The 458,546-nt window shown below is 61.2% G+C and carries 402 protein-coding genes, 15 tRNA genes, 1 other RNA gene and 12 pseudogenes (2 of these 430 cut by a window edge); 234 read left to right on the top strand and 196 right to left on the bottom strand.

From position 1 onward, the window contains the following. On the bottom strand, window positions 1–840 hold the 5' portion of the coding sequence (locus BUS06_RS06685; protein WP_074263567.1) for a CDP-6-deoxy-delta-3,4-glucoseen reductase. Its footprint begins 192 nt before the window's first position; the window shows 840 of its 1,032 coding nt (coding positions 1–840); the start codon lies at window positions 838–840; its stop codon lies beyond the left edge, outside the window. A gap of 67 nt (window positions 841–907) precedes the next feature. Between BUS06_RS06685 and BUS06_RS06690 the strand changes: the two genes are divergently transcribed. Then, on the top strand, window positions 908–1,915 hold the full coding sequence (locus tag BUS06_RS06690; RefSeq protein ID WP_074263568.1) for an NAD-binding protein: 1,008 nt from the start codon (window positions 908–910) through the stop codon (window positions 1,913–1,915). Here the strand turns inward: BUS06_RS06690 and BUS06_RS06695 are convergent. The 6 genes from BUS06_RS06695 to BUS06_RS06720 all read right to left on the bottom strand — a co-directional run bounded on the left by BUS06_RS06695 (window position 1,908) and on the right by BUS06_RS06720 (window position 7,315). Then, window positions 1,908–2,096: a hypothetical protein gene (locus BUS06_RS06695; protein ID WP_074263569.1), complete on the bottom strand. Its 189-nt coding sequence runs from the start codon at window positions 2,094–2,096 to the stop codon at window positions 1,908–1,910. The two genes, BUS06_RS06690 and BUS06_RS06695, sit on opposite strands and share 8 nt — an antisense overlap. Window positions 2,097–2,285: 189 nt before the next feature. After that, window positions 2,286–2,990 carry a pseudouridine synthase gene (locus tag BUS06_RS06700; RefSeq protein ID WP_074265944.1) on the bottom strand — a complete coding sequence of 235 codons (705 nt, stop codon included), beginning with the start codon at window positions 2,988–2,990 and terminating at the stop codon, window positions 2,286–2,288. Window positions 2,991–3,108: 118 nt separating this feature from the next. Next, window positions 3,109–3,930, bottom strand: a complete 822-nt coding sequence (locus tag BUS06_RS06705) for a quaternary amine ABC transporter ATP-binding protein (RefSeq protein WP_074263570.1) — start codon at window positions 3,928–3,930, stop codon at window positions 3,109–3,111. 36 nt (window positions 3,931–3,966) lie between these two features. Further along, entirely contained in the window at window positions 3,967–4,953 is a 987-nt protein-coding gene (locus BUS06_RS06710; RefSeq protein WP_074263571.1) for an ABC transporter permease, read from the bottom strand. A gap of 80 nt (window positions 4,954–5,033) precedes the next feature. Then, window positions 5,034–6,074, bottom strand: a complete 1,041-nt coding sequence (locus BUS06_RS06715; protein ID WP_074263572.1) for an ABC transporter substrate-binding protein — start codon at window positions 6,072–6,074, stop codon at window positions 5,034–5,036. A gap of 101 nt (window positions 6,075–6,175) precedes the next feature. Continuing rightward, window positions 6,176–7,315, bottom strand: a complete 1,140-nt coding sequence (locus tag BUS06_RS06720; RefSeq protein WP_074263573.1) for a mandelate racemase/muconate lactonizing enzyme family protein — start codon at window positions 7,313–7,315, stop codon at window positions 6,176–6,178. Window positions 7,316–7,525: 210 nt separating this feature from the next. On the opposite strand from BUS06_RS06720, the gene BUS06_RS06725 reads away from it, so the two are divergent. The 6 genes from BUS06_RS06725 to BUS06_RS06750 all read left to right on the top strand — a co-directional run bounded on the left by BUS06_RS06725 (window position 7,526) and on the right by BUS06_RS06750 (window position 16,239). Then, window positions 7,526–8,956: an aminotransferase-like domain-containing protein gene (locus BUS06_RS06725; protein WP_074263574.1), complete on the top strand. Its 1,431-nt coding sequence runs from the start codon at window positions 7,526–7,528 to the stop codon at window positions 8,954–8,956. Between the two features lie 118 nt (window positions 8,957–9,074). Further along, window positions 9,075–10,319 (top strand): MFS transporter, encoded by a 1,245-nt coding sequence (locus BUS06_RS06730; RefSeq protein WP_074263575.1) that lies wholly within the window; start codon window positions 9,075–9,077, stop codon window positions 10,317–10,319. 143 nt (window positions 10,320–10,462) lie between these two features. Continuing rightward, entirely contained in the window at window positions 10,463–12,187 is a 1,725-nt protein-coding gene (gene poxB / locus BUS06_RS06735; RefSeq protein WP_074263576.1) for a ubiquinone-dependent pyruvate dehydrogenase, read from the top strand. 177 nt (window positions 12,188–12,364) lie between these two features. Beyond that, complete coding sequence (locus tag BUS06_RS06740) at window positions 12,365–13,738, top strand: amino acid permease (RefSeq protein WP_074263577.1); 1,374 nt, start codon at window positions 12,365–12,367, stop codon at window positions 13,736–13,738. A gap of 124 nt (window positions 13,739–13,862) precedes the next feature. Further along, entirely contained in the window at window positions 13,863–14,498 is a 636-nt protein-coding gene (locus tag BUS06_RS06745) for a biliverdin-producing heme oxygenase (protein WP_254368773.1), read from the top strand. Window positions 14,499–14,604: 106 nt separating this feature from the next. Further along, entirely contained in the window at window positions 14,605–16,239 is a 1,635-nt protein-coding gene (locus BUS06_RS06750; protein ID WP_074263579.1) for a sensor histidine kinase, read from the top strand. Window positions 16,240–16,318: 79 nt separating this feature from the next. On the opposite strand, the gene BUS06_RS06755 is transcribed toward BUS06_RS06750, so the two are convergent. The 4 genes from BUS06_RS06755 to hemN all read right to left on the bottom strand — a co-directional run bounded on the left by BUS06_RS06755 (window position 16,319) and on the right by hemN (window position 20,884). After that, entirely contained in the window at window positions 16,319–16,756 is a 438-nt protein-coding gene (locus tag BUS06_RS06755; RefSeq protein WP_074263580.1) for a response regulator, read from the bottom strand. Window positions 16,757–16,767: 11 nt separating this feature from the next. Then, complete coding sequence (locus BUS06_RS06760) at window positions 16,768–19,158, bottom strand: ATP-binding protein (RefSeq protein WP_074263581.1); 2,391 nt, start codon at window positions 19,156–19,158, stop codon at window positions 16,768–16,770. A 162-nt stretch (window positions 19,159–19,320) separates the two neighbouring features. Next, window positions 19,321–19,405, bottom strand: a tRNA-Leu gene (locus BUS06_RS06765). Window positions 19,406–19,498: 93 nt separating this feature from the next. Next, complete coding sequence (gene hemN / locus BUS06_RS06770) at window positions 19,499–20,884, bottom strand: oxygen-independent coproporphyrinogen III oxidase (protein WP_074263582.1); 1,386 nt, start codon at window positions 20,882–20,884, stop codon at window positions 19,499–19,501. Window positions 20,885–21,117: 233 nt separating this feature from the next. On the opposite strand from hemN, the gene BUS06_RS06775 reads away from it, so the two are divergent. The 3 genes from BUS06_RS06775 to BUS06_RS06785 all read left to right on the top strand — a co-directional run bounded on the left by BUS06_RS06775 (window position 21,118) and on the right by BUS06_RS06785 (window position 23,013). Further along, complete coding sequence (locus BUS06_RS06775) at window positions 21,118–21,471, top strand: YkgJ family cysteine cluster protein (protein ID WP_074263583.1); 354 nt, start codon at window positions 21,118–21,120, stop codon at window positions 21,469–21,471. A 28-nt stretch (window positions 21,472–21,499) separates the two neighbouring features. Continuing rightward, window positions 21,500–22,084 (top strand): DUF1439 domain-containing protein, encoded by a 585-nt coding sequence (locus BUS06_RS06780; RefSeq protein ID WP_074263584.1) that lies wholly within the window; start codon window positions 21,500–21,502, stop codon window positions 22,082–22,084. A 92-nt stretch (window positions 22,085–22,176) separates the two neighbouring features. Continuing rightward, window positions 22,177–23,013, top strand: coding sequence for an undecaprenyl-diphosphate phosphatase (locus BUS06_RS06785; RefSeq protein ID WP_074263585.1), 837 nt, complete (start codon window positions 22,177–22,179; stop codon window positions 23,011–23,013). Between the two features lie 28 nt (window positions 23,014–23,041). Here the strand turns inward: BUS06_RS06785 and trmB are convergent, their stop codons facing one another. Beyond that, window positions 23,042–23,827: a tRNA (guanosine(46)-N7)-methyltransferase TrmB gene (gene trmB / locus BUS06_RS06790; RefSeq protein ID WP_074263586.1), complete on the bottom strand. Its 786-nt coding sequence runs from the start codon at window positions 23,825–23,827 to the stop codon at window positions 23,042–23,044. A gap of 182 nt (window positions 23,828–24,009) precedes the next feature. Further along, window positions 24,010–24,083 (bottom strand) — tRNA-Gly (locus BUS06_RS06795). Window positions 24,084–24,769: 686 nt separating this feature from the next. Here BUS06_RS06795 and BUS06_RS06800 point away from each other — a divergent pair. Beyond that, on the top strand, window positions 24,770–25,651 hold the full coding sequence (locus BUS06_RS06800) for a hypothetical protein (protein WP_074263587.1): 882 nt from the start codon (window positions 24,770–24,772) through the stop codon (window positions 25,649–25,651). A gap of 140 nt (window positions 25,652–25,791) precedes the next feature. On the opposite strand, the gene BUS06_RS06805 is transcribed toward BUS06_RS06800, so the two are convergent. The 3 genes from BUS06_RS06805 to BUS06_RS06815 form a co-directional block, all read right to left on the bottom strand. Further along, window positions 25,792–26,355: a YggT family protein gene (locus tag BUS06_RS06805; protein ID WP_074263588.1), complete on the bottom strand. Its 564-nt coding sequence runs from the start codon at window positions 26,353–26,355 to the stop codon at window positions 25,792–25,794. Between the two features lie 139 nt (window positions 26,356–26,494). Further along, window positions 26,495–26,815 (bottom strand): EthD family reductase, encoded by a 321-nt coding sequence (locus BUS06_RS06810; protein ID WP_074263589.1) that lies wholly within the window; start codon window positions 26,813–26,815, stop codon window positions 26,495–26,497. 77 nt (window positions 26,816–26,892) lie between these two features. Beyond that, window positions 26,893–27,831 carry a Rossmann-like and DUF2520 domain-containing protein gene (locus BUS06_RS06815; RefSeq protein ID WP_074263590.1) on the bottom strand — a complete coding sequence of 313 codons (939 nt, stop codon included), beginning with the start codon at window positions 27,829–27,831 and terminating at the stop codon, window positions 26,893–26,895. Between the two features lie 251 nt (window positions 27,832–28,082). On the opposite strand from BUS06_RS06815, the gene BUS06_RS37770 reads away from it, so the two are divergent. From BUS06_RS37770 to BUS06_RS06825, 3 genes are all read left to right on the top strand, one after another. Further along, on the top strand, window positions 28,083–28,244 hold the full coding sequence (locus BUS06_RS37770) for a hypothetical protein (protein WP_167379372.1): 162 nt from the start codon (window positions 28,083–28,085) through the stop codon (window positions 28,242–28,244). Window positions 28,245–28,659: 415 nt separating this feature from the next. After that, the gene (locus BUS06_RS06820) at window positions 28,660–28,959 is read left to right on the top strand and encodes a hypothetical protein (protein ID WP_074263591.1); all 300 of its coding nucleotides are present in this window, start codon (window positions 28,660–28,662) and stop codon (window positions 28,957–28,959) included. A 263-nt stretch (window positions 28,960–29,222) separates the two neighbouring features. Beyond that, window positions 29,223–30,188, top strand: coding sequence for a threo-3-hydroxy-L-aspartate ammonia-lyase (locus BUS06_RS06825; protein ID WP_074263592.1), 966 nt, complete (start codon window positions 29,223–29,225; stop codon window positions 30,186–30,188). A gap of 50 nt (window positions 30,189–30,238) precedes the next feature. Here the strand turns inward: BUS06_RS06825 and BUS06_RS06830 are convergent, their stop codons facing one another. Beyond that, window positions 30,239–31,807 carry a UbiD family decarboxylase gene (locus tag BUS06_RS06830; RefSeq protein WP_074265945.1) on the bottom strand — a complete coding sequence of 523 codons (1,569 nt, stop codon included), beginning with the start codon at window positions 31,805–31,807 and terminating at the stop codon, window positions 30,239–30,241. Window positions 31,808–32,391: 584 nt separating this feature from the next. On the opposite strand from BUS06_RS06830, the gene BUS06_RS06835 reads away from it, so the two are divergent. Next, a complete protein-coding gene (locus BUS06_RS06835; RefSeq protein ID WP_074263593.1) occupies window positions 32,392–33,546 on the top strand; it encodes a transglycosylase SLT domain-containing protein in 1,155 nt (384 codons plus the stop codon). Window positions 33,547–33,628: 82 nt separating this feature from the next. Here BUS06_RS06835 and BUS06_RS06840 read toward each other — a convergent pair whose 3' ends face one another. The 4 genes from BUS06_RS06840 to ribBA all read right to left on the bottom strand — a co-directional run bounded on the left by BUS06_RS06840 (window position 33,629) and on the right by ribBA (window position 36,987). Then, complete coding sequence (locus BUS06_RS06840) at window positions 33,629–34,816, bottom strand: pyridoxal phosphate-dependent aminotransferase (RefSeq protein WP_074263594.1); 1,188 nt, start codon at window positions 34,814–34,816, stop codon at window positions 33,629–33,631. Between the two features lie 9 nt (window positions 34,817–34,825). Beyond that, window positions 34,826–35,260 (bottom strand): transcription antitermination factor NusB, encoded by a 435-nt coding sequence (gene nusB / locus BUS06_RS06845; protein WP_074263595.1) that lies wholly within the window; start codon window positions 35,258–35,260, stop codon window positions 34,826–34,828. Further along, window positions 35,257–35,775 (bottom strand): 6,7-dimethyl-8-ribityllumazine synthase, encoded by a 519-nt coding sequence (gene ribH / locus BUS06_RS06850; RefSeq protein WP_074263596.1) that lies wholly within the window; start codon window positions 35,773–35,775, stop codon window positions 35,257–35,259. The genes nusB and ribH overlap by 4 nt, the downstream gene beginning before the upstream one ends. A 75-nt stretch (window positions 35,776–35,850) precedes the next feature. Continuing rightward, entirely contained in the window at window positions 35,851–36,987 is a 1,137-nt protein-coding gene (gene ribBA, locus BUS06_RS06855) for a bifunctional 3,4-dihydroxy-2-butanone-4-phosphate synthase/GTP cyclohydrolase II (RefSeq protein ID WP_074263597.1), read from the bottom strand. Window positions 36,988–37,179: 192 nt separating this feature from the next. Between ribBA and BUS06_RS06860 the strand changes: the two genes are divergently transcribed. After that, entirely contained in the window at window positions 37,180–37,944 is a 765-nt protein-coding gene (locus BUS06_RS06860) for a tetratricopeptide repeat protein (protein ID WP_074263598.1), read from the top strand. Between the two features lie 164 nt (window positions 37,945–38,108). Here the strand turns inward: BUS06_RS06860 and BUS06_RS06865 are convergent, their stop codons facing one another. Then, window positions 38,109–39,308 carry a porin gene (locus BUS06_RS06865; RefSeq protein WP_074265946.1) on the bottom strand — a complete coding sequence of 400 codons (1,200 nt, stop codon included), beginning with the start codon at window positions 39,306–39,308 and terminating at the stop codon, window positions 38,109–38,111. 450 nt (window positions 39,309–39,758) lie between these two features. Then, entirely contained in the window at window positions 39,759–40,271 is a 513-nt protein-coding gene (locus BUS06_RS06870; RefSeq protein WP_074263599.1) for a cupin domain-containing protein, read from the bottom strand. Between the two features lie 668 nt (window positions 40,272–40,939). Here BUS06_RS06870 and BUS06_RS06875 point away from each other — a divergent pair. Further along, window positions 40,940–42,118 (top strand): porin, encoded by a 1,179-nt coding sequence (locus BUS06_RS06875; protein ID WP_074263600.1) that lies wholly within the window; start codon window positions 40,940–40,942, stop codon window positions 42,116–42,118. A gap of 58 nt (window positions 42,119–42,176) precedes the next feature. Here BUS06_RS06875 and BUS06_RS06880 read toward each other — a convergent pair whose 3' ends face one another. The 4 genes from BUS06_RS06880 to BUS06_RS06895 all read right to left on the bottom strand — a co-directional run bounded on the left by BUS06_RS06880 (window position 42,177) and on the right by BUS06_RS06895 (window position 45,617). Continuing rightward, window positions 42,177–42,938, bottom strand: coding sequence for an ATP-binding cassette domain-containing protein (locus BUS06_RS06880; protein WP_074263601.1), 762 nt, complete (start codon window positions 42,936–42,938; stop codon window positions 42,177–42,179). Further along, complete coding sequence (locus BUS06_RS06885) at window positions 42,935–43,909, bottom strand: ABC transporter permease subunit (protein WP_083611355.1); 975 nt, start codon at window positions 43,907–43,909, stop codon at window positions 42,935–42,937. Before BUS06_RS06885 ends, BUS06_RS06880 begins: the two co-directional genes overlap by 4 nt. 98 nt (window positions 43,910–44,007) lie before the next feature. Further along, on the bottom strand, window positions 44,008–45,237 hold the full coding sequence (locus tag BUS06_RS06890) for an ABC transporter substrate-binding protein (RefSeq protein WP_217272798.1): 1,230 nt from the start codon (window positions 45,235–45,237) through the stop codon (window positions 44,008–44,010). Window positions 45,238–45,323: 86 nt separating this feature from the next. Further along, entirely contained in the window at window positions 45,324–45,617 is a 294-nt protein-coding gene (locus tag BUS06_RS06895; protein WP_074263604.1) for a hypothetical protein, read from the bottom strand. Between the two features lie 238 nt (window positions 45,618–45,855). On the opposite strand from BUS06_RS06895, the gene BUS06_RS06900 reads away from it, so the two are divergent. From BUS06_RS06900 to argG, 3 genes are all read left to right on the top strand, one after another. Continuing rightward, entirely contained in the window at window positions 45,856–46,929 is a 1,074-nt protein-coding gene (locus BUS06_RS06900) for an alpha/beta hydrolase family protein (RefSeq protein WP_074263605.1), read from the top strand. A gap of 83 nt (window positions 46,930–47,012) precedes the next feature. Next, the gene (gene cynS / locus BUS06_RS06905) at window positions 47,013–47,483 is read left to right on the top strand and encodes a cyanase (RefSeq protein WP_074263606.1); all 471 of its coding nucleotides are present in this window, start codon (window positions 47,013–47,015) and stop codon (window positions 47,481–47,483) included. A gap of 200 nt (window positions 47,484–47,683) precedes the next feature. After that, window positions 47,684–49,018, top strand: coding sequence for an argininosuccinate synthase (argG, locus tag BUS06_RS06910; protein WP_074263607.1), 1,335 nt, complete (start codon window positions 47,684–47,686; stop codon window positions 49,016–49,018). Between the two features lie 103 nt (window positions 49,019–49,121). Here argG and BUS06_RS06915 read toward each other — a convergent pair whose 3' ends face one another. Next, complete coding sequence (locus tag BUS06_RS06915; RefSeq protein WP_083611356.1) at window positions 49,122–50,801, bottom strand: sulfotransferase family protein; 1,680 nt, start codon at window positions 50,799–50,801, stop codon at window positions 49,122–49,124. A 170-nt stretch (window positions 50,802–50,971) separates the two neighbouring features. On the opposite strand from BUS06_RS06915, the gene BUS06_RS06925 reads away from it, so the two are divergent. Beyond that, on the top strand, window positions 50,972–52,132 hold the full coding sequence (locus BUS06_RS06925; protein ID WP_083611357.1) for a serine hydrolase domain-containing protein: 1,161 nt from the start codon (window positions 50,972–50,974) through the stop codon (window positions 52,130–52,132). A 175-nt stretch (window positions 52,133–52,307) separates the two neighbouring features. On the opposite strand, the gene BUS06_RS06930 is transcribed toward BUS06_RS06925, so the two are convergent. The 3 genes from BUS06_RS06930 to hemL all read right to left on the bottom strand — a co-directional run bounded on the left by BUS06_RS06930 (window position 52,308) and on the right by hemL (window position 55,455). Further along, window positions 52,308–52,943 carry a riboflavin synthase gene (locus BUS06_RS06930; protein ID WP_074263609.1) on the bottom strand — a complete coding sequence of 212 codons (636 nt, stop codon included), beginning with the start codon at window positions 52,941–52,943 and terminating at the stop codon, window positions 52,308–52,310. Between the two features lie 16 nt (window positions 52,944–52,959). After that, a complete protein-coding gene (gene ribD, locus BUS06_RS06935; protein ID WP_074263610.1) occupies window positions 52,960–54,093 on the bottom strand; it encodes a bifunctional diaminohydroxyphosphoribosylaminopyrimidine deaminase/5-amino-6-(5-phosphoribosylamino)uracil reductase RibD in 1,134 nt (377 codons plus the stop codon). 69 nt (window positions 54,094–54,162) lie between these two features. Continuing rightward, window positions 54,163–55,455 carry a glutamate-1-semialdehyde 2,1-aminomutase gene (hemL, locus tag BUS06_RS06940; protein WP_074263611.1) on the bottom strand — a complete coding sequence of 431 codons (1,293 nt, stop codon included), beginning with the start codon at window positions 55,453–55,455 and terminating at the stop codon, window positions 54,163–54,165. Between the two features lie 250 nt (window positions 55,456–55,705). On the opposite strand from hemL, the gene BUS06_RS06945 reads away from it, so the two are divergent. Both BUS06_RS06945 and oxlT read left to right on the top strand, forming a co-directional pair. Further along, window positions 55,706–56,521: a GntR family transcriptional regulator gene (locus tag BUS06_RS06945; RefSeq protein ID WP_074263612.1), complete on the top strand. Its 816-nt coding sequence runs from the start codon at window positions 55,706–55,708 to the stop codon at window positions 56,519–56,521. A 229-nt stretch (window positions 56,522–56,750) separates the two neighbouring features. Further along, window positions 56,751–58,037 carry an oxalate/formate MFS antiporter gene (gene oxlT, locus BUS06_RS06950; protein WP_074263613.1) on the top strand — a complete coding sequence of 429 codons (1,287 nt, stop codon included), beginning with the start codon at window positions 56,751–56,753 and terminating at the stop codon, window positions 58,035–58,037. A gap of 75 nt (window positions 58,038–58,112) precedes the next feature. Here the strand turns inward: oxlT and BUS06_RS06955 are convergent, their stop codons facing one another. Next, the gene (locus tag BUS06_RS06955; protein ID WP_074263614.1) at window positions 58,113–58,697 is read right to left on the bottom strand and encodes a hypothetical protein; all 585 of its coding nucleotides are present in this window, start codon (window positions 58,695–58,697) and stop codon (window positions 58,113–58,115) included. Window positions 58,698–58,931: 234 nt separating this feature from the next. Here BUS06_RS06955 and BUS06_RS06960 point away from each other — a divergent pair, with 234 nt between their 5' ends. Further along, window positions 58,932–60,137 (top strand): Bcr/CflA family multidrug efflux MFS transporter, encoded by a 1,206-nt coding sequence (locus BUS06_RS06960; RefSeq protein WP_074263615.1) that lies wholly within the window; start codon window positions 58,932–58,934, stop codon window positions 60,135–60,137. 727 nt (window positions 60,138–60,864) lie between these two features. Here the strand turns inward: BUS06_RS06960 and BUS06_RS06965 are convergent. From BUS06_RS06965 to zwf (BUS06_RS06975), 3 genes are all read right to left on the bottom strand, one after another. Next, window positions 60,865–62,781, bottom strand: a complete 1,917-nt coding sequence (locus BUS06_RS06965) for a bifunctional transcriptional regulator/glucokinase (protein ID WP_074263616.1) — start codon at window positions 62,779–62,781, stop codon at window positions 60,865–60,867. Then, window positions 62,759–63,463, bottom strand: a complete 705-nt coding sequence (gene pgl / locus BUS06_RS06970) for a 6-phosphogluconolactonase (RefSeq protein ID WP_074263617.1) — start codon at window positions 63,461–63,463, stop codon at window positions 62,759–62,761. Before pgl ends, BUS06_RS06965 begins: the two co-directional genes overlap by 23 nt. Before the next feature lie 185 nt (window positions 63,464–63,648). Then, window positions 63,649–65,109, bottom strand: coding sequence for a glucose-6-phosphate dehydrogenase (gene zwf / locus BUS06_RS06975; RefSeq protein WP_074263618.1), 1,461 nt, complete (start codon window positions 65,107–65,109; stop codon window positions 63,649–63,651). A 507-nt stretch (window positions 65,110–65,616) separates the two neighbouring features. Between zwf (BUS06_RS06975) and BUS06_RS06980 the strand changes: the two genes are divergently transcribed. The 4 genes from BUS06_RS06980 (at window position 65,617) to BUS06_RS06995 (ending at window position 70,047) form a co-directional block, all read left to right on the top strand. Then, complete coding sequence (locus tag BUS06_RS06980) at window positions 65,617–66,864, top strand: ABC transporter substrate-binding protein (protein ID WP_074263619.1); 1,248 nt, start codon at window positions 65,617–65,619, stop codon at window positions 66,862–66,864. Between the two features lie 159 nt (window positions 66,865–67,023). Continuing rightward, entirely contained in the window at window positions 67,024–67,965 is a 942-nt protein-coding gene (locus BUS06_RS06985) for a carbohydrate ABC transporter permease (protein WP_074263620.1), read from the top strand. Then, entirely contained in the window at window positions 67,955–68,812 is an 858-nt protein-coding gene (locus BUS06_RS06990; RefSeq protein WP_143787468.1) for a carbohydrate ABC transporter permease, read from the top strand. Before BUS06_RS06985 ends, BUS06_RS06990 begins: the two co-directional genes overlap by 11 nt. 116 nt (window positions 68,813–68,928) lie before the next feature. Further along, window positions 68,929–70,047: an ABC transporter ATP-binding protein gene (locus BUS06_RS06995; protein WP_074263622.1), complete on the top strand. Its 1,119-nt coding sequence runs from the start codon at window positions 68,929–68,931 to the stop codon at window positions 70,045–70,047. A gap of 209 nt (window positions 70,048–70,256) precedes the next feature. On the opposite strand, the gene BUS06_RS07000 is transcribed toward BUS06_RS06995, so the two are convergent. From BUS06_RS07000 to BUS06_RS38140, 3 genes and pseudogenes are all read right to left on the bottom strand, one after another. Further along, window positions 70,257–70,517 (bottom strand): hypothetical protein, encoded by a 261-nt coding sequence (locus BUS06_RS07000; protein ID WP_074263623.1) that lies wholly within the window; start codon window positions 70,515–70,517, stop codon window positions 70,257–70,259. A 341-nt stretch (window positions 70,518–70,858) separates the two neighbouring features. After that, window positions 70,859–72,772: pseudogene (locus tag BUS06_RS07005) on the bottom strand (bifunctional transcriptional regulator/glucokinase); the annotation flags it as partial. Then, a pseudogene (locus BUS06_RS38140) lies at window positions 72,750–72,989 on the bottom strand (6-phosphogluconolactonase); the annotation flags it as partial. The pseudogenes BUS06_RS38140 and BUS06_RS07005, both read right to left, overlap by 23 nt. 44 nt (window positions 72,990–73,033) lie before the next feature. Here BUS06_RS38140 and BUS06_RS38145 point away from each other — a divergent pair. The 3 genes and pseudogenes from BUS06_RS38145 to BUS06_RS07020 all read left to right on the top strand — a co-directional run. After that, window positions 73,034–73,429 (top strand): annotated as a pseudogene (locus BUS06_RS38145) (IS3 family transposase); the annotation flags it as partial. Between the two features lie 1,035 nt (window positions 73,430–74,464). Then, a complete protein-coding gene (locus tag BUS06_RS07015; RefSeq protein ID WP_074263626.1) occupies window positions 74,465–75,580 on the top strand; it encodes a porin in 1,116 nt (371 codons plus the stop codon). 65 nt (window positions 75,581–75,645) lie between these two features. Then, complete coding sequence (locus tag BUS06_RS07020) at window positions 75,646–75,996, top strand: BON domain-containing protein (protein WP_074263627.1); 351 nt, start codon at window positions 75,646–75,648, stop codon at window positions 75,994–75,996. Window positions 75,997–76,079: 83 nt separating this feature from the next. Here the strand turns inward: BUS06_RS07020 and zwf (BUS06_RS07025) are convergent, their stop codons facing one another. Further along, entirely contained in the window at window positions 76,080–77,543 is a 1,464-nt protein-coding gene (zwf, locus tag BUS06_RS07025) for a glucose-6-phosphate dehydrogenase (protein ID WP_217272799.1), read from the bottom strand. A 399-nt stretch (window positions 77,544–77,942) separates the two neighbouring features. Between zwf (BUS06_RS07025) and BUS06_RS07030 the strand changes: the two genes are divergently transcribed. From BUS06_RS07030 to BUS06_RS07050, 5 genes and pseudogenes are all read left to right on the top strand, one after another. Further along, window positions 77,943–78,776, top strand: coding sequence for an ABC transporter substrate-binding protein (locus BUS06_RS07030; protein WP_074263629.1), 834 nt, complete (start codon window positions 77,943–77,945; stop codon window positions 78,774–78,776). A gap of 51 nt (window positions 78,777–78,827) precedes the next feature. After that, the gene (locus BUS06_RS07035) at window positions 78,828–79,544 is read left to right on the top strand and encodes an amino acid ABC transporter permease (protein WP_074263630.1); all 717 of its coding nucleotides are present in this window, start codon (window positions 78,828–78,830) and stop codon (window positions 79,542–79,544) included. A gap of 22 nt (window positions 79,545–79,566) precedes the next feature. Next, complete coding sequence (locus BUS06_RS07040) at window positions 79,567–80,217, top strand: amino acid ABC transporter permease (RefSeq protein ID WP_074263631.1); 651 nt, start codon at window positions 79,567–79,569, stop codon at window positions 80,215–80,217. Next, window positions 80,214–80,984, top strand: coding sequence for an amino acid ABC transporter ATP-binding protein (locus BUS06_RS07045; RefSeq protein ID WP_074263632.1), 771 nt, complete (start codon window positions 80,214–80,216; stop codon window positions 80,982–80,984). Before BUS06_RS07040 ends, BUS06_RS07045 begins: the two co-directional genes overlap by 4 nt. Window positions 80,985–81,035: 51 nt before the next feature. Beyond that, a pseudogene (locus BUS06_RS07050) lies at window positions 81,036–81,798 on the top strand (IclR family transcriptional regulator). 32 nt (window positions 81,799–81,830) lie between these two features. On the opposite strand, the gene BUS06_RS07055 reads toward BUS06_RS07050, so the two are convergent. From BUS06_RS07055 to trxB, 3 genes are all read right to left on the bottom strand, one after another. Further along, window positions 81,831–82,451, bottom strand: coding sequence for a trimeric intracellular cation channel family protein (locus BUS06_RS07055; protein ID WP_074263633.1), 621 nt, complete (start codon window positions 82,449–82,451; stop codon window positions 81,831–81,833). A 13-nt stretch (window positions 82,452–82,464) separates the two neighbouring features. Next, window positions 82,465–83,223 (bottom strand): Smr/MutS family protein, encoded by a 759-nt coding sequence (locus tag BUS06_RS07060; protein ID WP_074265948.1) that lies wholly within the window; start codon window positions 83,221–83,223, stop codon window positions 82,465–82,467. 254 nt (window positions 83,224–83,477) lie between these two features. Further along, window positions 83,478–84,479 (bottom strand): thioredoxin-disulfide reductase, encoded by a 1,002-nt coding sequence (gene trxB, locus BUS06_RS07065; protein ID WP_074263634.1) that lies wholly within the window; start codon window positions 84,477–84,479, stop codon window positions 83,478–83,480. 327 nt (window positions 84,480–84,806) lie between these two features. Here trxB and BUS06_RS07070 point away from each other — a divergent pair, with 327 nt between their 5' ends. Together BUS06_RS07070 and lolA are read left to right on the top strand one after the other, a co-directional pair. Then, the gene (locus tag BUS06_RS07070) at window positions 84,807–87,122 is read left to right on the top strand and encodes a DNA translocase FtsK (RefSeq protein WP_074263635.1); all 2,316 of its coding nucleotides are present in this window, start codon (window positions 84,807–84,809) and stop codon (window positions 87,120–87,122) included. Between the two features lie 141 nt (window positions 87,123–87,263). Next, complete coding sequence (gene lolA / locus BUS06_RS07075; RefSeq protein ID WP_074263636.1) at window positions 87,264–87,980, top strand: outer membrane lipoprotein chaperone LolA; 717 nt, start codon at window positions 87,264–87,266, stop codon at window positions 87,978–87,980. Window positions 87,981–88,104: 124 nt separating this feature from the next. Here the strand turns inward: lolA and BUS06_RS07080 are convergent, their stop codons facing one another. The 3 genes from BUS06_RS07080 to cytX form a co-directional block, all read right to left on the bottom strand. Continuing rightward, window positions 88,105–88,629 (bottom strand): helix-turn-helix transcriptional regulator, encoded by a 525-nt coding sequence (locus BUS06_RS07080; RefSeq protein ID WP_074263637.1) that lies wholly within the window; start codon window positions 88,627–88,629, stop codon window positions 88,105–88,107. Window positions 88,630–88,632: 3 nt separating this feature from the next. Continuing rightward, window positions 88,633–88,926 (bottom strand): hypothetical protein, encoded by a 294-nt coding sequence (locus BUS06_RS38150; protein WP_074265949.1) that lies wholly within the window; start codon window positions 88,924–88,926, stop codon window positions 88,633–88,635. Window positions 88,927–89,242: 316 nt separating this feature from the next. Next, the gene (gene cytX / locus BUS06_RS07090) at window positions 89,243–90,559 is read right to left on the bottom strand and encodes a putative hydroxymethylpyrimidine transporter CytX (protein WP_074263638.1); all 1,317 of its coding nucleotides are present in this window, start codon (window positions 90,557–90,559) and stop codon (window positions 89,243–89,245) included. A gap of 208 nt (window positions 90,560–90,767) precedes the next feature. On the opposite strand from cytX, the gene BUS06_RS07095 reads away from it, so the two are divergent. From BUS06_RS07095 to BUS06_RS07110, 4 genes are all read left to right on the top strand, one after another. Continuing rightward, window positions 90,768–92,081, top strand: a complete 1,314-nt coding sequence (locus tag BUS06_RS07095; RefSeq protein ID WP_074263639.1) for a replication-associated recombination protein A — start codon at window positions 90,768–90,770, stop codon at window positions 92,079–92,081. 75 nt (window positions 92,082–92,156) lie between these two features. After that, complete coding sequence (serS, locus tag BUS06_RS07100) at window positions 92,157–93,452, top strand: serine--tRNA ligase (RefSeq protein WP_074263640.1); 1,296 nt, start codon at window positions 92,157–92,159, stop codon at window positions 93,450–93,452. A 155-nt stretch (window positions 93,453–93,607) separates the two neighbouring features. Further along, window positions 93,608–93,697: transfer RNA gene (locus BUS06_RS07105), tRNA-Ser, on the top strand. A gap of 180 nt (window positions 93,698–93,877) precedes the next feature. After that, window positions 93,878–94,096, top strand: coding sequence for a hypothetical protein (locus tag BUS06_RS07110; RefSeq protein ID WP_074263641.1), 219 nt, complete (start codon window positions 93,878–93,880; stop codon window positions 94,094–94,096). A 9-nt stretch (window positions 94,097–94,105) separates the two neighbouring features. Here the strand turns inward: BUS06_RS07110 and BUS06_RS07115 are convergent, their stop codons facing one another. Next, window positions 94,106–94,990, bottom strand: coding sequence for an alpha/beta fold hydrolase (locus tag BUS06_RS07115; RefSeq protein ID WP_143787469.1), 885 nt, complete (start codon window positions 94,988–94,990; stop codon window positions 94,106–94,108). A 293-nt stretch (window positions 94,991–95,283) separates the two neighbouring features. On the opposite strand from BUS06_RS07115, the gene BUS06_RS07120 reads away from it, so the two are divergent. Genes BUS06_RS07120 through BUS06_RS07135 form a run of 4 tightly spaced genes read left to right on the top strand, consistent with a single transcriptional unit; the run spans window position 95,284 to window position 99,164 of the window. Then, window positions 95,284–96,582 carry an NAD(P)/FAD-dependent oxidoreductase gene (locus tag BUS06_RS07120; protein WP_074263642.1) on the top strand — a complete coding sequence of 433 codons (1,299 nt, stop codon included), beginning with the start codon at window positions 95,284–95,286 and terminating at the stop codon, window positions 96,580–96,582. Next, complete coding sequence (locus BUS06_RS07125; protein ID WP_074263643.1) at window positions 96,579–97,442, top strand: DUF1365 domain-containing protein; 864 nt, start codon at window positions 96,579–96,581, stop codon at window positions 97,440–97,442. Before BUS06_RS07120 ends, BUS06_RS07125 begins: the two co-directional genes overlap by 4 nt. Next, a complete protein-coding gene (locus BUS06_RS07130; protein WP_074263644.1) occupies window positions 97,439–98,650 on the top strand; it encodes an SAM-dependent methyltransferase in 1,212 nt (403 codons plus the stop codon). Before BUS06_RS07125 ends, BUS06_RS07130 begins: the two co-directional genes overlap by 4 nt. Window position 98,651: 1 nt before the next feature. Continuing rightward, window positions 98,652–99,164: a chalcone isomerase family protein gene (locus BUS06_RS07135; protein WP_074263645.1), complete on the top strand. Its 513-nt coding sequence runs from the start codon at window positions 98,652–98,654 to the stop codon at window positions 99,162–99,164. Window positions 99,165–99,197: 33 nt separating this feature from the next. On the opposite strand, the gene BUS06_RS07140 is transcribed toward BUS06_RS07135, so the two are convergent. From BUS06_RS07140 to BUS06_RS07150, 3 genes are all read right to left on the bottom strand, one after another. Beyond that, complete coding sequence (locus BUS06_RS07140) at window positions 99,198–100,232, bottom strand: alpha/beta hydrolase (protein WP_083611359.1); 1,035 nt, start codon at window positions 100,230–100,232, stop codon at window positions 99,198–99,200. 118 nt (window positions 100,233–100,350) lie between these two features. Then, entirely contained in the window at window positions 100,351–101,655 is a 1,305-nt protein-coding gene (locus BUS06_RS07145; protein ID WP_074263646.1) for an Nramp family divalent metal transporter, read from the bottom strand. A 137-nt stretch (window positions 101,656–101,792) separates the two neighbouring features. Next, window positions 101,793–102,785 (bottom strand): ferritin-like domain-containing protein, encoded by a 993-nt coding sequence (locus tag BUS06_RS07150; protein ID WP_074263647.1) that lies wholly within the window; start codon window positions 102,783–102,785, stop codon window positions 101,793–101,795. Between the two features lie 428 nt (window positions 102,786–103,213). Here BUS06_RS07150 and map point away from each other — a divergent pair, with 428 nt between their 5' ends. The 6 genes from map (at window position 103,214) to BUS06_RS07180 (ending at window position 107,595) form a co-directional block, all read left to right on the top strand. Beyond that, window positions 103,214–103,999, top strand: coding sequence for a type I methionyl aminopeptidase (gene map / locus BUS06_RS07155; protein WP_074263648.1), 786 nt, complete (start codon window positions 103,214–103,216; stop codon window positions 103,997–103,999). A gap of 133 nt (window positions 104,000–104,132) precedes the next feature. Beyond that, window positions 104,133–104,666, top strand: a complete 534-nt coding sequence (locus BUS06_RS07160) for a GNAT family N-acetyltransferase (protein WP_074263649.1) — start codon at window positions 104,133–104,135, stop codon at window positions 104,664–104,666. A 157-nt stretch (window positions 104,667–104,823) separates the two neighbouring features. Next, window positions 104,824–105,711 (top strand): septum site-determining protein MinC, encoded by an 888-nt coding sequence (gene minC, locus BUS06_RS07165; RefSeq protein WP_074263650.1) that lies wholly within the window; start codon window positions 104,824–104,826, stop codon window positions 105,709–105,711. A gap of 93 nt (window positions 105,712–105,804) precedes the next feature. Beyond that, window positions 105,805–106,620 carry a septum site-determining protein MinD gene (gene minD, locus BUS06_RS07170; protein ID WP_074263651.1) on the top strand — a complete coding sequence of 272 codons (816 nt, stop codon included), beginning with the start codon at window positions 105,805–105,807 and terminating at the stop codon, window positions 106,618–106,620. 14 nt (window positions 106,621–106,634) lie between these two features. Beyond that, entirely contained in the window at window positions 106,635–106,889 is a 255-nt protein-coding gene (gene minE / locus BUS06_RS07175) for a cell division topological specificity factor MinE (RefSeq protein ID WP_074263652.1), read from the top strand. Window positions 106,890–107,286: 397 nt separating this feature from the next. Beyond that, entirely contained in the window at window positions 107,287–107,595 is a 309-nt protein-coding gene (locus BUS06_RS07180; RefSeq protein ID WP_074263653.1) for a YXWGXW repeat-containing protein, read from the top strand. Window positions 107,596–107,676: 81 nt separating this feature from the next. Here the strand turns inward: BUS06_RS07180 and BUS06_RS07185 are convergent, their stop codons facing one another. Further along, window positions 107,677–109,074 carry a chloride channel protein gene (locus BUS06_RS07185; protein WP_074263654.1) on the bottom strand — a complete coding sequence of 466 codons (1,398 nt, stop codon included), beginning with the start codon at window positions 109,072–109,074 and terminating at the stop codon, window positions 107,677–107,679. 227 nt (window positions 109,075–109,301) lie between these two features. Here BUS06_RS07185 and waaC point away from each other — a divergent pair, with 227 nt between their 5' ends. Beyond that, the gene (gene waaC / locus BUS06_RS07190; RefSeq protein WP_074263655.1) at window positions 109,302–110,309 is read left to right on the top strand and encodes a lipopolysaccharide heptosyltransferase I; all 1,008 of its coding nucleotides are present in this window, start codon (window positions 109,302–109,304) and stop codon (window positions 110,307–110,309) included. Window positions 110,310–110,888: 579 nt separating this feature from the next. Continuing rightward, window positions 110,889–111,020: a hypothetical protein gene (locus tag BUS06_RS38525; RefSeq protein WP_302050849.1), complete on the top strand. Its 132-nt coding sequence runs from the start codon at window positions 110,889–110,891 to the stop codon at window positions 111,018–111,020. 148 nt (window positions 111,021–111,168) lie between these two features. On the opposite strand, the gene BUS06_RS07195 is transcribed toward BUS06_RS38525, so the two are convergent. From BUS06_RS07195 to BUS06_RS07205, 3 genes are all read right to left on the bottom strand, one after another. Beyond that, on the bottom strand, window positions 111,169–111,348 hold the full coding sequence (locus BUS06_RS07195; RefSeq protein WP_074263656.1) for a hypothetical protein: 180 nt from the start codon (window positions 111,346–111,348) through the stop codon (window positions 111,169–111,171). A 118-nt stretch (window positions 111,349–111,466) separates the two neighbouring features. Further along, a complete protein-coding gene (locus tag BUS06_RS07200; protein ID WP_074263657.1) occupies window positions 111,467–112,774 on the bottom strand; it encodes an MFS transporter in 1,308 nt (435 codons plus the stop codon). Window positions 112,775–113,039: 265 nt separating this feature from the next. Beyond that, complete coding sequence (locus BUS06_RS07205; RefSeq protein ID WP_074263658.1) at window positions 113,040–113,564, bottom strand: energy transducer TonB family protein; 525 nt, start codon at window positions 113,562–113,564, stop codon at window positions 113,040–113,042. A gap of 227 nt (window positions 113,565–113,791) precedes the next feature. On the opposite strand from BUS06_RS07205, the gene BUS06_RS07210 reads away from it, so the two are divergent. The 3 genes from BUS06_RS07210 to BUS06_RS07220 all read left to right on the top strand — a co-directional run bounded on the left by BUS06_RS07210 (window position 113,792) and on the right by BUS06_RS07220 (window position 115,102). Continuing rightward, window positions 113,792–114,001 carry a hypothetical protein gene (locus tag BUS06_RS07210; RefSeq protein WP_074263659.1) on the top strand — a complete coding sequence of 70 codons (210 nt, stop codon included), beginning with the start codon at window positions 113,792–113,794 and terminating at the stop codon, window positions 113,999–114,001. Window positions 114,002–114,191: 190 nt separating this feature from the next. Next, the gene (locus BUS06_RS07215; protein ID WP_143787470.1) at window positions 114,192–114,536 is read left to right on the top strand and encodes a hypothetical protein; all 345 of its coding nucleotides are present in this window, start codon (window positions 114,192–114,194) and stop codon (window positions 114,534–114,536) included. Between the two features lie 38 nt (window positions 114,537–114,574). Continuing rightward, window positions 114,575–115,102, top strand: coding sequence for a YMGG-like glycine zipper-containing protein (locus BUS06_RS07220; protein ID WP_074263660.1), 528 nt, complete (start codon window positions 114,575–114,577; stop codon window positions 115,100–115,102). A 98-nt stretch (window positions 115,103–115,200) separates the two neighbouring features. On the opposite strand, the pseudogene BUS06_RS38760 reads toward BUS06_RS07220, so the two are convergent. The 3 genes and pseudogenes from BUS06_RS38760 to BUS06_RS07230 all read right to left on the bottom strand — a co-directional run. Beyond that, a pseudogene (locus tag BUS06_RS38760) lies at window positions 115,201–116,085 on the bottom strand (efflux RND transporter permease subunit); the annotation flags it as partial. 327 nt (window positions 116,086–116,412) lie between these two features. Then, window positions 116,413–118,782, bottom strand: a pseudogene (locus BUS06_RS07225) (efflux RND transporter permease subunit); the annotation flags it as partial. 326 nt (window positions 118,783–119,108) lie between these two features. After that, entirely contained in the window at window positions 119,109–119,309 is a 201-nt protein-coding gene (locus BUS06_RS07230; protein WP_074263662.1) for a hypothetical protein, read from the bottom strand. Window positions 119,310–119,628: 319 nt separating this feature from the next. On the opposite strand from BUS06_RS07230, the gene BUS06_RS07235 reads away from it, so the two are divergent. After that, the gene (locus BUS06_RS07235) at window positions 119,629–119,859 is read left to right on the top strand and encodes a hypothetical protein (protein WP_074265952.1); all 231 of its coding nucleotides are present in this window, start codon (window positions 119,629–119,631) and stop codon (window positions 119,857–119,859) included. 308 nt (window positions 119,860–120,167) lie between these two features. Then, on the top strand, window positions 120,168–120,572 hold the full coding sequence (locus BUS06_RS07240; protein WP_074263663.1) for a RidA family protein: 405 nt from the start codon (window positions 120,168–120,170) through the stop codon (window positions 120,570–120,572). Window positions 120,573–120,620: 48 nt separating this feature from the next. Here BUS06_RS07240 and BUS06_RS07245 read toward each other — a convergent pair whose 3' ends face one another. Then, a complete protein-coding gene (locus BUS06_RS07245) occupies window positions 120,621–121,055 on the bottom strand; it encodes a nuclear transport factor 2 family protein (RefSeq protein ID WP_074263664.1) in 435 nt (144 codons plus the stop codon). Window positions 121,056–121,236: 181 nt separating this feature from the next. Further along, entirely contained in the window at window positions 121,237–121,686 is a 450-nt protein-coding gene (locus BUS06_RS07250) for a hypothetical protein (RefSeq protein WP_074263665.1), read from the bottom strand. A gap of 243 nt (window positions 121,687–121,929) precedes the next feature. Here BUS06_RS07250 and BUS06_RS07255 point away from each other — a divergent pair, with 243 nt between their 5' ends. Then, window positions 121,930–122,250, top strand: a complete 321-nt coding sequence (locus BUS06_RS07255; RefSeq protein ID WP_074263666.1) for a DUF4148 domain-containing protein — start codon at window positions 121,930–121,932, stop codon at window positions 122,248–122,250. Window positions 122,251–122,455: 205 nt separating this feature from the next. On the opposite strand, the gene BUS06_RS07260 is transcribed toward BUS06_RS07255, so the two are convergent. The 4 genes from BUS06_RS07260 to rph all read right to left on the bottom strand — a co-directional run bounded on the left by BUS06_RS07260 (window position 122,456) and on the right by rph (window position 125,251). Next, window positions 122,456–122,545: transfer RNA gene (locus BUS06_RS07260), tRNA-Ser, on the bottom strand. A gap of 66 nt (window positions 122,546–122,611) precedes the next feature. After that, complete coding sequence (gene hemW, locus BUS06_RS07265) at window positions 122,612–123,829, bottom strand: radical SAM family heme chaperone HemW (protein WP_143787578.1); 1,218 nt, start codon at window positions 123,827–123,829, stop codon at window positions 122,612–122,614. 5 nt (window positions 123,830–123,834) lie between these two features. Continuing rightward, a complete protein-coding gene (gene rdgB, locus BUS06_RS07270; protein ID WP_074263668.1) occupies window positions 123,835–124,446 on the bottom strand; it encodes an RdgB/HAM1 family non-canonical purine NTP pyrophosphatase in 612 nt (203 codons plus the stop codon). Between the two features lie 52 nt (window positions 124,447–124,498). After that, on the bottom strand, window positions 124,499–125,251 hold the full coding sequence (gene rph / locus BUS06_RS07275; RefSeq protein WP_074263669.1) for a ribonuclease PH: 753 nt from the start codon (window positions 125,249–125,251) through the stop codon (window positions 124,499–124,501). A gap of 235 nt (window positions 125,252–125,486) precedes the next feature. Here rph and BUS06_RS07280 point away from each other — a divergent pair, with 235 nt between their 5' ends. The 5 genes from BUS06_RS07280 (at window position 125,487) to BUS06_RS07300 (ending at window position 130,418) form a co-directional block, all read left to right on the top strand. Next, entirely contained in the window at window positions 125,487–126,410 is a 924-nt protein-coding gene (locus BUS06_RS07280; protein ID WP_074265953.1) for a YicC/YloC family endoribonuclease, read from the top strand. Between the two features lie 30 nt (window positions 126,411–126,440). Next, window positions 126,441–127,121 carry a guanylate kinase gene (gmk, locus tag BUS06_RS07285; RefSeq protein WP_074263670.1) on the top strand — a complete coding sequence of 227 codons (681 nt, stop codon included), beginning with the start codon at window positions 126,441–126,443 and terminating at the stop codon, window positions 127,119–127,121. A gap of 60 nt (window positions 127,122–127,181) precedes the next feature. Further along, complete coding sequence (gene rpoZ, locus BUS06_RS07290) at window positions 127,182–127,385, top strand: DNA-directed RNA polymerase subunit omega (RefSeq protein ID WP_031359151.1); 204 nt, start codon at window positions 127,182–127,184, stop codon at window positions 127,383–127,385. Between the two features lie 86 nt (window positions 127,386–127,471). Further along, window positions 127,472–129,844: a RelA/SpoT family protein gene (locus tag BUS06_RS07295; protein ID WP_074263671.1), complete on the top strand. Its 2,373-nt coding sequence runs from the start codon at window positions 127,472–127,474 to the stop codon at window positions 129,842–129,844. An 85-nt stretch (window positions 129,845–129,929) separates the two neighbouring features. After that, window positions 129,930–130,418: a phage protein NinX family protein gene (locus tag BUS06_RS07300; protein WP_074263672.1), complete on the top strand. Its 489-nt coding sequence runs from the start codon at window positions 129,930–129,932 to the stop codon at window positions 130,416–130,418. Window positions 130,419–130,604: 186 nt separating this feature from the next. On the opposite strand, the gene BUS06_RS07305 is transcribed toward BUS06_RS07300, so the two are convergent. Next, window positions 130,605–130,681, bottom strand: a tRNA-Arg gene (locus BUS06_RS07305). A 72-nt stretch (window positions 130,682–130,753) separates the two neighbouring features. Beyond that, window positions 130,754–130,830: transfer RNA gene (locus BUS06_RS07310), tRNA-Arg, on the bottom strand. A 119-nt stretch (window positions 130,831–130,949) separates the two neighbouring features. Between BUS06_RS07310 and greB the strand changes: the two genes are divergently transcribed. Next, window positions 130,950–131,519 carry a transcription elongation factor GreB gene (gene greB / locus BUS06_RS07315; protein ID WP_074263673.1) on the top strand — a complete coding sequence of 190 codons (570 nt, stop codon included), beginning with the start codon at window positions 130,950–130,952 and terminating at the stop codon, window positions 131,517–131,519. A 102-nt stretch (window positions 131,520–131,621) separates the two neighbouring features. Here greB and BUS06_RS07320 read toward each other — a convergent pair whose 3' ends face one another. Further along, entirely contained in the window at window positions 131,622–132,767 is a 1,146-nt protein-coding gene (locus tag BUS06_RS07320; RefSeq protein WP_074263674.1) for a porin, read from the bottom strand. Between the two features lie 528 nt (window positions 132,768–133,295). Continuing rightward, a complete protein-coding gene (locus tag BUS06_RS07325) occupies window positions 133,296–133,538 on the bottom strand; it encodes a hypothetical protein (protein ID WP_074263675.1) in 243 nt (80 codons plus the stop codon). Window positions 133,539–133,948: 410 nt separating this feature from the next. Here BUS06_RS07325 and BUS06_RS07330 point away from each other — a divergent pair, with 410 nt between their 5' ends. Continuing rightward, window positions 133,949–134,152 carry a cold-shock protein gene (locus BUS06_RS07330; RefSeq protein WP_074263676.1) on the top strand — a complete coding sequence of 68 codons (204 nt, stop codon included), beginning with the start codon at window positions 133,949–133,951 and terminating at the stop codon, window positions 134,150–134,152. 433 nt (window positions 134,153–134,585) lie between these two features. Beyond that, window positions 134,586–135,737 carry an exonuclease domain-containing protein gene (locus BUS06_RS07335; RefSeq protein ID WP_074263677.1) on the top strand — a complete coding sequence of 384 codons (1,152 nt, stop codon included), beginning with the start codon at window positions 134,586–134,588 and terminating at the stop codon, window positions 135,735–135,737. On the opposite strand, the gene BUS06_RS07340 is transcribed toward BUS06_RS07335, so the two are convergent. Next, window positions 135,734–136,330 (bottom strand): chorismate mutase, encoded by a 597-nt coding sequence (locus BUS06_RS07340; protein WP_074263678.1) that lies wholly within the window; start codon window positions 136,328–136,330, stop codon window positions 135,734–135,736. The genes BUS06_RS07335 and BUS06_RS07340 overlap by 4 nt on opposite strands. 230 nt (window positions 136,331–136,560) lie before the next feature. Further along, on the bottom strand, window positions 136,561–136,710 hold the full coding sequence (locus tag BUS06_RS37775; protein WP_166660758.1) for a hypothetical protein: 150 nt from the start codon (window positions 136,708–136,710) through the stop codon (window positions 136,561–136,563). Window positions 136,711–137,850: 1,140 nt separating this feature from the next. Between BUS06_RS37775 and BUS06_RS07345 the strand changes: the two genes are divergently transcribed. Beyond that, entirely contained in the window at window positions 137,851–138,165 is a 315-nt protein-coding gene (locus BUS06_RS07345; RefSeq protein ID WP_074263679.1) for a DUF4148 domain-containing protein, read from the top strand. Between the two features lie 266 nt (window positions 138,166–138,431). Here the strand turns inward: BUS06_RS07345 and BUS06_RS07350 are convergent, their stop codons facing one another. After that, window positions 138,432–139,388 carry a hypothetical protein gene (locus tag BUS06_RS07350; protein ID WP_143787471.1) on the bottom strand — a complete coding sequence of 319 codons (957 nt, stop codon included), beginning with the start codon at window positions 139,386–139,388 and terminating at the stop codon, window positions 138,432–138,434. A gap of 210 nt (window positions 139,389–139,598) precedes the next feature. Here BUS06_RS07350 and BUS06_RS07355 point away from each other — a divergent pair, with 210 nt between their 5' ends. After that, the gene (locus BUS06_RS07355; protein WP_167379373.1) at window positions 139,599–140,753 is read left to right on the top strand and encodes an acyltransferase family protein; all 1,155 of its coding nucleotides are present in this window, start codon (window positions 139,599–139,601) and stop codon (window positions 140,751–140,753) included. A 186-nt stretch (window positions 140,754–140,939) separates the two neighbouring features. On the opposite strand, the gene BUS06_RS07360 is transcribed toward BUS06_RS07355, so the two are convergent. The 5 genes from BUS06_RS07360 to pepN form a co-directional block, all read right to left on the bottom strand. Beyond that, window positions 140,940–141,015: transfer RNA gene (locus BUS06_RS07360), tRNA-Thr, on the bottom strand. Between the two features lie 55 nt (window positions 141,016–141,070). Continuing rightward, window positions 141,071–142,087 (bottom strand): class 1 fructose-bisphosphatase, encoded by a 1,017-nt coding sequence (locus tag BUS06_RS07365; RefSeq protein ID WP_074263682.1) that lies wholly within the window; start codon window positions 142,085–142,087, stop codon window positions 141,071–141,073. A 175-nt stretch (window positions 142,088–142,262) separates the two neighbouring features. Continuing rightward, window positions 142,263–142,718 carry a HigA family addiction module antitoxin gene (locus tag BUS06_RS07370; RefSeq protein WP_074263683.1) on the bottom strand — a complete coding sequence of 152 codons (456 nt, stop codon included), beginning with the start codon at window positions 142,716–142,718 and terminating at the stop codon, window positions 142,263–142,265. A gap of 17 nt (window positions 142,719–142,735) precedes the next feature. Continuing rightward, window positions 142,736–143,017, bottom strand: coding sequence for a type II toxin-antitoxin system RelE/ParE family toxin (locus tag BUS06_RS07375; protein WP_074263684.1), 282 nt, complete (start codon window positions 143,015–143,017; stop codon window positions 142,736–142,738). A gap of 192 nt (window positions 143,018–143,209) precedes the next feature. Next, complete coding sequence (pepN, locus tag BUS06_RS07380) at window positions 143,210–145,909, bottom strand: aminopeptidase N (RefSeq protein ID WP_074263685.1); 2,700 nt, start codon at window positions 145,907–145,909, stop codon at window positions 143,210–143,212. 183 nt (window positions 145,910–146,092) lie between these two features. Between pepN and BUS06_RS07385 the strand changes: the two genes are divergently transcribed. Beyond that, window positions 146,093–146,782 (top strand): DUF4136 domain-containing protein, encoded by a 690-nt coding sequence (locus tag BUS06_RS07385; protein ID WP_074265954.1) that lies wholly within the window; start codon window positions 146,093–146,095, stop codon window positions 146,780–146,782. Between the two features lie 242 nt (window positions 146,783–147,024). Here the strand turns inward: BUS06_RS07385 and guaD are convergent, their stop codons facing one another. The 10 genes from guaD to BUS06_RS07435 all read right to left on the bottom strand — a co-directional run bounded on the left by guaD (window position 147,025) and on the right by BUS06_RS07435 (window position 160,015). Next, a complete protein-coding gene (gene guaD / locus BUS06_RS07390; protein ID WP_074263686.1) occupies window positions 147,025–148,380 on the bottom strand; it encodes a guanine deaminase in 1,356 nt (451 codons plus the stop codon). A gap of 141 nt (window positions 148,381–148,521) precedes the next feature. Then, window positions 148,522–149,568 (bottom strand): adenosine deaminase, encoded by a 1,047-nt coding sequence (locus BUS06_RS07395; RefSeq protein WP_074263687.1) that lies wholly within the window; start codon window positions 149,566–149,568, stop codon window positions 148,522–148,524. Window positions 149,569–149,653: 85 nt separating this feature from the next. Then, complete coding sequence (gene xdhC / locus BUS06_RS07400) at window positions 149,654–150,661, bottom strand: xanthine dehydrogenase accessory protein XdhC (protein ID WP_074263688.1); 1,008 nt, start codon at window positions 150,659–150,661, stop codon at window positions 149,654–149,656. Window positions 150,662–150,751: 90 nt separating this feature from the next. Next, on the bottom strand, window positions 150,752–153,238 hold the full coding sequence (gene xdhB / locus BUS06_RS07405; RefSeq protein ID WP_074263689.1) for a xanthine dehydrogenase molybdopterin binding subunit: 2,487 nt from the start codon (window positions 153,236–153,238) through the stop codon (window positions 150,752–150,754). Continuing rightward, a complete protein-coding gene (gene xdhA / locus BUS06_RS07410) occupies window positions 153,238–154,773 on the bottom strand; it encodes a xanthine dehydrogenase small subunit (protein ID WP_074265955.1) in 1,536 nt (511 codons plus the stop codon). Before xdhA ends, xdhB begins: the two co-directional genes overlap by 1 nt. Window positions 154,774–155,189: 416 nt before the next feature. Next, complete coding sequence (locus BUS06_RS07415) at window positions 155,190–155,699, bottom strand: disulfide bond formation protein B (protein WP_074263690.1); 510 nt, start codon at window positions 155,697–155,699, stop codon at window positions 155,190–155,192. A gap of 83 nt (window positions 155,700–155,782) precedes the next feature. Continuing rightward, on the bottom strand, window positions 155,783–157,162 hold the full coding sequence (locus tag BUS06_RS07420) for an amidase (RefSeq protein ID WP_074263691.1): 1,380 nt from the start codon (window positions 157,160–157,162) through the stop codon (window positions 155,783–155,785). A 43-nt stretch (window positions 157,163–157,205) separates the two neighbouring features. Next, a complete protein-coding gene (locus BUS06_RS07425; RefSeq protein ID WP_074263692.1) occupies window positions 157,206–157,883 on the bottom strand; it encodes a GntR family transcriptional regulator in 678 nt (225 codons plus the stop codon). A gap of 67 nt (window positions 157,884–157,950) precedes the next feature. After that, window positions 157,951–159,312, bottom strand: coding sequence for an MFS transporter (locus BUS06_RS07430; protein WP_074263693.1), 1,362 nt, complete (start codon window positions 159,310–159,312; stop codon window positions 157,951–157,953). 7 nt (window positions 159,313–159,319) lie between these two features. After that, window positions 159,320–160,015: a DUF2848 domain-containing protein gene (locus BUS06_RS07435; protein WP_074263694.1), complete on the bottom strand. Its 696-nt coding sequence runs from the start codon at window positions 160,013–160,015 to the stop codon at window positions 159,320–159,322. Between the two features lie 170 nt (window positions 160,016–160,185). On the opposite strand from BUS06_RS07435, the gene BUS06_RS07440 reads away from it, so the two are divergent. The 3 genes from BUS06_RS07440 (at window position 160,186) to BUS06_RS07450 (ending at window position 164,621) form a co-directional block, all read left to right on the top strand. Beyond that, the gene (locus BUS06_RS07440; RefSeq protein WP_074263695.1) at window positions 160,186–161,943 is read left to right on the top strand and encodes a cation:proton antiporter; all 1,758 of its coding nucleotides are present in this window, start codon (window positions 160,186–160,188) and stop codon (window positions 161,941–161,943) included. Window positions 161,944–162,082: 139 nt separating this feature from the next. Continuing rightward, window positions 162,083–163,621 (top strand): gamma-glutamyl-gamma-aminobutyrate hydrolase family protein, encoded by a 1,539-nt coding sequence (locus BUS06_RS07445; protein ID WP_074263696.1) that lies wholly within the window; start codon window positions 162,083–162,085, stop codon window positions 163,619–163,621. A gap of 262 nt (window positions 163,622–163,883) precedes the next feature. After that, window positions 163,884–164,621, top strand: a complete 738-nt coding sequence (locus tag BUS06_RS07450; protein WP_074263697.1) for a DUF2968 domain-containing protein — start codon at window positions 163,884–163,886, stop codon at window positions 164,619–164,621. A 20-nt stretch (window positions 164,622–164,641) separates the two neighbouring features. Here BUS06_RS07450 and BUS06_RS07455 read toward each other — a convergent pair whose 3' ends face one another. After that, the gene (locus BUS06_RS07455; RefSeq protein ID WP_074263698.1) at window positions 164,642–165,163 is read right to left on the bottom strand and encodes a GNAT family N-acetyltransferase; all 522 of its coding nucleotides are present in this window, start codon (window positions 165,161–165,163) and stop codon (window positions 164,642–164,644) included. Window positions 165,164–165,482: 319 nt separating this feature from the next. On the opposite strand from BUS06_RS07455, the gene BUS06_RS07460 reads away from it, so the two are divergent. Next, window positions 165,483–166,778: an MFS transporter gene (locus tag BUS06_RS07460; protein WP_074265956.1), complete on the top strand. Its 1,296-nt coding sequence runs from the start codon at window positions 165,483–165,485 to the stop codon at window positions 166,776–166,778. An 87-nt stretch (window positions 166,779–166,865) separates the two neighbouring features. On the opposite strand, the gene BUS06_RS07465 is transcribed toward BUS06_RS07460, so the two are convergent. After that, window positions 166,866–168,713: a tetratricopeptide repeat protein gene (locus tag BUS06_RS07465; RefSeq protein ID WP_074263699.1), complete on the bottom strand. Its 1,848-nt coding sequence runs from the start codon at window positions 168,711–168,713 to the stop codon at window positions 166,866–166,868. A 127-nt stretch (window positions 168,714–168,840) separates the two neighbouring features. Here BUS06_RS07465 and BUS06_RS07470 point away from each other — a divergent pair, with 127 nt between their 5' ends. From BUS06_RS07470 to BUS06_RS07480, 3 genes are all read left to right on the top strand, one after another. Then, window positions 168,841–169,173: an ArsR/SmtB family transcription factor gene (locus BUS06_RS07470; RefSeq protein ID WP_438803529.1), complete on the top strand. Its 333-nt coding sequence runs from the start codon at window positions 168,841–168,843 to the stop codon at window positions 169,171–169,173. Further along, complete coding sequence (locus BUS06_RS07475) at window positions 169,170–170,327, top strand: cation diffusion facilitator family transporter (RefSeq protein ID WP_074263701.1); 1,158 nt, start codon at window positions 169,170–169,172, stop codon at window positions 170,325–170,327. Before BUS06_RS07470 ends, BUS06_RS07475 begins: the two co-directional genes overlap by 4 nt. A gap of 78 nt (window positions 170,328–170,405) precedes the next feature. Further along, the gene (locus BUS06_RS07480; protein ID WP_074263702.1) at window positions 170,406–172,241 is read left to right on the top strand and encodes an FAD-dependent monooxygenase; all 1,836 of its coding nucleotides are present in this window, start codon (window positions 170,406–170,408) and stop codon (window positions 172,239–172,241) included. A gap of 60 nt (window positions 172,242–172,301) precedes the next feature. Here BUS06_RS07480 and BUS06_RS07485 read toward each other — a convergent pair whose 3' ends face one another. The 4 genes from BUS06_RS07485 to BUS06_RS07500 are packed head-to-tail and all read right to left on the bottom strand — an operon-like array spanning window position 172,302 to window position 177,591. After that, the gene (locus BUS06_RS07485) at window positions 172,302–172,553 is read right to left on the bottom strand and encodes a formate dehydrogenase subunit delta (protein WP_074263703.1); all 252 of its coding nucleotides are present in this window, start codon (window positions 172,551–172,553) and stop codon (window positions 172,302–172,304) included. 9 nt (window positions 172,554–172,562) lie between these two features. Continuing rightward, a complete protein-coding gene (gene fdhF / locus BUS06_RS07490) occupies window positions 172,563–175,517 on the bottom strand; it encodes a formate dehydrogenase subunit alpha (RefSeq protein ID WP_074263704.1) in 2,955 nt (984 codons plus the stop codon). A gap of 14 nt (window positions 175,518–175,531) precedes the next feature. Beyond that, entirely contained in the window at window positions 175,532–177,103 is a 1,572-nt protein-coding gene (locus BUS06_RS07495; RefSeq protein WP_074263705.1) for a formate dehydrogenase beta subunit, read from the bottom strand. Next, window positions 177,100–177,591: an NAD(P)H-dependent oxidoreductase subunit E gene (locus BUS06_RS07500; RefSeq protein WP_074263706.1), complete on the bottom strand. Its 492-nt coding sequence runs from the start codon at window positions 177,589–177,591 to the stop codon at window positions 177,100–177,102. The genes BUS06_RS07495 and BUS06_RS07500 overlap by 4 nt, the downstream gene beginning before the upstream one ends. A 136-nt stretch (window positions 177,592–177,727) precedes the next feature. Between BUS06_RS07500 and BUS06_RS07505 the strand changes: the two genes are divergently transcribed. Together BUS06_RS07505 and BUS06_RS07510 are read left to right on the top strand one after the other, a co-directional pair. Beyond that, entirely contained in the window at window positions 177,728–178,807 is a 1,080-nt protein-coding gene (locus tag BUS06_RS07505) for a substrate-binding domain-containing protein (protein ID WP_074263707.1), read from the top strand. Between the two features lie 110 nt (window positions 178,808–178,917). Next, the gene (locus tag BUS06_RS07510) at window positions 178,918–179,181 is read left to right on the top strand and encodes a hypothetical protein (RefSeq protein WP_074263708.1); all 264 of its coding nucleotides are present in this window, start codon (window positions 178,918–178,920) and stop codon (window positions 179,179–179,181) included. 28 nt (window positions 179,182–179,209) lie between these two features. Here the strand turns inward: BUS06_RS07510 and BUS06_RS07515 are convergent. Together BUS06_RS07515 and BUS06_RS37355 are read right to left on the bottom strand one after the other, a co-directional pair. Beyond that, a pseudogene (locus tag BUS06_RS07515) lies at window positions 179,210–179,824 on the bottom strand (substrate-binding domain-containing protein); the annotation flags it as partial. Window positions 179,825–179,885: 61 nt separating this feature from the next. After that, window positions 179,886–180,092, bottom strand: coding sequence for a hypothetical protein (locus BUS06_RS37355; RefSeq protein WP_143787473.1), 207 nt, complete (start codon window positions 180,090–180,092; stop codon window positions 179,886–179,888). Window positions 180,093–180,437: 345 nt separating this feature from the next. Between BUS06_RS37355 and BUS06_RS07525 the strand changes: the two genes are divergently transcribed. The 4 genes from BUS06_RS07525 (at window position 180,438) to BUS06_RS07540 (ending at window position 186,154) form a co-directional block, all read left to right on the top strand. Beyond that, on the top strand, window positions 180,438–181,394 hold the full coding sequence (locus BUS06_RS07525) for a lysophospholipid acyltransferase family protein (RefSeq protein ID WP_074263710.1): 957 nt from the start codon (window positions 180,438–180,440) through the stop codon (window positions 181,392–181,394). A gap of 93 nt (window positions 181,395–181,487) precedes the next feature. Then, window positions 181,488–182,681: an HlyD family secretion protein gene (locus tag BUS06_RS07530; protein WP_074263711.1), complete on the top strand. Its 1,194-nt coding sequence runs from the start codon at window positions 181,488–181,490 to the stop codon at window positions 182,679–182,681. 1 nt (window position 182,682) lies between these two features. Continuing rightward, entirely contained in the window at window positions 182,683–184,815 is a 2,133-nt protein-coding gene (locus tag BUS06_RS07535; RefSeq protein WP_074263712.1) for a peptidase domain-containing ABC transporter, read from the top strand. After that, a complete protein-coding gene (locus tag BUS06_RS07540; RefSeq protein WP_074263713.1) occupies window positions 184,808–186,154 on the top strand; it encodes a TolC family outer membrane protein in 1,347 nt (448 codons plus the stop codon). Before BUS06_RS07535 ends, BUS06_RS07540 begins: the two co-directional genes overlap by 8 nt. An 82-nt stretch (window positions 186,155–186,236) precedes the next feature. Here BUS06_RS07540 and ssrA read toward each other — a convergent pair. The 4 genes from ssrA to ompA form a co-directional block, all read right to left on the bottom strand. Next, window positions 186,237–186,606: a transfer-messenger RNA gene (gene ssrA, locus BUS06_RS07545) on the bottom strand. 102 nt (window positions 186,607–186,708) lie between these two features. Continuing rightward, window positions 186,709–187,422 (bottom strand): HAD family hydrolase, encoded by a 714-nt coding sequence (locus tag BUS06_RS07550; protein WP_074263714.1) that lies wholly within the window; start codon window positions 187,420–187,422, stop codon window positions 186,709–186,711. 27 nt (window positions 187,423–187,449) lie between these two features. Further along, window positions 187,450–188,148 (bottom strand): bifunctional 2-polyprenyl-6-hydroxyphenol methylase/3-demethylubiquinol 3-O-methyltransferase UbiG, encoded by a 699-nt coding sequence (gene ubiG, locus BUS06_RS07555; protein ID WP_074263715.1) that lies wholly within the window; start codon window positions 188,146–188,148, stop codon window positions 187,450–187,452. A 223-nt stretch (window positions 188,149–188,371) separates the two neighbouring features. After that, a complete protein-coding gene (gene ompA / locus BUS06_RS07560) occupies window positions 188,372–189,019 on the bottom strand; it encodes an outer membrane protein OmpA (RefSeq protein WP_074263716.1) in 648 nt (215 codons plus the stop codon). A 552-nt stretch (window positions 189,020–189,571) separates the two neighbouring features. Between ompA and gyrA the strand changes: the two genes are divergently transcribed. The 17 genes from gyrA to cysM all read left to right on the top strand — a co-directional run bounded on the left by gyrA (window position 189,572) and on the right by cysM (window position 208,960). Next, complete coding sequence (gene gyrA, locus BUS06_RS07565; protein WP_074263717.1) at window positions 189,572–192,202, top strand: DNA gyrase subunit A; 2,631 nt, start codon at window positions 189,572–189,574, stop codon at window positions 192,200–192,202. Window positions 192,203–192,316: 114 nt separating this feature from the next. Further along, entirely contained in the window at window positions 192,317–192,934 is a 618-nt protein-coding gene (locus BUS06_RS07570; protein ID WP_074263718.1) for a DUF2059 domain-containing protein, read from the top strand. Window positions 192,935–193,170: 236 nt separating this feature from the next. Continuing rightward, the gene (gene serC / locus BUS06_RS07575) at window positions 193,171–194,253 is read left to right on the top strand and encodes a 3-phosphoserine/phosphohydroxythreonine transaminase (protein WP_074263719.1); all 1,083 of its coding nucleotides are present in this window, start codon (window positions 193,171–193,173) and stop codon (window positions 194,251–194,253) included. Window positions 194,254–194,311: 58 nt separating this feature from the next. Then, window positions 194,312–195,394, top strand: coding sequence for a prephenate dehydratase (gene pheA, locus BUS06_RS07580; RefSeq protein ID WP_074263720.1), 1,083 nt, complete (start codon window positions 194,312–194,314; stop codon window positions 195,392–195,394). 64 nt (window positions 195,395–195,458) lie between these two features. Further along, window positions 195,459–196,571 (top strand): histidinol-phosphate transaminase, encoded by a 1,113-nt coding sequence (gene hisC, locus BUS06_RS07585; RefSeq protein ID WP_074263721.1) that lies wholly within the window; start codon window positions 195,459–195,461, stop codon window positions 196,569–196,571. 80 nt (window positions 196,572–196,651) lie between these two features. Beyond that, window positions 196,652–197,593: a prephenate dehydrogenase gene (locus BUS06_RS07590; RefSeq protein WP_074263722.1), complete on the top strand. Its 942-nt coding sequence runs from the start codon at window positions 196,652–196,654 to the stop codon at window positions 197,591–197,593. 18 nt (window positions 197,594–197,611) lie between these two features. After that, entirely contained in the window at window positions 197,612–198,916 is a 1,305-nt protein-coding gene (gene aroA / locus BUS06_RS07595; protein ID WP_074263723.1) for a 3-phosphoshikimate 1-carboxyvinyltransferase, read from the top strand. A gap of 34 nt (window positions 198,917–198,950) precedes the next feature. Further along, window positions 198,951–199,637, top strand: a complete 687-nt coding sequence (gene cmk, locus BUS06_RS07600; RefSeq protein WP_074263724.1) for a (d)CMP kinase — start codon at window positions 198,951–198,953, stop codon at window positions 199,635–199,637. A 171-nt stretch (window positions 199,638–199,808) separates the two neighbouring features. Further along, complete coding sequence (gene rpsA / locus BUS06_RS07605; protein ID WP_020068971.1) at window positions 199,809–201,542, top strand: 30S ribosomal protein S1; 1,734 nt, start codon at window positions 199,809–199,811, stop codon at window positions 201,540–201,542. 32 nt (window positions 201,543–201,574) lie between these two features. Next, window positions 201,575–201,898, top strand: coding sequence for an integration host factor subunit beta (locus BUS06_RS07610; RefSeq protein WP_074263725.1), 324 nt, complete (start codon window positions 201,575–201,577; stop codon window positions 201,896–201,898). 333 nt (window positions 201,899–202,231) lie between these two features. Further along, a complete protein-coding gene (locus BUS06_RS07615) occupies window positions 202,232–202,525 on the top strand; it encodes a lipopolysaccharide assembly protein LapA domain-containing protein (RefSeq protein WP_074263726.1) in 294 nt (97 codons plus the stop codon). A 61-nt stretch (window positions 202,526–202,586) separates the two neighbouring features. Further along, window positions 202,587–203,762 carry a lipopolysaccharide assembly protein LapB gene (gene lapB / locus BUS06_RS07620; protein WP_074263727.1) on the top strand — a complete coding sequence of 392 codons (1,176 nt, stop codon included), beginning with the start codon at window positions 202,587–202,589 and terminating at the stop codon, window positions 203,760–203,762. Window positions 203,763–203,812: 50 nt separating this feature from the next. Then, window positions 203,813–205,216, top strand: coding sequence for a UDP-glucose dehydrogenase family protein (locus tag BUS06_RS07625; protein WP_074263728.1), 1,404 nt, complete (start codon window positions 203,813–203,815; stop codon window positions 205,214–205,216). Then, entirely contained in the window at window positions 205,182–206,183 is a 1,002-nt protein-coding gene (rfaE1, locus tag BUS06_RS07630) for a D-glycero-beta-D-manno-heptose-7-phosphate kinase (protein ID WP_074263729.1), read from the top strand. The genes BUS06_RS07625 and rfaE1 overlap by 35 nt, the downstream gene beginning before the upstream one ends. Window positions 206,184–206,306: 123 nt before the next feature. After that, window positions 206,307–207,299, top strand: a complete 993-nt coding sequence (gene rfaD / locus BUS06_RS07635; RefSeq protein WP_074263730.1) for an ADP-glyceromanno-heptose 6-epimerase — start codon at window positions 206,307–206,309, stop codon at window positions 207,297–207,299. 79 nt (window positions 207,300–207,378) lie between these two features. Then, window positions 207,379–207,771, top strand: a complete 393-nt coding sequence (locus BUS06_RS07640) for a ComEA family DNA-binding protein (protein ID WP_074263731.1) — start codon at window positions 207,379–207,381, stop codon at window positions 207,769–207,771. A gap of 286 nt (window positions 207,772–208,057) precedes the next feature. Beyond that, a complete protein-coding gene (cysM, locus tag BUS06_RS07645; protein ID WP_074263732.1) occupies window positions 208,058–208,960 on the top strand; it encodes a cysteine synthase CysM in 903 nt (300 codons plus the stop codon). Between the two features lie 361 nt (window positions 208,961–209,321). Here the strand turns inward: cysM and mltB are convergent. Next, window positions 209,322–210,545, bottom strand: a pseudogene (gene mltB, locus BUS06_RS07650) (lytic murein transglycosylase B); the annotation flags it as partial. Between the two features lie 215 nt (window positions 210,546–210,760). On the opposite strand from mltB, the gene BUS06_RS07655 reads away from it, so the two are divergent. Then, the gene (locus BUS06_RS07655; RefSeq protein ID WP_074263733.1) at window positions 210,761–211,684 is read left to right on the top strand and encodes a histone deacetylase family protein; all 924 of its coding nucleotides are present in this window, start codon (window positions 210,761–210,763) and stop codon (window positions 211,682–211,684) included. An 88-nt stretch (window positions 211,685–211,772) separates the two neighbouring features. Further along, window positions 211,773–212,672: an enoyl-CoA hydratase gene (locus BUS06_RS07660; RefSeq protein ID WP_254368776.1), complete on the top strand. Its 900-nt coding sequence runs from the start codon at window positions 211,773–211,775 to the stop codon at window positions 212,670–212,672. A gap of 68 nt (window positions 212,673–212,740) precedes the next feature. Here BUS06_RS07660 and BUS06_RS07665 read toward each other — a convergent pair whose 3' ends face one another. Further along, on the bottom strand, window positions 212,741–213,688 hold the full coding sequence (locus BUS06_RS07665) for an alpha/beta hydrolase (protein WP_074263734.1): 948 nt from the start codon (window positions 213,686–213,688) through the stop codon (window positions 212,741–212,743). A 246-nt stretch (window positions 213,689–213,934) separates the two neighbouring features. Here BUS06_RS07665 and BUS06_RS07670 point away from each other — a divergent pair, with 246 nt between their 5' ends. The 6 genes from BUS06_RS07670 to BUS06_RS07695 all read left to right on the top strand — a co-directional run bounded on the left by BUS06_RS07670 (window position 213,935) and on the right by BUS06_RS07695 (window position 220,297). Next, window positions 213,935–214,969, top strand: coding sequence for a methionine ABC transporter ATP-binding protein (locus BUS06_RS07670; RefSeq protein WP_074265957.1), 1,035 nt, complete (start codon window positions 213,935–213,937; stop codon window positions 214,967–214,969). Then, window positions 214,959–215,612, top strand: a complete 654-nt coding sequence (locus BUS06_RS07675; protein ID WP_074263735.1) for a methionine ABC transporter permease — start codon at window positions 214,959–214,961, stop codon at window positions 215,610–215,612. The genes BUS06_RS07670 and BUS06_RS07675 overlap by 11 nt, the downstream gene beginning before the upstream one ends. A 47-nt stretch (window positions 215,613–215,659) precedes the next feature. Further along, entirely contained in the window at window positions 215,660–216,460 is an 801-nt protein-coding gene (locus BUS06_RS07680) for a MetQ/NlpA family ABC transporter substrate-binding protein (protein ID WP_074263736.1), read from the top strand. Between the two features lie 244 nt (window positions 216,461–216,704). Further along, entirely contained in the window at window positions 216,705–217,454 is a 750-nt protein-coding gene (locus BUS06_RS07685) for an electron transfer flavoprotein subunit beta/FixA family protein (RefSeq protein ID WP_074263737.1), read from the top strand. Window positions 217,455–217,467: 13 nt separating this feature from the next. Then, window positions 217,468–218,403 carry an electron transfer flavoprotein subunit alpha/FixB family protein gene (locus BUS06_RS07690; protein WP_074263738.1) on the top strand — a complete coding sequence of 312 codons (936 nt, stop codon included), beginning with the start codon at window positions 217,468–217,470 and terminating at the stop codon, window positions 218,401–218,403. Between the two features lie 103 nt (window positions 218,404–218,506). Continuing rightward, complete coding sequence (locus tag BUS06_RS07695; RefSeq protein ID WP_074263739.1) at window positions 218,507–220,297, top strand: acyl-CoA dehydrogenase; 1,791 nt, start codon at window positions 218,507–218,509, stop codon at window positions 220,295–220,297. A gap of 144 nt (window positions 220,298–220,441) precedes the next feature. On the opposite strand, the gene BUS06_RS07700 is transcribed toward BUS06_RS07695, so the two are convergent. Further along, entirely contained in the window at window positions 220,442–221,728 is a 1,287-nt protein-coding gene (locus tag BUS06_RS07700; protein WP_074263740.1) for a D-amino acid dehydrogenase, read from the bottom strand. 169 nt (window positions 221,729–221,897) lie between these two features. Here BUS06_RS07700 and BUS06_RS07705 point away from each other — a divergent pair, with 169 nt between their 5' ends. From BUS06_RS07705 to BUS06_RS07725, 5 genes and pseudogenes are all read left to right on the top strand, one after another. Continuing rightward, window positions 221,898–222,386, top strand: a complete 489-nt coding sequence (locus BUS06_RS07705; RefSeq protein WP_074263741.1) for an Lrp/AsnC ligand binding domain-containing protein — start codon at window positions 221,898–221,900, stop codon at window positions 222,384–222,386. 112 nt (window positions 222,387–222,498) lie between these two features. Next, window positions 222,499–222,780: pseudogene (locus BUS06_RS07710) on the top strand (PA0069 family radical SAM protein); the annotation flags it as partial. A gap of 170 nt (window positions 222,781–222,950) precedes the next feature. Beyond that, window positions 222,951–224,264 carry a tyrosine-type recombinase/integrase gene (locus BUS06_RS07715; RefSeq protein ID WP_074263742.1) on the top strand — a complete coding sequence of 438 codons (1,314 nt, stop codon included), beginning with the start codon at window positions 222,951–222,953 and terminating at the stop codon, window positions 224,262–224,264. Then, window positions 224,254–226,083, top strand: coding sequence for a phage integrase SAM-like domain-containing protein (locus BUS06_RS07720; RefSeq protein WP_074263743.1), 1,830 nt, complete (start codon window positions 224,254–224,256; stop codon window positions 226,081–226,083). The genes BUS06_RS07715 and BUS06_RS07720 overlap by 11 nt, the downstream gene beginning before the upstream one ends. Continuing rightward, the gene (locus BUS06_RS07725) at window positions 226,083–228,296 is read left to right on the top strand and encodes a hypothetical protein (protein WP_074263744.1); all 2,214 of its coding nucleotides are present in this window, start codon (window positions 226,083–226,085) and stop codon (window positions 228,294–228,296) included. Before BUS06_RS07720 ends, BUS06_RS07725 begins: the two co-directional genes overlap by 1 nt. 487 nt (window positions 228,297–228,783) lie before the next feature. Here the strand turns inward: BUS06_RS07725 and BUS06_RS07735 are convergent, their stop codons facing one another. From BUS06_RS07735 to BUS06_RS07745, 3 genes are all read right to left on the bottom strand, one after another. Further along, complete coding sequence (locus BUS06_RS07735) at window positions 228,784–229,353, bottom strand: hypothetical protein (protein ID WP_143787475.1); 570 nt, start codon at window positions 229,351–229,353, stop codon at window positions 228,784–228,786. Between the two features lie 62 nt (window positions 229,354–229,415). Beyond that, window positions 229,416–229,907, bottom strand: coding sequence for a hypothetical protein (locus BUS06_RS07740; RefSeq protein ID WP_074263747.1), 492 nt, complete (start codon window positions 229,905–229,907; stop codon window positions 229,416–229,418). Between the two features lie 111 nt (window positions 229,908–230,018). Beyond that, complete coding sequence (locus BUS06_RS07745; protein ID WP_074263748.1) at window positions 230,019–231,959, bottom strand: DUF262 domain-containing protein; 1,941 nt, start codon at window positions 231,957–231,959, stop codon at window positions 230,019–230,021. Window positions 231,960–233,214: 1,255 nt separating this feature from the next. Here BUS06_RS07745 and BUS06_RS07750 point away from each other — a divergent pair. The 11 genes from BUS06_RS07750 to BUS06_RS07800 all read left to right on the top strand — a co-directional run bounded on the left by BUS06_RS07750 (window position 233,215) and on the right by BUS06_RS07800 (window position 247,594). Then, complete coding sequence (locus BUS06_RS07750; protein WP_254368780.1) at window positions 233,215–235,653, top strand: tellurite resistance TerB family protein; 2,439 nt, start codon at window positions 233,215–233,217, stop codon at window positions 235,651–235,653. Then, window positions 235,650–236,948, top strand: coding sequence for an ATP-binding protein (locus BUS06_RS07755; RefSeq protein WP_074263749.1), 1,299 nt, complete (start codon window positions 235,650–235,652; stop codon window positions 236,946–236,948). The genes BUS06_RS07750 and BUS06_RS07755 overlap by 4 nt, the downstream gene beginning before the upstream one ends. Next, window positions 236,920–239,142: a DEAD/DEAH box helicase gene (locus tag BUS06_RS07760; protein WP_074263750.1), complete on the top strand. Its 2,223-nt coding sequence runs from the start codon at window positions 236,920–236,922 to the stop codon at window positions 239,140–239,142. Before BUS06_RS07755 ends, BUS06_RS07760 begins: the two co-directional genes overlap by 29 nt. 29 nt (window positions 239,143–239,171) lie before the next feature. Continuing rightward, window positions 239,172–242,270 carry a DEAD/DEAH box helicase gene (locus BUS06_RS07765; RefSeq protein ID WP_074263751.1) on the top strand — a complete coding sequence of 1,033 codons (3,099 nt, stop codon included), beginning with the start codon at window positions 239,172–239,174 and terminating at the stop codon, window positions 242,268–242,270. Window positions 242,271–242,351: 81 nt separating this feature from the next. Beyond that, window positions 242,352–243,191, top strand: coding sequence for an MFS transporter (locus tag BUS06_RS07770; protein WP_074263752.1), 840 nt, complete (start codon window positions 242,352–242,354; stop codon window positions 243,189–243,191). 75 nt (window positions 243,192–243,266) lie between these two features. Continuing rightward, window positions 243,267–243,884, top strand: a complete 618-nt coding sequence (locus tag BUS06_RS07775) for a hypothetical protein (protein ID WP_074263753.1) — start codon at window positions 243,267–243,269, stop codon at window positions 243,882–243,884. A 205-nt stretch (window positions 243,885–244,089) separates the two neighbouring features. Further along, window positions 244,090–244,476 carry a hypothetical protein gene (locus BUS06_RS07780; protein ID WP_254368781.1) on the top strand — a complete coding sequence of 129 codons (387 nt, stop codon included), beginning with the start codon at window positions 244,090–244,092 and terminating at the stop codon, window positions 244,474–244,476. A gap of 2 nt (window positions 244,477–244,478) precedes the next feature. Next, the gene (locus BUS06_RS07785; protein WP_074263755.1) at window positions 244,479–245,810 is read left to right on the top strand and encodes a nucleoside 2-deoxyribosyltransferase; all 1,332 of its coding nucleotides are present in this window, start codon (window positions 244,479–244,481) and stop codon (window positions 245,808–245,810) included. Beyond that, entirely contained in the window at window positions 245,807–246,427 is a 621-nt protein-coding gene (locus tag BUS06_RS07790) for a 7-cyano-7-deazaguanine synthase (RefSeq protein ID WP_074263756.1), read from the top strand. Before BUS06_RS07785 ends, BUS06_RS07790 begins: the two co-directional genes overlap by 4 nt. Next, on the top strand, window positions 246,424–247,089 hold the full coding sequence (locus BUS06_RS07795; protein WP_074263757.1) for an HhH-GDP family DNA glycosylase: 666 nt from the start codon (window positions 246,424–246,426) through the stop codon (window positions 247,087–247,089). The genes BUS06_RS07790 and BUS06_RS07795 overlap by 4 nt, the downstream gene beginning before the upstream one ends. Before the next feature lie 286 nt (window positions 247,090–247,375). After that, window positions 247,376–247,594, top strand: coding sequence for a hypothetical protein (locus BUS06_RS07800; RefSeq protein ID WP_074263758.1), 219 nt, complete (start codon window positions 247,376–247,378; stop codon window positions 247,592–247,594). A 206-nt stretch (window positions 247,595–247,800) separates the two neighbouring features. Here the strand turns inward: BUS06_RS07800 and BUS06_RS07805 are convergent, their stop codons facing one another. Then, a complete protein-coding gene (locus tag BUS06_RS07805; protein ID WP_254368782.1) occupies window positions 247,801–248,421 on the bottom strand; it encodes a hypothetical protein in 621 nt (206 codons plus the stop codon). A 408-nt stretch (window positions 248,422–248,829) separates the two neighbouring features. Between BUS06_RS07805 and BUS06_RS07810 the strand changes: the two genes are divergently transcribed. The 5 genes and pseudogenes from BUS06_RS07810 to BUS06_RS07830 all read left to right on the top strand — a co-directional run bounded on the left by BUS06_RS07810 (window position 248,830) and on the right by BUS06_RS07830 (window position 255,374). Continuing rightward, complete coding sequence (locus BUS06_RS07810) at window positions 248,830–252,153, top strand: hypothetical protein (protein ID WP_143787476.1); 3,324 nt, start codon at window positions 248,830–248,832, stop codon at window positions 252,151–252,153. Beyond that, on the top strand, window positions 252,143–252,592 hold the full coding sequence (locus tag BUS06_RS07815; RefSeq protein WP_074263761.1) for a response regulator: 450 nt from the start codon (window positions 252,143–252,145) through the stop codon (window positions 252,590–252,592). The genes BUS06_RS07810 and BUS06_RS07815 overlap by 11 nt, the downstream gene beginning before the upstream one ends. After that, on the top strand, window positions 252,589–253,797 hold the full coding sequence (locus tag BUS06_RS07820; RefSeq protein WP_074263762.1) for a phosphorylase family protein: 1,209 nt from the start codon (window positions 252,589–252,591) through the stop codon (window positions 253,795–253,797). Before BUS06_RS07815 ends, BUS06_RS07820 begins: the two co-directional genes overlap by 4 nt. A gap of 625 nt (window positions 253,798–254,422) precedes the next feature. Next, a pseudogene (locus tag BUS06_RS38765) lies at window positions 254,423–254,653 on the top strand (hypothetical protein); the annotation flags it as partial. Window positions 254,654–254,957: 304 nt separating this feature from the next. Continuing rightward, window positions 254,958–255,374, top strand: coding sequence for an HU family DNA-binding protein (locus tag BUS06_RS07830; RefSeq protein ID WP_074263763.1), 417 nt, complete (start codon window positions 254,958–254,960; stop codon window positions 255,372–255,374). A gap of 683 nt (window positions 255,375–256,057) precedes the next feature. Here BUS06_RS07830 and BUS06_RS07840 read toward each other — a convergent pair. The 5 genes from BUS06_RS07840 to imuA form a co-directional block, all read right to left on the bottom strand. Then, window positions 256,058–256,327: a hypothetical protein gene (locus tag BUS06_RS07840; protein ID WP_074263765.1), complete on the bottom strand. Its 270-nt coding sequence runs from the start codon at window positions 256,325–256,327 to the stop codon at window positions 256,058–256,060. A 178-nt stretch (window positions 256,328–256,505) separates the two neighbouring features. After that, window positions 256,506–256,694, bottom strand: coding sequence for a hypothetical protein (locus BUS06_RS07845; RefSeq protein ID WP_074263766.1), 189 nt, complete (start codon window positions 256,692–256,694; stop codon window positions 256,506–256,508). A 33-nt stretch (window positions 256,695–256,727) separates the two neighbouring features. Continuing rightward, a complete protein-coding gene (locus BUS06_RS07850) occupies window positions 256,728–257,993 on the bottom strand; it encodes a hypothetical protein (RefSeq protein ID WP_143787477.1) in 1,266 nt (421 codons plus the stop codon). Between the two features lie 707 nt (window positions 257,994–258,700). After that, window positions 258,701–261,850: an error-prone DNA polymerase gene (locus BUS06_RS07855; protein ID WP_074263768.1), complete on the bottom strand. Its 3,150-nt coding sequence runs from the start codon at window positions 261,848–261,850 to the stop codon at window positions 258,701–258,703. A gap of 76 nt (window positions 261,851–261,926) precedes the next feature. Then, window positions 261,927–262,634: a translesion DNA synthesis-associated protein ImuA gene (gene imuA / locus BUS06_RS07860; RefSeq protein ID WP_074263769.1), complete on the bottom strand. Its 708-nt coding sequence runs from the start codon at window positions 262,632–262,634 to the stop codon at window positions 261,927–261,929. 88 nt (window positions 262,635–262,722) lie between these two features. Here imuA and BUS06_RS07865 point away from each other — a divergent pair, with 88 nt between their 5' ends. From BUS06_RS07865 to BUS06_RS07885, 4 genes are all read left to right on the top strand, one after another. Then, window positions 262,723–263,037 carry a hypothetical protein gene (locus BUS06_RS07865; RefSeq protein ID WP_074263770.1) on the top strand — a complete coding sequence of 105 codons (315 nt, stop codon included), beginning with the start codon at window positions 262,723–262,725 and terminating at the stop codon, window positions 263,035–263,037. Between the two features lie 316 nt (window positions 263,038–263,353). After that, window positions 263,354–263,572, top strand: coding sequence for a hypothetical protein (locus BUS06_RS07875; RefSeq protein ID WP_074263772.1), 219 nt, complete (start codon window positions 263,354–263,356; stop codon window positions 263,570–263,572). A 45-nt stretch (window positions 263,573–263,617) separates the two neighbouring features. Continuing rightward, window positions 263,618–265,801 carry a KAP family P-loop NTPase fold protein gene (locus tag BUS06_RS07880; protein WP_074263773.1) on the top strand — a complete coding sequence of 728 codons (2,184 nt, stop codon included), beginning with the start codon at window positions 263,618–263,620 and terminating at the stop codon, window positions 265,799–265,801. A gap of 571 nt (window positions 265,802–266,372) precedes the next feature. Then, on the top strand, window positions 266,373–267,005 hold the full coding sequence (locus BUS06_RS07885; protein WP_074263774.1) for an SEL1-like repeat protein: 633 nt from the start codon (window positions 266,373–266,375) through the stop codon (window positions 267,003–267,005). 1,132 nt (window positions 267,006–268,137) lie between these two features. Here the strand turns inward: BUS06_RS07885 and BUS06_RS37095 are convergent. From BUS06_RS37095 to BUS06_RS07930, 6 genes are all read right to left on the bottom strand, one after another. Then, window positions 268,138–268,701 (bottom strand): GFA family protein, encoded by a 564-nt coding sequence (locus BUS06_RS37095; protein WP_143787478.1) that lies wholly within the window; start codon window positions 268,699–268,701, stop codon window positions 268,138–268,140. Between the two features lie 801 nt (window positions 268,702–269,502). Further along, window positions 269,503–270,288, bottom strand: coding sequence for a DUF29 domain-containing protein (locus tag BUS06_RS07905; protein ID WP_074263777.1), 786 nt, complete (start codon window positions 270,286–270,288; stop codon window positions 269,503–269,505). Between the two features lie 60 nt (window positions 270,289–270,348). Next, window positions 270,349–270,801 (bottom strand): DUF29 domain-containing protein, encoded by a 453-nt coding sequence (locus BUS06_RS07910; RefSeq protein ID WP_074263778.1) that lies wholly within the window; start codon window positions 270,799–270,801, stop codon window positions 270,349–270,351. A gap of 227 nt (window positions 270,802–271,028) precedes the next feature. Further along, window positions 271,029–271,241, bottom strand: coding sequence for a MerR family transcriptional regulator (locus BUS06_RS07915; protein WP_074263779.1), 213 nt, complete (start codon window positions 271,239–271,241; stop codon window positions 271,029–271,031). A 997-nt stretch (window positions 271,242–272,238) separates the two neighbouring features. Continuing rightward, window positions 272,239–272,520, bottom strand: a complete 282-nt coding sequence (locus BUS06_RS07925; RefSeq protein WP_074263781.1) for a hypothetical protein — start codon at window positions 272,518–272,520, stop codon at window positions 272,239–272,241. Then, window positions 272,517–273,074 (bottom strand): hypothetical protein, encoded by a 558-nt coding sequence (locus BUS06_RS07930; protein WP_074263782.1) that lies wholly within the window; start codon window positions 273,072–273,074, stop codon window positions 272,517–272,519. The genes BUS06_RS07925 and BUS06_RS07930 overlap by 4 nt, the downstream gene beginning before the upstream one ends. Before the next feature lie 398 nt (window positions 273,075–273,472). Here BUS06_RS07930 and BUS06_RS07935 point away from each other — a divergent pair, with 398 nt between their 5' ends. Next, complete coding sequence (locus BUS06_RS07935; protein WP_074263783.1) at window positions 273,473–273,718, top strand: helix-turn-helix domain-containing protein; 246 nt, start codon at window positions 273,473–273,475, stop codon at window positions 273,716–273,718. A gap of 220 nt (window positions 273,719–273,938) precedes the next feature. Here the strand turns inward: BUS06_RS07935 and BUS06_RS07940 are convergent. Together BUS06_RS07940 and BUS06_RS07945 are read right to left on the bottom strand one after the other, a co-directional pair. Then, window positions 273,939–274,818 (bottom strand): annotated as a pseudogene (locus BUS06_RS07940) (error-prone DNA polymerase); the annotation flags it as partial. A 343-nt stretch (window positions 274,819–275,161) separates the two neighbouring features. Next, window positions 275,162–276,226 carry a PA0069 family radical SAM protein gene (locus BUS06_RS07945; protein WP_074263784.1) on the bottom strand — a complete coding sequence of 355 codons (1,065 nt, stop codon included), beginning with the start codon at window positions 276,224–276,226 and terminating at the stop codon, window positions 275,162–275,164. Between the two features lie 100 nt (window positions 276,227–276,326). Here BUS06_RS07945 and BUS06_RS07950 point away from each other — a divergent pair. After that, window positions 276,327–277,190: pseudogene (locus tag BUS06_RS07950) on the top strand (PA0069 family radical SAM protein); the annotation flags it as partial. A 70-nt stretch (window positions 277,191–277,260) separates the two neighbouring features. Here BUS06_RS07950 and BUS06_RS07955 read toward each other — a convergent pair. Continuing rightward, window positions 277,261–277,704 carry a TM2 domain-containing protein gene (locus BUS06_RS07955; RefSeq protein ID WP_074263785.1) on the bottom strand — a complete coding sequence of 148 codons (444 nt, stop codon included), beginning with the start codon at window positions 277,702–277,704 and terminating at the stop codon, window positions 277,261–277,263. Window positions 277,705–278,103: 399 nt separating this feature from the next. Here BUS06_RS07955 and rpsP point away from each other — a divergent pair, with 399 nt between their 5' ends. From rpsP to BUS06_RS07985, 6 genes are all read left to right on the top strand, one after another. Further along, entirely contained in the window at window positions 278,104–278,358 is a 255-nt protein-coding gene (rpsP, locus tag BUS06_RS07960) for a 30S ribosomal protein S16 (RefSeq protein WP_074263786.1), read from the top strand. Window positions 278,359–278,499: 141 nt separating this feature from the next. Further along, complete coding sequence (gene rimM / locus BUS06_RS07965) at window positions 278,500–279,222, top strand: ribosome maturation factor RimM (RefSeq protein WP_074263787.1); 723 nt, start codon at window positions 278,500–278,502, stop codon at window positions 279,220–279,222. Window positions 279,223–279,247: 25 nt separating this feature from the next. Continuing rightward, window positions 279,248–280,015: a tRNA (guanosine(37)-N1)-methyltransferase TrmD gene (trmD, locus tag BUS06_RS07970; protein WP_074263788.1), complete on the top strand. Its 768-nt coding sequence runs from the start codon at window positions 279,248–279,250 to the stop codon at window positions 280,013–280,015. A gap of 143 nt (window positions 280,016–280,158) precedes the next feature. After that, entirely contained in the window at window positions 280,159–280,539 is a 381-nt protein-coding gene (rplS, locus tag BUS06_RS07975) for a 50S ribosomal protein L19 (protein WP_074263789.1), read from the top strand. A gap of 99 nt (window positions 280,540–280,638) precedes the next feature. After that, complete coding sequence (locus BUS06_RS07980; protein WP_074263790.1) at window positions 280,639–281,319, top strand: CoA pyrophosphatase; 681 nt, start codon at window positions 280,639–280,641, stop codon at window positions 281,317–281,319. A gap of 127 nt (window positions 281,320–281,446) precedes the next feature. Continuing rightward, window positions 281,447–282,385: a CobD/CbiB family protein gene (locus tag BUS06_RS07985; protein ID WP_074263791.1), complete on the top strand. Its 939-nt coding sequence runs from the start codon at window positions 281,447–281,449 to the stop codon at window positions 282,383–282,385. 126 nt (window positions 282,386–282,511) lie between these two features. On the opposite strand, the gene BUS06_RS07990 is transcribed toward BUS06_RS07985, so the two are convergent. The 3 genes from BUS06_RS07990 to BUS06_RS08000 all read right to left on the bottom strand — a co-directional run bounded on the left by BUS06_RS07990 (window position 282,512) and on the right by BUS06_RS08000 (window position 285,157). Beyond that, entirely contained in the window at window positions 282,512–282,832 is a 321-nt protein-coding gene (locus BUS06_RS07990; RefSeq protein ID WP_074263792.1) for a putative signal transducing protein, read from the bottom strand. 133 nt (window positions 282,833–282,965) lie between these two features. Then, a complete protein-coding gene (gene rsgA / locus BUS06_RS07995; protein ID WP_074263793.1) occupies window positions 282,966–283,901 on the bottom strand; it encodes a ribosome small subunit-dependent GTPase A in 936 nt (311 codons plus the stop codon). Beyond that, window positions 283,898–285,157 carry a M48 family metallopeptidase gene (locus BUS06_RS08000; RefSeq protein WP_074263794.1) on the bottom strand — a complete coding sequence of 420 codons (1,260 nt, stop codon included), beginning with the start codon at window positions 285,155–285,157 and terminating at the stop codon, window positions 283,898–283,900. Before BUS06_RS08000 ends, rsgA begins: the two co-directional genes overlap by 4 nt. A gap of 139 nt (window positions 285,158–285,296) precedes the next feature. Here BUS06_RS08000 and orn point away from each other — a divergent pair, with 139 nt between their 5' ends. After that, the gene (orn, locus tag BUS06_RS08005; protein ID WP_074263795.1) at window positions 285,297–285,905 is read left to right on the top strand and encodes an oligoribonuclease; all 609 of its coding nucleotides are present in this window, start codon (window positions 285,297–285,299) and stop codon (window positions 285,903–285,905) included. Window positions 285,906–285,930: 25 nt separating this feature from the next. Here orn and mog read toward each other — a convergent pair whose 3' ends face one another. Together mog and yjgA are read right to left on the bottom strand one after the other, a co-directional pair. Next, on the bottom strand, window positions 285,931–286,557 hold the full coding sequence (mog, locus tag BUS06_RS08010) for a molybdopterin adenylyltransferase (protein ID WP_074263796.1): 627 nt from the start codon (window positions 286,555–286,557) through the stop codon (window positions 285,931–285,933). Then, the gene (yjgA, locus tag BUS06_RS08015) at window positions 286,538–287,158 is read right to left on the bottom strand and encodes a ribosome biogenesis factor YjgA (RefSeq protein ID WP_074265960.1); all 621 of its coding nucleotides are present in this window, start codon (window positions 287,156–287,158) and stop codon (window positions 286,538–286,540) included. Before yjgA ends, mog begins: the two co-directional genes overlap by 20 nt. Before the next feature lie 215 nt (window positions 287,159–287,373). Between yjgA and pmbA the strand changes: the two genes are divergently transcribed. Further along, window positions 287,374–288,744: a metalloprotease PmbA gene (pmbA, locus tag BUS06_RS08020; RefSeq protein ID WP_074263797.1), complete on the top strand. Its 1,371-nt coding sequence runs from the start codon at window positions 287,374–287,376 to the stop codon at window positions 288,742–288,744. A gap of 90 nt (window positions 288,745–288,834) precedes the next feature. On the opposite strand, the gene BUS06_RS08025 is transcribed toward pmbA, so the two are convergent. From BUS06_RS08025 to BUS06_RS08065, 9 genes are all read right to left on the bottom strand, one after another. Next, window positions 288,835–289,362, bottom strand: a complete 528-nt coding sequence (locus BUS06_RS08025) for a dihydrofolate reductase (RefSeq protein ID WP_074263798.1) — start codon at window positions 289,360–289,362, stop codon at window positions 288,835–288,837. Window positions 289,363–289,464: 102 nt separating this feature from the next. Next, on the bottom strand, window positions 289,465–291,060 hold the full coding sequence (locus tag BUS06_RS08030; protein ID WP_074265961.1) for a sigma-54 dependent transcriptional regulator: 1,596 nt from the start codon (window positions 291,058–291,060) through the stop codon (window positions 289,465–289,467). 24 nt (window positions 291,061–291,084) lie between these two features. Beyond that, a complete protein-coding gene (locus BUS06_RS08035) occupies window positions 291,085–292,533 on the bottom strand; it encodes a hypothetical protein (RefSeq protein WP_074263799.1) in 1,449 nt (482 codons plus the stop codon). A 107-nt stretch (window positions 292,534–292,640) separates the two neighbouring features. Further along, window positions 292,641–293,444, bottom strand: coding sequence for a peptidase C39 (locus BUS06_RS08040; protein WP_074263800.1), 804 nt, complete (start codon window positions 293,442–293,444; stop codon window positions 292,641–292,643). A gap of 6 nt (window positions 293,445–293,450) precedes the next feature. Continuing rightward, complete coding sequence (locus BUS06_RS08045) at window positions 293,451–294,065, bottom strand: C39 family peptidase (protein ID WP_254368888.1); 615 nt, start codon at window positions 294,063–294,065, stop codon at window positions 293,451–293,453. Window positions 294,066–294,235: 170 nt separating this feature from the next. Continuing rightward, entirely contained in the window at window positions 294,236–295,609 is a 1,374-nt protein-coding gene (locus BUS06_RS08050; protein WP_074263801.1) for a hypothetical protein, read from the bottom strand. Window positions 295,610–295,638: 29 nt separating this feature from the next. Next, window positions 295,639–296,292 (bottom strand): hypothetical protein, encoded by a 654-nt coding sequence (locus tag BUS06_RS08055; RefSeq protein WP_254368784.1) that lies wholly within the window; start codon window positions 296,290–296,292, stop codon window positions 295,639–295,641. Beyond that, window positions 296,289–296,801 (bottom strand): hypothetical protein, encoded by a 513-nt coding sequence (locus tag BUS06_RS08060; RefSeq protein ID WP_083611365.1) that lies wholly within the window; start codon window positions 296,799–296,801, stop codon window positions 296,289–296,291. Before BUS06_RS08060 ends, BUS06_RS08055 begins: the two co-directional genes overlap by 4 nt. 41 nt (window positions 296,802–296,842) lie before the next feature. Next, the gene (locus BUS06_RS08065; protein WP_074263802.1) at window positions 296,843–297,424 is read right to left on the bottom strand and encodes a hypothetical protein; all 582 of its coding nucleotides are present in this window, start codon (window positions 297,422–297,424) and stop codon (window positions 296,843–296,845) included. Between the two features lie 536 nt (window positions 297,425–297,960). On the opposite strand from BUS06_RS08065, the gene BUS06_RS08070 reads away from it, so the two are divergent. Both BUS06_RS08070 and BUS06_RS08075 read left to right on the top strand, forming a co-directional pair. Continuing rightward, entirely contained in the window at window positions 297,961–299,352 is a 1,392-nt protein-coding gene (locus tag BUS06_RS08070) for a sigma-54 dependent transcriptional regulator (protein ID WP_074263803.1), read from the top strand. A 122-nt stretch (window positions 299,353–299,474) separates the two neighbouring features. Next, window positions 299,475–300,446, top strand: a complete 972-nt coding sequence (locus BUS06_RS08075; RefSeq protein ID WP_074263804.1) for a thymidylate synthase — start codon at window positions 299,475–299,477, stop codon at window positions 300,444–300,446. A gap of 189 nt (window positions 300,447–300,635) precedes the next feature. Here BUS06_RS08075 and BUS06_RS08080 read toward each other — a convergent pair whose 3' ends face one another. Beyond that, window positions 300,636–303,344 (bottom strand): DUF6600 domain-containing protein, encoded by a 2,709-nt coding sequence (locus BUS06_RS08080; protein WP_074263805.1) that lies wholly within the window; start codon window positions 303,342–303,344, stop codon window positions 300,636–300,638. Between the two features lie 177 nt (window positions 303,345–303,521). Next, entirely contained in the window at window positions 303,522–304,235 is a 714-nt protein-coding gene (locus BUS06_RS08085) for an ArsR/SmtB family transcription factor (protein ID WP_074265965.1), read from the bottom strand. A 189-nt stretch (window positions 304,236–304,424) separates the two neighbouring features. Between BUS06_RS08085 and BUS06_RS37780 the strand changes: the two genes are divergently transcribed. Both BUS06_RS37780 and BUS06_RS08090 read left to right on the top strand, forming a co-directional pair. Then, window positions 304,425–304,565 (top strand): hypothetical protein, encoded by a 141-nt coding sequence (locus BUS06_RS37780; RefSeq protein WP_167379375.1) that lies wholly within the window; start codon window positions 304,425–304,427, stop codon window positions 304,563–304,565. A 229-nt stretch (window positions 304,566–304,794) separates the two neighbouring features. Next, window positions 304,795–305,301 carry an acyl-CoA thioesterase gene (locus BUS06_RS08090; protein WP_074263806.1) on the top strand — a complete coding sequence of 169 codons (507 nt, stop codon included), beginning with the start codon at window positions 304,795–304,797 and terminating at the stop codon, window positions 305,299–305,301. A 142-nt stretch (window positions 305,302–305,443) separates the two neighbouring features. On the opposite strand, the gene fumC is transcribed toward BUS06_RS08090, so the two are convergent. The 5 genes from fumC to BUS06_RS08115 form a co-directional block, all read right to left on the bottom strand. Continuing rightward, on the bottom strand, window positions 305,444–306,844 hold the full coding sequence (gene fumC, locus BUS06_RS08095; protein WP_074263807.1) for a class II fumarate hydratase: 1,401 nt from the start codon (window positions 306,842–306,844) through the stop codon (window positions 305,444–305,446). Window positions 306,845–306,932: 88 nt separating this feature from the next. After that, complete coding sequence (locus tag BUS06_RS08100; protein ID WP_083611366.1) at window positions 306,933–308,537, bottom strand: phospholipase D family protein; 1,605 nt, start codon at window positions 308,535–308,537, stop codon at window positions 306,933–306,935. A gap of 410 nt (window positions 308,538–308,947) precedes the next feature. Beyond that, window positions 308,948–309,907, bottom strand: coding sequence for a ketopantoate/pantoate/pantothenate transporter PanS (gene panS / locus BUS06_RS08105; RefSeq protein WP_074263808.1), 960 nt, complete (start codon window positions 309,905–309,907; stop codon window positions 308,948–308,950). Between the two features lie 177 nt (window positions 309,908–310,084). Next, complete coding sequence (locus tag BUS06_RS08110; protein WP_074263809.1) at window positions 310,085–311,482, bottom strand: MATE family efflux transporter; 1,398 nt, start codon at window positions 311,480–311,482, stop codon at window positions 310,085–310,087. Between the two features lie 150 nt (window positions 311,483–311,632). After that, window positions 311,633–311,851 carry an RNA-binding S4 domain-containing protein gene (locus BUS06_RS08115; RefSeq protein WP_074265967.1) on the bottom strand — a complete coding sequence of 73 codons (219 nt, stop codon included), beginning with the start codon at window positions 311,849–311,851 and terminating at the stop codon, window positions 311,633–311,635. Window positions 311,852–312,159: 308 nt separating this feature from the next. On the opposite strand from BUS06_RS08115, the gene BUS06_RS08120 reads away from it, so the two are divergent. From BUS06_RS08120 to BUS06_RS08130, 3 genes are all read left to right on the top strand, one after another. Next, window positions 312,160–312,609 carry a hypothetical protein gene (locus tag BUS06_RS08120; RefSeq protein WP_074263810.1) on the top strand — a complete coding sequence of 150 codons (450 nt, stop codon included), beginning with the start codon at window positions 312,160–312,162 and terminating at the stop codon, window positions 312,607–312,609. A 120-nt stretch (window positions 312,610–312,729) separates the two neighbouring features. After that, the gene (locus BUS06_RS08125) at window positions 312,730–312,981 is read left to right on the top strand and encodes a hypothetical protein (RefSeq protein ID WP_074263811.1); all 252 of its coding nucleotides are present in this window, start codon (window positions 312,730–312,732) and stop codon (window positions 312,979–312,981) included. A 135-nt stretch (window positions 312,982–313,116) separates the two neighbouring features. Beyond that, window positions 313,117–315,228, top strand: a complete 2,112-nt coding sequence (locus tag BUS06_RS08130) for an ATP-dependent helicase (RefSeq protein WP_074263812.1) — start codon at window positions 313,117–313,119, stop codon at window positions 315,226–315,228. Window positions 315,229–315,260: 32 nt separating this feature from the next. Here BUS06_RS08130 and BUS06_RS08135 read toward each other — a convergent pair whose 3' ends face one another. From BUS06_RS08135 to fdxA, 8 genes are all read right to left on the bottom strand, one after another. Beyond that, on the bottom strand, window positions 315,261–316,037 hold the full coding sequence (locus BUS06_RS08135) for a DUF4088 family protein (protein WP_074263813.1): 777 nt from the start codon (window positions 316,035–316,037) through the stop codon (window positions 315,261–315,263). 276 nt (window positions 316,038–316,313) lie between these two features. After that, window positions 316,314–316,637 (bottom strand): AzlD domain-containing protein, encoded by a 324-nt coding sequence (locus BUS06_RS08140; RefSeq protein ID WP_074263814.1) that lies wholly within the window; start codon window positions 316,635–316,637, stop codon window positions 316,314–316,316. Then, a complete protein-coding gene (locus tag BUS06_RS08145) occupies window positions 316,634–317,314 on the bottom strand; it encodes an AzlC family ABC transporter permease (protein WP_083611500.1) in 681 nt (226 codons plus the stop codon). The genes BUS06_RS08140 and BUS06_RS08145 overlap by 4 nt, the downstream gene beginning before the upstream one ends. A 167-nt stretch (window positions 317,315–317,481) precedes the next feature. Next, window positions 317,482–318,309, bottom strand: a complete 828-nt coding sequence (locus BUS06_RS08150; RefSeq protein ID WP_074263816.1) for a helix-turn-helix transcriptional regulator — start codon at window positions 318,307–318,309, stop codon at window positions 317,482–317,484. 62 nt (window positions 318,310–318,371) lie between these two features. Then, on the bottom strand, window positions 318,372–318,851 hold the full coding sequence (locus BUS06_RS08155; RefSeq protein WP_074263817.1) for a CreA family protein: 480 nt from the start codon (window positions 318,849–318,851) through the stop codon (window positions 318,372–318,374). Between the two features lie 209 nt (window positions 318,852–319,060). After that, window positions 319,061–319,136 (bottom strand) — tRNA-Asn (locus BUS06_RS08160). Window positions 319,137–319,195: 59 nt separating this feature from the next. Then, window positions 319,196–319,271, bottom strand: a tRNA-Asn gene (locus BUS06_RS08165). Between the two features lie 169 nt (window positions 319,272–319,440). Continuing rightward, window positions 319,441–319,764: a ferredoxin FdxA gene (fdxA, locus tag BUS06_RS08170; protein WP_074263818.1), complete on the bottom strand. Its 324-nt coding sequence runs from the start codon at window positions 319,762–319,764 to the stop codon at window positions 319,441–319,443. A gap of 260 nt (window positions 319,765–320,024) precedes the next feature. On the opposite strand from fdxA, the gene pncB reads away from it, so the two are divergent. The 5 genes from pncB to BUS06_RS08200 all read left to right on the top strand — a co-directional run bounded on the left by pncB (window position 320,025) and on the right by BUS06_RS08200 (window position 325,996). Next, window positions 320,025–321,221 carry a nicotinate phosphoribosyltransferase gene (pncB, locus tag BUS06_RS08180; RefSeq protein ID WP_074263819.1) on the top strand — a complete coding sequence of 399 codons (1,197 nt, stop codon included), beginning with the start codon at window positions 320,025–320,027 and terminating at the stop codon, window positions 321,219–321,221. 152 nt (window positions 321,222–321,373) lie between these two features. Next, window positions 321,374–322,033: a LutC/YkgG family protein gene (locus BUS06_RS08185; RefSeq protein WP_074263820.1), complete on the top strand. Its 660-nt coding sequence runs from the start codon at window positions 321,374–321,376 to the stop codon at window positions 322,031–322,033. Then, window positions 322,030–323,454 carry a sodium:proton antiporter gene (locus BUS06_RS08190; RefSeq protein WP_074263821.1) on the top strand — a complete coding sequence of 475 codons (1,425 nt, stop codon included), beginning with the start codon at window positions 322,030–322,032 and terminating at the stop codon, window positions 323,452–323,454. Before BUS06_RS08185 ends, BUS06_RS08190 begins: the two co-directional genes overlap by 4 nt. A gap of 74 nt (window positions 323,455–323,528) precedes the next feature. After that, window positions 323,529–324,518 carry a 2-hydroxyacid dehydrogenase gene (locus BUS06_RS08195; protein WP_074263822.1) on the top strand — a complete coding sequence of 330 codons (990 nt, stop codon included), beginning with the start codon at window positions 323,529–323,531 and terminating at the stop codon, window positions 324,516–324,518. Further along, a complete protein-coding gene (locus tag BUS06_RS08200; protein WP_074265968.1) occupies window positions 324,518–325,996 on the top strand; it encodes a DNA recombination protein RmuC in 1,479 nt (492 codons plus the stop codon). The genes BUS06_RS08195 and BUS06_RS08200 overlap by 1 nt, the downstream gene beginning before the upstream one ends. Window positions 325,997–326,009: 13 nt before the next feature. Here BUS06_RS08200 and BUS06_RS08205 read toward each other — a convergent pair whose 3' ends face one another. The 6 genes from BUS06_RS08205 to BUS06_RS08230 all read right to left on the bottom strand — a co-directional run bounded on the left by BUS06_RS08205 (window position 326,010) and on the right by BUS06_RS08230 (window position 333,559). Continuing rightward, a complete protein-coding gene (locus BUS06_RS08205) occupies window positions 326,010–326,510 on the bottom strand; it encodes a GNAT family N-acetyltransferase (RefSeq protein WP_074263823.1) in 501 nt (166 codons plus the stop codon). After that, window positions 326,510–326,785, bottom strand: coding sequence for a hypothetical protein (locus BUS06_RS08210; RefSeq protein WP_074263824.1), 276 nt, complete (start codon window positions 326,783–326,785; stop codon window positions 326,510–326,512). Before BUS06_RS08210 ends, BUS06_RS08205 begins: the two co-directional genes overlap by 1 nt. A 62-nt stretch (window positions 326,786–326,847) precedes the next feature. Next, window positions 326,848–328,155: a molybdopterin molybdotransferase MoeA gene (gene moeA / locus BUS06_RS08215; protein ID WP_074263825.1), complete on the bottom strand. Its 1,308-nt coding sequence runs from the start codon at window positions 328,153–328,155 to the stop codon at window positions 326,848–326,850. 104 nt (window positions 328,156–328,259) lie between these two features. Further along, on the bottom strand, window positions 328,260–328,814 hold the full coding sequence (gene mobA, locus BUS06_RS08220; protein ID WP_254368889.1) for a molybdenum cofactor guanylyltransferase MobA: 555 nt from the start codon (window positions 328,812–328,814) through the stop codon (window positions 328,260–328,262). Between the two features lie 79 nt (window positions 328,815–328,893). After that, complete coding sequence (gene moaA / locus BUS06_RS08225; RefSeq protein WP_074263827.1) at window positions 328,894–330,003, bottom strand: GTP 3',8-cyclase MoaA; 1,110 nt, start codon at window positions 330,001–330,003, stop codon at window positions 328,894–328,896. A 151-nt stretch (window positions 330,004–330,154) separates the two neighbouring features. Then, a complete protein-coding gene (locus tag BUS06_RS08230) occupies window positions 330,155–333,559 on the bottom strand; it encodes an Rne/Rng family ribonuclease (protein ID WP_074263828.1) in 3,405 nt (1,134 codons plus the stop codon). 731 nt (window positions 333,560–334,290) lie between these two features. Here BUS06_RS08230 and BUS06_RS08235 point away from each other — a divergent pair. Genes BUS06_RS08235 through BUS06_RS08250 form a run of 4 tightly spaced genes read left to right on the top strand, consistent with a single transcriptional unit; the run spans window position 334,291 to window position 337,380 of the window. After that, entirely contained in the window at window positions 334,291–335,316 is a 1,026-nt protein-coding gene (locus BUS06_RS08235; RefSeq protein ID WP_074265969.1) for an RluA family pseudouridine synthase, read from the top strand. Then, window positions 335,309–335,968: an HAD-IIIA family hydrolase gene (locus BUS06_RS08240; RefSeq protein WP_074263829.1), complete on the top strand. Its 660-nt coding sequence runs from the start codon at window positions 335,309–335,311 to the stop codon at window positions 335,966–335,968. Before BUS06_RS08235 ends, BUS06_RS08240 begins: the two co-directional genes overlap by 8 nt. Further along, the gene (locus tag BUS06_RS08245; RefSeq protein WP_074263830.1) at window positions 335,965–336,357 is read left to right on the top strand and encodes a Rieske (2Fe-2S) protein; all 393 of its coding nucleotides are present in this window, start codon (window positions 335,965–335,967) and stop codon (window positions 336,355–336,357) included. The genes BUS06_RS08240 and BUS06_RS08245 overlap by 4 nt, the downstream gene beginning before the upstream one ends. Window positions 336,358–336,375: 18 nt before the next feature. After that, window positions 336,376–337,380 (top strand): S49 family peptidase, encoded by a 1,005-nt coding sequence (locus tag BUS06_RS08250; RefSeq protein WP_074263831.1) that lies wholly within the window; start codon window positions 336,376–336,378, stop codon window positions 337,378–337,380. A 136-nt stretch (window positions 337,381–337,516) separates the two neighbouring features. Here the strand turns inward: BUS06_RS08250 and BUS06_RS08255 are convergent, their stop codons facing one another. Both BUS06_RS08255 and BUS06_RS08260 read right to left on the bottom strand, forming a co-directional pair. Next, window positions 337,517–338,236 (bottom strand): SAM-dependent methyltransferase, encoded by a 720-nt coding sequence (locus BUS06_RS08255; RefSeq protein WP_074263832.1) that lies wholly within the window; start codon window positions 338,234–338,236, stop codon window positions 337,517–337,519. After that, window positions 338,233–338,850, bottom strand: coding sequence for a Maf-like protein (locus tag BUS06_RS08260; RefSeq protein ID WP_074263833.1), 618 nt, complete (start codon window positions 338,848–338,850; stop codon window positions 338,233–338,235). The genes BUS06_RS08255 and BUS06_RS08260 overlap by 4 nt, the downstream gene beginning before the upstream one ends. 279 nt (window positions 338,851–339,129) lie before the next feature. Between BUS06_RS08260 and BUS06_RS08265 the strand changes: the two genes are divergently transcribed. The 22 genes from BUS06_RS08265 to nagZ all read left to right on the top strand — a co-directional run bounded on the left by BUS06_RS08265 (window position 339,130) and on the right by nagZ (window position 359,399). Continuing rightward, a complete protein-coding gene (locus BUS06_RS08265) occupies window positions 339,130–339,768 on the top strand; it encodes a DUF177 domain-containing protein (protein ID WP_074263834.1) in 639 nt (212 codons plus the stop codon). Between the two features lie 99 nt (window positions 339,769–339,867). After that, on the top strand, window positions 339,868–340,047 hold the full coding sequence (gene rpmF, locus BUS06_RS08270; RefSeq protein ID WP_074263835.1) for a 50S ribosomal protein L32: 180 nt from the start codon (window positions 339,868–339,870) through the stop codon (window positions 340,045–340,047). A gap of 171 nt (window positions 340,048–340,218) precedes the next feature. Beyond that, window positions 340,219–341,325, top strand: a complete 1,107-nt coding sequence (gene plsX, locus BUS06_RS08275) for a phosphate acyltransferase PlsX (protein ID WP_074263836.1) — start codon at window positions 340,219–340,221, stop codon at window positions 341,323–341,325. Then, entirely contained in the window at window positions 341,325–342,314 is a 990-nt protein-coding gene (locus tag BUS06_RS08280) for a beta-ketoacyl-ACP synthase III (RefSeq protein WP_074263837.1), read from the top strand. The genes plsX and BUS06_RS08280 overlap by 1 nt, the downstream gene beginning before the upstream one ends. A 104-nt stretch (window positions 342,315–342,418) precedes the next feature. Then, window positions 342,419–343,351 carry an ACP S-malonyltransferase gene (gene fabD, locus BUS06_RS08285; protein WP_074263838.1) on the top strand — a complete coding sequence of 311 codons (933 nt, stop codon included), beginning with the start codon at window positions 342,419–342,421 and terminating at the stop codon, window positions 343,349–343,351. Between the two features lie 88 nt (window positions 343,352–343,439). Further along, window positions 343,440–344,189, top strand: coding sequence for a 3-oxoacyl-ACP reductase FabG (fabG, locus tag BUS06_RS08290; protein WP_074263839.1), 750 nt, complete (start codon window positions 343,440–343,442; stop codon window positions 344,187–344,189). Between the two features lie 153 nt (window positions 344,190–344,342). Next, a complete protein-coding gene (acpP, locus tag BUS06_RS08295; protein WP_004197638.1) occupies window positions 344,343–344,582 on the top strand; it encodes an acyl carrier protein in 240 nt (79 codons plus the stop codon). A 270-nt stretch (window positions 344,583–344,852) separates the two neighbouring features. After that, complete coding sequence (fabF, locus tag BUS06_RS08300; protein ID WP_074265970.1) at window positions 344,853–346,091, top strand: beta-ketoacyl-ACP synthase II; 1,239 nt, start codon at window positions 344,853–344,855, stop codon at window positions 346,089–346,091. A 125-nt stretch (window positions 346,092–346,216) separates the two neighbouring features. After that, window positions 346,217–346,585 (top strand): protein YgfX, encoded by a 369-nt coding sequence (locus tag BUS06_RS08305; protein ID WP_254368785.1) that lies wholly within the window; start codon window positions 346,217–346,219, stop codon window positions 346,583–346,585. Window positions 346,586–346,686: 101 nt separating this feature from the next. Next, window positions 346,687–347,286, top strand: coding sequence for an RNA polymerase sigma factor RpoE (rpoE, locus tag BUS06_RS08310; RefSeq protein ID WP_006051939.1), 600 nt, complete (start codon window positions 346,687–346,689; stop codon window positions 347,284–347,286). An 81-nt stretch (window positions 347,287–347,367) separates the two neighbouring features. Then, a complete protein-coding gene (locus BUS06_RS08315; RefSeq protein WP_074263840.1) occupies window positions 347,368–347,994 on the top strand; it encodes a sigma-E factor negative regulatory protein in 627 nt (208 codons plus the stop codon). A gap of 4 nt (window positions 347,995–347,998) precedes the next feature. Next, entirely contained in the window at window positions 347,999–349,042 is a 1,044-nt protein-coding gene (locus BUS06_RS08320) for a MucB/RseB C-terminal domain-containing protein (protein WP_074263841.1), read from the top strand. A gap of 28 nt (window positions 349,043–349,070) precedes the next feature. Further along, on the top strand, window positions 349,071–350,624 hold the full coding sequence (locus BUS06_RS08325; protein ID WP_074263842.1) for a DegQ family serine endoprotease: 1,554 nt from the start codon (window positions 349,071–349,073) through the stop codon (window positions 350,622–350,624). Continuing rightward, entirely contained in the window at window positions 350,621–350,887 is a 267-nt protein-coding gene (locus BUS06_RS08330) for a glutaredoxin family protein (protein ID WP_074263843.1), read from the top strand. The genes BUS06_RS08325 and BUS06_RS08330 overlap by 4 nt, the downstream gene beginning before the upstream one ends. Window positions 350,888–351,057: 170 nt before the next feature. Then, window positions 351,058–352,851 carry a translation elongation factor 4 gene (gene lepA / locus BUS06_RS08335; protein WP_074263844.1) on the top strand — a complete coding sequence of 598 codons (1,794 nt, stop codon included), beginning with the start codon at window positions 351,058–351,060 and terminating at the stop codon, window positions 352,849–352,851. An 18-nt stretch (window positions 352,852–352,869) separates the two neighbouring features. Continuing rightward, window positions 352,870–353,763 carry a signal peptidase I gene (lepB, locus tag BUS06_RS08340; protein WP_074263845.1) on the top strand — a complete coding sequence of 298 codons (894 nt, stop codon included), beginning with the start codon at window positions 352,870–352,872 and terminating at the stop codon, window positions 353,761–353,763. A 175-nt stretch (window positions 353,764–353,938) separates the two neighbouring features. Continuing rightward, window positions 353,939–355,117, top strand: coding sequence for a ribonuclease III (gene rnc / locus BUS06_RS08345; protein ID WP_074263846.1), 1,179 nt, complete (start codon window positions 353,939–353,941; stop codon window positions 355,115–355,117). A 54-nt stretch (window positions 355,118–355,171) separates the two neighbouring features. Further along, on the top strand, window positions 355,172–356,071 hold the full coding sequence (gene era / locus BUS06_RS08350) for a GTPase Era (protein ID WP_074263847.1): 900 nt from the start codon (window positions 355,172–355,174) through the stop codon (window positions 356,069–356,071). Next, window positions 356,058–357,029 carry a DNA repair protein RecO gene (gene recO, locus BUS06_RS08355; protein WP_074263848.1) on the top strand — a complete coding sequence of 324 codons (972 nt, stop codon included), beginning with the start codon at window positions 356,058–356,060 and terminating at the stop codon, window positions 357,027–357,029. Before era ends, recO begins: the two co-directional genes overlap by 14 nt. Then, entirely contained in the window at window positions 357,026–357,790 is a 765-nt protein-coding gene (gene pdxJ, locus BUS06_RS08360; protein ID WP_074263849.1) for a pyridoxine 5'-phosphate synthase, read from the top strand. The genes recO and pdxJ overlap by 4 nt, the downstream gene beginning before the upstream one ends. Before the next feature lie 61 nt (window positions 357,791–357,851). Further along, window positions 357,852–358,298, top strand: a complete 447-nt coding sequence (gene acpS / locus BUS06_RS08365; RefSeq protein ID WP_074263850.1) for a holo-ACP synthase — start codon at window positions 357,852–357,854, stop codon at window positions 358,296–358,298. A gap of 72 nt (window positions 358,299–358,370) precedes the next feature. Continuing rightward, the gene (nagZ, locus tag BUS06_RS08370) at window positions 358,371–359,399 is read left to right on the top strand and encodes a beta-N-acetylhexosaminidase (protein ID WP_074263851.1); all 1,029 of its coding nucleotides are present in this window, start codon (window positions 358,371–358,373) and stop codon (window positions 359,397–359,399) included. A 137-nt stretch (window positions 359,400–359,536) separates the two neighbouring features. Here the strand turns inward: nagZ and BUS06_RS08375 are convergent, their stop codons facing one another. The 4 genes from BUS06_RS08375 to earP form a co-directional block, all read right to left on the bottom strand. Further along, window positions 359,537–360,919 (bottom strand): sigma-54-dependent transcriptional regulator, encoded by a 1,383-nt coding sequence (locus BUS06_RS08375; RefSeq protein WP_074263852.1) that lies wholly within the window; start codon window positions 360,917–360,919, stop codon window positions 359,537–359,539. A gap of 118 nt (window positions 360,920–361,037) precedes the next feature. Then, a complete protein-coding gene (locus BUS06_RS08380) occupies window positions 361,038–361,241 on the bottom strand; it encodes a CsbD family protein (RefSeq protein WP_074263853.1) in 204 nt (67 codons plus the stop codon). Window positions 361,242–361,529: 288 nt separating this feature from the next. After that, window positions 361,530–362,087: an elongation factor P gene (efp, locus tag BUS06_RS08385; RefSeq protein ID WP_074263854.1), complete on the bottom strand. Its 558-nt coding sequence runs from the start codon at window positions 362,085–362,087 to the stop codon at window positions 361,530–361,532. A 141-nt stretch (window positions 362,088–362,228) separates the two neighbouring features. Continuing rightward, window positions 362,229–363,395, bottom strand: a complete 1,167-nt coding sequence (gene earP / locus BUS06_RS08390) for an elongation factor P maturation arginine rhamnosyltransferase EarP (protein WP_074263855.1) — start codon at window positions 363,393–363,395, stop codon at window positions 362,229–362,231. Between the two features lie 1,190 nt (window positions 363,396–364,585). Between earP and ltrA the strand changes: the two genes are divergently transcribed. From ltrA to BUS06_RS08430, 8 genes are all read left to right on the top strand, one after another. After that, window positions 364,586–366,286: a group II intron reverse transcriptase/maturase gene (gene ltrA / locus BUS06_RS08395; protein ID WP_074263856.1), complete on the top strand. Its 1,701-nt coding sequence runs from the start codon at window positions 364,586–364,588 to the stop codon at window positions 366,284–366,286. Between the two features lie 172 nt (window positions 366,287–366,458). Continuing rightward, window positions 366,459–368,765, top strand: a complete 2,307-nt coding sequence (gene uvrC / locus BUS06_RS08400; protein WP_074263857.1) for an excinuclease ABC subunit UvrC — start codon at window positions 366,459–366,461, stop codon at window positions 368,763–368,765. Window positions 368,766–368,953: 188 nt separating this feature from the next. Then, window positions 368,954–369,547 (top strand): CDP-diacylglycerol--glycerol-3-phosphate 3-phosphatidyltransferase, encoded by a 594-nt coding sequence (gene pgsA, locus BUS06_RS08405; RefSeq protein WP_074263858.1) that lies wholly within the window; start codon window positions 368,954–368,956, stop codon window positions 369,545–369,547. A gap of 162 nt (window positions 369,548–369,709) precedes the next feature. Next, window positions 369,710–369,785, top strand: a tRNA-Gly gene (locus tag BUS06_RS08410). A gap of 85 nt (window positions 369,786–369,870) precedes the next feature. Further along, window positions 369,871–369,946, top strand: a tRNA-Gly gene (locus BUS06_RS08415). A gap of 114 nt (window positions 369,947–370,060) precedes the next feature. Then, window positions 370,061–370,134: transfer RNA gene (locus tag BUS06_RS08420), tRNA-Cys, on the top strand. A gap of 302 nt (window positions 370,135–370,436) precedes the next feature. Then, a complete protein-coding gene (locus BUS06_RS08425) occupies window positions 370,437–371,186 on the top strand; it encodes a TraB/GumN family protein (RefSeq protein WP_074263859.1) in 750 nt (249 codons plus the stop codon). Between the two features lie 200 nt (window positions 371,187–371,386). Beyond that, on the top strand, window positions 371,387–371,881 hold the full coding sequence (locus BUS06_RS08430) for a GNAT family N-acetyltransferase (protein WP_074263860.1): 495 nt from the start codon (window positions 371,387–371,389) through the stop codon (window positions 371,879–371,881). A gap of 59 nt (window positions 371,882–371,940) precedes the next feature. On the opposite strand, the gene BUS06_RS08435 is transcribed toward BUS06_RS08430, so the two are convergent. Both BUS06_RS08435 and BUS06_RS08440 read right to left on the bottom strand, forming a co-directional pair. After that, on the bottom strand, window positions 371,941–372,402 hold the full coding sequence (locus tag BUS06_RS08435; RefSeq protein ID WP_074263861.1) for a copper chaperone PCu(A)C: 462 nt from the start codon (window positions 372,400–372,402) through the stop codon (window positions 371,941–371,943). Window positions 372,403–372,441: 39 nt separating this feature from the next. Then, window positions 372,442–373,086: an SCO family protein gene (locus BUS06_RS08440; RefSeq protein WP_083611503.1), complete on the bottom strand. Its 645-nt coding sequence runs from the start codon at window positions 373,084–373,086 to the stop codon at window positions 372,442–372,444. A 417-nt stretch (window positions 373,087–373,503) separates the two neighbouring features. Between BUS06_RS08440 and otsB the strand changes: the two genes are divergently transcribed. Both otsB and otsA read left to right on the top strand, forming a co-directional pair. Then, window positions 373,504–374,253, top strand: coding sequence for a trehalose-phosphatase (gene otsB, locus BUS06_RS08445; RefSeq protein ID WP_074265973.1), 750 nt, complete (start codon window positions 373,504–373,506; stop codon window positions 374,251–374,253). A gap of 55 nt (window positions 374,254–374,308) precedes the next feature. Continuing rightward, window positions 374,309–375,751 carry an alpha,alpha-trehalose-phosphate synthase (UDP-forming) gene (otsA, locus tag BUS06_RS08450; RefSeq protein WP_074263862.1) on the top strand — a complete coding sequence of 481 codons (1,443 nt, stop codon included), beginning with the start codon at window positions 374,309–374,311 and terminating at the stop codon, window positions 375,749–375,751. A 152-nt stretch (window positions 375,752–375,903) separates the two neighbouring features. On the opposite strand, the gene BUS06_RS08455 is transcribed toward otsA, so the two are convergent. Further along, window positions 375,904–377,739 carry an ABC transporter ATP-binding protein gene (locus BUS06_RS08455; protein ID WP_074263863.1) on the bottom strand — a complete coding sequence of 612 codons (1,836 nt, stop codon included), beginning with the start codon at window positions 377,737–377,739 and terminating at the stop codon, window positions 375,904–375,906. A gap of 715 nt (window positions 377,740–378,454) precedes the next feature. On the opposite strand from BUS06_RS08455, the gene BUS06_RS08460 reads away from it, so the two are divergent. Together BUS06_RS08460 and BUS06_RS08465 are read left to right on the top strand one after the other, a co-directional pair. Continuing rightward, the gene (locus BUS06_RS08460) at window positions 378,455–379,519 is read left to right on the top strand and encodes a glycosyltransferase family 4 protein (protein ID WP_074263864.1); all 1,065 of its coding nucleotides are present in this window, start codon (window positions 378,455–378,457) and stop codon (window positions 379,517–379,519) included. 235 nt (window positions 379,520–379,754) lie between these two features. Next, window positions 379,755–380,654 carry a hypothetical protein gene (locus BUS06_RS08465; protein ID WP_074263865.1) on the top strand — a complete coding sequence of 300 codons (900 nt, stop codon included), beginning with the start codon at window positions 379,755–379,757 and terminating at the stop codon, window positions 380,652–380,654. A gap of 61 nt (window positions 380,655–380,715) precedes the next feature. Here the strand turns inward: BUS06_RS08465 and BUS06_RS08470 are convergent, their stop codons facing one another. From BUS06_RS08470 to BUS06_RS08510, 9 genes are all read right to left on the bottom strand, one after another. After that, on the bottom strand, window positions 380,716–381,744 hold the full coding sequence (locus BUS06_RS08470) for an alpha/beta hydrolase (RefSeq protein WP_074263866.1): 1,029 nt from the start codon (window positions 381,742–381,744) through the stop codon (window positions 380,716–380,718). Window positions 381,745–381,777: 33 nt separating this feature from the next. Beyond that, window positions 381,778–382,203, bottom strand: coding sequence for an organic hydroperoxide resistance protein (locus BUS06_RS08475; protein WP_074263867.1), 426 nt, complete (start codon window positions 382,201–382,203; stop codon window positions 381,778–381,780). 174 nt (window positions 382,204–382,377) lie between these two features. Beyond that, complete coding sequence (locus tag BUS06_RS08480) at window positions 382,378–382,944, bottom strand: TetR/AcrR family transcriptional regulator (protein WP_074263868.1); 567 nt, start codon at window positions 382,942–382,944, stop codon at window positions 382,378–382,380. 105 nt (window positions 382,945–383,049) lie between these two features. Beyond that, window positions 383,050–384,951, bottom strand: a complete 1,902-nt coding sequence (locus BUS06_RS08485; RefSeq protein WP_074263869.1) for an ABC transporter ATP-binding protein — start codon at window positions 384,949–384,951, stop codon at window positions 383,050–383,052. A gap of 353 nt (window positions 384,952–385,304) precedes the next feature. After that, window positions 385,305–386,039, bottom strand: a complete 735-nt coding sequence (locus BUS06_RS08490) for a hypothetical protein (protein ID WP_143787480.1) — start codon at window positions 386,037–386,039, stop codon at window positions 385,305–385,307. Between the two features lie 581 nt (window positions 386,040–386,620). Continuing rightward, window positions 386,621–386,695 (bottom strand) — tRNA-Val (locus tag BUS06_RS08495). A 48-nt stretch (window positions 386,696–386,743) separates the two neighbouring features. Then, the gene (gene dnaQ / locus BUS06_RS08500; protein ID WP_074263871.1) at window positions 386,744–387,478 is read right to left on the bottom strand and encodes a DNA polymerase III subunit epsilon; all 735 of its coding nucleotides are present in this window, start codon (window positions 387,476–387,478) and stop codon (window positions 386,744–386,746) included. Between the two features lie 134 nt (window positions 387,479–387,612). Continuing rightward, complete coding sequence (gene rnhA / locus BUS06_RS08505) at window positions 387,613–388,059, bottom strand: ribonuclease HI (protein ID WP_074263872.1); 447 nt, start codon at window positions 388,057–388,059, stop codon at window positions 387,613–387,615. Continuing rightward, window positions 388,056–388,871: a class I SAM-dependent methyltransferase gene (locus BUS06_RS08510; RefSeq protein WP_074263873.1), complete on the bottom strand. Its 816-nt coding sequence runs from the start codon at window positions 388,869–388,871 to the stop codon at window positions 388,056–388,058. The genes rnhA and BUS06_RS08510 overlap by 4 nt, the downstream gene beginning before the upstream one ends. Window positions 388,872–388,890: 19 nt before the next feature. Here BUS06_RS08510 and gloB point away from each other — a divergent pair, with 19 nt between their 5' ends. From gloB to BUS06_RS08545, 7 genes are all read left to right on the top strand, one after another. Further along, window positions 388,891–389,682: a hydroxyacylglutathione hydrolase gene (gloB, locus tag BUS06_RS08515; RefSeq protein WP_074263874.1), complete on the top strand. Its 792-nt coding sequence runs from the start codon at window positions 388,891–388,893 to the stop codon at window positions 389,680–389,682. A gap of 155 nt (window positions 389,683–389,837) precedes the next feature. Continuing rightward, a complete protein-coding gene (locus BUS06_RS08520; protein WP_074265974.1) occupies window positions 389,838–391,541 on the top strand; it encodes a transglycosylase SLT domain-containing protein in 1,704 nt (567 codons plus the stop codon). Window positions 391,542–391,744: 203 nt separating this feature from the next. Beyond that, complete coding sequence (locus tag BUS06_RS08525; RefSeq protein ID WP_074263875.1) at window positions 391,745–392,986, top strand: MFS transporter; 1,242 nt, start codon at window positions 391,745–391,747, stop codon at window positions 392,984–392,986. Window positions 392,987–393,335: 349 nt separating this feature from the next. Further along, entirely contained in the window at window positions 393,336–394,499 is a 1,164-nt protein-coding gene (carA, locus tag BUS06_RS08530; protein ID WP_074263876.1) for a glutamine-hydrolyzing carbamoyl-phosphate synthase small subunit, read from the top strand. A 216-nt stretch (window positions 394,500–394,715) separates the two neighbouring features. Continuing rightward, a complete protein-coding gene (gene carB / locus BUS06_RS08535) occupies window positions 394,716–397,970 on the top strand; it encodes a carbamoyl-phosphate synthase large subunit (protein WP_074263877.1) in 3,255 nt (1,084 codons plus the stop codon). A gap of 153 nt (window positions 397,971–398,123) precedes the next feature. Next, window positions 398,124–398,600 carry a transcription elongation factor GreA gene (gene greA / locus BUS06_RS08540; RefSeq protein WP_074263878.1) on the top strand — a complete coding sequence of 159 codons (477 nt, stop codon included), beginning with the start codon at window positions 398,124–398,126 and terminating at the stop codon, window positions 398,598–398,600. Window positions 398,601–398,632: 32 nt separating this feature from the next. After that, window positions 398,633–399,148 carry a DUF4149 domain-containing protein gene (locus BUS06_RS08545; protein ID WP_074263879.1) on the top strand — a complete coding sequence of 172 codons (516 nt, stop codon included), beginning with the start codon at window positions 398,633–398,635 and terminating at the stop codon, window positions 399,146–399,148. A 97-nt stretch (window positions 399,149–399,245) separates the two neighbouring features. On the opposite strand, the gene BUS06_RS08550 is transcribed toward BUS06_RS08545, so the two are convergent. Then, on the bottom strand, window positions 399,246–399,806 hold the full coding sequence (locus BUS06_RS08550) for a YhbY family RNA-binding protein (RefSeq protein ID WP_074263880.1): 561 nt from the start codon (window positions 399,804–399,806) through the stop codon (window positions 399,246–399,248). Between the two features lie 198 nt (window positions 399,807–400,004). Between BUS06_RS08550 and BUS06_RS08555 the strand changes: the two genes are divergently transcribed. From BUS06_RS08555 to phoR, 11 genes are all read left to right on the top strand, one after another. Beyond that, on the top strand, window positions 400,005–400,667 hold the full coding sequence (locus BUS06_RS08555) for an RlmE family RNA methyltransferase (protein ID WP_074263881.1): 663 nt from the start codon (window positions 400,005–400,007) through the stop codon (window positions 400,665–400,667). A 192-nt stretch (window positions 400,668–400,859) separates the two neighbouring features. Next, window positions 400,860–402,749, top strand: a complete 1,890-nt coding sequence (ftsH, locus tag BUS06_RS08560) for an ATP-dependent zinc metalloprotease FtsH (RefSeq protein ID WP_074263882.1) — start codon at window positions 400,860–400,862, stop codon at window positions 402,747–402,749. Between the two features lie 197 nt (window positions 402,750–402,946). Next, a complete protein-coding gene (folP, locus tag BUS06_RS08565; RefSeq protein ID WP_438803536.1) occupies window positions 402,947–403,759 on the top strand; it encodes a dihydropteroate synthase in 813 nt (270 codons plus the stop codon). A 28-nt stretch (window positions 403,760–403,787) separates the two neighbouring features. Beyond that, window positions 403,788–405,146 (top strand): phosphoglucosamine mutase, encoded by a 1,359-nt coding sequence (gene glmM / locus BUS06_RS08570; protein ID WP_074263884.1) that lies wholly within the window; start codon window positions 403,788–403,790, stop codon window positions 405,144–405,146. A 309-nt stretch (window positions 405,147–405,455) separates the two neighbouring features. Continuing rightward, window positions 405,456–406,487, top strand: coding sequence for a phosphate ABC transporter substrate-binding protein PstS (gene pstS, locus BUS06_RS08575; protein ID WP_074263885.1), 1,032 nt, complete (start codon window positions 405,456–405,458; stop codon window positions 406,485–406,487). 112 nt (window positions 406,488–406,599) lie between these two features. Beyond that, window positions 406,600–407,586: a phosphate ABC transporter permease PstC gene (pstC, locus tag BUS06_RS08580; RefSeq protein WP_074263886.1), complete on the top strand. Its 987-nt coding sequence runs from the start codon at window positions 406,600–406,602 to the stop codon at window positions 407,584–407,586. Then, on the top strand, window positions 407,583–408,479 hold the full coding sequence (gene pstA, locus BUS06_RS08585; protein WP_074263887.1) for a phosphate ABC transporter permease PstA: 897 nt from the start codon (window positions 407,583–407,585) through the stop codon (window positions 408,477–408,479). Before pstC ends, pstA begins: the two co-directional genes overlap by 4 nt. Window positions 408,480–408,494: 15 nt before the next feature. Then, entirely contained in the window at window positions 408,495–409,343 is an 849-nt protein-coding gene (gene pstB, locus BUS06_RS08590; protein ID WP_074263888.1) for a phosphate ABC transporter ATP-binding protein PstB, read from the top strand. Between the two features lie 29 nt (window positions 409,344–409,372). Beyond that, window positions 409,373–410,077 (top strand): phosphate signaling complex protein PhoU, encoded by a 705-nt coding sequence (phoU, locus tag BUS06_RS08595; protein WP_074263889.1) that lies wholly within the window; start codon window positions 409,373–409,375, stop codon window positions 410,075–410,077. 27 nt (window positions 410,078–410,104) lie between these two features. After that, window positions 410,105–410,806, top strand: coding sequence for a phosphate regulon transcriptional regulator PhoB (gene phoB, locus BUS06_RS08600; protein ID WP_006051991.1), 702 nt, complete (start codon window positions 410,105–410,107; stop codon window positions 410,804–410,806). Window positions 410,807–410,904: 98 nt separating this feature from the next. Next, on the top strand, window positions 410,905–412,218 hold the full coding sequence (phoR, locus tag BUS06_RS08605) for a phosphate regulon sensor histidine kinase PhoR (protein ID WP_074263890.1): 1,314 nt from the start codon (window positions 410,905–410,907) through the stop codon (window positions 412,216–412,218). Window positions 412,219–412,225: 7 nt separating this feature from the next. Here phoR and ppk1 read toward each other — a convergent pair whose 3' ends face one another. Beyond that, the gene (gene ppk1 / locus BUS06_RS08610) at window positions 412,226–414,289 is read right to left on the bottom strand and encodes a polyphosphate kinase 1 (protein WP_074263891.1); all 2,064 of its coding nucleotides are present in this window, start codon (window positions 414,287–414,289) and stop codon (window positions 412,226–412,228) included. Window positions 414,290–414,492: 203 nt separating this feature from the next. Here ppk1 and ppx point away from each other — a divergent pair, with 203 nt between their 5' ends. After that, the gene (gene ppx, locus BUS06_RS08615) at window positions 414,493–416,073 is read left to right on the top strand and encodes an exopolyphosphatase (RefSeq protein WP_254368786.1); all 1,581 of its coding nucleotides are present in this window, start codon (window positions 414,493–414,495) and stop codon (window positions 416,071–416,073) included. Between the two features lie 131 nt (window positions 416,074–416,204). Here ppx and BUS06_RS08620 read toward each other — a convergent pair whose 3' ends face one another. From BUS06_RS08620 to BUS06_RS08630, 3 genes are all read right to left on the bottom strand, one after another. Next, window positions 416,205–417,020, bottom strand: a complete 816-nt coding sequence (locus tag BUS06_RS08620; RefSeq protein ID WP_074263893.1) for a GNAT family N-acetyltransferase — start codon at window positions 417,018–417,020, stop codon at window positions 416,205–416,207. Window positions 417,021–417,164: 144 nt separating this feature from the next. Next, window positions 417,165–417,626 carry a phosphohistidine phosphatase SixA gene (gene sixA, locus BUS06_RS08625; RefSeq protein ID WP_074263894.1) on the bottom strand — a complete coding sequence of 154 codons (462 nt, stop codon included), beginning with the start codon at window positions 417,624–417,626 and terminating at the stop codon, window positions 417,165–417,167. Between the two features lie 605 nt (window positions 417,627–418,231). After that, window positions 418,232–418,567 carry a hypothetical protein gene (locus tag BUS06_RS08630; RefSeq protein WP_074263895.1) on the bottom strand — a complete coding sequence of 112 codons (336 nt, stop codon included), beginning with the start codon at window positions 418,565–418,567 and terminating at the stop codon, window positions 418,232–418,234. A 265-nt stretch (window positions 418,568–418,832) separates the two neighbouring features. Here BUS06_RS08630 and BUS06_RS08635 point away from each other — a divergent pair, with 265 nt between their 5' ends. Further along, window positions 418,833–419,093, top strand: coding sequence for a DUF4148 domain-containing protein (locus tag BUS06_RS08635; RefSeq protein WP_074263896.1), 261 nt, complete (start codon window positions 418,833–418,835; stop codon window positions 419,091–419,093). Between the two features lie 193 nt (window positions 419,094–419,286). After that, window positions 419,287–419,445, top strand: coding sequence for a hypothetical protein (locus tag BUS06_RS37785; RefSeq protein WP_167379376.1), 159 nt, complete (start codon window positions 419,287–419,289; stop codon window positions 419,443–419,445). A gap of 189 nt (window positions 419,446–419,634) precedes the next feature. On the opposite strand, the gene BUS06_RS37360 is transcribed toward BUS06_RS37785, so the two are convergent. From BUS06_RS37360 to BUS06_RS08660, 5 genes are all read right to left on the bottom strand, one after another. After that, complete coding sequence (locus BUS06_RS37360) at window positions 419,635–419,832, bottom strand: hypothetical protein (protein ID WP_143787481.1); 198 nt, start codon at window positions 419,830–419,832, stop codon at window positions 419,635–419,637. Between the two features lie 148 nt (window positions 419,833–419,980). Next, a tRNA-Pro gene (locus tag BUS06_RS08645) sits at window positions 419,981–420,057 on the bottom strand. A 105-nt stretch (window positions 420,058–420,162) separates the two neighbouring features. Continuing rightward, on the bottom strand, window positions 420,163–420,321 hold the full coding sequence (locus tag BUS06_RS08650) for a DUF3309 family protein (RefSeq protein WP_074263898.1): 159 nt from the start codon (window positions 420,319–420,321) through the stop codon (window positions 420,163–420,165). Further along, window positions 420,248–421,582 carry an S-adenosylmethionine:tRNA ribosyltransferase-isomerase gene (locus BUS06_RS08655; protein ID WP_074263899.1) on the bottom strand — a complete coding sequence of 445 codons (1,335 nt, stop codon included), beginning with the start codon at window positions 421,580–421,582 and terminating at the stop codon, window positions 420,248–420,250. Before BUS06_RS08655 ends, BUS06_RS08650 begins: the two co-directional genes overlap by 74 nt. Continuing rightward, window positions 421,579–422,313, bottom strand: coding sequence for an SDR family oxidoreductase (locus BUS06_RS08660; RefSeq protein WP_074263900.1), 735 nt, complete (start codon window positions 422,311–422,313; stop codon window positions 421,579–421,581). Before BUS06_RS08660 ends, BUS06_RS08655 begins: the two co-directional genes overlap by 4 nt. Before the next feature lie 123 nt (window positions 422,314–422,436). Between BUS06_RS08660 and BUS06_RS08665 the strand changes: the two genes are divergently transcribed. After that, window positions 422,437–423,042 (top strand): helix-turn-helix domain-containing protein, encoded by a 606-nt coding sequence (locus BUS06_RS08665; RefSeq protein ID WP_074263901.1) that lies wholly within the window; start codon window positions 422,437–422,439, stop codon window positions 423,040–423,042. Window positions 423,043–423,199: 157 nt separating this feature from the next. Here BUS06_RS08665 and BUS06_RS37790 read toward each other — a convergent pair whose 3' ends face one another. Then, complete coding sequence (locus tag BUS06_RS37790) at window positions 423,200–423,373, bottom strand: hypothetical protein (protein ID WP_167379377.1); 174 nt, start codon at window positions 423,371–423,373, stop codon at window positions 423,200–423,202. 179 nt (window positions 423,374–423,552) lie between these two features. Between BUS06_RS37790 and BUS06_RS08670 the strand changes: the two genes are divergently transcribed. Then, entirely contained in the window at window positions 423,553–423,741 is a 189-nt protein-coding gene (locus BUS06_RS08670) for a hypothetical protein (protein WP_074263902.1), read from the top strand. 193 nt (window positions 423,742–423,934) lie between these two features. On the opposite strand, the gene BUS06_RS08675 is transcribed toward BUS06_RS08670, so the two are convergent. Then, window positions 423,935–424,243, bottom strand: coding sequence for a DUF2288 domain-containing protein (locus BUS06_RS08675; RefSeq protein ID WP_074263903.1), 309 nt, complete (start codon window positions 424,241–424,243; stop codon window positions 423,935–423,937). A 198-nt stretch (window positions 424,244–424,441) separates the two neighbouring features. On the opposite strand from BUS06_RS08675, the gene BUS06_RS08680 reads away from it, so the two are divergent. Then, window positions 424,442–425,152 (top strand): pentapeptide repeat-containing protein, encoded by a 711-nt coding sequence (locus BUS06_RS08680; protein WP_074263904.1) that lies wholly within the window; start codon window positions 424,442–424,444, stop codon window positions 425,150–425,152. A gap of 768 nt (window positions 425,153–425,920) precedes the next feature. Here the strand turns inward: BUS06_RS08680 and BUS06_RS08685 are convergent. From BUS06_RS08685 to BUS06_RS08695, 3 genes are all read right to left on the bottom strand, one after another. Further along, window positions 425,921–426,256 (bottom strand): hypothetical protein, encoded by a 336-nt coding sequence (locus BUS06_RS08685; RefSeq protein WP_074263905.1) that lies wholly within the window; start codon window positions 426,254–426,256, stop codon window positions 425,921–425,923. A gap of 115 nt (window positions 426,257–426,371) precedes the next feature. Further along, window positions 426,372–427,097 carry a peptidoglycan DD-metalloendopeptidase family protein gene (locus BUS06_RS08690; RefSeq protein ID WP_074263906.1) on the bottom strand — a complete coding sequence of 242 codons (726 nt, stop codon included), beginning with the start codon at window positions 427,095–427,097 and terminating at the stop codon, window positions 426,372–426,374. 195 nt (window positions 427,098–427,292) lie between these two features. Further along, a complete protein-coding gene (locus BUS06_RS08695; protein ID WP_074263907.1) occupies window positions 427,293–428,213 on the bottom strand; it encodes an aldose epimerase family protein in 921 nt (306 codons plus the stop codon). Window positions 428,214–428,390: 177 nt separating this feature from the next. Here BUS06_RS08695 and BUS06_RS37795 point away from each other — a divergent pair, with 177 nt between their 5' ends. From BUS06_RS37795 to BUS06_RS08715, 5 genes are all read left to right on the top strand, one after another. Next, a complete protein-coding gene (locus BUS06_RS37795) occupies window positions 428,391–428,543 on the top strand; it encodes a hypothetical protein (RefSeq protein WP_167379357.1) in 153 nt (50 codons plus the stop codon). Window positions 428,544–428,819: 276 nt separating this feature from the next. Then, on the top strand, window positions 428,820–429,650 hold the full coding sequence (locus BUS06_RS08700) for an undecaprenyl-diphosphate phosphatase (protein ID WP_074263908.1): 831 nt from the start codon (window positions 428,820–428,822) through the stop codon (window positions 429,648–429,650). 142 nt (window positions 429,651–429,792) lie between these two features. Continuing rightward, window positions 429,793–429,867: transfer RNA gene (locus BUS06_RS08705), tRNA-Arg, on the top strand. Between the two features lie 137 nt (window positions 429,868–430,004). Further along, the gene (locus tag BUS06_RS08710; RefSeq protein WP_074263909.1) at window positions 430,005–430,244 is read left to right on the top strand and encodes a hypothetical protein; all 240 of its coding nucleotides are present in this window, start codon (window positions 430,005–430,007) and stop codon (window positions 430,242–430,244) included. A 181-nt stretch (window positions 430,245–430,425) separates the two neighbouring features. After that, window positions 430,426–431,277 carry a helix-turn-helix domain-containing protein gene (locus tag BUS06_RS08715; RefSeq protein WP_074263910.1) on the top strand — a complete coding sequence of 284 codons (852 nt, stop codon included), beginning with the start codon at window positions 430,426–430,428 and terminating at the stop codon, window positions 431,275–431,277. Between the two features lie 67 nt (window positions 431,278–431,344). Here BUS06_RS08715 and BUS06_RS08720 read toward each other — a convergent pair whose 3' ends face one another. After that, complete coding sequence (locus tag BUS06_RS08720; protein WP_074263911.1) at window positions 431,345–431,851, bottom strand: YgjP-like metallopeptidase domain-containing protein; 507 nt, start codon at window positions 431,849–431,851, stop codon at window positions 431,345–431,347. A gap of 124 nt (window positions 431,852–431,975) precedes the next feature. Beyond that, window positions 431,976–433,916, bottom strand: coding sequence for an AI-2E family transporter (locus BUS06_RS08725; protein WP_074263912.1), 1,941 nt, complete (start codon window positions 433,914–433,916; stop codon window positions 431,976–431,978). Between the two features lie 206 nt (window positions 433,917–434,122). On the opposite strand from BUS06_RS08725, the gene BUS06_RS08730 reads away from it, so the two are divergent. Together BUS06_RS08730 and BUS06_RS08735 are read left to right on the top strand one after the other, a co-directional pair. Further along, the gene (locus BUS06_RS08730; protein WP_217272800.1) at window positions 434,123–434,614 is read left to right on the top strand and encodes a MarR family winged helix-turn-helix transcriptional regulator; all 492 of its coding nucleotides are present in this window, start codon (window positions 434,123–434,125) and stop codon (window positions 434,612–434,614) included. Between the two features lie 79 nt (window positions 434,615–434,693). Further along, window positions 434,694–436,229: an MFS transporter gene (locus BUS06_RS08735; protein WP_074265976.1), complete on the top strand. Its 1,536-nt coding sequence runs from the start codon at window positions 434,694–434,696 to the stop codon at window positions 436,227–436,229. 31 nt (window positions 436,230–436,260) lie between these two features. On the opposite strand, the gene BUS06_RS08740 is transcribed toward BUS06_RS08735, so the two are convergent. Beyond that, window positions 436,261–436,884 carry a glutathione S-transferase family protein gene (locus tag BUS06_RS08740; RefSeq protein WP_074263913.1) on the bottom strand — a complete coding sequence of 208 codons (624 nt, stop codon included), beginning with the start codon at window positions 436,882–436,884 and terminating at the stop codon, window positions 436,261–436,263. 146 nt (window positions 436,885–437,030) lie between these two features. Next, entirely contained in the window at window positions 437,031–437,261 is a 231-nt protein-coding gene (locus BUS06_RS08745) for a hypothetical protein (protein ID WP_074263914.1), read from the bottom strand. A 197-nt stretch (window positions 437,262–437,458) separates the two neighbouring features. On the opposite strand from BUS06_RS08745, the gene BUS06_RS08750 reads away from it, so the two are divergent. Both BUS06_RS08750 and BUS06_RS08755 read left to right on the top strand, forming a co-directional pair. After that, window positions 437,459–437,848 (top strand): RT0821/Lpp0805 family surface protein, encoded by a 390-nt coding sequence (locus tag BUS06_RS08750; protein WP_074263915.1) that lies wholly within the window; start codon window positions 437,459–437,461, stop codon window positions 437,846–437,848. An 82-nt stretch (window positions 437,849–437,930) separates the two neighbouring features. Then, window positions 437,931–438,380 carry an NUDIX hydrolase gene (locus BUS06_RS08755; RefSeq protein WP_074263916.1) on the top strand — a complete coding sequence of 150 codons (450 nt, stop codon included), beginning with the start codon at window positions 437,931–437,933 and terminating at the stop codon, window positions 438,378–438,380. Between the two features lie 12 nt (window positions 438,381–438,392). Here the strand turns inward: BUS06_RS08755 and BUS06_RS08760 are convergent, their stop codons facing one another. Beyond that, the gene (locus BUS06_RS08760; protein ID WP_074265977.1) at window positions 438,393–439,277 is read right to left on the bottom strand and encodes a transporter substrate-binding domain-containing protein; all 885 of its coding nucleotides are present in this window, start codon (window positions 439,275–439,277) and stop codon (window positions 438,393–438,395) included. Window positions 439,278–439,368: 91 nt separating this feature from the next. Continuing rightward, the gene (locus BUS06_RS08765; protein ID WP_074263917.1) at window positions 439,369–441,078 is read right to left on the bottom strand and encodes a glutamine--tRNA ligase/YqeY domain fusion protein; all 1,710 of its coding nucleotides are present in this window, start codon (window positions 441,076–441,078) and stop codon (window positions 439,369–439,371) included. 258 nt (window positions 441,079–441,336) lie between these two features. Between BUS06_RS08765 and ggt the strand changes: the two genes are divergently transcribed. Beyond that, on the top strand, window positions 441,337–443,181 hold the full coding sequence (gene ggt / locus BUS06_RS08770; protein ID WP_083611368.1) for a gamma-glutamyltransferase: 1,845 nt from the start codon (window positions 441,337–441,339) through the stop codon (window positions 443,179–443,181). A 47-nt stretch (window positions 443,182–443,228) separates the two neighbouring features. Here the strand turns inward: ggt and BUS06_RS08775 are convergent, their stop codons facing one another. Next, window positions 443,229–444,449, bottom strand: a complete 1,221-nt coding sequence (locus BUS06_RS08775; protein WP_074263918.1) for a CaiB/BaiF CoA transferase family protein — start codon at window positions 444,447–444,449, stop codon at window positions 443,229–443,231. Window positions 444,450–444,852: 403 nt separating this feature from the next. Between BUS06_RS08775 and alaS the strand changes: the two genes are divergently transcribed. Continuing rightward, window positions 444,853–447,477 (top strand): alanine--tRNA ligase, encoded by a 2,625-nt coding sequence (gene alaS / locus BUS06_RS08780; RefSeq protein ID WP_074263919.1) that lies wholly within the window; start codon window positions 444,853–444,855, stop codon window positions 447,475–447,477. A gap of 194 nt (window positions 447,478–447,671) precedes the next feature. Here the strand turns inward: alaS and BUS06_RS08785 are convergent, their stop codons facing one another. Then, window positions 447,672–448,595: a LysR family transcriptional regulator gene (locus BUS06_RS08785; RefSeq protein ID WP_074263920.1), complete on the bottom strand. Its 924-nt coding sequence runs from the start codon at window positions 448,593–448,595 to the stop codon at window positions 447,672–447,674. Between the two features lie 150 nt (window positions 448,596–448,745). Here BUS06_RS08785 and BUS06_RS08790 point away from each other — a divergent pair, with 150 nt between their 5' ends. The 5 genes from BUS06_RS08790 (at window position 448,746) to BUS06_RS08810 (ending at window position 455,148) form a co-directional block, all read left to right on the top strand. After that, window positions 448,746–450,044, top strand: a complete 1,299-nt coding sequence (locus tag BUS06_RS08790; protein WP_074265979.1) for a YbfB/YjiJ family MFS transporter — start codon at window positions 448,746–448,748, stop codon at window positions 450,042–450,044. 157 nt (window positions 450,045–450,201) lie between these two features. Beyond that, window positions 450,202–451,233 carry a threonine aldolase family protein gene (locus tag BUS06_RS08795; RefSeq protein ID WP_074265980.1) on the top strand — a complete coding sequence of 344 codons (1,032 nt, stop codon included), beginning with the start codon at window positions 450,202–450,204 and terminating at the stop codon, window positions 451,231–451,233. A gap of 141 nt (window positions 451,234–451,374) precedes the next feature. Next, on the top strand, window positions 451,375–451,905 hold the full coding sequence (locus tag BUS06_RS08800; protein ID WP_074263921.1) for an NUDIX domain-containing protein: 531 nt from the start codon (window positions 451,375–451,377) through the stop codon (window positions 451,903–451,905). Window positions 451,906–451,969: 64 nt separating this feature from the next. Beyond that, the gene (locus tag BUS06_RS08805; RefSeq protein WP_074263922.1) at window positions 451,970–452,413 is read left to right on the top strand and encodes an acyl-CoA thioesterase; all 444 of its coding nucleotides are present in this window, start codon (window positions 451,970–451,972) and stop codon (window positions 452,411–452,413) included. A 578-nt stretch (window positions 452,414–452,991) separates the two neighbouring features. Beyond that, entirely contained in the window at window positions 452,992–455,148 is a 2,157-nt protein-coding gene (locus BUS06_RS08810; protein WP_143787583.1) for a hypothetical protein, read from the top strand. Between the two features lie 108 nt (window positions 455,149–455,256). Here BUS06_RS08810 and iolB read toward each other — a convergent pair whose 3' ends face one another. The 3 genes in view from iolB to iolD are tightly spaced (at most 10 nt apart) and all read right to left on the bottom strand, a layout consistent with a single transcriptional unit that may run on beyond the window. Beyond that, window positions 455,257–456,054 carry a 5-deoxy-glucuronate isomerase gene (gene iolB, locus BUS06_RS08815; protein WP_074263923.1) on the bottom strand — a complete coding sequence of 266 codons (798 nt, stop codon included), beginning with the start codon at window positions 456,052–456,054 and terminating at the stop codon, window positions 455,257–455,259. Then, window positions 456,051–456,977: a myo-inosose-2 dehydratase gene (gene iolE / locus BUS06_RS08820; RefSeq protein ID WP_074263924.1), complete on the bottom strand. Its 927-nt coding sequence runs from the start codon at window positions 456,975–456,977 to the stop codon at window positions 456,051–456,053. The genes iolB and iolE overlap by 4 nt, the downstream gene beginning before the upstream one ends. Window positions 456,978–456,987: 10 nt before the next feature. After that, window positions 456,988–458,546: the 3' portion of a 3D-(3,5/4)-trihydroxycyclohexane-1,2-dione acylhydrolase (decyclizing) gene (gene iolD / locus BUS06_RS08825; protein WP_074263925.1), read on the bottom strand. Its footprint extends 391 nt past the window's final position; only the last 1,559 of its 1,950 coding nucleotides appear in the window; its start codon lies off the right edge, out of view; the stop codon is at window positions 456,988–456,990.

The raw sequence follows: 458,546 nt of genomic DNA on the forward strand, positions 1-458,546 counted from the left end.
GCCCGTCCACGCGTCGCTCGGGTCCGGCTCGGAGAGGACGGGCACGAACTTGAAGTTCGGGATCTCACGCGCCCATTGCTCGGCCAGCTCCAGCAGGTACAGGTCTTTCTTGCGGCGCGCGCCCCAGTACAGCGTCATGGGCCGGTCGAGGTTCTTGAAGACCGCGTGTTCGACGATCGCCTTCAGCGGTGCAAAGCCGGTGCCGGAGGCGAGCAGCACGATCGGCTTGGCCGAATCTTCACGCAGGAAGAAGGTGCCGAGCGGCGCCTCGAAGCGCAGGATGTCGCGCTCTTTCATGGCGGTAAAGACGTGATCGGTGAACGCGCCGCCGGGCATATGGCGGATATGCAGTTCGATCGGGCCTTCCACGTGCGGCGCATTCGCCATCGAGTAGCTGCGGCGCTTGCCGTCCTTCAGGATGAATTCGAGGTACTGGCCGGCGAGGTATTGCAGACGCTCGTTGGCCGGCAGCTGCAGCTTCAGCACGACGACGTCGTCGGCCTTGCGCTCGATGGCGTTCACGCGGCACGGCAGCTTCTTGACCTGCACGTCGCCGACACCGGCGACTTCGCGGATGTCGATCTCGAGATCGGTGCACGGTGTGGCGCAGCAGAAGAGCGCCATGCCGCGGGTCTTTTCGTCGTTCGAGAGCGCCGACGAAGAATGCTGGCGCTGTTCGACTTCGCCGCTGACCACGGTGCCTTTGCAGGAGCCGCAGGCGCCGTTCTTGCAGCCGTACGGCAGGCCGATGCCCTGGCGCAGAGCCGCGATCAGCACGGGTTCATCGGGTTCTACCTGAAACTGCCGGCCGCTTTGCCGGAGCGTTACATTAAATGCCATAGCGTGTTCGAGTTCTGAGAGTCGGTAATCGGTGCGAGCCGCCCTTGACGGCTACAATGCGTCCACCATGAAAGCCACACGAAACTTGCGCCGCCCGCGCGTGCTCATTGTGGGCTGCGGCGATGTCGGCATGCGTTGCGTCGCGCTCTTGCAGCCACGCGCGCATGTGTTTGCGCTGACCACCCAGCCGGCCCGTGGCGCCGAATTGCGCGCAGCGGGCGTGACGCCAATCATCGGCGATCTCGACAGCCGCCGCAGTCTGAAGCGGCTCGCGGGCCTCGCGCCGACCGTGCTGCATCTGGCCCCGCCGCAAAAAACCGGCGACGACGACCGCCGCACGCGCGCATTGCTTGGCGCCCTGAGCGCGCGCCGCATCCGGCCCGCACGGAGTGCCGTGGCGCCGGTAGCGCGTCTGCGCCATCTTCGCGGTGCATGGATGGAGCGGGAAGCAGCCGATATTGTACCCGACGGGGTAGGGCGCTCCGCCGCTGCGCGGCCACCCGTGCGTATCGTTTACGCCAGCACGACCGGGGTGTACGGCGATTGTGGCGGCGCGCTGATCGACGAAACGCGCACGGTGCGACCGGCCAACGCGCGTGCGAAACGGCGTGTCTCCGCTGAGTGGCAATTGCGGCGAGCCACTGCCCGCGGCACGTTCGCCGCGAGCATCGCGCGCATTCCCGGGATCTATGCGGGCGATCGACTGCCGCTGGTGCGGCTCGAAAAGCGCACGCCCGCGCTGGTGGATGCCGATGACGTCTACACCAACCATATCCACGCCGACGATCTCGCCGCGATTCTGGTGCGCATGACGAGACTCGGGCGGCGCGGACGGGTGATCCACGCGTCGGACGATACGACCTTGAAAATGGGCGAGTATTTCGATCTGGTGGCCGACGCATACGGATTCGAGCGCGCACCGCGCATTACACGTGCGCAGGCCGAAAGCCAGATCGAGCCGATGCTGCTGTCGTTCATGCGTGAATCGCGGCGTCTTGTGAACGAGCGGATGAAGCGCGAGTTGCGCGTGCAACTGCGCTATCCGACGGTCGCGGATTTTCTGCGGCTCAGGTGAGAGCCGGTAGTGCTTCGAGCAGCAGGAAGCACAATACCGCGCCGATCAAAGCGCCGATGAGGCTTGGATGATACTTGTGCCGCAGGCGTATCACGACCAGCACAGCGGCGACCAGGACCGCCGCGATACAAATCAAACCAAACAGCGCGGCCGGCATCTCGAATGAAGAGTTGATGACCATGGCACACCTCCCTGAAACCTTTGTAGTCGTTGTTTAATCGAGTATAGAGCGACTTTTTCAGAAGGGCATGCTGCGACGCAGCGCAAAAGGGGCGGCATCGATGGCCGTGTGTGCGCCAGCACGCGCAGGGTGCCCGATGCCACGGGGCTTTGCGGCCCAGGACCGTGCGATTGGCTCGCGATTACCTGTTTACCCGCTCCGTAAAGATCCGAGGTCGGCGTCGTCGAGCCATTGCCATGCGCCGGCTGCCAGCGTCGCGGGCAAGCCGAGGCCGCCAATCCGTTCGCGATGCAACGCCTCGACGCGATTGCCGGCCGCGGCGACCATGCGCTTGACCTGGTGGTACTTGCCTTCGAGCACGGTCAGTTCGAGTGCGTGCTCGCTGCGCGCGTTCGCGGCGACGGCGGCAATCGGTTTAGGCTCTCCATGCAGCAGCACACCCTCGCGCAGCGCGCTGAGTTGCGCCTCGTCGAGCGGATGGCGCGTGGTCGCAAGGTAGACCTTGGGCACCTTGCGTTTGGGCGAGGTGAAGGCATGCACGAACTTGCCGTCGTCGGAGAGGAGCAGCAGGCCGGTCGTGTCCTGATCGAGCCGGCCGACGCATTGCACGCCGCGCTCGGCGAATTGCGGCGGCAGCAGGTTGAACACGCTCAGATGATGCTGCGGCTCGCGCGAGCATTCGTAGCCGGCGGGTTTGTTGAGCAGCAGGTAAGCATGCTCGCGATACGGCCAGGCGACGCCGTCGACGCTGAAGGTGAGCGCTTCGGTTGAGACATCGGCATCGGGATCGGCTTGTACAGCACCGTCGATCGTCACGCGGCCGTCGGCGATCAGCGTGCGGCATTGACGTCGTGAACCGAAACCCTGGGTGAAGAGAACGCTTTCGAGATTCATGAGGACGAGAGAACGGCAGGGCGACATGCTGGCGGCAGACCGTGTGGTCCGCCGCCTCGCGTATATTCGCGTGCATTCTACCCGTCGCCCGTCGCTACCCTGAGCGACAGCTTTACCTTTACTGCACGCCTGCGCGCCGCTCCACGAAACGCCGCACATAATCGTCGGCCGGGCGCGTGAGGATCTCGTCGGGCGTGCCTTCCTGCACCAGCGTGCCGTCACGCAGGATCGCGATGCGGTTCCCGATGCGCAGCGCCTCGTCTAGATCGTGTGTGATGAACACGATGGTCTTGTTCAGCGTCGCCTGCAACTGCAGCAACTGGTCCTGCATTTCGGTGCGGATCAGCGGATCGAGCGCGGAGAACGCTTCGTCCATCAGCAGCACGTCGGTGTCGGCGGCAAGCGCCCGGGCGAGGCCCACGCGCTGACGCATGCCGCCCGAGAGTTCGTCGGGATAGTGCTCGCCGTAGCCGTCGAGGCCCACCTTGCCGAGCCACGTGCGCGCCTTCTCGTTGGCGTGGGCTTTGCCCTCGCCACGTGTGCGCAGCGCGTAGGCGGTGTTGTCGAGCACGGTCTGGTGCGGCAGCAGGCCGAAGTTCTGGAACACCATGCTGACCTTGTAACGGCGCAACTCGCGCAAGCCCTGCGGGTTGAGCTTGATGACGTCCGAGCCGTCGATCACGATCTCGCCCGCGGTCGGTTCGATCAGCCGGTTGAAGTGACGCACGAGCGTCGACTTGCCGGAGCCCGAGAGGCCCATGATCACGTAGATCTCGCCCGAGCCGATGTTCAGGCTCACATCGTTCAGGCCGACGTTGCACCCAGTCTGCGCGAGCACGTCGGCCTTGCCCTTGCCGCTCCTGAGCAGGTCGAGCACGCGCGCGTGGCTGGTATCGGGGCCGAACAGCTTGTACACGTGCTTTACTTCTATCGCTGCCATGTCTGTCTCCTTCGTACCGTCGTGCTGTCCTGACGACTACTTCGCCGTACGGGTTTCGAGCCCGCTCTGAGCCGCTTCGCCGTGGTCATCTGCGCTGTCCGTACCGGCTTCGGTTGCCGCGGCCTTGTACGGCACCCGCGACACCGCCCTCGCCCTGCGGCGCAGCGCCAGCAGTCGCCGCGTGCGGCGGTCCTGTCCATAACCCTGGCTGATACGGTCGATCACGATCGCCAGAATCACGATTGCAATACCCGCCTGCGTGCCCTTGCCGACATCGAGCGTCTGGATGCCCGCCAGCACGTCCTCGCCGAGTCCGCGTGCGCCGATCATCGAGGCGATCACCACCATCGACAGCGCCATCATCGTCGTCTGGTTGATGCCGGCCATGATGCTCGGCCGCGCGAGCGGCAACTGCACATTGACCAGCAATTGCCAGCGCGTGGTGCCAAAGGCGCGGGCGGCCTCGACCACATCGGAATCCACGTGACGGATGCCGAGATCGGTCAGACGGATCAGCGGCGGCAGCGCGTAAATGATGGTGGCGAGAATCGCCGGCACCTTGCCAAGGCCGAACAGCATCAGCACGGGGATCAGGTACACGAAGCTCGGCAGCGTCTGCATGATGTCGAGCACGGGCAGCAGAACCCGCCTTAGCAGCGCACTGCGCGACGTGAAGATGCCAAGCGGCACACCGAGCACCACCGACAGCACGGTCGCCACCAGCATCAGCGCGAGCGTCTCCATCAGCTTGTCCCACAGCCCGAAGCAGCCGATTGCATAAAGCAGTAGTACGAAGAACGCAGCAATCGGCAGACGCCGCGTCGCATTCCACGTGATCGCGCCGACCGCGAGCAGGATCAGCCACGCCGGCGTAGCCCTCAGCGCGCCTTCGAGCGGCACCAGCAGATAGCGCAGCAGTGCGATGCTGAAGTTGTGGAAGCTGTCACCGTGCGCGGTGACGAACGCCTGAACGACATCGTTCACCCAGTCGGCGATCGACAGATGCAGAAAAAACGAATGCATGATCAAACCTCCGATGCGCGTGAACGGGTGGCGCAGTGCGTCAGCCGTTCAGCGCAAAGCGTCGTGACTTCGTCGGAGAATCAGGCGCCTGTGAGCGAGGCCTGGACTTTCTGGGCCACGTCGTTCGGGACCCACGGTTTCCACATCTCCGGATGGTCGTGGAGGAACTGCCTGGCCATCGTCGGACCGTCGATCTTCTTGCTGGTCATCTCGAGGATGGTCTGGTTCAGGAAGTCCATCGAGAAGCTGACCTTGCCAAAGGCCGCCATCATTTCAGGCTCGGCTTGATAGAACGGCGTCGACACACCGACCTTCAGATGCGACACCAGATACGACGACGCGCACTGCGAGGTGCTGGTATCGGCACGCAGCGTCTTCCAGCAATCGGCGTTGAACGGCGGCATCTTCAGTTGCACGAACTTATATTTGGCCATCAGCGCTGCCGGTTCCCAGTAGTAGAACAGGATCGGCTTGCCACGCTGATACGCGGACGAGATGGCCGCGTCGAGCGCCGCACCGGTGCCTGGGCGGAAGTTCGTGTAGCTGTCGTCGAGCTTGAGCACTTTCAGCAGACGCGTGTTCACGCGTTCGCAGTCCCAGCCGGCCGGACAATTCAGGAAGCGGCCCTTGCCCGGTTCTTCGTCGTCCTCGAAGAGATCCTTGTATTTCGGCAGATCGGCGACCGAGGTCAGGTTCGGTGCGACCGGTTTGATGCCGCGTGCCGGGTCGCCCTTGACGACGTATTCCGGCACGTACCAGCCTTCGTTGGTGCCGCCCGGCAGCGTGTCGCCGATCAGCTTGACCTGACCGTCCGCGACGCCCTTGGCGATGATCTCCGAGCGGCCCGTCCACTGTTCGCCCCAGACCTGCAGATCATTACGCGCGAGGGCCGTTTCGGTCGCGGCGGTGCTGCCCGGTACGGTATCCGTCTTGCAGCCGTAGCCTTTCTCGGCGATATAGCGCAGCACTTCCGAGGTGAACGAACCGCTTTCCCAGGTGACGCCCGCAAAGCGTACGGTCTTGCCACTCGAGCACCAGGTGCCCGCGTGCGCGGCGGCCGGGAAGAGGGCGCCTGCGGCGAGTGCCACGCAGGCTGTGCGTATCCAGGTTTTCATCAGCATTGTTTTGTCTCCAATGTCGACCGGAGTTGGCGCTTCAGCGCTTACTCCGGTCCCATGCAACGTAGTTGCGTCGGTTTTTAGTTTGTGCCTCGGCAGAGGCGTCAGGCGTAGGTACTTCGAGAGCTTTGCGTTGCGGCGAGCACGGCCTCGTCGAGCGTGAGACCGAGACCCGGTTCGTCGGAGAGCGTGAGCCAGCCTTCGCTGTCGACGTCGATAGGTTGCGTCAGCATGAAATCGCGACGCTCGATCGACCATTCCGGCGGGTCGTAGGGAAACTCGATGAAAGGCGCCGACGCAGCGCCCGCCGTCAGATGAAGATTGGCAGCGAGTCCGATACCGTTGCCCCATGTGTGCGGCGTGAACACCTTGCCGCGCGCTTCGACGGCTTGCGCGAGCTTGCGCAGGCCTTCCATGCCGAGTGAACAAGCGACGTCGGGTTGAAACACGTCGAGGCAATCGCGTGCGAGCAGTTGATCGAACTCGTAGCGCTCGCGGGTCATCTCGCCACCGGCGATGCGGATGCCGGTGCTGCGGCGCAGTTCGACATGGCCGTCGTAGTCGCCGCGATGCAGCGGCTCTTCCATCCAGTAGACGCCGTGTTTTTCGAGCTCGCGGGCGACTTCGAGCGCTTCGTTCACCGTCCAGGGTGCCGCTGTGTCCCACGGCATGCGCCAGCCCTGGTTGCAGTCCACCATCAGTTCAAGACGGTCGCCTACCGCATCGCGTACTGCAGCGAGCGCTTCGAAATCGTCGGCGAGGCTTGGACGGCCGAAGCGGATTTTCAGCGCCGGGAAACCGCGTTCGGCGACCTGCAGCGCCATCTTCGCCATGTCGTCCGGATGCCGGTGCACGCCGCCCGAAGCGTAGGCGCGGATCCGGTTGCTGCGGCCGCCCATCATCTTCCAGCAGGGTTCGCCGCGAATCTTGCCGGCCAGATCCCATAGCGCGATATCGAGCGGCCACGGGCGTCCCGCATGAAAGCCGATGTTGTCCAGCACGGCGCTATGACGCCCGAGGGCGAGCGGATCGGTGCCGACGAACAGGTGCTGGTAGTCCGCGAAGCCGTACATCGCATCGCCGGAGCCGATGCCCACGTGACCCGCGTCGTCATGGACACGCACGATGGTCGCGGGAAATTTGCGCCGCGGCTGGCTATCCCAGGAAGCGGGGAACGGCGGATCGAGCTCCAGCTGGTGGTGCGTGATCTCAATCCGGCTAATGCGAGGTGTCTCAAAACTCATGGGCGTTCCTGGGACGAATGCCGCAATGCCGCATGAGGCGGCACGATTGGATTAGGAATGACGTCATGCTATGGAGGTGGCACGAGCAACTCAATCGCTTCAATTAAAGTAAATGACTGCATGCAATGCCGTGCGATTGAATGCGTATGATGCGAATGACACCCATGGCCTTGATGCCGGTGGGAAGGGAACAGGAAGGAGACCGTCGCTATGGCGATGAACGCGTGGCTGCCCAGGATCGAAGCGGGTAGCGATCCAAAATATCAGGTCATTGCGCGAGCTTTCGCGCAGGCCATCCTCAACGGCCAGCTACCAGCGGGCGAAAAGCTGCCGCCGCACCGCTCGCTCGCCAGCGAATTGCACGTCACCACCGGCACGATCAGCCGCGCCTATGCCGAGCTGGAGCGGCAGGGGCTGGCGAATGCGCGCGTCGGTGATGGCACATATGTGGCGCAGGCGCGAGCTCGTGAGATGTCGTCGGGCACGACACCGCGCGGCGCGCTGCGTCCTGGGATGCCACCCGCGCCGGCCTTGATCGATCTCGGGCAGAACGTGCCGCAATCGACGGGCGAAGCAACAGCGCTATGCGTGACGCTGCGCGAAATTGCCAACGACGAACGCCTTGCCGCCGAGCTGCTGCAATACGCGCCCGAAGCAGGCTCGATGCGGCATCGGCTGGCGGGTGCGGCATGCCTGGGGCGCGCCGGCAGTCCGGCGAGCGCGTCGCGCGTGCTGGTCACGCAAGGCGCACAGCATGCACTTGCGTCGGTGTTGCGCGCGGTCGCCCGGCCGGGCGATACCGTGCTGGCCGAAGTGGTCAGCTATCCTGGGATCATTGCGTTGGCGCGGCAACTGCGGCTGCACCTCGTCGGCGTCGAAATCGACTCCGAGGGTCTTGTGCCCGCCGCCCTCGAACTGGCGTGCAAGTCGCTGCACCCGCGCGCGATTTTTTGCGTACCCACCATCCACAATCCGACCACTGCGACGATGTCGAGCGAGCGGCGCGATGCCGTCGCCGATATCTTGCAGCGGCACGGCGTGCTGCTGATCGAAGACCTGGTGCCGGCGATGTTGCTCGAGGCGCCGCCTGAACCACTTTCGACGCGTCTGCCAGATCAATCGTTTTTGATCGCGGGCCTGTCGAAGTCAGTGGCGCCCGGGTTGCGGGTGGGCTATCTGCAAGCGCCGCCTGCGTGGTGTTCGAAGATCGCGGCGGTGATTCGCAGCGACTGCTGGATGACCGCGCCGTTGATGGCCGAAGTGGTGTCGCGCTGGATTGAAAACGGCGAGATGGAGCGGTTGAATGGCTTGCAGCGCGCGCATATCGAAACGCAGCACGAGGTGGCGAACGAAGTGCTCGAGGGGGTCGCCTACCGGCATGCGGCGACGAGTTCGCATCTGTGGCTGCCGTTGCCCGAACCGTGGCGTGCCGCGGAGTTTGCGGCGGCGTTGCGGCACGAGGGCGTGCTGGTTAAGACTGCCGACAGTTTTGTGATTGGGCGTAACGCGGCGCCGCATGCGATTCGGGTTTGCATGACAGGCGCTACTTCGCGCGACGCGCTGCTGCGCGGGTTGTCGATTATTCGCACTACGCTCGATCACGGGCTTGAGAGTGGGATGGCGTCCTCGTATGCGCCGTGAGGGCCTGGCGGTAGCGAAGTAGGTTGCACCCGCTGTTACATGAATAACAGCGCAAGAAGCGGAGCGTACCTTCAGGCACAAACCGCGACGATGACCTCATTGAAACTGGAGGTTATCGATGCGTGTCCCGTTCTCCCAACCCGCCATCAGACTACCGGCCGCATTCCAGCGGCTTGCGTGGTCGAATCTCGTTGCGCAGTCAGCCGAGCAGATCAGCCTCGCTGCCGCGCCGCTCGTTGCCGTGTTCGCGCTTGGCGCGAGCGCGCGTGAAACAGGTTTGCTGCAGACCGCCCAGACCTTGCCTTTCCTGTTGCTGTCGATTCCGCTCGGCGTGTGGGCCGATCGTCGCTCGCGCCGGACCCTGATGGCCCTCGCCGAAGGCATGCGCGTGATCGCCATGCTGAGCGTGCTGTTACTGGTGATCTCGCATGAATTGACGTTGCCTTGGCTAGCTGCGCTCGGGTGTCTCGGCGCGACCGGCACGGTGGCGTACAACGTGGCGGCACCATCGTTAGTGCCGTCGCTGGTGTCGCGCGAGTCGTTCGCAGCCGCGAATGGACGGCTCGAACTGGCACGCAGCGTTGCGTATTCCGCAGGACCTGCGCTCGGCGGCATGCTGGTGGGCTGGATCGGCGCGGGCTGGGCGTACGGCTGCGCGGCCGGCCTCTCGGCGTTGGCGGTCGCATTGCTAGCGGGGTTGCGTGAACCGCCGCGCACACTGACCGGGCAGCGCCACTTCCTGCGTGAACTGCGCGACGGTACCCGCTTCGTGCTGCGTGACGCCTTGCTGCGTCCGATGATCGCCACGGCTGTGTTTTTCAATCTCGGCTTCTTCATGTTGCAGGCGGTGTATGTGCCGTACGCGGTGCACCGGCTTGGGCTGACGGCGTCGGCTGTGGGCGTAACGCTCGGCGCGTATGGCGTCGGCATGGTGTGTGGGGCACTGGCAGCGCCGTCGATCGCGCAGCGGCTCAGATTCGGGCGCGTGCTGACGATTGGTCCTTTTTGCGGACTGCTCGCTTCTCTGGTGATGGTGGCAACGCTGGCCGTACCATCGTTCTGGTTGGCAATGCTAAGCTTCTTTCTGCTCGGTGTGGGGCCGATTCTCTGGGTGGTCGGCTCGACGACCTTGCGCCAGGCCATCACGCCTGATGGAATGATGGGACGTGTCTCGGCGATCAACAGCACGGCGACCTATGGCGCGCGACCGCTCGGCGCATTGCTGGGTGCCGCGGTCAGCGGGCATTGGGGTATGGAGGCGTGTCTGGTGATGGCAGCCGCTGCGTTTCTGGCGCAGGCGCTGATCATCGTGGGGTCGCCAGCGGCGCGGCTAGAAGCGGTTCCCGACGGGGCAGCGGCGTGACTGTCGGTTGGGCGATTGGCTGCACGATCCGCCTACGGCAGCTATTCTGTCAGTTGCGTCACCCAGCCCATGCGATGTCACGGAGCGGCAACGTCAATTCGTGATATCCGCGTGCACTTCTCTCTTCTTTGGCGGAGCAGAGCATGAGCAAACAGACTATTGCAGACTTCCTGGCAAAAACGCTTCACGCGGCTGGAGTCGAACGTATCTGGGGCGTGACCGGCGACAGCCTGAATGGCCTGTCCGACAGCCTCTACCGCCTAGGTTCGATCCGCTGGATGCACACCCGCCACGAAGAAGTCGCCGCCTTCGCTGCAGGTGCCGATGCCGCCGCCACCGGCAAGCTCGCGGTCTGCGCCGGCAGTTGCGGTCCCGGCAATCTGCATCTGATCAACGGCCTGTACGACTGCCATCGCAACCATCAACCTGTGCTCGCCATCGCGGCGCATATTCCGTCATCGGAAATTGGCCTCGGTTACTTTCAGGAGACTCATCCGCAGGAGCTCTTCAAGGAGTGCAGTCACTACGTCGAACTCGTGACGAACCCGTCGCAGTTCCCAGGCGTTCTGGCCACCGCGATGCACACGGCGATCGAACAGCAGGGCGTGGCCGTGATCGTTTTGCCCGGCGATGTGGCGCTCGGCGAAGCACCCGACGAAATGCCGGCATGGGCGGGCACGTTGGAGCCTGCCACGCTGTTGCCTGCCGCTGCGGATATAGACAGACTCGCCGAGCTGCTGAACCAGGCCGAAGGCGTCACGCTGTTGTGCGGCAGCGGTTGCGCAGGGGCGCACGACGAAGTGGTCGCACTGGCCGACGCGCTCGGCGCGCCGACCGTCCATGCGTTGCGCGGCAAACAGTACGTCGAATGGGATAATCCGTACGATGTCGGTATGACGGGCCTGATCGGTTTCAGCTCGGGCTACTATGCCATGATGTCGTCCGATACGCTTGTCATGCTCGGCACGGATTTTCCGTATCGCAACTTTTATCCGTCGCATGGCAATGTGGTGCAGATCGATCGCCGGGGTAGCGCGCTTGGCAAACGTACGCCATTGAAGATGGGTTTAGTCGGCGACATCAAGCCTACCCTGCAAGCGCTGTTGCCGAAGCTCACCCGCAAGACCGACCGCGACTTTATCGAGCGGGCCCGCACCCATTACTTCGCGGCGCGGCTCACCCTCGACGATCTCGCGAGGCCATCCGATCCCGGCAAGCCCATTCATCCGCAATATCTGACGAGCATCGTCGATGAGATCGCCGACGAGGATGCGGTGTTCACCGTCGACGTCGGCACGCCGACCCTGTGGGCCGCCCGCTATCTGACGATGAATGGCAAGCGCACTTTGCACGGCTCGTTCAATCACGGCTCGATGGCGAACGCCATGCCGCAGGCGCTCGGCGCCAAAGCCGCGCAGCCGGATCGGCAGGTGATCTCGCTATCGGGCGACGGCGGCCTCTCGATGCTGCTCGGCGATCTGCTGACGGCACGACAACTCGATCTGCCGATCAAGGTGGTCGTGTACAACAACAGTTCGCTGGGCTTCGTGGCCATGGAGATGAAGGCTGGCGGTTACCTCGATAGCGGCACGGACCTCAGTGCCACCGATTTCGCCGCTATTGCGAAAGGTGCTGGCATCTATAGCATACGTGTGGAGGATTCCGAAGCAATTGGCGACGCCTTGCGTGACGCGTTCGCGCATCCCGGCCCGGCGGTGATCGACGTCGTCACGGCAAAGCACGAACTCGCGATGCCGCCGAAGATCCAGTGGGCGCAGGCTAAGGGCTTCAGTCTGTATATGTTGCGTGCGGTGCTCAACGGCCGCGGCGATGAAGTGGTGGAGCTGGCGAATACGAATCTGCGCTAACAGTATTGGCAACGGTCTGCTGCTTCTGCGTTGCGCGTCGCGGGTTCGTCCCATGTCGCGGGTTGGTCCAGTGCCCGGTCACATCGGACAGGCTAAAATCTTTGGCTTTTCCAGGCGAGGCCATGAATCTGGCCTGGTGACCGATATCCACACACAGAGACACACTGAGGCGCAATTTTGAATAGTCCACAGCAGCAAGAGGGCCTGAAGCGCGGGCTGAAAAATCGTCACATCCAGCTCATTGCGCTGGGCGGGGCGATCGGCACCGGCTTGTTCCTCGGTTCAGCTAGCGTGTTGCAGGCGGCCGGGCCGTCCATGATTCTCGGCTACGCAATCGGCGGCATCATCGCATTCATGATCATGCGGCAGCTCGGCGAGATGGTCGCGCAAGAACCGGTGGCGGGTTCGTTTAGCCATTTTGCCTACAAGTACTGGGGCGATTTCCCAGGCTTTCTGTCGGGCTGGAATTATTGGGTCCTCTACGTGCTGGTCAGCATGGCCGAGTTGACGGCTGTGGGAACGTACGTGCATTTCTGGTGGCCTGGTGTGCCGGCCTGGGTATCGGCGCTGGTGTGCTTCGCCGGCATCAACGCGATCAATCTGGCGAATGTGAAGGCCTACGGCGAGACCGAGTTCTGGTTCGCGATCATCAAGGTGGTAGCGGTGATCGGCATGATCCTGTTCGGCGGCTATCTGCTGATTAGCGGCAACGGCGGTCCGCAAGCATCGATCAGCAACCTCTGGGCCGACGGCGGTTTCTTTCCGCACGGGTTTCATGGCCTCTTCATGATGCTGGCTGTGATCATGTTTTCGTTCGGCGGTCTGGAGCTGATCGGCATCACGGCGGCCGAGGCGGATGAGCCGCGCAAGAGCATTCCTAAGGCGGTGAATCAGGTGATCTACCGGATTCTGATTTTTTACATCCTCTCGCTGGTGGTGCTGCTGTCGCTGTATCCGTGGAATCAGGTGGCGGCCGGCGGCAGCCCGTTCGTGATGATCTTCTCGCAGATCGGCTCCACGCTTACGGCGAATATTCTCAACATCGTGGTGTTGACGGCCGCGCTGTCTGTCTACAACAGCGGTGTGTATGCGAATAGCCGCATGCTCTATGGCCTCGCGGAGCAGGGAAACGCGCCGCGCGCGCTGATGAAGGTGGATCGTCGTGGCGTGCCGTATCTGGCGATTGGCTTGTCCGCGCTGGCGACATTCGCCTGCGTGATCATCAACTACCTGATTCCTTCGGAAGCGCTCGGTGTGCTGATGGCGCTGGTGGTGGCCGCGCTGGTGCTGAACTGGTCGTTGATCAGCCTCACGCATCTGAAGTCTCGCAAGGCGATGGTGGCGGCAGGGCAGACGCTGGTGTTCAGGTCGTTCTGGTTTCCGGTCAGCAACTGGATCTGCCTGGCGTTCATGGCAATGATTCTGGTGATTCTCGCGATGACGCCGGGATTATCGGTTTCGGTGTGGCTGGTGCCGGTGTGGTTGCTGGTGATGTGGGTGGGTTATGTGGTGAAGCAGCGGCGGGCGGGCGCTGTTCACGCTACGCCTTGAGCCTGGCGCCCGGAGCCTCGTTCAGGAGGCCCTCCGTCGTGCCGTACCTTCATGACCGGCCGAAATTCGGCCGCGCGCCGCGACAGATAGAATGCATGGATCGTTATCCGCTTTGGAACACTTCGTGGCCGTATCTTCACCGCATTCCCCGGACGTCCTTGCCGCGCTGCGCGCGGCCACCGCGCAACGACATGCCACACTCGACTCCTCGATGCCGCTGGCGAAACCGCATCCGTCCATTGCCGATTATCGCGATCATCTGTTGCTGCTAAAGGCGTGGCTGGGTCCAATCGAAAGCTGGCTCGCGGGTTTCGCGGATGGTCCGCAGGATCCACGGACGCTGACACCGTTGCGGCGTCTGCCGTTAATCGAAAGCGATCTGGCGCACGACGCGATTGCCGGGTTGAGTGAGCGGACGAATGACGCGAGGCCCCGAGCGTTGCCGCGCGCTCACGGCGACAATCCCGCCTACCGTTGGGGCGTGTGCTACGTCGTGGAAGGATCGCAACTGGGCGGCGCGGTGCTTTATAAAAGGTTGCACGCACAACTGGCGCCGCACCCGTTGCGCTATCTGGCTGGCAATGGCGAACCGGTCGGGCCGCGCTGGCACCGGTTCGTCCAGGGTTTACAGCAGGACGTAATGGAAGACGCTGCGGTGCTGAGCGCCTGCGAGGGCGTAAGACACGCATTCGATAGCTTGCTTGAACTTTTACCGCATTCGAGCAGGGATGCCGGGGGAGTTTTTACCGACCACGCCTGATGGTTCGTGCTTCACGGTGCCTGGCGGCTTCGTGCCGAAGATATGCCGGGAATGCTGGCCCAAACCCTGCGGTCAAGCTTTCTGGTTTCGGGTAAAGTTTCGGACTATGGATAGACCTTCCCGAGAGCAGACAGCAGCGTCCTCCATCGACCCGGCGTCGGTGTTCGATTTGCTGCCCGATGCTTACCTCATCCTTGACGAACAGCGGGTCGTGGTTCTGGCCAACGCGCGTTATCTGAGCGTGCTCGGCGTAACGCTGGCCGAAATACAGGGGCGCTCGGTCTACGACATCAACCAGTTCGGTTCCGAGCAGCAACGCAACGAACGCCGTGCCTGGCTTGGAGACGCGCTGGACAATCTGGTGCCCGGAGAAATGCGTCTGTCACCGCTGCTGCGCTACGACATGGCAGCGGGGGGCCTCGAAGCGAGCCGTCCCGATGTGCGTTATTGGCAAATCAAGGCCAGCATGATGCCCGGGGGGGCGGCGCAAGGGCGACTGATAGCGCTATGCGTGCTCGATGTCACCGCAAGCATCGCGGCCAACGAGCGCAACCAGCGCGAGCGCGCCAAGTTGCGCTCACAGGCGCGCCTGCGCCAGGTACTGGTGGAAGAGGCGACCGCGCAGCTGCGCGACCATCAGGAGCAATTCCAGCAGGCGTTGGCGTTTGCGCATGTGGGCGCCTGGGAACTCGATCCGTCGACTGGCGCCATCGATTGCACGGCCCAGTGCAAGGCCAACCTGGGGCTGCCTTCCGACGTGGCGCTCGATGAGCACCGCTTCTTTACCGAACTCGTGTATCCCGACGATCGCGCGCGCGTACGCGAGACCATGCTGCATGCGATCGAGAACCGCGAGCCGTTCGAAGTCGAATACCGGGTGGTCTGGCCAGCGCAATCCGTGCATTGGATTCTGGTGCGCGCCGCGGGACGTTATCTCGGGGACGGCACGCTTAAATCAATGCTCGGTTTCACCCTCGATATCACCCGGCGCAAAGAGGCCGAGCTCGAGCAGCAGGCCATCGCGCAAGCGGAGAAACGTGCTCGCGAAGAAAGCGATCGCGCCGCTCGCGCCATGGATCATTTTGTCACGGCGGTCAGTCATGAGCTGCGTTCGCCGCTCGGTGCGATTCTCTCGTGGACGGCGCTGTTACAGCGTGCAGGCGACGCTTCACATGTTGTGCGCGTAACCGATGTGATCGAACGTAACGCCCGGCAGTTGTCGCATATGGTCGACGATCTGCTCGATAGCGGCGCGATCGCCACCGGCAAACTATCGGTCAACCGGCAGCCCGTAGATCTCGGTGCGCTAGCCGGCAATGTGGCAGAAGACATTCGCATGAAGGCCGAGGCGAAGGGACTGCGTCTGAAAGCGGATGACATACGCTCCTGCCTGGTGATGGCAGACGAAAGCCGTATGAAACAGGTGGTGTGGAATCTGTTGTCGAACGCCGTCAAATTCTCTGCGAGCGGTACCGTCGAACTGGTTGTCGGCGTGAACGGCGACAAGGCGGAACTGAGCGTGCGCGATAGCGGCTCGGGGATCGAGGCTGAGGCGTTAGGCCGGATCTTCGAACGGTTCGAACAGATCGGTGCAGAGGGCGCGGGGCGTGTGGGCGGTCTAGGGCTGGGCTTGTGGCTGGTCAAGCATCTGGTCGATCTGCACGACGGCAGTGTGTTTGCCGAAAGCGCCGGGCGTGGGCAGGGCGCCACGTTTCACGTCCTGTTGCCACTTTATCAATGATGGCGCCGATTTGGCATCTTCGAAGTGCATTCAGTCGAACGCCGGACGACCGGCGCACCTGCCGAACCTTCGGTCCCGCTCAGTCGGTATAAGGCGGCGGTTCGTTAAGGACTGCCCAGAACATACCGAGATCGCTGATCGCGGCCATGAAGTCGTCGAACTCTACCGGCTTCACGACGTAGGCATTCACGCCGAGATCGTAGCTGCGCAGTAAATCTTTCTCTTCACGCGAGGACGTCAGCATCACGACCGGAATTCTTTTCAGGCGGTCGTCGGCGCGCACGCTTTTCAACACCTCATGACCGTCGATCTTCGGCAATTTCTTGTCCAGTAAAATGACCGCGGGATTCTCGTCCGTGCGTGTGCTCCATTGTCCTTCGCGCCGCAGATAATCGAGCGCCTCCGCGCCGTCGCGTACGGATACCACCGGATTCGCAAGGCGCGATTTCTCGAGCGCAATCAGTGTCAGCTCGATGTCGTTAGGATTGTCTTCCACTAAGAGGATGGGTCTTAACACGCTGCGTTCCTTTACGTTGACGCTGCTGAATCCGTCGATGCGTCGTTGGTTGGCTCTTTGGGAACGGGTCTGAACGGACGGCCGGGAGAAAATGCCGTGAGACGCGCGACAGCCGCGGCCGTTTCATCGTAGTCAGCTGCCTCGGCGGCGAAGACCTTTGGCAAGGAAAAATAGACCGTTGCGCCCTTGTCGATTTCGCCGACTGCCCACGTTTTGCCGCCGTGCCGCTCGATAATCCGTTTGACGCTGGCAAGGCCAATGCCCGTGCCTTCGAATTCTTCGAAGCGATGCAGCCGCTGAAACACACCGAACAGTTTGTCGACGTAGCGCATGTCGAAGCCGACGCCGTTGTCGCGCACATAAAACACGTGCTGATCGGCCAACTCCCGTTCGCCTTCCTCGCTGCCAATTTCAATGATCGGATGTTCATCCGGCCCGCGACGATGCTGGCTGAATTTTACCGCGTTCTCGAGCAGATTTCGCAGTACGACATGAATGAGTACCGCGTCAGCCGTAACGCTACTCAGTGGACCGACGCGCCATTCGATCTGCGTGTCGCCGGATTGTTTTCGCTCGTCTGCAATCAGGCCGTCCACCAAAGAGCGCAAATCGACGTTTTGCGGCCGCAGTGCGGCGCGGCCCATCTGCGAGAATGCGAGCAGATCGTCGACCAGCTCGCCACCGAAGCGCGCCGACGCGACGATGCGCTCGACAAAGTGCTTGCCTCGTTCAGACAGGCGCGACGACTCCATCTCGCGGAGCAGATCGGCGAAGCCGACGATATGCCGTAGCGGTGCGCGCAAATCGTGCGACACCGTATAGGAAAAGCCTTCGAGTTCCTGGTTGGCGCGGCCCACTTCCATAGCGAGTTGCGCGAGTTCTTCAGCGCGGCGCAGAACGACGCCGAGCATCGCCGTGCGAAATTCCGCCGCAATTTCCAGCTCCGCGGGACGCCACGGCTGCGAGCGGCCGCGAACGGTTTCGGTCCACGCATCGAAGCTTTCGCGCGGCGAGAGCGATGCGGAGAGCGACGCAAGTTTGTTGCGCGGATCGCCGGCCCACTTCACCGTGCGTATCACCTCGGCGCGAAACCAGATGATGTAATTCCGGAACAGCTTCGAAATCGATACGGAGAGAATGCCCGCGCAATCCGGCTCGATGGGCGTGTTGCGTACGGCGGCCAGCGCGTCGGTCGAGTAGATGTCGTCGGGACGGGTGTCCATCCACGCGACCAGTTTATCGACCTCGGCTGCCACAGGTGTCGCGCCAACCAGTACGATGCGCCCATCGAACACGATAGCCGCGCCGGTCGCGTCGGTCAGCCCTAGCAGTTCCTTCGGATCCTCGGCGAGCGTGTCGACAAAGTTTTCGGTATTGGCCATTGCGGCAAGCAGGCGCGATTGCCGGCGCCGCAGTTCGATCCGGTACTCCGCCTCTTCACGCTCTTCCTTGGCTTCGACCTGCAGCGAGAGGACCTGCGCGATATGTTCGCAGGCGGTGCGCACCTCGAATGGCGGAACGCGCGCCGTTGCGTGATGGCAGGAGATCAACCCCCATAGCTTGCCGCGCACTACGATCGACATCGACATGGAGGACCACGTCCCCATGTTCTTCATGTATTGGACGTGCACCGGCGAAACGCTGCGCAGTGACGAGTACGTGAGATCGGTCGGCCGGCCCGTGGTCGGGTGCAGGGCCGGAACGAGCGGCGCGGGTAGGTAGTCGGCGTCGGCGATCAGGCGAATGCGATTGCGCACATAGAGCGCGCGCGCCTGGGCGGGAATATCGGAGGCGGGGAAATGCTGGTCGAGATACGACGGATAGCCTGGTTCGATCGCTTCGGCAAGGACATGTCCATGACCATCGTGGTCGAAGCTGTAGACAAGCGTGCGGCCGAAGCCGGCAATGCGGTGCACCTCTTGCGCGGCTAGCGCCGCGAGCCCGTCGACACTCTGAACCTCTTGCAGGCGGTTGATAAACGTGCGGACAAGTGGATAGATCGACGAGAACACGTCGGCCGTGCCCCGGGCCGGTTCGAGTTCAACAATGCCGACGCCGTCGAGGCGATGGACTACGACAGCCAGCGGCGAAACGCGCTCGCTGCCAACGTTGCGCGGATCGTTTATCGAGCCTGCGTAGAGAGGGACGCCATCGGCTTCGAGCGTGCGTAATGCATCGAGCGCGAGCGCCGCGGCCGCGCCGAGGACGCGTTCGAGAGGTTGTCCAAGAAGCTGCTCTACAGGGGTGGCCGTGAGGGCTGAGATGTTTTCGCTGGCTTGCAGCACGGTGCCGTCGTCGGCCGTGCTGATGAGGAATCCATGTGGCTGGATGCCCCCAGGAATATGGATGGGTTCGCTAGCACAGTCGGATGTCGCGACCCGGCCGTTTGTCATGTCTGTCATGCTCGCTCCGTGCGGACTCGCTGACATTCTCGCATAGACGCGCGGGTTTGCAGGGTTGCGGGAGCGTGTGCGATTCCGTGTGCAGAATGCGCGCGCAGTCTGGATTGGGATGCAATTTTTTTGGGGGGGTAGTGCGGGAGGACGTACTGCGGGAGAAAGTACTGGTGCCCAGGGCCGGACTCGAACCGGCACGCCTTGCGGCGGGGGATTTTGAGTCCCCTGCGTCTACCTGTTTCACCACCTGGGCTTGTCTTGCGACACGTGCGCAAAGGATGCGCGCGGCGGGAAACGCAGATTATGGCCGAAATTGGCGTTCCGGGCAAGTTGCGCGCCGACCGCCTCAAACCGTCCGCGAAAACCGCTCCAAGGTCTGTTGACCGAGATACCGGTCGAACACCATCGCTATGTTGCGCACGAGCATCCGCCCGGCCGTCAGCACTTCGAGCTTGTCACCGCTCAATAACACCAGGCCGTCCTCCGCGAACCCGCGCAGACGTTCCAACTGCGGCGCGAACGTCTCGGCGAAGCGGATGCCATACGCAGCCTCGAAGTCATCGAAACGCAGCTCGAGATTACACATCAGTTGCGTGATGATGTCGCGGCGCAGGCGGTCGTCGGCGGTCAGGCGCACCCCGCGCGTGAGCGCGAGGCGTCCGGCGTCGATCGCGGCGTCGTACTCTGCCAGGTCTTTGGCGTTCTGCGCGTAGACATCCCCCACCTTGCCGATGGACGACGCCCCGAAGCCGATCAGATCGCATTCCGCACGCGTGCTATAGCCCTGGAAATTGCGATGCAAGCTGCGCTGGGCTTGTGCGATAGCCAACTCGTCAGTAGGCAACGCAAAGTGGTCCATGCCGATGTATACATATCCCGCACCCGTCAAACGCTCGACAACCAGCTTGAGAATCGCGAGCCGCACTGCCGGCGAGGGCAGCGCCGCAGCGTCCATCTGGCGCTGCATCTTGAAGATCTGCGGCATGTGTGCATAGCCGAACACCGACAGCCGATCTGGCGTGAGAGCAAGCATGGTATCGAGCGTGCGGCTGAAACTGTCGACTGTCTGATGCGGCAAGCCGTAGATCAGATCGACGCCGATCGAATGAAAACCGACGGCGCGGGCGGCTTGCATCACCGAGGCGGTCATCTCGAGCGGCTGGATACGATTGATAGCCTGCTGGACCACCGGATCGAAATCCTGCACACCGAGACTTAGCCGGTTAAAGCCGAGTTTGCGCAGATGGGCGATGGTTTCGGCGGAGGCTTCGCGCGGATCGACTTCGATCGAAAACTCGCCCTGCGAGTCTGGGGTCAACGAGAAATGCCGGCGGGTGGCCGCCATCAGCTCGCTCATCTCGTCGTGCGACAAAAACGTTGGCGTGCCACCGCCCCAATGCAGTTGTGAAACCGGCCGTGCGGTATCGAAGCAGGCCGCCTGCAAGGCGAGCTCACGCTTGAGCCGCTCGAGGTAAGGACGGGCACGCGCACGGTTCTTCGTCGCGATCTTGTTGCAGCCGCAATAGAAGCACACGGTGTCGCAGAACGGGATGTGGAAGTACAACGAGAGATCCGTCGCCGACGCGCCCGGATCAGCCGCGGCACGCAGATAGTCGGCGTGATCGAAATCGTCGCGGAACTGAAGTGCGGTTGGATAGGACGTATACCGTGGGCCGTTTGCGCTGTATCTGGCGAGCAGATCGGGACGGAAGAGGGTGTCGGCGGTGGTCATGGGCGGCTCGGTGGACGCCACGCCGGGAAGTACGGAGACACCTGTGTGCCGGCAAGACCGGTGGAACGGGACAGGCGCCTCTTGAGCGTGGCCTTGTGTAGCGGTCCAGTTTACGGGAGCACTTCAGCTAGGCCTTGTGTAATAAGGTCGCACGCCGCTCAATGGCACAATGCAGGGTTGGCGTGCCGCAAGCGCGCGTTCAGTAGGTTGTTGGGCGTTTCAGGAAGAGTCTGGTGACTGTCGTCGAATCTCCGTTCAATGTAGCCGGTCATGCGTGCCGCCCAGATTGCGGGGCGTGCTGTATTGCGCCGTCGATCTCGAGCCCGATCCCGGGCATGCCGCACGGCAAGCCGGCGGGCGTGCGTTGCATCCAGCTCGGCGACGATCTGCGTTGTGCGATCTTCGGCGAGCCTGAACGGCCAGCGTGCTGCTCCGGTCTGCAACCGCAGGGCGAGATGTGCGGCACGACGCGTACCGAAGCGCTTGCCTGGCTCACCCAGCTCGAAACGCTGACGCAACCCGCCCTGCCATCCGATCCCCGCAACGGGGCTGTTTCAACCGCAACCCGTTGCATGGGAATGGCGTAAGAGCTTTGCATTGGACCGGAGAACCTGCATGACCCAACCCGTTGCGCCGACCCGGCGCGGATTTCTGCTCATGGCCGCTGCGGCGGTGGGCATCACTGTGTCGCTGGCGGCTTGTGCGGCCTCGACCTTTCCGTTCATCCCGTCGCACTACACGTTCTCGCAGCAGCAGGTGCAAGAGGCCGTGCAGCGCAAATTTCCTTACCAGCGCACCATTTCGCAGGTGTTCCAGGTTCAGCTGGCCAATCCGGTGGTCGGCTTCCTGCCGGATGCCAACCGCGTCTCGATCCGGCTCGATGCGCACCTCGCCAGCCCGTTCCTGCAGGAACCGGTGGATGGCGTCTTCACGTTGTCTAGCGAACTGGCCTATGACGAAGCCAGCAAGTCCGTGGTGCTGAAATCGCCGAATGTGGATAGCGTGAACGTCAGCGGTGGGGCGCAGGCCTACACGCAGCAGATCAATGCCGCCGCCGCGCTGCTAGCGACGCAGTTGCTGAACAACTATCCCATCTACACCTTCAAGCCGGACCAGTTGCAATTTGCCGGCGTGAACTACGAACCCGGTACAATCACCATCCTTACAAACGGCATACGCGTGCAGATCGTCGAGAAATGACGCGCCGCGGCCGCCAGGGCCGCCGTGCGCCGCTTGTGTTCCGTGCGCCTGGCAAGCCCTGATTCGACAACTGTTGGCGATGAGGGGGATAGATGGACTGGTTACTCGCTTGCAAGGCTTTGATACTCGGCATCGTCGAAGGCCTGACCGAGTTTTTGCCGGTATCGAGCACCGGCCATCTGATCGTCGTGGGCAGCCTGCTCGATTTCACGGGCGTGCATGCCAAAACCTTCGATGTCGTGATCCAGCTCGGAGCGATTCTGGCGGTGTGCTGGGAGTATCGGCGGCGGATCGGCGATGTTCTGACGGGTTTGCCGGCGCGTCCCGACGCGCGCCGCTTCGTGCTCAACGTGATTATCGCGACCATTCCTGCGGTCTTACTCGGCTTGCTGTTCGAAAAGGCAATCAAGGATGCGCTGTTTTCACCTGTGCCGGTCGCGTTCGCGCTGGTGGTGGGCGGCGTGATTATCCTGTGGGCCGAAGGGCGGCAGCGCACACGCGATGCCGTGCCACCGCGCGTGCAGTCGGTCGACGCGCTGACCTCTCTCGATGCCCTCAAAGTAGGCCTTGCTCAGTGCTTCGCGCTCATACCGGGGATGTCGCGCTCGGGCTCGACCATTATCGGCGGCATGCTGTTCGGTCTCGAACGGCGGGTGGCGACCGAGTTCTCTTTTTTCCTTGCGATGCCGATTATTTTCGGCGCGACGGCGTATGAACTGGTCAAGAGCTGGCATCTGCTGTCGGCAAATGCGTTGGGGATGTTCACGCTTGGTTTTGTCGCCGCGTTTGTGAGCGCCTTCATATGCGTGCGTTGGTTGCTGCGCTACATCGCGGCCCATGATTTCACGGTGTTCGCGTGGTATCGGATCGCGTTCGGTTTGCTGATCCTGGTCGCAGGATACAGCGACCAGCTGGACTGGGCTGAGTGACGGCTGTTCGCTGGCTGTAGCCCGCGTTTCAGCTGCCCCTGCGCCGCTTGAACACCAGATCCCAGACACCGTGACCAAGCCGCAGGCCGCGGCGCTCGAATTTCGTCACCGGACGATAGTCGGGGCGCGGCGCGTAGCCGTCGGCGGTGTTTTCGAGCGCAGGTTCTGCGCCGAGCACTTCGAGCATCTGCTCGGCGTAGTTTTGCCAGTCAGTGGCGCAGTGCAGATACGCGCCTGGCTTCAGACGCGAGACGAGCAGCGCGACGAACTTCGGTTGAATCAGCCTGCGCTTGTGATGACGCGCCTTGTGCCATGGATCGGGGAAAAAGATGTGCACGCCGTCGAGACTTTCCGGCGCGATCATCTGTTCGAGCACTTCAACCGCATCGTGCTGGATGATGCGGATATTCGACAGTTGCTGCTCGCCCATCAGCTTGAGCAAGGCGCCGACACCAGGTTCGTGGACCTCGACGCCGAGGAAATCGTCGTCTGGGCGATGCGCAGCGATTTCGGCCGTGGTCGCGCCCATGCCGAAACCGATTTCCAGCACGCGTGCGGCTTCGCGCCCGAACACCGCGTTCCAGTCGGGCTGCTGCGGTGCGTACGGAATCACAAAGCGCGGACCGAATTCGTCCATTGCACGACGCTGACCGGTCGAGACGCGCCCCGCGCGGGTGACGAAGCTGCGGATGCGGCGCAAACGCAGCGCTTCGTTCGAGTCGGTCGCGTCGCCCGCCGTGCCTTCAGCCGATGTTGCGGAGGGTTCGTGGTTCGCTTCGCCGGGCAGGTCGGCTTGGTTCGGATCGTGGGTCATCTTCGATGGCTACAACGGTAGCGGCAAGGTCAAGGCGGTATGGGCGGCGTTGCGTGCACCGGAAGGCGCGACTGCATCGATAGCCGGCAGTGACCGCCGTCCCGTCAGTACGGCCAGTACAAAAAAGCCGCCTTCGTGGAGGCGGCTCTCGTGCTGGAATTCCGCTGAGGGTCAGCTGAATGTGGAGCGGGCGATGGGAATCGAACCCACGGCTCTAGCTTGGGAAGCTAGGGTATTACCATTATACGACGCCCGCAGAGCGCGCCATTTTACGCGGGTTTGGGGTGTTTAGGCAAATGCGGGGCGGTAGGGTGACGGGCGCGTGGATCCCATCCGAGCCTGGTGGCCGCAGGAATTGGCCGGAAATTCAAAGTCTTAACGCGGTACTTCGAGAATTATCCGAATGAGATCTATCACCGCTCCCGAATCCGTATCAATTCGTTTTGCTAAATGAATATCCCGCTAGCGCAAGCACTATTATGCCAAATGATTAATCTTGAAGCTAACGAGTTAATTTATCTGAGGCACTAACTGATTGCCGTCTTTCAGTCAAGCATGACAGGCGCACAACATCCGAAAAGTCAAATATCTACCTAAAGCGCATAGATATATCGCCGATGAACAAGCAAGCCTTCGAGCGCCGCAGATCAACGCGCTAGCCCCTATCCACAAGCGCTCACCATTCCGCGTCACCCCAATCCACGTTCACCCAGATTCGCAGAAAAATACTCGCATCGTAACTAAAGATCGCGAAAGCCGTGCCGTATACATCTTCAGCACCCTTTCAAAAAATTACACGGATCCGTTTGAAGAAACCTGTCAAGCAGATCGAGAAGTAATTCCGGGAGCACGTGCTAGCAGGAAAAATCGAGGTCAAATCTAACTAATGGCGTGAGATTGCGGACGTGAGAGCCCGTGCTCGCCTGGATAAAACAAACAGATATGAAAAACAAACCACTATTGGCGTTGTCTCTTGTTGCATCGCTTGTTCTGACCGCTTGCGGGGGCGGTGGGGGTTCCGGTTCGTCGACGACGCCTGCCGCGACCAGTGCTTCATCACCTTCGGCGGCCAGCGCGCCGGTCGCCAGCGCTCCGGTGGCGGCATCGACGCCCACCGTCAACGGCGAAACGCTGCCAAGTCTGACGAGCCCGCAAGCCGGCTCGACCGCGGCAACCGGCAACGGTCTGCAGGGGATCTGGACGGCGAACGCGAGCGGCGACAAGACCACCGCCTTCATCGATGCGCAAAACAACATTTCGTATCTGAGCACGGTTCTCACGCTCCCCGTGTCGCAGTTCTTCGGCGTCATCTCGCCGACCAGCACGACGTGGACGTTGACCTCGGGCGTCCAGTTTCTGCAACCCTTCTTCTACGCGACCACCTCGGGCTCGGGGACGTTCACGGCCAATCAGGCATTCAGTGGCAGCTTTGTCGCTAACAGCAGCACGGTCAATCTGTCGTGGACCTACGATCCCGCGAACGCTCTCGCTGTGACGCAGGCGTCGGTAGTGGGGACGTGGGCGGAGACCAACTCCTCGATCACGGTCGATAGCAGCGGCGCCGTCACCGGCACGTTGAGCAGCTGCCCGGTCACCGGCACGCTGCTGCTGACGAGTGCAGGCTCGAGTCAGAATCTCTACTCGTTGAGCCTCACGACCGGCACGGCCGCAGCGTGCGCAACTCCGGGCAAGACGCTCTCGGGCAACGCGGCAATTGTGTTTCTGCCGATCTCGGGCAGCACGTTGTACGCGCGCTCGATCCTCTACGTGATCCACTCGTCGGACAACTCGGCCGTCGCTTATGGCCAGGTGTCGCCGCAATAAAAGCAGCATGAAATAACGCCGCCGCCGTCGCGTCAGACAGGCGGCGGCGCTCGCCTTATCGGGACCGCTCGCGGCTACCGGTTCTGAGGTCTACACATGCAGAGGCGGACGCGGCCAGCAACCGCGCCCGCACTCGCCGCTCAGATCACGAAATACGTCAGTTGCACAGCGGCTCGCGTCACGACCATCAACAGCACCTGCACGATCACGAACAACAGGATCGGCGACAGGTCGATGCCGCCCAGGTTCGGCACCACGCGGCGCAACGGATTCAGAAATGGCGCGGTGAGCTGAAACAGAATCGGCATTGCCGGCGAGCGCGGGTTGAGCCACGACAGCAGCGCCATCAGGATCGTCAGCCAGATGATCAGGTTGAGCCCCCACTTGATCACCGTCAGCAGTGCGACGATCAGCAGCGTGGGCCACAGCGCGAGCGGATCGACGCCGGTCACGGCCACCATCAGCATCACATACACGACCGCTGCGATCAGCGCGGCGAGAATGCTCGCCCAATCGATGCGGCGGGTACTGGGCACGATCCGGCGCAGCGGCAGCACGATCCAGTTGGTGGCATGCATGACGGCGTTCGAGACCGGGTTGTACGGCGGCAGACGGACGACCTGCAGCCATGCGCGCAACAGCAATGCCGCGCCGAACAACGTGAAAACGGTATTGAGCAGAAAACGGGCGATATCGCCGAACATCTCGTGTCCTTTCCTTCAGGGTAGCGGCCGGTGCGAACCGGCCGCCGGGCGTCGGCACGCCGCTATGGGCGCGCCGACGTGTTTATCAGTTTGCATACTGCGAGCTGGCGCGGCCGAGACCGGGCCACACCGCGATGAGTTACACCGTTACCTTGATTTCGCTGATCAGGATCGAGCCGTTGCCGCCGTCGGTGTAGTTCGGAATGTCGGCGAGCAGTGTTTCGGACGCTGGCTTGAATACCGTGTAGAACGCCTCGAGCGTATCGAACAGAAAATGCCCAGCCGCGACGAAAGGTGGCGGCGTGCCCGGCGGCCCGGCGTTGATGCCGGCGTCGACGGACCAGCCTTTGAGTGCCGCCCCGAACAGCTTCGCGGCCAGCGGCATGTGCGTGCCGCAGTAGTAGTCCATGTCGAAGCGGCCGTTTTCTCGATACGGATAGAGGATGCTGACCTTGATCATTATGTGTTCTCGTCGGTTGGTCCCGGTGCGAGGCGCTGGCGGATTGCGCGCTGCGCCGGACGTCACATTATCACGGCTTAGTTGACGCTAGTACCAGCCGGCGCCTGATTCAGCGACCGTCCGAGCGATTCTTCAACGGCGTCGGCGATTGCGTCGATGGCGGCCGGCGGCGTAGCCCGGCGCCGCGCGAGTGCAATCGCGCGCCGGCTCATCAGGCCGTACAGCGCCGCATGGTCGCCGCCGAGCGTTTCGAACAGTTCGAGCTGCTTGCGCACGACGCCCGCATCGCCGCGTGACACGGGGCCGGCGAGGGCGCCTGGCAAGCCCTTTTCACGGGCCGTTTGGATCGTGCCGGCCAGCATCGGCAGGAGCGCGCGCAGCGCGTCGTCTTCCGCGAAGCCGAGGGTGCGCCATAGGGCGACGCATTCTGCGAGGCCGCACAAGGCGAAGCTGGCAGCGTAGTGGGCGGCGCCGTGGTAAAGCATGCGCGTGCCCGGTGGAATCGACAGTGGGTGGCAGCGCAACGCCAGCGCGAGCGCAGTCAGCGCGTCTTTCAGTGCGCCGTCGGCCTCGATGGTCACCGAGCAGCCAGCGATGCGCTCGATATCTGCGAGATCGCCGCTAAACAGGTAGAGTGGGTGAAAACCACCTATCGACGCACCCTGCGCCCCGGCTGCCGCGAGCAGATCCACCGGCGAGGCGCCACTGCAATGCACCAGCGCGCGCACGCGCCCAGCGGCTTGCGGCGCGCAATCAAAGCGCAAAGTGTTCGCCGTCGAACCGATGCTGTCGTCGGGAACGGTTAAAAAGACGATATCGGCGGCGTCGACAACCTCTTGGGGGGTGTCGTACGCCGCGCACTGGTCGATCTGGGCGGCGAGCTGGCGTGCCGATTGAGGCGTGCGGCTGGCCACCGCGGTGACCGCATAGCCGGCGCGGGCGAAGCCGAGCGCAAGGCAGCGCGCAAGGCGCCCTGCGCCGATGAAGCCGAGACGCGGCATGGACGGCTGGGACATGGTTACTGCTCCGGACGGCACGATGAACGGAAAGCTGGAGTATCGCGCATTCAATTGTCGCTCGCGAGACGGCGGGGTGGCGGTGCACTGCGCGAAACCTTTCCTCAGATTAAATTTCGTGCCATATGGTTTGGCCGGCGGCACATTTGCCCGCGCGACCCCTGCAGGCCCGGAAACTGCTCACAATGAATTTGGTCGATGAAGTGAGGGGTTGGAGTTTTCTGTCTCGCAGTCTGATTCGGGAGGTCACCATGAGCATCTTTTCTTACCGAAAGCACTTGCGGTTCTTGACTCATTCGCAGCGGCGCCGCTGGTGGGATCAAAAAAAGCGCCTGACGCCACGTGTCAAAATCAGCGGTGCCTATGTGCCGCCGAATGTCATACGCGAATTTACCTACGTCAAGGTGGGTTAAAAGATTTGCCCCTATGGGTAAAAAATGCCCGGCCATGAGCCGGGCATTTTCGTTTTGTGAGCGGCGATGCGCTTTGAGCGTTATGTGTTTGTTTCGGTCAGCCTTCAACCTGGACGTGATTGAAGTGAATTTGTAATTAAAGATTACCGCTGCTGGGGATTTCCCAGACTGCTGGCCAGTAAAAGTGGCGTTTGCCGATGGGTGATCCGGCGCAAACCCTTGGTTTCCGAGATGTTGCGGGTAGGGTGTGCAAGAGAGCTCTCGCGTTTACCCGTTGCGGCGAATTACGGCTCGTCTACACCGATTGCAATTTGCAACAAATGCGAACAGCTATGCGGGTCCTTTTTCGATACATTCAATTCCATAGCATGCATGTCATGCGACACGGTCATCCGGCCGCGCTTGGAGAAGAAAAGTGAAAAAGATCATTCCGCTTGTTGTTGCCGCTGCGCTTGGTGTTGGCTTTGCCTCTGCTGCCGAGGCGCATGTGTCCGTTGGTATCGGGATTGGCATTCCGGTGGCTCCGGCCTATCCGGTTTATGCCGCGCCGCCGCCGGTGTACTACGCACCGCCGCCCGTCTATGCTCCGCCGCCGGTCGTTGTGGTGGGTGGCGGCTACGGCTACTACGGTCACCCGTACTACCATCGTGGATACTACGGGCGTGGTTATTATGGTCACGGCGGCTATGGCCACGGTGGCTATCACCACTATTGATAAACGCGCTCCCGGGATGCGTCGCAGTTTGACTTCGACGTAGCTCGTGGCTCGAATATTTATCGAAGGTTGGTGAAACAGCTAAACGGCGTGATGCGGGCTCGGTTGCCTGCATCACGCCGTTTTCATTTGCGCGGCGCTACGCCTCTTTTGCGAATTCGTTGGATATCCGGCGAGGTGCTGACGTCGCCGTCCTGCATTCCATAGTGCGGCTGAAGCTGGGAGAATGCCTGCTTATTTCACCGCTCTGGAGTGTCCCGCCAATGCAAGTGCTTCCCGCTCCCACATATGTCGATGTCGTCGATGCCGCTGCGCGGCTCGAGGGCGTCGCGCATCGCACGCCGGTTCTGACGTCCACCACGGCCAACGAACGGACCGGTGCGTCGATTTTCTTCAAATGCGAAAATTTTCAGCGCATGGGTGCGTTCAAGTTTCGCGGTGCCTATAACGCGATCTCGCACTTCGACTACGTGCAGCGGGACGCCGGCGTCGTGACGTTTTCGTCGGGCAATCACGCTCAGGCGATTGCACTGTCGGCACGTCTCGCGGGAATCCACGCAACGATTCTCATGCCGCACGACGCGCCTGCGGCGAAGGTCGCCGCCACCCAGGGCTACGGCGGTGAAGTGATCATTTACGACCGCTATAAAGAGAACCGCGAAGAGATCGGCCGGCGCCTCGCGAAAGAGCGCGGCATGACGCTGATCCCGCCGTACGATCATCCGCATGTCATCGCAGGGCAGGGCACGGCGGCGAAAGAACTGTTCGAGGAAACCGGTCCGCTCGATCTGCTGTTTGTGTGTCTCGGCGGCGGCGGATTGCTTTCCGGCAGCGCGCTCGCGGCAGCCGAGTTGAGTCCGCAATGCAAGGTGATCGGCGTCGAGCCGGAGGCCGGCAACGATGGCCAGCAATCGTTGGCGCGCGGCGAGATCGTGCACATCGACGTGCCGCAAACCATCGCCGATGGCGCCGCGACTCCACACCTGGGCGCTTACACGTTCCCGATCATCCAGCGTCTGGCGGAGCAGATTGTGACGGTGACGGATGCGCAACTGGTCGAGACGATGCGCTTTTTCGCGCAGCGCATGAAGATCGTTACCGAGCCGACGGGTTGCCTCGCCGCGGCCGCCGTGATGAACGGCATTGTCCCGGTGAAGGGCAAGCGGGTTGGCGTGCTGATCAGCGGCGGCAATGTGGATCTGGCGCGCCTTGCGCAGTTTCTTGCGTGACTAAAGGGCTAAGCCACGCGCCTAATTCACGGTCCGACGAGCGCACCTAACTACAGACCCAGTTCGCCCCACAACGTGTCGATACGCTGCTTCACCGCAGCGTCCATCTCGATGGGGCGGCCCCACTCGCGATCAGTTTCGCCCGGCCATTTGTTGGTGGCGTCGAGACCCATCTTCGAACCGAGTCCCGCTACCGGCGAGGCGAAATCCAGATAGTCAATCGGTGTGCGATCCACCAGCACCGTATCGCGCACCGGATCGATACGCGTCGTGATGGCCCAGATCACCTCTTTCCAGTCGCGGATATTCACGTCCTCGTCGACCACGACGATGAACTTCGTGTACATGAATTGTCGCAAGAAACTCCACACGCCGAACATCACTCGTTTGGCATGGCCGGGGTAACTTTTCTTCATCTGCACGATGGCCATCCGGTAGCTGCAGCCTTCGGGCGGGAGATAGAAGTCGGTGATTTCGGCAAACTGCTTCTGCAGCAACGGCACGAACACTTCATTGAGTGCGACGCCGAGCACGGCCGGTTCATCGGGCGGTTTGCCGGTGTAAGTGGAGTGGTAGATTGCGTCGCGTCGCATCGTGATGCGCTCGACGGTGAACACCGGGAACCACTCCTGTTCGTTGTAGTAGCCAGTGTGATCGCCGTAGGGACCTTCGAGCGCGTGTTCATAGGTAGCGCTCGCACCTTTCGAGGGCCGCGGCGGCGCACCTGCGGGAGCCGGCGCAGGCGCGCCTTCCTGCGGATAGATAAACCCTTCCAGAACGATCTCCGCGCGCGCCGGCACTTGCAGCGTGTCGACGCCGGGCGTGATGCACTTCGCGAGCTCGGTGCGGCCGCCACGCAGCAGGCCGGCGAACTGGTATTCCGAGAGCGTATCGGGCACCGGCGTGACCGCGCCGAGGATGGTGGCCGGATCGGCGCCGAGCACGACAGCGACCGGATACGGTTTGCCGGGATTCTGCAGCGCGAACTCGCGGAAATCGAGCGCGCCGCCGCGATGCGCAAGCCAGCGCATGATGAGTTTGTTACGCCCGATCAGCTGCTGGCGATAAATGCCTAGATTTTGGCGGCTCTTGTTTGGGCCGCGCGTAACGGTCAGTCCCCAGGTGATCAGCGGGCCGGCGTCGCCCGGCCAGCAGGTCTGGATCGGCAGCTTTGCGAGATCCACATCGGTGCCTTCCCAGACGATTTCCTGGCAAGGCGGGCTGCTTACAGTCTTCGGCGCCATGTCCCAAACTGCCTTGGCGAGCGAGAACAGTTTGCCGGCGTCCCTGAGGCCCTTGGGCGGCTCCGGCTCCTTGAGGGCGGAGAGCAGACGCCCGACGTCGCGCAGCGACTCCAGTGCCGCGCTATCGCCGTCCTGTTCGCCTGAGTTGATGCCCATGCCAAGCGCAACCCGCCGCGGCGTGCCGAACAGGTTGCCGAGCACCGGGAACGCGTGGCTTTGCCGGCTCTCAAACAACAACGCCGGGCCGCCGGCGCGCAGCACGCGGTCGCACAGTTCGGTCATTTCCAGGATGGGCGAAACGTTTTGCGGGATACGGCGCAGCTCGCCTAGCGTTTCGAGACGGCCGACGAAGTCGCGCAGGTCTTTGTATTTCATCTGGTCGGGATTGGGGCCGCGCAGCGCGGCGGGAAAGTGGGGCGCGACAGGCAATCGCCGCGCAGGATCGATTGTCGATTTTACCTGCGTTGGTTACCGTACGTTGCGGACCGAAAACTGTAACTGACCCAAGAGGCGCGCAGCGCGCGGCTTTCCACACGCTGAACACTGTTCGTTATTACAATTAGTTATACATTTGCCCGTCTATAGTGTTGACGATCTATTAAACCCTGCTAGAATCCGGTCACATTGGTTGCAGGGCGTGAACCTTTTTACCTCCGCCCCCGGTCCTTACGACGCAACGCGTCACCGCTTACCGACCCCCCTGCACGGTATTTGACGGTCTTTTTTGCAGTCCTCGCCAGCGCAATCTGACGCTGGTTTTTCGCGTGGGAGCCTCTGCGTGCGTGTTTTTTAAGCACGGCGCCGAGCAGTTTCGAGATGGCTCCCCACCGACGGTTTATGCCGTATTCCCGACGCCGCAGCTGCCCTAACCAGAGCACGCGACGTCTTGACTCTGCGAACGTGATTTGATGCCGGCTCGACCGGTGGGGTTCGCAGAGCATGCAAGATGGGAGATCTGAATGAACGCCTGGTTATCGTGGCGTCCCGACGAACGACTTGCGCAAGGCTTACGCGCAGTCTTACGTCGCGGTACGCGTATGAGTCATCATCTGTTCAGCATTGTTGGCGGTTCCGCCATCCTGCTGGCAGTCGCGCTGTGGCTGATGCCGACCTGGCGCGGCACCCTGGCCGCAAAGTTGATGCCGGTCATTTCCGCTGCTGTGCAGGCCGGCCCCGCCCGTCTGTTGCAGGGCAATCCGCTACCGTCGTTCGCGCCCTCCGGGGTGTCGTCGTCCGACGATTCGCTGTCCGCCAATTCCGTTGGCGGCGACGTCAGCAACGGCGCTACCAGCAGCAACACAAGCTATGACGGAGCCTTTGACGGCAGTGGCACCAGCGGCCTCAGCGTCGCAGCTGTCAACACGCTAGACCCGCATTCCGTGCAAAGCATCAGCGCGCTGGCGCACCTGATTCCTTCGCAACGCGTTGCCGCTGACGCACGTGACGACCGCGTGCTGGTCTCGACGCGCGAGCAGGATCTGGTGGCGAACTACCTGGCGCGGCGCTATCACGTCGCTCAGGAACCGGTCAGCGAACTCGTGAAGGCTGCGTTCGATACCGGCCGTGAAGTCGGCCTCGACCCGCTGCTGCTGCTCTCCGTGATGGCGATCGAATCGGGTTTCAACCCGTATGCCGAAAGCGGTGTAGGCGCGCAGGGTCTGATGCAGGTGATGTCGAAGGTACATTCGGACAAATTCCAGTATTTCGGCGGCCAGAGTGCCGCACTCGATCCGTTCGCCAACATCAAGGTTGGGGCGCTCGTGCTCAAGGATTGCATCGCACGCGGCGGCTCGCTGCCGGGCGGACTGCGTCTCTACGTGGGTTCCAGCACCCAGGACGACGGCGGCTACGGCGCTAAGGTGGTGGCTGAGCGCGGTCGTCTGCGTGACGTGGCGCGCGGCCGCAAGGTGCCGATCAACGCACCGCAAGCGCCGGTTACGACAACCGCGTCAGTGACGCCGGCGCCGGCTGCGGGAGCAGCTCCGGCCAAGCGTGTTCAGGTGACGCTCGATGCAGCGCATCCGTTGACTGCCACGACGCCGGTGAAGGCCCCCGAGCAGGATGACGCCGAGACTGCGACTAAGCATGCAGCGTCGCCGGAGCTGGGCGCCTGAAGTCGTAAAAGCAAAGCAGGACCAAAAGGAAAGGCACCCGAGGGTGCCTTTTTTTATGGTCTGACGCTGACGCTGGGCAGAATCAAAAGAATCCGCGCAGGCGCTCGACCGCCTCTTCGAGCTTCGAATACGCCGTGGCGTAAGACAGGCGGATATACGAGCGCGGCGCGTGATTGCCGAAATCCATCCCCGGCACCAGCACGACGCCTGCGTCGTGCAGCATGGCTTTGGTGAGTGCCGCGCTGTCGCCAGCTGCAGCGTGGGTCACATGAGTGCAATCCGCGTAGACGTAGAACGCGCCGTCCGGCATCACCGGCACTGAGAAGCCGAGCGTTTCGAGCGCCGGGACGATGAAGTCGCGCCTGCGCTTAAACTCCAGGCGGCGTGCTTCGTAGATTGCCAGGGTGTCCGGTTCGAAGCAGGCGAGTGCCGCGTGCTGGGCCAGCGCCGACGCACAGATAAACAGGTTTTGCGCGAGCTTCTCGAACGCGCCCACCAGCGACGGCGGCACAACGAGCCAGCCGAGACGCCAGCCGGTCATGTTGAAGTACTTCGAGAAACTGTTGACGGTGATCACATCGTCGCCGTACGACAAAGCCGAAACCGGCGGCGCGCCGTAGCTCAGGCCTTGATAGATCTCGTCGACAATCGTGAAGCCGCCGCGCGCACGAACTGCCTCGACGATGCGCTTCAATTCCGCGGTCTCGATAGACGTGCCGGTGGGGTTGGACGGCGACGCCAGCAGCACACCGCGCGTCCGTTCGTTCCATAGGCTTTCGACGTCAGCTGCGGTCAACTGGAAGCGCTCCGCAGGACCGCTCGGCACCAACACGGGTTTGCCTTCCATGGCGGCAACAAAGTGCCGGTTGCACGGATAGCACGGATCGGGCATCAGCACTTCATCGTCGCGGTCGACCAGCGCCGCGCACGCCAGCAGCAATGCAGCCGAAGCGCCCGCGGTGACCACGACGCGCGCCGGATCGACGCTGATGCCATAGGCCTGCGCATAATGCCCGGCGATCGCCTCGCGCAGCGAGTGCAGGCCAAGCGCGCTGGTGTATTGCGTGACGCCACGGCGCATCGCGTTCGCGGCCGCTTCGATGACCGGCTCGGGCGCAGTGAAATCGGGCTCGCCGATTCCCATATGGATGATGTTGCGTCCTTCGCGCTCCAGCAGGGCGGCTTCTTTCGCCAGCTCCATCACATAGAAAGGCTGGATGGCGTCGACGCGTGCAGCAAGCCGCACCAGTGGTTCGGTCACGGAGTTCATACAGGCATCTTATTGCTTGCGGTTGGCCTGGGTTTCGGCAACGCGCAACTGCGCCGACAGCTTGTCCAGCACGCCGTTGACGTACTTGTAGCCGTCCGCGCCACCAAACGTCTTGGCGAGTTCGACGGCCTCGTTGATCACAACCCGGTACGGAATATCGACGTGATTCTTCAGCTCATACGCTGCGACGAGCAGCACCGCACGCTCGACCGGCGAGAGCTGGTCGATGGGGCGGTCGAGGCACGGCGTGAGGTCGGCCGACAGTGCTTCCGAGTCGCGGATCACGCCGTGCAGCAGCGCGTTCAGATGCTCGAGATCGGCCTTGTCGAATCCTTGCGCGCCGCGCAGCTGCGCGTCGATCTCGCCGCCGGGCGCGCCCGACAGCAGCCACTGATACAGCCCCTGCGTGGCCAGTTCGCGGGAACGTCGGCGAGCGCTCTTCATGCCTGTGCCTCTTCGTCGTCCTCGTCTTCTTCCTCGTCGTCATCGTCGCCGCCGAGCTGCTCGAGCGCGACCGCGAGGTTCGCCATTTCGACGGCCACGCGTGCAGCGTCGCGACCCTTTTCGGTCATGCGTGCGACAGCCTGCTCGTCGGTTTCGGTCGTCAGCACGGCGTTCGCCACCGGAATGCCGAAGTCGAGGCCGACGCGCGTGATGCCGGCGCCGCTTTCGTTCGACACCAGTTCGAAGTGGTATGTCTCGCCGCGAATCACCGCGCCGAGCGCGATCAGTGCGTCGAATTGCGCGCTTTCAGCGAGCTTTTGCAGCGCCAGCGGGATTTCCAGTGCGCCGGGCACCGTGACGAGCAGTACGTCTTCGCCGGTAACGCCAAGGCGTTCGAGTTCTTCGATGCATGCATCCGCGAGGCCATTGCAGACGGGCTCGTTAAAGCGCGCCTGGACGATGCCGATACGCAGTCCGTCGCCGTCGAGGTTCGGTTGGTATTGTCCGATTTCCATAGTGAGTCCGTAGTGTGTTTGAGTGAGCGCCAGGGCGCGTGAATGGTCGGATCAGGCTTGCGTTGCGAGTGCCGGTCAGGGCGTCTGCGGCGCCTGGGAAGGGCAGCCCGGCATCGGCACGAAGCCTGTGACTTCGAGACCGTAGCCCGACATGCTGCCCAGCTTGCGCGGGTTCGACAGCACCTGCATCTTGCCGACACCGAGTTCGCGCAAAATCTGCGCGCCGATGCCGTAGGTTTTGAAGTCGACCGGACGGCGCTTCAGCGCATCGGCCTTGTCCTTCGAATCGAACGCCTTGAAGACGTCGATCAGATGATCTTTTGAGTCGCCGCAGTTCAGCAGCACGACCACGCCGAGATCACGTTGGGCGATTTCTTTCATCGCGGCGTCGAGCGTCCACGAATGGGTCGACGCGCCGACTTCGAGCAGATCTAGCACCGATAGCGGCTCGTGCACCCGCACCGGCGTTTCCTGGTCCGGCGTGGGCTTGCCGCGCACCAGTGCGATATGCGGCTGGCCACTCGGCTGGTCGAGGTACATCACCGCGCGGAACGGGCCGTGCGCGGTCTGCATGGTGCGCTCGCAGATGCGCTCGACGATCGATTCCGTGCGGCTGCGGTAATGGATCAGATCGGCGATCGTGCCGATTTTCAGCTTGTGTTCCTCGGCGAACGCGATCAGGTCCGGCAGGCGCGCCATCGTGCCGTCGTCCTTGATGATCTCGCAGATCACCGCGGCGGGCGTCAGCCCCGCGAGCGCCGTGAAATCGCAGCCGGCCTCGGTATGGCCGGCGCGCACCAGCACGCCGCCGGGCTGGGCCATGATCGGAAATACGTGACCAGGCTGAACGATATGCTCGGGCCGTGCGTCGTGCGCGACGGCGGCGAGGATCGTGCGGGCCCGGTCGGCCGCCGAAATGCCCGTGGTGACGCCTTCAGCTGCTTCGATGCTGACCGTGAAGGCCGTGCCGTACTGGGTGCCGTTGCGGTATGTCATCAGCGGCAGGTTCAGCTGCTTGCAGCGCTCCTGCGTCAGCGTCAGGCAGACGAGGCCGCGGCCGTAGCGGGCCATGAAGTTGATCGCTTCCGGCGTGACGAATTCGGCCGCAATCACGAGGTCGCCCTCGTTTTCGCGGTCTTCTTCGTCGACGAGTATCACCATCCGGCCGGCTTTCAGTTCGGCGATGATCTCAAGGGTGGAGGCGAGCGTCATGGTGGCGAGAATTTCGGGAAAGCGCGTATTTTACGCCACGCGCGGGTCCGCGTCGTTGCGGCGAATGGGATAGTCCGTTTGGCGGGTGGCGGCACGGGCTGAAAGGTGCTGTAAAGCGGCGAGCCTGGTCGGGACATTGCCCGCGCCGTCTTAGGTAGACTGTGGTCTTACCTGGTCACAAGTCGAATCAACATGTCATTTTTCGGAATTGGTATTCACGTCATCATTGCGCTGTTTTTTGCTGTGCATGTGGTGCGCACTAACCAGAATATGTACTGGCTGTTGCTGCTGTTCGCCTTCCCGCTGCTCGGCAGCCTGGTGTATCTCTTTGCAATCTATCTGCCGAGCCTGCGCCAGTCGCGCAGCGGCCGGGCCGCTACGCGCGCCATTTCGCAACTGGTGGATCCCAATCGCGCGGTGCGCGAGGCGCGCGATAACTTCGATCGTGCGCCTACCGTCGAGCATCGGATGCGGCTTGGTGCGGCGTTGCTGGAGGCCGGGCAGCCTGGCGAAGCACTGCAGCACTATCAGGCTGCGGCGAGCGGTCCGTTTGCCACGGATCCCGCGCTGTTATTGGGCATGGCAAAAGCGCAATTCTCAGTTGGCCAGCATGCGGCGGCGGACGCCAGCCTCGCGCGGCTGTTCGAAGCCAATCCGCAGGCGCGTCAGCAGCCCGAGCCGGCCTTGCTCTATGCGCGGACCCTCGCTGCGCTCGATGCACCCGGCACGCGCGCCGCGTTCGAGCAATCGCTGGCCTGTGCAAGCGATGCGGCGCCGCGATGTCTGTTTGCCGACTGGCTGGTAAAGCAAGGCGATCAGGCGGATCGTCAACGGGCCATGAGCCTGTACGCAGATATTGCGCAGGACGCAAGGCACTGGCCGAGACATGCGAAGGAGCACAACCGCGAATGGTTGCAGCGCGCCCAGGCCGCGTTGGCTGCGGCGCCCTCACGGTGATAACGAGAGGGCGCCGGCTAGCAGGATCAGCCGGGGACCAAAAATAAATGGACACCGTCGTGGCAAGGTCGCCAAGGGTGTCCATGTCCAGGTACTGACAAAGCCAGGCCTGGTATCAGCTTGTTCAGACTGACCGGCCGCCAGAGAGCGGCCGGTTCACCCGCTTAGAACTTGTGGGTGATGCCGAAGATACCGGCGAGCTGGTGCTTGTCAGCCGAGAAGGCGCTGCCGTTCAGGTCGGCAACGGCTGCCTTGCCTGTCGAGTCGATACCCGAAGCCGTTTCGTAGAAGCCGATCGCATACAGCGACGTGCGCTTCGACAGCGAGTAGATTGCGCCCAGGTTGAACTGGTTGTACTTCGCGCTGCCCACGTTGTCCGCGCCGCCATTGTGCGTGTAGATATACGCGCCTGCCAGCAGCAGAGCCGGGTTCACCTGGTACTTCAGGTTGATTTCACCCGAGTTGAACGTTGCCGTACCGCCCTCGTACTTCGGAGCGGCGATCGCACCGACGGCCGTGACCGAACCCAGGTTCTGGAATTGCGTGTTCGAGTACAGCAGGCCGATAGTTGCCGGTCCGAGTGCGTACGAACCGCCCGCCACGATGATCTGCTGCGAACCCGCCGAAGCGTAGCCGCCGAAGATCTTGTTGTTCATGTTGTCGTTTGCGCTCGACGAAACCGCGGTCGACGGTGTCGACGAATTGCCCTGGTTGCCGAAGAACGAGTAGTACGGATCCTTCACGAACGTATAGCCTGCGCCGAGGCTGATCGGGCCATTCGAGTAAGCGATTGACGCGTCCCAGATTGAGTTCTGCGAGAAGTTGCCTGCCACACCGCCCAGGCTGTACAGCAAGCCCACTTGCAGACCGTTGTAGTTCGGGCTTTCGTACTTGAGCGAGTTCTGGATACGGTTCGACGTATCGACGTTATCGACGTCGCTTGCGCGCGTGCCGTAGCCGAGGCCCGAAGCGGCCCAGTCGGCGCCCGACGCGAAGTTGGCGGTGTAGTCATTGCTGACCGAGTACTGACGGCCGGCCGTCAACGTACCGAACTGCTTGCTGCTCAAACCGACGAATGCTTTACGGCCGAATTCCAGGCCACCTTGGGACAGTGCGCCCGTGCCCGTGGTGTAGCCGTTTTCCAGGTCGAAGATCGCCGACAGACCGCCACCCAGGTCTTCTGTGCCTTTCAGGCCCCAGCGCGACGAGGTTGCTTGCGAGAGTGCGTACTCGTGCAAGCCTTTGACGTTGTTGTTGATGAGGATACCTGTGTCGACGATGCCGTACAGGGTCACGCTGCTTTGTGCGTGTGCAGCGCCGGCAAATGCGCCGAGCGCCAGAAGAGCCACCGAGGTCTTTTTCATTTTCATCTGTCTTTCACGTGTTGTTAGAGGATGGATCTATCGCTCGCATAACGAACGTGATCCATTCGTGTCGGTCACCCGATGCGCGTATCACAAGTCATACGCTGTGAGATTCGCACTCCGATCAACCTGTCGAGAGCAAGAACGAACCTTGTAGAGCGGTTCTCGCCGGTCCCGCCGGGCTCGCGGGACACGCATGCTTTCAGGCCCGAGTGATGCTGACGTCGCCAGATTAAAGTTCGGTGAAAGCAGTTCAAACCCGATTGTTTCGCGTTGTAAAACCAATGCGATGTCTCATTCTTGCAACGCTTGCAACAAAATCGGCGTCGTGTCGCGGCGTGGTAAGCGCGATGAAAGGCGTAGGGCCGCATGCAGCGACCCGCGGCATGAGCGCCTGGATGAGGGCTGATTCGTAGTCGTTGCGAACGCAACGAAATCAGAAGCGCTAGGTTATACGGCCCGCGCGAGAGGCTTATCCGGTTCCGCCAGGCGGATGTCCACCGGACCGATGCCGCAGATGGCGATGGTCGCCGGCCCTGCTTCGCCGCGTGGGACACCGTCGTAATGCCAGGTGCGAGCAATGCGCCGCACGAAGGTGCCGGCTGGCACCGGGACTGTATGTGCGGGATCGAAGTCCGCACCGCTGTTGATCCACCAGGTGCCGGACAACACCACGCAGAGACGATCCGAGGCGTAGCTGTGCGGCGCGCTCATGTAGCCAGGGTGCCAGCGTAACAGTGCGTAATAGATGCCTTGCTTCGACGGATTGCTGTAGAGGAACGCGCTTTCGACGCTCTGCGGTGGGGCGCCGTCCTGCGGGGTGAATTTGATATCGCCGGGCAGTGTGTACAGGGTCTGATTGGTATCGATCGGACTGGCTTCGGCTCCTCCGGTCAATAGCAACGGGGCGATCCCTCCCAGCATTGCTAATAGTTCGCGTCGGCTCATGTTGTTTCCCGCCATCGAGACTCTCCTTGTTGTTCAGGGGTGCCCGTCGTGCCACGTCGCGCGTTGAATCACGGCAGGGCGAAGAACACTATAGGACAGGCTGAAAAGGACAAGAGAGTGGCTTGGCCTGATTCCATTGCCGCCATGCCAACTATAGTTATACGACGACATACAACAAAAATGAGATTGGCCTGAGTTCTTTGTTTGCCAGGGAATTGCCTACATAGAGATAAGCATATCCCTAGAACAGCTGTGTGACGTCCCTAGCAGAAAATTCCAGCAAGCTGAAACGTGGGTAAACACCGACTATCCACGCTTTACTTCGAGCTAAACGGTGAGATACGATGACCGACAATTTCAGGTGGTTGGTTGACGTATTGATGGTCTGAGCGCGAGTAACGGCCCGGAAGCCCGGTTGCGCATGCCAACACGCGTGACGCAGCTGTACTAGTACGTGGTCGGCGCGTTCCAGATTGGCCACACGATCATGCAACCGGTTTGCGGCCTGGTGATCGTGTCGGCGGTTTTGCGCACCAGATGATTTCGGCTCTCGTCAGCACACTGAGTCCATACGAGCACTGATCGGAAACAGACTCGCATTGGCGTTGATTTTTCGATCTTGCAGAAAAGAAAAAATAATCAGGTTAACGAAATAGTAGTGGCATTCAACCGGAGATCTTGAGATGAGTATCAAACGAGCAGTGCTTTACAGAGGTGTGGTGACAGGACTTTGTGCGGCAGTCTCGTCGGGTGTTCCGATGGTCGCGCAGGCCCAGAGCAGCGTGACGTTGTATGGCGCTATCGATAATGCGATTGCCTACAGCAGCAACCAGAAGGGCAACCACAACATCTACCTGACCCAGGGCGCCCTGAACGCGAGTAAATTCGGCTTCCTCGGTTCGGAAGATCTGGGTGGCGGCCTGTCGACGATCTTCCGGCTCGAAGCCGGCTATAACTCGTTGACGGGTGCCTCCGGCTCGTCAGGCTACATATTCAACCGCCAGGCCTACGTGGGTTTTAACGATCAGCAGTACGGCACGCTGACGGTAGGTCGCCAGTACACTCCGTACTTCAACTTCGTGGGCGCGCTAGGTCCGACGGGTTATCTGACGGGGGCGACCGGCGCACATCCGGGCGACCTCGACGCACTCGACACCACCTTGCGCTTCAACAATTCCCTGACCTACACGTCGCCGCTGATCAGCGGTCTGCAAGGCAGTGTGCAGTACGGTCTGGGCGGTGTGGCGGGCGATTTCACGGAAGGCAATACGCTGAGCGCGGCGCTCAAATACGAGATGGGCGGTTTCAGGGCCGCGGTGGGCTACATCCGGCTGAACGATCTCTCCACCAGCACGGCGCTGGGTACCGTCGCCGACAACTCGCCTGTCAACGTTGCGTACGCAAGCGCCGAAAGCAACCAGATGCTAGCCGCGGCGGCCACGTACAAGTTCGGTGGTGCGATGGTCGGGTTGAACTACTCGAACGTGGTGTATCGCCCGGGTACCGTGTCGGCTTTCAAGCAGACGGCCGTGTTCAACACCTACGGCGCGATCGCAACCTACCAGCTGACGCCAGCAATCGCCCTGGCAGGCGGGTACAGCTACACGCGGGCCAGCGAATCGAACGGCATCTCGGATTCGGCGCGCTATAACCAGGTCTCGTTCGAACAGACCTATTCGTTCTCGAAGCGGACCTGCATCTACTTCCTCGAGGCTTATCAGCACGCAAGCGGGGACGCGCTGGCGTCGAACGGCACTTCGATTGTCAGCGCGGTGGCAGTGGTCGGCGATTCGCAAAACACCACGCCTTCGTCGGGACCCACGCAGTTTGTCGGGACTATCGGCCTGCGTCATTTCTTCTGATTGGAATTTGAGGAAGTGCGCATGAAGTGACCGGATCGGCGCCATCTGTCTGTGCTCCCTATCCGGGACTCACGTAGGTATCGCCGACCATCAGGTGCACGATCTCATCGCCATTGGTCTGCCCGACCTGACGCTCGCCGGCCACTTCGCCACGCCGCAGCACGACGATGCGATCCGCGATTGCAAAGATATCGTGCAGATTGTGCGAGATCAGGATCACGGACACGCCTTGCGTCTTCAGCGTCGCAATCAGTTCCATGACCTTGCGCTGCTCGGGCACGCCGAGCGCGGCGGTGGGCTCATCCATGATAAGCACGCGGGCGTTCCAGTAAATGGCCCGGCCTATTGCAATGGCCTGGCGCTGGCCGCCTGAGAGCATCTTCACAGGACCGCCGAGCTTGCGTTCGGGAATCACGATGTCGAGGCGCTCCAGCACCTCGCGCGCGACCTGCGCCATGCGAGGGCGGTCGATCACGTGGAAGCCGAGTTGCCTGCGTGTCGGTTCGCGTCCAAGGAAGATATTGCTGCCCACGTCGAGGTTGTCCGCGAGCGCGAGATCCTGATAGATCGTCTCGATCCCTTGAGCGCGCGCGTCTTGCGGATCACGCAATTGCAACGGCGCGCCGTCGAACAGCAGCTCGCCCTGATCGGCCCGGTACACGCCCGAGATGATCTTGATCAAAGTCGACTTGCCCGCGCCGTTATCGCCGGCAAGCGCCAGTACTTCGCCCGGCATCAGCTGCAGCGACACGTTCCTGAGCGCCTCGACACCGCCAAAGCGGATCGAGATGTCGCGTACCTCAAGGATGGGCGTGCTCATTGCGCACCTCCGAGACGGTCCTTGTACTGATCGATCAGCACCGACAGGATGATGACGATGCCCACCACGATGAATTGCCAGAACGCGTTGACGTCGATAAACACCAGGCCGAACTGGATCACCGCGATGATCAGCGCACCGATCAGCGTCCCGACAACATTGCCCGTCCCACCGAACAGGCTCGCGCCACCGATCACCACTGCAGCGATCGAATCGAGCAACATCGGCTCGCCGGCGTTGGCTGCGCCTGCAGCAAAACGCGCCGTATAGATGATCCCACCGACCGCGGCGAACGCTGCGGCGATCACATACACCACGAGCAGATGACGTTTGACATTGATCCCCGCCCGCACCGCGGACTGCGGATTGCCACCGATCGCGTACGTATACTGACCGAAGCGCGTTTTCGAGAGCAGCAGATGCATGATGACCAGCAACACGGCAGTGAGCAACACCGGCGTCCAGCCGGCGCCGAGCCAGACGAGGCCGGGGTTGTCCACTGAGACCGTCATGCCGCTGCCGGCAGCGAGAAAGCCTGCACCGCGCGCCACGCCGTACATGCCGAGCGTGCCGATAAAAGCCGGCACGCGCAGCCACGCAATCAGCACACCGTTGACGAGACCTGGAATCAGGCAGACCACAACGGTGAGCGGGATAGACAGGAGCAGGATCCATGGCGAGCCGTTGCCGAACAATGTGAACTGCGCGACGCAGACGGCCGCGAGTCCCATCACGAAGCCCGCGGACAGATCGATGCCGGCCGTGATGATCACGAAGGTCTGGCCAATGGCCAGAAGCAGCGGGGCAGCGGCGGCGAGACCGATCGATTGCAGGTTGTAGGCGTTCAACACAAACGACCGATGTGCCGACACCTGCGCATACACCTCGAAAAAGACCAGCAAGGCGGCGAGGAACAGCCACGGCCATAGCTTGGTGATCAGCGCGATCCGGTCGAGACGCGAGTTATCCATGAAGTGATCCGCTTTATCAGGAGCAATGCCAGGAGCAAAAACCCGCATGCGCTGCAGCGCACGCGGGACGATCTACGACTCCAGCCGGCCTGCTTTGGCTAGTTCGAATAGATGTATTGCTGCATGTCGGGCTGGTCGATATTGTTCTTGTCGAGAACTTCGAAACCCGTGCTCTTGAGGGTGGGGATTTTCTTGCCGTGAATCACGTCGGCGGCGAACTTGACGCCGTAATAGCCGATCTCGTCCGGGCGCTGGGCAATCGCGATGTCGACGAGTCCGCTCTTGATCTGCTTGTCGATGCCCGGAACCGCGTCGAATACGACGACTTTCACCACGCCTTGCTTGCCGGCTGCCTTAACGCCTTGGGCCGCACCGCTGCCCGAGAAGGTGTTGGCGCCGAACACGCCGGCCAGACCCGGATTGCGCGCCAGAACCGCGGCGACGTGAGCAGCAGCCTGGTTCGCGTCGTCTTCGTTATAGAGGGTTTGCAGCACGGTGATATTCGGGTGCTTCTTCATCTCGTCCGCGAAACCTTCAGCACGCGCGTCGGTGCTTGAAATACCCGGCTTGTTGTTTTCGCAATAGACCGTGCCCTTGTCGCCGATTGCTTTGGCAAGTGCGCGCGCAGCCACGCGGCCGCCTTCCAGATTGTCCGAAGCGATATAGGACAGCGGGAAATCCGCATCGCCCTTGCCGGTCTGGTAATGGCCATCGCCGATATAGGTGTCGACGGTAATCACCTTGATGCCGGCGTCGGCGGCCTCTTTGAGCGGTCCGATCAGCTGTTGCTTGTCGACTGGGGAAATCAGCAGGACATCAGGATGCTTGGCGATAAATGCCTTGAGAATCGGCACCTGCTCACTGGTGTTCCATTCTTTGGGAACCTGAAACAGCAATTCGACGTTCTCTTCCTTGGCGGCCCGCTCGGCGCCGCGATGCATTGTGAAGTAGAACGGATCAACCACGCCGGGCAGGAGCGCCACCACTGGATGGGCAGCATCGGCGTGCGCCAGTCCCGACAGCGAACAAACGATGATCGTTGAGACGGCAACCATACAGCGGGAAACGAATCGCTTCATTTTGTCTTCCTCCAGTTTTTTTGAGTCCGACTTGCGACGCCCGAGTTCTTTTGACGCTCCATGGCGACGTTGATCGGCTGTTCGGCAGTATAGGCCCGGGGGATGCCGGTGGCCATGCGAATGACAATGTTGTTCGCGCGGAATCGGCATTGCAGGGCATGGGTCCGACGGGCACCCGGCGTCCGGCAGATGAGCCACGCAGCGCTCGCGGGCAAGGGGGGCTGCCCCAGCGTCGGCGGCTTCGAGCAAGGAAGTGAAGAGGTTCTAACCGTTGATCGGTGGTTGCCTGCGCGTAGTCATTGTGTTGACTTCGCGCGGGCAAGCGCACCTTCCGCCTACGACTTCGAGTTTTCGTAAAGCGTGTCGCGCGGGAAGAACATGCGCGGTTCGAAAGCAGGCATGATCACCGTCGCGCCTCGTGCGGTGACGTTGACATTGCAGGTCTGGTCAATCTGCTTGCCGCGCCGGTAAATGAACGCGCCCGGGCCGCCATCGCATTCGCTGGTGTGCTCCAGCAGGCGCAGTTCGCGTCCGTTCGAAATGGATCTCGTGATGACGAACCCGTCGGCATACGCTGCGGTTACACCGACCAGGGCGGCTATTCCGATTACGACTTTCGCAATCTTCATGATGGGATCTCCGGATTCGGCTGCGTGGCGCCGATGCCAATTTAACTATTTTAGACCGTCCCGCTTTCAAAATCCCACCTTCGATCCACGGCCGGGAGCCTTCAACGTCAGCGGCTGACGGACGTCCCGCAAGCGCTCGTTGTACGATATCGACCCAGAATCATGGGCAACGTCAGAGCGCTTTGCGCATGACGGCCCTGATCGCCAAGGCACCCACCGCTAACGAGGAGACAGTCGCATGATACGTACGAGAAAGCGCACAGCAGGTCTGATTGGCACAATCCTCGTTGCGGCCGCATGCGCCGTAGGACTGGTTGCCTGCGCATCGTCTCCGGTCAATCGCGCCGCGGTGCTGTCCGGCCCGATGTCGATTGCGAAACAGGGCAGCTTTTTCATAGGCGGACGTGACGTGCATTCGGACACGCTTTCGACGCTGCCGAACTACGTGGCCTCGGGCACCGTCACCGTCGACCAGATGTATGTTCATTACCAGGTTCCCACGAGCGCCAAGCCGGTGTCGCTGACGCTAATACATGGTTGCTGCCTGACGGGCATGACATGGGAGACGACGCCGGACGGGCGGATGGGGTGGGAGGAGTATTTCGTCCGGAACGGCTATCCGACGTATGTGATCGATCAGTCCGACCGCGGACGTTCGGCGACTGACATCAGCGCGATCAATGCCGCGCGCAGCGGCAAGGCGCCGGCTTCCCAGCTGCCGAACGTGTTCGCAGCGTCGCACGAATCGGCGTGGGCCATCTTCCGTTTCGGACCGAAATATCCGGAGACCTTCCCCGGCGAGCAGTTTCCCGTCGATGCGCAAGCGGCCCTTTGGCAGCAGATGGTGCCTGACTGGAGCCCGTCGGTCGGCGTGCCCAATCCGACCGTTCCGGCGCTTTCGCAACTTGCGATCCAACTCCGTCATACGGTGCTGATCAGTCACTCGCAGGCTGGCATTTACCCGTTCCAGACGGCGGCTATCAGTACGCAGGGTATTGCTGGCATCGTGTCCATCGAACCCGGCGAATGCCCGTCTGCGACCGGCGATCTCGCGCCGTACACCCGGCTGCCCATCCTCGTGCTGTTTGGTGACTATGTCGACCTGTCTCCTCGCTGGGCTCCGCGGCTCAAAAGCTGCCAGGTTTTCGTCGACGCGGTGGACCGTGCCGGCGGCCGCGCGCAGCTCGTGCTGTTGCCGAACGAAGGCATTCACGGCAATACGCACATGATGATGCAGGACCGGAACAACCTCGACGTCGCGGACTGGATCCTCAAGTGGATCGATACGCATGTGAGTGCGGCGGGGGCGTAAGGGGACGGGGACCGGGTCTTCGACGCTATTTTTTTAGGCGGCATATGCTGCGTCAATCGACTTCCACCTCAAGGAGTATCGCGATGACGCAATCCCTACACAGCCCGGCATCCCGTGAAGCGTTGACCGACACGATCATGGACGCGAAGCTGCGCAAAAACCTGACGTTCGAGCAGATCAACGAAGGCACCGGCCTCAGCCTCGCATTCGTTACCGCGGCGCTGCTCGGCCAGCATCCGCTGCCGGCCGATGCGGCCAAGGTGGTGGTCGACAAGCTCGAACTCGGCGAGGACGCGCTGCGTCTGCTGCAGGCCATTCCCGTGCGCGGCAGCATTCCGGGCGGCGTGCCGACCGATCCGACCATCTACCGCTTCTACGAGATCGTGCAGGTATATGGTTCGACGTTAAAGGCGCTGGTCCATGAAAAACTCGGCGACGGGATCATTAGCGCGATTAACTTCAAGCTGGACTTTCAGGTAATCGACGATCCTGAAGGCGGCAAGCGTGCCGTCATCACGCTGGACGGTAAATATCTGCCGACCAAGCCGTTCTGAGGGCCGCCCTAGCCGTCTTTGGCCAGACGGCTTTCCTCGTATTTATCGGGAGTGCGCGTTGCACCGCAATGCCACGTACTCCCCGGAATTCAGCCGTTTCGACCGAGTATGATACAAATGAGGGTTACGGGCGGTCAGGCACCGCTGATCCTTTCACGTCGCCCAGCATTCTCTCTAACTCGATTTAACGGTTTTTCCACATGAGCACAATCCTTGAAAGTCTTCCGACCGGCCAGAAAGTTGGCATCGCGTTCTCCGGCGGACTCGACACGAGTGCCGCGTTGCACTGGATGCGGATCAAAGGCGCCGTCCCATACGCGTACACGGCTAACCTCGGCCAGCCCGACGAAGACGACTACGATTCGATCCCGCGTCGCGCGATCCAGTACGGCGCAGAAGGGGCGCGGCTCATAGACTGCCGGGCTCAACTGGTCGCGGAAGGAATCGCCGCGCTGCAAGCCGGCGCGTTCCATATCTCGACCGCCGGCGTGACCTACTTCAACACGACGCCGATTGGCCGGGCTGTAACCGGCACGATGCTGGTCGCCGCAATGAAGGAAGACGGCGTCAACATCTGGGGCGACGGCAGCACCTATAAGGGTAACGACATCGAGCGGTTCTACCGCTACGGCCTGCTCGTCAATCCGGACCTGAAGATCTACAAGCCGTGGCTCGACCAGGCGTTCATCGACGAACTCGGCGGCCGCGCGGAAATGTCCGAGTTCATGCGCCAGTCGGGCTTCGAATACAAGATGTCGGCGGAAAAGGCGTATTCCACCGACTCGAACCTGCTCGGTGCGACGCACGAAGCGAAAGATCTCGAAAGCCTCGAAAGCGGCATCAAGATTGTCAATCCGATCATGGGCGTTGCATTCTGGCGCGATGACGTGCAGATCGCGAAAGAAGAAATCACGATCCGCTTCGAAGAAGGACGTCCAGTCGCGCTTAACGGCGTTCAGTACACGGATGCAGTCGAATTGCTGCTGGAGGCGAATCGCATTGGCGGCCGTCACGGTCTCGGCATGAGCGACCAGATCGAGAACCGGATCATCGAGGCGAAGAGCCGCGGCATCTACGAAGCACCGGGCCTCGCGCTGCTGTATATCGCGTACGAGCGTCTCGTTACGGGCATCCACAACGAAGATACCATCGAACAGTACCGCGAGAACGGCCGGCGTCTCGGGCGCCTGCTGTATCAGGGCCGCTGGTTCGACCCGCAGGCGATCATGTTGCGCGAAACGGCGCAGCGCTGGGTGGCACGCGCGATCACCGGCGAAGTCACGATCGAACTGCGCCGTGGTAACGACTACTCGATCCTGAGCACGAAGTCGCCGAACCTGACGTACCAGCCGGAGCGGCTTTCGATGGAGAAGGTTGAATCGACCTTCTCGCCGCGCGACCGGATCGGTCAACTGACGATGCGCAATCTCGACATCACGGATACGCGTGCGAAGCTGCTTATCTATTCGGACGTGGGGCTGCTTACGCCGGGTGAGGCGTTGGCGCTTCCGCAACTGAAGGACGATAAAGAGTAAGGCGGTATTGATCGCGGTCGGCCGGATGAGGATCCTCCTTCGTTCAGCCGTCTTTTGTGATTGGCAGGGCGCGACGAGTTACGCGTCGCGCCTAGCGAGGCCTTCAGGCTTGCAAGCCATCCAGAAGAGGTTGCAACAACACCTCAGCCGGGCGCCAACGCTGCAATGACGATCTGAAAAGCGGTTCGCGAACCTGCCGCGCACTCATGGTCAGGACCTGACGCCTCGTTTGATGAAACGCCATGCAGCGTTCATCCCATTCGAGCCCGCAATGGGCAAGCATCCGCCGCACGTTGCGCTCGAAATCATTGACCAGGTCCTCGTACTCCACTTCGAGCATGACGCCTTCGGGCAAGATGCTTCGCCAGTGCGCCATCAGTTCCTCATAAGCGCGGTAATAGCGGCCAAGTTCACCCAGGTCGTAGGCAAACGGAATACCGCCGAATAGCTTCGAATAGATCGATAGACAGTTTTCCACCGGGTCTCTGTGGATATGGATAAATCTGGCGTTCGGCAACGCGAGATGAATCACCCCCAGATAGATGAAGTTAAACAGGTATTTGTCGGTGATCCGCTGATAGTCTTGAGGATTACTGATAACTGCCTGAATACGGCGCAGGTAGTCGTGGCCAATTGAAGTCAATGGTGTGGCTGCGATTGTGCGCAGGGCGTCGATGTCTATCTTGCTGCCAGGGTGAATCCGTGTCTTCAATGCTTTTTCGAAGTCGGGACGTTCGCCGACTCCGAACACCTGCGGATGGCTGGCCAGGATCTGTTCGATCAGCGTTGAACCCGAGCGTGGCATGCCTACGATAAAGACCGGGGAGCGGGAGAGGGCGCCTGTGCCGCGATTGGCTTCCAGTAGCTCGGACGTTATCAGGCTCGGGATGCGTCTGAGCAGGTCGAGCGCGCCTTGTTCATCGTAGTCGATGCTGGCGCGATATAGGGCATTGGCGCGCCGGAAGTGTTCGAACGATTCCTCATGGTTGCCGTTGTCGTCCAGCGCCTGTGCGAGTGCGAAGTGCAGGTGCATCTGGTTAGTTGGCGATAGCGGGTCAACGCTTTTTACCCGAGCGGCCATGGAGACAACGCATGGATCGGTGACAGACAGACGCTTGCTCTGAGTCAGAAGCCGGTAATAGGAAAAATTCTCAGGGTCTATCGCGATGGCGCGCCGGAAATGCAGTTCCGCTCCGTCCATATCGCCCAACGACATGAGCGTTTTGCCTAGGTTGTTGTGTACCGCCGGAACGTCTGGCGCGAGTTCAAGTGCTTCGCGGACATGCTGCAGAGCCGCCTCCGGATCCCCCAGGTCATTCAGGACAGTCCCAAGATTGTTATGCGCCTCGGAATTGCCCGGATCAAGCTCAATTGCGTTGCGATAGTGGAGGGCAGCGTCCGATAGATTCCCGTCGAACTGAAGGGCCAGTGCCAGATGGTAATGCAGCATGGCGAAATCCGGCTGCCGCGCCAGTCCTTCGCGCGCGGTTTGAGCCGCGGCTGTGAACGCCTTCATCGTCAACTGGACGATGCACAGGCTGTTGTAGAACGCCGGATTGGGGAAGACGTTGATTGCGTGCGAAACCCATGCTTCGGCAGAAGCCTGCTCGTTCGCGTTGAAGGCGGCCAGGCCGCGTAGATGCAACGCGTCGGCATGTGAGGGATTGACGGCGATCAGACGCTCAAGCAACTGCGCTGCGGTGTTCAGGTCGCCGGACTGGTACGCCCGTTGACCTTCCTTGAACCAGACTTCGCAATATTGCTGTATCGAAACGGAATCCATGTCGAAGGCGTCGTCATCGTTTCGGTGGTTGAGGGGAAACGGACGGCACGATGGGGATCGTGGCCGCGATTGGTACGTGTTGGGAGTATATGAGATTGCTCACGCCGGGGTGATATAAAGCACCTGTCCGAGCGGCGTGATGGCAGCCAGAAACCAGTACAGGAAACAGGATGACTACCTCTATCAAACCTGCAGGTTGTATCGCCAGTAGTGTCTTGCTCGCATCGTTACTGAGCGCGTGTGCTACGGACCAGCCGCCAGTCTCTGTGCCCGGCCAGTACAGTGCGCAATCGCCGTTTCCCGGTGCTGAATGGACCCGTGTCGATCCTGCGACAGCAGGCTTCTCACAGGAAGGAATCGACCAGGCCGTCGCCTATGCAAAGCGGGAAGGATCGACCTCCGGCATGATTGTCCAGCACGGCCTTGTCGTCGCCCAATGGGGCGACGTTTCAAGGAAGTCGAATCTTCATTCAGCGCGCAAGAGTTTCGCGAGCGCCCTGATTGGCATTGCAGTCGCACGGGGCCAGATAAATCTTGACGAGACGTTGGCACAACTCGGTGTCGACGACAGCGAGCCATCCCTGACGCCAACCGAGAAGCAGGCAACCGTGCGTATGCTGCTCGAAGCGCGCTCGGGCGTTTATCACCCGACGGTGTATGAAACCGCTGGTATGGAGGCGTCCAAGCCACCGCGCTATAGCCATGCGCCGGGCACGTTCTGGTACTACAACAACTGGGATTTCAACACGGTTGGCGCGATCTACGAAAAGGCCACCGGACAGCGCATCTTCGACGCCCTGAAGACTGAGATCGCAAATCCGATCGGCATGCAGGATTATCGTCCTTCGGATGGGCACTACGTATCGGGCGGCCTTGCCACCCGGTATCCGGCTTATCCCTTCAACATGAGCGCTCGCGATCTGGCGCGCTTCGCCCTGCTGTATCTGCATGACGGCCGCTGGCGCGACCAGCAGATTGTTCCGGCAGCGTGGGTTGCCGAATCGACAGCCTCGTACTCCAACACCCCGACCGGCGGCTACGGATACATGTGGTGGACAAGTACGCCCGCAAGCGGCCCGCGTGGTCCGAAGGTGGCGCTGCTCAGGCCAACCTACTGGGCCGATGGTAGCCACGGCCAATATGCCGTCGTGGTGCCCTCGCTCGACCTGGTTGTCGTCAATCTGGTCGACGACCGGCTGACTTCAAAGAGCATGCACCAGCACAATATGGAGGAACTGGTGTGGCTTGCCGAATCCGCAGGCGGCGCGACGGACATTGGGCCGGAGCCGAGGGACGGCAAGCGCGACCTTGGAGCAGGAAGTGGAGCCTAAGGCGCAGGCTCGCTTTGTTCCGCGTGTCCCTCGGGCGCCGCGGCAGCCGGTGCTCAAGCACGACTGGAAAGCGCAAAGCCGCTGGGATGGAATCGCGGCGGCCATCGCCAGGATGGCGCCGTACCTGTCTCAGCCTGTCCGCCATTCTGGTCAGAGCGGCGGGTTGGTCAGGTGGTTATTTCAACGGCTTATAGCCGTCCTGAGACGCACTAAGCATCCGCTCCACGTACCGTGCGATCAGATCAATCTCCAGATTAACCTTCGCCCCCTCACGCAGATTCTTAAGCGCAGTCACCTCAACCGTGTGCGGAATCAGGTTAATGGAAAACTCACAACCATCATCGCGATCCTTCACCGCGTTGACCGTCAGGCTCACGCCATTCACAGTAATCGAGCCCTTGTACGCGAGATAACGCCCAATCTCCCGCGGCGCCAGCACACGCAATTCGTGCGACTCGCCAACCGGCGCGAAATGCGTCACCGTCCCAAGTCCATCCACATGACCCGACACGATATGCCCACCAAGCCGGTCATGCGCGCGTAGCGCTTTCTCGAGATTGACCTCACCCGGCTCGCCAAGCCCGGCCGTGCAGTTAAGGCTCTCGCGCGACACATCCACTTCGAACGAATCCGCCGTCTTGGCCACCACGGTCATGCAGGCGCCTTGAATCGTGATGCTGTCGCCAAGCTGGACGTCCTCGAGATCGAGGCCACCTGCGTTGACATTCAGGCGGACGCCTGCGTCCCCGTCACTGCCGAGGGGCTTGACTGATTCGATGCGGCCGACCGCCGCGACGATTCCGGTAAACATCGTGCTGGTTCCTTGTTTAATTCCCAGTAGGGCGGGGCGCGGATGGCGGCGCGAAGCGCGCCAGAATCCGCAGGTCGTCGCCAATCCGGTCGACGGCGTGAAAGTTCAGACGTACACGGTCTTCGAGCGCGAGCGGTGCGATCAGGCTGAACATGCCCATCGAGTCGGTGCCGAGCAGACTCGGCGCCAGATAGACCAGCAACTCGTCGACACAGCCTTCGCGCAACAGCGAGCCGTTCAATTTATAGCCAGCCTCGACGTGCAACTCATTAACCTGGCGTTCGCCGAGCACCTTCAGCATGGCAGGCAGATCCACCTTGCCGGTGGCGTTCGCCATTTGAATGATTTCCGCGCCACGATCGCGCAATACGCTAGCGCGCTCGGTGTGACGCTCATCCAGGTTGCCGCAGAAAATCAGCGTCGGTGCGCCGGCCAGAATTTGCGCCGTAGGCGGCACATCGAGCTGGCTGTCGATCAACACACGTTGCGGCTGGCGCGGTGTATCCACGGCTCGCACCGTCATGCGCGGATCGTCTTCCCTCACAGTACCAATGCCCGTGAGGATCGCCGATGCGCGGGCGCGCCACGCATGGCCATCGGCGCGTGCGGCTTCTCCCGTGATCCATTGGCTTTCACCGGATGGCAGTCCGGTGCGGCCGTCGAGCGAGGCGGCCACTTTCAATCGCACCCATGGCCTGCCGCGCGTCATGCGCGACACAAAGCCGATGTTCAGTTCAGCGGCTTCATTGGCGAGCAGGCCGCAGCGCACTTCGATGCCCGCATCGCGCAGCATCTTGAGACCGCGCCCCGACACCTGGGGATTCGGATCTTCCATGGCCGCGACCACGCGTTCCACTTGCGCCTCGATCAGCGCGTTGGCGCACGGTGGCGTGCGGCCGAAGTGGCTGCATGGTTCGAGCGTTACGTAGGCCGTAGCGCCGCGCAGATCGTGGCCGCGCGAACGCGCATCCTTCAGCGCCCGCACTTCGGCATGGTCCTGTCCTGCCGGCTGCGTGAAGCCCTCGCCAATCACCTCGCCGTTCTTGACCAGCACGCAGCCGACGCGCGGGTTCGGATCGGTCGTGTACATGCCGCGCTTCGCGAGAGCCAGCGCGCGTTCCATATGAACGAAATCGGTTTGCGAGAACATCGGCGTCCGTTAAGTGCTGTGGCGTGTTCTGTCGTGAGTAGTGGTGACCTGAAGCATGCTTCTGGCGCCTCAGACGGTCAGCGCGGCGAAGGCGCGGCGTGCCGCATCGATCGTGGCGTCGAGGATCGCATCGTCGTGAGCAATCGATACGAAGCCTGCCTCATAAGCCGACGGCGCGAAGTACACGCCCGCGTCGAGCATCTTGTGAAAGAACGCGTTGAAGCGCGGTACGTCGCTCTTCGTGACTTCGGCAAAGCTCGCCGGAATCTTGTCCGCGAAGTAGAGGCCGAACATGCCGCCGAGCGAATCCGCCGCGAACGGCACTTTTGCTTCGCGCGCTGCGTTGCTTAGCCCCTGCACGAGACGCGTGGTACATGCGCTGAGCGTCTCGTAGAAGCCCGGTGCCTGGATCAGTTGCAACGTCTTCAGACCAGCCGCCACGGCGATCGGGTTGCCCGACAGCGTGCCCGCCTGGTAGACGCCGCCGAGCGGCGCGAGGTGGGCCATGATGTCGCGGCGACCGCCGAATGCCGCCGCCGGCATCCCGCCCCCGATTACTTTGCCGAGGCACGTGAGGTCCGGCGTAATGCCGTAGATCTGCTGGGCGCCGCCGAGGGCGACGCGGAAGCCGCACATCACTTCGTCGAAGATCAGCACGGAGCCGTAATCGGTGCACAGCCGCCGCAGGGTGTTCAGGAACTCGGGCGTGGCGCGCACGAGGTTCATGTTGCCCGCCACCGGCTCGACGATCACCGAAGCGATCTCGTCGCCGAACGCCTTGAACGCTTCTTCGAGCGCGGCGACGTTGTTGTATTCGAGGACGGTGGTGTGCTTGGCGATATCTACCGGTACGCCTGCCGAAGTCGGGTTCCCGAACGTCAGCAGGCCCGAGCCGGCTTTGACGAGCAGGCTGTCCGCGTGTCCGTGATAGCAGCCTTCGAACTTGACGATACGGCTGCGGTTCGTGAAGCCGCGGGCGAGACGCAGCGCGCTCATGGTGGCTTCCGTGCCGCTCGACACCATGCGCACCTGTTCGATCGACGGCACCAGCTTGCAGATTTCCTCGGCAATCTCGACTTCGGATTCGGTTGGCGCGCCGAACGAAAAACCGTTGACCAGTACCTTCTGCACGGCTTCGAGCACTTCGGGATGGACGTGGCCGAGGATCATCGGGCCCCACGAGCCGATGTAGTCGATATACCGCTGACCGTCCGCATCCCAGAAGTAGGCGCCTTGCGCACGCTCGATGAAGCGCGGCGTGCCGCCGACCGAACGGAAAGCGCGCACGGGCGAGTTGACGCCACCCGGGATGGTGAGCTGGGCGCGCTCGAAAAGCGCTTCGTTCCGGGAATTGCTGGACATGGACGTTGGACCTGTCAGAAAGGGATGCACAGGGGCGAGCAGGGTCGACCGGCAGCCGGAGGAGACTCCGGCCCGCATGCTCGTTTCCCTGTTTCGCGGCGGCTGAATGGTTATCTGAAATTGTACCGGAGTCGCGCACAGTCGGCGGGCGGCGGGGCGCAGCGGGGGTTGGGGAGATTGGCCGGGCGTGCGGTGCGGCGAGGCAATGCCGCTTTTGAAGCGCCGATATTTATTGGTATCCTCGTCCATCATGCGCGACACCCTTATTTCCGCAGCGGCCGCGACCGCCGAACCCGAGACCCCAGCCGCTCCTGCATCGGCAACCACGCCGCCGGGTGCGGGCGCGTCGCGCGCGAACTACGTTTATGCACAACTGCGCGACGACATCTTCGAATTGCGGCTGCTGCCCGGGGACCGTCTGACCGAAGGCGGCATCGCGGAGCGTTTCAACGTCTCGCGTACACCTGCGCGCGAAGCCTTGCAGCGGCTGCAGGGCGACGGTCTGATGCAAGGTTACGTGCGCGGCGGCTGGGAAGTCGTGCCGATCGACTTCAAGCGCTTCGACGATCTGTACGAGATGCGCGAGCTGATCGAAACCTTCGCGATTCGACGCCTTTGTCAGCGCGATGGGCCGCTTTCCGCCGCGTTGAGCGGTCTCCTCGATCAACTTGATGTGATCTGGCAGGCGCCAGCGGGCGAACGTCTCACTGACGGCCGCGAAGTGGCGGCGCTCGACGAAGCGTTTCATCTGGCGCTGGTGTCGGCAACCGACAACGACGAACTGGCAGCCGCCCTGCAGCGCGTCACGGACCGTATTCGCGTCGTGCGACGGCTCGATCTCGTGTACGGCAATTGCATCGACGAAACCTACGAGGAGCACGCCGCCATCCTCGCGGCGATCCGTGCGGGCGATACCAACGCGGCGGTCGACTGCATCGCCCGGCACATTCACGGCAGTCAGGCCGAAGTCCGCAAGCTGACCGTGCACCGGCTCCATAGCGTGCGCACCAAGGCGGATCGCGCCGCAGTGACGGGCGCACCGCCGAAGGGCCGCGGCACCATCTAGATTCACCTGGGACTCACCCGGCGGCAACGCGATGCCCGCGGCCGGCTTTGTTCCTCCGGCTGGAAACCCCCGTCCCCTAAGGATCTTCTCTCGATCGGACCGGCTCGGGCATTCAATCGGCATGTTTCTCGCTAATGTCGACGAGCTTGTATACATAGGGCGCCGGCTGTAGTCCAAGCGAATCCGGGGTGATTCGAGCGGCTCGCGCCATTCGAACCGGAGAGCACCAATGAATAGCCGCACGCATGCGTTGGACGGCACGGCCACGCCAATCGCGCCGTCAATCGCACGCACCCGCTGGTTTCAGCTTGCCCTCGGGCTCGTCTGCATGATGACGATCTCGAGCCCGCAGTATGTCTGGACCCTGATGACCAAACCGCTTGCCGCCAAGCTCGGCATCGCGTTGCCGGAGTTGCAGGTCACCTTCTCGATTCTTGTGTTGTTGCAGGCGTTCTTTTCGCCGTTTCAGGGCGCGCTCATCGATCGCTTCGGCCCGCGCCTGCTGATCTCGATCGGCACGCTGCTGGCGGGCGTGAGCTGGGTGCTGGCTTCCTACGCGCACAGCACGCCGATGCTGTATCTCACCTATGGCGGCGTCGGCGGTCTCGGTACCGGCATCGTCTATGTCGGCGTGGTGGGACTGATGGTCCGCTGGTTTCCCGACCGACGCGGTTTCGCGGCCGGCGCGGTGGCGGCCGGCTACGGCATGGGCGCGATTGTGACGACCTTTCCGATCGCGGCATCGCTGGCTTCGCGCGGCGTAGAGTCGACGCTGTGGCTGTTCGGGATCGTCTTTGCCGCGGTCGGGTTCATCGCTTCACAGGGGCTGCGCGTGCCGCCGGCGGATCTGGGCGCGAGCGTGCCGAGTGCGCTCACGGGGGTCGCTCCGCGCGACTTTCGACCGTCTGAGATGCTCAAGCAGCCGCTCTTCTGGTTGATGTTCCTGATGATGACGATGATGGCGACCTCCGGCCTGATGGTCACATCGCAGATGGCGACTTTCGCCGCCGACTTCGGCGTGAGCAAAGTCATGGTGTTCGGGCTGGCGGCGTTGCCTCTGGCGTTGACCATCGACCGCTTCACGAACGGTCTGACGCGGCCGTTGTTCGGATGGGTCTCGGATCGGCTGGGCCGTGAAAACACAATGGGATTCGCCTTCGCGCTGGAGGGCGTGGCCATGACGCTCTGGCTGCTGACGCGCGATAACGCGGTGCTGTTCGTGCTACTTTCGGGCCTCGTGTTCTTTGGCTGGGGAGAAATCTTCTCGCTGTTCCCGTCGACCTTGACCGATACATTCGGTACCCGTTACGCAACCGCGAACTACGGTTGGCTCTATATTTCGTTCGGCGTGGGCTCGATTTTCGGCGGTCCGCTGGCCGCACTGCTGCATCAGCATACGGGTAGCTGGATCCCGGTGTTTGGCTGCGCGATTGCGCTCGACCTCGGCACGGCCGCGCTGGCGATGCTGGTGTTGAAACCGGCACGTGGACGCTTCCTGAAGGCGTTGGCACGTTAAGCGTTTTGGAGTTGCTAGTGGTGGGGCGCTCGCGAGGCCCCGCAACGCGCCTCGTGAACGCAGCAGGCAAACCCGTCAGGCTGCAGGTTTGCTTCGACGCGGGCTTTTACGCGTCACGCTGGCGGACTTCAGCTTCGCTTCTGCGGCTTGTTTCGCCGCCGCATGAGCCGAGACCTTGCTGGAGTGGGTCGGACCCGCCGGCGCATCGAGCTTCGGCGGTTTGCGCTTGCCTGTCAGCTCGGCCCAGCGTTTCTCTAGCGCGCCTTCGGCGACCGGCTTGATCGAGGTTCCCGATGCCTGCGCATCCCACGTCTGCACGGAGAACGGGTGTACGCGCAAAGCCTCGCGCGTGACGACGACTTCCTGATTCGCGTCGACGAGCCAGTCGTAGACGAAATCAATGCAAAGACGATAGCCACGTTTCGAATGGACATCGGGCACCTCGTACGGAGCGCGCGTGACGTAGCCGGAGCCGAATACCCCGCGCGGTTCCTGACTGACGCGATGAACGAACACGCGATCGCCCGGCAGGATGCTGCGCGCGACGCCACAGCCCCAGACATCAGTTACCGCTTCGCCGGCGGCGACACGTTTGGCGATATCGGGCAGTTCTGGCCAAGGCCATTTCTTGGGGCTCCAGATCAACAGGAAGGCGGTCATAACGGGCTAGAAGCGGGTGCGTTGGAATGGCCGTGACGGGCTCAGGCGGGAGCTTAACCGATTGACGGCATAGCTGCGTTCGTCGTCCGCTGCGCGTGCCGAAGGTCTACTGCACCCAGGCGAGAGGGCGACGCCCCGTTAACCGTCGCGTACAATTACATCTGTAATACCGCAATCTTTGCTGTTTCCCTGCAGTCCGACGCGTGGTTGGCGGGCTGCCTCTTCTGGATTCCCATGTCTCACGTCACCCGACGCCGGCCCGATGGCCGGCTGATCCTGTTGCTCGGCGCGCTCGCCGCGTGCGGGCCGATTTCGATCGACATGTACCTGCCGAGCCTGCCATCAATTGCGCAGGCGTTTCTGGTCAGCACGAGTGCCGCACAGACGACGCTCACGAGTTTCATGCTTGGCTTTTCGGTCGGGATGTTGCTGTACGGACCGCTCTCCGACTCCTACGGACGACGGCCGGTGTTGCTGGGCGGCATCATCATGTATGCGCTTGCGAGCATCGCATGCGGGTTTTCGTTTTCGATTGGATCGCTGGTGACGTTCCGTTTTGTGCAGGCACTTGGCGCGGGTGCGGCATCCGTGCTCTCACGTGCGATTGCGCGCGACGCACACGAACCGGCCGATGCGGCGCGGGTGTTGTCGATGCTATCGATCGTGACTTCTATTGGACCGTTGTTGGCGCCGCTGATTGGCGGGCAGTTGCTGTTGCTGGGTGGATGGCGCGTGGTGTTCGTTGCGTTGACTTTGTTTGGCACGGTGTGCGCGGTGACGGCTTATCTGAAGGTTCCGGAGACATGGCCGCCTGAGAAGCGCAAGCACTCGGCGGTGCTGCAATCGTTTGGGGTGTACGGGAAGTTGCTGAGGGATCCGGTGGCATGGGGGCTGATGTTATGCGGCGGGATGGCATTTGCATCGATGTTCGCGTACATCACCGCGACGCCATTTGTGTATATCGAGTATTTCCACGTTTCTGCGCAGCATTATGGGTTTTTGTTTGGGCTCAATATTGTTGGGATCATGTTTGGCAATTTTCTCAACACACGGTTGATTGGGCGGTTGGGGTCGTTGCCGATCATTTCCTTTTCGGCGATCGTCAGTTGTGTGGCTTCGTTGTTTGTTTGTCTGGTTTGCCTGACGGGGTGGGGTGGGTTGTGGTCGATCGTTGCCGGGTTGTTTTTTGTGGTCGGGGTGGTGGGGTTGTTGTCGGCCAATTGCACGACGGATTTGATGCATCGGTATCCTCATAATGCGGGGGCGGCTGCGGCGGTTTTTGGGGCAGTGCAGTTGGCGCTTGGCGCGGCTTCTAGTCTTGCTGTGGGGCTTTGGCAAGGGGTTTCGCCTACCGGTATGGGGGTTACTGTTGGGGTTGCTGGGGTGCTTTGTTTTTGTGGAAGGGGGTTGGTTTTGCGGTGGCATAGGAGTGGGGTTTAGGGGTTTTTTTGCCTGCGCGGCGCTTGTCGGTGTTCTTGCTGCTTTGGCCTTTCCTTGCTTTGTTAGTGGTCTATTAGCGTTGCCCCTGTGCGGGGCGGCACCTACTTTTCTTTGCCGCCGCAAAGAAAAGTAGGCAAAAGAAAGCGGGCTTCCAACCGCTAGCCTGTAGGTGTCCACCACTGGCATGAAGCCGGAGAGGTCCGCGCACGGGACCGTCCCTCGCACCACTCCCCTCAGTGACAAAGCGCTCATCCACCCCACTCCGCACTACGTGCGTCGCGGATGGGTCTGCAAGGGAAAGCGGGGTTGTGGGAATGCTTAGAGCGCCGCGCTTTACGGCGTCCCGGAAGCGAGATGAAGAAACGGCTCAAGCTGCCGAACAAAGGCTGCCTAATATAGTTAGCGTTCCTACAGAGTTTCCTGGGGCGTTGTGCCCGACGGCGGGGTGCGCAGCGCGACGCTGGAACGGATGACTGCCTTGTCACTAACGGACGCAGCGCGAGGGCGGAACGCGTGCGCGGACCACTCTGGTTTCATGCCAGTGGTGGACACCTACTGGCTAGCGGTTGGAAGCCCGCTTTCTTTTGCCTACTTTTCTTTGCGGCGGCAAAGAAAAGTAGGTGCCGCCCCGCACAGGGGCAACGCTAATAGACCACTAACAAAGCAAGGAAAGGCCAAAGCAGCAAGAACACCGACAAGCGGCCGCGCAGGCAAAAAACCACCCACCTTAGTCCGGCGCCGAAGAAGCCGCCCCATGACTAAGCCAGTCGAGCACAGCAGTCGCATCATCATCAGCCCCGCTACGAGCCTTAGCGACAGCCTCCGCCACATCCTCTCTAGGCATGGCACGCCGAATGGCGACACCAACAGCAAGAATATCAATCATCACAAGATGCAAAATCCGCGAAATCATCGACAACTGTGACTCGCGAATCTCGATGTGATCAGTCTCAAGCGCCACCGTCGCACGCTTAGCCAGCGGCGTGTTACTAGACGTAATAGCAATCACCTGCGCCCCAGCCTGCATCGCCACATCCAGCACGCGCAGCAACTCCGGTGCACGCCCCGACTTCGACACGGCAACAATCACATCCCCCTTGCCAAGCAGCGCCGCCGACGCTGCCTGCATGTACAGATCGCCATAAGCAATCGTTGGGATGCCAAAGCGGAAGAACTTGTAGTGCGCATCTTGCGCGACAATATTCGAATTGCCGAGCCCATAAAACTCAATGCGTCGCGCGCCGTTCAACAGGTCGATCGCCCGCTCGACATGCTCGAAGTTCAAATGCTCGCGCAACTGCAAAATCGCAGAGATCGTGTTGTCCAGTACCTTCGCGCCAAAGTCCGTCGCGGTGTCACCCAGGTGCACCTGGCTATGACTCACCGGAATCGTTCCGGTCAACCCCGTCGCCAGCTTCAGCTTGAAATCGGATAAGCCCTGGCAGCCCAACGAGCGGCAAAAACGGATCACCGTCGGCTGACTCACGTCGGCCTTGCGCGCAATGTCCACGATCGGGTCGTTGATGATCGAACGCGGATGATTCAGCGCCAGATCGGCCACGCGGCGCTCTGCCGGTGTCAACGCGTCGCGCATCTGGCGGATGCGCTCGAATACTGCGGATGAGCTGCCGCCCGCGCGGTTCGACAACTGTTCCGCCAGAATCGCCGAGACGCCCAGGAACGCCGGGTACTCCGCTGTGATCACGTAAGTCGGTACGCTCTGCAGATACGCCTCGAAGCGGCCCTTCGCCTCAAAGCGCTCGCGGAACGACGAACGCTCGAAGAATTCGCCCAGCCGCGGCACCACGCCGCCGCCGATGTAGATGCCGCCCAGCGCACCCAGCGTCACCGCGATGTTGCCGGCGAACGTGCCCAGGATGCCGCAGAACACATCCACCGATTCCGCCGCCAGCGGCTCGCCCTCGAGCGCGCGTTTGACCACCTCGGAGGTGTCGAAGCTGGCAGGCACGCGTTTCTTGTCGCGCGCCGCCAGCGCCCGGTAGATCACCTCGATGCCCGGACCCGCCGACACGCGTTCGAACGATACATGTGACCACTTTTTGCGTGCGTACTGTAGCACCAGGTCTTCGCGTTCGTCAGCCGGTGCGAAGGTGGCATGGCCGCCTTCGCTGCCCAGCGCAATCCAGCGGTCGTCTGCCGGAATCAGACCGGAGACGCCCAGACCCGTGCCCGCACCCAGCAGTCCGATCACGCTGTTCGGGCGGCGTGCGCCGCCGCCCACCTGCACGCGTTGCGTGTCGGTCAGGCCCGGCAATGCCATCGCCAGCGCCGTGAAATCGTTGACGACCAGCAGTGTGTCGAAGCCCAGCGCGCGGCGCGTGGCTTCGATCGAAAAGGTCCAGTCGTGGTTGGTCATGCTGACCTGGTCGCCGTCGACCGGGTTCGCAATCGCAATCGCCGCGTGGTTCACGCGACCAATCTTCGTATCTTTCAGGTACTTCTTGATGACGTCAGCGACGCCCGGGTAGTCGGCGCAGGGATACACCTGCACCTGGCCAATTTCGCCCGGCCCCGTCTCCAGTGCAAAACGCGCATTGGTGCCGCCGATGTCGGCCAGCAGGCGCGGTCCGTCGGCGTGCTGGCCCGCGCCCGGGACAGCGTTACTTTTCACACCAGTAGACATCGAGTCTCACTCCCTTGTCGTTTGCCAACTGTGAGATGGCATTTTTTTGTGGCGCAGCGGCGGCAGCGTTGAGCACGTCCAGCTTGCGCGGTCCTGCAATCAACAGAAATAGCCGGCCCATCTGCTTTAACGCGGACATGGACCAGCTCACGCGTGCATGCGGCGCAGCGCCCGGATGCACGGCAACAAAATGTTCCTGCGTCGTGATGGCGAAGTCCCACTCGGGCGCATCCGCAAAGATCGACGCTGTGTGACCGTCCTCGCCCATGCCGAGCACGGCGACATCCGGCAGCGTGCGACGCGCGTCGGCGTTCAACGCCGCAACGTGCGCCTCGAGCGATTGACTGGTGTCCACCAGCGGCCAGAATGCGGCAGCTTTCGCGGCGTTCTGCAACAACGTCTCGTGCGCAAAACGCGAATTGCTGTCATTGTCCGTTTCGGGAAGCCAGCGGTCGTCGACCAGCGTCACAGCAATGCGCGCCCAGTCGAACGGTTGTGTGGACAGCGTTTGCAGGAACGGACGCGGACTGCTGCCGCCCGACACTGCGAGCGTGACGTGGTTCGGCCCATTACCGGCCGAGGCCGCGCGAGCGGTCAGGGACGCCTGTAACGCGTCGCCCACCGCTTTCGCCAGCGCGTCCGATTGGGCGCGCTGGTCGTCGAAAGTGTGAAGCTCGATCATTTCTCCTCCGTACTGCTTTTTTGTCGGGTCTGCGGAATATGCCGTCACGCTGGACAACTGCTGCCTAAGGGACCGGTTCCTTACGCTGCCGTTGCCGCTGTTACGGCGCCACCCCGTTCAGTCGATCGGTATATCGCATACGGTGCACGCGGCGCGGCTTTTCAGATGCGCTGCGTCACCGCAGATCAGTTTTCTTCTTCGAGCCAGCAGGTGCCGTGCTGCGCCAGCATCGCGCTCGAGGCCGCCGGCCCCCACGTGCCTGCTGCATAGGGCTTGGGCGGCTTGTTAGCGGCTGCCCATTCGTTCAGGATCGGTTCGACCCAGCGCCACGCGGCTTCCTGTTCGTCGCGCCGGACAAACAGCGCGAGCCGGCCGTTGATCACGTCGAGCAACAGACGCTGATAAGCCTCCATCTGTCCTTCGCGGAAGAACTGGTCGAACGCGAGGTCGAGGTGAACGCTAGCGAGGTTCATGCCCTCGCCAGGCTGCTTGGCGAGGCAATACAGACGGATCGTTTCGTTCGGTTGCAGGCGGATCACCAGCCGGTTCGCGCCCGGACGCAGGGCTGTCGGTCCGAGCGCCGAATGCGGCACTGCACGGAAGTTCACCACGATCTCGGCGACGCGATCCGCCAAACGCTTGCCGGTGCGCAGGAAGAAGGGCACGCCGGCCCAGCGCCAGTTTTCGATTTCCACCTTCAGCGCGACGAAGGTCTCGGTGTTGGTGTTCGCCTTGACGCCCGGTTCCGTGGCATACGCCGGCACCGAGGTGCCGCGGATGCCGCCCGCATGATACTGGCCGCGCACTGCGATCTTGCTGATGTCGCGCTGATCGATGGGCTTCAAGGCCCGCAGCACGCGCAGCTTTTCGTCGCGCACCGAGTCCGAATCCATCGAGTGGGGCGGCTCCATGGCCACAATCGAGAGCAACTGCAGCAAATGGTTCTGCACCATGTCGCGCAGTGCGCCGGTATTGTCGTAGAAGTCGCCGCGCGCTTCCACGCCCAGTTCTTCCGCGATTGTGATCTGGATGCTCTCGACCCACTCGCGGCGCCACAGCGGTTCGAAGAGCGCATTGCCGAAGCGCAGCGCGAGCAGGTTCTGCACCGGCTCCTTGCCGAGATAGTGGTCGATGCGGTAGATCTGTTCTTCGGCGAAGATTTCGCCCACTGCGTCGTTGATCGCGTTGGACGACTTCAGGTCGTAACCGAGCGGCTTTTCCAGCACGATGCGCGAATTCGTATTGAGGCCCACCGCGGCGAGCGCACGGCAGATAGGCACGAACAGCGACGGTCCGGTGGCGAGATAGAACACACGGATACCGGGCAACTCGCTCACTGCATCGCGCAGCAGCGCGAAGTCTTCGGCTTTGCCCAGGTCGAGCTTCACATACTGGATGCGTTCGAGGAAGCCAGCCCACGCCGCTTCATCGAGACCGTTCTGCGAGACGTACGGCTTGACGTGTTCGTTGACCCACTCGATATACCCTGCGCGATCTTCGACATGACGCGTCACCCCAACGATCTTGCCGCTTTCCGCCAGCATTCCCGCACGGTGTGCTTCATACAGTGCAGGAAGGATCTTGCGCATCGACAGATCGCCGGTTCCGCCGAAGAGCACGAAGGTGAAACTTGAATCGGTAAACATGAGTCTCCGTCGATGTCCTGAAGGCCGCCCGCAGCGACCGTAGTCCGATAAAATTTTTTTTGACACTGAATTGTAGTTTAACTACAATCCAAATCAAGAGGTAGCGCTAAATCGATGAAAAAAGCGGGCATGGTCAGACGAGATGCGCGTTTCCCGAGTCGGCTGGCGTCCCCTGCATGTTAACGGACATTGCCTTTTCGCATGTGTTGGCTGCCGCGGGGCGGCAAACAGCCATGCGGGTGTCAGGGTTAACGTGTGAGGTGCCTCGAGTCTGCCGCGCGCGACGCGGGCAGGCAAAAATCAAAAGAGGAGACAGTCAGTTGCATCCCGAACCACTCATCTTCTGAGCTTCCAGCGGCCGAACGTCGGCTTGCCGGCACATGCATGCGCATGCGTCTGCCCGAGGCTCGATCGCCGCCCAGTGTTTTGCCTGTTTGAACCAACCACAGCGCCCTGGAGAGTCAGGGGCCATTCGTTTTTTGTTCAGGTGTCTGGAGGAGATAAGCAATGAAATTTCGCGCGATCATGGGCGCTTTGTGCGCCGCAGGTCTGATGTGTGGTGTATCCGCAGCGCAAGCTGCCGAGTCGATCGAAGTGCTGCACTGGTGGACGTCAGGCGGCGAATCGAAAGCCGTCGGCGTGCTGAAAGACGACATGCAGAAGCAGGGCTACACCTGGAAGGACTTCGCGGTTGCGGGCGGCGCAGGTGCGGCGGCCATGACGGCACTGAAGACGCAGGTGATCTCGGGCAACGCGCCGAGCGCTGCGCAGATCAAGGGTCCGCTGATCCAGGAATGGGCGGAGCAGGGCGTGCTGGTGCCGATCGACTCGGTCGCGGGTGACTGGAAGAAGAACCTGCCGCCGCAGATCGACAAGATCATGCACGCAGACGGTCACTACGTGGCAGCGCCGTTCTCGGTGCACCGCGTGAACTGGATCTGGATCAACAAGGCAGCACTCGACAAGGTCGGCGCCAAGCCGCCTACCACGTGGCCGGAATTCTTCGCCCTCGCTGACAAGCTGAAGGCCGCCGGCATCCAGCCGGTTGCTGCCGGCGGTCAACCGTGGCAAGACCTGACGCTGTGGGAAGACGTCGTGCTGTCGCAAGGCGCTGACTTCTACAAGAAGGCGATTGTCGACCTCGACCAGAAGACCCTGACGTCGCAGCAGATGGTCGGCGTGTTCGACACGGTCCGCAAGATCGAGTCGTACATGGACACGGGCCGCACGGGCCGTGACTGGAACCTCGCAACGGCCATGGTCATCAACGGCAAGGCCGGCATGCAGTTCATGGGCGACTGGGCGAAGGGCGAGTTCGCGAACGCGAACAAGCAGCCGGGTACGGACTATATCTGCGCACCGGTGCCGGGCACGTCGAAGGGCTACACGTTTAACGTCGACTCGTTCGTGTTCTTCGCACAGAAGGGCGCGAAGGATGCAACCGCTGGTCAGCTGGCACTCGCCAAGACGATCATGAGCCCGGAATTCCAGGAGCAGTTCAGCCTGTACAAGGGTTCGATTCCGGTCCGTCTGGGCGTGAACATGGACAAGTTCGACGCTTGCGGCAAGCAGTCGTACGCGGATGAACAAACGGCGATCAAGGCCGGCGGTTATGTTCCGTCGCTCGCGCACGGTATGGCTCAGCCGGATGCAACGGCTGGCGCGATCACCGACGTCGTGACGAAGTTCATGAACTCGGACCAGGATTCGAAGAGCGCAGTTGAAGCGCTCGCGAAGGCTGCGAAGACGAAGTAAGCAACGTAGCAGGGCGCCCGGTTGCGACTCCACGCGCAACCGGGCGTTCGCTTCAGGCATCACCGGGCATGAAGATGTACCCAGAGTCACAGCCTATGCCAGCCCAGTGTCGCGCGCTCGCCGCGCTGCTCCCGGCGGCACAGTTTCAGGAGTCGAGTAGTGACTGCTTCTCTTAGCGGAAACGGAAAGGCCACGGCCACCGCGACCCGCCGCACGTCGCCAATGGCGGCGCTCGCCGACCGCTGGATTCCGAAGCTGGTGCTTTCTCCCAGCATCGTGATCAGTCTGGTCTTCGTTTACGGCTTCATTTTTATTACCGGCTATCTGTCGCTGTCGAATTCGCGATTGATGCCGCGCTACGAATTCGTCGGCCTCGACCGTTATCGCGAGCTGTTCGATAACGACGTCTGGTGGACTTCGGCCGCTAACCTCGGCTGGTTCGGCATTCCGTTCATTGCGATCTGCGTTGCGCTCGGGCTGTTCCTTGCGATCCTGCTGGATCAGCGCATCCGTAACGAAGGTGCATTGCGCGCCGTGTTCCTGTATCCAATGGCGCTGTCGTTCATCGTGACCGGCACGGCATGGCAATGGATTCTCAACCCCAATCTTGGCATGCAAAAGGTGCTTCACGACTGGGGTTGGACGAGCTTCCAGTTCGACTGGCTCGACAATCCGGACCGCGCGATTTTCTGTATCGTGATCGCGGCCGTCTGGCAGTCCACTGGCTTCGTGATGGCGCTGTTCCTCGCCGGCCTGCGCGGCGTGGATGCGGAAATTTTCAAGGCGGCACAGGTGGATGGCGCGACGCTGCCCACCATCTACCGCAAGATCGTGATTCCGAGCATGCGCCCGGTGTTTTTCTCGGTGCTGCTGATTCTCTGCCACATCACGATCAAGACCTTCGACCTCGTCGTCGCGTTGACGGCGGGTGGCCCGGGTACCTCGTCGTCGCTGCCGGCGATGTTCATGTACACGTTTTCGTTTAACCGCGGGCAACTGGGCGTCGGCGCTGCATCGTCGATGATGATGCTCGCGACCGTCGTGGCCGTGCTCGTGCCGCTGATGTATATGGAATCGAGGAGCACGCGTAATGCAGCCTAAGATGACGATCAGCCGTGCCGTCATTTATGCGGCGCTGATTCTGTTTGCGTTGTACTTCCTGTTTCCGCTTTACGTGATGCTGTCCACGTCGTTCAAGGACATCGATCAGCTGCGCACCGGCAACCTGCTGACGCCGCCGTCGCATCCGACTTTCGCGCCGTGGATCAAGGCGTGGAGCCAGGCATGTACCGGCGTGCGTTGCGACGGTATGGAACCGTTCTTCATGAACTCGGTGCGCATGGTGATTCCGGCCGTGCTGATTTCGTCGATCATCGGCGCCTTCAACGGTTACGTGCTGACGCACTGGCGCTTCCGTGGCGCGGACATCCTGTTCACGATGTTGCTGGTGGGCTGCTTCATTCCGTTCCAGGCCATCCTGTTGCCGATGGCGCGTTTCGAAGGCTTCATGGGCCTGTCGAACACGGTGGGCGGACTGGTGCTGGTGCACGTGGTGTACGGGATTGCGTTCACGACGATGTTCTTCCGCAACTTCTACGTCAGCATTCCGGCGGAACTCGTGAAAGCGGCGCGTATCGACGGGGCAGGCTTCTTCCTGATCTTCTCGAAGATTCTGCTGCCGGTTTCGTTGCCGATTTTCATGGTCTGCCTGATCTGGCAATTCACGCAGATCTGGAATGACTTCCTGTTCGGTATCGTGTTCTCGGGTGTCGATTCGATGCCGATCACGGTGGCGCTGAACAATCTCGTCAATACGTCGACCGGTGTGAAGGAATACAACGTCGACATGGCAGGCGCCATTATTGCCGCACTGCCTACGTTGCTCGTCTACATCATCGCCGGCCGATACTTCGTGCGTGGCCTGACGGCAGGCGCAGTGAAGGGCTAACCCAAAACGATTGCCGCAGCGCGCTACCTGGCGGCTGCGGTGCGAACCGGCATCCGGCCTGCGCCGCCTGAGTGTGACGCAGCTGAAGCTGTACCAGAGACAAGAGGATTCACAGCATGGCAAGTCTTTCCATCCGTGACGTGTACAAGACCTACCCGAATGGGGTGCCGGTCCTGAAGGGTGTCAACATCGACATCGAAGATGGCCAGTTCCTGATCCTGGTGGGCGGCTCGGGCTGCGGTAAGTCGACGCTGCTCAACATGATCGCCGGTCTCGAGACCGTGACGAAGGGCGATATTCAGATCGACGGCAAGACGGTGAACAACCTGTCGCCGAAGGATCGCGACATCGCGATGGTGTTTCAGTCGTATGCACTGTATCCGTCGATGACGGTGCGTGAAAATATTTCGTTCGGCCTGGGTATCCGCAAGGTGCCCAAGACGGAGCAGGCGCAGATTGTCGATCGGGTTTCCAGCATGCTGCAGATTCAGCATTTGCTGGACCGGAAGCCGGGGCAACTCTCCGGTGGTCAGCGGCAGCGTGTGGCGATGGGACGTGCGCTGGCGCGCGACCCGGTGATGTTCCTGTTCGATGAGCCGCTGTCTAATCTGGATGCCAAGCTGCGGATTGAGATGCGCTCGGAAATCAAGCTGCTGCATCAGCGTCTTGGGACGACCATCGTTTATGTGACGCACGATCAGATCGAAGCTATGACGCTGGGCGATCGGATCGCGGTCATGAAAGATGGGGTGGTGCAGCAGTTTGGCGCGCCGCAGGACATCTACGATTCGCCTTCCAACCTCTTCGTAGCCGGGTTTATTGGCGCGCCGCCGATGAACTTCATCCAGGGCAAGCTGGTTGAGCAAGGATCGGGTGTGGGCGTTGAGATCGATACCGGCATCAAGCGTAGCGTGCTGAATCTGCCGTTTACGTCGGCCAAGGTTAAGGCGCAGGTCGGCAAGGAAGTTATCCTGGGTCTGCGGCCTGAGCGGATTACGGATGCTCGCAGTGCGCATAATGTCGAAGATGCGCAGTTGCAGCCGATCGAGGTCAAGGTCGATGTGATCGAGCCTACCGGGCCCGACACTTTGGTGTTTGCTCAGGTCAACGGTAAGCGCGTGGTGAGCCGCGTGCATCCGGCTTCGAATCCGCAACCGCTTAGCAACATGACGCTGCTGTTTGATGTTTCCAAGGCAGTGCTGTTTGATCCGGCTAATGAAGAGCGGATTGCTTAAGGGTTTTTCGCGGTAGGTTTAGCGAAGAAAAGAAAGGCCCCATGCGTCGGAAGACGTATGGGGCCTTTTTGCGACTGCTGCGAGTGTCCGCTTTCGAAAGATGCGATCGACGCTAGTCCACTCACATGAGGCGGTCGGGATTCTCCACAGCAATCACACGCCGCGACCGGATTTGGCCAACAGGTGCGAGGCAGGGACTCCGCTTGCGATCAGTGAGCTTCGCCAGCGGACGACGGTGCGCCCGATTGCGATCCCGTGCTGTCGCTGCCACCGTAAGCCGCGTTCGCATTGCGTTGGGCGGCTTGACGTTCAGCCCGTTGAGCCCAGGCTTTTTGTACCTGCTGACCTTGCGGCGTAGCGCCCCAGTCGTAACCAACCGGGCCGGCAGGGCCGGTGCCACCCGCGAAAGCAGGTGCGGCGATGGCGGTCGAAGCCGCGATCAGGACAGCGGCGATAAGTTTGGTGTTCATGAGATACCTCCAATAGATTTTCGGCGTTCGGAAGAGGCTGCGGAAGGAACCAGAACTTCGCGTCGCAGCACAGTCGAACGGAGTGTATACCCGTACTATTGGAATTTTATGTTGATAACCCGAATTTACTATTCTTCGAGGGACAACAATCTTGGGAGCGTTCGCGGACGGGCGTTTCAATGGGGCGCAATCGGCCCTTCGCAGACCGCACCAGTGTATGCCGTAAAGTGAAAGAGTCTTGATCAGTTCTTCATGGGGTTCGCCCAGCGCTCCCTGATTCACGCCCGTTCCAGCCGCACGTCTGGCTTCACGCCATTCTGCAGGACCGACTTCATGCGGGAATCCTTGGCGCAGACAGCCGCTCCATGACTGAGCCAATCGAGCGCTGCAATGGCATCATCATCCGCGCTACCGCGCACCTTGGAGAACGTCTCGGCCACATCCTCGCCAGGTACAGCGCGCCGGATAGCCACCCCAACCGCAAGAATATCAATCATCACGAGATGCAAGATTCGCGAAACCATGGAGAGCTGCGACTCACGAACCTCAATATGATCCTTCTCCAGCGCCACGGTAGCGCGCCTGGCCAACGGCGTATTGCTAGACGTAATGGCAATCACCTGCGCTCCGGCCTGCATCGCGGCCTCCAGCACTCGTAGCAACTCCGGCTCACGCCCTGACTTCGACACGGCAACAATCACGTCGTCCTTCCCAAGCAGCGCCGCGGACGCCGCCTGCATGTACGGATCGCCATAAGCAATCGTAGGAATGCCAAACCGGAAGAACTTGTAGTGAGCATCCTGCGCGATGATGTTCGAGTTGCCGAGCCCGTAGAACTCGATCCGGCGCGCACCGCTCAACAGTTCGATTGCCCGCTCGACATGCTCGAAGTTCAAATGCTCACGCAACTGCAGAATCGACGAGATCGTGTTGTCCAATACCTTCGCGCCAAAGTCCGTCACGGTGTCGCCCAGATGCACCTGGCTGTGACTCACAGGAATCGTTGCGGTCACTCCGGCCGCCAGCTTCAGCTTGAAATCGGACAATCTCGGCCAGCCCAGCGAGCGGCAGAAACGGATTACCGTCGACGGGCCCACGTCGGCCTTGCGTGCGATGTCGACGATCGGGTCGTTGATGATCGAACGCGGATGATTCAACGCCAGATCCGCCACGCGCCGCTCTGCGGACGTCAACGCGTCCCGCATCTGGCGGATGCGTTCGAACACCGCCGTCGAATTTCCGCCCGGGCGATTCGACAACTGTTCCGCCAGAATCGCCGAGACTCCGAGGAACGCCGAATACTCAGCGGTGATCACGTAAGTCGGCACGTCCTGCAGATACGCCTCGAAGCGGCCCTTCGCCTCGAAGCGCTCACGGAACGACGAACGCGCAAAGAATTTGCCCAGCCGCGGCACCACGCCGCCGCCAATGTAGATGCCGCCCAGCGCGCCCAGCGTCACCGCCATGTTGCCGGCGAACGTACCGAGGATGCCGCAGAACACATCAACCGATTCCGCCGCCAGCGGTTCGCCCTCGAGCGCAAGTTTGACCACGTTGGCGGTGTCGAAGTTGGCAGGCACGCCTTTCTGGTCGCGTGCTGCCAGCGCTCTGTAAATGACCTCGATGCCGGGCCCCGCCGACACGCGCTCAAACGACACATGTGACCACTGCATGCGCGCATATTGCAGCACCAGATCTTCGCGCTCATCAACCGGTGCGAAGGTGGTGTGGCCGCCTTCACTGCCGAGTGCAATCCAGCGGTCGGCAGTGGGAATCAGGCCACAGACACCGAGATCCGTGCCGGGGGTCAGCAGTCCGATCACGCTGTTCGGGCGGCGTGCGCCGCTGCCCACCTGCACGCGTTGCGTATCGGTCAGGCCTGGCAATGCCATCGCCAGCGCCGCGAAGTCGTTGACCACCAGCATGGTGTCGAAGCCCAACTCGCGCCGTGTCGCTTCAATCGAAAAGGTCCACTCGTGATTGGTCATGCTGACATGGTCGCCGTCGACGGGATTCGCAATCGCGATCGCCGCGTGGCTTACGCGGCCAATCCTCAAGTCTTTGAGGTATTTCCTGATGACTTCGGCGACGCCCGGAGAGTCGGCACAGGGGTAGATCCGCACCTGACAAATCTCTCCCGGCCCTGTCTCCAGCGCAAAGCGCGCGTTGGTGCCGCCGATGTCGGCTAGCAGCCTCGGTCCGTCAGCGTGCTGGCCCGCACCCGGGGCAGCATTACTTCTCACACCAGTAGACATCGAGTCTCACTCCGTTGTCGTTTGCCAGCATTGAGATGGCATTTTTTTATAGCGCAGCGGCGGCGGTTTTCAGCACGCCGAGCTTGCGCGGTCCCGCAATCAACAGAAATAGACGACCCATTTGCCTCAGCGCGGACATCGACTGCCTTACACGCGCATGCGGCATTGACCCGGGACGCGCAACTACGAAACTGAACCGCTCGAGTTTGGTGGAGGCTTGGACTCCTCAGCAAATGGGGCAATGAACAAGTCGAACAAATCGTTCTGGATGCACCTGAACCGGCGCGGCACGCTCGCCGGGCGGGCAATGATGGAGCGCTGATCTATCGCTCCGACAGCGGTTCCTGGTACATCGACATTAGCTACAGCGAACGGCCGGCCCACGCAGGCATCGAGCTGTCGATCGACAGCCGGGAAGGCGGCGACGACAACACGCTGACTGAAACGATCAACGGCCTGTAGAAGGCGGAACTGATTCATCGTCGTGCGCCGTGAAAAACACGTGAGTCTGTTGGACTGGCGATGCCGGGATAGTTGGCCTTGCTCGACCACCCTCGGCTGATGGAGCCGCTCGGCTATATCTCGTCTGCAGAAGCTGAAGCAAACACTACTGACCTGCAACTCGGCAATCTTTCCGCTGGACCGATATCGACTTAAACCTATCAGCCTCCACCATTACCGGGCGTGTTTAAACTGAAATTCTGTATTTCAATTTGCGCATGTGGGTGTTGCTTTTGCCCTGTTCATCAACGAACGGCACACAAAGATGAGGTGTGATTTGAGGTTCGTATAACGCGCATCAATGGGCATGCTACAGCAAATTGATCGCTGCTTATATTGCCGGTCTGTTGCATGGTTTTACTTGTTCGCCCGTGACCGCTCATCGCCATGTGAATTTTTGCAGAAAATGGTCAATATCATGATATTGAGCAAAAGACTTTTATCTATAATGATAACAATCGGCAGCGTCGTGTTTTGCGAACTACATCTGCCTTTCTTCGAAAAATCTCAACTCCTTTATGCATAAGGCCTCCAGCCCGATTGAGGTCCTGCGGGACTCGCCGAGTCGTATTAAATGGCGACCCGAAAGGTGTTTCGCGGCCTAGCGAAGCCCTGATATGAGGATTGGTGGGGTGGAGCATTACTCATATTACCTGTTTGTTACGTTATTTTACTGAGCTGTGCATTATTGCCATTGTCTGAATAAATTTCCCATCGAAATTTCATTATCTGCATTAATCTCTTGCTGAGTGAGCGATACTCTCATCGATTTTGAGTGTCAATAGTGACAATCCTTGTCGTTAGCCCCTGAGAACTTTAATTCCCTTGTTATATGAGGTTCTGGCACTTTTCGACGATCCGCTTACACGGATCAATATGGCAATTTCGCCACACCAGTCTGGCCGACATCGATTTTTTTATCCGAGTCTCAGGTATTCTTGACAAATCAGTAGGCAAAGTACGAAAAGAAAGTAATTTGAAAGTAGTTTGACTACGCCGCGCAGGGGGAGAGACCGGTCGACGCAAGATCCACGTGACGCAAAGATGGCCCCCAAGGCTATGGTCAGGACAACACACCAGGATCGGTCTGACTGTCTCCCTCGTATGAGATGTCTGTTCGGCGCCTCCGGTGCCCGAGCACCATTAGTAGTACTTCCTGTTTTTTCTTTTTGATAAGGTATGGAGGAGACGATGAAAAAAGCTTTACTCGCCGCTGCGTTGATGTCGGCTGGCGTCATTGCCCACGCTCAAAGCAGCGTGACGCTGTTCGGCCGCCTGGATGCGGGCGTTGAATACATGAGCGGCATACCTAGTGCGACTGGCACGGGTTCCACGTCTCGCGTCAAACTGGAAAGCGGTGACTGGGGTACCAGCCTCTGGGGTATGAAGGGCGTGGAAGACCTGGGTGGCGGCCTGTCGGCGGTGTTCCACCTGGAAGGTTCTTTCAGCACAGCGACGGGCGCCCTCGGCGGCCCTAACAACCTCTTCAATCGTTATGCATTGGTTGGGATCCAGGACAACCAGGTCGGTACCCTGACTTTGGGTCGCGAGCTGACACTCGATGGCGAGGACCTGTGGGCATATGACCCGTTCGCCCAGTCGTCGTGGTCGTCGGCATCGCTTGTACGTGGCCGCAACTGGCAGGCTTCGAGCAACAACATCAATTTTGACTCGCAAACCTTCGGCGGCTTCGCTGCGCGCGTCCAGTACTCACTGGGTAACACAACGAACTTTAACGATGGCGCTACGGGCAACGGCGGTCAACTGAACAATGAAGGCCGTTCAGATGCTGTGGAGCTCAAGTACAACAACAGTCTTCTCCAGCTTCGCGCTGTGTATGACGAAGTTCGCAATGTGAACGGCGGCCTTGGTGACACAACCAACGGCGTGTGGGGCTCTTCGCGCGAATATATGGCTGGCGGCAACGTGATCCTGGGACCATTCACGCTGAACGCGATGTATGACGGCCTGCGTAGCTCGGGGGTGAGCGGTGCCCCGACTGGCATTCCGACGACAGCAAACCAGGAATACGGCGGTGTGACATGGCATGCTACGCCGGCCGCACAGCTGATTGCAGCCGTGTACCACGTCAATGCGAACAACGGCGCGGGCAATGCCACGATGTACACCATTGGCGGTTCGTACAACCTCTCGAAGCGCACTTTGCTTGACGTCCAGGTGGCTACCGTGCGTAACAGCAACAATGCTGACTTCAGCCTTGAAGCCAACCTCCCGGGCAATTCGGATAACCCGCTCCCAGGTCACAGCCAGAGCGGCGTGTACGCCGGTATTGAACACTCATTCTGATCGACCCGTGTCAATATAAGACCCGAGAGGAATCACGACGAATCATGATAAAAGGAGATAGCTAAATGAAAGCATTCCAGGTGATCAAGGCCATCAGCGGCGCGCTCATCGTAATGGCCTCGCTCAACGCCTATGCGCAAAGCAGCGATGCGACGGCGGCGCCCGCCATGTCAGCTGCCCCGAGCGCCAAGGCGACCAGGGCTTCCAACCGGGCTCTGCAACGCAAGGTGCTTAAGGCACTGGCCAAGGCGAAGGGCTTGACCGCTGAAAACATCACGGTCCGTGCACGCGGCGGTGTCGTGACGTTAGAAGGTCGGGTGTCCGATCAAGGGCAAAGCGACATTGCTACGCAAACCGCTCAAGGCGTAGCGGGCGTGACGTCGGTGACCAACGCACTGCAGGTCCGCGAACAGTAAGCCTGCCTGAAACCGGGCACAACCCTGCATGCCAGAGGGTTGTGCCCGCTTCGATTCGGACGTGTGCAAAGACTGCGTTCGCTTCAACTCCCCAACTTGTTCGGATCCCGCCAGGCCCGTTCGAACGGTAGCCGCCACGCCCGCGGCGCGACGAGCTGATGAATAGCGTTCGGCCCCCACGACCCCGGTGAATAGAACCGGACAGGCGGAGGAGATTCCAGCAACGCGGTCGACACTTGCCACAAGCGCTCGATGCCCTCAGCGGTTGTGAACAGCGTACGGTCGCCTCGCATGGCATCAAGAATCAGCCGCTCGTACGCCTCAAGCACGTCGCCAATCATCCCCGTGTCACGCATGGCAAACTGCAGGCTCAGCTTGTCCAGCCGCATCCCGGGACCCGGCCGCTTGCCATAGAACGACAGCGACATCTTCGACGCATCCGCCAGGTCGAACGTCAAATGATCCGGTCCCTGGGAACCGACACCGGACCCAGCGGGAAACATGCTCTTGGGCGGTTCGCGAAATGCGATGGAAATGATTCGTTGTCCTTCAGCAAGCCGCTTCCCGGTACGGAGATAGAACGGCACACCGGCCCAACGCCAATTGTCGATAGAGCACTTCAACGCAATGAATGTCTCCGTCTCCGACTCAGGACTAACACCTTCCTCGGCCCGATAACCGGTGTATTGCCCTCGCACGACATCGGAGGGTTGAATCGGCAACATACTGCGAAACACCTTGTTCTTTTCCTCGCTGATCGGCGCTGGTTCGAGCGAGGTCGGAGGCTCCATCGCCATGAACGCGAGAATCTGGAACAGATGCGTGACCACCATGTCGCGAAACGCTCCGGTCTGCTCATAGAACCCTGCGCGCTTGCCGAGCCCGAGCGTCTCGGGCACGTCGATCTGCACGTGGTCGATAAAGTTGCGATTCCAGATAGGTTCGAATAGCCCATTCGCAAAGCGGAACGCGAGAATGTTTTGCGCCGGCTCTTTCCCCAGGAAGTGGTCGATGCGGAAGATCTGCTCTTCTTCGAACACTTCGTGCAGCCTGGCATTCAACGACACCGAGCTTGCCAGATCGGTCCCAAACGGCTTTTCCATAATGATCCGGGAACGCTCGACCAGTCCCGCGTCCTTGAGCATCCCCACTGCGGACAAGGCCGCGTTTGGCGGCACGCTCAGATAGTGCAGCCGCTGGCATTGAGCTTCGAGGCTTTGTTCGGCGCGTTCAACCGCGACCTTGAGCGCCTCGGCACCTGCGGCCAGCGACAGATAGTCGAGATGCGCGGAAAAGGTCTCCCATTCCGCCTCGACGATCGGGCGACTGGAAAACTCTTCGAGCGCTTCCCGCGCAATACGGCGAAAGTCATCCAGCGTGATGTCATCGAGCGCGACCGCAATCACCCGGCAGCCGGGAATAAAGCCCGCACTCGCCAGATGGAACAAACCGGGCAAGAGCTTGCGTCGCGCCAGATCGCCGGTGGCGCCGAAGAGGACGACTACTTGGGGAAACCGCGGACCCACTCCTGGGGAGATCTTCGCCATCGTGCTGATCCTTGTTGGTTAGCGACGTCAAACGAAAGGGCGATACGCCAGGGCGAAGCCCCGCTGGATTTCAGCAAGCAATTCTACGCGGCGAAAAGTTAAAAGAGCCGCCCGAGCACGGGGCGGATTCGCCAAAAACGCGCGAGGCTTTCGCGCTTCGAGCATTCCGGAGCCGCGAGGCACAGTGAAGTCAGGCTGGCGTATACCCCATTGCAACGATTTTTTTCCCGTGAAACACTCTGTCCATCTGCTGTGTCGGACTGTTATCCGATATACCAGACAAATGAATTCTGGCGTGCGATTGCCTTTGAGCTCCTCGATTGGAGCGCGCCGCGAAGGCTAGGCTGATCGCCGTTTCCGTCCATGCGTGGACTTCTCACTTCAGATCGGGATTGAAAAATGAGAATCGTCAGGGAAAGCGCAAGAGTCGCGTGTTTGCTCGCAGTGGCCGGTCTGATGGTATTCGCCGGCTGCACGAAAATCGCCCAGTCAGATCAGGGCGGCGCGGCTGATTCGGCGCTCAAGCAGGTTCTGCAGCGCGGCACCTTGCGCGTAGGCGACTGTTTGACCTTTGCACCATTCGGCTTCTACAACAAGGATGGCCAGCCCGACGGTTACGACGTTGACCTCGCGAAAGAACTGGCCAAGCAGATGGGCGTCAAGCTCGAAGTCGTGAATACGACGAGTGCCAATCGCATTCCGAATCTGCAAACGAGCAAGGTCGACGTGGTGTTCTGCAACTTCACCCGCAACCTCGAGCGTGCCAAGGAAATCTCCTTTACGAATCCGTACGTGGTGGCGAGCGAAGCGCTGCTGGTGAAGAAAAGCAGCGGCATCAAGTCCATTGCCGATATGTCGAATCGCACGATTGCCACCGTCAAAGGCTCGACGAACGGTGATGAAGTGCGCTCGTTGAACATGCAGGTCAAGATTCAGGAGTTCGACAGCTCGGAGGCCGCGATCCTGGCGGTCAAGCAAGGCCAGGCCGACGCCATGATCGAGGACAACAACTTCCTCGCGTATCAGGCAACGCTCGATCCGGATCTGACCGTGACCAACGAAGCATTGGTGCCGCTCGAATACAACGCGTTCGGCGTCAAGCAGGGAGATCAGGTCTGGCTCGATTATCTGAACCTGTTCCTGTTCAACACCAACGCCTCCAAGCTGAACGCGCAGCTTTACAAGAAGTGGTTCGGCACAGATCCGCGCTTCCCGCTGAATCCGCAGTATTGAATCCGCGCGTGCTCCACGTCGGCTCAACGTCGTCTCAAGGACGGAGGAACCATGAGCTATGAATGGCTGACCCTTGCGGGTTACTGGAACGATTTTGTTCGAGCAGCGTGGCTGACGCTTCAGATCACGCTGCTGGCCTTCATCCTCGCGATGCTGCTCGGCTTGCTGACCGCGCTGGCGAGCGCGTCGCGTGTCGGACTGTTGCGCGCCATCGCAAGTGTCTATATCGAAGCGATCCGCAATACGCCAGTACTGCTACAGATATTCATCGTGTTCTTTGGGTTGCCATCGCTCGGGGTTACGCTGAATGCCTATACGGCGGGCGTTATTGCGTTGGGCGTGAACGTCGGCGCATACCTCGCCGAGGTGTTTCGTGCGGGCATTCAGTCGGTGCCGCGCGGTCAACTGGAAGCTGCGTCGATTCTCGGCTTGGGGCGCTCGCAGATCTTTGTAGAAGTGATTTTGCCGCAGGCCGCGCGTGCCGTTTTTCCGGCGATCGTCAATAACCTGATTCAACTGCTGCTCGGCACGTCGCTTCTGTCGGCGATTGCGTTGCCGGAGTTGAGCGGGACGGCGACGGTGATCAACGCACGCACGCTGCTCTATCTCCAGACCTTCACGATCACGTTGATCGCCTATCTGGTGTTGAGCGGCGTGCTGTCGTGGATCGCAGGCCAGATCGGTACGCGTGTTTTCCATCCTCCGCTGGTCATGACGAAACGCTCGCGTCGCCCATTCTTTATGGCGCGACAAAGCGATCGCACGTGAGCGCGCAACCAGGAGACCGGACATGTCAAGCGAATTGCTAACCACGAGCCTCGCGATCCTGATTCAGGGGCTGGTGGCAACACTGCTGCTATCTGTGGCGTCGATTATTGGCGGAACGCTGATTGGACTGCTCGCAGCCGTACTGCGGTCATTCGGACCGTGGGGGACGCCGCGCATTGCCAGGCTCTATACCGAACTGTTTCGCGGTACACCTGTGCTGATCACGCTGATGTTTATCTATTTCGGCGTGTCGTATTTCGGCTATGCGATCGATGTCTTTGCAGCAGGCGTGGTGGGCCTGAGCGTCTATCAAGGTGCCTACATTGCCGAGATATTCCGCTCCGGCATCGAGGCCGTGCCCAAAGGACAGTGGGAAGTCTCGCAGATCCTCGGGCTCAGCAAGACGCAAGCGTTCTTTTCGGTGGTTCTGCCGCAGACCGGAAAGATCGTGATGCCGCCGCTCATTGGTCAGTATCTATCGCTTATCAAGGACACGTCGATCGTCAGCATGATCGGCATGTCGGAATTGATGCATGCGGGTCAGGCTATTGTCGATCGGGTAGGCAAACCGGTTGAAATCTATGGACTCGTTGCCGTGCTTTATTTCGTTGTGTGCTTCCCACTGTCGCAGTGGGTGCGCCACCATGATCGAAGAAGGAGCCTGTTGTCATGACCGCTACTACCTCTACCACCGCTTCTGCTGCGTCCAGGCCGATCATCAATCTGACTGGCGTCAGCAAGTCCTTTGGTGCCACGCAGGTGCTCAAGGAGATCAACCTGGATGTGCGGCCGGGTGAGGTGCTCGTGCTGATCGGCGCATCAGGGTCCGGAAAGAGCACGGTGCTGCGCATCATGAGTGGTCTGGAAACGGCCGACGCCGGCGAAGTCTGGGTCAACGAAGTGCCGCTGCACGACGCCCGTCGCGCCAAGGAAATCCGCGGGCACGTGGGTATGGTGTTTCAGCAATTCAACCTGTTTCCCCACAAGACTGCGCTCGGCAACGTTACGCTTGCGCTGATCAAGGCGCGCAAGATGAGCCAGAGGGATGCGCGCAAACGCGCGATCGATGCCCTCGATCGTGTGGGCCTCGCCGATCGCGCCGATCACTATCCGAGCCAGCTCTCCGGCGGCCAGCAGCAGCGGGTGGCGATTGCCCGGGCGCTGGCGGTCGAGCCGGGCATCATGTTCTTCGACGAAGCCACTTCCGCACTCGACCCGGAACTGGTCGGCGAGGTGACGGAGGTCATGCGCGGCTTGGCGCGCGACGGTATGACGATGGTCGTCGTCACGCACGAGATGGGCTTTGCGCGCAAAACCGCCGACCGCGTCGTGTTCATGGACAAAGGCGTGATAGCGGAGCAGGGCGCGCCTGAGGATATCTTCGTGAACCCGCAGAATGATCGCACCCGGCAGTTCCTGCATCGCGTGCTCGACCATTGACCATTCACCGTGCGCTAAACTGCGAACCCTATCGCCGACGGAGTTGAAGGAATGTCAGCACCAGAGTCATCGAGAGCGCGAGGCGTTGACCGCGTCGTCGGTATTCTCAAGCAATTGCATATCGCGCGCCGTCCGATGACGATGCGCGAACTGATCGAGGCGACTGGCGCGCCGCGCTCGAGCATTTACGAGCTGGTCACGATTCTGACGGAAGCGGGGTGGCTCGAGATAGCGGCCGACGGTAGCGTATTTTTCGGTCGCGAGATGCATTACTACGGCGCCGACTACGCGGTGCATAACGATCTGATCAGCCGTGCTCATCAGACGATCCTCGCGCTCGTCAGGAACCACGACGAGACCGCGCAGTTGTGCATGCTCGAGGGCAACAAGTACACCGTGGTGCTGTCGGAGAATAGCTCGCGGCCGTTCAACATCAGCTCGGACATCGGCGTGAAAGTGCCGATTCCGTGGACCGCGACGGGCCGGCTGCTGCTCGGACATCTGCGTCCGGACGAGATTCGCGCGCTGATTCCGGACGAGGACTTTGTCCTCGACAACGGCAGCCGGGTTGAATTCGGGGATTTCCTGCGGGACGTCGAAAAGGCCGCCGAACAGGGCTACTGTTGTACCGAAGGACTGTCGCACACCTTTCGATACTGCATGGCGGCGCCGATACGCGACCGGACCGGTCTGCCGGTCGCTGCGCTTTGCTTCATGACGAGCCGCGATACGGCGCCGGAAAAAACGCACCACGATGCTGGAAGATCTGATCCGATCGTCGAAAGCGCTTTCGCAGCCTTATGTTCGTATGTAGACGCGAGTGAAGTTACTCTCGCATGACCTGGCTCAGTGCGGCAACCGTACGTTGAACTTAAACGTGGCGAGTCTCGTGAGCAGGATGAACGCGGTGGCGATCAGTACGCTGTAGACCGTATCGAAGTTGAAGTAATCGAGCAGTAGATACAGCCAGCATCCAAGAAACGCGCAGGTCGCGTAGGGTCTTGAATCGCGCAGAATCAGCGGCACTTCGTTGCAGACCACGTCGCGGATCACGCCGCCGAACACGCCCGTCAGGACACCCAGCATCACCGATGTGAACCAGGGCATCTGCGCATCGAGCGCCAACGATGTGCCGGAGATGCTAAAAAGGCCAAGCCCGATTGCATCCGCCACCAGTAGTACGCGCTCGGACAGCAGCTTCGACGTCATCTTCAACAACGTCGGCGCGAACAGCGACATCACGAAGATCGCTATCACGTACGGCTGATGCTCGACCCAGTAGAACGGCCTGCGCTCCAGCAGCACATCGCGTACGGTCCCACCGCCAAATGCCGTTGCCATCGCCACGAGAAATGTTCCGACGGCATCGAGCCGTCGCGTACGTGCCTCAATAAAACCGGAGATGGCATAGGCGAAAATCGCCAGCGCCTCCATGATGCCAAGCGCGAGGGTCAGCCTCGGATGCATTGATGAAGCCCTGTCACGGTTTGGAGTGAGCGGCCTGCGCGCCCGGTTGCAGCAGCACGAGCACCGCGCCAGCGCCGCCGTCATGCGCCCTTGCCTGGCAGAACGCGATGACTTCTTCCTTTTGCACCAGCCACGCCCGCACTTTGCCCTTCAACACCGGTTCCTTGCCGATAGATCCAAGCCCCTTGCCATGAATCACGCGCAGGCAACGCAGTCCGCGTTTGACCGACTCACGAATAAACTCAGCCAGCGCCTCACGTGCCTCGTCGCGCCGCATTCCATGCAGATCCAGTTGGGCTTGCACGATCCACGCCCCGCGCCTCAGTTTGCGTACGACCTCCTGACTCACTCCAGGTCGGCAATAGGAAAGCGTCTCATCGGTCTCGAGCAAGACCTCAGGATCGAACTCATCCGAAATCGCTTCGTGCAGCACGGCCTCTTCATCCAGCTTTGTCTGCACCGGCATAGGCGATGGAGGCGTGCGTGTCGGTGGCACCCTTGCCGGCACCACCAAGGGTGCCACGGCGCCCACTTCCCGCCGGAACAGATCGGCATCCGCCGACGCCTCCCGCTGAGCTTGCGCCGCCGCCGCGCGCTCGCGTTCACGCCGCTCGGCATCGCCTTTCAGCGCGGCACGCAAGGCACCCAAACCGGCAAGCCCAGCCGCCGGCTCGATCACCGGTTTGGGCGGCGCAACTGGCGCGGGCGTCGGCTCAACAGCGGCCGCGCGTGGGCGTTTAGGTTCGCTAGGGTGGGGCAGATTCTTTGCCATAACGGTGATACGGTGGAAAGTCGATCGTCGCGTGAGGCCATCGCGCGTCTCGCAGTGCATCTGATGCTCGAAACAACCGGCCGCACGGTCGCGACACGGCGCAAAAGCAAAAGGGCCGCCAGCTTGCCAGCCGCGGCCCTTCGTATGCTGCCAGCGGTATCCGGTAAGCGTTCAGGCCTGAGGTCTGCCGCCATTTTACCTTTGCCGCTTCATCAAGCCGGCGTGCTTGCCCGGCTTGATCGCCATCGCACCGCTTAACGCTCTGCTTCGGCGCTCATTGCGTGCTCGCCGGCCATTTCATCAATGGTCTCGAGGTAACGCTGGGCGTCCAGTGCAGCCATACAACCCGTACCGGCGCTGGTAATCGCCTGGCGGTACACGTGATCCTGCACGTCGCCGGCGGCAAACACGCCCGGCACGCTGGTGCCCGTCGCATTCCCCGAGAGCCCGCCATTGGTGATGATGTAGCCGTTCTTCATCTCCAGTTGACCTTCGAAGATATCGGTATTCGGCTTGTGACCGATGGCCACAAACAGGCCTTGCAGCGCGAGATCCGTCGCTTCACCGGTCTTAGTGTCCTTGATGCGTAGACCGGTCACGCCCGACTGATCGCCAGTCACTTCGTCCAGCACATGGTTCCACTTGATGTCGACGAGGCCTTCCTTCTGCTTGGCCAGCAGACGGTCGATCAGGATCGGCTCGGCGCGAAACTTGTCGCGGCGATGGATCACCGTCACCTTTTTAGCGATGCCGGAGAGGTAGAGGGCTTCCTCGACCGCGGTATTGCCGCCGCCGATCACCGCCACATGCTGCTGCTTGTAGAAGAAGCCGTCGCAGGTCGCGCAGGCCGACACGCCCTTGCCCATGAACGCCTCTTCCGACGGCAGGCCAAGGTACTGCGCCGACGCGCCGGTCGCGATGATCAGCGAGTCACAGGTGTATTCAGCCGAGTCGCCAATCAGGCGGATCGGCTTCTCGTCGAGCTTCGCCGTGTGGATGTGGTCGAAGATGATCTCGGTGTTGAAGCGCTCGGCGTGCTCCAGGAAACGCGTCATCAGTTCCGGGCCCTGCACGCCGTTTGCGTCCGCGGGCCAGTTTTCGACGTCCGTCGTGGTCATCAGTTGGCCGCCTTGGGCCAGACCCGTGACGAGGACCGGATTCAGGTTTGCGCGCGCCGCATAGACGGCGGCCGTGTAGCCTGCGGGGCCGGAACCGAGAATCAGGACTTTGGCGTGTTTCGTGGTGGATGCGGGCATGATCAGAATCCGTTAAAAGCGCCCGGCTCGCCCATGCGAGGCCGCGCGACTACAGCTGAACGTGAGCTGAAACTGTAGATGGGTATCAGACCAGCATTATAAAGGGCGGGCCGCAGGGCTGCTTCATGAAGCTTCCTGATCGTTCCGATAGCCTGTTGCGGCAGTTTTGGCCCGAAAACCACGCTGCCCGGCAGCAGTTACCGTCATTTACAGCCTTGTGCGCGACACTACGTTTACAATAGCCCGGATCGAACGACCCGGCGGCCACGACCGGGCGCCCAGCACCGCCTGGGGGCGCGCATTTGGGCCGCACCCGCAACAGGATCAATGGCAAAAGCTCCTTATTCCGCGAGCGCGCAGGCATTGCCCCACCGCATGTCGCGCCTCTTCACCGAAATCCGCTGGATCCTGCAGGTCGCGCTTGGCGTTTTCCTGCTGATGGCGCTCGTCAGCTACAGCCGGCACGACCCGAGCTGGACGCATGCTGCCCAGGTCGACCGTATAGCCAACTGGGCCGGCCGGGTCGGCGCCTGGACCTCCGATATTCTTCTCCTGCTGTTCGGCCTGTCCGCCTACTGGTGGGTGGTGCTGCTCGGCCGCAGCATCTCGGCCAACTACCGGCGCATCACCCGTCACGAAGAACTCAACGAGGACAAGCCACGTGATGCGAGCTGGCTCGCCGAGGTATTCGCTTTCGTTCTGGTCCTGCTCGCTAGCGACGGCATCGAAGCGCTGCGCATGTGGTCCCTCAAGGTGCAGTTGCCGCGCGCGCCGGGCGGCGTGATCGGTGAGGCGGTGGCTCGGGGCGTTTCGCACGCGCTCGGCTTCACGGGCGGCACGCTGGCGCTGATCGTGGCGCTGGCCATCGGTTTATCGCTGTACTTTCGTTTTTCGTGGCTTTCCGTGGCTGAACGGGTCGGCGAATCGATCATCTCTGCCGTCACGTTTGCCCGTCTGCGCCGCGAGGCTGGCCGCGACCGCAAGCTGGGCGAGGCCGCCGCCGTGAAGCGTGAGGGCAAGGTGGAGCAGGGTCGCGTGCGCATCGAAGAGCACGAGCCGGTCATGATCGTGCCGCCGGTGGTCACGCCGGCCAAGTCCGAGCGCGTCGAGAAAGAACGTCAGGTGCCGCTGTTTACCGATCTGCCAGGCGACTCGACACTGCCGCCCATCTCGCTGCTCGACCCCGCGCCGGCCGCACAGGAAACCATTTCGCCCGACACGCTCGAGTTCACCTCCCGTCTGATCGAGAAGAAGCTGAAGGATTTCGGCGTCGAAGTGAGTGTGGTGGCGGCTTATCCAGGCCCGGTTGTTACGCGCTACGAAATCGAGCCGGCCACTGGTGTGAAGGGCAGCCAGATCGTTAATCTGGCGAAGGACCTGGCGCGGTCGCTGTCGCTGGTGTCGATCCGTGTGGTCGAAACGATTCCCGGCAAGAATTTCATGGCGCTGGAGTTGCCGAACCAGCGCCGTCAGACTGTGAGCCTCTCCGAGATTCTCGGCTCGGCTGTGTACGCAGACGCTGCTTCGCCGCTCACCATGGGCCTCGGCAAGGACATCGGCGGCAAGCCGGTGTGCGCCGACCTTGCCAAGATGCCGCACTTGCTGGTGGCCGGCACAACCGGTTCGGGCAAGTCCGTGGGGATCAACGCGATGATCCTCTCGCTGCTCTACAAGGCGAGCGCCGAGCAGGTCCGGATGATCCTGATCGACCCGAAGATGCTGGAAATGAGCGTCTACGAAGGCATACCGCATCTGCTGTGTCCGGTGGTTACGGACATGCGTCAGGCCGGTCATGCGCTGAACTGGGCCGTTGCGGAAATGGAGCGCCGCTACAAGCTGATGAGCAAGCTTGGCGTGCGTAATCTCGCCGGCTACAACAACAAGATCGACGAAGCGGCCAAGCGCGAAGAAAAACTGCCGAATCCGTTCAGTCTGACGCCGGACGAACCCGAACCGCTCACGCGCTTGCCGAATATCGTGGTCGTAATCGACGAACTGGCTGACCTGATGATGGTGGTCGGCAAGAAGGTCGAGGAACTGATCGCGCGGATCGCGCAGAAGGCGCGGGCGGCCGGCATCCACCTGATTCTGGCGACGCAGCGGCCTTCGGTCGACGTCATCACCGGCCTGATCAAGGCCAACGTGCCGACGCGGATGGCCTTCCAGGTGTCGTCGAAGATCGACTCCCGGACGATTCTCGATCAGCAGGGCGCCGAATCGCTGCTCGGCATGGGCGACATGCTCTACCTGCCGCCTGGCAGCGGCCTGCCGGTGCGCGTGCATGGCGCGTTTGTGTCCGATGAGGAAGTGCACCGCGTCGTCGAGAAACTCCGGGAACAGGGCGAGCCGAACTATATCGAGGGCATTCTCGAAGGTGGAGTGACCAGCGACGGCGACGAAGGATCTGCAGGCGCCGAGGGAACTGGCGCGGGCGGCGGCGAGTCGGACCCTCTGTACGATCAGGCGGTGGAAGTCGTTATCAAGAATCGCCGTGCGTCGATTTCGCTGGTGCAGCGGCATTTGCGTATCGGCTACAACCGCGCAGCGCGCCTGCTCGAGCAGATGGAGCAATCCGGGCTCGTGTCCGCGATGTCGTCGAACGGCAATCGCGAGATTCTCACCCCGGCGCGCGAAGCCGAGTAGGCGGCCTCACCCGCGTGGTCCGCTTAGGGAACATCTTAGATGAACATTCAAGTGGCCCACGCCCCAACATAGACGGCCGGCGACGCTGACCTTGCGCGTCGCCACCCCGTCGCCGGTCCGATTCAATTCACGGAGAATGATATGCAGCAATACGCTGGGCACCGCGCCCACCCTGACCGTCTCGGACATCTGGTTCGAACGCTCGTGCGCGGGATTGGCCGCGTCGCGATCGGTGCGTCGCTGCTGGTCGCGCAACACGCATTCGCGAGCGGAACCGAGCAGTTGAAGGCGTTTGTTTCACAGGTGCATTCGGCGCGCGGCGATTTCGTGCAGCAGGAAGTGCGCGCGCCGAGCAAGGCACAAAGCGCGAGCGACGCTGTGCAGGTCATGCCGAAAAACAGTACGTCCAGCGGCACGTTTGTGTTCGCGCGACCAGGCAAGTTCATCTGGTCGTACGAGAAACCCTATCAACAGATTCTGCAGGCAGACGGCGACAAGCTCTACGTATACGACAAGGATCTGAATCAGGTTACGGTGCGCCCGCTTGGGGGTGCCTTGGGCGCTAGCCCTGCCGCGATCCTGTTCGGCAGCAACGACCTGGACAAGAATTTCACGCTGCGCGACGCGGGTGTGAAGGCTGGGATCGATTGGCTCGAGCTGATTCCGAAGGCCAAAGACACGCAGTTTCAAAGCGTGGGTATCGGTTTTCGCGACGGCAATCTGCAAGCCATGGAGTTACACGACGTGTTCGGCAACGTAACCTTGCTGACCTTCTCGAACATCCAGAAAAATCCGCCGCTGCCCGCGGATGCGTTCAAGTTCACCGTGCCGAAGGGCGCGGATGTGATCAACGGCTAAGCGCGCATCGCAGCTGTTGGTCGGGTATTGCCCGGGGCCGCGCAGGTTTGCGCGGCCTTTTTATTGGGTATCTGCCATTTGGCGCGGAATATCGGCCTGTCAAACACTTAGGATGGCCCAGGCCTTACGCAACCAGGTTCTCGAGCTGTCGATTGACCAGAGGCTCGAGTTCTCGCGCTTCTTTCGCGAGGTTGACCTGCTTGGCTGACTTCGCCACTTCGAGCACGTCCGGCTTGATGTCATAACCTCCTCGCGTGTTCAACCACGCGAGAACGTCCCACAAATGCCAGACCGATGGATTGCCCTCGTGGACCGGGATGGGGAAATCGGCGGTATGGCTCAGCATGAGTTTGCGCATGTTCTGGCGCGAGACACCCGCTACGTCGGCCACGTCCGTCAGGCCGACGAAGTCCGGCGCGGCTTCGACAAGGCGGGCCGACGGCACGGCGCGCTTCACGTCCGCGAGCGCGCTCATCAGCGCGCCAAGCGCACTGGTACCCTCGCGAGCGAAGACAAGGGCGATGCGCCCCGGCTGCCCGATACCGATCGTTGCATCATCGCATCCTGCTTCCGCCAGACGTTCCACGATCTCGTCGTGGTCACTGTCGGCTGCTGTGAGCTGGTATTTCAAGGTGAAGTCGTATTCCATCTGTTACTCCTGCTTTTCGGCGTTCTTGTTCGTGCTTTGAGGCACGCGCTTTTGCCGGTGTGTCGTGCAATTGTCGACTACCCTTTTGAGAAGTCGAGCGTGATTCCCTGGATTCTTAGGCGTACTCCAGACACTGGTGATGCAGAACTCTCCGCACCGGCATTCCGAGTCGTTGTACGGACAGTACATTTTTCCCCAGGCGTGCCCTTTGCCACCGCTGCTGATGCGCCAGCCGGATGCTTCGGCATAGGCCAGTGCGTCTTCAACTTCCTTCTTTGCGTGTGTCCCTCGAATCATCAATAGCCTCATCATAAGTTCGTTGAATCTGGTTGTCAAGTGACAACCAAATGGATGTAGGCATGCTCGAGATATGTCGGCGATTCGTTTTCGGAAGTGTTAAGTGGTGAGGAAATCTATCTCGAAAATATGCATGCCAGATAGTAACTACATCATTCAGGCGTGGATTTCGCAATAGAAATGCCCCTCCGCCGGAAGCCATAGGACGAACGTAAAAGTCGAGGGAGAGGTTGCGAGTGGAGGCACAGACGGAGGGCGGGAAGACGCGAAAACGGCCCGCCTTGCACGGGCCGTCGAATCGTCGAATGGCTTCTGCTTACGCGTATTCCGTTTTACGTGTCGACACCATGACGAAATAGCAGAGGGCGCCGATTGCCAATGCAGGCAAGGTCGCGCCGAGATTTGGCAGCCATTGATTGATGGCCTGATACGCGGCGATCCCGATTGCCCACGAGATGAAGGCGCTCAGATGCCAGCCACCCGAGAAACCGTAACGTCCCTGCAGATCGGCGAGCGCGGCGGCCTCGATTCGGCGTTTGCGCACGATGAAGTGGTCCACCAGCACCACGCCGAACAGCGGTGCAAACACCGAGCCGATCAGCAGCAGGAAGTTTTGATACTTCGCCATCGGCACGAGCAGTGCGATCGCCGTGCAGAGCGCACCGAACGCCGCGGACAGCAGCGGCACCGTTGCGCGCGTCCAGAACGTGCCGGTCGAGACGGCGGCCGAGTGGATATCGGCGAAGGCGTTGTCGACTTCATCGATCAGGATCAGCAGCAACGCGAAGCCGCCGCCCGCTTGCGCGAGCGCACCGGTCAGCAGCGCGTCGCCGCCGCCCGCGGCGAGCCCATAGATTGCCCCGAGCGCATAGAACCAGATGTTGGCGATGCCGTAGCCGAGCAGCGTGCCGCGGAACGACTCGCCGGCGCGGCGGCCAAAGCGCGTGTAATCGGCGATCAGCGGCAGCCACGACAGCGGCATCGCGACGACCAGATCGATCGCGCCGCCGAACGACATATCGCCGGTGCCCGGACGGCGCATCAGCGCGGCCAGATCGTGCCTGGCAAGCAGATTCCACGAGAGCCAAACGGCGCCTGCCAGCAGCAGCCAGATTCCCCAGGTCCGCAAAAAGCGCCGTACGAACGACAGCGGGCCGCTAATCGCGAGCATTGTCGCAAGCAGGCCGAAGACGATCGTCCAGATGAGCGGTATCGAGAGACCGAACGCCTGCTTGGCGAGGGCGTCGGCGGAATCGCGCATCACGATCACTTCGAATGAGCCCCAGCCGACCAGTTGCACGGCATTGAGCACCGCGGGCACGGAGGCGCCGCGTACGCCGAGCGTCGGCCGCAGCGAGGACATGGCCGCGAGGCCCGTATCCGTGCCGATCACGCCGGCGAGCGCCAGCAGCACGACACCGATCACGCTGCCGATGCCGATGGCCGCCAGCGCACACGGTAGCGACAGCCCCGGCACCAGCAGCGCGCCCGCCTGCGCGACCAGCAGGCCGATGCCGAGCGAGAACCACAACGCGAACGCATCGCCGGTGCGGAACGCGCGACGCGCGTCGGGCACCGGCGTGAGCGGTGCGTAGGTGGAACCGGCGTCGCCGGCGAGTGGATCTTGTGCCATCAGGTGATATCCCTGTCGTTGTCTATGTTTGGTCGTGAATTTTGTGCTTGCACACGCTTCAGGCTCGTCGCGGCGCACTGACTGTCATAATGCAGGACCGTGCCGCAGATCGCGCGCCGGCTGTTTCGCTGGCCGGGCGCGCGTCGTGCTGGGTTTGCGTCATATTGCCGAACCAAGCCCGGAAAGCCGAGATTATCCACAAAACGCCATGTTTGAAGAAACCCGTGCCAACGTCCCGCTCGCTGAGCGTCTGCGCCCCCGCAATATCGATGAGGTGATCGGCCAGAAACATCTGCTCGGTCCGAACAAGCCGTTGCGGGTCGCTTTCGAATCGGGCGAGGCCCATTCGATGATCCTCTGGGGGCCGCCCGGCGTCGGCAAGACCACGCTCGCGCGCCTGATGGCCGATGCTTTCCACGCTGAATTCATCGCGTTATCGGCCGTGCTCTCGGGCGTCAAGGATATCCGCGAAGCTGTCGAGACCGCGCAAGTGCATCGTGCACATGGACATCAGACGCTGGTGTTCGTCGACGAAGTGCATCGCTTCAACAAGAGCCAGCAGGATGCGTTCCTTCCGCACGTCGAGTCGGGGCTGTTCGTATTCGTGGGGGCGACCACCGAGAATCCGTCATTCGAGGTGAACAGCGCGTTGCTGTCGCGGGCGGCGGTCTATGTGTTGAAGAGTCTCGATGACGACGAGCAGCGTGAGCTGCTCGATCGTGCGCAGAAAGAACTCGGCGGGCTAACGTTCACGGACGAGGCCCGCGATGCGCTGGTCGGCTCGGCCGACGGCGATGGCCGCAAGCTGCTCAACAACCTCGAAATCGTCGCGCGGGCCGCGGCGCAGCAGAAGACCACGGAGATCGACGGTGCGTTGCTCGGCAGCGCGCTCGCTGAGAACCTGCGCCGCTTCGACAAGGGCGGCGACGCCTTCTACGATCAGATCAGCGCGCTGCATAAGTCAGTGCGCGGCAGCAATCCTGACGGTGCGCTGTACTGGTTCTGCCGGATGCTCGATGGTGGCGCCGACGCACGCTACCTCGCGCGGCGTATCGTGCGCATGGCGTGGGAAGACATCGGCCTCGCCGATCCGCGCGCCGCCCGTATCGCGCTCGACGCCGCCGAAACCTATGAACGCCTAGGCACACCCGAAGGCGAACTCGCGCTGGCCCAGGCGCTCATCTATCTGGCGGTGGCGCCCAAATCGAACGCCGGTTACATGGCATATAACGAGGCACGGCGTTTTGTCAGCAAGGACCAGTCGCGCGGCGTGCCGGTGCATCTGCGCAACGCCCCGACCAAGTTGATGAAGGAACTCGGCTACGGCCACGAATACCGTTACGCTCACGACGAACCCGACGCATACGCGGCCGGAGAGACCTATCTGCCCGACGGCATGCGTGAGCCGCATTGGTACGAACCGACGCCGCGCGGTCTTGAAGGCAAGATCGGTGAGAAGCTGGCGCGTCTGTCCGAACTCGATGCGCAATGGCGCAGCGAGAACAAGCCGAAAAAGAACTGAACCGCCGATCAGTCGGCAGCCCGCGCCGGTGCGCTAAAATCCCAGACTCATACAACGAACTTCCGCTCCCACCCCATGCTTGACATCCAGTTGCTGCGCAAAGACCTCGACGGCGTGGCGAAACGCCTCGCCGACCGCGGCTATACCCTCGACGTGGCGGCTTTCACCGCACTCGAAGCGGAACGCCGCGCCGTGCAAACCCGTACCGAAGAGCTGCAGGCTCGCCGCAACAGCCTGTCAAAGCAGATTGGCGGGATGAAAGGGCGGGGCGAGGACACCTCGGCGGTGATGGCGGAAGTGGGCGGCATTGGCGACGAAATGAAGGCATCGGCGCTGCAACTCGAAGACATCCAGAAACGCGTGTCCGACCTGATGCTCGGCATGCCGAACCTGGCGCACGAAAGCGTGCCGGTGGGCAAGGACGAGGCCGGCAACGTCGAAGTGCGCCGCTGGGGCGCGCCGCGTCAGTTCGACTTCGAGGTGAAGGACCACGTGGATGTCGGCACGCCGCTCGGTCTCGATGCCGAGACGGGTGCGAAGCTCTCCGGCGCGCGCTTTACGATGCTGCGCGGACAGATTGCGCGTCTGCATCGCGGACTCGCGCAGTTCATGATCGACACGCATACGCTGCACCACGGCTATACCGAAATCTATACGCCGTACATCGTTAATCCAGAGATTCTGTACGGCACGAGCCAGTTGCCGAAATTCGCCGACGACATGTTCCGCGTCGAGAAGGGCGGTGCCGAAAATACGGTGACGCAATATCTGATTTCGACTTCGGAAATTTCGCTGACCAACACGGTGCGCGAGAGCATTGTCGAAGCGGACGCGCTGCCGATCAAACTGACGGCGCATTCACCATGCTTCCGCTCGGAAGCGGGTTCGTACGGCCGCGATACGCGCGGAATGATTCGCCAGCATCAGTTCGACAAGGTTGAGATGGTGCAGATCGTCGCGCCGGAAACGTCGTATGACGCGCTCGAGCAAATGGTCGGCCATGCAGAGACGATTCTGCAGAAGCTTGAGTTGCCGTATCGCGTGATTACGCTGTGCACCGGCGACATGGGTTTTTCTGCAACGAAGACCTATGACCTCGAAGTCTGGTTGCCGGCGCAGAACACGTATCGCGAAATCTCGAGCTGCTCGAATACCGAGACGTTCCAGGCGCGCCGCATGCAGGCGCGTTATCGCAACGCGCAGGGCAAGCCTGAACTGGTGCATACGCTGAACGGTTCGGGGCTCGCCGTGGGCCGGACGTTGGTCGCCGTGCTGGAGAACTTCCAGAACGCCGATGGTTCGGTAACGGTGCCGACGGCGCTGCGTCCGTACGTCGGCGGCATGGAGCGGCTGGAAGTTTCGGCTGCCTGAAACTGGGCCGAAGGTTTTCCAGGCCATAGCTTCACAGATTCTGTGAAAAGGGGCTTGGAAACCTGTTTCAAGTGTTCTATAATCTTCGCTTCGCCAAGCAACGACCCGCTTGGTTTAGGTGGTGGAGCGTAGTTTAGCAAGCCGTCGCCGATGCCGGAGAGGTGGCAGAGTGGTCGAATGTACCTGACTCGAAATCAGGCGTACGGTTTCCCGTACCGTGGGTTCGAATCCCACCCTCTCCGCCAAAATTCAAAAGAGCCCTGCAGAAGAAATTCCGCAGGGCTTTTTGTTTGTGCGGCTGATTTGCGATTCGTTTGCAACGGTTTGCAAGCCGATCCGTGGCGCGCCCACGACCTGCTCATCGTCTGCCCACCGGAGTAAAATTGGAGCGTGATTGACCCGCAACAAAACCCTCTGGTCCTGCGATGAAAACACCCCCCACCGATCAGCGTTCGCGTAAACGTCCGTCAAACCGGACGCTGACTATCCTGACCTGGCTGGTCGCCATCGCAACGCTGGGCGCAGGGGTCGGCTGGCTCGTCTACAGCTATTTCGTCGATATGGAAGTGCCTTACTTCGCCATTCCGCTCGTGCTGTGCGTACCGGTAATCGTGGCTGTCGCATTCCGGAATATCTGGGACTAGCTAGCACGCCTAGCCGCCACCATCCAAACCCAGCGCCTCTACCGCTTGCGGCGACCCGAACATGGCCGCCGCGTCGTGCCCAACCCCAGGCACTTCGATCAGCCTCCATCCGAACGCCCAGCCATTGCGTCTGGCGACTTCCTCTGCAGCGTGAAACGCATGTGTCCCACGGTCGTAGCGGTTGTCCCCTTGAGCTCTCGCGTGCTTGCCTTGTGCGAGCCAGCGTTGATGGACGTCGTCTTGCCCGAGCAATACGGTCAGCGGCTCAGCCAGATATGCGCGTAGAGCTTTCTCTTCCACTTCATCCGTGCCGAGTCCGTCAAAGCCAAACGGTATTGCAGTTTTCGTATCGGGCAGCACCCAGGTAGACGGGTTGGCAACGACCACACGCGCTGCCGGCACGGGCGCGTAGGCGGCGACCCGGTCCACGAACTGCGCGCCAGCGGAATGCCCAAGCAGGATATAAGGCAATTCAGTTTGTCCCGCTGCGTCCCGTGCCCAGCGCACAAGTCCCGGTATCAGGTCGACGGTGCGACGCCCGGCTGCGGACGTAGCCGAAGCACCAGAAGCAATAGACGCGGACGTCATCCCACCATACTGATACTCGTCACGTGGAAACCGCTTCCGATCGAACTGCGGCGCCACCACGATCGCACAGACGCGGTCCGCGAGTGGCCGGGCGTGATCGCGGTACGGACCGCCGTCGCGTCCGACGCCATGAAACACCAGCAGCAAAAACCGCGGCTGGCAGCCGCTTGGCCGGTAAGTAAATACCGGCAAATCGACGCCGTCTACCAAAGCAATCTGTTGCGCATTGCCTGGCCCAATTGGTTCGGCAAGCACCTGTGCCGCGCCAGCGGAAAACACAAGCGCGCCGAGTAACGGCAGCGCCATCCGCCAACCGTTTACGCGTCCCGATTGACCGCTTTCATTTCCACGTCTGCGCACGTTTTCCGCCCACGCCGGTTTACCTGTCAGCGGCCAATTATGCCGGTCCGCGTCTAACTCACGCAGCTTCCCAGCTTTTCCCCACGTCTAGCCCAGGCGCGACGCTCCCCGAACCCCACCCCCATTTTCACGACGCCTCTGCATCCGATTCCACACCTGCTGCGTATTTCGATCATGGGTGCGCAAATCCAACCAAATCCCACTTTTACGGGCGCCCTTTCCAAGCTGGAGACCTGCTAATGAGTCACCCCGTTTCGAACCCACAGCCACACGGTCAACGGATCGCGGTCGTCGGCGCCGGCATTTCGGGCTTGGCGAGCGCCTACCTGCTGTCGAAGCACAATCAGGTGACGCTCTTCGAAGCCGGTTCGTACCCCGGCGGCCACACGAACACGGTGGACGTGAAGCTCGAAGGCCATGTCCATCCCGTCGACACCGGCTTTCTGGTCTTCAACGATCGCACTTACCCGAATCTGATTGCGCTGTTCGCCGAACTGGGCGTGCAAGCGCATCCGAGCGAGATGACGTTCTCGGTCTCGCTCGATGAAGGCCGTCTCGAGTGGGCGGGCACGAATCTCAACACTGTGTTTGCGCAGCGCCGCAACATGTTCTCGCCGACCTTCATCGGCATGCTGCGCGACATCATGCGCTTTAACGGCAGCGCTGAGCGCAATCTCGATGTCGCGGCGCAGACCGGCGCCTCGATGGGCGATCTCCTCGCGGCCGGCGGCTACGGCGGCGCGTTTCAGCAGCACTACCTGTTGCCGATGGCCGCCGCAATCTGGTCGAGCGCTACCGCGGACGTGCTGAGCTTTCCCGCCACCACGTTCCTGCGCTTTTGCCTGAATCACGCGCTGCTGCAGGTCAATCGCCGTCCGCAATGGAAGACGGTGATGGGCGGTGGCCGCGAATACGTGCGGCGGATCGTCGGCAAACTCGACGACGTGCGTATCGGCACCCCCGTGCGTGGCGTGCGACGCGATGCTCAAGGGGTCGACGTGTTGACCGATACCGGTCCGCAACGCTTCGACGCAGTGGTGCTGGCCACGCATGCACCCGACACGCTCCGCATGCTCGACGACGCCGACGAAGCCGAACGCAGCGTACTGCGCGCCGTGCGCTATCAACCGAACATCGCCGTGCTGCATACCGACACGAACCTGTTGCCGCGCTGCCGCCGCGTCTGGTCGGCGTGGAACTATCTGGGCGGCCGGCATCTGGACGGTTCACGCCCGGTCTGCGTCAGCTATCTGGTGAACCAGCTGCAGCCGCTGCCGTTCGACACACCGCTAGTCGTCACGTTGAATCCGGTGGTCGAACCGGCGCCGGGCACCGAGTTGCGCCGCTTCGTCTACGACCATCCGCTATTCGATCTGGCCGCGATCGACGCGCAGCATCGCTTGCCGTCGCTGCAAGGTCGTCGTCGCACCTGGTTCGCGGGTGCATGGACCGGTTACGGCTTCCACGAGGACGGCCTGAAATCCGCACTGCGCGTCGCGGCCGATTTCGGCGCTTCGCCGGCTTGGGCCAAGCTATGAACAGCAGCGCGCCATACGAGCATCGCGAAAGCGCCGCTCGGCTTCTGGTCGGCCGCGTGATGCACGAGCGGTTGCGACCGCGTCATCATCGTTTCACGTACCCGGTGTTCTACGTGCGCTGCAATCTCGCGCGCCTCGCCACGCTCGATAGCTGGTGGTTCGGCATCAACCGCTGGGGTCCGCTCAGCCTGTTCGCGCGCGACCACGGTCCTTGCGACGGCACTGATCTCGACACATGGATGCGCGCGCAACTAGCCGAGGCCGGTGTGCCGGCCGACGGCGAGATCTGGCTGCAGGCTTTTCCGCGCGTGTTCGGCTATGCGTTCAATCCGGTCAGTTTCTGGTTTTGCCACGACTGTGACGGGGCACTGCGCGCGCTGCTCGCAGAAGTGCGCAACACGTTCGGTGCGCGCCACAGCTATCTGCTGACTGCGGACGGCGGTGGCCCGATCGATGCATCCACTAAGCTGACTTGCTGCAAAGTGCTGCACGTCTCGCCGTTTTGCCGGGTCGAGGGCAGCTATCGCTTCCAGGTCCGCGAGTCGCATCACGCGTCATCCGTGGTCATTGATTATCACGATGCCGACGGCCTGCTGATCCGTACTTTGCTCGCCGGCCGTTTGCAGCCGTTGACGCGCAGCGCAGCGCTGCGCGCGCTCGCGCACCAGCCGTTACTCACGCTCGGCGTGGTCGCGCGCATTCACTGGCAGGCGCTGCGGCTCTTACTCAAGAAGGTGCCGTTTTACGGCAAACATCCTGCGCCGGGCCGCACCGCCAGCGTTGCCACTCACGTTCTTGCAGCCGGTCTCGAAACCGGAGCCCCACACCATTCTTCGTCGATTGAGGAGACTCAGCCATGACGCTTTCAAGGACCCTGAGCGGAAGCGAATCCGCCCCTGCGTCGGGCCGGTTGTTTTTGTCGTTGCTCGAGCGGATTCGTGTCGGGCACCTGGTACTCATCACGCCCGATGGTCAACCGCGTGTGTTCGGCGATCCGCATGCGTCGCCCGGTGCGCGGCTCGAACTGCGCGACTGGCGGGCGTGCGGTGCGATCCTGCGCAAAGGCGACATCGGTTTTGCCGATGCATGGCGCGCATTCTGGGTCGATACACCGGATTTGTCCGCACTCCTGCGCCTCGCGATCCGCAATGAACGCGCCTTGCAGCGCACCGTCTATGGCGGCTGGCTCGCGCAGGTCTGGTACGGTCTGCGGCATCGCCTGCGCCGCAATACGCGCTCAGGCAGCCGTCGTAACATCCACGCACACTACGACATTGGCAACGCCTTCTACGAGCGCTGGCTGGATCCGAGTTTCACGTACTCGAGCGCCGTATTCGACGGACGCTTCGACACGTCGCTCGAAGATGCGCAGCACGCCAAATATCAACGCATCATCGATACGCTTGGCTTGCGGGCCGGCATGCGCATCCTCGAAATCGGCTGCGGCTGGGGCGGCTTTGCGATGCATGCGGCGCGTCAGGGTATTCATGTGCATGGCGTGACGATCTCCGAGGCGCAACTCGCATTCGCCGAACAGCGCGTGCAAGAAGAGGGTCTGAGCGATCATGTCACTCTGGAGTTACGCGACTATCGCATGCTGACCGCCCAGTACGACGGCATCGTCTCGATCGAGATGTTCGAAGCAGTAGGCGAGCGCTTCTGGCCGACGTACTTCCGCATCCTGCGCGAACGCCTTCTGCCCGGCGCGCGAGCGTTGGTGCAGACCATCACAATCGACGATTCGCACTTCGCCGCGTATCGTGCCACCAGCGACTTCATCCGCGAATACATTTTCCCGGGTGGCATGCTGCCGAGTCCGGAGCGTTTTATCGCGGTAGCGAAGCACTCGGGGCTCGCGGCTAATGTGTCGTTGGCTTTCGGCCGCGACTATGCCGAGACGTTGCGGCGCTGGCGCAGTGCCTTCGAGTATCAGCTCGAGGCGATCCGCGCGCAGGGCTTCGACGAGACCTTCGTGCGGACATGGCGTCTATATCTCGCGTATTGCGAGGCAGGCTTCGATGAAGGCCGTACGGACGTGATGCAGTTCGTGGTTGCGTCGGATCGTTGACATGCGCTCGCTCGTCGCGTTAGTGCTGCTGTTGTGGGCCGCTTCGGCGAGCGCCGACTGGCGCAGCGACGTGCAGTCTGCGCGGCTTGTCGGCGAGGGCGATTTCCGCGTATTTGGCTTCAGTCTGTATCGCGCGCAATTGTGGAGCGAACGCGTGCCGGTGGACTATGACGAGCGCTTTGCGCTGCATATCGTCTATACGCGCAGTATCAAGGGCAAGCGGCTTGCCGACACGGGTATCGACGAAATCAAACGTCAGGCGGAGGCGCCGATTGCACCGGAGACGCTCGATCGATGGCGCGAAGATATGCTGCGCGCGTTCGTTGACGTGGAGCCTGGCGATGAGCTGAGCGCAGTGTTTCTGCCGGGCAAGGGCGTGCGTTTCTATGCAGGGGAGCGCGAGACCGGCGAGTTCGATGATCCCGCGTTTGCGCGCGCGTTCTTTGGCATCTGGCTCGATCCGTCCACACGTGCGCCTTCGCTGCGCAAGCATTTGCTTGGCGACTTGCAATAACGCGCCGGCATCTACGCAGAAGCGCGTCGGGCTTTACTCCGCATGACCCGACGACGAACTGCCCGAGGCCACCGCTGGCGCACGCGCAGAGGAAGCGGCTCGCACGGTGTCCGCATGAACAGGATGCAGTGAATTCAGTGGATACACATTGCCTCCATATACCGTGGCTTGCGTCGAATCGTTGCCGCGTTGCGCCGCCTGCCCGCTTTCGGCATCGATGAACCGGCTGGAATCGGCCAGCACAGGCGCGAAAAACCGCAACGGCGCGGCAAGCGCAGCAACCAGCAGCGCGTGTCCAACTACAGGGTAGTGCTTCACCTCGACGGTATCGCCGGCCGCTCGTAACTTCGCAGCAAGACGGTCTGTGTTGCCGGGGTCGACGGTGGTGTCGCGCTTGCCGGCGGCGAGGAACATCGGCGGCTCGTCGCCGCTCGCGAAGTTGATGGGTTGGCTGGCGGCCCGCAGCGGTGCCGGAAAGACGTTCTTCAGTACCGGATCGGTGAGCGGCAAGAAATCATAGGGTCCCGCGAGGCCGATTACACCGCTCAGGTCGCGCTTGCTCATCTGCTGCGCGGCCAGATAGTGGCCGTCCGTTGCCAACAGTACGGCAATGTGCGCTCCCGCGGAGTGTCCCATCAGGAAGATGCGCGACGGATCGCCGCCGAACTCAGCGGCGTGGTCGCGCGCCCAGCGTACTGCCGCGGCTGCGTCCTCTACAAAACCTGGGAACCGGACCTCCGGCCAGGTTCGATAGTCAGGCAGGACGGCGACGAAGCCGCGCGAAGCGAGCGCCTCGCCGACGAACAGATAGTCGCCGCGCTTGCCGTTCTGCCAGCTGCCGCCATAGAAGAACACCACCACAGGCCGGCCGTGCGGGGACGCCGCCGCTGTCGCTTCGAACGGTTCGTAGACATCGAGTTTCTGGCGCGCGTCGCTGCCGTACGGGATGGCCGTGCTGGCGCGGAACGTCTGGCGGGGTACTGCGGCATTGAGCATGGCGGTTCCGCTGCAGCCGCCGAGCACGGTGAACGCGAGCGCGGCGGTCAAGGTAAGCAGGCGTCGAGGCATAGGAGGGGGTCATAGTCCGAAGGGTGGGTTTCGTACTATCTACGCACGGCAGCCGTCGGCGGATGCAAGCAGGCTCGCGCACGGCGTTTTCCTTTGCACGGGGCGTGGGCGATATGGGCTAGAGCGAAATTCCCGCTGCCTGAGCCAGTAGCACACCGTTCAAAGCCAGCACGGCAACCGTACCGACCACGGCGGCAACATTCGTCAGCCGGCTGTTCCTGTAGACGCCCATCAGATCGCGACGCGAAGTGAACCACAGCAGTGCGATCATCGGCACCGGCAGCGCAACGCTCAACACCACCTGGCTCAACACCAGCGCCCTGGTCGCGTCGACACCCCAGGCCACCACCGCAAAGGCCGGCACCATGGTGACGAGTCGACGCACGCCAACCCGAATACGAAAGCCGACGAACCCCTGCATGATCATCTGGCCGGCCATCGTGCCGACTACCGAGCTCGAAATTCCGGAGGCGATCAAAGCAGCAAGGAAAAGGGCCGCCGCCGCTCCACCTAGCAGGGGCGTCAGTGTATGCCACGCTGTCTCGATGCTGGCGATGTCCGAGTGACCCTGATGAAACGCACTTGACGCCATAATGACCATCGCCATGTTGATCAGACCCGCAACGCCGAGAGCAAGTACGACCTCGATATGCGAAAACTTCAGCAGCCTGGAGCGTTCGAGCTCGTTGCGCGGCGTCACACGATTCTGCGTGAGGCCCGAGTGCAAAAACAGAACGTGCGGCATCACGGTCGCGCCGATAATGCCGACTGAAATGGTCAGCGCGTTGCTATCGGGGATGCTCGGCTTGAAGGTATGCAGGAATACTGACGGCCAGTGCACCGGTGCGATCAGCAATTCGGCCAGATATGACAGGCCGATGACGCCGACCAGTGCGGCGATGACCAGTTCAAGCGGGCGAAAGCCCTTGCGTTCGAACTGCAGCAGCCCAAAGGTGACGGCGCCGGTGACCAGCATGCTGGCCATCATCGGCAGATGCAGCAGCAGTGAAACCCCGATAGCGCCGCCGACGAATTCCGCAAGATCGGTCGCCATCGCGGCGATCTCGCTCAAACCCCACATACCGTACACATAACGGCGCGGCAGCGACTCGCGGCACAACTCGGCGAGATTGCGACCGGTGACGAGGCCAAGTTTGGCGGACATCGCCTGGAACAGCATGGCGACGATATTCGCCACGGCCACCACCCAAAGCAGCGAATAACCGTAGCCCGCGCCTGCCTGAATGTTGGTCGCGAAGTTGCCCGGGTCCATATAGGCAATGGATGCAACCACGGCCGGCCCGACAAACGACAACATCACACGCGGGCCGCGGCGGCGTCCGGCGAGTGCTTCGCTAATGCGGAAACAAGTCTGCTCGGTCAGCGTCTGCGGCACGACCGCTGGACTCATGGCTTCGTTCATGACATCTCCTGTGTGTCGTCAACCCGGGTCAAGCGGTTATGGATGGAACTCCGGCCAACGGGGATCACGAACGCCGTCGAGGCGGCCCGTTGCCGGTATCTCGGGTGATGTGAGCAGCAGCTTTTCAGCCGCCGATGTCAGCCGCTCATGTTGAGCGAGCCATTCACGCCGTTCGGGAAGAATCCGCCTTTCACTGCCGCCGTACTGGTCAGGTACACGATGTTAAGCACATCTGAATAGGTGCGTCCGAACGCGAGGCCATTGCTGTCGAGCGGAACGATGTTGGATGTACCTGCGGTAGCGCCGGTGATGCCTTGGTCATCGTTGCCCACCTGATCGAGACTATCGCGCGCTGCGGAGATGGCATTGGCTGCGGTGATCAGGCTCGCCGTATCGAGCCCTTTCGCGTACAGCGTCGTGCGCACGAGGCCCGCGTGATAAGCCTCCGCTGCGAGGATGCCGGCCGCGGCGCTCAGGAAGGTCTTGCTCGCGAGCAAAGGTGCCGCGCCTTTATAGGCCGTCACGCCGACGTCCTCGAAGATGAACGCGCCGAGCAGAAAGTTGTTGTCGCTCGCATAGGGGTCGAACGCGACGCCCGCCGCGACGAGACCTGCCGCGCGCGCTGCTACCGAGAACGCACCGTTAGGGTTGGTGCCGCTCACGTCGATGGACGGCATGGCCACCGCCGACGAACCCAGCGCGGTGCGCAGGAACGCCACGTGTTCGCGTTCGTCGTTGGCGATCTCGTTTGCGTAGGCCTGCACGACAGGATCCTGGAACGGCACTTGCGCACCCGCGATGACGGTGCCTTGCGTGCCGACGCCGCTGAGCATGCTGGCCGGAAGTCCGCTACCCGTTGTCGCATAGGTATAGAACTGTGCTTCGAGGTACTCGAGATTGAGCGCGAAGTTGAGAATCTCTTCGTCGGTCGGCGCGGTGGACTGAGCCATCGACGAGACGCCGGAGCCACCGCCGCAAGCGCTGATCAGCGTGCCGCCAACGAGACCGAGACTCAGGCCGCCTGCATTGCGGAAAAATTGTCTGCGTTGTGTGCGTCGCTGCACCCGGCGCTCGAATGTATCGATTAGTTGTGCTGAATTACTCTGGCTGCTTTCTGACTTTTCGGACATGACCGTGCTCCTCAGATAGACCTCAGGAAAGCCACGCCATTTGCGACGCAAACGCGTACACAACAGGACAACTGACGCGATGCACATGCGCAAATCGCGGACATGAAGACACATCGCTGCTCTCGGACGAAGCTTTAGCGACGACTGAGAAAAGGCGAGTCCTCAACGAACTTTACGAGTCGAGTCCGTCCATGGATGCAGCGCGCACAAAAGATATTTGCGTGCGTTCGCAGCATTCCTTGCGAAAGCGCGGGGGCGGCTTCCGCTAGCTCCTGCCGCCATCCTCTGTACAATTCCCCTGATCGATGACCGGATCGGGTTGCCCGCGCGAGTGCTACACGCCGCCGCGTACCCAGCCGGTTTGCCTTCTTCACACGAACGCGGGCAACTGCTTTGCCGTCGCGCGTTCACGAACCTGCCCCGACTTCATGGCCATTACCTACAAGACTCCTGAGGACATCGCCGCGCTGCGAATCGCGGGACGCCTCGCGGCCGACGTCCTCGCGATGATCGGCGAACACGTGCAGGCCGGTATCTCGACGGACGAACTTGACGCGCTGTGTAACGACTACATCGTCAATACCCAGAAAGCGGTTCCGGCGAATGTCGGCTACCTGGGATTTCCAAAGACGGTCTGCACCTCCGTGAACCAGGTGGTTTGCCACGGCATCCCTAACCGGACCGAAGTCCTCAAGGACGGCGATATCATCAATATCGACGTGGCCGTGATCAAGGACGGCTACTTCGGCGACACCAGCCGCATGTATTGCGTCGGCAAGCCGAGCACGGTGGCGCGGCAACTGATCGACACCACCTATGAGGCGATGGTCGCCGGCATGCGTCAGGTAAAGCCGGGCGCGACGCTCGGCGATGTGGGCCATGCGATCCAGAAGACCGCACAGCGCGACGGTTTTTCGATCGTGCGCGACTACTGCGGGCATGGCATCGGCAAGGTGTATCACGAAGATCCACAGGTGCTGCACTACGGCCAGCCGGGGCAGGGCATCCGTCTGAGGCCGGGCATGGTGTTCACGATCGAGCCGATGATCAACGCGGGACGCGCCGGCACCACGGTCCTGCGCGACGGCTGGACAGTGGTTACCAAAGACCGTTCGTTGTCTGCGCAATGGGAGCACATGGTCGCCGTCACGGAAGACGGTTTCGAGCTGTTGACGCCCTGGCCGGACGGCACGGGCAGCTATCAGGCGCCGTGAAGATCCCCCGAGAGAAAAGAGATAAGCGGGTGTCGTCAAGGGCGCTCGCCCACAGATCCGGAAAATAAGGATTTGACTCCCGCGCCGGTTCGGTTAAAGCTACGCCTTAGTGTTTCAAGGGGTTTTCGTCTGCATGAGTCCGTCATTGACCGTTCGCCGCATCGCCGCTGAGCAGGGCGCAGTATTCCGCGAACTCCGTACTGCGTCGCTGCGGGAGGCGCCCTATGCCTTCGGCGAGACGCTCGAGGATGCCCTGTCGGTCGACGCCGCAAGCTTCGATGCTACCGCTGCCAGCCACGCGGTCTCGACGGTGGCTACGTCGTTCATTCTCTATACCGAGGGCCATCCCGCCGGGCTGATCGAAGCGCATTTCGAAGACAGCGCCGCGCGCCGTGCCTTTGTAGGCGAGCTGTGGGTGGCGCCTGCGGTGCGTCATCTGCGCGGCGGCGAGCTGCTCGTCAATACCGCCAGCGAGTGGCTGGCCGCTGAAGGCGCCGAGGAAATCTACGCATGGGTGGCCGACGCCAATCGCACGGCGATGCGCTTTTACGAGCGCCTCGGCTTCGGCCCGACCGGCGAGCATGCCCGCACGGCACGCTGGCCCGACCAGTCGGAAAGCCTGCTGGTGCGCCACGTACAGCGCGCCTCGCAAGCCTCCTCCCAGTGATCCGCCGAGCGGTCCCGCCGGGCGCCGCTCCCTTCCTGCCTACGCTGCTGTTGCGTCCGCCGTCGCCGGTTGGGCAGCGGCATTTATCCCTCTCGCCGAAAATACTGGCTCCACGCGTGGACGCCTGTAAAATACGCAAAATTTTTTGTCGAACGCTATGTCGCCCAAGAAATCGCCATTTTTCGAACTCCGCAGTGGCACTGTCGACACGCTCCTGTTCGTGGTCAAGACGACCGACCTCGACGCCATGCGTGCCGAACTGACCCGGCGCTTCGAAGCGACCCCCGAATTCTTCGCTAACGACGTCGTCGCGATCGACGTGCGCCGCCTTGCCGACGACGAGCGCGTGCCGCTCGCCGAGATCTCGCAACTGCTCGACAGCGTGCGGATGCGCCCGGTGGGCGTGGTAGCGAATCCGCAGCAGGGCTGGGCTGCCGAGTCCGCGTTGCCGCTGCTCGAAGCGCGCGACCGGCGCGGAGCAGCGGGCGCCAGGCCGGGAGCCGAAGAGGGCGCGCAGGGTGCTGAGAGCGGCGCAGCGCCGGAGGGTGGCGAGCGCGGCAACAGTGGCAACAGTGGCGAGAGCACCGCTCCGGTGCAGGGGGAATTGCCGATCGACGCGCCGGCAGCCTCCGTCGAAGTTGTGGCGGCCGGCCGTGCCGCGGGCACCCAGGCGACAGCGCCAGCCGACCCCGCGAAGCTGGTCACCTCGTCGACAACCACGGTGGTCGACAAGCCGCTGCGCTCCGGCCAGCGCATCTACGCGAAGGGCGATCTGGTGGTGCTGGGCCTCGTGAGCTACGGGGCGGAAGTGATCGCCGAAGGCAATATCCATATTTACGCGCCGTTGCGCGGCCGGGCCTTGGCCGGCGTGCAGGGCAACCACGACGCGCGCATTTTCTGTACGTGTCTGGAGCCGGAACTGATCTCGATCGCCGGTATCTACCGTACGACCGAGAACCCGCTGCCGGCCGATGTGCTCGGCAAGCCGGTGCAGATCTGGCTCGATGAAGAAAAGCTGATGATTGAACCGCTGCGTCTCACCTGATCACCGGTTGCGCGCGCCGTGCCCGGCGCGTGCCTGGGATCTGGCTGCCGCCGGACTTATTTGAACGAAATTGACGAACTCAGGGTAAGGGTAATGGCAAAAATCATTGTGGTGACATCGGGCAAGGGTGGCGTGGGCAAGACGACCACGAGCGCGAGTTTTGCATCGGCCCTGGCGTTACGGGGCCACAAAACCGCCGTGATCGACTTCGACGTCGGCCTGCGTAACCTCGACCTCATCATGGGCTGCGAACGTCGTGTGGTGTATGACCTGATCAACGTGATCCAGGGCGAAGCCAACCTGAATCAGGCGCTCATCAAGGACAAGAAGTGCGAGAACCTGTTCATCCTGCCGGCCTCGCAGACGCGTGACAAAGACGCGCTGACCATGGAAGGCGTCGAAAAGGTCATCAACGACCTGATCGCGATGGACTTCGAATATATCGTCTGCGATTCGCCGGCCGGTATCGAATCGGGCGCTCTGCTGGCAATGCACTTCGCCGACGAAGCGCTGATCGTGACGAACCCGGAAGTTTCCTCCGTGCGCGACTCGGACCGGATTCTCGGTATCCTGTCGTCGAAGACCAAGCGCGCGATCGAAAGCAAGGAGCCGATCAAGGAACATCTGCTGATCACGCGCTACAACCCGAAGCGTGTGAGCGAAGGCGAAATGCTCTCGCTCACCGATATTCAGGAGATCTTGCGCATCGATCTGATCGGCGTGATTCCGGAATCGGAAGCGGTGCTGCATGCGTCGAACCAGGGGCTGCCGGCCGTGCACCTCGACGGCACCGATGTCGCTGAAGCCTACAAGGATGTTGTGTCGCGTTTCCTCGGCGAGCAGAAATCGCTTCGCTTTACCGATTACCAGAAGCCAGGCCTCCTGCAGCGCCTCTTCGGCACCAAGTAAGGGGAGCGCACGTAATGTCGATTCTTTCGTTTTTGCTGGGCGAGAAGAAGAAGTCCGCGTCAATAGCGAAGGAACGCCTGCAGTTGATCATCGCGCATGAGCGCGCCGGCGGCCATGCGCCTGCCGATTATCTGCCAGCGTTGCAACGCGAACTCGTCGCCGTGATTTCCAAGTACGTGAAGATTTCCGATGAGGATATTCGCGTCAGCCTCGAGCGCCAGGACGACCTCGAAGTACTCGAGGTCAAGATCGAAATTCCGCAGGCCTGATTGCCGCAAGGGCGGTCTGTATGATGTTTTATGCGCTCCCTGTCCGGCATCGTGACGGGCAGGGGGTGTAACGCGGGTCTTGCCACCGTGTTGCGTGATGTCGTACGCTTTCGTGCAGCGGTTCCGCTGCCGGTTTTCGTGTCTCCGTGTGCTCCCCTCGAATGCTCAATGCCGCCCGCTGCGATTCTGTTGCCGCGAGGCGTCGCTACGCGTCCGCACTGGTAGTGCTGGGTGTCTCTTGACACGGCCCTGTCGCGGTTCTTTATCACACTGGCGCCGCCGGAAATATTCGGTTGCACTTGAGGGACAGGCGTTACGTCCGGCATGTCAGCCAAAACGCGGTCTCGCGCATTAAACGGACACCACCACCACCGGTGCTTTTAAGAAAGAGGGGAATATGAACAGGAATCTTCGTTTGCTGGTCGCTCAGATTGTGCTCGTTGCCGCGGGCGCAGCGGCTGTCGGTTCGGCATCCGCACAGGTCGTTGTGGTGGCGCCGTCGGCTCCGCCGCCCGTGCGTTATGAAGCCGTGCCTGCGCCGCGCCATGGCTTCGTATGGGATCAGGGTCACTGGCGTTGGGACCACGGCCGCTACGTGTGGGTGCCGGGCCACTGGCAGCCCGAGCGCGTCGGCTATCACTGGGTGCCTGGCCACTGGGTCGCCCATGGTCCGAACTACCGCTGGGTTGAAGGCCACTGGGGCTAAGCTTTTGGCAGCGGCGCGTTGCGGTTGCGACGCGCCGGCGCTTTCCGGCACAGCGTGAGCGCCGCCTGAGCCAGGCTCGACCTAGCGCGGCGGCGCGTCGGCCTCATCAGCCGTGTTTGCCTCGGGCTCCTCGTCGATGAGCGCCTCGGGCACTTCCGGTACCGGCACAGGCGCGGGTTGCGGCAAAGGCGCCATATAGCGCTGCGATAACGCTTCATACAGGGGCGGCGCAAAGAGACGCGATACGCGACTCGCGATCAGCGCCGTCGCCATCAGCGAGATCACGAGGGCGTGGCCGTTGATCATTTCCATCACGATCACGAACGACGTAATCGGCGCCTGGGTGACGGCGGCCAGGTAGCCCACCATGGCGAGCGCGATCAGCATCTGCAGTTGCATGCTGCCGAACACCATATGCAGCAGATTGCCGAAGCCTGCACCGATCGACAGCGACGGCGCGAAGATGCCGCCTGGAATACCCGGCAGATACGAGCCGACCATCGAGATGAGCTTCAGAAACGGATAGAACACCGACAGATGCTCGCTGCCGTCGAGCAGACCACGCGCCTCCGCGTAGCCGCTGCCGAAGGTCAAGCCGCCCGAGATCAAACCGACAACAGCGATCACCAGCCCACACAGCGCGGCGAAGAGAACCGGCCGCTCGCTATGGAGCTTGCGCAGCGGCGCGGGAATCCAGCGCGCCGTGTTGAGCAGCAGCCAGCAGAAGAAGCCGCCGGCGATACCGGTGACGACAGCCGTAAGCACCACAGCCACGGCGAGCAGATCCGGGAAATGCGTACCAATCTGGATCGTGCCGAAATAGGTGTAGTTGCCGTTCAGCCCAAGCGCGATCACACCGGCGATGATGATGGCCGTAATCAGCACACCGCTTGCGCGCGCCTCGAAGCTGCGGGTGAGTTCCTCGATGGCGAACACGATCCCTGCCAGCGGCGTGTTAAATGCTGCGGACAAGCCCGCCGCTGCGCCGGCCAGCACGAGCTGCCGCTCGATCAGCGCGTTCGAGCGCGGGTAGAAGCGGCGCAGGTTGAACATCAGCGCGGCGCCCACCTGGACCGTCGGTCCTTCGCGACCAATCGTAAAGCCACCGAGGATAGCGAGGAACGACACGGCGATCTTGCCGAACAGGATCCGGAACGACAGCAGCCGCGAGCCATATTCAGAGGGTTTGGCGTGCAGTGTGGCAATGACTTGCGGAATGCCGCTGCCCTCCGCGCCGCGAAAGAATGTGCGCGTGAGCCATACGCACAAGGCTGAAATCGCGGGAGTCACAATCAGCGGCAGCCACACATGCCGGTGTTGCATGGCGCTGAACTGGTCGAAGCCGAAGTTGATGAGGCGGGCGTAGAACACCGCGATCAGACCGACGGCGATGGCGCCGAGCCAGAACACACCGTATTGGCGCCACAGGCGGCGCGTGCGCCGGATGACGTTGGAGGGAAGAGGTGGGAATGCCCGCATTAGATGAGCGCTCAGGCAAAGCGTGAATTATACCGATCGATCACCTCGCGCGACCGTGAAAGGATATTGAAATAATTGCGACGGATAGTGCCCGAGAGCGCTGCTGCGTGCCATTTCGAGATGTACCTTTGGCTGGCCGCGCTCCGCACAGCGCGCCGCCTCGCGTATGTGACGAAAACGCGGTCGGCTATAATAAGCGCCGCGATCGATACTGTGACGGGCTACTAATGAAGCGAATTCTTATCGTCAAGGTGACTTCCCTGGGCGATATTGTCGAAGCCCTTCCGGTTATTGCCGACATCAAGCGAGCATTTCCGGGGGTGCAGGTGGACTGGGCGGCGGACGAAGCGTTTGCCGAAGTGGTCCACTGGAGCCAGCGTGTGGACCGCGTCCTGTGCGCACCGCTGCGCCGCTTCAAGAAGGCGCGCCGCTGGTCGGACCTCAAGGCTATCGGCGCCTCCATCGGCGAGCTTCGCGCTTACCGCTACGATTGCATCATCGATATCCAGGGCGTCTACAAGACCGCCATCATCGCCTTTCTCGCGCGTTCGTCGCGCCGTGTCGGCTACCGCAACAAGGACCTCGGCGAGGTGGGCGCATCGTTCGCCTATACGGCACGGTTCGGCCCTCGTCCGCCCGTCAGCGCCTGGGAAGGCATGCGTATCAGCGCGGGTGAGGCCCTCGGCTACCAGCCCGAAGGCGAGCCTGTCTTCGATCTGAAATTACCCGAAACCGGTACCACACCGTTCGAGGCAGGTGACGCACCTGTCGCGGCGCTGTTCCATGCCACCTCCAAAGACGACAAGAAATGGCCGGTCGAGCATTGGGGCGAGGTAGGACGCGAACTGACGCGGCGCGGGTTTCGCATCGTGCTGCCGTGGGGTTCGCCGCGCGAGCGTGAGGAAGCCGAAGCAATCGCCGAAGAAGTGCCGGGCGCGACCGTGTTGCCGCAGATGAGCGTCACCGAGATCGCCCGGATGATCGACGCGTGTTCTCTTGTGGTCGGTACGGATACCGGCTTTGTCCACGTCGCTCACGCGCTGCAAAAGCGCACGGTGATGATCTTTGTCGCGACCTCGCGCGACCATTTCGGTATCGAAGCGCCGTATCGCTCGATCTCGATCGGCGATGGCCTGTCGGTGCCGCCCGTCAGCGAAGCGATCCAGGCGATCGACTACGTGCATGGCGAACCGCGTCCCACTGGCGCGCAAGCGCATTCCGCCACCGCTGTCTGATCGTCCGCAGGCAGCCGCCCCGCTGCCGCTCCAATGCGCGTGCCATAGCAGGCACTCTTTCCTCGCCCAAGAAAAAAGGCGTGACGCACAGTCCGCCCAATCGAATGGACGCTGCCGCGGCACGCCTCTAAAAGCGCCCGCGTCGGGGAACGACGGGCGGAGAGGATCCTACATGAACACAACAGGACTGCACCCTTAAAGACTACGCCCGGTGCGTCGAGTTCAATCACCTTTGCGCGATGTGGCTGCGCGTTGCAGACGCAAGCCGATGCAACTGCCACTCGGCTGGCACCCATTTCCCGCATTACACGGCTGTTAAAAGTGTCGCATTTGGTAGTTCGCCGACGCGCAGCTTACGCGTTCCATGCATCCACCGAGTTCACACAGAGTGCCTGAATGCAGGCCACACCTCAATGGGTCCTGCTCCGCGCCCTGTATTGAAGCCGCCGCGGGTCGCGAAACCTGTAACGCAACCCTCATCATCGCTTACAAAATGCAACGCCCGCGCACCTGCGCTTCGTGTCCAATCAATCTCATTCGAGGCGAACTCGAATACCACCGAAACGAAGGGAGAACGACGTGAAACGCTTGACGCTGACTTTGATTGCCGGTGCGCTGCTGGCAGCTGCACTGGGAGGCTGTGTGATCGCACCGGCGCCGGGTTATTACGGCGGCGGCTACTACCACCACGACCACGGGTACTACAACTGATAAGCAGGGAAGTCGCGCATACGTTGTGTGCCGCGACATGGGAGGCGAGGGCTGTAAAGCCGGCAGCGGGCAGAACCGTCGCATGGCCGGAACGCACCGGGCATGCGACGGTCGCCTGCATGGCGTTTAGCCAGATCCTCCCAGAGGATCAGCTAAGCATCATCTCGAACGCGACCACCGCGACGATGGCCGCCGCATTGGCAGCGAGCGCTTCTAGCACAATGGCTTTCCAGCTCGAAGGGCGGAAGCGAATGGCCAGCAGCAGCGAGCACAGCAGTGCCAGCGCGATGATCATCACGACGTCTGAGTTCTGGAGATACAGCCTCATGGTTGCCTCCTGGCTCACTGGGGATCTGGCTCGAGTATAAGCACGTCAAAAAGACGTGCAAGAGGGAAACCCACCAGGTGAGACCAGGGGCTGAAGCGGCGCGACGTTAAGAGCGCGCTTACATCAGTTGGGCATCGCGTGTTTCGCGCATACACAGCACACCGAACAGACTGACCGCGGCGGCAATCGATACGTAAGCGCCGACCCACGTCAGACCGCCATGCGCCGCGAGCACCTGAGCGATGTACGGCGCCACCGATGCGCCGAGAATCCCGCCCAGGTTATACGACACGCCTGCACCGGTATAGCGCACGTTGGTTGGAAACAGTTCCGGCAGCAGCGCGCCCATCGGGGCGAAAGTCACGCCCATCAGGAACAGCTCGATCACGAGGAACAGCAGCACGAGCGGCATCGAGCCGCTACCGAGCAGCGGCGCCATCGTGAAGCCGGAGAGGATGGCTGCGATGATGCCAACGATCAGCACCGGTTTGCGCCCGTAGCGATCGCTGGCCCATGCGGACAGCGGCGTGGCGAGCGCCATGAACAGCACGGCGACGCACAGCAGGCCGAGGAAGCTCTGACGCGGAATATGCAGTACAGATACACCGTACGACAGCGAAAACGTCGTCGCGTTGTAGAACAGCGTATAGCAGACCACCATCGCCAGAGCGCCGAGCAGCGTTGGCCGCCAGTAGCTCGAGCACAGTGTTGCGATTGGCACGCGCACGCGTTCCTGACGCTCGATGGCGGCGCGAAACGCCGGCGTCTCGGTAATCTTCAGGCGTACGTACAGGCCGAGCGCAACCAGCACGGCGCTGACGATGAACGGCACGCGCCAGCCCCAGCTACGGAACTGCTCGTCCGAGAGCGATAGCGCGAGGCCGAAGAACAGGCCATTGGATGCCAGAAAACCGATCGACGGTCCGAGCTGCGGAAACATGCCGAACCAGCCACGCTTGCCGGCGGGGGCGTTTTCGGTGGCAAGCAGCGCTGCGCCGCCCCATTCGCCACCCAGGCCGATCCCCTGGCCGAAGCGCAGGACGCACAGAAGGATCGGCGCGAGGCTGCCGATCGAGTCGTAGCCGGGTACGAAACCGATCAGCGTGGTCGAGAGGCCCATCACCAGCAACGAAGCGACGAGGGTCGATTTGCGGCCGATGCGGTCGCCAAAGTGACCAAACAGAAACGAGCCGATCGGCCGCGCGACGAACGCGATGCCGAACGTAACGAACGCCGACAGCGCCTGCGCAGTCGCTGAGCCATGCGGGAAGAACACTGGGCCGATGACAAGCGCGGCGGCTGTCGCGTAGACGTAGAAGTCGTAGAACTCGATCGCTGTGCCGATGAAGCTGGCGAAGATGATCCGCGAACTGCTGGTTTGACCGGCGTCGTCGGGGTTGGCCGCTGAAATCGGCGAAGTGGACATTCCAAGGTTCTCCTGTGTCGTGACGCAGCGTGGCGCGCCTCGCGGGCGGCGCGCATACGGCGTCTTTTGTTTGGATTAGTATGCTCCGCGGCCAGACGGCCTGCACCGGCGTAGGCAGCCGGCTGGAGCAATGCAAGGCGCGCGGGTGGCGCGGCAACGCGAGGGGCGGGACGGCTGGTGCCGGCGGGTGAGCGGGCAGCATCGACGATCACGCCCGTGCCGGAAGGCTCCGGCGAGGGATCGCGAAATTATAGCGTGCGGCCCGTCAGTCGATGGTCTGCGCTTGTGGCGAGGCGAACTCGCGGAGCTGGAACTTGCCGTTGTCGTTGAATAGCCAGTCTTCGAACAGCTCGACCTGGCCGCGTGTATTGAGCAGTCTGGCAGGCGGCTGCGGCAACGGCGCAGCACGGCGCAGTGTCGCGAGTGCGGTGCTTTCCGCTTCGTCGTCGCCGTTGGTGCGATAGACGGCTGACTGGATCACCTGACCGTCGCGGTCGACGGTGAACGAGACTACCACCAGCGAGCGCAGCATCGGCTGCAACGTACCTTGCAACACGTAAGACGGATTGCGATCGAGGATGCGCCGAGCGACCGCGACGCGGTATTGATCGAGCGTTGCGCTGTTTACGGCAGCGGGCGGAGTAATGAGCAGCGGCCGGTCAGACGGCGTGAAAGTGCAGCCGGCCGCCATGAGGGCCATGACGAGTGCGAAACCTGCGCCGCGTGCGAGCGGGGACCACGAACGGCGATGCGAAGCCGGGCAACGAAGGTGGCGTGTGCGGGTGAGCATCCAGGCTCCGTTCGATGTCAGGACGTAGTTTCATCCTAGTCAAATCCCGCCAGGTTTCAATTCGAGTTGGCCCTGATTTGGCATGGAAAGAATGGCCATTCATGCGGCACGTTCATTCCCAGGCAGATGTAACTGCGTAACCTCTCGAAACAAGGCCGTAGCCAAACTGTTGGCGTAGCTCACTAGGATGTCGACATCGCCCATGCGTTTTACGAAGGAGAGGTCCGATGTTGAGCCATCACGAACTTGCGACGCTCATGTTGTTCCGGGATACCGGGCGGCATCTGGAAGAGTTTGATCCGGACGTTCTTGCGCTGCGTCGCTATGAGCTGGTCGAAGTGCGCTCGCACGACCGCCATGGCTCGACGCTGCAATTGACCCGGCGTGGTCGCGAATTGTTGCAGCGTCTGCATCTGGACGGCGGCCGGCTGCAATAAAGCGTTGAAAACGCCCTGCAGCCGGATCGCCCCGTCCGTCCCTGCTAAAATTCATGACAGCAACATTGCAGTGTAACGAGCGGAAAAAATTCTTTGCTCTGAAGTAATTGTATTGCGGGTTAGAGTGGAATAGCGTTCAGTAGTACTGTGAGACACCATATCGGTGCCGGTTTACGTCGTGGAGATTGTTGTGAAAAGCTTGAAAATTTTGCTCGGCTTGTCCGCTGCTGCAATGGTTTGTGCGAGCGGCGTAGCCCATGCAGCACACGTAGGGGTGTTCATTGGGGGCGGCGGCTACTACTACCCGTGGGGCGTGCCGTATTACTATCCGTATCCGCCGGCGGTTGCCGTGCCGGTGCCGGTACCCGTGCAGCCGCAGGAGTATGTGGAGCAGGGCCAGACTTCTGCAGCCCCGGCGGCGTCCGGGCAACCGGGTGGCACCTGGTACTACTGTGACGACACGAGGAGCTATTACCCGTATGTGAAGTCATGCTCATCGGGTTGGCGCCCCGTGCCGGCGCAGCAGTCGCAGTAGCCTGCAAACCAAAAACGCATTACCGCAAAGAGAAGGAAATGAAATATTCAAGGCTTGCTCTTATCGCTTCACTGAGCTTTCTAGGCGCGTGTTCGGTCATGCCTGCTGGTCCTAGCGTCATGGCGCTGCCGGGCACCGGTAAAACTTTCGACCAGTTCCGCGTTGACGACAACTCGTGCCGTCAGTTTGCTTTCCAGCAGGTGGGCGGGGTTTCGACCAACCAGGCTGCGACCAACAGCGCGGTGGGTAGCGCGGTGGTCGGCACGGCGCTCGGCGCCGCCGCCGGTGCAGCTTTCAACGGTGGCAGCGGCGCAGCAGTCGGCGCAGGTGCCGGTCTGCTGGCAGGCTCGCTGTTCGGTGCCGGCGCGTCTCAGAATTCGGCTTACGATGTCCAGCGCCGCTACGACTACGCGTATCTGCAATGCATGTATGCGAACGGCAACCGGATTCCGGTGCAGGGCCGCATGCGCACCATGGAGTCGAACGGAGGCGGTGGTGGGTATGTGACCACCACCCCGCCGCCGCCGCCGGGTTCGCCGCCTCCGCCGCCGCCTGGCGCGTATTGAGCGGAACGATTGGCTTCACCTGAACATGGCTGCCGTTTTTAACGGCAGCCATGTTGTTTTTGGGTCGGCGGTTTTCACGCACAGGTCAGGCGGCCAACTCAGACGGCCGCGCGGCGCTGGCCGCGTGTGCGCATCCACGACTGCAGGCGGTCGATGTAGAGATACACGACCGGCGTCGTATAGAGCGTCAGCATCTGGCTGACGATCAGGCCGCCCACAATCGAAATGCCCAGCGGCCGGCGCAGATCGGCGCCCTCTCCGTGGCCGAAAGCTAGCGGCAAGGCGCCGAGCAGCGCTGCGAAGGTGGTCATCATGATCGGGCGGAAGCGCATCAGACTGGCGTGATAGATCGCGTCGCGCGACGACATGCCCTCGCGTGTGGCATCGATCGCGAAATCCACCATCATGATCGCGTTTTTCTTGACGATGCCGATCAGCAGGATCACGCCGATCAGCGACATCACCGTGAACTCGATATGGAATGCCATCAGCGCGAGCAGCGCACCGACGCCCGCCGACGGCAGCGTCGAGAGAATCGTCAGCGGATGGGCATAGCTCTCGTAGAGGATGCCGAGCACGATATACACGGCCGCGAGCGCCGCCAGAATCAGCAGCGGCTCGTCCGAGAGCGATTGCTGGAAGGTGCGCGCCGTGCCCTGAAAGCCGCCGTGAATTGTGCCCGGCATGCGAATCTCCGCCATGGTCCGGTCGATCGCGGCGACCGCTGTAGAGAGCGGTTCGCCGGGCGGCAGGTTGAACGAGATCGTGGTGGCGACAAAGTCACCCTGGTGATTGACGCCGAGCGGCGTGTGACCCGGATCCCATCGCGCAAACGTGCTGAACGGAATCATGGTCTCCTGCGCGGTGCTGACCGAGGTGCCTGCGGATGCGCTCGAGTGTCCGCTTGCCGCCAGCGAGTTGATGGCGAGGTTGCGTGCCGAGTCGGCCGCGATGGCAGCCGCGCTGGTCGCGCTGCTCGAGGTACTGCTGGAGCTGCCTGAACTGGCCGAGCCGCCGCCGGACGATGCACCTCCACCCCCTGACCCGGCGCCGGCCAAAGCGAAGGGCGTGGCCGCGGGTGTCGAAGGCGAGCCGCTGATCGTGGCCGACGTGCCGGCGCTACTGGCAGCCGAAGCCAACGCCTCTGCCGCAGTGGACTGGATACCGACCGCCGGCGTGCTGGACGGCGGAGGCGGTTGGGTCGGCGTGGCGGTGCCGCCGGCTGTTGCCGTCGGGCCGGTGCCGGTGACAGTCATCGCCGGATTCGACGAGCCTCCCGAACCGGAACCTGACGAGCTCGCTGCCGTCGTTACCGTGCCTGCCACCGCATTGGTCGACTGTGTGCCGCTCGGCGTGCCTGCTGAGGTACTTACGTACAGTTCATCGAGCGTTTCCGGGTATTGCCAGTAACGCGGCGCCACTTCCATGACGACGTAGTACTGGTTCAGCGGGTTATAGATGGTGGACACGAGCCGTTGACCGTATGCGTCGTAGAGCGTGTTGTCGATCTGCGCGGGGGTGATGCCGAGGCGCGCGGCCGTGCCGCGATCGATATCGACGTTCGCTTCGAGGCCGCCTTGCTGCTGGTCCGAATTGACGTCCTCCAGCTCGGGCACGTTTTGCAGCGCCTGCGTGAGGCGCGGCGCCCATTGATAGAGTTCGGTAGTCGAATCGCCGAGCAGCGTGAACTGATACTGCGCGTTGCTCTGCCGTCCGCCGACGCGGATATCCTGCACCGCTTGCAGATAGAGTCTGCCGCCGGGCACGGCATTGAGTTTCGGCCGCAGCCGCGCGATGACCTCGTCGGCCGTTTCGGCGCGTTGCGACAGCGGCTTCAATGCGACGTAGACGGAACCGGTGTTGGTCTGCCGGCCGCCTGTAAAGCCGACGACGCTATCCACCGCGGGGTCGTCGCCGATAATCTTCATGAGTTGCCTGAGCTTCGGGCCCATGGCCTGGAACGAAGTGTCCTGATCAGCCTGAATGCCGCCGATCAGACGCCCCGTGTCCTCCTGCGGAAAGAAGCCCTTGGGAATCACCGTGTAGAGATAGACGTTTAGCACGATCGTTGCCACTAGCGTCATGAGCAGCAGAAACGGATGACGTAGCGACCATTCGAGCGAGCGCGCGTAACCGTCGTTCAGTCGTTGCAATGGCACGGCAAACAGGCGGCCGATGCGCGTCGGGTTTTTCGGGCCGGCCGTGCGCAGCAGGCGCGAACACATCACCGGCGTCGTCGTGAGCGAGACCACCAGCGAGACGGCAATCGCGAGCGACAGCGTCACGGCGAATTCGCGGAACAGCCGTCCGATGATGCCGCTCATCAGCAGAATCGGGATGAACACGGCCACCAGCGAAATCGAAATCGACAGCACGGTGAAGCCCACTTCGCGGGCGCCGACCAGGGCCGCCTGCATGCGCGGCATGCCGTCCTCCATGTGGCGCGCGATATTTTCGAGCACGACGATCGCGTCGTCGACGACGAAACCGGTTGCAATGGTCAAGGCCATCAGCGAGAGGTTGTCGATCGAATAGCCGAACAGGTACATGAAACTGAAAGTGCCGATGATCGACACCGGCACCGCCGCGGTAGGGATCAGTGCCGCGCGTCCGCTGCCGAGGAAGATAAACACTACGAGGATCACGAGTCCCACCGCGACTATCAGCGTCGCTTCCGTATCGTGCAGCGAAGCGCGGATGGTGGTGGAACGGTCAGACGCTTCGATCACGTCGACGTCGGCGGGCAACGCGGGTTTCAGTTGCTCGATCTGTTTGCGCACGGCGTCGACCGTGCTGATGATGTTCGCGCCCGGCTGGCGGTACAGCATCACGAGTACGGCTGGCTGATTGTTGCGGGCGAGGCCGAGATTGCGCAGGTCCTCGACCGAATCGACGATCTCGCCGACGTCCGAGAGCTTGACCCCCGCGCCGTTGCGATACGCGATGATCAGATCCTTGTACTGGTCCGCTATGCGTGCCTGATCGTTGGCGTAGAGCTGATAACGCTCGCCGTAGCTTTCGATGATGCCTTTGGGGCTGTTGGCATTGGCAGACGCGAGCGCAGCCCGTACGTCCTCAAGACCGATGCCGTAGTGATACAGCGCGGTCGGATTCAGCTCGACGCGCACGGCTGGGTTGGCAGAACCGTTGACATCGACTTCGCCGATGCCGGGCAATTGCGATAACGACTGCGCGAGGATCGTCGAGGCCAGATCGTAGAGTCTGGCGCGCGGCAGCGTGTGCGAGGTGAGCGCGAGAATCAGGATCGGCGCGTCGGACGGATTGACCTTGTGATACGTCGGGTTGCTGCGCAGGCTCGCCGGCAGATCCGCGCGAGCTGCATTGATGGCGGCCTGCACATCGCGCGCAGCGCCATTGATGTCGCGATCGAGTCCGAACTGCAAGGTGACACGCGACGAACCCACCGTGCTTTGCGAGGTCATTTCGGTGACGTCGGCAATCTGTCCGAGGTGACGCTCAAGCGGACTGGCAACGCTGTTAGCGACCGTATCGGGACTCGCTCCGGGCAGGCTCGCCTGCACCGAGATGGTCGGAAAGTCGACCTGCGGCAACGGAGCGACCGGAAGCTTGACGAATGCAAATATACCGGCGAGCGCCACGCCTATCGAAAGCAGCGTGGTCGCAACGGGGCGTTCGATAAAGGGACGTGAGAGATTCATCGGCAGGACGCGTGTGCTGGCAAGGCAGCGTCTGACGATGTTAGAAGATGGGGATCTTGCAGGCGTTACGTATGTTTTTCAGCCGGTTACGAAGTAACCGCAGAGAAATAATGGCGAGGAATAACGCTCATGTAATTCTACGAAACATTGACGAAATTCCATGAAGAGCAAATCGCTCTACACTGCAATTGCCTCTCCCAAGGAGGCATCGGTGGAAGGTCTTATATTTGCCCGCTTCGTGCGGGCATTTTTTTGGCTCCGCCACCGGATGCCACCAACGTGCAAGGCGGCGCGCCACGCGTCGTTAGAGCGCGGCGTGCATGCGCCTAGCGGCGCCAGCCACCACCCCAGCCGCCGCCTACTCCGATCCCTACGTCGACCGCTGGGGCCGCGTAGTATCCTGGCGCAGCATAGTATCCGTAGCCCGGCGCCGGCGCATAGCCGTACGGCGTCGGTGCGACGATGCAGCCGCTGAGGCTGGCCGCGATTGCTACGAGTGAGGCGAGGGCGATAAGTCTTCTGGTCATGATGAATTCTCCTTTTGGATATTGGAGCACGGCGCAGCTTCATTCGTGCGGCCACGCGTGTGACGGTGCGTTACGACGCGAACGAGGCCGATTCCCGGCGCAAGGCGGCAGCACTGTGTGGGCCGCGTCATAAGGGGCGAGCCCCATTTACAGATGCTTACGTTCGACACATGTCAGAGGAATGGAATGCGGCGAACCCCGACAAACACGTGCTGGTGTCGCAGCAAAGTTGCGGAAAACCCCGGGTGTTGCGCGCGCGCGACCTTGTAGCGCGAGCGGCGTTGATATGATGGCGTTACTGTTCCTCGGAGCGGCAATCATGGCGATCAGAGATTTGACTAAAAGCGAGCGGCTGCATGCCGCCATCGCCGAAGCACGCAAGCTGGCAGACAGCGGTGCGTATCACGACTACACCGATATCGAATACGTGTTGCGCTTCGATCACGGGCTATCGGATGTCTCGGCCTTGCTCGATAGTCCGGGTATACATCGCGATCTGAACCTCCGTTGCGCAGACGCGCGAGAACGGCACGTGTTGATTGCTGTGTGAATTCGTCAGCGTGGCTCCGCGGCGGCGCTATAAAAAAGCCCGCCGGGTCGGGGCGGGCTAAAGCTGAGGAGATTCACAACAAAACCTCATGGGGGATGAGGCGTTTCCAGTGTAGGTGCGCGCGACGCGTCCTGGGTTTCATCTGCTCTTACAGCTATTACGCTTCGTGACGAGTGTTATTTTCTTCACGTGGATCGCCAGTCTCCGCGAGCGATATTCAACACGCGTTCCCATGAACGAGACACTGTTTTCCCAACTACATGACGCGCTATCCGACGATGGCGCCATTACCGAATGGAGTCGCCTTCATGGCTGGTAACGAACACGACGCGCGCGTGCCGCACACCGCTAACCCCGCTGGTCTCGCTACGCCAGGCGGGCACTATAGTCACGTCGCGACGGGCAATGGTCTCGTGTTCGTATCGGGGCAATTGCCGATCGACGCCCAGGGCCGCAAGCTCACGGACGCGTCGTTCGAAGTCCAGGCCGAACAGGTGTTGACGAATCTCAAGACGGCGCTGGAAAGCGCCGGCAGCAGCATCGGGCAACTGCTCCAGGTGCGTGTGTATATCGTGGATGTCGAGCACTGGGCGAGCTTCAACCAGATTTATGCACGCTGGGCCGGCGAGGCAAAGCCGGCTCGCGCCGTTGTGCCGGTGAGTGCGCTTCACTTTGGCCTGCAGATCGAAATCGAGGCAACGGCTTTGGCTTAGGTTGTCCGCTTTGCCGACTTCTCAGATTCTGAAGGGATGACGGTATCGCTAGTCGTGCTGCTTCGCCAGCAAAGCATGCAGCGATCTGAAGCCGACCCATCCCCAGTAGACCCGGTGATGGACGATCAATCCGGCGGCGATATCCATCATCTCCACCAGATCGACCTGATCGCCGTCCGGAGTCTGCCGCGGATACTCCCACGTGAGTTGTGTGCCGTTGCAGAAGAAGGTGCCGGTGCGGTACCAGCGGCCCAGGTCGTTAGGTGGGGCGCGCAGGCCGGCGGCGAAGAACGATGTGATCGCCGTTTTGCCGGTCAGGATGCCGCTCTGGTTCTCCGGCAAGGTGGCGAGGGTCAGCGGACTTTCGAAGATGGCTTCTTCAGCGTACAGCGCCATTAGCGCGTCCAGGTCGCGGCTCTTGACCGATTCGTGCCATTGCTCGTAGATGTGGCGAATCTCGGCTTGTGTGGCCTCTATGGTCATGATCGGCTTCCGTCGTCGTGGTGGGACTTTGAGTCTAGGGCGTCCCCTGACGGAATGTTTCGATGCGTGACGAACGATGCGACCGGTTCGAACGTGCGGTGGCCTTTGTGGCCGCAGTCGCGGGGTGTGAAGCGTGAGGTATTTAGACGGGGGGCGCGGTTGCGTTTTCTAGACGAGTGCCTTAGTGAATCACAAGCGCGTTCACTTGCGCGTTGCCCGCACCCGACACGATGTTCAACCCAACATTGCCGCTTACATGCGACAACGCGCCGGCTCCCAGCGTTGCACTGCTGCTACCGCTGACCGACGCGGTGGCGCGTGCATCCTGCAGCGTGTTGACATCGGCGGATGGCGAACTGACCAGCGCGATCTGATTGGCCTGCGCATTCAGCGCGCCCGCTGCGACATTGACGCCGACGTTACCGGTCGCCCCACGCAACACGTCTGCGCCGACGGATACGGTCGTCGTTGACGACGTCGCCGTGCCGGTGGTTTGCTGGACGGTCGAAAGCGTCGTGCCGCCGAATAGCGTGGCGGCGTCCGGATCGGTGGAAGCCAGCGCGTTCACCAACGCAGGCGAAGCGCCAATGCCCAGCGAGACCAGCAAGGTGATAACGGGACGAAGGTTCATGTGTGGCTCCCAGACGAGTTTGATAATGCTCGTAGCTGTGCTATCGACCGGCTGGGTGCAAAAATTGAGTAGGGATTGTGCGGGGGCGACAGCCACCTTGCGGACCGATTGTCACGTTTGCGTGAATAGTGATTTCGCAACTTAGGTATTTACCCTAAGTCTCTTGCTTCTTAGACTGTCTTCACCTGCTGCACACAAACCGATGTGCGGCGCTGTGAAAAACAATCTTTGGAGGTAGTGATCATGAAATCGCTCATTAAAGCTGTGGCCGTCGCTGTTGTTCTCGCTGCTCCCGTTGTGTCCTTCGCCCAGACCAGTCAGCCTGTTACGCGGGCTCAGGTTCGCGCTGAACTCGTCCAGCTCGAAAAGGCTGGTTACAATCCGGCCCGCAGCGGCAGAGACCCGTATTACCCGGCGGACATCCAAGCAGCGGAAGCTCGCGTAGCTGCCGAAAATGGTTCTACTAGCGGTGTCGGTGGCGCGGTGAACGGCTCGTCGGAATCGGGCGCGGTTGCAGCTCCGGCATTGGGTGGCCCGCGTTCGGTTGTTGACTCTGGTCACTAATCAGTCAGATCGGCGAGCCGTTGGCAATTTATCCGGTTGCTAACGTCGCTTACTGAGCGCGCAGTATCGTCTGCGCGTCCTCATCTTTTTAAATGGTCCACGACCACTGCCGTGCAGTGGTGGTGGGCCATTTGCCGTATGAGGCCAGAAAACAAAAAATCCCGCCCTGCTGCGGAAGCATGAGCGAGATTTTAAGGCGGTGTCCTGGCGGAGGCGGTGAGATTCGAACTCACGGAAGGATCACTCCTTCGCCGGTTTTCAAGACCGGTGCCTTAAACCGCTCGGCCACACCTCCAAGCCCGAAATTGTAACCTGAAATCTCCTCGCTACGGCAACTTCGCACGCAGTCACAGTCGGTTTATCACTGCGGATCTTTCAGAAACAGCGCCTGCAAATCATTCAGAAACGCCTGCCCGAGTGGCGTCGGCGCAATCTTTTCGTGGTCTCGCGCAATCAGGCCGCGTTGTTCCGCTTCCCGCAACGCCGGCTCAATGGACGTCATCGATAAGCCCGTACGCTCGATAAACCGATGCACGGGAAAGCCCTCCACCAGCCGCAACGCATTCAACATGAACTCGAACGGCAGATCGCGCGGCGCGACTTCATGCTCCTCGTGCACCGGAGCGCCCGCCTTCGCCTGCTCAATAAAGGTAGTCGGATGCTTGTAGCGCATCTGCCGCAGGATGCGATTCGGAAATGACAGCTTCGTATGCGCGCCAGCGCCGATCCCAAGGTAGTCGCCAAAGCGCCAATAGTTGAGGTTGTGCTTGCTCTGCCGATGCGGCTGCGCATACGCCGAGACCTCATAGCGTCCATAACCCGCCGCGGTGGTACGTTCGTGAATCCAGTCCTGCATGTCGGCGGATGCATCGTCGTCCGGTAGCGACGGCGGAAATTTCGCGAACAGCGTGTTCGGTTCAAGCGTCAGGTGATACAGCGACAAATGCGGCGGCGCAAACGCCAACGCCGTTTCAATGTCCGCCTGACACTCCGCGAGCGTCTGTTGCGGCAACGCGAACATCAGGTCGAGGTTGAAGTTGTCGAACGTAGTGGCGGCCACTTCCACCGCATGGCGGGCCTGCGCCGAATCGTGAATCCGGCCGAGCGCCTTTAGATGCGCCTCGTTGAAACTCTGGATACCTACCGATAACCGGTTCACGCCACTTGCGCGAAACTGCGCGAACTTGTCAGCTTCGAAGGTGCCGGGGTTGGCTTCGAGAGTGATCTCGGCGTCGGCATCGAGCGGCAGAAGCGCGCGCACGTCCGACAGCAGCCGGTCCAGCCCCGCCGCCGACAGCAGGCTGGGCGTGCCGCCGCCGATGAACACCGTATGCACCTGACGGCCCCAGACGAGCGGCAACGCCAGCTCGAGATCGGCGCGGAGCGCATCGAGATACTCATTCTCGGGGAACGCCTCGCCCTTCCACTCGTGCGAGTTGAAATCGCAGTAAGGGCACTTGCGCACGCACCACGGAAAATGCACATACAGCGCGAGCGGAGGCAGCGACGTCAGATGGATACTGCCCGGCTGTGTGAACGCCTGGATCACCCCGGGGCCACTCTGGCCGGCGACCTTGATGGGAATCACGCTTCCTCCGTCAGGCGCGCGAGCAATTTTCGCAGTGCGATCGCGCGATGGCTGCTGGCGTTCTTCACTGCCGGATCGAGCTCGGCCGCCGTCGCGTTCAGTTCAGGCAGGAAGAAATGCGGGTCGTAGCCGAAACCATGTGCACCGCGGGGCGCGTCGATGATCTCGCCTGGCCAGCGGCCCTCGGCAATCAGCGGCTCGGGGTCGTCGGCGTGACGCACGAGCGCGAGCACGCAGAAGTAGTAAGCGCGACGGTCGGCGTGGCCCTGCAGTTGCTCGACGAGGCGTGCATTGTTCGCGGCGTCGCTTTTCGGCCCACCCGCGAGTTGCGCGTAGCGCGCCGAATAGACGCCGGGTGCGCCGCGCAGCGCGCGCACGCACAGTCCGGAGTCGTCGGCCAGCGCCGGCAGGCCGGTGATCTTCGCCGCATGACGGGCCTTCGTCAGCGCATTCTCGACGAAAGTCGGATAGGGCTCTTCCGCTTCGGGCACATTGAGCGTGCCCTGGGGGATCAGTTCGATGCCGGCCGCGTCGAGCAACGCCGCAAACTCGCGCAGCTTGCCCGCGTTGTTCGAGGCCAGCACCACTTTTCCAAGCGACGCGGTCATTGCCTTTCCCGCGTCGGAAGCCGGGAGAGCTGCGCCGCGGGCGATGTCGCGATCACTCACCCTTCAACCCCAGCGCTTCTTTCTGTTTCGCCACCAGCGTGCTGATGCCGTCGCGAGCGAGATCGAGCAGCGAGTTCATCTCGTCGCGCGAGAACGGTGTGCCTTCAGCCGTGCCCTGGATCTCGACGAACCCGCCCGCGCCCGTCATCACGACATTCATATCGGTGTCGCACTTCGAGTCTTCGTCGTAGTCGAGATCGAGCACCGGCAAGCCGTTGTAGACGCCCACCGAAATCGCCGCCACGAAGTCCGTGATCGGCGAGGTTTCGATGCGGCCGCTGGCCAGCAGCTTTGTCACCGCATCGTGCGCGGCGACAAAGGCGCCCGTGATGCTCGCCGTGCGAGTGCCGCCGTCGGCCTGGATCACGTCGCAATCGAGATTCATGGTGCGTTGGCCGAGTTTCTCGAGATCGAACACCGAGCGCAGCGCGCGGCCGATCAGCCTCTGGATTTCCTGGGTGCGGCCGGTCTGTTTGCCGCGTGCGGCTTCGCGGTCGTTGCGGGTGTTGGTGGCGCGCGGCAGCATGCCGTATTCGGCCGTCAGCCAGCCTTGACCGCGATCGCGCAGGAAGCCGGGGACGGTCTCCGCCACGCTCGCCGTGCAGATCACCTTGGTGTCGCCGAATTCGACCAGCACCGAGCCCTCCGCATGCTTCGTATAGTGACGCGTGATGCGCACATCGCGCAGCTGATCGGCGCGGCGGCCGCTGGGGCGGCCTTTGGAAAATGCGGTGGTGTCGTTCATCGTTCGGGGTCTGGGTGGGGTAGGCGGGAGGGAAACGCTAATTTTACCGCTGATCGTACGGGGCGGTTCCGTGTCTGCTCCGGCGTGTGTCGCAGAGAGGCCAGATCCAGGTATGGCGGGGCGTTCCGCCAAAGATGGGATAATGCCGTTTCCACGCCCCGCGTCTCGTACACGCCGGGCGATTCGACTCTTTCGGCCATCCCGTCAGCGGCATGGCCTCATCGCGAGACAAATGATGATCTACAGCATGACTGGCTATGCGAGCGCCACGCGCGAACTCGCGGCGAATACCGGCAATGGTGGCGTGAGCGTATCGGTCGAACTGCGCACGGTGAACTCGCGCTTTCTCGATCTGAACTTCCGGATGCCGGAAGACGTGCGCGTCTGCGAGCCGGTCCTGCGCGAAATGCTGATGAACAAGCTCTCGCGCGGCAAGGTCGATATTCGTATCAATCTGCAGCGTAGCGAACAGTCGGCCAACGCTGGAGCGATCAATCATGACGCTCTGAGCCAGCTTGCGCTGCTGGAACGCGCGGTCGTCAACGCTTTTCCGGAAGCCGGCCGGCTGCGGACCGGCGAAATCCTGCGCTGGCCGGGTGTGCTCGCCGAAAGCGGTGTCCCCGCTGAAACGCTGCGCGATGCGGTGCTTGGGTGCGGCAAGCAGGCGATTACCGACCTGATCGACGTGCGCGGCCGCGAAGGCGCCCAACTGGGCGCGATGCTGCTCGGCAACGTCACGGAGATGGAAACGATCGTTGCAAGGATCACGCCGCTGGTGCCGGAACTGATCACCAGGCATCAGCAGAAGATTGTCGAGCGCTTGCAGGAAGCCTTGGGCATTGCCGCGCCGGACACTGTGTCGACCAGCATCTCGCGTGAAGAGATCGCCGAGCGTATCCGGCAGGAAGTGACGATGTACGGCATCCGCATCGACATCACGGAAGAGTTGTCGCGGCTGACCGCCCACCTGAACGAAACGCGCCACGTGATCGAGAAGGGCGGCAAGGTCGGCAAGCGCCTCGACTTCATGATGCAGGAGCTCAACCGCGAAGCGAACACGCTCGGTTCGAAGGCTGCTGCGAAAGAACTGGCGGATTCGTCGATGACCTTGAAGCTGCTCATCGAACAGATGCGCGAGCAGGTGCAGAATCTGGAGTAATCTTCGAGCCACTTTCGGATAACGATTGCAATGACCGACCACACACGCGAAAACAGCGCACCGCGCAATCCATACGCTGGGGCTTACCCTGGCAACCTGTTCATGGTGGTTGCGCCCTCGGGCGCGGGCAAATCGACGCTCGTCAATGCGCTGCTCGCGCGCGACGAGGCGATCCGCCTGTCCATCTCCTACACGACGCGCCCGCCGCGTCCGAAGGAGAAGGACGGTGAGCATTACCACTTCACGACGGTCGACGACTTTCTCAAGCGGCACGCCACGGGCGAGTTTCTCGAAAGCGCCGAGGTGCATGGCAACTACTATGCAACCTCGCGTCTGTGGATCGAAGAACAGATGAAAAGCGGCCATGACGTGCTGCTCGAAATCGACTGGCAGGGCGCGCAACAGGTGAAAAAACAGTTTCGCAATGCTGTCGAAATCTTTATTCTGCCGCCCTCGCTCGAAGCGCTGGAAGACCGTTTGAAAAAGCGCGGCCAGGATGAGCCAAACGTGATTACACGGCGGCTGCTGGCCGCCGGTAGCGAGATCGCGCACTCGGCTGAAGCTGAGTTCGTGGTGATCAACGAGAACTTCGACCGTGCGCTGGCGGAGTTGCAGTGTCTCGTAGCCTCAACGCGCTTGCGCTTCGCCTCGCAATACGCACGCCACACGGACCTTTTTGTGCAACTCGGCATCCACCTCCCGCACGCGTGACTGCGGCGAGGTATCGAGCACATAAGGTAGAATAAGCAACATACTGAGAAGGAATCCAACATGGCCCGCATTACCGTCGAAGACTGTCTGAAAATGATCCCGAATCGCTTCGAACTGGCACTTGCCGCAACGTATCGCGCACGCCAGCTCGCTCAAGGCCACACGCCGAAGATCGAAAGCCGCGACAAGCCCACCGTCGTCGCGCTGCGTGAGATCGCGGCTGGCCAGGTCGGCGTCGAAATGCTGAAGAAGGTACCGGTCTAAGGTACGTTCCATCCGTTTTCGATTGCCATGTAATTCACACGCGCGTGCAGACCGGCGTCAAACCTGAACCTGATACGGAGGCGAATATGAGCACTACCCCCTCGCCCCCTGTCACGGAAGTGGAGAACGAAGTCCACGAGGGCGACTCACCGGCCTCGGCACGCAAGTACATCGACGCGGTCCTCGAACAATCGTTTCGCCATCTGTTCGGGCCGACCGCCACGCCGGAGCAGCCGCGCCGGCATGACGTCGTTTCGATCGCCAAGCTGACCTCTGCCTTGTCCGGCTATCTGTCGCCGGAAGAGATCAAGGACATCAAGGCGGCGTTCCACTTCAGCGACGAAGCCCACCTCGGGCAGTATCGCCAGAGCGGCGAGCCCTACATCACGCACCCGGTTGCTGTCGCGGAGATCTGCGCCAGCTGGAAGCTCGACGCCCAGTCGATCATGGCGGCGCTGCTGCATGACGTGATGGAAGACCAGGGCGTGACCAAAGCCGAACTCGCCGAGCGTTTCGGCGCCAAGGTCGCGGAACTGGTCGACGGCTTGTCCAAGCTCGACAAAATGGAGTTTCGTAATCGCGAGGAAGCGCAGGCGGAGAATTTCCGCAAGATGCTGCTCGCGATGGCGCGCGACGTGCGCGTGATTCTGGTGAAGCTGGCCGACCGGCTGCACAACATGCGCACCCTCGGCGCGGTGCCGCCGGAAAAGCGCCGCCGCGTGGCGCGCGAAACGCTGGATATCTACGCGCCAATCGCCCACCGGCTTGGCCTGAACAATACCTATCGCGAGTTGCAGGACCTGAGCTTCGCGAACTTCAACCCGCATCGTTACGCCACGCTCGAAAAAGCAGTCAAGGCGGCGCGCGGCAACCGGCGGGAGGTGGTCGGCAAGATTCTGGAGTCGGTGCAGCGCGCCATTGCGGACGCGAAGCTCGACGCCGAAGTCACCGGCCGCGAAAAAACCATCTTCAGCATCTACAAGAAGATGCGCGACAAGCAGTTGTCGTTCTCGCAAGTGCTGGACGTGTACGGCTTCCGCGTGGTGGTCGAGAGCGCGCTGGAGTGCTACACCTGCATCGGCGCGCTGCATGCGCTCTACAAGCCGGTGCCGGGCAAGTTCAAGGACTACATCGCCATTCCGAAGGTGAACGGCTACCAGTCGCTGCATACCACCTTGGTTGGCCCGTTCGGTGCGCCGATCGAGTTCCAGGTGCGTACGCGCAAGATGCACGAGATCGCCGAAGCGGGCGTCGCCGCGCACTGGCTGTACAAGAACGGCGGTGCGGATCTGAACGACGTGCAGAAGCGCGCGCATCAGTGGCTCAAGTCGCTGCTCGATATCCAGAGCGAAGCGGGCGATTCGAGCGAATTCCTCGAGCATGTGAAGATCGATCTGTTCCCGGATGCGGTCTACGTGTTTACGCCGAAGTCGCGGATCATGGCGCTGCCGCGCGGCGCGACCGCGCTCGATTTCGCCTATTCGATCCACAGCGACCTGGGCAACCAGTGCGTTGCGGTGAAGATCAACAATGAACTGCTGCCGTTACGCACTGAGCTGAAGAGCGGCGATATCGTCGAAGTGATCACGGCGCCGTATTCAAAGCCGAATCCGGCGTGGCTCGGGTTTGTGCGCAGTGGCAAGGCGCGCTCGGCTATCCGTCACTATCTGAAGACGATGCGGCTGAACGAGTCGGTGCAACTGGGCGAGCGGCTCGTCGATCAGGCGTTGAAGGGCTACGACCTCGCGCTTTCCGAGGTCACACCGGAAGCGTGGGAAAAGCTCGTGCAGTGGACCGGCAACAAGAGCCGTCAGGAAATTTTCGCGGATATCGGCCTTGGCCGGCGCGTGGCGGCGGTCATGGCCAAGCGCATCGAGGTGCTGATGAACGGGCACGATGCCGACGACGACAGCCCGCGCTCTGAGTCCGGCCACACGTCGCATGCGCCGCCGGTGGTGATCACGGGTACCGAAGGTATGTCCGTGCAGCTATCGGCCTGCTGCCGGCCGATTCCGGGCGACGACATCATGGGTTATATCGGCATCGGCCTCGGCATGGCTATTCACACCACCGACTGCCGGGTCGCCCAGCGCATTCACCGGCGCGATCCGGGCCGTTGGATCGACGTGGCTTGGGCGCCGCAGCCAGGCCGTCTGTTCGACGTGGCGGTGAAGGTGCTCGTCAAGAACACCAAGGGCGTGTTCGCCCGCGTGGCGGCGGATATCACGTCCGCAGACGCCAACATCGTCCACATTGCGATGGACGAAGACCTGTCGCAGGAATCCACGGTCTTGCGCTTTGTGATTCAGGTCAGCGACCGGGTGCATCTGGCCAACGTCATGCGCCGGGTTCGCACGAATCCTGACGTCATGCGCATCGCACGCGAACGGCCTAGCGAAGAAGGGCATCACCGTCACGATGGCGGGATGCGAATCGATCGCGAACGCGCCGATTATTGACGGCTTCTCCTGCTGCAATTCTGCAGCGCCGGTCTGAACACTCGGGCCAGATTCGGGTCTCACTCTGTTCTTGAGGGAGAGCGCAATGAACGTAGCTGACCTGAACGGCATGGACCTCGACTATTGGGTCGCCCGCAGCCTGCACGACTTCGTGCGTGAAATCCACTTTACCGATGGCGGACAGACCGTCTCGATTCGCGGCGAGGAGCGCGGACGTCCATGGGACGGCCGGTTCACCCCCTCCACGTCATGGGAGGCGGCTGCGACCGTACTGGAGCGGACGCAGCGGCTCGAGGTGCGGGAGCACGTGAATCGCCAGCAGGCGCATTGCGTCGCGGACTTCGAAGGCGGCCACAGGACGGCGGAGGGGCGGGGCGACTCATTGCGCGTGGCGGTGCTGCGGGCGTTTGTGACCAGCCGGTTCGGCGATACCGTGGAAGATGTCTTGCAGCAGTCGCAGGCGCTCGACGGCCTCAAGGCGGAACTCATCAGCGAGGTAACGGCGGGGATGTCGCCCGAAGATATTCCGACGCCTGACGGGCAGATCGGCGACATTCAATCAGCGCCGCGGTGAAACGCGAGTTGGGCAGGACACGGGAGATTGCCACCACTGTTGTCCATCGTGCCAACCTGTGTGAGCGGCCTTAAGGCGCCGGTCTGCGCATGGCTGCGAGTGTCACGATGGATGCGGCGCACTTCAACGCCGTTAACCCATCAACGCAAAAACAAAGGGCCTTCCATATGGAAGGCCCTTCATGAGTGGTGCGGCTGGCAGGATTCGAACCCACGACCCCTTGGTTCGTAGCCAAGTACTCTATCCAACTGAGCTACAGCCGCACGGCAAACTGGATACAACGAAAAGCCGGGTGAAACAAAAGGGCCTCCCCGGAGGGAGGCCCTCGAAATAAGTGGTGCGGCTGGCAGGATTCGAACCCACGACCCCTTGGTTCGTAGCCAAGTACTCTATCCAACTGAGCTACAGCCGCACGCAGAAACGAGATTATAGCAAAGGTATCAAAAAAGGGAAGCGTGAAACGGCGATTTGTCTGGTTGCCCTGATCGTGTAACCTTGATGGGCAGGGTTTGCTGCAGTCTATGGAAGATCATGAACAAGGCCTTTGTTAAAGAATCGAGCGAAGAGAGTGACGACGATCTCGACGCCGCGCAACCTGCGATCCCAGCCGGTGCGAAAAACTACATTACCCCCGCCGGTTACCGGCGGCTGCGCGATGAACTGCTGCATCTGATCGACGAGGAGCGTCCGGAGGTCGTGAAACTGGTCTCGTGGGCGGCCTCGAACGGCGACCGTTCCGAAAACGGCGATTACATCTACGGAAAGCGGCGGTTGCGCGAAATCGACCGGCGCATCCGGTTTCTGACCAAACGCCTTGATCTGGCGGAGATTGTGGATAGCAGCAAGCAGGAAAATATCGACCAGGTGTTTTTCGGTGCGACCGTCGACTATGCGACCGCGGATGGCGAGGTGCACACGGTGACGATAGTCGGTGTCGACGAGGTCGATCTGGACCACGGACGGGTAAGCTGGATTTCGCCCGTGGCGCGGGCGCTGGTGAAGGCCAGGATCGGCGATCAGGTGACGTTGCACACTCCCGCGGGCCCAGAACCGATCGATATCATCGACGTGGTGTACCCACCGCCGGATGAAGGCGGTTAATCGCTGGGCCAGGCGGTGCGGGCACGCACTGCCTTCAAGTCACAGGTGACAAAAAAAAGGCGCCGCAAGCGGCGCCTTTCAGTACTTCTACTACCGGATGCTTTAGAAGCGGGTACGCAGACCTGCCGTCACAGCAACCTGGTTGTTGTTGCCCGAAGCGGTCAGACCATTGATGTCTGCGTTCAGGCCCGAGCCGTCCTGGCTCACGTGTTGATATTCGCCTTGCAGGTACACGTCGGTACGCTTCGACAGCGAGTACGAAGTTTGCAGGTTGAACTGGTTCCACTTCGGATTCGCGCCATCGATGCTCGATTGCGTGTAGGTGTAGCCAGCAGCCAGGCTCAGAGCCGGCGTCAGCTGGTAACGGCCGTTCACTTCGAAGTTCTGGAAGTGACCGCTGGTCGCGCCGAGCGGAACCGTTGCCGACGTACCTGCCGAACCCGCAGCGATGCCTGCGAGGTCGTTCAGGTTGGTTTGCGTGTACACGAAGGCTGCCGTTGCCGGGCCGAATGCGTAGCTGATGCCAGCACCGAACGTGCGCTGACGACCTGCCAGCAGCGTGTTGTCGCCGTCGACTGCGCCGGCGGTGTTCGTGATTGCGCCGAGAGCACCAACGTTGTTATTCAGTTGCAGGTACGCAGCTGCAACATTCAGGCCGCCGTAGTTATACGAACCGCCAACGCTGTAAGCACGGTTGTTCGAGAACTCGCCAGCTGCGTTCGAGAAGCCATACAGGCCGCCGAACTTGAAGCCGCCGTAGTTCGCGCTCTGGAACTTGACCGAGTTGTCGACGCGGAACGAGTTGTCGAGGTTGTCGTTGTCGAACGGGTGAGCCGTGAACGTGCCACCGTATTGCGTGCCCGTCAGTGCCAGCGGTCCGAGATAGTCCACAACGCTGTCATATTGACGGCCAAGGGTCACGGCGCCGAACTGGTCGCTTGCCAGACCAACGAATGCCTGGCGGCCGAACAGACGACCGTCCTGGCGGAGGGTGCCGTTCATGACGTTAAAGCCGTTTTCCAACGTGAAGATTGCCTTCAGACCGCCACCGAGGTCTTCAGAGCCGCGCAGGCCCCAACGGCTCGTGTTGACCGCGCCGTCCGTTGCTTGCCAGTTGGAATGACCATTCTGGTTGTTCGTGTAGGTGATGCCTGCATCGATCAAACCGTACAGCGTAACGCTGCTTTGCGCGTGCGCTGCAGTAGCAAAAACGCCCGTGAGGGCCGCGACCATGAGTGTCTTTTTCATCTTTGTAAACTCCGAGAACAGGATGGGTTTTGGAAACCCAGGCTTCGAGGAAACGTCACGCGTACGCTGCGAGAGGCGATGGTCTGCGTGAGTGCGCACGATGCAAGCGGCGCGCTTGTTTCCGGACAGGCAGAGTGTAAGGACGTGGTCGCCCAGCGGACCTTCCGATTTGCGCAATAAAGTATTACTTGACGCGCAATTATTGGCGATGTTTGTCAAAGCCTTATTGGAAAAGGCTTTGCGTGGATACAACGGGTGGGGAGAGGGTGTGTCAACAGTCGTGCGTTGTTCAATTGCTACACCAAATGATGCGCAAAAACAACGCGAAAAGAATGAAAATCAAGATTGTTGCGGGACGAGCAATACATGATTGTCCATCGCACCGGCAATGTTTCGAAGCGCGGGTTGTATACTGGTCTTTCTGCTTTTCGAAGCGGACTTTTTCGTTGACGAAAAAGATCTCCAAACCTTTGTCGGCGCGACTTCCCAGTCGCGCTTTTTTTTGCCTATGTTTTCCGTGAACCGGTTCTAGCGGATATCGGTAGCGAGGACGCCCGGCAGAGATTCGAAATCAGTAACCACGCTCCAGTCTTCCATTACGTAATGGCGGGCATCCATTGGGGAAGACAACAGGTTTTGCCAGTGATCGCCATGCCACATGGGATCAAAGTCGAAGGCCGACTCTGCCGGCTGTCTGGCCCTGTCCGCGGGCGCCTTGTGGAGCGAGCGGCTCATCCAGGCGGTAAAGCGATGGAGTTCGTTCAGCAGCATGACTATCTCCTTTACATACTTCCAAGACCATCATGAGGCGACCGGTTTACTGGAACAACCCGGACAAACACTTACGAAAGACATACTCTGTTACAAATCCAGGGAAAAATTCCCTCTTTATGCGGGGAGGGGAGTTATCAAGTAAAACTGACGTGCCGGATATTCGGTTGTTACTTAATATGCGCGCGTTCGTTGCATCCAGTCAGGTGTCGTTTCGTTATTGTTTCAGCTTATAAGCCTCTATTAAAAATTTTCTTGACGGCTGATCTTTCTTCCCCGTATAACGGCAATGCTGAATTTTAGATTAGAAGACGTGATGGCATATCGCTACCACGTACCTCAATAAGGTCGTATCGTAATCGGCGTGAGGGCATTGCCCGTCTTAATCAAATCTAGAGGGAAATTGGAATATGGAAACTGGTATCGTAAAATGGTTCAACGATGCTAAGGGCTTTGGCTTCATCACATCGGACTCGGGTGGCGACGATCTGTTCGCGCACTTCTCGGAAATTCGCGCCGAAGGTTTCAAATCGCTCAAGGAAAACCAGCGGGTTTCCTTCGAAGTGAAGACGGGCCCGAAGGGTAAGCAGGCAGCGAACATCCAGCCGCTGTAAGCCGTGCGGGCCACGCCAACCGCGCGGCCGCAACACTGCATCGTAGAGCAGGAAAGCCCTCGCATTGCCGGGGGCTTTTTTATTGGTGATGTTTGATACGGGTTTATTCCTATTTTAATTCCTGCTCGGGCGTATCTCGGTGACTGCAGAGGGCTTAAGGCAGTATGTGCGTGGCCGATATTGCCCCTGAGTGAAGCGCACGCGTTCTGTTACGTCGATTTACCCAGGGTTTTCGAGTATAAAAATGGCCGGCCTTTCCGTGTTCGAGTCATAAAAACATAATGTTGCCACGACGTCCAGATTCGCTAAAGACTGCCACCGCACCGCGTACCGCTCCCTCAGCCCCGCATTAAAGCGGCCAGACCGCGCGCATGCCGGTGCGCCAACTGATGCATACTTGCAGCAAGCCACGTATCGAACCCTATCCTTGCCCATGTCAGAACAGTTTTTGCAGAATCCCGCGATCGATTTGCCGATAGCGTTCGTCGACCTTGAGACCACAGGTGGATCGACCGGGGAACATCGCATCACCGAAGTGGGCGTCGTCGAAGTAGGTCCATTGGGTGTGTCCCGCTGGAGCACGCTGGTCGATCCGCAGCAAAGCATTCCGCCCTTTATCCAGCAACTCACGGGTATCACCGATGCGATGGTGCGCGGCGCTCCCACATTCGATTCAATTGCTCCCGCCCTGTTCGAGCGCCTCGAGGGAAAGCTGTTTATTGCGCACAACGCGAGTTTCGATCGTGGCTTCCTGCGCAGCGAGTTTCGCCGCGCGGGACTGGCGTTCAATCCGGATGTACTGTGCACCGTGCGTCTGTCGCGCGCACTCTTTCCGGCAGAAAAGCGCCACGGACTCGACGCGCTAGTCGAGCGGTACGCATTGGTACCGTCCGACCGGCACCGTGCGCTGGCCGATGCCGACCTCCTGTGGCAGTTCTGGCAGCGCCTGCATGGGCTGGTCCCGCTCGAGGTGCTGCGCACGCAGATCGACCGCACGTTGCGACGTTACCGGCTGGCGGGCGAAATCACGGAAGACCTGCTCGATACGGCGCCGGCCGGTTGCGGCGTCTATGTGTTCTACGGAGAGGACGATGTGCCGCTCTATGTCGGCCGCAGCGTGCGGGTCCGGCAACGCTTGCGCTCGCATCTGAGCGGCGAGCGCCGCTCGTCGAAGGACATGCGGCTCGCGCAGCAGGTGCGGCGCGTCGAGTGGCTGGCGACCGGCGGCGAGTTGGGGGCTATGCTGGCGGAGGCTCAGTGGATCGCGACGCTGCGTCCGGGGCAGAACCGCGTCCCGCGGGTCGCGAAAAGCGACCCTGTCGATGCCCCGTGGCCGTTCGACGGACCTATCGTTTTCGAGGAGCGCGACGCGGAGTTGCAAGCCCGCGCCTTTCACGTGGTCGACCGCTGGCGCTACGTCGGTCACGCCCCCTCGCTCGCCCAGGCGGCAAGCCTGCATGCGTCGAGCGTCGCGGGTTCGTTTGAACTTTCGACTTACCGGATCCTGCAGTCGCATCTCGCGCGCGGCCTGCGGGTCATGCCGCTTGGGTTGCCCATCGCGGCAAGTGCAGCGAGCGTCGCCTAGCCCGTCGCGCCAACCCCGCCGGATTCACACACGTGACCGAGCGCGTGGGTGAGTGCGCCCGAGCGGGCGGAGTCATAGCGGGTCAATGAGTTCCAGTTCGCAATACCCTGCGCCACGCGCGACGGGCAGTCTTGGGCCGTACGTAGCGTCTGCACACGTGCGAGCCCGGCGATCATCGACTTGGTCAACCGGTCGAGCTGGGGCCGGGTGCTGGTCGCGAGGTCGGGAGGAGCCCCCTCAGGCGGGCGCGTGCTGCGCCAGGTGGCGAACAGGGCGTTCTGCACTTCCTTGCTGGCGTCAATCTGATCCTGGAAGAATGCTCGTGCAAACTCAGGGTCGACCTGCGCGGCGGCCGCCCGCTTGGCGACATCGTCGAGTAAAGCGGCTTCGCGCGGTGCATCGGTGATGGCCTGATGGTTTGCCCACTTCCAGCGCGCGACAGGCTCAGCAAGAGCCAGTCGTTGAGATACGAGCGAAATCAGATTGGTCAGGGCGGTGTCGTCGCTGTCTGCATGAGCGAGGCGCGGCGATAGAGTCGATGCGGCGCACAGCGCGAGCGCACACAGTACACCGCTACGATACAAACGATTCATGAGAGGGGCGACCGGGCAGTCGAGGGAGAAAAGCCTGAAGAATAAACGATGCGGCGGTAAAGCGACGGGTATAAAGCGGGAGACGTGCGCGAACATGGCGCTGAACTGATTGATCCGGCGCGTACCAATGAGTCAATACAACCTGCTGCGGCCCGCAAAATGTGCGCACGTGCGCTCGCCGGTCACGCACGGTGTGCGTGTCCCCGATGCTGCAGCGCGCCAGCTCACTCTTACTTCGGCTCGCACGACTTGCGTTGTTCGTCGAAGAACGCGCGAACATGCTCAGGCAGTTCGGCGCCCAGGAACTCAACGCCAGCAGGTTCCGGATCCGGACTGAAGACTTTATCCGGGGTCGGAATCTTGGGCGGTTTGGCATCCATGATTTTTCTCCTGTACCAACTGATTATCTGCCGCGGTCCCCAATCTGCACTAGTGCTGCAAAGCGTTAACACTGTTTTTCAACGCTTGTCTGTTGCTTTAACGGCACAGCATCACTTTGCTTGAACTCGTTTGAATAAAATTTAAGGCCTGCTCTGCATTTTTACGAACGGTCGCGCTTATTTGAATCTGCCGCCCTGCACGGCCTTGTACCGCCTGCCACTGCTCGCTGTCGAAGACGTCGCCCTGCTATGTTCGAGCTTTCTCATTGCTGCATTGCAGCGCCTGCGTGTGTCGTCGTTTTTCGCGTATTTCCGACCGGGCCCTTTAGCGTTACGTAGCCTTTACCGCAGAAGCGGCGTAAAGGTGTCTGTCACACTGAATGGTTATCGAGGCCTTTAAGCAATCAGTTTCGCTGCAGTGCACATACACCAGGAAACGTCGCCGCTTGTTTCAACCATCCCTCATTTTTTGTTAACGACGGGTTACGTGATTTCGTTGACGTCTTTGACGTTCTTTTACGTATGCATATGAAATGACGAAAGCACACCGCGTCCCTTTGGAGGCGGTGTGCATGGGTCAGACGTGAAGTCGTGCAATGGGCAATGCCCGGGTGTACGCGACCCGCTCAAGCTGTGCGACGTGAATGACCTTCCTGCTGGCCCGTTGTGTGAGCGAAAGCGGGGCGGATAGACGGAGAGTTTCCGTCGCCCTCTACGTCAGCGGCAGACGTGCACTCGATGGTGGTGATGCCAGACCCAATGACAATGATGGTGATGGTCATAGTCAGCGAACGCCGGCATTGCCGCGCATAGCGTTGTCACTGCAACGAGGATTGTCGCGCCGATCTTCTTCATAGATACATCTCCCGAGAGTTAGAGACGAAAGCATAGCAGTTTGTGTGCCTTAAACGTCCGCGCTATCCGTCGCGTGGCGCGCATCTATGTGTTTCGCCGAAGCGTCCGGGGTGAAGCAGTTTGAGCAGCATGTTTTGACACGCGCTCACGATTGTCAGATTTGCGAGAAAAGTGATTTCAAAACTTAGGTATTTACCCTGGGTTTATCGACTCTTAGACTGTATTCACCTGCTGCACACAAACCTGTTTGCGGCGCTGTGTAAAACAAATTCTGGAGGTTTAATCATGAACTCGATCATCAAGGCTGTTGCCATCGCTGTCGTTCTTTCCGCTCCGGTCGCTTCATTCGCTCAATCGAACCAACCTGTGACCCGTGCAGAGGTGCGCAGTCAACTGGTTCAACTTGAAAAGGCCGGCTATAACCCAGCGTCGGCTGACAATGCCACTTACCCGGCTGACCTGCAGGCTGCAGAGGCGCGCGTTGCTGCAGAGAATGGTTCGACGAGCGGTGTCGGTGGTGTGGTTAGCGGTTCGTCGGAATCGGGCGCTGCTGCAGTCTCGACATTCACAGGCCAACGCTCGATTTACGCCGGTCACTAAATCACTGTAGTGACGTTGTTCTGGGGTCTGGGCCGGACGGTGACGTCTGCCCACCCCAGCAGGTTTCGTCGGAAATGGTTCGTAAAACGTGTAATCGACATCGAAACCTAAAGCGAGGTTGTGCGTCCTACACTGAAGTTGCCTCTAGCGAGAGGTGCTTTCATGGACATATCTCCCTTGTCAAACCCGCCGTTGCACCGGCGGGTTTTTTTGTATCCTGTGACGTCGTGCTGTGGGTCTTGGCAATCGTGGCTGTAGTGAATGACTCAGCGGCGCACGACACTTCCGCCAAACGTATTTCCACCGGGCGAACCTGCGCTGAACGAGCCCGAGCCGGATGTACTCGCGTCGAATGCGCCTGAGTTGACGCTGGTGCCATTGGCATCGATTGAATCCGGATTCGGCAAGCCCCGGGCAGCTCGACGAGCATAGACGCCGCGCGGATCGGCTGCGACCTTTTTGTAGGTATCCTCATGATCCCAGCGCGGCGTGCTGCCGTAGACATAGCCCTGATTCACCTGCACCAGCACGCCGATTGAAGGATTGCAGCCGAGGCCGACGGCGATGGTTTCGTTCGTAAATGCGCCCATGTTGCTGACGCCCATTCCGACCGCGCCTCCCACATGCACTGCGTCGCACTGATTCGCCGCAAACACGACCGTGTCGCTCGGGATCGCAACGTCGACGAGCTCGGTTCCGCCGACTAGCACGGTCACGAGCTTGCCCGCAGCCAAGGTCCCGTTCTGAACCTGGCCCGTCTTGACAAAGTCGACCTGGAGCGCGAAGCCGGTCAAGTGTTTCGCGTCTTTCGGCAGGGGGACTTTGTAAGGGGCCAGGCGCGGGCCGTCGTCTATGCCGGCAAAATTTCCGCCACTGGCGGTGATACGCATGCCGACGCCAGCGATGTTGGTGCTATATGCGCCCGCGAAATCGGCCACAGGAGCCGGCGCCATCGCCAACTGGGCCTCGCGCGTGTTCGATGCCCCGCTGCAGACAAATGGAATATCTTGTGGCGCCGCGACGCGCACCGACCCGATCGTCGCACCTACTGGCAGGCTTGGCGAGACAGCGATATTCGTCGAAGGAAGCGTGAGATCCAGCGGTTGACTGGCGCCGCTGGAAACGCAATTCGCATGCGCGGATTGGGCGCCACCTAAGCAGATCGCGCCGAGGACCGGCAGGGATAGAAAAAATCGAAAACAAAGCCGGATGTCTGCTCGCATCTCTCTCACCTGGTAGCCGCCCGAGTTCTATTCTGAGGCGATTGTACGGATCTGAAATGCTGTCGACGACGCCGGCTTCTTACTGAATCTGACAGCCGTGCGGGATGGGGAAGCTACCCGAGTGTCACTTTCGCGTCCTCGCCGAGAGGCGTCTCATCGCTATAATTGAGGCTTTCCCTATACAACCCCATGCAAATAGGCGGCCTTTCTTTGGCATCTGGCGCTGCCCTCGTCATCGCCATAGCGTTCGCGGTTGCAGCCTGTTTGGTCCGCTTCGGCTTCTTCAAGTCCGTGGTAGAGGGGGAAATCTCCGCCAACAGATTTCATGCGATCGACGGCCTGCGCGGTTATCTGGCATTGGGCGTTTTGTTGCACCACGTCGTGATTAACGAGCAGTTCTATCGGACGGGAACTTGGGAGTTGACGCCGTCGCGATTAAACACTTTTGTTGGACGCGGTTCCGTCGCCTTCTTCTTCATGATCACAGCGCTCCTTTTCTGGGGGCGAGTTATCGAAGGCGACGGCAGGATCGACACCTTGAAGCTTTATGTGTCTCGTGTCCGTCGTCTCGTGCCGATGTACCTTGCGAGTGCGGGACTTCTCATTGCCACTGCTTTGGCGCTGACACATTTTCGCATTTCAGCGCCGCTTGCCGATCTGGTCTCGCAGATAACGTCCTGGTTGCTATTCACCATACCTGGCATGCCCGACATCAATGGGCTCAAGCAGACCAGTCTGATAAACACGGTCTTTTGGTCGCTCGTATACGAGTGGAGGTTCTATCTGATCCTGCCGTTCGCGGCCGCCATCGCTTCTGTTAGTCGCGCGTGGGCTGTGGCTGTTGGCGCAGGACTGTGCATAGCGCTATTTTCAGCGACCCAGATCGAGTGGTTTTTCATTGGTGGATGCGTCGCGGCCTATTTTGTCCGCGTTAAGGCCGTGCAGGAATTGAGTGTGGGACCAACGGGCTCGTTCGTTGCGCTTGCCTGCATCGCCACTACCGCGCTGTATCAACCGCTCACGTATTCGCCGCTCGCCGCCGCATTGCTCTTTGTTCCTTTTCTTATTTTCGCAGCAGGCAATTCACTATTCGGGTTGCTAACCTGTCGTCCCGCGCGGCTTCTGGGCCTCCTCAGTTACAGCGTCTACCTGCTCCATAACTGGGTGTTGTATCTCGTTTCCCGTATGGTCAACCACTACACGGCGGTCGCGGGCTTGTCGCCCGTACGTTATTGGGCGCTTGTCGTCCCCGTCGTGCTGGCGACCGTCACCTTATCCGCCCTCACATATCGTTTCGTCGAATATCCCTGGATAGGCGGCATAGGGAAGGAAAATCGCCTCCGCCGATGGCGGCGCGTGCATTGAACAGATATTGATCCAGCGCGAATCAACGACCACGTGAATTTCGACCGGTCAGTTCAATTGTCTATGGCGTAAGGTTGGGCCTGCGTGGCTTGTGCTGGTTGACTGAATCTGGCTGCATGGCGGTTACGTGCGCCCCAGAAAGCAAAAAGCCCAGTCGCAATGACTGGGCTAAGTGCTTGAATCTGTTGGTGCCGGAAAGAGGAATCGAACCCCCGACCTTCGCATTACGAATGCGCTGCTCTACCGTCTGAGCTATTCCGGCATCAGGAGAAACGAGATTATAGGGACTTTATTAACGCCTTGGCAAGCCCCCGGGTTCAACTTTTTGTTTCGAGATGGTAGCGGGTTACGCGGTCTACCTCGTTCTTCGAGCCGAGGAACACGGCCACCCGTTCGTGCAGGCTTTTCGGAACAATATCCAGAATGCGCTTCTCGCCGTTGGTTGCGGCGCCGCCTGCCTGTTCGACGATGAACGCCATCGGATTGGCCTCGTACATCAGGCGCAGCTTGCCTGGCTTGTCCGGGGAGCGCTTGTCCGCCGGGTACATGAAGATGCCGCCGCGATTCAGGATACGGTGCACATCGGCGACCATCGATGCGATCCAGCGCATATTGAAGTCTTCCTGACGCGAGCCGTCCTTGCCGGCCTTCAGTTCATCGATGTACTGATGGACAGCCGGGTACCAGTGGCGCTCGTTCGACGCGTTGATCGCGTATTCGCGCGTTTCGACCGGAATGGTCATGTCGCTTTGCGTGAGTACCCACGAACCCAGTTCGCGGTCGAGCGTGAAGCAGTTCACGCCGTTGCCGGTGGTCAGCACCAGCACGGTTTGCGGACCGTAGACGGCGTAGCCGGCGGCGACCTGCTGCGTGCCTGGTTGCAGGAACGACTGCTCAGTCGGCTGCTGGCCGTCCGGGCAGCGCAACACTGAGAAGATAGTGCCGATCGACACGTTCACGTCGATGTTCGACGAGCCATCCAGCGGATCGAACACCAGCAGATATTCGCCCTTCGGATAGTTGGCCGGAATCGGCGAGAACTTCTCCATTTCTTCGGACGCCATGCCGGCCAGATTGCCGCCCCATTCGTTCGCTTCAAGCAGGATTTCGTTCGACAGGATGTCGAGATTTTTCTGCACCTCGCCCTGGACGTTCTCGCTGCCGGCGGTGCCGAGCGCGTCGCCCAGCGCGCCCTTGCTGACGTGGTAGCTGATCGCCTTGCAAGCCCGTGCGACGACTTCGATCAGCAGGCGTAGATCTGCCGGCAGGTTGTTGGTTTCGCGCTGCTGCTCGATCAGATACTTCGTGAGAGTGGTACGACGTTGCAAAGCCATTGCAGTACTCCGGTAAGGCGAAGGAATCCCGTGATTTTACCCGCTCGCTGTGTCTTTCCTGTGCCACAGAAAAATTTGAGGCGGAATGCGCGTGCTGCACCAGCACACACCACCGCTGTAGCAGGCGCCCAGCCCGTCCGGAAAGGCGACGGAGTGCTGGCGTCGACCTCAAATCTCAGGCTTTGCGCGCTGCCTTCACAGCGGCAACGTTGCTGACCATGCCGGCGGCGTGGCTGACCGCGCGTGCGTGGCCACGCGGCATACCCGGCAGTTTCGGCCTCCGTGCGCGGGCGAGCGGTTCGATCTCGTTGGCGATCTGCTCGCCGGCTGCCTCAGTGGCGATGCGCAGGTCGTAGGCGATTTGCAGATTGAGCCAGAACTGCGCGCTTGCGCCGAAATAACGGCCAAGCCGCAGCGCGGTATCTGCCGAGATTGCGCGCTTGCCGAGCACCACGTCGTTGATGCGCGGCGTAGGCACACGCAGCGCTTTTGCCAAAGCGTTGACCGACATGCCGAGCGGATCGAGAAACTCGATGCGCAGGATCTCGCCCGGATGGACGGGCGCAATTTGCTCGCCAGTTTCGATGTCCGAAAAGTCGGTGCTTTCCAGCTCGGAGCGTTTGATGACCATGCTGGTCTCCCAATCAATCAGTGATAATCGACGACCTCGACATTCAGCGCCTCGCCATCCACGAAGTGGAAGCAGATGCGCCACTGCGCGTTGATGCGGATGCTCCATTGCCCGCTGCGTAGCCCTTGCAGCGCCTCCAGCCGATTGCCGGGCGGCGCGTACAGGTCTTCAACCGAAACCGCGGCGTCGATCATGAGCAGCTTGCGATGCGCGGCGGACTGAATTTGCGTGGGTAACGAACGGACGAAGCCGCCTCTAAATAACAGTGCTGTAGCCTTGTTGCCGAATGTCGTAATCATAGGGATGATATAACGCCTCGCGTTAAACGTAAACCGTTAAATGAACGGGTTTACTTTCACCCCGGCGGCCCAACAAAAACAGTCGTCCGAATGGCCAACGCGTGTGTAGGACTGACTCCTACGGACTCTGCGGACGAAAAAAAAGCCGGCCACATGTGCCGGCTTTCTCCTGCCTGAAAGTACCGAGGCAGATCAGGCGAGCGCCTTCTCAACGATCTCGCGCACGTCGCGCGATTTCACCTGTGCCGCTACTTTCTCCAGAGCTGCGCGCATGCCGTCGCGCAACTTCGGCGTGAAGCGACGCCACAGTTCGAGTGAGCGGGCGAGGCGCGCGGCGACCTGCGGATTCAGCGCGTCGAGCGCGATGACCTGCTCGGCCCAGAACGCGTAACCCGAGCCGTCTTCGGCGTGGAACTGTGCCGGGTTGGCCGCGCAGAAACTGAAAATCAGCGAGCGGGCGCGGTTCGGATTCTTCAACGTGAACGCCGGATGAGTCATCAGCTTGCGCACGATCTCGATCACCGGACGTTGTGCGTTGCCGCGCTGGGTGGCCTGCAGGGCGAACCACTTGTCGATGACAAGCGGTTCCTTCTCGAAGCGGCGGTAGAAGTCGTCGAGCGCTTCCTGCGCCTGCGTGCCGCCGCCGGCCGCTGCAGCGTTGAGCAACGCGGACAGCGCGGCCGAGCGATCGGTCATGTTATTTGCAGCGGCATACTGCGCCGAGGCGAGGCGCACGGCTTCGGCCGGATCGTCCAGTTCGGCGAGATAGGACAGCGCAAGATTCTTCAACGCACGATGTCCGCTTGCCTTCGGCGTGGCTTCGTACTCGCCTGGCGTATGGTGCTGTTCAAACACCGCGAGCCATTCGCTCCTGAGCGCCGTCGCAAGGCGCTTGCGCACGAACTGGCGGGCAGCATGCACTGCAGCCGGATTCGACTCGGACATCTGCTCGGCCAGATACGCTTCGGATGGCAGAATCAGCGCCAGCTCACGGAACGCCGGCGAGAGCGATTCGTCGGTCAGCACGCGTGCAAATGCGGCGACGATCGAATCGTCCAGTTGCAACGGCGCGCCGGTCGCGGCACGCCCGGCTAGCGCGAGCAACTCGCGCGTCGCCAGTCGCTGACCGGCTTCCCAGCGGTTGAAAGGGTCGCTGTCGTGGGCGAGCAGGAAGGCGAGTTCGTCGGCCTTATAGTCGTATTCGACGATCACCGGTGCCGAGAAATTGCGCAGCAGCGAAGGCAGCGGCTTTTCGGCGACATCGACGAACGTGAAGGTCTGCTCGCTCTCGGTAAATTCGAGGACACGCGTAGTGCCCGGCGCCGCGCTCGCTTCCCCCTCGAGCCGCAGCGGCAGATCCGCACCGTCCTTGCCGATCAGGCCGATCGCAAACGGGATCAGCAGCGCACCCTTTTGCGTCTCGCGGGCGGCCGGCGCAGCGTCGCCGTAGCCTTGCGTGAGCGTCACGCGGTAGGTGCGAGCCGCAGCGTCGTACGCAGTCTTGACAGCCACACGCGGCGTGCCGGCCTGGCTATACCAGCGTTCGAATTGGGCAAGGTCGCGCCCGTTCGCGTCCGCCATCGCATGACGGAAGTCGTCGCAGGTCACGGCCTGGCCGTCGTGGCGCTTGAAGTACAGGTCCATGCCCTTGCGGAAGCCATCGCGGCCGAACAGCGTCTGATACATCCGCACGACTTCCGAGCCCTTCTCGTACACCGTCATCGTGTAGAAGTTGTTGATCTCGACGTAGCTTTCCGGGCGTACCGGATGCGCCATCGGACCCGCGTCTTCGGCGAACTGCATCTGGCGCAGCACGCGCACGTCTTCGATGCGCTTGGTGGCGCGCGCGGCTTCGTCGTGACCGTTGTGACCGCCGGCCATGTCGGCCGAGAACTCCTGGTCGCGGAACACCGTCAGGCCTTCCTTCAGGCTCAACTGGAACCAGTCGCGGCAGGTCACGCGGTTGCCGGTCCAGTTGTGGAAGTACTCGTGGCCCACCACCGCTTCGATGTTGGCGAAGTCGGTATCGGTCGCGGTTTCCGGGTTCGCCAGCACGTACTTCGTGTTGAAGATGTTGAGCCCTTTGTTCTCCATCGCGCCCATGTTGAAGTCGCTCACGGCGACGATCATGAAGCGGTCCAGGTCGAGTTCCAGCCCGAAGCGCTCTTCGTCCCAGCGGATCGAATGGATCAGCGAATCCATGGCGTGACGGGTCTTGTCCAGGTCGTGCGGTTCGACCCACACCTGCAGCAATTTCTCTGCGCCGGAGCCGCTTTTCACGCGTTCTTCGATGCACACCAGCTTGCCTGCTACCAGTGCAAACAGGTAGCAGGGCTTGCGGAACGGATCTTCCCAGCGCGCGAAATGGCGGCCGTCGGGCAGATCGCCTTCCTCGAGCAGATTGCCGTTCGACAGCAGCACCGGATACGCAGACTTGTCCGCGCGCAGCGTGACCGTGTAGGTCGCCATCACGTCCGGCCGGTCGAGGAAATAGGTAATGCCGTGAAAGCCTTCCGCCTCGCACTGGGTGAAGAAGTTGCCGCTGGACACGTACAGGCCGGAGAGCGTAGTGTTTTCAACGGGTTTGCAGATGCTCGTGATCGTCAGTTCGAAGCTGTCCGGTACGTTCTCGACGGTCAGCCCGTGTTCCGCCGGACGCACCGCGGTATACGGCGCGCCGTCGATGGCCGCGCTGACGAACTCGAGTCGTTCGCCGATCAGTTCGAGATGTGTCGCGTGCGTGGCGTCCGGATTGCGGCGCAGGCGCATCGTGTTTTTGACGACTGTGCGTTCGGGCACGAGATCGAACTCAAGTGCCACGGTATCGATCAGGAAGGCGGGCGGCGCGTAGTCGGCGCGACGGATCACAGGGGGCGTTGCGGTATCAGCCATGGCGGTTTGTAAGAATAAGATATTGAGCCGGCGGCGCATCCAGTACGCACCGGTATGTCAGCCATTGTACAAAGAAAGCTCGGGCCGCTCTGCGGGTCGAACTTTTTGTCTCGGGGCCAGGTCAGCGTATGATCGGGCCGCCGCGCTTGCGTGCGGCGATTACTCGTAAGGATGAGGATGACCATGAAATCAGACCGTTGGACCGGGCGCTTCATGCTGATGCTGGTGGCGCTGACGGCACTGCTCTCTGGCTGCACCAGTTACGTGACCACCCAGGTGACAGCGTTCTCCGACTGGAGCGGCAGCGACGCGAGCCGTACTTATGCGTTCACGCGTGGCCCCGCGCAGCAGAACAGCCTGGAACAGCAGACCTACGAGGTGCTGGTGGCCAATGAACTGGCCGTGCGCGCGTTCAGGCAGGTCGACGCACAGCAGGCTCATTATCTGGTTGGCCTGTCATATGGCACCAAGAGCCAGGCCGTCAGCGTGACCGAGCCGGTGTTTTACAGCAGCCCGTGGCCGGGACCTTACTGGGGCCGTCCGATCGACCCGTGGGGCCCGTTCGGAGCGTTTCCTCCCGCCTATGTGACTTCCACTTACCCCGTGTTTACACATACGCTCGGCGTCCGCATCACGGACCGCGCGACTGGCAAGGAGGTCTACAACGTACTGGCGCGCAACGCGGGCGACGAGGCGTCGCTGGTGCGTGCCATGCCGTATCTGGCGCGTAGTGCGCTGGCGGATTTCCCGTTGAGCAATGGCGCGGTGCGCACGGTCAAGTTGCCGGTCGACAAGAATGCGGGGATGTCGAACGAGGCGGCCGGTGCGCCGGCGCCGGGTTCGCCGGTTGCGGCTCCGACAGTCGTGCAGTAAGAGCACGCAGCGAGCAGGAAGCTTGTTGGCCATCGGCTAGCAAGCCGCGACAGACGCGCAAGCAAAACGGCCCGGCAGGGTGAACCTGCCGGGCCGTTTTGCGTCGTGACGTTCGAAACTCGCGGCGCTAACAACCTGGCTTGCGGACCGTGGTGGCTCAGAACGCTAACGTCCCGCGAGCCGCGAGCCGCGAGCCGCGAGCCGCGAGCCGCGAGCCGCGAGCCGAACGCGTCGAGCCAGGCTTACGCAGCGATCTTCGTCTTGCGCGCGGTATGTTGCCGCGGCGCTTCGCGTTGATGCACGCGCTTGCCGGCAGCGTAGGTTTCGAAGATCGCGCGGTCGTCGCCGAGCAGCGCGAAGGCGAACAGCAGTTCTTCGAGCGACTCGGTGCGCCCGGTGCGGCGCGCCAGCAGCGGCGTCGCCTGCGGATCGAGCACGATGAAATCCGCTTCCGACTTCGGCGCCAGCGTGCCGACCTTGTCCGCCAGGTCAAGCGCTTCGGCGGCACCTGCCGTGGCGAGCCAGAACATCCGCGTGGCGGTCAGATGATGGCCGGTGAGACGCGCCACCTTGTGCGCTTCGTTCATCGTCTGCAGCATCGAGAACGACGTGCCGCCGCCGACGTCGGTCGCGAGTGCGACCGGCATGCCGGCTTCGGCGGCCTTGTCGAAGTCGAACAGGCCGCTGCCGAGGAACAGGTTCGAGGTCGGGCAATGCGAGGCGACCGTGCCGGTCTGCGCCATCCGCTTACGGTCTTCCGCGTCGAGGTGGATGCAGTGCCCATACACGGCACGGCGGCGCAGCAGGCCGTAGTGATCGTAAATGTCCAGATAGCTGCGATGGCCGGGGAACAGATCGGCGACCCATTTCACCTCGTCGGTGTTTTCGGCGACGTGGCTCTGGATGAAAATATCCGCGTGCTCGCGCGCGAGCACACCGCACGCTTCGAGTTGGGCTTCAGTCGAGGTCGGTGCGAAACGCGGCGTCAGCGCGTACATCTGGCGGCCACGGTTATGCCAGCGGCCAATCAACTCGGCGCTGTCGTCGTAGCCCGACTGCGCGGTGTCACGCAGGAACTCGGGGCAGTTGCGATCCATCAACACCTTGCCCGCCACCATGCGCAGGTTGCGGGCCTCGCTTTCGGTGAAAAGCGCATCCGCAGATTCCTTGTGCACCGTGCAATACACGAGCGCCGTGGTCGTGCCGCAGGCGAGCAGTTCTTCGACAAAGAAACTGGCTGTGTCCTGAGCGTAGGCCGGATCCGCGAAGCGGCGCTCTGTCGGGAAGGTGTACGTATCGAGCCACGGCAGAAGGCCGGGCGCGGGCGAGGCGATCATGTCCGTCTGCGGATAGTGAATGTGCGTGTCGATAAAGCCAGGCACGATAAGCTTGTCGCGCATGTCCTGCACCTGCGTGCCGGGGGCGAGCTGGGACGACAGCGCTGCATACGCGCCCGCTGCGACGACGTGGCCGTCTTCCACGATCAGCAGGCCGTCTTCGTTGAAGACCGCTGCGTTGGACGATTGCGCAGGGTCGCCGTTGAAGGTCAGCAGTTGCGCGCGGAATGCGGTTTGGGCCGCTTGAGCCGAGTGATTCATGGGGAAAGCCGTCTCCGTTGTATGGAATATGAAGCGATAAATTGGCGGTAAATGACGCCGCAAACAAAGCGGAAGAGGCGAGTCGCAGGTGCGGCGCGCTCGCGCCGCTTCTCCTGCTGTTCGCGCTCCAGACCGCGCTGGTCAGTCCGCGTCAGCGGCGTGCCAGTGCGCGTCGAGTTTCGCGATCAACGCATCGCGTTCCACGGGCGTGACGAACGCCGCCTCGAAGCTGTTGCGGATGATCGTGTAGACCTCGGCATCGGTGAGCTTGAGCGCCTCGATGGTGGCGAGGTAGTTCGCATTGACGTAGCCGCCGAAGTAAGCCGGATCGTCGGAATTCACGGTGACGGCGACGCCCTTGTCGAGCAGCGCCTTCAGCGTGTGTTTGGTCAGATCGTCGAACACACACAGCTTGAGGTTCGACAGCGGGCACACCGTCAGTGCGACGCGCGTGTCGGCCAGCCGCGTGACGAGCGCCGGGTCTTCGATGCTGCGCACGCCATGATCGACGCGATCCACCTTCAGCAGATCCAGCGCTTCATAGATATACGACGGCGGCCCTTCCTCGCCTGCATGCGCTACGAGCTTCAGACCCTTGGCCCGCGCCTTCGCAAACACACGCTCGAACTTCGACGGCGGATGGCCGCGCTCGGACGAATCGAGACCGACGCCGATCAGCCGATGCTTGTACTGGTCAAACAACGGCAACGCTTCGTCGAAGGTGGCAAGCGCGTCTTCCTCGGAGAGGTGGCGCAGGAAACACAGGATCAGCTTGCTCGTGAGGCCGCGCTTCTCCGCGTCGGCGAGCGCACGCTCGATGCCGGCCACGACGGTGGCGATCGACACGCCCCGTTCGGTGTGCGTCTGCGGGTCGAAGAAGATCTCGGTGTGGATGACGTTGTCGGCGAGCGAGCGCTCGACGTAGGCCATCGTCATGTCGTAGAAATCCTGCTCGTGCAGCAGCACGCTCGCACCGGCGTAGTAGATGTCGAGGAACGATTGCAGATCGGTAAACGCATACGCCTTGCGCAATGCTTCGATCGAATCGTAGGCGAGCGTCACGCCGTTGCGTTCGGCGAGCTTGAAAATCAGCTCGGGTTCCAGTGAGCCTTCGATATGGATATGCAGTTCGGCCTTCGGCGCGGCTGCCACTTTGTCGGCGAGAGTGAGAGCGGTGGGCGTATTCATACTGGTTTCTTTAGTGGTTCGATTTAATGGTCTGGTGTGCGAGAAGTTGGGCTTTACCGGATGTGTACCGCAAGGCGCTGAGCGGTCACGCCGCCTGGGTAGCGTGCGCGTTCGCTTCGACTGCCTGCAATACTTGCGCGGCCGCGGAAATCGCGATGATCTCCGGCGACTTGTCGTCGATGCCATCCACGCCGAGCGGGCATTTCATCCGCGCAATCTGCGCAGGATCGATGCCGCGGGCGGCGAGCCGGTGTTCGAACTGCTTGCGCTTGGAGTGCGAGCCGATCATGCCGAAGAACGCGAAGTCACCGCGCCGCAAGATGCGCTCGGCGAGCTCGAGGTCGAGCGTATGGTTGTGCGTCATCACAATAAAGTACGTCTGCGGTGCGGCCTGGTCGATCGCTTCGTCGGGCGCATCGTTCGGGTCGATCGTTACATTCGACGCCTGCAGCAACTCGGGCGGCGGAAACTGGGCGTCGCGCTCGTCCACCCAGCGCACGTGGCACTGCAGCGTTCCAAGCACGCGCACGAGCGCGGCGCCGACGTGTCCGGCGCCGAACAGCACCACCGCGAAGTCGCGCGGTGCGATGGTCTCGGTGAGCAGCGAACTGCTTTCCTCGAAGCCGGCGCCGTCCCACAGCAGACAGTCGGCGCTTTCGACGCCGGGCTCAGGTTCGGACAGCATCACCGCATCCGGCGCGGGGCCGAATGATACGCTACGCACCGTCGACTGACCTGCCGCCACGCGCTTGGCGAGCGAGCTGATCCAGCCGAGATCGGCCACGTCCAGTCGCTCGAATGCGAGCACCACCGCGCCGCCGCAGCATTGGCCGAGACTCGGACCGAGTGCGAAGCGTTCGAGCCTGCGCATATGCGACATGCGCATGCCTTCCTTGAGGACCTGGCGCGCGGACTCGATGGCTTTCCATTCGAGGTGGCCGCCGCCGATCGTATGGCGTGCCGAATCGCGCGTGACAATCATCTTGGTGCCGGCTTCGCGCGGCGCCGATCCTTCGACGCGCGCGACCGTCACCAGCACGGCGGCGTCGCCGTGTGCGAGCAGTTGTTGCAGATCGGTTAGCCAGGGTTGCATCCGGCGGTTCTCCATCCATGGCTGCAAGGGGTGTCCGTGCAGCCGGTTAAGCGTGGCGCTGTGCGTTCGTGTCGCGCAGCGCGTGAAAATTCATGTTGCGGTATCGACGCTGGCCGGTGTCTTTGGCGCTGCGCCGGCTGTTGTATTGCCCACCGAAGTTGCTGCTGTTTCGGGCTCCTTTGGATCGCTTGAACCTGCCGCCGGCATGCTCACAACGGACGCTGCCTGCTGCATCGCCTCCAGCGCATCGAGAATCGCCTCGGGCGTCGCCGGCGCGCGCAGCGGCGGGGCATGATTCGCTTGCGGCGCCGTCGCTGCAATCGCATCGCGGATCGCAAGAAACACCGAGAACGGCAGCAAGAGCGGTGGCTCGCCGACCGCCTTTGAGCGAAATACTGTCGGCTCCGCATTCTCGTTGCGGTAGAGCTGCACGTGGAAAGCGGCGGGCGTATCGCTGACCGCCGGGATCTTGTATGTCGACGGCGCGTGCGTCATGAGTCGACCGTCGCGGTTCCACCAGAGTTCCTCAGTGGTCAGCCAGCCCATGCCCTGGATGAAGCCGCCTTCGACCTGGCCGATATCGATGGCCGGATTGATCGACTGCCCGGCGTCGTGCAGCACGTCGGCGCGTACGAGCTTCCATTCGCCCGTCAGCGTATCCACCACGACTTCCGATACCGCCGCACCATACGCGAAATAGTAGAACGGATGACCGGTCAGTGTCTTCGCGTCCCAGTGCACCTTGGGTGTCGCATAGAAGCCATCGGACCACAACTGCACACGCGCCAGATACGCCATGTTGACGAGTTGCGGGAAGGGCATTGTCACGCCGTTGGCGTGCACCATGCTGTCCTTGAACTGCACGGCGTCGGGTTCGCCGCCGAGTTCTCTGGCAGCCAGCGCGGCGAGCCGCTCGCGAATCGTGCGTGCTGCGGCTTCGGCTGCCTTGCCGTTCAGATCGCTGCCTGTGGAGGCGGCCGTGGCCGAGGTGTTGGCCACCTTGGACGTGTCGGTCGCCGTCGCGCGTACCCGCGAGAGCGGCACGCCGAGCTCGTTGGCGACCACCTGGGCCACCTTCGTGTTGAGCCCCTGGCCCATTTCGGTGCCGCCGTGATTGACGAGGATTGAACCGTCCTTGTAGACGTGCACCAATGCGCCGGCCTGATTGAGAAAAGGCACGTTGAACGAGATGCCGAATTTCACCGGTGAGAAGGCGATGCCGCGTTTGAGCACGGGACTCGTTGCGTTATAGACGGCGAGCGCGGCGCGGCGTGCCCGGTAGTCGCTTGACGCGAGCAGTTCGTCGGTGAGCGGCGCAATCACGTTATCTTCGACACGTTGTCCGTATGGCGTGACATCGCGCTCGCCGACACCGTAGTAATTGGCAAGCCGCACATCGAGCGGATCGAGTTTCAGCTGCCGGGCGATGCTGTCGAGCATCACTTCCATTACCAACGCGCCCTGCGGGCCGCCGAAGCCGCGAAACGCGGTGTTCGACTGCGTATTGGTCTTGCAGCACAGCGCCACGATGTCCACGTCGGACAGGTAGTACGCGTTGTCGAAGTGGCACACTGCGCGCGTCGCGACGGCGCCGGAAAGGTCCGCAGAATAACCTGCGCGCAGGGCAATTTCGACCCGTGCGCCGAGAATGCGGCCGGTGTCGTCGAAGCCGGCTTCGTATTCGTAGACAGCATCGTGGCGCTTGCCGGTGATCATGAAGTCGTCGTCGCGGTCGGCGCGTAGTTTGACCGGACGTTGCAGCAACTTTGCGGCGAGCGCCGCGACGCAGGCAAACAATGCCGATTGCGATTCCTTCCCGCCGAAGCCACCACCCATACGCCGGCATTCGCAGACGACGCTATGCGCCGGCCAGTCGAGCATATGCGCGACCACCTGTTGCATTTCGCTCGGATGCTGTGTCGAACTGTAGACCAGCATGCTGTCCATCTCTTTGGGGACGGCATACGCGACCTGGCCTTCGAGATAAAACTGCTCCTGACCGCCAACGTCGAAACTACCCTGGATCTGATGTGGCGCGGCGGCGATTTTCGCCGCGGGCTCGCCGCGCGTCAGATGCAAGGGCGGCAGGACGAACTGCTTTTTCGCTTTGGCTTCGGCCGGGGTGAGCACGACGTCCAACGGGTCATAGCGGACCACGTCATCGCTTTTCGCCAGCGCCGCAGCGCGGCGCGCGAGTTCGTGGCTTTCGGCAATGACCGCGAACACCGGTTGACCGAGGTACAGCACTTCGTCGTCGGCGAGGATCGGATCGTCATGCAACACCGGCCCGCAATTGTTCTCACCTGGAATGTCGGTGGCGCTCAACACCGCGATTACGCCCGGGGCGCTGCGCACGGCGCTCAGATCGAGCGAGGCGATCCGCGCGTGCGCATGGCGTGACAGTCCGAGCGCTGCGTGCAACGTGCCTTGGAGCTCGGGGATGTCGTCCGTATAGGTGGCTTCGCCGCTGACATGCAACGCGGCGGACTCGTGCGGCAAGGATGTGCCGATCGAAGCCGTCTCGCTTTCGGCCCGGTCCGCGGCATGGTGGATGAATGCGTCGGTCTGCTTGTTCATCACAGCGGCTCCTGCGCGGGCGCCACGTCCGCTTCGAATGCAAACGCATTGACGTCGAACAGGGCTAGCGGCGCGTCATCGCGCGTTTCCAGCTGGAAGCGCCGCAGCAGGTTGCGCGCCACCTTCAACCGATAAGCGCTCGACGCACGCATGTCGGAGAGCGGCTGATAGTCGGCGGCGAGCGCATCCATGGCGCGTTGGGTTGCCGTGTCGTCCCAGGCCGCGCCGGTCAGCGCGGCTTCAGCGCGGGCGGCGCGCTTCGGGGTCGCCGCCATGCCGCCGAAGGCGAGGCGCGCCTCGACAATGACGTCGTCCTCGATCTGCAGTGCAAACGCGGCGCAGACCGCCGAGATGTCCTGGTCGTAACGCTTCGAGACCTTGTAGGTGCGAAAGCGCAGATTTCGCGCCGGTCGCGGCACACGGATCGCGGCGACGAATTCGCCGGCAGCCAGCGCCGTCTTTTGATAGCCGAGGTAAAAAGCGTCGAGCGGGAGCGTGCGGGTTTTGGCACCGTTACGCAGCACGACTTCGGCGCCGAGTGCTAGCAGTGCCGGCATCGAGTCGCCGATCGGCGAGCCGTTCGCGACATTGCCGCCGAGCGTGCCCGCGTTGCGGATCGGCAGCGACGCGAAGCGGGTCCAGAGTTCTGCGAGTTCTGGGTAATCGACAGCCAGCGCGGCGTACGCGTCTTCCAGTGTTACGGCCGCGCCGATTGTCAGCGTCTGCGCGTCGCGCTCGATGGCCTTCAGTTCCGCCACATTGCCGAGATACAGGATGTCGCCGAGATCGCGGAACTGCTTGGTGACCCATAGCCCGACATCCGTGCTGCCGGCAAGGAGACGTGCGTCCGGATGCCCGGCGCGCAAGGCAGCGAAGGCATCGAGCGTGACCGGGGCGTAGAAGAGTGGCGTACCGAAAGCGTCGCCGCGTACATCGGCGGCACGATATTCGAAAGTATCGCGGCGTTGCAGCGGCTTTAGCGCCTCGGCAACCGCCGCGCGATCGAACGGGACGCGCGGATACTGCGCGTAATCGAACATCTTCTGCGTAGCGTCGACGATCGGCCGGTAGCCAGTACAGCGGCACAGATTGCCCGACAGGGCGGTATTGATCTCGTCGCGCGTCGGCAGGCCGGCGGCTGCCGGCTGGTTTTCGTATAGCGCCCACATCGACATAACGAAGCCCGGCGTGCAAAAGCCGCACTGCGAACCGTGACAGTCGACCATTGCCTGCTGGACCGGATGCAGAGTGCCGTCCGCTGTGCGCAGGTCTTCGACACTGAAGAGTGCCCGGCCATCGAGCGTGGGCAGAAACTGGATGCAGGCGTTGACCGCCTTGAGCGTGAGGTGCCGGTTGGCGTCGAGTTCGCCGACCACGACCGTGCAGGCGCCGCAGTCGCCTTCCGCGCAACCTTCCTTGGTGCCCGTGCAATGCAGGTCTTCGCGCAGGTGCTGAAGCACGGTGCGCGTCGCCGGCACGCCCTGAACCTCACGGACGGCGCCACGGTAAAAGAAGCGGATGGTTTGCGTTGTCATGGCGAATCCGAAAGACATTGCGGACCGGGCGCGCGTTACGCAGGGGGTCGCGCCGTAGCCGGCCTCGCGCACGTAGATCGCCATCCATATCCGAAGATAGCACTACCTCGTCTCGAAAATATTTCCCCACGGTGATGCGGGTTATTCGCGGAGGGTCATGAGCGTGGGAGGCGGCGTGGCCCGTGAGACAGCGGCCGCCGCGGCGGAATAGCCGCAAAGCCACGCGGAGCTGGGCGCAGCGGGCGGTGCGGTGAGCACCAAAAAGGGGGGAATGGGACCGGACGCGAGCAAAAAGGCGCTTTTCCGGCTTCCAGGTGTTTACGACGAGGTATGCAGTTCTTCGCGGGAGCGGAGCGTTCGGGCCCAGCAGGGGGCCGGGCCACCGCAGGGGCTAACGTCCGTCACGCCCGGTTTTCTCAGGCGATCCGGCGGCGATTTCGGATGAGGCTCAACACCAGCGGCACATACGCGACAAAAAAGGCGAGCAGCGACCACTCCGGCAGCGAAAGGCCGAGGATCGGCGGATACGCGGTCTCGCACAATCCGGCTACCTTGAACACGCCCGGCAGCCAGTGAGCCGGCGGCAGGCTGTCGACCAGCGGTTGCAGCGCGTCGAAGCCGCAGCTAAAACCCGGATTCGCCAGCACATACACATGGCGTGCCGCGGTTGCGATGCCGGCCAGCGCCGACAGCGCAGCCAGCGCTTCGAGTAACCGTACGCCGCGCCAGCTGTCGAAGCGCGCGCCGAGGAACGCAAAGATCGCGATCAGGAGAAAGAAGTAGCGCTGCAGAATGCACAGTGGGCAAGGGTCTTCGTGCAGGCCGTACTGCATGTACAGCGCGCCGCCGACCAGGGCAACGCAGATCAGGCCAAGCAGAACCAGCAGGGAGCGCTCGCGGCGCAGCATTGCATTGTCGTTATTCATGGATCGTGTGGCTGTCGAAAGTCGAAAACTCAAAAGAGCGGGTGCCCGCGATTCTAGCGCGAACACCGCCCTTCGGTTTCCGGCTACCGGATCGTATTGAGCACGGCTTCGGCGGCGCGGCCAATGGCAAGCAGCGCGTCGTCGCCGTGCGGGGCGCCCGCCAGCATGAGGCCGACCGGCGCGTCGCCGCGCGGATGGCAGGGCAGCGAGAGAGCGCAGGTGTCGAGGAAATTAAATGCGCTCGGATTGCGCAGGATCAAGGCGTTGGTGCGGGCAAAGGCATCGTCGTCATGCACGAGGTCGGCCACGCGCGGCGGCACGACTGGCACCGTGGGCGCGACGATCGCGTCGAAGCGTTGCCACAGCGTGCTGCGGGCGGCTTCCAGCAGCGCGCTGCGCTCAGCCACCAGATCGAGATAGTCGGCTGCGCTGGCCGGCTGGCCTTTCATGATGCGGGTCAGCACGCGCGGGTCGTATTGCTGGCGGTGCTTTTCCAGCAGCGGCCGGTGCCACGCGTACGCTTCGATCGACGGAAAGCCGAAGCGGTTGATCTCCGGCAAACGGTCGAGCGGCGCAAAACGCACTTCGCTGACAATCGCGCCGGCGGCTTCCAGATGTTTGAGCGCTGTGTCGATGGCAGCGGCCACGGCCGGCTCGACGCCGTCCGTCACATAGTTGGTGAGCACGCCGAGTCGCACGCCTTCGAGCGGGCGAGCCGCCGGAATGCGCGGCTCGAGCCCCGCCAGCATGCGATCCACCAGTGCGCAGCAGGCAACCGAGACGCCGATCGGCCCGAATGAATCGAGCGTCGGCGAAAGCGGTACGCCGCCTTGCTTGGGAATGCGATCGGCGGTGGGCTTGAAGCCGGTCAGGCCGCACAGCGCGGCGGGGATGCGGATCGAGCCGCCGGTGTCGGTGCCGAGCGCGATAGCGGCCATGCCGTCCGCCACCGACGCTGCGGCCCCAGAGGACGAGCCGCCCGAAACCCGCTCGTCGCCTTTCACATCACGCCGGTACGGGGACAGCGGATGCCCGTAGTGCGGATTCAGCCCGAGCCCGGAGAACGCGAACTCGCTCATGTTGGTGCGTCCGACTATCACAGCGCCCGCCCGCTTCAGGCGAGCAACCGCGACCGCATCGGCGGTCGCGGGCGGCGCATCGGCGAGTGCGCTCGAACCGGCGCGGGTCACCTGGCCTTCGATGTCGAACAGGTCCTTGATCGACACCGGAATCCCCGCAAGCGGCGACATCACCGAGCCTGCGGCGCGCAGACGGTCGTGTCCGTCGGCGGCGGCGCGGGCGCGGTCGGCATCGACATGCATGAAAACGGCCGAACCCTGGCCGGCTGGGTCGGCGATGCGTTCGAGCGCGGTTTCGACGAGTTTGCGGCTGGTGGTGCGGCCCGCGGCGAGATCGGCAGCGAGCTGGGCGAGCGGCGGGAAGGGCGTGAATTCAGTGGGCATGGTCGTTCCGGTCCAGTGAGATGCAATCAGATGCGGTTGACGGTTAAATCCGGTTGAAGAGGGTCGCGCGAAACGCTTCGATATGGCGCTGTACCGACTGGCGTGCGCCGTCGGCATCGCGCTCGCGCAGCAAGCGAAACAGTTCGAGATGTTCCTCGTGGACATCCTCGAGATGGTGCGGTTCGGACAGCGAGATAAACCAGAAACGCAGCGATCGCTCATGCAGCCCGCGCAGGATATCGGCGAGCACCGGATTACGCGACGCCGCCGAAATCGCCAGATGGAATTCGCGGTCGATATCCATCATGCCTTCTACGTCATGCGCAGCGACGCACACCTTGGAGCGCTCGAGTAGCGCTTCCATCACTTCGTAATCATGCGCCTGAGCGTGGCGCGCCGCCAGTTCGACACAATGGCCTTCGTTGATCAGGCGCACGTCGATGATCGCGAGCACGTCGTCGAGCGAGACCGGACGCACCATGATGCCCTTGCGCGGCATGATCGTCAGCATGCCCTCGTGCACGAGCCGGTGCAGCGCCTGATGAACGGGTGTGCGGCCAATGCCGGTCAGCGTCATCAGCTCGGCCTCGTTGAGCACTTCGCTTGGGCGCAAACGCATGGTGATGATTTCGCGCTTGACGAATTCATAGGCCTGTTCGGCGAGGCTCGCACCGTTTTGGCGGGCGGTCATGGGAGCGCGGGAAGTCTGCAAAAGCGTCATGAATAAAGGGTGCAGGCGAGGTCAGGTGCAAGGGTGAAGCTCATTCGCCCGCATTGTAGTCGAGCCTTCACGCGAGCTCCGCCACGCCGTGCGGCACCTTGACCCGCGGCATCAGCAGCGTGACGAGTCCGCCGACGATCAGCGCTCCCGCGATCAGCACGAGTCCGAAGGTCACGCTATGCGTCGCATCCTTGACGACGCCGAGCACATACGGGCTGACGTAGCCGGCCAGATTGGCGATCGAGTTGATCACGGCGATGCCGGCCACAGCGGCGCTGCCTTGCAGGAACGTGGTCGACATCGACCAGAAAATGCCGAAGCCCGCGAGGATGCCGATATAGGCGATCGACAGGCCGGTCACCGCCAGCGGAATCGAGTTCGTCACCGACGCGCTGCCGAGCAGTCCGGCCGCGCCGATGAAACAGCACACGGCATAGTGCCAGCGCCGCTCGCCGGTGACGTCCGACGAACGTCCGATCAGGATCATGCCGATCCCTGCCGCCAGATAGGGGATGGCGGTGACGAACCCGTTGCTCACCAGGTTGGTGACGCCGAGATCCTTGACGATCTGCGGCAACCAGAACGAGAAGCCGGCGTTGCCCGTGACCAGACAGAAGTAGATCAGTGTCAGCAGCCAGAAGCGCCCGGAGCACAGCGCGGCGCGCAGGTTGTGTTCGGCGCCGGCGGACGCCGCTGCGCTGTTTTCGCGTGCTAGCCGGGCGAGGACGACGCGTTTTTCCTCGTCATCGAGCCAGGCTGCTTCAGCGGGCGTATTGCGCAGCACGGCCAGCGCCCAGAAGCCGGCGAGGATCGAGGGAATACCTTCGATCAGGAACATCCACTGCCAGCCGCGTAGCCCGTGGGCTTCGTGCAGCGCCGACATCAGGAAGCCCGAAAGCGGCGCACCGATGATCCCCGCCACCGGAATCGCCGCCATGAACACGGCCACCATCCGGGCGCGCCGGTCCGATGGAAACCAGAACGTCAGGTACAGCACGACGCCCGGGACGAGCCCGGCTTCCGCCACGCCGAGCAGGAAGCGCAACACGTAGAACATTGTCTCCGAGCGCACGAACATCATCACGCACGACAGCGCGCCCCACAGCATCGTGATGCGGGCGATCGTCGCGCGGGCGCCGAATTTCTTCAGCAGGAGGTTGCTCGGCACTTCGAAGACGAAATAGCCGAAGAAGAAGATCCCTGCGCCGAGTCCGTAAGCGGTGTTCGACAAGCCGAGGTCGCCCGTGAACTGCAGTTTCGCGTAGCCGATGTTGACACGATCGAGATACGACAGCACGTAGACCAGAAACAGGAACGGCATGATGCGCCAGGTGATTTTTCGCAGCGCGCTGGCTTCGATGGCAGCGTCCTGGGAAGACCCGGTGTGGGCGGTCACACGCAACTCTGCTGACGGCGGGGCAGGGTTCATGGGCGCCTCATTCGACGATAGGTAACGCATGCACGCGGTAAGCGTGGCGCAGCGTGCGGTTCAGCACTGGGTCGTGCAATTCGAGTTCGAGCGCGTCGCCGTCGACCATGCCGACGATGCCGCCTTCGACCGCAAGCGTGCCGCAGAACATGGCGGCACCCGCTGCGAGCGGGGCACGCTCGAGCAGGTCCGATGCCGCCAGCAACGAGGAGACGCTGCCTTGCTGATAGACCCTGCGCAGACCGTTGGCAACCGCAAAGGCGCGCAACTGCAACTGGTCCCAATGGCCGGCGACGTCGTCGAAGCGCCACGCGTCGCGGGCGAGCGGCTTCGGACACACCTGCTTCGACACCGTCACGCCGTAGGCCTCGACCTCACGGTCGGTGTGATCCGAGCCGACGGTGACAAGAAGGCCGGCCGTCGACTGCACCAGCACGCACTCGGCCTCGCCGCTTGAACGGCTGCCAACCACGTCGATCTGTTCGGCTTGCGTCAGCAATTCGGCGCCGAGGCGGTAGAAGCAGGGCGTGGTCGAGGGCCGCTTCACACCCAGTTCGGCGAGTTCGACAATGTGATGTTCGATGGCCGCGCGGTCGCGTCCCGCCCACCCGGCAATGGTCAAACGGTTCACTTCGATCATCAGCGGCGCGCTGGTTTCGGAGCGGCCACTTACGTTGGATACGTTGAACGATAACTGCGTCATTACTGCACTCCGTCGTCTGAATATTCGACAAATATTATTGTGATATTTCACAGACGTCCAGCGTGTCAAAAACAATCCACAGGGTTTTCGGGCAGCGCACAACACGTGCGCTGTCGCCAAGCTGCGTTACTATCAGATTTTTCGACAGCAATTTGTAAGGAAATCTGTCCATGCACCACGGAATTGGCTTCATTCAGGACCTGGCGGTGATCATGGCGCTCGCGGGCGTCGTCACCGTGCTGTTCCATCGCCTGAAACAGCCGGTGGTGCTTGGGTATATCGCCGCGGGAGTGATCATCGGACCGTACACCCCGCCGTTCCAGTTGATCCACGACGAGCAGACCATCCAGACGCTCGGCGAACTCGGCGTCGTGTTCCTGATGTTTTCGCTGGGACTGGAATTCAGCCTGCGCAAGCTGTTTCAGGTCGGCGCCACAGCGATTGTCGCGGCGCTCTCCGAGATCGTGCTGATGCTATGGCTCGGTTACGAGATCGGCAGCGCGTTCGGCTGGAGTTCGATGGATTCGCTGTTTCTCGGCGCGATCCTCGCCATCTCGTCGACGACGATCATCGTCAAGGCGCTATCGGAACTCGGCCTCAAGCGTGAGCGCTTTGCACAACTCGTGTTCGGGATTCTGATCGTCGAGGACATCCTCGCCATCGCGATGCTCGTGTTGCTGTCGGGCATAGCGCAGACAGGCCAGTTGAGCGCGGGTATCGCACTCGTCACGCTAGGCAAACTGCTGCTGTTCATGACGGTATCGCTGGTGGTGGGGGTACTCGTCGTGCCGCGTGCGCTCAATTACGTGGCGCGCTCGGGGAGCGACGAGATGCTGCTCGTGTCCGTGCTCGGCTTCTGCTTTGGCTTTTGCCTTTTGGTCGTCAAGCTCGATTACAGCATTGCGCTCGGCGCGTTTCTGATCGGTGCAATCATGGCCGAGTCGCGCCATCTGCGTCGTATCGAGCATCTGATTGCACCGCTGCGCGATGCGTTTTCGGCCATCTTCTTCGTCACCATCGGGCTGATGCTCAACCCACATGTGCTGGTCGACTACGCGTGGCCGATTGCGGTCATTACGGTCGCGGTGATCGTCGGCAAGATCGTCTCCTGCGGCCTCGGCACGTTCCTCGCCGGCAAGGACGGACGCACCGCGATGCGGGTCGGCATGACGGTGTCGCAGATTGGCGAGTTCTCCTTCATCATTGCCTCGCTCGGTCTCACGCTGAAGGTGACGAGTGCGTTTCTTTATCCGATTGCGGTTGCCGTGTCGGCGCTGACCACGTTGTTCACACCGTACCTGATCCGCGCCGCCGATCCGCTGACGCAGCGCCTCGGACGTGCGATGCCACGTCCCGTCGCCAACGTGTTCGGCATGTACTCGCAATGGCTCGAGAGTCTGCGGCCGGCCGGCGGCGGCCCGACACCGTTTAGCATCACACGTCGGATCGTTCTGCAGATTGCAGTGAACCTCGCGCTGGTGGTGGCGATCTTTCTCGCGGTGACGTACGGCGCGTCCTACGCGAACCCGTTACTCGACCGTTGGCTACCCTCTGAGCCACTGCAACGCGTGGTGCTTTGGAGCGCGGCGTTGCTTCTGTCGCTGCCGTTTCTGGTCGCCGTGTATCGCAAGACCAAATCGCTCGCGTTGCTGCTTGCCGAACTCAGCGTCCAGCCGGCGAAAGCCGGGCGCTTCACGCGTGCGATCCGCTCGGCGATTTCCGATCTTGTGCCGATCGTTTCGATGGTCGGTGTGTTCCTGCTGCTGGTGGCACTTTCAGGCGGCATCCTGCCGCCCACCGGGTTGCTGGTGGTGGTGCTGGTATGTGCAGCGCTTCTGGTTACGCTGCTCTGGCGCTGGTGCGTGAAGATCCACGCGGCCCTGCAGATCGCATTGCGCGAAACTTTCGACGAGCAACCTGATCCATAAATAAATGACGTTATCGGGCGCGACGATCTGTGTTGCGTAACAATGTGAGCAATTGTGTGCAGGTTTGCCGCACATCGCCCGGTAGCGGATAATCAGGTCATACTCATTCGTTCGCGTGGAAGGCGCCCGTCCGACAGTCATGAGCGAAAACAAGCCAGAGAATGCCGGTACGCCCGGCACCCCGTCCCCGTCCGGCACGCCGGCTGAGGTTTCGAAGCCCGGCGTTGCAAAGCCCGACGTGTCAACGGCCGAGACTGCGCCCGCATCCCCGAAGGTCAGCTTGCCCACCTCACACGAGGATGCGATCCAGTCGCCGCTCAAAGATTTGCCTGCTGATTCGACGGCTGGTGTGCCACCGGGATTACCTCCGTCGGGGTCACCACCGAATATCTCTTCTGCGTCAGCCGAACCCTCCCTTGCGGCCGAAGAGGCCGCGGAGCGTTCTTCGACTGACGATCCGATCAGCGCGTCATCCGTGACCCCTGCCGACCCTGTCACTGCCCAGCAACGAGATGCCGCCGAAGCCCGCGCATCCGCTGCCGAGTCGACTGCGCAGCAGGAGGCCCAGGTGAAGCAGAAACGCGATGCTGCCCAGGCCAAACACGGCACGCCGTCCAGTTCGCGTGCCCCGCAGCCTGCGGCGTCAACGGAGACTGCCTCAGCGGATGCTGCGGATAGCGAGTCGTCAACGGCATCCTCTACTCGCGGCGCCACCAGCTCCGTGCCGCCTGGTTTTGGCGCCGCCCCGGACTTCACCGCAACGAATCCTCCTCCGCCGAATGCATTGCCACCGGCACCACCGCGCTATCTGAAGCAGACTGATTCGGCGTGGTCGGTTTTTGGCCGCATCATCGCGGCGCGGGCTCGCCAGATCTTCGACAGGGCGGGGCAACGGATCACGCAACGGACGTTGCGCATTGGCGTGTCGGCCCGCATCTTCCATCCGGAGCCGGGCGCCAAAGGCCTGCGCGGGAAGACGCTGCAATACCTCGAAGAATCCATTGCGCACTGGGTGATGTCGCGCGACGTGCTGGTGTTCATGATTCCAACCGTCGGCCATCAAGGCATGCTGCATCCGAGCAATATCCGTCTGCGCGACTACGCCAAGCACCTCGATGGCCTGTTGTTGCAAGGTGGCGCGGATGTTTCGCCGCAGTCCTATGCCGAACAGGCGACGAGCCCCGAGTGGCCCGGCGACCGCGTGCGCGATATGTATGAGCTGGAGCTGTTGCATGAATTCATCGAGTCCGGCAAGCCGGTGCTGGGCGTATGCCGCGGCTGTCAGCTGATCAACGTGGCGTTTGGCGGGACTCTTTATCAAGATATCGCCACAGATGTGCCGACCGCGGGCGTGCACGTCAACGAACACTACGACCAGCATCGCCATGGCATCCATTTTCCGGATGGCTCGACGCTCGCCAACATGTTTCCGGGCCGGCGCGACGCGATCGTCAATTCGATTCACCACCAGGCCGTGAAGACGATTGGGCGCGATCTCAATATCGAGGCGGTATCGGCCTCGGACGGCATCATCGAAGCGATTCGCTATCGACGCGCGCCGTTCGTGATGGGCGTGCAGTGGCATCCGGAGTTTCATCGCGCGGGTGGACCGGAGTTACTGGATTGCACGCCGCTGCTGGATACCTTCCTGCGCGTGGCCCGCGAAACGCGCTTCTAGGCGTGCGTTTTCTGTAAAGAATTGTTGGGCTCCGTGCGTGGGCCGAAGACATGAAAAGCGGTTCCGTTTTCCAACGGAGCCGCTTTTTTTTCGTCCGTTAAACAGGATGCTTTTTCGCGATGCGCGAGACGATTCGATGGAATCTTAAGATTACTATCTATCTCGATTTAAAGTGCCGTCGCGGCACATACGAACGCTTCGCTTGGGCACAAATACGCGCGATAATCCAAAGCTATTTTGAATCCGCATGGAGCATGCACGTATGAAGTACCTCTTGACTGCACGGCGCGCAATGCTGCTCGCGACCACGTGTGCGTTGCTGCAGCATGGTGGTTTCGCGCTGGCAGAAGAGGGCGCCGGTTCAATGGATTCGGTGCCGGTTGTCGGAACGCGTCCGGCGATGAATTCGTTGACGCCTCAACCCGTTTCCGCCGCGTTGCAGGCGGCCGTCGCCACGAGCGCGGACGCACGCGCTGCAGCGGGCGGCGATGCACAAGGCAATGTTGCGGAACTGATGCAGCTGATCCACGACTCCCAACTGACCGAGTTGCGCACCACCTACAACGGCAGCTACGGTGCGAGTCTGTTTTTCTATCCGCAAGAAATGACGTACTACGTAGCGTTATTTCAAGACAAGCATTTCTGGCGGGTCATCAAATCGCAAGACGACACGCGCGCCGAAGCCGTCTACGCCGGCTTTGTGCAGCAGACCGCGCAACTGGCCGACGTGGAAATTCACCGCACGCAATTGCAGGCGCAGAAGGCATTCATTGAAGATGTGATTGCGCAGTCGGAAGATCGCGCGAAGCGCTTGCAGGCCGATCTGGATGTGGCCCGTACCCAGCAGGCCAGGGTCGACGACTATCAACGCCAGACGCAGACGGAAGCAGCCGCACTGCGCGCCCAGAAGGAACAGGCGCAGGCCGAGTTGCGCCAGGTGCAGAACCAGGTGCTGCAGTTGCAGCGCCAGAGCGAGTCGGGACTGCCAGAGTCCAGATAAGCGGGCGCCGGCAGCAGTGTTCAATCCAGCTGGTACACGTAGCGCAACGCGGTGATGTCCACGCCGCCCATGTGATCGGGCTCCGCACCCGCGAACTTCCAACCTTGCCGCTCGTAAAAGCCGATGGCCGGCGTATTGCCCTCGAGCACATAGAGATACAGCCGGCTTTCGCCTTGAGCGCGTGTCCAGTCGACGGCGGCTTGCATCAGCAGTTTGCCGACACCGATTCCCTGATGGCCAGGCAGCGCATGCAGGTTATCGAGCAGCACGCCCCACGCCGAGTCGGGTTGGCGCTCGACGCACGCAAAACCGATCGGCTCGCCCGCGCGTTCTGCAATCACCACGTTGCGCCGTTCGGCGCCCGGCGCGTTCAGGCGCGCCTGCCAGTACGCCGCGCGTTCGCGCGTCACCTCGCCATCGAGAAACGCATCGGGCAGCAGACCCCGGTAGGTGGCTTGCCAGCTGGCGGCATGAATCGACGCGATCAGATCGGCGTCGAGTGTGGTCGCGGGGCGCAAAGAAAGAGCGCTGGCGTTGGACATCAATGGGACGGTCATGTAAGGGCTGGAAAGCTCAAAGTGTACTGCGAGCAAGGCTAAGGGCGCGATCATTGCCCATCTTGACTGCAAGTTCGAGCGAGGAACGGTAACATTCGAATCAGCTTGCAGTGCGCCGGCAACCTAAGGTTTACCCTTATACCGTCGCAATGTATGCGGCATCAAAATGCAGCGCCCCTGGCGCGTTCGTTTATTCCAGAAAAGTCTCCCTCGCCAGTGGCATCTGCTCGCCGACGCGGTGAAGTGTTTGCAACTGCCCAATCATGCCGGATCGGCTCCGGCGCCGGGCTATTTTGAGAGTGTCATGTCAACTGCGTCTCATGCAACTTCCAGTGAATCGAAAGTCCGGACAGTTTTCCGCGTCGTCAGCGGCAACTTCCTGGAGATGTACGATTTCATGGTCTACGGCTATTACGCTTCGGCGATTGCCAAGACCTATTTCCCGGGTGGCAGCGACTTCGCATCGCTGATGCTGTCTCTGTCGGTATTCGGCGCGGGCTTCCTGATGCGGCCGCTCGGCGCCATCGTGCTCGGCGCCTACATCGACCACCACGGCCGCCGCAAGGGTCTGATGTTGACGCTTGGCCTGATGGCGCTCGGCACACTGACGGTCGCGGCCATTCCGGGCTATGCGACGATCGGCATCCTCGCGCCAGTGCTCGTCCTGCTAGGGCGCCTGTTGCAAGGCTTCTCCGCCGGCGTGGAACTGGGCGGCGTGTCGGTCTACCTCTCGGAAATCGCTACCAAGGGCAACAAGGGCTTCTACTGTTCGTGGCAGTCGGGTAGCCAGCAGGTCGCTGTCGTGTTTGCGGCGCTGATCGGCGTGGTCCTGCACCAGATCCTGCCGGTCGAGCAGATGAGCGCATGGGGCTGGCGTGTACCGTTCCTGATCGGCTGTCTGATCGTGCCGTTCCTGTTCCTGATCCGCCGTTCGCTGCAGGAAACCGAGGAATTTGCCGCGCGCAAGCATCGTCCGGGCATGGGCGAGATCATGAAGTCGATGCTCGAAAACTGGGGCGTCGTGCTCGCGGGCATGGGCATGGTGATCATGACGACGGTGTCGTTCTACATGATCACCGCTTATACGCCGACGTTCGGCAAGGAAGTGCTCAAGCTGTCGGCGATCGACGCACTGGTTGTCACGGTCTGTATCGGCCTGTCGAATCTCGTCTGGCTGCCGCTGGCGGGCGCGATATCGGACCGCATCGGGCGTCGTCCGGTGCTGCTGGTGTTCACGATTCTGACCATCCTCACAGCGTATCCGGCGGTGCAATGGCTGGTGGCGGATCCTTCGTTCGCGCGCCTGCTGGCTGTCGAACTGTGGCTCTCGTTCCTGTACGGCAGCTACAACGGCGCGATGGTGGTGGCGTTGACCGAAGTGATGCCGGTCGAAGTCCGTACCGCAGGGTTCTCGCTGGCGTACAGCCTTGCCACGACCATCGGCGGTTTCACGCCGGCGATCTCGACGTTGCTGATTCATTCGACGGGCAACAAGGCTGCGCCTGGCCTGTGGCTGGGTCTCGCGGCAATCTGCGGTTTGATCGCGACGCTGGTTCTGTATCGCACGCCTGAGTCGCGCAATCAGTACCGCGCGGCCTAGAGCGGCAGGGTTCTGAAAAGGAAAACCCCACGTTTGCAAAAGCGTGGGGTTTTTCTTTGTAGACCCTTTGTCGACCTTGTTGAATCGTTACGCGTCGCGAAGCTCGCGTGCGACCTTGTCGACCACTTCCGCCCACGCACCCGGTTGCGGCTGACGGACCAGATGGACGCCCGGGTACCAGGGGCTGCGCGGTTCGTCGACGAACCAGCGCCAGTCGGCGGCAAACGGCAGCATCAGCCACAGCGGTTTGCGCAAGGCGCCGCTCAGGTGGGCGATCGACGTGTCGATCGAGACGACGGCGTCGAGCCGTTCGATGATCGCAGCCGTGTCGGCGAAATCGCCGATGCGCTTGTCGAAGCGATGAATGTTGCCGGCACGCGCATGGCTCTCCAGCGTAGCGCATTCCGCCGCGCTGAGATCGGGCTGCAGGATGATCCAGTCGATTCCTTCGAGCGCGAACAGCGGTTCGAGCGCCGCGAGCGGCATCGTGCGGTTTTCATGTTGCTGGATGCGGCCTGACCACGCGAGGCCGATTTTGCGTTTGGCGTGACCGCCGAGCGAACCGCGCCACTTGCGCCGGTAAGAGGGGGGCACGCTGAGGTAGGGCGTGCGCGCTGGGATCGTCTCACGGCTGATGCCGAGCGCGAGGGGCAGACTCAACAGCGGACATTGCAGATCAGCAGGCGGGCGTGGTGTCCCTTGGGCGATCAGTTTCACACGCCATTCGAGCGCGGCCGGCGCGAGGATCGGCACGAGTTGGGGCTGAACTTCGAGTACGACGCGCGCCGCGCGCTGCGCAGCAATCGGCACGAAGCGCGCGAATTGCAGCGTGTCGCCGAAACCTTGTTCGGCGTGCACGAACAGCGTGCGCTCTTCGATCGGCTCGCCTTGCCAGCGGGGCAATGTCTGCGGCTCACGTTGCGCCATGGCCTTGAGGCGCCATTCGTATTCGGGCAGCCCGCGTTCGAAATCGCCGAGCGCGAGCCAGGCGACCGCGCGGTTCATATGAGCCGACGCCAGATCGGGCCGTAGCCGCAACGCCTGGTCGAAGGCGCGTACGGCCGCCGCATGACCCCCAAGCGCGTGATGCGTGGTGCCGAGGCTCAGCCAGGCGAGGGCAAACTTCGGATCGAGGCCCACGACCCGCTCGAAGCGCAACAGTGCCTCCTTGTGACGCCCTAATGCTGCGAGCGTATTGCCCAGGCCAAACAGCGCCGGCGGCAATTGTGGCTCCAGTGCGAGCACGGCCTCGAACGCAACGAGCGCCTGTTCGTGCTGGCCCGTGGCGTCGAGCGTGTTGGCGAGATTGAAGTGCGCCGCGACGAAGCGTGGTTGCGCCGAGATTGCCTCACGAAATTGAAGCACGGCCTCGTCGGACTTTCCGAGTGCATTGAGCGCCATGCCCAGATTGTTGTGCGCTCCCGCGTGACCTGGGTGTAGTTCGAGCGCCCGCTGGAACGAAGCGATCGCTTCTTCGTGGTGTCCGAGCGCGTGGAGAGCGTTGCCCAGATTGTTGTGCGTCGACGCGTTGTCCGGCTGCAGGCGCAGCGACTTCTGGAACGCATCGGCCGCGTCCGCGTGACGCCCCGCCGCGGCATAGGCGTTGCCGAGGTTGTAGTGCGCCAGTGGAAAAGCGGGGGCAAGCGTGAGCGCGTTGCGAAAGCGCTCGATTGCCCCATCGATTTGCCCCAGTGCCTTCAGCGCGTTGCCGAGATTCAGCTGCAAGGCAGCATCTTGCGGACGCAGATGTACCGCGCGGCCGACCAGGTCGGCCGCTTCGGCGTGCTGACCAAGCTGATGCCGTAGCACGCCGAGCAGGTGGAGTGCATCGACGTTCGCGGGATCGCTATCCAGCGCGGCGCGATAGCCGCGCTCGGCGTCATCGAGGCGGCCGTCACGATGCGCCGCGTAGGCGCTTTCAAACAGGGGTTCCATGACGGGGAAGGGCAGATCTTGTAAGGCAAATGTCGCATTTTCCCACACTCGTGACCCCGCACCCACGGTTTGACCTTTAAGAGATAAATCTATAACATATGAATACTTGTTCATATGTATGCGGACCATGTTGCCCCAATCCACTGACGACCGCGACGACCCTGTAGTGCCGCTTGCCGACCTGTTCCGTTTGCTCGGAGATCCAACGCGCTTGCGTATCGTGCTGGCGTGTGTCGACGAGCAGCGCGCGGTGGGGGCGATTGCGGAATCGCTGGGGCTGTCGCAATCGCTGGTAAGCCATCACCTGCGCCTGTTGCGCGCGGCGCGCATTGTGCGCGCGGAGCGCCAGGGCAAGCAGGTGTTCTACCTCGCGGCGGACCGTCACATTAGCGGCATGCTCGCGGGCATGCTCGAGCACGTGGCCGAGCCGCTGAGCGAATTTTCCCTGGATCAGTCATGACGAAACCACCCGTCCCTGACAGGCCCGCAGAGGAGCGCGAGGATGATCACGCGCCGATGTGGCTTTATGGGTTAGATGCAGACGATGCGGACGCCGGTGAGCCGGCGCGTAAAGCCGCGCGTGGAGAACAAGACGGACACGATCACGCAGGGCATGGCGACGTTGGTCACGATCACGCGCATGACCACGGCACAGACGACGATCGTTCCAACGCCAAGGGCCACTCTCACGCCCACAATCACAGCCACGGCGGCCACCACCATCATCACGCGCCGGCCGCGGGCAACGGGCGCGCCTTCGCCATCGCGGTCGCCCTGAACGTCCTGATCGTCCTTGTGCAGGCCATTTACGGCGTGATCGCTCACTCGACTGCGCTGCTCGCCGACGCCGGCCACAACCTGTCGGACGTGCTCGGCCTGCTGCTGGCCTGGGGCGCTATGTGGCTCACCACGCGACGGCCCTCGGCGCGCTACACCTTCGGCTATGGCAGCACGTCGATTCTCGCCTCGCTGGTGAATGCGGGCTTGCTACTGTTCGCGTGCGGCGTGATCGTCGCGGAAGCGGTCAACCGCCTGCTGAACCCGGCACCGGTCGCGGGGCGGACGGTGTTTGTCGTCGCCACCGTCGGCATGCTCGTCAACGGTTTCTCGGCGTGGCTTTTCATGCGCGGCCAGAAGGAAGACCTCAATATCCGCGGTGCTTTCCTGCACATGGCGAGCGACGCATTGATCTCGGCTGCCGTCGCGGTGAGCGGCCTCATCATTATCGCTACCCGCTGGAGCTGGCTCGATCCGTTGATGAGCCTCGTCGTCGTCGCCGTAGTCGTGTACGGCACGTGGGGACTGCTGCGCGATTCCGTGCGGCTTGCGCTCGATGCCGTTCCGCCCGGCGTCGACCTGCCGGGCATCCGCGAATACCTGGCAGGTCAACCGGGCGTCACGGATGTGCACGATCTGCACGTATGGGCCCTGTCCACCACCGGCAACGCGCTCAGTGCGCATCTGGTTATTCCAGCTGGCCACCCGGGCGACGCGGCCGTCGATGCCATCGTGATCACGCTGCGCGAAAAATTCGCGATGCAGCACGCCACGCTGCAAGTCGATCTCGGCACCAGCCATCACCATTGCGCCCTCGAACACCCGCACGCGCACTGACCGCGATTGACGCGCTGCACCGTCAGGCCGCGGGGCAGCGGCGTACACTAGGCGGCATGTTGGTCTCCGGAGATCCGCATGGCCGCCGCTTCATACGATGCGTCGCCAGTGCTGGTCGTTGGGGCGGGCCCAACCGGGCTCGCTGCAGCGATGAGCCTCGCGCGCGCACACGTTCCCGTGCGTCTGATCGACAAGGCGTCGCAGCCCAATCCGCACTCGCGCGCGATTGGCATCCAGGCGCGCACGCTCGAACTGCTTGAACAGCATCGTCTCGTCGAGCCGTTTCTCGCGTTGGGTCATCGGGCGCGCGCAGCGAATCTTTATTCCAATGGACAGCGCCTTGCACGCCTCGATTTCGATCCGTTGCAGACGCGTTATCCGTATGTGCTGTTCCTCGATCAGTCCATTACTGAACGCTTGCTGACCGCGCATCTCGTGACGCTCGGCGTGCTCGTCGAACGCGGCGTCGAGCTGACGGAGTTGGCGCAAGGTCCGGATGGGCTCAGCGCGACCTTGCAACGCTCGGATGGTGGCAGCGAAACCATGCATCCTTCGTATCTGATCGCTGCGGATGGCGCGCATAGCGCGATTCGTCGCCGGCTCGGGATGAGCTTCGCCGGCAAGACTTTCGAGCAGACCTTTTTGCTGGCCGATCTGCATGCCGACACGGACTGGTCCGATGACGAGTTTCATATCTTCGCGTCGGGCGAAGGGCTCGCGGGATTGTTCCCGATGGGCGGGCAGCGTTACCGGCTGATTGCCGATCATCCCGCGATGCCTGTCTCGCCGGAGTCTGGCGCGGCGCCGGTGCAGCCGGATTCGTCAGGCGGTCAAGACTCGGCAGGCGCGGCCAATGGCGACGCCTCCGCTTCTTCTACCGGCTCTGCGGCAGCATCGGTTGCTTCCCCGGATCAGGCGCACGGGGCCTTCGCCGTGCCCGGGTTCCCGCCCTCGCCTTCGCTCGAAGAATGCCGCCTGCTTGCGGCCCGGCGTATTCATCACCCGGTGAGATTCGAAGACCTGAAGTGGTCGGCACGTTTCCATCTGAACCGGCGCATGGTCGAACAATTGCGGGTCGACCGCGTGTTCCTCGCGGGCGACTCGGCGCATGTCCATAGTCCGGCGGGCGCCCAGGGGATGAACACGGGGATCCAGGAAGCATTCAACCTGGGCTGGAAACTGGCCCGCGTGATTCGCGGAGGTGCGCCGGACCGCCTGCTCGACTCTTATCATCTGGAGCGGCATCCGATCGAACGCGATGTGTTGCGGCAGACCAGCTTTGTCACGCAGCTGGCAGAGGCCGATCACGGGCCGCTCAAACTGTTGCGCGAACGTGTGATGCCCGCACTTGCCGCGCTGGGTCCGCTGCGCGATGCCGCGCGCCTCACGATCAGCGAACTGGCGATCCAGTACCGGCGCAGCCCCCTCACGCTCGAGCGGGTGCTCGACGGCGGTCCGCGCGCGGGCGAGCGTGCGCCGGACGCGCTCGTGCATGTGGTCGACGGACCGCTTGGGCGGGCGCCTGGTATCGGCTGCATTTTCGATCTGCACGATCCGGCGTTTTTCTCGCTGTTTCTGCTGCTGGAGCCAGAGAGTCCCGATGAAGCGCCGCTCGATCCACCCGCGAGCCGACACGCGACGCGCGATGCGGATCTTGACCGGCTGAGCGCGGACATCGAGCGGTTGTTGCCTGGCGCCGTGCGTATCTGGCGGGTCAGCGATATGGAAGGCGAGGGTGCGCCGTCACTCTCAGAGTCCTACGGACGCACACGGCCGGCGTTCTATCTGGTGCGCCCGGATGGCTACATCTGCGCACGCGGGCGGCCAGCGTCAGATCTGAACGGCCTGCTGCGCCACTGTGAAGCGTGGTTTGCAAAGAGCACGACGCAACATGACGCAGCAGCAGGCGACTAGCTGAGGCTGTGACAGCGCGCGGCGTGGAGATAGAAGCCGGAAAGCGTCTTCTTCCAGCACCTAAGCGGCCGAGGCCGCCGCTGGCGTCAACTGAACGCGATTCGCGAGCAAAGCCTCTTTGACGATCGGCGATATCGCCAATCCACCCGCATCCGGCCGGTCAACCGCCGCCAGCAGCGCGCGCCGCATCCGCGGTTCCCAGAAACGGCGAATGTGATCGGCGACGCCGGCGAGTGCCTCTTCACGGTCCGGCATCGAATCGAAAAAATCGCCGATCCGGTTGGCCATCTCGATCAGGTTCTGTTCATCCATGGCGCGCCCTCATTTGCCCGAGGTGACATTGGCCAGTTCGCGCTGGCGCAGCAAATCGAGCTGCTCCGTGTTGAAACGCGAATAGTCCTGCTGCCATTGCGACGGCTGTTCCACTGGCATGACCTGCACGGCGGTCACCTTGTATTCGGGGCAATTGGTGGCCCAGTCGGAGCTCTCGGTGGTGATCACGTTGGCGCCCGATTCGGGGAAGTGGAACGTCGTATAAACGACGCCCGGCTGCATCCGCTCGGTGACTTTCGCACGCAACACCGTCTGTCCCGCGCGCGATTCGATGCCGACCCAGTCGTCCATCTTGATGCCGCGCTCTTCTGCATCGTGCGGATGGATTTCCAGGCGGTCCTCGTCGTGCCAGCGCGAGTTCTCGGTACGACGTGTCTGCGCACCCACGTTGTATTGCGACAGGATGCGTCCGGTAGTGAGAATCAACGGGAATTTGCGCGTGACCTTTTCCGGCGAGGCAATGAACTTCGTGATCACGAATTTGCCCTTGCCGCGCACGAAAGTGTCGATGTGCATTGTCGGTGTGCCGTCCGGGGCGTTGTCGTTGCATGGCCACTGGATGCTGCCGAGCTGGTCGAGCTTCGCATACGAGACGCCATGGAAGGTCGGCGTGAGACGCGCAATTTCGTCCATGATCTCGGACGGATGCGCGTAATCCATTTCATAGCCGAGCGCGCGGGCCAGCATCACGGTGACTTCCCAGTCCGCGTAGCCGGGAATCGGCGGCATCACCTTGCGCACGCGCGAAATACGGCGCTCGGCATTCGTGAAGGTGCCGTCCTTTTCGAGGAATGACGAGCCAGGCAGCAACACATGGGCGTATTTCGCGGTTTCGTTCAGGAAGATGTCCTGCACGACGATGCATTCCATCGACGACAGCGCTGCCGACACATGATGCGTGTTCGGATCGGACTGCACGATGTCTTCGCCCTGGCAATAGAGTCCCTTGAAACTGCCGTCGAGCGCGGCGTCGAACATGTTGGGAATGCGCAGGCCCGGTTCCGGTTGCAGGGTGACGTTCCAGGCCTCTTCGAAGAGGCTGCGCGTGGTGGTGTCGCTAATGTGGCGGTAGCCGGGCAGTTCGTGCGGGAACGAGCCCATGTCGCACGAACCCTGCACGTTGTTCTGGCCACGCAGCGGATTCACACCAACGCCTTCGCGGCCGATGTTGCCGGTGGCCATCGCGAGGTTGGCGATTCCCATCACCATGGTCGAACCTTGCGCGTGCTCGGTGACGCCCAGGCCGTAGTAGATTGCGGCGTTGCCGCCGTTTGCGTAGATGCGGGCGGCTTCGCGCACGTTCTCGGCGGGCACGCCGGTAATCTCAGCGGTGGCCTCCGGCGCGTTTTCCGGCAGTGCGACAAACGCACGCCATTGATCGAACGCGCGCGTATCGCAGCGCTCGGCGATAAACGCTTCGTTAAGCAAACCTTCCGTGACGATCACATGGGCGAGCGCGTTCACGACGGCGACGTTCGTGCCCGGCCGCAATTGCAGATGGTGCGACGCCTTGACGTGCGGCGTATCGACGATATCGATGCGGCGCGGATCGACCACGATCAGCTTCGCGCCTTCACGCACGCGGCGCTTCAGACGCGAGCCGAACACCGGGTGACCGTCGGTCGGATTCGCGCCGATCACCATGATGACGTCGGCCTTGTCGACGGACGCGAAGGTCTGCGTGCCCGCGGATTCGCCAAGCGTGGTCTTCAGGCCGTAACCTGTTGGCGAATGGCAGACGCGCGCGCACGTATCGACATTGTTATTGCCGAACGCAGCACGTACGAGTTTTTGCACCAGGTACGTTTCTTCATTCGTGCAGCGCGACGAGGTGATGCCGCCGATCGAATCACGTCCGTGTTTCGCCTGGATGCGGCGGAACTCCGAGGCCGCATAGCTGAGCGCTTCTTCCCAACTCACTTCGCGCCACGGATCGGTGATCTTTGCGCGGATCATCGGTTTCGTAATGCGGTCCTTGTGGGTGGCATAGCCCCACGCAAAACGGCCCTTCACGCAGGCGTGACCTTCGTTGGCCTGGCCGTTTTTGTTCGGCACCATGCGCACGACCTGGCTGCCCTTCATTTCCGCCTTGAACGAGCAGCCGACACCGCAATACGCACACGTAGTCACGACCGAGTGTTCGGCCTGGCCCAGCATCACGACGCTCTTTTCCTGCAGTGTCGCGGTCGGGCAGGCGGCCACGCAGGCGCCGCACGAGACGCATTCCGATTCCATGAACGGCGTGTTTTCGCTCGCGGCGACGCGCGATTCGAAACCGCGGCCGGCGATCGTCAGCGCGAATGTGCCTTGCGTTTCTTCGCAGGCACGCACGCAGCGATTGCAGACGATGCACTTCGACGGATCGTAGGTGAAGTACGGATTCGATTCGTCCTTCTTGTCTTTCAGATGGTTCGCGCCGTCAAAGCCGTAACGCACTTCGCGCAAGCCCGTCACGCCCGCCATGTCCTGCAGTTCGCAATCGCCGTTGGCGGGACAGGTCAGACAGTCGAGCGGGTGATCGGAGATGTACAGCTCCATCACATTGCGGCGCAGCGACTGCAGGCGGTCCGTCTGCGTGCGAACTTTCATGCCTGCTTCGACAGGCGTCGTGCACGAGGCCGGATAGCCGCGTTTGCCTTCGATCTCGACGAGACACAGGCGGCACGAGCCGAACGGTTCGAGTGAATCGGTGGCGCATAGCTTTGGCACGTTAACGCCAGCTTCGATCGCGGCCCGCATGACGGAGGTGCCGGCCGGCACGGTGACTGCCTGGCCGTCGATTTCCAGCGTCACGTCTATATCGGCGTGGCGCAGCGGCGTGCCGTAATCGGTGTCGTCGAAGGGCGAGCGGGGTTGCGTGCTTCGTTGCGCCTGTGCTTGAGTCTTGCATGCGCAGTTGCCGGAGCCGCAACCGCCGGCAGTAGATTTGAGCGCGTCGGACATGGTGGGCTCCATGATCAGGCCGCCGCCGCGTTGGGCTGGACGGCGTCGAGACCGAAGTCTTCGGGGAAATGGTCGAGTGCGGACAGCACCGGGTAGGGCGTCATACCGCCCATCGCGCAGAGCGAGCCCGACACCATCGTGTCGCAGAGGTCACGCAGCAATTGCACCTGGCGCGTCGACGTATCGCCGTTGCGAATTCGTGCGATTACTTCGACGCCGCGCGTCGAGCCGATCCGGCACGGTGTGCATTTGCCGCACGATTCGAGCGCGCAGAAGTGCATGGCATATTGCGCCAGTTCCGCGAGATTCGAGGTATCGTCGTGCACCACGATGCCGCCGTGGCCGACGACCGCGCCGACCGCGGCGTACGCTTCGTAATCGAGCGGAATGCCCCACTGGCTCTCAGGCAGATAAGTGCCGAGCGGGCCGCCTACTTGCACGGCGCGGGCGGGCCGACCGCTTGCGGTACCGCCGCCGTAGTCGTAGATCAATTCGCGCAGCGTCACGCCGAACGCGAGTTCCACGAGGCCGCCCTGTCTGATGTTGCCAGCGAGCTGGAACGGCAGCGTGCCGCGCGAGCGGCCCATGCCGAAGTTTTTATAGAACGCCGCGCCGCGGGCGAAGATAATCGGTACGGTGGCGAGCGTGATGACGTTGTTGATGACCGTTGGCTGTCCGAACAGACCCACCAGGGCCGGCACGGGCGGCTTGGCCCTTACGATGCCGCGCTTGCCTTCGAGCGATTCGAGCAGCGCAGTTTCCTCGCCGCAGACGTAAGCGCCGGCGCCTTTGGCGACCTGGAGTTCGAAGCGGTGAGCGGAGCCGAGCACACTGTCGCCGAGCCAGCCGGCGTCGCGCGCGCGTTCGATAGCGGCTTCGAGCGTCGCGATCGCATGCGGATACTCGCTGCGTACGTAGATGTAGCCTAGCGTCGCACCCGTCACGATCCCCGCGATGATCATGCCTTCGATCAATACATACGGATCGCTCTCCATGATGAGGCGGTCGGAGAACGTGCCGGAATCGCCTTCGTCTGCGTTGCAGACGATGTACTTCTGGGCCGCTTTTGCACCGCGCACCGTGCGCCATTTGATGCCGGCGGGAAACGCCGCGCCACCGCGGCCGCGCAGACCTGATTCGATCAGCGCTTCGCAGGCGGCGTCGCCATCGGCGGCGAGGGCCTGCTTCAAACCTTCGAGGCCGCCATGCGCGAGGTAGTCGTCGGTCGACAATGGATCGGTGATGCCGATGCGCGCGAAGGTCAAACGCTGCTGCTTCTGCAGATACGGAATCTCGTCGACGATGCCCACATGGCGCGGATGAGCGCTGCCGTCGAAGCTCGCGTCAACGAATCCCGCGTCGAACAACGATGCGACATCAGCTGCGTCGACGTTGGCATAGCCGACCCGTCCGCGCGGTGTGGCGACTTCGACAAGTGGCTCGAGCCACAGCAAGCCGCGCGAGCCGTTGCGGATCAGTTCGATGGCGATACCGCGCTGCGCTGCTTCACGTGCAATCGCATCGGCGAGCGCATCGGCGCCGAGTGCAAGCGCGGCTGAATCGCGAGGAACGTAGATGCGCGTCATGCCGTTTCCTCCACGCGTTTCACCTCAGCGGCAAGCAGTGCGTCGAACTTCGACGATGTGAGCTTTGCGTGCAACGTGCCGTTGATCGTCAACGCCGGCGACAGCGCGCATTGACCGAGGCAATACACCGATTCGAGTTCGACGACCGCATGCTCGCCATGCCGCGGTTCGGCGTCGAAGCGGCACCCGGTGCGCGCTTCGATGTGCTGCGCCAGCGCCTCGGTGCCCATGCTGCGGCAAGCCTCGGCGCGGCACAGTTGTACGGTGACCGGCGCGGCCGCGCGAGTACGGAAGTGGTGGTAGTAGGTGAGCACGCCATGCACTTCCGCCCGCGACAGGTTCATCGCCCGCGCAAGCGGCGCGACGGTAGCGGGAGGCACAAAGCCAAGCTCGTCCTGGATGGCGTGCAGCACAGCCAGCAGAGAGCGGCCGGGGAGTGCGTGACGCTGCACCAGTTGCTCAGGTGCGATTGCGTTGGAATCGTCCAAAGTGGGGGGCTCCTCCGAAGTCTAATATGCACTTGTATTTCATAAAGTGTGCACGTATGCTTCATTCGTTTCGTGTGTATACGTCGAACGATAGGCGGGTGAAGGGCCTTTCGCAATAGGAAGCAGAACGACATATATGATCAGGATTGAATGTCATGCACAGCTGGTCGTCCGCGACCCGGACGGCCGCGAAGCCAGCCTGACGGATGTCGTGCAGTTATTGGCGCTCGTCGACGAAGCAGGCAGCATTGCCCAGGCTGCGACGCTTAAGGGTTTGTCCTACCGTCACGCCTGGGGTTTGCTGCGCAGTATCGAAGAACGCCTGGGCGGTCCGCTGATCGCCAAGGAGCGCGGGCGCGGCTCAGTGCTATCGGAACTCGGCCAGGCCGTGTTGCGGGCGCAGCGTCTCTGTAGCGAACGGCTCGACGGCAATATGCGCGCGCTGGCAAGCGAGGTGGCGAGCGATCTGAACCGTTGGCTCGCACCCCCCGCCGACGATGTGCGGATACATGCTTCGCACGGCTACGCGGTGGCGGCGCTTGTCACTGCGCTTGTCGCGGACGAAGTGCCGGTCGAAATCAAGTATCGCGACAGTGCCGACGCAGTCACAGCGCTGGCGCGAGGCGAGTGCGATCTGGCTGGCTTTCACCTTCCTCGCGGCGAATTCCGTGCGGTGTGCGCGAATACCTACCGGCGCTGGCTTGATCCCGAGCGCCATGTGCTGGTTCATCTGACACAGCGGAAACAGGGGCTGTTTCTGTCGAAGGGCAACCCGAAACGGATCAGCGGATTGCGCGATCTTGCGCGTGACGACATCCGCTTCGTGAACCGGCAGCCGGGCTCCGGCACACGCATGCTGCTCGATCTGGCGTTGCGTCGCGTGGGCGTGGATCCCGATCGGGTCAACGGCTATGCATCGACCGAGCTGACGCATTCCGCGATCGCCGCCTTTGTGGCCAGCGGTATGGCCGATGTGGGCTTCGGCGTCGAGCCGGCGGCCCATCACTTCGGGCTGGAATTCGTGCCGATCGTCGACGAGGACTATTACTTCGCGTGCAATCGGGCGCAACTGGAACGTGCGCCGCTTGCGACCGTGATTGAAATGCTGCGCAGCGTTGCCTTCAAAAGCGGTGTGGCCCGGCTGGAAGGATACGATCCGCAGGACTGTGGTGTGCTGCTGAATCTCGATGACGGACTCGGTCCGGTGCCAGCGTAAGCGGCAGTAACAAGGTGAAACCGGGGCACCGCTGCGCGGCCGTGGCGTATGCGATACTCTTGAGCCTTACGGTTTAGCCTCAACTGCGCGGCCCGCCGCGCTGGATCGATATGAACGTTCTACTCAAAGTTTGTGCTGTGGCGGCTACGGTCGGCGCGCTGTTTGCCACTGTCTCGATCTCTTTTGCACAGAATTCGCCGGGCGTGCCGGGTGGCATTCTGAGCGATGAATTCCATCTGCAGGAGCACCCGCAGATGCCGTTTGCCGCTTCGGCGCCGACGAAGAAATTTCAGTCTGACAAGAAATCGGAGATGCGTAAAAAGGGCGACCTGGGTGATCCGGACGGCTGCAATCTGCAGTGCCCGGACGACTGATAGCTTAGGCTGTCGTGGCCTCGACGCTCTAGTGTGCGGCGGGCGGATCGAGGCCGGTGCTGGCGACGTCGGGCGCAGCCTCGGGCGAGGCGAGAAAATCGAGAAACTGTCTGGCTTCGCGTGGATGGGTTGCACCCACCGGGATACCGGCTGCGTAACGCGTGACCGACTGCAGCGACTCCGGAATCTTGCCGACGAACTCGGTACCAGGCACCGGCAGTAACTCGCTCACCTGCTGAAAGCCGAGTTGATAGTCGCCCTTGGCGACGACCGAGCCTACCGGGATCTTGGGGACCATCGTGGCCTTCGGTTTCATCTGGGCCTCGATGCCCATCTTCTCGAAGAGCTCATTCCCGATATAGACGCCGCTCGCGCTATCCGAATACGCCACTGACTTTGCATCCAGCAAGGTCTTTTTGAACGCTTCCACGCTGCCGATATCCGGCTTGAGTTCTCCGGCGCGAACTACCATGCCGATGCGCGAATCGGCCAGTTTGACCCGCGAACCGGGCATCACTTTGCCCTCGGCGATCAGCTTGTCGAGCGCGTAAGCCACCATGATGACGACATCCGCTGGCTCCTTGCGAGCGAGGCGGTTGGGAATCGCTTCGGGCGCATTTCCCATGGACGGCCCATAAGCCAACGTAGCAACCCGCGGGGAAACGGATCTGGTGTCTGTGTTTGACTTCTCCAGGAACGCATTTCTAATAGCGGGCTTTTCCGGCAACTGTCAGAAATGCAGTCCACTTTATAAGATTATTTATTTCGATGCCGTTGAATTTTCCATTTTTGGAGATGGAAAATTCTGAAACCAACGTCAAATACTTTGATGGGGTTGCCCGGGCTTTCTGCGTGCGTTTCAATGGATTTATTTCTAAAGCATTGATTTTTATAGGTGTATCTAATTCCATAGAAAGCCTTTTTTAAGAAAAATCACGGCTGATTAATATTGATGCCGGTTTGTTAAAATGTATTTGTATCGATCAATGCCTCCGAACTTTTATGCTAGGATTCGCCTCGCTCAAAAAATGAGTAGTAATCGTCTTGGGCAATTTTAATAACTTTATTTATAGAGGTTTTCCATGCAAAAAATCGATCGTTCCGCGCTCGCCAAGTCCGCTGTTGCTGGTGGTTGCTGCAAGTGCTGCTGCCAGTCCTCGTCGTCGAAGCCGGCAGCCCCGGTTAGCAATGGCCGCGGCGTGTAATTGATGGTGTGGCGGGAGGTCGTCCTGATCGGGCGATCTCCCGCCTTTCGCATGAACATCGATTTCGCAAGACTTGCAAGATGGCCGGCGTTGCTTGGAAATTTCGTCTCGCGCCAGTTCTTTCGGGTGAAGGGTGCGTTGATTGCCCAACTCCCCCTGGTTGCTATTGCGCCTGTGACTGCAACGGCCTGGCGTGTCCAGGCACTCTTTGATTCGGGTGCTCGCTGGCGCGGTGCAGAGCGTTGTGAGTTTGCCCGCGGCGTTGCCGGCAGCGCGCCCCTTGATACGGGTAGCGTCGCCACGACAGGCGTGCGCGAGCGGCTGATCGACCAACGGATTTACTTCGGCAGGCTTCTGCGAGGCACCGAAGCCTGGCCGGACCTCCAGACTGTCGCAAACGAACTGGCGAACCAGATCCGGCGATTGCAGGCCGCCAGCCCGGGGAAGCCGATCTTCGTGTCCCCGTTTCATTACGTATCGCAGTACGCCAACATTTACGTGATCGACGAAATGCGGGAGCTTCTCGGGTTAGCGTCGATCGCCGTGGTGTCGGGTGTTCCGCGCAACATCTACGGCGAAGACCACGCGCAGATACCTGGCGTCCAGGTGCTCTACACGTACGGCGAAGACAATCGGAACGGGCTCGGCTTACGCCTCGCGCGGGCACTCAAACGCAGCGGTGTGGCAGTGTTGTTTGCCGATGTGCCGCCATATGCGCTTCATCGCTTTCCGATGGAGACCGTCGGCGTATCGATGTTCGGACGCGCTGCCCGGATTCACAACGGTGTGTTTCGTCTCGGCACGCAATTCGATGCGTTATTGCTCCCGTTCTATCTTCGGTTTGAACGTGGACGCTTCAGGGGCGAACTACTGCCGCCGGTATCGTTGACTCATCCGGATGCGCCGCAACAGTTGGCCGGATACATCGAAAAAGCGTTGACAGATAACTGCGAGCATTCGCTCGTGGTGGGGCACCCGTCAATGTATGGGTTCGCGGCGAGCAAGTAACACGCATCTTCGGCTGTGCGCACATTTTTCGGCGCACGGCATGCGGATGACATCGGGACACGTAGAGTTGGCTCGGGTCGACAAGAACAGTTTATGGAACCTATCAATCTACCGCAATTCAGGGACATTTCGTCCCGCTGGATTGGCTATACAACGTCGGCGATTCTCATTGCGGCGATTGCTTTCTCCTTTGTGTACGAAGTGGAACTCAAGCAGGACGCGCGCGCCGAAATCGTCTCGCCTTCTGACGTCAAGGTTCAGGGAATGAGTGGGCTCGTTGCGGACGTTTATGTGCATAACAACGATCGTGTGGTTCCGGGTACGCCGTTGTTCCGGCTCGAGCGCGATCTCACACTGGCGAGCGACGGTCAGCGGCGCCCGCTATTCGATGCCGCCATGCGCGACGAGCAGACTCATGCAGTTGAAGCGCAATATAGCCAACGCAGGGCTGCACTCACGGTGCAACTCGACAATGCACGGCTAACGGAGCAAAGCCGTAGCGCCGAACTGGGTGCAATCGACGAGCAGATCGCGCAGAACCGGGAACTGGTGGAAGAGTCCGGCCGCAAGCTGACGCGACTCGAATCGGTATCGGACTACGTCACCGCAGACCGGATCGAGCAGGCGCGGGCAGACACGCATCAGGCACGCGTGGTGGTTGCACAGGGCGCCGCCCGGCGTCAGCAGTTGCTTGCGGAGCGGGCCACCGCGAAAACCTCGCAAACAGAACTCGAGGCGCAGTTGAACGAACTGGACGCGCGGCAGGCTCGCGACATTCAGGACATCCGCATTCGCTTCGAGGAGAACCGCCAGAACACTACGATTTCTGCGCCCGAAGCGGGTGTCGTCACGTATTCCGATCTCGTGCCCGGTCGTACGCTGACTCCGTCGGACGTCGCGCTCGTGATCACGACACGCAAAGGCGGCGGCCTGCGTGCCGCGCTACGTATTCCATCACGGCGGCGCGGCTTTGTACGCGAGGGCCAGATAGTCCGCCTCAAGCTCGATGCATTTCCGTATGCCCGCTTCGGCAGTTACGAGGCTCGCATCGATTCAATCTCCCGCACGACGGTGCATTCAACCATGTCGCCGACCGGTGCATCTGAAGCGAGTGCGCCGGACGGCGACTACATGGCGTGGGCCACCCTCGCCGGCAACCAGTTCGAATTCGGCCGGCAACGTTTCGACATTCTTCCGGGCATGACTGGCACAGCAAGCATCGTCGTCGAACGCCGGACGATCGCCGAGTGGGTACTCGAGCCGCTTTTCCGCATTCTGCGAGGCTAAGGTGCGCGCAATCTATCAAAACGAGGTGGCCGAATGCGGCTACGCCTGTCTCGCGATGGTGTTATCGCATTTTGGTCGCGCAACCGAAGTTCGCGAGTTGCAAGCGCATAGGCCCATCTCCGCCAACGGGCTGACGTTGATGGACCTATACGATGTGGCGACCGAGTTCGGTCTGGCGGTGCAGCCGTACCAGTTCGACGCCTCCCACCTGACAGAGATCAAGCGGGGGGCAATCCTTCACTTTGGCGGGGCCCACTTTGTCGTCTTCGAAAAGCTGGGACGTGGTTATGTGCAGGTGATCGATCCGGCGAGCGGCCGGCGTCGCGTGTCGATGCAAACCTTCGTCAACAACGTTTCCGGCTACATGCTGGAATGCTCGCCGACCCCGGCCCTGCCGCGGCTGCGCGAACGGTCGCGCGTTCCGGCAGCGCTCGAGCGGGTGCGCTTGCTGAACCCGCAATTGCGGGCGCAGATCCTGAAGGTGATGTTCATCGCGCTCGGCAGTCAGAGCGCGATCCTGGCCATGCCCTATCTGGGCAACCTCGTGCTCGACAACGTCGTCGCCGCAGATAACCTAAATCTCCTGAATGTGCTCATCGTCACGTTCAGCGTGATTTTTATGGTGGGCGCCTTGAGTCAGTACACCCAGGGTTACCTGGTTGAACTGGCGCACGGACTTGTGCAGATGAACATGGCCGAAGGTCTGATGGCGCATCTTTTGCGTAATCCGCTTTCTTACTTTGAAAAGCGGCACGTTGGGGATCTTTTCGCGCGCATCAAGGCACAGGACGAAATCAGCGCTTTCTGTACGCGAACATTCATCTCGCTGGGCATCGATATAGCCGTTGGCATGCTCGCGCTTGCATTGATGCTGATACAAAGCCGGCTGCTGACCGCGATCGCCGTCGGGCTTTTCCTGCTTTATGCCGCGATTTCTCTCTTGCTCTTTTCCCGCATGCGCGACACGCATGCGCTCGTGCTCGAAGAAACGGCGCGCTGCGATGACACGATCTTCGAGACCATACGGGCCGCCTCGCTCATCAAGCTATCGCAAGGCGAAGTGCGACGCACGGCCATGTTCATGGCGAAGTACCGCGCGTTTATTGCAGCAACGGTCCACAGCAGCCGGCTCTCCAGCGTACGCGATGCGATCCTTAAGCTCGTTAGCTATGTGGAAACGCTGGCTATTACGTGGTTTGCCGCACGGCTCATGCTGGGTGGTGTCATATCGGTAGGCGTTTTTTATTCTTTCCTGATTTACAAGTCGTTGCTCTCGGAGCGATTTGCACGCTCGATCAATGCGGCGTTTGAATATTTCATGCTCAGCGTGCCAGTGTCGCGGGTTGGCGATATCGTCGACTGCGAACCGGAGCGCTATACGCCCGCGAGCGATACGCTTAAAACGGTAGAGGTTCAGACCTTCCAGCAGATCGACGTGCGAGACGTCACGTTCCGCTATGGCATATCGGATCAGCCGGTGCTGATGCGTGCGAACATCACGATTCGCAAGGGCGACAAGATCGTCATTACCGGGCCGTCGGGCAGCGGCAAGTCCACGCTGTTCAAGTTGCTTGCCGCCGCTGAGCCGATTCAGGAGGGCGAGATCACGCTGAACGGCATTGCGTGGCCAAATCTCACGGTCGACGAGATTCGCCGGCATGCGGTGCACATGCGTCAAGGCGACCTCATCCTGCACGGTTCGATTGCAGACAATATTTCACTCTTCGCTGGCAGCGCGGATGAGGCGCGCATTCACGCGCTGCTTGACGAAGTTGGGCTACTCGCCGACGTCATGCGATTGCCGATGCGCACGCGGACCATCGTCAGCGACACTATTGCAAATATCTCTGCCGGTCAGCGGCAACGTCTTTTGTTGGCACGCGCGCTATATCAACAGCGCGAACTGTTACTGCTTGACGAACCGACCTCAAATCTCGACCCGGCGTCTGTACAGCGGGTTGTCGCGCTTTTGCAGCGGCTCAACCGGACCGTGGTCGTTATCACCCATGACATGTCGTTGGCAGCGGCTTTCGACACATGCTACCGGCTGGTCGATGGCGAACTGCTGCGTGAAATACGCCAGCCGGAGACGTACCGAGGCGTGCTGAACGATCACGTGGCAGACCATGAATAGGCGGACGTTGTTGGCGGCGTCGATTGCCGCCATGGCAGCATTGTTGGGGCATGTTAGCCCCGCTTGCGCGGTCGACCTGTTGTCGGTCGTCGAACAGGCTAGCGACCATGACGCGGACCTTGCCGCGATGCGTGCGGCTTCAAGAGCCGCGCAGCAGGCGGTGCCCAAGGCGCGGGCCGGTTTGCTGCCGCAGGTGGGCGGCGGTTGGGGGCGTGCCTATAACAGCACGGCAATCGACGGCTTGCCTCGCACCGCTTACTGGCAGAACGGCTGGACCGTCAGCTTGACGCAGCCAATCTTCGACTGGAGCCGCTGGACCACCTACCGGCAGGCCAGTTTTGTCGAAGCGCGCGGCGTAGTTGAAGTTGCGCGTGCGCAGCAAGTGCTGATTTTGCGAGCCGCGCGTGCGTATTTCGACGAACTGGCAGCAGAAGACGAAGTTGCCAGAGCGGTTGACTATAACGCGGCGCTCGACGCACATATGCATCAGCTGCAGCGCAGGCAGTCAGCGGGGGAGGCGACGGTGATCGACCTGCAGGAGGCGGAGGCCGGGATGGAGCAGGCACAACTGCAACTGGCGGATGCGCGTAACGATTTGCTGTTAAAGCGTATCGCTATTGAGCAACTCACTGGGCAACCGTTTTCGGCACTATCGCGACTGTCGGACGAAGCAAGATTGCCGCGTCTGGAGCCGGACAACGGCGAAGCATGGGCCGCGCAAGCGGAAGCGCACGATTACGCAGTGCAACTCAAGCAGATTGATCGTCGGATTGCCGAACTCGATGTAGAGAAGGCGCGTGCCGCCTATTATCCGACGGTTAATCTCACTGCTACGCATTCTCCAGCCGGGGCCGCGGCCGGCTACAGCGGACCAACCACGACTTCCACGGCGATGCTCTCGATCTCCATTCCGATCTTCGAGGGCGGCGAGACGGAAGCGAAGCTCGATGAATCGGCAGCGCTTGAGGATAAGGCACAAAACGAACTGCTGTCGGCGACCCGTCAGGCGGGCGGGACCGCGCGCGAGAACTGCGCGCGATTTCTCGCGGGCGCGGCTCGGATCGAATCGCTGTCGCGACTCTTGCAGACATCTCGCGCCGCTGTTGCTGCTACGCAAATGGGTTATAGGGTGGGGAGCCGGACGAGTTCCGATGTGCTGCGGACCGTTGACGTTTTCTATGCGACCCGCCGCGATCTGATTCACGCGCGCTACGACATCCTGCTGGCGCTGTTGCAGTTGAAGGACGTGACCGCTTCGCTGACAACAGACGAAGTGGCGCAGGTGAACTCGCTCTTATTGCCGGCTGACGTGCCGCAAGCTTCGCCGAGCGTACGTTGATTGTGCGCAAAACGAAAAAACCCGCGAAAGCCAAGGCTGTTCGCGGGTTGTTCGTACGGCTTGATGCTTGATACAGGTGTTCTGGTGGAGGCGGCGGGAATCGAACCCGCGTCCAGAAGCACTCTACGACCAGTTCTACATACTTAGTTCTGTCATTTGATTTAACCGCAGCGACGCGGACGAACACGCTGCACTACGGCGATTCACTAGATTTTCGACCCGGACGTCGTGACACCGCCAAGGCTTAACTGACGTATATGACCTCTGTCGGTATTGCTACCGGTCTTGCGACTCTAGCCCGTCAGTGAACTAGGCAGAGGACGGCGGCCCTTAGGCTGCCAGTGCGAACGTATCGTCGTTTGCAGTTACGTTTTTCCCATTGATTAACGAGGTGACGGGTCCTCGGTATGCCCTAGCCGCTTCGCAACCCCTGTCGAAACCAGGTCGCCCCCGCGGTTTGTTGCCCCAAAATTGCTGGGCCAAAGTAGATTTTACAATAGAATGACAGCCCTGTCCCGACTGTCTTTGGATCGGACAATGTTCCGGCGCCTTGGTCAGCTGATCTCTCGCAGCAGTTTTTGCAGTTCTGCCGTCGACCGGACCACGTGTTGGGCATGCCATTGGGTCGGAGGAATGTCGTTACCGCAGTAGCCGTATGCAGCCGCCACGGTCACCATACCTGCTGCGAAGCCCGCCTGGACGTCACGCAAGTCGTCGCCCACGTAGACGATCCGCTCCGGCGCGAGATCCAGTTCGCGCGCCGCGTGCAGCAACGGCGCTGGATGCGGTTTCGAGTGCGGCGTCGTATCGCCGCTCACCACGCATCCCGCACGCAGATCGAGTCCCAGCAACGCCACCAGCGGCTCCGTCAGGCGCGCAACCTTATTCGTCACGATGCCCCAGCGCACGCCGCGTGCATCCAGTTCGTCGAGCACGGCGTCGATGCCCTGGAAGAGTGTCGTTTCGATGCAAAGGTCAGCCTCATAGTTGGCGAGAAATTCGTCGCGCATTGCCGCGTAATCGGGATGCTCCGGCCCTATGCCAAAAGCGCCGCCAATCAGCCCGCGCGCACCGGCCGACGCCAGCGGGCGCAGGTCGTCGAGCGGCACCATCTCGAGGCCGCGTTCGTGGCGCATCTTGTTGACGGCGGCGGCCAGATCGGGCGCTGTGTCGGCGAGTGTGCCGTCGAGGTCGAACAGGACCGCCTGGCAAAGGCCGATGGAGGCGTCTTCGTCTTCGCGTTGCGGCAGAGGAGTGGGGTCGCTCATGGATGCGTTCGTTGGAGTCGTTGCGCGTCAGGCGTCGCGGCGGCAGGCGAGCATATAGTTGATGCTCGTGTCGTCCGACAGCGCGAAATGCTTGCTGAGCGGGTTATATACGATGCCTTTGATGTCCGCGGTGTGCAGGTCCGCGGCGCGGACAAAGCCCGCCAGTTCCGACGGTCGGATGAAGCGCGCGTAGTCGTGAGTGCCCTTGGGTAGCATCCGCGCAATGTATTCCGCGCCGATCACCGCAAACAGGTAGGACTTCACGTTCCGGTTGAGCGTCGAGAAGAACACCCAGCCGCCCGGTTTCACGAGCGTCTTGCAGGCAGCAACGATGGCCGCTGGTTCGGGTACGTGCTCGAGCATTTCCATGCAGGTCACGACGTCGTAGGTGCCGGGCTCGCGGGCCGCCAGGGCCTCGGCGGCGATTTCTTCGTAATCGACGGTTACACCGCTTTCAAGGCTGTGAAGATCTGCGACCCCGAGCGCCTGACTCGCGAGGTCGATTCCCTTCACGTGGGCACCCAATCCAGCCATCGATTCCGACAGAATGCCGCCGCCGCAACCGATATCGAGTACCCGCTTGCCGGCAAGGCTTACATGGGTGTTGATCCAGCTCAGCCGGACCGGATTCAATTCGTGCAGCGGTTTGAATTCGGCGTTCGGGTCCCACCAGCGATGTGCGAGATCGCTGAATTTCTGAAGTTCGTGGGGATCGGCATTGGTCATGGCGGATACGGGCCTTGATGAGAGCGGGTGGGCGGGTGTCGACGATAAAGCCTGAGTATATAGGCCGAGGCACAGGGCGGCAAAATGCCCGGGCAGGTCGGCCGCTCGACGCTGACCTGAGACCGAATCTGCCGTAGCCAGCGCAGATTCGACGCCTCAGACGCGCTTGGGCATAAAAAAAGCCCCGCCGAAGCGGGGCTTTGATACTGCGGTAATTTGGAGCTTACTGCTTCGAAGTACCCACAACTTCGACTTCCACGCGACGATCCGGTGCGAGGCAGGCGATGAGAGCCTTGCGGTTCTTCTGGTTGCAGCCGGTCGTAACCGGGTTGCGCTTGCCCTTGCCTTCCGTATAGATACGGTTGGCTTCGATGCCCTTGCTGACCAGGTATGCCTTGACAGCTTGAGCACGACGCAGCGACAGACGGTCGTTGTACTTGTCCGAACCGATACGGTCCGTGTAACCCGTTGCAACCACGACTTCGAGGTTCAGGCCACCGATCTTCGATGCGAGATCATCCAGCTTTTCCTTGCCGCCCGGCTTCAGGATAGCCTTGTCAAAGTCGAACAAAGCGTCAGCTTGGTACGTAATCTTCTGGCTCGAGATAACCGGAGCCGGTGCCGGCGGTGCCGGCGGGGTCGGTGCCTGAGCAACCAGCGCGCCATCGCACTTTGCGTTAGCGGTTGCCGGCGTCCAGAATGCATCGCGCCAGCAGAGTTCGTTCGTGCCGTTCATCCACACGTACTCGCCCGTGCCGTTCACCCAGTTGTCGTTCGTAGCTTGTCGCGACGCCGGCACCGACTGTGCCATTGCGGATGCAGCCACAACTGCGGTAGCTGCAATGAACGCGAGCTTTGAAAGTTTATTCATATTTCTCCTCTCGAAATTGAGATTACCGCAGGTTTACTGCGAGCTTGTTGACGATGACAAGTCATACATTGCTCGAAGTATAACATTGGTGCGGAACAAAAAACGCGCTGTGTAGACTTCGAGCAGTGTCTAACTCTTTGTGCGTTGGCATTTTGCCATATCGTTCCCTTCCCACGTAAAAAAATCTGCCCCCTTTCCATACCCCTGTCCGATTGTGGTGCGTCCGCAACAGGAGCTTTGGTGGAGAGCAGTCTGCCCCGCCAGTCATGCCTGCGAGCTGAATAGGGGCCAGCATAAATCGGACCTGCTCCTGCTTCGCGCCAGAAAGTTCCCTGATTTGTTAACGGATTTGCGCCCCGAGTTGTTCCCGCCTCTGCCGGGCTTTTCTTTGGAGCCTCTCTAGCGCCCCTGGCGCACTCCCCACTAATAGGTATACGTGCCCCGGTCGGGGATGGATGCCTCGCGTGTTAGAATCGCGTGATGCGTTGCGTCTGCAGCGCCTACGCGAAGGCATGGTCCCGCCATCGTCTTCGCACGTAAAAGATACGGATAATGGATCAATTCGCCAAAGAGACTCTGCCAATCTCCCTAGAGGAGGAAATGCGCCGTTCGTATCTCGATTACGCGATGAGCGTGATTGTAGGGCGTGCGCTTCCCGATGTTCGCGATGGCCTGAAGCCGGTACACCGGCGTGTGCTGTACGCGATGCACGAGCTGAACAACGACTGGAACCGAGCTTACAAGAAGTCGGCGCGTATTGTCGGCGACGTGATCGGTAAATATCACCCGCACGGCGACACGGCTGTCTACGACACGATTGTCCGTATGGCGCAGGACTTCTCCCTGCGCTATATGCTGGTGGACGGTCAGGGCAATTTCGGTTCGGTCGACGGCGATAACGCCGCGGCGATGCGTTACACCGAAATCCGCATGTCCAAGATCGGCCATGAGCTGCTCGCCGACATCGACAAGGAAACGGTCGATTTCACGCCGAACTACGACGGCAGCGAAAACGAGCCGGCCATCCTCCCGGCGCGCATCCCCAATCTGCTGATCAATGGCTCGTCCGGGATCGCGGTGGGGATGGCAACCAATATCCCGCCGCACAACCTGAACGAGATTGTCGACGCCTGTCAGCATCTGCTGAAGAATCCGGAAGCGAGCATCGACGAACTGATCGAGATCGTCCCGGCGCCCGACTTCCCCACGGCCGGCATTATCTACGGCGTCGCCGGCGTGCGCGACGGCTATCACACCGGTCGTGGCCGCGTCGTGATGCGCGCGCTCACGCACTTCGAGGAAATCGACCGCGGCCAACGCATGTCGATCATCGTCGACGAGTTGCCGTACCAGGTGAACAAGCGCTCGCTGTTGGAGCGGATCGCCGAACTCGTCAACGAGAAGAAGCTGGAAGGCATCTCGGACATCCGCGACGAGTCGGACAAGAGCGGCATGCGGGTCGTGATCGAGCTGAAGCGCGGCGAAGTGCCCGAGGTCATCCTCAACAACCTGTATAAGGCGACCCAGCTTCAGGATACGTTCGGCATGAACATGGTCGCGCTGGTCGACGGCCAGCCGAAGCTGCTGAACCTGAAGGAAATGTTGAGTTGCTTCCTGTCGCACCGGCGGGAAGTGCTGACGCGGCGCACAGTATACGAACTGCGCAAGGCGCGCGAACGCGGTCACGTGCTGGAAGGCCTGGCTGTGGCGCTCGCCAACATCGACAATTTCATCGCAATCATCAAGGCGGCGCCGACTCCGCCGATCGCGAAGCAGGAATTGATGAACCGTCCGTGGGACTCGTCGCTGGTTCGCGAAATGTTGGCGCGCGCCGAGACGGAAAACGCTTCGGCTGGTGGTCGGGAAGCGTATCGTCCTGAAGGGCTGAACCCCGCGTTCGGCATGCAAGCAGACGGTCTCTACCGTCTGTCCGACACCCAGGCGCAGGAAATCTTGCAGATGCGTCTGCAACGCCTGACGGGTCTGGAGCAGGACAAGATCATCGGCGAGTACCGCGAAGTGATGGCCCAGATTGCCGACCTGCTCGACATCCTGGCGCGTCCGGAGCGCATTACGGCGATCATCGTCGACGAACTCACCTCGATCAAGGCCGAATTCGGCGACGCCCGCCGTTCGAAGATCGAGCTGAACGCCACCGAGCTGAATACCGAAGACCTGATCACGCCGCAGGACATGGTCGTGACCATGTCGCATGCCGGTTATGTGAAATCGCAGCCGTTGTCGGAATATCGCGCCCAGAAGCGCGGAGGTCGCGGCAAACAGGCGACTTCCATGAAGGAAGACGACTGGATCGACACGCTCTTCATTGCCAACACGCACGACCACATCCTGTGCTTCTCGAACCGCGGCCGCGTCTACTGGGTCAAGGTCTACGAGGTGCCGCAGGGCTCGCGCAACTCGCGCGGCCGGCCGATCGTCAACATGTTCCCGCTGCAGGACGGCGAGAAGATCACGGTGGTGCTGCCGGTCAAGGAATTCTCGGCCGACAAATATGTGTTCATGGCCACCGCGTTAGGAACGGTAAAAAAGACGCCGCTAGAAGCCTTTAGTCGGCCGCTGCGCAAGGGTATTATTGCGGTCGGTCTCGACGATGGTGATTATCTGATCGGCGCCGCTATCACCGACGGTCAGCATGACGTCATGCTGTTCTCGGATTCGGGCAAGGCAGTGCGCTTCGACGAGAACGACGTGCGCCCGATGGGACGGGAAGCGCGTGGCGTTCGCGGCATGCAGCTTGACGATGGGCAGCAGGTGATTGCGCTGCTGGTCGCGGGCGACGAGCAGCAGTCAGTGCTCACTGCCACGGAAAACGGCTTCGGCAAACGTACACCGATCTCCGAGTACACCCGCCACGGGCGTGGTACGAAGGGGATGATCGCGATCCAGACGTCGGAACGCAATGGCAAGGTGGTGGCGGCGACGCTGGTGGATTCCGAAGCCCAGATCATGCTGATTACCAATACGGGCGTGCTGATCCGCACGCGCGTGTCGGAAATCCGTGAAATGGGCCGCGCAACCCAAGGTGTTACACTCATCAGTCTTGATGAAGGAACGAAGCTTTCCGGTTTGCAGCAGGTTGCTGAGGCCGAAGCTGATGTGGAAGGTGACGCCGAAGGTCCCGCTGACGGTGACGAAGGCGGTGAAGAGGGCGGAGCAGCCTGATTCGCACCGGCAATCATGTACAGGGTGAACGCTGCGGGGACGCAGACTGGCGCATCGGGCCGATGCGCAGTCCACGCAGCATGCAGTTCGACTAATTTCTCTTAGGGAGTAATGATGCAAATAGGATTCAAACAGTTGATGTTGCTGGCTGCTTTCGTGCCGACCTTTGCAATGGCGCAGGCGCTTCAAAGTCAAACGCCGGCTCCGGCAGACAACAGCACCGCTGCTGCAGCTCCGGTTGATCCGGCCAAGCAGGCTGCCATCAAGGATCTGCTGGACGCGATCGACGCGCAAAAGCTCGTCGGCGCAATCGGTAACAGCGCGCAAATGCAAGCGAAGCAACTGGTTCCCGCTATCCTGTCGGACGCTTTGAGCGAAAACAAGACGATGTCGGACAAGCAGAAGCAGGCTTCCGTCCCGACGCTGCAGAAGAATGCTGTGCCGAAGCTGGTTGACTCGGCAGGGCAGGTCTTCGCAACGGATTCGTTCCGTCAGGACGCAATGCAAGCTCAGTACGACGCTTACGCGAAGTACTACACGACGTCGGAAATCAAAGATCTGACGGCGTTCTACAAGAGCCCGACGGGCCGCAAGTTCATCCAGGTTCAAGACCAGGTTGGCCGCGACGTCGTGAACGGTCTGATGCAGAAGTACATGCCGCAATCGATCAAGGCAACGCGCGCTCAAGCCGATTCGGAAGTTGCTTCGGTCAAGCCGCCGGTTACCAAGTAAGCAGGTCGCTCGGGCTTAGCGGGTTTGTTGATACCGCTGGCGCTCGCGTCGCTATCCGAAGAGTAACCGGCTTGCCACAGGGCGCCTCACGGCGCCGGGTTTTGGCGGCTGGGTTTGGCGGGGTAGCGGCGTCAATGCGATAATGGCCGTTTGCGCACACGCGCAGACGGCCATTTTCTTTTCAGGCGCGAATTTTCACGGTTTGCTCACCGCGCGCCTGCTTCAGGGATTTCACGATGCGCGTCTTTAATTTCTCGGCCGGACCTGCGGCCATGCCCGAAGAAGTGCTGCGTCACGCAGCCGACGAGATGCTCGACTGGCATGGCAGCGGCATGAGCGTGATGGAAATGAGCCATCGCGGCAAAGAGTTCATGTCGATCCACGAGGAAGCGCTAACCGACCTGCGCGAGTTGCTGGACGTGCCGGCGAGCCATCGTATCCTGTTCCTGCAGGGCGGCGGGCTGGGCGAAAACGCCATCGTGCCGATGAACCTGTTCGGCTCGAAGCCGCGCGCGGATTTCGTGGTGACGGGCTCGTGGTCGCAGAAGTCGCTGAAGGAAGCGCAGAAGTACGGCACCGTGCATGTCGCCGCGAGCGGCGAGACGGCTGACGGCTTTACCCGTGCTCCGGCGTACGCCGAATGGCAATTGTCTGACGATCCGGCCTACGTCCATCTGTGCACGAACGAGACGATTCACGGCGTCGAACGGTTTGAGATTCCCGACCTGGGCGATATCCCGCTGGTCGCCGACGCGTCGTCGCATATCCTGTCGCGTCCCATGGACATCGCCAAATATGGCGTATTGTTTGGCGGGGCGCAGAAGAATATCGGCATGGCTGGCGTCACCGTGGTGATCGTGCGCGAAGACATGCTTGACCGGGCAATGAGCATTTGCCCGTCGGCGTTCGAGTGGAAAACCGTCGCCGCCAACAATTCCATGTACAACACGCCGCCCACCTATGCGATCTACGTCGCCGGGCTGGTGTTCAAGTGGTTGAAAAAGCAGGGCGGCCTCGCCGCCATGGAAGCGCGCAATATCGAGAAGTCGAAGCTCCTCTACGACACCATCGATGCCAGCTCCTTCTATCTGAACAAGGTTGAACGCGCTTCGCGCTCGCGGATGAACGTACCGTTCTTTCTCGCGGACGAAACGCGTAACGAAGATTTCCTGGCCGGCGCGAAAGCGCGCGGGCTAGTGCAGCTGAAGGGCCACAAGTCCGTCGGCGGCATGCGGGCGTCGATTTACAACGCGGTGCCGCTCGAAGGCGTCAAAGCGCTAGTCGAGTACATGAAGGAATTCGAACAGCGTAGCGCTTGAGCCGAAGCTCAGGTGCGCGCATCCCTTCACGCAGTTTTCCGGCAGAGCCGTTTTACGCATGGACGACGAACTTAATACACGACTCAAACCGCTGCGCGAGCGCATCGATGCGCTCGACGCGCAACTGATCGCCCTGCTCAACCAGCGGGCGGCGGTGGCGCTCGAAGTCGGCGAGGTCAAGAAGCATTTCAATGCACCGGTGTTCCGGCCGGAGCGCGAGCAGCAGGTCATCGCGCGTCTGCAGGACATGAGCGACGGGCCGCTTGCCAGCGAGCACATCAGCGCCATCTGGCGCGAGATCATGGCGGCGAGCCGCGATCTCGAGAAAACCATCAAGGCCGCTTATCTCGGGCCGGTGGGCACCTATAGCGAACAGGCTATGCACGAGTACTTCGGTCAGTCGATCGAGGGGGTGCCGTGTCCATCGATTGACGAAGTGTTTCGCTCGGTCGAGGCAGGTGCCGCCGAATTCGGCGTCGTGCCGATCGAGAATTCGACCGAAGGCGCGGTGTCGCGCACGCTCGACCTGCTGTTGCAAACGCAATTGCTGATCGGCGGCGAACTCGCTTTGCCGATCCATCACAATCTTCTGACGTTAAACGGTGACCTGACCGGCGTGACGCGCGTGTGCGCGCATCCGCAGGCGCTCGCGCAATGCCAGGGTTGGCTCGCGTCGAATGCGCCGCATCTGGAGCGTCAGGCGGTGTCGAGCAACGCCGAAGGAGCGCGGCTCGCTGCTGACGATCCGAGCGTTGCGGCTATCGCCGGAGATCGCGCGGCGACGCGCTACGGCCTGCAGGTCGTACACGCACTGATTCAGGACGATCCGCACAACCGCACCCGCTTCGTGATGATCGGCAAAGAGCCGACCGGCGTGAGCGGCAGCGACCGGACCTCGCTGATCGTTTCGGTCGCCAATGAGCCAGGGGCGATGTTCAAACTGCTGGAGCCGCTGGCCCGTCACGGTGTTTCGATGACGCGCTTCGAGTCGAGGCCGGCGCGTGTCGGCACGTGGGAGTACTACTTCTACATCGACGTCGAAGGTCATCGCGACGATGCTCCGGTTGCCGCAGCCCTTGCCGAGCTAGGCGAGATGGCCGAATTCCTGAAGATTCTCGGCTCGTACCCGCAAGCGCGTTGAGATCCAGGCCGCACGTCTCGCCGAACCTTATTCAATACGTCAAATAGTCGATCCGGAGATACTCATGACAACCCCTTTCGGTCCTTCCTATGTGCGCGCGATTGCGCCTTATATCGCCGGCAAGCCGATTTCGGAAGTAGCCCGCGAATTCGGTCTCGATGAGGCGAACATCGTGAAGCTCGCGTCGAACGAGAATCCGCTCGGCATGCCGGAATCCGCGCAACGTGCGATGGTGCAGGCCGCGAGTGAACTGGGCCGCTATCCGGATGCGAACGCGTTCGAGCTGAAGGCGGCATTGAGCGGCCGTTACGATGTTCCGGCTGACTGGATCACGCTCGGCAATGGCAGCAACGACATCCTCGAAATCGCGGCGCACGCGTTTGTCGAAAAGGGGCAGTCGATCGTCTACGCGCAGTACTCGTTCGCGGTCTATGCGCTGGCTACCCAGGGTCTGGGCGCGCGTGCGATCGTCGTGCCGGCGGTCAAGCACGGCCACGACCTCGACGCCATGCTGGCCGCGATCACGGATGACACCCGTCTGATCTTCGTCGCCAATCCGAACAACCCGACCGGTACCTTTATCGAAGGCGCGGCGCTCGAAGCATTCCTCGCCAAGGTGCCGCGCAATGTCGTGGTGGTGCTCGATGAGGCGTACACCGAATATCTGGCGCCGGAAAAGCGCTACGACTCGATCGCCTGGGTGCGTCGTTATCCGAACCTGCTGGTGTCGCGCACATTTTCGAAGGCCTACGGCCTGGCGGGTCTGCGCGTCGGCTTCGCGATTGCACAACCGGAACTGACCGATCTGCTTAACCGTCTGCGTCAGCCGTTCAACGTGAACACGCTGGCGCAGGCCGCGGCAATCGCAGCCTTGAACGACGCGGCGTTCCTCGAAAAGAGCGCGGCGCTCAATGCTCAGGGTTATCGTCGTCTGACGGAAGGATTCGACAAGCTCGGTCTCGAGTATGTGCCGTCGTCGGGCAATTTCGTGCTGGTGCGTGTCGGCAATGACGACGACGCCGGCAACCGCGTCAACCTCGCGCTGCTGAAGCAGGGTGTGATCGTGCGTCCGGTTGGCAACTACGGTTTGCCGCAATGGCTGCGCATCACGATCGGCCTGCCGGAAGAAAACGAAGCGTTTCTCAAGGCGCTCGAAAAGACGCTTGCGCCCGCGTGAGTGGTGGCGCAAGGCGTTAAAACCGAGCGTCAGATTTTGACCCGCGCGCCGGCGTTTCACGCTATGGCGCGCTTTTCTGTGTGATCGACGTGGCTGGGTTTTCTTTTAACAAGCTGGTGATTTTTGGTGTCGGCCTGATCGGCGGCTCGCTTGCGCGCGCGCTACGCGAGCGCGGCGATGCGGCAGGCTCGCGTACCGTGATTGGCGTGGGCCGCTCGTCCGCATCGACTGCGCGGGCGCTCGAACTCGGTGTGATCGACGCTACGGCCTCGCTCGCGGATGACGCAGCGCTGCGTGCCGCGCTGTCCGGCGCGGATTTTGTGCTACTGGCGGCGCCCGTGGCACAGACCCAGCCGCTGCTCGAACGGATCGCGCCGTTTCTCGACCCGGTTACCATCGTCACCGACGCAGGCAGCACCAAGTCCGATGTCGTTGCCTCGGCGCGCGCCGCGCTGGGCGAACGGATTAGCCAGTTCGTGCCGGGCCATCCGATTGCCGGACGCGAGTCGAGCGGAGTGGACGCCGCTTTGCCTGATCTGTACGTCGGCCGTAACGTGGTTCTGTGCGCGTTGCCGGAGAATCCGCCTGAGGCGGTGGAGCGCGTCGCCGCCATGTGGCGCACGACCGGCGCAGCGGTGCATGCGATGACGCCGGCGCAGCATGACCGTGTCTTCGCTTCGGTGAGCCACTTGCCGCATCTGTTGTCGTTTGCGCTGGTCGAGCAGATTCTCAATTCTCCCGACGCTGCGCTGAAGTTTTCTTTCGCTGCAGGCGGCTTCCGCGATTTCACGCGGATTGCCGCATCGAGCCCGGAAATGTGGCGCGACATCTGCGTAGCGAACCGTATAGCGCTGCTCGACGAACTGGACGGCTACACGGCGGTGCTTGCGCAGTTGCGTGCGGCCGTCGAGGCCGCGGACGGCGCCGCGCTCGAGGCCGTATTCGCCCGCTCGCGCGAGGCGCGCACCGAATGGCAGGAACAGCGCGCGGCGCTAGCCGCTGCCCCCGACGCCGCGAAATAACCGGAACTGGACTCAATCATGGAATACCTCGATCTCGGACCGTTTTCCCGTGCGTCCGGCACGATTCGCCTGCCAGGTTCGAAGAGCATTTCGAACCGCGTGTTGTTGCTCTCGGCGCTTGCTGAAGGCGAAACGACGATCACCAACCTGCTCGATTCCGACGACACGCGAGTGATGCTCGACGCGCTCGAGAAGCTCGGCGTCAAGCTCAAGCGCGAAGGCGACGAGTGCGTCGTGACGGGCACGCGCGGCGCGTTTACCGCGAAGACCGCCGACCTGTTTCTCGGCAACGCCGGCACGGCGGTGCGCTCGCTGACGGCGGCGCTGGCGGTCAACGGCGGCAGCTATCGCATCCACGGCGTGCCGCGGATGCACGAGCGGCCGATCGGCGACCTCGTCGACGGCCTGCGGCAGATCGGAGCCCGGATCGATTACGAGGGCGACGAAGGCTTTCCGCCGCTGCGGATTCGCGAAGGCCAGATCGCCGTCGATGCACCGATCCGCGTGCGCGGCGACGTATCGAGCCAGTTCCTGACCGGGCTGCTGATGACCTTGCCGCTGCTGCGCACGGAAAGCGGCGTGACGGTGATTCAGGTGGACGGCGAACTGATCTCCAAGCCCTATGTCGAGATCACTCTCAAGCTGATGGAGCGCTTCGGCATCAAGGTCGAGCGTCACGGCTGGCATCAGTTCACGGTGCCGGCGGGGCAGCGCTATCAGTCGCCGGGCAAGATCATGGTGGAGGGCGATGCGTCGTCCGCCTCGTATTTTCTCGCGGCGGGCGCGCTCGGCGGCGGTCCGCTGCGCGTGGAAGGTGTTGGGCGGGCCAGCATCCAGGGCGATGTGGGCTTCGCCGACGCGCTGATCCGCATGGGCGCGAACATGTCGATGGGTGACGACTGGATCGAGGTGCGCGGCGTCGGTCATGACCACGGCAAGCTGGAACCGATCGACATGGATTGCAACCTGATCCCGGACGCAGCCATGACCATTGCCGTCGCGGCGCTGTTCGCCGACGGCACGACCACGTTGCGCAACATTGCGAGCTGGCGCGTCAAGGAAACCGACCGGCTGGCCGCCATGGCGACCGAACTGCGCAAGGTCGGCGCCAAGGTCGTCGAGGGCGAAGACTACATCGCCGTCACGCCGCCGGAGCAACTGACGCCGAACGCCGCCATCGACACCTACGACGACCACCGCATGGCGATGTGCTTCTCGCTGGTGAGCCTCGGCGGCGTGCCGGTGCGTATCAACGATCCGAAGTGCGTCGCCAAGACTGTCCCGGACTATTTCGAGCGCTTCACGGCGTTGGCCCAACCTTGATTCACCCGAATCGACCTGACGCGCGACTTTTTCGATGAAACCGACCCGTCCCTTTCACCAGACGCCCGTCATTACGATCGACGGCCCGACCGCCTCCGGCAAAGGCACCGTGGCCGCGCTGGTCGCCGCCAATCTCGGCTTCCATCTGCTGGATAGCGGCGCCCTGTACCGGCTCGCCGCGCTGGCCAGCCAGCGCTACAACATCGCGGTGGACGATCCCGACGCCCTTGCCAAACTGATCGACGACCTCCATATCACGTTCCGCGAGGGGCTCGCGCAACTCGACGGCGTCGACGTTTCAAGCGAGATTCGCGCTGAAGAAGTCGGCAAACGGGCCTCGGCGATTGCCGTCCACGCACCCGTGAGAGCCGCTCTGGTGGCCCGTCAGCGGGCTTTTCGCAAGGAGCCGGGGCTGGTTGCGGACGGCCGCGATATGGGCACTGTTATCTTCCAGGATGCTGCGCTCAAAGTGTTTCTGACCGCCAGCGCCGAGGCCCGCGCCGCTCGCCGGCATAAGCAATTGATCCAAAAAGGTTTTTCTGCTAATATAGATGACTTGCTCCGGGATTTGCGTGAACGCGACGCGCGCGATAGTCAGCGTGTAGCCGCGCCACTCAAGCCTGCAGCGGATGCAAAGCTGCTCGACACTTCCACGTTGTCGGTCGACCAGGCGGTCGATCAGGTGGTGCAGTGGTATCGGGCGCTTTTGCCCATCGCTTGAAAATGCAGTCAGGAATTTCGTTGTAAAGCAGTAGATGCAAGAAGCAGTCCGTTGTCGTGTAGGTGCTCTGCGCATGGGCGTGGAGCGTGTTTTAACCCCTTAACCCCGCGTGGCATTCGCACTCTAGCCGTCATTGCTTGACCATCCGGTCAGCCGGGCACCGCGAAAACCATGCAAATTTCGATTTTTATGTCCGACCTGCAAACCTCTACCCCGAATACCGAATCTTTTGCGGCTCTGTTCGAAGAGTCGCTGACCAAGCAAGACATGCGCGCTGGCGAAGTGATCTCCGCCGAAGTCGTGCGCGTTGACCACAACTTCGTGGTCGTCAACGCTGGTCTCAAGTCCGAAGCCTACATCCCGCTCGAAGAGTTCCTGAACGACGCGGGCGAGGTAGAAGTGCAGGCGGGCGACTTCGTTTCCGTCGCGATCGACGCGCTGGAAAACGGCTATGGCGACACCATCCTGTCGCGCGACAAGGCGAAGCGTCTGGCTTCGTGGCTGTCGCTGGAAAAGGCCCTCGACAACAACGAACTCGTGACCGGCACGATCACGGGCAAGGTCAAGGGCGGCATGACCGTCATGGTCAACGGCATCCGCGCGTTCCTGCCGGGTTCGCTGGTTGATACGCGTCCGGTCAAGGACACGACCCCGTACGAAGGCAAGACGCTGGAATTCCGCGTCATCAAGCTCGACCGCAAGCGTAACAACGTCGTGCTGTCGCGCCGTGCTGTGATCGAAGCCACCCAGGGCGAAGAGCGCGCAAAGCTGCTCGAAACGCTGAAGGAAGGCGCGATTGTGGAAGGCGTAGTGAAGAACATCACGGACTACGGCGCATTCGTGGACCTCGGCGGTATCGACGGCCTGCTGCACATCACCGACATCGCATGGCGTCGTGTGCGTCACCCGAGCGAAGTGCTGTCGGTTGGCCAGGAAGTCACCGCGAAGATCCTCAAGTTCGATCAGGAAAAGAACCGCGTTTCGCTGGGCATCAAGCAACTCGGCGACGACCCGTGGGAAGGCATTTCCCGCCGTTACCCGTCGGGCACGCGCCTGTTCGGTAAGGTCACCAACATCACCGACTACGGCGCATTCGTCGAAGTGGAATCGGGCATCGAAGGCCTCGTCCACGTGTCGGAAATGGACTGGACGAACAAGAACGTTGCACCGTCGAAGGTTGTTCAGCTGGGCGACGAAGTCGAAGTCATGGTTCTGGAAATCGACGAAGACCGCCGCCGTATCAGCCTCGGCATGAAGCAATGCAAGCCGAATCCGTGGGATGACTTCAGCCGCAACTTCAAGAAGGGCGACAAGCTGCAAGGCGCAATCAAGTCGATCACCGACTTCGGCGTCTTCATCGGTCTGCCTGGCGGCATCGACGGTCTGGTTCACCTGTCGGACCTGTCGTGGAGCGAAACGGGCGAAGAAGCAGTTCGCAAGTACAAGAAGGGCGACGAAGTGGAAGCGATCGTTCTCGGCATCGACGTCGAGAAGGAACGTATTTCGCTGGGTATCAAGCAACTCGAAGGCGACCCGTTCAGCAACTTCGTTGCAATGAACGACAAGGGTTCGATCGTCGACGGCGTGGTCAAGACGGTAGATGCGAAGGGTGCAGTGGTCCAGCTGTCGGCGGAAGTCGAAGGCTACCTGCGTGCTTCGGAAATCGCCCAGGACCGCGTGGAAGATGCTCGCAACGTGCTGAAGGAAGGCGACAAGGTCAATGCGATGATCATCAACATCGATCGCAAGTCGCGTGGTATCAACCTGTCGATCAAGGCCAAGGACTCGGCTGAGCAACAGGAAGCGATCCGCGGCCTGGCTTCGTCGGATTCGAGCGCGGCTGCAACCGGCACGACGAACCTCGGCGCGCTGTTGAAGGCCAAGCTCGACGGCCAGAACCAGTAAGCCTTGAGTTTTCTTGAGAGGTCTGCTGCAGTATGACCAAATCGGAATTGGTCGCCCAGCTGGCTACGCGATTTCCGCAGCTTGTACTTAAAGATGCGGATTTCGCGGTGAAGACGATGCTTGATGCGATGTCGGAGGCGCTTGCCAACGGCCATCGCATTGAAATTCGCGGCTTCGGCAGCTTCGGCCTCAACCGCCGTCCCTCCCGTGTGGGGCGCAATCCGAAATCGGGCGAAAAGGTGCTGGTACCTGAGAAGTTCGTGCCGCATTTCAAGCCTGGCAAGGAACTGCGCGAGCGGGTAGACCGCCGCGCGGGCGAGCCATTGAAGGACGAAGAGCCGGACGACGATCTGTAAGCGGCTGCGCGCGGTAAGCGGCGCGTAGTGCTAATAGCGTCAGCGGCCAACGCCAGACGGAAAAAGACCAAAAAAAGCGCCTTCGGGCGCTTTTTTTTTGTCTGCGCCCGGGTTGCGCAAGGTCCGCGTGCGGTACGGGGCCAGTGCAGGGCACGCTTCGTCCCTTCGATTCAAGAGGTAAACCACAAGTAAGCGCGTGCAAACTGCTTGTTACTGCCCACTCGCAGGGCCTTCAATTACAATACGGGTCACTTCGGCGCGGGCAAGACCGTGGCGCGACGCGCGTCATCAAGCCGGCGTTCGACCCGCAACTGCCGTCAAGAGACCTTATTCATGAAATTTATCGTCTGGCTGATCCGCGTTCTGGTGTTCGTGCTCCTGCTGGTGCTCGCACTCTCCAACACGCAAACCGCTACGCTGAATTTCCTGGCCGGTTACGCGTGGTCCGCTCCGCTGATCCTGATCGGCCTCGCGTTCTTTGTGGTCGGCCTTCTGGCGGGGCTCGTGTCGGCGGTACCGGCGCTGGTCCGGTTGCGGCTCGAGAACGGCCGTCTCAAGCGCGAGTTGCGCGTGGCACGCGAGGCGCCTGTGGTGGTCGAAACGCCGCCGCTGCCGCCGCTGATCTAGGCTTTCCCATGCCGTGCGCCCGTGGCGCGCGGCTTTTGTTTCTGTACTCCCGACCAATCGCATGGATCTAGACTTCTGGTGGCTGCTCGTCATACCTGTCGCTTTCGCGTTCGGCTGGATGGCCGCGCGTTACGACCTCAAGACGCTGTTGTCCGAGAGCGCCAACCTGCCGCGTTCATACTTCCGTGGCCTCAATTTTCTCCTTAACGAACAGCCGGACCAGGCCATCGATGCGTTCATCGAGGTCGTCAAGCTCGATCCAGAAACCATCGAACTGCATTTCGCGCTTGGTAACCTGTTCCGTCGTCGCGGCGAGACTGATCGCGCGATTCGCGTGCATCAAAATCTGCTGAGCCGCGCCGACCTGCCCGTCACCGAGCGCGATCACGCGCTCTACGAGTTGGGCCAGGATTTTCTGAAGGCGGGTCTGCTCGACCGGGCGGAAGAGACGTTCCGCTCGCTCGAGACCGGCGATTACGCGCTGGGTGCGCAGCGTGCGCTGCTCACCATCTACGAAATCGAGAAGGACTGGAACAAGTCGATCGACACCGCGCGCCACCTCGAAACGATGGGCGCCGAATCGCTGGACAAGGAAATCGGCCAATTCCACTGCGAGCTGGCGCAGGAAGCGTTGCAGCAAAAGAATCCCGCAGAGTCCCGCCGCCAGTTGCATCTGGCGTTGAAGGCGAACCCGCACAGCGTGCGCGCCACCATTCTGTTTGGCGACGTGGATATGGCAGGCGGCGCGCAGGAAGCGGCGATCGCGCAGTGGCGCAAGGTCGAGGAGCAGAATTCTTCATATCTGCCGCTCGTCGCGGAGAAGCTGATGAAGGCCTACGAGGCGCTCGGACGTCCGGAGGACGGGGCGGATCTGCTGACGACGTGGGTCGACCGCTATCCCACGAACGATCTGCTCGATGTCGCCTACCAGTACGTCGCGGCCCTGCGCGGGCAGGACGCGGCGCACACGCTCGCGCGCTCGCAGATGCAGAAGTCGCCCAATCTGGCGGGCATGACGCGCCTGCTCGAAGCGCAGCAGGCCACGGCGGAAGAACCGCGGCGCAGCGAACTCGAACTGATGCGCACGCTGATCAGGCAGCGCACCAAAAATCTGCCACGGTATACGTGCCAGAATTGCGGTTTCCGGGCACGCCTTTTCTACTGGCAGTGTCCGGGTTGCAGCGGGTGGGAAACCTATGCGCCGCGCCGGGTCGAACCGATCACGGCGTCGAGCTGACCCGGAAACCATCACCGGTAACATAACCGGAACCCATAACCGGAACGCGTATGAAAATCACCATCATCGGCACGGGCTATGTCGGGCTTGTCACTGGCGCGTGTCTTGCCGAAATCGGTCACGACGTTTTCTGCCTGGATGTCGATCCGCGCAAGATCGAAATCCTCAACAACGGTGGCGTCCCCATCCACGAACCGGGCCTGCAGGAAATCATCGCCCGTACGCGGGCTGCACGGCGCATCACGTTTTCGACGGACGTCGAAGCGAGCGTGGCGCACGGTGAAGTGCAGTTCATCGCGGTCGGCACGCCGCCCGATGAAGACGGCTCGGCTGACCTGCAGTACGTCCTTGAAGCGGCGCGCAATATCGGCCGCACCATGAACGGCTTCAAGGTGATTGTCGACAAGTCGACGGTCCCGGTCGGCACCGCGCAACGCGTGCGCGCGGTCGTGCAGGAGGAACTGGCGAAGCGCGGTTTGGCCGGCAGCGACCAGCATCGCTTCTCGGTGGTCTCGAATCCGGAATTCCTCAAGGAGGGGGCTGCAGTCGATGACTTCATGCGCCCCGACCGTATCGTGCTAGGCCACGACGAAGACGAAGCCGGCCAACGTGCCCGCGAACTCATGAAGCGCCTGTATGCGCCGTTCAACCGCAATCACGAACGCACGCTCTACATGGATGTGCGCTCGGCGGAATTCACGAAGTACGCCGCTAATGCGATGCTTGCCACGCGCATTTCGTTCATGAACGAGATGGCGAACCTCGCTGACCGCGTTGGCGCCGATATCGAAGCGGTCCGTCGCGGCATCGGTTCGGACCCGCGCATCGGCTATCACTTCCTGTATGCCGGATGCGGTTACGGCGGCTCATGCTTCCCGAAGGACGTGCAGGCGCTGGTGCGTACTGCCAGTGAAAGCGGCCACAATCTGCGCATTCTCGAAGCCGTCGAAGCAGTGAACAACGAGCAGAAAGAAGTGCTCGTGCGCAAGATCACCAGCACGCTCGGCGAAGACCTGAGCGGCCGCACGTTTGCCGTGTGGGGTCTCGCGTTCAAGCCGAACACCGACGATATGCGTGAAGCGCCGAGCCGGCGCATCATCGCCGAACTTCTGGCTCGCGGCGCCAAGGTGCGCGCGTACGATCCTGTTGCGCTCAACGAAGCGCGCCGGGTGTTCGCGATCGACCTGCACGACGCGCCCGAGCAACTGGCCCGTCTGCATTTCGCGAGCACGCAGGACGAAACGCTCACAGGCGCGGACGCGCTGGTGATCGTCACCGAATGGAAGGAGTTCAAGAGCCCCGACTTCCTGCACCTGAAATCGGTGCTGAAGACGCCGCTCATTTTCGACGGCCGTAACCTTTACGAACCGGAAGCGATGACCGAACTGGGCATCGATTACCACTCGATTGGACGTCCTTATGCCCAACCCTCCGAACTCCCAGCCGATGTCTGAGTCCGTCAACGAAACCACCGTGTCCACTTCTGCACCCATCTCGGTACCGCGCGAGAGGCTCGGCGGTGCACGTGTGCTGGTGGTCGGCGACGTCATGCTCGACCGTTACTGGTTTGGCGACGTCAACCGTATTTCACCTGAGGCACCGGTGCCTGTCGTGCATGTGCAGAAGCAGGAAGATCGCCTCGGCGGCGCGGCCAACGTGGCGCGCAACGCCGTCGCCCTCGGCGCGCAGGCGGGATTGTTGTGCGTGGTCGGTCATGACGAGCCGGGTGAGCGAATCATCCAGTTGCTCGGTGACAGCGGCGTGGTACCGCATCTGGAACGCGATCCTGCTCTGCTGACCACCATCAAGCTGCGTGTCCTGTCACGCCAGCAGCAGTTGCTGCGGGTCGACTTCGAGAATACGCCCGCGCATGAAGTACTGCTCGCGAGCCTGGCGCGCTTTGACGAACTGCTGTCCTCCCATGACGTGATCCTGATGTCGGACTACGCCAAGGGCGGCCTGACACACGTCACGAAGATGATTGCGAAGGCGCACGCGGCCGGCAAGCCAGTGCTCGTCGACCCGAAGGGTGACGATTGGGAACGCTATCGCGGCGCCACGCTGATCACGCCGAATCGCGCCGAGTTGCGCGAGGTGGTCGGGCAATGGAAATCCGAAGACGATCTGATCGCGCGCGTGACGAAGCTGCGCGCGGAGCTCGAGTTCAAGGCGCTGCTGCTGACGCGCTCGGAAGAGGGCATGACGCTCTTCTCCGACGACGGCATTCTGCACGCCTCGGCCGTTGCGCGTGAAGTGTATGATGTCTCGGGTGCGGGCGACACCGTGATCGCCACGCTGGCCGTGATGCTCGGCGCGGGCCTGTCGCTCGTCGACGCTGTTGCGCTTGCGAACCGCGCGGCCGGCATCGTGGTCGGCAAGCTGGGCACCGCTACCGTCGACTACGACGAACTCTTTCTCTAATACCGCACGCCGCCTCGCGCCCGCTTGCGGCGCGAGCGCCGGGTGTCATTGAAACTGTCGGTTGGAGTTGGCGCTTCAGCGCTCGCTCCAACCCTATGTAAAGCTCAATTCCGCAGGACGACCATGACCCTTATCGTCACCGGCGCGGCCGGCTTTATCGGCAGCAATATCGTAAAAGCGCTCAACGAGCGCGGCGAACAACGCATCATCGCCGTCGACAATCTCACGCGCGCCGACAAGTTCAAGAACCTGGTCGATTGCGAGATCGACGACTATCTCGACAAGACCGAATTCGTCGAACGCTTTGCGCGCGGCGATTTCGGCAAGGTCCGCGCGATCTTCCACGAAGGCGCCTGTTCGGACACGATGGAAACCGACGGCCGCTACATGATGGACAACAACTTCCGCTACAGCCGCGCGGTACTCGACGCGTGCCTCGCGCAGGGCGTGCAGTTTCTGTACGCATCGTCCGCGGCGACGTATGGCGGCTCGAGCCGCTTCGTGGAAGAGCGCGAAGTGGAGCAACCGCTCAACGTCTACGGCTATTCGAAGTTCCTGTTCGATCAGGTGATTCGCCGCGTGCTGCCCACCGCGAAAAGCCAGATTGCCGGCTTTCGTTACTTCAACGTCTACGGCCAGCGCGAAACGCACAAGGCGCGGATGGCGTCGGTTGCGTTCCACAACTTCAACCAGTTCCGCGCCGAGGGCAAGGTCAAGCTGTTCGGCGAATACAACGGCTATGCTGCCGGCGAGCAGACGCGCGATTTCGTTTCGGTGGAAGACGTGACGAAGGTCAATCTGCACTTCTTCGATCACCCGGAGAGGTCGGGCATCTTCAATCTCGGCAGCGGCCGTGCACAGCCGTTCAACGACATTGCGACGACCGTCGTCAACACGTTGCGCGCGCTCAACAACGAGCCGCCGCTCTCGCTTGCCGAGCAGGTGCAGCGCGGCTTGATCGAGTACATTCCGTTTCCCGATGCGCTGCGCGGCAAGTACCAGTGCTTCACGCAGGCCGATCTCACGAAGCTGCGCGCAGCTGGTTACGATGAGCCGTTCCTGAGCGTGCAGGAAGGCGTCGATCGTTACGTACGTTGGCTATTCGGCCAGCTATAAATCATTCGCAGACCTCTCTAAACTTGGAATCTCCTGGACGGTGATCGTCACCGGTCAGGTTGTAAGAGGGAGATTCCATATGTTGCGAAAAATCATGGTTACGGCGGCAATGCTCGCCGCATTCGGCCACGCCTACGCGTCGGTCGACATCAATACGGCCAACGAGGCTGGGCTGCGTGGCATCAAGGGCATTGGCCCCGCCAAGGCGAAAGCCATTCTCGAAGAGCGCGACGCGCACGGTCCGTTCAAGGATCCCACGGATCTCAGCAAGCGTGTCAAAGGCATGGGCGGGCATACCGTCGAGCGCCTGCAGGCGGAAGGTCTCGCTGTCGGTCCGGCTGGTGCTGCTGCTGGGGTACAGGCTGCGGCGCCTGCGCAGGGCAACGCCGCGACCGCTGCGACCGCAGTGTCTCAGCCGGCTACGGCAACGGGTGCGCAAAAGGGTAGCGCGGCAGTGGTGGTGAAGAAATAGACGCATGCGGCGGCGCGTGGTTATGCGCGCGCCGCCGTATCGTTTAGCGTTCCTTCAGGTTGGAGTGAAGTCGGCATACAACACTCCTTCAGCTGTCACTCAGATGACTGGCTCCCGCGGTACTCGGCCGCGGGCTTTTTGCGTTGCACGCCGTTTATACCTATACGTTATATCGGCATACCTTTGCGACGATGCATCCATGCCGTTACAAGGGCCGCACGGCAGGGCGACGCACGGTGGTTTAGAATCGTTGGATTCAATACTCCGCGCAGCGACAGCACCCCATATGGCTTACAAAACGATTGAAGACACGATCGGCAATACGCCGCTCGTCCAGCTTGTCCGCTTGCCTGACGATGAGATCCGCAGCCGCAACAACGTGATCCTCGGCAAGCTCGAGGGTAACAATCCGGCGGGCTCGGTGAAGGACCGCCCGGCATTGTCGATGATCAAGAAGGCCGAAGCGCGCGGGCGCATCAAGCCGGGCGACACGCTGATCGAAGCCACTAGCGGCAACACCGGTATCGCGCTGGCGATGGCGGCTGCTGTTCGTGGCTACAAGATGGTGCTGATCATGCCGGAAGACCTGTCCGTCGAGCGTCGTCAGAGCATGGCTGCGTACGGCGCGCAGATCGTGCTTACGCCGGTGACGGGTGGCATGGAATACGCACGCGATCTCGCCGAGCAGATGCAGCGCGAAGGCAAGGGCATCATCCTCGACCAGTTTGCGAATCCGGATAATCCGATCGCTCACTACGAATCGACCGGTCCGGAAATCTGGCAGGAAACCGAAGGGCGTATCACGCACTTCGTTTCGGCCATGGGCACTACCGGCACGATCATGGGCGTGTCGCAGTATCTGAAAGAACAGAATCAGGCCATCGAGATTATTGGTGCGCAGCCGGAAGAGGGTTCGCGCATTCCGGGTATCCGCAAATGGCCGGAAGCGTATCTGCCGAAGATTTTCGACCGCAGCCGTGTGGATCGCGTCGAGAACGTGAGTCAGGCGGCGTCGGAAGCGATGGCGCGCAAGATGGCGGCAGTGGAAGGGATTTTTTGCGGTATTTCCTCGGCGGGTGCTTGCGAGGTGGCGTTGCGCATTGCGCGGCAGGTCGAGAACGCGACCATTGTGTTCGTGGTATGCGATCGCGGCGATCGGTATCTTTCGACGGGCGTGTTCCCGGCGTGATGGAGCTTGAGTAAACGCGGCGGATGCGCTTGATGGGTCATTCGCCAAACAAAAAAGCGCCGGCTATGACCGGCGCTTTTTTGTTCAGGCCGTGCTTCGAACACGGTAAGCCGGTTGCGCGCGCTTATTGCGAGTCTGACGAGTCCGGCGCAGGCGCAGGCATACCCATCGGCGGAGGCATCGGGCTGGCCGAAGGAGGCACGGCCATCGTCGCGGGCGCGGAAGAGGGCGGCAACGAACCCGCTGGCATCGAAGACGGCGGCATTGAATTCCGAGTGACGGAGTTTGGCGGCATCGCACCCTGCGGCAGCGCCCCTGGCGCCATCGAACCAGGCGGCACCGCACCCTGTGGCACCAACCCCGGCGGCGTGGACCCAGGTGCGCCGTGGTTGTCCAGATCGCCGGACGCCTCCAGTTGGGCCTTGATTCTCTCGCCGAGCTGATACACCGACAGCGCATAGAAGAAGCTACGGTTATAGCGCGTCAGCACGTAGAAATTCTTCAACCCCAGCTTGTATTCGGTAGGCATCCCGGGCGTGGGCAAGTCGATGATCGTCACCGGCGTGGCGGCCTCGGCGTTCATATCGAGGCCCGGCTGATCGAGCAGCATGCCGGCGTGCAGCAATTGCTCGAGCGGCCAGTGCGGTTCGGGTTGACCATCCGCGCCAGCTTGCGCGATACCCTGGCTGCCGGCATCCGAGCCGATGTTCCACACCACCGGTCGACCGTTTTCCCAGCCGTTCTGTTTCAGATAATTTGCCACACTGCCGATTGCGTCAGCCTGACTGTTGCGCAAATCGATCTGCTTGTTGCCGTCATACGAGATCGCATACTGCACGATGCTGCTCGGCAGAAATTGCGGAATACCGATGGCCCCGGTGTACGAGCCGAGCACCGAGGTCGGATCGATTTGCGAGTCGCGGGTCCAGACCAGATAGTCCTCGAGATTCTTGCGGAAGGTCTGCTCGCGATCGGCGCGGTTCGGGGTGTTCGGGTAATCGAAAGCGAGGGTCGTCAGCGCGTCGAGCACGCGGAAGTTGCCCATGAAGCGCCCGTAGATGGTTTCCACGCCGAGAATGCCGACAATCACTTCCGGCGGCACGCCGAATTGCTCATAGGCACGCTGCAGTGTGGCCTGGTTGTTACGCCAGAAGCGCACACCCGCGTTGATGCGGATCGGATCGAGGAAGCGCGCCTGATAGGAGCGCCAGTTCTTCACGGACGGCGCGGTCGACGGCGCCGGCGTGACGAGCTTGACTGCGGTCGCCGAGTAGCTGACGCCGGCAAACAGCGCGTGCAACGCGGTGGGATCGAAGTCATAGCGCGCCACCATGTCGTTGATAAAGCCGTCGACATCCGGATTGTTTGCGTAGCGCTGCGGAATGATCTCTTCTTCAAAGGTCTGCCCTTGCGGTACCGCCTGCTGGGGCTGACTTTGCGCGACCAGCAACGGAGGTCTGGCGACGCTGGTCTGTGCCTCGGCCGGACTGGCTGCCGCGAACGCGCACCATGCAACGTATAGCGCAGCGGCCATGTTCTGGATGCATAGCCGGTTTCGTGCGGACAGAGCAAGCTTAACGGTCATAGTGAACTGGGAGCGCAGTGCGAAGGGGTCGGAGGGCGGCAGAAGATTACGGGGCAGTATACCCGAGGCCCATTGCAGAACTGTGCAGAACCGTTGCTACAGTCCGAAGCGTGCAGAGGGTGTGGTAACTTGATGGTGTTGGGCGCGCCGCACGTGCGCGCCTTTGGACGGAGACACGCGGTTCGCGTTCGCGCGACGCGTCGCAGAAGAGAATCATGGCAACAGCCTTCTATTCCCACGCAGACTGCCTGCTGCACGAGATGGGCGCATGGCATCCGGAATGTCCAGCGCGCCTGCAGGCAATCGAAGATCAACTGATCGCAAGCCGGATCGACGCGCTGATCGAACGCGAGTCGCCGCCGCTTGCCGATGAAGCCGCGCTCCTGCGCGTACATACCCAGGCGCACGTCGACTATGTGCGGAGCCGTTCACCAGACGCAGGTTACGCGGAGATCGACCCGGACACGTCGATGAATCCGCACACCTGGCAAGCCGCGCTGCGTGCCGCGGGTGCCGCGGTGGCCGCGACCGATGCCGTCATTGAGGGACGCTACGACAACGCCTTCTGCAGCGTGCGCCCACCGGGTCACCACGCCGAGCCGGCCCGTGCGATGGGCTTCTGCTTCTTCAACAACGTTGCGATCGCGGCGCGTCATGCGTTGGAAGTGCATGGTCTGCAGCGGGTGGCGATTATCGATTTCGACGTCCACCACGGCAACGGCACCGAGGCCGCTTTTTCCGGCGACTCGCGGGTGCTGATGTGCAGCTTCTTCCAGCATCCGTTTTATCCATACACCGGGGCCGACAATCAGGCGCCCAACATGGTCAACGTGCCGATGCCGGCGCGCTCGAAGGGCATGGAAGTGCGCGAGGCGGTGGACATGCTGTGGCTGCCGCGCCTGCATGCGTTCAAGCCGGAGATGGTGTTCGTGTCGGCGGGTTTCGACGCGCATCGCGAGGACGATCTCGGCAATATGGGCCTCGTCGAGGCCGACTACGTGTGGCTGACCGAGCAGGTTCGCGAGATCGCCAACCGACATGCGAATGGGCGGATCGTGAGCTGTCTGGAGGGTGGGTATAACCTGTCGGCGCTTGGGCGCAGCGTGGTCGCGCACTTGAAGGCGCTGGCGGAGATCTGATTGCGTCGATGCGCCTCTGAGCGGTGTTCGCGGACTTCTTCGCGAGGTCGGAGCGCCGGGTGAACTGGGCGAACCAAAGCGAGGGTGGATGATGAATTCGGACAATCAAACCTCTGGCATGGCTGGCACAAGCGCTTCGGGAGCCGGCAGGGGAGGAGCAGGCGCTGCAGAATCCTGCGTCGCCAAAACTCCTGAGGCGGCAAACGGCGCAGCACTCGTCGAGGTTACGCATGATGCCTATGGCGTCCTCGGTGTCGTGCGTTTGACGATGAACCGGCCCGAGGCGTTTAACGCGTTGTCCGAGGCCTTGCTCGACGCGTTGCAGGACGCGCTCGCGTCCATCGCGCAAACGGATGCGCGCGTTGTGGTGATCGAAGGCGCGGGTCGCGCCTTTTGCGCGGGACACGATCTGAAAGAGATGCGTTCGAAGCCATCGCTTGCCTACTATCAGGCGCTGTTCAGCCGCTGCACGAAGCTGATGTTGGCGATCCAGCGCTTGCCGCAACCGGTGATTGCACGTGTACATGGGATTGCGACCGCCGCCGGTTGCCAGCTGGTCGCGATGTGCGATCTGGCTGTTGCGGCCGACACGGCGCGCTTTGCGGTATCCGGGGTCAATCTGGGGCTGTTTTGCGCGACGCCTGCGGTGCCGTTGTCACGTAATCTGTCGCGGAAGGCGGCGCTCGAAATGTTGCTGACCGGCGACTTCATCGATGCGCACGAGGCCCGTCAGCAAGGCCTCATCAACCGCGTTGCAGCAGCGGACGAACTCGATGCGGCAGTCGCCGCGCTGGCGTCGAGCATTTGCGCGAAGCCCGTCGAGGCGGTACGCGCCGGCAAGGGCCTCTTTTACCGCCAACTCGAGATGGGCGTCGAGGCAGCGTATCAGCTCGCTGGCCAGACGATGGCTTGCAACATGATGGACGAGTCCGCGCTCGAAGGCGTCCAGGCCTTCATCGACAAGCGGGCCCCGGACTGGCACCGCTGAGTTTGAGAGCTCCCGGCGTGCTGGCGCCGCGCACAGGCATCCCTCACTGCGCATCGGTTATACGAGGCTCAACTGCAATGCGCCTCAATCCATCCAATCAGTTCACCGATCACCCGCTCGCGGTCGAGGTCGTTCATCGTTTCGTGATAGCTCGCTTCGTGCAGCGTGAGCGTTTTATCGGGCGAACCGGCATGCTTGCCGAAAACGCGGCTACCTTCGGGTTCCGTGAGTTTGTCAGCGGTGCCGTGGTACACCAGCAATGGCACACGCAAACCCGCACGGCCGCGCTCGATACGCTGCATTGCCAGCAGAATCTCCGCGCCGGTGCGCGCGGGAATCGAACCGTGGTGCACCAATGGATCGTTGCGATTCGCCTCGACCACTGCGGGGTCGCGCGAGAGCAGCGCCGCGTCTATCTTCATGGCCGGAAAGCCTGGCCAGACGCGGCTGATGATCTGACTCATGGTCAGCATCCAGCGCGGTACGTCGCGCCCTGGGGCGAGTGCGGGGCTCGACAGGATGAGACCCGCCAACTTATGACCACTGCCCGGCAGACGCTCGATGGCATATAGCGCGGCAATTGCCCCGCCCATGCTGTGGCCCATCAGAAACAACGGGGCATTGTCGTGCGCGGCGACGCTGAGCAAGGCCTCGGCGTCGAGCAGATAGTCGTCGAAGCGCTCGATGCGGGCCCGCTTGCCGGGCGCGCTGCCATGGCCGCGCAGGTCGATGGCGAGCAGTTCGATGCCGGCGGCGTTCAGTCGCCCGGCGAGCGCCGCGTAGCGTCCTGCATGTTCCGCTAGCCCGTGAACCAGTGCGACCGTCGCCCGCCGGCCGCCGACGGCGGGCCAACGGTACAGCGGCAACTCGGTTCCGTCGCGGGTCGTGACAGTCGACAACGCGGCCGCACCGCCTCGTTTCACGGCGTCCACACCGGTCGCACCGCCTGCATCTCCCGCTGCTCCTGCCGCACCCGCAGGCGACGGCCGAGCATTGTTGTCCTGAGTAGTCTCCATATCCGCCGTGTTTATTCATTGTGGTTCTGATGCGCCCGATCATAGCCGCACGCTCGTGACACGCGCGAGCACCGCGCGCGGGACTCGCCTCTAATTCCTCCCAGTTATGAAAAGATCGGAATTGATTATTAAAGGGAATGTCGACGCTGCGGTAGAATCGCGGCTCAAATCCCAAATAAAAGTCACGGCGGCCGCTTGCCGGGAGCGCATCTACGCTCGCGGGCAGTTCCGCCGTTTCGTTTTTTCATGATCGAAATACGTAATATTTCCCAGCGCTTCGCTGGGCCCCGGGGCTGGGTTGAGGCGTTGCACAAGGTCAACCTGTCGATTCCGGCGGGCGAGGTGTTCGGCATCATCGGCCGCAGCGGCGCGGGCAAGAGCACGCTGGTTCGCACCATCAACCTGCTGACGCGCCCCTCCGAAGGCAATATCGTCGTCAACGGCCGCGATCTCACGACGCTCTCCGCCGCGCAACTGCGCGAGGCGCGTCGCGAGATCGGCATGATCTTCCAGCATTTCAACCTGCTCTCATCGCGCACCGTGTACGAGAACGTCGCGTTGCCGCTCGAGCTCGCCGGCATGAAGCGCGACGAGATCGACGCGAACGTGCTGCCGCTGCTGGAACTGGTTGGCCTCACCGCGCAGAAAGACCGTTATCCGGCGCAGATCAGCGGCGGCCAGAAACAGCGTGTGGGGATTGCCCGGGCGCTTGCCAGCAAGCCGAAGGTGTTGCTGTCCGACGAGGCCACCTCGGCGCTCGATCCGGAAACCACCCGCTCGATTCTCGAACTGCTCGAGCGCATCAATCGCGAGCTCGGCCTGACTATCGTGCTGATCACCCATCAGATGGATGTGATCAAGCAGGTTTGCGACCGCGTCGCGGTGCTCGATGCGGGCAAGGTCGTCGAACACGGCAAGGTCATCGATGTCTTCCTGCAGCCGCATCACGAAGTGACACGCGCGCTGATCGGCGACGTGATCGCCCAGGAGCTGCCGCCTGCGCTGAAGGCGCGCGTTGCCGAGCGCCTGAAGACCGGCCGCGGCCATCTGCTGCGGCTCGCTTTCACGGGCACGGGTGTCGATCAACCGATCCTTTCTGAAACGATTCGTCGCTACGAGCTCGATTTCAACATCCTGCACGGCCAGATCGACGAGATCCAGGGGCAGGCATTCGGCTCGCTCGCGGTGCTCGCCGGTGGCGAACCGGAGAAGGTAGCGCAGGCGCTGACGTATCTGCGCGAGCAAGGCGTGGTGGTGGAGGAAATGTCCTATGTTGAGTGAAATGCTGGATATGTTCGTCCAGTCGTTCTGGGAGACGCTCATCATGGTGGGCATCTCCGGACTGGTGGGCGCTGCGGTGGGCTTGCCGCTCGGCGTGCTGCTGTATCTGACGGACCGTCAGGGCGTGTTGCAGAACGTCGCGCTGAATCGCTCGATGGGTGTCGTCATCAATGCGGTGCGTTCGACGCCCTTCATCATCCTGCTGGTCGCTGTGATTCCGTTTACGCGCATCGTGGTCGGTTCGTCGATTGGTACCGCTGCGGCCGTCGTGCCGTTGACGATCGCCGCGGCGCCGTTCATCGCGCGTCTGGTGGAAACGGCGCTGCGTGAAGTAGACCGCGGTCTGATCGAAGCCGCTCAGGCGATGGGTGCTACCACCAGTCAGATCGTCTTCAAGGTGCTGTTGCCGGAATCGTGGCCTGGCGTGGTCGCCGGTCTGACGATTACGTTCGTGTCGCTGGTGGGCTACTCGGCGATGGCCGGCGCAATCGGCGGCGGCGGCCTCGGCGATCTGGGCATCCGTTATGGCTATCAGCGTTACGAGCCGGACGTGATGTGGACGGTGGTGCTGATCCTGATCGTGTTTGTCCAGTTGGTGCAGTCTTTCGGGGATTGGCTCGTGCGGCGTCTGAGCCATAAATAAAACAAGGGTTGGCGAAACCCGTTTGAAGGGATTGGAGAAGGTCAGTCATGCAACGTCGTTTTATTCTGAAGGTCGCGGCCGCTCTCGGCGCGGCAACATTATTCGCCGCCAACACTGCGGCTTACGCTGACGACACGATCAAGGTCGGCGTCACGGGCGGTCCGCACGCGGAGTTGATGGACGTGGTGAAGAACGTCGCCGCGAAGAACGGTCTGAACATCAAGATCGTCGAATTCGCGGACTACGTGCAGCCGAACGCCGCGCTCGCCAGTGGCGATCTCGACGCCAACAGTTATCAGCACGACCCCTACCTCGAAGCGCAAGTGAAGGATCGCGGCTACAAACTGATCCGCATTGCCGATACGGTGACCTTCCCGATGGGCATCTACTCGAAGAAGATCAAGTCGCTCGCCGAGTTGCAGCCGGGCGCGAAGATCGCCGTGCCGAACGATCCGACCAACGGTGGCCGCGCGCTGCTGCTGTTGCAAAAGCAAGGACTGCTGAAGCTGCGGACTGATGCCGGCCTGAAGGCCACGCCGCTGGATATCGTCGACAATCCCAGGAAGCTGAAGATCGTCGAACTCGACGCTGCGCAGATCCCGCGCTCGCTCGGCGACGTGGATGCGGCGGCGATCAACACCAACTACGCGATGCAAGCGGGGCTGAAGCCGAAACAGGACGCGATTGCGATCGAGGATCCCAAGGGGCCGTACGTGAATGTCATCGCAATTCGAGAGGCTGACCGGAACAAGCCTTGGGTCGCGAAGCTGGTCGCGGCGTATCACTCGCCGGAAGTGAAGCAGTACATCGACACGAAGTACGGCGGCGCGGTGATCGCCTCCTGGTAAGGCCCACCGTCAGATACCGCATGAGTTCTATCGACGGCAAACGATGAATTAGAGTCGCGAATCGGAACCCGGGGTTGTCACCCGGGTTTTTTCGGGATTAAAATAGAACGATCGTTCGTTATTGCTGTCACGCCGCTGAGGAGCGCTATCCTCGATGTAAACCAGCCTGCGGCACGGCTGTCGCCGAGAGCCAGTCGTTATAATGTCCGTTGGGTTGACGTATTCGTAACTTTGGAGCGTGTGCATGAAAATCCTGGTGCCAGTGAAGAGAGTGGTCGACTACAACGTGAAAGTCCGGGTGAAATCGGACGGCACGGGCGTCGACATTGCGAATGTAAAGATGTCGATGAATCCGTTCGACGAGATCGCCGTGGAAGAGGCGGTGCGTCTGCGGGAAGCGGGCGTGGCGACCGAAGTGATCGCCGTGTCGGCGGGCGTGACGCAGGCGCAGGAAACGTTGCGCACGGCGCTCGCGATCGGCGCGGATCGCGCGATCCTGATCGAGTCGTCGGAAGAACTGCAGCCGCTGGCTGTCGCCAAGCTGCTCAAGGCGCTGGTCGACAAGGAACAGCCATCGCTGATCATTCTCGGCAAGCAGGCCATCGACGACGATTCGAACCAGACCGGCCAGATGCTGGCTGCCCTGGCAGGGTTGCCGCAGGCGACATTTGCGTCGAAGGTTGTCGTGGCTGATGGCAAGGCAACGGTATCGCGCGAGGTGGACGGCGGCGCGGAAACGCTGTCGCTGACGCTGCCGGCTGTGGTCACCACGGATCTGCGCCTGAACGAGCCGCGTTACGTCACGCTGCCGAACATCATGAAGGCGAAGAAGAAGCCGCTGGAGACGCTCAAGCCGGAAGACCTCGGTGTTGACGTGACTCCGCGCCTGAAGACGCTGAAAGTCGTCGAGCCGCCCAAGCGCTCCGCTGGCGTGAAGATCGCCGATGTGAAGACGCTGGTCGAGAAGCTCAAGACCGAAGCCAAGGTGCTGTGAGGAGACGGACGAAATGACGATTCTGGTAATTGCGGAACACGACAACGCATCGCTGAAGGCTGCGACGCTGAACACGGTGGCAGCGGCAGCCAAGATTGGCGGCGATGTGCACGTGCTGATCGCAGGTCACAACGCGCAGGGCGCGGCGGACGCTGCAGCCAAGGTCGCAGGTGTCGCCAAGGTGTTGCTGGCCGATGCGCCGCAACTCGAAGCAGGCCTCGCGGAAAACGTCGAAGCGACGGTGCTGAACATCGCGAAGGACTACTCGCATATCCTCGCGCCCGCTACCGCGTACGGCAAGAACATCGCCCCGCGTATCGCAGCGAAGCTCGACGTCGCACAGATCAGCGATATCACCGCCGTGGATTCCGCCGACACGTTCGAGCGCCCGATCTACGCAGGTAATGCGATCGCAACGGTGCAGTCGAGCGATCCGGTCAAGGTCATCACGGTGCGTTCCACCGGCTTCGACCCGGTGGCAGCAGAAGGTGGCAGCGCAGCGGTCGAGAAGATCGAAGCCGCAGCCGACAGCGGCCTGTCGCAGTTCGTGAGCCGTGAAGTCACGAAGCTGGACCGTCCAGAGCTGACGTCGGCGTCGATCATCGTTTCCGGTGGCCGGGGTCTGGGCAGTGGCGAGAACTATACGAAGGTGCTCGAGCCGCTGGCGGACAAGCTGAACGCGGCACTAGGTGCCTCGCGTGCCGCAGTGGACGCCGGCTTTGTGCCGAACGACTATCAGGTGGGCCAGACGGGCAAGATCGTCGCGCCGCAACTGTACGTCGCGGTGGGCATCTCGGGTGCGATCCAGCATCTGGCCGGCATGAAGGACTCGAAGGTCATCGTGGCGATCAACAAGGATCCGGAAGCGCCGATTTTCAGCGTCGCCGATTACGGTCTGGTGGGCGATCTGTTCACGGTAGTGCCGGAACTGGTGAGCGAACTCGGCTGACCATAACAGCGCCATAAAAAAGGCGTCTGGCAGCAAACGAAGGGACGCAGGGACCGATAAGTCCAGCGTCCCTTTTTATATCGCAGGCAGGAGGAGAACTGAAATGAGCTATACGGCGCCCGTCAAGGACATGTTGTTCGTGATGAAAGAACTGGCCGCACTCGAAGACATTGCGAAGTTGCCCGGTTTCGAAGATGCCAACCTCGACACCGCGCAGGCCGTGCTCGAAGAATCGGCCAGGCTGTGCGGCGAAGTGCTGGCGCCGTTGAACGTCGAAGGCGATCGCAACCCCAGTAGCTGGAAGGACGGCAAGGTCACGGCAACGCCGGGTTTTGCCGAGGCGTTCCGGCAATTCGCCGAGGGAGGCTGGCAGGGTGTGCAACATCCTTTGGACTACGAAGGTCAAGGGTTGCCAAAGCTGATCGCAACGCCGTGCGTCGAAATGCTCAACGCGTCCAATCTCTCCTTCGCGCTATGTCCGCTGCTCACCGACGGCGCGATCGAAGCGCTGTTGACTGCCGGCACGGAGGCCCAGAAACAGACCTATGTGCCTAGGCTGATCTCCGGCGAATGGACCGGCACGATGAACCTCACCGAGCCGCAGGCCGGCTCGGATCTCGCGCTGGTGCGCACGCGTGCCGAACCGCAGGGCGACGGCTCGTTCAAACTGTTCGGCACCAAGATTTTCATCACTTGGGGCGAGCACGACATGGCGAAGAACATCGCCCATCTCGTGCTGGCCCGCACGCCGGGTGCGCCGGAAGGCGTGAAGGGTATTTCGCTCTTTATCGTGCCGAAGTTCCTCGTCAATGACGACGGCTCGCTCGGCGAGCGCAACGACGTGCATTGCGTGTCGATCGAGCACAAGCTCGGTATCAAGGCGAGCCCGACGGCCGTGCTGCAGTTCGGCGATCACGGTGGCGCGATCGGTCATCTGATCGGCGAAGAGAATCGCGGTCTCGAGTACATGTTCATCATGATGAACGCCGCGCGCTTTGCAGTGGGCATGCAGGGTGTGGGCGTATCGGACCGTGCGTATCAGAAGGCGGTCGCGTACGCCAAAGACCGCGTGCAAAGCCGGCCGGTCGATGGCTCGGCCAGGCAGTCGGTTTCGATCATTCATCACCCCGACGTGCGCCGCATGCTCGCGACGATGCGTGCGTTGACCGAAGGCTCGCGCGCACTCGCTTACGTCGCCGCCGCGCATTGCGATATCGCGCACCGTCACCCGGACGAAGCGAAGCGCAACGAGCACCAGGCGATCTACGAGTTCCTCGTGCCGATCGTAAAGGGCTGGAGCACGGAGTTGTCGATCGACGTGACCAGTCTCGGCGTGCAGGTGCATGGCGGCATGGGGTTTATCGAAGAGACCGGCGCGGCCCAGTACTATCGCGACGCGCGGATTCTGCCGATTTACGAAGGCACCACCGCGATCCAGGCGAATGACCTCATTGGACGCAAGACGTTGCGTGACGGTGGCGCGGTGGCGAAGTCGCTGCTGGACGGTATTGCGCAAACGGTCGAAGCACTCGGCTCGCAGCAAGGCGCGGCTTTCGAGTCGATGCGGCGTCAGCTCGCGCAGGGACATCGTGCGTTGACGGCGGCGGTGGAGTTTGTTGTCGCCAACACGAAGCGCGATCCGAATGCGGTGTTTGCCGGCAGCGTGCCGTATCTGAAACTGGCGGGCATCGTGCTCGGCGGCTGGCAGATGGCGCGTGCGTTGCTGGTGGCTGCGGAGAAGCGTACCGAAGATCCGTCGTTCTATGGGGCGAAAATCGCGACCGCGCAGTTCTACGCGGAGCATGTGCTGCCGCAGGCGGTCGCGCTTGAAGTGGCGATTGTCAGCGCGAAGGGGGATGAGGGTGTGCTGGCGCTGTCGGAGGATCAGTTTTGACGTTGCGCGTGAATTGAGTGCGAGACTGCGTGATCGATGAGATCACGCGAAAAACAAACGGCGCCTGGAAGCTTGCAGGCGCCGTTTGTTTTGAGAGGGGCGGACAGCGTTACTGTCGTTCCGGTTGGTAACTTGCCAAATCGCTCAGGCGTAAGCCGGACGCGTTGCACCACCCGTTTCGCCGAGGTAGCGATGCACCGACAGGTCGTCCGCCTGAATGGCAGGCTGCTTGCCCGACATCAGGTCCGCCAGCAGTTGGCCCGAGCCGCACGACATGGTCCAGCCGAGCGTGCCATGGCCGGTATTCAGGAACAGGTTCGACACCGGCGTGCGGCCGACAATCGGCGTGCCGTCCGGGGTCATCGGACGCAGGCCGGTCCAGAAGCTAGCCTTGGCCGTGTCGCCACCGCCCGGGAACAGGTCGTTCACGCACATCTCGAGCGTCTCGCGACGCGCCTGACGCAGCGACTTGTCGAAGCCAACAATCTCCGCCATGCCGCCGACGCGAATCCGGTCGTCGAAACGCGTAATCGCAATCTTGTAGGTTTCATCGAGCACGGTCGACACCGGCGCGGCCGCGGCATTGACGATTGGCGCGGTGATCGAATAGCCCTTCAGCGGATACACCGGAATCTTGACGATGTCCGCGAGGAACTTCGTCGAATACGAACCGAGCGCCACTACGAACGCGTCGGCGCGTACCAGTTCACTACCGCATTGCACGCCGGCGATCCGGCCGCCCGCCATGGCGAGCGCGTCGATCGGCGTGTTGTAGCGGAATGTCACGCCCAGTTCTTCAGCCAGCGCCGCGAGGCGCGTGGTGAACATCTGGCAATCGCCGGTTTCGTCGCCCGGCAGACGCAGGCCGCCCGTCAGCTTGTGGGCAGTTGCAGCGAGTGCTGGCTCGGCACGCGCGAGTTCGTCCGGCGACAGCAGTTCGAACGGCACATTAGCGTCTTTCAGCACGGCGATGTCTTTCGCGGCGCCGTCGAATTGCTGCTGCGTGCGGAACACCTGCAGCGTGCCGCCGGTACGGCCTTCGTACTGGATGCCGGTGTCGGCGCGCAGGGCCTGCAGGCAGTCGCGGCTGTATTCGGCAAGGCGCACCATACGGCCCTTGTTGACCGCATAGCGCGACGACGTGCAGTTCTGCAGCATCTGCCACATCCATTGCAACTGGAATTGCGTGCCGTCGAGGCGGATGGCAAGCGGCGCGTGCTTCTGGAACATCCACTTGACAGCCTTCATCGGCACGCCCGGCGCGGCCCACGGCGACGCGTAGCCCGGCGAGATCTGGCCAGCGTTGGCGAAGCTCGTTTCGAGCGCCGGACCGGCTTCGCGGTCGATCACCGTGACTTCATGACCGGCGCGTGCAAGATAATAAGCGCTCGTCACCCCGACGACGCCACTGCCCAAAACGACGACTCGCATAGCTGCTCCAGAAGGTTCTTTGGGGCTCGCGCGTCCTTGGAGAAATCAGCTCGTTTGTAGATAATTCGATTAACGAGGTGATACGCTTTCAGCCCAGTGTTATCCGCTATAGTATTGAGTGTCAGGTAGGTTTTGTTATTGTATTTTTCAGATTTTTAGTAAAAAGACCATGCGAACACACCGTCAACCGATCCGTGCGCTCGACAAGCTCGATCACAAGATTCTCAGGCTGCTTCAGCAGGACGGCCGGATGGCGATGAAAGACCTCGCCGAACAGGTTGGGCTGTCGGTTACGCCGTGCATCGAACGGGTCAAGCGGATGGAGCGCGACGGCGTGATCACCGGCTACCACGCGCGTGTCAATCCGGCTGAGCTGGGCGCTGCGCTGCTGGTGTTTGTCGAGATTACGCTCGACCACAAGAGCGGCAACATGTTCGACCAGTTTCGCCGCGAGGTGCAGAAGATTCCCGAGGTGCTCGAGTGTCATCTGGTGTCGGGCGACTTCGACTACCTCATCAAGGCCCGCATTGGCGAGATGGCCGACTACCGGAAGCTGCTCGGCGATATCCTGCTGCAGCTGCCCGGGGCGGTGCAGTCGAAGAGCTACGTGGTGATGGAAGAAATCAAGGAAACCTTGACGATCGCGGTGGGCGAATAGGCCGCCGGTAAGGTAAAGACGGGACTCGACAAACGGCTCAAACACTGTATATTTATACAGTACCGGTAAGCCGTTTTTTCGTTTCCGTTTTCTGTTTTGGCCTGACCTCGCCGTGACTGATTCCGTCCCCGAATATCCGATCGCTCCGCCTACGCCCCACAAAGGGCGCGGTGCCGTGACGAACCTGCAAGGCCGCTATGAGCTTGACCAGCGCGAAGCGGTGGACGACGGCTGGGCGCTAAATGAGGAAGAGGACGGCAGTTCACCCAAGTTGCGCACGCAGATCTTTGAAGAGCGTGCCAAAACCATCCTGACCCGCAACGCATCGCCCGACATCCCGTTTAACGTCTCGCTCAATCCTTATCGCGGTTGCGAACACGTTATGCGACAATGTAGTTGTTCACTGACTTAGACTATAAGCAATTGGTTTTAATAAATATTTTTTATAGTTTAGGGCAAGCGCGGAGCGCGCGCAGCTTCAAGTGTGGTCAAGTCGTGAACCCGTAGGGCCATCCACAGCCTTGTGCTGTGGGTGGACGACTTGTCCACACGGATATTTGTCACATGAATTCGTTCGAGATTTCATCAGATGAAGTCGTAATTGCTGACGACGAGGACGTTTCTGATTGGTCGATAACGCGAGCGACTCATGGTCCAGTCGCGGTCGAACATGGCAAGTCGACTGTAATTCTCAAACATGCGAGAAACCGGCCTCTACCAAAGGGATTTCCCATAATCCTGGACGACAAAACAGGCATCATATGCGAGCCGGCTTTCATATTTCTCGCTGAAGAGTTTTCCGGGATAGGAGCGGCAGTGTTCGTTTTGAACACAGTCTTGGCCTATGCAAATGACTTGAAATCGTGGTTCGTATTTTTGGAAGAGTTTGGAGTTGCTTGGAATACGGCTACATCGGCCCATCTTAATTCTTTCCTCGAGTTTCTGAGTGGTGCCATTTCGCCTATTACTGGCGTTGAATACGCCGTTGGTACGATAAATCGGCGCCGGATGATTATTGCCAAGATGTATGAGTTCTGGCGAAAGCAGAACCTAGAATGCGCTGTTCCAGGGTCGCTTTTGAGCGAGCCCGACTTGTCAAAAAAAGCAAAGGGAAAGGCAAGAAGGCCGGTCGGGATACTTACCCCAATTCAGCAACAAACTCTCTTAAATGCGCTTGGCTGTGAGCCGAAAAAGTGGAATCCGGAGGATGCGTCGAAGTCATCAAGAAATCGGATATATGGCGATATTGCACTCATAACTGGTATGCGTATTTCCGAGATTTCCTCATTGAGGGCGTCACAATTCACTGGTTTCGCCGTTATCGACTTGGTGGAGACCGAATTATATCCGGTGAATGTTCGGCGAAAAGGAGGGATGGTAAAGCCTGTCCTATTTTCGGGAGACCTGATTTCTGAGATTTTGGATTACATCCAGGGCGAGAGGAATCATATTCTCAATTCTCTGAACATTAAGAGAAATTCGTTAATCTTAAACTCTTTGTCCGTTCATGCACACAAGGGGAAGCCTCCTTCTGTTCGAACTATTCAGCGAGAATTTTCCGAAGCTTGCATTAAGTTGGGATTCACTGAGGTCGTGGAGTGTACGTCATTCGCAATGAAGTCAAGCGACGAAATCATATCGGATACTTTCTCGAAAATTGTCTCGAAATATGTTTTTCATGACCTTCGCCACACATTTGCAGTTACGACCTACTACGCTCTGAAGTTTGCGGGAGACGAAGAGCCCTGGATGAATTTGGCTGACCGATTAGGGCACGCTGACCCTCGAACGACCATATCGATTTATTTGGCTGGTACTAGAACGTTCGAAGGTCGAGTCACCGACCGATTTATGGAGGCTATCCGTCGTGAAGTCTAAAACTGGCTCCCTGCTCTATTCTCAGCTTTCGAGTCAGCAAAAGCTCGTGCTTTCGAAAGGGTCGGCAGACGTATTGGTGGCTGACCAGTTTGGGAGTTTTACTGGTCCCAAAGAAAATTTGCCGAATTTCCAGAAGGCGCTGTCTATTCTGAGAATTGTGGTTGAGGGGTTTGCGATTGCCGAGGCAATAGTTGTCGGATACATAAGAGTTTGCAACGGGCAGAGCATCAAATCGAAGGGCGTTTATCGAATTCTTGTAACCAATTTGAATTTTGGTTTTTTGCAATTTTTACGTGAAAAAGACTCGACGGATATTGCTGTTGTTCAGATTGATACGGAGATGGTCTCCGACTTTTTGCTGTGGCTGAAGTCGGGTGAGCGTGGCCTGAGCGACGGTACCGCTAAACAGTATTTTTCTATATTCAGGCGCATACTGGAACGGTTGAGGGAAGAGCGATATAAACTCGCGGCCGACCTTTCGTTTCCGAGAAATCCCTTCCCCGACGTGCGCAGTAGTGTGAAGAAGACTAAGCGGTTGGATGACATCACATACGGAAAAGTCATCCGGGCTTGCATGTCTGAGATTGACCTTCAATTGAATGTCTTGCTGCCTGCCTGGGAATCGTGGGACTCAGACGAGATGGTTGAGCCAGATGACACGAAGAAGGGGTCCGGTCGCTATAGTGACATCAGAGCAGTTTGGACTTGGGTGCGCCGCAATGTTCCGGCTGGAACACTTTTGCCTACTTTGGAAGACATAGAGAAAACTCATCCGGATGTTTCGGATGCTGTTCAAAATCACCGTGCCTCTAACGTCACTCGGCCCTTTTACCCCAGCCCAGAGGGAATCTTCCCGTTCATCTTACTTTTGTTCGTGTACACCTTTGCTAACGCTGAACCGTTGTTTGGTCTGCTTCAGTCGGGTGTGGATGAGCAAGAAGTAATGGGGATTCGTCGAACGGTTCTGGATTTGTATAAAAACCGGTCTGATACCTATCAACGAACCTTCGCAAAGGACGAGAGCGACCGATTCTCGCCGGAACAACTTCTTAAGGTAATAGAGCGCTGGACCGGTCATATTCGACCGCTCGCGGGCTCGCACCCTCAGCACATCTTTTTATTTGCGACAAACAGGCGCCGCGTTCGTGGCTTCTACACTATCGAGCATGACGGTGTCGGTTCGGATGTCGCTTGGAATGCCGCGGTTGACAGGTTTTGCAAAAAATATGATTTGCCGAAAATTCAAACGCGAATCGTAAGAACGACGGGATTGGATGTAACTCGAGAATTGCACGATGATGACATTCTTGCGGTATCAGCAGTCGCTGGCACTAAAGCTGGGGCAACGTTGGAGTTCCATTATGAAGGCGAGCCGACGAAGCTTCGGCGTGCTGAGAAGCTTCTGCCGGTGATGGTCGCCTACGAGCGTTGGGCTTACCTTGGAGGGAAGCCTGATACTCGTCGCACTCCGGGAGATTCTGACGTACTTGCAGCTACGCCGGGTTGGGGGTGCCTGGACCCTTTTGCGTCACCGATTCCGGGCGAAAGGGAGGGGCGCAGTTGTCAGGCAATGGGACGATGCCCGGCATGCCCGCTCGGTTTTTTGGACTTGACTTCGCCATATGCGCTGGCGCGGGCAGTGCAACTCGCCGATGAGCTGAAGGCGGCACGGTACTATCTTGACCACTCGCGGTGGAAGGCTGCCTACGAGAGAGCGCTGCAATACCTATTGAAGAAATGGTTGCCAGCTTTCACATCGCCGGAGGTTATCGAAGCAGCAAAGAAGTTTTCGCTATCTCCGATAGGGAGGGTCGAATAATGGTCACGACAAATCCAAAGCGTGTGATGACGCCGGTTGACCGGAAAGAGATGCGAGTATCATCCCGGTCATTCTGGACCGATGACATATGGTACTTAGATAATCCGAAACCTGGTCAGAAAAACGTTATTTATTGGAAATATCTGCTGCCAGATGGAAGCTGGACGACTGACCCAGAGAACTTCGAGATTCTTGAGTCATTCCGAGAGGCGTTCTGGGGCATGTTGTCGGACGCAGGTTGGTACGGCACCACGTTGGCAGTTGGTGGTATGGAGAACATTGCCACCGGCGCCCGTTCTTTGTTCCGCTGGATGAATTACCGAGGCCTACGTTCTGTCGGAGACTTAACTCCTGTTAATCAGAATCTCTATCTTGAAGACATCCCGGGGATAGTTGTCTACGGGAACGACTTTTATGGAGAGCGGCTCCGTGACGCTGAGTTCGAGCCGGATGATTTTGAAGTCGAGGAGGATGACGAAACCGCGGATGTGGACGCTAGTCAATCGGTTGAGCGGGAATACGAAGAGACGTATTCGGACGAGGACGAGGGCGAGGGCGAGGGCGAAGTTGAGGAATCTGAGCGCGACCAGTTGACGTGGTCCAAAGTCACGGCACGTATAAAGCCAATCTATTTTCTATTCGCTCAAAAAGCAAAGTTGGCCGCGCGGGGTTTTGGTTTTATTCAAAACGAGCCCTTCGGTGGTAGGCGTCTGAATAAAGTCACCGGCACGATTGCTAAACATACCCTAAATCGAATTCCACCTTTGCCAGATGAGGTCGTCGGGCCGCTCCTAAGAATCGCCATCGAATGGCTTGAGGTCAGGTCGGCAGACATCCTTGCAATGCAAGATTTATTGCTCAATGCGCGAGCTGAGCGTGAAGATTCGGGAAATTATTTAACGCAAAAGGCGGGGCGTGTAAAAGCGGCATTGGAAAGTTACCAATTTTTAGATGGAAGCAACATTTACGAGCCGTGGGGTGTGAAAAATATAGGTGGTCTCGGTCAAAGGCATCCAGCAATCATCTTAAGATATTGTTTTAATCGTTTAAGAGACGCTTGTGTAATTGTGCTTCAATACCTTATCGGTATCCGGCCAAGTGAGGTTTGCGGTATTGCCGGCGGTATGAACGAGACGACTGGGCTTCCAACTTGTGTCGGCACTATCCGTCTGAGGTCAGGCTTTATGGAAGCGTTCAACCTTATATCTACGCTATCGAAAGGAGTCGAACGGCTTCGGTTGGAGGAGTGGTCGCTGGCGTGCCGGCCCGCAGGTTCGACGCATCTGCCTCTAACGGTTCTTGCTCTTCAGGTTCTTGAGCGGCTCATGTCGCCGTGGCGAAAGCTCGGTGGATATGACTCAATGATAGTCGGACTCACATTGGCACATTCTTTCCCGTACTCACCGGCAAACATAGAGCCGGTTAGCGTTGGGTTTTTGGGAAAACACCTAAAAATCTTTATCACGCGTGAAGTTGACTTTAGTGGCCTGCCAGACAAGAGTCATCGGGGCGAAAGCCTCGTGGAGTATCGCAAATCGGGCGGCCGGAATATTTCGGCTCGGCATGCGAGAAAGACGTTTGCGGCCTTCATTCTCGAGACCCGCGCTTCACTTCTCGGTGCGGTCAAGGACCACTTTAAGCACATGAGTGTTTCGACTACCGAGGGGGCCTATTTCCCGCAATCGACGCGTATGCGAGGCGACATAAACAGCGTAGGGACCTTGGACAGCGTATCGATGTTCATGCAGGCAGTTCGAGGGCGAAAGTTTGTTGGACGAATGGCTGAAGCAGTCCACCGTTACTTTAGTGGGCCTGAGTTTCAGGGAAACGTCGATGACAACGACCTCTTCAAGAAAATTAAGGCGTTCGTGATAAAACATGACCTGAGAATATTCTTCAACGACCATGGCAAATGTTTTATCAAGGTTGACCCGTTGGCTTCACGGTGTCGCCAGGCGACGGGTACCGCGCATATCATGATGACTAAGCCTGATTACACGGTTCGTTCTCCGAGCATGTGCGGAGGCTGTGCAGTCTTCGCTATGGATGCGGAAAACCTTCCGTTTTGGAAAGACAGAACCATTCGTTACGCGTCGGATGCAGAAGCCGCTAGGAAAGATGACAGGGAGCATGAGTATCGTGTCCATCTTGCGCGCGCGCAGCAGGCTGAGCAATTTGTCAAACTCTTGACGGATTTTGAAGATGACCGATGATTCTATGGAGCAAGACGATGTCGCTTCGGACTTTCTGCAAGCGCTTGAGCGGCTACAGCGAGGAGTCCCGGGCAATGAGGAACTGCAGAGCCGGCACGCAGCCGGTCGACTACGCGTCAACGTTGCTTCGGTCGCGTTGGAAGCAGGCCATTCGAGAACTCTTATCGGACACGACAAGTGTCCCTATCCTAATGTTCGGAAGCAGGTACTATTGGCCGTGAGGGGGGACCCAGAGAAGAAAAGCGAGACCCTCAAGAACAAAATAGTGCGTCTTCGAAATGAGAACTCTGAGCTTCAGGACAAGCTAGACCTTGTAGTGACCGCAAATGCCGAATTGCTGTTGCGTGTCCGGAATGCAGAGAAGGGGTTGTTTGGAGATGGGCGGCCGCTAAAACGCGCGACAAAATCAGAGAGGCTGGGAGCTATCTCGATTGTTGGTAAGAAGCAGTCTACGCCCTAGCGCAACCGATACTCGCAGACAGGTGTTCTAGGGCTCGAGTAGCTTACGCCCGTCGACGCGCACCGCCACTGGTACATTGGTCGCGTTGAATGACAAGGCAATGACCTTGCTGCGCTTGCCGACAGGAATAGGCTCAGGCCACTGAGCTTTCATGACTCCACCAATCGGATGTGTTACCGCAGCGTAGTGAACCACATATGGCACATGCTCACGCGGCCACGGTCTGTTATGCGACACATCCCGCGAATGGTCCCCGCGCCGGGGCAGCAAGGGGCGGATGCCATACGATACGCATCCTCCGATTGCAATTTCGTCGGAGCTTTCTCCATATGTCACAGCGCGTTCAATCCGCAAGCGTTCGCCATCGCGCCAAGCCAGCATCAAGCATCTCAGTTGAATTTCCGCAGTGCCGTTCTGATTGAACCGGATTTCCCAAAACGCATACAAAATCTTCGGAGCCTCAAGTCCTGCAGGGGACATCATCCGCACATCATAGACTGCGCCGTGGGCAGCTCGTAGGCTTTGGCGGTCAGGGCTGAAGTCGAGTGAGGTCAGCTGCGAAACGAGAACTGGGGCGCTGAAGTAGTAGGAGAACACTTCTCTCCCGTCGGTGATGTGGGGGGAACGGACAGGCCGTACGACTTGGGCCCTTCGAGTCGCTAAAGCAAGTCCGTAAGGTTATTGTCTCCAGAGCCGCAGAAGTAGACATCACCAAAGACCTTGCTTTTGAAGACCTGCATGTCGTGGAAATATCGGAACCGATGATGGTCGTCGATGCCGTAAATGACCGCGAACGACACGCTACTCCGCTCCGCCTCGTTCAATCCGTTCAATTCACCGAGTATGAATTCTTCGGACATCTCCTCACCTCTTTCGAGGCGTTCGGAAATTCCCCGCACGATACTGCGGGCCACGAACTCGGTGCCGGCATACGCAAACATCCCTTTGCGCCCGAACGGATGTATCTTCTGTGACAGGTCGCTTATTTTCATTGGCCCTAACGCTGTCGGAATTTCAAATTCCGACTCAAGAGGCCGTACCACGGAGGGGAGAGCAACTGGCTCCTTCACGAAGCGTGCTGGCGAAGTCAAGATTGTGTCTGTGATGACGACCGGAAATGTGTCGGCAAACAGAACAACTGTAATTGTCATATTGGCTTACCCCGGCCTACGGTTGAGGTTTCCTTGTCGACGTATATCACGCAGACACCGCATCAAAGTCGATGCTGCGTAAGTACTTGCGCGAGAGTGCCGCTTCCGCCATCACGCTATGCTGATTTCGGTTGACTCGTCAGCAACCTCCCCACCGTCCTCCTCGACGTCTTCTTGGTAGGAAGCAAGGCGGTTGTCATATAGGCCCACGCCAAGTTGCCTTACTGCATCCAACCCCCACAATACTGCCGCAGCCTTCCTGATTTGAGCGCTGCGCTTTTTGCAGTTGTTGACTCCCCAGTGAGGCTTGTCTAACAGGTTGCCCCTGTAATCTGGGGTTGCTAGCAGCTCGTTGAACGGCACCTTCTTTTGTTCACGGAGCCACGCGAGCTTTTCGACGAATGGCAGATTCTGCATACCTCTGTTATCTGGTATGGGGAGCACAGTCAGATTGCCAAGGTGGTCCACCCATTGGGACATGACTTTCCAATGTGCACGACCTTCGCGAGTATCGCGGTCCGCAGGTGTCTGTGGATATATGTGCTCGATGTCCCATCCTTTGAAGCGCTCTTCCGACTCGAACCAGACGCTGTCTTGAAACGGGGAGATGTCCATGCGCGTGAAAGGTGCCCATTCCTTAGCGTGTTGCAAGTGGACCCCGTACCTCCAGAAAAAATAGTGAATGAGGTGTCGATAGTCCTTGTGAAAGCGCGCGCTATCGAGTGCAGTATCGGGAAAAACCTCCGCAGCAAACTGCTCAAGAGTCGTGTCTTCTCCGAATTCACGTGCCTCGTCCTTGCTCCAGTACGGCGTATTGGCCCAGAACAGTTGATGCACCGCATCCGCCGCTCGAGAAATGGGATTGCCCAACGCATCGAACCACGTGCCCTGATACAGCTGACGCGCTACCCGCCATTTATATGACCTGCCATGATTACTGTTCTTTTTTGCGAGGGCACTGCGAAATGACGTGATTTCACAGAAGCGCACAAGGTCAGCGGCTTCGGCCTGCCAGCGCAGAATCGCAGCAACGATTAAAGGCTGCAGTTCTCCGTCCCTGCCAAGGCGTGCGAAGTCCAACAAGGAACGCTTAAGATTGTGCCCCCAGGACGAGGGGGTTGCCTCGTAGGGTCGTTCAACTGCGACCCACGCTTCAGCGACGCGTACCAGTGAGTTAAGATAACTCTCAATCCAACTGGCTATAGATTTCTCGTTTGTGAACGCGTCGTCTATTGCAGCATTGACCTCCGCAAGCACCCGGTCTGAACTCTTGAATTGCTTTTGCGTAAATAGTATCCAATGCACTCGCAAAAGCTTGTCGGAATCGAAGGGCTCGGCCTTGTTACTTGGGTCAAGACGGCGATACAACGTGTCGTAGCGCTCCGTGATGAAGTCTTCGATTGCAGCCCGTCCTGCTTGGTCCCGCTCGACCGCAGCCCATTCGATAAGCTTATTCTTTACAAGGTCAAACTGCGAGACTTCCTTGCCGCGAAGATTTATTCGTTCGAACAGCCCGGTCGCTCCCGCTAACGACGGCGCGACATATACGATGACTTGCGCGCTTAGCAGGGTGTTTAGAGTCAAGCTTTTCTCTGCACATAGCGTTTTGAACGCCTGCGCCATACGTCTTTGGGAGAGCGATTGCTCTATCTCGCCACCTGACGATACGAGTGCCTTGGCAAAACCTACGTCCGCGTGACGCGGTGATATCCAAAGAGAAGATACCCCCGTATCCCCAGACCGCAAGACTCGCTCAGTCGCCCCCGAGGCGCCGATGGCTAACATCAAAGTAGTTAGCCGCTGCTGCCCGTCTACGATTGCGAAGCGCCCGTTCGGTTGTGGGCATACGACCACAAGCCCTAGAAAGAGCTGGATATCTTTACGCTGTGCCTCGGAAAGGTCGCCAATAAGTTCGCTGACCTGCTTCTCGCTCCAGTCGTATGGGCGCTGAAAGGCGGGTATGTCAAAGCCAAATTCGAGCAGTTGCTGAACACTGGCAAGGCAAGACTGCCCCGGGGCAAGTAGCGACGGCAGCATCGAAATGTCTGTCATTGGTTTTGGCGTTCCTAAGGCAATGTGTAAGGCGACCTCAACGACGCTTCGACAGGGCGGCCATCGGGAGTGTTGCGGCTATTGCGACGCTCCCGTTGCCGACCTTGGTTACTGTCGCTTCTGGGTTCGAATTGCAAAAGACTGAATGCGCGTGTATCAGGAAAGATATCGGCCGTATCCTGATTTTCTTAAGGGCACGAGTGTCTCTGTCGACAGCCTCATTAGCCGAGAGAAACGGGCCGTCGGGTGAGAAAGCAAATGGACCTTCGTGTATTAATAGCCCGAATTTATGGGATTGCGACTTTCACCGTTCCTAGCATTCCGATGTCGACAAACGATGGCATCTGGCGAAGTCGGTGACGGTGGAGTCCGCAACGCGATGAAGGCTGTCGGTGTTGGCAATATGGATTAGAAGTCGTTACACAGCAGCGAAATTTCGGCGGAAGAAGTCGTTACGTGAATGCAAGCAATTGATTTAAAAACGTAAACACTTCTAATCCGTCGACACCAAATCGCCCGTTCCCGAAGGGAAATTCCGGAAAAAGTGTCTCGGAATGAATCCTTCGAGCGAGCGGACCGGGGCCGAGGTGGGGAGCACCATTAGTTTCGGTTAAGAGCGGCTCCTCGCTGACTCTAAGTCCTTGTCAGCAAAGGGATTAACCGGAACTAATGGTCACGTCTCATTGCCGCAGCTTCCAACGGACCGTCTGACGCTCCGAGGCGGTAACAAAAACCGCCCACCGCCCCGGCCAGATAGTCTCCCGGCCACTCCCGTTGCCAGCAATTCGACCGCCTTCCGAATTTCCCTGACAGCATTCAGTCGCACCATCGTGGTCCATTCCCCGCCGATATTGCCTTTATCTGCCCACGACCGTTCCTGCGAATATCCCATAGCGGCAATTTCCCTCATTGGGCACCGCGTCAGGCACAAAGCAGTTGCGCAAATCGGCGAGTTGGCGTGCGATGTAAGTGAGCGCAAACTTTCGGCTTGCTTGTCTGCAGGGCTACTTAGAATGTTCCATCGCAAATAGAACGATGTGATTTATACGGCCTTATAGCAATCGGGTGGTCTTTTACCGACCGTTCCGCTATCCAACGAAGAGCGTGTAGAACGCCCCTCGTTTCGCCAAATCAAATTCCGTTGTTAAGCCCAGACTATGTTTTCATAGACGGAACGTCCCGTGTTTGTCAGCCGACCGCGCGGGACCGCTTGATTTGGTCGTACTATACTGCTCAAAATTGCGGCAATGACCGGATGAGTCATCCGCAAAATTCAAAAGACGCGAGAGAGATTGAGACCATGGGCCGGAAGGCGAAGAAATCGGGCTCCGGCACGGGCATGCTGGTTGTCGCCATCGTTGTTGCCATCATAGTTGCCCCCAAGGGCGGCTTAACCGTATTCCTTGTCTTCGTGCTGGGCTGCGTGCTCGTTGCCATCTTCTCGAAAAAAAAGGAACCGGCGACTGCCGCCAACAGCAGCGAATCTTCCCGAGCCGAACCAAATGGGCTCAACGTGAGTGTGTCGATGACGTCCGCCCCCACGCGCAAAAGCCGAGTTCAGTCGGTCGACGAGTTTTTAACAGTAACTCTGTCATCGGATTCACCCTCTTCCTCGTATCGCATTGAGCGCCCCTCGCTTGAAACGGCTCCTAACGTTCGTTGGGTGAGTGCCGAAGAGTCCATAGAAATCGTTGGATTATCCATTACGGGCGGCAGGTTCTACGTGGGGGTACCCAAGCGAGCCGAGGCCAACAGCCTTGACGGATGTGTCCTGAACCCGAAAGCGAACGTCGCGAAGTCTCCGAGCGACGTCTCGACCGGGACCACCGATTACTGGATAAGCTACCACTCATTTTCGGCAGAGCAGCGTCGCGCATACCTGCAATGGTTGGCTTCGGACCGCTCCGACCCGCGGGCCCATCGAAGCTACCCCCTGCTATACCTCTACGGATTGGAGAGACGTGTTCTGGTCGATGGACTGCAGGGCAAGGTCGACAAGACCGAGCTCGAATCTATCTCGACTGAGCTCAAACGCCTGCATTCAGTTTATTCGGCCGTCTTGCAGACCAGCTACTTAGAGAGCCTGGTTGACTTCATATCCGTACATCTGGTCCAGCCTGCACGCCAGTACGAGCAAGCGCCCGGAACTATCATCAATGCGTTCGAGGTGCCGCTGAGCGTTCGTGTGGCATTCGGCCAGGCAGCGATAGACAAGAAGCCGGTACCCGTGAACTGGGCACTCGCATGGGCGTTAGGCGACGGTGCCGTGTACAAGCGAACTCCCGTTACACGCTGCGAGAACGAATTCCGTCAGCTCTTCCTTCGAAAATACGCGGAGCAGTTTCGCGAGGGTATCAAGCTGACGGCGAACAAGACGAAGCTAAAGGGCTCACCTCGCACTGCTTTTCCAGCATTGCAGAGCATCGAATATCCGGACTACATTACCTCGCTTCCCGACATCGCCGCAGTAACGGGGCCTCGGAACAAAATCCAGCAACTGGTCAATGAATGTTCGGATGCCCTTGATGGTTACAGCAGATTCCTTGGAAGAAATCCAGATGCTCACGGGACGTTGGAAAGCGCCCTCATGCTTCCAATCGACCTCTGGCCGGAATCCGCACGCCAGGAACTTAGCTCTTTAGTGGCAGCCGTGGCCAATGCGCCGGCAGTGATGACGTTCGGCGACCTCTTTGGTCGTTTCAAGGCGTCGGGCAACATCACGCGCGACAAACTGACCGCATTCGCACGTGTTCTCGGAGAGTCCGGCGTTGCAGTCGAACCCGATGTTCGAATTACCGGTAGGGCTGCAAAAGGCGGCGACTTCGTTGCCTTGTATGCAACGCCGCCAAGCGCCTCTATCAATCAGGTCGATGAAAACTATCTGTCAATCGCCCTGATGGTCGACCTGGCAGCATCGATTGCAATGGCAGACGGCAAGGGGTCCGAGCAGGAGACTGCGACCATTTATCGCCAGATTGAATCGTGGCCCGAACTCACTCCGAGGCAACAGGCGCGGCTTAAAGCGCGTGCCGCTGTACAGTTTGCCCAGCCGCCGAGCCTTGCCAGCTTGAAGAAGCGCCTTGAGCCACTATCGTTAGAAGCGAAGATTGTTGCGGCGTCGCTGGTGGTCCAAACCGCGAACGCTGACGGCGTTGTGTCTCCGGCTGCGGTGAAGATGCTGGAAAAGCTCTACCAGATACTAGGTCTGGACTCGACGCGACTTTATAGCGACCTTCACGGCAATGCGGTTGTCGGCGGACCTTCTACCCAAACGACACCCGCAACCTCCGGGAAGGAATCGCCGGCCGCATCCAAAGCGGCTTTCTCGCTGGATTCTTCCCGAATTGAAGCTCTGCAGAAAGAGACCGCAAAGGTTTCGGCGCTATTGGCTGGTGTCTTCGCTGAAGATGAGCCAGTAGCCGAGACCGCCGATGACGTCGCAGAGCAGCCAACAGCGAGAGGTCTGCTTGGACTCGACGACGCACATTCCACGTTCTTGCGCCTACTTCTTTCACGACCGTCCTGGACTCGCTCGGAGCTGGCGGACGCAGCCTCTGACCTCGACTTAATGCTCGACGGCGCTATCGAACAGGTAAACGAAGCTTCTCTCGACCATTGGGATGAACCACTCACCGACGGCGACGACCCGGTCGAAATCAATCAGGAATTTGCACAAAGGTTAGCCACATCATGACAGCCATTCGCCCGAAGGACCGCGACGCGGTCCTTCAATCTCTCCGTGCCGGTGTTGTTCCCCGAATCGGACAGCATCTAATCCAGGTTGGTCGCGTCAAAGAACTGGAGGCGCTGATTCAGGATATCACGCGAGTGGCGGATGGCGGCTCAAGCTTCCGCGTCGTCGTTGGCGAATACGGTGCCGGGAAAACGTTCTTCCTGAATCTCGTCCGAGCCATCGCACTCGAGAAGAAACTCGTCACCGTACATGCGGACCTGAATCCTGACCGGCGCCTGCATGCATCGGGAGGACAGGCTCGCTCGCTCTATGCCGAGCTCGCCAAGAACATGTCGACGCGCACGAAGCCGGACGGCGGAGCCCTAGCTGGCATTGTCGAGAAATTCATCGGAGAGGCCAAGACCGAAGCCAAGGCGACTAGCCGAACGAGCGAGGAAGTAATTCGTACGCAGCTAAACGAGTTGACCGAGATGGTGAATGGCTACGACTTTGCGGATGTCATTGCTGCCTACTGCCGCGGTTTCGACGAAGGAAACGAGCAACTCAAGGGCGATGCGATTCGCTGGTTGCGCGGTGAGTTCTCCACCAAGACCGATGCCCGCGCTGCACTCGGGGTTCGTACCATCATCGATGACGCATCGGTGTACGACCAACTCAAGCTCATGGCTCGGTTTGTCAAACTCGCCGGGTACGGCGGGATGATGGTGTGCCTCGACGAGCTGGTGAACCTGTACAAACTCGCGAACGTCCAGGCGCGGAACTCGAACTACGAACAGATTCTGCGGATTCTCAACGATTCGCTCCAGGGCTCTGCAGAAGGATTGGGGTTCGTTCTTGGGGGTACTCCCGAGTTTCTGCTCGATACGAAGCGGGGGCTCTATAGCTACACCGCACTTCAGTCGCGGCTTGCCGAAAACACGTTCGCCACGAATGGTTTTGTCGACTACACCGGTCCGGTGATACGGCTGGCCAGCCTTACGCCTGAGGACTTTTATGTCCTCCTGGATAAGATTCGCATCGTCCACGCGTTCGGCGACGCGACCAAGGCGATGTTGCCGCAGGAGGCGATTCCGGCCTTCATGGCGCATTGCGCCATGCGGCTCGGAGACACCTATTTCAGAACGCCGCGCACGACGATAACGGCGTTCATTAACCTGTTAGCGGTTCTGGAACAAAATCCGTCGGCTGACTGGCGGCAGTTGATTGGGACGCTCGAAGTCGAGAAGGATACGGGAGGCGTGGCTGACGTTGCGACCGAGGGTGACGATGAACTCGCCAGCTTCCGCCTCGGCTGACTCCCGAAGCTTCGACCTGCTCCACGAAAAGATTCGACGTTGGGTCTGGAGGGAGGGGTGGACCGAGCTACGCGACGCGCAGGAGCGCGCCGTTCCCGCGCTCATCAATGCAGACCGTGACATCATCATCGCAGCCGCGACGGCGGCCGGGAAAACGGAAGCTGCGTTCCTTCCCATTCTGTCGAATTTGCTGCGCGACGAGCCGTGTACCGGGTCGGTGCTTTATATCAGCCCGTTGAAGGCCCTTATCAACGACCAATGGTCGCGATTGAATGACCTTTGCGAAGAACTTGAGATTCCCGTGATTGGTTGGCATGGAGACGTGTCAGCTAGCCGCAAGCAGCGATTCTTTAAGAATCCAAAGGGCGTTCTGCTGATAACACCCGAGTCTCTCGAAGCGATGTTTGTCAATCGTGGTTCGTCCTTGCAGGCAACATTCGGCGCGCTGCGCTACATCGTTGTCGACGAATTACATGCGTTTATTGGCTCTGAGCGCGGGAAGCAACTCCAGTCGCTGATGCATCGTGTCGAACGAGTATGTGGGCGACGAGTGCCACGCGTAGGGCTTTCGGCCACTCTCGGCGACATGCAACTTGCAGCGCGATTTCTGCGGGCAGGTGGCGAGGGTGCAGTCGAAATAGTTGACTCGAAGAGCGGTGGGCAAGAACTGAAGGTCCTGATAAAGGGATTTGTCCTTCGGCCGCCAAGAATTGAAGTTGAGCCTGATTTGGAAAACCCGGTTCTCGAGGATGCAGTTGCCGGCAGTACCGTTGATGTGGCCAACCAGATATATGCCTCTCTGCGGGGCTCTAACAACCTCATATTCCCCAACAGCCGCAGGCAAGTCGAGACTTATGCCGACTTGCTACGCCGCGCGTGTGAGCGAGATGGGTATCCGAACGAGTTCTGGCCTCACCACGGAAGCCTTTCGAAGGAACTACGGGAAGATACGGAGCGAGCACTCAAAGATGGTACAAGACCGGCGAGTGCCATTTGCACTACTACCCTCGAGCTTGGAATCGATATCGGCGCAGTAAAGAGCATCGCGCAGATTGGTGCACCGCCATCTGTAGCGAGCCTTCGTCAACGTCTCGGGCGCTCAGGCCGGCGCAAGGGAGAGCCGGCAATCTTGCGTGGGTACTGCGTCGAATCGGAGCTGAAGGCGGATTCAGATTTTTCGGACCGCATACGGGAAAGCCTTGTCCAGTCAGTCGCGATGGTAAATCTTTTGATGCGCGGGTGGTTCGAACCGCCTAGGGTTGGCGGAATGCATGCGTCGACGCTAGTCCAGCAGATTCTTTCGATTATCGCCGAACGTTGTGGTTGTACCGCTGGAGAGCTTTGGGGCTGCCTGATAGCTAGTGGCACGTTCGAGGCAATAGATAAGTCCACTTTCACCGAGGTCTTGCAGCATCTCGGCAAACTAGACCTCATCGTCCAATCGTCCAACGGGCTACTGCTTCATGGCGGAGTCGGGGAGAAACTGGTTAACCACTATGAGTTCTATTCGGCTTTCACCACCGACGAAGAATTTCGTGTGGTTGCCGGCGGACGCCAGCTTGGAAGCGTGCCAGTGGCTCATCCGATGACCAAGGGTCAAGGCTTGATATTCGGGGGGCGACGCTGGCGTGTCGAAGAGGTCGACCAGGAAGGAAAGACTATCTACGTAATATCAGACAAAGGCGGCGCTCCGCCGCAATTTGATGGCAATGGCGCGATGGTGCACGACGAAGTGCGGCGCGAAATGCGACGTATCCTCGGCAGTAGTGAACCCATATTCTTGCTTGACGCTCGAGGACAAGAGTTACTCCACGAGGCGCGTCGCTACTACACTGATGCGTCGCTAACAAGTACCGCGATTTTCCAAGAGGGCAGCTCCGTGCTTTTGGCAACGTGGTGTGGCGACTGGCTTAATGATGCGCTGGTGCTGCTGCTGCGCACAAACAAACTTGATGCATACAACAATGGCGTGGCGATTAGCGTATCTAATGGGAGTGTCGACCGCGTGGTCGCTGTACTACGCGACGTAGGTAGATTCGACGCCGAGGCAGCAATGGAAGTCGTGTCTGAAATTGAGAATATCGACCGCGAGAAGTGGGACTGGGCACTACCCGTGTCAGTCAAGCGCACAGCATTCGCATCCAGCCATCTGGACGTTGAGGGCGCTTTGTCGTTTGCTAGGCATGCCTCTTAGTATATTTTCGCTTAACGGCGGGAGAAGCTATGGCGTTTAGAGGATTGTTTATCGGGATTGACCGATATCGCTCTCAATACATCGACTGGCTTTCGTGCTCTGCACGCGACGCCCGCGCACTGGACGCATTGTTTTCGGACAACCTAGGCGGCGACGCTGTCCTCCTAGTTGACGAAGATGCGACTCGGGCCCAGATAGAGTCCGAATTTTTGGCTCTTCGAGAGACATCCGTTGATGACGTTGTGGTGATAACTTACTCCGGGCACGGTACGGAGACCCATCAGCTCGTCGCCTACGATACGGACGTCGCTGACTTGGCCGGAACGACGATTTCCCTTCAATGGATTGCCGACCGGTTCTCCGAGATTCCCGCTCGTCGACTAATACTTTTTCTTGACTGCTGTTTCGCGGGAGGAATTGGTGCAAAAGTGTTGCAGGTCGCGGAGGTCTCGCGAGACATGTCGTCCGCCGAAGCAAGGCTCGAGCGGATATCCGGACAGGGACGACTCATTGTCACTGCGTCTGGTGCAAATGAACCGGCGTGGGAGAACCGTCGACTGAGGCACGGTGTTTTCACTCACTATCTGCTGGAAGCATTGCAGGGCACGCCTGAAAGTGCGTCAGGCGGACGGGTGAGCGTCTATCAGCTAATTGAGTACGTCGTTCGACGAGTGGTTGACCACACGGCAAATTCGGACGAACCTCAGAATCCGGCAATGCGGGGAACCATAGACGGCGAGTTTTCATGGCCCATTTTCCAAGCTGGCGGCCTATATCGCTCGGCATTCCCCGAGCTTGCCGGCGCAATCGCCACATCCGACGTATCGTCATTAAGGCATTTTGGTTTTCCAGCAGAGATGGTTGAGGCTTGGGCAAGCGCCATTCCGTCCCTCAACGAACTGCAGATATCCGCCATCAATGAATATGGCGTGCTGCGCGGCGAGAATCTGCTGGTATCAGCGCCAACATCCTCCGGAAAGACGATGATTGGTGAGCTCGCATCCCTGAACTCGATACTTAGCAGAGGTCGCGCTGCCTTCCTGTTTCCGCTGAAGGCGCTCGTAGCCGACAAACTGGCGCACTTCACCGAAGTCTACGGTCGCCTTGGCGTCCGTACCATCGAAGCGACTGGCGAGACTGACGACCTACGCCCCCTACTCAAAGGTCAATATGATGTCGCGTTGTTGACGTATGAGAAGTTCACGTCGATTTGCGTCACGTTCCCTCACGTACTGCGACAGCTGGATGTAATAGTTGTCGACGAAACACAAATGATTGCGGACGAGTCTCGGGGAGCAAACCTTGAATTCATGCTGACGCTTTTTCGCGCGCGACAGAGCGGTGGCGCTACCCCGCAATTGATTGCACTGTCGGCCGTTATTGGAGAGACAAATGGTTTTGAGCGTTGGCTCGGAGGACGCCTTCTCAGGAAAACCGAGCGGCCAGTCCCGCTAGACGAGGGCATCCTCTACCGCGATGGGACCTTCCGCTATATACAAGGGGAATCGGGTCGGGAAACGGTCCAACAGCACTTCGTTCTTCCGGCGTTTGGGAAGGGCAGCAGTCAAGACCTCATCATTCCGCTAGTACGAAAGCTAGTAGAGGCCGGGGAGCAGGTCATTGTGTTTCGTGAGCAAAAGGGTGAAACGCGCGGGTGCGCAAAGTATCTCGCGGCCGCGCTGCAACTGCCATCCGCCCCGGCTGCTCTCTCCCAGTTGCCTTCGACCGATGCATCACTGGCGTCTGGTGACCTGAAACTCACCTTGGAAGGTGGGGTAGCGTTTCACAATGCCGACCTTCAACGCGAAGAGCGCGCGGTTGTGGAGCAACACTTTCGGGCAGCGGACGCCACGATACGGGTTATTGTCGCCACAACCACATTGGCGATGGGCATAAACACGCCCGCTTCGTCGGTCGTAGTAGTTGGGTTGACGCATCCGATTGACAAGCCTTATACGGTTGCGGAATACAAAAACCTTTGTGGACGAGCAGGACGGCTGGGGTTCTCTGAACACGGCAAATCGCTTTTGATTGCGACGAATCCGGGCACGGAAACGGTTTACTGGAACAACTACGTCTTGGGTACGCCTGAAGACCTGCGGTCGAGGTTCTTCGACAGCTCGACCGACCCTCGCACGCTTATTTGCAGATTGATGACTGCGACACAGCGATGGACGCAAGCTGGATTCACCGCCGAGCAACTGGCGACGTTTCTTGAGAGCAGTTTCGGCGCGTACATCGCGAGAACGCGCGAAGATAGCTGGAAGCTTAGCCACAGTGGGCTCATCGAGTCCATCAGTTCGCTCGAACGGCATGGCCTCATCGAACGAAATGAGGCTGCGAAACTGCAACTGACGGACATCGGGAAAGTTGTCGGCGAGACTGGTATCCAGGTCGCATCAGCGATATCTATAGTGGAGTGTTTACGTCAAGTTCTGGCTGACCAGGTTACTGACCCCACCCTACTCACCGTTGTTCAACTTGCACAAGAACTCGACGAATCGTATATCCCGATAAATTCGTCGAGTACGCTCAAGGAGCCGCAGCATTGGTATTTCCAACTCCGGCAACAGCATGTTCCCGCCTCGGTACTTACTAGGCTTCGCGAAAGTGCCGGCGACACCAAGCGTGCGACACAACGCGCGAAACGTGCCGTCGCCTGCTTGCTATATATATCAGGCATGCCGATGCAAGCAATCGAAAAGACGCTCCGTCAATTCGGCGGAAGCTTCGACGGCTTGGCCGGGCCCGTTCGTTCGGTCGCGTCACGTACCTGCGACTTCCTTACTGCGACGGGGCGATTTTCAAACATCTTGCACCCGGCCATTGACCTGGACAAGCGCCTCGAACGGCTTTCCACACGTCTCACTCTCGGTGTGACGGCCGCCATTGCCGACTTGGCTGCTTACACAGGTGGAACCCTGACCCGTGGCGACTATGCGCAGCTTGAGTCATCCGGCTTCGTCACTGGAAGCGCAGTGATAGTCGCCTCCGATATTGAGCTCGCGAGATGCGTTTCGGGGTCGGCTGAGAAGGTGCAAGCCATTCGGTCGGGCGCCGAGGCGATGCTGAGAGAAGCCGAAGATGTAGAGGCACAGGCTATCGAAATTCCGGTCTACAAAGGATGAGGTGAAGCACGGAATCAACACCCTTGTCGCCTCAAAATCGCGATAAGGCATCTAACTAATAGGCAACAACAAGATACGTTCATGGACTATGAATCGCTGCGGGTCGGTGAAATTGACCCCGAATTGAACAAGGTAGTAACGAAGATGGTCATCCAACATTGCGATTTCGTCGTTTATCTCGATGAGGAACTCAACACACAGTGGCATGTTCGTGAACGAGAGGACCCCGTTCATTTCGGAAAAGTTCTGAACGCGGTCGCGGCAGTGGAACTTCGCTCTGACTTCTTGCGTGGCGATGCACAGCTATTCACTCGTGTTCGTTTGTTGGCGGGGGAAGCTCTCGCTCGTATCATTGATGACCGCGACGAAGACGCCGCGATGAGCGCAATCCAACATGCTGAAGTGATAATTGCCAAACGAAATGCTGAACTTTCGCGACACTGGTACTACATAGCTGCGCAAAAGTTGGTCTTTGGGTGCATCGTTTTCGCTGTATTCGCTTGGGTAACACGCAATTATCTACCGTGGGACGCGCTGCTAGGACACACCGCGTATCAGTTTATATTCTGCGCGGTGGCTGGCGCCGTTGGCGCGCTGATTTCGATAATCACTCGCAGCCATAGCATTGAGCTTGATGCTATGTCGGGCGAACTGGCACATCAAATCGAATCCCGCGCACGTATTGTTACTGGCATGGTTGCCGCGTTAGCATTTGGTCTGGCAACCAAGCTTGGCTGGCTATCTCTGTTTCACGGCAACCCAGGTTCAGTTCAGTTTCTGGTTTTGCTTGGACTGGCCTGCGGCGCAAGCGAACGCGCGGTTCCAAACTTTCTCAGTCGGTTCGACCCCGCCGGTGAACGGCAGCATGCTACCTCGAAGCAGCATGAGAAGGACGATAAATCCGTTAAGCCTTCAACCTGAATTCTTCAATGCGGGGAGGAAGGAATGTGCCCTCCATTAAATAAGCCGCCAAAGATTCTCGATAGAACCGCCGCTATGAAAACGAGCCCCGATTTGTTCAATATGGAAAGCTTGAGCTTCGATGACGAAAGACATGGACGCGCCGAAGGGGGCTTCTTGGCTCATGTGTTGAGGCACAGCAATAGAAGGCACAAGTATTTTTATTTTCGTACAGCGATTGAGCTACGTGCGATAGCCGAAAAGTTTGGGCGAAGTAACTACCGCTACCTCCACCTCTCATGTCACGCTGATGTGGAGGGCATATCGACAACCCTTGATTCGCTTAGCTATCAAGAACTTGCTGAGGCGCTTCGACCGTACCTGCGTGGTAAAAGAGTATTTTTCTCCGCCTGTGGCGCAGCTAATCAACAGAGTGCTGACGCATTGATGACCGCGACAGGTTGTTTGTCAGTCATGGGACCGTCCGAGGACATACGTTTCGATGATAACGCGATAGTCTGGGCATCGTTCTACCATCGCATTTTTCGACTGCCCGACAACGAGACTGAAGAACACGTGGTAGCTATGAAGCGTCAGCAACTTATCGACACCGCTTCAAGGCTCGCACAGTTCTACCATGTGCCGTTCAGGTTTTTCTATCGGGACAATTTCGGTCGCGTCCAGTCACGTGTGTTTTCGAAAAGAGTGCTTTAGCCGGTTAGCGAACGCTGTACCTTAGAGTGTCCACTGTTTCTTTGAGGAGTTCCCGCGCATTCATCACGCATAGAATGCGGAATGTTTGCGTACGGCTCGGTACCCCAAAGGAGGTCTTTTGTAGACTTACGCACAGAAAACGCACGCACAGAAAACGCACGTATACCGCAGGAAAAAACTTCATCAACCATTCGACGAGGGAATTATGGGAAGCTCAGGCTCGGGCTCGTTTTCGGACTATCCAGGAACAAAGGCCAAGGAAGTCGAGGGAGACGGAACTGGCATGGCAGGCGGTGCGAGCGGCGTTGACAGATGCAAGCAGGCGTTCCACGCGCTGCTGGAGGACGTCGGAAACAGCGACTTCTATTCGCAATTCGGGAATGTTCCTGCTGTTGGCGACCAGTTGGGCATTGCCTTCGACAAGAAGCGCATCTTCGCAGTCGACGTGAACGGCGTTAAGGTAGGAGCACTTCCCACGTCGTTCAATTATCTCGCGGCATGCCTGGCGAGCGACGTGACTTATGTTGGAGTGGTGAGTTCGTCCGCAGTCGTGCCCGTCCCCACCGTAGAGGCTGACTTCGTTCCGCAATAGCCATGACTCGAACAGACGCAGTTCTGATTGTTGGGGAGCTTGTTGTCGACTTTACGCTTGCTCAACATGGTGCAAAGTGCAAGCTTCGTTTGGGTGGGGTAGGCCACGCTGCGCGGGGACTCTGGGCTGCAGGGCTCGACTACGCCGTTGCAGCGTTCTGTCCGCAGTATCTCGTCGACGAAGCGAAGAGCTATCTGGCGAAGTGCGGGTGCAAAGAGTTCATCTGGCTCGGCGATGTCGTAGGCGCCCCGAACGTCATCCTCATCGGTGACGCGACGGAGGTTTCGCATCAAGGCTACGAAGACTTGATGCGCAACACCAAGGTAGTGAAATTCCACGACCCGCTGCCGAGCCTCGATGCTTACCAGAAGGTCGTCGTCTTCCCTGGCCGTTTCGATATCAGTGCTCTCTCCGGCGCATTTTCGAAGGACGCAAGGTTCTCGTTCGACGTCGCGTATGACCTCGAGGACCTGTCGTCGCTCATGACGTTTAACGGGCGCGTACAGGCAGTCATCATCTCGACGTCGTCTTCGCTGTTCGATGCGCTCGGCAGGTTCGACGTTGATGGGTTAATAGATGCGGTGAAGACGTTGTCGCCGGAGGTGTTTCTGCTCAAGGAGAATCGTGGAGGCAGCCGGCTCTTCGATTTGCGCGATGGCGGCGTCGAAGAAATCCCAGCAACGCTAGGTAAGACTGTCAACTCTGTCGGCGTGGGCGACGTCTATTCCTCTGTGATGGTGGGCCTCTCTCACATGGGATGGACGGAGGCGGCATGGCGTGGATGCCAGGCTGCGACGGTGTACTCACAGTCGACGTTTCCTGACGACATCAAGCGCGATGTGGAGCGCGGGTTCCGGCTTTCGTTGGATGTGCTGCAAGCGCTGGGCGGGACCATGCTTCCGTGGCACGACCGACCGCGTTACTCCATCTACCTTGCCGGCCCGGACGTCTCGTACGTCGAGAAGCAGGAACTCGACCGTGCTGTGGATAGCCTCACGTATCACAACTTCAGAGTGCGGCGTCCTATCCTGGAGAACGGCGAGTTGAAGCGGCCCGCGAGCCAGGGCGACCTGCGCCGCACGTATCTCATGGACTGTCAACTGCTGAAGGAATGCGATGCGGTCTTCGCAGTTCCTCTCGACCGTGACGCTGGCACGCTCGTCGAAATCGGCATGGCAATCGAGATGGGCAAGCCGGTCATCACCTACGACCCACGGCAGGAAAACGAGAACACGATGGTCGTCGTCGGAAGTTCGGTATACTCCGCCGACCTCGACGCGTGCCTCAACGGTACGTTCGACACGCTTGCCAAATTGAGGGCCGAATCGCAATGAAAAGAGCGCTTCTTCTGGCCTCTGGCGGCCTGGACTCAACGACAGTTGGATATCAGCTTGCGGCAACCGGCGCTGATGTCGTACCAATCTTTTTTGACTACGGGCAACATTGCGTAGAAGTCGAGTGGAGTCGCGTCAACGAAGTCTTGCCTGCCGATATGCAGCGGCCTGAGCGGTTCGACATCTCGGACATATTCAGAGGCTCGCAGTCGCGCTTAATCCGCGAGGCTGACCTCTGGACTGAAGAGGTCAAGGACGACGACTTGTACATCCCGTACCGAACGTTGCTGTTTTTCGCCGTTGCAGCGGCGCGTGCACAGACCGTCGGTATCCTGGATGTCTATACTGGCTTCATCAACAGCAACCACGCCAAAGAAATTGACTGCACTACCGCGTTTATGAACAGCCTCGACGGACTCACATCGACCATTGGTCCCGTTCGCTTCCACTCTCCGTTCCGCTACTCGTCCAAGGCCGACGTGGCCCGGGCGGCTGCGGAGCTTGGCGTGCCTATCGGCCGTACCTACTCGTGTCAGGCGTCCGCACAGTTTCCGTGCGGCGCATGTCCGAACTGCGTCGAGCGCCTGAACGCATTGAAAGAGGCGAAGTTAGTATGAGCAGGACTGGAGCTAAAGGGGCCGCCATCGAGGTGTTGCTCGCAGCGCGTCGTATCGCCGACCATGCGAAGGTTGAAGGCGCGCTCTTTGAGGAGAAGCACCCGCGTGCTACGTGCGAGCACCTGGGAGCCGTTCTCGCAGATTCCGTGCTCCAGGCGGGGCTCAACTACACGACTGTTGTACGTCCGCGTGTACTGGCCATCCTGCGGGCACATCCGAATCGCTTCACGATTTCCTCGTTGGTCGCGCTGATTCAAGACGGCAAGACAGGTGCTTTCCTGAACTGGCGCCACCATGAGAAGGTGACTCGCTTCGAAGCGCTGGTCATCTTCTTGAAAGGGTGGGGAATCGAAGACGTTAAGGATTTGCGCGCCGGTCTGGCATCTGAGGAGTTCTGCGATGCGATTCAGACTGTCAACGGAATCGGCCCGAAGACCGTGGACTACATGGCGTGTCTCGTTGGTATCGACTCCATCGCTGTGGACCGTCACATAAGGACGTTTGCAAAGGCGGTAGGTGTCGAGAACGATGACTATCACTTCCTGCGCAAGTCGTTTTGCTGCGCAGCCGACCTTCTGTCGCTGCCGCGACGCGAGTTTGATGCTTGGCTCTGGCGCCGCGCTGCGGCGCCGGCCCAAGTGCAGTTGACCCTCGAGGTATGAGCGCGTCAACGGCCCGTCCCATTGGTGAGTGTGGCATTCGGCGGTGAAACCTGCCTTGCGGCAATGCTCTATGCTTGCCCGGCTGATGCTCAATCGTCTCACTATTTGTGAGCACCTTGTACGTTCGGAGCCGTGTTCGACCTCGCCACGAGTGAGCATGGCACGCGGGTCTTCACCTGAAGTGCAAAGTGATAAGTGACAGTGCATCTCAACAAGACTAAAGATTCTTGGCGGTTGTCCGTTATGTCCAGAGGTCAGACAGTTTGATTTTCTAACGGACAACGGTATGAAGCTCGATAAGAAGAATCTTGTGTTTGTACTTTTCGCGACCGCCGTTATGTCGGGTTGTGGGAAGAGCAACAGTCACGGTCAGGATGCAACTGGCGCCGTGGTATCGCTATCTCAGGACGCCGCGTCTGTATCGAACGCAGTGAGACGTATGCAATTTGGCGAGCTGTTCGTAGCCGACGGAATGACAATGTCGAACCCAAAAGGGAAATCGTGATTGACGGCAAACTTCGCCGCGCCCACGAGGTTTTGCTCCCTTCAGTGACGTTCGACGGACAGGCTCTCTACACGGAGGTGCTTGGGACTTACGATGTTCGCGAACTAAAGGATGGCTCGCTCGAACTTGTGAAGTTCTACGAGTAGGGACGGTGCGACCTTCGGTGCCGCCCCGGCTAGATGTGCAGGGGCGGCAGGCTGTTGTGGTCAGAAGGATGGGTTCGGCTCGCCCAGCCATCGTAGGCTTGCCTTCTCCACCTCAAGACGGTCGTCACCGAAGAGGCGCCGGCCGAATCGCTCCACCGTTAGCGTGGCGCGCACATCAATTTCATGGCCGTAATACGCGCGGTCATCATCCTGGTCGACCGTGACCAGACCTTCGATTTCCGTGCTCAGGTCGTTGCCATCGTACTCATCGAGCGTCTCCCACCACGGCAACTCAATATCAATCCGCGGGAACGTACCGTTGGTCATCGCCACTTCGGACTCGACATGTCCATCGTTGATTATTGCGAGCTCGAAGTGACTCTGGACGTCGGTTAGCCAGTCCTCGTTGTCGGAATAGGTGCGCGCCACCGGAAAGCGCATCTCCAGCGCAGCGAAGAGCGTCTGCGCAAACGCGCTGCCGTCGTAACCGAGCTGGGTGGCCCGGTCGTGAAGCCGCCCAAGGTTGGAGACGATGACCGACGGGAGTGGTAGCCCGGCACCGCCAGTGGACGCTCGGTAGGAAGCAAGATTTGTTGTGCCCGAACGCAGCAGCGGCAAGCTGCTGGGAATGGCCAGTCGAGGGCGAGATGCCTTGAGCCGCGAGCGCGTGACGAACGGCAAACACAATAGCGGATACCGTGTCTCGATGACTGGCCTGAATCGACGATATAGACCAGCGCCAATTCGGTAGCCGTCGCGTCGCGCATAATCGCGCCGCAGATTTCTATCATAGCTACCCGTCGTCGCGGAATGCTACTGAAGGCTTGCATCGTCTGACAAAAACCTGAACGCGGAAACGCCGATGCGGTGTGTGGGGCCGAAGCCTTGGTCTCACAAGGAAACAATTCGCTCAGCTCGGGGTATCTTCGGAAAAGGCGTACTGGTAACCGCTCACGCGGGTTTCGAAAAACATGACTTTCTTCGGTTTTTTTGCTGCACTTCCGCACATCCAGGCCATTTCCGATATTCTTCGTATATACGCACACCGGTCGACGCTTGTCTGCGCCGCCAATAAATTAGTCTAAATCCATGAGAGACCTATTCACCAATAAGTTGCGAGGGACAGCAGGGAACACCGAGCGCTTTATAGAAACAGCATCCGAATTGCGGCGCACTTCCGCAGCCAAAAGCTATAAAAGCTTAGTGCGGAAAATCCATCAAATCAATCGGGGTGGCCCGAACGGCTTAGTACGACTACGTCCGCAGCGTTGGCGCGAAATGACGAGTAGCAGAGTGCTCCGCCGCCTTCCTTTGTCAAATGAGCTTTACTGGACGGCCATCCAGTTGCGAGAAATCTCAGACCTGCTAACTAGCCACGTAGAAACAGTGCGCGACGTTGCGGCCGCCGTCGACTGCGCTGACTATCAACGTGCGCTTAATTTGGTAGCTTCTCACCGGCGGAAACATGGCGACTCGGTTTGGGGCCTACAAGCGTACATCGCATGCACGCTTCGCTGTGGCGCCGAAGATGCCGTGCTGTCAGGTCTGTTTGACGAGGTACGTCAGGCCGGTCATGGCATGACCCAGTACTTGGCCCTCAAATACGCTGACATCTACGACCAAAATTCGACGTTTGCGGGTTTCGCCAGAAGATGTGACAGAGAGTTAAGGTACATCCCCAAGAACGAAAGACGGGGGGCATACCTCCGACAACAGCTGCTCGGAGATTCGAACACGCTTGACAATCTGTCTGACTTTTTGCGAACTCAGGTCGAATTTTCTTATATTGACGCATACGAGGGCTTCCTTACTGCCGCTATGTGGGCTGCGGGCGACGAGTACGGACGCTCGACAGCGAATGACAATATAAAAGAAGCTCTCATCGAGCTAAGAGAGGTGTCGGACGCCAGACTTCGCCGTCTATCTAGCCTTTTGGGCCATGACGACGAGACGGCGGAATTTGAGGTGAAAGTGACGAGTCCTCGCTTTCGACTTCTCACGGCAAGATGTCTCGCGCAAAACGAAAGTTCGCGCTCACAGGAGCCAACCCTTCCTCTCTCAGACACGTTAACTTTTGTCGAGGCGCAAATCGAGGTGGAATTAAGGCTCCTGCTAGACGGGCAGTCAAATGCAGCGCAAGCCATACACAATCTAAAAACATTAGCCGCAAAGCATGCCTTTCTCCCATGGTCGGAAGCACTCGATGCGTGGGTGCAGGGCATAGCCTCGACGGACATAGCCAAACCCGGATACCTTGCATGGTCGTTGTCTCGGTTGATACCGTCGGGAGCGATGGACGGCAACCCGGCGCTGAGCCCGTCGGGGTATCCTTGGTTGAGTATCTACCCATTCGAATCAATCGAACACCAACTCTACAGAGAAGCGATTGACGCGTCGCCGACCGATTTTGACGTAAATCTGGAGCGCCAATACAAGCAGTTACATAATGAATATCGTTCATCTAATGCAATTGGCTTGCGGCTATTATCTATTTCATCGGCAAAGATAGAAGAAGATATTTCGACGGCTCTTCGTCGATGCGTTGAGTTCGCTTTGGATTTTCCAGGCTTTGCTGAAACACTACCTTTCGAAGAACTAGTAGGCGGTGACCGCGATTGGCACGAACTGGCAGACCTCGAATTATTTGATTTGACTATCGGTCTTCATTTTTCTTCTTTGGGCGAGCGGGAATCGAAAAACAAGTTCAATTTGGAGTTGGCGTGTAAGAAACTGCTTGCTCTATATAAATGCTCCACACTAGCAGAGTTGCTGGAGAAAAATTCACCCGACGATTTTCGAGTTCCATTCATTCTCTGGAATGTGATGATTCCAAGAAATCTGCGTCTTGTGAGTTTTCTCAAAACGCCGGAATCTGTTGATACCGCGCGTCTGGGCGTCTGTCAGGCGTTGCTCGATATCAAAAACGTCGATACCGATGCCGTTGTAGCTGAAATACGTCGGATTACCGAGGCGCGGCTTGTGCAAAAAGTCGAGCTGGAAATCGAAAGTGCACGAATTTTTGCTGATAAACTCGGAATTAAAAGGTGGGCGGAAAGGGAGTGCCAGGAAGAATTTTTGAGGCTCAAAAATAGCCGAGTGGCTAACTTGGCGCCATCGATGGATGAAATTAAACTGTTGATTTCGTCCATCGGAGAAGAAAACATAAAACTTGATGTTTCTTTTGAGCGACAGCAGGAAGACCCGTTGTTTGCGCTGGGCGCTTCCATCTTAAATACTTGCTTTTGGAAGCAAGATGATGGATTAGACCATTTTCTGAGCTTGCGGATACGACACGGGTCTCTTTCGGGCTACCTGCGAGCACCTTTGGAAAAAGCACGGCTCGTCTCACAAGGCAAGTTCGAAGGGAGTGCAATTCAATCGGAGTGGAGAGCAACTCTTGAGTCTTCCGGAGCGCAAGCAGCGCATTCGGCGTTGACGCATCTGGCCGTGTTTCAAGAAAGCTTTGACGCTTTGATTGAAGGGTTACGAAAGGACTATATCCAAATTATCAGCAAAGAACATCCCAAAGGTTTGTTCAAAAATGGTCTTCATAAACCGGTATGGGCCATCTTCCATGCAAAATGGGAAAAATGCGAATCGTTCGATAGATTCTTCGAACTCTGCTGGGAAGCGTTTGAAATCGCGCTAGAAACCTCGCTGACTTCGGTAAGAGAGCATCTGAGTCATACATTTACCCGTGAATGTGAGGGACTGTTCGAGTCGTTGCGTCGCGGTATTGATGCGTGTGAGCTGTTAAATCCCGTGAATGCAAACCTAATCGGGTCCATAAACGACGCTGTGCGAGGCCTGCAAGAGGCCGTAGGTGTGGTAACAAATTGGTTTGTTCCGTTTGAACCAGCTCAGCAAGAAGTCGAATTGCGTTTTGAGCAGGTTCTGGATGTTTCGCGCCGGGTTTTCGCAAACGCTCGTCCCCGCTTCGCTCTGGAGGTGGTGGAAAGCGCTCCGAACACGAGCATAGCTTTCGTATCTAGATTATTGCCACGAATTAGCGACGCGCTGTTTATTATTTTTGATAATGTTTACCGGCATTCCGGTTTTACGGATGGTGCCACATTAACAGTAGACTGGACGTGGGCCCTGGAGGGCGATGAACGAGTGGTACTCACGTTGAGGGTGGAAAACCAGCTTCATCCCTCCAAGGACTTGGATGAAGTGGTCCGCAGTCTGCGCCAAGTTAAGGCCAAGCTGTCGGGACAAGGCTTCCACGACGCGCTTGTAATGGAAGGAGGGACAGGGCTTGTGAAATTAGCGCGAATCGCTGCAGGTTCCTACGAGGTCGACGCCGCGAAATGTGTCGACTTCGGCGTGCGCGATGGTCGTTTTTTTGTCGATTGTCTACTAAATTTCGCGGGTGAACTGCGAATCGGACGGGAGCGCCAATATGAAGCTTAATGTGTTGGTCGTCGAGGATGATGAATTTAAACAACGTCATATTGTGGATTTTTTGGGGCAACAAGACTGGTGTGGTGATTCGATAATTGCTTGCTCTGTCGTTGGTGGAATTGCTCAAATTGACGAATCAGAATTTGATTTGGTTATATTGGACATGGCATTGCCAAACTATGATGGAGGCTCGGATGCAGGTCAAGGACTTGGAGGTATTGCCGTATTTCGCTATCTCCGGCAAATTGCACCGTGCGTTCCGGTGGTTGTTCTCACTCAGTTCGAGGCATTGCGGGAAGGTTCGGCGCTGGTGGACACCGAGACGTTGAAATCGAGGTTGGAGCACGAATTCGGGCTGCAATTTGCGGCATTAGCAAAATATAAAATTGCTTCGGATGAATGGAAGCATTGTCTCAATCTGGTCGCAAACTCAGTAAGAAATAAATGAATATATTGATATTAGAAGACGACGATGATAAGTACTCACGGGTCGAGTGCGTCGTCAGAGAGAGTGGGAATGCTTTGCAAAGAGTATGGCGCGCCGAAAATATTGCGCAAGCCCGCGGCTTACTAGCCGAGCATAAGTTCTCCGTTCTAATTTTGGACGTGCGCGTCCCATATCGAACCGATGAACCGCCCGATGATGGAGCGGGGGTGGCGCTACTCAAAGAAATCATGATTGATGCGGCGGGCCAGCCTCCTACGCACGTCGTTGGGCTTACAGGCCACGCAGACGTGCATAGCGTCCATTCGGAGGTGTTCCGTCGCCACGGATGGGTATTGCTCGAGTACTCGGCAACGAGTCCTGAATGGGCGAATTCACTTGCCAGCTACTTGTCACATGCCACCGCGGTCGCCAACGAATCCGACGATGGGGACGCATTTGACGTAGCGATTATCACTGCGTTGCCGTCACCGGAATTTAGTGAGCTTCGTCGCGTGTTCCCTGAACTTCAGGGGCCTACCAAGTTAGACGCGAAGACACTCGTGTGGCACGGCACTGTCACGCAAACCAATGGGAAGTCAATCCGGGTCGTAGCGGTGCATTCCTGGCAGATGGGCCTCACCGCCGCTGCTTTATTAGCCGAACGCGTTCTTGGCCGTTACAAGCCCAAGGTGTTAGCCATGACCGGCATATGTGCCGGGCGTAGAGACAAGGTACAGCTAGGCGATGTCGTTATCGCGACGCAGAGCTGGGAGTGGCAGGGAGGCAAGCTCACTGAAGACGACGGAAATCAGCACCTAATGGCGGCGCCGGAACCATGTCGCGCGTCTGGGGCTCTGCTGGCGGCCGCTCGAGCCTTAAAGGGGCGACCCGGATGCGAGGCATCGATAAGTCAACTTCCTCCTGTTGCGCCGCAAAATCTTGGTTGGACCCTTCGCGAAGGACCGATGTTGTCAGGGTTGAGCGTCGTTGCGGCGAAAGATGTCATGGTCGAGGTCGCGAAGCAACATCGAGGCTATTTGGCGTTGGAGATGGAGGCTTATGCCATCTATGCGGCCGCAACTTTCAGCGCTCGTCCTTGCGAGGCAGTGGTGATTAAGGGGGTTTGCGACTTTGGTGAAGTGGACAAAGACGACTCAATGCAGCTTGTGGCGGCGGAGCGGAGTGCCAAAGTGCTCCGGGCACTGTTGAACGAGTTTTTGACCTGATTCGTTGCACTGATGAGGCGCGTACGTGGAACAGTCAAGGTCTGACGGAGATTTTGTGTCCCGTGATTGTCCTTTCAGCAGAGTAGCCGCAGAACCGGTCCAAGTAGCATGCCAAATGGTGTGAAAGAACTTTGTCAGCGCCCTTTACCGCGGTGTGACGACGCGAACCACCTATCCATCACAGCAACACCCGCGGAGCCAGAGCCGCTATCGGTCGACTATGTCGTCGAACTGCTGGAACACCTGGGTGCTTGCTTCAATGGCCGCGCCGCACGGAAGCTTGTCACCGTAATAGGCGAACGGGCGACCATAGACGACCGTCTGTGGCGCCTGACTTGTAACGATGGGAAACGACCCGCCACACTTCGGGCAGGACAAAGGTCGCCTAGGTGTGCGACCGCCTTGCCTTGCACCGCGCGGGAATCGCTGCCAGTCACAGTTGTTCCACCGCGCGTGGTCTTATCACCAACGCATGCCACGTTGCTAGCCATCGCCATTTCTGGCAGTCCCTAACCGTCGATAGTCGACGCCTCCGGAGTGCTCGGTGCATCCGATACCGAAGAAAAAGCGCAGCCATTTCATGGGTGCGCTGAGCGGCGTATTCGACTGCAAACAGCACAGGCGTGAACACCCGCTCATGCGGCGCTTTCATAAACCCGGCGACGAAAAGCGGTCTGTCGTAATTATCCGGCCGGGCGCTTACGAGGACTGGCTGTCGTGTCGCAGCACCGACGAAGCGAGGTCATTCCTGCAGCTCTATCCAGCTGACGAAATGCATGCAGAACCGTTTCCCTTGCCGCCTCGCGCGTCGAAGACGAAGTCCACGGATGAGGGGCAAGAGTCACTACTCTACTGACGCGCAACAAAGGGCCGGGGCGCACCCAACGTTGAAGTCGCGCGAGAGGTTTGCTGCTCTTGCCCGGCTTCAGACCCTTTCCTCATCGCCGTTTACGCGGGCGAATCCCGCTCCGGAGGGGTACAGGTCGTTGTTTTTGCGTCGCCTCGGCGGAAAACCCCTTGTTTTAGGGCCTCGTCCGGTGTGGATTCAAATCCGTGTTGCTACGCTAGCGCCAGCCTGAGGATTTAGGCCTTTGCGTATTGTCGGTGACTACGCAAAGACAAAGGTCTCGGGCCAACCTTTGACCAATGACGAGGAATCTATGGCAACCACGAGTGCAACGAAAGCTGGAAAAAAGCCGGCGCCGATAGTGAAGAAGGCGGCGACTCCTGCCACGAGGAAGGCGGTCGCTGACACGCCGCTGAAGCCCATCAAGGATTCGTTCACGAAGGCTTCGCTCGCCACCCATCTTGCCGAGCGCGCAGGTGTCGAACCGAAAGCCGCGAAGGCTTTGATGGCCGCGCTGGAGGAAACAGTGCTCGCGTCGGTCCACAAGAAGGGCGCGAAGGAGTTCACGCTGCCGGGTCTGCTGAAGGTTGTTGCTCAGGACGTGCCGGCAAAGAAGAAGCGCTTCGGGAAGGACCCGTTCACGGGTGAAGACAAGTGGTTTGCCGCGAAGCCCGCTTCGGTGCGTCTGAAAGTGCGCCCGCTGAAGAAGCTGAAAGAGGCCGCTCTCTAAACCGAGCCGCTGGAAAGGAAGCGCCCCTCGAGACGGAAGTCCGAGGGGCTTTTTGCTTCTACGCCTGAGATGCACAGGCCTTCATTTCATCTGGCTGCTCAAGATGAGCTGGACGATATCTGCAAGAACAGCGCACAAGCAACATCGTCCTTTCACGAGGCAAAAAGCTAAGGGTCGGTCCTCACGAGAAATTGAGGGGAGACATCGGTGAGCATCGTCGGCCGCCGCTCATCATGCTGAGGGAATTCCACGGTGACAAGACCGGTGGCCTTCGAGGACGATACAACCTCGCCGACCCTACCTACATACAAGGTCGCAGACCTGTCGTCCAGTTTATCGAGCCGCTCGTCGCTCAGCCGCACCCGGGTTCCTTTCCTGATTTCTCCCATTCTGCCCATCTGGTTCGGAATAGGTGGGACGCTCAGGAACACCAAAGGTTCGACCGAACGATACCAGTGTTCGAAACGCACGTTCTACCGCGAGGATAGCGACCGCGCGCGTAGCCGTTCCGGCGTAATCGCCGCCGGCAGAGCCGGAACAGGAAGCTCACTGAGCCTTGCTGGGGCAGAACGGTGGTCATCGACTTAGGCTGCGGCGAGCGCGGCACCGTCCTGCCTTCGGGCAGCCGGCTGTTCGGTTGGCCACTTGCGGCCTCGTGAACTTCTCGCCGGTGGACCACATCGTCATAAGGCTCCGCAGACATCTAGAACTTCAGGCTCGTCCACAGTGGCATGCTCAAACACCGATTCCGTATGGTACTGCAGGAATATCGCCTGCTCTTGCGTCGGTCTCTGCCTCAAACGACGTGGTATGTTATCCAGCAGCCCGGCCTCCTCGCCAAGGGCGGGCGAGATTAGCACCACGCCGTCGCGGTCAAAGCTGATAAATCCGGAGTCAAACAAAGCATCGAGATTCGCGACAAGCGGTAACCAGTCGACAACTTCCCCGTCCATGCAATCCATCCGCATCGACGCGGACAAATGCTAGAGACCGAGAGGTTGGTGAATATGGCGGGGCATAAACGTTGCGGAACGGCTGCCGCAAATCCAAGGCAGCGACATTTCCGATGGGGACCACGACCGCTCAGCGCCGGAAGACCTTCGTCTACCAACGCTCCAGACTGTGTGCGGTTCAGCGCTTACGCCGTTTTGGGTCGGCTTCAACCGGTTCAGCGCTTCCGTGCCGGAAGCCGCCGTATTCTTTCATTTCGGTAATTTTTACCGATTTGGCATCCAGCAGCGCCTGCACCTGTCGCGTTGTTTCTTTTACCAGACGTGTTTTGACATCATCGGTGACGAGACGGCTGAGTAGGCTTGACATTTTGTCCTCCATTTCCGGTTGCAGTATAACAAACTAGACCGTCGTGACCTCGGAGCCAAGTCGCCCCTCCGGGACGACGTTTTTCTTCACTTCATCATCCAGGTACCGTAAGAGCAACATATTCAGCAAGACAGCAAACGGCTGAATGATTGGGACAAACATGCGTGCTCCATCGCGGCGAAGAATGTTCTCCGCTGTGCAATGTATGTTTAGGACACCTATTCGACGCACAACCTCTGGACTCGCGTCTTCCTCAGTGGGTTCGCGGATAAACAGGGGTATAGAGGCGAAACTTTTGATTTCCCGCCCTTCGCCTTTTTCGAAAAAATGCTGAAGTTCAAACTGAACACTCCGCTTTATGTCCGAGCGCTCTTCGCACCACTTCATCATGGCTGCGACTGACTGCGTTGTGGCATATTCGAGCCGCGCGATTGCGAGCGGGCCGCCAGGCAAAGCCGCGTCCCGGTCGCCGTCTGTAGCCCTGACGGTCGCAGGATGCGGGACTGGCAACACTATCATCGGGGTCGTATGCAGTCTCCCGTATTTGCCGTGATGAGTGCTGAAGCCGGGAATAGACTCAAGCACACCGTCGACTGACGCAAGCTTGTTTTGCTGCGCATCACAAAACAGGATTTTCCGCTCCAGCCGGGCCTTCTTCGACGGCTCCAAATTGGCAATGTACGTATTATCACGATAAAGCATAACGTTCGCGCCATAGGTTACGAACTTGCGTGAGCCGTCGTAATATGCGGCAAGCCCGGCAACTGCTGCAAGAACGGCCCGAACGGCTTCGCTTTCCCTATTTCGGTCGTACGTATTGCCGCCAGAGGTGGCGTAAAGAGAATTGGCCACCGCGCCATAGAACGCTTGGACCTCTTGCAGAAAACCCGTCGGCGGAAGACTGTGCATGTCGCCGACCATGCCCCTAAGGTCGCCGCTTTCCTTCATGAGCTCTTCGCGAGCGCGCTTGGATGCGCTGTTTCGCACTAGTTGCTGTAAAGCGAACACGCCGAAAAATGCAAGGAACAGCGCTATTGCTATCGGAACGACAAGCTTTGGCTCGTCGCTCAAACCCCAGCGAGTGGCAACCGCTTCAATGCTTGCCTTAAGGGGCCCGGAATATACTGAAGCCCACAACCCTGTGAGTGCACCGATAAGCGCGACAAGGGCAGGGAAGATGGAGTTGAAGATAACTCGTAAAAGAGATACGCAGACGCGGAGCACATAGCCGGACGCGTGGGAGGCGACGTAAGCAAATCTCTTGGCGGCACGCATGGAAAAATCTCTGTTGTCGTTCATTTAACGATAGATTGCTTACATTTGTCTGTTGTCTGGCGCTGACAGGCAGACAGAGACGTCAATTATCGAGAACTCACCGCTGTTCGCCGCGGCAGAAAGTTTTTCGGTCTTTTCTTCGTGACCTTCGTAATTTAGCAGCCGCCTCACGCAATATGTTGACAAATTGCACACCTAAGCGGGCAAGACAACACATTAAGAATCGCACGGGGTATCCACGAGGAACGCGATGCGTGTCTTAAGGGAAAACCCTGCCGTCAGCTCTCCTGATAGACTTACTCCCTTCACCGTCGCTCGCTCCCGTGCGAAGGACGGGGAGCGAGGAAAGCTTGTTGGGTGAAGTTTTCGGCTGGCGTCAATTCTCGGTTAAAGCTCCGTTGCCATCTATATATATTTAAAAGCGCGCAGTTTCTACGATTTGGTACACAACTTGCCTAACAGCGACACATGCACGCCTGCCTTTTCCACATCGGCTGTCGATAGCTAACCGAATTAAGCATTAATTCGCATACCGAATAAACATTAGAAGACTACCAGTATCGTCGTTCTCATCACTCACCAAAGGACGCCAAATCTGATGTCCGTGGAGTTCGCTGGCTTAATCAGGTTGATTTCGAGTCGGTGAACTGGGGATATATTGGCGCGTTGAAACGAATCGATTGAAACGGCAACGCGTGCCCGATGCCACTCTTGGGGCCAGGATTACGCCATCAATGGAAATTGCGGCTCGTTGATGGCAGCTCGCCGAGGAGGTACGACATATCGATGAGGTGTTGTGCGACAAGGTGCCGTACTTCACCTTCGCACTGCCATACACCCAGCACCCCGAGTAACGACGCGCCAAGGACTTCCTTGCGCTGCCGCTCCAGCACCTTGGGCCAGATGATGACGTTGACGTTGCCGGTCTCGTCTTCGAGGGTGATAAAGATGACACCCTTTGCCGTCTCGGGCCGCTGACGTACGGTAACGATGCCGCATCCCCGCGCGAGCCGGCCGTTCCGGTAGGTACGCAGGGTGGACGCCGGCATCAACCGGTTTTCGAGCAACTGGGGCCGCAGTAGCGCGAGAGGATGTCGTCCGAGTGTCAGCCCCATCGACCGATAGTCACCGACAATATCGTCTGCTTCTGAGGGTGCACCGAGTGCCGGCGTTTCATCCTCGACCTTTGCTACCGACAGCATGTCTTTATCCGGCACTGCGGCGACCGACTGCCACAGCGCTTCGCGCCGGTTGCCAGCAAGTGACGAAAGCGCATTCGCCGCGGCGAGCACCTGCAGGTCATAACGGTCCAGTTGGGCGCGTCGGGCGAGGTCGGAGACGGTCGTGAACTGACGTATCGCGCGTGAATTCTCGATACGCTCTGCGGCACCGTCACGCATACCTTTGAGCAGGGACAGGCCCAGTCGGACCGCTGGGCGCGCGACACCGGCTATCGGCTCAAGGGAAGCGTCCCAGCCACTTATGGTGACATCGACAGGGAATACCTGAACACCATGCCGCGTGGCATCCTGAACGAGTTGCGACGGCGAGTAAAAACCCATCGGCTGGCTGTTCAGCATTGCGGCGAGAAACGCTTCCGGCTCGTGGCGTTTCAGCCAGCTGCTCGCGTACACGAGCAGTGCAAAGCTGGCCGCGTGACTCTCCGGGAATCCGTATTCGCCAAAGCCCAGAATCTGCTGGAAGATACCGTCCGCGAAGGCCTTGTCATACCCGCGCTCGGTCATCCCGTTGACGATTCGGTCGTAATACCTGTCAAGACCGCCCTTGCGCTTCCAGGCCGCCATCGCGCGCCGCAACTGGTCCGCTTCGCCCGCAGTGAAGCCGGCGGCCAGCATCGCTACCTGCATCACCTGCTCCTGGAAAATCGGCACCCCGAGCGTGCGGCCCAGCGCCGTCTCCAGGGCCTTGCTTGGGTAGCTCACAGGCTCGAATCCCTGGCGACGCTGAAGATAGGGATGGACGGCGCCGCCCTGGATGGGTCCCGGGCGAACAATCGCCACCTCGATGACGAGGTCATAAAACGTACGGGGCTGGAGTCTGGGCAGCATGCTCATCTGCGCCCGCGATTCAATCTGGAAGACGCCCACGGTGTCCGCGCGCGAAATCATCTCGTACGTTTCCGGGTCTTCAGCCGGTATGTCCTGCATCTCAAATTGCTCACCTCGCTGGTCCGATACGAGGTCGAGCGCTCGACGGATTGCTGAGAGCATGCCGAGCGCAAGCACATCGATTTTCAGCAACCCCAGCGACTCGAGGTCGTCCTTGTCCCACTGAATCACGCTGCGGTCGACCATCGCAGCATTTTCAACAGGCACCAGGCGCGTGAGCTTTCCACGGCTGATAACAAAGCCACCGGAGTGTTGGGACAGGTGGCGTGGGAAGCCGAGTAACTGCGAGGCAAGCGATGCCCACAGCTGAATCAGTGGCGTCTCCGGGTTCAGGCCGGACTCGGAAAAGCGGTTGAGGAGGTCCTCCTTGCCATCAAACCATTGATGGCTCTTGGCCACCGCGTCGACAATCTGCGGGTCGACGCCCAGCGCCTTGCCGGTTTCGCGAAGTGCACCGCGCGGACGATAGGTCGACACGGCTGCCGCTATCGCTGCGCGGTCACGGCCGTATTTCCCGTAGATGTATTGAATTACCTCTTCCCTTCGCTGGTGTTCGAAGTCGACATCGATGTCGGGTGGCTCGCCGCGCTCCTTCGAGATAAAACGCTCGAAGAGCATGTTGCCTCGCGCAGGGTCGACTTCTGTCACGCCCAGGCAGTAACAGACCGCCGAGTTCGCGGCCGAGCCCCGGCCCTGACACAGGATGTGCTGGCTACGGGCGAAGCGGACGATGTCATAGACCGTCAGGAAGTACGGCTCGTATTCGAGCTCCCTGATGAGTTCAAGCTCGTGTTCAATCTGTTCCAGCACGTCGTATGGGATGCCGGATGGAAACCGGCGGCGGGCCCCAATATAGGTCTCCTGCCGCAGGTAGGCGGTCGGCGTGATGCCCTTGGGAACCAGTTCGTCCGGGTACTCATAGCGCAGCTCGTCGAGCGAGAACGTGCAACGCGACAGGATGTTCGTCGTCTCTGCGAGCGCGTATTCCGGATACAGGTTCGCGAGACGCAGGCGGGGACGCAGGTGCTGCTCCGCGTTGGGAGAGAGGTCGTAGCCACACTCCTGCACCGGTCTGCCCACGCGGATTGCGGTCATCGTGTCCTGCAACGGTTTGCGCGAGCGCACATGCATCACGACCTGGCCGAGTGCAACGACTGGAATGCCGCGGCGGTCGGCAATATATTCGACGGCTCCCCTGTGAATATCGTCCATGGCCCGTTGATGCAGCACGAGGCCGCACCATGCGCGGTCGGGAAACGTCTGCTCGAGCCACTCGAGCTGGACGTCGAGCACATCCTCTTTCGTGGGGAAATTCGGTATCAGTATCGCGAGACAGTGCGGCATGCCGCGCAGGTGACTGTTTTCCAGGTCCGGACGCGACAGGTCGTGCGGTGTCAACCGGTATTTGCCTTTCGGGCCGCGCGTGCGGGCGAGCGTAATGAGTTCGGAGAGGTTTCCGTATCCCTCACGGTTCTGGGCGAGGAGGATGAGACCGAACGCCGGCGAACCATCCGCGTTGACGAGCCGGAAGTACGAGCCAACGACGAACGGAAGGTTAGCCTCCTTCGCGGCTACGTGCGCCCGGACGATACCCGCAAGCGAGCATTCGTCAGTTATCGCCAGACCCGAGTAGCCAAGTTGCGCCGCGCGTTGAGCTAACTCCTCCGCGTGCGAAGCGCCGTGCAGAAATGAGAAATTGGAGAGGCAGAACAGCTCGGCATACGCCGGTAGAGCGTTGAAGGTCGCATCCATGGCGTGTCATTCCGGCAGGCCATGAAGGAAGCTGCATTGTTTCTCTTTCCCCAGTACTCCGCCGCTATTTGCCAGCTCAAACGACCACGTCGGTCGCAACACCTTGAGCAGCAACTTCGGCAAGTGAACGGTGAGAAAGACGCGCATGTTGGGAAAGCAGAACAGGAGTGGGTTGAAGGGAAATCGATAAAGGCTCTGCGCGAGAGGGCCCTCGTCGTTTCACGATATCGACGGCCAAGCCGTCGGCTGATGGTCTTAGTGCCAATCGCAGAAGCGCTGGCGAAGAGTCCTGCGCGGCCGCGAGCGGCCTGACCATCACGAAAAGCGTTTCAGACGACTGCGCGGCCAGGTGCAGTCGTCTGAGCGATGACGCTTTCGCGTACTCCGTCCAGAAAACCACCGCGGCGCAACTGCCTGCGCGGAGAATCTGCTCAACCGACCACAACGCGTCTCCCGTCTTCGCCGCCTCCACGCGAAACACCCGCTCGACAGGAAGGCCGATGTGGCGCAGCCCCAATCCGTTGAGGGCATGGGGTGGCTGCACAAATGCGACCGGACGGATACCGGCCTTGCAGAGCCCTGGCTGCAGCAACCGCAATTCACCCGTACCGGCTTGCTGGACCAGCAGGTCGACCAGCGCCCCTACGGGCCATCCGCCGCCAGGCAGCTCCGCCGACAGCGCGGGATACCCGGTTTCCAGAAACCGCCCACGCCCGCGCGCGAGCTGGGACGCTCGCCACAGGGACGGGTGAATCTCCTCAGCGGGAACGGTAGCGGTGGACATGGGGAGGTAAAAAAACCTGTATATTTATACAGTATCGTACACGCAATCTTGCGGCAGCGAACTGGCACTTTTAATCGGGGGCTGGCTCATGGATGCACGCGTTCGAAAGGCCGGCCATCCGATGCCCGAGTTGGCCGCCTTCATGGCGAAACTACGCTCAGCCTTCGGCGACGAGACGATTGACGAAGCAGTGAGGCGTGGGAAAAACGGTGAGCCTGTCTTTTTCGCATGCGAAAATGGCCATGCCGTAGGAACAGCAATGCCGGCGAGCGACAACGTCTGGCAGGTCGACGACGCTGTTCGCGACCGACATTACTGTCATGGTTGCGACGGCGAATGCGTCGGTCTGGGCGTCCGGTGCAGCGAATGGTTAAAGCGAGGTAACGGGGAGAAGGAACAGTGAGATTTTCTGGATGTGTTTTGTTGCTGCTCGGCTTCACGTCCTCCGCATTTGCAACTCAGGAGTACAAGGAAATCTGGAATCCGCCGGAAGCAAGGCGGCCTTCGCTTGAGCACCCGGCGACTGCGCACAGGTCCGCGAAGCATTCAGGTGGCGTACAACACATCGCGAAGGCGCGGGCTCATCGAACGCCGGCGCCAAAGCTCGCAATGAAACCCGGCAGCGCGCCTCACTTCTCTGATATTCCGCGCCAGATAACGCCCGAGGGAAATGTGCTTCGGGTTGATTCTCGCAATACGGCTGCAGAGGTCACGCGATGATGGAGCCAGAGCGGTACAACGGCTACAAGGTCTGGGGACATGCCATCCTGCAGCAGGAAGACATCCTGATGCAGGAGCGCTATGCCGCAAGCGGGACCATCTTTCAGAATGGCAAGCTTGTTGAGGCATCCGGCGTGCTGGGTCATTTCGATACAGAGGGCGAGGCGCAGCAGGCCGGACTCGCCTGGGCGCGTGCATGGATAGACATTCACGGTTAGCATCGTGCTTTCCTCACACGGAACTTTTCCTCAGAAGTTGCGCAAATGCCCTCTGCCCAATCTGCCGTGTTCCAGCATGACCAGCCGCAAATTGCAAATGACCTCTACAGTCGAAAGCCGTTTGCAGAGCAGCTCGCTCGCTTATTGGTGCTACCGCCGAAGAGCCCCGGAGTGGTCATAGGTATCGAAGGGGCATGGGGCTCGGGCAAGACAACCGTGGTGCGCTATATCGTCGAGTCGCTTAAGTCATCGACTGACGAGGTCCCAATTGTTGTCGAGTTCAACCCATGGATGCTCGCTGGGGCGGATGCTCTGGTCGAAGCCCTGCTGACCGAACTCGCCTCCGGCATCGGAATGGACGCAGGCAAAAAGCGTGCGAAAAAATCGTTGGAGGCGGCAGGAAAAATACTGGGATACGCTGGATTACTACGTCACCTGAAATATCTCAAGTATGTGCCCGGTGTAAGTCTCGTTGGAGTCGCTGCAGATACGGTTGGCAACGCGCTTCACGACGCCAGCAAACTGGCGACCAAGGCCGGTGAGGCGGTGGACAACGCCAAGAAGGTGGTTGAAGAGGCTGAAAAGCTCGTATCCATCAAAGCAGGACTAAGTGAGCGAAAGAAAGAGGTCATCAAAGCACTCGCCGAGCTTGACTGCAGCATTGTCGTCATCGTAGACGACCTTGACCGCTTGACACCCGATGAAATCAAGGCAGTATTCCGAACAATCAAGGCGGTGGCGGACTTCCCACGCGTCTCCTATTTGCTCGCGTATGACCGAAACGTGGTTAGCGAAAGTCTTGGCGGTGGACCCGCTGCAGGGGGAAACGCCTACATCGAAAAAATTGTGCAGGTCGCGTACCCCATCTCACCGGCTTTTCCTTGGCAGTTGCAATCTCACATTTCCGGTGAGATTTCCAACCTGCTCGAGTCTATTCATCGCAAACTCGAACCCTTCGAATCCGAGATTCTCGGGAAAGCAACGACGCTGACTTGCACCCTCTGCCGATATCCACGGGATATCGTGAGACTCATGAATCGTCTTATGCTCAGCTTGGCTAGCACAACCCACGAAGTCAACGCATCAGACGTCATCGTGGCCGAAGCGCTGTTTCAAAGGTTTCCAAAAATCCGCGATGCGGTGGTCCAGAACCCCGAGCAGTTTACGGGGTTCTTCTGGTCGGTGGCAGAAGAGGCCAGCTCTGCTGATTGGTCAATGTATTTTTCGGGCACGAAAGAAGAGAGGCGAACAGCGTGGCAGGCGCATTTGCCGGAAAACCAACCGGACAAGGCGGCGGCTTCAGCTGCACTCAAGTTCCTGTTCCCAATTACAAACGGCTCTGGCTCGAATTCCCCGCCCCGCAGCCACCTTCGATTATCCGAGTTGTCACGGCTTATTCGATTCTTCACTTTGACCTCGGTTACCGGGGTCCAAGAAGTCGCGGATGTCCACAAAATGCTAGCGGAACCAAGCCAGCTTGGGAACATGCTGAATGACCTCGACTACGCAGGGGCTACCGAGATGGTCAATCATATGACCGCGTATATCGACACTGCGAAATCCATCGATTGCACAGGGGTCGTTCGAGAGCTCATTCGGTCATGCACAAAAGAAGAATTTCACGCATCGTCTCCGCGCGAATATAGTCGGTCCGTTGCCGTACTGGCTGCGAACTGCATTCAACGGACCGGTGCTCAGACATCCTCTATCACTCTCGAATTTCTCGACGGAATTCCTCTTACCTACGGTTTGGACTTTCTGGTGACCGTAGGCACGTGCCACGGGGAGATTCGACTACTTGACCAGTACAAGATTGCGAATGCCTCCATTTATATTGATAACGCCCAAATCGTGTCAACCTGCATCGACTCTTGGCGCAAGCGGGCAGAGACAGCAGTTATGTCTGGCAGCGTAATTGGAAGGGACGACCTGTTCGCCATTCTCTATGGTTTGTCTCATATCGGCCGCAACGCCCGCAACATTGATGCAATCAATGCATTCCAAGCGTTTTGTCTCCAGGTGGAAAGCGGGCTAAAGCACTTTTTAGATAGGGCACGCCCTCTTAAGGAGCTTCAGCCTCAGGCGTTCTTCCTCTATGTCTGGGACGCGAATGCAATGGCGACCCTCGTTGAACAATCCCCCTTCGCCGATGAATTCGCGTGGTATACCGAGCGTCTTCGGACAGACCCAGAGGTGCACAAATTTATCCAAGACAGGTGCAATACCTAATACCAAAGGCCACAAGTAACATCGTTCTTTCACGAAGCAAGAACCTAAGGGTTGGTCTTCACGAGAAATTGAGGGGGAACATCGGTGAGCATGGTCGGCCGCCGCTCATCATCCTGGAGAGGTTACACGGTGAGAAGACCGGTGGCCTTCGAGGACGATACAACCTCGCCGACCCTACCTACATACAAGGTCGCAGACCGGTCGTCCAGTTCACCGAGCCGCTCGTCGCTCAGTCGCACCCGGGTTCCTTTCCTGATTTCTCCCATTCTGCCTCCGTCTGGTTCGGAATAGGTGGGACGCTCAGGAACAACAAAGGTTCGACCGGAAGATACCAGTGTTCGAAACGCACGTTGTACCTCGAGGACGGGCAACCGGCGCGCGCGTAGGCGTTCCGGACAAATGGCCGCCGGCAGAGACGGAACAGGGAGCTCACTGAGAACCTTGCTGGGGCAGAACGTTAGTCATCGACTCAAGCTGCGGCGAACGCGGCCCCGTCCTGCCTTTGGGCGTCGGGCGACTACAGCGGTGAGGTATCATCGCCCTCATCACTCACCACAGGACGCGAAATCTGATGTCTGTAGATTCCAGCTGGTTGGGCCAAATTGAACGCGAGTGGGCACAACTTCGCCTGTGCGACCCGGCACTCGACATAGAAAAGTTCTTCCGGCACGTTGTGTCAGCAAACAAGGTTGGATTTCTTTCACTTGAATCTATCGCGGCCATTGCGAATGGCCTGCTCACAAGCCCGCTGCCGGGCGCGCCTTACCTCGGCCGGCGACTGATTGAACGAGTTGGCCCTGACCGACACCCTTCCCTTCGGGTCGCGCTGGCACTGTCTCTTATCACCGAAACAGGTGGGCCTGCGAATTACGAGGTCGGGCACGTCATTCTGGGCGACGTGCTGAAGGACGATGCGGCGAGCGAGCCTCTGCGAGGCCTGGCGGCAGCAGCTCTCGCGGACAGTGCGCGGCTGGGTCGCGGCATGGACGCCGACCTCGAGATGGCAAAGGGCATGTATGGGACGGCCCTTGAGCTTGGACACCGGGCGGCCGCGTATAACTTGGGCTTGTATTGGGAGGGACGCTGGGATACGAGTGCTCCCGGCGATGTCGTCCCCGACAGCACAAAGGCGGCACAGGCCTACAAACGCGGTGGTTCCAACGCAAAGTGCGCCGCCCGTCTGGACGCATTGCGGGCCCGGTAGCGGTAAACCGCAACAATCGCTCCCGTCGACACGCGACGAGAACCAAGCTCTGCGTGCTCGGTTAGCCTTGTGTCGTCAGGTCGGAAAGCAGGGCGGACGAGACTGTGATGTCGGTCGGTCGCCCGCCCGAGCTTCCCAGGTAACCGCAGGTGGCGATGGAGATGTCGGGTGAATAGATGTCCCCCGGATTCGTCGGCGGGGGAGCAGACGGCCGCCACAACCACGTGATTTAGGCGGAAAAAGCAGGCTTCCTCACCGAATTGGTTTGCCCTCATGAGGCTAGAATGAATTCTGTCTCCTCGTTCTCCGGCGAACCAGTTCAAGGGCTCGCCAGAACGTTTCAGGCGCCGCGGGTTGATTTCCCCGGCGCCTTTTTCTTTTTCGCTCTTGGTGGGGGACATCGCGTCGCGAAGGCTTGCGGATGCTTCATGAGCCCGCGCCTGGCACCTGAAAGTCGCGAGGTGCCGGACAGCCAGTCTCGCAGTAAGTCTCTTGCCAGGGGAGCAGCCTGTAGCTGAGCCTGAAGGCTTTGGCGGGTGGCGCCCCGCCGCACGTCGGAGAGACTTCATGCGCCCATCAGGCGCCGCTCCTTATAACGGACCGCCTCAAATGCTCGTGGCCAGCACGTTTTGAAACGCTTGTGACTCTATTAAAGTCGTCGAGTTGTCCACAGAATCTGTTCGCAAGGCTGTGGACAACTCGCCAGGAAGCAATGCAAGTCGCTGAAACAACTGCGTTTGGGCTGTGAGCGCACAGAACACACGTTTGGTCGATGCGCGGTGTCCGCTAGCGTAATCGCTTACCACGACAGCGAACTCAAGTTTGCCGACTACGGCATGACCGGACCTGACGTCGCGGCAAAGTGGTTGCTGACTGACCTGTCATGTCGGGTCGAAAGGAAAAGACAGAAGTCTGATAGCGGCTACATTCAACACTGCACCCCGCTTACGTGGGACGGATAAACTACGGGCAGCTCGGCCGCATGTGCTCCACATGGCTTGCCCGCCTAAAAAGCGGGTCCCTTTTATGGCGCTGGATAATCGGGCAGGCCGGCTCAAAGGATAAATCGATACTCCAAATCGCCACACCTCCCGGCCTTCAACGGTCGCGAGCTTCGGCGCTTCGTTGGAACTCACTCAGCCGGCTGACCGTTGCGCAAAAAGCGTGCCTCTGCGATGAGGTCGGGCGGCATCATGAGTGCGTTGACGCCGATGCGTGGCTGGCTTCCATCGACCGCGCGCCAGTGCGTGACGCAGCCGCAAAAGCTGCATCGATGAAATTCGAGTCTGTGCTCATTGCACATGTCAGTGTAAGTGTCGGTCGAGTCGATGTCGGCGGGGAACGTGACGCTCGGTTCGTCATAGTACGCCCACAGTGCGCCGTATCGCCAGCAAATGGAGCATTCGCACGCGTTGACTTCAACGGGCGCGACGTCGACGGTGAAGCAAACGGCGCCACAATGGCAAGAGACGTCAATGAGGAAAAGCTCCTCAAAGGGAGCGGCAATGCCTACGTCAGACAACCATCTTTTAATTTTCTCGCCATTCTGCCCTCCCAAATAGCTTGAAGTTCCGTCCACGCCAAATATGCGAGCGATATAAGCCCGAGTTTGCGTTATGGACGTGTGCTTAAGATATGCACTAATTTCTTTGATGCTCCACTCAGGCGTCGCTTGTGAGTTAGACGAAAAATCCAAGAGCATCCTTTGCACTAGCAATTCTTTATACGAAGCCATATTGCATCCCATGCCAATAGTTGCGCCGCCCTCGTGTAAACCACAGAGTCAGCGTAGCAGCCGTGTAGCCGGAAGGCAAATGCAGCCTCAAACAACACAGGTGACCAAAATGACAGACCTCTCGTGGTGTCGCGCGTGGGTCGAAGGCCACGGCTAGCGCGGTGAGATGGTTTTCCTCATACAGACAGCACTCGCTGGACACACCGCTTCGTCACCAAGTAAGTATGCGGGACCGAGCGTGATGCGGATGCGCGCACGCTTGAATTTACGCACTTTCATCCGATTGTTGATGAGTCGGTCACCGGAATACGCGGCTCCATAACGCGGTCACGACAGCCACGAAAATCTCTCGGAGAGAGGCTTCATGGTAGGTATCAAGCGTACTAAGCGGCGGAGACTCCCGAGCGGGCAGCCCCCGGAGAACCCGAACTTTGCGGCGCAACCACGCCGAACGTGCTGCGCGAGCGAATGCCCTCTCAGCCTCCTGCGGCAGGTCCGTGACAATGTCAAATTCCCGGCCGTCGATGTATCCCGACAACGAATATTTCCTAGACTGTTGCGTCATCCAGGCCACATAGCCCCATGCAAAGACTTGGGTCACTTCGCCTCCTTCGTCGACATCGCAAGTTTCACGATGAGTTGATACGAATCACAAACAATCTCGTCGGCGCCATTGACAGAATCTGCGTCCGATTCCTGCCGACAAGCCACACGCAGTTTTGGCGCCCCTGCGACTTCGCCGATACGCGGACGTAAGCAGATTCATCCCTCGGCGCTAATTTCCGGTACACGAAAGACAGTACTTACCGGACGGCGCTTGACCAGTCCCCGGCTGTGTTTCAGTGGTCGTGCACGACGCACCTCCACTTTCACCAGACGCCCGAGCGGCCCCGCTGGCATGGAAAGAATTGTGTCCGCCAAATCGGGGGCGAGCAGGCAAATCACGAATGCCATGCGCGCGATTCTTGCCCGCACTGTATTTTTGAGGCCATTCGTACGTCGACCGACATTAATCCGGCCGTAGCGTATTGACTTACCACCTTGTCCACCAACGCGTATATACGTGGCGTCAATGTGTAGACCAAACGTTCTCAGGTCAACCTGACGAAGCTTCGAAATATCGGGTGGCAACCAGCCCTCAGAAAGAACCTCGTTGCTTGCCCAAGGAGATTCCGATGGCAGCGAGTCTGAACTGATTCCGGCTGCCGCATGAGCGAGAGTGTCGGCCCATATCGACTGCGCCGAACCGGGCTCATCAATCACGGCGCGCAGGCTCGGAGAGTCATCAAGAATGTCGGCAACATCCAGCCGTTGTGCTTCAATCCGTGCCGAGCGACTGCTACTTCGTTCTGCCGGCAGATAGCTCCACTTGAGCAAGCTGGCGAGCAGGACCGACATTCGTTTGATGAGCTCGCGAACTTCTTCCTTCGCGACATTTTCAATTTCATCGGCCAAGTGCTCGATGTCGAGGAGGTCAAACCGGCCCTCCCGCAAAAATCGAGCTTGTTCGAAAGCCCAGGCATAGACGTCTTCATCGTAGGCTGGCATATAAACTCCGTGGACGACACTATCTACAGCATTGCCGAATAGCCGACCCGAAATAGAAGTTCAACCGCCGGTTCCTGACTCATCCACAGCGGGCAGCCAGCCTCGAGACAACACGTCGTCAATCGACCATGGACACTCATCTGGAAAGTAGTCTCGTTGGCTCTCGGTCGTAACTTCAGAAAGCGCCCTTTCCCATACCAACTGATAGTTGCTGGGGTCGTCCGTGGTGTTGCCAAAGCTAGGAGACTCCTGCAGCCCCTCAAGAACCGCTGACCGCTCTGCCTCAATCATTGCCCTCAGACCATCAGTGCGCTCGGTGGGCAGGTATCGCCACCTAAATAGATGCACCAGAAGTTTGACCGTCCGGTCAACAAGCACGTGTAGTTTTGCCTTCGCAACTTTGTCAAGCTCACCTGTAAGGTGTTCGATGTCCAGGAGTTCAATGCGACGCTCCCGTAGAAATCGTATTTGTTCGTGCGCCCATGCGTAGAAGTCTTCGTCGTATGCTGGCATGTAGGTTTCCTAAAAACAATTCCTGCGACATGTTCGATAAAGGAGTGTTATCTCCGAATGATTGCGACCACTAGGAAGATGCCAGCTATCAGCCCGAGTATCTCGGCAAATCGCCCGACCCACAGGATGACGCAATCAACATTTTTCTGCGACGATGCAAACCGAAATAGCCATTTCATAGTTGCCTCAGCCGGCTCGGACGTTGGGTTCGGATAGCGAGTGCGACCTCATAGGCCGAGTGGGTCATTGTCTTCGGTTTGCGAATCGAGCCACTCTTTGGCAGCGCGCTTCCTGTCCGCTGCATATTTCTCAACGGATGCGTCGTCGATTTCGTAGTCACCGTTCTCGATGGGAGTGCCGGTCAGAGCGCCACGCTCAACGAGAACCCGAACGTGCGGACGGCTTACGAAAAGGTACTTGGCTGCTTCCATAACGTTCATGTGGCCCTCAACGGACTAGCATGTAGATGACGAATGCGACAGCGGACACTATGCAGAGCAATGAGACACCCCCACCTAGCCAAATCGTCACGCGGTCAACGTTCCTTTGCGACGAGGTGAAGCGGAGGAGCCATTTCGAAAAAGGGTTGAGCTGCTTCATCTCATGCCTCGGTCGGTACGGATGCCGTGTCGCTCCTACCACGTGCAAAGACTTGGGTACCGCGTCGGAGCAGAGTCCTGACTGCAGCGTCCTCTGGAAATCGCCATAAATCCAAGCGATTGCTTTCATTTGAAAACCTTGGGGACCAGTATCACGAGAACGAGGACCAAGCCGAGTAAGGCGATGGCCCCGCCGAACCATTTCGCAACACCATCGATGTTCTTCTGCGATGAAGCGAAACGGGTTAGCCACTTCATGTGGGAGCCCGCCTGGTCAATGTCGATGGCACTATCTACGTCCAGCTAAAAAATCGGTCCAATCCCATGCGTAGACGCAGTCCATGGGTTGTGGGTCTTCTTCAATTACGGGACGTGTCGAATGAGCCATGCGTTTTTGGAACAGGCTTCGCGCAGGCTCCGGTATCTCCCGAAGCCGCACGTACGGCGTGTTACCGAGGGAGGTGCGTATGGGTACATCGAGTTGTTGTGGGCGTGGAGGCAGTTCCTCCTTCCCTGTCAGCGCGACCGCAACTGAGCGAGCTACAAGGTCCCACAGGCTAGAGGCGTAGCGCGGGTAGCGCTCTAGGGACCCGCATATTCTTCCATGCGGTTCCTCGCTGAGTTCGACCCGATAGTCCGCAAGAGGACCGCTTCGCACCCGGCCAATCTTCGCAGTAGCCAATACGCGGCTGCCGCTCTCGCGACCGTCAGGCCATATTTCGACAGTTACTTTGAGCATCGAAGGTGTACCTCGGTCTCAGTATCACTTGAGAAAATTGAAAAGCAGGACGGCCATGGCCGAAAGATTCGAGGTGCCGAGTTAATCTGGTTCGCAAAACTACATGTTTTCATCCTTGTGTACCTCGACGAGCCACTCTCGAATTCGCTGCTGAGCGCCTTTATCGCTGATGCCGCGGCTAGAGTCCAGAAGCAAAAAGTTTCGCATCAGTTGGCCAGGCTCACGACCGAAGTGGTATTCGAATAGCGGCCTTCCGGATTCGGGAGACACCTGACCATCTACATCAACAACCGCGTGGCCAACGTGCAGGGTTCCGTAAAAATTGAGAAACAGCGTCGGCGTGGTTCGCTCGGGAATGGTTTTCGGCGTTGCAGTTTTCATAAGTTCGCCGTTATAACTTCACCATCAAAGGAATCGGGCATCAGCTTAGGAGCAATGCATTCGTCGCAATAGACGTGCTGCCAATATCCTTCCCTGAAGGTGCCGGGCGAGCCGCAGCGTTCGCACAAGGTGCGCGCATGAGACTGCGCTCCCTTGATAATTTCTTCGATGCGTCTTGAAGTCACCGGGCGACAAAGATAGCCGCCGACCACCGATATCTCCAAGCGCCCCGACGCTCCATGGATGTCAGAGCAAAAATGCATGATTGGGTACGCGGACGTAAACGTTGGCGATATCGGCCGCAGCACGTCGTAGTCCAAGGACGCAATATTCTCAGGTACGCGAACCTGGTTACACCACTCCGAGTTAAGTTCCTGCTCAATTTCTTGCGCGGCCACCTCAATGACGGAATACCAACCAAGGCCGCACTGAATACCTAGGAGTGCAAGATTTGACGGATATGCCACCGGGTAGTGCACTGAGCGAAAGAACAAGGGAAATTTCGAAAATAACTTTTGTTGGTACTGCATGGCCAGCCATGTGCGAAAGTCCATGCCAATGGCACGCGTGTCTGTGTGTGCCTCCGCTTCACGTTCTGTCCGACGAGAATTCAACGGCGACCTCCCTCTTTCATTTAACATGGGCCAACTGCATTTGTGACCCTGTCTGATTTCACGGTTGGCTGCGATGGGCGAGCTGAACCGTTCAACGGGCCCGAATTTGCCTTTTTGGGCTATACCAACGTGCTTGCGGCTTGCCTGCTCGCGAGTCGCAACGCGAGGCCTGCACGTCCGGAAAAGCACCGTTGCGTGCGTGAATCACGCCTCTAAAGCCAAGAAAAATGATGCGACGCTTCAATATATGACGTTTGCGCTATATTTTATACGTTTACGCTATGTACGCAAGACCCAGGAATCGGAAGACTGTCGTCTTTGATATCTTTCGAGCATTCATGCAGCTAGTGGAGGCCTTTGGGCTGGTCGTGCGCGCCGCACGCGAGCGACAAAAACTGACTCAGTCCCAGTTGGCAGAGAGAGCAGACCTGCATTGGACTGCGGTGAGCCACATCGAGAGAGGCACCCGCCCCGCCCACCTCGCGACGCTGGAGTCAATATCGACCGGTCTTGGCATTTCGCTGTCGAAGCTAATTCACCGCGCGGAAGAACTCCAGATTAAAGAGAGTCAAGCAGAAAAATAGCCGGATAGATTAGGCGCCAAGCGCAAGTAACAAATGCATTCTGGCGGCAGCGGGCTTAGATGCGTCAGGCAGATGCGGTTCTTCAAAAACAGTCCAACTCTGCGCACTGTGTACCTGCTGGCTAGGAATTGTTTCTGGAACTGCAAATTCCCCCATGTGCCATGAGGGACAAGCTTTCAAGAGGGAAAAGCTGTTAAGTTGACACCGTGTGGCCGACAGAGAACCAATGGTGCGACTTCGCGACTTTGTCCACAATCTGCAGGTCGACGCCGAGCGCGTTGCCGCTTTCGCGCAGCGCGCCGCGCGGTCGGTATCGACACTGCCGCCGCGATGGCCGCTCGGCCGCGCCCGTACTTCCGGTAGATGTACTGGATGACTTCTTCGCGACGCTGGTGCTCGAAGTCCACGTCGATGTCTGGCGGCTCGCCACGTTCCTTGCTGATGAAGCGCTCGAACAGCATATTGCCGTGCGACGGGTCGACTTCCGTCACACCGAGGCAGTAACAGACCCCACTGTTAGCAGCCGACCCGCGTCCCTGACACAGGATGTGCTGGCTGCGCGCGAAGCGCACGATGTCGTACACCGTGAGGAAATAGGCCTCATATTCGAGTTCGCGGATGAGCTGCAGCTCGTGCTCAATCTGCTCCTGCACGCTGAGTGGAATGCCGCCGGGATAGCGACGGTGTGCGCCGATGTACGTCTCCTGCCGCAAATACGCTTCGTGCGTGAAGCCGTCGGGTACAAGCTCGTCCGGATATTCGTAGCGAAGCTCGTCGAGCGAGAACTGGCATCGCTCGAGAATGTTGAGCGTTTCGTACAGCGCGCGCGTCGGATACAGGTTGCCGAGCCGGAAGCGAGAACGCAGATGGCCCTCGGCATTCGGCGCGAGGTCGTAGCCGCATTCTGCGATGGTCTTGCGCAGCCGGATTGCCGTCATCGTGTCCTATAGGGGCTTTCGCGACCGGACGTGCATGAGGACATTGCCCGTCGCCACCACCGGCACCCGATACTGCTCCGCCACATGTTCGACGATGCCGCGATGAATGTCGTCCATCGCGCGCTGGTGCAGCGTGAGGCCTACCCATGCCCGGTCCGCAAATGCTCGCCGCCATAAGGAATCAGAGTCGGACGGCAGTATTAAAGCTCCGCGTGTTCATTGTGCAACCTGGCTTATCCCGTTCGAAAGTTAGCGCTTAGCAACTTTCTTTGTTGAGCGTGACCGAGAATTTTCTACTCGAGACTTATGACGTTTCGTTTGGCGTCATTGGAAGCGCTTAGGGCGTAACGTGGGAAGGCGTGCCGTGGGCCGGCGATTCTCCAGCTGAACACGGCACGACGCCAATTACGTGGTTTGATTTGAAAGATGGCGTGCATCTTCCCGGGCTATGCCCGTCTACCAAAAGGGACGCGGTTCGCACCTCTGCTGATGGAAAGCAAAGATTTTAAAAGAGGCTCATTTGAGGATGTGGAGCAATCGGCCGTCTGAAAAGCTCAGTCGTAAGTGGTCGGCGGCTTTCATTGAGTCCAAGCCTCGCGCATGCTTTCTTAAAGCGCTGTTGAATCAGGTCGGCATGAATTCCGCTGCCGCGCATGCGAGTTCGAAAATCGGAGTCATAGTCTTTTCCTCCCCGCATTTGCCGAACCAAGCTCATGACATGCTTAGCTTTCAATGGGTGGTGAACCTCCAGCCATTCTTGGAAAAGGTTTGTCACCTCAAGTGGCAAGCGCAGTGCGACATAAGCGGCGTGCATTGCACCTGCCGCTCTAGCGTGCTCAAGAATTTTCTCCATGTCATGGTCGGTCAATGCGGGAATAATCGGCGCGACCATCACGCCAGTCGGAATCCCGGCCTCCGTTAATTCCCTTATTGCTTCCAATCGCTTGCTCGGTGTGCTCGCCCTGGGTTCTAACGTCCGGGCAATATCCCGGTCAAGCGTGGTCACAGACATGAATACCCGTGCTAAATTTTTCTGGGCCATCCGGGCAAGGATTTCGATGTCGCGAGTTACCAACGCCGATTTCGTAGTTATTGCCACCGGGTTGTTGAACTCTTCCAACACCTTGAGGATGGACTCGGTTATTAGTAGCTTCCGTTCCAACGGCTGGTAAGGGTCGGTGTTCGTTCCGAGTGCAATCAGCTTTGGCTCATACGACTTTTTTTCAAGCGTTTGCCGCAAAACCTCCGCGGCGTTTTCCTTCGCGAAAATTTTCGTCTCAAAATCGAGCCCGGGCGACAGATTCAAATAAGCGTGGGAGGGCCGCGCATAACAATAGACGCACCCGTGCTCACATCCCCTGTAAGCATTTACAGATTGCTCGAACGGGATGTCGGGCGACTGGTTGCTGGAAATAATCGTCTTGGCTCGTTCAACGAAAACGACGGTGCGAGTTTTCGGCTCCTCGTCCGGCGACGCCTGCGACCATTCGTCGCACACGGTTTCCCGTACGTGCGATTCGAATCGAGGCGTCGCGTTCGAAACGCTGCCGCGACCTTTCTGCGGATTCATGGCCAAACCCCTGATACTGTATGTTTATACAGTACATCCCGGAGGCACGCATTTGCAAGGGTGTTTATGAAGTGAACAAAGTTCTTGACGTATAAATTGGGGCTGCATCTATTGCTTCGCGCGACCTACCCATAGTTATCTGGGGCTATCGCCGGGACTCGATTTCGAGAGCCGCATTTACGCCAAGGTCAACGCGCCGGAACTGCTCGAACGGGAGCTTTCGAAGAAGTCGTACGTGCCGGAGCCGATCGCACTCGGCGTCAATACGGATGCCTGGCAGCCGGTCGAACGCGAGTTGGGTCTCACGCGACGGGTAATCGAGGTGTTGCACGCGCGCGGTCATCCGTTTGCGGCTATTACCAAGTCGTCATTGATCGAGCGCGATCTGGATCTGCTTGTACCTATGGCGGAGCGCGGCCAGTTCATGGCGGCCATCACCATCACCACGCTGGATGCCGAGATTGCCCGCACGCTCGAACCACGAGCAGCAACGCCGGCACGGCGGCTGCGCACAATCCGCACGCTGAGCGAGGCCGGAATTCCGGTGGGCGTCAGTATTGCGCCAGTAATTCCGTTCGTCACCGAGCCTGACATGGAGCGGGTCATGGAGGCGTGTGCGGAAGCGGGGGCGACCAATGCGAGCTATATCGTGCTGCGTCTGCCGTGGGAAGTCGCGCCGCTATTCAAAGACTGGCTCGCAGCGCATTTCCCGGATCGGGCCGAGCGGGTCATGAACCGCGTGCGCGACATGCGCGGTGGCAAGGACTACGACGCCTCCTTTGCCACACGAATGAAAGGTGAGGGTTTGTGGGCCGATCTGATGAATCAGCGCTTCCATAAAGCCGCGCGTCGGCTCGGTCTGAACGAGCGTCGGCGAGGCATTCTGGATATGTCGCAGTTTGTCCGCGCGCAGCCGCCGGCGCCGATCCCGGCGCGCGACGACGGGCAAATGGATCTCTTTTAGCTGGGGCGTACGAGGGTTGGCGCCGTCAGCTCGTTAAATCGATCTGTTCTGCCGAAGCCCCTCGAATCGCCTACATCGACGATTCGAAATAGGTATCGAATGCAACGGCAAGGCTCGCCATCATCAGCATGGCGCCGATGAACAGCGAGAAAATCACGACGAAGATCACCGGCCAGCCGGAACGGCTGCTTTGCGCGCTCTGCGGGTTGAATTGCGCATCCCACTTTTCGTCGGGACGCAGTCCGTAGACAATCGCTGCAAGGAATGCGGAAAACAGTGAGATTGCGCCCGGGACCGCCAGCACCCAACCGAGCGCCGAGGTCCGCTGGGTGAGGATCAGCAGCAGAACACCCGGAATGCCGAACAGCGTACAGATCAGGTGAATCCAGCCATACAGGTCGCGCTTTCCATATAAGTAGAAACGGTGCGCGCCGAGGCTGCCGAAGAAGAAGGCGAGTGCCGCGGTAATCGTCTTGGACCTGAAGCGCGGTGAATTCGAAACGCGTGTGGACATGGGGGCAAGAGTTCAGTGACGGGCGGTCGTGAGGACTGGTGCGCAACGGTGCGCGGACCGAGGCGCATTCTACGCCCCGCGGCGTGGCGCAGGCCACGTCGCAAGCTGATTGATGGAATTCGCTGACGCCCAGGTTGCCTCGTAGGTGACGCGGTAAGTCGGGCCCGTGCGACAGGCGGGAACCGGGCGGAAAGGGCGGCGGGCGGTACGGTAGCGAGGCGAGGTTTGCGGGCTTTCCGTCAGGTGATCGGGCGATTTGAAGAGGGCCGGCCGGACGGACGACAGCCCCAGCGCAACGATGAATGCTAGTTTTCCCCGTAAGTGTTTGTTATGGCTTCAGTTTCCCGCTATAATCGCCTGTTTCAGTGGTTCCGAACCCCGGTTTTCAAGGATTCTAGTATGGTCATCATCCGCTTGGCTCGTGGCGGCTCCAAGAAGCGCCCGTTCTACAACATCGTCGCAACCGATTCGCGTAACCGTCGTGACGGCCGCTTCATCGAACGCGTTGGCTTCTACAACCCGATCGCTACGAAGGGTGAGTCGCTGCGTATCGCTCAAGACCGCCTGACGTACTGGCAAGGCGTTGGCGCGCAACTGTCGCCGACGGTCGAGCGTCTCGTGAAAGAAGCGCAAAAGGCGCAGCCGGCTGCTTAATGGTAGCTAGCATGTGCATCGCCGGCGGCTCGCGCAGCTTGCGCGAGGTGTCCGATGCGCGAGTTTTACTGCGCGTTTTGCTGAAGCAGACGTCGAAGGTGGTAACGAACTTCGACTTGAGGTGTGGTCTGAGGTGGCGTCATGTCTGAGCGTGATTCGGGAAGTTCAGGCCGCGCCAAGCCGGCCCAGCGCGCGCAGGCAGCAGGTGACGCACCGTTCGGCGCGTTTGTCCGCAAGCCGGTGGAACGCGTCAAGGCCAAGGCCCCCGGTGCAGCCAATGTCGATTCCGGCGCCGCAGCAATGCGTGCCGAAACCGTCGAAAGCTGGCCGGACGACGCTGTTGAAGTGGGTGCAATCGTCGACGCTTACGGCCTCAAGGGCTGGGTCAAGGTAGCCGCGCATGCGGATGCCGGACGGGGCGGCGATGCATTGCTGAGCGCGAAGCGCTGGTGGCTGATGAAAGGCCACGAGCGCAATTCGGCACCGGCGCTGCAGGCAAAGATACATAGCGACAGCGTCGTTGCCCACCTGGGCGGCGTGACTGACCGCGACGAGGCGCTCGCATTGCGTGGCGCTCGCGTGTATATCTGCCGCAGCGATTTCCCGGCGCTGGAAGCTGACGAATTCTACTGGGTCGATCTGCTCGGCCTGGATGTCGTGAACCTGACCGGGGTTGCTCTCGGCAAGGTGGCTGACATGATCGACAACGGTGCGCATTCGGTGTTGCGCATCGAATATCCGGATACTGGTAAAGACGGTAAGCCGGTGACTGGCGAGCGGTTGATTCCGTTCGTCGGTGTTTTTGTCAAAACGGTGGACCAGGCGGCGAAGCAAATCGTTGTCGACTGGGAAGCTGATTATTAAATTAGCTCGTTGACCGGAGAGAGCGATGCAGTTCGATGTCGTCACGCTCTTTCCCGAGATGTTTCGTGCGCTGACCGATTGGGGCATTACCAGTCGCGCGGCGAAGCAGGAGCGCTACGGTTTGCGCACGTGGAATCCCCGCGATTTCACCACCGACAACTACCGTACGGTCGACGATCGCCCGTATGGTGGCGGCCCGGGCATGGTAATGCTGGGCAGGCCGCTGGAAGACGCGATCGGCGTGGCGAAAGCCGCGCAGGCGGAGCAAGGCATTACCGGTTCGCGCGTCGTGATGATGTCCCCGCAAGGTGCGACGCTCAATCACGAAGGGGTGATGCGGTTTGCCGCGGAACCTGGTCTGATCGTGCTGTGCGGCCGCTATGAAGCGATCGACCAGCGTCTGATCGATCGTTGCGTCGACGAAGAAGTGAGCCTCGGCGACTTCGTGCTGTCGGGCGGCGAGTTGCCGGCAATGGCGTTGATGGATGCGGTGGTGCGTCAGCTACCCGGTGTGCTGAACGACTCGCAATCGGCAGTGCAGGACAGTTTCGTCGACGTGCTGCTGGATTGCCCGCACTACACGCGTCCCGAGGAATACGAAGGCGTGCGTGTACCCGATGTGCTGCTCGGCGGCCATCATGCGGAAATCGAGTTGTGGCGTCGCCGTGAAGCGCTGCGCAACACGTTGGACAAACGGCCCGATCTGATCGAAAAGGCCAGAAAGAACAAGATGTTGAGCCGTGCCGATGAGGCATGGCTTGCAAGTCTCGCGAAGGAAGCATCGAAGGCGTAGAGCCCCGGTGTCACTCGCGAATAGGCGGCGCCGCACATGCGTGTACGGTGCCTGATGTGAACCCATCCTCTATCGGGGCCGTAGCCGAGCAGTGTTCTGTGAGGCAGGTACGAACGTCGACAAGATGGACTTAGGAGTCAGTGATGAATCTGATTGCAAAACTCGAGCAGGAAGAAATCGCGCGCGCCCTCGGCGAGAAGACCATCCCGGAATTCGCCCCTGGCGATACGGTGATTGTCAGCGTGAACGTGGTTGAAGGTACGCGTAAGCGTGTTCAGGCTTACGAAGGCGTCGTTATCGCCAAGCGTAACCGTGGTTTGAATTCGTCGTTCATCGTCCGCAAGATTTCGTCGGGCGAAGGCGTCGAGCGTACGTTCCAGACGTACTCGCCGCTGCTGGCAAGCATCGTCGTGAAGCGTCGTGGCGATGTGCGCCGTGCGAAGCTGTACTACCTGCGCGACCGTTCGGGCAAGTCGGCCCGGATCAAGGAAAAGCTGGTCTCGAAAGACCGCGCCGCTTCTTAAGCGTAAAAGCTGTAAGAAAAAGCACCCTTCCCGGGTGCTTTTTTCTTTGTTGGGTCAAAATAGCGGCATGTCCTACAAAAGCTCGTTCCGAGAGTCCCGTTGACCCGACCCGTCTTCCAACCCGAAACGCTGCCTGTCGAATCGACCGGCGACGATCTGCCACCGGTTGCCCCCACACGTCTGACGCCTGATGGATTACGCGCCCGCTTCGAGCAGCGCCTTTCCTGGACGCCGGAGCCGGGTGACGCCCGCTGGAAGGAGTTCGGCGATCCGCGCGTCGCAGCGGTACTCGTACCGCTAGTGGTGCGCGACGACGGGATCACGGTGTTGTTGACGCAGCGAGCCGATCACCTCAACGATCACGCCGGCCAGGTCAGTTTTCCGGGCGGTCGTCACGAACCGTTCGATGCGAACGCAACGGCCACGGCGTTGCGTGAAGCGCAGGAAGAGGTAGGTCTGGACCCCGCACGCGTCGAGGTGCTCGGCGCCATGCCCGACTATCTGACCGGCACAGGCTTTCGTGTCACACCGGTAGTGGCGCTAGTACATCCGCCGTTCACCGTGGAAGCCGACTCGCTCGAAGTCGCCGAAGTCTTCGAAGTGCCGCTGAATTTTCTGATGGACCCCGCTCACCATGAGGTGCGCGTGTTCCGCTGGGAGGGTGGCGAGCGGCGCTTTTTTGCCATGCCTTATCCTCGCGGCGACGCGGCCGGACACTACTTTATCTGGGGGGCGACGGCCGGTATGTTGCGCAATTTCTATCGCTTTCTTGCTGCATGACGCACGCCAACCCGCTCGAAGCGGCTCAGGTGTCGCAGCTTTGCAACCATCAGCGCGCCCGGTCGGATCCGACCCTGTGCTATCGTTATAAAACAATCGTAAAAACCCGAAAAGCACGGCGCATCGCATGACTTTTTTCTCCGTATTGCTGGCTCTGATCATCGAACAGGTGCGCGCGTTATCGCCGAACAATCCGGTGTCGGCGCTGCTTCAATATCATGCGGAGTCGGCGGCGCACGGATTCGACGCCGGCAAGCCCAAGCACGGCCTGCTTGCGTGGCTCGTGGTGGTGGTGCCGTGGACGCTGGCCGTCGCGCTCGTCTACTACGTGCTCTATCACATCAACTTCGTGCTCGCGTTCTTGTGGAACGTCGTGATCGTCTATTTCACGCTAGGATTCCGCCAGTTCAGCCACTACTTCACGGACATTCACCTCGCGCTCAACAACGACGATGTGCCGCGCGCGCGTGAAATCCTCAATGAATGGACGGGCCTCGATACGGTCGACATGCCCGTCAGCGAGATCGTCCGTCATACGCTGATCCACGCGGTGGTGGCTTCGCACCGTCATGTGTTTGGCGTGTTCTTCTGGTTCCTCGTGCCGGTGGGACCAGCGGGTGCGGTGCTGTACCGGATCGCCGAGTACCTGGCGCGGACGTGGTCGCGCCCGACGGACGACCGCACCGTGGCGTTCTCCAGTTTTGCGCAGCAGGCGTTTTTTGTAATCGACTGGGTGCCGGCGCGGCTGACGTCGCTGGGCTTTGCGATTGTCGGCAATTTCGAAGACGCGATTTATTCATGGCGCAACCATGCGCGGCAATGGCCCGACACCAATGACGGGGTGTTGCTCGCGGCCGGCAGCGGTGCGCTCGGCGCACGTCTGAGCGGCCCGCTGGCGGAGCCGTCGAGTCTCGATGCACTGGCAACCGGCGACGGCGATCCCCTGCAGGTGGGCGACGACTGTACGCCGCGTACGCTGCAATCGGCGGTGGGACTGGTGTGGCGTGCTGTCATCCTGTGGATGATCCTGCTGCTGATGCTGACGATAGCGGTCTGGCTCGCCTGACGCGAGTGTCAGTCATATGACTACGTGACAATGCCACATGCGTGAGCAGTATCTCGATTGAGGCCGGTGACCCCGGCCTCAAATTGTTTTGGCCAACTGAGCTACCCACGCCATCGCTTCGCGCCGTCACCCGTCCAGCGGATTGCGCGCGGTCCCGCATTGCCAGCAAACCGTGAACTGCGCCTCGAGCGTCTCGCCGCATTGAGCGCAACGCCATGACGGCGAACCCGCGCTGGGTCCATGCGCGGCCACCTCGATAAGCTTGCGGGCCATCATCTCGTCGCGTTCGTCGACGAGCCACAACTCCGGCGCGCACTGATCCGCTGGAATTTCCCCAAGCGCGCCGTTCAGGTAGCGGTTGTGCAGTTCACAGGCAATGCCCGCGGTCGCCAGCACATTGATCCAATGCTGTCCGATCAGCAGATTCGGCGCGCGCATCAGTTTCATCATGAGTGTCGACCGGTGGAGTCTAAATAAGACGGGTTGATGGAGATCGGGAGATCAGGAAGGGCAGCGCGCCAGTTGCGCCAGGCAACCGACCGCCCACGCACAAAAGCATCACAAAAGCATTGCAAAAGGCTCAGCGAACGATCTGGCTCGCCTCGTGGACCAGCTGCGCATACAACGCATGCCGTGCCGGCGCAATCCGTCCATCGGCGACCGCTTCGAGAATCGCACAGCCCGGCTCCTGCAGATGATGGCAGTTGTAGAAGCGGCAGTTGGGCAGCAGCGGCCTGAACTCAGGGAACGCCCTCTCAAGCTTGCCCTCGGTCAGGTGGTGCAGACCGAATTCCTGAAACCCTGGCGAATCGATTAGCGCGCCGCCGTCCGGCAGCGGGTAAAGCCGTGTGAAAGTGGTCGTATGGCGGCCGCTGTTCAAAGCGGTGGAGATCTCGCGAGTCGCTACTTCCGCATTAGGCACCACGAGGTTGACCAGCGTGGACTTGCCCATTCCCGACTGGCCGAGCAGCAGCGTGGCGTGGCCGTGCAGATGTTCCTCGAGCGTGGCGTGTGCGGCCTCCGGCTGGGTCTTGATCGACAGTTCCACGACGGTATAGCCAAGCGCCTGGTAGCGCGCGAGCCGCTTTCGCGCGCCCGGCAACTCGGCCTCGACGTCGGTCTTGTTCAACACGATCAGCGGCTTCAGTTCGTTCGCCTCTGCCGCCACCAGGGCGCGGCCGAGCAGGTCTTCGCTGAAGTGCGGCTCGGTGGCGAGCACGATCAGCAACTGATCGAGGTTCGCCGCGAACAGTTTCGATTTGTACTGGTCCGAGCGATACAGCAGATTGCGCCGCTCGGCTATCTCGACGATCACGCCCTGATCCGCCGAAGTCGGCTCATAGATGACTCGATCGCCGACCGCTACCTCGCTGCGCTTGCCGCGTGGAAAACACTGCAGCATCGCGCCGCCGTCTTCCGGCGCCACCAGGTAGTGCCTGCCATGGGCCGCAATGACGAGGCCGCCCACCCGCGTCGTGGACGGCAGGCGCGCCGCTTTCTGGGGACGGGCGGTCATGCGTGCCGCAGCAGGCGGTCGATCCGCTGCGATGCTGGCGGATGCGAATAATAGAACGCGGTGTAGAGCGGGTCGGGGGTGAGGGTCGACGCGTTGTCCTCGTAGAGCTTGACGAGCGCGTTGACGAGATCCTGTGCGTCAGTCTGGGTGGCGGCGAACGCATCGGCTTCGAATTCGTGCTTGCGCGAACTGAGACTGCCGAGCGGCGTCACGAAGAACAGGAACACCGGCAGCGCAAGGAAGAACAGCACCAGCGCGAGCCCGCTGTTCCCACCCAGCAGCGATGGCCGCACGCCGAGCCCCTCATAGAACCAGACGCACTGCATCAGCCAGCCCAGCAGCGCGAGCATCACGAGGCTGAGCGCGAATATCACCACCATCCGCTTGATGACATGGCGGCGCTTGAAGTGACCGAGCTCATGCGCGAGCACGGCTTCGATCTCGCTGCCCGACAGGCGTGCGAGCAGCGTGTCGAAGAACACGATGCGCTTGGCCGCGCCGAAGCCCGTGAAATACGCATTGCCGTGCGCGGAACGGCGGCTGCCGTCCATCACGAACAGTCCCTTGGCGGCGAACCCGCAACGCTTCATCAGCGATTCGATCCGGCTCACCAGGGCTTCGTCCTTGAGCGGCTCGAACTTGTTGAAGAGCGGCGCGATGAACGACGGATACAGCACCAGCACGAGCAGCTGGAACACCACCCAAACGACCCAGGTCCATAGCCACCACAGGCTGCCGGCCTGGTTCATCAGCCACAACACGACAAACAGCAGCGGCAGGCCGAAGGCCGCGCCGAGCAGCAGGCCCTTGATGCGGTCGGCGAAGAAAATGCCCTTGCCCATGCGGTTAAAACCGAAGCGCTCTTCGATGACGAACTGCCGGTAGTAGTCGAACGGCAGGTCGATCACGCCGGTAATCGCAATGACCGCCGCGATCAGCGCGATCTGCCCGACGTAGCCGCGGCCAAGCCAGTCCGAAATCGCCAGATCGAGCGCCTGCACGCCGCCCAGCAGCGTGAGTCCGATCAGCACGGCCGCGCCGACGACAATCTCGATCATCGTCAGCCGCGTGCGCTCGACGGTGTAATCGGCCGCACGTTGATGCGCGGTCAGGGCGATGGTGCCCGCAAACTGGCCGGGCACCTGCCCGCGATGCGCTGCGACGAAGCGGATTTGCCGCGACGCGAGCCAGAGCTTGGTGCCGACCATCGCCACTACGGCGACGGCGAACAGAACGGTGAAGTACAGAGTAGGCATCCGGGGAATCCGTGGTATCTATGCGAGAATTATATGTTTCTTCCCGCCGGCTGGCGGGGTCACGCTAAATCGAACTGTTTCAACGGCGCACAGGGCCGTCCCAAGGGGGCGCGCGGCGCTATTCACCAGGGTTGCCTCCATGACTGACATCCTCGAATCCGCTGACGGGCCGTCGCTCGTGCGCAGCGACATGAACCTGATCTGGCTGGACATGGAAATGACCGGGCTCGAGCCCGACACCGACCGCATCATCGAGATCGCCGTCGTGGTGACCAACTCGACGCTCGACAGAGTGGTGGAAGGGCCTGTCCTCGCCATCCACCAAAGCGACGAAACGCTCGCCAGGATGGATCAGTGGAACCAGAACACACACGGCCGTTCGGGGCTGATCGACCGGGTGCGCGCTTCGAGCGTCGGCGAAGCGGAAGCCACCGAGCAGATCCGCGAATTTCTCGGCCAGTACGTCCCACCGGGCAAGTCGCCGATGTGTGGCAATTCCATCTGCCAGGACCGCCGCTTCATGGCGCGCTGGATGCCGGATCTGGAGCGCTTCTTCCATTACCGCAATCTCGACGTGAGTACGCTCAAGGAACTGTGCCGCCGCTGGCAACCGGCCATCTACAAGGGCTTCCAGAAGCGTGCAATGCATACGGCGCTGGCCGATATCCACGAATCGATCGACGAGCTCAAGTACTACCGCGAGCACTTTCTGATCCCGGCGGCGAGCGCGCCGGTGGCGGAACAGTAATCGAAGCGACAATCCGGCGCGTCGCTCACGCCTGACGCGGCGCCCGGATCGCGTTTTTCGGCCGGAAGGCTTTCACAATGGCCGCGTTGGTTTCCACGTACGGGCCGCCGATCAGGTCGATACAGTACGGCACGGCCGCAAAAATCCCCGGCACCTTCACCGCTCCTGCCTCGTCGCGCAACCCTTCCAGCGTTTCCCGGATCGATTTCGGTTGACCCGGCAGATTGACGATCAGTGCCGCGTGCGTCGGCGTTTCGCGGATCACCGCCACCTGGCGCGACAAAATGGCCGTCGGCACGAAATTCAGGCTGATCTGTCGCATCTGCTCGCCGAATCCCGGCATTTCTTTTGTGCCCACCGCCAGCGTTGCTTCCGGCGTCACATCGCGCCGCGACGGCCCGGTGCCGCCCGTGGTCAGCACCAGATCGCAACCGGCCTTGTCTACCAGCTCGATCAGCGTGGCGGAAATCGTCTGCGCATCGTCCTGGATCAGCCGGGTGACGGCCTGCCACGGCGAGCTCAGCGCCGCGCCGAGCCATTCCTGCAAGGACGGAATCCCTTTGTCTTCATAGACACCCGTGCTCGCCCGGTCGCTGATCGAAACCAGCCCGATCACGATCTCATCGGGATGATTACGCGCGATCTTCGTCATCGTCGTCGTCCGGGGCGCCGTGCCCTTCGTGCTCATCGTCCTCGGCCGCTTCCGGGCCGTCCGCATTCTTGATCCACTGGAACAGCTCGCGGAAATAGCGCGGCGGCTTGCTCTGCTGCGCTTCCTTACGGGCGTTGCGGATCAGCGTGCGGCCTTCCTGCGGGTCGGCGGCGGGGTGCTGGCGGATGAAGTCGGTCAGCGCGGTGTCGTCGGCGAGCAGCTTTTCGCGGGTGCGCTCGATCCAGTGCAGACGCGCCGTCTCGGCCTTGTTGATGCCGTTGTACGAATCCAGCGCGGTGCGCAGCGCGGCCGTCTCGTCCTCGAGCAGCGAGCGCATCACCCGGCCGACGTACTGGACCTGGCGGCGTTTGCCTTCGTGATCGGTGATGCGGCGGGCTTCGCGCACGGCGTCGTCGAGCTTTTCGGGCATCGGCATGCGCTTCAACGCATCTTTCGGCAGCGCGATCAGCGCCTCGCCCAGCTCCTGCAGCGCGTGCATTTCGCGCTTGAGCTGGGATTTGCTGGGACGGTCATACCCGTTCTCGTCGATCTCTGGCTCGGCGGCGGGTTCCATCGGTTGAATGCGGGTTTTACGTGTCATACCGTTATTGTAGCGTGCCGTGCCGTCGAATCCCGCGGTCACGCCAGTGGCGCCGCCGGTCCGCGCCTCTTGCCAGTGACGCAAGACGTCGGCGAATGCCAGGTACGCTCGCGCGGACCTTGCTATGATCGCGGGATACGTAGCGACGTACTTGAGAACACACCGGAGGGCCGCTCCCGGCCCCGACCAGGACGCAACGAAGGACGGCAACGAATATGGCAGCAGACATGGACGTCAGACAGCGCTTTTTCCCGCATACCCAGGATGAGCTGAAGGAAATCGCCTCGGACATCCTGCGTCACGCAAAGTCGCTCGGCGGCACCGACGCCGCGACTGAAATCTCCGAAGGCGACGGCCTGTCCGTCTCCGTGCGGCGTGGCGAGGTCGAGACGATCGAACACAACCGCGACAAGATGGTCGGCGTGACGGTGTTTATCGGCAACAAGCGCGGCAACGCGAGCACCTCGGACTTTTCTTCGCAGGCGTTGAAGGATACGGTTGCAGCCGCTTACAACATCGCCCGTTTCACGGCGGAAGACGACTGCGCGGGCCTCGCCGAGGCCGAACTGCTCGAAACCGCGCCGCGTGACCTCGATCTGTATCATCCGTGGAATCTCACCGCCGACGAAGCGGTCGAGATCGCCCGCCGCTCCGAAGACGCAGCGTTCGCCACTGACCCGCAGATCCGCAATTCGGAAGGCGCAAGCGTCTCGGCGCAGCACTCGCAGTTCGTGCTCGCCACCTCGCGCGGTTTCCTCGCCGGCTATCCGTATTCGCGTCATTACGTGGCGTGTGCGCCGATCGCCGGCAGCGGGCGCAACATGCAGCGCGACGACTGGTACACCTCGCAACGCAACGCGGCAGATCTGGCCGATCCGGAAGCCATCGGACGTTACGCCGCGCAGCGGGCGCTGGCGCGCATCGGTGCGCGCGGCCTCGACACCCGCAAGGTGCCGGTGCTGTTCGAAGCGCCGCTCGCGGCAGGCATCCTCGGTGCGTTCGTGCAGGCGGTGAGCGGCGGTGCGCTGTATCGCAAGACCTCGTTCCTCGTCGACAGTCTCGGCAAGCCGGTGTTCGCGCCGCACGTGCAGGTGGTCGAAGACCCGCACGTGGCCCGCGCCATGGGCAGCGCGCCGTTCGACGAAGAAGGCGTGCGTACGAAGCAGCGCTCAGTGGTGAAAGACGGCGTGGTGGAAGGCTACTTCCTGTCCACCTACTCGGCGCGCAAGCTCGGCATGAAGACCACCGGCAACGCGGGCGGCTCGCATAACCTGAAGCTGCTCAGCTCGAAGACGCGTCCCGAGGACGATTTCGAGGCCATGCTGAAGAAGCTCGGCACCGGCCTGCTGCTGACCGAGCTGATGGGGCAGGGCGTCAACTACGTGACCGGCGACTATTCGCGCGGCGCGTCGGGCTTCTGGGTCGAAAACGGCAAGATCCAGTATCCGGTGGAAGAGATCACGGTGGCGAGCACGCTGCAGGAGATGTTCCACCATATCGTCGCGATTGGCGCGGACACGCTCGTGCGCGGCACCAAGCAGACCGGCTCGGTGCTGATCGAGCGGATGACGATTGCCGGGCAGTAAGCCGGCACGCAGTCAGTAGGGCCGCCACAGACAGAAACGCCAGAGAAGACAGCTTCTCTGGCGTTTTTTTATGCCTGCCCCTCCGCGCGATTACGCCTGCGGCGGCTGCTCTCCCGCTGCCACATCCGTGCGGCGGTACGTCACGAACGCATAGTCGAATTCGTTTGGCGCGTGAGCGCGGTGCGTCTCATGGGCTACTTCTTCCCATTCCTCCGGATCGAGCGCGGCAAAATGCGCGTCGCCGTCGAAGTCGATTGAGATTTCCGTGATGATCAGCTTGTCGGCGTGGCGCAGCCCCTCTTTGTAGAGTTCGGCGCCGCCGATCAGGAACGCTTCCGGTGCCTGGTCCTGGGCCGCGAGTTTGAGCGCATCGTCGAGATTGGTGGCCGTATCGCATCCTGCGAAGCGGCGGCCCGCATCGCGCGAGACGACGATATTGCGCCTGCCGGGCAGCGGCCTGCCGATCGATTCATGGGTCTTGCGGCCCATGATGATGGGGGCGCCCATGGTCGTGCGCTTGAAGAACGCAAGATCCTCGGGCAGGCGCCAGGGTAGCTGGTTGTCGCGGCCGATCACGCCATTGCGGGCGCGAGCGACGATCAGGGTGAGCGTCGTCATCGATTGGAGAAGGGAACGTAACCGCTCCGATTCTACCTGACGCCCACGCCACCCCAGCGACAACGCCGTGCGCCGGGGCGCGGCGGCGTGCGCGGCGGACCTTCACTCGGCCGCGCGGGCGCCTTCGGCCGGCAACACCTCGTCCTCTGCACCGACCGCGTCGCGCATGCCATGCGTATCCAGCAGGCGCGACAGCGTCGCACGCGACACGCCCAGATCTACCGCCGCCTCGTTCAGACGATGCCGATGACGCAACAGCGCGGCTTCGATCGCGCGCTTCTCGGCCGATTCGCGAGCCTGCGCAAGGGTCACGCTTTCCTGCGCGGTGAAGTGGGCCAGATCCAGGTCTTCGGCCGAGATCAGCTTGTTCTCCGCCATGACGATAGCGCGGCGCACGCGATTGATCATTTCGCGCACGTTACCGGGCCAGTTGTAGGTGTACATGGCCTCGATCGCCGAGGGCGCAAAACCGCGGATCTTGCGCGCGCTGTCGGTCTTGAACTTGTGCATGATGTGATGGGCGAGGATTTCGATGTCCTTGCCGCGGGCGCGCAGCGGCGGCTCGTCGATGCGCAGCACGCACAGCCGGTGAAACAGGTCGGCGCGGAAGCGCCCGTCGCGCATCGCGGTTTCAAGGTCGATGTGAGTCGCCGAGATGATCCGCACGTCGACGGGAATCGAATCGCGGCCACCCAGCCGCTCGATCTTGCCCTCCTGCAGGAAACGCAGCAGGCTCGCCTGGCTTTCCATCGGCAGATCGCCGATTTCGTCCAGCAGCAACGTCCCGCCGTCCGCTTCTTCGACCCGTCCGATCTTGCGCTGGTTGGCGCCGGTGAAGGCGCCGCGTTCGTAGCCGAATAGTTCGGACTGCAACAGATGATGCGGAATCGCGCCGCAGTTGATGGCGATGAAAGGCGCCTTGCGGCGGCGCGAGCGTTCGTGGATGGCCAGCGCGGTGAGCTCCTTGCCGGTGCCCGATTCGCCGGAGATGAACACGCTGGCGTCGGTGTTGGCGACCTTGCGGATGGTGCGAAACAGATGCTGCATGGCTTCGCAGGTGCCAACCATTTCGTCTTCGTCGCTGGCCGGGGTGCTCTCCATCATGTCGGGATCGCACAGTGTCACCATTCCGAACGCGTGACTGACGAGGTAATCGATCGTTGCGTTGGCGACTGGCATCTTGACGTAGTCGAAACAGTAATGGCGGATCAGGCGCCGTACTTCAGGATCGGTCAGACGTTCGGAGGTGGACAGCGCAATCCAGCCGATCTGTTGCTGACGTAAGCTCGCTTCGAGGCCGCCCAGGTCGCGCGGCGCGAAGCTCGCCAGATCGACGATCCCCGCACAGACGACGTCGTGCTTGATGAGGCGGCTCACCTCGTGCGCCGAACGCGCGGCCATGACGTTCCAGCCACGGCTTCGCAGATGGGCGGTGAGCGTCTCGTCAGGCGTGCGTGCGACGTAGAGCAGGGTCCGCCCGGTCTGCGCGTAGGGGCCTTTCGGTACCGCCTGAGCCGCGGCGCAGGCGTCTCGCGGCCGTCCGATGGCAGCTTCCTTCGGCCGGCCCACAGGCAGCTCCTGTGGAAGTCCCGCGGAGATTTCCTGCGGCCGTACCGCAGCAACTTCCGTCGGCCGTGCCAGAGAAAGATGCGTGCCTGAGGGCGGTGCAACACTGGTCAGATGGGATGATTCGCGCACGATCAACCTCGTATCGTTGGCACGTCAAAAAGTGTAGGGAAAGCGCACGCCGATCACGAAATTCGGTGTGTCGGGCGTGAGCCCCACGGAGACCGAACCATTGATCGTCAGGTGCTTGTTCACTACGTGATTCAGGCCGAAAGTCAGCGCGGCAGCGGTCGTTTCGCTGCCCGGCACCTTCGAATAGGAGCCGCCAGGCGCCCTGGTCTCTGACTCCGGCTCCAATGCCATCGTGTACGACACGCTGGCCGAGTCCTTGTCCGAGAAGGCCAGCGCGGCGCCGCCGCCGAACTGCACCACGTCGCCGATCTTGACCGTCGCCGGCTCGGTCTGGCCGATGACCGAAGAGATGTCCGAGAACGAACGCGCGATGTTGTAGGTGTACGAAAGACTGCCGAACAGCACGACCGGGTCATAGGTCTTTAGGACGGACAGCCCCGCTGTGACGTTCCAGAAGCCGGTGCCGGTAGGCAGCTTGCTCGGGGCGACGAGGTTCGTGTTGTCGGCATCGACCTGCTGCAGCTTGATGCCGAACGGCGACGAACCGGTCGGCGCCTTGATGCGCAGGCTACCTACCAGGTCCGGCAGGCTGTTGGTTTCCTTAAGAAACTCGTAGTACACACCGAAGTTGACGTCGCCGATGTCACTCGAATTGGCCGACGCGTCCGAGAGCGTGCTCGCTGCACCGCCGGCGCCGCCGACGATGAAGTTGCTGTGCCGGTAGATATACGGCACGTCGAGATCGACGCTCAGCCGGTCGCTGAGGCCGTAGCGGGTGTCGAGGTCCGCCATCACCTGGTGTGATTTGGTCTCGCCCAGGTTGATGTTGCCGAGGAAGATCGCATCGAGCGCGAGGAAGCCCGAGAGTTGCAACTGGCGGCGATCGTAGTAGGTATCGCTGATGCCCCAGTCGAAGGTCAGCTTGTGGTCGAACAGCGGCGTGTGCTGCTGGCTCTGCACTACGGCGTCTTCCGATTGCGTGCGCACCGGCTCCGCGGCTTTCTGGGTCTGGCCGACCGCGCCTGTGCCATCGGTCGCAGGCGGCAGGCCGCCGCCGTTGCTGTTGCCGCTATCCGGCACCGGCGGATTGACCGGTACGCCGGTCGCGGTGCCCGTACCGCTGCCAGGTGCACTCGACTCGGGGTTGATCTGGGCGAGCGGCGGCAGCGGCGCCGGCAGCCCATCTGCGCCCGGCTGCTGGCCGGCGGCGATGCTGCCGTCGGCCGACGCACCGGCCCCCGGCAGGCCCCGGCCGCGCTGCGACATCTCGAGGTTCGTGACCTGTTGTTCGAGCGAATTGATCTGCTTCTGCTGTTCGCTGATCACCCGCATCAACGTGTTCAGCCGGTCTTCGACCGATTGGTCTGCGAGCGCCTGGGCGTGGGCGCCCTGTGAAAGTGCAAACAGCATGACCGCCGCAGGGATGGCCGCTAACATCACGCGCGGTGTCCCGGTCGTTGAGAATCTCATCATTTTGTGCTCCCCCGGTATTCTGACTGCGCGTCGCATATCTCCATGTGCTTCGCGCGGCCGTTCTGATACTTCGTTTTCCTACGTTTTTATCGGGTGGCGGCCCGTTTTTATCTCCTCACTGTGTTTTGCAGTGCTTGTAGTACGCCGAGCTGGCGGAGCATCGACGCCGACATCTGTTGCGTCTGCAAATGCAGTTGCAGCGCGTTGGCGACTTGCTGGTTATTGCCTGCAATCTTGAGTAGTTGGGAGATCATGCCGGCCTGTTGTGAAGTACCCGGCGCGATGGTTTGCGTGGCGATGCCCGCCGGCGTTTGCAGTGCGATCGACATGGCGCCGTTGCCGAACGTGACGCCGGCTTTCACGGAGCCACTCGCGTTGCTCGCGGAGGCTGAGGTCTGGTTGTTAAACGTGCCGGTAGACAGGGTGCTTGCCGGCGAGTTGAAGTCGATCACCGCCTGGTTGGCGCTGTTGTTGCCGTTGCCGGCAACCTGGGTGATCTGCGAGACGCCGTTGACCGTGACGTTTTGACCGCCCGTGGCGCTCGCGTTGGGATTGGCCCCACTGCCTGCGGAGGTGTTCGGTCCGATGACGACCGCGTTCGAGCTGACCTGGACGTTCGTCTGGTTAAGCGCGTTGGTCACGATCGAGAGTGCGCCCTGCGCGAGGGCGGTGGTGCCGTTCGGCAGATTCCACTGCGACAGCAGATTCACGACGACGCCGGAGATGACGTCGCCACCGATGCCTTTGCCGCTTTGCGAGGCGAGGACGTCGTCGTCGACAGGTTGCAGATTGACGGCGGCGGTGTCTTCAACGATAAAGGGGGCCGTCGCCTCGGCAGCCTGGGCGACGGACGCAAGACCACACGTTGCGAAACACAACGCGCAGCCGATAGTGATTAGGTTTCGTTCCATGACGAGTCAGAACAACTCTGCCTTGATCAGCCCATATTCAACAAAGGGAGTCGCTGCCGTACCGTCTTCCAGCGCACGTTCGCGCAGTTTGAGCGCGAGCGACTCGTTGCCTTGCAAGAGCGGAGAATCCTCCATAAATGGCTTGCCGACGACCGCGAATACGAGGCCGTTCCACTTCGAGACGAAGTCGCTTTCCATGACGATGCGGTTGCCCAGTGCAGGGTCGGCCACAAAGATGCGGCCATCTTCCGCGTGCTTGACGATCACGAAGTGTTCGTAGCCGTCGCTGTTCATCAGCACGATCACGGGAATCTGCAGGTGGTAAAGCGCTTCGGGAGCAACCCGGAAGCCGCGGCCACGCAGGCCGATCGTTTCGACGAACTTCTTCATGTCGAGCATCGAGAAGCCGTTTTTCACCACCACTTCTGGTTTCGAGAAAACCATCATGCGGCGGATCATTTCGGTCTCCGGAATGTCGATGCCGTAGCCGAACTTCAGCAATGTAGCGAGCGCAGCGGAGCCGCAGCTATAGTCGTAGCGCTGGGAGACGATGTGGTTGTAGCGGAGATCGCGGATCGAATGCACGTTCATGTCGAACGGCACACCCGCGGCGGCATACATGTTGAGCGCACTCTGGGCGTGACCCGGCTGTGACAGCCCAAGTCCGGCGAACAATGCCAGAAAGAGACAATGCGTTACCCTGCTCACCCCGAACATGGTCATTCCCCCTGCGGAGACAGTCGGCCAGCCCGAAGGCTGACCGTTGTCTTCCTGCGTTGATGCTCTTGTTACTAGTGCGACACGCTGGCGACTGCGAGGCCGTTGTGTTGCAGGTTGCCTACCCCCGACGCGATGTTCACGCCGATGTTGCCTGTTGCGTTGGCGAGAGCGCCGGCGCCGAGCGTGGCCGAGCCGGTGAACTGGCCGTTGACCATGGCGTCTGCGGTCTGGCAGTTCTGGTCGCTGGCGATCGCTTCGCCGCCGCTGCCCCAGTGGTTGCTGGCGCTGGTCGTCGTGGCCGAAGCTGCGAGGCTGTTGTTCTGCACGTTGCCCAGACCCGATGCCACGTTCACGCCAATGTTGCCGGTTGCATCTGCGAGCGCGCCGGCACCGACGGAGGAGACGAAGTTGAAGTCGCCTACCTTGGCCGAACCGCCCGATGCCTGCGTCGAGTAGATCTGCGCGGTGCCGAATACCGGACCCACATCCATGTTCGACAGCGCGGCGTCGTTGGACTGCGCGTTGTCGACACCGGTTGCGATGTTGACGCCGACGTTGCCGCTCGTCGTTTGCAGCGCGTTGTTGCCGATGCCAGCCGACATTTCCGTCGGTGTTTCGGTGTTGATGTGCTGGGTCACGCTGCCCGTTACCGAGATGTTGCCGGCGTTGTCGGAGTAGTTATGCGTCCAGCCATAAGCGTGGCTGCCTTCCGACACGCTGGCGGATTCCCTGCTGCCGCTGCCGCTGTAGGTCTGCGTAGCCGTGCTCATGCTGTTGGCTGCGTAGCCGCCGTAGGCGACGCCGTAGCCCGCTGCTGCGCCGGCGAAGCCGCCGCCGTAGTTGTCCGAGACGTGCGTGTTGAGCGCCGCGGCAAAGCCTGCTGCCAGTCCGCCGACGATCACGCCGCCGCCACCGCCGATACCGGCGATCAGGCCGGCTGCGAGGAAGCCGTTTGCAGAAGCATGCGTGTTCGCGTAGTTGTAGCCCTGATAACCCGCTGCGATACCCGTTGCGAAGCCGCCGCCAGCAACAAACCCGGCGCTCGACGAGGCCGTCTTCGTCTGCGTGTTGGTCTTGTTGTACTGGTAAGCGCTAGCGTTGTATGACTGGCTGGCGCCCCAGCCGCTGCCGCCGCCGCTGGCGTTGTTCCAGGTATTCGACGTGTCGATGGAGGTCGTCACGTGGCCGGAGGTGTAGCTTTGCGGCGGTGTCTTCATGTTCACGCCGGAGATGCTGACGTTCTGCGTGTTGTTGACGGTGGCGCCCGAGCTGCTGTTGACGTCGACGCGGCCGCGCAGCTGGATGAAGCCGAATTCGCCGATGTCGGTATAGATGTCGGTTGCGGTAAACAGCTCAGCCGGGTCGCAGCCGGCCGTGCATTCTGCGTAGGCCGAGCTGGCTGCCAACGTCGACAGAACAGCCGCTGCAATGAGAGTGCGCTTCATGATGACGCTCCGATAAAGGGTGTGGCTCGTTAGAAAAAGGTGCCCGCCGGGGGACGGAGCACAAAACTGTTTGAACTGACATTGCCTGTACCGGCTGCCTGGTTGATCTGGACGATTCCACTGACGTTCTTGAGCGCATCCGCACCGATGGATACCTCGCGCGCGTCGTGGTTTTGAGCAGAACCAACCGAACCGCCGTTTTTGGCGGTCGTGGCGGATAGCACCCCATCCGCTACGATCTCCCCTTCAACCGGAGCAGCACCGATCAAGGCGCTGTTCCGCTGAAGATTCCCTACACCCGCCGACTGATTCACTTCGATAAGGCCAGAGGTGTTTGAAAATGCGTTACTACCGATATCGCTGCGCGCTGCCGTCGTCTTCGCATTCGTCGACGCGCTCTGCGAGCTGCTGATCAGATTGAGCGGCACCTGTCCGCCCGTCATCACGCCCTGATTGGCTTGCGCGTTGTCGAGACCCGCGGCCTCGTTGATCGCTACGACGCCTGTGGCGCCGTTCGCCACACCGCTGCCGATCAGCGACTGCAGATCGCTCAACTGGGTCGGCACCCCTTGCGCCTGAGCGGCACAGCTGACGCAGCCGAACAGCACGAGGGCGATCGCTGGACGCAACAGGGGCTGGCGTGACGGCAACGTGTTCATGAACGGGGTGCGCGTCGCTTTCATTTCATTGCTCCCATTGCTGCGCCGAGCGGTGCAAGCGCGCCAGTGACCGTTTGTGCAATCGAGCCGCCGATTCCGCCGATGCCACCGAGGCTGGCGCCGGCTCCCACCGGGATGCCGCTGCCGGCAACCGTGCCGTTGCCGGCGAGCAGATGTTCGATCCCGTTGGAGCCGACCAGCGCCGGCATGAAGCTGCCACCGGTGACGCCGGAAGTGCCGTGCGCCCGGGTCAGATCGGTGTCGCTCACCATCGCGCCCATCGCCGAATCGAAGGCGCCGGTCGGGAACGTCTGGACCTGCACAGCGATCGGGTCGTCCGCCTTCGGCACTGGCACGAACGCATCGCGCGGCGTGACCGTGCTCTGGATGATCAGGTTGCCCGGAGCGTCCGCTACCTGCGCTGCGGCCGGAATCGCGGCGCCGGCCGCGAGGCCGCTCACCAGCACGCAGACGAGCGCGGTGCGGGAGTTGCCGGGGCGGTGCTGGCGGGTCATCTGGGTTGAGGCGTTCATGTCGGTTCCTTGCTGGCGGGGTGCGGACGCACGTCGCTCAACTAGTTGCGCTGATAGGTCGTGACGTTGCCCTGGGCCGAGCGGGCTACGTCGACGGGAATCGGCATCGGCGACGGCGGGGCGATTTCGTCCCACAGCGTCACGTGGTTGCCGCCGCTGGCGTTGCCATGCATCAGCTGTGGCGTCGCAGCCACCATCAGCATCCCGCCGAAACCGCCGCGTTGTTGCGACAACGCCTGATCGTCCAGCGCCAGATCATTGGCCGTGGTCGCGGCGGCCGGGATGCTCAGCGGGTCGCCTGCGAGATCGCTAACGGGTGCAGCGGTATTCGCGGTGTTGGCTGAGGGATCGGTCGCGGTAGTTGCTGAGGTAGCTGCGGAGGTAGTTGCCGAGGTATTGGTCGAGGCAGTTGCGGTATCTGCCGTGTCGCTCACCGCGGTATCCGGGGCCGCCACCGCTGCGGGCGTCACGCTCGCGAGGGTGACGGATCCGGTATCGGGAGAACTGGCGGTGATGGGTTCCTGTGCATTGACGCCTGGGGGCAGCGCTGTGAGTAGCAGCGCGGCGCATATTGCTGCGGGCTGCTGGAAGTGGCGCAAGTCGATGCGGAAAGCGAGTCGCATGATGTGTCTCCTTGGTGCGAGACTTTTAGCGAAACATGTGCCATGAGGCTCAACCCGTTGATGCGATTGGGTGCAGGGCAGGGCGTGCAGAGCCACCAGGCAAAAAGGAGGCAAAAATGTTTCAGCCCTGAAACGGGCGGCAGGAAATACCGATAATTCGCATTTGAGGCCCGTACCCAAAGGCTCAGGGTAGATACGTAGCCAACCAGTCTGGAAACGTTTTATTCAAAATGTTCAGACTTGTGGAATGCCCGTCCAGCCTTGCTGGGCGGTAGAGGGCGCGATTAAATTCGCATATTTGTTTTCGAAGCGGCGCGCGTATAGTAAGCTCTCGAAAACAGAGTCACATTTAAAAAAAGCCTGAAGCTGGGCCGTCTCAATCACACACGCCGCTTTTCGGGGATCAGCTGTCCGCACGGAATGGAATGGCCGTTCGGTATTTGCTACGTGCGAATCCCGAGCTGAGTCAATGTGTCTGAAACAAGTTCAGGCGCGTGCCGTCATCCTTAACGTTCGTTGACGAGAGGATCTGAATAATGGAACCCGCAACGCGGCAACTGATTTACGTTTCGCGTGACCCTAGCGCGGAATTGAATACCAGGTTTCACCAACGGGGCTGGAACGTCGAAGTCGTCGGTTCGGCGCGCGACGTGCGCCGTGCCGTTCGCGCCGGAATGGCAGCGGGCGGTTTGCTTGACCTGTCGAGTCATTTCCAGCAGCACGAGATTGCTGCGTTCGAATCGTGCCTGACGATGCCGAACGTGGGCTGGGTCGCCGCAACCATGCCCGGTCAATTGCAGGACGCAGCGCTGCGCCGGCTGGTGCGCGACTACTGTTTCGATTACGTGACGGTGCCTTATTCGGGCGACAGGATTGTCGACTCGGTAGGCCACGCCTACGGCATGATCTCGCTTGGCGAACCCGCTTCAAACGATGGCACGCCGAGCGGCACGGAAGGCGAAATGGTCGGTTCGTGCGATGCCATGCTTGCGCTGTTCCGCTCCATCCGCAAGGTCGCGATGACCGATGCTCCGGTGTTTATCTCGGGTGAATCCGGTACCGGCAAGGAACTGACGGCAGTGGCGATCCATGAGCGTTCGTCGCGCCGCGGCGCGCCGTTCGTGCCGATCAACTGCGGCGCAATTCCTCCGCATCTGCTGCAGTCCGAACTGTTCGGCTATGAGCGTGGCGCCTTTACGGGGGCCAATCAACGCAAGATCGGCCGGGTCGAAGCGGCGAACGGCGGCACCCTGTTTCTCGATGAAATCGGCGACCTGCCGCTCGAAAGCCAGGCGAGCCTGCTGCGCTTTCTGCAGGAGCGCAAGGTGGAGCGCCTCGGCGGCCATGGCGCGATCGACGTCGATGTGCGCATCATCTCGGCGACTCACGTCGATATGAACGCGGCGATGATCGAAGGACGTTTCCGCTCGGACCTGTACCACCGTCTGTGCGTACTGCAAATCGACGAACCGCCGTTGCGTGCACGTGGTAAGGATATCGAACTACTTGCGCGGCACATGCTGGACCGCTTCAAAAAGGATGCAAGCCGCCGTTTGCGCGGCTTCGCGCCCGATGCGATCGCAGCGCTGCACAACTACAGCTGGCCGGGCAATGTGCGCGAACTGATCAACCGGGTGCGGCGTGCCATCGTCATGTCGGAAGGGCGCGCGATCACGGCACGCGATCTCGAACTCGCGGAGTATGTGGAGATCGTGCCGGTGTCGCTTGCGCAGGCGCGCGAAGCGGCGGAGCGTCAGGCTATCGAACTGGCGTTGCTGCGTCACCGAGGCCGCCTTGGCGATGCGGCGCAGGAACTGGGTATCTCGCGGGTGACGCTGTACCGCCTGCTGTGCGCGCACGGGATGCGTCATATGGAAGGCGAGCCGATCGTGCCGCATGGCGAGCCGGCCTCGGTGCCGCATATCTGACCGGGCGGGACCTGAGCCGGACCTCGACGGACTTCAGCGGGACGTGAGCCGGCTTCGCTTGCTAGAATCGGGTTTTGACGTAAAAACTCCCAGGCGCCCGGCGCCGGGCCGAAGGAACCCGAATGAAACAATACCTCGACCTCGTCCGCTCGATTCTCGATACCGGCACGTGGCAGGAGAACCGCACCGGCATCCGCACCATCAGCATGCCGGGCGCGATGCTGCGCTTCGACCTCCAGCAGGGTTTCCCCGCCGTCACCACCAAAAAACTGGCGTTTAAATCGGCGATTGGCGAGCTGGTCGGGTTCCTGCGCGCTTCGCGCAGCGCCGCGGACTTTCGCGATCTCGGCTGCAAGGTGTGGGACGCGAACGCCAATCAGAATCCCCAATGGCTGGCTAATCCGTATCGTGAAGGTCCTGACGACCTGGGCGACGTCTATGGCGTGCAATGGCGCAAATGGCCCGCATACAAGGTGCTGGACGCATCGGCAAGCGAACGGATAGCGGATGCGACCGGGCGCGGCTACCGGGTCGTCACCGAGTTCGAGGAAGACGGCGGCCGCAAGGTGCTGCTGTACAAGGCAATTGACCAGTTACGGCAGTGCCTCGACACGATCATGCAGAACCCGGCCGACCGGCGCATTCTGTTTCACGGCTGGAATCCCGCCGTGCTCGAAGAAATCGCGCTGCCGGCGTGCCATTTGCTGTACCAGTTCCTGCCCAATGCGGCGCGCCGCGAAATCTCGCTGTGCCTGTACATCCGCAGTAACGATGTGGGTCTTGGCACGCCGTTCAATCTGACCGAGGGTGCAGCCCTGCTGCATCTGGTCGGACGGTTGACGGGCTATACGCCGCGCTGGTTCACGTACTTCATCGGCGACGCGCATATCTACGAAAACCAGCTCGATATGCTGCAGCGACAACTCGCGCGCGAGCCTTATGAGAGCCCGCAACTGGCGATTGACGAGCGCGTGCCGGACTATGCTGAAACCGGGGTGTACGAACCCGAGTCGCTCGAGAAGATCGAGCCGGCGGATTTCTCGCTGGTTGGTTATCGACATCACGAGCCGTTGACCGCGCCAATGGCAGTTTGATTCTCACGGCGCACTGCTTTGGCGGCGCGCTGCGGTAATAAAAAGCCCACGCAGAAATAATCCTGCGTGGGCTTTTTGTTTTGCGGCGGCGGGACCGCGGGTTTAAAGGTGATGAATAGCGTTAGTGCGTTTACTACCGAGCGTCCGATTAATTCCGCTCGCTAGTCTGGTTCAGATCCATTCCTGTCGTTAGCCCTTGCGATGCTCCTCGTGGCCGCCGTTATTGGAATGCTGCTCGGGATGCGGCTGAGGCCGCTGAGCCTGCTGCGCCGGACGCGGTTCGGGACGCGGTTGCTGTGCCTGCTGCGGGCGAGGCTCCTGGCGCGGTGCCGGTTGTGGGCGCGGTTCCTGGCGTGGCGCCTGCTGGGCCTGTTGCGGATGATATTCCTGACGCGGTTGTGCTTGCGGCTGCGGACGAGGCTCTTCGCGCGGTGCCTGCTGGGCTTGTTGCGGGTGATATTCCTGACGAGGCTGAGCTTGCGCTTGAGGCTGCGGGCGGGGCTCTTCTCGAGGAGCCTGTTGAGCCACCGGCGGATGAAATTCCGCTGCGCGCGGCTGCGGAGCCTCCTGCGGATGATTCTCTGCGGCGCGCGCCTGCTGTTGCGGCTGCGCTTGCACACCTGCCGCCGGTGCGTGCGGTTCCCGTCCGGCCGGTTCAGGCGCGCGAGCAGCCATCGCCGGATTTTCGCCCGGATGCGGCACGCCGTGCTGCTGCTCACCCTGCTGCACGGCGATGGCGCCCGGCTGCTGCCGGTTCGGCGCTTCGCCTTGCGGTGTGAACGGCTGACGGCCCGCCTCCTGCTGCGGTGCGCCGTGCGCCTGCGCCTGTTGGGCCTGCTGTGCCATCGGCGTATGCGGCTGCGTCCACGCGGGTTCGTGACGACCCTCGGCCGTGGCCTGTTGAGCCGTTACCGGGCCGCCTGCGCCGTGCTGCCCGAAGCCGTTTGGATTGACACCGGCAGCCTGCGGCGGGCGCGGCACGCCATTGTTCGGCTGCGGACGTTCATTTGCCAACTGGGCAGGCCCCCCCGGTGTACCCGGAGCGCCGGCCCGAGCCTGCTCAGGCGCGCCGTGCGGCGCTTGTCCACCGTTCGCCGGATTCGGACCGCCAGCAAACGGACGTGCGCCGTTCGCTGCAGGCTCACCCGGTCGCGGCGCGCCGCCCTCCGGGACGCGCGGCGCAGCACCCGCAGCCATCCGCGGCGAATTGGCCTGCACCACCCGGACGTTCTGCATGGCCGCCGCCGCGGCGGGTGCGCCGTGTGCCGCAGCGCCAGCAAAATGCGCCGGCACCGAAGTGCGCACGACCGGCGCGCCGGCGCCAGGCACCTGGCCGCCGCCTTGCGCGAAACGTTGCGCGAGCGTGTCGCGATAGGCGGCCGGTACGGCCGGGCTGCGCGTGGCTACCACCGGGCGTGCCGTCACAGCTGCGGGCGGCCGGTAGTTGGCGTTACGCATGCCGGAGCCGAAGCTCTGACGTACCGGCGCGATCCCCGGGCTGCCCGGGTTGATCTGCGCGTTGCGCCACTGCGCCGGATCGACCTTCTGCGCAAACCGGCCAGTCGGCTGGCCATGCACAAAGGCAGTCGCCGGCACGGCCGTGACACCGCCCGGTGCACGGTAGTTGATGTAGGTGTTGTGAATGTTGTTGATGTTCGTCACGTTATTGATGTTCGTGACGTTCACATGGTTGTAGTTGTTCACGCGGTTGTAGTAGCCGGGACTCCAGCCGCCTCCACGCGGATGCCAAGCCTCACCGGGACCGAGCGGGAACCATGCGACGCCCGCCGCGGCCACACCGCCGACCGCCAGACTCACGCCCCAGTCGAACGAACCGCCGCCCCCGCCGACGAAGCCGACCAGCGCCGGCGCATACACCGGCGGCGCATCGACGACGACCGGGCCGGGCACCCACGCCCACGAGTCGTCGACGTAGGCCCAACGGCCGTAGTGGTACGGCGCGAAGCCCCACGGCGCGTCGTCGACCCAGGTCCAGCCCCACGGCGCCTGCCAGACCCAATGGCCGTCGTGATAAGGCGCCCAGCCGGCCGGCACTGCATTTGGCGTCCACACCTCGCCGTACTGCGGGCTGCTGCGCCATGTGCCGTTGGCATCGAGATCCTCATAACCGGGCACGTCGCGCGAGACGTAGCGAGCCGACACCGAGCGGTCTTCTTCGGCATCGCGACTGGCGGCCCACTGATCGAAGCCGTCGAGCCCCGGCGCGCCGGTGTCCGCCACCTGCTGCAGCGCGGTACCGGCAAAGCGGATCTGCTGGCCGGCGGCGATCTGCACCTGACCGTTGTCGCCATACACAGTGGCGGCGCCGCCGCGCACGGTGACGGTCGTGCTGCTGCCGTCGGGCGCGACGTCGACACGGTAGTCGCCGGGAGCGGTGATGCCGAGCGCGAGATTCGGCGTATCGATCTCATACGTTGAGCCCGGCGCCAGTTCCCGCACGCGGGTCGACAGCGTGCCCTGCGCGACTTTCAGCTGCGCGTTGGAGTCGTCGAGATTGAGGATATCGAGGCTGGTCGAATCGCCGAGTCGCACCGCGGTCGAGCCGATGTGCATTTCCGCGCGTGCGTTCTGGTCGTCCCAGAGCTGGTCGCCGGTGGTGAGCGGGCGGTTGATCTGCGCGTAGGACCAGTCGGTGGCGCCGGCAGGCTCGGTCGTCACGGCACCGGAGGTATAGTTCAGGCGGGCGACGCGGCCCGGCGGATCGGTATTGCCGGTGCTCTGGGCCGCGCCAGGCGCGTTTTCGGGAGGAGGAGGGGCTTCCTGGGCGAGGACGGTCTGGGCTACGAGCGTCAAGACTGCGGCTGCTATCAGCGTATAACCGCGGGTATAAACGGTGACGCGGCGCGTTGTACGTTGTTCGGTGCTGATCGTTTTCATGTTGTCTCTCTAACGGACACTCGGTGGTTGCATCCGTGAAAGAACTTTAGCGTTGTGGCATGTTTCAAGGCGTCCGCATTTGTAAGCCTCCTTACCTGCCGTGTAACAAAAAATCCTGCCGGTCCGGTTGTACCGGAAACGGCGCCTATGACCCGACCGCACCTGGCCGGGCGGCGCTCAGTTCGTCAGGAACTCGTTGAAGTGCTGGTGACCAGCCGGTGTGATCCGAAGGATGCGCGGCCGCTCGGTGCGCTCCACCCAGCCGTGCGTCGACCAGGCATCGAGTAAGGCCGCGCCGAGTGCGCCACCGAGGTGTGGGCGCCGCTCGCTCCAGTCCGGGCAGGTGCAGGCGAAACGTCGGCGGCGGCTGCGCTGGCCGGTGACGTCGATACCCCAGCGGGCGAGTTGAGCCGCCCCCCTGGTGGTGGCGTCGAGCGTATTGCCGTGCAGGGTCAGGAGGTCGTGGCTCAGCATCCGCTCGAACAGTTGCACGGACAGTTCGCCCGCCATGTGGTCGTAGCAGGTGCGTGCGTAACGCATGTCGACGGGGACCGTGCGGGCCGGACGCGGTGTCATGCGCAGCGGTGCGCTCGCCTGTGCCACGTTGGCAAGCGCTTCGATGGAGGCGGCGATGTCGGGTGAGGCAATCCGGAAGTAGCGATGTCGCCCGCGTACCTCGACGGTCAGCAGACCGCCCTCGGTGAGGCGGGCAAGATGCGCGCTGGCGGCCGACGGCGAAAGACCGGCCACCATCGTCAATTCGCCGGCCGGGCGCGCACTGCCGTCCATCAGCGCCCATAGCATGGCGGCGCGGCCGGGATCGGCGAGCAGCGCGCCGATCCGGCTGAGGCCTGGAAAGTGATTCTGTTCGTCGGAAAGCTGGGCAGTCATGTGAATCTCCCGGTACGGCGCAGGCGAGCGTTCGCCAACGTCTTCACTATAGCGGGAGGCTGCATTCGATGTTTCGGCCTGGCGTGAAGCGTCGAATGCAGCTTGCACTCGCCAGCCTGCCGGGGCGTTTGTGCGCGGCTTCGCCGAGCCAGGCTAGAATCAAAGCCCGACTTCGAGAAAAGCGCCGTCATGAAGCTCCTGCTTGCCATCGCCGTTACCGTGCTTTTGTGCGCCGCCTGTGCGCAGGGTGGCGCGGCATCGTCGGGCGCGGGTTCGGGCAGCATCGATATGTACGGCACGATCGATGAAGGAATTTCTTATCACAAATGAAACATCGTGTCGGCGGAGAACGCCATTTTGGCGGAAATCGACTTGACTTTGTGGCGTCCGCTGACTTCCTCCTGTAACGATCAATCCGGGAAAAATGCTGCGCCGCATCTCGCAAGCAGACCCTTTTGTCTGTGGCAAAACATAGTTACCGACCCTCGCCGCGTCACACAGTCAAAATTGCGCTCGTATAATCGGCTCCTTTAGAAACATTCGTTTGCCCGGAGTCAAGATGAGCACCCCTGTTGCTGCGCCGCTGGACCGTTCGGAAACTACCTTCCGCTTTCTCGCCGAGCCCACCTCGGTCAACTTCGGCGGCAAGGTGCACGGCGGTGCACTGATGAAATGGATCGACGAAACCGCCTACGCGTGTGCCGCGGTCTGGTCCGGACGTTATTGCGTGACGGTCAGCGTCGGCAATATCCGCTTCCGCCGGCCGATTCTCGTCGGCAATCTGGTCGAACTGCGCGCGCGCGTGGTTCACACGGGGCGCACCAGCATGCACATCCACGTATCAGTGCAGGCGGGGGATCCGAAGGGCGGCGAACTGATGCAGACCACCGATTGTCTGGTCGTGATGGTGGCGGTCAACGAGAATGGCCACCCGGTTCCGGTGCCGGCCTATCTGGCGGAAAACGAGGAGCAGAAGCGTCTGGCCAAGTACGCGCTGGACGTGAAAGAGGCGCTCGACGCGATCGTCGAACTGAAGCCGGACGAAGTGGCGCAGGGCAAGATTTAAACGGCAACGAACAAATGCGCCGTGTCGGTTCTGAAAACCGGCACGGCGCTTTTTGCATCTGTCTCGCGGTGGCCTGAGCCGGGCTTCGTTCAGCACGAAACCCGGTTCCAGTCAGGCCTGAACGCGGCCTGACCTCACGACCTCAAGCCGGCGTATTGCCGACCATATCGTTCGGTTTTACCCACTCGTCGAACTGCTGTTCGGTGACAAATCCAAGCGCCAGTGCCGAGGCCCTGAGCGTCGTGCCTTCCTTGTGCGCCTTCTTCGCGATCTTGGCCGCCTTGTCGTAGCCGATGTGCGGATTGAGCGCCGTCACCAGCATCAGCGATTCGTTGAGCAGCGTGTCGATGCGCTCGCGATTCGGCTCGATGCCGACCGCGCAGTTGTCGTTGAAGCTGTGCGCGCCGTCGGCGAGCAGGCGGATCGACTGCAGCACATTGTGCGCAATCATCGGACGGAACACGTTCAGTTCGAAGTTGCCGCTCGCGCCGCCCATATTCACCGCGACGTCGTTGCCGAACACCTGGCAGCACAGCATGGTCATCGCTTCGGACTGGGTCGGATTAACCTTGCCCGGCATGATCGAGCTACCGGGCTCGTTTTCCGGAATCGACAGTTCGCCGAGACCGCAACGCGGGCCGCTCGCGAGCCAGCGCACGTCGTTGGCGATCTTCATCAGGCTGGCCGCGACGGTCTTGAGCGCACCGTGCGCGAATACCAGCGCGTCGGCGGCGGCCATCACCTCGAACTTGTTGGGCGCCGATACGAACGGCACACCGGTTAGCTTGCCGATTGCCGCGGCAACCTTGTCGGCGAACTGCGGATGCGCGTTCAGGCCGGTGCCGACCGCAGTGCCGCCCTGCGCGAGTTCGTAGAGATGCGGCAGCGCCGATTCGACGTGGCGAATGCCGTGGTCGAGTTGCGCCACATAACCGGAGAATTCCTGACCCAGCGTGAGCGGCGTCGCATCCTGCAAGTGGGTGCGGCCGATCTTGACGATCCCGGCGAATGCTTTCGCCTTGCCGTCGAGCGTCGCACGCAGCGTTTTCAACGCGGGCACCAGATGCTTGACGATGCCGACCGCCGCCGCCACATGCATGGCCGTCGGAAACACGTCGTTAGACGACTGGCCGCGATTTACGTCGTCGTTCGGGTGCACCTTGCGCGCCTCGCCGCGCTCGCCGCCCAGCAGCTCGCTCGCGCGGTTGGCGATCACCTCGTTGAGGTTCATGTTGGTCTGCGTGCCGGAGCCGGTCTGCCAGACCGCCAGCGGAAATTCGTGCGGATGCTTGCCTTCGATGATTTCGTCGGCGGCCTGCATAATGGCCTTCGCTTTGCTCTCGTCGAGCACGCCGAGGCCCAGATTGACCTCGGCCGCCGCACGCTTGATGACGGCCAGCGCCGTGATCAGCTCGGGCGATTGCTTCTCCGTGGAGATGCGGAAATTCTGCAGCGAACGCTGGGTTTGCGCGCCCCATAGCTGCGCGTTCGGCACGGCAATCTCGCCGAACGTGTCGCGCTCCATTCGTACGTCTTCGGTCATGGTTCAACTCCGCTTTAACTGAAAAGCTCAATTAGCTGGATAACTGCATGGTTCGGATGCCCTGCGCGCCGGCGCTGCAAGGCGTGCATCAAAGCTGCCCCTGGACTGGCAATAACAAGAATAGACCCGTCATCACATTCCGGTACAAACCTGCTTGCGGGTCCGAGGTGTAGGTGTGCCGCTGGCCGTTCTCCTCGTCAGTCCATTCGAGTTGCGACTGCGGCGAACCAATGTAGCTCACTCCGGCAAGTTCTGCCTTCGAGGCGAGCGTGACCCGATAGCTGACCGCCGGCGCGGTCGCACGGTCGAACAGCGCGGCGACCTGGCCCGCCAGCACCGGACTGTGGATGAAGAGCGCCAGTTCGGTGTTCAGATTCGCCGAGCGCGGATCGAGATTCATCGAGCCGATCACCAGAATCTGGCGATCGAGCACGTAGGTTTTCGCGTGCAGGCTGGCGCGTGACCGCGAGCCTGTCACCGACGTCCCCGTGCTTTGCTGGTCAGGCTTGAATTCGTACAGCTCGACGCCGTGCTGCAGTAGCGGCACACGGTAGGGGCTGTAGCCGGCTTGCACGGCCACCGCATCGGTGGCGGCGAGCGAGTTGGTCAGGACCGCGACCCGTATGCCGCGCTGCGTGAGTTGCGCGAGTGCATCCACCCCGGCATCGTGCGGTACGAAGTACGGCGATACCACCAGAAACTCCTTCTGGGCTTCCTTCATCAGATCGGCGAGACGTTGCATGGGTGGGCTGACGTAGTCGGGCGACGGCTGATCGATCTTGCCCGGCGTATCGGCCTTGAATTCCGCTGGCGCCCACGTGAGGTCGAGTTGGTCCGCGGCGATCTGCGTTGCGAGCGGTGTCGCATTCAGCGGTTTCGCGTTGTAGGGATCGGCGTTGGTGCGCCAGTGCGCGCGCAATGCATCGCGTGTCGCGTCGAGTTCCTGCGGCGAGAAGTTCTGGTGATTCAGCGCCTTCAGCGGATAGGCGCCGGAGCTGTTCCAGTACTCGTCGAAGCTGGCCGACACGTCGGCGGTGATCGGACCTGCCGCGAGCACGTCGAGATCGCGGAACTGCAGCGTGGTGCTCGCGCTGAAATACTCGTCGCCGAGATTGCGGCCGCCGACGATCGCCAACTGGTTGTCCGCGATCATCGCCTTGTTGTGCATGCGGCGCGTGAACTGGTCGATCTTCGTGAGCAGGTTGGTGGTGCGCTCGAACACGCTGCGATGAGTGCTGCCAAACGGATTGAAGACCCGCACCTCGATGTTGGGATGCGAATTCAGTCCGGCCATTACGTCGTCGATGTCCTTGAAATTCAGATCGTCGACGAGCATGCGCACGCGCACGCCGTGGTCGGCGGCGTAGAGCGCGGCGCCGAGGAGCAGCTTGCCGGTAGTGTCTTCGTTGGCGATGTAGTACTGCATATCGAGCGTCTTCGTCGCCGCGCGGGCGAGGGCGATACGCATCTGCAGCGCCTCGGTTCCATTCGACAGCACGCGAAAGCCGGATTCGTCAGGATGCGCGCTTTCGATGGGCGAGAGAGCGGTGCTCAGTGGTGTCGTGGTAGTGGTCGGCAGTGCGTGTGTGACGGGACGATCGAATGCGGCCGCGGGCGGCCGGCTTGCGCAGGCGGTCAAAAGTGCCGCTGCGGCGCACACTAGCAAGCAATGCTTGCCGATGCGCGTGGCCATTCGCACTGCGGTGCTCGCGAATGGTGTCGTCCTTGGTGGACGTTGACGATATTGCGACGTGATGTTGTTGTTGCTGTCGTACGCCGGCACGTTATTCCTCCGCTGGATTCGGTTCGCGCACGGCCTGAAGTGCAACGTTCAGGGCGTACACCCGATGCATCTGTGCTCTTTCGAGGAAAGCATTCTAAGGGGAATTGATCGGGCAAGCATGCGACGTCGCACTTGCGCCTGATGTTCATGAGAGCGGCTGGCGTCTCAACCCGGCAGGGATGGTGTTGCGACGTAGGGGTCTGCGGTGTGATTCGTCATGCTAACGATATACGGGTTGGTTGCACTCGTGGGCGACACCTGCGCAGCATGATTGCGAGTGTCGCTGCGCGCTCATCGATGACGAGCGCGCAGCGTTACCCTTAGCTGCGTTTCGCCTCGAACGCGGACCCTCTGTCAGGGTGCGTGGAACCTTTGGCCGGGCGACCTGCCCAGTATCCCGCGAGCAGCGATCCCGAGAGGTTGTGCCATACCGAGAACAGGGCACCGGGCAATGCGGCCAGCGGTGAAAAATACAGTTTGCCGAGCGTCGCGGCGAGGCCGGAATTCTGCATGCCGACTTCGATCGCCAGCGTGCGGCATACGGCTTCGTCGAATCCGAGCAAGCGGCCGCCCCAATACCCACCGAGCAGACCGATGCCGTTATGCAGTACCACGCCAAGCATCACCACGAGACCGACCGACGCGATACTTTTCTGCGTGCCGCCCACCACCGCGGAGATGAACAGCAGAATGGCAATCATCGACACCAGCGGCAGAACCGGTTCGACCTTGCGCACCAGTTTGCCGAACAGATGGTTGACGACGAGGCCTACCACGATCGGCAGTGCGACGATCTCGAGGATGCTCATCAGCATGCCGCGCACGTCGACTGCGATCGAGGCGTCGACATAAAGGCGCGTGAGCAGCGGCGTCGCGAACACGCCAACCAGCGTCGACAACGCACTGATCGTCACCGATAACGCTACATCGCCGCGCGCCAGATAGATCATGACGTTCGACGCCGTGCCGCTCGCGACACTGCCTACCAGCACCATGCCCGCCGTCAGATCGGGCGGCATGTGCAGCACTCTGGCGATGCCCCACGCGGCGAGCGGCATGACGAGATAGTGCAGGACGATGCCGGCGACGACCGGCGCGGGCCGGGTGAAGACGCGCCTGAAGTCGGCGATGGAAAGGGTCACGCCCATCGCCAGCATGATGATTGTCAGCAGGGTGGTGACGTGCGGCGCGATGGGGCTGAACGAAGCCGGCGAAAAATAGGCGGCGAGCGAGACCAGCACGGCCCACAGCGGAAAGAGACGGGTAACCCGGGCAAGCATGTCAGGAGGTCCTTGGTTCTGTTTCTGGATGGAAATTCGAGCGGGCCGGCGTGCAAGGCGTCGAAGCATCGGACAGCGGATTACTGGCCGTGCGGATGGCGCATGCCAGGCGGCGCGCGTTGGATGCGTGCCCGGTGCCGTCCTTATGGGACGCGCAAGCGGGCAGCCGGGGCGCGGTCATACCGACGGTTGCGCAGCGGCCGGTACGCGTCGCAGGCTGAGCTTGTGAAAGCGCAGCGTCATGAGCAACGCGACGCTCGCGAGTCCGGCCGCGAGACCCCACCACAGGCCTCGTGCGCCAAGCCCGAAATGAAACGCGAGCGTGTAGCCGGTCGGAAAACCGATCCCCCAGTAGCCGAACGCGGCGGCCAGCATCGGCACGCGCGTGTCCTTGAGACCGCGCAGACATCCGGAGCCGACCGTCTGCATACCGTCGACGATCTGGAAGATCGCGGCGACGCCAAGCAGCGAACTGGCCAACGCCACCGTGGCCGCATTCGCGGGATCGTCGAGGTGTAAATACAGACCGACGATCCAGTGCGGCGCGAGGATCAGGACGAGCCCCGACAGCGACATGAATCCGACGCCCAACCCGAGCGCCACGAAGCCCGCGTGGCGAGCGGCGAGCGGCTGCCCCGCGCCGGACCAGAAGCCGACCCGCACATTGGCGGCCTGACCGATCGCGAGCGGCACCATGAACGCCACCGACGCAACGTTCAGCGCGATCTGATGCGCCGCGAGCTGCGATTCGCCGAGCACGCCGACCATCAGGCCGGTTGCCAGAAAGAGTGTGGACTCGACGCCATAGGTGATCGCCACCGGCCAGCCGATGCCGAACAGTTCGCCCATCAACGGCAATCTGGGCCACGTCGCGGTGACGAAGTGGCGATAACGGGGGCGCAGATGCAGCCAACCCATCAGCACCAGCGCGGTGATCCACACGGTGATGGTGGTGGCTGTCGCCGAACCGAGGAAGCCGAGGCGCGGCAAACCGTTCGCCCCGTGGATCAGGCTGTAGTTCAGGAAGCCGTTCACGCAGACTCCCGCCAGCGACACCCATAACAGACGTTTGGCCGCACCGATGGCCGGCAGGAACGAGCGCATCAGGCCGACCCCGATCAGGCTCGCAGGTGCACCCCAGCGCAGGATGGCGGCGTATTCGCCGACGTTGTGTGCGAGTAGGGCCGGCTCGCCAAAGGCAAGCAGGATCGGCGTGGCGAGCGACAGCACCGTGAAGGCGGGGATCGCCAGCAGCATCGACATCACGAAGCCGGTCCAGTAGATGTGCGGCACGCGGTCTTCGGCCTGGGCGCCGCGAGCGTGCGAGACGCTTACGCTCACCGACGTCAGCACGCCCTGCAGCAGCGTGACGACCACGAAGAACAGGTTCGCGCCAAGTCCGCCGGCGGCGAGCGCGTCGGGCCCAAGCGAACCTAGCAGGATCGTATCGGTGACGCCCATCGCCATTTGCGACAGTTGGGCAATGGCGAGCGGGGCGGCGAGGCGGGCGGTGTCGGCGGCGTGGCGGGAAAACGTAGGCGGCGCGGCCACCCGGGAGAGGCCGGATCGGGTCATAAAGCGAGGCACGGAGCAGGTCGCGTCCGTGCCGTTTCTATCGAAACCGACAGCTTAGGGGGTAGGCGAGCTGTTGTCGATCTGTAAGCACATCTTTGGTGCAGATTTTTGGCGAGCCCGCAGTCCAGCGCTGAGCCGATTCCGGCGGCGCTATGCCTCGTGCACGGCAATCCGGGTGTCGCCGAGCAAAACGACTTGTCCCGCGCGGATTTTGCAGGTTTTACGTAGCTCGACCTGGCCATCCACGGTCACTGCGCCGGAGGCAACCATCAGTTTGGCGGAGCCGCCGCTGTCGGCAAGCCCCGTTATCTTCAGGAGATTGTGCAATTCGACATAGTCGCCGGTCAGGGTGAAATCGAGATTGGGCATGGCGATTGCGGCAAGGGTAACGGGGTTCGCATCATAAGCCAGAAGTCGCATGTGTAGCCTCAGGTAGTCTGGCTTATGCTGGTTGAAAGCATAGGTTATGTTTTCGTTAGAAAATGAAACGGTGCGTAACAGTGACCGTTTCTCGCGAACTTCACTCGCAAAGGGCAGGTCTGTAGAAAAACCTGCTGTCTGCGTGACCTTCCGTCACTTCGACGGCGGGGGCGCAGCAGACCGGACGATACGCGCCGCCAGCATCTTCGGTGGGCTTGCCGCCCGAGTCCTGACAACAATTTTAGAGAGGTAAAGCTATGACCCAGATTCGTTCGCTCCTGATCGGTACCGCCCTGACTGCTTTTGCCGCTACCGGTGCGTTCGCGCAGACCAACGCGCAACCGGATGCCGGCGGTGCGGGCCAGCAAATGGCGGCGCCCGGCGCCGATACAGCGGCTCCGGCCGCGCAAGGCGTCCAGCCGCCGACCCCGGCGCCGCAGCGTCTGACGGCATCGGGCTCGACCGATCCGCTGGTGCAAAAGCGCGACGCGGATGCGCAGGCCAATGCTCAGTACAGCGCGTCGAAGAAGGCGTCGAAGGCAGAGTTGAAGCAGCAGCAGGCCGCGGCCAAGTCGCAGTACAAGCAGCAAGTCCGTGACGCCAAGATTAACAAGAAGGCCGACAAGCAGACGGCCAACAACGATATGAAGATGAGCATGCAAGGCCAGACGCCGAACCAGGATGATGCTTCCGACGTCAAGCACTAAGCATGTAGCAAGGGGGCGGTGAGCCGCTCCGACGGGCCGGCGCGGCTTGCCGCGGCCGGCCCGTTCAATTTTATCGACGGGTTGTCCATGGCCTGTCCGTGATCCTGAGGGAGGTATTGCATGAATAAGCCCATGAACTGGATTGTTGCGGCGCTGATTGCCGGCTGCGTGTCGCCGGTTGCGTTCGCGCAAACTAACGACTCGACCGCAACGCCCACGCACGCCGACAAAAAGGCTGCCAAGGAACAGGCGAAGGCCGACAAGAAGTCCGATGTCGCTCAGGCGAAGGCCGACAAGTCGAAGACGGAGGCGCAGTCTGACGCCGATAAGGCCGCGGCCGATGCGAAGGAAAAGGACGCGAAGAAGGAGTAGGGGTGCGGGGCGTCGTCTCGGTGGTTGAGGAAAAAAAGGGTGCTTGTCGGAGCCGGTTGTATGGATATACAGTATGCGGCGCCGCGCTGTTTTGCGGCCCATGCCCTGTAACCCTCTATCTGCCGCCCAGACACCGTGCTCTCCGTTGCCGAACCCGCGCCGTCCGATACTGCCGCCTGGCTGGCGAGGCTCAATGACGCGCAGCGCGAAGCCGTCGAATACGACACCGGCAACGTCACGCAGCCGACCGGCGCCTTGCTGGTCATTGCAGGCGCGGGGTCGGGCAAGACCAATACATTGGCGCACCGGGTCGCCAATCTGGTCGTCAAGGGTGTCGATCCCCGTCGAATCCTCCTGCTGACGTTTTCACGCCGGGCCGCGGTCGAAATGACCCGGCGGGTGACGCGCATCGCCGGGCAGGCGCTGGGCGCGCGGGCCGCGGTAGCACAGGGTCTGACGTGGTCGGGCACGTTTCACGGCATCGGCGCCCGTCTGCTGCGCGAATATGCCGAACTGATCGGCCTCGCGCCCACCTTCACAATCAACGATCGCGAGGATTCCGCCGACCTGATGAACCTCGTGCGGCACGAGCTCGGGCTCTCGGCGAAGGAACGGCGTTTTCCATCGAAGGGCACCTGCCTCGCGATCTACTCGCGCGTTGTCAACACCGGCGCGGCGTTGGCGGATGTGCTGAACGACGCGTTTCCGTGGTGCCGCGAGTGGGAGGCGGATCTGCGGCTGCTGTTTGCCACTTATGTGGAAGCCAAGCAGAAACAGAGCGTGCTTGACTACGACGATCTGCTGCTCTACTGGTCCCTGATGGCCGAGCAACCGGCGATCGCCGCTGACCTTGCGGGCCGCTTCGATCACGTGCTGGTAGACGAGTATCAGGACACCAATCGCCTGCAGGCGTCTATCCTCCTCGCGTTGAAGCCCGACGGCCGCGGCCTGACCGTGGTGGGCGACGACGCCCAATCGATCTACTCGTTTCGCGGCGCGACGGTGCGCAACATCCTCGATTTTCCGGGCCACTTCGATCCGCCCGCGAGACAGGTCACGCTCGAGCGTAACTACCGCTCGACGCAGCCGATTCTGGCGGCGTCGAACGCGGTGATCGAGCTCGCCAGCGAGCGCTTCACCAAAAATCTGTGGACGGACAAGGCATCCGCCCAGCGCCCGCACCTCGTCAGCGTGGCGGACGAGGCCGATCAGGCGCGTTACGTGGTCGAACAGGTGCTCGAGGCGCGCGAAGCCGGCATGAAGCTGAAGGCGCAAGCGGTGCTGTTTCGCGCCGCTCATCACAGCGCCGCGCTGGAGATCGAACTGACCCGGCGCAACATTCCGTTTGTGAAATTCGGCGGCCTCAAGTTTCTCGACTCGGTGCACGTGAAAGACGTGCTGGCCGTGCTGCGCTGGGCGGAAAATCCGCGTGACCGGGTGGCGGGGTTTCGCGTCACGCAGCTCTTGCCTGGTGTCGGGCCGGCGACGGCGGCGCGTGTGCTGGATGCGGTGACTGAAATTGCCCCTGGCGCTACGGCGAGCGCATTAGCGTCCTTCGCCCCACCGGCTCGCACACTGGAAGACTGGCAGCCATTCGTCGCGCTCATGTCGAGCGTATGCGGCCCGGGCTCGTCGTGGCCGGCCGAGTTCGAACGGGTGCGGCGCTGGTACGAACCTCACCTTGAGCGCAATCACGAAGACGCGGCCGTCCGTCATGCGGATCTGCTGCAAATGGAGAGCATCGCCGCCACCTATGCCTCGCGCGAGCGTTTCCTGACGGAGTTGACGCTCGATCCGCCCGATGCCACCAGCGACGAATCCGGCGTGCCCATGCTCGACGAGGACTATCTGATCCTGTCGACCATCCATTCGGCAAAGGGGCAAGAGTGGCGCAATGTGTTCGTGCTGAACGGGGTCGACGGCTGCATTCCGTCGGATCTCGGCACGGGCAGCGAGGCGGAGATCGACGAGGAGCGACGCCTGCTGTACGTGGCGATGACGCGTGCGAAGGAGGATCTTCACATCGTCGTGCCGCAACGCTTCTGCGTGCATAACCAGACGCATCTGGGCGATCGGCACGTTTGGGCCTCGCGCACGCGTTTCATCCCGGCGCACCTGCTGCCGCTCTTCGACGCGCATGCCTGGCCGCGCGTGCCCGAGCCCGTTGCGCCGAGCGCGGCGGGACTGGCCGCGGCGGCGCAAGCGAAGCTCGAAATCGCGGCGAAGCTGAAAAAGATATGGGACTGAGCGCGGGCGAGGTGTCTGTCACCCCGCTCCGTTTAACGTGACTGCTGCCGCGGCTGCTGTTGCTGTGGTTGCGGACGGGGCGGCGGCGTAAAGAAGGCGCGTAGCCACGCCGCGAGCCGCGAGAAAATGTCATACGGCTCTTCGACAAAGATTTCCGGCTTCAGCAGGCGCAGATATTCCATGATCTGCTGCGCTTCCTGTTTCTGGAACGAGCCGTGGGAAATGCCCAACCGCAACAGGCCGCGTAGTTCGCCAAGCTTTTCGCGCGCGGTGCTGCCAATGCTCGTCTCGCACGCCACCTTCGCCTCGTAGACCCGCTGCCGCAGCGACTCGACCAGCCGCCATGCCGGCGTTTGCATGGTCTCTTCGAGCGCCTGGATGTCCTGCGCCGCGCTCTTGATCTGCGCGGCGAGCGGATCCACCAGCGACGCATCGCCATCCGATTCCTTGACGATCGCCGCTGCCCAGTCGTGACACTGCTTGGCCAGTTCCTCCGGGGTCCATTCGGAGCGCGAGGCGAAGCCAAACCCGAACTCTGATGCCTGCTGCATCAGGATCGCGACGACATCCGGGAATTCCTTGTCCAGCGTGCGTTTAGCCCATGCGTACTGACCGCCCTGCAACATCCGCTTCACCGCGTGTTCGGTGAGCGGCACCATGTTGTCGAGCAGTTTGGCGCGCAGAAAATCCTCAAACGACGGCGTGGCGAACTGCGGGTCGAGCTTGAGCGAGACGCGCAGAAACGCGTCAAAGTCCTTGCGCAGGTTTGCGACGGTTTCGTCTTTGAGTGAAAGGGTGATTTGACCCATGTCGTATCCCGTTTGGTCCTCCCGCGTTGCACCGCAAAAGTGCCGCCTTCTGCGAACTGCCCCCGTGACAGGGCGACGTCGATGCTCGACGCGGTTGATCTTGCTTGTTGCCGCATAACCAGCGGGAGAACTTCCCGGCGAGCGGACCTCGACTGCATAACGGCGGAATGGGGTAAAACTTGAGGGGCAGAGCTTGGGGCTGGCGCGTGCGGGCCGTCGGATGCAGCGCTGGTTGCGGCGCTGCACAAGGCTGGCGTTGCAACCAGGGGGGCCGCTCTACTTGAGGACGACGCCTTGCCAGACAAAAAAGACCGTGAGTCCGACCGCAATGGTGAGCAATGGCCGGCGGGTCAGCGCACTGACGGCCACGGCGGCGAGAGCCCCGACGAGTTGCGGATTGCGCCACGTGAGTTCGGCGTCGCCGCCGTGGGGCGAGACGGTCATGGGCACGATGATGGCGGTAAGCACCGTCACCGGCACGAAACCGAGGGCGGTCCGCACGAGCGGCGGGAACACCAGCCGCTCGCCGAGCACGAAAACGGTCGCGCGGATCGTCCACGTGATGAGCGCCATGCCGAGAATCAGGAGGGCGTAGTTCATTGTGCCGCCTCCGCCTCCGCCTCTGCCGTGCGCCGCTGGCTGCCGGGCAACGACAGCAGCACGCCGACCACGACTCCGGCGAACACCGCGCCGAGCAGGCCCAGCTTATAGGGCCACGCCTGCCAGAAGAACGCCAGCGCGCCCGCGGTGACGGCCGCGGCGAAATAACGTAGCGCGACGAGTTGGGGCACGACGATCGCGATGAAGGTGGCGGCCATGGCGAAATCGAGCCCGAGCGACTGCAGACCGGGGAACGCCGCGCCGAACAGAAGGCCGGCGAGCGTCCAGATCTGCCAGTTGAGATACATGGCGAGACCCGCGCCGAGGAAATAGTACGGGCTGATCGAGCCCGGCGGATGGTGCCTGTAGTGCGCCCAGGCGACTGCGAAGACTTCGTCGGTGAGCACGCCGCCCAGCGCGAGGCGCCAGCGCAGCGGCAGGTTCGAGACATAGGGCGCGAGCGTGGCGCTGTATAGGACGTGCCGCAGGTTCACGACCAGGGTGGTAGCCAGCACCACCGCGAAGCTCGTATGGCCTGCGATCAGGCCTAGCGCAATAAATTGCGCCGAGCCGGCGAAAACGACGAGCGACATCAGTTGCCCGTGCCATAGGTGCAGCGGGCCGGATGTGACGAGGGTGCCGAAGATCATGCCGAACGGCGCGGCGCCGACCATCATCGGGATGATGTCGCGCGCGCCGGCGGTGAATTCAGTGCGTCTGGTATGGGTCAATCTTGCCTCCTTGGTCTGCGGAGGATAGCCGCGGCGGGGTGGGGAGGGCTTGTACGTTCTTGCTATGGTGGTTTGCTGCGGTGCTGTGACCGCTGCTTCCGCGTGCCTTGCGCTTAGCTAGCCTGCCAGCGCCCGGGCGGCACCCCAAACACGCGCCGGAAATGCCGGGTGAAGTGGCTCTGATCGGTGAACCCGCTGGCCGCGGCTACCTCGGTGACAGAGACCCCCGCGCGCAGCGGCGCCAGTGCGCGTTGCAGCCGAACCTGGTTGCGCCACGCGTGCGGCGGCAGGCCGGTGCTCTGGGCGAACAGACGCGCAGCGTGGAAGGGCGACAGGCCGACGGCGCTTGCCAGTTCGCCTAGCTGGAGTGGCGTGGCGAGATCGCCGGTGAGGCGCTCTTTCATGGTCGCGACGCGGGTGTCATCGACGGCGAGCCGTGCCGGCTTTGTCTGCCCGCCGGAGTAGCGCACGAGCAGCATCGACAGGGCATCGAGCATCGCGGCTTCGGCCGCGAGCGGATCGGCTTGCGCTTCGAGCAGACGGTGGGCGCGTGCGAGCCGTTGCGCGACTTCCACATCGCGGATCACGCCGGGTTCGAACCATGGCAATGGCTGGGGCTGACCGGCGACGTCGTCCGCGAGTTGCTGGATGAAATCCACCGGCGCGTACAGCACGCGGTAGCGCCAGCCTTCCTCCATCGCCCGCGCGCCCGTGTGCAGTTCACCGGGGTTGATGATCGGCACGCTGCCCGCCTCGGCGACGTAGTCCGCGCCCAGATACCGGTAGCATTCGGCGCCGGCGACGATCACCGGGATGGTGTACGCGTCGTGCCAGTGCGGCGAAAACTCGTGATCGTGGTATTCAGCCGTGAGCAGATCCGCGCCAGGCAAAAGCGGCGTGCGCCAGTAGCGGGCGGAATCGCGGAAACGGGTCACGGTCATGATGGAAATCCGGCTCGGCCTGCCAGTTTAGCGCGAGCAGGCTGTCACCGTACAAGCAGCTTTCACTTGAGCGGAATCGTAGTGCCGGCTGGCACGGCCACCGCGCTGACGCTGTTCTTCGCGCTGCCGCTGGCGACGCGATCGCTGTAGGTCAGATACACCAGCGAGTTGCGCTTCGCATCGACGATCCGCACCACGTGCAGCGTCTTGAAGATCAGCGACATGCTCACCGAAAACACATCGGACTGCTGCTTGACCGGACCGGTGAACTTGATGGCGCCCACCTGGCGACAGGCGATCGATGCTTCGGTGGGATCTTCCGCAATGCCGAGCGTGCCCTTGATGCCGCCGGTACGGGCTCGCGACACATAGCAGGTGATGCCTTGCACGATCGGGTCATCGTAGGCTTCGACCACCACCCGGTCAGAGCCGGTCACGTGGAAATTGGTGTTGACGCTGCCCACTTCCTCGCTGTGCGCGAGAGGGTTGAGCAGAGCCGTGACAGCGAAGGCGAGCGTAACGCGCAACAAGGGTGATTTCATTGGGATACCGGAGTGATCAGGAATGATGGCAAAGCGAAAGCACCATCGTATATCGGCAACCATGACGCGGGTGGATGCGTCTGGAAACCGCTGAAGGAGAGCGGAATGGGATGAACGCGAAGAGCGCAACGTTTATTGGGTGGCCAGTATTACCGCGACGCGCGCCGCCCAAAAACAAAAGGCCCGCAAATGCGGGCCTTCGAATCTTTTGGCTCCTCGACCTGGGCTCGAACCAGGGACCTACGGATTAACAGTCCGGCGCTCTACCGACTGAGCTATCGAGGAACAGCAGTACAACTTTTACATAAAAAAGCCCGTTTTGGTTAACGGGCCTTTGCAAATCTTGGCTCCCCGACCTGGGCTCGAACCAGGGACCTACGGATTAACAGTCCGGCGCTCTACCGACTGAGCTATCGGGGAACAACAAAAGCAGAGAAGCGAAATTGTAGGAGGTGCTCCGGAACCTGTCAAGACCCTTGGCCCATCTCGATTTCGTTCGAATAGGCGTGGCCGGGGAGGGTGATACAGGGACCGGCGCGCAGCAGCCGGGTGCGACCTTAAGGTCGTGAGCCGCCGCGCGTAGGGCTGCTTAGCGAGCGAGCAAAGTCAGCTTTTCCTTCACGTCCTTGAATTCGTCGGCTTCCGGCAGCGGGGCCTTCGTCTTCGTGATGCTCGGCCAGCCCTTGGCGAGATCGGCATTCAGCGCGATGAAGTCCTGCTGGTCGCCCGGCACGTCTTCTTCGGCGTAGATGGCGTTCACCGGACATTCGGCGACGCACACAGCACAGTCGATGCACTCATCGGGGTCGATCGCGAGGAAGTTGGGACCTTCGCGAAAGCAGTCCACCGGGCACACATCGACGCAGTCGGTATAGCGGCACTTGATGCAGCTTTCGGTCACAACGTGAGTCATTCAGGCAGCTCCTGCATGCGGTATCGGGGAGGCGAAACGCCAAAAGCGCTATTGTATCGTAACGTCAAGAGGCATATGCAGCACGGGCTCACCCGGTTTATACGTTTTCGTGATTAGTTTATGGCACTGCGTAAGGCTGCCTGCGCCATATGCCCGCGCGCATTCGGGTAACATGCGTCAGGTCGGCGCGCCGGGGCGTGCCGCAGGCGCATGGGCCCAGTCGGGCCTTCCGTTCTTCCTGCAGTCCGGTACGCACCATCATGATTATTACTTCGCTGCTCGATACTGACCTGTACAAGTTCACGATGATGCAGGTGGTTTTGCATCATTTCCCTGCCGCGAGCGTGGAATACCGCTTCCGCTGCAGGACGCCGAACGTCGACCTCGTGCCTTATATCGAGGAAATCCGCGGCGAAGTGCGCAAGCTGTGCGAATTGCGTTTCACCGACGACGAGCTCGACTACCTGCGGCGCATGCGCTTCATCAAGGGCGATTTCATCGAGTTCCTCGCGCTCTTCCATCTGAACGACAAGTACATTTCGATTACCCCTTCGCCGAAGGGCAATGGCGAGATCGACATCGAGATCAAGGGTCCATGGCTGCATACGATCCTGTTCGAGATTCCGGTGCTGGCAATCGTCAATGAGGTCTACTTCCGCAACACGCAGCGCGAGCCGGCCTACGGCGAAGGCCGTGAGCGACTCTCCGAAAAGATCAAGCTGCTCGGCGCACGCCCGGAATTCGCGGACTGCAAGATCGCCGACTACGGCACGCGCCGCCGCTTCTCGAAGCGCTGGCACGAAGAGGTGATCCTGACGCTGAAGGACGATCTGGGCGAGCAGTTCACCGGCACCAGCAACGTCTTTTACGCCATGAAGCATGGTCTCACGCCGCTCGGCACGATGGCCCACGAATACCTTCAGGCCTGCCAGGCGCTCGGCCCGCGGCTGCGCGATTCGCAGATCTACGGCTTCGAGATGTGGGCGAAGGAGTATCGCGGCGACCTGGGCATCGCGCTGTCCGACGTGTACGGCATGGAAGCGTTCCTGCGCGATTTCGACATGTACTTCTGCAAGCTGTTCGACGGCGCGCGTCACGATTCAGGCGACCCGTTCGAGTGGGGCGAGCGGCTTCTGAAGCACTACGAGGCGAATCGCTGCGATTCGCGCACGAAGATTCTCGTGTTCTCCGATGCGCTCGATATTCCGAAGGTCCTGCAACTGTACGAACGCTTCCGCGGACGCTGCAAGCTCGCGTTCGGCGTCGGCACCAACCTGACCAACGACCTCGGCTATAACCCGCTTCAGATCGTCATCAAGATGGTTCGCTGCAACGGTCAGCCGGTCGCCAAACTGTCCGATTCGCCGGGCAAGAATATGTGCGACGACAAGGCGTACCTCGCTTATCTGCGCCAGGTTTTCGGCATCAAACAGCCGGACGAGGAAGTCTCGCCGTAACGGCAGTGACTTCCTGTACGGGCGCCTGGTGCGCGCCCGCTTAGGCCATCTGGACGAGTGTCCGCGAGTGAGGTGGCCGGTATAATTCTCGCGATACCTGCCTGTCGCACGGCTATCGAAAGAAACGAGACACTCGCGAGGATTTGGCCCACATGGATACATCGATTGCCCGCCGCAACATCCTGGCGCGCGTCCGCGCAGCCCAGGGCCGCGAAGCCGAGCCGGCAGAATCCGAGCGCGAAGCCGCTACCGACTATCTCGCTCGGCATCCGCAAGGTCCGCGGCCAACTATGCCGGACGATCTGGTCGCGCGTTTTATCGAAGAGGCGCAGAAGCTGTCCACCACCGTTGAGAGCGTCGACGCCTTGAGCGATGTGCCGGCTGCGGTGCTTCGCTATCTCACGCAGCACGGCTTGCCGCTGCAGGCCATTGCCTGGCAAACGCTGCAAGACCTCAACTGGACCGAAGCAGGTCTCAGCATCGAATTTCGCAAACCGGAAGATGGCGATGTGGTCGGCATCACCGGCTGTTTCTGCGCGACAGCGGAGACCGGCACGCTGGTGCTGTTGTCGGGACCCGAAACCTATGCGTCCGCCGGTCTGCTTCCCGAAACGCACATCGCGATCGTGCCGGCCTCGCGCATCGTCGCCGGTCATGAAGACGCCTTCAACCTGATTCGCTCCGAACGGGGCGAACTGCCGCGCGCCGTCAACTTCGTATCGGGGCCGTCGCGTACCGGGGATATCGAGCAGACTATCGTGCTCGGGGCACACGGGCCGTATCGGGTGCACGTGATCGTCGTGCGTACATGAAGCGACATGCTGTGTGGACGAGCATCGTGCTCGCCGCCGTAATGGCGCTTGGGCCGCAAATCGCGTCGGCCGCGACGCTTGATGGCGCAACCCTGTCGGCATGGTGGGGCGCGCCATTTGCCGGTGTGCTGCTGTCGATTGCCGTGTTCCCGCTCATCGCGCCGACTTTCTGGCATCACCATTTCGGCAAGATCGCGGCAGGCTGGGCCATCCTGTTTCTGGTGCCGTTTGGTGTGATGTTCGGTGCCGGCGTAGCGCTCGGCTCGTTCGTTCACGCCATGCTCGAAGAGTACGTGCCCTTCATCGTGCTGTTGACTGCGCTCTATACGGTGGCGGGCGGCATCTGCGTGCGCGGGAATCTGCACGGCTCGCCACGCATGAATACGGCGATCATCGCGCTCGGTACGGCACTCGCCAGCATCATGGGCACGACCGGCGCGGCAATGCTGCTGATCCGGCCACTGCTGCGTGCCAACGATAATCGCAAGCACGTCGTGCATGTGGTGGTGTTCTTCATCTTCCTCGTTGCCAACGCGGGCGGCTCGCTGTCGCCGCTCGGCGACCCGCCGCTCTTTCTCGGTTTTCTCAACGGCGTGGGCTTTTTCTGGACCACCGTGCATCTGGCTTTGCCGATGCTGTTCGTGTGTGGCGTCCTGCTCGTGGTCTTCTACGCGCTCGATTCGTACTTTTACCATCGTCGTGAAGAAGAGCGTTCGCCGTTTCTCGATCCCACGCCCGATACGCCACCGCTCGGCATCGACGGCAAGATCAATTTCGTGCTGCTTGGCGTGGTCATTGCGCTCGTGCTGATGAGTGGCCTGTGGAAGCCGCGTATCGAGTTCGACGTTTTTGGCACGCACGTCGCGCTGCAAAACGCGCTGCGCGATGTGGCGCTGATCGGCGTCACGCTGCTCTCGCTGGCGGTGACCCCGCGCGCGGCGCGCGAGGGCAATGCCTTCAACTGGGCACCAATCGAAGAGGTCGCGAAACTGTTCGCCGGCATCTTCGTGACGATCGCGCCGGTCATCACGATTCTGCGCGCGGGTGAGGCAGGCGCGTTCGCGGGTATCGTGCATCTGGTCAACGACGCGTCGGGCCAGCCGCGCGACGCGATGTACTTCTGGGCGACGGGTTTGCTGTCGTCGTTTCTTGACAACGCGCCTACCTATCTGGTGTTCTTCAACCTGGCCGGCGGCGACGCGCAAACGCTGATGACGAAGGGCGCCACCACGCTGGCCGCGATTTCGGCCGGCGCAGTATTCATGGGCGCGAACAGCTATATCGGCAATGCGCCGAACTTCATGGTGAAGGCGATTGCGGAGTCGCGCGGCGTGCGTATGCCGAGCTTTTTTGCTTACCTGGGCTGGTCCGTCGTTATTCTGGTGCCGGTGTTTCTCGTGACGGGCTGGCTGTTCTTTTAGCTTTTAGAGCCATTGATGACGGTTGACTGCAGCACGGCCGCAGACGGTCCCGCTGCGCTATTCGGAGAATTGCAATGCAGAAGATCCTGGTTGCCCGTCCGATTTTTCCGGACGTGATCGAGCGCCTCAAACAGTATTTCGAGGTGGACTGGAACAACGGCGAAGTCTTGCCTGCCGACGAACTGACGCAACGGCTTGCCGATAAGGACGGCGCGCTGACGGCCGGCGACCCGATCGACGCAGCCGTGCTGGCGGCAGCACCGCGGCTGCGAGTGGTGTCGAATATGGCAGTCGGCTACAACAACTTCGATATGGCCGCGTTCAACGCGGCGAACGTACTCGGCACCAATACGCCGGACGTCCTGAACGAGTCCACTGCCGATTTCGGCTGGGCGCTGATGATGGCGACAGCACGCCGGATCGCCGAGTCCGAGCACTGGCTACGCGCCGGAAAGTGGCAGAAGTGGGCGTACGACGGCTTTCTCGGTACCGACCTGTACGGTTCGACGCTCGGTGTGATCGGCATGGGCCGCATTGGCCAGGCACTGGCGCGTCGCGCCCGCGGCTTCAACATGCAGGTGATCTATCACAACCGTTCGCGGGTCGCGCCTGCTATCGAAGCCGATCTGAATGCGGAGTATGTGTCGAAGGCAGACCTGTTGCGGCGGGCCGATCACGTCGTCCTGGTGCTGCCCTATACGAAGGAAAACCATCACACGATCGGCGCAGCGGAGCTCGCCCAGATGAAGCCGACCGCGACGCTGACCAACATCGCACGCGGAGGCATCGTCGACGACGCCGCGCTCGCCGAGGCGCTGCGTGCGAAGCAGATCGCAGCGGCCGGTCTCGATGTCTACGAAGGCGAGCCGAATCTAAACCCGGCGCTGTTGACCGTGCCGAATGTCGTGCTGACGCCGCATATCGCAAGCGCGACTGAAGCGACCCGGCGCGCCATGGCCAATCTCGCGGCCGACAACCTGATTGCCGGGTTGGGTGAAGGTCCGAATGCAGGGCATCCGCCGAGCGCGATCAATCCGGATGTTCTCGGCAAGGCGCGTTCATGATGACGTTGTTGTTGCCCGCGGCGGTCGTGGTATTGGCCGTCGCTTTGGTGATCGCCTTGCTCGTATTGATGCGTGGTGGCCGTCAGAGTGATCTGCAGGCGCAGCTCGACCAGTTAGGCGATCACATTGGCTCGGCAGCGCAGGAGCAGTCGCGCGCGTCCGAGCGGATCGAGCGCGAGTTGCGCAGCGAGATCAAGGAGACCGCCCGCGTCTCGCGAACCGAACTGAACGGCGGCTTCTCGCAATTTCAGCAGACGCTTGCCGCGCAGTTCACGAGTATGACGACGCTGCAGAACGGCAAGATCGACGGCTTCGCGCAGCAACTCGTCAGACTCACGGAAACCAACGCGCAGCAACTCGAAGCGGTCAGGCTGAGCTTGCAGCAGCAGGCGCAGCAGGCGCGCGACGAGCAGGGTGCCACGCTTAAGCGTTTCGGTGAGACGCTGACATTGCAGCTCGGGCAACTGACGGAATCGAACGATCGCCGTTTTGCCGAAATCCGCACGACGATCGAACAACGTCTGAAGGACATCGAGACAAACAACGCGACCAAGCTCGAAGAAATGCGCCGCACGGTCGACGAGAAGCTGCACGCCACACTCGAGCAGCGTCTGGGCGAATCGTTCAAGCAGGTCTCGGACCGGCTCGAGCAGGTGCATCGCGGGCTGGGGGAAATGCAGACGCTTGCCGCAGGCGTTGGCGATCTGAAGAAGGTGCTGACCAACGTCAAGACGCGTGGCACATGGGGCGAAGTGCAGCTCGAGGCGCTGCTCGAACAATTGCTGACCGCGGATCAATACGCGAAGAACGTCGCAACGGTGCCGAAAAGCGCCGACCGGGTCGAATTCGCGATCAGGTTGCCGGGCCGGCAAGACCCGGAAGGTGTAGCGGTGCCGGTATGGCTGCCGATAGATGCGAAATTCCCGCGCGAGGACTACGAGCGGTTGATCGAAGCTCAGGAGCGAGCCGACCCGGTGGCGGTCGAAGAAGCGTCGCGGGCGCTGGAAGTGCGTATTCGTGCCGAGGCCCGCGCGATCTCTGAGAAGTATGTCGCGCCGCCGCACACCACCGATTTCGCCTTGCTGTTCCTGCCGACCGAAGGGCTCTACGCGGAAGTTCTACGCCGGCCGGGCCTCACCGACACGTTGCAGCGTGACTACCGGGTGACGATAGCCGGACCGACCACGCTCACGGCATTGCTCAACAGTTTGCAGATGGGCTTCCGAACGCTGGCCATCGAGAAGCGCTCGAGCGAAGTCTGGCAGGTGCTCGGCGCGGTGAAGACGGAGTTCGGCAAGTTCGGCGACGTGCTGGCGAAGACGAAGTCGCAGCTCGAAACGGTGACGCGTTCGATCGAAGCTGCGGAAACGCGTACACGCATGATGAACCGCAAGCTGCGCGACGTCGAAGCGTTACCAGGAGAGCAGGCGAGCGGCTTATTGGGAGATGCGCTGCTTGGGGCAGACGCGGAGGAATAGGGCGGATCCGGCTTTACCCAGCCTTTGCCGCCTTTACTCCGGCCAATTCCTCAAGGGCATCACCCGTGATGCGCACGACGCGCCAATCCGGTAACACGGTCGCGCCCATCTTCTCGTAGAAACGGATGGCCGGCTGATTCCAGTCGAGCACCGTCCACTCGAACCGGCCGCATTGCCGTTCGACGGCCAATGCCGCCAGTTCGCGCAGCATCCGCGTGCCCAGCCCAGTGCCGCGCTGCGACGGCTGTACATACAGGTCTTCCAGGTAGAGTCCGCGCCGGCCGAGGAAGGTCGAGAAATTATGGAAGAACAGCGCATATGCGACGATGCGGCCGTCTTCTTCCTGCGCGACCATGGCTTCGGCCGAGGGCCGCGCGCCGAACAGCGCGTCATGCACGCCTGCTTCGGTGGCGACGAAAAGATGGGTGAGCTTTTCGAACTCAGCCAGTTCGAACATCAACGAAAAAATGGCGCCCACGTCGGCGCTCGTCGCGGCACGAATGGTGGCGGCCATTACGCTTCCTCTTGAACGTCGCTCAACTGGATTTCGATGCCGCCAAACCGCGACGCGACCCAGTTATACGCATGGCAGGCGATCCACAACAGCACGAAGCCAAGAATCGCGTTCAGCAGCAGCGCGCTGAACACGGTGCTCAGTTCGACCGAACCGTAGCGGATAAACGCAACCAGTACCCCAAGCAGCACGATGGGCACACTGAAGGTCAGATACACCAGGATCAGCGCCTTGGCGGTCTGTCCCGGCGCGATGAACGAGATCTGTTTTCTCATGTAAGTCAAACCCGTTGGTCGTTGTGAGGGTAAGGGTTGAGGGTCAGCGGCAGCCGGGCGTGTCAGATCAGCCCGTCGAACAGCATGATATCGACGCTTTCGCCAGCCGTGATGTCAGAGCGTTCGTGCTCGAGCACGATAAAGCAATTGGCTTCGCTCATGGAACTGAGGACCCCCGAGCTTTGCGAGGGAGTCGGCGTGACCTGCCATTGGCCGCGCGCATCGCGTGTCGCTACGCCGCGCTGGAATTCGGTGCGGCCTGCACGCTTGCGGATGAGGTCGCGACTCGTGGCTTGCAGAAGCGCCGCCGGTTGTGGCGTGGCGCCGGACATGACCACCAATGCTTCGCGCACGATCTGATAGAACGTCACCATCACGGCGACCGGATTGCCCGGCAGACCGAAGAATAACGCGGGCAGGCCGAGGCCGGGTCGTTCACCCGACCAGACGCGGCCGAACGCAAGCGGGCGCCCTGGACGCATGGCGAGACTCCAGAACGCCACGTCCCCGAAGGTCTGCAATAACTGCTGGGTGAAGTCCGCCTCGCCGACGGAGACGCCACCCGAGGTCAGGACCACGTCGGCGCTGGCTGCGGCGCTGCGTAGCGCGGCCTCGAGCGCGGCGGGCTCATCCCGTACGACACCGAGGTCGAGCGGGTCGATGTTCATCCGCCGCAGCATGGCAAACAGCGTGTGACGATTGCTGTCGTAGACGCAGCCGGGATCGAGCGGCTCGCCGAGCGAGCGCAGTTCGTCGCCGGTAGAAAAAAATGCGACCCGCAGACGCCTGCGCACCGGCACTTCGGCGATACCAAGCGAAGCGATCAGCCCGAGGTCCGACGCGCGCACGATCCGGCCGGCTCGCAGCGCTACGCTGCCGCGCGGCAGGTCTTCGCCGGCGAGGCGCCGGTTGGCGCCGCCGCGCACAGCGCTGGCGGCAAAGCGGATCGTCTCGCCGCTGCGTGTGACGAGTTCTTGCGGCACGACCGTATCGCAATCCGCCGGCATCGAGGCGCCCGTCATGACCCGCACGCACTCCGTTACCGCAACCGCGCCGCCAAACGGGTGGCCAGCCAGCGCCTTGCCGGCGAGCGTCAGTTCAACGCTGTTCGCCTCGCTGTTTGCCTGATCGGCGAGCGCGGCGCTGCGGAAGGCGTAGCCGTCCATTGCCGAGTTGTCGTGCGCGGGTACGTCGCTGGGCGACACGATGTCTGCGGCCAGCACGCGGTCGAGCGCATCGTGCAGCGGCACGTGTTCGACTGCAGTGACGGGTGTGGCCCACTGCCGCACGATCGCCTGCGCGGCCGTGACCGGCAGCGCCTGAGGATCGTACTGCGCGACGCAGCTGGAAAATTCGTTAAGCGTGGTCATGAATGGAGAGGCGTCGCGGCCGGATGCGCTCGGCTGGATTGGGTGAGCGCCGTGCGTCCGGAGCAGAACATCGGCTGCAACCTCGTCGACGTCTGAACGACGTCTCAATGGCGTTCAAGGTCGGCCAGTTCTTGTAAAGAGTTGATATTGTAAAACGCGCGCTCATCCGGAAAGGCGACTTCCACCGTCTTGTGGCGCGCGTACCACGCGCGGACCTTACGTTCACCCGCTTGCAGAAAGGCGGAGAGGTCATCGGCCAGACTGGTGCGCAACAGCGCGAAGACAGGGTGAATCGAGGTCTCGCCGTGCGTGTCGACGGTGGTGACGGTGGCGATATCGGCTTGTTGTGCATCGAGGGCATCCGCGAGCCGCGCGGCGAGATCGGCAGGCAGTCCGGGTGAGTCGCACGGCGCGCTGACCACGAACGGGGTTCGAGCGGCGCGTAGGCCGGCTAGCAGACCCGCCAGCGGGCCGGGGAAGTCCGCTACGCTGTCCGCTACGACGCTCGCGCCAAATGGCGAGCCGAGCTCGGCATAGACCTCGGGATGACGATTGGCGCTGATGAGCAACGATCCGGTCTGCGGCGCGAGTCGCTTCATGACGTGCAAAGCGAGCGCTTCACCGTGCAGCAGTTGCAACCCTTTGTCGACACCGCCCATACGCGTGCCGCGACCGCCGGCGAGAACGAGGCCGGTGAGATTGGCTGGCAGGGGATTGAGTGCGGCAGGCAAGACGGCCTCAGCCGCCGATGTACGACATTTCGACGCGGCGCTCGTCTGGCGATTGCGATACCGCAGCGCTGCTGCCGCGCAGTTCGGAATAGCGATCGCCGCGGGCCTGCCAGATATGCGCGACCGCGGAGGCGATCTGTGCGTCGCTCGAGCCATTGCGCACCAGCGCACGCAGGTCGTGTCCCCCTGACGCAAACAGGCACAGGTACAGCTTGCCTTCCGTGGAGAGCCGGGCGCGTGTACAGGTGCCGCAGAACGCCCGGGTGACGCTCGAAATCACGCCGATCTCGCCGCTGCCGTCGGTGTAGCCCCAGCGCTGCGCAGTCTCGGCGGCGCTGTGCGCTTCGAGCGGCATCAGCGGGAAGTATTCGCCGATCCTTTCCACGACCTCGGCCGACGGCAGCACTTCAGCCATGTTCCAGCCGTTCGACGTGCCCACGTCCATGTACTCGATAAAGCGCAGCACGCAGCCCGAGCCTTTGAAGTGGCGTGCCATCGGCACGATTTCGCCGTCGTTGGTGCCGCGCTTGACCACCATGTTGACCTTGACCGGCGCAAGGCCCACCGCCTGGGCGGTGGCGATGCCTTCCAGCACGTCGTCGACAGCGAAGTCCGCATCGTTCATGCGCCGAAACAGCGTGTCGTCGAGCGCGTCCAGGCTGACCGTGACACGCGTCAGTCCGGCGTCTTTCAGGCTGCGCGCCTTGCGGGCGAGCAGCGAACCGTTAGTGGTAAGCGTGAGATCGAGCGGCCGGCCTTCCGGCGTGGTGAGTTGCGCGAGCCGTTCGATCAGGTATTCCAGGTTTTTGCGCAGCAGCGGCTCACCGCCCGTCAAGCGGATCTTTTCTACGCCATGTGCGACGAAAAGCCGCGCCAGGCGTTCGATTTCCTCGAAGCTCAGTAGCGCGCTGTGCGGCAGGAAGCTGTAGTCCTTGTCGAACACCGCGCGCGGCATGCAGTAGACGCAGCGGAAGTTGCACCGATCCGTCACCGAGATGCGCAGATCCCGCAGCGGGCGCGACAAGGTATCGCGCAGCACGCCGCTAGGCGTCTGCACGGCACCGGTGATAACCGGCACCGCGCTGACGTCGGCAACAGGGATGATGCGTCGGGACATGGATCGCTTCAATTGGGGTGCAGACTTCCATTTTAGCGGAACGCCCGTCTACCCACATGGAACGAATACCCGCATTCAGGCAAACAAAAAGCCCGCCGGTGAGGGCGGGCTTTCTGGACAGCAGGGCGTTGACAGCGCCCGGTGTAACGGCTTACTGCGGGTGCTTCGCCGTTTCGACCTGCTGCATCGGCGCATTGTCGACCGGCGGTAGCGGCTTGCGCTCGCGCGGCACGCGCGCTGGCTTCGCAACTTGCGCAGCGGCTTCCTGCGCGGCACGCAACTTGGTGGCGTCGGTGTTGACCCACACCAGGCCGGCGCTTTCCAGTACCGGCTGCAGGGCTTCCGGCGACAGACCGTTGTTGCGCGGTGCAACTGGCGCTACGGCCGCGACCGGCGCCGGTTCGACAGCCTGCGCAGGCTCAACCGCGGGTTGCGGTGCTGCCGGTGCGGCTACTTCTTCGGCTGCGGCAGCTTGCGGCGCTGCTTCGACCACTGGCTGCTGTGCTTCCACCGGTGCAGCAACCACGACCGCCGGAGCGACCGAGGTTGCCGGCGTCGCTTCCACGACCGGAGCCTGAACGGCGGCCGGCTCGGCAGCGAACGTCTCTGCAGCAGCGGGCTCAACCGCTGCCGGTGCCTGTACTGGCGCTTCAACCGCCGGCGCTTCGTGAACCGGTGCCTGGAACACAGGCGCCGCAGGTGCTGCGCTCGTCGTTTCGACGGCAGCGCTTGCGGTTTCATGTGCGGCTTCGGCTGCGACCGGCGCAACAGGTGCCACGGGCGCGGCCGGTGCCGATACAACCGGCGCCGGTTCAGCGTGCGTGACTACCGGCGCTTCGGGCACGGCTGCTTCTGCGACCGGCACGAAAGCTTCGGTCTTGGCAGCCTGTTCGGCGGCCAGAACCGGCGTTTCGGTTGCGGCATGCAGTTCGGTGACGACCGCCGTTTCCGTTGCGACCGCAGCAACGACCACTTCGACCGGCGCGCTTGCCGGCGCTTCGTGACGGGGCTGCTGAGCCGGCGCCTCGACTGCTGCGCTAGCCGTTTCGCCTTCCGTTTCCGCACTTTCGACAGACTCGGCACCTTCGGCGTTGACGTTACCGTTCACGCCTTCTTCTTCGCGCTCACGACGGCCGCCACGACGACCGCGACGGCGGCGGCGACGCTCTTCGCCTTCACGGGCCACGGCTTCCTGATCGACGGGAGCGCCGCCTTCAAGGTTGCCGGCCTGGTTTTGCGTCAGCAGATCGGTCTGGTTTTCGTCCTGGCTCAGTGCTTCTGCGCCTTCCGGTTGCTGCTTGCGACGCTCGCCGCGTTCCGGACGATCACCGCGATCGCGACGTTCGCCGCGTTCCTGGCGTTCGCCACGCTCGGCGCGCGGTGCGCTTTCCACGGTTTCGCCACGGTCCGCGCGTTCCTGACCGCGCTCGCCGCGGTTGTCACGCCCTTCGCGCTCGCCACGCGGCTCGCGACTTTCGCGCGGCTCACGGTTGCCACGCGGCTCCCGTGTTTCGCGCGGCTCGCGACCCTCACGCGGTTCGCGCGACTCGCGTGCTTCACGCGGCTCACGACCCTCGCGGGCTTCACGTCCTTCGCGACCTTCGCGTTCGTCACGGCGCTGCGACGGCTGGCCTTGACGGCCGCCAACCGCAGCACCTTCGCCACGCGCCGCGCCATCACGGCCGCTCGCGCCGCCACGGCGATTATTGCGACGATCGCCGCCGCGCTCGCCCGTGCGCTCACCGCGCTCCGGACGATCGCCGCGTGCCGGACGCGCCGTCTGCTCGACGGGTGCCGGTGCGACCGGTGCGGGCGCCGCCGGCGCCGCGCCGAACAGCTTCTTCAGCCAGCCAATGAAACCGCCGCCAGCCGGCGTCACTGCCACAGGGGCAGGCGTAGCGGCAGCAACCGGGCGAACCGGAGCGCTAGGCGCCGGCTTTTCAGGCGTGATGCCCTTGACCGCGGCTTCCTGCTTCGGCTTCACTTCCTCGGCGCGCTTGCTGTAACCGGTTTCCGATTCCAGCTCGCGGGCCGCTTCTTCGGCCATCTTCCACGAAGCGCGCGGCTCGTCGAGGCGCGCATCGTCGTGACGCAGGCGCTCGAGCTTGTAGTGCGGCGTGTCGAGGTGCTTGTTCGGGATCAGGACGACATTGACCTTGAAACGCGACTCGATCTTGTTGATTTCGGCGCGCTTCTCGTTCAACAGGAAGGCGGTCACTTCGACCGGCACCTGGCAGTGGATGGCCGCGGTGTTTTCCTTCATCGCTTCTTCCTGAATGATCCGCAGCACTTGCAGTGCGGACGATTCGGTATCGCGGATGTGGCCCGTGCCGTTACAGCGCGGGCAGGTCACGTGGCTGCCTTCCGAGAGGGCCGGACGCAGACGTTGACGCGACAGTTCCATCAGGCCGAAGCGCGAAATCTTGCCCATCTGGACACGTGCACGGTCGTGCTTGAGCGCGTCTTTCAGGCGTTGTTCGACTTCGCGTTGGCTCTTGGCCGACTCCATGTCGATGAAGTCGATCACGATCAGGCCGCCCAGGTCGCGCAGGCGCAACTGGCGGGCCACTTCGTCGGCGGCTTCGAGGTTGGTGCGTGCAGCCGTTTCCTCGATGTCGGCGCCCTTGGTGGCGCGCGCCGAGTTCACGTCGATGGCCACCAGCGCTTCGGTGTGGTCGATCACGATCGCACCGCCCGAAGGCAGCGGCACCGTGCGCGAATACGCCGTTTCGATCTGATGTTCGATCTGGAAACGCGAGAAAAGCGGCACGTCGTCGTGATACCGCTTCACCTTGCTGACATTATCCGGCATCACGATATCCATGAAGGCGCGGGCCTGGTCATGAATTTCGGTGGTGTCGATGAGGATTTCGCCGATATCCGGCTGGAAATAGTCGCGAATTGCGCGGATCACCAGGCTCGATTCGAGATAAATCAGCATCGGCTGACCGGTCGAACCGCTTTGCGACGCGGCTTCGATGGCGCGCCACAGTTGCATCAGGTAGTTCAGGTCCCACTGCAGTTCTTCGGCGGAGCGGCCAATACCAGCCGTACGCGCGATGATGCTCATGCCTTCCGGCAGTTGCAGCTGCGCCATGGTTTCGCGCAGTTCCTGACGGTCGTCACCTTCGATCCGGCGCGACACGCCACCGCCGCGCGGATTGTTCGGCATCAGGACCAGATAACGGCCTGCCAGCGAAATAAAGGTGGTGAGAGCAGCGCCCTTGTTGCCGCGTTCTTCCTTTTCGACCTGGACGATCAGTTCCTGACCTTCCTTCAGGGCGTCCTGGATACGGGCGGAACGCATGTCGACGCCGTCGCGGAAATACTGGCGGGCGACTTCCTTGAACGGCAGAAAACCGTGACGGTCTTCGCCGTAGTTGACGAAACAGGCTTCGAGCGACGGCTCGATGCGAGTGATGATGCCCTTGTAAATATTGCCTTTGCGCTGTTCGCGACCGGCGGTTTCGATGTCGATATCGATGAGTTTTTGCCCATCGACGATGGCTACGCGCAGTTCTTCCTGCTGCGTTGCATTAAACAACATTCGTTTCATTGAACGACTCCAGAGCGGCTTAGCCTGCGCCCACGCCTCGCGTTTATTGGACGCAAAGGACGTTCGAGGCAGCGGCATGCCGCGCTTTATTGTGTTTTCACAAGCACGCTGGAGCGGGAAAAATGGCGGGGAGAATTGCCTGAGAGGGCCCGGTCCATACAGAAGGACGCGGTGCCGCAGGGCACATGCGAACACGGCTTCAAATAACGGCCTGACACGCCGCGGGTACTGCCGGCTGACCTATACACACCTTCGTCCACTCGCGCCGGTGCGCCAACTGGGCGCGTGACCGGAGGGTCGAAGGCTGCGGTCGAGCCGCAGCGGGAAGTTCGCGCAATAGGCGCGTCTTTTCTCGCCGGGGGTGTCTCGCCTCATTTTGACGTCGCCATGTCTTGTACTTTCTACAAGACGCCTTGGGCGCACGCCGTATTTTCGCAACCGGAAGCCTCGTCCTGCAGGGCGTCAAACCGCCGATACCCGAGGCTCGCAGTTAAATTCTTTTTTACCAAAATTCCGTTACCGCGGAGCCGACCGTGACCGAACGCGCCTGTGGGCGCCGTCCCTGCCGGGTGCTGACTCCGTGCGTACAACTTGTTGCATCTCGTTATGCGGGTGAGCAACCAGACCCGGGCGCAAGTAAAATGACTGTTTATCGCTTGCACCTGCGCAGACCGCCGGAATACCGGACAATGCGCCGGCCGCCGCAGACTGCTGGGCAAATTATATTCAGAATGAAAGAGTTAGGCAAAATATCCCAGAAATCGGTCGCAAGTGACCAGGTCTCGATGATCGAGATCGACGATGGCGCGGCCGGACAGCGCATCGACAACTTCCTGTTACGCGTCTGTAAAGGCGTGCCTAAAAGCCATATTTATCGCATCCTGCGTAGCGGGGAAGTGCGTGTAAATAAGGGCCGGGTCGATGCGCAGTACCGTCTCGAGCATGGTGATCTCGTGCGCGTGCCGCCGATCCGCATCGCTCAAGGGATCGAAGCGAGCGCTCACAATCCGGTTCCGGCCGCCCATTTCGAAATTCTTTTTGAAGATGACCACATGCTGGTCATCGATAAACCGGCCGGCGTCGCCGTCCATGGTGGCAGCGGGGTGGCGTTCGGGGTAATCGAGCAGATGCGCGAGGCGCGTCCGCAGGCAAAATTTTTGGAACTGGTGCACCGGCTGGACCGCGAAACCTCCGGTGTCCTGATGCTGGCGAAAAAGCGCGCGGCACTTGTTAACCTGCACGAGCAGATTCGTGAGAACCGCATGGACAAGCGCTACTTTGCGTGCGTTCATGGCGAGTGGGCGAGCGACTGGGGCCGCCGCCGGGCGGTCAAGGAGCCGCTGCACAAGTATCTGACGGCGGATGGCGAACGCCGCGTGCGGGTCCAGGCGGACGGGCTGGCGTCGCACACGGTGTTCAATCTGGTGAATCGCTGGCCGGACTACGCGCTTCTCGAAGCGGAACTGAAGACGGGTCGCACGCATCAGATCCGGGTTCACCTCGCGCATCTGGAGTTGCCGATCGTCGGCGACGTCAAATATGGCGATTTCGCACTGAATAAAGAGCTGGCGCGCACCAATGCGCGTCCTGGACTGAAGCGGATGTTTCTGCACGCGTACCGGCTCAAGCTGGCACACCCGGCTACCGGCGACGTGCTGCAGTTCGAGGCGCCGCTACCGGCGGAATGCCGGCGTTTCATCGATCAGCTCAATGAAATCAATAACGGGGCAACCCCGGAGACGAATACGCATGGCTAGAGAGCAATTTGATCTGATCGTCTTCGATTGGGACGGCACCTTGATGGATTCGACCATGCATATCACGCGGAGTATCCAGTCGGCGTGTCGCGATCTCGGCTTGCCGGTGCCGGCTGACGAGGCGGCGAGCTACGTGATTGGCCTCGGGCTGCGCGACGCGCTGCAGATCGCCGCGCCGACGCTCGACCCGTCCGAGTATCCGCGTCTGGCCGAGCGCTACCGTTTCCACTATCTGGTCAAAGATCAGACCACGGAGCTTTTTGCTGGAGTGCGCGAGATGCTGCAGGAGTTGCGCGATCAGGGCTATCTGCTTGGTGTCGCCACCGGCAAGAGCCGTGTGGGCCTGAACCGGGCGCTCGACCAGTCGCGCCTCACCAGCCTGTTCGACGGTACCCGCTGTGCCGACGAGACTTTCTCGAAGCCTCATCCGGCAATGCTGCATGAGCTGACCCGTGAACTGGGTCAGGATGTGGCACGCACGGTGATGGTCGGCGATACGACCCATGACCTGCAAATGGCGATCAACGCCGGCGTCGCAGGCATCGCCGTGACCTACGGCGCCCATCCGGAGGCCTCGCTCGCTGCGCTCGAGCCGAAGTTCGTGGCGTCGAGCGTCAGCGCGCTGTCCGGCTGGTTGCGCGAGAACGCATGATCATGTCTGCCATCGAACCCGTGCGGATCTGCGCTTCCGACGAACTGGTCGAGGGTGGCACAGGGCTGCGCCGCCAGGCGAAATACGTCGACGGGGATGCGGTTGTTTTCTTTGTCCGCTATGGTGGCGAGGTTTTTGGTTATCTGAACCGCTGTGCGCATGTGCCGATGGAGCTCGACTGGGCTGAGGGTCAGTTCTTCGAATCATCGGGTTTATACTTGATGTGCGCCACGCACGGCGCAATTTACGCGCCGGATACAGGTAAGTGTGTCGGCGGTCCGTGCCGTGGCGGCAGGCTGCGTCCCGTTCAGGTAGACGAACGGGATACACCGGATGGCCGCGCGGTATTCTGGCTGCCGGACGACGACCTGCGTCCGGTCACCCCCTGACTCTTTGATCTGCGACGCATGGCCGACAATCTCACTCCCGATCCGAACCAACCGTCCTCAGCGGGCCGCAGGCCGACGCCAACTGATGAACCGGGCTGGGAGCGCGCCGCGCTCGAACGCATTGCGCTCGCTGCCATCAGCGAACAGCGCGCGGCACGGCGCTGGAAGATCTTCTTTCGCTTTGTCTTCGTCATCCTGCTGCTGCTGGTGGTCTGGGGCGTGTTCGACTTTTCCGGCGAGAAGGTCGCCACCACTGGGCGCCATACCGCACTGGTCACGCTCGACGGGGAAATTGCCGCGGACACGAATGCGAACGCCGATGATGTTGACTCCGCATTGGAAAGCGCCTTCGACGACGCCGGCACGGCGGGCGTGATCCTGAGCTGCAACAGTCCGGGCGGCAGTCCGGTGCAGGCGGGTATCATCAATCGCGATATCCGTCGTCTGCGCGCCAAATATCCGTCCATCCCGCTGTATGTGGTGGTGGGCGACATGTGCGCCTCGGGCGGGTACTACGCGGCCGCAGCGGCAGACAAGATTTACGTGGATAAGGCGAGCATCGTCGGCTCGATCGGCGTGCTGATGGACGGCTTCGGATTTACCGGGCTGATGGACAAGCTCGGCGTCGAGCGGCGTCTGCACACCTCGGGCGAAAACAAGGGCTTCTTCGACCCGTTCTCTCCGGAGACGCCGAAGATGGACGCGCATGCCCAGGAAATGCTCGACCAGATCCACCAGCAGTTCATCGACGCGGTGCGCGAAGGCCGCGGCAAGCGGCTGCATGAGACGCCGGATATTTTCTCGGGTCTGTTCTGGACCGGTCAGCAGAGTGTTGATCTTGGTCTGGCGGATGGCTTTGGCGACTCTGATTATGTCGCGCGCGAGATTATCAAGGCGCCGGATATCGTCGATTACACCGTGAAGGAAAGCATCACCGATCGCGTGGCGCGCAAGTTCGGCGCGGCGGTTGGCAGCGCTGCGGTTCACGCGATGGTGCTGGGCGGGAAGATGAGCTTGCGGTAAACAGTGACGCAGGGAGTCGCTTACCGCGGGGACGGTCAGTCGGTCGGCGGCTGGTCAAGCGGAACTCGCCCAGTCAAGTAGCGGCCGCCGTTTCGGGCGGCCTTCGTCCTCGCAGGTCCGGCGGCCGGCCCCTCTTTCAGACGGCAAGAAGCAGGAAGATCGCCGGGCGCTTGTGCAGATCGAGCACCGGCGCCTTTTTCCAGTCCGACACGGTTCGACTCGCAATCGTCTCGGTCTCCAGCGTCAGATCCACTGCGACGCACACCAGCGTCGACGGCGCGCAGGTCGCCAGTAAAGTATCGAGCAGCGCCTTGTTGCGATAAGGCGTCTCGATAAAGATCTGCGTCTGCTTTCCCTTGCGCGACTGTTGTTCCAGATCGCGCAGCCGCTTGGCCCGTTCGGCTGCGTCCACCGGCAGGTAACCGTGAAAGGCGAAACTCTGGCCGTTCAGGCCGGAAGCCATCAACGCCAGCAGAATCGAGCTCGGTCCCACGAACGGCACAACCTTGACGCCGCGCTCGTGCGCCCGCCGCACCAGCAGCGCACCCGGATCGGCGACCGCCGGACAACCGGCCTCCGAGACGAGGCCCGCATCCGTGCCTGCGAGGATCGGCGCCAGCAGTTTTTCGATCTCGCCCGCCGGGGTATTCACGTTTAACTCGCGAATCTCGATTTCCTGGATCGGCCGTTCGGTGCCGACTTTCTTCAGGAAGGCGCGCGTGGTTTTCGCGTTTTCGCCGATGTAATAGTGCAGAGCCGCGGCGCGCGCCCGCACTGGCGCGGGCAGCACGGCGTCGAGCGCGTCCGCGTCACCTTCGCCCAGGGTGTTCGGGATCAGATACAGTATGCCGCTCATCGTGCCCCCAACAGTGGAAAACCGGCCGCCAGCAGCATTCGCGACAACGCGATCAGCGGCAGTCCGACCAGCGCGGTCGGATCGTCCGACTCGATCGCATCTAGCAGCGCAATGCCGAGCCCTTCGGATTTGGCACTTCCGGCGACATCGTAAGGCGTTTCGGCTCTCAAATAGGCTTCCAGTTCAGCGTCTGACAGATTCCGGAAGCGTACCGTCGTCACGACATCAAGCGTCTGGGCGCTGCTGTCGCGACTGTCGAACAGGCACAGCGCGCTATGAAACAGCACTTCGCGGCCGCGCATGGCCTGCAGCTGGGCAAGCGCCTTGTCGTGCGAGCCCGGTTTGCCAATCTGCAGACCGTCGTAAGTGGCGACCTGATCTGAGCCGATCACGAGTGCGTGTTCACCGGCGGCCAGTTTGGCTGCGACCGCCCGTGCTTTATCCTCGGAGAGCCGCAGGGCGGTCGCTTCGGGCGTTTCTCCCGGGTGAGGCGTCTCGTCGACAGCGGGTACGACGACATCGAACGGCACGCGCAGGCGTTCCAGAAGCTCGCGGCGGTAGCGCGAACTCGACGCCAGAATCAGGCGCGGCGGGCGGGAAGAGATATCCGGCATGGTGAACCAAAGGCTAGGGAGAGCAGGCCGCACGGGCTTTCGCGCGTGTGGGCTTAAGTGTTTGACTCGAAAAGACAAAACGGATATGATTTTGGGCTTTTCATCGGTATGTGAACGTTGCGCTGCAGGGAAACCTCGGGGAAGCCTCGTGAAAATCCCGCGCAAACCCCCAATGCGGTCTTGCTGCAATCAGGGTTTGTCTCGTAGTAGCAGCGCCTCGGCAGGCGGCATACTGACCTGATTTACCCCGGCTAAATCCGTGCCGACGCAGGAGCGCACATGACTCAACATCCTGGCAAACCTGCAGGTCTCGCCGACCCGCATGATGTCGATCTTTTCGAATTCGCGCGGAGTGGCTGTCAGGCCGCGGGTCTCGTGCGCGTCTCGCAACTGCCGCGCATGTTAAACGAAGTTCCTGCGGAAGCGCCAGAGCGCGAAAGCGCGTTCACCTGGCAGGCCGAAGGGGCAACGCAGCCGGAATTGCAGGACGACGGCACCGAGGGTCCGCAGCCTTATCTGAGGCTCGCGATTCACGGGTCGGCATGGCTCGAATGTCAGCGGTGTCTCACGCCGTATCTGCAGGCGTTCAACGTCGATGCGACTTACCGGATCGTCAACACTGAGGCGGAAGCCGAAGAGTTTCCGCTCGACGAGGATGAAGTCGATGTGATCGTGGGTTCAGCCCATTTCGATCTTATCGACTTGATCGAAGAAGAGTTGCTGCTGAGTTTGCCGCTGGTGCCCAAGCACGAGGTTTGCCCTGAAGTGCACGAGTCGCTCGTGTCTGGGGTGGCCGGCGATGAGGGCGACGAAGCCGGAGAGGATGAGGCTGAAGAGGGCGGCGAGCCCGCCCGGCCCAATCCGTTTGCGGCGCTCGAAGCCCTCAAGAAGGGTGGTTCCGGCGGCGAGAAGCACTGAACAGTTGCATAGGAGCGCGATGCGGCGCGTTGGCCATTCGGCCAGTGACGATTGCCGTATCGGGCTGTGTTAGAATTCGGAAAATTTTTAGGAGTTATCATGGCAGTCCAACAAAACAAGAAGTCGCCGTCGAAGCGCGGCATGCACCGCTCGCACGATTTCCTCAGCGCAGCGCCGCTGGCTGTGGAACCGAGTACGGGTGAAGTGCATCTGCGTCACCACGTTAGCCCGAACGGCTACTATCGCGGCAAGAAAGTCGTCAAGACGAAGAACGACTAATCGTCCCGTTGCGTTGCGCCCCTTGGCGTTTCGCGTGGCGATCGGCTCGCTTGACATTTTCCCGGCTCGACAAAAAGGCGGCATCTATGGCCGCTTTTTTGTGTCGAACGCAGTTAGCCGTCTAGCGCTTGCTGCGTTCCCATGCAGAGCTCCTGAAATTCGTCGCACTCCATGACAGTAAAGCTCACGATAGATTGCATGGGAGGCGACCACGGCCCGTCCGTGACCGTTCCCGCGGCTGTCAGTTTCGTTCGTTCGCATCCCGATGCGCAGTTGATGCTCGTCGGTATCGAAAGCGTGATCCGCGCCCAGCTCAAGAAGTTGAAGGCCGAGGGCGAGTCTGCGCTGGTCATCGTGCCGGCTTCAGAGATCGTCGCCATGGACGACTCGGTTGAAGTCGCGCTGCGCAAGAAGAAAGACTCGTCGATGCGCGTGGCGCTCAACCGCGTCAAGGAAGGCGAGGCTCAGGCCTGCATCTCCGCCGGCAACACCGGTGCGCTGATGGCGGTGTCCCGCTATGTTCTGAAAACGCTCCCGGGTATCGAACGCCCGGCGATCGCGTTCGCATTGCCCAATCCAACCGGCTACACGATGATGCTCGACTTGGGCGCCAACGTCGATTGCGAGCCGCAGCACCTGCTGCAGTTTGCGGAGATGGGGCATGCGCTCGTGTCGGCGCTCGAGGGCAAGGAACGTCCTACGATCGGTCTGCTTAACATCGGCGAAGAGGTCATCAAGGGCAACGAGACCATCAAGCGTGCCGGTGAGTTGCTGCGGGCGAGTACACTGAATTTCCACGGTAACGTCGAGGGCGACGATATCTTTAAGGGCACGACCGATGTGATCGTCTGCGACGGTTTTGTCGGCAATGTTGCGCTGAAGACATCGGAAGGGCTCGCGCAGATGTTGAACGACATCATCAAGGAAGAGTTCGGCCACTCGTGGCTGACCAAGGTGATGGGGCTTCTCGCGTTGCCGGTACTGTTACGCTTCAAGAAGCGGGTCGACACCCGGCAATACAATGGTGCAGCATTGCTCGGCCTGCGTAGTCTCGTGATCAAGAGCCACGGCTCGGCGGACGCGTACGCGTTTGAGTGGGCGATCAAACGCGGGTATGATGCCGTCAAAAACGGCGTGCTGGAACGCCTTGCGCGGGCGATGGAAGAGAACGCGAGTTCTCTGGAACAGGTTGCGCGCGACGCAAGCGGCGCGGGTTATGCAAGTCCGGCCGCAGGCCAGCCAGCCGAGCCCTACGCTGCGCTATCCTCGAAGGCATAATGGCTCAATCGACAATTTATTCCCGCGTGCTGGGAACCGGCAGTTATCTGCCACCCGGGCGCGTCAGCAATCAGGACCTGGCCGAACGTCTTGCCAGGCAGGGCGTCGAAACCAGCGACGAGTGGATCGTAGCCCGCACCGGCATCCACGCACGCCATTTCGCAGAACCTGATGTCGCCACTAGCGATCTCGCGCTCATCGCCGCCCAGCGCGCGATCGAAGCTGCCGATGTCGACCCGCAATCGATCGACCTGATCATTGTCGCCACCTCCACGCCCGACTATGTGTTTCCTAGCACGGCGTGTCTGCTGCAGAACAAGCTCGGCATCAAGAACAACGGCGCGGCGTTCGACGTGCAGGCTGTCTGTTCGGGCTTCGCTTATGCAGTGGCAACGGCGGACAGTTTCATCCGCAGCGGTCAGCATCACACCGCGCTGGTGATCGGAGCCGAAACCTTCTCGCGTCTGCTCGATTTCAATGACCGCACGACCTGCGTGCTCTTCGGCGACGGCGCTGGCGCAGTCATCCTCTCGGCCTCGGAACAGCCTGGCGTGCTTGCCAACGCGCTGCATGCCGACGGCAGTCATTCCAACATTCTCTGCACGCCGGGCAACGTGAACGGCGGTGTGATCGCCGGTAGCGCGTTCCTGCATATGGACGGCCAGGCGGTGTTCAAGCTCGCCGTCAACGTGCTCGAGAAGGTCGCCGTCGAAGCGCTTAACAAAGCTGGCCTCACAGCGGAACAGGTCGATTGGCTGATTCCGCATCAGGCCAATATCCGTATCATGCAAAGCACGTGCCGCAAACTGGGCCTGCCGCAGGAGCGCATGGTCGTCACGGTGGGCGAGCACGGCAATACGTCGGCTGCGTCCATTCCGCTCGCGTTCGACGTCGCCGTGCGCGACGGCCGTATCAAGCGCGGCCAGAACGTCCTGATCGAAGGCGTCGGCGGCGGCTTCACGTGGGGCGCGTCGGTTATCCGCTATTGATCTGCTTTTGAGGCGGCGCTTCGGCGTCGCCCGCAACGATCAATCGCGTCGATAAATAAGGCCGCGTGCCGTACGCATCTGAAACATCGAATTTTGAGGATCCCATGAAATTTGCGTTTGTTTTTCCTGGCCAGGGCTCGCAGTCTGTCGGCATGCTCAACGCATTTGCCGACCACGCCATCGTGCGCGAGACAGTTCAGGAAGCCTCCGACGCGCTCGGCCAGGATCTGGGCAAGCTGATCGCCGAAGGTCCGGCTGACGATCTGAACCTCACCACCAATACCCAACCCGTCATGCTGACGGCCGCGTACGCGATCTACCGCGCGTGGCAGGCTGCGGGCGGTCCGGCGCCGGCAATCGTCGCGGGCCACAGCCTTGGTGAATACACGGCGCTGGTCGTTGCCGGCGCGCTGGCGTTCCGTGACGCGGTACCGCTCGTGCGTTTTCGCGCGCAGGCCATGCAGACGGCCGTGCCGGTAGGCGAGGGCGGCATGGCGGCGATTCTCGGTCTCGACGATGACGCGGTGCGTGCGGTGTGTGCCGAAGCAGCGTCGGCGGGTGTCGTGGAAGCGGTGAATTTCAATGCGCCGTCGCAGGTCGTGATTGCCGGCAACAAGGCCGCGGTCGAAAAGGCTTGCGAAATCGCCAAGGCCAAGGGCGCGAAGCGTGCGCTACCGCTGCCGGTGTCGGCGCCTTTCCATTCCTCGCTTCTCAAGCCCGCATCGGACCAGTTGCGCGAGTATCTCGCGAGCGTCGAAATGCAGGTGCCGAAGATCCCCGTTGTGAATAACGTCGATGTGGCTATCGTCAACGAGCCGGCCGCGATCAAGGATGCACTCGTGCGTCAGGCAGCCGGCGCGGTGCGCTGGGTCGAATGCGTGCAGGCGATCGCGGGCCAGGGTGTCACGCATGTGATCGAATGCGGTCCCGGCAAGGTTCTGTCAGGTCTGACCAAGCGCATCGACGGCAATCTGGTCGGTGCCTCGGTTTTCGATCCGGCCTCGCTCGAAGAAACGCTTAAGCTCGTGACGGCCTGAGCGGCGCGCAGGTACAGCCGCAAGTATCACAGTACTCACTACAGCCTAAAGACTGCAATCAGCCCTCACGGGCACTCCGGACTGAAAGATGGAAAAGACTCTCGATAAGCAGATCGCGATCGTGACCGGCGCCTCCCGGGGTATTGGCCGCGCCATTGCGCTCGAACTGGCGCGCCAGGGTGCGACCGTCATCGGCACGGCGACCAGCGAAAGCGGCGCTGCCTCGATCACCGAAGCGTTCAAGGCCGAAGGCGTGAACGGCCGCGGCGCAGTACTGAACGTGAACGACGCGGCTGCAGCAGAAGCGCTGATCGACGGCACCGTGAAAGAATTTGGAACGTTGCACGTGCTCGTGAACAACGCGGGCATTACCCAAGATCAACTGGCGATGCGCATGAAGGACGACGACTGGGACGCGGTGATCGACACCAATCTCAAGTCCGTGTTCCGCCTGTCGCGCGCAGTGCTCCGCCCGATGATGAAGGCGCGCGGCGGCCGCATTATCAACATTACGTCGGTGGTCGGCTCGGCTGGCAACCCGGGACAGGCCAACTACGCGGCGGCGAAAGCCGGTGTAGCGGGTATGACGCGGGCGCTGGCGCGCGAGATCGGCAGCCGCGGCATTACCGTGAACTGCGTCGCGCCGGGCTTTATCGACACCGACATGACGAAGACCCTGCCGGAAGAGCAGCAAACCGCGCTCAAGACCCAGATTCCGCTTGGCCGTCTGGGCAGCCCGGAAGACATCGCTCATGCTGTCGCGTTTCTTGCTTCGCCGCAGGCCGGCTACATCACCGGCACGACGTTGCATGTAAACGGCGGCATGTACATGTCTTAACGGAATTCGGTTACCATCCGCGCCGTGACGCGATTCTCGTCGTGACCGGGCGGATGCCTTGACAGGAACCGTGCGCGCCGCTTTTTTGCAGGGGCAAACCTGATAAAATGCGCGCACCTGTATTTTTGAACTTCTTTTCCCTTGGAGGGGTTAATGGACAATATCGAACAGCGCGTCAAGAAGATCGTCGCAGAACAACTGGGCGTTGCCGAAGCAGAGATCAAGAACGAAGCCTCGTTCGTGAACGACCTCGGCGCTGACTCGCTCGACACCGTCGAACTCGTGATGGCCCTCGAAGACGAATTCGGCATGGAAATTCCGGATGAAGAAGCTGAGAAGATCACGACCGTCCAGCAAGCGATCGACTACGCTCGCGCAAACGTCAAGGCCTAAGGTCATTCGCGCCCGCGTTGCTGGGTTGGCGGCGTGTGACGCCCTGTTGGGCCGGTTTCCGGCATCCACGGGGCTGGTGCTATTGCCGACGGAGTTGGCGATGAAGTTGCCGGCGCAGCCGTTTCCAGCGCAGATGCAAGTGCAGGTTTCGGCGCAGTTTCCAACGCGTTTTTCAGCGCGTGTTCCAGGTTAACAGCCACAGGGCTCACAGGTCCGATTCCTGTGGCCGCTGTGGCTTTTGCTTTTGTCACCTATGAAAAAGAGGTTACCGTGAGCCGTCGTCGTGTTGTCGTTACAGGCCTGGGGCTGATTTCGCCTGTTGGCAATAATGTTGCCGACGGCTGGGCCAATCTGGTCGCCGGCAAGTCGGGCATTGCCAACATCACGAAGTTCGATGCCGCGAACTTCACGACCCGCTTTGCCGGCGAGGTGAAGGGCTTCAATATCGAGGACTACATCCCCGGCAAGGAAGCGCGCCACATGGATACGTTCATCCATTACGGCGTGGCTGCCGGCATCCAGGCGATGCAGGACAGCGGGCTCGAAGTCACCGATGAGAATTCGGAGCGCATCGGCGTTGTGGTTGGCTCGGGCATCGGGGGTCTGCCGATGATCGAAGTCACGCAGACGGAACTGCTCAATCGCGGCCCGCGCCGGATTTCGCCGTTCTTCGTGCCGGCCTCGATCATCAACATGATCTCCGGCCATCTCTCGATCAAGTTCGGCATCAAGGGCCCGAACCTCGCTATCGTCACGGCGTGCACCACCGGCCTGCATTGCATCGGCGAGGCCTCGCGCCTGATCGAATATGGCGACGCCGACGTGATGATTGCGGGCGGTGCGGAATCGACCGTGTCGCCGCTTGGCATTGGCGGCTTCGCGGCGGCGCGTGCCCTGTCGCAACGCAATGACGATCCGGCTACGGCGAGCCGTCCGTGGGACAAGGATCGCGACGGCTTCGTGCTCGGCGAGGGCGCCGGCGTGATGGTGCTCGAAGAGTACGAGCACGCGAAGGCCCGCGGCGCGAAGATTTACGCCGAAGTGAGCGGTTATGGGATGAGCGGCGACGCCTATCACATGACTGCCCCGGTAGAAGATGGCGACGGCGCACGTCGATGCATGCTGGCCGCATTGAAGAATGCAGGTGTGAACGTGGATCAGGTGAACTACCTGAACGCCCATGGCACCTCGACGCAGCTCGGCGACCTCGCGGAAACCACCGGCATCAAGCGTGCCTTCGGCGATCACGCGAAGAACATCGTCGTGAATTCGACAAAGTCGATGACCGGCCACCTGCTGGGTGGCGCGGGCGGTCTCGAGTCGGTCTTCACGGTCCTCGCCGTGCACAATCAGATCTCGCCGCCGACGATCAACATCTTCAACCAGGATCCCCAGTGCGATCTTGATTACTGCGCCAACACCGCGCGGGAGATGAAAATCGACATCGCGCTGAAGAACTCGTTTGGGTTCGGCGGCACGAACGGCACGCTGGTCTTCAAGCGCGCCTGAGCGGACCGGTCCGTTTGACGTCACCCTCCACGCAGCCCGGTCCCGCGCTTCCCGCCGGACCGGTATCGCCGAACGGAGCGCCGCTGGTTACCCTGCGACGCTCCGTTGTCCTGCGTAGCGCAACGGTGGCTTTTATCCTGATTGCCGTGGCTGCCGTTCAGGCATGCCTGTCAGCCCGGCTCGGCGCCATGCAGGCAGCGCCCGCTGCCGCAACTGTGCTAGCTTTCCTCTCGCTCGCCGCGCGGCGGCATTGGCACGCCGAGCCCGGCGCCATCAAAATCGGGCCCGATGGCCTCACCGTCTGGAACCGCGCCGGGCGCACGCTCGAGCAGGGTCGTATTGCCGGTTGCTCGCAGTGGAGCGGCCGGCTCCTCATTCTGGTGCTCGTGGGCGCGAGCGGCCGTTCCCGGCCGTTGCTGATCGCGGCCGACACGCTGTCTGCCGAGGCGTTCCGCGAGCTGGCCGTGCTGGGCCGGCGCGCCGCCGGCGTCTGACTGTAACGACTGTAACCGCGAGTACCTTAGTAACGTGACGCGATGATGGGGACGCTACAATGGTGCCCCGCGTTGCAGCCCATAGTTAACGGATTTATCAGGTGAGCGAAAAAGAAATTGATCAGGTGCTGGTCGAACGCGTCCAGAAGGGCGACAAGGCCGCGTTCGAGCTTCTGGTCTCCAAATACCACCGGAAGATCCTCCGGCTGATCTCGCGCCTCGTGCGGGACCCCGCTGAGGTTGAGGATGTAGCCCAGGATGCCTTCATCAAGGCATACCGGGCGCTGCCCCAATTCCGCGGCGAATCGGCCTTTTATACGTGGTTGTACCGGATTGCGGTCAACACGGCAAAGAACTACCTTGCGACCCAGGGGCGGCGTGCACCCACTTCGACCGAAGCAGATGCTGAAGAAGCTGAAACTTTCTCGGACGCCGACCAACTAAGGGATATCAACACGCCTGAGTCGATGTTGATGAGCAAGCAGATCGCTGAGACGGTCAATGCTGCGATGGCGGTTTTACCGGAAGAGTTGCGCACCGCCATTACTCTTCGTGAAATTGAAGGTTTGAGCTATGAGGAAATCGCTGAGATGATGGGGTGCCCAATCGGCACGGTCAGATCACGAATTTTTCGCGCTCGCGAAGCCATTGCGGCAAAATTGCGTCCATTGCTTGACACACCCGAAGGCAAACGCTGGTAGTCGGCCAGCTCGCCCGTCGGGGCAATGGGGCAATATCTGGGTTAGGTGGTGTCACTAGGGGTGTGTAAGATGGGGAGCATCATGGGGTCGGTCTCGATGCAATCGCAAGCAAGCTCGCGAGGCGAGCGTCTGTCCGCTTTTGTCGACGGTGAGCTGTTCGGCGAAGAGCATCTGAACAAGTTTATTTCCGAGCTGGATCGCGAAGATCGCGCGTCCTGGTCGCATTACCACCTGATCGGCGACGCTCTGCGTTCGGACGATCTGGCGGTAAGCCCCGCGACCAGTAGCGCGTTCCTCGCCAGCTTCAGTGCGCGTCTCGAGCAGGAGCCGCACGTGCTGGCGCCCGCCGCGATGCCGGCTGCAGGCCGTTTGCTGGCGCTGCGCCGCCGCTTCGTGCCGGCGTTTGCGGTCGCCGCTGCCGCCGCCACGCTGACGTGGATTGTCGTGCCGCAATTGCAGGGTGTGCCGGGCGGTGCGGGCGTGTCTCAGGTCGCGTCGCTGCAGTCCCATGGCGATTCCGTGCAGCGTGTGGCCATGGCCCCGGTGCCGACGGTTGCCGCCGCCCAGCCGGTTTCGGACGGCAACATCATCCGCGACGCGAGCCTCGACCAGTATCTGGAAGCTCATCAACAGTTTGCACAGCAACCGGTTATGCCCGGTTCGATGCCGCTGATTCGCACCTCCGCCATGACCACGCAAGGCCAATAGTCTGATGCAGACACTGCGGTTGAATAAAACGACTATCTGGGGGCGGCTGCCGGCATTTCTGTTCTGTGCAGCCGTATTGTTGTCCGCCACACCGCGTGTCTTTGCGCAGTCCGACGATCCGCTCGTCGCCCGCCGGACTGCGGCTGACTTGCTCAACCGCATTCACCAGGCCGCCCAGCAGCAGAATTACGAAGGGGCGTTCGTCTATCAGCGGGGCAATTTCGTCCAGACCTCGCGGATCGTCCATTTCGCCACCCACAGGGACGGCGAGTTCGAGCAGCTCGAAAGCCTGGACGGCAAGCCGCGCAAGATGTTGCGCCATAACGACGAAATGTACACGTTCATCCCCGAACGGCATTTGTGCGTCGTCGAAAAGCGCCAAAACAAAGATTCATTCCCCGCTTTGCTCGCGGCCAGCAGCGACCAGGTGATGTCTGTCTATGAGCCGAAGCTGCTCGGCGACGACCGCGTCGCGGGTATCGACAGTCAAGTGCTCGAACTCGACCCGAAAGACGCCTTCCGGTTCGCTTACAAGCTTTGGGCGGACAAAAAGACCGGCTTACTGCTGCGCGCGCAGACGCTCGACCCGAGCGGGCAGGTGCTCGAGCAGTTGTCGTTCTCGCAGATCAGCATAGGCGTGCCGGTCGATACGACGCCGATCGCCAATGGCATCCACAACACCGCGGGCTGGACCGTCGTGAAGCCGCCGGTCGAGCCGGTGGATATGGAAGCGCAGGGCTGGCAGATCGATCCCACCGTGCCCGGTTTCCACAAGATTCGCGAGTTGCGCCGTCCGATGGCGTCGGCTGATCCAAGCGAGCCACCCATCCCGGTCGACCAGGCCGTGTTCTCGGACGGCCTCGCGGCGATTTCGGTATTTGTCGAGCCGGTCGAAAAAAATACCCGTAAGGAAGGCGCTGGCAGCAGCGGGGCGACGCACGTGCTGGTCAAGCGTCAAGGTGACTTCTGGATTACTCTGCTGGGGGAAGTGCCCCAAGCCACATTGCAGCAATTTGCGTCTGCCATAGAATATAAGGCTCCCAAGTAATTCCTCGAATCCCTCTGCTGGCTACGATATGACGATTTTCACGGTGCGCAAATTTCTCGCAGCCGCGGTGGTGGCAGTTTGTCTGCCGCTCGTACCGCATGCAGCGTCGGCGGCGCCTGCAGCCAATCTTCCCGACTTTACCGATCTCGTCGACAAGGTCGGGCCGGCAGTCGTCAACATCCGCACCACGACCAAGGTGACGGGTAGCAGTGCCCATGGCACGGCGCCAGGACTCGATGACGGTGATATGTCAGAGTTCTTCCGGCGCTTTTTCGGCATTCCGTTGCCGCAGCAGCCCGGTTCGCCTGGCAATGGGAATGGCAACGGCGGTGGCGGTAGTGGCGGCGATAACGGCGACAACGGCAGTGGCAGCGGCGGGAGCAGCAGCAACCAGGACGCACCCGACAACTCCGATTCCGAGCAGAGCAGCGGTGTGGGGTCCGGCTTCATCCTGTCGCAGGATGGCTATGTGATGACCAACGCCCACGTGGTCGATGACGCCGACAACATCTATGTCACGCTGACCGACAAGCGAGAATTCAAGGCCAAGCTGATTGGCATGGACGATCGCACCGACGTTGCGGTGGTGAAGATCAACGCGTCGAATCTGCCGGCCGTCACGATTGGCGATTCGACCAAGGTGCGTGTGGGCGAATGGGTTGTGGCCATCGGCTCGCCGTTCGGGCTGGAAAACACGGTCACCGCCGGGATTGTCAGCGCCAAAGGGCGCGACACCGGTGATTATCTGCCGTTCATCCAGACCGACGTGCCGGTCAATCCTGGCAACTCGGGTGGTCCGCTCATCAATATGCAGGGCGAGGTAATCGGCATCAACTCGCAGATCTACAGCCGTACCGGCGGGTTCATGGGCATTTCGTTCGCGATCCCGATCGACGAAGCGATGCGCGTGGCCGAGCAGTTGAAGACAACGGGCAAAGTCACGCGTGGCCGGATTGCGGTGGCCATCGGCGAAGTGACCAAGGACGTGGCCGATTCGCTTGGCTTGCCGTCCGCTCAAGGTGCGCTCGTCAGCAGTGTCGAACCTGGAGGCCCGGCCGATAAAGCCGGCGTGCAGCCGGGCGACATCATCCTGAAGTTCAACGGCCATTCCGTCGACACCGCGACTGACTTGCCGCGTATGGTTGGCGACACGAAGCCGGGCACCAAGGCCACCATCACCGTGTGGCGCAAGGGGCAAACGCGCGATCTGTCGGTCACGATTGCCGAAATGCAGGCTGACAAAACCGCCAAGACCGACGAGAAGCAGACCCCGCCGCCGAAGCAACGCGCGACGAATTCTCTCGGCATCGCGGTGAGCGACATCCCCGCCGACCAGCAGAAGACGCTGAAGGTGCACGGTGGCGTGCAGGTCGATCAGGTGGACGGACCGGCTGCCCGCGTCGGCTTGCAGAAGGGCGACATCATTCTGCGCGTCGGCGATACGGATATCTCGAGCGCGAAGCAGTTCGACGAAGTGACCGCGCATCTGGACCCGCAAAAGATGATTGCGTTGCTGGTGCGTCGTGGCGACAACACGCAATTCGTGCCGCTGCGCCCGCGTAGCGGCTCCGCGCAGAAGTGACAACACCGGTGGCACCGCTCACGCTCTACGGGCGCGCGTGGTGCCACCTTTGTGACGACATGCGTGCCGGGCTCGAGCCGTTGCTGATGGAGTTCGGGGCGCAGGTCGAGATCGTCGATGTCGACACTGATCCTGCACTCGAAGCGCGTTACAACGAGTTAGTGCCGGTTTTGGTGTGTGATGGTGTCGAGTTGTGCCACTATCACCTCGACGAAGGGCGGGTCCGCGCAGCGCTGAGCGCACGTGCCGGGCAGATCCGCTAGCGCATCGAAAGTCACGGGGCCCGACATACGTCTGAGCCCGCTTTCAGTGCTCTCCTGCAAGATATGCCGGGCGGAAGCCTTTTTCGGCTAAAATAGAGAGGTTTTTCACCTACTTCCAAGGCGTGCTCCGCAATCGTCCGGGCGCGCCTTTTTCGCTTGATCGGTACTGAATGGATCATATTCGTAATTTCTCGATCATTGCGCACATCGACCATGGCAAGTCGACGCTCGCCGATCGCATCATCCAGATTTGCGGCGGCCTGTCCGACCGCGAAATGGAATCGCAGGTGCTCGACTCGATGGATCTCGAGCGCGAGCGCGGCATCACCATCAAGGCACAGACTGCTGCACTGACGTACAAAGCCCGCGATGGGCGGATCTACAACCTCAATATGATCGACACGCCGGGGCACGTCGATTTCTCGTACGAAGTCAGCCGCTCGCTGTCGGCGTGCGAAGGCGCGCTGCTGGTGGTCGACGCGAGTCAGGGCGTCGAAGCTCAGACGGTTGCGAACTGCTATACGGCAATCGAGCTCGGCGTCGATGTGATTCCGGTCCTCAACAAGATCGACTTGCCCGCGGCGAACCCCGAAAACGCGATCACCGAAATCGAAGATGTGATCGGCATCGACGCAACCGATGCCACGCGTTGTAGCGCGAAAACGGGCCTCGGCGTCGAAGACGTGCTGGAAGCGCTGATCGCGAAAGTGCCGCCGCCCAAGGGCGATCCCGAAGCGCCGCTGCAGGCGTTGATCATCGATTCGTGGTTCGACAACTACGTTGGCGTGGTGATGCTGGTGCGTATCGTCAACGGCACGCTGCGTCCCAAAGACAAGATCCGCTTGATGGCGACCGACACTCAGTACCCGGTCGAGCACATTGGCGTGTTCACGCCGAAATCGAAGAATCTCGAGTCGCTGTCCGCCGGGCAGGTGGGCTTCATCATCGCCGGCATCAAGGAATTGGCCGCCGCGAAGGTGGGCGATACCGTCACGCTGGTGAACCGTCCGGCGCCCGCGCCGCTGCCGGGCTTCAAGGAAGTGAAGCCGCAGGTGTTCGCCGGTCTCTACCCGGTCGAAGCCAACCAGTACGACGCCCTGCGCGATTCGCTGGAAAAACTGAAGCTCAACGACGCCTCGCTGCACTACGAGCCGGAAGTTTCGCAGGCGCTTGGCTTCGGCTTCCGTTGCGGCTTCCTCGGTCTCCTGCACATGGAGATCGTGCAGGAGCGCCTCGAGCGCGAGTTCGACATGGACCTGATCACCACGGCGCCGACCGTGGTGTATGAAGTCCTGCAACGCGACGGCACGGTCATCATGGTCGAGAACCCTGCCAAGATGCCTGATCCGTCGAAGATCGAAGAAGTGCGCGAGCCGATCGTCACCGTGAACCTGTATATGCCGCAGGACTACGTGGGCTCGGTCATCACGCTGTGTACGCAAAAGCGCGGCGTCCAGATCAACATGCAGTACCACGGCCGCCAGGTTCAGCTCACGTACGAAATTCCGATGGGCGAAGTCGTGCTCGACTTCTTCGATCGTCTAAAGTCCATGTCGCGCGGTTATGCGTCGATGGACTACGAGTTCAAGGAATATCGTGCAGCGGATGTCGTGAAGGTGGACATGCTGATCAACGGCGACAAGGTCGATGCGCTGTCGGTGATCGTCCACCGTTCGCAGAGCCAGCACCGCGGCCGCGAAGTGGCGGCCAAGATGCGCGAACTGATTCCGCGTCAGATGTACGACGTGGCGATTCAGGCGACCATCGGCGCGAACATTATCGCCCGCGAAAACATCAAGGCATTGCGTAAGAATGTGCTGGCAAAATGCTACGGCGGCGATATTTCACGTAAGAAGAAGCTGTTGGAAAAGCAGAAGGCAGGCAAGAAGCGAATGAAGCAGGTCGGGTCCGTCGAGATTCCGCAAGAAGCTTTCCTCGCGATTCTGCGTGTCGAAGACAAATAAGACGAAGAACGGAACTCTATGAATTTTGCGCTGATTCTTTTTGTGCTCGTCATCATTACGGGCATCGCATGGGTCGCAGACAAACTGGTTTTCGTGCCGCAACGGCGGCGCGCGGCGGACGAGGCAGTTGCCGAGTTCGACCGTCAGCAGGCGCGCGTTGGTGAGCGCTTCGCCGACGAAAACGCTCCGCAAACGCGGGCGCGTCTGCGTGAAGAAAAGCTTCGCCAACCCTGGTGGCTCGAATATTCGGCGAGCTTCTTCCCGGTCATTCTCGTGGTGTTCGTGGTCCGCTCGTTTGTGGTCGAGCCGTTCAAGATTCCGTCGGGCTCGATGGTGCCGACGCTGCTGGTGGGCGACTTCATCCTCGTCAACAAGTATGAATATGGCATCCGTCTGCCGATCACCAACACCAAGATCACCGACGGCAGTCCGCTTCAGCGCGGCGACGTGGTGGTGTTCCGCTACCCGAAAGACGAATCGGTCGACTACATCAAGCGCGTGATCGGCCTGCCGGGCGACGTGGTGGCGTATCAGGACAAACAGCTGACCATCAACGGCAAGCCTGTGCCGGAGACGCCACTGCCTGACTACTTCGACGAAGAGCGCATTGGGTACGCGAAACAGTTCGAAGAGGACATCGACGGCCGCAAGAATGCAATTCTCAATAATCCGGCAGTGCCGCCGTACATCGTCGGCGCGGAAGACTATCCGTATCGGGATAACTGCACGTACAACGCGCGCGGCGTGATCTGCAAGGTGCCGCCCGGCAATTATTTCATGATGGGCGACAACCGTGATAACAGCGCGGACAGTCGCTACTGGGGCTTCGCGCCGGACAAGAATATCGTCGGCCGCGCGTTCTTTATCTGGATGAATTTCAGCAACTTGAAACGCATCGGGACGTTCCACTGATCGTCACCGCACTGACCGCACGCTGACCAGACAACACGTCGCGCAGATGCCACTCATTGGGCGCGGCGTGTTCTCACGCTACTTTAAGAACGTGCGGTAAGGTCGCTTCACAACGCTTTTTCCGTTGGCCGCTCCGCGTTTTCGCCGGGGCAGGCGCCCGCGTTATACTCTGCACATGCCCCTATCTCCGTTGGAAAGCCGTTTGCGTTACGAATTTCGCAATGCGGAATTGTTGCGCCAGGCTTTAACTCACCGTAGTCACAGTGCCACGCATAACGAACGGCTCGAGTTTCTCGGCGATTCCGTTCTGAATTGCGCGGTGGCTGCACTATTGTTCCAACGTTTCAGCAAACTGGACGAGGGCGACCTGTCGCGCGTCCGCGCCAATCTGGTCAAACAGCAGTCGCTGTACGAAATTGCTCAGGCCCTGAATATTTCAGAGGGCCTCCGGCTCGGTGAAGGCGAGCTGCGCAGTGGCGGCTTCCGCCGCCCGTCAATCCTCGCTGACACGCTCGAAGCTATCCTGGGTGCCATCTTCCTGGACGGTGGCTTCGAAGCCGCTCAGACGGTCATCAAACGCCTCTACGTGCCGATTCTGGACCATATCGATCCCCGCACGCTCGGCAAGGACTCGAAGACGCTGCTGCAGGAGTATCTGCAGGGGCACAAGATTGCGTTGCCCACCTACACTGTCGTGGCAACGCATGGTGCGGCGCACAATCAGCAGTTTGAAGTCGAATGCACGGTGCCGAAGCTGGAAGTCAAGGTGTCCGGTTCGGGCGCCAGCCGGCGCGCGGCCGAGCAGGCCGCAGCCAAGAAGGCACTGGACGAGGTGATGGCCGCCGCGCCTGCCGTGGTGGCCAAGCCAAAGCGCTCGAAGGGCGCCCGGGCGGCGAAGCATGCCGAGCCGGAGATTGTCCCTGGCGTGACCGGTGTGCAAACCGCGCTCGATCTGCGTGCGCCGGACCGTAAGAACGAGCGGAGCGCGCGCGGCGAGCCGAAGGCAGCCGCAGCCGGGACCGAGGCCGCCGTGGCCGAGCGGCCAGCACCCGTCGCCGCGCCGGTCGTCGCACCGCTTGCGGTAATCCGGGCTGCGCACGTGGAATACAGCAGCCAGACCTCGGCGGAAAAAGACAAGGCCGAGAAAGACAAGGCCGAGAAGGACAAGGCGGAAAAAGCCGAAAAGACCGAGCGCGCCGAAAAGCTCGACAAATCCGACGCCTCTTCACGCAGCGCCGACAAACCCGCCGCCGCCCGTAGCCGCGAACTTGCGCCCGACCTGGCGGCGCCTGCCGAACTCGAACCCGGTGTTGCCGACGCGGTACAAACGCGCGTCGCCGATGCGGGCCATTGATTGACTGGATGCGCGTTTCTTCGCGCGTCCATATGAACCTGCCGTAGCCTGAATATGAACGCTTCCACCCCCACTGGTTTCCGCTGCGGCATGGTCGCGATCGTCGGCCGCCCCAACGTCGGCAAGTCCACGCTGATGAACGCGCTGGTCGGCCAGAAAGTCAGTATCACGTCGCGCAAGGCGCAGACGACGCGCCATCGCATTACCGGCATTCACACGCTCGAAGACGCGCAGTACATCTTCGTCGACACACCCGGGTTCCAGACCAAGCACAGCGGCGCGCTGAACCGCTCGCTCAACCGCGCGGTCACTTCGACGCTGACCTCGGTCGACGCCATCCTGTTCGTGATCGAAGCGGGCCGTTTCGGTCCGGACGACCAGAAGGTGCTCGATCTGATCCCGCCTTCGGTGCCCACGCTGCTGATCGCCAACAAGCTCGACCGTGTCTCGGATAAGGACTCGCTGTTTCCGTTCATGCAGCAGGTGAGCGCACTGCGCGAGTTCAATGAGATTGTGCCGCTGTCCGCCAAGAATCCCGACGACATCAAACGTCTGATGGCAACCGTCAAGCCGTTTCTGCCGGAAGGCGCGCCGATCTACGGCGAAGACGACCTGACCGATCGCAGCGAGCGTTTTCTCGCCGCCGAAATCCTGCGCGAAAAGGTTTTCCGTTGGACCGGTGACGAACTCCCGTACACGAGCACGGTCCTGATCGACAAGTTCGAAACCGAAGGTCGTCTGCGCCGCATTTTCGCGACCATCATGGTGGAACGCGACACGCACAAGGCGATGATCATCGGCCAGAAGGGCGCCAAGCTGAAGCAGATCAGCACCGAAGCGCGCCTTGACATGGAAAAGCTGTTCGACGGCCCCGTGTATCTGGAAACCTTCATCAAGGTGAAGAGTGGCTGGGCCGACAACGAAGCCGGACTTCGCGCCTATGGGTACGAATGACGCGTGGATGACGCTGCAATCCGACGCTGAACCGGACGATACCGAGCCGGGCGCGCCGGCGCGCGAGCCATCGAAGGCTCGTGTGTCGAAGAAGTCATCTTCAGCATCCACTGGTTCTTCCATCCGCAACTCGCCGCGCAATACGCCGCGTAGCTCAGCCGGCGAAGCATCGGACGCAGACGCGTCTGCCAGCGGCGAAGCGCGCAAGACACCGGCACGCCGGTCGCCGCGCAGTTCCGGTTCCGACTACAAGGTCACTGAGCAACCGGCGTTCGTGCTGCATAGCTATCCGCATCGTGAGACCAGTCTGATCATCGATGTACTGACGCGCGATCACGGCCGTCTCGCTCTCGTCGCAAAGGGCGCAAAGCGCCCGCACTCCGCGTTGCGCGGCGTGCTGCAGACATTCCAGCCGCTCGCGCTGGCGTGGTCCGGCAAATCCGAAGTCCGCACGCTGACCGGTGCCGAATGGGTGGGCGGCATGCTGCCGCTTGCCGGTGACGCGTTGCTCTGTGGCTTCTACGTCAACGAACTGCTGGTCAAATTCTGCGGACGCGAAGATCCGCATCCGCAACTGTTCCAGCACTATGTCGTCACGCTGGCGCGTCTCGCTCACGATGAGCCGGCCGTGCAGGTCCTGCGCTCGTTCGAACGCGTATTGCTGCGCGAAACCGGCTACGCTCTGGCGCTCAATCGTACGGTCGCGCGCAAGGCCGTGGTGGCGGAGGGGCGCTACGTGTTCGATCCGGAGCGCGGCGTGCGCGAAGCCTCCGACGATCTGCCCGTGCAGTGGCCGGTAGTTGCCGGCCAGACGTTGCTCGATATGGAAGCGGACGATTACCATCGTGCGCAGACCGTGGCGCAAAGCAAGACGCTGATGCGCTTTCTGCTCAACACTTACCTTGGCGGCACGCCGCTCGCGACGCGCCAGATCCTGATCGACTTGCAGAACTTATGAGCTTCTTTCTTACGTCGCCTAATGTGATCGACCTGGGCGTGAATATCGATCACGTCGCTACGGTGCGCAATGCGCGCGGTACCTCCTACCCCGACCCGATTCGCGCGGCGCTCGACGCCGAAGCGGCGGGCGCAGATGCGATCACGCTGCACCTGCGCGAAGACCGCCGGCATATCGTCGACGCTGACGTGCGCAAGCTGCGTCCGCTATTGAGGACGCGTATGAACCTCGAATGCGCGGTGACGCAGGAGATGCTCGATATCGCCTGTGAGGTGCAGCCGCACGACGTGTGCCTCGTGCCGGAAAAGCGCGAAGAACTGACCACCGAAGGCGGCCTCGACGTCGCCGGCCAGTTCGAGGCTGTGCGCTCTGCGTGCAAGCAACTGGCCGAAGCGGGCTCGCGCGTGTCGCTCTTCATCGACCCGGACGAAACGCAGATTCGCGCCGCGCATGAAGCCGGTGCGCCGGTGATCGAACTGCATACCGGCCGCTACGCCGAAGCGCATGACCCGGCAGAGCAACAGCGCGAATACGAGCGCGTGGTACGCAGCGTCGAATTCGGTCTGTCGCTCGGCATCAAGGTGAATGCCGGACATGGCCTGCACTACACGAACGTTCAGCAGATCGCGGCGATCGATGGCATTGTCGAGCTGAATATCGGCCACGCGATCGTCGCGCACGCGATTTTTGCGGGCTGGGAGAACGCGGTGCGCGAGATGAAGGCGATCATGGTCGCCGCGCGTCTCGCTGCACACGCTTGACGCCTGCGGGCGCGCCTCAGCAAACCCGCCGCAACCCTAAGCAACGAGGACCTCTCCACGCATGGCAATCTACGGCATCGGCACCGACATCGTTCAGGTCAGTCGCGTGGCGGCAGTCATGACCCGAACCAACGGGCGCTTCGCGGAGAAAGTGCTCGGCGCCGACGAATTGCGCATCTATCACGCGCGCCACGCCCGCTCGGCGGTGCGCGGGCTCGCGTTCCTCGCCACCCGTTTTTCGGCCAAGGAAGCTTTCTCGAAAGCGATCGGCCTTGGCATGCGCTGGCCGATGACCTGGCGCGCGCTGCAGACTCTCAACGAGCCGAGTGGCAAGCCGATGGTCGTCGCTTCGGGCGAACTGGCTGAATGGCTCGAAGCACGCGGCATCACAGCGCGTGTGACGATCAGCGACGAGCACGACTATGCAGTCTCCTTCGTGATTGCGGAGACGGCGGATCCAGCTGGATCCGCAGCGTCCACTCCGTCTGTCGATCCAGTCACCCCCTGATTTCGCCCGGCGCGGCGTCGGCAAGCCGCGTCTTCTTTCCCTGCGTTTTATTTTGTCTTTTTGCGGAATCCGATGAAAACCAATCCAGGCCCGGTGATGCTCGACGTGGTCGGCAAAACGCTGACCGACGACGACAAGCGCCGCCTCGCGCATCCGATGACCGGCGGCGTGATCCTGTTCGCGCGCCACTACGAGAACCGCGCACAACTGGTTGCGCTGACCGATGCGATCCGCGCCGTACGTGACGATCTGTTGATCGCCGTCGATCACGAAGGCGGCCGTGTGCAGCGTTTCCGCACCGATGGCTTTACCGTGTTGCCGGCGATGGGCAAGCTCGGCGCGCTGTGGGACTCGGACGTTCTGCACGCCACCAAGATCACCACCGCGGTGGGCTACATCCTCGCCGCCGAATTGCGCGCGTGCGGCGTCGACATGAGTTTTACGCCCGTCCTCGATCTGAATTACGGCCAGTCGCAGGTGATCGGCGATCGCGCGTTCCATCGCGATCCGCGCGTGGTGGCGTTGCTCGCGAAGAGTCTCAATCATGGCCTCGCGCTGGCCGGCATGGCGAACTGCGGCAAGCATTTCCCCGGACACGGATTTGCTCACGCGGACTCCCATGTCGCGGTGCCGGTGGACGACCGTCCGCTCGACGCGATTCTGCGTGACGACGTTGCGCCGTACGACTGGCTGGGGTTGTCGCTAGCGTCGGTGATCCCGGCGCACGTGATTTATCCGCAGGTGGATGCGAAGCCGGCGGGTTTCTCGCGGGCCTGGTTACAGGACGTGTTACGTAACAAGCTTCGTTTTCCGGGCGCAATTTTTAGCGACGATCTTTCGATGGAGGCCGCGCGCCAGGGCGGCACGCTCACCGAAGCCGCGACCGCTGCATTGCAGGCGGGATGCGACATGGTGTTGATCTGTAATCAGCCCGAGGAAGCGGAGAAGGTGCTCGACGCGCTGCGCTTCACGCCGTCAAAGGAATCGCAGGCGCGCGTGGCCCGGATGCGTCCGCGCGGCAAGGCGCTCAAGTGGAGCAAGCTGGTTGCCGAGCCGGAGTATCTGCAGGCGCAGAGCTTGTTGCGCAGCGCGTTTGCCTGAGCGCGTGGTGTAGCGGGCATTACGCCAGACCGCAAGATTTCGCGAGGCCAAACAGCCGTGCCACAAGAACTAAAAAGGCGGCGCAACTTGAACTGCGCCGCCTTTTTGCCAACTGCGTGCCACGCGCTCGTGGCAGATCAGTTCAGGCGCATCCGCTGCAGCTTGTTGTACAGCGTCTTCGGGCTAATGCCCAGCAGCGACGCAGCGCGATGCCGCGTGCCGCCGACCGCGTCGAGCGTCGCGCGAATCAGCATCTCCTCCACGTCCGCGAGCGGTGTACCGACGGTCACCTGCACCCGGCTGCCATTCAGATCGCGCACGCCACCCGAACCGGTCTCATCGGCGCGCAGCGTTTCGAGCACGTCGCCCGAGGCTTGATACGCGCGCCTGACGCGGTCCTGCAGTTCACGTACATTCCCGGGCCATTCATAGGCCAGACACTCGCGCAGGAAGTTCGGTCCGATCTGCTTGGTCGCATCGGCAGAGCCATGGGAAGCGGCCTCGCGATTGAGCTCATCGACCAGCGATTGCGCGATCAGCGCAGCGTCGTCACCGCGCTCGCGCAGCGGCGGCAAGGTGACCGCGGCCGCGTCGAGACGCAGCGCGAGATCGCTATGCAGGCTGCCGTCGGCGACAGCTGCGCGCGGCGACTTGCGGGTCGAGGCGACCAGCCGGAAATCGGTGACCACCTGATGCGTGCCGCCAACCCGCATAAAGGTTTGCGAATCGAGCGCACGCAACAGCGCCTCCTGTTGAGGACGCGGCAATTCGGCGATCTCGTCGATAAACAACGTACCGCCACTGGCCTGTTCGAACAGGCCCTGCTCGCGCTGCTCGGCACCACTGAACGCGCCGCGCTCGTGACCGAACAGCAGGCTATCCAGCGAACGGCTCGCCGCGTGGTTCGCCGCCGTGCGGCAATCGAACATGACGAACGGCCCTTTGCGACGCCGGCTCATCTCATGCAGCGTGCGTGCGGTGACTTCCTTGCCCGTGCCCGCTTCGCCGGAGATCAGAACGGCAGCCTCGGTCGGCGCGGTGTGTTCGATCATGTCGTACACGTGCTGGATGGCTCCGCTTCTGCCGAGCATGGGGCCGAAGCGTCCGAGCTGGCGCAGCGTGGCGCGTAAGGTTTGCACTTCCTCGGTCAGTTCGTACGGGCGCGGAATACGCGCCAGCAGACTGCGCAGGCGCGGAATGTTGACGGGCTTGAGCAGGTAATCCCAGATGCCGTGCCGCAGGCCTTCAATCGCGCTTTCGACGGTGGCGTTGCCGGTCATCACGATGACAGGCAGTGCACCTCCAGGCGGTTGCGCGGGCAGATGCTGCAGCAGGTCAAGTCCGCTGCCATCGGGCAGATTCAGGTCGACCAGCACGACGTCCGGGATGAAGCGCGTCAGCGCAGCCCGCGCTTCGGCGAGGGTCGTCGCGGTGTCGACGGAGAAGCCGTCGGCGGCGAGGATCGCTGACAGGCCTGACAGGCTATTGGGATCGTCTTCTACAATCAGGGCATGTGGCATGGCTAGCGCTAGTTTTTAGATGGTTGGAAGCCCGCGCCGCGCCACCGGTGTTCCGGTAACGGGCAGGGGTGCGATGGGGTCGTCCGCTGTTCCTCTCGGAATACAGCGCCACGCATGATCAGTCCCGGTTGGCATCGAAAAAGCGGTTTACTTCGCGCACTGCTTCTTCACGCGTTTTGCCGTAGCGCTCCTGAATCAGTCCGGCGAGTTTGTCGGCGCGGCCTTCGGCCTTGGTCAACTCGTCGTCCGTCAGTTCGCCCCACGCAGTCTTCGCTTTGCCGATGATTTGCTTCCATTTGCCTTCAGCGATGTCGTTGTTCATGACGCGTCTCCACATAGTGAGAAAAAAGAAAAGCCTCTTGGGCCTGTCCTTCCCGAAGCAGGGAGCGTGCCATCCACAACTACTTAAGCTTATCAATGGTTTGTCGCACGGGATGCGTTCTGCGATGCAATCGGCTTGGCAAAATCGAAAACCGCACCGGTAAAGTTTTCCTCAACCATACACGGTCACGCAAAAAAGAAAAAGCGCCCAGGGGGGCGCTTTTTTAATTCGACCCGGATCCCGCAGCGTTGCGGGACGGGCCTGGCAGGATCCGGTGCCTGGTGAAGCTTAGGCGCGGCTGCGGTATTCGTGGGTACGCGTGTCGATTTCGATCTTGTCGCCGATGTTGCAGAAAAGCGGCACTTGCAGTTCGAAGCCCGTGTTCAGCTTGGCGTTCTTCAGCACTTTGCCCGACGACGTATCGCCCTTTACAGCCGGTTCCGTGTAGATGATTTCGCGGATCAGCGTGGTGGGCAGTTCCACCGAGATGGCCTTCTCGTTGTAGAACACGACTTCGCAACCCATGCCGTCTTCGAGGTAATGCAGGGCGTCGCCCATCATTTCGGCCTCGACTTCGAACTGGTTGTAGTCGGCGTCCATGAACACGTACATCGGGTCAGCGAAGTACGAGTAGGTCACTTCCTTGCGGTCCAACAGGACGACGTCGAACTTGTCGTCGGCCTTGTAGACGGTTTCCATGCCTGCGCCGGTCAGCAGGTTCTTGAACTTCATCTTGACGACGGCGGAGTTACGGCCCGATTTGTTGTATTCGGCTTTTTGCACGACCATCGCGTCGCTGCCGATCATCACGACGTTGCCGGTGCGGAGTTCCTGTGCGGTCTTCATAAAACTGTCCTGTACGAAATAAGTAGCTTCAAACTGTGCTCAACGGCATACGGCGCAAGCGGGCTCGGCGCTGATCACACCCCGGCGCCTAGGTGCGCCGCCATCGTGCCGCGCTTGCGTCGTCGGCCGTTGGATAACCGCTTATTTTAACTGACTTTTTGTGAATCCGGCCAGATTTCCGGCGAGGTCGCCGAGTGCCGCCAGTTCCAGCGCCCATTCGGCCGCGCGCCGCGCGAGAGTCGCGCGGTGGCGCTGGAAATCCGCCCAGTCAGGATTGCCGACGCCGTTCCATGCGTGCCAGAAGCGCGCTAGCGCGGCGTGGGCCTCGGCGGGCAATGGGTCGGCATAGTGGGCGAGAGCAGCGTCGAGCTTCGGCAGGTGAGCGGCGTCGGCTTGCGGGTAGATATGCCAGACGAACGGGCGCGCCGCCCATTGGGCGCGCACAAACGAGTCTTCGCCGCGTACGAAGTTGAGGTGGCTGGCCCATAGCAGCGCGTCGTAGGCCGGCTGCTCGGTGAAGGCCAGCGCGTGGGCGCGCAGGCTGCCGCGCTCGACATGCGAACCCGCGGCGAACGACGTCGGCGGCAGACCGAAAAAGCGTGCGACCGCACCCGAAATTCGGCCCTCGGGCACCAGCAGCACGATGGGCGTGGGACTGTCACGCCATTGATCGAGCAGGCTGTCGACGGCCGGATTCTCGTACGAAAAGAGTGAGATGACCGTGCTGTCCGGCCCGGGTGCGGGTTGGCCGGTTGTCTGGCGCCACCATGCGTCGCGCGTCTGAGGTGATGCTTCGAAGGCTGCGCGGGCGGCATCCAGATGGCGCTCCTTCAGCACGCCGCCCGTGCCGGCGCCGAGTCCCGGGAAAAAGAACGTCTTGGTGAGAGGGTAGCGCGGATGCGGCGATTGGCGCAGATGAAAGTCCGCGACCCAGTCCTCGGCGCTCAGGTATTCCAGATTCAGCCACACGGGCGCGCGCTCGCGGCGGGCCATCGCGGCCACGTAGACGTGCGGTACTTCGCAGCCAAACGCTTCGATGACGACGTCCGCCACTTCCAGCGTGTCGCCCACGTGAGCCGGTTCGTGCCAGTGCTCGACGACGATGCCGCTCACCGTCTGGCGGCTGCGATCGACGGCGAGCGCGGGGCAGAGCTTCTGGAACGCGTGGAGGTCGTCGACGAAAACGCGCACCTGCCAGCCGTGCTCGCTCGACAGTTGGCGTGCCAGACGCCAACACACGCCGATATCGCCGAAGTTGTCGATCACGGCGCAAAAGATATCGCAGGCGATGCCGGCGTTTGCCGGCATCGGCGTCGGCGTCGGCGCAGACGCCGACTCCGTGGCTTGCGGGAGCGGCGTGGACGAGGCGGGCGGGCGGCGGGAGGGCATGATGGCCGGCATCCGGGTCTCGGACGCGTGCGGAATGTTCTAAACTGGCGATTCTAGTGCGACACGACATCCTTCGTGTAGAGGGCGCCGAAGCTCTTAAAAGCGGCATTACCTAGGTATGGCAAGGCTTTCGCGTAATACTACCTGAGGAATTTTCTCAGGTACAACGGCGGAAATCGCTTGCAAGCAGCTCTTGTTGGACCACTGTTTTGCGCCGCCAGGAGCTGGATTAACTCAGAAAGCGTTGTATCGTAGCGACACTTCGAAAGGACTGTTGTTACGGTAAATTACAGCGCTTAGAACGAAAATAGTGCGTGTCCGCTCCCATCCTCGCGATGGTCGCTTGGTCACGTGCATAAATCTGAACCTAGAGCCCCACGACGGGATAAAAGCTCTGTATGTCATTGTTCAACTGCGGTGTTTCAGCAGTAGCGAACCGTTTGTACGACCAAGCGTAGCCTAGGAAGACATGCGTCACTGGTAACGGTGGGGTGTGAAGCTTTTCCGACAATGTAGCCTCCGGAAGGTTTTCGGCAGTTAGGTGTTGCGAAACACTTGGCTGGAAGATCGTCAGCAGCGACGGTCCAGGAGCTAGGCTGGCCGATATGGTCAATGTAAGTGAACCGCTGATAAACCTCGTTACCAGTGTGGAGCCAAATGCTGCTCGGGCTCTAGTCAAACGGCGCGTGGCCAGGTTAGTCCACTTAGAATTTGGACTACGTCGTTGAAGTGCCACCGGGGGATAGGCGGGACCTAAGTCGGTCGTGTGACAGGCAGGGAACGTGGTAAGCCCATATCGTCGCCAATCGAAGCTGATCGGCAAGGTGGATCGCGAGATCCATTGATGGCGGTGCGGGTATGGGAGGACGGAAAAAGCGAATGGCAGCCTGTAATCGGTTGCATAGGGGTTGGAACATTACCCCACGCGAAAGCGGGCAGACTTTCGTCTGGTCTACCGTCGCAAGACGGCTGACAGACCCTTGAAACTTGGTGATCCAGACGACCTCGTCGAGATCAATTGAAATTCTCCCTAGCGGGTGCGTATTTTCCCCGCTTGGGGAAGATGCGTCTCCTGTCCGGGATTTTTCTTGCCCAATAAGGAGAGCAGCATGGAAGAATCCGTCCGAAAGGGCGGATCTGCGCTTTCCCACGCGCCGGACCACTGGCACGCCGTAGATTGGCGTCGGGTTGAACGGAACGTGAGGGGAATGCAGATTCGAATTGCGAAGGCGACGCAGGAAGGCAACTGGCGTCGGGTGAAAGCCCTACAACGGATGCTGACCCGCACGTTGTCCGCGAAGCTTTATGCGGTACGACGTGTTACGCAAAATACAGGCGCGAGAACAGCTGGAGTTGATCTCGAACTGTGGGTGACGCCTGAAAGTCGACTGGCAGCAGTCGACGGGTTGAAGCGGCGCGGATATCGCCCTCTGCCATTACGGAGAGTCTATATCCCGAAGGCCAATGGGAAGGAGCGCCCTCTGGGTATTCCAACTATGCGAGACAGGGCGATGCAGGCCCTGTATCTACTGGCTCTCGAGCCGGTGGCTGAAACGACGGGCGATCTGAATTCGTACGGATTCAGAAGAAATCGCGCGACGGTTGACGCCATGTCCCAGCTGTTCCAATGCCTCAGGCGGGAAGAGTCGTCCGCATGGGTGTTGGAGGCGGACATTAAGGGATGCTTTGACCACATTAGCCATGACTGGTTGGAAACCAATGTCGCAATGGACAGCGAGATCCTACGGAAGTGGCTGAAATCCGGTCTGCTTTATCGGGGCCGGTATCAGGCGACAGAAGCCGGAACGCCACAAGGGGGGATCATTTCCCCGACGCTGGCGAACATTGCGCTGGACGGGTTGGAACGGGACCTTACGAAGCACCTCGGTGCCAAGTTTGGAATCGGGAAGGCGTCGAAACTAAAAATCCATGTGGTGCGGTATGCGGATGACTTCGTGATTACGGGTATCTCGAAAGAGATCTTGGAACAAGAGGTCCGGCCCTGGGTGGAAGCATTCCTCGCAATTCGAGGTTTGCAACTGTCTGAGGAAAAGACGCGCATCGTATGCATTGACGATGGTTTCGATTTCCTAGGGTGGAATTTCCGGAAATATTCGGGAAAACTTCTCATCAAACCGAGCAAGAAAAACGTGAACACGTTTTACCGCAAGGTGGCGGAAACGATCAGCGCGAACAAGACGATCAAGCAGGCGGATCTGATCCGCAAGCTGAATCCGATGCTGCGCGGTTGGGCACAGTATCACCAACCCGCGGTCGCCAAGCACGCGTTCATACGCATGGAGCATCTGGTTTTTCAGAGACTCTGGCGATGGGCCAAGAGGCGGCATCCGGACAAGAATACCGAATGGGTCAAACGAAAGTATTTTCGCTCGGTCGGTGGTCGAAGCTGGGTGTTTGCCACATCTGCAGTACGACAAGACGGTAGCACCGCGATGCTGGAGCTCTATCACATCCGTGGTACCGAGATCCGGCGACACAAGAAGGTGAGAGGGGAGTTCAACCCCTTTGATCCGGCCTTGGAGCAATACAGTGAGGAGCTGCGACAGAAGCGGATGGAGCGATCCAGAGGTTATCTGAAACAGTGGTACAAACTGTACACGTCGCAGAACGGCAATTGTGCGCACTGCGGCCATGCTCTCGAGTTTGATACGGGTTGGCACGACCATCATCTGGTGTACAGGGTGCATGGTGGTTCCAATGCCTTGTCAAATCGCGTGTTACTTCATCCTGATTGTCACCGGCAAGTGCACGTTGGTAGCATTGCGGTAACTAAGCCGGTCCTGTCGTAATCTTGACGGGACTTCGAAAAGGAAACTTTTAATGTAGGCTTGAGCCGTATGCGGGGAAACTCGCACGTACGGTTCTTAGGGGGCCCTTCTTCCGCAAGGAAGAGGGGCTACCCTCCAAGCACTCACCCCAATCTCCGCGTGAACCCTGACGCGGTGCTCAGTCCGATTCTGCATGACCTACTCAGACGTTCCCGAAGCGCCAGACACGCCTGAAGCGCCCGAGGCATTCGAGCCGAAGAAGGTGCTCGCGCAGCTACCGCATCTGCCTGGCGTCTATCGTTATTACGACGCGCATGACGCTGTGCTGTACGTCGGCAAGGCGCGCGACCTGAAAAAGCGCGTCTCGAGCTATTTCACGAAGACGTTGCTGTCGCCACGCATCGCAATGATGGTGACGCGGATTGCCCGCATCGAAACCACGGTCACGCGTTCCGAGGCCGAGGCGCTACTGCTCGAAAATAACCTGATCAAGGCACTCACGCCGCGCTACAACATCCTGTTTCGCGACGACAAGTCGTACCCGTATCTGAAGCTGACCGGGCACAAGTTTCCGCGCATGGCGTACTACCGGGGTTCGGTGGACCGCAAGAACCAGTACTTCGGACCGTTCCCGAGTGCGTGGGCGGTGCGAGAGAGCATCCAGATCCTGCAGCGCGTGTTCCAGTTGCGCACCTGCGAAGACTCGGTGTTCAACAACCGCACGCGGCCTTGCCTGCTGCATCAGATCGGGCGTTGCACGGCGCCGTGCGTGGGCGCGATCAACGAGGAAGATTACGCACGCGATGTCGCCAATGCCTCGCGCTTCCTGCTCGGGCGGCAGAGCGAAGTGATGAAGGAGCTCGAAGAGAAGATGCATGCGTTCGCCGGCGAGTTGAAGTTCGAGCAGGCCGCGGCGGTGCGCAACCAGATGAGCTCGCTTTCGACGGTGCTGCATCAGCAGGCGATTGAAGTGGGCAGCGATAGCGACGTCGACATTCTCGCGGTCGTCGCTTTGGGTGGCCGCGTGTGCGTGAATCTCGCGATGGTGCGAGGTGGACGTCATCTGGGTGACAAGGCGTATTTCCCGGCGCATGTGGAAAGCGCGTTGACCATTGATGAAGGCGGTCTCGAAGACGAAGATGCCGATGCGCAAGGTGTATTGAAGGCGGCGGTGGCGCAGGGCCTGCGGGTGGCGGAGGAGGCCGCATTGGCGAGCGCAGTGGCGAAGCGCAGAGCGGATGCCGCGGACGTTGACGACGACACGATTGATGCTCTGGCGATAGCGCGTGATTTGCCTGCTGAAACTGATGAGTCCGATGAAACCGCCGAGACCGAGGACGAAATCGCCGATGCGGACGACGAAGCCGGTGAGTCTGTCGATGACGAACCCCAGGACACCGACAACGAAGCCGCCGCGACACCCTCCGGCAAGCGCTCGCGCAGTCTCGCGACGGGCATCGAATCAGAAGTGCTCGAAGCTTTCATCGCCCAGCACTACCTGGGCAACCGCGTGCCGCCGGTGCTCGTGGTCAGTCACGCGCCGTCGAATCGAGAACTGGTCGATCTGCTGATCGAGCAGGCGGGCCACAAGGTCACGGTGCTGCGCCAGCCTCAGGGACAAAAGCGCGCGTGGCTCGCGATGGCCGAACAGAACGCGCGGCTCGCGCTGGCGCGGCTGTTGTCCGAGCAAGGCTCGCAGCAATCGCGTACACGCACGCTCGCCGATACGCTGAGTCTCGAATGCGACGACCTCGCGCATCTGCGGATCGAATGCTTCGACATCAGCCACACGATGGGCGAGGCCACTCAGGCGTCGTGCGTGGTGTATCACCATCACAAGATGCAGTCGTCTGAGTACCGGCGTTACAACATCACCGGCATTACGCCCGGCGACGACTATGCCGCCATGCGCCAGGTACTCACGCGTCGTTACGAAAGAATGGTGGCGCAAGCCGCCGCGAACGCCGCGGATGAAGCGCTCGAGCGGCCCGCAGCAGACCCCGCAGCCGATCCCGCCCTCGCGACCGATGCCGTCGAACCGGCCGCTGGCGGCACGTTGCCGAACATCGTATTGATCGACGGCGGTAAGGGCCAGGTGGAGATTGCGCGCCAGGTGTTCACCGAACTGGGTCTCGATTGCGGGATGCTGGTCGGCGTCGCGAAGGGCGAGGGACGCAAGGTCGGCCTCGAAACGCTGGTTTTCGCGGACGGCCGCGCGCCGCTCGAACTCGGCAAGGAAAGCGCGGCCCTGATGCTGGTCGCGCAGATTCGCGATGAGGCGCACCGTTTCGCGATTACCGGCATGCGCGCGAAGCGTGCCAAAACGCGGCAAACCTCGCGCCTCGAAGAACTCGAAGGCATCGGCGCGAAACGTCGTCAGCGCTTACTGGCGCGCTTCGGCGGCTTGCGCGGGGTGGTGGCGGCGAGCATCGACGATCTCGCGAGTGTCGAGGGGATTTCACGCTCGCTCGCCGAGCAGATTTATCGGCAATTGCACTGATTGCGCGAAATACGGCGCGACCCCTGGTGGGCGCGCGGCATCCGCGCAGCGTCTCATAGGCCAGTTTGACCGATGTTTGTGTGCCGTTTGCGGCCGGTTTGCCGTGTGTTTGCCGCCTGTTTGCTTGTGGCAGGCCTGATGACACGGCACAATTGCAACTCCTCTCTTGTCAGACCCTGCGCCTGCCCATGCCGTTTAATTTCCCGATTTTCCTGACGTGGCTGCGGATTGTTCTGATTCCGCTTGTCGTCGGCGTGTTTTATCTGCCAGACATGATGATGAGCCCCGCCCACCGCAATCTGGCGGCCGCGACGGTTTTCATCCTGGCTGCGCTGACGGACTGGTTCGACGGTTACCTTGCTCGCAAGTGGAATCAGACCTCGGCATTCGGCGCGTTCCTCGACCCAGTGGCGGACAAGCTGATGGTGACCGCCGCGCTGCTCGTGCTGGTGCAACTGGCGCGGCTCGACTCAGCTATCGCGCTGGTGATCGTCGGTCGCGAGATTGCCATCTCGGCGCTGCGCGAATGGATGGCGCAAATCGGCGCCTCGAAGAGCGTCGCAGTGAATTCGCTCGGCAAGTTCAAGACTACCTGCCAGATGATCGCGATTCCCATGCTGCTGTTCTATGGCCCGCTGCCGCTTGCACCCGGTTTCGCGATCGATACGCGCGTGTGGGGCATGTGGCTCGTCTTGTTGGCGGCGTTCCTGACCATATGGTCGATGCTTTACTACATGAAGCTCGCGTGGCCGCAGATTCGTGAACGGGGCGGGATCGTGTGAGCGAAAACTGTTCGGAAGAACACCCGCGTCAAAGGGGTTGACACGTTTCAGCGCTTTATACATAATCTCGTTTCTCCGATGCACGCAGGTTTGAGTCGGAGTGCAGTAGTTAGCAAATAAGTTGTAATTGAGTGGCAAATACGCAGTAGATAGCAGCAAAACGCGGGAGTAGCTCAGTTGGTAGAGCGCAACCTTGCCAAGGTTGAGGTCGCGAGTTCGAGACTCGTCTCCCGCTCCAGATTTTTGAAGCAGCGTTTTGTGTGATGCCTTGGCATAGGGCATCAGGTAGTGACGCAGTAGCAGAACGTTGTTAGCAGCACCATGCGGGAGTAGCTCAGTTGGTAGAGCGCAACCTTGCCAAGGTTGAGGTCGCGAGTTCGAGACTCGTCTCCCGCTCCAGACATTCGGGGAAGCAACGCTTCCCTTTTTGTTTGGTGGACCGACCGGCCATCGAACAAATCTGCGAATCCGTTGTACGTGCAACTTGTTGCGACGGTTCAGCAGTCCGCTTACGGCGCGATAGCAAAGCGGTTATGCAGCGGCCTGCAAAGCCGTTTAGGCCGGTTCGACTCCGGCTCGCGCCTCCAGAAGTTAAAAAGAAAAGCCCCGACTTGTCGGGGCTTTTCTTTTTCTGCGTCGATTTTTGCGTCTGATTCGATCATCGAGACATGCTTCTCTAACGTGGTGGAGGGCTGTCTGTAGTTGATCAAGAAGGAAAGCGTAGAGCGACAGGCATATCGGCTCATTGGCAGTCGCGCGAATTCTCGCCCGTAACTATTTGAGAGATCGTTCGCATAACGAAAGAGATACTCACCGAAGACATCGCCCGCTCTCTCCGGCTGTGAAATACTGTCGTTCAATCCCAAACCTACGGCGTCGATCTCGATCCATGTATTTTCAGCTCACCGGTACCCATGTGCGGTTGCTCGGCTCGATGCATCTGTTTTCCGCTTCCAGTCCGCGAACGCCCGCTTGGGTCGTGCAGGCGTTCGATTGGGCGGAAGCGCTGGTCTTCGAGTCCGATGCGCAGGCCATCTTGCCGTTTCTCAAGCGAGAGGGCGGGCAGTCGCTTGAGCACGCGTTGCCGCAGGAGGTCTGGCGCAGACTGGACGCATCGTGGCCGTCCGCCGGGGTGCTGGCGCCGCTCGGCGAGTTGCGTCCTTGGGCCGCGATGATGGCGGCCCCTACGCTGTGCCAACGGGTGGTAGAAGGTGTCGAGCCAAGGATGCTCAGGGAAGCCGCGGCGCAAGCGAAGCCGTACCGGTATCTGGAAACCGCCGAGGAGGTGGTGGCCTCGCTCGAATCGATTCCGTTGTCGGCGATCTGCACCGGGCTCGAATTGCTGCTCGCGGATGTGACTGAGCCGCAGCGCACGCTCGAGCGCATGCAGGCCGCGTGGCTGCAGGGTGATCTCCAGGCGATCTACGATGTAGCGGCCGAATCGCCGATATTCAGCTTGCCTGGGATTCGCAGCGCGATCCTCGACGCGCGCAATTGCGCGTGGGCGCCGCGCGTGCGGGAAACCTTGGATACGCCGAAACGCACGCTGGTGGTGGTTGGCGCGCTTCATCTGTGCGGACCAGGCAACCTGATCGAACGACTGCAATATCCCGTCGAGCAGATTCCCTTCAGCGACTGACCGACCGGCGGCGAAGGGTCGGCGTCGCGACGTAGCGCGATGCTTAGAACGTGGCATACGTTCAGCGCAAGTTTTTTGGCAAATGAGCCGCGATTGGCGGTTGGCAATTGCGGTTGATAACGTGGCAATAAGCGCTGCATTCGCGGCATAATTCCGCATCCACCCGCCCACGAGGGTGTAGCCCTTTTGACGTGTTTCCCATGAACGAGCCGCAGCATCCCACAGCCAAGCCGCATCCAGGTTTCGAATGGCGCTGGAAGTATTTCGACGACCTGACCACCGCCGAGGTCTACGCGATGCTGGCCGCGCGCAGCGAGGTATTCGTGATCGAGCAGAATTGCCTGTACGGCGATATCGACGGCCTCGATATCCAGGCATGGCATCTGTTTGCGTTGGGTCCTCACGAAGGCCGGCCAAAGCTGGCGGGCTACCTGCGCGTATTGCTACCTGACGACAGCGATGCCGACATCCGCATAGGCCGCGTGCTGACCACTGCGAATTTTCGCGGCATGGGGCTCGGTAACCAGCTGCTCGAGCGCGCGGTCGGGCACATCGCCAAACAATGGCCCGGCGTGCCGATGCGCCTGCATGCTCAGGCACACCTGCAAGCGTTCTATGGCGCGTTCGGTTTCAAGCCGGTCTCGGACGTACACGAGGAAGACGGCATCCCGCACGTCTGGATGCGCTCGGCCTGAGCCGTCTCGCGCGGTCGCATTGCACGCCGCGCTTTCCCCTTCTGCCTCAACGCCTGTTGTCAGTTAGCCTGTGCAGGCGACTTGACGGCAAATGGTGCGTTGAGCGTTTCCCCATCCGAGAACTGCAGTTTCAGATGCACGGTATCGCCGGGTGCGATCTTGTGCTGCGCGTGCTCCAGCATGATGTGATATCCGCCCGGCGCGATGGCGACCTGGCCATGCGCGGGCACCGTCAGCTTGTCGACCATCACCATCTTCTGCGTCGAACCGTTGGACACCGTCTGATGCAGCATCGCACCCTCGTAGTCGTCGCTCGAGATGTCGGTGAGATCGACCGGCTTGTCGCTCGAGTTGACGAGTGTCACGTAGCCGGCGGCGGGCAGATCGCTCGGCAGCCAGCGCACCCACGCGTGCTGCGCCGAAATGGCCTGTGGTGAGGCCGCTTCAGCGGTGGCGGCGAAGCCAAAGGAGAGGGCGAGCGTGCAGCCCAGCGCGGCGAGAGATCGGGTTTTGAGGTTCATAAACGCAGAGGCAGAAAAAGCGGCCGAAGCCGCGAATGATCAGGAATGGTTGTCAATGATACGACGCAGATCGGCGGCGACCGCGTCGGGTGCATCGCGATCGGTGGCGAGCAGGCGCGCATGGCCTTGCGCATCGAAGACATAGACGGCCGAGCTATGGGTGACTTCGTAGTTGCCGGTCGGATCGCGCTTTTCCATCTGATAGGCAACGCGATATTTGCGCGCCATCGATTCGATCTGACCGTCACTGCCGGTCAGGCCCACGACGTGCTGCGCGTCGAAAGCGCCTACGTAATCATGGAGTTCCTTGGGCGTGTCGCGCGCCGGGTCGACAGTGATGAACAGGATGCGCACGTGCTGTGCGTCCGGGCCGAGGGCGGCGAGCACCTGCATCAGTCGCGCCATGGTTTCGGGGCAGACGTCCGGGCAATGCGTGTAGCCGAAGTAGACGAGCGAGATATCGCCCTTGAAGGCGTCGCCTGTGACGGGCTTGCCGTCATCGCTGGTGAGCGAGAAATCGAGATCGGGCAGATGGCCGGTCACGTTCGTCAGGTGCCATGGCTCTTCCTTGTGCGTACAGCCGGCGAGCAGCCCGAGCGTCATGGCCATGCCTAGCGCCAGCAGTCCCCGCGTCAGGAACCGTTGCGGCAACAGACGCTGCGCCGCACGCGGACGACGAACCATGCGCAGCAACCGCGTATCCGGTTGCACCTGTTGCCGAGAGATTCTGGGGAACAAAGCAGGCATCTATGACTCGATTTAAGGCGGTACGTCGCGAGGGCCGAGGTTGGTATTTCCCGGTGTTGCGGCTCGCGCGCAGACCGGTCAGAGTGGCTGGGACTGTATCGCAAATCGTTGAGCCGCGTCATATGCGGGCCCGCAAGGCCGGCATTGAGAGGCAATTTGACGCATAGTGGTGGGCGTTGTGCTGGACCGGAACCCGCACGGAACGCGCGGTTTTCAAGCGGCTTTTTGCATGACGGATGGGCGGATGCCCCTGCTGGCGTTGCACTCAGCCTTACTTTCCCGAAAAATAGCGGGATGCGCGGTAAGATGCGCACACTTTTGCAGCTCCAGGCGGCTGAAAGGCAAGATAAACCGATGCAAGCACCTCCGGCTGTTCTGTCTCTGAGCGAGACGGCATTTTTCTTCGATTTCGACGGCACCCTCGTCGAATTGGCCCCCACGCCCGATGGCGTGCTGGTGCAGCCTGAGGTCGTCACACTGCTGACCGAGCTGCGCCGCCTCACCAACGGCGCCGCGGCGGTGGTGTCGGGACGTGGCATCGAGAGCATCGACGGCTTGCTCGGCATGCCCGATTTGCCGATCGCGGGGCTGCACGGCGCTGAGCGGCGCGATTCGAACGGTGACACGCAGCGCATCGGCTTTCATGACGAACGCCTGTTGCGCATGGAACAGGTGCTGGCGGAGGTCGTCAACGCAAACGCCGGCATGCTGCTCGAAATCAAGGGAGCAGCGCTCGCGCTGCACTATCGCAACGCGCCGGATCGTGAGCCCGTGGCGCGTGCCGCCACTGAGCGGCTGGTGGCCGACTACCCTGGCTCCTACGTGTTGCAGCCCGGCAAGATGGTCTACGAGATCAAACCGAAGGACGTCGACAAGGGTCGCTCAGTGCGGGCGTTTCTCGATGAGCCGCCGTTCACCGGCCGCCGGCCGGTTTTTGCCGGCGACGATCTGACCGACGAGAAGGGCTTCGCGGTCGTCAACGAACTCGGCGGCGTGTCGATCAAGGTCGGCCCAGGCGACACGATTGCGCGCTCGCGGCTCGATTCGGTGGGCGCCTTGCTCGGCTGGCTCGACGCCATCGTCACCGCGGCGCGCAGCGCATGACTCGCGCTGCGTCTCGCTGCACTCCGCTCGTTCTTCTGCACGGAAACCGCGCTTCATGAGCCGACTGATTATCGTATCGAACCGGGTCGCGCCGATCTCGGAAGGCGGCCCGGCGGCAGGCGGTCTGGCGGTCGGCGTCTACGATGCGCTGAAGGAAACCGGCGGCATGTGGTTTGGCTGGAGCGGCGACGTGGTCAGCTCCGGGCAACCGCAGATCAGCGTGGAAGAGCGCGGCCCGGTGACTTTCGCCACCATTGCGCTGGTGCGGCGCGATTACGACCAGTACTACCGCGGCTTTTCGAATGCCACTTTGTGGCCGGCGTTTCACTACCGCGCGGATCTGCTGCAATACGACCGGCATGACTTCGGCGGTTATTGCCGCGTCAACACCTGGCTCGCGCAGCAACTCGTGCCGCTGTTACGCGCTGACGACGTGATCTGGGTTCATGACTATCATCTGATCCCGTTTGCGCAGGCCTTGCGTGCGGCGGGCGTCAAGAATCGTATTGGCTTCTTTCTGCATATCCCGTTTCCGGCCTCGCAGGTGTTGCTGGCGGTGCCACCGCATCGCGAACTTGTCGAAGCGCTGTGCTCGTTCGACCTGCTCGGCTTCCAGACCGCGCCCGACCTGCGCGCGTTTTGCGACTACATCGTCAACGAGGCTAACGGCAGCGTCGAAGCGTCCGCTGGGGGCCCGGCTGTCGTGCAGGCGTTTGGCCGGACCTTGAAGGCATCGGCGTATCCGATCGGCGTTTATCCGGACGAGATCGCCGAACTCGCGAAAGCAGGCGAGCGCGGCAAGCCGGTGCGCACGATGAAGGCGACGCTGCACTCGCGCAAGCTCATCATGAGCGTCGACCGCCTCGACTATTCTAAGGGGCTGGTGGAGCGGTTCCGGGCCTTCGAGCGTCTGCTTGAGCATTCCCCGGCGCAGCGCAACAAGGTTTCGTTTCTACAGATTGCACCGCCGACCCGGGCCGACCTGAACGCCTATCAGGACATCCGTCTGCAACTGGAAGGCGAATCGGGGCGTATCAATGGCCGTTTTGCCGAGCTCGACTGGGCGCCGATTCTCTACATTCATCGTCAGTACGAGCGGTCGGTGCTGGCGGCGCTGTTTCGCACGGCGCACGTTGGTTTCGTCACGCCGTTGCGTGACGGCATGAACCTCGTCGCCAAGGAGTATGTGTCGGCGCAGGATCCGGAAGATCCGGGCGTGCTGGTGCTGTCGCGTTTCGCGGGGGCAGCGCAGGAACTGGACGGCGCGCTGATCGTCAATCCGGTGGATATCGACGGCATGGCAGAGGCGCTAGCGACTGCGTTGTCGATGCCGCTGGTCGAGCGTCAGTCGCGTTATCGCGACATGATGGTGCGCTTGCGCGAGAACAACGTCTCGGTGTGGCGCGATAACTTCATGCGCGATTTGCAGGCGTCGGGCACGGTGGTGGACGGCGAGGAGGGGACGCCAGCGGTCGGCCGTGAGTCGCTGGCGCGGTGACGGTGCATGCCGCGCAGATACCCAGCCAGCACAACACACTGCCTCCGGGCGCAAAAAAGCCGCTTCAAACATCGAAGCGGCTTTTTTCGCATTGAGGTAGATCGTCACGGTGGCCGCGGCGGCTCCGAACCTGCCCGCCACCAGGCCAACGCTCAAACCACGTGCTGTTCGTCGACCTTCTTGCCGCCCGCATGCAGCGTGGCGCCTTTGCCATACTGCTTCGCGAGCAGATCACGGTACAACCCCGGACGGTTGCGCAGTTCTTCCGGCGTGCCGTCGTCCACGACCTTGCCCGCGCTCATCACGATGATGCGGTCGAAGCTGTTCAGCGTAGACAGGCGGTGAGCGATGGCCACCACGGTACGGCCCACCATCAACCGGTCGAGCGCCTTCTGGATCGCTTCTTCGGACGCGCTGTCGAGCGCCGAGGTGGCCTCGTCCAGCAGCAGGATCGGCGCATTCTTCAGGATGGCGCGCGCAATTGCAATGCGCTGCCGCTGACCACCCGAGAGCTTGACACCGCGGTCGCCCACGATCGTGTCGTAGCCTTCCGGCATGGCTTCGATGAAGTCCGAACAGCGCGCCTCGCGGGCCGCCGCGAGCACTTCGTCGCGGCTTGCCTCAGGGCGGCCGTAGGCGATATTCTCGTAGACCGTGCGGTGAAACAGGGCGATGTCCTGCGGCACGACGGCAATGGCGTGGCGCAGGCTGTCCTGCGTAATCGATCCGATGTCCTGACCGTCGATCTTGATCTGCCCGCCTTGCGTTTCGTAAAAGCGCTGTAGCAGCGAAAGTACAGTCGACTTGCCTGCGCCCGATTTGCCGATCAGCCCAACGCGCTGTCCGGCCGGGATATGCAACTGGAAGTGATCGAGAATCGGCCGGCGGCGCGGATACGCGAACGTCACGGTTTCGAAGTCGATGCGTCCGCCCTGCGGCACCAGTTCGACGGCGTCCGAGCGGTCCGGCATGCCGTGCGGTTCGAGCAGCGTGCGCACCGCTTCGGCGAGACGCGCGACATGCTGCGTGACGTCGACGAGTGCGACGGCAAGGTCACGCGTGCCGTGCAGGATGGTAAAGCCGAGCGAGCTGACCAGCACGATGTCGCCGGAGGTAGCCCGGCCGTTGTCCCACAGCCACAGCGCCCAGCCGAGCAGGCCCGCCGATAGCATGGCTGTGATGACCGCGTGCAGGAGGCGCAGCTTCTCCAGATAGAGCAGACTTTGCTGGCGCGCGTCCATCTCGGCCTTGACCGTTGCGCCGAAGCGCGCCTGTTCGCGAATCGTCATACCGAAAGCGCGCACGAGGCCCATGTTGCTGATCACGTCGACCAGCTCACCGTCGACCGAAGCCGCCTTGGTGGCGAAGTGATGGTGCCTTGCTGAACCGCGCCCGGCCAGTTTGTAGAGCACCACCGAGAGGATCGCCGAACAGACCATCAGACCGCCCGCCATCAACGGGTTGACGGCGGTGATCATGACGATGGCGCCGAGCACCGCGATGCACGGTGGCAACACATTCCATGCTGTAGTGTTCTCGGCCGTGTAGACCGCGTTGGACGTGGCCGTGATCCGGCTCGCCAGCATGCCGGGCTGCTTTTCCGAGTAATAAGTTGGCGAATGGCCGCTCAGATACTGGAACAGGTCGCGCCGTAGATCACCGGTAACGGCGACGAACGTGTGCGCAGCGACCCAGCCGCCGACCCGCCACAGAAGATTGTCCGCGGCAATCAGACCGACAAGGATGGCGAACGCGCCCCACAGCGGGCCGGGATGATGCCGGCCTCCGCCGAGCACGTCGATCAGATGCTTGATCGCATATTGAGAAGCGAGCGCACAGCCCACAGCCGCGAACACGCTGCACAGGACGATCGCATGCGCGAGCGGGTGGCGGCGGATATAGCGAAAAAGAAACGCAAGCGGCCTGTGCGCATAGCTCGCGAGCTTGGCGTTGTGGGCATTGCGCTGGGCGATGGTGAGATGTTCCAATTGATCGGTGTGGTCGGTGTGTTTCAGGTTATGTCATGCAACGGCATGGGCCACGGGACGCATCGCCACAAAAGGCAGATGCTCGCATTGTAAACACGCAAAAGGCATTCCGCCCTGTTCGAACCGCACGGGACGCGACTCATTTTCGCGATGAGCATCCGCAACACCCTGTTTCCTCGACCCCGCGAGGCGGCAGTCGTTCATTCAGTTTGCGGAATAATTTCGAGATATAATTACAAAAGCCATTCAACGCGCAAGCACTTTCGGCCAGGCGGCGAAGGGCAACACGTTGGAAGCATTGACGGAAGAAGTTGCAAGCAGCCGTCTGCAGGCCATGTGTCGTGGCCAGCCCTTACTCTAGAACTGTCTTAGAAAACAAGGGTTTGCAAAGTGTTTCGGCTTTGTAACAACGTAAAGTGTTTGAAATGTTTTGGGCTGCGCAGGGGTGTCGACACCCATAATGCAGCCTCGATGATCCCATGAAAATTATCTGACAAGTTGTCAACGAGTCTGCCCTATATGCGTTTTAAAGCACATGTGCAGCCTGGTGACGATGATCAGTCTGGGCATCCTTACCAAGCGATCCATCGCAGGATTTCTCGAAGAAACAGGCCCGCGCCAGGTAGTCCCGGCGCGACTGGCAAGGCGAGCAAAGCGAGTCGCTTTTAACAAACCGCAGTACTTTTGCCTGATTTTTTTACGAGGAGTTCTCTCTATGCGAATCGCTCAAATCGCTCCGTTGCACGAGGCGGTTCCCCCCAAGCTGTATGGTGGAACGGAACGGGTAGTGTCCTACCTGACTGAAGCTCTGGTCGAACAGGGACACGATGTGACGCTCTTCGCGAGCGGCGATTCGCAGACCTCGGCGAAACTCGAAGCGTTCTGGCCGCAGGCGCTGCGCCTGGACCCGACGATTCGCGACGTGATGGCTCCGCACATGCTGCTGCTGGAAGAAGTGCGCCGTCGCGCAGACGAATTCGATGTGCTGCATTTCCACATTGACTACTATCCGTTCTCGCTGTTCGCCCGTCAGCCGGTGCCGTTCCTGACCACGTTGCATGGCCGTCTCGATCTGCCGGAACTGCAACCGATCTTCAACACGTTCAGCGACGTGCCGGTGGTGTCGATCTCGGACAACCAGCGTATGCCGCTGCAACAGGCCAACTGGCTGTCGACCGTGTATCACGGTCTGCCGGAAAACCTGCTCAAGCCGATCCCCAACGTCAAGCCGAGCTATCTCGCCTTCCTCGGCCGTATCTCGCCGGAAAAGCGTCTCGACACGGCCATCCGCATCGCCGAACAGGCCGGCCTGCCGATCAAGGTTGCCGCCAAGCTCGATAAGGCTGACCGCGCGTACTACGAAGAAGTCATCAAGCCGCTGATGTCGCTGCCGCACGTCGAATACATCGGCGAAATCAGCGAAGCAGAGAAGACCGAATTCCTCGGCAACGCCCACGCGCTGCTGTTCCCGATTGACTGGCCGGAGCCCTTCGGTCTGGTGATGATCGAAGCCATGGCTTGCGGTACGCCGGTCATCGCGTTCAACCGCGGTTCGGTGCCGGAAGTGATTGAGAACGGCGTGTCGGGCTTCGTGGTTGAAGACGAAATCAGCGCAGTCGCTGCCGTCAAGCGTCTGAACACACTGCCGCGCGAAACGGTCCGCAAGGCGTTTGAATCGCGTTTCTCGTCGAAGGTGATGGCGCAGAACTACGTTGCTTCGTACGAAGAGCTGCTTCGTCAGAAGCGCCGTACCGTGCTGCGCGAAGTCAACGCAAGCTGACACTCTCGTAAGCTGTCCCGTTCGGCGCCGTTGCCTGCAGACGGCTTGCTGGACACCGACAACGCCCCGCGTGCTCGATGCACGCGGGGCGTTGTTGCATGGGCGCCGCGCATTGCGTCATGAATGTGTTGAAAGTGGTGTTTTGGAGGGAGTAACCGTGAGCCGCCTCGGTAATATCCCTATAATGGCCGTGCCGCAAATTGGGCTGCGGCGTCGTCAACGACAGGAGGATGCCTTGGCGAGAACGAAAGAGACGCGTGCGAACGCGGCGCCAGGCGCCGGAACGATTTTCGCGTTGCGTGCCATCGGTCTCGTGATTCTGGCGCGGTGGCTGTTTTCGATGTCGACGATGGACTTCGTGTCGTCGTTGGCCGCTATGGCTTCGTCGCCATGGGCCTGCATCAACCTTGTCTTTCTGTTCCTGCTGATCTTTTTGCCGGGCGCGCGCGCCCGCGCCGAGCGCCCGTTCCATCCGCTGCCGCAATGGCTGCGCCAGGCGTTGCGAGTGTTCGCTTTCCTGGGATTCCTGTTCGCGGTCTTTTCGGTGGGCGCCTTCGTCTGGAGCGCGGGCGGGCGTCGCGCGCTGCAGACGATAGCGGCAACCAACGGCTGGCTGGTGGCGGCGCCGGCCTTGTATGCGGCAGTCATGTGGATCTGCCGTCCGCGCGCACTGTGGCGCACCAACGTTGCGGCGCGCCGCTTTGCGATAGGGCGCTACGCGATCTCTGTCGATGCCACGACGCGCACGGTGGTTGTCTGGGTGGAAAGCCGCAAGCTCGGCCAGTATGACGCGCGCGAGTTGTCGGTGCGTTGGCCGGACGGGCAGGCTGGCGGTGCAACGCCGGCGCCGGTGTCTGCGCCAGTTCCTGCGAACGTTGCCGGGAGCGCTGCCGCAGCGGTTGTTGTCAACACTGCCGACACCCAAAGCGCACCCGCCTCGCCTGCGGCCGCCGCGTCGGTGCCGCGCGCGGCAGCCCAGGTGGGCTGGATGCATCGTCGGCCGAAGGTTGAACTGCTGTGGGATTCTCCCGCAGCAGCAGGGCACAACCGTCAAACGGTGTTTCGTGCGGCGCTTGCCACTGAAGGCGACCGTGTCGCCGCCCGTGCGCTCGATACTTCGCTGCGCCAGGCCTGACACGGCGCAGTGTTGCCTGATGATGCGCCGTTGCCGGATTTGCCTTTCTTTGCTGCGTGACTTACTTCAGCCGCGATTGCAATTCGTTGGCGAGTTGTTTGATCGCGGCCTTCGTCGGTGCGTCCTCGGCGAGTGCGTTGAGCAAGCCGAAATCGTGGATCGTGCCGTTGTAGCGGACAGTGGTCGCGTCATCGCCTGCTGCGTCGAGCTTGCGTCCGTAAGCTTCGCCTTCATCGCGCAGCACGTCGAACTGGGCGACCTGAATCAGCGCAGGTGGCAGGCCCTTCAACTCATCCAATGAGGCACGCAACGGCGATGCGTAAATCTCGTTACGCTGCTTCGGGTCCTTCGTGTACGCGTCCCAGAACCACTTCATCATCGGAGCGGTCAGAAAGTGCCCTTCCGGATAGGCCTTATACGAGCCGTCGTTGAAGTTGTTGTCCGTGACCGGCCACATCAAACCTTGAAAGCGGATCGTCGGGCCTTGCTTGTCTTTCGCCATGAGCGAGACCACCGCGGCCATGTTGCCGCCCACGCTATTGCCGACCACCGCCAGGCGGCTGCCGTCGACGCCGATGTCATTGCCATGTTCCGCAACCCATCTGGTCGCCGCGTACGCCTGGTTAATCGCCAGCGGATAACGTGCTTCCGGCGACGGCGTGTAGTCGACGAACACCGCCACCGCGCCGGACTGCACGACGAGATCGCGTACCAGACGCTCGTGGGTCTGGAAGTCGCCAAGAATCCAGCCGCCTCCGTGGAAGAACATGAAGACCGGCAAGGTACCCGTTGCGCCCTGCGGACGTACGATCGTGATCGGTACGGTTATACCGTCCTGTTCGATAGTCCTGTTCGACACCTCGATGCCCGACAGATCGACCTTGACGCTGTTCTGCGCGGCGATCAGCACCTGACGCGCTTCGGCCGGGGTCAACGTATTGATTGCCGGTCCTGTGCCGCTGTTGAGGGCATGGAGGAACTGGCTTGTCACCTGGTCGGGCGTGGCGGGTGCTGCCGGCGTCGCGGCAACGGCAAACGTCGTGCTGACAGCAAGAGCGACGGCGAGCAGCATGGGTTTGACGGTCTTCATGGTGGATTCCGGTTGATGTAGTTGAAGTGGGGCTTAAGCGATCGTCAGCGTCACGTCGATGTTGCCGCGCGTTGCATTCGAGTACGGGCAGACGATGTGCGCACGGTCGACCAGCGTTTGCGCCGCTTCGCGTGCCATGCCGGGCAGCGAGATCTTCAGTTCTACTTCGATGCCGAAGCCGTTCGGAATTACGCCAATGCCGACGCTGCCGTCGATCGACACATCCGCCGGGATGGCGATCTTGTCGCGTGCGGCGACGAACTTCATCGCGCCGAGGAAACACGCGCTGTAGCCGGCCGCAAACAGTTGTTCAGGGTTGGCGCCTTCGCCGCCGGCTCCGCCCAGCTCTTTCGGCGTGGTCAGCTTGAAGTCGAGATTGCCTGCGGGCACAACAGCACGACCGTCACGGCCACCGGTTGCGTGGGCTTGGGCGCGGTAGAGAACTTTGTCGAGGGACATGGTGAAACTCCTTTCAAGAGGTTGAGTTGCTAAAGTTTGCTATCTACTACTAGATAGATTTCCATCTACAAAAAGTGCGTGCTTCCATTTCACATCTCCCGGTTATCTATCTACTCAGAGATAGATAACTCGGCCAACTAAAGAGGTGGCGTACCACCTCGCAATTCGACTGCGTTACCGCGAGATTCTCACCGAAGCTTCGATATCTTCGAGCCGAGCCTTGGTGTGAAACAACCTGCTCGCCAGCACGCTGCCCTGGAACGCGGCGAAGAGCGTGCGCGCCGCGTTTTCCGGCTTGCCGTTCACTGCCAGCGTCTTTTCCTGCGCACCTTGCGCGAGAACTTTGGCCAGCCAGTTTTCGTTCGCCTTGAAAAACGCCTGTATTGCGTGGCGAATGTTCTCGGGCAATGACTCGATGTCCGCAGCCAGCATGCCACACAGGCAGATCTGATTGCCGTCACCGAGGGTTCTGCCAAACATCTTTGCGTACTTGCTGAGCTTTGCATCAGCCGGCAAGGAAGCGTCAACAGTGTGGATGGCGTCGAACACCTCTTTGCTGTACTCGTTCACCGCTTCCAGTACCAAGTCGTCTTTCGACGGAAAGTAGTAGTGGATGCTCGAGGTCTTTACGCCGACCAGACTCGACAGATCACGGTAACTAAATCCGTTATAGCCGCGCATCATCATCAGCGTGATTGCGTGGTTGAGGATCTGTTCGCGGACCGTCGATGTCGTTTCCATGGATCGAACTTTATCTACTGATAGATAGACTGTCAAGAGGTGAGGTGAAAATTTTTTTGCGGAGCAGGGGAGGGATGCTGCGCATCCCTCCCCGCTGCTTGCGGATTATTCGTCCACCAGCATTTCCGGGTCGTCGATCTGCCGGGCGCTAGCATTGGCATTGCTGCTGGTGCTGACGCCACGCACTGCCGCTCTCACGTCCGGTTCGGACAGGCCCTTGATTAACTCCAGCGCCTGGCGTTCGAACAACCTGCGATACAAGCCTTTCTCGAGCTGGATCAGCGCTTCATGGCTACCTTCCTCGATGACCTTGCCCTTATCGAGTACAAGCAGCCGGTCCAGCGCCCGAACAGTCGACAACCGGTGCGCGACGACGAGCGTCGTGCGTCCCACCATCAGCCGTTCCATGGCTTGCTGGATCAGCAACTCGCTTTCACTGTCGAGACTCGAAGTGGCCTCGTCCAGAATCAGGATCGGCGCGTCTGCCAGGAACGCCCGCGCAATCGCCACGCGCTGACGTTCGCCGCCCGAGAGCTTGACGCCGCGCTCGCCCACCAACGTGTCGTAGCCGTTGGGCAACGTCACGATGAAGTCGTGAGCGCTGGCGAGCTTCGCAGCCCGCTCGATCTCGGCGCGCGTGGCGCCGGGACGCGCATAGGCGATGTTCTCCGCCAGCGTACGGTGAAACAGCACCGGCTCCTGCTGAACGATGGCGATCTGGCTGCGCAACGACGACTGACTGACCAGGGAGATGTCTTGTCCGTCGATCGTGATGCGGCCGCCCGTCACATCGTAAAGCCGCTGGATCAGCTTGATGAACGTCGTCTTGCCCGAACCCGAATGCCCCACCAGTCCGACGCGTTCGCCCGGCGCAATGCGCACCGAGAAGTTGTCGTACAGCGGCGTGGCGAGCGAGCCATAGTGGAACGTGACGTGCTCGAAACGGATCTCGCCCTTTTCGATCCTGATCGACCGTGCGCCGGGCTTGTCCTCGATACCGAGAGGCTGCTTTTCGAGCGAGACGAGTTCTTCCATGTCGTTGACCGAGCGCTGCAGGTTGCGTATGTGCATGCCTACTTCACGCAGATAGCCTTGCAACATGAAGAACATCGTCAGGGCGAACGTGATGTCGCCGACGCTGGCCTCGCCGTGAGCCCACAGGTACAGCGCGGCCCCGAGGATCGACGCCTGGATCACCACGAGCATGCCGCCCTGAACACCGCCGTTGAGCGTGCCGCGCACCCACGTCCGTCTGGTGCGATGGCGCCATTTATCGATGATGCGGCCGAGTAGCACCTCTTCGCGCGCTTCCGCGCCGAACGCCTTGACGACTGCGTTGCAGCTCACCGCATCGGCGAGTGCGCCGCCCATCCGGGTGTCCCACGCGTTGGCCAGACGCGCCGCCGGTGCGACGAAGCCGAGCGACAGCATCGCCGTTATCGCGATGTACAGGATCGAGCCGAGCCCGACGACTGCACCCATCAGCGGCCAGCGCACGCCGAGCAGCACGGTGGAACCCACCAGCATGACGAGCGACGGGAACAGCGCCACCAGCAGCGTGTCGTTCAGGATGTCGAGCGCCCACATGCCGCGCGTGATCTTGCGCACTGTCGAGCCGGCGAAGCTGTTGGCGTGCCAGTCGGTCGAAAAACGCTGCACCCGGTGAAAGGCATTGGCGGCGATCTTGCTCATCATCTTCAGCGTCAGCACGATGATGTTCATGAAGACGCCCTGGCGCAGCAGGGTGGCGCCGAGACCGAGTCCGGCCAGAATGGCGAATGCGGTCACGGCCGCATGCCAGGCGGCCGGGTTGCCGGCCGAGCCCGATGCGATCGCGTCGACGAGGTGCCCCGCGAACAGCGGCGTGAGCACGTCGGCCAATGCCGAGAGCAGCACCAGGCTGGTGACGGCGAAGATGCGCCAGGGTTGTTCGCGCCAGTGTCGAACGGTGAAGCCGAGGACGTCCTTAAAGACCTGTCCGCGTAAGTCGAGTTTTTTTGTAGTCATTGGTCACGGCCTGGGGACGCAGAGACCCCGGGATTCCAGTCAGAAGCAATAGGAATAGACAGCCGAAGCGGGCCAGACCGAACTGGCAAGCTAGTGTTAGACCGTCTGGAAAATGCGCAGGCTTGCCGAAACGGCGGACCTGCGTAGGCGACTAGTTAAGGTCGCGAGGCCACGTAAAGGGTGGCAATGTGCACGCTGAACAACATGTGATGCCTCCCTTTAGAGTTGAGTGAAGTGAAGAACAACGTTGGACGGAACTGATGTCCGAAGCTCGAATATATAGTGGCTTTATTGTGGTTGCAAGAGCGGGCGGCGTGGATGTGGTTGATTTGATACGAAGAATGGAAGAGGTCTCAGAATAAATCTGCGAGACGGTCGCGGAATCCACGGAAAGTCTGAGTGATTCGTTGGAGTCCAGCGGTCAAACCAGGGTCGTAGTAGTGGATGATCAAGGAGCGTCGTTCCCCTGACTCGACGTCGAAATTGCTGTGCAGCGTAACAAAGCCGTTGAACACGTAGACGTTGCCGGGTAAGCACACTATCCGATCGCATCGCCCTCTGGACCGGTCACGATCGAGCAGCGCGCGGCGGACGGGGAGCGGGAGTACATGCTCGATCATGAGCCAGGTCTTGGTGCGCACGTTGGCAATCAACGAAATCGACTCGCGCTGGCGCTTGTACACGACGAGATCGCCGCATCGATCGTATCCGTCAGCAAGCTGCAAAATAATCAGTATCGTCAGGATGTGGGAATCGTAATGCCGCAGGTAGCTCTGTGAAGGCATGCCAGAGTCGACGCAACGAAGTACATAAAGCGGCTCGCCGGTAAGTTCCTTGCCGAGCACGATGGCCGCCCAACCGCGAGCGGCAGAGCATGCCCGACTCTCCATCGCATTGAAGCTGTCGGACGCCCGCAGCAACTCGGCGAAATTCCTTGCCATCGATGCGGCGCGTCGACCGTCGGCCGGGCGCCATTCATGTCTTGCAGTATCAATGGAGCTATTCATGTATTCGAGCAGGCTGCGAGGCACCACGCCTTCGAATACCCTGACTGGATCCCGTTGGTCTGTTTGATTGTTGTCATTCATAGGTCCACCTTACGCGGAAGGCGTCGCTGCACGTTGACCGATAGTGTCGGGATCCTACGTCACCCATTACCACGTCGACGATACCCGGCGGGATATCCCGTCGCCGCTACGATTGAGCAGGATACGATGCAAGATCCCGCGCTGAATCGGCCAGGCAAAGTCTTTCCGCCTCGACAACATTTGCGAGCCGCTCCGGGCGATATGGACCGTTGGCTTCTAAACTCCTCGCGGCGCAGTGGCGGTTACCAGTCGAATGCTACTGTGAATTGTCTGATAGATGACGGACAAGCTATATGCGCTATCCGCCGTGAGTCGGTGAATTCCAGTGGCAGAAAGGCGATAGGCGACCTCATGCGAGCGAGCGGCCGTGCCACTTTGATAGCCGACGCTGCGGCCATGGTGACTCGAACGACTGCAAGAGGTTGACCCGATCGGCTGCGCGGTGCTGCCGGAGAATATGGGCGAAAAAAAGCCCCGCGGTTGCAGGGCTTTTTTGTGTTGCGTTAGCAGAAGCTCGCTGCCGGCCGGAACAGTTGGCCAAACCAGCGCTGGATGCGTTTCCAGAGACTTCGGCTGAATACTGGTGGGTGGTACAGGGATTGAACCTGTGACCCCTGCCGTGTGAAGGCAGTGCTCTACCGCTGAGCTAACCACCCGAAGAGAGCGAAATTATGTCAGAGGATCTTCGGCTCGTAAAGCACTTTTTAAGCAGTCTGCTCATCCGCTGTCGACACAGGCTGGAGACGCCAAACGCTCGTCCCCTTGACCGCCTTGTCGAGGCCATCGAGCACCGCCTGATGCGCGGCAAGTTCCTCTTCGTTTGCAACGATCACCGGCAACTCGAGCGAACTCAGCGCCACGCGCGGCGCACGTTCTCCGCTGCTGGTCGATGCCTCGCCCAGCATGTCGATCACGAGGCTCTCTTGCCCGCGCGTCATCGCCAGATAAACTTCAGCGAGCAGTTCCGAGTCGAGCAGTGCGCCGTGCAGCGTGCGGTGTGCATTGCTGATGCCGAAGCGGTCGCACAGCGCGTCCAGTGAATTGCGCTTGCCAGGGAACATGGCTTTGGCGCGAACCAGCGTGTCGATCACCTCGCCGCAATGCGAACTGAACGGCGGCAGCCCGAGCAACGCGAATTCAGCGTCGAGAAAGCCGATATCGAATGGCGCGTTGTGGATGATCAGATCCGCGCCCTGAACGAAATCGCGCAACTCGTTGGCGATCTCGGCGAACTTCGGCTTGTCGCTCAGGAATTCGGTGGTCAGGCCGTGAACCGCCAATGCGCCCGGATCGCTGTCGCGCTCCGGGTTGATGTAGAAGTGCAGGTTGCTGCCTGTGAGCCGGCGGTTCACCAACTCGACGCAGCCGATTTCGATAACGCGGTCGCCGGTGCGCGCGTTCAGGCCGGTGGTTTCGGTATCGAGGATGAGTTGACGCATGTCGGATTAGCCCGCTCTAGAAATTGTCTGAGAAAAAACCTAACCGCGAACCTAACGCGGAAGCACATTACGGCAGAAGCGCGAAGAAAACTGAGACGCCAACGCGAAAGCAAATAGCAGCCAAAAAACGCGCTTCAAATCTCCGCCAGCGTAGCGACCCCACGGTTTGCCAGCGCGTCCGCACGTTCGTTCTCCGGATGTCCCGCGTGACCTTTCACCCAGCGCCACTCGATCTCATGCTGCTGGACGGCCGTATCGAGCCGCTTCCACAGGTCAGCGTTCTTAACCGGGGTCTTCGCAGCGGTCATCCAGTTTTTCTTCTTCCAGCCGTGGATCCATTCGCTGATGCCTTTCTGCACATACTGCGAGTCGGTATGCACGACCGCCTTGCAAGGCCGCTTCAACGCTTCGAGCGCGGCGATTACCGCCATCAGCTCCATGCGATTGTTCGTGGTGTTCGCTTCGCCGCCGAACATTTCTTTTTCCTGCGCGCCGTAGCGCAGCAGCGCGCCCCAGCCGCCTGGGCCGGGGTTGCCCTTGCAGGCGCCGTCCGTATAAATATCGATGAGTTCGGAAGTCATTTTCTCTGGTTGCGTGTGTTCGGAGAGGCGGCGGGGGCGAGGCCCGCTGCAAGCACGGGTTTTTTCACCTTTACCGGGCCGATGAGACGCATGCCGCGCACGCGCTTGATCGCCTTCACCATGTAGGTGGCGCCGAAGATCGGCCACCAGCGGTCGCCGGCGGCTTCCATGAAGCCATAGCGCGCGAGCCACTGGTCGCTGACGAGGGGCGGACGATAGCAGCCGAAGCGTCCGCGTTCAAGGTCGAAGCCGAGCAGTTTAATCCAGTCCTTCAGACGGGTGAACGCAATCAGGTCGTGCGCGGCCGGCACGAACGGCCGCCCGGTCATCTTGCCGACCGATTGCCGGGCTCCCCACAGCGACAGCGAATTGAAGCCGAGAATGATCAGTTGCCCTTCGGGCATCAGCACGCGTTCGGCCTCGCGTAACAGCCGGTGAGGGTCGCGGGTGAATTCGAGCGTATGCGGCATAACGATCAGGTCGACGCTCTGCGCCTCGAACGGCAGATCGAGCAGATCGCACCAGACCGCGCTGCGCCCGAGCGGCGCATGTTTTTCGGGCGCAGCGGCGCCCGCCGCGCGCGGGAATTCGTACGGCGCGCTCGCGCCGCTGGCGGCATCCAGCACGAGGCCACGGCACGGCATGCGGTTCTCGCGCAGGGCATCGAGCTGCGGCAGGCCCAGTTGCAGCGCGTGGTAGCCGAACACGTCCGACACCACACGGTCGAGCTGCGCCTGTTCCCATTCCAGCACGTAGCGTCCGGGTGGCGAATCGGTCCAGGCGGGCCAGTCTATAATCGTTCGGTCAGACATATTGAAGATTGCGTCGCCTATGAATGCGCTCGAGTACGTGCCGGTCCCGGCGTTTGAAGACAATTACATCTGGCTCGTGTCGGATGGGCACCATGCGGTGGCCGTCGATCCGGGCGATGCCGCTCCGGTTCGCGCCTACCTGGCGAAACGGGGCTGGCGGTTGAGCGCTATTTTACTCACGCACCACCACCAAGACCACGTCGGCGGGGTGGCCGATCTGCTGAATGGCCAGGCCGTGCCCGTGTACGGTCCGGCGGGCGAGGCGATAGAGCATCTCAACTATCGTCTGAAAAGTGGCGATCGCGTGAGCATTGCCGAGCCGGCGTTCGAACTGAGCGTGCTCGACGTACCTGGCCATACGCGCGGCCACATTGCCTACTTCCAGGCAGCCGACCCGGCCGGAACCCCTCACGTGTTTTGTGGCGACACGCTGTTCGCGTGCGGCTGCGGCCGGTTGTTCGAGGGCACGCCGGCGCAGATGCTGACGTCGCTGGACGAACTCGCGGCCCTGCCTGGCGCGACTCAGGTCCACTGCGCGCATGAATACACGCTGTCGAACATCCGTTTCGCGCTCGCCTGCGAGCCCGGCAATGCGGATCTGCAGGCGTGGCGCGATCGTGCAACCGCGCTGCGCGAGCGCGGCGTTCCCACTTTGCCTACGACGATCGCACAAGAGCGGGCAACCAATCCGTTTCTGCGGGCCGACAGTCCCGCGATCCACGCGACCCTCGCCGAACAGTTGCACGAAACGGTGCCGGATCGTTTAACTGCGTTCACATTGATGCGTGAATGGAAGAACAGGTTCCGCTGACCCATCGCCTGATGGGGTCATGTTCACCTTGAATTTCGGAAAAATATGCCAAGCCTAAGATTTGCCTAGGTTTTTCGTATATTTCTGATTGACGTAAACGTTTCGCTTTCGTACTATCGGCTGCAAATTCCAGTCCTATGGAAGCCGAGACGTTCATGAGATTTATCTTTAGTACGTTGCTGGTCCTCATGCTCGCCGCGTGCGCGAGCCAGGGACCAACGACGAGCAGCAATACCACCGCGCCTAATCCTGCCACCCAGCAAGCTGTAGCCGACGCCCTCCGCAACACCGCCTCTGCCAAAGAAACGATCAATGTCGATCAAGGCTCGGTCGACCAGTTGACGAGCCCGGACGCCGACCTATGGGCGCGGATTCGCCGTGGTTTCCAGATGCCTGACCTGCAAAGCGACCTCGTCGACATGCAGGTCAACTGGTACGCGCAGCGCCCCGATTACGTGGCGCGCATGACCGAGCGGTCGCAAAAATATCTGTATCACATCGTCGAAGAGCTCGAGCAGCGCCATATGCCGACCGAGCTCGCGTTGCTGCCGTTCATCGAGTCCGCCTATAACCCGCAGGCGTTGTCAGTCGCGAAGGCGGCTGGCATGTGGCAGTTCGTGCCGGATACGGGCCGTACCTACAACCTCAAGCAGAACATGTGGCAGGACGAGCGCCGTGACGTGCTGGCTTCCACCAGCGCGGCGCTCGACTATCTCTCGCGTCTGCACGACATGTTCGGCGACTGGCAGCTTGCGCTGGCGGCGTACAACTGGGGCGAGGGCAACGTGCAGCGCGCGATCGCGCGCAACGAAGCGGCGGGATTGCCAACGGACTATGCCGACCTGCGCATGCCGAACGAGACGCGTAACTACGTTCCCAAGCTGCAGGCCGTCAAGAACATCGTGATGAACCCGCAGGCCTATGGCCTCGCTCTGCCGACCATTCCGAACCACCCGTATTTCGTGACGGTCACCACCGCGCACGATATCGACGTCGATATCGCGGCCAAGCTCGCGAACATGACGCCGGACGAATTCCGTTCGCTGAATCCGTCGTTCAAGAAGCCGGTCATTCTCGGCGCGACCCAGCCGCAGATCCTGCTGCCGTTCGATAACGCCAGCGCCTTCGAGCACAACCTGAAGGCCTACTCGGGCAACCTGTCGTCGTGGACCACCTACACGGTGACCGAGCGCGCGGCGCCGGCCGCGCTTGCGCAAAAGATCGGCGTCGATCCGGACACGCTGATGGAGGTCAACAAGATTCCCGTCGGCATGCGTCTGAAGCCGGGTTCGACGATCGTCATTCCGCGTACGGACGACGACGCCGATGAAGACATCAGCGCGGACGTCGCCGAAAGCGCCGTTCTGGCGATGGAGCCGGACGTTCCCGACACGCGCAAGATGCTGATTCGCGTTCGTCGCAAGCAGACCATGGCGGCGCTGGCGGTGCGCTACGGCGTGTCGATCGGTCAGTTGAAGGGATGGAACCGCACGCATCGCGACCAGGTCAACCCGGGTCAGGTGATCGTGCTGCACGTGCCGGTTGGCAAGGCCATGCCTAGCGAACCCGGTCCCGAGCGGATCGCCACGAGCGTGCAGGGCGGTGGCGTCGAGCGCATCGGGACCCAGGTCACAGACACGAAGAGCGAATCGCGCTACGATAAGAAATCAGGTCGTGGCCGCACCGCTGTCGTCAAGGTGTCGGAACCGGCGGGCAAGGCCAGCAAATCGTCAGCGTCGGGCGCCGCTCCCAAGGGCAAGATGCTGAAAGTGGCCGAGCCGGTCACGTCCAGCAAGGCGTCAAAGGCTACGGCAGCAGGCCGCCCGAAGACCGCAGCCAAGACGAAGAAGGGCAACTAGACCAAAGCGGCTTCCACGGAAGTGGCCACATGCGTTGCGGGGGCAGCGCATGAATTGCGCTCCGATCCACTTCTCGTTTTTCAACGCCGTCACCTGTGGTGACGGCGTTTTCATTTCAGGGTCTCTGCAGGGGCTTTCCTGCAGTTCCTTGCGTTTTCCTTTATCGTTTGTGCTTTCGCCAGACCAGAAATTGCCTTTTACCCATGTCGTCCACCCAGCTTCGCGTGTTCCTGCTGTTCTCCGCCGGCTACTTCGTCTCCTATGTCTTTCGCGGCGTCAATCTCGGCTTCGCGCCACTCATCACGCATGATCTGGGTCTATCCGCTGCCGATCTCGGCCTGCTGACGAGTCTCTACTTCCTTGGCTTCGCCGGCGCCCAGATTCCAGCGGGCGTGCTGCTCGACCACTATGGCACGCGCCGCGTCACCGCCGGCACGCTGCTGTTTGCGGCGGCCGGGATCTGGGTATTCGGGACGGCGCACGGTATCGGCACGATGATGCTAGGGCGCCTTTTGATCGGCGTCGGCGTGTCGGTCTGCCTCGGCGCGGCGTTCAAGGCGCTGGCGCAGTATTTCGAGCCCGCGCGGCTGCCGTTCGTCAACGGCCTGGTGATGGCGGTGGGCGGTCTGGGCGGCGTGGTCGTGGGTTCGCCGTTGACCTGGGTGCTGACGTTCGCGAGCTGGCGGGCAGTCTGCGGCGGCTTGGGCGTGCTGACCATCCTGGTGGCGCTCGCTTTGTGGACGCTCGCGCCGGAAAAACGCGAAGAGCATCACGGGACGAGTCTCGCTGGACAGTTCAAAGGCACGTGGCACATCCTCAAAAGCGCAGCTTTCTGGAAGATCGCGTCGTTTTCTGTCGTCACCCAAGGCGTGTTCTATTCGATGCAGTCGCTATGGGTCGGCGCATGGATGCGCGATGTGATGGGCTTTGCCCCCCGTGAGGCCGCTGCGCTCGTATCCATTCTCGGTGTCGCGATGATGGCCGGCTGCGTCGGTTTTGGCGCTGCGGCGCGCAGTCTGGAAAGGCGCGGCGTCTCGCTCTACGCCTTCTGCGGAATCGGCATGGCGCTCTTCGTGGTCACCCAGTTGCTCATCATGCTTCGCGCGCCGTTGCCCGCAGGCCTGTTGTGGGCGGCATACGGCATCTTCGGTGGGACGGGCATCCTCAGCTACGCGGTATTGACGCGGCATCTCCCGCAGCAGCTGATCGGGCGCGGCAACACCACGCTGACGCTGATTCTTTTTCTGCTGATTTTCGGTTTCCAGATTGGCGTCGGCGCGGTGCTATCGCTCTGGCCCGCCGACGCCGGCCACTATCCGGCCGCCGCGCACCTAACCGCCTGGAGCGTTCTGGTCGCGCTTCAGATCGCCAGCGCGATCTGGTACGTATTGCCGAGCCGTGCGCTGGCGAAGCCGATCCATCTGCAGGCCGAACATCCGTCGTGATGCGCTGAAACCCTTGTGGATAAAGGCGCCCATGCGCCGTTCGGGGCTCCGCGCCCCGTTCCCGTCCCATCTCAGATTTGGAGGGAAGGGCACTTTCGGGCTATAATTCCAAGGTTTGAGCTTATCAACCCGCACCCTAGCGCCTACCTCTCCCATACCGTTCATCCGCCGCGCGCGGCTGACGCACCGCACCCAGCCGATCAGTCCACACAATGGATCCATCGCGCCCTTGCGACGTCTGCTGTGACACGCGAGCGAGCCTGCGCGCGCATCCACCGATGCATCTCGCTGCGGCTCGCACGGCTCGGATAGACAGGTCGGCACAGGGTGCTCCCCCAAGGAGTCTCCCGTGTTGCCGTCTTTTTCTCCCGCTCTGCTCGCGCTCGCCGACGGCACGGTCTTTCGTGGCTACTCGATCGGCGCTCCCGGCCATACGATTGGCGAAGTCGTTTTCAACACCGCGATCACCGGTTACCAGGAAATCCTGACTGACCCGAGCTATGCGCGTCAGATTGTGACCCTCACGTATCCGCATATCGGCAACGTCGGCGTGAACGCCGAGGATGTCGAAGCCTCGAAAGTCCATGCCGCCGGTCTGATCATCCGCGACCTGCCGGTTCTTGCATCGAACTTCCGCATGGAGCGCACGCTCTCGCAATACCTGCAGGACGAAGGCGTGGTTGCCATTGCCGGCCTCGACACGCGCAAGCTGACCCGCGTGCTGCGCGACAAGGGTGCGCAGAATGGGGCGATCCTCGCCGGCTCGGATGACGAAGCCAAGGCAATCGAACTCGCTCGCTCGTTCCCGGGTCTGGCCGGCATGGACCTGGCGAAGGTCGTGTCGACCCGGGAATCGTTCGAATGGACGCAGACCGAATGGCGTCTGGGCGAGGGCTACGGCACGCAGAAGGCGCCGAAGTATCGCGTGGTCGCGTTCGACTACGGCGTGAAGTACAACATCCTGCGCATGCTGGCTGAGCGCGGTTGCCACGTCACCGTGCTGCCGGCGCAGGCTACTGCGGCAGACGCGCTCGCGCTCAATCCGGACGGCGTGTTCCTGTCGAACGGCCCGGGTGACCCGGAACCGTGCGACTACGCAATTGAAGCCACCAAAGAACTGATCGGGAGCGGCATTCCGACTTTCGGCATTTGCCTCGGTCATCAGATCATGGGCCTCGCGGTCGGCGCGAAGACCATGAAGATGAAGACGGGTCACCACGGCGCGAACCATCCGGTGAAGGATCTGGACGACGGCCGCGTGGTCATCACGTCGCAGAACCACGGTTTCGCAGTCGACGCTGCTACGCTGCCCGCCAACGCACGTGCCACGCACGTGTCGCTGTTCGACGGCACGCTGCAGGGCTTCGCGCTGACCGACAAGCCGGCGTTCTGCTTCCAGGGTCACCCGGAAGCGTCGCCTGGCCCGCACGACATTGCTTATCTGTTCGATCGCTTCACCGGCTTGATGGACCACAGGAAAGCTGGCAAGACGGCAGCTGCAGCGGCGGCTTAAGGCGTCAGCTTATGGGGTGGTCGCCAAAGGCGCCCACCCAGGACGCCTGCGTCAGGCGGAGCCCCGGAAGTTTTAACGCCGGGCCGCTCTGCGGACAAACAGAACAGAGCGCGCCGCCACAGTTGCAACGTGGAGCCACCGCAGCAGCACCGGCCCCGGCAGCAGCGGCGAAGCGCGCCAACGGAAAGAACTCAGGAATACATTAGCGAGAGCGTTATGCCCAAGCGGACAGACATTAAAAGCATCCTCATCATCGGCGCGGGTCCGATCATCATCGGCCAGGCGTGCGAGTTCGACTACTCGGGCGCCCAGGCTTGCAAGGCGTTGCGTGAGGAAGGCTACAAGGTCATTCTCGTCAACAGCAATCCGGCGACGATCATGACCGACCCGAACACGGCCGACGTGACTTACATCGAGCCGATCACGTGGGAAGTGGTGGAACGCATCATCGCCAAGGAGCGCCCCGACGCGATCCTCCCGACGATGGGTGGCCAGACCGCGCTGAACTGCGCGCTCGACCTGCACGCACACGGCGTGCTCGAGAAGTACAAGGTCGAACTGATCGGCGCATCGCCGGAAGCCATCGACAAGGCGGAAGACCGTCAGAAGTTCAAGGACGCGATGACCAAGATCGGTCTCGGTTCGGCCAAGTCGGGCACCGCGCATTCGATGGAAGAAGCGTTGCAGGTGCAGGCGCAGATCGCGGTGGAAACTGGCAGCGGCGGGTATCCGGTGGTGATCCGTCCGTCGTTCACGCTTGGCGGCTCGGGTGGCGGCATTGCATACAACCGCGAAGAGTTCGAAGAGATCTGCAAGCGCGGTCTGGACCTGTCGCCCACGCGCGAACTGCTGATCGAAGAATCGTTGCTCGGCTGGAAAGAGTACGAGATGGAAGTGGTCCGCGACAAGAAGGACAACTGCATCATCGTGTGCTCGATCGAAAACCTGGACCCCATGGGCATCCACACCGGCGACTCGATCACCGTTGCGCCGGCACAGACGCTCACGGACAAGGAATACCAGATCCTGCGTAACGCATCGCTCGCGGTGCTGCGCGAAATCGGCGTGGATACAGGCGGCTCGAACGTACAGTTCTCGATCAATCCGAAAGACGGCCGGATGATCGTGATCGAAATGAATCCGCGCGTGTCGCGTTCGTCGGCACTGGCCTCGAAGGCGACTGGTTTCCCAATCGCGAAGGTTGCGGCGAAGCTCGCCTGCGGCTACACGCTCGATGAACTGAAGAACGAAATCACCGGCGGTCAGACCCCGGCTTCTTTCGAACCGACCATCGACTACGTCGTCACCAAGATCCCACGTTTCGCGTTCGAGAAATTCCGCGAGGCCGATTCGCGTCTGACCACGCAGATGAAGTCAGTTGGCGAAGTGATGGCGATTGGCCGCACTTTCCAGGAGTCGTTCCAGAAGGCGCTGCGCGGTCTCGAAGTCGGCGTGGACGGTCTCGATGAAAAGACCACCAGCCGCGACGAGGTCATCCGCGAGATCGGCGAAGCCGGTCCGGACCGCATCTGGTACGTGGGCGACGCGTTCCGTATCGGCATGAGCGCCGAGGAAATCTTTGAAGAGACTTCGATCGACCCGTGGTTCCTCGCGCAGATCGAACAGATCGTGCTGAAGGAAAAAGCGCTAGGCGGCCGCACGCTCGCGAGCCTGTCGAAGGAAGAACTGAAGTATCTGAAGCAGAGCGGCTTCTCGGATCGGCGTCTCGCCAAGCTGCTCGGCGCGAAGCCGGCCGAAGTGCGTCAACGTCGGATTGAGTTGAACGTGCGTCCGGTCTACAAGCGCGTCGACACTTGCGCGGCCGAATTCGCCACCAAGACCGCATACATGTACTCGACCTACGAGGAAGAGTGCGAAGCGAATCCGACCAGTAACAAGAAGATCATGGTGCTGGGCGGCGGTCCGAACCGGATCGGCCAGGGCATCGAGTTCGACTATTGCTGCGTGCACGCCGCGCTCGCGATGCGCGAAGACGGCTACGAAACGATCATGGTCAACTGCAACCCTGAAACCGTTTCGACCGACTACGACACGTCCGATCGTCTGTACTTCGAATCGTTGACGCTCGAAGACGTGCTGGAAATCGTCGACAAGGAAAAGCCGGTCGGTGTGATCGTGCAGTACGGTGGTCAAACGCCGCTGAAGCTTGCACTCGATCTCGAAGCGAACGGCGTGCCGATCATCGGTACCTCGCCGGACATGATCGACGCCGCCGAAGACCGCGAGCGTTTCCAGAAGCTGCTGCAGGGCCTCGGCCTGCGCCAGCCGCCGAATCGTACCGCCCGCGCTGAAGACGAAGCGCTGAAGCTCGCCGACGAAATCGGCTACCCGCTCGTCGTGCGTCCGTCGTATGTGCTGGGCGGCCGCGCCATGGAAATCGTCCACGAGCCGCGCGACCTCGAACGCTATATGCGCGAGGCCGTGAAGGTATCGAACGATTCGCCGGTGCTGCTCGACCGCTTCCTCAACGACGCAATCGAATGCGACGTGGATTGCATCTCCGATGGCGAAGCCGTGTTTATCGGTGGCGTGATGGAGCACATCGAACAGGCGGGCGTCCACTCGGGCGACTCCGCCTGCTCGCTGCCGCCGTATTCGCTGTCGAAGGAAACCGTGGCGGAACTGAAGCGTCAAACCGGCGCGATGGCCCGGGCACTGAACGTGATCGGCCTGATGAACGTGCAGTTCGCAATCCAGCAAGTGCCGCAGGCGGACGGCTCGAAAGAGGACGTGATCTACGTGCTCGAAGTGAACCCGCGCGCCTCGCGTACGGTACCGTATGTGTCTAAGGCGACCAGCCTGCCGCTCGCGAAGATCGCCGCGCGTGCGATGGTCGGCCAGACGCTGGCGCAGCAGGGCGTGACGAAGGAAATCGATCCGCCGTACTTCAGCGTGAAGGAAGCGGTGTTCCCGTTCGTCAAGTTCCCGACCGTCGACCCGGTGCTCGGACCTGAAATGCGTTCGACTGGCGAAGTGATGGGTGTGGGCGAGACTTTCGGCGAAGCGCTGTTCAAGTCGCAGCTTGCCGCAGGTTCGCGTTTGCCGGAGTCGGGCACGGTGCTGCTGACCGTGATGGACGCCGACAAGCCGAAGGCCGTCGAAGTCGCGCGCATGCTGCACGAACTCGGCTATCCGATCGTCGCGACCAAGGGTACGGCTGCCGCAATCGAGGCGGCTGGCGTGCCGGTCAAGGTCGTCAACAAGGTGAAAGACGGCCGTCCGCACATCGTGGATATGATCAAGAACGCAGAGATCGCGCTGGTCTTCACGACTGTCGACGAAACCCGCGCGGCGATCGCCGATTCGCGTTCAATCCGCATGAGCGCGCAGGCGAACAAGGTCACGTACTACACGACGATGTCGGGTGCGCGGGCTGCCGTCGAAGGGTTGCGGTATTTGAAGGACCTGGAAGTCTATGATTTACAAGGACTCCATGCTCGCCTAAACTAAGGCTTCGAATACCTGTCCAAGATGTAAGTGCCGCGGTTAAGCGGCGTCCCTCAAGGTACCGGCATGGGCTTTGCCCGGGCTCAGGTGCCAGCGGGGATGCACTTAACCGCGGTGATTTTTTTTACGGCCGTTTTTTTGCCACTAGAGCTGTTTATGAGCACTATTCCATTGACGACGCGTGGCGCCAAGAAGCTGCGCGATGAACTACAGCATCTGAAATCGGTTGAACGTCCGGCGGTCGTCAATTCGATCGCTGAAGCGCGTGCCCAGGGCGACCTGTCGGAAAACGCCGAATACGACGCTGCGAAAGAAAAGCAGGGTTTTATCGAGGGCCGCATTGCGGAAATCGAGTCGAAGCTGGCTGGCGCTCAGATCATCGATCCCGCTGCGGTGGACGCGGACGGCCGCATCGTGTTCGGTGCGACCGTGGAGCTGGAAGACCTGAAATCAGGGGCCTCGGTGAAGTATCAGATTGTCGGCGACGACGAAGCGGACCTCGAGCATGGCCTGATCTCGATCAGCTCGCCGATCGCGCGCGCCCTGATCGGCAAGTCCGAGGGCGACGTGGCGTCGGTGCAGGCGCCTGGCGGCGTGCGCGAGTACGAAATCATCGCCGTCAGCTACGTCTGAAGAGGGCTCATGTGTCTACCCCGCTGTCTCCCATGCCACACAGGGTGTTCCGGCTACTGACCGTTATCTGGGTCGGGAGCCTGCTCACCATCGGCTATGCGGTGGCGCCCGTGTTGTTTACTTCGCTTGATCGGACTGCGGCGGGCGAGGTCGCGGCGCAGCTGTTTCGCATCGAAGGCGTGCTTGGTGTGGTGTGCGGCGTGCTGTTGCTTGGGCTCGCCAACGTGCTGATCCGTCGCGGCAACGATGCTTATCGCCGTCTGCGCTGGCTGATCGCCGGGATGGTGGTGTGCGTGCTGCTCGGTTACTTCGCGCTGCAGCCGTTCATGAATGCAATCCGCATGGCTGCGCTGGCGGCCGGCACGGATGTCGCCCATTCGCCGGATGCGGTGCGCTTCGGTGTGCTGCATGGCGTGTCGAGCCTGTTTTATCTGATCGAGAGCTTGCTCGCAGTGGCGCTGGTGTGGAAGCTGCCCACCAACGCGACGGCTGGGCTGACCGGGCAAGAAGAAGTCCGGGGCGCAGCGGGTAAGGGCGTTGCCGGTTAGATACCGCTGGTTGGCACCAGTCAATCAATAGTCGATCAACGCAACGCGCAACGCTGCGGGCAGGGCGCCCGCAGCCTCTTCAGCTTTTACGCAGAGATTACTTGACCGACTGGTGCGGACGCTTGGCGCTGGCCTGGCGTTTCTTGGCGCGCTTGATATTGCCGCCTTGCGTGACTCGTTCGTTACCGCGCACCACGACCTTCTTGGGCTTCGGCTTGCGCATCGGGATTTCGGACGGTTTGACCACCGTCACGACGCGCGGGGCGCGGCCTTTACCGGGCTTGGCATCTTCAGCCGCCGCCTGACGGGCGCTCGGCAGTTCGCCACGACGCACGCTCGGCAACTCGCCGCGTTTAGCACGGGTGGCGGCCGGCTTGGCTGCAGCTTCGGGCTTCCAGATCACCAGCAGCTTGCCGATGTGCTGGATCGGCGCCGCATTCAGCGTGTCGCAGATCTGTTCGTAGACCGCGAGCCGTTCCTCGCGTTCGTCGCCGAACACCCGGATCTTGATCAGTTGATGGGCGCCCAGGTGGACCTTGATTTCGGCCAGTACGGCGTCGGTCAAGCCCTCGGCGCCGATGAGCACGACCGGTTTGAGCGCATGTGCCTGGGAGCGCAACTCGGCGCGTTGATCGGAAGAGACTTTGAGGGCTGGCATGGAAAGTGGGAGACTCGACTAAAATGGCGGCGCCTGCATTTCCGATCGCTTCGGTCGATCGCGCAGGGCGGCGCGTCAGAACAACAGAGAACGCGGTTGATGGCCCCAAGGGTGAGACCCATGGAGCGGCAGCCGCGCGAATAAAACGCGTATTATCCGCTAAAAGCGCGGCATCACGCAGCAAGAGTTCAACGGTTAATGGCAAAAAACAAATTCAACACCTCGTGGCTGCACGATCACATCAATGATCCGTACGTGAAACTGGCGCAGCGGGAGGGCTATCGCGCCCGCGCAGCCTACAAACTGAAGGAAATCGACGAACAGGACAAGCTGATCCGTCCCGGCCAGGTGATTGTCGATCTTGGCTCGGCGCCCGGCAGCTGGAGCCAGTACGTCCGCAACAAGCTGGCACAGGGCGCGAAGCGCGATGCGATGCGCGAAGGCGGCATCGACGGCACGATCATCGCGCTCGACCTGCTGCCCATGGAGCCGATTGCCGACGTCATCTTCATTCAGGGCGACTTCCGCGAGGACTCGGTTCTGCACCAGCTGGAAGAATTGGTAGGAGCGCGTCAGGTCGACCTTGTAATTTCCGATATGGCGCCCAACCTGTCGGGAGTGGCGCTGGCGGATGCCGCGCGAATCGAGCATGTCTGCGATCTCGCGCTGGAATTCTCCCAGAATCACCTGAAGCCGGATGGTGCCCTTTTAGTCAAATGCTTTCACGGCAGCGGTTACAGCCAGATTGTCGAGAAGTTCAAGCAGCAGTTTAAGACGGTGGCCGCGCGTAAGCCGAAAGCGTCTCGCGACAAATCGTCCGAAACTTTTATTTTGGGTAAGCATCTGAAACGGCCCGGTTGAATGGGCGCTCCGTAGGCATCCCGCGACATTTTTGAGTCCCGGAATTGTCGGAAAAGCGGCACTGGAACAGCGTTTTGCGCTATTTATGTGGTAGCGAAACGTTATGGCAGGGGTCTGCGGACTGGATTAGAATGCTTTAGTGGTGCCGCAAGGCAAATGTAGGCGCCCGTCTATGAGTGAAGGAGTGGTGCTTTGAACAACAATATGTTTTCGAAGGCAGCAGTGTGGCTGGTTATCGCACTGGTGCTGTTTACGGTGTTCAAGCAGTTCGATAAGCCCCGGGTCCAGGAAGGCGTTTCCTATTCGCAGTTCATGGATGACGCAAAGAACGGCAAGGTCAAGAACGTCATCGTTCAGGGGCGTAACCTCACGGTCACTCCAGCAGACGGCCAGAAGTACCAGATCGTGTCGCCCGGCGACATCTGGATGGTCGGCGACCTGATGAAGTATGGCGTTCAGGTGAGCGGCAAGGCCGATGACGAACCGAACGCGCTTGTGTCCGCGCTGTACTACCTCGGACCAACAATCCTGATTATCGGGTTCTGGTTCTACATGATGAGACAGATGCAGGGAGGCGGGAAAGGGGGTGCGTTCTCGTTCGGCAAGTCCCGTGCACGTCTGATCGATGAGAACAATAACGCAATCAATTTCACTGACGTCGCCGGTTGCGACGAAGCCAAGGAAGAAGTCTCCGAGCTGGTCGACTTCCTGCGCGATCCACAGAAATTCCAGAAGCTAGGCGGGCGGATACCGCGCGGCGTGCTGCTGGTCGGGCCACCGGGAACCGGTAAGACGCTGCTCGCGCGTGCCATCGCCGGCGAAGCCAAGGTGCCGTTCTTCAGCATTTCGGGTTCTGACTTCGTGGAAATGTTCGTCGGTGTCGGCGCGGCTCGTGTGCGTGACATGTTCGAACAGGCCAAGAAGCATGCGCCGTGTATCGTGTTCATCGACGAAATCGACGCGGTCGGCCGTCATCGTGGCGCCGGCATGGGCGGCGGTAACGACGAGCGCGAACAGACGCTGAACCAGATGCTGGTGGAAATGGACGGCTTCGAAGCGAATTCGGGCGTGATCGTGATCGCTGCCACGAACCGTTCGGATGTGCTGGACAAGGCGCTGCTGCGTCCGGGCCGTTTCGACCGCCAGGTGTATGTCGGTCTGCCGGATATCCGCGGTCGCGAACACATCATGAAGGTCCACCTGCGCAAGGTACCTATCTCGAACGACGTCGACGCAGCGGTTATCGCACGCGGCACGCCGGGTTTCTCGGGTGCTGATCTCGCGAATCTCGTGAACGAAGCAGCGCTGTTTGCGGCTCGCCGCGGCAAGCGCATCGTCGAGATGATCGATTTCGAAGACGCGAAGGACAAGATTTTCATGGGTCCGGAGCGCAAGTCGGCCGTGATCCGCGAAGAGTCGAAGCGCGCCACGGCGTACCACGAGTCGGGCCACGCGGTGATCGCCAAGCTGTTGCCGAAGGCAGATCCGGTGCACAAGGTCACCATCATCCCGCGCGGTCGCGCACTGGGTGTGACGTGGCAGTTGCCGGAGCACGACAACGAAACGTATTCGAAGGACTACCTGCTGGATCGTCTGGCGATTCTGTTCGGTGGCCGGGTCGCGGAAGAGTTGTTCCTGAACCTGATCAGCACCGGCGCGTCGGACGACTTCAACAAGGCAACGGCTACGGCCCGCGCCATGGTGGCCCGTTTCGGCATGACCGATGCGCTCGGACCGATGGTCTACGTGGACGACGAGAACGACGCTACGCCGTTTGGCCGCGGTTTCACGCGAACCATTTCGGAAGCGACGCAACAGAAGGTCGACGCGGAAATCCGCCGTGTGCTGGACGAGCAGTACAACCTCGCGAAGCGCCTGCTGGAAGATAACCGGGACAAGGTCGAAGCGATGACTTCCGCCCTGATGGAGTGGGAAACGATCGACGCCGATCAGATCAACGACATCATGGCAGGCCGTCCGCCGCGCGCCCCGAAGAGTTCGCCGCCGTCGGCAACGGACGCTTCCTCGGGTGGCAGCACGGGTAGTGAGGTGAAGCCGGGCAGCGCGACTGCACCGGCCTGATCGAAGCCACGTTCAACTTGCGGGCCGGTGTGATTCCACACCGGCCCGTTTTGCATTCTTCGTTATTCATCCGCCCGATTCGCCCAATTACCCGCTGCATGGTCCGTCACGTGTCGAATACCGCACTACCGTATCTCCCCGAACCTGAGCCGTTGCAATGCGGCCGCTTTACGCTGAGCTTCGAGCGGCCGTTGGTGATGGGCATTCTGAACGTCACACCCGACTCGTTCTCCGATGGCGGCAAGTTCGAAATGCGCGGAGATGCTTTGCGGCAGGCCGAGCGGATGATGCTCGATGGCGCGGATCTGATCGATATCGGCGGCGAATCGACCCGTCCCGGCGCACCGCCGGTGCCGCTCGATGAGGAGCTGGAGCGGGTGATACCGCTCATCGAACAGTTGCACGACGCCCAGGTACCGCTATCGGTCGATACCTACAAGCCCGAGGTGATGCGCCACGCGCTGGCCGCCGGCGCGGACCTGATCAACGACATCTGGGGCTTCCGGAGGCCCGGCGCCATCGACGCCGTGCGCGACAGTCTGTGCGGGCTCTGCGTCATGCATATGTTCGGTGAGCCGCAGACCATGCAGGTGGGTGAACCGGCCTATGAGGACGTCGTCAGCGAGGTGCGGGCGTTTCTCGAGCAACGGGTCGTAGCGTTGATGCAGGCAGGGATCGCAAAACGGCGCATCAGCGTCGACCCCGGATTCGGTTTCGGCAAGGCCGTGGTCGAACACAACTACGCCTTGCTGGCCCACTTGCCGGAGACGGCACCGCGCGGCGAGCCGCCGTTTGCCGCACCGGTTCCCATTCTGGCCGGCATGTCGCGCAAGTCGATGCTGGGCTCGGTCACCGGCCGGGCAGCGTCGGAGCGCGTGGCTGCAAGCGTGGCCGCAGCCATCTGTGCAGCCGAACGCGGGGCTGCGATACTGCGCGTGCACGATGTCGCAGAAACAGTCGATGGATTAAAAGTTTGGGCAGCCATGCGCGACGCAACGCGTCGCAGCTGACCCTTCGAAGAAAGAGGAAAACATAACGATGGCACGTCGCTTTTTCGGTACTGATGGCATTCGGGGCAAGGTCGGCGAGGGCCCGATCACACCAGATTTCGTGTTGAGGCTCGGTTATGCCGCCGGCAAGGTGCTGGCGGGCGGGGATCGCTGGGCCCACACCGGCCAACGCCCGACGGTCCTGATCGGCAAGGACACGCGCGTTTCGGGCTACATGCTCGAAGCCGCACTTGAGTCGGGATTCTCCGCGGCAGGCGTCGACGTGATGCTGGCCGGCCCGATGCCGACACCGGGCATCGCTTACCTGACACGCGCGCTGCGGCTTGCAGCGGGGGTGGTGATCAGCGCGTCGCACAACCCGTACTACGACAACGGGATCAAGTTCTTCTCGGCCCACGGCGACAAGTTGCCCGACGAGGTCGAACTGAAGATCGAAGAGCAACTGGATCAGCCGCTCGCTTGCGCCGCCTCGGAGCAACTGGGCAAGGCGCGCCGTCTCGATGACGCGGCCGGCCGCTATATCGAGTTCTGCAAGAGCACGTTCCCGGCGGCTTTCGACCTGCGCGGCATGAGGCTGGTGGTCGATTGCGCGCACGGGGCTGCGTATGACATCGCGCCGCATGTGTTCCACGAACTTGGGGCCGACGTAATCCCGATCGGCGTGGCGCCGAACGGCTTCAACATCAACGACGGCGTTGGCGCGACCGCTCCGGACGCGTTGGTCCGCGCGGTGAGGGCGAACCATGCCGATCTCGGCATTGCGCTCGACGGTGACGCCGACCGTCTGCAGGTCGTCGACTCGGCCGGCCGCCTCTATAACGGCGACGAGCTGCTGTATGTGCTGGTCAAAGACCGTATCGAGACGGACGGCAAGGTGGAAGGCGCAGTCGGCACCTTGATGACCAATATGGCGGTCGAAGTGGCGTTGCAGCATGCAGGCGTGAAGTTCGTGCGAGCGGCCGTCGGCGACCGCTACGTGCTCGAGCAATTGCGCGAACACGGCTGGCAATTGGGCGCCGAGGGCTCGGGACACATCCTCTCGCTCGATCGTCATTCGACCGGTGACGGAATCGTGTCATCGCTGCTGGTGCTCGCCGCCATGAAGCGTAGCGGCAAGACGCTCGCGCAACTGCTCGAAGGCGTGACGCTGTTCCCGCAGAAGCTGATCAACGTGCGCATGCAACCGGGCGCCGACTGGAAGGCGAGCGACGAGATCCGCCGCGCGATTAGCGCAGCCGAGGCGTCCCTGGACGGACATGGCCGCGTATTGATTCGCGCTTCCGGCACCGAGCCGGTCCTGCGCGTGATGGTCGAGGCCCAGCATGTGAATGACGCGGTCCAGCACGCCGAGACAATTGCCAGCGCGGTCAAGCAGGCTACCGCCTGACGGCTAACCGTTGCGTACCGCCGGGTAGGGACGCGGCCGAGCACGGCGCCGTCCTTACTCGCGGCTTCCATTTTATCCGCCAGCCTTCCAGAACCCCTTCATCCGCACGCAAACGTTGCCGCGGCGTATTTTTCGCCTAATCTCTACACACATGGCGAAAACGTCGTTCAAACAGCTTTCATCTCCCTGATTTTTCTTTCATTTCAGTAACCTTATTGTCACGTGTGATTCACGATACGTCACGTTACTGTCACAAATAGCCCCTATTCTTCGCGGTGTCCTGTAATCCGCTCACACCCTGGAGATCACATGAAATTGATGCAAACCGCGTTCGCTGGCCTGGCTGGCGCGCTCTTCGCGATCGCTGCTCAAGCCGCCGACATCACCGGCGCGGGCAGCACCTTTGCAGCACCCATCTATACGAAGTGGGCTGACGCTTATCAAAAGTCGGGCGGCGGTAAGGTCAACTATCAAGGTATCGGTTCGTCGGGCGGTATCAAGCAGATCATCGCCAAGACGGTCGATTTCGCAGGCTCGGATGCTCCGCTGAAGGACGACGAACTGGCCAAGGACGGCCTGTTCCAGTTCCCGACGGTGGTCGGCGGCGTGGTGCCGGTGGTGAACCTGCCGGGCGTGACCCCGGGCCAACTGACGCTGTCGGGCGAAGTGCTCGGCGACATCTACCTGGGCAAGATCAAGAAGTGGAACGATCCGGCGATCGTTGCACTGAACCCGAAGGCAAAGCTGCCGGATACGGACATCGCGGTGGTTCGCCGTGCTGACGGTTCGGGCACCAGCTTCATCTGGACGAACTACCTGTCGAAGGTCAACGCTGACTGGAAGTCGAAGGTCGGTGAAGGCGCAACGGTCAGCTGGCCGACGGGCACGGGCGGCAAGGGCAACGACGGCGTCGCAGCCTTCGTGCAACGTCTGCCGGGCGCAATCGGTTACGTCGAATGGGCGTACGCGAAGCAAAACAAGATGGTGTTCGTCGACATGAAGAATGCGGCAGGCACCGTGGTTGAGCCGAAGACGGAGACGTTCAAGGCAGCGGCTGCTGGCGCGGACTGGTCGAAGTCGTTCTACCAGATCCTGACGAACGAGCCGGGCAAGGACGCATGGCCGATCGTCGGCGCAACGTTCGTGCTGCTGCACACGACTCAGGACAAGGCACCGCAAGGCACCGAAACGCTGAAGTTCTTCGACTGGGCGTTCAAGAATGGTTCGGGCGCTGCTGACAGCCTCGACTACATCTCGCTGCCGGAATCGGTTGTGACGGAAATCAAGTCGCAGTGGAAGGAAAAAGTGAAGGACGCATCGGGCAAGTCAGTCGCCGAGTAAGCGTCGAACGCGTAGTAACAAGCCGCCCAGCCTCATGTGAGGCTGGGCGGCTGTAGTACTGGTTGCATGGCGTAGTGTCATGCAGCGTATGGTTACAGGTACATAGGTTCCCATGTCCGACATCCCCCTCGTGTCGAGCACGTCCGGCAGCGCGGCGCAGCAGAAAGCGCCCAGTCGCGCCGGCGACGTCATTTTCGGCGGTCTCGCGCGCCTTGCCGCGATCATCACGCTCCTGCTGCTCGGCGGCATCATCCTTTCGCTGATCATCGCCTCATGGCCGTCGATCAAGGAGTTCGGTCTGAGCTTCTTGTGGACCGCCGACTGGGATCCACCCAGCAAGAAATTCGGCGCGCTGGTGCCGATCTACGGCACGATCGCAACCTCGATCATTGCTCTCGTTATTGCGGTGCCAGTCAGCTTCGGCATTGCGCTGTTCCTCACTGAACTCGCGCCTGCATGGCTGCGCCGGCCGCTCGGCATTGCCATCGAACTGCTCGCCGCGATCCCTTCGATCGTCTACGGCATGTGGGGTCTGCTGGTGTTCGCACCGATCTTCGCCACCTGGTTTGAAAAGCCGCTGGGCACCGTGCTCGGCAGCGTGCCGTTCATCGGCGCGTTCTTCCAGGGGCCGCCCATCGGCATCGGCATTTTGTGTGCGGGCGTGATTCTCGCGATCATGATCATTCCGTACATCGCCTCGGTGATGCGCGACGTGTTCGAAGTCACGCCAGTCCTGCTGAAGGAATCGGCATATGGCATCGGCTGCACGACCTGGGAAGTGATGTGGAAGATCGTGCTGCCGTTCACCAAGAGTGGCGTGATCGGCGGCGTGATGCTGGGTCTTGGCCGTGCTCTCGGTGAGACGATGGCCGTCACGTTCGTGATCGGCAACACCAATCTGCTCGACAACGTCTCGCTGTTCTCACCGGGTAACAGTATTACCTCGGCGCTCGCCAACGAATTCGCGGAAGCGGATCCGGGCCTGCATACGTCAGCGTTGATGGAACTGGGTCTGATCCTGTTTGTGATTACCTTCATCGTCCTGGCGATTTCGAAAGTCATGCTGCTTCGCCTCGAGAAAGGGGAGGGCGCAAAATGAGCCAGCCCATCATGAATATGCCGGGTTCGGCGGATCCCGCTGCACTGGAGGCAATGCGCGTCAAGCTGCAGGGTCGCCGCCGCATCAAGAACGCGATTGCGCTCACGCTCTCGCTTGCCGCGATGGCCTTTGGTCTCATCTGGCTTGTCTGGATTCTCTATACGACGCTGCGTCTGGGCGTCGGTGGTCTGTCGATCGAGCTGTTCACGCAGAACACGCCGCCACCGAACACCGATGGTGGTGGCTTGCAGAACGCGATTGTCGGCAGCCTGATGCTGATCGTGCTGGCGACGTTCGTCGGCACACCGATCGGCATTCTGGCCGGCGTCTATCTGGCCGAATACGGTCAGAAGGGCTGGCTTGCCAGCGTGACGCGTTTTATCAACGACATCCTGTTGTCGGCGCCTTCGATCGTCGTGGGCCTGTTCGTCTATGCGCTGGTGGTGGCGAAGCTCGGCCACTTCAGCGGCTGGGCCGGTGTCTTCGCGCTCGCGCTGCTGCAGATTCCGATTGTGATTCGTACCACTGAAAATATGCTGAAGCTGGTGCCGAACGCGCTGCGTGAAGCGGCCTTTGCGCTCGGCACGCCGAAGTGGAAGATGGTGTTGTCGATTACGCTGAAGGCGTCGGTAGCCGGCATTATCACAGGCGTGCTGCTCGGCGTTGCCCGGATTGCCGGTGAAACCGCACCGTTGCTGTTCACCGCGATGTCGAATCAGTTCTTCTCGTGGAACATGAATCAGCCGGTCGCAAACTTGCCGGTCACGATCTATCAGTTTGCGATGAGCGCCTTCCCGCAGTGGCAATCGCTTGCCTGGGCCGGCGTCTTCCTGATCACGCTCGGGGTGCTGGGTTTGAACATCCTCGCGCGTACGATCTTTTCGAAAAAGTAAGGGCGGAGTAATCCGATGAACATGGCAGAAACTCAACTCAACCCGATTGCGCGTCCGACCGCGCCCGCCGGTTTCGACCCCGCCCAGGGCGACAGTGCCCAAGCGTCGGCGCAGCCGAAGATCCAGGTCAACGATCTCAACTTCTTCTACGGCAAGTACCACGCGTTGAAGAACATCAACCTGCGCATTCCCGAAGGCAAGGTGACGGCGTTCATCGGCCCGTCGGGCTGCGGCAAGTCCACGCTGCTGCGCACCTTCAACAAGATGTACGCGCTCTATCCGGAGCAGCGCGCGGAAGGCGAGATCCTGATGGACGGCGAAAACCTGCTGACCACCAAGCGCGATATCTCGCTGCTGCGTGCACGGATCGGCATGGTGTTCCAGAAGCCGACGCCGTTCCCGATGTCGATCTACGACAACATCGCCTTCGGCGTGAAGATGTTCGAAACGCTGCCGCGCTCGGAAATGGATGACCGCGTCGAATGGGCGCTCACCAAGGCAGCGCTGTGGAATGAAGTGAAGGACAAGCTCGGTCAGAGCGGCTACGGCCTCTCGGGTGGCCAGCAGCAGCGTCTGTGCATTGCGCGCGGCATTGCGATCCGTCCGGAAGTGCTGCTGCTCGACGAGCCGTGCTCGGCACTCGACCCGATTTCGACGGGCCGCATCGAAGAACTGATTGCAGAGCTGAAGAGCGACTACACCGTGGTGATCGTTACCCACAACATGCAACAGGCTGCACGGTGTTCGGACTACACTGCCTATATGTACCTCGGCGAGCTGATCGAGTTCGGTGATACCGAAAAGATCTTCATCAAGCCGGTCCGCAAGGAAACCGAGGACTACATCACCGGCCGCTTTGGTTAACCCCGACGAGCACCATTAGGGAGTACGACATGTCCGATAAACACCTCTCCAGCCAGTTCGACGCCGATCTGAATCTCGTTTCGTCGAAGGTTCTCGAAATGGGCGGCCTTGTGGAATCGCAGATCGTCAATGCGATGCACGCGCTCAACAATTTCGACCTGGACATGTGCGAGCAGGTTATCGCCGCCGAAGAGCGTCTGAACAAGATGGAAGTCGATATCGACGAAGAGTGCAGCAACATCATCGCGCGCCGCCAGCCGGCCGCGCGTGACCTGCGCCTGCTGATCGCGATCTCGAAGACCATCACGAATCTCGAGCGCGCCGGCGACGAAGCGGAAAAAATCGCCAAGCGCACCAAGCGTCTGATGGAAGACGGCGCCTCGCGCACCATCAATATCGCCGAGATCAAGCTGTCCGGTGAGATGGCAGTGACGATCCTGCGCCGTGCGCTCGACGCGTTCGCGCGCCTCGATACGGTGGCCGCCGCGCAGATCGTGCGCGACGACAAGGCGATCGACGAAGAATTCCGCGCCTTCGTGCGCAAGCTGATTTCGTACATGACTGAAGATCCGCGTTCGATTTCCGTGGGCCTCGATTTCCTCTTCATCGCCAAGGCGATCGAGCGGATCGGCGACCACGCGAAGAACATCGCTGAATTCATCATCTATATCGTCAAGGGTACCGACGTGCGGCACAAGTCGCGCGACGCGCTCGAACGCGAAGCACTTAGTTAACCCCTGCATAAAGGTCAAGAGGTGCCGATGCCTAGCAGCATTCTCGTCATCGAAGATGAGCCCGCTATTTCCGAGCTGATTTCGGTCAATCTTCAACACGCGGGCCATTGCCCGATCCGCGCCTATAACGCGGAGCAGGCGCAAAACCTGATCAGCGATGTGCTGCCGGACCTCGTCCTGCTCGACTGGATGCTGCCGGGCAAATCGGGCATCGCATTTGCGCGCGATCTGCGCAACAACGAGCGGACCAAACACATCCCGATCATCATGCTGACCGCACGTGGCGATGAACAGGACAAGGTGCTCGGTCTCGAGATCGGCGCGGACGACTATGTCACCAAGCCGTTCTCGCCGAAGGAACTGATGGCGCGTATCAAGGCTGTGCTGCGCCGCCGTGCACCGCAGTTGACCGAGGACGTGGTGGCGATCAACGGACTGAAGCTCGATCCGGCCACGCATCGTGTCGCGGCGCATGCAGAAGGCAGCGAGATCAAGCTCGATCTCGGGCCGACGGAGTTCCGTCTGCTGCACTTCTTCATGACGCATCCGGAGCGCGTGCATAGCCGCACGCAACTGCTCGATCAGGTGTGGGGCGATCACGTGTTCGTCGAAGAGCGCACGGTGGACGTCCACATCAAGCGCCTGCGCGCCGCGCTTAAGCCGGCGGGTTGCGATGCTATGATTGAGACGGTCCGGGGCAGTGGTTACAGGCTTGCGAAAAGCGCCTGATTACGCCTGGCAGGTTTAGCTGCACTTAAGGCCACCTGCGCTAACGCGCCGCGAAATTGCTTCGCGGCGCGCATTGTCTTCTCTTCGATCGCTAGAACATGAACATCATCTGGGCGCGTTCCATTGTCTCGATCGTGCTGCTTGCTGTTCTGTGCGCATTGCTTGGCGTGTTCGTTAACGTCAAGGCGGCACTGATCTTCGCGGTCGTCGTTCTGCTCGCACAGAGCGCTTTTAGCACCTTCCATAAACAGCGTCTGTGGCGCCTGCTCGATGCGCCGGTCTACGGCGAAGTGCCGAGCGCGCCGGGTATCTGGGGCGAAATCTATTACCGGCTGCACAAGCTCGCGAAGCGCTGGCATGCCCAGGTGCGTCAGGTCGAGCAGCAGCATTCGCGTTTCATCCAGGCCATCCAGGCTTCGCCGAACGGCGTTGCCATGCTCGACGATCACGATCAGATCGAGTGGTGTAATGCCATTTCCGAAGTGCATTTCGGCCTCGATGCGAAGCGCGATCTGCGGCAGCACATCACCCACCTCGTGCGTCAGCCGGACTTCGTGCGCTATCTGAACTCGCATCACTACGAGCAGATGCTGATCATGCGCGGGATGGGCGAGAAGCGCCAGAACGTGCTGTCGGTGCAGGTGTTTCCGTACGGCGAGAACCGCAAGCTGGTGTTGTCGCAGGACATCACCGAGCTCGAACGTACCGACGCGATGCGGCGCGATTTCGTGGCCAATGTGTCGCACGAACTGAAGACGCCGCTGACCGTGTTGTCCGGGTTCCTCGAAACGATGCGCGAATTGCCGCTGGGCGAAGCCGAGCGCGCCCGCTACCTTGAACTGATGGAGCAGCAGGCGGCACGTATGCGGCATATCGTCAACGATCTGCTGGTGCTCGCCAAGCTCGAAGGCGACAACAAGCCGCCGAGCGATCAGATGATCGACATGCGTGCCGTGCTACGGCACCTGCGCGACGATGCTCAAAGCCTTTCGAGCGATCACCATTGCATCACCTTCGACGCCGATGAGGGGCTCACCGTGACGGGCGTCGAGACCGAGATTCTGAGCGCGCTTGGCAACCTGGTGACCAATGCGATCCGCTATACGCCGGACGGCGGCAAGATTCACGTGACGTGGCAGTCGAGCGGTGGCAGCGCAGTGTTTTCCGTGACCGATAGCGGGCTTGGGATTCCCGCTGCCGATATTCCCAGGCTCACCGAACGGTTTTACCGCGTCGACCGCAGCCGCTCGCGCGACACGGGTGGCACAGGTTTGGGCCTTGCGATCGTCAAGCACGTGTTGCAACGGCACGATGCGCAGCTCGAAGTGAAGAGCGAAGAGGGGCGCGGCAGCACGTTCACCGTGCGCTTCCCGGTGTTCCGCACGGCGCGGCGGCAACCTGCGCCGGCCTGACCTAGCGTCAGATGCAGAACTTCCCAAGCAGGCTCATCTGCGCATTACGTGAGGACTTGCCCGGCCTGCGCCGGCGATAGTGTCCATCGCTTTGCATCAGCCATGCGGACTGGTTGTCGCCGAGGAACGCCGACAGACCCTCCGCAATCACGCGGCGTTTCAGGCGGCGGTTGTTGATCGGGAACGCCACTTCCACGCGCCGGAAGAAATTGCGATCCATCCAGTCGGCGCTCGACAGGTAAACCTGTTCCTTGCCGCCATCGTAGAAGTAGAAAATCCGATGGTGCTCGAGGAAGCGCCCGACAATCGAGCGCACCGTGATGTTCTCGGACAGCCCCGGTACGCCCGGCTGCAACGAACACACACCACGCACGATCAGATCGATCTTCACCCCTGCCATCGACGCTTCGTACAGCTCCGCAATAACGGTCGGCTCGAGCAGGGCGTTCATCTTGGCGACAATGCGCGCCTTCTTGCCGGCGCGTGCGTGGTCCGCTTCAGCGCGAATCGCCTCGATGAGCTTCGGATGCAGCGTGAACGGCGATTGCCACAGTTCGTGCAGCTTCAGTTCGCCGCCAATGCCCGTGAGCTGCTGGAACACGTGGTGCACGTCTTCGCAGATCTTCTGGTCGGCCGTCATCAACCCGAAGTCGGTGTACAGACGCGCCGTGCGCGGGTGATAGTTACCCGTGCCGAGGTGGGCATAGCGCTTGAGCGTCATCTTGCCGTTGTGCGACACGCGCCGCACGATCAACATCATCTTCGCGTGACACTTGTGGCCCACGACGCCATACACGACGTGCGCGCCCACGGCTTCGAGCTGCGCGGCCCAGTTGATATTGGTTTCTTCATCGAAGCGCGCGAGCAGTTCCACCACCACCGTGACTTCCTTGCCGTTGCGGGCGGCTTGCATCAGCGCGTCCATTAACGGCGAATCGGTGCCGGTGCGGTAGATGGTCTGCTTGATCGCCATCACGTTAGGATCTTTGGCCGCCTGCAACAGCAGTTCGAGCACGGGCTGGAAGCTTTCGTACGGGTGATGCAGCAGCACATCGCCGTTATCGATTACGTCGAACAGGCTCGCGCTATTGGCGATCTGCGTCGGGATCGACGGAATGTGCGGGACGAATTTCAGATCCGGCCGGTCCACCATCTCCGGCAACTGCATCAGCCGCACCAGATTGACGGGGCCATCCACGAAGTAGCAGTCTTTATCCGAGAGGCCGCTTTCGTCGAGCAGGCGCTGTACCAGATGCGCGGGCGTCTCCGCCGATACTTCGAGGCGCACCGCGTTGCCCAGGTGCCGCGCCGGCAGTTCGCCTTGCAGCGCGACGCGCAGATTGGTGATTTCGTCTTCATCCACGAACAGTTCGCTGTTACGTGTGATGCGAAACTGGTTGCAACTGCGTACCACCAGATTCGGGAACAGTTCGCCCACGAAGCGCTGCAACAACGAGCTGAGCAGCACGAAGCCGTGCGGGTAGCCCGAGAGTTCCTGCGGCATGCGCACGAGCCGCGGCAGCGCGCGCGGCGCCTGCACGATGCCCATCAGTGCCTGGCGTCCAAAGGCGTCCTTGCCTTCGAGTTCGACCACAAAATTCAGACTTTTATTGAGCACGCGCGGGAACGGATGCGCGGGATCGAGTCCGATTGGCGTCAATACGGGCAGTAGTTCGTCGAAGAAGTAATTGCGCGCCCATTCGGTCTGCGCTTCATTCCACGCTTCGGTGCCGTGAAAATAGATGCCTTCCTGTTCGAGCGCGGAGAGCACGGTGTCGTGCAGCATGCGGTACTGGCGATGCACGAGCTTCTGCGCGCGCTCCACCACGAGGTCATAGACGTGCTGCAGCGACATGCCGTCCGGCGACAGTGCGCCCGGGTTGTCGCGCATCTGCTCCTGCAGTCCGGCCATACGGACTTCGAAGAATTCGTCGAGGTTGCTGCTGGTGATGCAGATGAAACGCAGGCGTTCGAGCAAGGGCACGGCGGGATCAGCGGCTTGCGCCAGTACACGCTCATTGAAACCCAGGATGCCCAGTTCGCGATTCAGTAGGGGGTAGCGGGTGGACATCGGCGGCGAGAATGGAAGCTCGGGAAGAGACGGTGAAAGACGCTCGGAAATTCTCACAGTATGATGAAGCTCTTATGACAGTCGAATTGTCATAAATTTTACGCTCTTCTGTCGTTGTGTCGTAAATATGACGCAGGGAATATGGGACCATACCGCACGCCAATCACCGCCAAGGTTACATCGTGAGGTCCGGTACGCTTAAAATGTCGTCTTTGAACGGCGGGGCTAGCAACAAGATAGCCGCGCTTGCGCGTATGGAGTCCGCTCAATCGATGGTCAACACGCCACAACTTCTCGCTGCCGTCGATCTTGGCTCGAACAGCTTTCGTCTGATCGTGGGCCGGGTCGAAGAAACCGATGCCGGCAGCCAGATCTATCAGGTCGACGCGCTACGCGAGCCCGTGCGGCTCGCCGCGGGCCTGTCGAGCGACAAGATGCTCGACCGCGCCTCGCAGGTGCGTGGCTGGGACGCGCTCAAACGCTTTGGTGAACGGCTGCGCGATTTCCATCCCGATCATGTTCGGGCCGTCGCCACGAATACGCTGCGCATCGCGAAGAACGCGAGTGAATTTCTCGGCGAGGCCCGCGCGGCACTGGGTTTCCCGATCGAAGTGATTGCCGGGCGTGAAGAGGCCCGTCTGATTTACGCCGGCGCCGCGCACTCGGTGCCCGCCAGTCCCGGTAAACGGCTGGTGGTCGATATCGGCGGCGGTTCCACGGAATTCATCATCGGCTCGCACTACACGCCGATCAAGATGGAAAGCCTGTATATCGGCTGCGTGAGCCATAGCCGGACCTTCTTTCCGGCCGGCAACGTCGACGAGTACACGATGCGTCAGGCCGAGCTTGCCGCCGGCCGCGAAATCCAGATCATTTCTCACGAGTACAAGAAAACCGGCTGGGAACAAGCCATTGGTTCGTCGGGCACGGCACGGGCGCTCGCGGAACTGGTGGAAGCGAACGGCTTTAACGACGCGGGCATCACGCATGGCATTTCGCGCGGCGGCCTCGAACGCCTGAAGCGTGCGTTGATCAAGGCTGAGAACGTCAACCGGCTGAAACTGGTGGCGCTGAAAGCGGACCGGATTCCGGTGCTGGCGGGCGGCCTGTCGATCATGCTGGCCGTGTTCGACGAACTGGGTGTCGATTACGTCGACACCACCGACGGCGCCTTGCGTCTCGGCGTGCTGTACGACCTGCTGGGGCGTTCGCAGCACGAAGATATGCGCACGGTCACCGTGGAAGGCTTCATGCGCCGCTACGGCGTGGATCGCGCGCAAGCAGGGCGCATCGGCGATCTGGCGGTGAGCTTCTACGATCAGTTCGACGAGCCGGATGGCGAACGTCGCGCCGAGAACCGCATGTTCCTGAGTTGGGCGGCGTCGCTGCACGAGATCGGGCTGTCCATCTCGCACAGCGCGTATCACAAGCACTCGGCCTATATCGCCAGCAACGCGGACATGCCGGGCTTTTCGCGCACTGATCAGGCGCGTCTCGCGGCGCTCGTGCTGGGCCATGCGGGCAAGCTCGGCAAACTGTCGCAAACGCGTGAGGTGGAGTGGCCGCTGCTGTTCTGTCTGCGTCTCGCTGCGCTGTTGTGCCGGCGCCGTGCGGATGTCGGTTTGCCGGGTATTGCCGTAAGTCGCGTGAACAATGGCTACGAAGTGCGTTTGCCGAAGGAATGGGTGGCGAACAACCCGCTCACTGACTACAGCATGATTCAGGAAGCCGCGGAATGGGAGAAGGTGGGCATCCCGTATCGCGTCGTTTATACGGACGACTGACGATACGTCGATCGCGCCCCGCTGGCTACACCTATACGCAGCAGCAATGTTTAAAACAAAACAGCCCGGCAGAGCCAATCTGCCGGGCTGTTTTGCATTCGCACCTGCGAAGAAGTGTGGCGTCGCTTCGCTCACCCCGGCAATGCATCGCCCAGGAAGTGACGTGCATAGCGTTCATTGATTTCAGACAGGCGCAGCAGCGTCAGAAAATCGGCCGTGTTGAAGTCAGGATCCCAGGCCGGCGCGCCGCAAATTTTTGCGCCAACTCGCAGATAACCTTTGACGAGCGGCGGTGGCGCAACGTTCGCGCCGGTTTGCAACTCTTCGACGGGTAGCGGCGTGTGCGGAAAGGCCCGGTATTCCTGCGACGTCATCGCGTTGTCGCGCAGCGCGCAGTACAGGTTCGCCGCGTAGTGGCCGCCGTCGGCCATCGACACGCTTGCGCAGCCAAGCATCGTTTCGTAGCCGTTGTGCATCATGTACGCTGCGAGACCGCCCCACAACGACATGATCACCGCGCCGCTGCGGTAGTCCGGGTGCACGCATGAACGGCCCACTTCGACCATCTTCGGCCGTAGGTGAGTGAGACGCGAAACATCGAACTCGCTTTCGGCATACAGGCGGCCGATGCGCGCGGCCTGATGCGGTGGCAACGCGCGATAGGTGCCGACCACTTTCAGCGTATCGAGATCGCGCACCAGCAGGTGATCGCAGTAGTGATCGAATGCGTCGACATCAAGGCCTGCAGGGCCCGTCAGACGGGCGCCCATTTCGTCGGCGAAAACCCGGTAACGCAGATGCTGGGCTTCGCGCAGTTCTTCTTCGGTCCGCGCCCAGGCTACTTGCAGCCGGTGTTGCGCGGTAACCGTTTCCTCGGCACGCGGCAGACGGCGACGCGTCTCGAGATTCGAAGCGAATGGCAGGGAGGACGTCGGCAGATCTTGCATGTGGCGTTCCTGGTCGAAAAAGGAGAAATTCGCTTTTTCGCCAATGTAGTAACGCCCGATGACGCTCGCATGGCAATGTTGTGACCGTTAGATGTCGGTCCGTAAGCTAAACGGCGTTTTTGAACCGCAAGCTTTTACGGTCGGTTACAGCAGATCCGGGCTGATGGCGGCGCGCAGCACGACCTGCTCGTCGCCGTCGCGCTCCCGGTTTGCAAGCCACCATACGCCAGCTTTCTTGAGCGGCCAGCTCGATTCGCTGTTGTTCGCAAGCAACTGTGCAGCGACGTGACCGAGCGTGGGCTGATGGCCGACGATCACTACCGTCGATGCGATGCCTGCTGGCCAGCCGGCGGCGGTCAGCACGTCAGCGGCGCTGGCGCCGGGCGCGAGTTCGCGCACCACGCGGTATTGGTCGGTGAGGCTCTCGACCGTCTGGATGGTGCGCGCCGCCGGACTCGAGAGAATCATGGCGTCCTCGTCGAGCCGCGCGCGCAGCCACTTCGCCACGGCTTGCGCCTGCTTGCGGCCGCGCACGGTCAACTGGCGGGCGAGGTCGGTCGGCGCGATCTCTTCGGCCTCGGCATGGCGCCAGAGGATCAGGTTCATGGCTGTCTCCTTTATCGACCGGAGCGGCGCTTTGGCGCGCTTCGGGTCCCATGCAGAGCTCTTGCTCCGGTCCCATGCAAGATGGGTGCGGACTTTCGAGCGACGCAGTGTTGTACCACTGTCGCATGGCTGCGTGCGTGACAGCAAGGTGGTTTGCTAAAGGGCGTGCAGCGGAGGGGATGTTCAGCCAGTTCAGGTGGTGTTGCCACACGCTGTGTGACATGGAGCGGCTTTCTGCGCCTGTTGTGGCGGATCTGGATCTGGGAGGCGTCGCCGCGAATGGACGGCAGCAGCCACAGCATGCGCGCGCCCGAGCGCGGTCGTGTGTGTGAAGGGTCGCTATCGGCTCGAGCTGTAAAGCTGCGGCTGATTGGGCTCGATTCAGGCTACGGTCAGCTTCACCACGCAGCACATCACGAGCACTAGCAGGGCATACGTAACGGCGATATCGAACGGATAGCGCATGGCTTGATCCCGTGGAATTTGGTCAGCAGTCATCTTAGATAGACGATTCAGCGAGCACCGTTATCAAGCCAACAGTTCGCCAAAAGACAAGTCGCGTTTCGCGAGGCGTCGTTTGCACGATGGACAAACCAGTGGGCAGATCAGGACGTCCGCGGATGCGGCACGCATGTTGTGGAGATATTGAGCAACGCGGACGGGTCGTTGGCCGCTTCGGCCCGCCGGTGTTTCGCCTCGAATGCATCGAGCTGGCGAAGCAGACGATCCAATGCGTACAACTGAGAGCGCGTCAGATGGGCGGCATCCAGAAGCTTGTTGAGCCGGGTACGCCAGTAACGCGACGACAGGATCGGTCCGCCTCGGCCCTCGGCCAGGCTGGCCGGCATCACCGACGCAATATGTGCGATCTCCTGATCCAGGAACATCAGTTTCTGCGCGCCCTTGGGTTGAAGCTTGGCATGTGGCGTGTTTTTTAGCATCCGATATCCATCCGCGACGGGCTAATGGACGGTTGCGGCGACTTCCAGTGACGGGCGCCGGACCGGAGTTCCAATGCTATGACGGCGTGACGAAAGACACTGTCAACAATGGTCAGGCGCTATCCCAGTATTGGAATGTTTTTGACAACAGTGTTTTCATCGCATAGGTATTTACCCTAGTCATGGTTAACCATAAAATGTTGTCATACGTCGAACACCGTGGTCGGTGTCGCGACAGATAAGACAATTTCTGGAGGTAGTCGTCATGAAGTCGCTGATCGAAGCTGCTGTTATCGCCGCCCTGATCGCTGCACCGCTTGCAGCATTTGCGCAATCGAGCCAACCGTTGACGCGCGCGGAAGTGCGCGCCCAACTCGTGGAGCTGGAGAAGGCCGGCTATAACCCGCGCGACTGGATGAACTACCCCGAGAACATTCAAGCCGCCGAAGCTCGTGTTGCCGCCGAAAAGGCCGACGCGAGCGGCTATGGCGTCGGCAGCAACGGCTCGTCGCAAGCAGGTCATTAAGGTCGTCAGGCGCGGTAGCGAAATGCTGCCTTGGCGAGCGGTTTGAGCATGTGTTGTATGGCTGTGCGGTCGTTGAGTCGTACGTAGGGTGACCCGAAAGGGCGCCTGTGCGGCGCACAGATTGTTGTGGGTGTTAGCTGTGCAGTGATTGAACGCCGCTGCAGTTGAACGCAGCATCTGACATGAGGCCGCTATGGACGCGACTGTTTTGGCCACCGCTATTGGATTTTTGGTCTTGTTGATTGCGGTGGTTTTCGCCATTGGTCACTACCGGCGCGAGCGTGTGCGCAAGCGCGTGATCGGCGAGATGCAGCGTCGGCGGCTTTACGAGTTCAGTCGACCCAGGCATTGACGCTTGGCGCGGATCATCCGCGCCAAACGCGTTTGTCCTTGTGAGGCGTCCTGCATCACAAGCTTTGCTTCGATGTTAGTGCATCCGACGTATCCCAGGACGTCGCTGCCAGGCTCCAATAATCAAGACAGCGACGGCCGCATTGGACGCCGGGTGCCTGCATCGTTGCTGCCGACGCAATGCCCTACGTCAAACGTAGCCCGGTTGGCGATGCGGCGGCCGGCGATGCCGATGATGTCGCGGCGGTGGCACCTGACGACAACGACGCACCAGATGACCGCGATACCAGACGTGCTTGCAGACGACTCGTGGACGCGCCTCGGCAGTGACAGGTGCGAACGCTGCGACGAACGTCGCGAGCAGGATGAGCAATACGAATTTGCGCACGGATCGATCCTTTAAGCAGAGTCAGGGTATTCGTCAGCGAGCAGAGTCAGGGCATTCGTCAGCGGCGGACAGAAAACATTCTGAACCGTCCATGCCCGATCGAAAAGAAAAAGGGTTACACGCCGAAACGTGTAACCCTTTGATTCCATGGTCGGAGCGATAGGATTCGAACCTACGACCCTCTGATCCCAAATCAGATGCGCTACCAGGCTGCGCTACGCTCCGACGAATCAGAGATTCTATCTGGTCTGACCTATGACCGTCAATCCTGAAATAGAAAAAGCGCAAACGAGAAGCTGAAGGAGCGCGATCAGCGCTTCACCTGACCTACTAGATTCGTCCCATCAGCAGCAGGATGATCACCACGATCAGTACGATACCGAGCAGGCCGGTCGGCCGGTAGCCCCAGCCGCTGCTATACGGCCAGCTTGGCAGGGCGCCAATCAGCAGCAGGATCAGGATGATCAGCAGGATGGTTCCGAGTGTCATGCGATGTCTCCTTGTCAGGCGAGTGCGCGACTGGCGCCAGTTCGTCTGATACGGTGCGTACGTTGCGTAGGGTGGGTCCGGCACGGTTGGGCCGGCTTGACGGGACCGCCGGCATCGCGCTGTCCTTGCGGTGCGAGTCAGCAAGGCCTATGCCCGGCGCTGGGCAACGTTCCCGTTCGCGCGGATCCACCGGGCGCATCCGCGCGTCTCGCACGACGCAGGCACGCCGCTCGATCCACACGGAATCGCCAAACTCATGCGTGCGATAGCGATGCGCCTCCAGCTCATCGGTCACGCCCTGCAGCGTCAGGGTATCGGTGAAGGCGCGCAACAACGCGTAGTGGCTGGTGTCCGGCTCATGCGTACCGGAGACAATCACATCCACCGCATGCAACTGCGTCTGTGGTCCGATTCGTTGCGTGGCGACGCCGTCGCCCGCGTGCACGACGCCGTTGCTGCTCGCCGCGTGTTCAAGCGCCCGCACAACTGTCGTGCCGATAGCGACGACGCGTCCCTTCTGTGCACGCGTCGCAGCGATCAGCGCAGCAGTGGCCGCCGGAATGCGATAGGGTTCGTCGAGCGGCAAGCGCTGATCGAGCGCCGCGTCGCCGGTGGATGACAGGCCCGCTGCGTGCGTCAACGTCGCAAACGGAATGCCGCGCACCTGCAGCGCATCGATGCTGCGCCAGTCGAGCACGAAGCCGGCGGAGGGCGGTTCGAACGCCACTGGCTGTGCGGCGATCGGCGTCCACACATCCCATAACGCCAGCGCCTCGTGCAGATGGGCGTACTGCACCGGCTTGCCTTGTTGTGCCAGCGTCTCCCAGATGTGCGCCGCGTCCGCATGAAACTGCAGCTCCACGAGACGCGGATGATCGAGCATCCGCACGATGGTCGCCTCGAGCTTGCCGAAGCTCAGCCGGTCACCAGGCGCGAGCAGTGGCGGGGCAGCACGTGCTTCGGTCGGCGTGTGAAAATCGCCGCCCCCGAACACCACGGCAGTAAAGCGTTTGACGTCTTGTGGATCGAGCGACGCGCGTCCCGCGAGGCGAATTTCGATCACGGCACCGCTGCGTCGATGGATGCCGTGCAGACTGGCGGGTAGCGTTGCAGCATCGTTCGCGATTACGCAATCGCCCGGGCGCAGCAGTTCCACGAATGCGTGGCGTGGTCGATGCTCGATATGCCCGTGACGGTCGACCACCAGCAGGCGTGCATCGTGAGGACGTTGAACAGGCAGCGTGGCGGCGCGCATCGTCATGCTCGTACTCCTTCAAGGTGGGCCGGATCGCGCAGCGCATGCAATGCCGCTTCGATTGCGTCGGCGAATTCGCGAGCTGCGTCGGCGGGACGCTTCAGGGTCGTGGGGTCGTCGCCGGGCGCAGCGAGGGCATGCAGCGGTGTGTCCATGTCCCCAGGATCGAGCGACAGCACACGCACTTTCTGCGTGGCCAGTTCCTGGTCCCAGATGCGGCTCAGATGACGCAGGCCGGCCTTGCTCGCACCGTATGCGCCCCAGCCCGGATACGGCTCGATTGCCGCATCACTCGAGACGTTCAGCACGACGGCGCCGCCCCGTTCGCGTGCGGCGGCAGTGAGCGAGCCAAGCAGCGCGCGCGTGAGGCGGAACGGCCCGAGCAGATTGGTCGCCAGCGCCGTTTCGAAATCTTCGCACTCCGTATCGGCGAGCAGCGCGAGCGGCACTGGACCGAGCGCGGATGCATTGTTCACCAGCACGTCGACGCCGCCGAGCAGGCCGCTGATCTGCATCGCGAGCGGATAGATGTCATCCTTGTTCGACATATCGCCGACGATACCCGCCACCTTCGGACGTGCCGCAGCCACCTCGGCCACGCGCCGTTGATCGCGAGCCACGAAAGCGACGCGCGCGCCGCGCGTCAGCAGTTCGTCCATCAAAGCGAGGCCGAGCCCCGAGGTCCCGCCGGTCAGAGCGACACGAATGTCTTGCAGATTGTGGGGCGTGTGGATCATGTGAGTTCTCCGGTTCAGGGCGAGACGATCGCTTCACCCGCGCCGTCTCGATGGCCCGATAATAGGAACCCCACGGCGCACGGCCGAGTGCGATGTCCAATTCCTTGTCAGAAAGTCGATACGATGGACGAGACTGCTTTTGAACCCGCTCCCGAGAGCGGGCCCGACAGGTCGAACGCGGCCCAGCATCTGGCGCGCAACCTCGTAGCGTTGCGTCACGCGCGTGCGTTGACCCAGGAAGGGTTGGCGAAGTCGTCGGGAGTGCCGCGTTCGACGGTGGCCAATCTGGAATCGGGCGAAGGCAATCCATCGCTGGCGGTGCTGATGAAGGTGGCCAGTGCGCTTGGCGCGCCGCTCGATGAATTGCTCGCCTCGCCACGTGCCAAGGTCCGCAAATGGTCAGTCGACGATATCTCCGCGCAAAATCGCGGCAACGGTTTGACGATCCGCCCACTGGTCCCGGAGCCTGTGCCGGATGGCATTCTGGAGACGATGGCGTTTGCGCCGGGCGCCTACATGCGTGGCACGCCGCATCTGCCCGGCACGCGCGAGTACTTCACCTGCATGGAAGGGCGGGTCGCGATTTTTGTGGCGGGTGAACGGCACGGACTCGAAACGGGCGATGTGCTCGCGTTTCCTGGCCATGTGCCGCATTCGTATCGCAATGAGGATCCGCAGCGCGACGCGTTAGGGGTATCGATTGTGGTGCTGGCCAAGGCTGGGGTATAGCGCTGCGGCGTCGCGGACAGCGCAATAACCTTCCGTGCCGCGGGGCTTCGTTACCGCGCGGCAAATCGGATCATGCCGACCGAGCGTAGCGCATCTCGCGGCTGTAAAACTGAATGGCCGCGAGGGCGGTAGAGGTCAGCGCGGTGTCGGCGCCGGGTCAGTGCCTGCGGCGCGTCCAGTTGAGCACGTGATGCTCGGACAGCCAGTGATGCATCATGCCTTCACCGTTGTGCTCACGCCGGTAGGTCCGCGATTCGAAAACCGACAAACCTATCAGGACCAGCAGGCCCACCGCGAGCCCGACAAAACCCGCGATCGATTCAGCGTCCATGGCAGCCTCCTTCGTCGATTGCAGCCATGTGTACATAGTAGGTCAGACGGCAAAAAACGGCATATGTCATACGCATAGGCACACGGCGTCGTGATGGCCGATGGCGGCCACTGCCGCAAAAAGACTTTGCAGGTAGACTCTCGGCGCGCTTGCGCTGTTATGTTTCCTTTAGAGAGTCTATGAATCGCGCCCTTTTGATTGTATTTGCTGCAGTAGTCCTGGCGGGCTGCTCGAATGATCCCGCGTCCGGCCACCATGGCTCGCCGCCGAAAGACCCGGCTGATTATCACGGCGTGCCGACCGACGACCGGCCGCCTTCCATGCTGGACACGCCGGATACGGCGCGACCCGCGCAGCCGCCGCAATAAAGGCGAAGCACCGGCGCGGGCACGCCGGCGCTTCTGACCCGCGCAGACTGTTCGCGCGGAGAGCGCGGGCTGCGTACCATTCTAGGGTGCCGGGTGCGCCTGATATGTATGCGCTTGTTTCAAGCGGTAACTGGAATGCGCGAGCGGCTGGCAGAGAATCCGCTACCACTCCGTAGATATCCCCAGACTTGATTCAACCGCGTTCCTGCACGCAAACCCACGGCGAGACCACCACGGCCCAAAGGTCTGGATCGCGCGCGGCGAAATCGGCAGCGGTTTCGCCCGGCATGCGCTCGACGAGGCCCGCTGACAACCACTGCGTTACCTGGGCCGTATCGTCGCTGGCAATCGCCTCGGCGACGCTGACCAGATCGAGGTCCCGCGCGACGTGCAGCAGGATGCCGCGCGCAAAGAAGCGCTCGAGCTCAGGCCAGCCGATTTTCGCGGTTTCCGCGAGCAGCGAGAGGTAAAGCGGACTGTGGGCGGCGTCGTTCGATGTCATCGGATCAGGCGGTGTTAAAAGCGGTGGTTGACAGGCGGCCGCTACTATAAACCATCAGCGAGCGCCCTCCACAGCGAAGGCGCGTTCGGGTACGCTTGCCGTTTTCGGCGAATCGGCGTTGGGCCTTTTCGCTCTAACTTAAGTGGCTCACAAGGTTTTTGGGTCCAGCACGCGCCGGTCGAACGGAACAACTTTTTCATGTCGCTCAATTCTACGACGCCTGCCGCGGGCGTTCACATCGTCGCCGATGCCACGCTCGCACGTGAAGACGTGCAGCGATTGCTCGCCGCCACTCATGGTCCGATTCGGTTCGAAGACTGCGACTTCGAGGGCGCGGATCTGTCGCGGCTCGATTTGCGTAGCGCCGAATTTCATCGCTGCACCATCGTCGAGGCTTCGTTTTTCGGCGCCGCACTGACGCAAAGCCGCTGGTTGCGTTGCCGTGGGCGGCAGGCGGATTTCGCCTCGGCGGACCTCGTCGACGCCGTGTTTCAGTCGAGCGATCTCAACAATACGAGCTGGCGCCGCGCCAAGCTCGCGTCAGTCAACTACACCGGATGCAAACTCACAGGCGCGAACTTCGAGGCCTGCACCGCGCTAGGCCTGACGTTCGTCGAGACGCTGCTGGTCGGCGCGCATCTGCGTGGCCTGTCATTTCGCAAAGCCACGCTGCAAGAACTCGATTTCTCCGATGCCGACCTCGCTGGCGCCGACTTCCGGGAGGCGCGGTTCGAAGGCGGCAGCCTCAGGGACGCGAACCTCAAAGGTGCTCGTTTCGATGGCGCAGACCTGCGCCTCGCCGATCTGAGCGGCGTACGTCTCGTGGACGCGGGACTGTTTCGCGGCGCGACGATTTCCCACCAGCAGGCCGCTGTGCTGGTGACTGAACTGGGGCTGCGCGTCTTGTGATGCGCCGGGTTAGCGGATGACGGCTAGCGAGTGCTTTATCTCGTCGGATTTAACCGATAAAAAATGGCTAAAATGCTCCGCGAGATGCGAATTAATCCAGAATAACTGAAAAGTCGCATTATGCGAATGGCCGCGACCCGCGATTAAATACAACTGGAACGTGCGCCTTCGCACCAAAGACGACCGAAGGCGGGCAAGGGAAATCGGCGCTAGTAATCACCGGAAAAATGCTTTCAGGATTTGACAGTTAAATCGGAACGTGGCTCAATCGTGCAGTGCGGCGTTGCTCCAGAACGCAATGCCAGTAAGGACTTCATGTTGTACGGGCAGGTTTGGTAGTGATCCTCATAAGCCCGTCATTCCGTTTCATTTGAATCGCGTTATTCGAACTATCTCATTAATTTTCGTTCACGGAATGCGTATTCCGTGCGGCGAAGCACATTTTTTGCGAAATTAATCGATTGCATGCCCCTGCCGCCGTTGATAGATTCGGTTTTGGCGCATGGTGAACCGGTCCTTTACCGATATGCGCCGAACCCCCGTTAGCCCGGCCTCGAGCCGGGCTTTTTTTCGTCAGGGGATCAGATGAATTGCATTCGATGATATTTATAGCGGTTCAATTCACGCCAAATGAGAACTCTCGGTTAACGGATATGAGCGTGCTCACACCGCTTTAAGCCGGTCTTAAAGTCATGACCGGAGCACGAATTGTCGCGGAGCGGGGGCGGCGCCGTGTCGTGCAGCGCCGCTTGCGGGTCTCATTCGCGCTTACTGCTTGCAGCGAACCACCATGGAGCGGTTCTTGACGTTTGCACCGAGGATGCCGCCGATCGAGCCACCCGAGGTGGCACCGTTGTCGACATCCTTCGAGATCACGTCGTAGCCATATGAACCGCATACTTCGCCTGCGCGTTTGTAACATTCGGCCCAGCTCTCGCTCGCGTCGCTGCCGCTGCAGTTGATGGCAAAGCCTGTGTCTCCGCTCGGGAGGTAGGTCATTTTGGTGGAGCTGGCGCAGCCGCCAAGGCTCGCGAGCGTCAGCGCAGCAACGCTTGCAGCCACGGCGGCGAGGGCCGTTGCGGATGGGGTCCATCCAGATTTCATCGGAGGCTCCTCATGGAGTGTGGTGACCGATGCGGTGGCTTGCCGCCGCATCGTCGGGTGTCGGAGGGGACATCGCACGGTACCGGAGTGCCGTGCGGACCGCCTATAGACGCAATTAACGTGCCGGAAGCGCACGCGAGGGGTCGATCGAGCGGCCCTGATAGCGCAACTCGAAATGAAGCATGGCGCGATCCGTGTCGCTGTCGCCCATTTCTGCGATTTTCTCGCCCTGGGTCACACTCTGACCTTCCTTCACGAGCAGCACGCGGTTGTGCGCGTAGGCGGTCAGATAATCTGCATTGTGCTTGAGTATCAGCAGGTTGCCGTAGCCGCGCAGGCCATTGCCGGCGTACACCACGGTCCCGGCGGCCGCCGCGACGACTGGCGTGCCTGCGCTGCCGGCGATATCGATGCCCTTCGAGTTCGAGCCGTCGAAGCGACGTACCACCGTGCCGTTGGTCGGCCACACGAGCGAGATCGATGAGGCCGGCGCGGGGGCGGGCGACACGTCGCTGGGCGCGCTGCGCGGTGCTGCTGGTGCCGCTGCACTGCCACGACCGCTGTACGAGCCGCTGCTTGCCGTCGCGGAGGTGATCGGCGCCGAATTGCCGGGCGGCACCACGCGTAGCACCTGACCGACCTCGATGCTGTCCGGATTCGACAGATTGTTCCAGCGCGCGATGCTCTGGACCGATACCCGGTTACTGCGGGCGATCTTCAGCAAAGTATCGCCGCGTTCGACACGATAGAACCCCGGACCGACTGGCGCAGACCCGCACGCGACGAGCACTGCAAGTAACGACACGCAAGCGAGCCGTTTAATTTTTCTTGTTCCCAACATTGGACCTCGCAAAGCGCTGCCGCGCGCCGATCCCTATTGCGCGACAGATGGGCAAAAAAACGACCGATTCTAACGGTTTTGCACCGCAGCACGCGAATTGGGATGGCGCTGCATGAGCGGCACGGCGTGGCGCGGCGTCCAGGCACCGCCCGGCGGCCTGCATTGCTCGCTAGCCGCCGGCAGATGTATGGCGATTCAGCGCAGGGCGCCAACCGTGATGCGCAACGCGGCCGTTTCCGTCTGGCCCGGTTCGAGCCAGCGCAGGCCCAGGCCGTTGTGGATCGCGTCGGGCAGGCCGAGCCACGGCTCGATGCAATAGAAGTCCGACTCCGCGGCTTCCGTCCAGGTCGTGACGGCATACCAGGGCACGGAGCCGGGTCGTTGCAGGTCGATCGTGATCGTGCGGTTCAGGCCTGGCGCGACAACTCTCACGGGTCGCTGAGGCAGGCCATCGAGGCAATGGAAGCGGTCGAGGATAAGCGTCTCGTCGAGCGTGTAGCTCGGTTCGCCCGGTTCAGGCGCGCTGATCGAGCCGTCTGGCTGCTGATAGCAACGCCGGGTATGCGGCAGCTCGAGCACCGTCTCGCTGCGTTGCGTGTGCGGCAGCGAGAAGTAGAAGTGATGGCCGGCGTAGTAGGGCAGCGGTGTAGCGCCGGTATTGACGGTGGTGAGTTCGACGTCGAGTGTGTGGTCGTCCGCGAGCCGGTAGGCGGCCTCGAAGCGGAAGCCGAACGGATAGCCGGCGCGGGTGGCGTCGCTGTCGGCCAGCGTCATGCGCACCGTCGTGCTGTGCGTCGCCGAGGCCGGTTCGACGCTTACGGTGAACGGCAGATCGCGCGCGAAGCCGTGCATCGGCAGATCGCGCACCGTCCCTTCGGCGTCGCGCCAGCGGCCAATCTGGCCGTCGACGCGATGGCGTCCGAGAAACGGAAACAGCAAAGGATTGCCGCCGCGGATTTTCGCAGGCTGGCTCCAGTCGGCCACGTCGGGCCAATGGATCACCTGCTGGCCGTCAATGTGCCACGACAGCAGCCGTCCGCCGGCTTGCGGGGCGATACGAAGCAGCGAGGCGCCATCGGCGATCTCTAGGATGTCCTGATGCTGGAATTGGGCCATGGTGAACGGTTCTGGTTAGGAGCGGTTAATACGAATGACTGCAAGGTTGGCTGCGATGATCACCTGCGCCGATCGACTGGCTCGAACTGCGGCACGCGGTCCGGAGCCGATTTTGCGCCCGTTTGGCCTACGGGGAAACCCTTCCCGGGCAATTACGGGTTCGCACGACCGGTAAGCTTGACGATAATCCGTCCCACTGCCCGGTCATTTAACCTTTCGGGCCGCACGACTTCCGGAGGCCTCATGGATCTCGCAATGGCAATGGGCGTGGCCCTGTTCGGCATGTTTGCCGCCAGCACAGTCTACTTCTTCTACAAGCTCGATCGCTGAACGTTCGCGTCCCGCTTGCTGCCGCGCCGCCCGCTGCGACGCGGATCAATCCCGTTGGTCATCTTGCCCAGGTTCGCAGCACATGCGCGCCAGATGGCTTGCAGAGGCGTAACAACCGTTTCGAGTTGTGACGCAATGCATCAAAATTTCCCCTAACGTCGCTCAAACGCTTGGCGCTGACATAGCGGCCAGGCATAATCGGTGCGCTTCCAGGCGTCGGTTCCACCAGGCCGGCGTGCTGCTCCTTGATTCTTCACTCACTAAAAGGACCGCCGCGTGAGCTTGTCGTTTCTGATTTTTCTGAGCGTGCTGCAGGGCGTCACAGAACTCTTCCCCGTCAGCAGCCTCGGTCACACCCTGCTCGTGCCCGCGCTGTTCGGCATGCATATTGACGAGCATGCGCCGCAGTTGCTGCCGTTCCTCGTTGCGCTGCACCTTGGCACTGCGCTCGCGTTGCTGTGGTACTTCCGCAAGCGCTGGGTCGCGCTGGTCAGCGGCTTTTTCGCGTCGCTCGGCGGCCGCCGCAACGATGACGGCCACATGATGTGGGCGCTGATCATCGGCACGATTCCGGCGGGCATCGTCGGGCTGGTGCTGGAAAAGCGCCTCGAGCTGCTGTTCCACGACTTGCGCATCGTGGCGATCGCGCTGATCGTCAACGGCGGGCTGTTGTGGTTCGGCGACCGTCTGCAACGTGCTCGCGCGCATCAGGCGCCGGAGAAGCTGACATTCCGCCAGGCGTTCTTCGTTGGGCTGGCGCAGATCGGCGCGCTGATCCCGGGGTTTTCGCGCAGCGGTCTGACGATGATTGCCGGCAACGCCGCTGGTCTGACGGCGGAGAAGGCGGCGGAATTTTCGTTCCTGCTTGGCACGCCGATCATTTTTGCCGCCGGCGTGCTCGAACTGCCAAAGTTGTTTCGTGCGCCTGGCCAGCTTGGCGATGCGCTGCTCGGTGGCGTGCTGACCGCGATTGCCGCGTATCTGAGCGTGCGCTTCCTGATGCGTTATTTCGAAGGACGCGGGCGTTTGGCGAGCTTCGGCGTGTACTGCGTGATTGCGGGCATCGTCTGTCTGGGCTGGTTCATGCTGCATACGCAGCCGGTTTGAGTGCGCAGTCGATCTGGCGACTATGCTGGGACTGAACGGATGCTTGCCGCAGCAGCAGCGGTGGGTTGCGCGGCAGCATCGGTTATAATCCGCCCCCTGCGTGCCGGTGGTGCTCGCCGCGCGGTTAAAATTTCAGTTTTGCCTCCCCATAGTTCAACGGATAGAACACGGGTCTTCTAAACCTGAAATCGAGGTTCGATTCCTCGTGGGGGGGCCACCCAGGCAACAAGCGTCGCCAAAGCAGCGCGCTTCACACGCCTCTCAAAGCCCTTTGCCTTACCGCCCCTTCCCCAGGCTCAAGCTCGCGGCGCTGTCGACGTTATCCCGTGTGTCACCCCACACACGGAGGCTCATATGTCTGCAGCAACGCCTGATCTGATCGCACAAAAGGTGCGTATCAACCCGATCGTGATTGTCATCGGCAGCGGGGACACCACACGCTCTTTGCGTTACCGCGGCAAGCACACGCTTCATGCGGTGCTGGGGTTTTTGCGCAGCCAGCGCGAATCTCGCGCATTGGTGTACAGCCACAAGACGGATGGACAGATGCTATGGATCGACGTCCAGACCGGCGCATTCTGCAACCTGCATTAGTTGGTTTGCGCGGCGTGCGCCGGCGGGGTCATTTCACCCGCTGGCGCAGCGCGTGGACGGACGGCGCAGAGAAGGGCTTTGATGTTGCCACTGCGTACGGAGTCGTGACGCTCGACGCCTTGTTGTCGGCGATGCCGGCTGTCATAGTAGACCGTTCGACATCTACGCGACGGTGTGCCACATGAACTCCACAGACGTCCATTCAGGACCGCCCGGAACCGAACTGGGTGCGCTCTTGCGCCGATGGCGCGCCGTGCGCGACAAAAGCCAACTGGATCTGTCGCTCGACTCGGGCGTGTCGCAACGTCACATCAGCTTCATCGAAGTCGGGCGCAGCGTCCCCAGCCGGCAGATGCTGATGAATATCGCACAGGCGCTGGACGTTCCGCTGCGCGAGCGCAATACGTTGCTGCTGGCCGCAGGCTACGCGCCGGTATATCCGGACGATCCGCTGAACGCACTCGAAACGCAGAGCGTGAAGAATGCGATTCAACGCATGTTGCGCCAGCACGAACCGTATCCGGCGGTCGTGATGGACCGCTACTGGAATGTGGTGATGACCAATGATTTCGCGCCGCGCTTTTTCAACTGCTTCATCGACATGTCCGCACGCAAGGAACCGCGCAACCTTCTGCATCTGATGTTCGATCCGGACGGCATGCGGCCATTTATCGACAAATGGGAGGACGTGGCAAAGAGTCTGATCCAGCGCGTTTACCGGGAGTCCGTAGGACGCGTGATCGATGAACAAACCCAGGCGCTTCTCGCTACGCTAATGGCCTATCCAGGGACGAAGTCCGACTGGAAATCGCCTGTGGCGCTCAGCGCGGTTCCCGTCAATCCTGCGATGCCGGTGATACCGCTCAGTTTTCTGAAGGACGGTAAGCCGCTCAATTACTTCTCGATGATCACCACGGTTGGGACGCCGCAGAGCGTCGCCATGCAGGAGTTGCGTATCGAAAGCATGTTTCCCGCCGATGAGGCGACCGAGCAGTCGCACGCTCAACTGGTTGGCCACGCGTCAGCGTACTGAAAGGCACGGTCGACGAGGACTCATTGGAACCGGGCGTGGTTGCGCGAAAAGGTTCGTAGAACGAAGCTCAGGTGGATCGCTCGCGGACGATATCGCGATGCGTCAGATAAAGGCGCAGGTCAAACTCGGTCTGGTGATAGCCCGGCTGCATGAACTCGCAAAGCCGGTAAAACGCCTTGTTGTGGTCGCTTTCCTTCAGATGCGCAAGTTCGTGCACGACGATCATCTGCAGGAACTCGGGCGCGCCATCCTTGAAGAGCGACGCAATGCGGATCTCTTTCTTTGCTTTGAGCTTGCCGCCTTGAACCCGTGAGATGGTTGTGTGCAGTCCCAAAGCGTGTCGCAGAACATCGAGCTTGCTGTCGTAGAGGACCTTGTCGATCGGCGGCCCGTTGCGCACGAATTCACGCTTGAGTTCCGCGACGTACTCGTAGAGCGCGCGGTCGGTTTGCACCGGATGCCTGCTTGGATATTTGTCGGCGAGGTAGGCGGCCAGTTTCTCTTCCGCGATCAACCGGCGAACCTTGTCCTGTAGTGCGGCCGGGTAGGCGCTCAGGTATTTCAGATGCTGCATGACGAGGCGAGCAGGTCGGATGGAGGCATGGGCCGTATTGTACCGATGGCCCGCTCGCGCGCGGTTTGGCCTCCGTTTCCGCCAGCCGGTCGTCGTTCATTGTTCATGGCCGCAAGCACACACCTTAGGCGGCCCCCTGAGCGTGTTCCTGACGACCCGTCGCCAGCGCCGCCGCCCGGCATTCCTCGATCAGATCGCGGAACGTGTTCGCATTGCGCGCGTTGGCGGCTGCAGTGGTATCCGGATCGTTCTCCGATAACCCGCCGAGACCGACAATCACCGTAGCCGGCACGGGTTGATTGCGTATACGGCGCAGCAGGTTGCGCAAATACGGCGGCGACTCGGCCGCGTCGAGCGAAACGATGCAGATGATGGTCGCAGCGTCACCTTCCTGCGGGCTTCGCACTTCGCCGCGCGCCCCGCGGAATTGCTCATAGGTCGTGGCGATCGTGGTGATGTTTTGCCGTCCCAGCAGTTGCACGGCAATTGCCGCGGCCACTTCGTCGAACGCGCCGCGTCCCGAGATGCACAGCACCACGGCGTCGTCCACAGTACCCAGCGCGTCCGCGCCTTCCGGACCGCCGCCATAGTGCGGTTCGGTGCGGCCGTGAGCATGCGCGGCGTCATCGGCGACGTCAGGCGCCGGGATCCCGTCTGGCAGACCTTCGACCGTTTCGAGGTTCTCGATGATGTCGACCACCGCTTCGTTAAAGCGCACCAGTTGCTCCGCCGTCAGCACGCCGCGTAGCGCATCGTTGCGTGCAAGTCTCAGCCCTTCGAGCGCGACCTGATCGTAGTAATCGACTACCGACATCTCACCGAGCAACCGGTCTGCCTGCACAATGGCCTCGTGCGGATCGTCCGCCAGCAGCCGTTGATAGAAAGTCTGCGCCGGAGTCAGGGCCGGCTGGTCGCCGAGCAGGATCGTCAGGAAGTTGAGCCGGTCCGCATAGCGCCCCAGCGTGACGAGGCACAACGTGAGCGGCGTCGATAGCACGAGACCCACGGGCCCCCACAGCCAGCTCCAGAAGATCGCGGCCACTACGACTGCGAGCGGCGAGAGGCCGGAGCGTCGTCCATACAGATACGGCTCCGCCACCTGACCGGCCACCAGATCGACCACCACGAACAGCACCAGGGTCCACACGGCCATGGTCCACTGCGGCTGAATGGCTGCAGCAAGACACACCGCCAGCAACGCGGCAATCCAGATGCCGATATACGGCACGAAGCGCAGCAGCGCGGCGACGACTCCGAACAGCAGCGCACCCGGCACACCGATGCCCGCGAGACCGACGGCGAGCACGCCCCCTACGCTGAGATTCAGGCCCAGTTGCGCAACGAAGTAGCGGCTCAGGCGGCTCGCCGCGTCGTTGATCGCGGTGGTGGTGCGGTGCAGGTCGCGCGAGCCGAACAGGCTGATCAGACGGTCGCGCAGATCCTCGCGCTGCAGCAGGATAAAGATGGTGACCACCAGCACGATGAAGGTGGTCTCGAGTGGCGCGATAGCTGGCGAAAACGCCCGTTGGGCCAGTTGCATCGGCGTGAGCGCGGGCTCGTGAACCTCGACGGGCATGGGTGCCTGAGGCGCGTTGCGGCTGGCTTTGCCATAACCACGCGGTGCCGCGGGACGCGACGGCGCGACCCGTTGCAGCGTCAGCGCAGCCCGGCCGAGCAGGACATCGGCGCGGCCGACGGTCTTCTCCTGCACCGTCTCGATCTTTTGCTCGATGGCCACCTGATATTGCGGCAGATCAGCCGCCAACTGGACGATCTGCGATGTGATCAGCGCACCCGCACCGAGCACGATGGCCAGCGCGAAGAACACCGCGATGAAGATCGACGGCAACTGACCCATGTGCAGACGCCGCAGCGACGCCACCAGCGGGGCCAGCAGAAAGCTGAGCAGCACTGAGAGCGTGATCGGAATCAGAACTGCGCGGCCGAAATACAGCCCGCATACCACCACAACACCGGTAATCACCGAGGCGAGGCCGTGCAGGCTGGGCGAGCCCGGCGGGTACACGCGGTTTGGCCGTCCGGGGGGCGGCAACGAAATCTTCATTTTGGCGACATTCGGGTTGACGGGAAGCTTAACGGCTTCCTCAGGGATTTGAGGATACAACTGCGGAGCATAGCAATCCACACGCCCGAGGGGCAGCTTCAGGTGATGGGGCCACCTTGTGCGTTGTCGCATCAAGTGTGCTTTGACGTGGCCAGTTCGGGCTTTTGCGTTACAATGCTGGCATATACCTGTAATTTGAGCGTGCCATGAAACCTCATCCGCATACGTCTGAACAGCGTCACAAGAGCCCGAGCGTCTGCATCAACGCGGCGATCCGCCGGGCGGCGCGGCGCATGGGGCAAATCTACGACGATGCCTTCGAGGCATGCGGCCTTCGCGCAACGCAGTACTCGCTGCTGGTGCAGATCGATCGCGTCGGCACGCCCACCATGCGTGTGCTGGCCGAGCATCTCGTGATGGACCTGTCGGCGCTGGGCCACACGCTAAAACCGTTGATCCGGGATGGTCTGGTGGAACTGGTGGTAGACGAACTAGACCGCCGCAGCCGCCGCGTTCATCTGACGAAAGACGGCCGCATCAAACTGGAAGAGGCGCGGGCAATCTGGAAGAAAGTTCAGCTCAGCTTCGATGATGCCTTCGGCAAGGACGGTGCAGCGCAACTCCGGTCAACCCTCGATCTGATCGCGTCGCCGGATTTTTCGGAGCGCATGACAACCGTGTTCCATTCAATTTCGTAAACAGTTGCGCGCTTTGCGCCGATGCTGAACTTCAGACGGCGAGCCGCAGAAACCGCGATGCATCCCACAGGTGGTCGAAATGCAAAACAGGTTGCTGGTCTTGCTGTGCGTGTCTGTGCCGTCGTTCATGATCAACCTGGACTCCAACATCGTTGCGGTCTCGCTGTCTTCGATAGCACGGTCATTGCATGCGGATTTCACGGCTATCGAGTGGGTGATCAGCGCCTACACCCTTGCTTTTGCCACGCTGGTCATGCCGGCCGGGGCGCTCGCCGATCGCTTCGGTCGTAAGCGGATGCTGGTGATCGGGCTGACCGTTTTTACGGTGGCTTCCGGCATCTGCGGTGCCGCGAATTCGACGACGCTGCTCAACTACGCCCGCGCCTTGCAGGGCGTTGGCGCGGCGCTCCAGTTGAGCGCCGCACTGGCGATCCTGTCGCATAGTTTTCAGGGCAAGGAGCGCGCCAGCGCGTTTGCATTCTGGGGTTCGGTGATTGGCGTGGCCATCATGCTCGGCCCGGTGGCGGGCGGCCTGATCACGCAATACTTTGGCTGGCAGTGGGCCTTCTACGTGAACCTGCCGGTTGGCATCGCGATGATCGCGTTGACGCTGTATGCGGTGACGGAGTCGAAAGACCCGCATGCCATGCGCGTCGACACGGCTGGTGTTCTGACGTTTAGCGGATTTCTGGGGCTGCTTACGCTGGCGCTGATCTCGGGCAATCGTGCAGGATGGCTAAGCAGGCCGGTCCTCGTCGAACTGGGTGTTGCCGTCGCGATGCTGATTGCCTTTCTGGTGGTGGAGTCGGTGCAAACCAGGCCCATGGTCGATCTGAAGTATCTTGCGCGCCGCACGTATCTCGGAGCGAACATTGCGGGCGTCTCCTATGCCGTCGCTTTTCTGACGATGCTCACGTATCTGCCGTTTTTCTTTCAGAGCGCGCTCGGCTACGCGCCGCTGATCGCCGGGCTATTGATGCTGCCGCTTGCTGTGCCGTTGTTTGTCGTCCCGCGCCTGGTTGCGCTGTATCTGGACCATCGCCTGTCCGGACGTACGCTGCTCGTGATCGGCCTCGCTTGCGTGGGTGTTGGTCTCCTGCTCACGGCACTCAGAATCACGCTCTTTCATTATCCGGCGATCTTCGAAAGCATGCTGATCGCGTCTGTGGGCGCGGGTATTCTGAACGGACAGATCGCCAAAGTGGGCATGACCGTCATTCCTGTTGAGCGCGCGGGGATGGCCTCAGGCGTCTCCGGGACGATGCGCTTTAGCGGCATCGTGGTTGGCTTCGCGGCGCTGGGCGCCATTCTATTCGCGCGGATCGGCGCAAGCGTCGGCGAAGCGTTGCCTGACGTCGCTGTATCCGACCGGCTCGCGATCACGCATGCGATTGCAGACGGCAATCTCGCGTCGGCCACGGCGCTCATTCATGCGCAGGGCGGGGCGGCATCCGTTGCACAGCATAGTTTGGGCTTCGGCTACGAAGGCGTGCTGCTGGCTGCCAGTCTCGTTGCGCTGGGCGCAGCGGTGTTGTGCTGGTGGCTTGTGAGCGCGCAGGAAACTGCGCCGCACGAAGCTGCGACGGAGCAGGTGCTGGAGTTGTCGGTGGACTGATCGATGGAGTGGATTAATTCGCTCGCCGTGCCTACGGCGTACCGTTTTTGCAGTAGGTCAGGAAACCGGGGCGCTCGCTCAGCCGCTCGAAATAGTCGGTCACGGCAGGAAAATCCGGATGATCGAGCGGGGTGCTGAACCAGCGGTTCAGTGAGAGACCAATCGGGATATCCGCGAGCGAAAAATCGCGCCCGGCGATGAACGCTCCCGTCGCTTCCAACTGCCGGTTCACGATGCCGATATGTCTCGTCCAATTCTGCGACGACGCTTCGATCGCTTCTGCGTCCTGATGCGCGGGCGACTTTCTGACCAGCGCCAGGAAGGCATAACTCCATGCCCGGTTTAGCTCGGCACTTTGCCAGTCGATCCATTGGTCGACGCGCGCCCGCGCTTGCGGTTCAGCGGGATAGAGTTGCGCGCCGCCATAGCGCGAGGCCAGGTAGCGAATGATCGTATTCGATTCCCACAGCACAAAGCCGTCGTCCTTGATGACCGGCACCATTGAATTGGGGTTCAGCGCCTGAAACTCGGCCGTTTCGGTGGACCTGAAGCCGTCTCCCCAGTCTTCCTGTTCAAAAGGCAGTTGCAGCTCCGCACAGGTCCAAAGCACCTTGCGGACGTTGATCGACGTGACTTTCCCGAGTATTTGCAGCATGCGCACTCCAGATGGTGGCGGGCTGCGACATTCTAGGGGAGCGGAGCGGGAGAGGACAGATACAGTTTGGGAGGATGCAGGCGGCACATCTGGGGCGCCGTGAAGCTGAAGAGAGGGCGGAGGATCAACGGTTGATCAATCGTTGATCAACCGTTGAGCAGCAGATAACAGCCGCCGATCAGCAACACAAACGACGCCAACAAGGTGACCGCACCCATGCGAGTGATAACGCCCGGCCATTGCGCCCGGGGCAGTGCCTCGGCGCTGACAACGCTATGCACCGGCGCGGGGTCACGCCGAACGAAGAACGGCATAAGTGCGATGCAGAAGAGCACCAAGATCACGGAGAAAGCTTTGAGAGCGAACGAGAGTTCCATGGGAGCGGCAGAGTAGGATGCGCGCAAAGATTTGCGCTAAGCCTTGAATCTTAGGAATTCGCCGTGAACGCAACCATGGGACGAGTCTGAAAACACGCGCTGACCCCACTCGGACATGAGCGTCATGCTATCCTTTTCAGGTCCAGATCACGAACCGCTTCGTGACCGCCAGAAGGATCTTTCGAGGAGAACACTCAATGTCGATGCGAACCCGTGCCCTGTTTCACGTCACGTTGGGCGGATTGCTGCTGGCGGCATCCGTCGGCGCATACGCAGCGAATCTCGGCTTCCTTGGCAATACGCCGATCAGCTACATGAAGCAGCGCGACATCGACTCGGTGAAGGCGGCCGTGTTTAGCGCGCTCGATGGCAAGCAGGATGGCGAAGCCGCTACGTGGGTCAACGATGGCACGGGCAACTCCGTACACATCGACGCGACCATCACGCCGCAGAGCACCGCCAAGGACGGCGACCGCACCTGCCGCGACGTAGCCGTCGTGCTGAACGCGAAAGGGCAGTCGATGACGCTGCGCCCGCAATTCTGCCGCGCCGGCAGCGGCGCATGGCAACTCCAGAAGAAGCCTTGATGCGTGACGGCTGGAGCGCGGCCATGACGGCGTTGCCGCTCGATTTTGGCGGAGCGCCGCAACTGCGCCGCGGCGTCACAGGATGAGTGCGCGCATTGTTTCGTGCGGCATCGTGCTGCTCGATCCGCATGGACGTGTGCTGCTCGCACACGCCACCGAAACATCCCATTGGGATATCCCGAAAGGGCATGGCGAGGAGGGCGAGGCGCCGCACGTCACGGCGCTGCGCGAGATGGTCGAGGAGACCGCCCTTGTGATCGACGCGGGGCGGTTGAAGGATCTCGGCCTCTTCGTCTACCGGCGTGACAAGGATCTGCATCTGTTCGCCGCGCGCGCTCATGACGATGAGCTTGACCTCACGCGCTGCGTTTGCACGTCGATGTTTCCGCGCCGCTCGGACGGCAAGCTGATTCCCGAAATGGATGCATACCGCTGGGTCGCGCCGGACGAAGTGGAACGGTATGCGAGCCGCAGCCTGACGCGGCTGTTTCAGACCACGCTTTCGCTGGCCGAACTGCATCACACGCTGTGATGCGAGGAGCGCTCAGTCGAGCGCGCGATCGTTCGGATGCGCGAACAAGGCACGCATCGCCGCCGACATCGGAAAATTGAGATTGATCCCGTGAGGCGGAATCGGCTGTGTGAACCACACGTTGTAGAGATGCTCCGCCTCGCCCGACGTCTGCATCCGTTCGACCACACCGTTGACCAGTTCCCGCATCGGCGCATCGCCTTTGCGGAACATGCACGCGTAGACCTCATAGCCGAGCGGCGTACCTGTCACCAGGAAGTCGTCAGGATGCGCGTCAGTCGCCTTGAAGCCGTACACAATCGGTTCGTCCATCACAAAGGCCACGGCCCGATCCTGTTTGAGCGCGACAAACGCGTCCGAATGATCTCGCGCGCTGGTGATGCGCATGTTGAGATGCTTCTCGACGTTCAACTCGCGCACGAGCCGTTCGTCGGACGTCCCCGCGGTCGTTACCACCGGTTTGCCGGCCAGATCCGGGAAATCGGTGATGCCGCTGCTGCGCTTCACGAGCATGCGCACCGCGTACTGGAAGAAACTGTCGGAGAAGGCCGCTTCGCTCTCGCGTTCATGCGTGTGCGTGGTCGAACCGCATTCGAGGTCGATCTGGCTGTTTTGCAGCATCGGGATGCGATTCGACGAGGTCACCGCAACTTCGCGTATCTTGAGATCGGGCAGGCCGAGTGTTTTCTTGATCTGCTCGACGATCGCCATCGCGATGCTCTGCGAGTAGCCCACCGTGGTCTGGCCGTCGAAATAGGAGAAGGGGATCGAGGCTTCGCGCACGCCGAGCAGGACGACCCCGTCGTCGTGAACTTTCCTGAGCGTACCGGTGAGTTCCTGTGCCTGCGCGGAGCACGCGAGCCATGCCGTAGCAAGCGCGACCAGCGCGGCGCGCATGTGGGACGGATGGCAGGCTGCAAACATCATCGTTCCTCCCGGAGCGGTGTGGGCACCGTCACCCCAGTTGACCCGGCTCAATTGGTCTAGCTTACGCTGGCTTGCCCCAACTGTCTCGCAGACTCACGATGCGATTGAATACTGGCTTGCCCGGTTTCGAATCGAGGCGGTCGGCGACGAAGTAGCCATGCCGTTCGAACTGATACCGCTGTTCGGGCAGCGCGTCACGCGCACCCGGCTCCAGGTAGGCGTTGACCACCCGCTTCGAATCCGGATTAAGCGCTTCGAGGTAATCGCGGCCGCCTGCGTCCGGCTGCGGTTCCTTGAACAGACGATCGTAGATGCGCACTTCGGCCGGGCAGGCACCCACGGCGCTGACCCAGTGAATGTTGCCTTTGACCTTGTAGGTGTTCGCGCCTTCGGTGCCGGACTTGCTGTCGGGGAAGTAGTTGCAGTGGACCGCGGTCACGTTGCCGTTCTCATCCTTGTCCGCGCCCGTGCATTCGATCACATAGCCGTAACGCAGACGCACCTTGTTACCCGGGAACAGACGGAAGTAACCCTTTGGCGGCGTTTCGTTGTAATCGTCACGCTCGATCCACAGTTCGCGCGAGATCGGGAACACGCGCGTGCCGTGTTCCGGATGATGCGGGTGTACCGGCGCATTGCACTCTTCGGTGAGATCTTCGGGGTAGTTGTCGATGATCAGTTTGACCGGGTCGAGCACGGCGGCCGTGCGCGGTGCCTTGTCGTCGAGGTCGTCGCGTAGTGCGCCTTCGAACACGCTCATGTCGATCCACGAATCGACCTTCGTCACGCCGATGCGTTCGCAGAACAACTGGATCGCCTCCGGCGTGAAGCCGCGGCGGCGTACACCGACTATGGTGGGCATGCGCGGATCGTCCCAGCCGTCCACGTGACCTTCGGTGACGAGTTGCAGCAGCTTGCGCTTGCTGGTGATCGCATACGTCAGGTTCAGGCGCGAGAATTCGATCTGTTGCGGCAGCGGGCGGTTGAAGATGCCGGCTTCGGCGAGCTCGTTCAGAATCCAGTCGTACAGCGGCCGGTGGTCTTCGAACTCCAGCGTGCACAGCGAATGCGTGATGTTTTCCAGCGCGTCAGAGATGCAATGCGTGTAGTCGTACATCGGATACACGCACCACTTGTCGCCGGTGCGGTAGTGATGGGCAAAACGGATCCGGTAGATGACCGGGTCGCGCATGTTGAAGTTCGGCGACGCCATGTCGATCTTCGCGCGCAGCACGTGTTCGCCTTCCTTGAACTCGCCGGCCTTCATGCGGCGGAACAGATCGAGGTTCTCCTCCACCGAACGTTCGCGGAACGGCGAGGGCGTGCCCACTTCGGTGGCCGAGCCGCGGCTCAGGCGCATTTCTTCGGCCGACTGACTATCCACATAGGCCTTGCCGCGCTGGATCAGCAGCTCGGCAAACTCGTAGAGTTTGTCGTAATAGTCGCTTGCGTAGTAGAGGTGTTCGTTGCCGTCCTTCTTCCAATCGAAACCGAGCCATTTCACGGCGTCGATGATCGATTCGACGTACTCGACACTTTCCTTTTCCGGATTGGTGTCGTCAAAACGCAGATGGCAAATGCCGCCGTAGCTGCTCGCTACGCCGAAGTTCAGGCAGATGCTTTTAGCGTGGCCGATGTGCAGATAGCCATTCGGTTCCGGCGGGAAACGCGTTTCCACGCGCTGGCCCCACTTGCCGGAGCGGTTGTCTTCGTCAATGGTGTTGCGAATGAAATTGGATGCCGCCGGCGCGTCGTTGCGTTCAGTATTCATGCGAAGAGGAGAAAGTCGGTCGAGGGCGCGCAATGCGCTCACTTATCTGTCAATTCTACCTGACAGCTTCCCTTCCGACAGACCGCATGCGGCTGAGTGCGGCTTCCAGCCAACGTTTCAGGGCTTTTTGCGCGCGGTTGCACGGTGTAACAGGAGGTAAATCGCTTTGTTTCCGCGTGAACGGCGACCTTAGGATGCGACCGTCGCGGCGCCGGACTGGCCGCCTTGCGGGATATGAAACTTGTCTGAAAGGAATTCATGATGAACAAGGCCTTTTACGTCGGGCTGAAACGGCTCGCGGGCGCAGCGGTGCTGGGCGCAGGCTGCGTGGCGGCGCTGGTGACGGCCACGCCGGCGCTGGCGAAAAGTGCGGAACCGAAGCCGGTTCTGGACGGCTCGGCTGCAGCGGTTCCCGATCAGTACAGCGCCAGCACTGCGCAGCAGATTTTTGCGCAGGGTGGAAATGCCGTGGACGCTGCGGTTGCGATTGCGTTCACTTTGGCCGTGACCGATCCCGACGCCGGCGGTCTTGGCGGCGGTGGATTCATGACGCTGTACGTCGGCGGCAAACCGTATTTCCTCGATTATCTTGAACGGGCGCCGCAGCGGGCGACGCGCGATATGTACCTCGACGACAAGGGCCATCCGGTTGCAGGCATGAGCACGGTGGGCTTTCGCGCGGTGGCCGTGCCGGGCACGGTTGATGGCTTGTGGGAGGCGCAGCGGCGCTTCGGCAAGCTGAAGTGGAAACAGGTGCTGGCACCGGCGATCCGCTATGCAACGGACGGCTTCAAGGTCGACTCGCGGCTCGCGAAGAGTCGCGCCGACGCCGCGCCGGCGTTTGCCGGCAAGACCGATTTCGACGCCTATTTCGCCAACCTGAAGGCGGGCGTCAATTTTCAGCAGCCCGAACTGGCCCAGACGCTTTCGCGGATTGCCAGTGACGGCGGTCGCGAATTCTATGAAGGTCAGACGGCCGATCTGGTGGTGAAGCAGATGCTTGGCCATGGCCTCCTCGGCAAACAGGATCTGCAGCAGTACAAGGCGGTCTGGCGCGAACCGCTCCGTGCCGACTGGAACGGGTATCAGATTGTCACCGCGCCGCCGCCCAGCTCGGGCGGTGTCGGGCTGATCCAGATGCTCAAGATGAAGGCCGATCTGAAGCAGAACTTCGACGGCCTTGCGCTGAATTCGGCGCCGTATATCCACCTGATCGCACAGATCGAGGACCGGGTGTTTGCCGACCGCGAGCAATACATGGACGATCCCTATGCGACGCCAGTACCGGTCGACAAGCTGCTTGACGATGCTTATCTTGCGCACCGTGCTGGCGAAGTGAGCGCCGATGAGGTGCCGGGCGCGGCGCCCGTGAAACCGGGTCTTGCTGGCGGGACGTTAGAAAAGCCGCAGACGACGCACTTCTCGGTGGTGGACAAATGGGGCAACGCGGTCTCGAACACCTATACGCTGAACGGCTCGTTCGGTTCCGGCGTGGTGGTGGATGGCGGCGGTTTCCTGCTCAACGATCAGATGGACGACTTCATCACCAGGCCCGCTGGCGTGTCGGCGAGCGCCGCGTCGCCAGTTACCGCTAGTGCTCCGTCGGCGGCGAGCGCGAGCATACCGGCATCCGCTAGCGATCCGACGGCCGGAAGCGGGACCGAGACGGCGGTCACGGAGCGGCCTGCTACGGTTGCCGACGGTCCGAACACGATCGCGGCTGGCCGTCGGCCCCTGTCGTCGATGACGCCCACCATCCTTTTGAAGGATGGCAAGGTGGCGCTCGTGATCGGCACACCGGGCGGCTCGCGGATCTTCACGACGATTTTCCAGGTGATGACGGATATTTACGACTTCGGCATGTCGCCGGCCGATGCGCAGGCCGCGATGCGCTTCCATCATCAATTGCTGCCGCAAAAGACCATCTACTGGGAGCCGTATCATCCCATTACTGGCGAACTGGCTGACCAGCTGAAGGCCAAGGGCTATACGCTCAGCGGCCAGTCGTTCAACGGCGATGTGCAGTTGATTCGCGTCGAAGGCACGACCCCACAACCGGCGGCCGACCCGCGCGGTGCAGGCGTAGGCGGGGTATTCCAGTAGGGCTCGCGGCTGGGGCTGGGCCGTGCGCCCCGTGCGCCGCCCGGCTCTCAGATCACCGCTTGCGCGCGCAACGCTGCAATCCGGTCCTCGTCATAGCCCAGCACGTCGCGCAGGACGGTCTCGGTATGCTCGCCGAGCGTGGGCGGGTGTGTCAGCGCCTGCGGTGGCGTGCCGCTCATGTTGATCGGATTGCGCACCAGCTTCACGTTGCCGCCGGACGGATGCGGCAGATCGACCCGCATGCCGCGCGCCACCACCTGCTCGTTCTCGAACACCTCGGCCAGATCGTTGATCGGACCGCATGGAACGCCGGCCGCCTCGAGCGCCGCAATCCATTGCTGCTTGCCGAGCGTGCGGACCATCTCCGCGAGGATCGGCACCAGCGTATCGCGATTGCGCACGCGCGCAGGGTTGGTGGCGAAGCGCTCGTCGTCGGCCAACTCTGCGCGGCCACCGGCTTCGACGAATTTGCGAAATTGCCCGTCGTTGCCGACCGCGACGATGATCCAGCCGTCGCTCGTCTGGAAGGTCTGGTAGGGCACGATGTTCGGATGCGCGTTGCCCCAGCGTGCCGGCGGCTGACCGCTCGCGAGGAAATTCGAGTTCATGTTCGCCAGCATCGCAACCTGTACGTCGAGCAGCGCCATGTCGATGTACTGGCCTTCGCCCGTGCGGTCGCGATGCGTGAGTGCGGTCAGCACGGCAACGGTCGAATACATGCCGGTCATCAGATCGGCGATCGCCACGCCGGCCTTTTGCGGACCGCCGCCCGGCAAGCCGTCGCGCTCGCCGGTGATGCTCATGAAACCGCCGATACCCTGCACGATGAAGTCATAGCCTGCCCGTTGCGCGTACGGACCGGTTTGACCGAAGCCGGTCACGGAGCAGTAGATGAGGTCCGGCTTGATTTCCTTCAGCGACGCGTAGTCGAGGCCGTATTTCTGCAACTGGCCGACCTTGTAGTTTTCCATCACCACGTCGCTCTGCGCGGCCAGTTCGCGAATGATGCGCTGCCCTTCGGGGGTGGCGATATCCACGGTCACCGAGCGCTTGTTGCGATTCGCCGCGAGGTAGTAGGCGGCCTCGTGAGTATCGGCGCCGTCTGGCGTTTTGAGGTATGGGGGCCCCCAGTGGCGGGTGTCGTCGCCGACCTCCGGGCGTTCGATCTTGATGACGTCCGCGCCGAAGTCGGCGAGCGTTTGCGCGCACCACGGGCCGGCGAGCACGCGAGTGAGGTCCAGCACGCGGATATGACTGAGAGCGCCCATATTGTGTCGATGTCTCCAGTGTCGGCCGGGGTTGGCGCTTCAGCGCTTGCTCCGGTCCCATGCAAAATTGTTGCGGTTGGCCAGACTGCGAAGCCGATGCGCCCGCAGTGGCGCGCTTGGGTGTCGATGCAATGGCATTGCAGCGTCGATGTCCGGAATCTTAAGCGATTCCCGCGTTCAGGCCCATTCGGCCGAATGGCATAGGTCGAACGACACGCCCCGAAACATGGCGCCCGCTGCCAAAACCTGGCCGAACGGCTAATCCTGCGCTCTGGCGGCGCTGCGCCGCCTCGCAAGGGCGCCGATCCCGTATAATCAGTCGTTTAAGCAACAATCGGTTGGCGCATTCCAGGTGTCTCTCCCGGATGTCGCCAGATCCAGTCAGGACCGTCCCCAGTACGCTATGAAAGCCGCCGAAATCCGCGAGAAATTCCTCAAGTTCTTCGAATCGAAGGGCCATACGATCGTTCGCTCGTCGAGCCTTGTGCCCGGCAACGACCCCACGCTGCTCTTCACCAATTCGGGGATGGTGCAGTTCAAAGACGTGTTCCTCGGCGCGGAATCGCGTCCGTACTCGCGCGCTACGACGGCGCAGCGCAGCGTGCGCGCGGGCGGCAAGCACAACGACCTCGAAAACGTCGGCTACACGGCCCGCCACCACACGTTCTTCGAGATGCTCGGCAACTTCTCGTTTGGCGACTACTTCAAGCGCGACGCAATCCACTACGCGTGGGAACTGCTGACAGGCGTGTACCAGCTGCCCAAAGACAAGCTCTGGGTCACCGTCTATCAGGAAGACGACGAGGCCTATGACATCTGGGCGAAGGAAGTGGGCGTGCCGACCGAGCGGATCATCCGCATTGGCGACAACAAGGGCGCGCGCTACGCGTCGGACAATTTCTGGCAGATGGCCGATGTTGGTCCCTGCGGCCCGTGCTCGGAAATCTTCTATGACCACGGCCCGGAAGTATGGGGCGGCCCGCCGGGATCGCCCGAGGAAGACGGCGACCGCTACATCGAGATCTGGAATCTCGTGTTCATGCAGTTCAGCCGTGACGCGCAAGGCACGCTGACGCCGCTGCCCAAGCAGTGCGTCGACACCGGCATGGGTCTCGAGCGGATCGCAGCCGTCCTGCAGCACGTGCACAGCAACTACGAGATCGACCTGTTCCAGGCGCTCATCAAGGCAGCGGGCCGCGAAACCGGTGTGGCCGATCTCACGAACAACTCGCTGAAGGTGATCGCCGATCACATCCGCGCGTGTTCGTTCCTGATCGTCGACGGCGTGATTCCGGGCAACGAAGGCCGCGGCTACGTGCTGCGCCGTATTGTGCGCCGCGCGATCCGTCATGGCTACAAGCTTGGCAAGAAGGGTTCGTTCTTCAATCGTCTGGTGCCGGATCTGGTCGCACAGATGGGCGAGGCTTACCCGGAACTGAAGGACGCAGAACAACGCGTGACCGACGTGCTGCGTCAGGAGGAAGAGCGCTTCTTCGAGACCATCGAGCACGGCATGTCGATCCTCGAAAGCGCACTGGCCGATCTGGACGCAAAGGGTGGCAAGACACTCGACGGCGAACTCGCATTCAAGCTGCACGACACCTACGGCTTCCCGCTCGACCTGACGGCAGACGTGTGCCGCGAACGCGAAGTGACGGTAGATGAAGCCGCGTTCGACGAAGCCATGGCCCGCCAGCGTGACCAGGCTCGCGCGGCCGGCAAGTTCAAGATGGCCCAGGGCCTCGAATATTCGGGCGCAAAAACCACGTTCCACGGCTACGAAGAAATCGTCTTCGACGACGCGAAGGTGATCGCGCTTTACGTGGATGGCGCATCGGTCAAGGAAGCGACTCAGGGCCAGCAGGCGGTGGTCGTGCTGGACCACACGCCGTTCTACGCGGAATCGGGCGGCCAGGTCGGCGACGCAGGCGTGCTGGCCAACGCGAGCGTGCGATTCGCGGTGGTGGACACGCTGAAGGTGCAAGCCGATGTGGTCGGCCATCACGGCACGCTCGAGCAGGGCACGCTGAAGGTTGGCGACGTCGTGAAGGCGGAAATCGACGCAGTGCGGCGCGCACGCACCGAGCGCAACCACTCGGCCACCCACCTGATGCACAAGGCGCTGCGCGAAGTACTGGGTACGCACGTGCAACAGAAGGGTTCACTCGTCGACGCCGACAAGACCCGCTTCGACTTCGCGCACAACGCGCCGATGACGGACGAACAGATCCGTCAGGTCGAAGCCATCGTCAATGCCGAATTACTGGCGAATGCGCCGGGCATCGTGCGCGTGATGCCGTTCGACGAAGCCGTGAAGGGCGGCGCCATGGCGCTGTTCGGCGAGAAGTACGGCGACGAAGTGCGTGTGCTGGACCTTGGCTTCTCGCGCGAGCTGTGCGGCGGGACGCACGTGCAACGCACTGGAGATATCGGCTTCTTCAAGATCGTGATGGAAGGTGGCGTTGCGGCTGGTATCCGTCGCGTGGAAGCGATCACCGGCGACAACGCGGTGCGCTACGTGCAGGAACTCGACGCTCGCATCAATTCGGCCGCAGCTGCGCTGAAAGCGCAGCCTGCGGAGCTCACGCAACGGATCGTTCAGGTGCAGGACCAGGTGAAGGCGCTGGAGAAGGAACTCGGCGCGCTCAAGTCGAAGATGGCTTCGAGCCAGGGCGACGAACTGGTTAGCCAGGCAATTGAAGTCGCGGGTGTGCACGTGCTGGCCGCGACCCTCGACGGTGCGGACGTCAAGACGCTGCGCGAAACGGTCGACAAGCTGAAGGACAAGCTGAAGAGCGCGGCTATCGTGCTGGCTTCGGTGGAAGGCGGCAAGGTCAGCCTGATCGCTGGCGTGACGGCGGACGCGAGCAAGAAGGTGAAGGCCGGCGAACTCGTCAACTTCGTGGCGCAGCAGGTGGGCGGCAAAGGCGGTGGCCGTCCCGATATGGCGCAGGCGGGCGGCACCGAGCCGGCGAATCTGCCGGCAGCGTTGGCCGGCGTGAAGGGCTGGGTGGAAGCCCAGTTGTAAGCGCTGATTTAAGCCATCCGGAGCAAGCCAGCGGGAGCGCCCGTGTGTGTGGCTGTAGCTCCGAAACAAAAGAGCCGCGAGCGTAAAAACTCGCGGCTCTTTTGTTTTCCGTGCGGTGACGGAGTGGGCGCGGTGCAGTGGACGTAGTCGTAGCCATGACACCAGGCGTTGCAACCCGACCATCGCTCCAGCGGTCAGGCCGCCGTCGGCAACCCTACCTCGACTTGTCCACCCACTGGCTCCGCCAGATTGCTGCTGGCCAGCAAGGTCTCGCGCAGCGCTTTGAGCGCAGACGAGAAATGCCCGCGTCGCCAGACGAGCAGCGTATCAACGATGCCCAGGTCGTCGAGCGAATGAACCGCGATGTTGTTCATATCGTGCTGCAGGTCGAGCACCGAGCGTGGCGCGACAGCTACGCCCGCGCCCGCCGCTACACACGCGACGATCGCATGATAGGAACCGAGCTCCAGCACCCGCGCCGGGCGGATGCCATGCTCCATGTACCACTTCTCGACATAGCTGCGATACGCGCAGCCGCGCTCGAATGCAATCAGCGTCGACAGCGCGATGTCGCGTCCCTCGCGAATCGGCCGATGGCCGCGCGGCGTCAGCATCACCAGTTCTTCGCGAAACACCGGCACGGATTCGAATAACTCGCCATCCCAGCCGGGGGCGAGCGGGGTGGCGATCAACGCGGCGTCCACTTCGAAAGCCCGCACCCGCTCGATCAAACGACCGCTCGTCCCGGTTTCCAGTTCAAGCCCGACCTCCGGCCAGCGCTGGTGATATTGCGCGAGCAGCTCCGGCAGACGGCTTGCCGCCGCGCTTTCCATGGTGCCCAGCCGCAGCCGGCCGCTCGGATGATCTTCGCGTAGCGCCTGACGTGCTTCGTCGGCGAGTGCCAGCAGCCGTTCGGCATAGGGCAGCAGGGTTTCACCGGCGGGCGTCAGCACCAGCCTGCGGCCGTCGCGGATGAACAGTTCGGTGCCGAGCTGCTCTTCGAGTTGCTTGATGCGGGTGGTCACGTTCGACTGCACCCGGTTGAGCTTCGCGGCAGCGCGCGTGACGCCGTTCTCGCGCACTACGGCGCGAAAAATGGTCAGTGCGGCCAGATCCATGGTTCTCTCCAAGAGATCATTGGTATCTATATTATTCATTTTTTGTGATTGAAGCGTCAAGCTATGATGGGTTCAAGGCGCTGGTGCATCGCATTTGTTGCGCCCGGCCCCGCAATCTGGCCGCGTTTGACCCCTTTCGAAGTCAGCCACATGGACAATCTCGCCTCAACTCGCCCACTCGTCGCGTCGGCCGGATCTCACCCGGCCCGCGAGGCCGCAATCGCCTGCATGGTCGTGTTGGCGGTGGCGCTCGGTATTGGCCGCTTTGCCTTTACGCCGCTCTTGCCGCTGATGCTGCATGGCGGCGGACTCGACATCCGTCACGGCGGCTGGCTTGCGTCGTGCAATTACGCCGGCTACTTTGCCGGTGCGCTCGCCTGCGCGGCGCTGCGCGTCGAACCGGCGCGGATGGTGCGCGTGGGGCTCGCCTTGACCGTGCTGCTGACCCTGGCGATGGGCCTGACTAGCCACTTCTGGGTCTGGGCAATCGTGCGCTTCGCTGCCGGCGCGGTCAGCGCGTGGACCTTTGTGTTCGCGTCGCAATGGGGATTGCGGCGGCTCGCCGAACTGGGCGCACATGGGTGGGGCGGAGTGATCTACACGGGGCCCGGGTTTGGAATCATTGCGACCGGGTTGTTCGTGAGTGCTGCGGGACGCCTCGGGGCCACGGTGGGTTGGCTGGGATTTGGGATCGCGGCAGCGGTGCTGTCCGCGCTGGTCTGGCGGGTGTTTGTTGCTGTGCCCACCGGGCCGGGCGCGGCGGTATCTGCAGCCGGCAATGGCGGAAACGACGCTAGTCACCCAACCCATTCGACTTCGCCCACAGCCTCTGCAACGACCTCCTCGACTAATCCCCCGCATCGTGCCGACGCCTTCTGGCTAGTCGTGCTGTACGGCGTGCCGGGCTTCGGCTACATCATCACGGCGACCTTTCTGCCGGTGATCGCCCATCATGCGCTGCCCGGCTCCGCCTGGCCCGATCTGTTCTGGCCGATGTTCGGCCTCGCGCTGATCGCGGGCGCACTGGGCGCCGCGCGTCTGCCGCACCACTGGGACAATCGGACCCTGCTGGCCGCCTGTTACGTCCTGCAGGCGGCGGGCGTGGCCCTCGGCATTGTCTGGCCGACGGCCGGCGGCTTCGGGCTCGGTAGTATGTTAATCGGGCTGCCGTTCACCGCCATCACCCTGTTTGCGATGCGCGAGGCGCGCCGCCTGCGTGGCGATCACGCGGCCGGCCTGATGGGCTACGCGACTGCGGCCTACGGCGTCGGACAGATCATCGGGCCGCTGGTGGCGGCCCCAATCGCCGTCCATACCGGGTCATTCTCCCTTGCGTTGTGGCTGGCGGCAGGCGCTCTGCTGCTCGGCGCGCTCGGACTGATGTGGGTGGCTTACCGGCCAAACAGGCCAAACAGGCCAAACGGACCAAACAGGTCGCAGCAGGCGTAGCCGACGCATCCGCCACCGCCACCGCCACCGCCACCGCCACCGCCTCGCTAAAGCATCCCGTAATCTGACTGGCGAAAAACAATTTACTGGCTGGCGCACTAAAATGACCGCTTTCCGGTCATCTCTCCAGCGTCCGTCGCCGGGCGCGTCGCCAGCCATGCAACATTTCGCCTCCGATAACTACGCGGGTATCTGTCCCGAAGCGCTCAATGCGCTGATCGCCGCCAACAATAGCGGCCACGAACCCGCGTACGGCGACGACTCCTGGACCCAGCGGGTCTGTGACCGCTTGCGTGACCTGTTCCAGACCGACTGCGAAGCGTTCTTCGTCTTCAACGGCACCGCGGCCAATTCGCTCGCGCTCGCTTCGCTGTGCCAGTCGTATCACTCGGTGATCTGCCATGAACTGGCGCATATCGAAACCGACGAGTGCGGCGGCCCGGAATTCTTCTCGAACGGCTCGAAACTGCTGACCGCGCCGGGAGTTGGCGGCAAGCTGACGCCCGATGCAATCGAAGCCGTCGTGACGCGCCGTGCCGATATCCACTATCCGAAGCCGAAGGTCGTGACGCTCACGCAATCCACCGAAGTGGGCACCGTCTATAGCGTCGAAGAAGTGCGCGCGATTGCCGCGATTGCCAAGCGTCGTCACCTGAAGGTTCATATGGATGGTGCGCGCTTCGCCAACGCAGTGGCCGCGCTCGACGTGCATCCATCCGAGATCACGTGGCGCGCGGGCGTCGACGTGCTGTGCTTCGGCGGCACGAAGAACGGCTTGCCGGTCGGCGAGGTGGTGGTGTTCTTCGACCGCGCGCTCGCTGACGATTTCGCGTATCGCCTCAAGCAAGCCGGACAACTCGCCTCGAAGATGCGCTTCATCTCCGCGCCCTGGCTGGGCCTGCTCGACGGCGATGTGTGGCTGCGTAACGCGCGCCACGCGAACGCGATGGCGAAATTGCTGGAAACCCGCCTCGCCGAGATTCCTGGCGTGAGCATCATGTTCCCGACTGAATCGAACGCGGTGTTCGCGCAGTTGCCCGCGCCGGTCGCGAAGGCGATGCGCTCGCACGGCTGGAAGTTCTACGAATTCATCGGCGCGGGTGGCTGCCGGCTGATGTGCGCGTGGGATACCCAACCCGACACCGTCGAGCGCTTTGCGGCCCAGGTGCGCGAACTCTGCGCCGCGTGAGCGCCCGAAGAATGCCGCGAGAAATCCACATAACCGCTGTGTGGTTGCGCCGCGCGTTGGGCGGCTTGACCATCGGCGATGTGTGCGCTGAATCAGCACAACCCAATACCATTCCGACCTATCCAGAGACGATTTCCCACCATGAGCGACTACCGATTTTGTCCCCGTTGCGCTGCGCCTCTCGTCGAGCGCACTGACGCCGAGCACGAGGGCGGCCGTGAGCGTCAGGTTTGCCCCGACGAAACATGCGGCTATGTGCACTGGAACAATCCGCTGCCCGTGGTGGCCGCTATCGTGGAGTACGAAGGCAAGATCCTGCTCGCGCGCAATGCTGCGTGGCCTGAAGGGATGTTCGCGCTGATCACCGGTTTTCTGGAAAACGGCGAAACGCCGGAGGAGGGCATTGCGCGCGAAGTCCGCGAAGAGACTTCGCTGCAGGCCGAGACGGTCGAACTGGTCGGCGTCTACGAATTCATGCGCAAGAACGAACTGATCATCGCCTATTACGTGCGGGCTTACGGCACGATCGCGTTGTCGCCCGAATTGCTCGAATACCGGCTCGTCGAACCGGCCAGATTGCGGCCGTGGCGCGCGGGCACCGGACAGGCGCTCGGCGAGTGGATGCGCCGTCGCGGTCTGCCGTTCGAGTTCGTCGAGCGGCCCGGACAATAGCAGCAAACGCTCGCTCGCGTTCGCGAGACTTCCTTCTCCAACAACCATCTACGTACTGCTTACGATGAACAAACCCGTTCCCGCCGCGCGTGCGGCTTTCCGTCACTTCTTGCCGATCACGACTCGCTGGATGGACAACGATGTCTACGGCCATGTGAACAATGTCGTCTATTACAGCTATTTCGACACGGTTGTGAATGAGTATCTGATTCGCGCTGGTGTGCTCGATGTCGAGCACGGCGAAACAATTGGCCTGGTGGTCGAAACGCAGTGCAACTACTTCGCGCCGCTGGTGTTTCCGGAGCGTGTCGAAGCCGGCCTGCGGGTGATCCGTCTCGGCTCGACGAGCGTGCGTTACGAGGTGGGTCTGTTCAAGGAAGGTGATGCACAGGCTGCTGCGCAAGGTCACTTTGTGCACGTCTATGTAGATCGTGCGACGCGGCGGCCGGTCGAGCTGCCTGCAGCGCTACGTGCGGCGCTTGAGCCGCTTGTGGTCGTGACGGCCTAGTCTTTTTCGCTTCTGTTGCGCAACGCGACTTGTCTTTACGCCTGTTTTGTCTATCGACGGGCAATCCTCCCTGTTTGAATCCGGATTTCAAAAATCTCTCTGCGCCAGCGCTCATAAGGCTCGGCGCGGAGATGGGTTGGCGATTCAAACGCTTGATCGTTTGGTGAGCGTCCTCCAGAAATCTTGTCGGCAATACGAGGACAAATACAGACAATCAGGTAATAGAGGCAAGCGGGGCGATTGGTGTTTTCAGGCCGCCCCGGCCGTTGCCATAGACAAACCTGTGCAGCGCCCGCGATCACGTGCAGCAGTCGCAGGAGGGAGGGGACATCATGAGAAATGCAGAGGCAAAGGCCGGCGTGCAACCGAACGGACTCATGTCGACGCGCGTCGTCGTGCGCACGCTTAGATGGCTCGCTATGGCGATTGCGGCGGCCGCACGAGGCGTGCGGATCTTGGCGGCCCCGACTCACGCTCGCCGACGGAGGACCCGGTATATCAAGGCCCGACCCACGTACCGGCAACGCGCTCAGCCAGCCTGGTGCGCGCGCGTGGCTCCGGGAGCCGTACTGGTCACCATGGCGTTGGCTGTCTCAGCCTGTGCGGATGCCAGTTCTACAGACGCCTCGGCGACGCACGCTTCAGAGAACACTGCGTCTGCGTCTGCGCAGGCGCCCGGCGGCGCATCTTCCACGCGTCCCGCGCTGGAAATCGCCAAGCAACGCCAGCTCGCCGACGAGCAGCGTATTGCCGACCGCCTGCCAACGGCCAGTGGCATGACCGAACGGCGTGTTCGTCCATTGACGCTACGTGACTCCGGCATCGACGGTTCGATGATGTTCGCTCGCGACGTGGATTTTCGCGTGACCGGCGATATCGGTTTCATGATCCACAGCATGGCGGCCACACTTACGCCGACGCATGCCGGTGCGCCGATTGTGTTCGACGATCCGACCAGCGTGACGATCGACGTCCACCGTGGCGACGTCACACTCGACAGCAACAAGCTCACGGCGATCTTCAACCGCTATCTGTTCCAGTACCAGGGCTCGCCTCTGCGCAATATGCACGTCGTGCCGCAGGACGGCGGCTCATTGCGCATCACGGGCGAAATGCATCGCGACAGCTGGGTGCCGATCGTCCTCAGCGGCACACTCTCTATGCGCAACGCCGACGAGCTCGTGTTCCGTGCAGACCACGTCGAAGTCGCCGGCGTGGGCGCGGACAGGCTGATGCAGGCAGCACATGTGAAGATGGCCGACCTGCTGAAAGTGGATACACCGATTGCGCGTCTGGAAGGGGACGACGTGGTCATGCAGGTGGAAAAACTCACGCCGCCACCAGCACTGCACATGACGATCACGCAGATCGACACGTCGTCGGCGGGCGTGCACTTCACGCTTGACGATCACACGTTGCACGATATTGCATGGCCCGCGACGATGCCGCCACGCGGCATGCTGGTGGAGGGGGGCGACGTCAAGTTCATGCGTTCGATGCCAATGAACATCGACATGGCGCTGACACCGGTCGATGCCAAGGCGCCGTTTGTACTCGACCTGTACCACTACCGCGAGCAGATGGCGGCGGGCTACTTCACTTTCGACGAGGCCGGCGCGCTGGATGTGCATCTGCCCTCATTCGACACACTGGCGGGCGCCTCGCACGACGTCCCACAAGAGACCGGTAGCGCAAGCGCACGCTTTAACGACAGCTTTATCCGCGCCCAACAGGCATCGCTTGCGGCCGCGCGACTGCAATGGCAGAGTGTGCCACCCGATTTGCGCACTGCTGCGCAGGCGCGAGCGATCCCGGTCGGAACCCGTGCCGCGTTTTCCGGCGCGAACGCGCTCACGCCGGGCTCGGCGATCACGGACGAGCGGCACTCATCGGGACCGGCACCACTGATTCATATGGAAAACGTAGATTTCTTCGTCTCGGGACGAATCGGTTTTCACGTGCGTTCTCTCGACGCGCAGATGGTGCCGAAGAAGCCAGGACAGCCAGTTGATCTGGACGACCCGGAGCAGTATGACATTCACATCATAGGTGGCGAGGTGGTGGAGCCGTGGCCTGCCATGGCGGCACTGTTCAACGATTACCTGCTGGATTACGAACCACGTTCGCTGAACGATCTGCAGTTGACACCGGAGAACGGGGCGCTGCAGGTTACAGGCGGCATCAAGTTATGGAATCACTTCCCGGGCGCATGGTTGCCTACGACGATGAGCGGGACGATTGTCGCGCGGGATGAACGGCATCTGGTGTACGCACCGACGTCCGTCAAGGTGCTAGGAGTGCCGCAGGCGGGGTTGTTGCGGGCGCTGGATATTCCGTTAGCCTCGTTGACACCGTTTGTGCGCAAGGGAGTGGCGTTACAGGGCAACGAACTGGTATTCGATCAGTACACGGTGTTTCCGCCACCGGTGTTGCAGGGTCATCTGGCGAGCGCGACTGTGACGGATGAGGGTTTAGTGTTGAAGTTTCAGCGCGAGAGCGGGGCGGTGGTGGCGAGGCCGCCTGCTGGGGCTGGCGGGAGTTTTGTGTGGATTCAGTCTGGCGACATCAAGATGTTTGATTCGTTGGTCACGAATGGCCGGACCTTGATACGGGATAGTTCGGTGCCTGGCGCTATGCGGTTTGATCTTTATGGGTATCGGCGGGGTGTTGCCAATGGCGTTGTGCGGATGGGTGAGGACGGGGGATTAGTCGTTGATCTGGCACGGAGAAAATAACGTCTTCCTTGGCAAACCCATCCGCCGCGCACGTAGTGCGCGGCGACCCGAAGGTGGTCCCTGTGGGACAAAGAAAGTAAGTGCCGCTCCGCACAGGCAAACCAAACCCTAGTCCTTATTGATAATCCACTCATGCGCCGGATCATTCTTGAAATGCCAGGTCCGCTTCTCCCCAGCCATAACATTCAAGTAGTACGAATCATACCCATAGGGAACAACAACAGGATGATAGCCACGTGGAACCATAACAACATCATGATCCTCAACAGCCATCGACTCGTCGATATCCCTTGAATCGGTATACACGCGCTGAAAAGCAAACCCCTGCTTAGGCTCCAGCCGATGATAATAAGTCTCTTCGAGCGAGCTCTCGAGCGGCACATTATCGGTGTCATGCTTGTGCGGCGGATAACTCGAAGCATGTCCGCCAGGCGTCCTGACCTCCACCACCAGCAAAGACTCCGCGGCCTCAGTCTGCGGCAGGATATCGCATACATACCGCGTATTGAGTCCCTTGCCGCGCGTTGAACGCTTCATCTGCGAAGGCTCGATCAACCGTGCCGGCAACTCTCCCTTGGCAGGCGCGCTAGCCACGCCCACCTCCGCATCGCGTACCGCTCTCACCGTGGCGCGCGCACCCGGCGGCAAGTACACCGCATACGGCGCTGCGTCCTCAAACACGCTGTCGCGCGAGCCAAGAGCGCTCCACTTCTGATCTCCGGTCTCCACATCCACCGAGCCTGCCAACACGACAATACACACCTCGCGGCCCGGTTCGAACACGTGCACGACCTCGTTCGCGTTCATCCGGTACGCCGCAAAACCCACGTAACGCCATGCCGCCGTCTCCGGTGTCACCCGCGCGATTGTCTGGCCCTCGCGCTGTGCCTTTACGAGCAAACTCATGCTGCCTCCTTCGTGGCAGAAGTACCGGCTTCGAGCGGTGCATCCACCAGCGACCGCAATGTCAGGTACCCCTTCTCCGCATACGCATACGACGGTGCAATCACCGGATCCTGTTCGGCTTCGACCACCAGCCAGCCGCGATAACCATGCCGCTTCAGGCGTTCGATGATCGCGGGGAAATCAACCGTGCCGTCTCCCGGGACCGTGAACGCTCCTGCGATCACGGCGTCCAGAAAACTCCAGTTGCGATTGCGCGCCAGTTTCATCACCGCCGGCCGCACGTCCTTGCAATGGACGTGACACACCCGCCCAATATGCTTGTCCAGCACCGTGACCGGGTCGCCGCCGGCAAATGTAATATGTCCCGCGTCAAACAGCAGCCCGACGGCGTCGCTCGTGCGCGACATCAGGTTGTCGACATCGGCAGGCGTCTCTACGTACGCACCCATGTGATGGTGGTAAGCAAGCCGCACGCCGCGGCTTAGCGTATAGCGCGCGAATTCGTCCAGGCGCGCGGCGTAGGCGTCCCACTGCGCGTCGCTAAAGAAGCGCGGTCGCTGATAGAGCGGTTGGGGTGCGCCCTGGATCGAATCGGCCACCTCGCCATACACCATCACTGTGGAACCGTTGCGCGCCAGCAGTTCCAGATGCGCGTCCACAGAAGCGATTTCTTCTTCGACGCTGCGTCGTGCGAGTCGTCCCGAGTACCAGCCGGATACCAATGCCAGGTCGTATTGCGCGAGCAGCGCTTTCAAGGCCTCTGGTTCGCGCGGGAACTTGTTACCAAGCTCGAATCCGTCATAGCCGATCGCGCGTCCTTCGGTTAGCGCAACCTCGAGCGGTGTTTCGCCGCCCAGCGACGGCAGGTCGTCGTTCATCCACGACAGCGGGTTGATGCCGATTCGTACTTCGAACTGAGTCATGCCAGTGTCCTCAATCGTTTTTGGTGTCGCCGGCGGACTTGGCGCGCTCGGCAATCTGGGCTTCATATTGCGCACGCGCTGCGCGCACGCCTTCGCGTTCGGACACTTCCGGCACGGCCACCTCCCACCACCAGCCGCCGTCGTCGGTGGTGCGCGCCGCGTCGGTGTCGATGCTGATCAGGTACGTGCGGTCGGCAGCTCGCGCACGTTGCAGCGCCGCTTCAAGCTCGGCGATGTTCGCGACGTGTTCGGCTTGCGCACCGAGCGCGCGTGCATGTGCGGCGAAATCGACCGGCGGTGCGCCCAGCGGACCCTGTTCGCAATCGTCGAACATATTGTTAAACGGTGCGCCGCCGCAGGCCTGCTGCAGCCGATTGATACACCCGTAGCCGCGATTGTCGAGCACGACGATGATCAGCTTCGCGCCGAGCATGACCGAGGTCGCGATCTCGCTGTTCATCATCAGGTAGCTGCCGTCACCCACCATCACGATGACGTCACGCTCGGGCCGGGCGAGTTTCGCACCGAGGCCGCCGGCAATCTCGTAGCCCATGCACGAATAGCCATATTCGACGTGATACGCGCCGGGACGGCCCGCGCGCCAGAGCTTGTGCAACTCGGCCGGCAACGTGCCTGCTGCACACACGACGATATCGTCTACGGCGGACCTGGCGCTCGAGCGCTGCACGGCGCCGATCACATCCGCGTCATACGGCAACACGGTTTCGTGCTGCGGCGCATGCGTCAGCATACCGACCGCGTCGCGCCAGCCCGCTGCGAGTTTTTGTGCCCGCGCGGTCCATGCACGGTCGGCATGCCAGTTGCCGAGTTCTGCGGAGAGTGCCTCTAGCGCGCGGCGCGCATCTGCCTGCACTACGAATCCACCATGTTTAAGGCCATCGAACGCGTTTGCGTTGATGCCGATCACGTCGGCCTGGGTGAATAGCGTGTTCGAGCCGGTTGTGAAATCCTGCAGACGCGTGCCAATCGCCAGCACGCAGTCGGCGTCGTGTGCGAGTGCATTCGCTGCGGGCGAACCGGTTACGCCGAGCGCCCCCGTGTTGAGCGGATCGTTCCATGCCAGCGAACCTTTGCCGGCCTGCGTTTCTGCAACGGGGATGCCGTGTGCACTGGCGAACGCATGCAATGCATCAGCCGCGTGGCCATACAGCACGCCGCCACCGGCGACGATCATCGGCCGCTCCGCGCGCCGCAGGCGCTCGATTGCAGCGCTGATTTCTTCTGCGATCGGCGCAGGTGTATGGAAGTTGACCACGCGTGGTTCGAAGAAGTTGGCCGGAAAATCCCAGGCGGTGGCCTGCACGTCCTGTGGCAGCGCGAGCGTGACAGGGCCGCACAACGCGGCATCGGTCAACACGCGCAGCGCACGGGGCAGAGCCGTCAGCAACTGCGCCGGATGCACGATCCGGTCGAAGTAGCGCGACACGGGTTTGAACGCGTCGTTGGCCGAGATGCCGCCGTCCTGGAAGTCCTCGACCTGTTGCAAGACCGGATCGGGCTCGCGCGAGATGAACACGTCGCCGGGCAACAGGAGGACCGGCAAACGGT

Origin of the sequence: Paraburkholderia phenazinium, from assembly GCF_900141745.1 — a bacterium.
In the GTDB taxonomy this organism is placed as follows: domain Bacteria; phylum Pseudomonadota; class Gammaproteobacteria; order Burkholderiales; family Burkholderiaceae; genus Paraburkholderia; species Paraburkholderia phenazinium_B.

Bases quoted from the DNA above. Each gene is read 5' to 3' on its own strand.
- BUS06_RS06690 (WP_074263568.1), top strand. From the start codon at position 908: ATGAAAGCCACACGAAACTTGCGCCGCCCGCGCGTGCTCATTGTGGGC.
- BUS06_RS06695 (WP_074263569.1), bottom strand. From the start codon at position 2,096: ATGGTCATCAACTCTTCATTCGAGATGCCGGCCGCGCTGTTTGGTTTG.
- BUS06_RS06700 (WP_074265944.1), bottom strand. From the start codon at position 2,990: ATGAATCTCGAAAGCGTTCTCTTCACCCAGGGTTTCGGTTCACGACGT.
- BUS06_RS06705 (WP_074263570.1), bottom strand. From the start codon at position 3,930: ATGGCAGCGATAGAAGTAAAGCACGTGTACAAGCTGTTCGGCCCCGAT.
- BUS06_RS06710 (WP_074263571.1), bottom strand. From the start codon at position 4,953: ATGCATTCGTTTTTTCTGCATCTGTCGATCGCCGACTGGGTGAACGAT.
- BUS06_RS06715 (WP_074263572.1), bottom strand. From the start codon at position 6,074: ATGCTGATGAAAACCTGGATACGCACAGCCTGCGTGGCACTCGCCGCA.
- BUS06_RS06720 (WP_074263573.1), bottom strand. From the start codon at position 7,315: ATGAGTTTTGAGACACCTCGCATTAGCCGGATTGAGATCACGCACCAC.
- BUS06_RS06725 (WP_074263574.1), top strand. From the start codon at position 7,526: ATGGCGATGAACGCGTGGCTGCCCAGGATCGAAGCGGGTAGCGATCCA.
- BUS06_RS06730 (WP_074263575.1), top strand. From the start codon at position 9,075: ATGCGTGTCCCGTTCTCCCAACCCGCCATCAGACTACCGGCCGCATTC.
- poxB (WP_074263576.1), top strand. From the start codon at position 10,463: ATGAGCAAACAGACTATTGCAGACTTCCTGGCAAAAACGCTTCACGCG.
- BUS06_RS06750 (WP_074263579.1), top strand. From the start codon at position 14,605: ATGGATAGACCTTCCCGAGAGCAGACAGCAGCGTCCTCCATCGACCCG.
- BUS06_RS06760 (WP_074263581.1), bottom strand. From the start codon at position 19,158: ATGACAGACATGACAAACGGCCGGGTCGCGACATCCGACTGTGCTAGC.
- hemN (WP_074263582.1), bottom strand. From the start codon at position 20,884: ATGACCACCGCCGACACCCTCTTCCGTCCCGATCTGCTCGCCAGATAC.
- BUS06_RS06780 (WP_074263584.1), top strand. From the start codon at position 21,500: ATGACCCAACCCGTTGCGCCGACCCGGCGCGGATTTCTGCTCATGGCC.
- BUS06_RS06785 (WP_074263585.1), top strand. From the start codon at position 22,177: ATGGACTGGTTACTCGCTTGCAAGGCTTTGATACTCGGCATCGTCGAA.
- trmB (WP_074263586.1), bottom strand. From the start codon at position 23,827: ATGACCCACGATCCGAACCAAGCCGACCTGCCCGGCGAAGCGAACCAC.
- BUS06_RS06800 (WP_074263587.1), top strand. From the start codon at position 24,770: ATGAAAAACAAACCACTATTGGCGTTGTCTCTTGTTGCATCGCTTGTT.
- BUS06_RS06805 (WP_074263588.1), bottom strand. From the start codon at position 26,355: ATGTTCGGCGATATCGCCCGTTTTCTGCTCAATACCGTTTTCACGTTG.
- BUS06_RS06810 (WP_074263589.1), bottom strand. From the start codon at position 26,815: ATGATCAAGGTCAGCATCCTCTATCCGTATCGAGAAAACGGCCGCTTC.
- BUS06_RS06815 (WP_074263590.1), bottom strand. From the start codon at position 27,831: ATGTCCCAGCCGTCCATGCCGCGTCTCGGCTTCATCGGCGCAGGGCGC.
- BUS06_RS37770 (WP_167379372.1), top strand. From the start codon at position 28,083: ATGAGCATCTTTTCTTACCGAAAGCACTTGCGGTTCTTGACTCATTCG.
- BUS06_RS06825 (WP_074263592.1), top strand. From the start codon at position 29,223: ATGCAAGTGCTTCCCGCTCCCACATATGTCGATGTCGTCGATGCCGCT.
- BUS06_RS06830 (WP_074265945.1), bottom strand. From the start codon at position 31,807: ATGAAATACAAAGACCTGCGCGACTTCGTCGGCCGTCTCGAAACGCTA.
- BUS06_RS06835 (WP_074263593.1), top strand. From the start codon at position 32,392: ATGAACGCCTGGTTATCGTGGCGTCCCGACGAACGACTTGCGCAAGGC.
- BUS06_RS06840 (WP_074263594.1), bottom strand. From the start codon at position 34,816: ATGAACTCCGTGACCGAACCACTGGTGCGGCTTGCTGCACGCGTCGAC.
- nusB (WP_074263595.1), bottom strand. From the start codon at position 35,260: ATGAAGAGCGCTCGCCGACGTTCCCGCGAACTGGCCACGCAGGGGCTG.
- ribH (WP_074263596.1), bottom strand. From the start codon at position 35,775: ATGGAAATCGGACAATACCAACCGAACCTCGACGGCGACGGACTGCGT.
- ribBA (WP_074263597.1), bottom strand. From the start codon at position 36,987: ATGACGCTCGCCTCCACCCTTGAGATCATCGCCGAACTGAAAGCCGGC.
- BUS06_RS06860 (WP_074263598.1), top strand. From the start codon at position 37,180: ATGTCATTTTTCGGAATTGGTATTCACGTCATCATTGCGCTGTTTTTT.
- BUS06_RS06865 (WP_074265946.1), bottom strand. From the start codon at position 39,308: ATGAAAAAGACCTCGGTGGCTCTTCTGGCGCTCGGCGCATTTGCCGGC.
- BUS06_RS06870 (WP_074263599.1), bottom strand. From the start codon at position 40,271: ATGGCGGGAAACAACATGAGCCGACGCGAACTATTAGCAATGCTGGGA.
- BUS06_RS06875 (WP_074263600.1), top strand. From the start codon at position 40,940: ATGAGTATCAAACGAGCAGTGCTTTACAGAGGTGTGGTGACAGGACTT.
- BUS06_RS06880 (WP_074263601.1), bottom strand. From the start codon at position 42,938: ATGAGCACGCCCATCCTTGAGGTACGCGACATCTCGATCCGCTTTGGC.
- BUS06_RS06885 (WP_083611355.1), bottom strand. From the start codon at position 43,909: ATGGATAACTCGCGTCTCGACCGGATCGCGCTGATCACCAAGCTATGG.
- BUS06_RS06895 (WP_074263604.1), bottom strand. From the start codon at position 45,617: ATGAAGATTGCGAAAGTCGTAATCGGAATAGCCGCCCTGGTCGGTGTA.
- BUS06_RS06900 (WP_074263605.1), top strand. From the start codon at position 45,856: ATGATACGTACGAGAAAGCGCACAGCAGGTCTGATTGGCACAATCCTC.
- cynS (WP_074263606.1), top strand. From the start codon at position 47,013: ATGACGCAATCCCTACACAGCCCGGCATCCCGTGAAGCGTTGACCGAC.
- argG (WP_074263607.1), top strand. From the start codon at position 47,684: ATGAGCACAATCCTTGAAAGTCTTCCGACCGGCCAGAAAGTTGGCATC.
- BUS06_RS06915 (WP_083611356.1), bottom strand. From the start codon at position 50,801: ATGGATTCCGTTTCGATACAGCAATATTGCGAAGTCTGGTTCAAGGAA.
- BUS06_RS06925 (WP_083611357.1), top strand. From the start codon at position 50,972: ATGACTACCTCTATCAAACCTGCAGGTTGTATCGCCAGTAGTGTCTTG.
- BUS06_RS06930 (WP_074263609.1), bottom strand. From the start codon at position 52,943: ATGTTTACCGGAATCGTCGCGGCGGTCGGCCGCATCGAATCAGTCAAG.
- ribD (WP_074263610.1), bottom strand. From the start codon at position 54,093: ATGTTCTCGCAAACCGATTTCGTTCATATGGAACGCGCGCTGGCTCTC.
- hemL (WP_074263611.1), bottom strand. From the start codon at position 55,455: ATGTCCAGCAATTCCCGGAACGAAGCGCTTTTCGAGCGCGCCCAGCTC.
- BUS06_RS06945 (WP_074263612.1), top strand. From the start codon at position 55,706: ATGCGCGACACCCTTATTTCCGCAGCGGCCGCGACCGCCGAACCCGAG.
- oxlT (WP_074263613.1), top strand. From the start codon at position 56,751: ATGAATAGCCGCACGCATGCGTTGGACGGCACGGCCACGCCAATCGCG.
- BUS06_RS06955 (WP_074263614.1), bottom strand. From the start codon at position 58,697: ATGACCGCCTTCCTGTTGATCTGGAGCCCCAAGAAATGGCCTTGGCCA.
- BUS06_RS06960 (WP_074263615.1), top strand. From the start codon at position 58,932: ATGTCTCACGTCACCCGACGCCGGCCCGATGGCCGGCTGATCCTGTTG.
- BUS06_RS06965 (WP_074263616.1), bottom strand. From the start codon at position 62,781: ATGTCTACTGGTGTGAAAAGTAACGCTGTCCCGGGCGCGGGCCAGCAC.
- pgl (WP_074263617.1), bottom strand. From the start codon at position 63,463: ATGATCGAGCTTCACACTTTCGACGACCAGCGCGCCCAATCGGACGCG.
- zwf (WP_074263618.1), bottom strand. From the start codon at position 65,109: ATGTTTACCGATTCAAGTTTCACCTTCGTGCTCTTCGGCGGAACCGGC.
- BUS06_RS06980 (WP_074263619.1), top strand. From the start codon at position 65,617: ATGAAATTTCGCGCGATCATGGGCGCTTTGTGCGCCGCAGGTCTGATG.
- BUS06_RS06990 (WP_143787468.1), top strand. From the start codon at position 67,955: ATGCAGCCTAAGATGACGATCAGCCGTGCCGTCATTTATGCGGCGCTG.
- BUS06_RS06995 (WP_074263622.1), top strand. From the start codon at position 68,929: ATGGCAAGTCTTTCCATCCGTGACGTGTACAAGACCTACCCGAATGGG.
- BUS06_RS07000 (WP_074263623.1), bottom strand. From the start codon at position 70,517: ATGAACACCAAACTTATCGCCGCTGTCCTGATCGCGGCTTCGACCGCC.
- BUS06_RS07015 (WP_074263626.1), top strand. From the start codon at position 74,465: ATGAAAAAAGCTTTACTCGCCGCTGCGTTGATGTCGGCTGGCGTCATT.
- BUS06_RS07020 (WP_074263627.1), top strand. From the start codon at position 75,646: ATGAAAGCATTCCAGGTGATCAAGGCCATCAGCGGCGCGCTCATCGTA.
- zwf (WP_217272799.1), bottom strand. From the start codon at position 77,543: ATGGCGAAGATCTCCCCAGGAGTGGGTCCGCGGTTTCCCCAAGTAGTC.
- BUS06_RS07030 (WP_074263629.1), top strand. From the start codon at position 77,943: ATGAGAATCGTCAGGGAAAGCGCAAGAGTCGCGTGTTTGCTCGCAGTG.
- BUS06_RS07035 (WP_074263630.1), top strand. From the start codon at position 78,828: ATGAGCTATGAATGGCTGACCCTTGCGGGTTACTGGAACGATTTTGTT.
- BUS06_RS07040 (WP_074263631.1), top strand. From the start codon at position 79,567: ATGTCAAGCGAATTGCTAACCACGAGCCTCGCGATCCTGATTCAGGGG.
- BUS06_RS07045 (WP_074263632.1), top strand. From the start codon at position 80,214: ATGACCGCTACTACCTCTACCACCGCTTCTGCTGCGTCCAGGCCGATC.
- BUS06_RS07055 (WP_074263633.1), bottom strand. From the start codon at position 82,451: ATGCATCCGAGGCTGACCCTCGCGCTTGGCATCATGGAGGCGCTGGCG.
- BUS06_RS07060 (WP_074265948.1), bottom strand. From the start codon at position 83,223: ATGGCAAAGAATCTGCCCCACCCTAGCGAACCTAAACGCCCACGCGCG.
- trxB (WP_074263634.1), bottom strand. From the start codon at position 84,479: ATGCCCGCATCCACCACGAAACACGCCAAAGTCCTGATTCTCGGTTCC.
- BUS06_RS07070 (WP_074263635.1), top strand. From the start codon at position 84,807: ATGGCAAAAGCTCCTTATTCCGCGAGCGCGCAGGCATTGCCCCACCGC.
- lolA (WP_074263636.1), top strand. From the start codon at position 87,264: ATGCAGCAATACGCTGGGCACCGCGCCCACCCTGACCGTCTCGGACAT.
- BUS06_RS07080 (WP_074263637.1), bottom strand. From the start codon at position 88,629: ATGGAATACGACTTCACCTTGAAATACCAGCTCACAGCAGCCGACAGT.
- BUS06_RS38150 (WP_074265949.1), bottom strand. From the start codon at position 88,926: ATGATTCGAGGGACACACGCAAAGAAGGAAGTTGAAGACGCACTGGCC.
- cytX (WP_074263638.1), bottom strand. From the start codon at position 90,559: ATGGCACAAGATCCACTCGCCGGCGACGCCGGTTCCACCTACGCACCG.
- BUS06_RS07095 (WP_074263639.1), top strand. From the start codon at position 90,768: ATGTTTGAAGAAACCCGTGCCAACGTCCCGCTCGCTGAGCGTCTGCGC.
- serS (WP_074263640.1), top strand. From the start codon at position 92,157: ATGCTTGACATCCAGTTGCTGCGCAAAGACCTCGACGGCGTGGCGAAA.
- BUS06_RS07110 (WP_074263641.1), top strand. From the start codon at position 93,878: ATGAAAACACCCCCCACCGATCAGCGTTCGCGTAAACGTCCGTCAAAC.
- BUS06_RS07115 (WP_143787469.1), bottom strand. From the start codon at position 94,990: ATGGCGCTGCCGTTACTCGGCGCGCTTGTGTTTTCCGCTGGCGCGGCA.
- BUS06_RS07120 (WP_074263642.1), top strand. From the start codon at position 95,284: ATGAGTCACCCCGTTTCGAACCCACAGCCACACGGTCAACGGATCGCG.
- BUS06_RS07125 (WP_074263643.1), top strand. From the start codon at position 96,579: ATGAACAGCAGCGCGCCATACGAGCATCGCGAAAGCGCCGCTCGGCTT.
- BUS06_RS07130 (WP_074263644.1), top strand. From the start codon at position 97,439: ATGACGCTTTCAAGGACCCTGAGCGGAAGCGAATCCGCCCCTGCGTCG.
- BUS06_RS07135 (WP_074263645.1), top strand. From the start codon at position 98,652: ATGCGCTCGCTCGTCGCGTTAGTGCTGCTGTTGTGGGCCGCTTCGGCG.
- BUS06_RS07140 (WP_083611359.1), bottom strand. From the start codon at position 100,232: ATGCCTCGACGCCTGCTTACCTTGACCGCCGCGCTCGCGTTCACCGTG.
- BUS06_RS07145 (WP_074263646.1), bottom strand. From the start codon at position 101,655: ATGAACGAAGCCATGAGTCCAGCGGTCGTGCCGCAGACGCTGACCGAG.
- BUS06_RS07150 (WP_074263647.1), bottom strand. From the start codon at position 102,785: ATGTCCGAAAAGTCAGAAAGCAGCCAGAGTAATTCAGCACAACTAATC.
- map (WP_074263648.1), top strand. From the start codon at position 103,214: ATGGCCATTACCTACAAGACTCCTGAGGACATCGCCGCGCTGCGAATC.
- BUS06_RS07160 (WP_074263649.1), top strand. From the start codon at position 104,133: ATGAGTCCGTCATTGACCGTTCGCCGCATCGCCGCTGAGCAGGGCGCA.
- minC (WP_074263650.1), top strand. From the start codon at position 104,824: ATGTCGCCCAAGAAATCGCCATTTTTCGAACTCCGCAGTGGCACTGTC.
- minD (WP_074263651.1), top strand. From the start codon at position 105,805: ATGGCAAAAATCATTGTGGTGACATCGGGCAAGGGTGGCGTGGGCAAG.
- minE (WP_074263652.1), top strand. From the start codon at position 106,635: ATGTCGATTCTTTCGTTTTTGCTGGGCGAGAAGAAGAAGTCCGCGTCA.
- BUS06_RS07180 (WP_074263653.1), top strand. From the start codon at position 107,287: ATGAACAGGAATCTTCGTTTGCTGGTCGCTCAGATTGTGCTCGTTGCC.
- BUS06_RS07185 (WP_074263654.1), bottom strand. From the start codon at position 109,074: ATGCGGGCATTCCCACCTCTTCCCTCCAACGTCATCCGGCGCACGCGC.
- waaC (WP_074263655.1), top strand. From the start codon at position 109,302: ATGAAGCGAATTCTTATCGTCAAGGTGACTTCCCTGGGCGATATTGTC.
- BUS06_RS07195 (WP_074263656.1), bottom strand. From the start codon at position 111,348: ATGAGGCTGTATCTCCAGAACTCAGACGTCGTGATGATCATCGCGCTG.
- BUS06_RS07200 (WP_074263657.1), bottom strand. From the start codon at position 112,774: ATGTCCACTTCGCCGATTTCAGCGGCCAACCCCGACGACGCCGGTCAA.
- BUS06_RS07205 (WP_074263658.1), bottom strand. From the start codon at position 113,564: ATGCTCACCCGCACACGCCACCTTCGTTGCCCGGCTTCGCATCGCCGT.
- BUS06_RS07210 (WP_074263659.1), top strand. From the start codon at position 113,792: ATGTTGAGCCATCACGAACTTGCGACGCTCATGTTGTTCCGGGATACC.
- BUS06_RS07220 (WP_074263660.1), top strand. From the start codon at position 114,575: ATGAAATATTCAAGGCTTGCTCTTATCGCTTCACTGAGCTTTCTAGGC.
- BUS06_RS07230 (WP_074263662.1), bottom strand. From the start codon at position 119,309: ATGACCAGAAGACTTATCGCCCTCGCCTCACTCGTAGCAATCGCGGCC.
- BUS06_RS07235 (WP_074265952.1), top strand. From the start codon at position 119,629: ATGGCGATCAGAGATTTGACTAAAAGCGAGCGGCTGCATGCCGCCATC.
- BUS06_RS07240 (WP_074263663.1), top strand. From the start codon at position 120,168: ATGGCTGGTAACGAACACGACGCGCGCGTGCCGCACACCGCTAACCCC.
- BUS06_RS07245 (WP_074263664.1), bottom strand. From the start codon at position 121,055: ATGACCATAGAGGCCACACAAGCCGAGATTCGCCACATCTACGAGCAA.
- BUS06_RS07250 (WP_074263665.1), bottom strand. From the start codon at position 121,686: ATGAACCTTCGTCCCGTTATCACCTTGCTGGTCTCGCTGGGCATTGGC.
- BUS06_RS07255 (WP_074263666.1), top strand. From the start codon at position 121,930: ATGAAATCGCTCATTAAAGCTGTGGCCGTCGCTGTTGTTCTCGCTGCT.
- rdgB (WP_074263668.1), bottom strand. From the start codon at position 124,446: ATGACCGCGTCGCTTGGAAAAGTGGTGCTGGCCTCGAACAACGCGGGC.
- rph (WP_074263669.1), bottom strand. From the start codon at position 125,251: ATGAACGACACCACCGCATTTTCCAAAGGCCGCCCCAGCGGCCGCCGC.
- BUS06_RS07280 (WP_074265953.1), top strand. From the start codon at position 125,487: ATGATCTACAGCATGACTGGCTATGCGAGCGCCACGCGCGAACTCGCG.
- gmk (WP_074263670.1), top strand. From the start codon at position 126,441: ATGACCGACCACACACGCGAAAACAGCGCACCGCGCAATCCATACGCT.
- rpoZ (WP_031359151.1), top strand. From the start codon at position 127,182: ATGGCCCGCATTACCGTCGAAGACTGTCTGAAAATGATCCCGAATCGC.
- BUS06_RS07295 (WP_074263671.1), top strand. From the start codon at position 127,472: ATGAGCACTACCCCCTCGCCCCCTGTCACGGAAGTGGAGAACGAAGTC.
- BUS06_RS07300 (WP_074263672.1), top strand. From the start codon at position 129,930: ATGAACGTAGCTGACCTGAACGGCATGGACCTCGACTATTGGGTCGCC.
- greB (WP_074263673.1), top strand. From the start codon at position 130,950: ATGAACAAGGCCTTTGTTAAAGAATCGAGCGAAGAGAGTGACGACGAT.
- BUS06_RS07320 (WP_074263674.1), bottom strand. From the start codon at position 132,767: ATGAAAAAGACACTCATGGTCGCGGCCCTCACGGGCGTTTTTGCTACT.
- BUS06_RS07325 (WP_074263675.1), bottom strand. From the start codon at position 133,538: ATGCTGCTGAACGAACTCCATCGCTTTACCGCCTGGATGAGCCGCTCG.
- BUS06_RS07330 (WP_074263676.1), top strand. From the start codon at position 133,949: ATGGAAACTGGTATCGTAAAATGGTTCAACGATGCTAAGGGCTTTGGC.
- BUS06_RS07335 (WP_074263677.1), top strand. From the start codon at position 134,586: ATGTCAGAACAGTTTTTGCAGAATCCCGCGATCGATTTGCCGATAGCG.
- BUS06_RS07340 (WP_074263678.1), bottom strand. From the start codon at position 136,330: ATGAATCGTTTGTATCGTAGCGGTGTACTGTGTGCGCTCGCGCTGTGC.
- BUS06_RS37775 (WP_166660758.1), bottom strand. From the start codon at position 136,710: ATGGATGCCAAACCGCCCAAGATTCCGACCCCGGATAAAGTCTTCAGT.
- BUS06_RS07345 (WP_074263679.1), top strand. From the start codon at position 137,851: ATGAACTCGATCATCAAGGCTGTTGCCATCGCTGTCGTTCTTTCCGCT.
- BUS06_RS07350 (WP_143787471.1), bottom strand. From the start codon at position 139,388: ATGCGAGCAGACATCCGGCTTTGTTTTCGATTTTTTCTATCCCTGCCG.
- BUS06_RS07365 (WP_074263682.1), bottom strand. From the start codon at position 142,087: ATGGCTTTGCAACGTCGTACCACTCTCACGAAGTATCTGATCGAGCAG.
- BUS06_RS07370 (WP_074263683.1), bottom strand. From the start codon at position 142,718: ATGGTCATCAAACGCTCCGAGCTGGAAAGCACCGACTTTTCGGACATC.
- BUS06_RS07375 (WP_074263684.1), bottom strand. From the start codon at position 143,017: ATGATTACGACATTCGGCAACAAGGCTACAGCACTGTTATTTAGAGGC.
- pepN (WP_074263685.1), bottom strand. From the start codon at position 145,909: ATGGCTGATACCGCAACGCCCCCTGTGATCCGTCGCGCCGACTACGCG.
- BUS06_RS07385 (WP_074265954.1), top strand. From the start codon at position 146,093: ATGAAATCAGACCGTTGGACCGGGCGCTTCATGCTGATGCTGGTGGCG.
- guaD (WP_074263686.1), bottom strand. From the start codon at position 148,380: ATGAATCACTCGGCTCAAGCGGCCCAAACCGCATTCCGCGCGCAACTG.
- BUS06_RS07395 (WP_074263687.1), bottom strand. From the start codon at position 149,568: ATGAATACGCCCACCGCTCTCACTCTCGCCGACAAAGTGGCAGCCGCG.
- xdhC (WP_074263688.1), bottom strand. From the start codon at position 150,661: ATGCAACCCTGGCTAACCGATCTGCAACAACTGCTCGCACACGGCGAC.
- xdhB (WP_074263689.1), bottom strand. From the start codon at position 153,238: ATGAACAAGCAGACCGACGCATTCATCCACCATGCCGCGGACCGGGCC.
- xdhA (WP_074265955.1), bottom strand. From the start codon at position 154,773: ATGACAACGCAAACCATCCGCTTCTTTTACCGTGGCGCCGTCCGTGAG.
- BUS06_RS07415 (WP_074263690.1), bottom strand. From the start codon at position 155,699: ATGAATAACGACAATGCAATGCTGCGCCGCGAGCGCTCCCTGCTGGTT.
- BUS06_RS07420 (WP_074263691.1), bottom strand. From the start codon at position 157,162: ATGCCCACTGAATTCACGCCCTTCCCGCCGCTCGCCCAGCTCGCTGCC.
- BUS06_RS07425 (WP_074263692.1), bottom strand. From the start codon at position 157,883: ATGACGCTTTTGCAGACTTCCCGCGCTCCCATGACCGCCCGCCAAAAC.
- BUS06_RS07430 (WP_074263693.1), bottom strand. From the start codon at position 159,312: ATGAACCCTGCCCCGCCGTCAGCAGAGTTGCGTGTGACCGCCCACACC.
- BUS06_RS07435 (WP_074263694.1), bottom strand. From the start codon at position 160,015: ATGACGCAGTTATCGTTCAACGTATCCAACGTAAGTGGCCGCTCCGAA.
- BUS06_RS07440 (WP_074263695.1), top strand. From the start codon at position 160,186: ATGCACCACGGAATTGGCTTCATTCAGGACCTGGCGGTGATCATGGCG.
- BUS06_RS07445 (WP_074263696.1), top strand. From the start codon at position 162,083: ATGAGCGAAAACAAGCCAGAGAATGCCGGTACGCCCGGCACCCCGTCC.
- BUS06_RS07450 (WP_074263697.1), top strand. From the start codon at position 163,884: ATGAAGTACCTCTTGACTGCACGGCGCGCAATGCTGCTCGCGACCACG.
- BUS06_RS07455 (WP_074263698.1), bottom strand. From the start codon at position 165,163: ATGTCCAACGCCAGCGCTCTTTCTTTGCGCCCCGCGACCACACTCGAC.
- BUS06_RS07460 (WP_074265956.1), top strand. From the start codon at position 165,483: ATGTCAACTGCGTCTCATGCAACTTCCAGTGAATCGAAAGTCCGGACA.
- BUS06_RS07465 (WP_074263699.1), bottom strand. From the start codon at position 168,713: ATGGAACCCCTGTTTGAAAGCGCCTACGCGGCGCATCGTGACGGCCGC.
- BUS06_RS07470 (WP_438803529.1), top strand. From the start codon at position 168,841: ATGTTGCCCCAATCCACTGACGACCGCGACGACCCTGTAGTGCCGCTT.
- BUS06_RS07475 (WP_074263701.1), top strand. From the start codon at position 169,170: ATGACGAAACCACCCGTCCCTGACAGGCCCGCAGAGGAGCGCGAGGAT.
- BUS06_RS07480 (WP_074263702.1), top strand. From the start codon at position 170,406: ATGGCCGCCGCTTCATACGATGCGTCGCCAGTGCTGGTCGTTGGGGCG.
- BUS06_RS07485 (WP_074263703.1), bottom strand. From the start codon at position 172,553: ATGGATGAACAGAACCTGATCGAGATGGCCAACCGGATCGGCGATTTT.
- fdhF (WP_074263704.1), bottom strand. From the start codon at position 175,517: ATGTCCGACGCGCTCAAATCTACTGCCGGCGGTTGCGGCTCCGGCAAC.
- BUS06_RS07495 (WP_074263705.1), bottom strand. From the start codon at position 177,103: ATGACGCGCATCTACGTTCCTCGCGATTCAGCCGCGCTTGCACTCGGC.
- BUS06_RS07505 (WP_074263707.1), top strand. From the start codon at position 177,728: ATGATCAGGATTGAATGTCATGCACAGCTGGTCGTCCGCGACCCGGAC.
- BUS06_RS07510 (WP_074263708.1), top strand. From the start codon at position 178,918: ATGAACGTTCTACTCAAAGTTTGTGCTGTGGCGGCTACGGTCGGCGCG.
- BUS06_RS37355 (WP_143787473.1), bottom strand. From the start codon at position 180,092: ATGGAATTAGATACACCTATAAAAATCAATGCTTTAGAAATAAATCCA.
- BUS06_RS07525 (WP_074263710.1), top strand. From the start codon at position 180,438: ATGAACATCGATTTCGCAAGACTTGCAAGATGGCCGGCGTTGCTTGGA.
- BUS06_RS07530 (WP_074263711.1), top strand. From the start codon at position 181,488: ATGGAACCTATCAATCTACCGCAATTCAGGGACATTTCGTCCCGCTGG.
- BUS06_RS07540 (WP_074263713.1), top strand. From the start codon at position 184,808: ATGAATAGGCGGACGTTGTTGGCGGCGTCGATTGCCGCCATGGCAGCA.
- BUS06_RS07550 (WP_074263714.1), bottom strand. From the start codon at position 187,422: ATGAGCGACCCCACTCCTCTGCCGCAACGCGAAGACGAAGACGCCTCC.
- ubiG (WP_074263715.1), bottom strand. From the start codon at position 188,148: ATGACCAATGCCGATCCCCACGAACTTCAGAAATTCAGCGATCTCGCA.
- ompA (WP_074263716.1), bottom strand. From the start codon at position 189,019: ATGAATAAACTTTCAAAGCTCGCGTTCATTGCAGCTACCGCAGTTGTG.
- gyrA (WP_074263717.1), top strand. From the start codon at position 189,572: ATGGATCAATTCGCCAAAGAGACTCTGCCAATCTCCCTAGAGGAGGAA.
- BUS06_RS07570 (WP_074263718.1), top strand. From the start codon at position 192,317: ATGCAAATAGGATTCAAACAGTTGATGTTGCTGGCTGCTTTCGTGCCG.
- serC (WP_074263719.1), top strand. From the start codon at position 193,171: ATGCGCGTCTTTAATTTCTCGGCCGGACCTGCGGCCATGCCCGAAGAA.
- pheA (WP_074263720.1), top strand. From the start codon at position 194,312: ATGGACGACGAACTTAATACACGACTCAAACCGCTGCGCGAGCGCATC.
- hisC (WP_074263721.1), top strand. From the start codon at position 195,459: ATGACAACCCCTTTCGGTCCTTCCTATGTGCGCGCGATTGCGCCTTAT.
- aroA (WP_074263723.1), top strand. From the start codon at position 197,612: ATGGAATACCTCGATCTCGGACCGTTTTCCCGTGCGTCCGGCACGATT.
- cmk (WP_074263724.1), top strand. From the start codon at position 198,951: ATGAAACCGACCCGTCCCTTTCACCAGACGCCCGTCATTACGATCGAC.
- rpsA (WP_020068971.1), top strand. From the start codon at position 199,809: ATGCAAATTTCGATTTTTATGTCCGACCTGCAAACCTCTACCCCGAAT.
- BUS06_RS07610 (WP_074263725.1), top strand. From the start codon at position 201,575: ATGACCAAATCGGAATTGGTCGCCCAGCTGGCTACGCGATTTCCGCAG.
- BUS06_RS07615 (WP_074263726.1), top strand. From the start codon at position 202,232: ATGAAATTTATCGTCTGGCTGATCCGCGTTCTGGTGTTCGTGCTCCTG.
- lapB (WP_074263727.1), top strand. From the start codon at position 202,587: ATGGATCTAGACTTCTGGTGGCTGCTCGTCATACCTGTCGCTTTCGCG.
- BUS06_RS07625 (WP_074263728.1), top strand. From the start codon at position 203,813: ATGAAAATCACCATCATCGGCACGGGCTATGTCGGGCTTGTCACTGGC.
- rfaE1 (WP_074263729.1), top strand. From the start codon at position 205,182: ATGCCCAACCCTCCGAACTCCCAGCCGATGTCTGAGTCCGTCAACGAA.
- rfaD (WP_074263730.1), top strand. From the start codon at position 206,307: ATGACCCTTATCGTCACCGGCGCGGCCGGCTTTATCGGCAGCAATATC.
- BUS06_RS07640 (WP_074263731.1), top strand. From the start codon at position 207,379: ATGTTGCGAAAAATCATGGTTACGGCGGCAATGCTCGCCGCATTCGGC.
- cysM (WP_074263732.1), top strand. From the start codon at position 208,058: ATGGCTTACAAAACGATTGAAGACACGATCGGCAATACGCCGCTCGTC.
- BUS06_RS07655 (WP_074263733.1), top strand. From the start codon at position 210,761: ATGGCAACAGCCTTCTATTCCCACGCAGACTGCCTGCTGCACGAGATG.
- BUS06_RS07660 (WP_254368776.1), top strand. From the start codon at position 211,773: ATGATGAATTCGGACAATCAAACCTCTGGCATGGCTGGCACAAGCGCT.
- BUS06_RS07665 (WP_074263734.1), bottom strand. From the start codon at position 213,688: ATGGAGACTACTCAGGACAACAATGCTCGGCCGTCGCCTGCGGGTGCG.
- BUS06_RS07670 (WP_074265957.1), top strand. From the start codon at position 213,935: ATGATCGAAATACGTAATATTTCCCAGCGCTTCGCTGGGCCCCGGGGC.
- BUS06_RS07675 (WP_074263735.1), top strand. From the start codon at position 214,959: ATGTTGAGTGAAATGCTGGATATGTTCGTCCAGTCGTTCTGGGAGACG.
- BUS06_RS07680 (WP_074263736.1), top strand. From the start codon at position 215,660: ATGCAACGTCGTTTTATTCTGAAGGTCGCGGCCGCTCTCGGCGCGGCA.
- BUS06_RS07685 (WP_074263737.1), top strand. From the start codon at position 216,705: ATGAAAATCCTGGTGCCAGTGAAGAGAGTGGTCGACTACAACGTGAAA.
- BUS06_RS07690 (WP_074263738.1), top strand. From the start codon at position 217,468: ATGACGATTCTGGTAATTGCGGAACACGACAACGCATCGCTGAAGGCT.
- BUS06_RS07695 (WP_074263739.1), top strand. From the start codon at position 218,507: ATGAGCTATACGGCGCCCGTCAAGGACATGTTGTTCGTGATGAAAGAA.
- BUS06_RS07700 (WP_074263740.1), bottom strand. From the start codon at position 221,728: ATGCGAGTCGTCGTTTTGGGCAGTGGCGTCGTCGGGGTGACGAGCGCT.
- BUS06_RS07705 (WP_074263741.1), top strand. From the start codon at position 221,898: ATGCGAACACACCGTCAACCGATCCGTGCGCTCGACAAGCTCGATCAC.
- BUS06_RS07715 (WP_074263742.1), top strand. From the start codon at position 222,951: ATGAATTCGTTCGAGATTTCATCAGATGAAGTCGTAATTGCTGACGAC.
- BUS06_RS07725 (WP_074263744.1), top strand. From the start codon at position 226,083: ATGGTCACGACAAATCCAAAGCGTGTGATGACGCCGGTTGACCGGAAA.
- BUS06_RS07740 (WP_074263747.1), bottom strand. From the start codon at position 229,907: ATGACAATTACAGTTGTTCTGTTTGCCGACACATTTCCGGTCGTCATC.
- BUS06_RS07745 (WP_074263748.1), bottom strand. From the start codon at position 231,959: ATGACAGACATTTCGATGCTGCCGTCGCTACTTGCCCCGGGGCAGTCT.
- BUS06_RS07750 (WP_254368780.1), top strand. From the start codon at position 233,215: ATGAGTCATCCGCAAAATTCAAAAGACGCGAGAGAGATTGAGACCATG.
- BUS06_RS07755 (WP_074263749.1), top strand. From the start codon at position 235,650: ATGACAGCCATTCGCCCGAAGGACCGCGACGCGGTCCTTCAATCTCTC.
- BUS06_RS07760 (WP_074263750.1), top strand. From the start codon at position 236,920: ATGAACTCGCCAGCTTCCGCCTCGGCTGACTCCCGAAGCTTCGACCTG.
- BUS06_RS07765 (WP_074263751.1), top strand. From the start codon at position 239,172: ATGGCGTTTAGAGGATTGTTTATCGGGATTGACCGATATCGCTCTCAA.
- BUS06_RS07770 (WP_074263752.1), top strand. From the start codon at position 242,352: ATGGACTATGAATCGCTGCGGGTCGGTGAAATTGACCCCGAATTGAAC.
- BUS06_RS07775 (WP_074263753.1), top strand. From the start codon at position 243,267: ATGAAAACGAGCCCCGATTTGTTCAATATGGAAAGCTTGAGCTTCGAT.
- BUS06_RS07780 (WP_254368781.1), top strand. From the start codon at position 244,090: ATGGGAAGCTCAGGCTCGGGCTCGTTTTCGGACTATCCAGGAACAAAG.
- BUS06_RS07785 (WP_074263755.1), top strand. From the start codon at position 244,479: ATGACTCGAACAGACGCAGTTCTGATTGTTGGGGAGCTTGTTGTCGAC.
- BUS06_RS07790 (WP_074263756.1), top strand. From the start codon at position 245,807: ATGAAAAGAGCGCTTCTTCTGGCCTCTGGCGGCCTGGACTCAACGACA.
- BUS06_RS07795 (WP_074263757.1), top strand. From the start codon at position 246,424: ATGAGCAGGACTGGAGCTAAAGGGGCCGCCATCGAGGTGTTGCTCGCA.
- BUS06_RS07800 (WP_074263758.1), top strand. From the start codon at position 247,376: ATGAAGCTCGATAAGAAGAATCTTGTGTTTGTACTTTTCGCGACCGCC.
- BUS06_RS07810 (WP_143787476.1), top strand. From the start codon at position 248,830: ATGAGAGACCTATTCACCAATAAGTTGCGAGGGACAGCAGGGAACACC.
- BUS06_RS07815 (WP_074263761.1), top strand. From the start codon at position 252,143: ATGAAGCTTAATGTGTTGGTCGTCGAGGATGATGAATTTAAACAACGT.
- BUS06_RS07820 (WP_074263762.1), top strand. From the start codon at position 252,589: ATGAATATATTGATATTAGAAGACGACGATGATAAGTACTCACGGGTC.
- BUS06_RS07830 (WP_074263763.1), top strand. From the start codon at position 254,958: ATGGCAACCACGAGTGCAACGAAAGCTGGAAAAAAGCCGGCGCCGATA.
- BUS06_RS07840 (WP_074263765.1), bottom strand. From the start codon at position 256,327: ATGGACGGGGAAGTTGTCGACTGGTTACCGCTTGTCGCGAATCTCGAT.
- BUS06_RS07845 (WP_074263766.1), bottom strand. From the start codon at position 256,694: ATGTCAAGCCTACTCAGCCGTCTCGTCACCGATGATGTCAAAACACGT.
- BUS06_RS07850 (WP_143787477.1), bottom strand. From the start codon at position 257,993: ATGAACGACAACAGAGATTTTTCCATGCGTGCCGCCAAGAGATTTGCT.
- BUS06_RS07855 (WP_074263768.1), bottom strand. From the start codon at position 261,850: ATGGATGCGACCTTCAACGCTCTACCGGCGTATGCCGAGCTGTTCTGC.
- imuA (WP_074263769.1), bottom strand. From the start codon at position 262,634: ATGTCCACCGCTACCGTTCCCGCTGAGGAGATTCACCCGTCCCTGTGG.
- BUS06_RS07865 (WP_074263770.1), top strand. From the start codon at position 262,723: ATGGATGCACGCGTTCGAAAGGCCGGCCATCCGATGCCCGAGTTGGCC.
- BUS06_RS07875 (WP_074263772.1), top strand. From the start codon at position 263,354: ATGGAGCCAGAGCGGTACAACGGCTACAAGGTCTGGGGACATGCCATC.
- BUS06_RS07880 (WP_074263773.1), top strand. From the start codon at position 263,618: ATGCCCTCTGCCCAATCTGCCGTGTTCCAGCATGACCAGCCGCAAATT.
- BUS06_RS07885 (WP_074263774.1), top strand. From the start codon at position 266,373: ATGTCTGTAGATTCCAGCTGGTTGGGCCAAATTGAACGCGAGTGGGCA.
- BUS06_RS07905 (WP_074263777.1), bottom strand. From the start codon at position 270,288: ATGCCAGCCTACGATGAAGACGTCTATGCCTGGGCTTTCGAACAAGCT.
- BUS06_RS07910 (WP_074263778.1), bottom strand. From the start codon at position 270,801: ATGCCAGCATACGACGAAGACTTCTACGCATGGGCGCACGAACAAATA.
- BUS06_RS07915 (WP_074263779.1), bottom strand. From the start codon at position 271,241: ATGAACGTTATGGAAGCAGCCAAGTACCTTTTCGTAAGCCGTCCGCAC.
- BUS06_RS07925 (WP_074263781.1), bottom strand. From the start codon at position 272,520: ATGAAAACTGCAACGCCGAAAACCATTCCCGAGCGAACCACGCCGACG.
- BUS06_RS07930 (WP_074263782.1), bottom strand. From the start codon at position 273,074: ATGGACTTTCGCACATGGCTGGCCATGCAGTACCAACAAAAGTTATTT.
- BUS06_RS07935 (WP_074263783.1), top strand. From the start codon at position 273,473: ATGCAGCTAGTGGAGGCCTTTGGGCTGGTCGTGCGCGCCGCACGCGAG.
- BUS06_RS07945 (WP_074263784.1), bottom strand. From the start codon at position 276,226: ATGAATCCGCAGAAAGGTCGCGGCAGCGTTTCGAACGCGACGCCTCGA.
- BUS06_RS07955 (WP_074263785.1), bottom strand. From the start codon at position 277,704: ATGTCCACACGCGTTTCGAATTCACCGCGCTTCAGGTCCAAGACGATT.
- rpsP (WP_074263786.1), top strand. From the start codon at position 278,104: ATGGTCATCATCCGCTTGGCTCGTGGCGGCTCCAAGAAGCGCCCGTTC.
- rimM (WP_074263787.1), top strand. From the start codon at position 278,500: ATGTCTGAGCGTGATTCGGGAAGTTCAGGCCGCGCCAAGCCGGCCCAG.
- trmD (WP_074263788.1), top strand. From the start codon at position 279,248: ATGCAGTTCGATGTCGTCACGCTCTTTCCCGAGATGTTTCGTGCGCTG.
- rplS (WP_074263789.1), top strand. From the start codon at position 280,159: ATGAATCTGATTGCAAAACTCGAGCAGGAAGAAATCGCGCGCGCCCTC.
- BUS06_RS07985 (WP_074263791.1), top strand. From the start codon at position 281,447: ATGACTTTTTTCTCCGTATTGCTGGCTCTGATCATCGAACAGGTGCGC.
- BUS06_RS07990 (WP_074263792.1), bottom strand. From the start codon at position 282,832: ATGAAACTGATGCGCGCGCCGAATCTGCTGATCGGACAGCATTGGATC.
- rsgA (WP_074263793.1), bottom strand. From the start codon at position 283,901: ATGACCGCCCGTCCCCAGAAAGCGGCGCGCCTGCCGTCCACGACGCGG.
- BUS06_RS08000 (WP_074263794.1), bottom strand. From the start codon at position 285,157: ATGCCTACTCTGTACTTCACCGTTCTGTTCGCCGTCGCCGTAGTGGCG.
- orn (WP_074263795.1), top strand. From the start codon at position 285,297: ATGACTGACATCCTCGAATCCGCTGACGGGCCGTCGCTCGTGCGCAGC.
- mog (WP_074263796.1), bottom strand. From the start codon at position 286,557: ATGACGAAGATCGCGCGTAATCATCCCGATGAGATCGTGATCGGGCTG.
- yjgA (WP_074265960.1), bottom strand. From the start codon at position 287,158: ATGACACGTAAAACCCGCATTCAACCGATGGAACCCGCCGCCGAGCCA.
- pmbA (WP_074263797.1), top strand. From the start codon at position 287,374: ATGGCAGCAGACATGGACGTCAGACAGCGCTTTTTCCCGCATACCCAG.
- BUS06_RS08025 (WP_074263798.1), bottom strand. From the start codon at position 289,362: ATGACGACGCTCACCCTGATCGTCGCTCGCGCCCGCAATGGCGTGATC.
- BUS06_RS08035 (WP_074263799.1), bottom strand. From the start codon at position 292,533: ATGATGAGATTCTCAACGACCGGGACACCGCGCGTGATGTTAGCGGCC.
- BUS06_RS08040 (WP_074263800.1), bottom strand. From the start codon at position 293,444: ATGGAACGAAACCTAATCACTATCGGCTGCGCGTTGTGTTTCGCAACG.
- BUS06_RS08045 (WP_254368888.1), bottom strand. From the start codon at position 294,065: ATGTATGCCGCCGCGGGTGTGCCGTTCGACATGAACGTGCATTCGATC.
- BUS06_RS08050 (WP_074263801.1), bottom strand. From the start codon at position 295,609: ATGAAGCGCACTCTCATTGCAGCGGCTGTTCTGTCGACGTTGGCAGCC.
- BUS06_RS08055 (WP_254368784.1), bottom strand. From the start codon at position 296,292: ATGAAAGCGACGCGCACCCCGTTCATGAACACGTTGCCGTCACGCCAG.
- BUS06_RS08060 (WP_083611365.1), bottom strand. From the start codon at position 296,801: ATGAACGCCTCAACCCAGATGACCCGCCAGCACCGCCCCGGCAACTCC.
- BUS06_RS08065 (WP_074263802.1), bottom strand. From the start codon at position 297,424: ATGCGACTCGCTTTCCGCATCGACTTGCGCCACTTCCAGCAGCCCGCA.
- BUS06_RS08070 (WP_074263803.1), top strand. From the start codon at position 297,961: ATGGAACCCGCAACGCGGCAACTGATTTACGTTTCGCGTGACCCTAGC.
- BUS06_RS08075 (WP_074263804.1), top strand. From the start codon at position 299,475: ATGAAACAATACCTCGACCTCGTCCGCTCGATTCTCGATACCGGCACG.
- BUS06_RS08080 (WP_074263805.1), bottom strand. From the start codon at position 303,344: ATGAAAACGATCAGCACCGAACAACGTACAACGCGCCGCGTCACCGTT.
- BUS06_RS08085 (WP_074265965.1), bottom strand. From the start codon at position 304,235: ATGACTGCCCAGCTTTCCGACGAACAGAATCACTTTCCAGGCCTCAGC.
- BUS06_RS37780 (WP_167379375.1), top strand. From the start codon at position 304,425: ATGAAGCTCCTGCTTGCCATCGCCGTTACCGTGCTTTTGTGCGCCGCC.
- BUS06_RS08090 (WP_074263806.1), top strand. From the start codon at position 304,795: ATGAGCACCCCTGTTGCTGCGCCGCTGGACCGTTCGGAAACTACCTTC.
- fumC (WP_074263807.1), bottom strand. From the start codon at position 306,844: ATGACCGAAGACGTACGAATGGAGCGCGACACGTTCGGCGAGATTGCC.
- BUS06_RS08100 (WP_083611366.1), bottom strand. From the start codon at position 308,537: ATGGCCACGCGCATCGGCAAGCATTGCTTGCTAGTGTGCGCCGCAGCG.
- panS (WP_074263808.1), bottom strand. From the start codon at position 309,907: ATGCTTGCCCGGGTTACCCGTCTCTTTCCGCTGTGGGCCGTGCTGGTC.
- BUS06_RS08110 (WP_074263809.1), bottom strand. From the start codon at position 311,482: ATGACCCGATCCGGCCTCTCCCGGGTGGCCGCGCCGCCTACGTTTTCC.
- BUS06_RS08115 (WP_074265967.1), bottom strand. From the start codon at position 311,851: ATGCCCAATCTCGATTTCACCCTGACCGGCGACTATGTCGAATTGCAC.
- BUS06_RS08120 (WP_074263810.1), top strand. From the start codon at position 312,160: ATGACCCAGATTCGTTCGCTCCTGATCGGTACCGCCCTGACTGCTTTT.
- BUS06_RS08125 (WP_074263811.1), top strand. From the start codon at position 312,730: ATGAATAAGCCCATGAACTGGATTGTTGCGGCGCTGATTGCCGGCTGC.
- BUS06_RS08135 (WP_074263813.1), bottom strand. From the start codon at position 316,037: ATGGGTCAAATCACCCTTTCACTCAAAGACGAAACCGTCGCAAACCTG.
- BUS06_RS08140 (WP_074263814.1), bottom strand. From the start codon at position 316,637: ATGAACTACGCCCTCCTGATTCTCGGCATGGCGCTCATCACGTGGACG.
- BUS06_RS08145 (WP_083611500.1), bottom strand. From the start codon at position 317,314: ATGATGGTCGGCGCCGCGCCGTTCGGCATGATCTTCGGCACCCTCGTC.
- BUS06_RS08150 (WP_074263816.1), bottom strand. From the start codon at position 318,309: ATGACCGTGACCCGTTTCCGCGATTCCGCCCGCTACTGGCGCACGCCG.
- BUS06_RS08155 (WP_074263817.1), bottom strand. From the start codon at position 318,851: ATGAAATCACCCTTGTTGCGCGTTACGCTCGCCTTCGCTGTCACGGCT.
- fdxA (WP_074263818.1), bottom strand. From the start codon at position 319,764: ATGACTCACGTTGTGACCGAAAGCTGCATCAAGTGCCGCTATACCGAC.
- pncB (WP_074263819.1), top strand. From the start codon at position 320,025: ATGATTATTACTTCGCTGCTCGATACTGACCTGTACAAGTTCACGATG.
- BUS06_RS08185 (WP_074263820.1), top strand. From the start codon at position 321,374: ATGGATACATCGATTGCCCGCCGCAACATCCTGGCGCGCGTCCGCGCA.
- BUS06_RS08190 (WP_074263821.1), top strand. From the start codon at position 322,030: ATGAAGCGACATGCTGTGTGGACGAGCATCGTGCTCGCCGCCGTAATG.
- BUS06_RS08195 (WP_074263822.1), top strand. From the start codon at position 323,529: ATGCAGAAGATCCTGGTTGCCCGTCCGATTTTTCCGGACGTGATCGAG.
- BUS06_RS08200 (WP_074265968.1), top strand. From the start codon at position 324,518: ATGACGTTGTTGTTGCCCGCGGCGGTCGTGGTATTGGCCGTCGCTTTG.
- BUS06_RS08205 (WP_074263823.1), bottom strand. From the start codon at position 326,510: ATGGCCGCCACCATTCGTGCCGCGACGAGCGCCGACGTGGGCGCCATT.
- BUS06_RS08210 (WP_074263824.1), bottom strand. From the start codon at position 326,785: ATGAGAAAACAGATCTCGTTCATCGCGCCGGGACAGACCGCCAAGGCG.
- moeA (WP_074263825.1), bottom strand. From the start codon at position 328,155: ATGACCACGCTTAACGAATTTTCCAGCTGCGTCGCGCAGTACGATCCT.
- mobA (WP_254368889.1), bottom strand. From the start codon at position 328,814: ATGGGCGGTGTCGACAAAGGGTTGCAACTGCTGCACGGTGAAGCGCTC.
- moaA (WP_074263827.1), bottom strand. From the start codon at position 330,003: ATGTCCCGACGCATCATCCCTGTTGCCGACGTCAGCGCGGTGCCGGTT.
- BUS06_RS08230 (WP_074263828.1), bottom strand. From the start codon at position 333,559: ATGAAACGAATGTTGTTTAATGCAACGCAGCAGGAAGAACTGCGCGTA.
- BUS06_RS08235 (WP_074265969.1), top strand. From the start codon at position 334,291: ATGAAAGAGTTAGGCAAAATATCCCAGAAATCGGTCGCAAGTGACCAG.
- BUS06_RS08240 (WP_074263829.1), top strand. From the start codon at position 335,309: ATGGCTAGAGAGCAATTTGATCTGATCGTCTTCGATTGGGACGGCACC.
- BUS06_RS08245 (WP_074263830.1), top strand. From the start codon at position 335,965: ATGATCATGTCTGCCATCGAACCCGTGCGGATCTGCGCTTCCGACGAA.
- BUS06_RS08250 (WP_074263831.1), top strand. From the start codon at position 336,376: ATGGCCGACAATCTCACTCCCGATCCGAACCAACCGTCCTCAGCGGGC.
- BUS06_RS08255 (WP_074263832.1), bottom strand. From the start codon at position 338,236: ATGAGCGGCATACTGTATCTGATCCCGAACACCCTGGGCGAAGGTGAC.
- BUS06_RS08260 (WP_074263833.1), bottom strand. From the start codon at position 338,850: ATGCCGGATATCTCTTCCCGCCCGCCGCGCCTGATTCTGGCGTCGAGT.
- BUS06_RS08265 (WP_074263834.1), top strand. From the start codon at position 339,130: ATGACTCAACATCCTGGCAAACCTGCAGGTCTCGCCGACCCGCATGAT.
- rpmF (WP_074263835.1), top strand. From the start codon at position 339,868: ATGGCAGTCCAACAAAACAAGAAGTCGCCGTCGAAGCGCGGCATGCAC.
- plsX (WP_074263836.1), top strand. From the start codon at position 340,219: ATGACAGTAAAGCTCACGATAGATTGCATGGGAGGCGACCACGGCCCG.
- BUS06_RS08280 (WP_074263837.1), top strand. From the start codon at position 341,325: ATGGCTCAATCGACAATTTATTCCCGCGTGCTGGGAACCGGCAGTTAT.
- fabD (WP_074263838.1), top strand. From the start codon at position 342,419: ATGAAATTTGCGTTTGTTTTTCCTGGCCAGGGCTCGCAGTCTGTCGGC.
- fabG (WP_074263839.1), top strand. From the start codon at position 343,440: ATGGAAAAGACTCTCGATAAGCAGATCGCGATCGTGACCGGCGCCTCC.
- acpP (WP_004197638.1), top strand. From the start codon at position 344,343: ATGGACAATATCGAACAGCGCGTCAAGAAGATCGTCGCAGAACAACTG.
- BUS06_RS08315 (WP_074263840.1), top strand. From the start codon at position 347,368: ATGGGGTCGGTCTCGATGCAATCGCAAGCAAGCTCGCGAGGCGAGCGT.
- BUS06_RS08320 (WP_074263841.1), top strand. From the start codon at position 347,999: ATGCAGACACTGCGGTTGAATAAAACGACTATCTGGGGGCGGCTGCCG.
- BUS06_RS08325 (WP_074263842.1), top strand. From the start codon at position 349,071: ATGACGATTTTCACGGTGCGCAAATTTCTCGCAGCCGCGGTGGTGGCA.
- lepA (WP_074263844.1), top strand. From the start codon at position 351,058: ATGGATCATATTCGTAATTTCTCGATCATTGCGCACATCGACCATGGC.
- lepB (WP_074263845.1), top strand. From the start codon at position 352,870: ATGAATTTTGCGCTGATTCTTTTTGTGCTCGTCATCATTACGGGCATC.
- rnc (WP_074263846.1), top strand. From the start codon at position 353,939: ATGCCCCTATCTCCGTTGGAAAGCCGTTTGCGTTACGAATTTCGCAAT.
- era (WP_074263847.1), top strand. From the start codon at position 355,172: ATGAACGCTTCCACCCCCACTGGTTTCCGCTGCGGCATGGTCGCGATC.
- recO (WP_074263848.1), top strand. From the start codon at position 356,058: ATGGGTACGAATGACGCGTGGATGACGCTGCAATCCGACGCTGAACCG.
- pdxJ (WP_074263849.1), top strand. From the start codon at position 357,026: ATGAGCTTCTTTCTTACGTCGCCTAATGTGATCGACCTGGGCGTGAAT.
- acpS (WP_074263850.1), top strand. From the start codon at position 357,852: ATGGCAATCTACGGCATCGGCACCGACATCGTTCAGGTCAGTCGCGTG.
- nagZ (WP_074263851.1), top strand. From the start codon at position 358,371: ATGAAAACCAATCCAGGCCCGGTGATGCTCGACGTGGTCGGCAAAACG.
- BUS06_RS08375 (WP_074263852.1), bottom strand. From the start codon at position 360,919: ATGCCACATGCCCTGATTGTAGAAGACGATCCCAATAGCCTGTCAGGC.
- BUS06_RS08380 (WP_074263853.1), bottom strand. From the start codon at position 361,241: ATGAACAACGACATCGCTGAAGGCAAATGGAAGCAAATCATCGGCAAA.
- efp (WP_074263854.1), bottom strand. From the start codon at position 362,087: ATGAAGACCGCACAGGAACTCCGCACCGGCAACGTCGTGATGATCGGC.
- earP (WP_074263855.1), bottom strand. From the start codon at position 363,395: ATGCCGGCAAACGCCGGCATCGCCTGCGATATCTTTTGCGCCGTGATC.
- ltrA (WP_074263856.1), top strand. From the start codon at position 364,586: ATGGAAGAATCCGTCCGAAAGGGCGGATCTGCGCTTTCCCACGCGCCG.
- uvrC (WP_074263857.1), top strand. From the start codon at position 366,459: ATGACCTACTCAGACGTTCCCGAAGCGCCAGACACGCCTGAAGCGCCC.
- pgsA (WP_074263858.1), top strand. From the start codon at position 368,954: ATGCCGTTTAATTTCCCGATTTTCCTGACGTGGCTGCGGATTGTTCTG.
- BUS06_RS08425 (WP_074263859.1), top strand. From the start codon at position 370,437: ATGTATTTTCAGCTCACCGGTACCCATGTGCGGTTGCTCGGCTCGATG.
- BUS06_RS08430 (WP_074263860.1), top strand. From the start codon at position 371,387: ATGAACGAGCCGCAGCATCCCACAGCCAAGCCGCATCCAGGTTTCGAA.
- BUS06_RS08435 (WP_074263861.1), bottom strand. From the start codon at position 372,402: ATGAACCTCAAAACCCGATCTCTCGCCGCGCTGGGCTGCACGCTCGCC.
- BUS06_RS08440 (WP_083611503.1), bottom strand. From the start codon at position 373,086: ATGGTTCGTCGTCCGCGTGCGGCGCAGCGTCTGTTGCCGCAACGGTTC.
- otsB (WP_074265973.1), top strand. From the start codon at position 373,504: ATGCAAGCACCTCCGGCTGTTCTGTCTCTGAGCGAGACGGCATTTTTC.
- otsA (WP_074263862.1), top strand. From the start codon at position 374,309: ATGAGCCGACTGATTATCGTATCGAACCGGGTCGCGCCGATCTCGGAA.
- BUS06_RS08460 (WP_074263864.1), top strand. From the start codon at position 378,455: ATGCGAATCGCTCAAATCGCTCCGTTGCACGAGGCGGTTCCCCCCAAG.
- BUS06_RS08470 (WP_074263866.1), bottom strand. From the start codon at position 381,744: ATGAAGACCGTCAAACCCATGCTGCTCGCCGTCGCTCTTGCTGTCAGC.
- BUS06_RS08475 (WP_074263867.1), bottom strand. From the start codon at position 382,203: ATGTCCCTCGACAAAGTTCTCTACCGCGCCCAAGCCCACGCAACCGGT.
- BUS06_RS08480 (WP_074263868.1), bottom strand. From the start codon at position 382,944: ATGGAAACGACATCGACGGTCCGCGAACAGATCCTCAACCACGCAATC.
- BUS06_RS08485 (WP_074263869.1), bottom strand. From the start codon at position 384,951: ATGACTACAAAAAAACTCGACTTACGCGGACAGGTCTTTAAGGACGTC.
- BUS06_RS08490 (WP_143787480.1), bottom strand. From the start codon at position 386,039: ATGAATGACAACAATCAAACAGACCAACGGGATCCAGTCAGGGTATTC.
- dnaQ (WP_074263871.1), bottom strand. From the start codon at position 387,478: ATGCGTCAACTCATCCTCGATACCGAAACCACCGGCCTGAACGCGCGC.
- rnhA (WP_074263872.1), bottom strand. From the start codon at position 388,059: ATGACTTCCGAACTCATCGATATTTATACGGACGGCGCCTGCAAGGGC.
- BUS06_RS08510 (WP_074263873.1), bottom strand. From the start codon at position 388,871: ATGTCTGACCGAACGATTATAGACTGGCCCGCCTGGACCGATTCGCCA.
- gloB (WP_074263874.1), top strand. From the start codon at position 388,891: ATGAATGCGCTCGAGTACGTGCCGGTCCCGGCGTTTGAAGACAATTAC.
- BUS06_RS08520 (WP_074265974.1), top strand. From the start codon at position 389,838: ATGAGATTTATCTTTAGTACGTTGCTGGTCCTCATGCTCGCCGCGTGC.
- BUS06_RS08525 (WP_074263875.1), top strand. From the start codon at position 391,745: ATGTCGTCCACCCAGCTTCGCGTGTTCCTGCTGTTCTCCGCCGGCTAC.
- carB (WP_074263877.1), top strand. From the start codon at position 394,716: ATGCCCAAGCGGACAGACATTAAAAGCATCCTCATCATCGGCGCGGGT.
- greA (WP_074263878.1), top strand. From the start codon at position 398,124: ATGAGCACTATTCCATTGACGACGCGTGGCGCCAAGAAGCTGCGCGAT.
- BUS06_RS08545 (WP_074263879.1), top strand. From the start codon at position 398,633: ATGCCACACAGGGTGTTCCGGCTACTGACCGTTATCTGGGTCGGGAGC.
- BUS06_RS08550 (WP_074263880.1), bottom strand. From the start codon at position 399,806: ATGCCAGCCCTCAAAGTCTCTTCCGATCAACGCGCCGAGTTGCGCTCC.
- BUS06_RS08555 (WP_074263881.1), top strand. From the start codon at position 400,005: ATGGCAAAAAACAAATTCAACACCTCGTGGCTGCACGATCACATCAAT.
- folP (WP_438803536.1), top strand. From the start codon at position 402,947: ATGGGCATTCTGAACGTCACACCCGACTCGTTCTCCGATGGCGGCAAG.
- glmM (WP_074263884.1), top strand. From the start codon at position 403,788: ATGGCACGTCGCTTTTTCGGTACTGATGGCATTCGGGGCAAGGTCGGC.
- pstS (WP_074263885.1), top strand. From the start codon at position 405,456: ATGAAATTGATGCAAACCGCGTTCGCTGGCCTGGCTGGCGCGCTCTTC.
- pstC (WP_074263886.1), top strand. From the start codon at position 406,600: ATGTCCGACATCCCCCTCGTGTCGAGCACGTCCGGCAGCGCGGCGCAG.
- pstA (WP_074263887.1), top strand. From the start codon at position 407,583: ATGAGCCAGCCCATCATGAATATGCCGGGTTCGGCGGATCCCGCTGCA.
- pstB (WP_074263888.1), top strand. From the start codon at position 408,495: ATGAACATGGCAGAAACTCAACTCAACCCGATTGCGCGTCCGACCGCG.
- phoU (WP_074263889.1), top strand. From the start codon at position 409,373: ATGTCCGATAAACACCTCTCCAGCCAGTTCGACGCCGATCTGAATCTC.
- phoB (WP_006051991.1), top strand. From the start codon at position 410,105: ATGCCTAGCAGCATTCTCGTCATCGAAGATGAGCCCGCTATTTCCGAG.
- phoR (WP_074263890.1), top strand. From the start codon at position 410,905: ATGAACATCATCTGGGCGCGTTCCATTGTCTCGATCGTGCTGCTTGCT.
- ppk1 (WP_074263891.1), bottom strand. From the start codon at position 414,289: ATGTCCACCCGCTACCCCCTACTGAATCGCGAACTGGGCATCCTGGGT.
- ppx (WP_254368786.1), top strand. From the start codon at position 414,493: ATGTCGTCTTTGAACGGCGGGGCTAGCAACAAGATAGCCGCGCTTGCG.
- BUS06_RS08620 (WP_074263893.1), bottom strand. From the start codon at position 417,020: ATGCAAGATCTGCCGACGTCCTCCCTGCCATTCGCTTCGAATCTCGAG.
- sixA (WP_074263894.1), bottom strand. From the start codon at position 417,626: ATGAACCTGATCCTCTGGCGCCATGCCGAGGCCGAAGAGATCGCGCCG.
- BUS06_RS08630 (WP_074263895.1), bottom strand. From the start codon at position 418,567: ATGCTAAAAAACACGCCACATGCCAAGCTTCAACCCAAGGGCGCGCAG.
- BUS06_RS08635 (WP_074263896.1), top strand. From the start codon at position 418,833: ATGAAGTCGCTGATCGAAGCTGCTGTTATCGCCGCCCTGATCGCTGCA.
- BUS06_RS37785 (WP_167379376.1), top strand. From the start codon at position 419,287: ATGGACGCGACTGTTTTGGCCACCGCTATTGGATTTTTGGTCTTGTTG.
- BUS06_RS08650 (WP_074263898.1), bottom strand. From the start codon at position 420,321: ATGACACTCGGAACCATCCTGCTGATCATCCTGATCCTGCTGCTGATT.
- BUS06_RS08655 (WP_074263899.1), bottom strand. From the start codon at position 421,582: ATGACGATGCGCGCCGCCACGCTGCCTGTTCAACGTCCTCACGATGCA.
- BUS06_RS08660 (WP_074263900.1), bottom strand. From the start codon at position 422,313: ATGATCCACACGCCCCACAATCTGCAAGACATTCGTGTCGCTCTGACC.
- BUS06_RS08665 (WP_074263901.1), top strand. From the start codon at position 422,437: ATGGACGAGACTGCTTTTGAACCCGCTCCCGAGAGCGGGCCCGACAGG.
- BUS06_RS37790 (WP_167379377.1), bottom strand. From the start codon at position 423,373: ATGGACGCTGAATCGATCGCGGGTTTTGTCGGGCTCGCGGTGGGCCTG.
- BUS06_RS08670 (WP_074263902.1), top strand. From the start codon at position 423,553: ATGAATCGCGCCCTTTTGATTGTATTTGCTGCAGTAGTCCTGGCGGGC.
- BUS06_RS08675 (WP_074263903.1), bottom strand. From the start codon at position 424,243: ATGACATCGAACGACGCCGCCCACAGTCCGCTTTACCTCTCGCTGCTC.
- BUS06_RS08680 (WP_074263904.1), top strand. From the start codon at position 424,442: ATGTCGCTCAATTCTACGACGCCTGCCGCGGGCGTTCACATCGTCGCC.
- BUS06_RS08685 (WP_074263905.1), bottom strand. From the start codon at position 426,256: ATGAAATCTGGATGGACCCCATCCGCAACGGCCCTCGCCGCCGTGGCT.
- BUS06_RS08690 (WP_074263906.1), bottom strand. From the start codon at position 427,097: ATGTTGGGAACAAGAAAAATTAAACGGCTCGCTTGCGTGTCGTTACTT.
- BUS06_RS08695 (WP_074263907.1), bottom strand. From the start codon at position 428,213: ATGGCCCAATTCCAGCATCAGGACATCCTAGAGATCGCCGATGGCGCC.
- BUS06_RS08710 (WP_074263909.1), top strand. From the start codon at position 430,005: ATGTCTGCAGCAACGCCTGATCTGATCGCACAAAAGGTGCGTATCAAC.
- BUS06_RS08715 (WP_074263910.1), top strand. From the start codon at position 430,426: ATGAACTCCACAGACGTCCATTCAGGACCGCCCGGAACCGAACTGGGT.
- BUS06_RS08720 (WP_074263911.1), bottom strand. From the start codon at position 431,851: ATGCAGCATCTGAAATACCTGAGCGCCTACCCGGCCGCACTACAGGAC.
- BUS06_RS08725 (WP_074263912.1), bottom strand. From the start codon at position 433,916: ATGAAGATTTCGTTGCCGCCCCCCGGACGGCCAAACCGCGTGTACCCG.
- BUS06_RS08730 (WP_217272800.1), top strand. From the start codon at position 434,123: ATGAAACCTCATCCGCATACGTCTGAACAGCGTCACAAGAGCCCGAGC.
- BUS06_RS08735 (WP_074265976.1), top strand. From the start codon at position 434,694: ATGCAAAACAGGTTGCTGGTCTTGCTGTGCGTGTCTGTGCCGTCGTTC.
- BUS06_RS08740 (WP_074263913.1), bottom strand. From the start codon at position 436,884: ATGCTGCAAATACTCGGGAAAGTCACGTCGATCAACGTCCGCAAGGTG.
- BUS06_RS08745 (WP_074263914.1), bottom strand. From the start codon at position 437,261: ATGGAACTCTCGTTCGCTCTCAAAGCTTTCTCCGTGATCTTGGTGCTC.
- BUS06_RS08750 (WP_074263915.1), top strand. From the start codon at position 437,459: ATGTCGATGCGAACCCGTGCCCTGTTTCACGTCACGTTGGGCGGATTG.
- BUS06_RS08755 (WP_074263916.1), top strand. From the start codon at position 437,931: ATGAGTGCGCGCATTGTTTCGTGCGGCATCGTGCTGCTCGATCCGCAT.
- BUS06_RS08760 (WP_074265977.1), bottom strand. From the start codon at position 439,277: ATGCGCGCCGCGCTGGTCGCGCTTGCTACGGCATGGCTCGCGTGCTCC.
- BUS06_RS08765 (WP_074263917.1), bottom strand. From the start codon at position 441,078: ATGAATACTGAACGCAACGACGCGCCGGCGGCATCCAATTTCATTCGC.
- ggt (WP_083611368.1), top strand. From the start codon at position 441,337: ATGATGAACAAGGCCTTTTACGTCGGGCTGAAACGGCTCGCGGGCGCA.
- BUS06_RS08775 (WP_074263918.1), bottom strand. From the start codon at position 444,449: ATGGGCGCTCTCAGTCATATCCGCGTGCTGGACCTCACTCGCGTGCTC.
- alaS (WP_074263919.1), top strand. From the start codon at position 444,853: ATGAAAGCCGCCGAAATCCGCGAGAAATTCCTCAAGTTCTTCGAATCG.
- BUS06_RS08785 (WP_074263920.1), bottom strand. From the start codon at position 448,595: ATGGATCTGGCCGCACTGACCATTTTTCGCGCCGTAGTGCGCGAGAAC.
- BUS06_RS08790 (WP_074265979.1), top strand. From the start codon at position 448,746: ATGGACAATCTCGCCTCAACTCGCCCACTCGTCGCGTCGGCCGGATCT.
- BUS06_RS08795 (WP_074265980.1), top strand. From the start codon at position 450,202: ATGCAACATTTCGCCTCCGATAACTACGCGGGTATCTGTCCCGAAGCG.
- BUS06_RS08800 (WP_074263921.1), top strand. From the start codon at position 451,375: ATGAGCGACTACCGATTTTGTCCCCGTTGCGCTGCGCCTCTCGTCGAG.
- BUS06_RS08805 (WP_074263922.1), top strand. From the start codon at position 451,970: ATGAACAAACCCGTTCCCGCCGCGCGTGCGGCTTTCCGTCACTTCTTG.
- BUS06_RS08810 (WP_143787583.1), top strand. From the start codon at position 452,992: ATGGCGTTGGCTGTCTCAGCCTGTGCGGATGCCAGTTCTACAGACGCC.
- iolB (WP_074263923.1), bottom strand. From the start codon at position 456,054: ATGAGTTTGCTCGTAAAGGCACAGCGCGAGGGCCAGACAATCGCGCGG.
- iolE (WP_074263924.1), bottom strand. From the start codon at position 456,977: ATGACTCAGTTCGAAGTACGAATCGGCATCAACCCGCTGTCGTGGATG.